This window comes from Nitrospira sp. (assembly GCA_015709715.1).
Taxonomy (GTDB): domain Bacteria; phylum Nitrospirota; class Nitrospiria; order Nitrospirales; family Nitrospiraceae; genus Nitrospira_A.
On the sequence record CP054184.1, the window covers coordinates 3,025,530 to 3,486,902 of the forward strand.

380 protein-coding genes, 5 tRNA genes, 5 pseudogenes and 1 CRISPR repeat array (2 of these 391 running past the window's edge) are annotated in these 461,373 nt (G+C 59.2%); of the genes and pseudogenes, 272 read left to right on the plus strand and 118 right to left on the minus strand.

Going from position 1 to position 461,373, the window contains the following annotated elements:
- The 9 genes from HRU82_14735 to folE all read left to right on the plus strand — a co-directional run.
- Window positions 1-2,509 carry the 3' portion of a VWA domain-containing protein gene (locus HRU82_14735; GenBank protein QOJ36120.1) on the plus strand. The gene continues 527 nt to the left of window position 1, outside the view, so 2,509 of the gene's 3,036 nt are visible here — the last part of the coding sequence; its start codon lies off the left edge, out of view; it ends in the stop codon at window positions 2,507-2,509.
- 43 nt (window positions 2,510-2,552) lie between these two features.
- Entirely contained in the window at window positions 2,553-2,963 is a 411-nt protein-coding gene (locus HRU82_14740) for a hypothetical protein (GenBank protein ID QOJ36121.1), read from the plus strand.
- Between the two features lie 47 nt (window positions 2,964-3,010).
- Window positions 3,011-3,952 (plus strand): malate dehydrogenase, encoded by a 942-nt coding sequence (gene mdh, locus HRU82_14745; GenBank protein QOJ36122.1) that lies wholly within the window; start codon window positions 3,011-3,013, stop codon window positions 3,950-3,952.
- Window positions 3,953-4,133: 181 nt separating this feature from the next.
- Window positions 4,134-4,640, plus strand: a complete 507-nt coding sequence (locus tag HRU82_14750) for a urate hydroxylase PuuD (protein QOJ37229.1) — start codon at window positions 4,134-4,136, stop codon at window positions 4,638-4,640.
- Between the two features lie 247 nt (window positions 4,641-4,887).
- On the plus strand, window positions 4,888-6,189 hold the full coding sequence (gene nuoF / locus HRU82_14755) for an NADH-quinone oxidoreductase subunit NuoF (protein QOJ36123.1): 1,302 nt from the start codon (window positions 4,888-4,890) through the stop codon (window positions 6,187-6,189).
- 11 nt (window positions 6,190-6,200) lie between these two features.
- Complete coding sequence (locus HRU82_14760) at window positions 6,201-6,542, plus strand: (2Fe-2S)-binding protein (protein QOJ36124.1); 342 nt, start codon at window positions 6,201-6,203, stop codon at window positions 6,540-6,542.
- A 76-nt stretch (window positions 6,543-6,618) separates the two neighbouring features.
- Window positions 6,619-6,939, plus strand: a complete 321-nt coding sequence (gene erpA / locus HRU82_14765; GenBank protein QOJ36125.1) for an iron-sulfur cluster insertion protein ErpA — start codon at window positions 6,619-6,621, stop codon at window positions 6,937-6,939.
- A gap of 142 nt (window positions 6,940-7,081) precedes the next feature.
- Window positions 7,082-7,516: a 6-carboxytetrahydropterin synthase gene (locus HRU82_14770; GenBank protein QOJ37230.1), complete on the plus strand. Its 435-nt coding sequence runs from the start codon at window positions 7,082-7,084 to the stop codon at window positions 7,514-7,516.
- Window positions 7,517-7,550: 34 nt separating this feature from the next.
- Window positions 7,551-8,150 (plus strand): GTP cyclohydrolase I FolE, encoded by a 600-nt coding sequence (gene folE, locus HRU82_14775; GenBank protein ID QOJ37231.1) that lies wholly within the window; start codon window positions 7,551-7,553, stop codon window positions 8,148-8,150.
- A 21-nt stretch (window positions 8,151-8,171) separates the two neighbouring features.
- Here the strand turns inward: folE and HRU82_14780 are convergent, their stop codons facing one another.
- Window positions 8,172-8,963, minus strand: a complete 792-nt coding sequence (locus tag HRU82_14780; protein QOJ36126.1) for an alpha/beta fold hydrolase — start codon at window positions 8,961-8,963, stop codon at window positions 8,172-8,174.
- 147 nt (window positions 8,964-9,110) lie between these two features.
- Here HRU82_14780 and HRU82_14785 point away from each other — a divergent pair, with 147 nt between their 5' ends.
- Together HRU82_14785 and HRU82_14790 are read left to right on the plus strand one after the other, a co-directional pair.
- Window positions 9,111-10,400, plus strand: a complete 1,290-nt coding sequence (locus HRU82_14785) for a replication-associated recombination protein A (GenBank protein ID QOJ36127.1) — start codon at window positions 9,111-9,113, stop codon at window positions 10,398-10,400.
- Between the two features lie 63 nt (window positions 10,401-10,463).
- Complete coding sequence (locus HRU82_14790; GenBank protein ID QOJ36128.1) at window positions 10,464-10,841, plus strand: PilZ domain-containing protein; 378 nt, start codon at window positions 10,464-10,466, stop codon at window positions 10,839-10,841.
- On the opposite strand, the gene HRU82_14795 is transcribed toward HRU82_14790, so the two are convergent.
- A complete protein-coding gene (locus HRU82_14795; GenBank protein QOJ36129.1) occupies window positions 10,838-12,679 on the minus strand; it encodes an ABC-F family ATP-binding cassette domain-containing protein in 1,842 nt (613 codons plus the stop codon). The genes HRU82_14790 and HRU82_14795 overlap by 4 nt on opposite strands.
- Window positions 12,680-12,818: 139 nt before the next feature.
- Window positions 12,819-12,894, minus strand: a tRNA-Ala gene (locus tag HRU82_14800).
- Between the two features lie 202 nt (window positions 12,895-13,096).
- Between HRU82_14800 and HRU82_14805 the strand changes: the two genes are divergently transcribed.
- Both HRU82_14805 and HRU82_14810 read left to right on the plus strand, forming a co-directional pair.
- A complete protein-coding gene (locus HRU82_14805; protein QOJ36130.1) occupies window positions 13,097-14,407 on the plus strand; it encodes an adenylosuccinate synthase in 1,311 nt (436 codons plus the stop codon).
- A gap of 98 nt (window positions 14,408-14,505) precedes the next feature.
- Window positions 14,506-14,581, plus strand: a tRNA-Lys gene (locus tag HRU82_14810).
- Window positions 14,582-14,596: 15 nt separating this feature from the next.
- Here HRU82_14810 and HRU82_14815 read toward each other — a convergent pair.
- Both HRU82_14815 and HRU82_14820 read right to left on the minus strand, forming a co-directional pair.
- Entirely contained in the window at window positions 14,597-15,682 is a 1,086-nt protein-coding gene (locus HRU82_14815) for a tyrosine-type recombinase/integrase (protein ID QOJ36131.1), read from the minus strand.
- Entirely contained in the window at window positions 15,663-15,989 is a 327-nt protein-coding gene (locus tag HRU82_14820; GenBank protein ID QOJ36132.1) for a helix-turn-helix domain-containing protein, read from the minus strand. Before HRU82_14820 ends, HRU82_14815 begins: the two co-directional genes overlap by 20 nt.
- 263 nt (window positions 15,990-16,252) lie before the next feature.
- Between HRU82_14820 and HRU82_14825 the strand changes: the two genes are divergently transcribed.
- Window positions 16,253-16,756, plus strand: coding sequence for a JAB domain-containing protein (locus HRU82_14825; protein QOJ36133.1), 504 nt, complete (start codon window positions 16,253-16,255; stop codon window positions 16,754-16,756).
- A 213-nt stretch (window positions 16,757-16,969) separates the two neighbouring features.
- Here the strand turns inward: HRU82_14825 and HRU82_14830 are convergent, their stop codons facing one another.
- The 7 genes from HRU82_14830 to HRU82_14860 all read right to left on the minus strand — a co-directional run bounded on the left by HRU82_14830 (window position 16,970) and on the right by HRU82_14860 (window position 21,803).
- Window positions 16,970-17,182, minus strand: a complete 213-nt coding sequence (locus tag HRU82_14830; GenBank protein ID QOJ36134.1) for a hypothetical protein — start codon at window positions 17,180-17,182, stop codon at window positions 16,970-16,972.
- A gap of 160 nt (window positions 17,183-17,342) precedes the next feature.
- A complete protein-coding gene (locus HRU82_14835; GenBank protein QOJ36135.1) occupies window positions 17,343-18,350 on the minus strand; it encodes a hypothetical protein in 1,008 nt (335 codons plus the stop codon).
- A gap of 79 nt (window positions 18,351-18,429) precedes the next feature.
- Complete coding sequence (locus HRU82_14840; GenBank protein ID QOJ36136.1) at window positions 18,430-18,705, minus strand: hypothetical protein; 276 nt, start codon at window positions 18,703-18,705, stop codon at window positions 18,430-18,432.
- Window positions 18,702-19,970, minus strand: a complete 1,269-nt coding sequence (locus HRU82_14845; protein QOJ36137.1) for a hypothetical protein — start codon at window positions 19,968-19,970, stop codon at window positions 18,702-18,704. The genes HRU82_14840 and HRU82_14845 overlap by 4 nt, the downstream gene beginning before the upstream one ends.
- 92 nt (window positions 19,971-20,062) lie before the next feature.
- Window positions 20,063-20,326: a hypothetical protein gene (locus HRU82_14850; protein ID QOJ36138.1), complete on the minus strand. Its 264-nt coding sequence runs from the start codon at window positions 20,324-20,326 to the stop codon at window positions 20,063-20,065.
- Window positions 20,327-20,526: 200 nt separating this feature from the next.
- Window positions 20,527-21,519 (minus strand): replication initiation factor domain-containing protein, encoded by a 993-nt coding sequence (locus HRU82_14855; protein ID QOJ36139.1) that lies wholly within the window; start codon window positions 21,517-21,519, stop codon window positions 20,527-20,529.
- Window positions 21,516-21,803, minus strand: a complete 288-nt coding sequence (locus HRU82_14860; protein QOJ36140.1) for a helix-turn-helix domain-containing protein — start codon at window positions 21,801-21,803, stop codon at window positions 21,516-21,518. Before HRU82_14860 ends, HRU82_14855 begins: the two co-directional genes overlap by 4 nt.
- 978 nt (window positions 21,804-22,781) lie before the next feature.
- Here HRU82_14860 and HRU82_14865 point away from each other — a divergent pair.
- The 5 genes from HRU82_14865 (at window position 22,782) to HRU82_14885 (ending at window position 33,162) form a co-directional block, all read left to right on the plus strand.
- Complete coding sequence (locus HRU82_14865; protein ID QOJ36141.1) at window positions 22,782-26,177, plus strand: NgoFVII family restriction endonuclease; 3,396 nt, start codon at window positions 22,782-22,784, stop codon at window positions 26,175-26,177.
- Window positions 26,178-26,185: 8 nt separating this feature from the next.
- On the plus strand, window positions 26,186-29,575 hold the full coding sequence (locus HRU82_14870; GenBank protein QOJ36142.1) for an Eco57I restriction-modification methylase domain-containing protein: 3,390 nt from the start codon (window positions 26,186-26,188) through the stop codon (window positions 29,573-29,575).
- A gap of 3 nt (window positions 29,576-29,578) precedes the next feature.
- Complete coding sequence (locus HRU82_14875; protein ID QOJ36143.1) at window positions 29,579-31,321, plus strand: AIPR family protein; 1,743 nt, start codon at window positions 29,579-29,581, stop codon at window positions 31,319-31,321.
- A gap of 116 nt (window positions 31,322-31,437) precedes the next feature.
- On the plus strand, window positions 31,438-32,340 hold the full coding sequence (locus HRU82_14880; GenBank protein QOJ36144.1) for a hypothetical protein: 903 nt from the start codon (window positions 31,438-31,440) through the stop codon (window positions 32,338-32,340).
- A gap of 378 nt (window positions 32,341-32,718) precedes the next feature.
- Complete coding sequence (locus HRU82_14885) at window positions 32,719-33,162, plus strand: hypothetical protein (protein QOJ36145.1); 444 nt, start codon at window positions 32,719-32,721, stop codon at window positions 33,160-33,162.
- A 360-nt stretch (window positions 33,163-33,522) separates the two neighbouring features.
- Here HRU82_14885 and HRU82_14890 read toward each other — a convergent pair whose 3' ends face one another.
- Window positions 33,523-33,960, minus strand: coding sequence for a hypothetical protein (locus tag HRU82_14890; protein ID QOJ36146.1), 438 nt, complete (start codon window positions 33,958-33,960; stop codon window positions 33,523-33,525).
- A gap of 511 nt (window positions 33,961-34,471) precedes the next feature.
- On the opposite strand from HRU82_14890, the gene HRU82_14895 reads away from it, so the two are divergent.
- The 6 genes from HRU82_14895 to HRU82_14920 all read left to right on the plus strand — a co-directional run bounded on the left by HRU82_14895 (window position 34,472) and on the right by HRU82_14920 (window position 42,791).
- Window positions 34,472-36,097 carry a DUF2235 domain-containing protein gene (locus HRU82_14895; protein QOJ36147.1) on the plus strand — a complete coding sequence of 542 codons (1,626 nt, stop codon included), beginning with the start codon at window positions 34,472-34,474 and terminating at the stop codon, window positions 36,095-36,097.
- A gap of 253 nt (window positions 36,098-36,350) precedes the next feature.
- Window positions 36,351-37,226: an MBL fold metallo-hydrolase gene (locus tag HRU82_14900; protein QOJ36148.1), complete on the plus strand. Its 876-nt coding sequence runs from the start codon at window positions 36,351-36,353 to the stop codon at window positions 37,224-37,226.
- A gap of 9 nt (window positions 37,227-37,235) precedes the next feature.
- Complete coding sequence (locus HRU82_14905; protein ID QOJ36149.1) at window positions 37,236-38,372, plus strand: hypothetical protein; 1,137 nt, start codon at window positions 37,236-37,238, stop codon at window positions 38,370-38,372.
- Window positions 38,373-38,876: 504 nt separating this feature from the next.
- Window positions 38,877-40,286, plus strand: coding sequence for a DUF2235 domain-containing protein (locus HRU82_14910; GenBank protein ID QOJ36150.1), 1,410 nt, complete (start codon window positions 38,877-38,879; stop codon window positions 40,284-40,286).
- A gap of 277 nt (window positions 40,287-40,563) precedes the next feature.
- Window positions 40,564-42,336 carry a hypothetical protein gene (locus HRU82_14915; GenBank protein ID QOJ36151.1) on the plus strand — a complete coding sequence of 591 codons (1,773 nt, stop codon included), beginning with the start codon at window positions 40,564-40,566 and terminating at the stop codon, window positions 42,334-42,336.
- Between the two features lie 14 nt (window positions 42,337-42,350).
- Window positions 42,351-42,791 carry a hypothetical protein gene (locus HRU82_14920; protein ID QOJ36152.1) on the plus strand — a complete coding sequence of 147 codons (441 nt, stop codon included), beginning with the start codon at window positions 42,351-42,353 and terminating at the stop codon, window positions 42,789-42,791.
- A gap of 109 nt (window positions 42,792-42,900) precedes the next feature.
- Here the strand turns inward: HRU82_14920 and HRU82_14925 are convergent, their stop codons facing one another.
- Window positions 42,901-43,221 (minus strand): HigA family addiction module antidote protein, encoded by a 321-nt coding sequence (locus HRU82_14925; GenBank protein ID QOJ36153.1) that lies wholly within the window; start codon window positions 43,219-43,221, stop codon window positions 42,901-42,903.
- Window positions 43,222-43,233: 12 nt separating this feature from the next.
- Complete coding sequence (locus HRU82_14930) at window positions 43,234-43,512, minus strand: type II toxin-antitoxin system RelE/ParE family toxin (protein ID QOJ36154.1); 279 nt, start codon at window positions 43,510-43,512, stop codon at window positions 43,234-43,236.
- A 363-nt stretch (window positions 43,513-43,875) separates the two neighbouring features.
- Between HRU82_14930 and HRU82_14935 the strand changes: the two genes are divergently transcribed.
- Genes HRU82_14935 through HRU82_14945 form a run of 3 tightly spaced genes read left to right on the plus strand, consistent with a single transcriptional unit; the run spans window position 43,876 to window position 45,607 of the window.
- Complete coding sequence (locus tag HRU82_14935) at window positions 43,876-44,076, plus strand: helix-turn-helix domain-containing protein (GenBank protein QOJ36155.1); 201 nt, start codon at window positions 43,876-43,878, stop codon at window positions 44,074-44,076.
- Window positions 44,073-44,591, plus strand: coding sequence for a hypothetical protein (locus tag HRU82_14940; protein QOJ36156.1), 519 nt, complete (start codon window positions 44,073-44,075; stop codon window positions 44,589-44,591). Before HRU82_14935 ends, HRU82_14940 begins: the two co-directional genes overlap by 4 nt.
- 59 nt (window positions 44,592-44,650) lie before the next feature.
- Window positions 44,651-45,607 (plus strand): IS5 family transposase, encoded by a 957-nt coding sequence (locus tag HRU82_14945; GenBank protein ID QOJ36157.1) that lies wholly within the window; start codon window positions 44,651-44,653, stop codon window positions 45,605-45,607.
- Window positions 45,608-45,757: 150 nt separating this feature from the next.
- Here HRU82_14945 and HRU82_14950 read toward each other — a convergent pair whose 3' ends face one another.
- Entirely contained in the window at window positions 45,758-45,940 is a 183-nt protein-coding gene (locus HRU82_14950; GenBank protein ID QOJ36158.1) for a hypothetical protein, read from the minus strand.
- 27 nt (window positions 45,941-45,967) lie between these two features.
- Here HRU82_14950 and HRU82_14955 point away from each other — a divergent pair, with 27 nt between their 5' ends.
- From HRU82_14955 to HRU82_14970, 4 genes and pseudogenes are all read left to right on the plus strand, one after another.
- Window positions 45,968-46,810, plus strand: coding sequence for a hypothetical protein (locus HRU82_14955; protein QOJ36159.1), 843 nt, complete (start codon window positions 45,968-45,970; stop codon window positions 46,808-46,810).
- Window positions 46,807-47,571 (plus strand): hypothetical protein, encoded by a 765-nt coding sequence (locus tag HRU82_14960; protein QOJ36160.1) that lies wholly within the window; start codon window positions 46,807-46,809, stop codon window positions 47,569-47,571. The genes HRU82_14955 and HRU82_14960 overlap by 4 nt, the downstream gene beginning before the upstream one ends.
- A gap of 4,053 nt (window positions 47,572-51,624) precedes the next feature.
- A pseudogene (locus HRU82_14965) lies at window positions 51,625-51,693 on the plus strand (hypothetical protein).
- Window positions 51,694-51,979: 286 nt separating this feature from the next.
- Window positions 51,980-53,050, plus strand: a complete 1,071-nt coding sequence (locus HRU82_14970) for a hypothetical protein (GenBank protein QOJ36161.1) — start codon at window positions 51,980-51,982, stop codon at window positions 53,048-53,050.
- Between the two features lie 50 nt (window positions 53,051-53,100).
- On the opposite strand, the gene HRU82_14975 is transcribed toward HRU82_14970, so the two are convergent.
- From HRU82_14975 to HRU82_14990, 4 genes are all read right to left on the minus strand, one after another.
- On the minus strand, window positions 53,101-54,651 hold the full coding sequence (locus HRU82_14975; protein QOJ36162.1) for a hypothetical protein: 1,551 nt from the start codon (window positions 54,649-54,651) through the stop codon (window positions 53,101-53,103).
- 2,217 nt (window positions 54,652-56,868) lie between these two features.
- Window positions 56,869-58,110 carry an exonuclease SbcCD subunit D C-terminal domain-containing protein gene (locus tag HRU82_14980; protein QOJ36163.1) on the minus strand — a complete coding sequence of 414 codons (1,242 nt, stop codon included), beginning with the start codon at window positions 58,108-58,110 and terminating at the stop codon, window positions 56,869-56,871.
- A gap of 39 nt (window positions 58,111-58,149) precedes the next feature.
- Complete coding sequence (locus tag HRU82_14985) at window positions 58,150-58,818, minus strand: ATP-dependent endonuclease (protein QOJ36164.1); 669 nt, start codon at window positions 58,816-58,818, stop codon at window positions 58,150-58,152.
- A gap of 53 nt (window positions 58,819-58,871) precedes the next feature.
- A protein-coding gene (locus tag HRU82_14990; GenBank protein QOJ36165.1) for an IS3 family transposase occupies window positions 58,872-59,992 on the minus strand; the annotation gives its coding sequence in 2 pieces (ribosomal slippage) (window positions 58,872-59,746 and window positions 59,746-59,992; 1,122 coding nt in all).
- 333 nt (window positions 59,993-60,325) lie between these two features.
- On the opposite strand from HRU82_14990, the gene HRU82_14995 reads away from it, so the two are divergent.
- The gene (locus HRU82_14995; GenBank protein QOJ36166.1) at window positions 60,326-61,489 is read left to right on the plus strand and encodes a response regulator; all 1,164 of its coding nucleotides are present in this window, start codon (window positions 60,326-60,328) and stop codon (window positions 61,487-61,489) included.
- A 722-nt stretch (window positions 61,490-62,211) separates the two neighbouring features.
- Here HRU82_14995 and HRU82_15000 read toward each other — a convergent pair.
- Window positions 62,212-62,613: a response regulator gene (locus tag HRU82_15000; GenBank protein QOJ36167.1), complete on the minus strand. Its 402-nt coding sequence runs from the start codon at window positions 62,611-62,613 to the stop codon at window positions 62,212-62,214.
- A gap of 395 nt (window positions 62,614-63,008) precedes the next feature.
- Here HRU82_15000 and HRU82_15005 point away from each other — a divergent pair.
- A pseudogene (locus HRU82_15005) lies at window positions 63,009-63,221 on the plus strand (transposase).
- Window positions 63,222-63,511: 290 nt separating this feature from the next.
- Here the strand turns inward: HRU82_15005 and HRU82_15010 are convergent.
- Window positions 63,512-63,634 carry a hypothetical protein gene (locus tag HRU82_15010; GenBank protein QOJ36168.1) on the minus strand — a complete coding sequence of 41 codons (123 nt, stop codon included), beginning with the start codon at window positions 63,632-63,634 and terminating at the stop codon, window positions 63,512-63,514.
- Window positions 63,635-63,811: 177 nt separating this feature from the next.
- Here HRU82_15010 and HRU82_15015 point away from each other — a divergent pair, with 177 nt between their 5' ends.
- The 3 genes from HRU82_15015 (at window position 63,812) to HRU82_15025 (ending at window position 65,137) form a co-directional block, all read left to right on the plus strand.
- Window positions 63,812-64,174, plus strand: coding sequence for a type II toxin-antitoxin system RelE/ParE family toxin (locus HRU82_15015; GenBank protein ID QOJ36169.1), 363 nt, complete (start codon window positions 63,812-63,814; stop codon window positions 64,172-64,174).
- 2 nt (window positions 64,175-64,176) lie between these two features.
- On the plus strand, window positions 64,177-64,533 hold the full coding sequence (locus HRU82_15020; protein ID QOJ36170.1) for a helix-turn-helix transcriptional regulator: 357 nt from the start codon (window positions 64,177-64,179) through the stop codon (window positions 64,531-64,533).
- Window positions 64,534-64,963: 430 nt separating this feature from the next.
- On the plus strand, window positions 64,964-65,137 hold the full coding sequence (locus HRU82_15025; GenBank protein QOJ36171.1) for a hypothetical protein: 174 nt from the start codon (window positions 64,964-64,966) through the stop codon (window positions 65,135-65,137).
- On the opposite strand, the gene HRU82_15030 is transcribed toward HRU82_15025, so the two are convergent.
- Both HRU82_15030 and HRU82_15035 read right to left on the minus strand, forming a co-directional pair.
- The gene (locus HRU82_15030; GenBank protein ID QOJ36172.1) at window positions 65,121-65,885 is read right to left on the minus strand and encodes an ATP-binding protein; all 765 of its coding nucleotides are present in this window, start codon (window positions 65,883-65,885) and stop codon (window positions 65,121-65,123) included. The genes HRU82_15025 and HRU82_15030 overlap by 17 nt on opposite strands.
- Window positions 65,885-66,298 carry a hypothetical protein gene (locus HRU82_15035; protein QOJ36173.1) on the minus strand — a complete coding sequence of 138 codons (414 nt, stop codon included), beginning with the start codon at window positions 66,296-66,298 and terminating at the stop codon, window positions 65,885-65,887. The genes HRU82_15030 and HRU82_15035 overlap by 1 nt, the downstream gene beginning before the upstream one ends.
- Here HRU82_15035 and HRU82_15040 point away from each other — a divergent pair.
- The 7 genes from HRU82_15040 (at window position 66,297) to HRU82_15070 (ending at window position 76,974) form a co-directional block, all read left to right on the plus strand.
- On the plus strand, window positions 66,297-67,265 hold the full coding sequence (locus HRU82_15040) for a transposase (GenBank protein ID QOJ36174.1): 969 nt from the start codon (window positions 66,297-66,299) through the stop codon (window positions 67,263-67,265). The genes HRU82_15035 and HRU82_15040 overlap by 2 nt on opposite strands.
- A gap of 92 nt (window positions 67,266-67,357) precedes the next feature.
- The gene (locus tag HRU82_15045) at window positions 67,358-67,597 is read left to right on the plus strand and encodes a hypothetical protein (GenBank protein QOJ36175.1); all 240 of its coding nucleotides are present in this window, start codon (window positions 67,358-67,360) and stop codon (window positions 67,595-67,597) included.
- Window positions 67,598-68,426: 829 nt separating this feature from the next.
- A complete protein-coding gene (gene tkt, locus HRU82_15050) occupies window positions 68,427-70,490 on the plus strand; it encodes a transketolase (protein ID QOJ36176.1) in 2,064 nt (687 codons plus the stop codon).
- Window positions 70,491-70,574: 84 nt separating this feature from the next.
- Window positions 70,575-73,430, plus strand: coding sequence for a bifunctional transaldolase/phosoglucose isomerase (locus HRU82_15055; GenBank protein QOJ37232.1), 2,856 nt, complete (start codon window positions 70,575-70,577; stop codon window positions 73,428-73,430).
- Window positions 73,431-73,476: 46 nt separating this feature from the next.
- Entirely contained in the window at window positions 73,477-74,862 is a 1,386-nt protein-coding gene (gene zwf / locus HRU82_15060) for a glucose-6-phosphate dehydrogenase (protein ID QOJ37233.1), read from the plus strand.
- A gap of 13 nt (window positions 74,863-74,875) precedes the next feature.
- Entirely contained in the window at window positions 74,876-75,859 is a 984-nt protein-coding gene (gene gnd / locus HRU82_15065; GenBank protein QOJ36177.1) for a decarboxylating 6-phosphogluconate dehydrogenase, read from the plus strand.
- A gap of 287 nt (window positions 75,860-76,146) precedes the next feature.
- A complete protein-coding gene (locus HRU82_15070; protein ID QOJ36178.1) occupies window positions 76,147-76,974 on the plus strand; it encodes an MOSC domain-containing protein in 828 nt (275 codons plus the stop codon).
- 14 nt (window positions 76,975-76,988) lie between these two features.
- On the opposite strand, the gene HRU82_15075 is transcribed toward HRU82_15070, so the two are convergent.
- Window positions 76,989-77,135: a hypothetical protein gene (locus HRU82_15075; GenBank protein QOJ36179.1), complete on the minus strand. Its 147-nt coding sequence runs from the start codon at window positions 77,133-77,135 to the stop codon at window positions 76,989-76,991.
- 353 nt (window positions 77,136-77,488) lie between these two features.
- On the opposite strand from HRU82_15075, the gene HRU82_15080 reads away from it, so the two are divergent.
- Complete coding sequence (locus HRU82_15080; protein QOJ36180.1) at window positions 77,489-78,172, plus strand: HAD family hydrolase; 684 nt, start codon at window positions 77,489-77,491, stop codon at window positions 78,170-78,172.
- Between the two features lie 267 nt (window positions 78,173-78,439).
- On the plus strand, window positions 78,440-79,333 hold the full coding sequence (locus HRU82_15085; protein ID QOJ36181.1) for a VacJ family lipoprotein: 894 nt from the start codon (window positions 78,440-78,442) through the stop codon (window positions 79,331-79,333).
- Between the two features lie 276 nt (window positions 79,334-79,609).
- On the opposite strand, the gene HRU82_15090 is transcribed toward HRU82_15085, so the two are convergent.
- The 3 genes from HRU82_15090 to HRU82_15100 all read right to left on the minus strand — a co-directional run bounded on the left by HRU82_15090 (window position 79,610) and on the right by HRU82_15100 (window position 83,456).
- Window positions 79,610-80,704, minus strand: a complete 1,095-nt coding sequence (locus HRU82_15090) for a hypothetical protein (GenBank protein ID QOJ36182.1) — start codon at window positions 80,702-80,704, stop codon at window positions 79,610-79,612.
- A gap of 738 nt (window positions 80,705-81,442) precedes the next feature.
- Window positions 81,443-82,732, minus strand: coding sequence for a hypothetical protein (locus HRU82_15095; protein ID QOJ36183.1), 1,290 nt, complete (start codon window positions 82,730-82,732; stop codon window positions 81,443-81,445).
- Between the two features lie 16 nt (window positions 82,733-82,748).
- On the minus strand, window positions 82,749-83,456 hold the full coding sequence (locus tag HRU82_15100; GenBank protein ID QOJ36184.1) for a TVP38/TMEM64 family protein: 708 nt from the start codon (window positions 83,454-83,456) through the stop codon (window positions 82,749-82,751).
- Window positions 83,457-83,552: 96 nt separating this feature from the next.
- Between HRU82_15100 and HRU82_15105 the strand changes: the two genes are divergently transcribed.
- The 4 genes from HRU82_15105 to HRU82_15120 all read left to right on the plus strand — a co-directional run bounded on the left by HRU82_15105 (window position 83,553) and on the right by HRU82_15120 (window position 89,994).
- Window positions 83,553-86,330 (plus strand): site-specific DNA-methyltransferase, encoded by a 2,778-nt coding sequence (locus HRU82_15105; GenBank protein ID QOJ36185.1) that lies wholly within the window; start codon window positions 83,553-83,555, stop codon window positions 86,328-86,330.
- A 35-nt stretch (window positions 86,331-86,365) separates the two neighbouring features.
- Entirely contained in the window at window positions 86,366-86,626 is a 261-nt protein-coding gene (locus HRU82_15110; GenBank protein ID QOJ36186.1) for a DUF4160 domain-containing protein, read from the plus strand.
- A 4-nt stretch (window positions 86,627-86,630) separates the two neighbouring features.
- Window positions 86,631-86,879, plus strand: coding sequence for a DUF2442 domain-containing protein (locus tag HRU82_15115; GenBank protein ID QOJ36187.1), 249 nt, complete (start codon window positions 86,631-86,633; stop codon window positions 86,877-86,879).
- A 130-nt stretch (window positions 86,880-87,009) separates the two neighbouring features.
- Complete coding sequence (locus HRU82_15120) at window positions 87,010-89,994, plus strand: DEAD/DEAH box helicase family protein (protein QOJ36188.1); 2,985 nt, start codon at window positions 87,010-87,012, stop codon at window positions 89,992-89,994.
- Between the two features lie 5 nt (window positions 89,995-89,999).
- Here HRU82_15120 and HRU82_15125 read toward each other — a convergent pair whose 3' ends face one another.
- On the minus strand, window positions 90,000-90,563 hold the full coding sequence (locus HRU82_15125; GenBank protein ID QOJ36189.1) for a lipocalin family protein: 564 nt from the start codon (window positions 90,561-90,563) through the stop codon (window positions 90,000-90,002).
- Window positions 90,564-90,656: 93 nt separating this feature from the next.
- Here HRU82_15125 and HRU82_15130 point away from each other — a divergent pair, with 93 nt between their 5' ends.
- From HRU82_15130 to HRU82_15140, 3 genes are all read left to right on the plus strand, one after another.
- The gene (locus HRU82_15130; protein ID QOJ37234.1) at window positions 90,657-92,000 is read left to right on the plus strand and encodes a cytochrome ubiquinol oxidase subunit I; all 1,344 of its coding nucleotides are present in this window, start codon (window positions 90,657-90,659) and stop codon (window positions 91,998-92,000) included.
- Window positions 92,001-92,003: 3 nt separating this feature from the next.
- Entirely contained in the window at window positions 92,004-93,053 is a 1,050-nt protein-coding gene (cydB, locus tag HRU82_15135; GenBank protein ID QOJ36190.1) for a cytochrome d ubiquinol oxidase subunit II, read from the plus strand.
- 96 nt (window positions 93,054-93,149) lie between these two features.
- Window positions 93,150-94,529, plus strand: coding sequence for a sigma-54-dependent Fis family transcriptional regulator (locus HRU82_15140; GenBank protein ID QOJ36191.1), 1,380 nt, complete (start codon window positions 93,150-93,152; stop codon window positions 94,527-94,529).
- Window positions 94,530-94,564: 35 nt separating this feature from the next.
- Here HRU82_15140 and HRU82_15145 read toward each other — a convergent pair whose 3' ends face one another.
- Window positions 94,565-95,425: a hypothetical protein gene (locus tag HRU82_15145; GenBank protein QOJ36192.1), complete on the minus strand. Its 861-nt coding sequence runs from the start codon at window positions 95,423-95,425 to the stop codon at window positions 94,565-94,567.
- A 366-nt stretch (window positions 95,426-95,791) separates the two neighbouring features.
- Between HRU82_15145 and HRU82_15150 the strand changes: the two genes are divergently transcribed.
- The 6 genes and pseudogenes from HRU82_15150 to HRU82_15175 all read left to right on the plus strand — a co-directional run bounded on the left by HRU82_15150 (window position 95,792) and on the right by HRU82_15175 (window position 98,878).
- Window positions 95,792-96,397 (plus strand): vitamin K epoxide reductase family protein, encoded by a 606-nt coding sequence (locus tag HRU82_15150; protein QOJ36193.1) that lies wholly within the window; start codon window positions 95,792-95,794, stop codon window positions 96,395-96,397.
- The gene (locus tag HRU82_15155) at window positions 96,370-96,717 is read left to right on the plus strand and encodes an SPW repeat protein (GenBank protein QOJ36194.1); all 348 of its coding nucleotides are present in this window, start codon (window positions 96,370-96,372) and stop codon (window positions 96,715-96,717) included. Before HRU82_15150 ends, HRU82_15155 begins: the two co-directional genes overlap by 28 nt.
- Window positions 96,714-96,884 carry a hypothetical protein gene (locus tag HRU82_15160; GenBank protein QOJ33426.1) on the plus strand — a complete coding sequence of 57 codons (171 nt, stop codon included), beginning with the start codon at window positions 96,714-96,716 and terminating at the stop codon, window positions 96,882-96,884. Before HRU82_15155 ends, HRU82_15160 begins: the two co-directional genes overlap by 4 nt.
- Window positions 96,817-98,208, plus strand: coding sequence for an SDR family oxidoreductase (locus tag HRU82_15165; protein QOJ36195.1), 1,392 nt, complete (start codon window positions 96,817-96,819; stop codon window positions 98,206-98,208). The genes HRU82_15160 and HRU82_15165 overlap by 68 nt, the downstream gene beginning before the upstream one ends.
- Before the next feature lie 14 nt (window positions 98,209-98,222).
- Window positions 98,223-98,414 (plus strand): annotated as a pseudogene (locus tag HRU82_15170) (DNA-binding protein).
- A gap of 14 nt (window positions 98,415-98,428) precedes the next feature.
- Window positions 98,429-98,878, plus strand: coding sequence for an HAD hydrolase-like protein (locus HRU82_15175; GenBank protein ID QOJ36196.1), 450 nt, complete (start codon window positions 98,429-98,431; stop codon window positions 98,876-98,878).
- A 25-nt stretch (window positions 98,879-98,903) separates the two neighbouring features.
- Here the strand turns inward: HRU82_15175 and HRU82_15180 are convergent, their stop codons facing one another.
- Window positions 98,904-99,125: a hypothetical protein gene (locus HRU82_15180; protein QOJ36197.1), complete on the minus strand. Its 222-nt coding sequence runs from the start codon at window positions 99,123-99,125 to the stop codon at window positions 98,904-98,906.
- A 174-nt stretch (window positions 99,126-99,299) separates the two neighbouring features.
- Here HRU82_15180 and HRU82_15185 point away from each other — a divergent pair, with 174 nt between their 5' ends.
- On the plus strand, window positions 99,300-99,962 hold the full coding sequence (locus HRU82_15185) for a hypothetical protein (protein ID QOJ36198.1): 663 nt from the start codon (window positions 99,300-99,302) through the stop codon (window positions 99,960-99,962).
- A 29-nt stretch (window positions 99,963-99,991) separates the two neighbouring features.
- Here the strand turns inward: HRU82_15185 and HRU82_15190 are convergent, their stop codons facing one another.
- On the minus strand, window positions 99,992-100,330 hold the full coding sequence (locus tag HRU82_15190) for a hypothetical protein (protein QOJ36199.1): 339 nt from the start codon (window positions 100,328-100,330) through the stop codon (window positions 99,992-99,994).
- A 33-nt stretch (window positions 100,331-100,363) separates the two neighbouring features.
- Window positions 100,364-101,032: an MOSC domain-containing protein gene (locus HRU82_15195; protein ID QOJ37235.1), complete on the minus strand. Its 669-nt coding sequence runs from the start codon at window positions 101,030-101,032 to the stop codon at window positions 100,364-100,366.
- Window positions 101,033-101,187: 155 nt separating this feature from the next.
- Here HRU82_15195 and cynR point away from each other — a divergent pair, with 155 nt between their 5' ends.
- The 12 genes from cynR (at window position 101,188) to HRU82_15255 (ending at window position 124,380) form a co-directional block, all read left to right on the plus strand.
- Window positions 101,188-102,081, plus strand: coding sequence for a transcriptional regulator CynR (gene cynR / locus HRU82_15200; GenBank protein QOJ36200.1), 894 nt, complete (start codon window positions 101,188-101,190; stop codon window positions 102,079-102,081).
- 63 nt (window positions 102,082-102,144) lie between these two features.
- Window positions 102,145-103,383: an MdtA/MuxA family multidrug efflux RND transporter periplasmic adaptor subunit gene (locus HRU82_15205; protein ID QOJ36201.1), complete on the plus strand. Its 1,239-nt coding sequence runs from the start codon at window positions 102,145-102,147 to the stop codon at window positions 103,381-103,383.
- A complete protein-coding gene (locus HRU82_15210; GenBank protein QOJ36202.1) occupies window positions 103,380-106,493 on the plus strand; it encodes a multidrug efflux RND transporter permease subunit in 3,114 nt (1,037 codons plus the stop codon). The genes HRU82_15205 and HRU82_15210 overlap by 4 nt, the downstream gene beginning before the upstream one ends.
- A complete protein-coding gene (locus HRU82_15215; GenBank protein ID QOJ36203.1) occupies window positions 106,490-109,591 on the plus strand; it encodes a multidrug efflux RND transporter permease subunit in 3,102 nt (1,033 codons plus the stop codon). The genes HRU82_15210 and HRU82_15215 overlap by 4 nt, the downstream gene beginning before the upstream one ends.
- A 69-nt stretch (window positions 109,592-109,660) precedes the next feature.
- Window positions 109,661-110,185, plus strand: coding sequence for an RNA polymerase sigma factor (locus HRU82_15220; protein ID QOJ36204.1), 525 nt, complete (start codon window positions 109,661-109,663; stop codon window positions 110,183-110,185).
- An 89-nt stretch (window positions 110,186-110,274) separates the two neighbouring features.
- Complete coding sequence (locus tag HRU82_15225) at window positions 110,275-111,267, plus strand: FecR family protein (GenBank protein QOJ36205.1); 993 nt, start codon at window positions 110,275-110,277, stop codon at window positions 111,265-111,267.
- A gap of 91 nt (window positions 111,268-111,358) precedes the next feature.
- Window positions 111,359-113,872 carry a TonB-dependent receptor gene (locus tag HRU82_15230; protein QOJ36206.1) on the plus strand — a complete coding sequence of 838 codons (2,514 nt, stop codon included), beginning with the start codon at window positions 111,359-111,361 and terminating at the stop codon, window positions 113,870-113,872.
- A gap of 51 nt (window positions 113,873-113,923) precedes the next feature.
- Window positions 113,924-114,733: a DUF4198 domain-containing protein gene (locus tag HRU82_15235; GenBank protein QOJ36207.1), complete on the plus strand. Its 810-nt coding sequence runs from the start codon at window positions 113,924-113,926 to the stop codon at window positions 114,731-114,733.
- A 1-nt stretch (window position 114,734) separates the two neighbouring features.
- Window positions 114,735-115,466, plus strand: a complete 732-nt coding sequence (locus HRU82_15240; GenBank protein QOJ36208.1) for a PepSY domain-containing protein — start codon at window positions 114,735-114,737, stop codon at window positions 115,464-115,466.
- Window positions 115,467-115,511: 45 nt separating this feature from the next.
- Window positions 115,512-117,545, plus strand: coding sequence for a HAMP domain-containing protein (locus HRU82_15245; GenBank protein ID QOJ36209.1), 2,034 nt, complete (start codon window positions 115,512-115,514; stop codon window positions 117,543-117,545).
- Window positions 117,521-118,951: a sigma-54-dependent Fis family transcriptional regulator gene (locus HRU82_15250; protein QOJ36210.1), complete on the plus strand. Its 1,431-nt coding sequence runs from the start codon at window positions 117,521-117,523 to the stop codon at window positions 118,949-118,951. Before HRU82_15245 ends, HRU82_15250 begins: the two co-directional genes overlap by 25 nt.
- Window positions 118,952-119,496: 545 nt before the next feature.
- The gene (locus HRU82_15255) at window positions 119,497-124,380 is read left to right on the plus strand and encodes a multicopper oxidase domain-containing protein (GenBank protein ID QOJ36211.1); all 4,884 of its coding nucleotides are present in this window, start codon (window positions 119,497-119,499) and stop codon (window positions 124,378-124,380) included.
- Window positions 124,381-124,513: 133 nt separating this feature from the next.
- On the opposite strand, the gene HRU82_15260 is transcribed toward HRU82_15255, so the two are convergent.
- Both HRU82_15260 and HRU82_15265 read right to left on the minus strand, forming a co-directional pair.
- The gene (locus tag HRU82_15260; GenBank protein QOJ36212.1) at window positions 124,514-125,254 is read right to left on the minus strand and encodes a DsbA family protein; all 741 of its coding nucleotides are present in this window, start codon (window positions 125,252-125,254) and stop codon (window positions 124,514-124,516) included.
- Window positions 125,255-125,362: 108 nt separating this feature from the next.
- Window positions 125,363-125,650 carry a hypothetical protein gene (locus tag HRU82_15265; GenBank protein QOJ36213.1) on the minus strand — a complete coding sequence of 96 codons (288 nt, stop codon included), beginning with the start codon at window positions 125,648-125,650 and terminating at the stop codon, window positions 125,363-125,365.
- A gap of 114 nt (window positions 125,651-125,764) precedes the next feature.
- On the opposite strand from HRU82_15265, the gene HRU82_15270 reads away from it, so the two are divergent.
- Genes HRU82_15270 through HRU82_15285 form a run of 4 tightly spaced genes read left to right on the plus strand, consistent with a single transcriptional unit; the run spans window position 125,765 to window position 131,157 of the window.
- Window positions 125,765-126,976, plus strand: coding sequence for an acetate/propionate family kinase (locus HRU82_15270; protein QOJ36214.1), 1,212 nt, complete (start codon window positions 125,765-125,767; stop codon window positions 126,974-126,976).
- Window positions 126,977-127,011: 35 nt separating this feature from the next.
- The gene (locus tag HRU82_15275) at window positions 127,012-129,390 is read left to right on the plus strand and encodes a phosphoketolase family protein (protein QOJ36215.1); all 2,379 of its coding nucleotides are present in this window, start codon (window positions 127,012-127,014) and stop codon (window positions 129,388-129,390) included.
- 18 nt (window positions 129,391-129,408) lie between these two features.
- The gene (locus HRU82_15280) at window positions 129,409-130,104 is read left to right on the plus strand and encodes an HAD family hydrolase (protein QOJ37236.1); all 696 of its coding nucleotides are present in this window, start codon (window positions 129,409-129,411) and stop codon (window positions 130,102-130,104) included.
- Between the two features lie 9 nt (window positions 130,105-130,113).
- A complete protein-coding gene (locus HRU82_15285) occupies window positions 130,114-131,157 on the plus strand; it encodes an aldo/keto reductase (protein ID QOJ36216.1) in 1,044 nt (347 codons plus the stop codon).
- Between the two features lie 6 nt (window positions 131,158-131,163).
- Here HRU82_15285 and HRU82_15290 read toward each other — a convergent pair whose 3' ends face one another.
- The 3 genes and pseudogenes from HRU82_15290 to HRU82_15300 form a co-directional block, all read right to left on the minus strand.
- Window positions 131,164-131,928, minus strand: coding sequence for a DUF4124 domain-containing protein (locus HRU82_15290; GenBank protein ID QOJ36217.1), 765 nt, complete (start codon window positions 131,926-131,928; stop codon window positions 131,164-131,166).
- Window positions 131,929-132,029: 101 nt separating this feature from the next.
- Window positions 132,030-132,792, minus strand: a pseudogene (locus tag HRU82_15295) (restriction endonuclease).
- On the minus strand, window positions 132,782-134,491 hold the full coding sequence (locus HRU82_15300) for an Eco57I restriction-modification methylase domain-containing protein (protein ID QOJ36218.1): 1,710 nt from the start codon (window positions 134,489-134,491) through the stop codon (window positions 132,782-132,784). Before HRU82_15300 ends, HRU82_15295 begins: the two are co-directional and overlap by 11 nt.
- A 199-nt stretch (window positions 134,492-134,690) precedes the next feature.
- On the opposite strand from HRU82_15300, the gene HRU82_15305 reads away from it, so the two are divergent.
- Together HRU82_15305 and HRU82_15310 are read left to right on the plus strand one after the other, a co-directional pair.
- Entirely contained in the window at window positions 134,691-135,716 is a 1,026-nt protein-coding gene (locus tag HRU82_15305) for a methyltransferase domain-containing protein (GenBank protein QOJ36219.1), read from the plus strand.
- Between the two features lie 83 nt (window positions 135,717-135,799).
- The gene (locus HRU82_15310; GenBank protein ID QOJ36220.1) at window positions 135,800-135,979 is read left to right on the plus strand and encodes a DUF1328 domain-containing protein; all 180 of its coding nucleotides are present in this window, start codon (window positions 135,800-135,802) and stop codon (window positions 135,977-135,979) included.
- 55 nt (window positions 135,980-136,034) lie between these two features.
- Here HRU82_15310 and HRU82_15315 read toward each other — a convergent pair whose 3' ends face one another.
- Window positions 136,035-137,786, minus strand: coding sequence for a DUF2207 domain-containing protein (locus HRU82_15315; protein ID QOJ36221.1), 1,752 nt, complete (start codon window positions 137,784-137,786; stop codon window positions 136,035-136,037).
- A 19-nt stretch (window positions 137,787-137,805) separates the two neighbouring features.
- A complete protein-coding gene (locus tag HRU82_15320) occupies window positions 137,806-138,354 on the minus strand; it encodes a LemA family protein (protein QOJ36222.1) in 549 nt (182 codons plus the stop codon).
- Between the two features lie 148 nt (window positions 138,355-138,502).
- Here HRU82_15320 and HRU82_15325 point away from each other — a divergent pair, with 148 nt between their 5' ends.
- From HRU82_15325 to HRU82_15435, 23 genes are all read left to right on the plus strand, one after another.
- Window positions 138,503-141,103 carry a sigma 54-interacting transcriptional regulator gene (locus HRU82_15325; protein ID QOJ36223.1) on the plus strand — a complete coding sequence of 867 codons (2,601 nt, stop codon included), beginning with the start codon at window positions 138,503-138,505 and terminating at the stop codon, window positions 141,101-141,103.
- Between the two features lie 216 nt (window positions 141,104-141,319).
- Entirely contained in the window at window positions 141,320-142,303 is a 984-nt protein-coding gene (locus HRU82_15330; GenBank protein QOJ36224.1) for a VTT domain-containing protein, read from the plus strand.
- A gap of 21 nt (window positions 142,304-142,324) precedes the next feature.
- Window positions 142,325-143,980: a hypothetical protein gene (locus HRU82_15335; protein ID QOJ36225.1), complete on the plus strand. Its 1,656-nt coding sequence runs from the start codon at window positions 142,325-142,327 to the stop codon at window positions 143,978-143,980.
- A 27-nt stretch (window positions 143,981-144,007) separates the two neighbouring features.
- Window positions 144,008-144,982 carry a hypothetical protein gene (locus HRU82_15340; protein ID QOJ36226.1) on the plus strand — a complete coding sequence of 325 codons (975 nt, stop codon included), beginning with the start codon at window positions 144,008-144,010 and terminating at the stop codon, window positions 144,980-144,982.
- A gap of 241 nt (window positions 144,983-145,223) precedes the next feature.
- Entirely contained in the window at window positions 145,224-146,351 is a 1,128-nt protein-coding gene (locus HRU82_15345) for an efflux RND transporter periplasmic adaptor subunit (GenBank protein ID QOJ36227.1), read from the plus strand.
- A gap of 16 nt (window positions 146,352-146,367) precedes the next feature.
- Window positions 146,368-149,451: an efflux RND transporter permease subunit gene (locus HRU82_15350; GenBank protein QOJ36228.1), complete on the plus strand. Its 3,084-nt coding sequence runs from the start codon at window positions 146,368-146,370 to the stop codon at window positions 149,449-149,451.
- A gap of 11 nt (window positions 149,452-149,462) precedes the next feature.
- Window positions 149,463-149,768, plus strand: a complete 306-nt coding sequence (locus HRU82_15355; GenBank protein QOJ36229.1) for a hypothetical protein — start codon at window positions 149,463-149,465, stop codon at window positions 149,766-149,768.
- Between the two features lie 57 nt (window positions 149,769-149,825).
- Complete coding sequence (locus HRU82_15360) at window positions 149,826-150,383, plus strand: hemerythrin domain-containing protein (GenBank protein ID QOJ36230.1); 558 nt, start codon at window positions 149,826-149,828, stop codon at window positions 150,381-150,383.
- A 13-nt stretch (window positions 150,384-150,396) separates the two neighbouring features.
- Window positions 150,397-151,497, plus strand: a complete 1,101-nt coding sequence (locus tag HRU82_15365) for a hypothetical protein (protein QOJ36231.1) — start codon at window positions 150,397-150,399, stop codon at window positions 151,495-151,497.
- A gap of 13 nt (window positions 151,498-151,510) precedes the next feature.
- Window positions 151,511-151,834, plus strand: coding sequence for a metal-sulfur cluster assembly factor (locus HRU82_15370; protein QOJ36232.1), 324 nt, complete (start codon window positions 151,511-151,513; stop codon window positions 151,832-151,834).
- A gap of 30 nt (window positions 151,835-151,864) precedes the next feature.
- Complete coding sequence (locus HRU82_15375) at window positions 151,865-153,532, plus strand: acetolactate synthase large subunit (protein QOJ36233.1); 1,668 nt, start codon at window positions 151,865-151,867, stop codon at window positions 153,530-153,532.
- A 94-nt stretch (window positions 153,533-153,626) separates the two neighbouring features.
- Window positions 153,627-154,349 (plus strand): Crp/Fnr family transcriptional regulator, encoded by a 723-nt coding sequence (locus HRU82_15380; protein QOJ36234.1) that lies wholly within the window; start codon window positions 153,627-153,629, stop codon window positions 154,347-154,349.
- Between the two features lie 199 nt (window positions 154,350-154,548).
- Window positions 154,549-155,202: a hypothetical protein gene (locus HRU82_15385; GenBank protein ID QOJ36235.1), complete on the plus strand. Its 654-nt coding sequence runs from the start codon at window positions 154,549-154,551 to the stop codon at window positions 155,200-155,202.
- A gap of 241 nt (window positions 155,203-155,443) precedes the next feature.
- A complete protein-coding gene (locus tag HRU82_15390; protein ID QOJ36236.1) occupies window positions 155,444-156,769 on the plus strand; it encodes an RNA polymerase sigma factor in 1,326 nt (441 codons plus the stop codon).
- A gap of 159 nt (window positions 156,770-156,928) precedes the next feature.
- On the plus strand, window positions 156,929-157,285 hold the full coding sequence (locus HRU82_15395) for a YciI family protein (protein ID QOJ36237.1): 357 nt from the start codon (window positions 156,929-156,931) through the stop codon (window positions 157,283-157,285).
- Window positions 157,282-157,644, plus strand: coding sequence for a YciI family protein (locus tag HRU82_15400; protein ID QOJ36238.1), 363 nt, complete (start codon window positions 157,282-157,284; stop codon window positions 157,642-157,644). Before HRU82_15395 ends, HRU82_15400 begins: the two co-directional genes overlap by 4 nt.
- 99 nt (window positions 157,645-157,743) lie before the next feature.
- Window positions 157,744-158,343, plus strand: a complete 600-nt coding sequence (locus HRU82_15405) for a DUF1579 domain-containing protein (protein ID QOJ36239.1) — start codon at window positions 157,744-157,746, stop codon at window positions 158,341-158,343.
- A 34-nt stretch (window positions 158,344-158,377) separates the two neighbouring features.
- Entirely contained in the window at window positions 158,378-159,559 is a 1,182-nt protein-coding gene (locus tag HRU82_15410) for an exo-alpha-sialidase (protein ID QOJ36240.1), read from the plus strand.
- Window positions 159,560-159,615: 56 nt separating this feature from the next.
- Complete coding sequence (locus HRU82_15415) at window positions 159,616-160,044, plus strand: YciI family protein (protein QOJ36241.1); 429 nt, start codon at window positions 159,616-159,618, stop codon at window positions 160,042-160,044.
- Window positions 160,045-160,222: 178 nt separating this feature from the next.
- Entirely contained in the window at window positions 160,223-160,519 is a 297-nt protein-coding gene (locus HRU82_15420) for a MoaD/ThiS family protein (GenBank protein QOJ36242.1), read from the plus strand.
- Window positions 160,520-160,894: 375 nt separating this feature from the next.
- Window positions 160,895-162,091, plus strand: coding sequence for an efflux RND transporter periplasmic adaptor subunit (locus HRU82_15425; protein QOJ36243.1), 1,197 nt, complete (start codon window positions 160,895-160,897; stop codon window positions 162,089-162,091).
- Entirely contained in the window at window positions 162,088-165,261 is a 3,174-nt protein-coding gene (locus tag HRU82_15430) for a multidrug efflux RND transporter permease subunit (GenBank protein ID QOJ36244.1), read from the plus strand. Before HRU82_15425 ends, HRU82_15430 begins: the two co-directional genes overlap by 4 nt.
- Window positions 165,254-166,690 (plus strand): efflux transporter outer membrane subunit, encoded by a 1,437-nt coding sequence (locus HRU82_15435; protein ID QOJ36245.1) that lies wholly within the window; start codon window positions 165,254-165,256, stop codon window positions 166,688-166,690. The genes HRU82_15430 and HRU82_15435 overlap by 8 nt, the downstream gene beginning before the upstream one ends.
- A 664-nt stretch (window positions 166,691-167,354) precedes the next feature.
- On the opposite strand, the gene HRU82_15440 is transcribed toward HRU82_15435, so the two are convergent.
- Entirely contained in the window at window positions 167,355-167,558 is a 204-nt protein-coding gene (locus HRU82_15440; GenBank protein QOJ36246.1) for a hypothetical protein, read from the minus strand.
- 434 nt (window positions 167,559-167,992) lie between these two features.
- Between HRU82_15440 and HRU82_15445 the strand changes: the two genes are divergently transcribed.
- Window positions 167,993-168,217 carry a hypothetical protein gene (locus HRU82_15445; protein QOJ36247.1) on the plus strand — a complete coding sequence of 75 codons (225 nt, stop codon included), beginning with the start codon at window positions 167,993-167,995 and terminating at the stop codon, window positions 168,215-168,217.
- Between the two features lie 146 nt (window positions 168,218-168,363).
- On the opposite strand, the gene HRU82_15450 is transcribed toward HRU82_15445, so the two are convergent.
- Together HRU82_15450 and glgB are read right to left on the minus strand one after the other, a co-directional pair.
- A complete protein-coding gene (locus tag HRU82_15450) occupies window positions 168,364-168,855 on the minus strand; it encodes a hypothetical protein (protein QOJ36248.1) in 492 nt (163 codons plus the stop codon).
- A gap of 96 nt (window positions 168,856-168,951) precedes the next feature.
- Complete coding sequence (glgB, locus tag HRU82_15455) at window positions 168,952-170,850, minus strand: 1,4-alpha-glucan branching protein GlgB (protein ID QOJ36249.1); 1,899 nt, start codon at window positions 170,848-170,850, stop codon at window positions 168,952-168,954.
- A gap of 211 nt (window positions 170,851-171,061) precedes the next feature.
- Here glgB and HRU82_15460 point away from each other — a divergent pair.
- Window positions 171,062-171,139: transfer RNA gene (locus tag HRU82_15460), tRNA-Glu, on the plus strand.
- Window positions 171,140-171,430: 291 nt separating this feature from the next.
- Window positions 171,431-171,664, plus strand: coding sequence for a hypothetical protein (locus HRU82_15465; protein ID QOJ36250.1), 234 nt, complete (start codon window positions 171,431-171,433; stop codon window positions 171,662-171,664).
- A 171-nt stretch (window positions 171,665-171,835) separates the two neighbouring features.
- Here the strand turns inward: HRU82_15465 and HRU82_15470 are convergent.
- Together HRU82_15470 and HRU82_15475 are read right to left on the minus strand one after the other, a co-directional pair.
- Window positions 171,836-172,956 (minus strand): IS3 family transposase gene (locus HRU82_15470; protein ID QOJ36251.1). Its coding sequence is split into 2 segments (ribosomal slippage): window positions 171,836-172,710 and window positions 172,710-172,956, totalling 1,122 coding nucleotides; the frame shifts between segments, so codons are not numbered across the junction.
- Between the two features lie 194 nt (window positions 172,957-173,150).
- Window positions 173,151-173,567: a PEGA domain-containing protein gene (locus tag HRU82_15475; protein QOJ36252.1), complete on the minus strand. Its 417-nt coding sequence runs from the start codon at window positions 173,565-173,567 to the stop codon at window positions 173,151-173,153.
- 650 nt (window positions 173,568-174,217) lie between these two features.
- Here HRU82_15475 and HRU82_15480 point away from each other — a divergent pair.
- The 14 genes from HRU82_15480 (at window position 174,218) to HRU82_15545 (ending at window position 196,433) form a co-directional block, all read left to right on the plus strand.
- On the plus strand, window positions 174,218-174,469 hold the full coding sequence (locus HRU82_15480; protein QOJ36253.1) for a hypothetical protein: 252 nt from the start codon (window positions 174,218-174,220) through the stop codon (window positions 174,467-174,469).
- 620 nt (window positions 174,470-175,089) lie between these two features.
- Window positions 175,090-176,514 carry an HlyD family efflux transporter periplasmic adaptor subunit gene (locus tag HRU82_15485; GenBank protein QOJ36254.1) on the plus strand — a complete coding sequence of 475 codons (1,425 nt, stop codon included), beginning with the start codon at window positions 175,090-175,092 and terminating at the stop codon, window positions 176,512-176,514.
- A gap of 12 nt (window positions 176,515-176,526) precedes the next feature.
- The gene (locus HRU82_15490; GenBank protein ID QOJ36255.1) at window positions 176,527-178,674 is read left to right on the plus strand and encodes an HlyD family efflux transporter periplasmic adaptor subunit; all 2,148 of its coding nucleotides are present in this window, start codon (window positions 176,527-176,529) and stop codon (window positions 178,672-178,674) included.
- Window positions 178,675-178,741: 67 nt separating this feature from the next.
- Window positions 178,742-180,658 carry a preprotein translocase subunit SecA gene (locus HRU82_15495; protein QOJ37237.1) on the plus strand — a complete coding sequence of 639 codons (1,917 nt, stop codon included), beginning with the start codon at window positions 178,742-178,744 and terminating at the stop codon, window positions 180,656-180,658.
- Window positions 180,659-180,745: 87 nt separating this feature from the next.
- Window positions 180,746-181,339 carry an efflux RND transporter periplasmic adaptor subunit gene (locus HRU82_15500; GenBank protein QOJ37238.1) on the plus strand — a complete coding sequence of 198 codons (594 nt, stop codon included), beginning with the start codon at window positions 180,746-180,748 and terminating at the stop codon, window positions 181,337-181,339.
- 175 nt (window positions 181,340-181,514) lie between these two features.
- Window positions 181,515-183,467: a WD40 repeat domain-containing protein gene (locus HRU82_15505; GenBank protein ID QOJ36256.1), complete on the plus strand. Its 1,953-nt coding sequence runs from the start codon at window positions 181,515-181,517 to the stop codon at window positions 183,465-183,467.
- A 64-nt stretch (window positions 183,468-183,531) separates the two neighbouring features.
- Window positions 183,532-184,377: an efflux RND transporter periplasmic adaptor subunit gene (locus tag HRU82_15510; protein QOJ36257.1), complete on the plus strand. Its 846-nt coding sequence runs from the start codon at window positions 183,532-183,534 to the stop codon at window positions 184,375-184,377.
- A gap of 153 nt (window positions 184,378-184,530) precedes the next feature.
- Window positions 184,531-185,868, plus strand: a complete 1,338-nt coding sequence (locus HRU82_15515; protein QOJ36258.1) for a TolC family protein — start codon at window positions 184,531-184,533, stop codon at window positions 185,866-185,868.
- Window positions 185,869-185,985: 117 nt separating this feature from the next.
- Window positions 185,986-186,321: a hypothetical protein gene (locus HRU82_15520; protein QOJ36259.1), complete on the plus strand. Its 336-nt coding sequence runs from the start codon at window positions 185,986-185,988 to the stop codon at window positions 186,319-186,321.
- Between the two features lie 18 nt (window positions 186,322-186,339).
- Complete coding sequence (locus HRU82_15525) at window positions 186,340-188,508, plus strand: type I secretion system permease/ATPase (protein ID QOJ36260.1); 2,169 nt, start codon at window positions 186,340-186,342, stop codon at window positions 188,506-188,508.
- A 66-nt stretch (window positions 188,509-188,574) separates the two neighbouring features.
- Window positions 188,575-189,543, plus strand: coding sequence for a transposase (locus tag HRU82_15530; GenBank protein QOJ36261.1), 969 nt, complete (start codon window positions 188,575-188,577; stop codon window positions 189,541-189,543).
- A 34-nt stretch (window positions 189,544-189,577) separates the two neighbouring features.
- Window positions 189,578-194,572 (plus strand): hypothetical protein, encoded by a 4,995-nt coding sequence (locus HRU82_15535; GenBank protein QOJ36262.1) that lies wholly within the window; start codon window positions 189,578-189,580, stop codon window positions 194,570-194,572.
- 282 nt (window positions 194,573-194,854) lie between these two features.
- Complete coding sequence (locus tag HRU82_15540) at window positions 194,855-195,346, plus strand: hypothetical protein (protein ID QOJ36263.1); 492 nt, start codon at window positions 194,855-194,857, stop codon at window positions 195,344-195,346.
- Window positions 195,347-195,572: 226 nt separating this feature from the next.
- A complete protein-coding gene (locus tag HRU82_15545; protein ID QOJ36264.1) occupies window positions 195,573-196,433 on the plus strand; it encodes an SUMF1/EgtB/PvdO family nonheme iron enzyme in 861 nt (286 codons plus the stop codon).
- A 641-nt stretch (window positions 196,434-197,074) separates the two neighbouring features.
- Here HRU82_15545 and HRU82_15550 read toward each other — a convergent pair.
- The 3 genes from HRU82_15550 to bioF all read right to left on the minus strand — a co-directional run bounded on the left by HRU82_15550 (window position 197,075) and on the right by bioF (window position 200,687).
- Window positions 197,075-198,238 carry a PilT/PilU family type 4a pilus ATPase gene (locus HRU82_15550; GenBank protein QOJ36265.1) on the minus strand — a complete coding sequence of 388 codons (1,164 nt, stop codon included), beginning with the start codon at window positions 198,236-198,238 and terminating at the stop codon, window positions 197,075-197,077.
- Window positions 198,239-198,286: 48 nt separating this feature from the next.
- A complete protein-coding gene (locus tag HRU82_15555) occupies window positions 198,287-199,342 on the minus strand; it encodes a type IV pilus twitching motility protein PilT (protein ID QOJ37239.1) in 1,056 nt (351 codons plus the stop codon).
- 184 nt (window positions 199,343-199,526) lie between these two features.
- The gene (gene bioF / locus HRU82_15560; protein ID QOJ37240.1) at window positions 199,527-200,687 is read right to left on the minus strand and encodes an 8-amino-7-oxononanoate synthase; all 1,161 of its coding nucleotides are present in this window, start codon (window positions 200,685-200,687) and stop codon (window positions 199,527-199,529) included.
- A 118-nt stretch (window positions 200,688-200,805) separates the two neighbouring features.
- Between bioF and HRU82_15565 the strand changes: the two genes are divergently transcribed.
- A complete protein-coding gene (locus HRU82_15565; protein ID QOJ36266.1) occupies window positions 200,806-201,639 on the plus strand; it encodes a tetratricopeptide repeat protein in 834 nt (277 codons plus the stop codon).
- A 42-nt stretch (window positions 201,640-201,681) separates the two neighbouring features.
- Here the strand turns inward: HRU82_15565 and HRU82_15570 are convergent, their stop codons facing one another.
- Window positions 201,682-202,920 (minus strand): transglycosylase SLT domain-containing protein, encoded by a 1,239-nt coding sequence (locus HRU82_15570; GenBank protein QOJ36267.1) that lies wholly within the window; start codon window positions 202,918-202,920, stop codon window positions 201,682-201,684.
- A gap of 508 nt (window positions 202,921-203,428) precedes the next feature.
- On the opposite strand from HRU82_15570, the gene HRU82_15575 reads away from it, so the two are divergent.
- The 27 genes from HRU82_15575 to HRU82_15705 all read left to right on the plus strand — a co-directional run bounded on the left by HRU82_15575 (window position 203,429) and on the right by HRU82_15705 (window position 238,344).
- The gene (locus HRU82_15575) at window positions 203,429-204,574 is read left to right on the plus strand and encodes an alanine--glyoxylate aminotransferase family protein (GenBank protein QOJ36268.1); all 1,146 of its coding nucleotides are present in this window, start codon (window positions 203,429-203,431) and stop codon (window positions 204,572-204,574) included.
- Between the two features lie 38 nt (window positions 204,575-204,612).
- Entirely contained in the window at window positions 204,613-206,205 is a 1,593-nt protein-coding gene (locus HRU82_15580) for a phosphoglycerate dehydrogenase (protein ID QOJ36269.1), read from the plus strand.
- A 100-nt stretch (window positions 206,206-206,305) separates the two neighbouring features.
- Window positions 206,306-207,355 carry an ATP phosphoribosyltransferase regulatory subunit gene (gene hisZ, locus HRU82_15585; protein ID QOJ36270.1) on the plus strand — a complete coding sequence of 350 codons (1,050 nt, stop codon included), beginning with the start codon at window positions 206,306-206,308 and terminating at the stop codon, window positions 207,353-207,355.
- The gene (dnaB, locus tag HRU82_15590) at window positions 207,352-208,707 is read left to right on the plus strand and encodes a replicative DNA helicase (protein ID QOJ36271.1); all 1,356 of its coding nucleotides are present in this window, start codon (window positions 207,352-207,354) and stop codon (window positions 208,705-208,707) included. The genes hisZ and dnaB overlap by 4 nt, the downstream gene beginning before the upstream one ends.
- A gap of 293 nt (window positions 208,708-209,000) precedes the next feature.
- Entirely contained in the window at window positions 209,001-210,638 is a 1,638-nt protein-coding gene (locus HRU82_15595) for a tetratricopeptide repeat protein (protein QOJ36272.1), read from the plus strand.
- 401 nt (window positions 210,639-211,039) lie between these two features.
- Window positions 211,040-211,558, plus strand: a complete 519-nt coding sequence (locus HRU82_15600) for a prepilin-type N-terminal cleavage/methylation domain-containing protein (GenBank protein QOJ36273.1) — start codon at window positions 211,040-211,042, stop codon at window positions 211,556-211,558.
- A 260-nt stretch (window positions 211,559-211,818) separates the two neighbouring features.
- Entirely contained in the window at window positions 211,819-213,717 is a 1,899-nt protein-coding gene (locus tag HRU82_15605; GenBank protein ID QOJ36274.1) for an O-antigen ligase family protein, read from the plus strand.
- Between the two features lie 14 nt (window positions 213,718-213,731).
- A complete protein-coding gene (locus HRU82_15610) occupies window positions 213,732-214,679 on the plus strand; it encodes a hypothetical protein (protein ID QOJ36275.1) in 948 nt (315 codons plus the stop codon).
- A gap of 12 nt (window positions 214,680-214,691) precedes the next feature.
- A complete protein-coding gene (locus HRU82_15615; GenBank protein QOJ36276.1) occupies window positions 214,692-215,663 on the plus strand; it encodes an ABC transporter ATP-binding protein in 972 nt (323 codons plus the stop codon).
- Complete coding sequence (locus tag HRU82_15620; protein ID QOJ36277.1) at window positions 215,647-216,429, plus strand: ABC transporter permease; 783 nt, start codon at window positions 215,647-215,649, stop codon at window positions 216,427-216,429. The genes HRU82_15615 and HRU82_15620 overlap by 17 nt, the downstream gene beginning before the upstream one ends.
- 43 nt (window positions 216,430-216,472) lie before the next feature.
- Complete coding sequence (locus tag HRU82_15625) at window positions 216,473-217,264, plus strand: ABC transporter permease (protein QOJ36278.1); 792 nt, start codon at window positions 216,473-216,475, stop codon at window positions 217,262-217,264.
- Entirely contained in the window at window positions 217,254-218,582 is a 1,329-nt protein-coding gene (locus HRU82_15630) for an ABC transporter ATP-binding protein (protein ID QOJ36279.1), read from the plus strand. The genes HRU82_15625 and HRU82_15630 overlap by 11 nt, the downstream gene beginning before the upstream one ends.
- Window positions 218,560-219,285: a methyltransferase domain-containing protein gene (locus HRU82_15635; GenBank protein QOJ36280.1), complete on the plus strand. Its 726-nt coding sequence runs from the start codon at window positions 218,560-218,562 to the stop codon at window positions 219,283-219,285. The genes HRU82_15630 and HRU82_15635 overlap by 23 nt, the downstream gene beginning before the upstream one ends.
- A complete protein-coding gene (locus HRU82_15640; protein QOJ36281.1) occupies window positions 219,282-220,223 on the plus strand; it encodes a class I SAM-dependent methyltransferase in 942 nt (313 codons plus the stop codon). Before HRU82_15635 ends, HRU82_15640 begins: the two co-directional genes overlap by 4 nt.
- Window positions 220,224-220,637: 414 nt before the next feature.
- Window positions 220,638-223,391, plus strand: coding sequence for a glycosyltransferase (locus tag HRU82_15645; GenBank protein QOJ36282.1), 2,754 nt, complete (start codon window positions 220,638-220,640; stop codon window positions 223,389-223,391).
- A complete protein-coding gene (locus HRU82_15650) occupies window positions 223,388-224,527 on the plus strand; it encodes a methyltransferase domain-containing protein (protein QOJ36283.1) in 1,140 nt (379 codons plus the stop codon). The genes HRU82_15645 and HRU82_15650 overlap by 4 nt, the downstream gene beginning before the upstream one ends.
- A gap of 61 nt (window positions 224,528-224,588) precedes the next feature.
- Entirely contained in the window at window positions 224,589-225,638 is a 1,050-nt protein-coding gene (locus HRU82_15655; GenBank protein QOJ36284.1) for a class I SAM-dependent methyltransferase, read from the plus strand.
- 17 nt (window positions 225,639-225,655) lie between these two features.
- On the plus strand, window positions 225,656-227,482 hold the full coding sequence (gene asnB, locus HRU82_15660) for an asparagine synthase (glutamine-hydrolyzing) (GenBank protein QOJ36285.1): 1,827 nt from the start codon (window positions 225,656-225,658) through the stop codon (window positions 227,480-227,482).
- 134 nt (window positions 227,483-227,616) lie between these two features.
- Complete coding sequence (locus HRU82_15665) at window positions 227,617-228,747, plus strand: glycosyltransferase family 4 protein (protein QOJ36286.1); 1,131 nt, start codon at window positions 227,617-227,619, stop codon at window positions 228,745-228,747.
- Window positions 228,744-229,802, plus strand: a complete 1,059-nt coding sequence (locus HRU82_15670; protein QOJ36287.1) for an undecaprenyl/decaprenyl-phosphate alpha-N-acetylglucosaminyl 1-phosphate transferase — start codon at window positions 228,744-228,746, stop codon at window positions 229,800-229,802. The genes HRU82_15665 and HRU82_15670 overlap by 4 nt, the downstream gene beginning before the upstream one ends.
- Window positions 229,799-231,109, plus strand: coding sequence for an FAD-dependent oxidoreductase (locus HRU82_15675; GenBank protein QOJ36288.1), 1,311 nt, complete (start codon window positions 229,799-229,801; stop codon window positions 231,107-231,109). The genes HRU82_15670 and HRU82_15675 overlap by 4 nt, the downstream gene beginning before the upstream one ends.
- A gap of 12 nt (window positions 231,110-231,121) precedes the next feature.
- The gene (locus tag HRU82_15680) at window positions 231,122-232,306 is read left to right on the plus strand and encodes a glycosyltransferase family 4 protein (protein ID QOJ36289.1); all 1,185 of its coding nucleotides are present in this window, start codon (window positions 231,122-231,124) and stop codon (window positions 232,304-232,306) included.
- Window positions 232,307-232,330: 24 nt separating this feature from the next.
- On the plus strand, window positions 232,331-233,449 hold the full coding sequence (locus tag HRU82_15685; GenBank protein QOJ36290.1) for a DegT/DnrJ/EryC1/StrS family aminotransferase: 1,119 nt from the start codon (window positions 232,331-232,333) through the stop codon (window positions 233,447-233,449).
- Window positions 233,450-233,681: 232 nt separating this feature from the next.
- Complete coding sequence (locus HRU82_15690) at window positions 233,682-235,700, plus strand: Gfo/Idh/MocA family oxidoreductase (protein QOJ36291.1); 2,019 nt, start codon at window positions 233,682-233,684, stop codon at window positions 235,698-235,700.
- Window positions 235,701-235,841: 141 nt separating this feature from the next.
- Entirely contained in the window at window positions 235,842-237,095 is a 1,254-nt protein-coding gene (locus HRU82_15695) for a tetratricopeptide repeat protein (protein ID QOJ36292.1), read from the plus strand.
- A 116-nt stretch (window positions 237,096-237,211) separates the two neighbouring features.
- The gene (locus HRU82_15700) at window positions 237,212-237,961 is read left to right on the plus strand and encodes a hypothetical protein (GenBank protein QOJ36293.1); all 750 of its coding nucleotides are present in this window, start codon (window positions 237,212-237,214) and stop codon (window positions 237,959-237,961) included.
- 167 nt (window positions 237,962-238,128) lie between these two features.
- Window positions 238,129-238,344 carry a TraR/DksA C4-type zinc finger protein gene (locus HRU82_15705; protein ID QOJ36294.1) on the plus strand — a complete coding sequence of 72 codons (216 nt, stop codon included), beginning with the start codon at window positions 238,129-238,131 and terminating at the stop codon, window positions 238,342-238,344.
- Window positions 238,345-238,406: 62 nt separating this feature from the next.
- Here the strand turns inward: HRU82_15705 and ppk1 are convergent, their stop codons facing one another.
- The 11 genes from ppk1 to HRU82_15760 form a co-directional block, all read right to left on the minus strand.
- Window positions 238,407-240,545: a polyphosphate kinase 1 gene (gene ppk1 / locus HRU82_15710; GenBank protein ID QOJ36295.1), complete on the minus strand. Its 2,139-nt coding sequence runs from the start codon at window positions 240,543-240,545 to the stop codon at window positions 238,407-238,409.
- A 62-nt stretch (window positions 240,546-240,607) separates the two neighbouring features.
- Window positions 240,608-241,552 (minus strand): hypothetical protein, encoded by a 945-nt coding sequence (locus HRU82_15715; GenBank protein QOJ36296.1) that lies wholly within the window; start codon window positions 241,550-241,552, stop codon window positions 240,608-240,610.
- A 2-nt stretch (window positions 241,553-241,554) separates the two neighbouring features.
- On the minus strand, window positions 241,555-243,228 hold the full coding sequence (ilvD, locus tag HRU82_15720; protein QOJ36297.1) for a dihydroxy-acid dehydratase: 1,674 nt from the start codon (window positions 243,226-243,228) through the stop codon (window positions 241,555-241,557).
- Between the two features lie 201 nt (window positions 243,229-243,429).
- Window positions 243,430-243,789 carry a PepSY domain-containing protein gene (locus tag HRU82_15725; protein QOJ36298.1) on the minus strand — a complete coding sequence of 120 codons (360 nt, stop codon included), beginning with the start codon at window positions 243,787-243,789 and terminating at the stop codon, window positions 243,430-243,432.
- A gap of 34 nt (window positions 243,790-243,823) precedes the next feature.
- On the minus strand, window positions 243,824-244,417 hold the full coding sequence (locus HRU82_15730) for a hypothetical protein (GenBank protein QOJ36299.1): 594 nt from the start codon (window positions 244,415-244,417) through the stop codon (window positions 243,824-243,826).
- Between the two features lie 23 nt (window positions 244,418-244,440).
- On the minus strand, window positions 244,441-245,088 hold the full coding sequence (locus HRU82_15735) for an NAAT family transporter (protein ID QOJ36300.1): 648 nt from the start codon (window positions 245,086-245,088) through the stop codon (window positions 244,441-244,443).
- Between the two features lie 24 nt (window positions 245,089-245,112).
- Complete coding sequence (locus HRU82_15740; protein QOJ36301.1) at window positions 245,113-246,138, minus strand: DnaJ domain-containing protein; 1,026 nt, start codon at window positions 246,136-246,138, stop codon at window positions 245,113-245,115.
- A 159-nt stretch (window positions 246,139-246,297) separates the two neighbouring features.
- Window positions 246,298-247,392 carry a sn-glycerol-3-phosphate ABC transporter ATP-binding protein UgpC gene (gene ugpC, locus HRU82_15745; GenBank protein QOJ36302.1) on the minus strand — a complete coding sequence of 365 codons (1,095 nt, stop codon included), beginning with the start codon at window positions 247,390-247,392 and terminating at the stop codon, window positions 246,298-246,300.
- A 2-nt stretch (window positions 247,393-247,394) separates the two neighbouring features.
- Window positions 247,395-248,210, minus strand: a complete 816-nt coding sequence (locus HRU82_15750; protein ID QOJ36303.1) for a carbohydrate ABC transporter permease — start codon at window positions 248,208-248,210, stop codon at window positions 247,395-247,397.
- Window positions 248,207-249,097 carry a sugar ABC transporter permease gene (locus HRU82_15755; protein ID QOJ37241.1) on the minus strand — a complete coding sequence of 297 codons (891 nt, stop codon included), beginning with the start codon at window positions 249,095-249,097 and terminating at the stop codon, window positions 248,207-248,209. The genes HRU82_15750 and HRU82_15755 overlap by 4 nt, the downstream gene beginning before the upstream one ends.
- 14 nt (window positions 249,098-249,111) lie before the next feature.
- Window positions 249,112-250,506 carry an ABC transporter substrate-binding protein gene (locus tag HRU82_15760; GenBank protein QOJ36304.1) on the minus strand — a complete coding sequence of 465 codons (1,395 nt, stop codon included), beginning with the start codon at window positions 250,504-250,506 and terminating at the stop codon, window positions 249,112-249,114.
- A gap of 217 nt (window positions 250,507-250,723) precedes the next feature.
- On the opposite strand from HRU82_15760, the gene HRU82_15765 reads away from it, so the two are divergent.
- Together HRU82_15765 and HRU82_15770 are read left to right on the plus strand one after the other, a co-directional pair.
- On the plus strand, window positions 250,724-251,425 hold the full coding sequence (locus tag HRU82_15765; GenBank protein QOJ36305.1) for a 2OG-Fe(II) oxygenase: 702 nt from the start codon (window positions 250,724-250,726) through the stop codon (window positions 251,423-251,425).
- Between the two features lie 186 nt (window positions 251,426-251,611).
- On the plus strand, window positions 251,612-252,250 hold the full coding sequence (locus HRU82_15770) for a fibronectin type III domain-containing protein (GenBank protein ID QOJ36306.1): 639 nt from the start codon (window positions 251,612-251,614) through the stop codon (window positions 252,248-252,250).
- On the opposite strand, the gene HRU82_15775 is transcribed toward HRU82_15770, so the two are convergent.
- The 5 genes from HRU82_15775 to HRU82_15795 all read right to left on the minus strand — a co-directional run bounded on the left by HRU82_15775 (window position 252,244) and on the right by HRU82_15795 (window position 257,011).
- Window positions 252,244-253,191, minus strand: coding sequence for an adenine nucleotide alpha hydrolase family protein (locus tag HRU82_15775; GenBank protein QOJ36307.1), 948 nt, complete (start codon window positions 253,189-253,191; stop codon window positions 252,244-252,246). The genes HRU82_15770 and HRU82_15775 overlap by 7 nt on opposite strands.
- Before the next feature lie 18 nt (window positions 253,192-253,209).
- A complete protein-coding gene (locus HRU82_15780; protein QOJ36308.1) occupies window positions 253,210-253,407 on the minus strand; it encodes a MoaD/ThiS family protein in 198 nt (65 codons plus the stop codon).
- A gap of 52 nt (window positions 253,408-253,459) precedes the next feature.
- Window positions 253,460-253,612, minus strand: a complete 153-nt coding sequence (locus HRU82_15785) for a hypothetical protein (GenBank protein ID QOJ36309.1) — start codon at window positions 253,610-253,612, stop codon at window positions 253,460-253,462.
- Between the two features lie 157 nt (window positions 253,613-253,769).
- Complete coding sequence (galT, locus tag HRU82_15790) at window positions 253,770-254,771, minus strand: galactose-1-phosphate uridylyltransferase (GenBank protein QOJ36310.1); 1,002 nt, start codon at window positions 254,769-254,771, stop codon at window positions 253,770-253,772.
- A gap of 35 nt (window positions 254,772-254,806) precedes the next feature.
- The gene (locus HRU82_15795; GenBank protein QOJ36311.1) at window positions 254,807-257,011 is read right to left on the minus strand and encodes a glycoside hydrolase; all 2,205 of its coding nucleotides are present in this window, start codon (window positions 257,009-257,011) and stop codon (window positions 254,807-254,809) included.
- A 147-nt stretch (window positions 257,012-257,158) separates the two neighbouring features.
- Between HRU82_15795 and vanZ the strand changes: the two genes are divergently transcribed.
- The gene (gene vanZ / locus HRU82_15800; GenBank protein ID QOJ37242.1) at window positions 257,159-257,554 is read left to right on the plus strand and encodes a VanZ family protein; all 396 of its coding nucleotides are present in this window, start codon (window positions 257,159-257,161) and stop codon (window positions 257,552-257,554) included.
- A gap of 61 nt (window positions 257,555-257,615) precedes the next feature.
- Here the strand turns inward: vanZ and HRU82_15805 are convergent, their stop codons facing one another.
- A complete protein-coding gene (locus HRU82_15805) occupies window positions 257,616-258,587 on the minus strand; it encodes an aldo/keto reductase (GenBank protein ID QOJ36312.1) in 972 nt (323 codons plus the stop codon).
- Window positions 258,588-258,726: 139 nt separating this feature from the next.
- Between HRU82_15805 and HRU82_15810 the strand changes: the two genes are divergently transcribed.
- Together HRU82_15810 and HRU82_15815 are read left to right on the plus strand one after the other, a co-directional pair.
- On the plus strand, window positions 258,727-259,827 hold the full coding sequence (locus HRU82_15810; GenBank protein ID QOJ36313.1) for a phosphotransferase: 1,101 nt from the start codon (window positions 258,727-258,729) through the stop codon (window positions 259,825-259,827).
- Window positions 259,828-259,855: 28 nt separating this feature from the next.
- Window positions 259,856-260,608 carry an NDP-sugar synthase gene (locus HRU82_15815; protein ID QOJ36314.1) on the plus strand — a complete coding sequence of 251 codons (753 nt, stop codon included), beginning with the start codon at window positions 259,856-259,858 and terminating at the stop codon, window positions 260,606-260,608.
- 29 nt (window positions 260,609-260,637) lie between these two features.
- On the opposite strand, the gene HRU82_15820 is transcribed toward HRU82_15815, so the two are convergent.
- The 3 genes from HRU82_15820 to HRU82_15830 form a co-directional block, all read right to left on the minus strand.
- Complete coding sequence (locus HRU82_15820) at window positions 260,638-262,017, minus strand: sigma-54-dependent Fis family transcriptional regulator (GenBank protein QOJ36315.1); 1,380 nt, start codon at window positions 262,015-262,017, stop codon at window positions 260,638-260,640.
- Window positions 262,018-262,027: 10 nt separating this feature from the next.
- The gene (locus tag HRU82_15825; GenBank protein QOJ36316.1) at window positions 262,028-263,350 is read right to left on the minus strand and encodes a DUF1015 domain-containing protein; all 1,323 of its coding nucleotides are present in this window, start codon (window positions 263,348-263,350) and stop codon (window positions 262,028-262,030) included.
- Window positions 263,351-263,469: 119 nt separating this feature from the next.
- Window positions 263,470-264,474, minus strand: a complete 1,005-nt coding sequence (locus HRU82_15830; GenBank protein ID QOJ36317.1) for a polyprenyl synthetase family protein — start codon at window positions 264,472-264,474, stop codon at window positions 263,470-263,472.
- A 236-nt stretch (window positions 264,475-264,710) separates the two neighbouring features.
- Here HRU82_15830 and gltB point away from each other — a divergent pair, with 236 nt between their 5' ends.
- The 3 genes from gltB to HRU82_15845 all read left to right on the plus strand — a co-directional run bounded on the left by gltB (window position 264,711) and on the right by HRU82_15845 (window position 271,372).
- Complete coding sequence (gltB, locus tag HRU82_15835) at window positions 264,711-269,231, plus strand: glutamate synthase large subunit (GenBank protein ID QOJ36318.1); 4,521 nt, start codon at window positions 264,711-264,713, stop codon at window positions 269,229-269,231.
- Between the two features lie 23 nt (window positions 269,232-269,254).
- Window positions 269,255-270,688, plus strand: a complete 1,434-nt coding sequence (locus HRU82_15840) for a glutamate synthase subunit beta (GenBank protein QOJ36319.1) — start codon at window positions 269,255-269,257, stop codon at window positions 270,686-270,688.
- A 246-nt stretch (window positions 270,689-270,934) separates the two neighbouring features.
- The gene (locus tag HRU82_15845) at window positions 270,935-271,372 is read left to right on the plus strand and encodes a DUF5069 domain-containing protein (protein QOJ36320.1); all 438 of its coding nucleotides are present in this window, start codon (window positions 270,935-270,937) and stop codon (window positions 271,370-271,372) included.
- 180 nt (window positions 271,373-271,552) lie between these two features.
- On the opposite strand, the gene HRU82_15850 is transcribed toward HRU82_15845, so the two are convergent.
- Window positions 271,553-272,047, minus strand: coding sequence for an FKBP-type peptidyl-prolyl cis-trans isomerase (locus tag HRU82_15850; GenBank protein ID QOJ36321.1), 495 nt, complete (start codon window positions 272,045-272,047; stop codon window positions 271,553-271,555).
- 50 nt (window positions 272,048-272,097) lie between these two features.
- Window positions 272,098-272,388 (minus strand): hypothetical protein, encoded by a 291-nt coding sequence (locus HRU82_15855; protein QOJ36322.1) that lies wholly within the window; start codon window positions 272,386-272,388, stop codon window positions 272,098-272,100.
- A gap of 300 nt (window positions 272,389-272,688) precedes the next feature.
- On the opposite strand from HRU82_15855, the gene HRU82_15860 reads away from it, so the two are divergent.
- The gene (locus tag HRU82_15860) at window positions 272,689-273,807 is read left to right on the plus strand and encodes a hypothetical protein (GenBank protein QOJ36323.1); all 1,119 of its coding nucleotides are present in this window, start codon (window positions 272,689-272,691) and stop codon (window positions 273,805-273,807) included.
- Here the strand turns inward: HRU82_15860 and HRU82_15865 are convergent.
- Together HRU82_15865 and HRU82_15870 are read right to left on the minus strand one after the other, a co-directional pair.
- Window positions 273,747-274,688, minus strand: a complete 942-nt coding sequence (locus HRU82_15865; GenBank protein QOJ36324.1) for an SUMF1/EgtB/PvdO family nonheme iron enzyme — start codon at window positions 274,686-274,688, stop codon at window positions 273,747-273,749. The genes HRU82_15860 and HRU82_15865 overlap by 61 nt on opposite strands.
- Window positions 274,685-275,440 carry a hypothetical protein gene (locus HRU82_15870; protein ID QOJ36325.1) on the minus strand — a complete coding sequence of 252 codons (756 nt, stop codon included), beginning with the start codon at window positions 275,438-275,440 and terminating at the stop codon, window positions 274,685-274,687. Before HRU82_15870 ends, HRU82_15865 begins: the two co-directional genes overlap by 4 nt.
- A gap of 44 nt (window positions 275,441-275,484) precedes the next feature.
- Between HRU82_15870 and HRU82_15875 the strand changes: the two genes are divergently transcribed.
- The 4 genes from HRU82_15875 to HRU82_15890 all read left to right on the plus strand — a co-directional run bounded on the left by HRU82_15875 (window position 275,485) and on the right by HRU82_15890 (window position 277,908).
- Window positions 275,485-276,213 (plus strand): hypothetical protein, encoded by a 729-nt coding sequence (locus HRU82_15875; GenBank protein QOJ36326.1) that lies wholly within the window; start codon window positions 275,485-275,487, stop codon window positions 276,211-276,213.
- A gap of 33 nt (window positions 276,214-276,246) precedes the next feature.
- Complete coding sequence (locus HRU82_15880) at window positions 276,247-276,876, plus strand: MBL fold metallo-hydrolase (protein QOJ36327.1); 630 nt, start codon at window positions 276,247-276,249, stop codon at window positions 276,874-276,876.
- A 30-nt stretch (window positions 276,877-276,906) separates the two neighbouring features.
- A complete protein-coding gene (locus HRU82_15885) occupies window positions 276,907-277,419 on the plus strand; it encodes a bifunctional nuclease family protein (protein ID QOJ36328.1) in 513 nt (170 codons plus the stop codon).
- 162 nt (window positions 277,420-277,581) lie between these two features.
- A complete protein-coding gene (locus HRU82_15890; protein QOJ36329.1) occupies window positions 277,582-277,908 on the plus strand; it encodes a PilZ domain-containing protein in 327 nt (108 codons plus the stop codon).
- A gap of 15 nt (window positions 277,909-277,923) precedes the next feature.
- Here the strand turns inward: HRU82_15890 and trpS are convergent, their stop codons facing one another.
- Together trpS and HRU82_15900 are read right to left on the minus strand one after the other, a co-directional pair.
- Window positions 277,924-278,913 (minus strand): tryptophan--tRNA ligase, encoded by a 990-nt coding sequence (gene trpS / locus HRU82_15895; protein QOJ36330.1) that lies wholly within the window; start codon window positions 278,911-278,913, stop codon window positions 277,924-277,926.
- A gap of 81 nt (window positions 278,914-278,994) precedes the next feature.
- Window positions 278,995-280,989, minus strand: a complete 1,995-nt coding sequence (locus HRU82_15900; protein ID QOJ36331.1) for a penicillin-binding protein activator — start codon at window positions 280,987-280,989, stop codon at window positions 278,995-278,997.
- 152 nt (window positions 280,990-281,141) lie between these two features.
- On the opposite strand from HRU82_15900, the gene xerD reads away from it, so the two are divergent.
- The 17 genes from xerD to HRU82_15985 all read left to right on the plus strand — a co-directional run bounded on the left by xerD (window position 281,142) and on the right by HRU82_15985 (window position 296,923).
- Window positions 281,142-282,095, plus strand: coding sequence for a site-specific tyrosine recombinase XerD (gene xerD, locus HRU82_15905; protein QOJ36332.1), 954 nt, complete (start codon window positions 281,142-281,144; stop codon window positions 282,093-282,095).
- Between the two features lie 91 nt (window positions 282,096-282,186).
- Window positions 282,187-282,262 (plus strand) — tRNA-Val (locus HRU82_15910).
- Between the two features lie 134 nt (window positions 282,263-282,396).
- Window positions 282,397-282,474: transfer RNA gene (locus HRU82_15915), tRNA-Asp, on the plus strand.
- Between the two features lie 73 nt (window positions 282,475-282,547).
- The gene (locus HRU82_15920; protein ID QOJ36333.1) at window positions 282,548-283,258 is read left to right on the plus strand and encodes a MotA/TolQ/ExbB proton channel family protein; all 711 of its coding nucleotides are present in this window, start codon (window positions 282,548-282,550) and stop codon (window positions 283,256-283,258) included.
- Window positions 283,255-283,707, plus strand: a complete 453-nt coding sequence (locus HRU82_15925) for a biopolymer transporter ExbD (GenBank protein ID QOJ36334.1) — start codon at window positions 283,255-283,257, stop codon at window positions 283,705-283,707. The genes HRU82_15920 and HRU82_15925 overlap by 4 nt, the downstream gene beginning before the upstream one ends.
- Window positions 283,708-283,746: 39 nt before the next feature.
- Window positions 283,747-285,009, plus strand: coding sequence for a TonB family protein (locus HRU82_15930; protein ID QOJ36335.1), 1,263 nt, complete (start codon window positions 283,747-283,749; stop codon window positions 285,007-285,009).
- Window positions 285,006-286,337 (plus strand): Tol-Pal system beta propeller repeat protein TolB, encoded by a 1,332-nt coding sequence (gene tolB, locus HRU82_15935; GenBank protein ID QOJ36336.1) that lies wholly within the window; start codon window positions 285,006-285,008, stop codon window positions 286,335-286,337. Before HRU82_15930 ends, tolB begins: the two co-directional genes overlap by 4 nt.
- 66 nt (window positions 286,338-286,403) lie before the next feature.
- Complete coding sequence (pal, locus tag HRU82_15940) at window positions 286,404-287,189, plus strand: peptidoglycan-associated lipoprotein Pal (protein ID QOJ36337.1); 786 nt, start codon at window positions 286,404-286,406, stop codon at window positions 287,187-287,189.
- Between the two features lie 65 nt (window positions 287,190-287,254).
- On the plus strand, window positions 287,255-288,907 hold the full coding sequence (gene ybgF, locus HRU82_15945) for a tol-pal system protein YbgF (protein QOJ36338.1): 1,653 nt from the start codon (window positions 287,255-287,257) through the stop codon (window positions 288,905-288,907).
- Complete coding sequence (gene ybgF, locus HRU82_15950) at window positions 288,904-289,689, plus strand: tol-pal system protein YbgF (GenBank protein QOJ36339.1); 786 nt, start codon at window positions 288,904-288,906, stop codon at window positions 289,687-289,689. Before ybgF (HRU82_15945) ends, ybgF (HRU82_15950) begins: the two co-directional genes overlap by 4 nt.
- Before the next feature lie 72 nt (window positions 289,690-289,761).
- A complete protein-coding gene (mutL, locus tag HRU82_15955) occupies window positions 289,762-291,534 on the plus strand; it encodes a DNA mismatch repair endonuclease MutL (GenBank protein ID QOJ36340.1) in 1,773 nt (590 codons plus the stop codon).
- A 14-nt stretch (window positions 291,535-291,548) separates the two neighbouring features.
- Window positions 291,549-292,544 (plus strand): tRNA (adenosine(37)-N6)-dimethylallyltransferase MiaA, encoded by a 996-nt coding sequence (gene miaA / locus HRU82_15960; GenBank protein QOJ36341.1) that lies wholly within the window; start codon window positions 291,549-291,551, stop codon window positions 292,542-292,544.
- Window positions 292,545-292,578: 34 nt separating this feature from the next.
- Window positions 292,579-293,478, plus strand: a complete 900-nt coding sequence (mtnP, locus tag HRU82_15965; GenBank protein QOJ36342.1) for an S-methyl-5'-thioadenosine phosphorylase — start codon at window positions 292,579-292,581, stop codon at window positions 293,476-293,478.
- A gap of 3 nt (window positions 293,479-293,481) precedes the next feature.
- Window positions 293,482-294,399, plus strand: coding sequence for a sugar kinase (locus HRU82_15970; GenBank protein ID QOJ36343.1), 918 nt, complete (start codon window positions 293,482-293,484; stop codon window positions 294,397-294,399).
- Between the two features lie 29 nt (window positions 294,400-294,428).
- On the plus strand, window positions 294,429-295,097 hold the full coding sequence (locus tag HRU82_15975; protein ID QOJ36344.1) for a tetratricopeptide repeat protein: 669 nt from the start codon (window positions 294,429-294,431) through the stop codon (window positions 295,095-295,097).
- A gap of 9 nt (window positions 295,098-295,106) precedes the next feature.
- Window positions 295,107-296,054 (plus strand): helix-turn-helix domain-containing protein, encoded by a 948-nt coding sequence (locus tag HRU82_15980; protein ID QOJ36345.1) that lies wholly within the window; start codon window positions 295,107-295,109, stop codon window positions 296,052-296,054.
- 548 nt (window positions 296,055-296,602) lie between these two features.
- A complete protein-coding gene (locus HRU82_15985) occupies window positions 296,603-296,923 on the plus strand; it encodes a cytochrome c (protein QOJ37243.1) in 321 nt (106 codons plus the stop codon).
- A 177-nt stretch (window positions 296,924-297,100) separates the two neighbouring features.
- Here the strand turns inward: HRU82_15985 and HRU82_15990 are convergent, their stop codons facing one another.
- The gene (locus HRU82_15990; GenBank protein ID QOJ36346.1) at window positions 297,101-298,939 is read right to left on the minus strand and encodes a hypothetical protein; all 1,839 of its coding nucleotides are present in this window, start codon (window positions 298,937-298,939) and stop codon (window positions 297,101-297,103) included.
- Between HRU82_15990 and HRU82_15995 the strand changes: the two genes are divergently transcribed.
- Both HRU82_15995 and HRU82_16000 read left to right on the plus strand, forming a co-directional pair.
- Complete coding sequence (locus HRU82_15995) at window positions 298,928-300,805, plus strand: carbamoyltransferase (protein QOJ36347.1); 1,878 nt, start codon at window positions 298,928-298,930, stop codon at window positions 300,803-300,805. The genes HRU82_15990 and HRU82_15995 overlap by 12 nt on opposite strands.
- Window positions 300,795-302,339 (plus strand): hypothetical protein, encoded by a 1,545-nt coding sequence (locus HRU82_16000; protein ID QOJ36348.1) that lies wholly within the window; start codon window positions 300,795-300,797, stop codon window positions 302,337-302,339. Before HRU82_15995 ends, HRU82_16000 begins: the two co-directional genes overlap by 11 nt.
- A gap of 18 nt (window positions 302,340-302,357) precedes the next feature.
- Here HRU82_16000 and HRU82_16005 read toward each other — a convergent pair whose 3' ends face one another.
- A complete protein-coding gene (locus HRU82_16005; protein QOJ36349.1) occupies window positions 302,358-303,278 on the minus strand; it encodes a glycosyltransferase family 2 protein in 921 nt (306 codons plus the stop codon).
- Window positions 303,279-303,362: 84 nt separating this feature from the next.
- Here HRU82_16005 and HRU82_16010 point away from each other — a divergent pair, with 84 nt between their 5' ends.
- The 10 genes from HRU82_16010 (at window position 303,363) to HRU82_16055 (ending at window position 312,352) form a co-directional block, all read left to right on the plus strand.
- Window positions 303,363-304,133, plus strand: coding sequence for a hypothetical protein (locus HRU82_16010; GenBank protein QOJ36350.1), 771 nt, complete (start codon window positions 303,363-303,365; stop codon window positions 304,131-304,133).
- A gap of 131 nt (window positions 304,134-304,264) precedes the next feature.
- Window positions 304,265-305,785, plus strand: a complete 1,521-nt coding sequence (locus HRU82_16015) for a Do family serine endopeptidase (GenBank protein ID QOJ36351.1) — start codon at window positions 304,265-304,267, stop codon at window positions 305,783-305,785.
- 22 nt (window positions 305,786-305,807) lie between these two features.
- Window positions 305,808-306,758, plus strand: a complete 951-nt coding sequence (tatC, locus tag HRU82_16020) for a twin-arginine translocase subunit TatC (protein ID QOJ36352.1) — start codon at window positions 305,808-305,810, stop codon at window positions 306,756-306,758.
- A 78-nt stretch (window positions 306,759-306,836) separates the two neighbouring features.
- Entirely contained in the window at window positions 306,837-307,793 is a 957-nt protein-coding gene (locus HRU82_16025) for an Mrp/NBP35 family ATP-binding protein (protein QOJ36353.1), read from the plus strand.
- Between the two features lie 11 nt (window positions 307,794-307,804).
- Window positions 307,805-309,103: a molybdopterin molybdotransferase MoeA gene (locus HRU82_16030; protein QOJ36354.1), complete on the plus strand. Its 1,299-nt coding sequence runs from the start codon at window positions 307,805-307,807 to the stop codon at window positions 309,101-309,103.
- Window positions 309,104-309,124: 21 nt separating this feature from the next.
- Window positions 309,125-309,634, plus strand: a complete 510-nt coding sequence (mobB, locus tag HRU82_16035; GenBank protein QOJ36355.1) for a molybdopterin-guanine dinucleotide biosynthesis protein B — start codon at window positions 309,125-309,127, stop codon at window positions 309,632-309,634.
- Entirely contained in the window at window positions 309,627-310,331 is a 705-nt protein-coding gene (locus HRU82_16040; GenBank protein ID QOJ36356.1) for a NapC/NirT family cytochrome c, read from the plus strand. Before mobB ends, HRU82_16040 begins: the two co-directional genes overlap by 8 nt.
- Before the next feature lie 20 nt (window positions 310,332-310,351).
- Complete coding sequence (locus tag HRU82_16045) at window positions 310,352-311,080, plus strand: ABC transporter ATP-binding protein (GenBank protein QOJ36357.1); 729 nt, start codon at window positions 310,352-310,354, stop codon at window positions 311,078-311,080.
- Between the two features lie 34 nt (window positions 311,081-311,114).
- Window positions 311,115-311,555 carry a hypothetical protein gene (locus HRU82_16050; GenBank protein ID QOJ36358.1) on the plus strand — a complete coding sequence of 147 codons (441 nt, stop codon included), beginning with the start codon at window positions 311,115-311,117 and terminating at the stop codon, window positions 311,553-311,555.
- A gap of 5 nt (window positions 311,556-311,560) precedes the next feature.
- Window positions 311,561-312,352, plus strand: a complete 792-nt coding sequence (locus HRU82_16055; GenBank protein QOJ36359.1) for an ABC transporter permease — start codon at window positions 311,561-311,563, stop codon at window positions 312,350-312,352.
- 9 nt (window positions 312,353-312,361) lie between these two features.
- On the opposite strand, the gene HRU82_16060 is transcribed toward HRU82_16055, so the two are convergent.
- Window positions 312,362-313,492, minus strand: coding sequence for a PAS domain-containing protein (locus HRU82_16060; GenBank protein ID QOJ36360.1), 1,131 nt, complete (start codon window positions 313,490-313,492; stop codon window positions 312,362-312,364).
- A gap of 351 nt (window positions 313,493-313,843) precedes the next feature.
- Here HRU82_16060 and HRU82_16065 point away from each other — a divergent pair, with 351 nt between their 5' ends.
- On the plus strand, window positions 313,844-314,170 hold the full coding sequence (locus tag HRU82_16065; protein ID QOJ36361.1) for an RNA-binding protein: 327 nt from the start codon (window positions 313,844-313,846) through the stop codon (window positions 314,168-314,170).
- Between the two features lie 99 nt (window positions 314,171-314,269).
- Here the strand turns inward: HRU82_16065 and HRU82_16070 are convergent, their stop codons facing one another.
- The 10 genes from HRU82_16070 to HRU82_16115 all read right to left on the minus strand — a co-directional run bounded on the left by HRU82_16070 (window position 314,270) and on the right by HRU82_16115 (window position 324,734).
- A complete protein-coding gene (locus HRU82_16070; protein ID QOJ36362.1) occupies window positions 314,270-314,980 on the minus strand; it encodes a hypothetical protein in 711 nt (236 codons plus the stop codon).
- Between the two features lie 78 nt (window positions 314,981-315,058).
- Window positions 315,059-315,940, minus strand: coding sequence for a tetratricopeptide repeat protein (locus HRU82_16075; protein ID QOJ36363.1), 882 nt, complete (start codon window positions 315,938-315,940; stop codon window positions 315,059-315,061).
- 148 nt (window positions 315,941-316,088) lie between these two features.
- Window positions 316,089-317,594: an efflux transporter outer membrane subunit gene (locus HRU82_16080; GenBank protein QOJ36364.1), complete on the minus strand. Its 1,506-nt coding sequence runs from the start codon at window positions 317,592-317,594 to the stop codon at window positions 316,089-316,091.
- Entirely contained in the window at window positions 317,591-318,553 is a 963-nt protein-coding gene (locus HRU82_16085; GenBank protein QOJ36365.1) for an efflux RND transporter periplasmic adaptor subunit, read from the minus strand. The genes HRU82_16080 and HRU82_16085 overlap by 4 nt, the downstream gene beginning before the upstream one ends.
- A complete protein-coding gene (locus tag HRU82_16090) occupies window positions 318,550-319,302 on the minus strand; it encodes an ABC transporter ATP-binding protein (protein QOJ36366.1) in 753 nt (250 codons plus the stop codon). The genes HRU82_16085 and HRU82_16090 overlap by 4 nt, the downstream gene beginning before the upstream one ends.
- Window positions 319,303-319,306: 4 nt before the next feature.
- A complete protein-coding gene (locus tag HRU82_16095; GenBank protein QOJ36367.1) occupies window positions 319,307-320,437 on the minus strand; it encodes an FtsX-like permease family protein in 1,131 nt (376 codons plus the stop codon).
- A 210-nt stretch (window positions 320,438-320,647) separates the two neighbouring features.
- Window positions 320,648-321,040, minus strand: a complete 393-nt coding sequence (locus tag HRU82_16100) for a hypothetical protein (GenBank protein ID QOJ36368.1) — start codon at window positions 321,038-321,040, stop codon at window positions 320,648-320,650.
- Between the two features lie 140 nt (window positions 321,041-321,180).
- Entirely contained in the window at window positions 321,181-322,791 is a 1,611-nt protein-coding gene (locus tag HRU82_16105) for a sigma 54-interacting transcriptional regulator (protein QOJ36369.1), read from the minus strand.
- Window positions 322,792-322,939: 148 nt separating this feature from the next.
- Window positions 322,940-323,218, minus strand: a complete 279-nt coding sequence (locus HRU82_16110; GenBank protein ID QOJ36370.1) for a hypothetical protein — start codon at window positions 323,216-323,218, stop codon at window positions 322,940-322,942.
- Between the two features lie 58 nt (window positions 323,219-323,276).
- Window positions 323,277-324,734, minus strand: a complete 1,458-nt coding sequence (locus HRU82_16115; GenBank protein QOJ36371.1) for a fibronectin/fibrinogen-binding protein — start codon at window positions 324,732-324,734, stop codon at window positions 323,277-323,279.
- 172 nt (window positions 324,735-324,906) lie between these two features.
- Between HRU82_16115 and HRU82_16120 the strand changes: the two genes are divergently transcribed.
- A complete protein-coding gene (locus HRU82_16120) occupies window positions 324,907-325,134 on the plus strand; it encodes a hypothetical protein (protein QOJ36372.1) in 228 nt (75 codons plus the stop codon).
- Window positions 325,135-325,255: 121 nt separating this feature from the next.
- On the plus strand, window positions 325,256-326,803 hold the full coding sequence (locus HRU82_16125) for a hypothetical protein (protein QOJ36373.1): 1,548 nt from the start codon (window positions 325,256-325,258) through the stop codon (window positions 326,801-326,803).
- A gap of 37 nt (window positions 326,804-326,840) precedes the next feature.
- Window positions 326,841-328,724: direct repeats of the CRISPR family, unit length 36 nt; unit sequence GTTGTGGGTTGCATGCAGGCATCGGTCAGCTACATT.
- Between the two features lie 48 nt (window positions 328,725-328,772).
- Here HRU82_16125 and cas2 read toward each other — a convergent pair.
- The 5 genes from cas2 to HRU82_16150 form a co-directional block, all read right to left on the minus strand.
- Window positions 328,773-329,102 (minus strand): CRISPR-associated endonuclease Cas2, encoded by a 330-nt coding sequence (gene cas2 / locus HRU82_16130; protein ID QOJ36374.1) that lies wholly within the window; start codon window positions 329,100-329,102, stop codon window positions 328,773-328,775.
- Complete coding sequence (cas1, locus tag HRU82_16135; protein ID QOJ36375.1) at window positions 329,099-329,980, minus strand: type II CRISPR-associated endonuclease Cas1; 882 nt, start codon at window positions 329,978-329,980, stop codon at window positions 329,099-329,101. The genes cas2 and cas1 overlap by 4 nt, the downstream gene beginning before the upstream one ends.
- Window positions 329,973-332,945: a type II CRISPR RNA-guided endonuclease Cas9 gene (gene cas9, locus HRU82_16140; protein ID QOJ36376.1), complete on the minus strand. Its 2,973-nt coding sequence runs from the start codon at window positions 332,943-332,945 to the stop codon at window positions 329,973-329,975. Before cas9 ends, cas1 begins: the two co-directional genes overlap by 8 nt.
- Window positions 332,946-333,604: 659 nt before the next feature.
- On the minus strand, window positions 333,605-334,726 hold the full coding sequence (locus tag HRU82_16145) for a hypothetical protein (GenBank protein ID QOJ36377.1): 1,122 nt from the start codon (window positions 334,724-334,726) through the stop codon (window positions 333,605-333,607).
- A gap of 2 nt (window positions 334,727-334,728) precedes the next feature.
- On the minus strand, window positions 334,729-336,543 hold the full coding sequence (locus HRU82_16150; protein ID QOJ36378.1) for an APC family permease: 1,815 nt from the start codon (window positions 336,541-336,543) through the stop codon (window positions 334,729-334,731).
- Window positions 336,544-336,904: 361 nt separating this feature from the next.
- Here HRU82_16150 and HRU82_16155 point away from each other — a divergent pair, with 361 nt between their 5' ends.
- The 28 genes from HRU82_16155 (at window position 336,905) to HRU82_16290 (ending at window position 374,542) form a co-directional block, all read left to right on the plus strand.
- Window positions 336,905-341,770 (plus strand): multicopper oxidase domain-containing protein, encoded by a 4,866-nt coding sequence (locus HRU82_16155; GenBank protein ID QOJ36379.1) that lies wholly within the window; start codon window positions 336,905-336,907, stop codon window positions 341,768-341,770.
- Window positions 341,771-341,931: 161 nt separating this feature from the next.
- Complete coding sequence (locus HRU82_16160) at window positions 341,932-342,840, plus strand: carboxypeptidase regulatory-like domain-containing protein (GenBank protein QOJ36380.1); 909 nt, start codon at window positions 341,932-341,934, stop codon at window positions 342,838-342,840.
- A gap of 51 nt (window positions 342,841-342,891) precedes the next feature.
- Window positions 342,892-343,806 (plus strand): carboxypeptidase regulatory-like domain-containing protein, encoded by a 915-nt coding sequence (locus HRU82_16165; protein ID QOJ36381.1) that lies wholly within the window; start codon window positions 342,892-342,894, stop codon window positions 343,804-343,806.
- Between the two features lie 6 nt (window positions 343,807-343,812).
- The gene (locus HRU82_16170; protein ID QOJ36382.1) at window positions 343,813-344,448 is read left to right on the plus strand and encodes a hypothetical protein; all 636 of its coding nucleotides are present in this window, start codon (window positions 343,813-343,815) and stop codon (window positions 344,446-344,448) included.
- Between the two features lie 82 nt (window positions 344,449-344,530).
- Window positions 344,531-345,832, plus strand: coding sequence for a HEAT repeat domain-containing protein (locus HRU82_16175; protein ID QOJ36383.1), 1,302 nt, complete (start codon window positions 344,531-344,533; stop codon window positions 345,830-345,832).
- 203 nt (window positions 345,833-346,035) lie between these two features.
- Window positions 346,036-346,833 carry a hypothetical protein gene (locus HRU82_16180; protein ID QOJ36384.1) on the plus strand — a complete coding sequence of 266 codons (798 nt, stop codon included), beginning with the start codon at window positions 346,036-346,038 and terminating at the stop codon, window positions 346,831-346,833.
- Window positions 346,834-347,084: 251 nt separating this feature from the next.
- The gene (locus HRU82_16185) at window positions 347,085-348,086 is read left to right on the plus strand and encodes a methyltransferase (protein QOJ36385.1); all 1,002 of its coding nucleotides are present in this window, start codon (window positions 347,085-347,087) and stop codon (window positions 348,084-348,086) included.
- On the plus strand, window positions 348,079-348,795 hold the full coding sequence (locus HRU82_16190) for a DUF420 domain-containing protein (GenBank protein ID QOJ36386.1): 717 nt from the start codon (window positions 348,079-348,081) through the stop codon (window positions 348,793-348,795). Before HRU82_16185 ends, HRU82_16190 begins: the two co-directional genes overlap by 8 nt.
- A gap of 59 nt (window positions 348,796-348,854) precedes the next feature.
- Window positions 348,855-349,319: a PCP reductase family protein gene (locus tag HRU82_16195; GenBank protein ID QOJ36387.1), complete on the plus strand. Its 465-nt coding sequence runs from the start codon at window positions 348,855-348,857 to the stop codon at window positions 349,317-349,319.
- Window positions 349,320-349,351: 32 nt separating this feature from the next.
- The gene (locus HRU82_16200) at window positions 349,352-350,437 is read left to right on the plus strand and encodes a hypothetical protein (GenBank protein QOJ36388.1); all 1,086 of its coding nucleotides are present in this window, start codon (window positions 349,352-349,354) and stop codon (window positions 350,435-350,437) included.
- Window positions 350,434-352,302: a cytochrome ubiquinol oxidase subunit I gene (locus HRU82_16205; GenBank protein ID QOJ36389.1), complete on the plus strand. Its 1,869-nt coding sequence runs from the start codon at window positions 350,434-350,436 to the stop codon at window positions 352,300-352,302. Before HRU82_16200 ends, HRU82_16205 begins: the two co-directional genes overlap by 4 nt.
- Before the next feature lie 31 nt (window positions 352,303-352,333).
- The gene (locus HRU82_16210; protein ID QOJ36390.1) at window positions 352,334-352,996 is read left to right on the plus strand and encodes a DUF3047 domain-containing protein; all 663 of its coding nucleotides are present in this window, start codon (window positions 352,334-352,336) and stop codon (window positions 352,994-352,996) included.
- Window positions 352,997-353,030: 34 nt separating this feature from the next.
- Window positions 353,031-353,426 (plus strand): hypothetical protein, encoded by a 396-nt coding sequence (locus tag HRU82_16215; protein QOJ36391.1) that lies wholly within the window; start codon window positions 353,031-353,033, stop codon window positions 353,424-353,426.
- 15 nt (window positions 353,427-353,441) lie between these two features.
- Window positions 353,442-354,356 (plus strand): formylglycine-generating enzyme family protein, encoded by a 915-nt coding sequence (locus tag HRU82_16220; GenBank protein ID QOJ36392.1) that lies wholly within the window; start codon window positions 353,442-353,444, stop codon window positions 354,354-354,356.
- An 11-nt stretch (window positions 354,357-354,367) separates the two neighbouring features.
- Window positions 354,368-355,279: an SUMF1/EgtB/PvdO family nonheme iron enzyme gene (locus HRU82_16225; protein QOJ36393.1), complete on the plus strand. Its 912-nt coding sequence runs from the start codon at window positions 354,368-354,370 to the stop codon at window positions 355,277-355,279.
- 554 nt (window positions 355,280-355,833) lie between these two features.
- Window positions 355,834-357,747: a cytochrome ubiquinol oxidase subunit I gene (locus HRU82_16230; GenBank protein ID QOJ36394.1), complete on the plus strand. Its 1,914-nt coding sequence runs from the start codon at window positions 355,834-355,836 to the stop codon at window positions 357,745-357,747.
- 95 nt (window positions 357,748-357,842) lie between these two features.
- Window positions 357,843-359,159 (plus strand): nitric oxide reductase, encoded by a 1,317-nt coding sequence (locus tag HRU82_16235; GenBank protein ID QOJ36395.1) that lies wholly within the window; start codon window positions 357,843-357,845, stop codon window positions 359,157-359,159.
- 54 nt (window positions 359,160-359,213) lie between these two features.
- A complete protein-coding gene (locus HRU82_16240; protein QOJ36396.1) occupies window positions 359,214-360,251 on the plus strand; it encodes a cytochrome c in 1,038 nt (345 codons plus the stop codon).
- 46 nt (window positions 360,252-360,297) lie between these two features.
- Entirely contained in the window at window positions 360,298-362,082 is a 1,785-nt protein-coding gene (locus tag HRU82_16245) for a c-type cytochrome (protein QOJ36397.1), read from the plus strand.
- Between the two features lie 112 nt (window positions 362,083-362,194).
- Window positions 362,195-362,851 (plus strand): molybdenum cofactor guanylyltransferase, encoded by a 657-nt coding sequence (locus tag HRU82_16250; GenBank protein QOJ36398.1) that lies wholly within the window; start codon window positions 362,195-362,197, stop codon window positions 362,849-362,851.
- Between the two features lie 277 nt (window positions 362,852-363,128).
- Window positions 363,129-363,875 (plus strand): glycosyltransferase family 9 protein, encoded by a 747-nt coding sequence (locus HRU82_16255; protein QOJ36399.1) that lies wholly within the window; start codon window positions 363,129-363,131, stop codon window positions 363,873-363,875.
- Window positions 363,876-363,957: 82 nt separating this feature from the next.
- The gene (locus tag HRU82_16260) at window positions 363,958-365,712 is read left to right on the plus strand and encodes an arginine--tRNA ligase (protein QOJ36400.1); all 1,755 of its coding nucleotides are present in this window, start codon (window positions 363,958-363,960) and stop codon (window positions 365,710-365,712) included.
- A gap of 11 nt (window positions 365,713-365,723) precedes the next feature.
- Complete coding sequence (gene tgt, locus HRU82_16265) at window positions 365,724-366,884, plus strand: tRNA guanosine(34) transglycosylase Tgt (GenBank protein ID QOJ36401.1); 1,161 nt, start codon at window positions 365,724-365,726, stop codon at window positions 366,882-366,884.
- Between the two features lie 21 nt (window positions 366,885-366,905).
- Window positions 366,906-367,226 (plus strand): preprotein translocase subunit YajC, encoded by a 321-nt coding sequence (gene yajC, locus HRU82_16270; protein QOJ36402.1) that lies wholly within the window; start codon window positions 366,906-366,908, stop codon window positions 367,224-367,226.
- Window positions 367,227-367,261: 35 nt separating this feature from the next.
- Entirely contained in the window at window positions 367,262-368,911 is a 1,650-nt protein-coding gene (gene secD, locus HRU82_16275) for a protein translocase subunit SecD (GenBank protein QOJ36403.1), read from the plus strand.
- Between the two features lie 12 nt (window positions 368,912-368,923).
- Window positions 368,924-369,841 (plus strand): protein translocase subunit SecF, encoded by a 918-nt coding sequence (secF, locus tag HRU82_16280; protein QOJ36404.1) that lies wholly within the window; start codon window positions 368,924-368,926, stop codon window positions 369,839-369,841.
- A 76-nt stretch (window positions 369,842-369,917) separates the two neighbouring features.
- On the plus strand, window positions 369,918-373,094 hold the full coding sequence (locus tag HRU82_16285; protein QOJ37244.1) for a PAS domain S-box protein: 3,177 nt from the start codon (window positions 369,918-369,920) through the stop codon (window positions 373,092-373,094).
- On the plus strand, window positions 373,091-374,542 hold the full coding sequence (locus HRU82_16290; protein QOJ36405.1) for a sigma-54-dependent Fis family transcriptional regulator: 1,452 nt from the start codon (window positions 373,091-373,093) through the stop codon (window positions 374,540-374,542). The genes HRU82_16285 and HRU82_16290 overlap by 4 nt, the downstream gene beginning before the upstream one ends.
- A 1-nt stretch (window position 374,543) precedes the next feature.
- Here the strand turns inward: HRU82_16290 and HRU82_16295 are convergent, their stop codons facing one another.
- Window positions 374,544-375,653: a WD40 repeat domain-containing protein gene (locus tag HRU82_16295; GenBank protein QOJ36406.1), complete on the minus strand. Its 1,110-nt coding sequence runs from the start codon at window positions 375,651-375,653 to the stop codon at window positions 374,544-374,546.
- 194 nt (window positions 375,654-375,847) lie between these two features.
- Here HRU82_16295 and HRU82_16300 point away from each other — a divergent pair, with 194 nt between their 5' ends.
- The 13 genes from HRU82_16300 (at window position 375,848) to HRU82_16360 (ending at window position 389,590) form a co-directional block, all read left to right on the plus strand.
- Entirely contained in the window at window positions 375,848-376,879 is a 1,032-nt protein-coding gene (locus tag HRU82_16300) for a hypothetical protein (GenBank protein ID QOJ36407.1), read from the plus strand.
- Window positions 376,880-376,896: 17 nt separating this feature from the next.
- A complete protein-coding gene (locus HRU82_16305; GenBank protein ID QOJ36408.1) occupies window positions 376,897-377,502 on the plus strand; it encodes a 4Fe-4S dicluster domain-containing protein in 606 nt (201 codons plus the stop codon).
- Between the two features lie 383 nt (window positions 377,503-377,885).
- The gene (locus HRU82_16310) at window positions 377,886-378,695 is read left to right on the plus strand and encodes a molecular chaperone TorD family protein (protein QOJ36409.1); all 810 of its coding nucleotides are present in this window, start codon (window positions 377,886-377,888) and stop codon (window positions 378,693-378,695) included.
- A gap of 110 nt (window positions 378,696-378,805) precedes the next feature.
- Complete coding sequence (locus HRU82_16315; protein QOJ36410.1) at window positions 378,806-379,750, plus strand: nitrite oxidoreductase, gamma subunit; 945 nt, start codon at window positions 378,806-378,808, stop codon at window positions 379,748-379,750.
- Between the two features lie 275 nt (window positions 379,751-380,025).
- Window positions 380,026-381,807, plus strand: coding sequence for a radical SAM protein (locus tag HRU82_16320; protein ID QOJ36411.1), 1,782 nt, complete (start codon window positions 380,026-380,028; stop codon window positions 381,805-381,807).
- A 93-nt stretch (window positions 381,808-381,900) separates the two neighbouring features.
- On the plus strand, window positions 381,901-383,022 hold the full coding sequence (locus HRU82_16325; GenBank protein QOJ36412.1) for a hypothetical protein: 1,122 nt from the start codon (window positions 381,901-381,903) through the stop codon (window positions 383,020-383,022).
- A 33-nt stretch (window positions 383,023-383,055) separates the two neighbouring features.
- The gene (locus tag HRU82_16330; protein ID QOJ36413.1) at window positions 383,056-383,868 is read left to right on the plus strand and encodes a tetratricopeptide repeat protein; all 813 of its coding nucleotides are present in this window, start codon (window positions 383,056-383,058) and stop codon (window positions 383,866-383,868) included.
- 24 nt (window positions 383,869-383,892) lie between these two features.
- Window positions 383,893-384,183 carry a twin-arginine translocase TatA/TatE family subunit gene (gene tatA, locus HRU82_16335; protein QOJ36414.1) on the plus strand — a complete coding sequence of 97 codons (291 nt, stop codon included), beginning with the start codon at window positions 383,893-383,895 and terminating at the stop codon, window positions 384,181-384,183.
- A 47-nt stretch (window positions 384,184-384,230) separates the two neighbouring features.
- On the plus strand, window positions 384,231-385,484 hold the full coding sequence (locus tag HRU82_16340) for a hypothetical protein (GenBank protein QOJ36415.1): 1,254 nt from the start codon (window positions 384,231-384,233) through the stop codon (window positions 385,482-385,484).
- A 78-nt stretch (window positions 385,485-385,562) separates the two neighbouring features.
- On the plus strand, window positions 385,563-386,405 hold the full coding sequence (locus tag HRU82_16345; GenBank protein ID QOJ36416.1) for a hypothetical protein: 843 nt from the start codon (window positions 385,563-385,565) through the stop codon (window positions 386,403-386,405).
- A 147-nt stretch (window positions 386,406-386,552) separates the two neighbouring features.
- Window positions 386,553-386,957, plus strand: a complete 405-nt coding sequence (locus HRU82_16350) for a PDZ domain-containing protein (GenBank protein QOJ36417.1) — start codon at window positions 386,553-386,555, stop codon at window positions 386,955-386,957.
- Window positions 386,958-386,979: 22 nt separating this feature from the next.
- Window positions 386,980-388,287, plus strand: coding sequence for a hypothetical protein (locus HRU82_16355; protein QOJ36418.1), 1,308 nt, complete (start codon window positions 386,980-386,982; stop codon window positions 388,285-388,287).
- Between the two features lie 64 nt (window positions 388,288-388,351).
- On the plus strand, window positions 388,352-389,590 hold the full coding sequence (locus HRU82_16360) for a hypothetical protein (GenBank protein ID QOJ36419.1): 1,239 nt from the start codon (window positions 388,352-388,354) through the stop codon (window positions 389,588-389,590).
- Window positions 389,591-389,672: 82 nt separating this feature from the next.
- Here HRU82_16360 and HRU82_16365 read toward each other — a convergent pair whose 3' ends face one another.
- A complete protein-coding gene (locus HRU82_16365) occupies window positions 389,673-389,927 on the minus strand; it encodes a hypothetical protein (GenBank protein QOJ36420.1) in 255 nt (84 codons plus the stop codon).
- A gap of 370 nt (window positions 389,928-390,297) precedes the next feature.
- On the opposite strand from HRU82_16365, the gene HRU82_16370 reads away from it, so the two are divergent.
- The 5 genes from HRU82_16370 to HRU82_16390 all read left to right on the plus strand — a co-directional run bounded on the left by HRU82_16370 (window position 390,298) and on the right by HRU82_16390 (window position 398,321).
- A complete protein-coding gene (locus HRU82_16370; GenBank protein ID QOJ36421.1) occupies window positions 390,298-392,355 on the plus strand; it encodes a sodium-translocating pyrophosphatase in 2,058 nt (685 codons plus the stop codon).
- Window positions 392,356-392,475: 120 nt separating this feature from the next.
- Window positions 392,476-392,673: a ubiquitin-like protein Pup gene (locus HRU82_16375; GenBank protein QOJ36422.1), complete on the plus strand. Its 198-nt coding sequence runs from the start codon at window positions 392,476-392,478 to the stop codon at window positions 392,671-392,673.
- A 189-nt stretch (window positions 392,674-392,862) separates the two neighbouring features.
- A complete protein-coding gene (gene recJ, locus HRU82_16380) occupies window positions 392,863-394,575 on the plus strand; it encodes a single-stranded-DNA-specific exonuclease RecJ (GenBank protein QOJ36423.1) in 1,713 nt (570 codons plus the stop codon).
- A 1-nt stretch (window position 394,576) separates the two neighbouring features.
- A complete protein-coding gene (locus tag HRU82_16385) occupies window positions 394,577-396,760 on the plus strand; it encodes a bifunctional (p)ppGpp synthetase/guanosine-3',5'-bis(diphosphate) 3'-pyrophosphohydrolase (protein ID QOJ36424.1) in 2,184 nt (727 codons plus the stop codon).
- Between the two features lie 49 nt (window positions 396,761-396,809).
- Entirely contained in the window at window positions 396,810-398,321 is a 1,512-nt protein-coding gene (locus HRU82_16390) for a mechanosensitive ion channel (GenBank protein QOJ36425.1), read from the plus strand.
- A gap of 11 nt (window positions 398,322-398,332) precedes the next feature.
- Here HRU82_16390 and HRU82_16395 read toward each other — a convergent pair whose 3' ends face one another.
- Window positions 398,333-398,818 carry a DUF192 domain-containing protein gene (locus HRU82_16395; protein ID QOJ36426.1) on the minus strand — a complete coding sequence of 162 codons (486 nt, stop codon included), beginning with the start codon at window positions 398,816-398,818 and terminating at the stop codon, window positions 398,333-398,335.
- Between the two features lie 134 nt (window positions 398,819-398,952).
- On the opposite strand from HRU82_16395, the gene HRU82_16400 reads away from it, so the two are divergent.
- On the plus strand, window positions 398,953-399,138 hold the full coding sequence (locus HRU82_16400; GenBank protein ID QOJ36427.1) for a hypothetical protein: 186 nt from the start codon (window positions 398,953-398,955) through the stop codon (window positions 399,136-399,138).
- Between the two features lie 127 nt (window positions 399,139-399,265).
- Entirely contained in the window at window positions 399,266-399,895 is a 630-nt protein-coding gene (locus HRU82_16405; GenBank protein QOJ36428.1) for an NAD(P)H-dependent oxidoreductase, read from the plus strand.
- 51 nt (window positions 399,896-399,946) lie between these two features.
- Here the strand turns inward: HRU82_16405 and HRU82_16410 are convergent, their stop codons facing one another.
- The 14 genes from HRU82_16410 to HRU82_16475 form a co-directional block, all read right to left on the minus strand.
- Window positions 399,947-400,153, minus strand: a complete 207-nt coding sequence (locus HRU82_16410) for a (2Fe-2S)-binding protein (protein QOJ36429.1) — start codon at window positions 400,151-400,153, stop codon at window positions 399,947-399,949.
- Window positions 400,154-400,411: 258 nt separating this feature from the next.
- Entirely contained in the window at window positions 400,412-401,701 is a 1,290-nt protein-coding gene (locus HRU82_16415) for a nitrate oxidoreductase subunit beta (protein ID QOJ36430.1), read from the minus strand.
- A 110-nt stretch (window positions 401,702-401,811) separates the two neighbouring features.
- Window positions 401,812-405,255 (minus strand): molybdopterin-dependent oxidoreductase, encoded by a 3,444-nt coding sequence (locus HRU82_16420; protein QOJ36431.1) that lies wholly within the window; start codon window positions 405,253-405,255, stop codon window positions 401,812-401,814.
- A 474-nt stretch (window positions 405,256-405,729) separates the two neighbouring features.
- Window positions 405,730-407,211 (minus strand): sigma-54-dependent Fis family transcriptional regulator, encoded by a 1,482-nt coding sequence (locus tag HRU82_16425; protein QOJ36432.1) that lies wholly within the window; start codon window positions 407,209-407,211, stop codon window positions 405,730-405,732.
- A gap of 48 nt (window positions 407,212-407,259) precedes the next feature.
- Window positions 407,260-407,574 carry a quaternary ammonium compound efflux SMR transporter SugE gene (sugE, locus tag HRU82_16430; GenBank protein ID QOJ36433.1) on the minus strand — a complete coding sequence of 105 codons (315 nt, stop codon included), beginning with the start codon at window positions 407,572-407,574 and terminating at the stop codon, window positions 407,260-407,262.
- A gap of 219 nt (window positions 407,575-407,793) precedes the next feature.
- Entirely contained in the window at window positions 407,794-410,919 is a 3,126-nt protein-coding gene (locus HRU82_16435) for an efflux RND transporter permease subunit (GenBank protein ID QOJ36434.1), read from the minus strand.
- A gap of 4 nt (window positions 410,920-410,923) precedes the next feature.
- Complete coding sequence (locus HRU82_16440) at window positions 410,924-412,096, minus strand: efflux RND transporter periplasmic adaptor subunit (GenBank protein ID QOJ36435.1); 1,173 nt, start codon at window positions 412,094-412,096, stop codon at window positions 410,924-410,926.
- Between the two features lie 59 nt (window positions 412,097-412,155).
- Window positions 412,156-413,478, minus strand: coding sequence for a TolC family protein (locus HRU82_16445; protein ID QOJ36436.1), 1,323 nt, complete (start codon window positions 413,476-413,478; stop codon window positions 412,156-412,158).
- Window positions 413,479-413,937: 459 nt separating this feature from the next.
- The gene (locus HRU82_16450) at window positions 413,938-414,189 is read right to left on the minus strand and encodes a hypothetical protein (GenBank protein QOJ36437.1); all 252 of its coding nucleotides are present in this window, start codon (window positions 414,187-414,189) and stop codon (window positions 413,938-413,940) included.
- On the minus strand, window positions 414,186-414,389 hold the full coding sequence (locus HRU82_16455; GenBank protein ID QOJ36438.1) for a hypothetical protein: 204 nt from the start codon (window positions 414,387-414,389) through the stop codon (window positions 414,186-414,188). Before HRU82_16455 ends, HRU82_16450 begins: the two co-directional genes overlap by 4 nt.
- A gap of 162 nt (window positions 414,390-414,551) precedes the next feature.
- Complete coding sequence (locus tag HRU82_16460) at window positions 414,552-415,193, minus strand: response regulator transcription factor (GenBank protein ID QOJ36439.1); 642 nt, start codon at window positions 415,191-415,193, stop codon at window positions 414,552-414,554.
- Window positions 415,190-416,335, minus strand: coding sequence for a sensor histidine kinase (locus tag HRU82_16465; GenBank protein QOJ36440.1), 1,146 nt, complete (start codon window positions 416,333-416,335; stop codon window positions 415,190-415,192). Before HRU82_16465 ends, HRU82_16460 begins: the two co-directional genes overlap by 4 nt.
- Before the next feature lie 80 nt (window positions 416,336-416,415).
- Window positions 416,416-417,807: a sigma-54-dependent Fis family transcriptional regulator gene (locus HRU82_16470; protein QOJ36441.1), complete on the minus strand. Its 1,392-nt coding sequence runs from the start codon at window positions 417,805-417,807 to the stop codon at window positions 416,416-416,418.
- Window positions 417,779-419,740 carry a CHASE3 domain-containing protein gene (locus HRU82_16475; GenBank protein QOJ36442.1) on the minus strand — a complete coding sequence of 654 codons (1,962 nt, stop codon included), beginning with the start codon at window positions 419,738-419,740 and terminating at the stop codon, window positions 417,779-417,781. Before HRU82_16475 ends, HRU82_16470 begins: the two co-directional genes overlap by 29 nt.
- Before the next feature lie 347 nt (window positions 419,741-420,087).
- Here HRU82_16475 and HRU82_16480 point away from each other — a divergent pair, with 347 nt between their 5' ends.
- From HRU82_16480 to HRU82_16515, 8 genes are all read left to right on the plus strand, one after another.
- Entirely contained in the window at window positions 420,088-420,969 is an 882-nt protein-coding gene (locus HRU82_16480; protein QOJ37245.1) for a formate/nitrite transporter family protein, read from the plus strand.
- 12 nt (window positions 420,970-420,981) lie between these two features.
- Window positions 420,982-422,580, plus strand: a complete 1,599-nt coding sequence (locus tag HRU82_16485; GenBank protein QOJ36443.1) for an MFS transporter — start codon at window positions 420,982-420,984, stop codon at window positions 422,578-422,580.
- A complete protein-coding gene (locus tag HRU82_16490) occupies window positions 422,577-424,076 on the plus strand; it encodes an efflux transporter outer membrane subunit (protein QOJ36444.1) in 1,500 nt (499 codons plus the stop codon). The genes HRU82_16485 and HRU82_16490 overlap by 4 nt, the downstream gene beginning before the upstream one ends.
- Window positions 424,077-424,202: 126 nt before the next feature.
- Window positions 424,203-425,627, plus strand: coding sequence for an HlyD family secretion protein (locus HRU82_16495; protein ID QOJ37246.1), 1,425 nt, complete (start codon window positions 424,203-424,205; stop codon window positions 425,625-425,627).
- 173 nt (window positions 425,628-425,800) lie between these two features.
- Window positions 425,801-427,321 (plus strand): sigma 54-interacting transcriptional regulator, encoded by a 1,521-nt coding sequence (locus tag HRU82_16500; protein ID QOJ36445.1) that lies wholly within the window; start codon window positions 425,801-425,803, stop codon window positions 427,319-427,321.
- Between the two features lie 467 nt (window positions 427,322-427,788).
- Window positions 427,789-431,226 carry a molybdopterin-dependent oxidoreductase gene (locus HRU82_16505; protein ID QOJ36446.1) on the plus strand — a complete coding sequence of 1,146 codons (3,438 nt, stop codon included), beginning with the start codon at window positions 427,789-427,791 and terminating at the stop codon, window positions 431,224-431,226.
- A gap of 20 nt (window positions 431,227-431,246) precedes the next feature.
- Entirely contained in the window at window positions 431,247-432,536 is a 1,290-nt protein-coding gene (locus tag HRU82_16510; GenBank protein ID QOJ36447.1) for a nitrate oxidoreductase subunit beta, read from the plus strand.
- 124 nt (window positions 432,537-432,660) lie between these two features.
- Window positions 432,661-433,317: a CHASE3 domain-containing protein gene (locus HRU82_16515; protein ID QOJ36448.1), complete on the plus strand. Its 657-nt coding sequence runs from the start codon at window positions 432,661-432,663 to the stop codon at window positions 433,315-433,317.
- A gap of 349 nt (window positions 433,318-433,666) precedes the next feature.
- Here the strand turns inward: HRU82_16515 and HRU82_16520 are convergent, their stop codons facing one another.
- A complete protein-coding gene (locus tag HRU82_16520; protein QOJ36449.1) occupies window positions 433,667-434,053 on the minus strand; it encodes a DUF488 family protein in 387 nt (128 codons plus the stop codon).
- Window positions 434,054-434,252: 199 nt separating this feature from the next.
- Here HRU82_16520 and HRU82_16525 point away from each other — a divergent pair, with 199 nt between their 5' ends.
- From HRU82_16525 to HRU82_16535, 3 genes are all read left to right on the plus strand, one after another.
- Window positions 434,253-434,666 carry a response regulator gene (locus HRU82_16525; GenBank protein ID QOJ36450.1) on the plus strand — a complete coding sequence of 138 codons (414 nt, stop codon included), beginning with the start codon at window positions 434,253-434,255 and terminating at the stop codon, window positions 434,664-434,666.
- A gap of 36 nt (window positions 434,667-434,702) precedes the next feature.
- Entirely contained in the window at window positions 434,703-435,155 is a 453-nt protein-coding gene (locus HRU82_16530; protein ID QOJ36451.1) for a cobalamin B12-binding domain-containing protein, read from the plus strand.
- A 104-nt stretch (window positions 435,156-435,259) separates the two neighbouring features.
- Window positions 435,260-435,505 (plus strand): DUF2934 domain-containing protein, encoded by a 246-nt coding sequence (locus HRU82_16535; GenBank protein QOJ36452.1) that lies wholly within the window; start codon window positions 435,260-435,262, stop codon window positions 435,503-435,505.
- A gap of 17 nt (window positions 435,506-435,522) precedes the next feature.
- Here the strand turns inward: HRU82_16535 and HRU82_16540 are convergent, their stop codons facing one another.
- Window positions 435,523-437,340 (minus strand): M3 family oligoendopeptidase, encoded by a 1,818-nt coding sequence (locus HRU82_16540; protein ID QOJ36453.1) that lies wholly within the window; start codon window positions 437,338-437,340, stop codon window positions 435,523-435,525.
- Window positions 437,341-437,490: 150 nt separating this feature from the next.
- Between HRU82_16540 and HRU82_16545 the strand changes: the two genes are divergently transcribed.
- The gene (locus HRU82_16545) at window positions 437,491-437,823 is read left to right on the plus strand and encodes a hypothetical protein (protein QOJ36454.1); all 333 of its coding nucleotides are present in this window, start codon (window positions 437,491-437,493) and stop codon (window positions 437,821-437,823) included.
- 7 nt (window positions 437,824-437,830) lie between these two features.
- Window positions 437,831-438,679 carry a hypothetical protein gene (locus HRU82_16550; GenBank protein QOJ36455.1) on the plus strand — a complete coding sequence of 283 codons (849 nt, stop codon included), beginning with the start codon at window positions 437,831-437,833 and terminating at the stop codon, window positions 438,677-438,679.
- A gap of 31 nt (window positions 438,680-438,710) precedes the next feature.
- Here HRU82_16550 and HRU82_16555 read toward each other — a convergent pair whose 3' ends face one another.
- Window positions 438,711-439,073, minus strand: coding sequence for a tetratricopeptide repeat protein (locus tag HRU82_16555; protein QOJ36456.1), 363 nt, complete (start codon window positions 439,071-439,073; stop codon window positions 438,711-438,713).
- Window positions 439,074-439,165: 92 nt separating this feature from the next.
- Between HRU82_16555 and HRU82_16560 the strand changes: the two genes are divergently transcribed.
- The 5 genes from HRU82_16560 to HRU82_16580 all read left to right on the plus strand — a co-directional run bounded on the left by HRU82_16560 (window position 439,166) and on the right by HRU82_16580 (window position 443,096).
- Entirely contained in the window at window positions 439,166-440,110 is a 945-nt protein-coding gene (locus tag HRU82_16560; protein QOJ36457.1) for a histone deacetylase, read from the plus strand.
- Between the two features lie 157 nt (window positions 440,111-440,267).
- A complete protein-coding gene (locus tag HRU82_16565) occupies window positions 440,268-441,161 on the plus strand; it encodes a sulfurtransferase (protein ID QOJ36458.1) in 894 nt (297 codons plus the stop codon).
- Between the two features lie 79 nt (window positions 441,162-441,240).
- Complete coding sequence (locus HRU82_16570; protein QOJ36459.1) at window positions 441,241-441,597, plus strand: metal-binding protein SmbP; 357 nt, start codon at window positions 441,241-441,243, stop codon at window positions 441,595-441,597.
- 83 nt (window positions 441,598-441,680) lie between these two features.
- On the plus strand, window positions 441,681-442,472 hold the full coding sequence (locus tag HRU82_16575; protein ID QOJ36460.1) for an acyltransferase: 792 nt from the start codon (window positions 441,681-441,683) through the stop codon (window positions 442,470-442,472).
- A 63-nt stretch (window positions 442,473-442,535) separates the two neighbouring features.
- On the plus strand, window positions 442,536-443,096 hold the full coding sequence (locus HRU82_16580) for a YqgE/AlgH family protein (protein ID QOJ36461.1): 561 nt from the start codon (window positions 442,536-442,538) through the stop codon (window positions 443,094-443,096).
- A gap of 24 nt (window positions 443,097-443,120) precedes the next feature.
- On the opposite strand, the gene uvrA is transcribed toward HRU82_16580, so the two are convergent.
- Window positions 443,121-445,895, minus strand: coding sequence for an excinuclease ABC subunit UvrA (uvrA, locus tag HRU82_16585; GenBank protein ID QOJ37247.1), 2,775 nt, complete (start codon window positions 445,893-445,895; stop codon window positions 443,121-443,123).
- A 426-nt stretch (window positions 445,896-446,321) separates the two neighbouring features.
- Here uvrA and HRU82_16590 point away from each other — a divergent pair, with 426 nt between their 5' ends.
- The 10 genes and pseudogenes from HRU82_16590 (at window position 446,322) to HRU82_16635 (ending at window position 452,777) form a co-directional block, all read left to right on the plus strand.
- Window positions 446,322-446,543 carry an antitoxin MazE family protein gene (locus tag HRU82_16590; GenBank protein QOJ36462.1) on the plus strand — a complete coding sequence of 74 codons (222 nt, stop codon included), beginning with the start codon at window positions 446,322-446,324 and terminating at the stop codon, window positions 446,541-446,543.
- Window positions 446,540-446,865, plus strand: a pseudogene (locus HRU82_16595) (type II toxin-antitoxin system PemK/MazF family toxin). The gene HRU82_16590 and the pseudogene HRU82_16595 overlap by 4 nt, the downstream one beginning before the upstream one ends.
- Window positions 446,866-447,078: 213 nt before the next feature.
- Complete coding sequence (locus HRU82_16600; protein ID QOJ36463.1) at window positions 447,079-447,312, plus strand: hypothetical protein; 234 nt, start codon at window positions 447,079-447,081, stop codon at window positions 447,310-447,312.
- A 165-nt stretch (window positions 447,313-447,477) separates the two neighbouring features.
- Window positions 447,478-448,050 carry a dihydrofolate reductase family protein gene (locus HRU82_16605; protein QOJ36464.1) on the plus strand — a complete coding sequence of 191 codons (573 nt, stop codon included), beginning with the start codon at window positions 447,478-447,480 and terminating at the stop codon, window positions 448,048-448,050.
- Window positions 448,051-448,242: 192 nt separating this feature from the next.
- The gene (locus HRU82_16610; protein ID QOJ36465.1) at window positions 448,243-449,199 is read left to right on the plus strand and encodes an IS5 family transposase; all 957 of its coding nucleotides are present in this window, start codon (window positions 448,243-448,245) and stop codon (window positions 449,197-449,199) included.
- A gap of 178 nt (window positions 449,200-449,377) precedes the next feature.
- A complete protein-coding gene (locus HRU82_16615) occupies window positions 449,378-449,863 on the plus strand; it encodes a VOC family protein (protein ID QOJ36466.1) in 486 nt (161 codons plus the stop codon).
- Window positions 449,856-450,182, plus strand: coding sequence for a toll/interleukin-1 receptor domain-containing protein (locus HRU82_16620; GenBank protein ID QOJ36467.1), 327 nt, complete (start codon window positions 449,856-449,858; stop codon window positions 450,180-450,182). The genes HRU82_16615 and HRU82_16620 overlap by 8 nt, the downstream gene beginning before the upstream one ends.
- Window positions 450,183-450,257: 75 nt before the next feature.
- Window positions 450,258-451,889, plus strand: coding sequence for a DUF4157 domain-containing protein (locus HRU82_16625; GenBank protein QOJ36468.1), 1,632 nt, complete (start codon window positions 450,258-450,260; stop codon window positions 451,887-451,889).
- 114 nt (window positions 451,890-452,003) lie between these two features.
- Window positions 452,004-452,567: an arylamine N-acetyltransferase gene (locus HRU82_16630; protein ID QOJ36469.1), complete on the plus strand. Its 564-nt coding sequence runs from the start codon at window positions 452,004-452,006 to the stop codon at window positions 452,565-452,567.
- 30 nt (window positions 452,568-452,597) lie between these two features.
- Window positions 452,598-452,777 (plus strand): arylamine N-acetyltransferase, encoded by a 180-nt coding sequence (locus tag HRU82_16635; GenBank protein ID QOJ36470.1) that lies wholly within the window; start codon window positions 452,598-452,600, stop codon window positions 452,775-452,777.
- Window positions 452,778-452,881: 104 nt separating this feature from the next.
- Here the strand turns inward: HRU82_16635 and HRU82_16640 are convergent, their stop codons facing one another.
- From HRU82_16640 to HRU82_16655, 4 genes are read right to left on the minus strand one after another with little or no spacing between them, the layout of a single operon-like run.
- Window positions 452,882-453,220, minus strand: a complete 339-nt coding sequence (locus HRU82_16640) for a DUF3147 domain-containing protein (protein QOJ36471.1) — start codon at window positions 453,218-453,220, stop codon at window positions 452,882-452,884.
- A gap of 12 nt (window positions 453,221-453,232) precedes the next feature.
- Window positions 453,233-454,252 (minus strand): ribonuclease Z, encoded by a 1,020-nt coding sequence (locus HRU82_16645; GenBank protein QOJ36472.1) that lies wholly within the window; start codon window positions 454,250-454,252, stop codon window positions 453,233-453,235.
- 17 nt (window positions 454,253-454,269) lie between these two features.
- Window positions 454,270-454,917 carry a hypothetical protein gene (locus tag HRU82_16650; GenBank protein ID QOJ36473.1) on the minus strand — a complete coding sequence of 216 codons (648 nt, stop codon included), beginning with the start codon at window positions 454,915-454,917 and terminating at the stop codon, window positions 454,270-454,272.
- 10 nt (window positions 454,918-454,927) lie between these two features.
- Window positions 454,928-456,478, minus strand: a complete 1,551-nt coding sequence (locus tag HRU82_16655; GenBank protein QOJ36474.1) for a TolC family protein — start codon at window positions 456,476-456,478, stop codon at window positions 454,928-454,930.
- A 136-nt stretch (window positions 456,479-456,614) separates the two neighbouring features.
- On the opposite strand from HRU82_16655, the gene HRU82_16660 reads away from it, so the two are divergent.
- The 5 genes from HRU82_16660 to HRU82_16680 form a co-directional block, all read left to right on the plus strand.
- A complete protein-coding gene (locus HRU82_16660) occupies window positions 456,615-456,977 on the plus strand; it encodes a hypothetical protein (GenBank protein ID QOJ36475.1) in 363 nt (120 codons plus the stop codon).
- Window positions 456,978-457,412: 435 nt separating this feature from the next.
- Window positions 457,413-458,486, plus strand: coding sequence for a glycosyltransferase family 4 protein (locus HRU82_16665; GenBank protein ID QOJ36476.1), 1,074 nt, complete (start codon window positions 457,413-457,415; stop codon window positions 458,484-458,486).
- 35 nt (window positions 458,487-458,521) lie between these two features.
- The gene (locus tag HRU82_16670; protein QOJ36477.1) at window positions 458,522-459,805 is read left to right on the plus strand and encodes an MFS transporter; all 1,284 of its coding nucleotides are present in this window, start codon (window positions 458,522-458,524) and stop codon (window positions 459,803-459,805) included.
- Window positions 459,806-460,022: 217 nt separating this feature from the next.
- A complete protein-coding gene (locus HRU82_16675) occupies window positions 460,023-461,036 on the plus strand; it encodes a BON domain-containing protein (protein QOJ36478.1) in 1,014 nt (337 codons plus the stop codon).
- A 55-nt stretch (window positions 461,037-461,091) separates the two neighbouring features.
- Window positions 461,092-461,373, plus strand: the beginning of a protein-coding gene (locus HRU82_16680) for an MFS transporter (GenBank protein ID QOJ36479.1). Its footprint extends 1,062 nt past the window's final position; only the first 282 of its 1,344 coding nucleotides appear in the window; the start codon lies at window positions 461,092-461,094; the stop codon falls past the right edge of the window.

A 461,373-nucleotide genomic window follows, 5' to 3' on the forward strand; every position in this document is an offset into this window, starting at 1 on the left:
TCCGGCGATTGTCCCGATCCTGTCGCTCCCCGGTGCCCGTCCCTGGGTGCAGTTCGGCATGCAGCTGATCGTCGAGAACAGCCTGGGTAAACCGGATTACATCGGGGCTCTGGAATTTTTTCGGACGAGTCCGGCCATCCTGGCGGATATACCCAATCCGGATCAACGCCAAGCTGTGATTCGCCTGGGTGCCCAACTTGCCGAGCAATCGGCGGCCGCCGGCATCGGCCTCCTGTCGGAGGCGCCAAGCATCTTGCGGCGTCTTCCCGACGACGAGTGGCGGAGCCAGGTGTTGCGGTATGGCCAACTCGTGGCGGAACAAGATGCCGAGACGGCGTTGGCCTACGTTCGGCGATGTCCGGAACTCGTGGCGCTGATCGGGTCGCGCGAAGAGGCGCGCGGAAAATTTCAATCGTGGTTCGCGTCCGGCATGGAAGTCCTGGCCTATAACATTGAGGCCGGACGGGCCTATTTTGCCGCGGAAACGGAGAAGGCACTGGGCGCGGTGAGTCACGCGATCAGCGGGGTGCCGTTACGGCAAGTGGCGCGTCACCTGGCGCTGTTCGCGCAGGCGCTGTGCGGTCGGGACATCCGCCTCTATGATCTGCCCGATTCCCTGGAGCCGGCTCAACAGACGATGCGGCCGACGGTCAGCGAGGATGGCCGGAGCATTGGTCTCCCCGGCTTGGTTCGCCGCTACCCGACATATGAGGAAAACCTGCGCCTGTATTTGGTGATGACGGCCCACGAGGCGGGGCACTTGGAGTTTGGAACCTTTGATCTCTCGCCCGCCCGGTTAACAGATCTGAGTGAGGATCTTGCCGGACGGTATGGCCGCCCGGTCGCACAGCCTCCCAAGTCCCTCGGCGACCTGTTCGCTCGGTACCCCCAGCCTGGGCTGATTCGCGACCTCTGGACCCTGTTGGAGGATGCGCGGGTTGAATTCCTACTGCGGTCGGAATATCCGGGCCTGAGTCGGGATCTGGCGGCGATAGCTGGCCAAGCGGTGTCTGTTCGCACCCTGTCCCATGGCCTGACCGCCCGTGAGCTGGTCGTGGATCAACTCCTGCTGTTGTCCGCGGCGGAAGTCGGGACCGTGACCGTGCCGGAATCCGTCAGCCATGAAGTGGAGGTCCTTTGGTCGCTGGCCAAAACGCTGTTTCATCCCTCGGCGACGGCTGAGGAGGCGGTGCGAATGGCCGACCGACTCTACGTGCGTATGGACGAACTCATGGCGATTCGTGCGAAAGCACAGCCGGCGCCGGACAATCCGGACATGCCGGAGCAGTCGCTGCCCTCGCCGAGATCCTCGGAGGATCAATCCGACAGCTATCGTCCGATGGAAAACTGGGACTATCGGGGCGCGATGGATCCCGATCTCGTGCATGACCGGACCGAATCCGAGACGCGGGAGCAGGCCTCGTCGGGGCAGGGAGACCAGGAGGCTGGTTCAGGACTGGCCGGCGACGGGGGCGGACCCTCCGGGGCTGGAACGGCTCGCTCGCAGCAGGCGTCGCAGGAGCTGTTGGTCCCGGGGCATCGCCAGCCGTCCCTCGTCGAGGAATTGTTGGCGGTTGAGGGCGACGCGCCTCAACGCCGCGGAGAAGGATCGGGCGCTGCCTCGGCTCGGTGGTATCGAGAATGGGATGCGGGGATTCAGGACTATCGGATGAATTGGTGCCGTGTGGTGGAACGTGAGGCTCCCGAGGGTTCTTCGGAGGTGGTGGAGGAGACCCTGGCGGCACAACGAGGCACGGTGGCATTGTTGCGGCGCTATTTTGAAAGCCTGCGGCCTCCGGGGCTTCGGCGTGTACCCGGCCAGTTGGATGGGGAGGACCTCGACCTGGATGCGCTGGTCGGCCGGTGCGCCGACCTGGCTGCGGGCATGGAGCCTTCGGAGCGGATCTACGTGCGGCGTGAAAAGCGTGAGCGTGATGTGGCGGCAGCCTTCCTGGTGGACTTGAGCGGGTCCACGAGCCGTCAGGTGGCGCAGGGGCGGCGGATCATCGATATCGAAAAGCAGGGACTCGTGCTGCTGTGCGAAGCCTTGACGGCGATCGGTGATCAGTTTGCGGTGTACGGCTATTCGGGGCAGGGCCGGCAGGCGGTGGATTTCTTGATCGTCAAGGAGTTTGACGAAGCGGTCACCGGACGAGCCGGAGCGAAGTTGGGCGGGATGGCTCCCCTGCAGCAGAACCGCGACGGAACGGCCATTCGCCATGCGACGCGCAAAATCCTGTCCCGCCGTGCCAAGACACGATTGCTGGTCCTCCTCAGCGATGGCCGCCCGCTGGACGACGGCTACAAGGACGAGTACTCCCTCGAAGATACGCGCATGGCCTTGCGGGAAGCCCGCGCCGCCGGCGTCCAAGCGGTCTGTATCACCATCGACAAGCAGGCCGACCCCTATCTTCGTCGCATGTACGGGGATGTTCGTTACGTGGTGATCGATCGGGTGGAGGGGTTGCCGGAGAAGCTGCCGAGGATTTACCATCGGCTGACCGCCTGATCGGGGCCGAGGAACATGTTGGGATGACAGGAGCAATACGAGCATGACCGAATCGCTGTCGAGGCCGCCGGTTCCGCCCTGGCTGTACAAATTGTTTACCGGCCATCAGTATCCCTATGTGCGGCGCCAGGCCAAGTTTGCCAATCGGGACTTCAAGCCGGGCGAAGAGCGACCGGAGCCGACGCGGGAAGAAATCGATGCCAAATTTTGGGAGATCTATCCGCGCTGTTCCGCCAAAATCCTGCAAGAGGTGAAGTCCGGGATGATCGTGGTGTTCCACGAGTTGGGGGAATATCCGCCGGGCGGCTACCAAGCCTTGGTGGATGCGCCCGAGGACTTTCTGGCGGCGACGTATGGGAAGAAGAAGATCAAGGTGAATTTTTACGATGGGGAAAATTTCGTCTGCACGATCAATTTCAAGGTCGGCGGATGGACCGGACATGATCACACGTGATGGCGAGCCGTGGCGCGCCGGGTCACGCCTGACGAGGAGTAGCTGAAATGGGGCGACCGAAAATTACCGTAGTGGGTGCAGGCAACGTCGGCGGGACCGTCGCGCAACGGCTGGCGGAAAAGAATACCTATGATGTCGTGTTGGTCGACATCGTGCCGGGAATCCCGCAAGGCAAAGCGCTGGATATTACGCAGGCCGGTCCGGTGTGCGGCTATAGCACGCGCGTGGTCGGGACGAACGGCTACGAGGAGACGGCGGGGTCCTCCATCGCGGTTATTACCTCGGGCATGCCCAGGAAGCCAGGAATGAGCCGAGACGAGTTGCTGGCGACCAACGCCAAGATTGTCCAGGCCGTGGTCAAGGAGTTGATCGCGCGCTCGCCGGAGGTGATCCTGATCCTCGTCACCAATCCGCTGGATGCGATGGTGCATGTCGCGCGGCGGGTGAGCGGCCTTCCGAAATCGAAGGTGCTCGGCATGGCGGGGGTGCTCGATACGGCTCGATTGCGCTCCTTCGTCGCCGAGGAATTGAACGTGCCGGGGACGGATGTGCATGCGATGGTGTTGGGCGGGCACGGGGATACGATGGTGCCGCTGGTTCGTCATACCACGGTGTCGGGCAAGCCGATCACCGACCGGCTGTCGCCCGAGCGCCTTGCCGCGCTCATCAAGCGGACGCAGGACGGGGGCGCCGAGATCGTCAGTCTGCTCAAGACCGGCAGCGCGTTTTACGCGCCTTCCGCGTCGGCGGTCGACATGGTGGAAGCGATCATGAAGGACGAGCGGCGAGTGCTGCCCTGCGCCATGCTTTGTGAAGGCGAATACGGCCTGAAGGATGTGATCGTCGGCGTGCCGGTGCGGCTCTCTCGCGTCGGCGGTGAATCGATCGTCGAGTACGAGCTGACGGCGGAGGAGCGGGCGGCGCTCGATGCATCCGCCGGGGCAGTACGGGAACTGTGTGCGGTTGTCGATCGGTTGCTGGGCGCGTGATCGACGGAGCCGCAACCACCATGAGCAGGCTGCTTGACAAGGCTCCACGGCCTGCAGTAGACAACGGAGCTTGCACTAAACCGTTTGAGTTGGGGGACCTATGAAATTTCTGGAGGATCCGTATCAGACTGCGGGCGTCGGGTTTGCGCTCGCCGTCGGTTTGATAGCTGTGTATTTGGGCATGGCCGGGGTCGGAGCCGGGGAGGCCGATTGGTTCGGCTTGGTGGTCCGGTGGATTCACTTCCTGGCCGGCATCACCTGGATCGGGCTCTTGTACTTCTTCAACCTCATTAACGCCGGTTTCCTCAAGAGCCTGGATGGGCCGACCAAGAACATCGTGATTCCGAAGCTGATGCCCTCTGCCCTGAATTGGTTCCGTCACGGCGCCACCGTGACCGTGCTGGCGGGAATCGTACTCTATGGCTATCTCTATGCCAAGGGCGGCACCGGCGCTATCGCTCTGGGGATTGGCGGGTTGCTCGGTATCATCATGATGGGCAACGTGCACGGGGTGATCTGGCCGAATCAGAAGAAGATCATTGCGGCCGTGGCGGCAGCGGCTCAAGGGACGCCTGCTCCGCCGGAAATGGCCCAGTGGGGGAAGACGGCCTTGATTGCCTCCCGCATCAACTTCTTGTTGTCTATTCCCATGCTGTTCTTCATGGGAGCGGGGAGCCACCTCAAGTAACAGGCAAGGCAGTGGGATGGGGACTGGTCGATTCGACGGAACGCCAGTCCCCTTTTTCTTGCCTCCTCTGCTGCGTCAATTTGAAACCTTTTCTGCTCCGTCTTTGGACTCGGTCAGGCCCGGTCCAACAGGCCTAACTGCTTGAGATTCAGGCCTAATCGAGGCAAGTCTGCTTGACGGCCCCTGGGAGCCGGTTTTATAGTACAGGCCTGCTCAGCAGGGGCGCTGCTCACGAAAGGGAACAACCGTGACCCTACCTCAACCAAGGGTATTGCAGAAACTCGACGGGGCGGCGTGGGAAATCGATCCCTACATCCGATCCGGTGGATATGAAGCCTGGCGGAAATGCCTCAAGGAACTCACTCCTGAGGATGTCGTCAATGAAATCAAAAAGGCCGGTCTCCGTGGCCGCGGAGGGGCCGGGTTTCCGACCGGTACGAAATGGGACAAGGTCCTGAATCATCGGGTCAAGGAGCGGTACTTCGTCTGCAATGCTGGAGAGCATGAACCGGGAACCTTCAAGGATCGGGAGTTGCTCAAGTACATCCCCCACCAACTGATCGAGGGCTGTCTGATTGCCTCCCGCACAGTCAATGCCAAGGCCTCTTATATCTATGTGAATCACGAATATGCCGACGAGGAAGCCAATCTGAGGAAGGCGATCGCCCAGGCCAGGGAACGGGGGTTTCTCGGCAAGAACATCTTGGGGACCGGTATCGATCTCGAACTGGAAGTCTTTTCCGGCCATGGCAGTTACGTGGCGGGCGAAGAGACGGCCATGTTGGAGTCGATGCAGGGGCGCCCGGCCATGCCGCGGCAGAAGCCGCCTTTTTATCCCACCGATTTCGGACTCTACGGCAAGCCGACCTTGGTAAACAACGTCGAAACTCTCTGCAACATTCCGAAGATCCTACGGAACGGCGCCGCGTGGTTTACCGAGGTCGGCACGGAAAAATGTCCGGGCACCATGCTCTTTTCCCTGAGCGGAGCGGTCAACAGGCCCGGTGTGTACGAAATGCCGATGGGTATCACGATTCGAGAATTGGTGGAAACCTGCGGCGGCGGGGTGCCCAATGGGCGCAAGGTCAAGGCCGTGTTCCCCGGCGGGCCGGCCTTCTCGATGGTGACCGCGGACCAGTTGGATCTCCAGATGGACTTCGACTCGCTCAAGAAGGCGGGCACCGGTTTGGGGTCGGCGGGTACGATCGTGATCGATGATGCTACCTGTATGGTGGCTGCTACCTTGAAGTATTCGAACTTCTTCAAGGGGGAAAGCTGCGGACAATGTCCCCCCTGCCGAATGGGCACGCTGAATCTGGCGACCCTCATGGACAAGATCGAGCGTGGAGAGGGGACCGAGAAGGATCTCGAATCCCTGCTGCAGCTTTGTGGCTTCGTCAAGGGAACGGGGTACTGTACACTCGTGACCGGAGCCGCCGTCCTTGTGCAGAGCAGCCTGCGGTTATTTCGTCACGAATTTGAAGAGCACATTCGTCTGCATCGTTGTCCGATGCAACCGGCCAAGGCGGGAGCCGGGGCCGGCGCTTAGGGAGTCGAGCCATGCCGCGTGTGAGTTTTTTGCATCCGCGAGGCAAGAGCGGAGAGGTGGCGCCGAATCTCACCTTGTTGGAGGCGGCTAAGGTCCTGGGGTTCGATCTCAATCACGATTGCGGCGGCAACGCCTCCTGTACCACATGCCGGGTGGAGGTGCAGTCCGGAGGGGATAACCTCTCCGAGATCGATTTCGACGAGCAGGATCTCCTGGACCGTGAGGCGCTGTCGGAGCCGTGGCATCGGCTTGGGTGTCAGGCGAGGGTGTTGGGAGACGTCGTCGTGCGGGTTCCAGAAACCAAATGGGCACAACCGACCTCGGTGTCGGCGAGCGAGTCAGAAAAGAAGTAGCGGGCTTCCGTATGTTTCTGTGAGATGGTAGACTAACACAACGTGCCGAACACGTAGATCGGAAGGAGGTTGGACGATGGTGACGATTACGCCGGTGGCAGAGCAGAAAATAAAGGAACTGATGACCGAAGAGAAGGATGTGGTCGGGTTGCGGATTTATGTCCGTGGCGGCGGCTGTCATGGGTATCAGTACGGCATGGCCTTCGAATCCAAGATGGCCGACGACGATACCGTCATTGAAAAGGGTGATGTAAAGGTCATCATGGATTCGCAGAGCGCGCCGCTGTTGCAGGGCGCCGAAGTCGATTATGTCGACAGCCTGCAGGGGTCCGGGTTCTCGATCAAGAATCCGCAGGCGAAGACGACGTGTGGTTGCGGCAGCTCGTTCAGTGCGTAAGCTCTGCCCGGTTGCCAGCCGACCGGACCGTGCTTGGTTGAGTTGAGGTAGAAAGCCGGGAGGACTCCTTCGGAGAAGGAGTCCTCCCGGCTTGTTTGTTCCATCATCTTATCGTTGAGCCCTGTTGATGTCCCAAGCCACAATCACCCGCCGCTACCGTTTCTGTGCGGCCCATCGTCTCAACACCCCTCACCTCTCAGATGAGGAGAACTGGGCGGTCTTCGGAAAATGCAACAATCCGAACGGTCATGGGCACAACTATGTCGTGTTCGTTTCGGTGCGGGGCGAGATCGATCCGGTAACGCATCACGCGGTAGATGTGCAGGCGCTGGATGCGGTGGTGGAGCGGACGGTGGTGCGGCGGTTCGATCACCAGGATCTGAACCTGGACCGCGAATTTGCCACGCAGACGACGACGGGAGAGAACTTAGTGTTGCTCATCTGGGACCTGCTGGTCAAGGAACTCCCGGTAGGGCAGTTGGTCAAGGTCGGGTTGATCGAAACGCGGGACAACTATTTCGAGTATTCCGGTTCCGCGGTACAGGCTCGGAAAGCAGAAGAGGTTCGGCATGGCTAAAGTAGTGTCGGGGGGCCGCTCAGGACGGTCGCGTGTGAGTCCGAAGGAGGCGGTGCCCGCCGAGGATCCGATCGAATCGTTGGTGACGCGGCTGCTCTTGCAGTTGGGCGAAACGCCCGAACGCAACGGCCTGCTGAAGACGCCGCAACGCGTCGCGAAGGCGATGCGGTTCATGACGCAAGGCTATCGTCAGGACATCGATCATTTGCTCAACGGAGCCTTGTTCCCCATCGAGTATGACGAAATGGTGATCGTCAAGGACATCGACTTCTTCAGCATGTGCGAACACCATTTGCTGCCGTTCTTCGGCAAGTGTCACGTCGGGTATCTGCCGAACAAGAGAGTCGTGGGATTGAGCAAGATTCCCAGGGTCGTCGATGCCTTCAGCCGGCGTCTTCAGGTGCAGGAGCGGCTGACCGTCCAGATCGCCGAAACGCTCAAGAAGAAGCTCAATGCGCATGGCGTGGCGGTGGTGATGGAAGCCCGACATCTCTGCATGATGATGCGCGGAGTCGAGAAACAGAACACCCTTGCCGTGAGCAGCTCGATGCTGGGCGTATTCCGTACACAACAGCAGACCCGCGAGGAGTTTTTGAAACTCATTCGTGGCAGCAGCGTCAGAGACGGGAATTAACTCTTCCCGCAACCGTCGAACTTACGGTAATCCCTCCAAGAATTCTTGCAGCTCCACGTTAAACACATCGGGGTTCTCCAAGTTGCTCAAGTGTCCCGCACCGGGGATGGTGGCCAGCCGAGACTTAGAGATGCCCGAGGCCATGACCTGCGCATCCGCGAGCGGCGTCGTCTGGTCTTCGTCTCCCACTAACACGAGGGTGCGACAGGGAATGGTCGGCAGGTGCGGCACGGAATCGGGCCGGGCCGTCATGGCCATGAGATCCACCACGATGCCGCTGATCGGTGCCTTCATGATCACCTCGCGGACATACTCCTGGAGATCGGGCCGTGACTGCAGGGACGTGGTCCCGAGTAACTTGGGGAGCATCGCTTCCGCCACCGCTTCCGTCCCCTCTCGATAGGCCTTCTGCGCAAGAAGAAACCGCCCGACCCGACCCTCCGCACTGTCTGCCTGCGCCCGCGTATCGGCCAAGATCAAACCCTTGAGTCGATCGACATATTTCCTGGTAAACATCAAGCTGACGTAGCCGCCCATCGACAATCCGACGAGCACCGCCCGATCGATCGATAAATGGTCGAGCAGCGCGGCGACATCGTCGGCGTACTGCTCCAGGGTGAAGGCCCAAAGCGGCGCATCCGATTCGCCGTGCCCACGCAGGTCGACGCTGATGGTCCGAAACCGTGCCGATAGTGCCGTGATCTGTGGTCGCCACATCGAACGGTTGAGCGGAAACGCATGCAGAAACACCACGGGGAGCCCCGTGCCTTGGTCATCGTAGGCCAGTTGCAATCCATGTGAGGTGTAAAACATAGTGTGTGCCTCGTGTGTGGATGACCGCTGGGTCGTACCATTGCGGAAGCCGGGGAATCAAGCGGATTCCCTGCCTCCCGGACGCAGTCCGTCGTACCGGTGTCCGGATGTAGAGAATGTGCCGCCCGGCATTGTAGGATGAGGGCGATGCGACCGCATGACTCGACAGGCGACCTGTTTGCTCCTGCTCCAGCGGAGGTTCGCTCACAGAAGGTGCCGCTCGCCGAACGTATGCGGCCGCGCGATTTCGACGATCTCGTCGGACAGGAGGAAATCGTCGGGCCGGAGCGGCCGTTGCGACAAGCCATTGAGCGGGACGAGTTGTCCTCCGTCATTTTTTGGGGGCCGCCCGGCTGCGGAAAAACCACCTTGGCTGGTTTGGTCGCCAAACATACCCGTTCGCAGTTCGTGCCGTTTTCAGCCGTGACCGGCGGCATCCCCGAATTCCGCGAGATCATTCGAAGCGCCGAGCAACGCAGGGCCAGGGGCCAGGCGACAACCCTGTTCGTCGACGAAATCCATCGCTTCAACAAGGCCCAGCAGGATGCCTTCCTCCCGCATGTCGAGCGGGGAACGGTGGTGCTGGTCGGCGCGACTACCGAGAACCCCTCGTTCGAAGTCATTGCTCCGCTGCTGTCTCGCTCCATGGTGGTGCCGCTCAAACCACTGAGCGAAGAGGCGCTCGGCGCGATTCTCGACCGCGCGCTCGTCGATCCGGAGCGGGGGCTGGGGCGGCTGCGGATCCGGATGAGTTCAGGCGCCCGCGCGCGCCTGGTCGCGTTCGGTAACGGCGACGCGAGGAGTTTATTGACGGTCTTGGAGTTTGTGGCCGGTCAAGCGGCCCGGCAACCGGATGGTTCTCGAACGATCGACGAGCAAAGCCTTGACGCGGCCTTGCTCAAGAAGGCGCTCCGTTACGACCGGACCGGTGAGGAGCATTACAACTTGGTGTCGGCATTCATCAAGAGCCTGCGTGACTCCGATCCGGACGGGGCCCTCTATTGGTTGGCGCGCATGTTGGAAGGAGGGGAAGATCCCCGGTTCATCGCCCGCCGGATGGTGATCTTCGCATCGGAGGATGTCGGGAATGCCGATCCGCTCGCATTGGTGGTGGCCAACGCCGTGGCCCAGGCTGTGGAGTTCGTGGGGTTGCCTGAAGCCCGCATCAACCTGGCGCAAGGCACGACCTTCTTGGCATCCAGGCCGAAGGACAATGCGTCGTACGCGGGCCTGGACGAGGCCCTCCAGGATGCGCGGACGTATGGAAACCTAGGCGTGCCGTTGCATCTTCGCAATGCCGTCACCCCGCTGATGAAGGAGATCGGCTACGGCAAGGGGTACCGTTATGTGCACGAGGATCCGTCGGCGAAGAACGAGCAATCCCACCTGCCGGGTCCGCTGCAGGGAAAGCGGTACTACCGCCCTAAAAATCCCTGAAGGCTACGTAGAAAGGGGCTGGACAAACTTGCTGAGACCGTTATACTGGTCGCCGAGGTACGTATGGCCAGTCAACCCAGTCCGGCAGAGAGCCTGAACGAACGCCGTCGTTATGTCCGCGCCACTCTGGTGGGATCGGCCTTGGTCTCTCCTCAGAGCGGGGCCAAGGGATTCACCGCCGTGCTGCACAATGTGAACAAGGTCGGTGCCGGATTGCATGCCAAGGAGACGCTGCCCGTCGGCGAGCGCATCACCGTCTCGCTGGCGTTCCTGGATCCCGATCGTGTCGAGCAACAGGAAAAACTCCACGCCACGGTCGCGTGGGTCAAACCCTGGGAGAAGGGGATGTTGATCGGAGTGATGTGGGACGATCTCGTGACGAAGGAGCAAAACCGCTGGCTATATTACTACCTTGAAGAGACGTTGAAGTCGATGGATTAACCGGTGGCGGCTAATCTGTCGCGCACCTCCTGCAGTTCTTCCGAGAGGGAGGCCCAACGCGCCGTGAGACGCTCCAGTTCCTTTTTCCAACCCTCCTGCTCCCGCTGCAAGTCGTTCCACTTTGCAAATTCCTGATACAGGGCCGGATCGGCTAGCTCCTGTTGACGTGATTTCACCTTCGTTTCCATCGTGGCGATCTCGGCTTCCGCCCGGGATATCTGCTTTTCCAGCCGAGCTTGGGTTTTCGTCAGGTCCCGACGGTCGCTGCCCGAGTTCTTCGCCTGCACCTGGGAGGTCATGGCCTTGGTCGGACCGCCGGATTTGCCAGCCTGCGCGGCCTGTAATTCCTCACTCGATTCCTTGATTGACTCGAACTCCTGCGCCTTTTTCCACAGGTAGTACTCGTAATCGCCGAAGTAGTTCTTGGCTTGGCCCTCCTCGATCTCGACCACGCCCGTGGCGACCCGGCCAAGAAAGGTCGGATCGTGCGAAATGAAGATGATCGTGCCGGGGAAGTCCGTCATGGCGTCGGTCAACATGTCGACCGACGCCGGATCGAGGTGGTTGGTCGGCTCGTCGAGCAACAGGGTGTTGGCCGGTTCCACCAGCATGCGGGCCAGCGCGACGCGGTTTCGTTCGCCGCCGCTCAACGCCTTGATCGGTTTCTTCTGGTCGTCGCCGGAAAATAAGAATGCGCCGGCGATGCCGCGCAAAAAATTCATCTCGGCCTGGGCGGAGACTTCCGACAACGATTCCAGGATCGTATCTTCCGGGTTGAGCGATTCCGCTTGGTGCTGGGCGAAGTAGTGTAGGGTGACGCCATGGCCCACGTGGCGGGAGCCCGTTTCGAACGGCAACACGCCGGCCAGCATTTTGAGCAGCGTGCTCTTGCCCGCGCCGTTTTCGCCGACCAGCGCGATACGTTGGCCCCGCTCTACGGCAAAGTCGAGCGACCGGTAAATGACCTTGTCGCCGTAACTCTTGGCGACCCCCTTCAGCTCCAACACATGGCGGCCGCTGGGGGAGGGCAGGGGAAATTTGAAGCGGACGCGTTTCGCGTCCCGTTGGCGTTCGATCAGCTTGACCTTGTCCAATTGCTTGATGCGAGACTGAACCTGCTTCGCTTTGTTGGCTTGATAGCGGAAACGGTCGATGAAGTTTTGGACGCGGGCCACCTCTTTCGCCTGCCGGTTGGCGGCGGAGTCGAGTTGTGCATCGCGGGCGGCGCGCAATTCCTGAAATTTGGTGTAGTTGCCTCGATACTCCTGGATTGTGCGGTCGCGCAGCTCCCAAATGTGAGTCGCGATCGCGTCGAGGAACTTGGTGTCGTGGCTGATGACTAGGAGGGTGAGGTTGGAATCGAGCAAGAATCGCTCGAACCAGCGCTGCGTCGGCTTGTCGAGGTGGTTCGTCGGTTCATCCAGCATGAGGACGTCGGGATTCGACAACAGCAAATGGGCCAAGGCCACGCGCATGCGGTAGCCGCCGGAGAGGTTCTCGATCGGCCGAACAAAGTCTGTCTCGGTAAAACCCAGTCCGGAGAGGATGCGTTTGGCCTCGTGTTCCGGATACAGGTCGCGATGCGCGGCATCCAGCACGGTTTTGCCGACGATGGTTTCCAATTCCTGGGGCAGATACCCGATGCGCAGCCGTGGGCGCTTCCGGATGGAGCCCTTGTCCGGCGACTCTTCGCCCAGAATCATGCGAAAGAGCGTGGTCTTGCCGGCTCCGTTCGGTCCCACTAACCCGACGCGGGCGCCTGGACGCAAATGGGCGGTCGCGCCGCTGAGCAGGACCTTGGTGGCGAATTGCTTATGAATGGATTCCAGTTGGAGCATGGCTCAGCTTAAATCGGGTTCGGCTGTGGGATCATGGGGCGGAGAGGAATTGCTGCGGTATCGGCCTGTCGGGGAATGGCTGCGTCGATCCTGTCTGTCTTGCCGGGTGTTGCGAGTTTTCTACGAAGGAGCGTTGTATTGGTGGAGCTGGCCGGGATTGAACCGGCGACCTCGTGAATGCCATTCACGCGCGCTCCCAACTGCGCCACAGCCCCACATGGCTCGACTTCGTAACTCCGCAATCTAGCACGCCAAGATTTTCTCCGTCAAGAAAGGCTGGAAGAAGCGGACGATAAACCGATGCTTGACAAATGGGGAGGCGAATCCTACCATGAGCCCCTTCCGGCTCTGATCAACATGCGGTCAGGGCTTTTTTTTCGGGCTCGGCAGGGAGAGAAGGAGCGGAGATCGCGAATCATGGCCAATCTCGTCATCATCGGAAGCCAGTGGGGCGATGAAGGGAAGGGAAAGATCGTCGACATCCTGGCGAAGGATGCCGACATGGTCGTGCGCTATCAAGGCGGCTCGAACGCCGGCCACACGGTCATCAATAGCCGAGGAACCTTCATCTTCCACCTCATTCCCTCCGGTATTCTCTATCGTGGGACGCGCTGCTTGATCGGCAACGGGGTGGTCGTGGACCCGGGAGCCTTGATCGAAGAAATGGATCACCTGCAAGGCCAAGGGGTGAAGATCGGGAAGAACTTCGGCGTCAGCGACCGAGCGCACTTGATTCTGCCCTACCACAAGGCCATCGATAAGGCCTCCGAGCAATCGAAGGGAGTCCGGCGAATCGGCACCACGGGGCGCGGCATCGGGCCCTCCTATGGCGACAAGATGGCGCGGATCGGCATTAGGATGGGCGATTTGCTCAACCCCAACCTCTTCCGCCGCAAGCTCGAAGAGAATCTGGTCGACATCAACTGGTTACTGGAACAATTGCACAAGGTCGACTGTTTCGAGCTGGAAAAGGTCTATCAGCAATACATGCAGTACGCCGATCGGTTGAAGAGTTATATCCTCGATACGACGCTCGCGGTGAACAAGGCGGTCGATAGCGGCGAAACCGTGTTGTTCGAAGGAGCGCAAGGCACCCATTTGGATGTGGACTTCGGCACCTATCCCTATGTGACGTCTTCGAGTTCATCGGCCGGCGGCGCCTGCACCGGCACCGGTGTGGGGCCGACGAAAATCGACGCCGTCATGGGCATCACCAAGGCCTACACCACCAGGGTAGGGAGCGGACCATTCCCGACAGAACTGACCGACGAAGTCGGCAGCTGGCTACAGGACCGCGGTAAGGAATTCGGGGCGACCACGGGGCGGGCACGGCGCTGCGGGTGGTTCGATAGCGTCATCGTGCGGCACGCGACGCGGGTCAACGGGTTGTCGTCGCTCGCCGTGACTAAGCTCGACGTGCTGGACGGCTGCAAGGAATTGAAGATCTGTACGGGGTATCGGGTCAACGGTAAACTAGTGCGCGACATGCCTTCAGACCTGGAGGTGCTTACGACCTGTGAGCCGGTGTATGAGCGGCTTCGCGGGTGGAGCACCCCCACGACGGGCGTGACTCAGTACAAGAATCTACCCTCAGAAGCCAAGCGGTATCTCTCACGCATCGAGGAGTTGGCGAACTGCCGGATCGACATGATCTCCACCGGCTCCCGACGTGATGAAACGATTATCCTGCGCCAACCGCTCAAGGCGCCTCGGCGCGCACGCGCGTGACGCCGAGCCGGCGCGACCTAGCGAATCGGTTTGCATCAGTGATATGATCCACACCCGTCACGGCCGGCCGTGACCGCCTCTTCATTTCTCACCTCGGCGAGTCGGTAGCTCAGTCGGTAGAGCATCGCCCTTTTAAGGCGAGGGTCCTGGGTTCGAATCCCAGCCGACTCACCACAATAAAACAAGCACTTACGAGGCTGCCGAGCCTCGAAAATCTTCAAAAACCGCCCCGTGTGCTAAATTTGTGCTAAACCGCTCTGGTTGGCACTCATCCAGCACCTTCACACCCTCTCTTAGGCTTTCCGGCGAATGATGCGCATAGCGTTGCGTCATCAAATTCGTCTTATGCCCGAGCAGCCGTTGAACCTTGTAGAGATCTACCCCGCGCTGAACCAACCGCGTGGCGAAGGTGTGTCGCATGTCGTGAAACCGGAAGTCTGGAATTCCGGCCCGATTACGCGCCTCACAAAACTCCCGCACGAGAAAACGTACTTGCAGGAGATTGCCGAGCGGAGTCTTGAAGACTGGCCCACGTGACAGGCCGGTTGCAGCCTGTTTCGCAGCCAGGAGTTCATAGACCTTGGTATTGAGAGGAATGGTTCGTCGTGTGCCGTTCTTGCTTTGCATCACGATTAAGGTTCCCCGTGAGAAATCCACGTCCTGCCATTGCAGGTTCAGGATCTCTCCTTGCCGCATGCCGGTATTCAGGGCAAAGACCATAATCTCTCGCAGCCATGGAGACGACGTGGCCATGAGCCGGTCTTCTTCCTCGGGCGTCAGCCAACGGTCCACTTCGTTCCTCACCTGTTCCATGGAAACCCGGTGCATCGGGTTTTCCCTGCACCATTCCCATTCCCGCATGGCGAGGTTGAAGGCATGCCGGACAAGCTGGAGTTCCTTGTTGATGGTCGCAGGAGCTGCTTGTTCGATTCGCCGCTGAGCCTTGTACTGAGCCATCACCTTCGGCGTGATATGGGCTAGGACTCTCTCTCCCAATACAGGGAGGAGATGTCCCAACGCGGCATGATCGCGCAAACGACTTTTGACCGCTTTCAGGGTGGCTCGTTCCGCGACGTACCGTTCCATCATCTCCTTGAACGTGTGTTCCTGTTCCTCACGCCGCTCGAAAAACTGACCTTCGGCAATCTGGACCTTCACCTTGGCATAGATGGCTTCGGCCAATTGCTTCTTGCTTGTTCCAGTGCTTCGCCGGATTTGCCGGCCCTGATACATAAAACTCATCCACCATACGTCTTTACGCTTCGTGAGCCCCATCCTGCTCCTCCTTCCCGATGAGGCCTGATTTCGGTCTGGTTTCCCCGTGGCGGGGAGTATAGACCTCGCGTTTGGCGGCTTCAATGATCGCATCGACCGTTTGGAATTGGAGGCGCCGGCCAAACCTCACTGGCTGATGGGAACGCGGTGGTCCGTCCAACCACGCCTGGATGGCAGGGGTTTCGAACCGGATTAATCCGTTCAATCGACGGTAGGGAATCCTGTTCTGAGACACCCACAGATACAGCGTGGACTGCTTAACGTTCAGCCATCCGCATACCTCTTTGACGGTCAACAACGTTTGCATGGCTGGTTCCAATCGTGAAGGCCCTCAATATCTCGGCACTCATCGGTCTGGTGATTTCATCGAACATTGATTCGGAACAGTCGTCTAATTGGGTGCGACTCGTGGCCGGGGAGCAGCGGAGCAGGCCTTCCCGGTGCCCTCCGTGCCGGTCTCCGCCCCTCCAGGCCTGCCCGCTGCGAGAGCCCCGTGCCGCATCTTTCGTTACGCCCCACCCTTGGTTGGTGAAGGGTGGGGCTAGAACATAATTGCAGAAGGAGGCGGACATGTCCGTTGACAGTTCTCTCGGTTCCTCGAACGGTGGACGGCCACTGAGCCCGGTTCGGAAATACGCGGTCCCTCGGTACCGTGTCACGCTCGTGCGTGAGGGCCGTGCCATGCCGGCGGCGGAATCGGTACATACGTCGGAAGGTGCTGTTGCGATCCTCCGGCCGTTGTTTGCGGATCTGGACCGGGAACAGTTCCTCATCTGTGGCCTGGATGCCAAGCACAAGCTCATCGGGATCAATGTCGTCTCGACTGGCTCTCTCAACTTGACGATTGTGCATCCTCGCGAAGTCTTTAAGCCGTTGATCCTCATGAATGCCGGCGCCTGGCTCTGCTCGCATAATCATCCGTCCGGCGATATCACGCCCAGCCCCGAAGATCGCGTCTTGACCAAGCGGCTCCGCGAGGCCGGTGAACTGTTCGGCATCACCCTCCTCGATCATCTGATTCTGGCTGAAGAGCGCTACTACAGCTTCGCGGACCAAGGCTGGCCCGGCGCTTAGCGGAGCAGCCGCAACACCCAGGCCGCCCCGGCGGCCACCAACGCCAGCCCGATCGCCGCCGTTCCCCAGGCAACTAGGTCGGTAGCCAATGCATTGCCGATGGTTTGAATCTGCGAAGCCGTCATGCTCCTTCTCCTTGGTCATATCCGCCGCGTTCTAGCCTTTGGATGAAAAAAGAGGCAGGCTGCTGCCAGCCTGCCTCGATGGGCTCGCTCAGCCCACAATCGCGCGCACGCGCTTAAAGGCGTAGATCGCCAGTGCCACGCCGATCAAGGCCGTGGCCCACAAGAGCAGATCGGCCCGCACCGTGGCCACATCCGCCGAGACCGGAAACAACTGCGCCTGCGACAGCGCCGGGACACCCAAGGCGAACACGAACGCCATGAGCAGTCCCCCAAGCCCTTTGACCCAACCCCATCCCTTCATACGGCACCTCCTTGTGCTGGTGGTGGTTCCGTCCACCCACGCCGCCGGATGACTCGCCGGCGGACGAGCGCCTCAGTAAGTCTGAGGCAGAATCAATTTGATGATCAGGCCGACGGCGAAGCCGCCGAGCCAAAAGATCGCGGTGAAATAGGTCATCGCTTCAATCGCCGGCAGGTCCATAGAACACTCCTTCGCCAATGAGCCGCATTGAGCCATCTTCATAGACTTCCGAGACCATCAGGCCATAGCGTCCGGTAATTTGAGCGGCCGTGAGGATCTCGCCACTGTCCAGGAGATAGCGCCAGCCTTGACGGTCCTTGCTCATTCCCGCTCCGCCGAGGATTCGAACGGGTCGCTTCGGTACAGGCGGAGAAGTTGCTGTCGGAGAAGACATGCCCAATGGATTCAGCAGAGTCGCCGAACCGGAGACTGGTGCGCCGATGGTGGTGGTTGCGGCAGGAGTTGACCCGCCGGAAGAGACTGGCTTGCTCGCACTTAACGACGACCATGGACGCCAAACCATGAGGCCGATGGCAAACAGTCCTGCGGCAATGCCGATCGCGACCCGCGCCGACTTAAAGACGGTATGACTGCGCTTCTCTTCCCGAATGGCTGCCGACGCATAACTGGAATAGTAGGCATAGATCGCCGGCGAATAGGTCCCGACAAAGGCCCGGATGACTTCGTTATCTTCCGGGTTCCCGCGCACCTTACCCTGATACTTTTTGGAGAGCCCGACAAAGCTGAGCTTCCGAAACTTCACCGTCGCTTCAATCAATCGCGTGACACCTTGCGACATCTGGCGGAAGTCTTGGCTCATGAGCAGAATATCCACGCCATAGTGCCGATGAGTTTCGAGCCAACGCAGCAGTCCTGGCTCGACCTTCTGCATGGACCGAAAGACGGTCTGGGCTTCGTCAATGATGACCGCTGAGCCCGGCTCGACATGGGGAAAGGCTTGGAGGACTTCGACGGAATCCTTCCAGATGGTGATCTGTTGCTCGAGAGTAGACAGTTCAATACCGGTGAACAGGGAAAGACGATCTAAATAGATCCCATCGACGGCGATATAGAGCCGTCGACCTTGTTTCACCCAGGGGAGAAACTTCTCGCAGATCGCGTGATACGACTTTCCCGATCCGGGCACGCCTTCATACAGTTCGATCATCGAAGACTCCTGAGATACACCCAGATCCACAGGGCTAAGACCGCCGTCCAGGCATAGGCCCACCCGATCACCAGCTGATTCATGAGCCCCACCGCACAAATGGAATGGTTTGCAGAATGAACCGGGTGCCCATGGCGCTCGCCAGGATGGCCAGCGCCTGACTCATACCCGTCGCGCCCAGCACCCACGCGTATTGATCCGGAATCACCGGCAGCGTGAGGCCTGCCGTGCCAATGGTGGCGAGCGTGCTGTCCGCCACGGAAAGCAGCGAATCCCAGATGCCGAGGCCCCAATCGCTGAGCGAGAAGAAGAACTCCTGCAGCCAGCAATAGATCAGCGTGAGAATCGCGGTCATGCCGTTTGGCCTCCACCGACGAAGATGATGCGGTACGCCGCAATGGAGGCTGTGGCAATGACCAAGGTCCGCAGCACCGTGAAGAACCAGGCCCATTGATTGAAGTCCACCTGCTGGCTGCCAAAGAAGGCTGAAGGCAAGGCAATCACCGGCAAGGTCGAAGGCCAGGTCAATGACTTCAGGAGATTTAGCGTACCCAGTAACCCGCTCGTCTCCCACGTGGTTTGATGGGCTTGCAGGACGGTTCCAAATGTCCGGCTCTCATGGGAGCCAACCGCGCAGGAGGTCGTGGCTTGTGTCTCTTCATGCTGCGTGGTCGAGCCGTCCGGATTCTGGGTTGTGGTGGTGGTTGTGGTCGTCGTCTGCTGTTGCGTGTTCTGTTGGGGCGTACTCGCCGGAGGTGGGACCGTATCCACCACGACGATATCCCCGGCCGGTACAGGCTTCGGCTTCACGGTCGTCGGCATCTCGGTCGGCGCCACCGCCTGGGAGATGGTGGTATCGGCCGGCTGTGTAGTGCCAGTGGTGCCGACCGGATTGGTGTGAGCTTCGACCGACTTCGGATCACTGGCCGGGAGGCCCCCGACAAAGTTGGCCACTTGCTGCTGCGTCGGCGGAATCAAACCCTCTTGAATCGGTGAGGTGGATCCGGGAATGCCTTTTCGATGGCAGACATACAAGGTGTATCCGCCGACCGCAGGCCCATTCACAAAGAAGTTCCCGGTGAAGAAGACGGCCGTGCTAAGGCTTTGAAACGGTCCCACCACCCAGTCATGCTGATACTCGGTGTCCACTGCACAGAGCGGCACATTCGTGGCGCTGAACTGGATGGTCGCATTGGGATAGGCCGGATTACCCGGTGTATTGGTACCGAAACCAGGGAACGTCTGGACGCCTGCGTTCGAGCTTGTGACCTGCCAGCCGCCCGGCGTGGATGCAGCGGTTTTCACGGCAGAGAGGTCAGTTTGTGAGTAATACATCTGGGCGAGGACCAATCCGGCGCTGACCCCCAGCGCTGCCCATCCGATGGGACCGGCGACCATGCGTACGGCCATAGAAGCGGTGGAAGGTGCCACGGCTGCTGTCGCAACTTGAGAAGCGAAGGCCGAGCGTTGCGCGGCCAGATAGGCCATGCGTTCGGCTTGCGCGACCACCCGCGAATATTGCGTGGCGGTTTGCGCGAGAGATTCGGCTGGCGCCAGACAGAAAGAGACCAAGAGGCCCCAGATCAGCGACAGATAACCGGTGAGTGAAAGGAGCTTCATAATCGTCCAACTCCAAGACCGGTGAGGAAGGCCAGTAAGAAGATCGCGACCAGAATAATCGTCAGATCCACCGGCCTTCCTCCCTCTAGCCGTTACTTCACGAGTTCTAAAGCCGACAAATCGAAGAACACACGACCCGTCTGCTCGAACTTCCGCACTTCGATGGAGGCCCGGGCCTGCTTGCCTTCCGCTTGTTTACAGACCTCAATTAAGGTCATCTGGTCTTCCGGAATACCCAAGCGCAGAATCCCCGGATCTTTGCCCTTCACATAGAAGTCCACCGATCTGAAGACCTTCCCTTCCCGGCTCCTCCGTTCCACATACCCCTGGACTGCACCCTCCGCTTTGACTTGCATCGTGATCGCCTCCTTCCGCTGAGTGTTGAATCGGATCAGCTAAGCGCCTGACCCACACGCCCCGGCCGAGCGGCCGAGATTTTGAGAGATACTGAAATTCTGAATCACATTCCGTACAGCTCACAAATAATGCGCCATTCACCCATTTGCAGGCCGCGCCATGCGCGCCACAGCCAGGACAGCCACGCCGCCAGGCGCCGTTATGAAAACTTAAGGACATAGGGGGTGCCTCTCTTACGTTGCTTCAGTAAAGCAAAGTGCTTCTGCGTCCATCGTTTGGTGCCCGCATAGATCATCTCGAACAGAAACTGATCGCCCCGACAGGCCACCACCACCGCGAGCATGGGACTGATGGCGTTCGCCAGCCAGGCGGCCACATCATCCAACCGCTGCTGAATGCGTTCGACCACCAGCCGGCAGCGCATGAAGCCTTCGGTGAGGGCCTTCCACCAGCTCACCAACGGCGCACGATACTTTTCATAGGATTCCGCTTCTCGCGTGGTCTCGCGAAAATCCACATAGGAGCGGAGGACGCCGACTAGGAACGCTCGCCAATCTTCGGGATCGAGCGTAAGGAGGGCTTTGGCGCAGGCTTGAGCTCGATCCTGTTTAAATTCCAGTTCCCATCGAACCCCATACAATCCCGCGTCTTCCCGTCCTCTGGCTTGGAGTTCCAGCCGTTTGTCATAGACCCGGAGCATCGTTTGACTCTCTCGACTCCCGAAGTAGAGCGTCTCGCCGGTCCGGACGCCTTCACGATGATTCGAAGCTTGGATGACTTTGAATTGCTTCGAACGACTCACCACCTGTCCGGCCTCCACGGCGAGGCGCACGGTCTCCACTGCGACAGACGCCTCCCGGTCGTCCAAGGCCACATCGATGCGGGTCACATGGCCTTTCTGGGAAAAGATCCAGGCCAACACGGTCTTCAACTTGGATTCATCCCACTGGGAGACAATCCCGGCTGATAGATCCACATGCACTTCCTTTGGATTGCGAGGAGCACCCGTCCCCAGTTTGCCGACACCCGTCTTGCCCTGTGACATGAGTTGAGCGACGGGGTAGCCCCGAAACCCGGTCTCACTCTGGAACCAATCGCCACCAATCAGCGCAATCACGTCGGCGACTTCCGCTTTGGGCAGCGTGAAGGCCAACCAATCGATGGTTTGGGTGAATCCTCCAGAACCGTTCATTTCTTCCCCCTTGGCTTCTGTGCGATAGACGCCCCCGTCTTACCAAGTCGGGGGCTGATCGGCTGCGCGCGCCGCCCGCTATCGCCGCCGGTCGCGCGCAGGCCGTCCTCGGTCGCGACGAGAGTAAATCCGTTAAGCCGCATCGCATGCCGTACTTTTTCGAGGTCAAACAAATACATTTTGCAGAGGCGTTCGTACGGAATCCGCCCCGTACGATAAGCCCGTCGAACTGTTGAGACATGCACATCGAGCTCTTGGGCTAATTCTTTGGCCGTGAGTAACATCCGTCAGACCACCCTTTCTCAATCACTCAACATGGTGAAGACACTACGCGAGCATCGCGACCTCGGGAACTATGCATAGTTATGCTTATGTGCGCTTTAGTGCGCTTTCCTATGCTTTTGTGCGCACCATTCCCACGAGACACATCGTCATTGGGCGCCGCACAGCGACTAGGATTTAATGAGCGCAGAGAGGAGAAACACCAATAGGCTGGACGAATCGAAACAATAGGCCGCACTTATGGAAATAAAATTACCGGCTTCAATAGGGACGAACGGCGAGGAATGGACGACAATCGAAACGTTTTTAGTTCGGAAGGTTATGTGATGGAGAAATGGCTCCGGACGATAAACTTGCCTATGGCAGAGCCAGTTGGCCCTAAGCCAACATTCGCTATCGGATGTTTCGGCAATTCGTGACAGAATCCGTGGCAAAATCGCCTTCTTGAACCGCTTTCACAGCTCGCTCTCGGAGGACGACATCCGCCATAAGCTCATCAGATACCGACCCGACTACCGGTTCGATGGCCCTATCGAGTAGCGATGCCGCTCTCAGTCACGATGGCCAGCCAGATCATGAACGATCAATCCCAGTGCAAATAGAATGCGAACAGGGGGGTGTCTCGAACGCTGACCTAATGGAGAGCAATAAACTACACGGAAAGGCTGTCTCCCGGAAGCGGAGCAACAATAGGTCAGAGGAGAGTCAAAAAACGACACGGTCGTGTGGGAAGCATTGGCTGGGTGGTGGTACCGCCGAAAGCAGCGGCTAGGACTGAGCGGCACGAGCAGCCGAAGCAAAAGGCTTAATAAGAGCCGCGGAAAAGCGGCCCGCCTACCATTTTCTGCTGTTCAAGTGTGTTCTGCACAAACTGCATCTCCTGCCCTCCCCTCCAAGACCAGTGATTTATTTGAGGAAAGAAGGTATTCTTCCGCAAGTTAGGCTAAATTACGGTACCAACCAACAGCATTAGGAACGTAATGCCAAGAATTTTTGACAATATTGATCAATCCCTTCTCCCTGCACTCCGCGAAACCATTCAAGTCGCTAATCGGGCTGACTTCTGTGTGGGGTACTTTAATCTGCGCGGATGGAAACAACTCGACACCTACATAGAGAAATGGTCCGGTGGGGAAGGGAATGGCTGCCGTCTATTGGTTGGAATGCAGAGGTTGCCGCAAGAAGAACTACGCGAAGCCCTGAGCCTCATAAGACATGAGGCTGAGATAGACAACAACACCGCAATCCGATTGAAAAAGAAGCTTGCCGAGGAGTTTCGCGAACAATTGAGTGTCGGCGTTCCGACCAATGAAGATGAAGCCGGTTTGCGGAACTTGGCCAAGCAAATCAGAGAGCAGAAAGTCATCGTTAAACTATTCCTCCGACACCCGCTACACGCTAAATTATATCTCCTATTTCGGTCGGACCCTGTCAACCCAACTATAGGGTACTTGGGCAGTAGCAATCTGACTTTTGCAGGTCTGTCCAAGCAGGGGGAGCTAAACGTCGATGTGCTAGATCACGATGCCTGCAGCAAGCTGGCAAAGTGGTTTGAAGACCGGTGGACTGACCGTTGGTGTTTGGACATCTCTGCTGAACTGGTACAAGTTATCGAAGGAAGCTGGGCTAGGAAAGAGGTGCTTCCGCCGTATCACATCTACGTGAAGATGGCCTACCACTTGTCGCAGGAAGCACGTGCCGGGCTCTCAGAGTTCCGCGTCCCGCCGGAATTCGGGAATCGCTTGTTCGATTATCAGGTTGCCGCAGTCAAAATAGCCGCACGTCATCTCAACAAGCGGGGCGGTGTATTAATCGGTGACGTAGTCGGATTGGGAAAGACGTTGATGGCAACTGCCCTCGCGAAGATTTTCCAGGACGATCACTTCACCGAAACGCTAATTATCTGCCCGAAGAACCTAGTGCCAATGTGGGAGGATTATGTCGCGGAATATCGACTGCTAGCCAAGGTCCTTTCTATCACCAAAGCAGCCCGTGAACTCCTGGAACTACGGCGCTACCGCGTGGCACTCATCGACGAAAGCCATAACCTTCGTAACCGAGAGGGGAAACGTTACCGCGCCATTCAGGAGTACCTTCAAAAGAACGAATGCAAGTGTATCTTGTTGTCAGCAACCCCTTACAACAAGACCTACCTAGACCTGTCGAGCCAACTCCGGTTGTTCGTTCCGGAAGATAAGGACCTAGGCATAAGGCCAGAGAATTTGTTGCGAAGGCTAGGTGAAACAGAGTTCATCCGACGCCATCAATGCCCAGTGCGTTCACTGGCTGCATTCGAGAAGAGCGAGCATGCCGATGACTGGCGCGAGCTGATGCGCCTGTACATGGTTCGGCGGACGCGGAGTTTCATTCAGGAAAATTACGCCGATACTGACTCCTCGACAGGCCGCAAATACCTGACATTTGAGGATGGAACGCGGTCCTACTTTCCCGAGCGTGTGCCTAAGACAGTCAAGTTCAGGATAGATGAGCAGGATCCATCTGATCAGTATGCACGACTATATGCAGCCGACGTGGTGGCTACCATCAATGCGCTCAATCTCCCCCGTTACGGACTAGCCAACTACATCGCTGCTTCTCCACACAAGCCTCCAACGTCGACTGAAGGCAAACAGCTGCAAGACCTTTCACGAGCCGGCAAGCGGCTAATGGGATTTTGCCGAACCAACCTATTCAAGCGTCTGGAAAGTAGCGGATCGGCGTTTCAGCAATCTATCGAACGTCACATTTTGCGGAACTATATTGTACTGCATGCCATTGAGAGGGGATTGCCCATCCCGCTTGGCACCCAGGACTCTGGCCTTCTCGATACGGGGAACTACGATGAGGATGTGGACGACGAGGCTGCAAGTGCTGAACTCTTCGAAGAGGACAACGGGGATGAACCGAAGCCCAAGGCCTCCTTGCGCCTTCGGAGTCTCCCTGAGTTCAGTAAGCGTGCGGCCGAGACTTACGAAGACTATGCAACCCAGTTCAAGCGGCGCTTCAAGTGGCTTCGTCCCGATTTGTTTGTCGCATCACTTGCGAAAGACCTGGCAGATGACGCAGCCAATCTGCTTAGTGTGCTCCAGCGCTGCGGTGACTGGAATCCGAACAAGGATGCCAAACTTGATGCTCTGCACAAGCTTTTGACTGACCGCCATCCCAATGAGAAAGTTATTGTATTCACCCAATTTGCTGACACTGTACGATATCTGCAGGCACAACTGCGTGCACGGGGTGTAAATCAGCTGGCCGGAGTAACGGGTGAAGACGAAGATCCAACGGGTTATGCGTGGCGGTTCAGCCCCGTCAGTAACAAGAAGCGCAACAAGGTTGCTGTCGACCAAGAGCTGCGCATTCTGCTCGCGACCGACGTCCTTAGCGAAGGACAGAACCTTCAGGACGGTGCCATCATTGTCAACTTTGATCTGCCCTGGGCTATTATCCGATTAATCCAGCGTGCGGGACGCGTCGATCGTATCGGCCAGATGTCGGAAAAGATCCTGTGTTATTCCTTCCTGCCCGCCGAAGGAGTGGAAAACCTGATTCGTCTTCGGGCGCGCGTTCGACAGCGACTCTACGAAAATGCGGAAGTGGTGGGGACGGATGAGGCCTTCTTCGAAGATGAGAAGGAGCGTCAGAAGCTTCTCGATCTATACCACGAGAAGGCGGGCATCCTAGATGGCGACGCCGACACGGAGGTAGACCTCGCTTCCTATGCCTACCAGATCTGGAAGAATGCGATTGATCGTTTCCCAGAACTGCAAAAGACAATTCCAGCCTTGCCTCCCGTCGTGTTTTCGACCAAGCCTCATCAGGCAACGGACAAAAAACCAAGCGGAGTTCTTCTCTATCTTCGGACAGCCGAGGGAAACGACGCACTGTCCTGGGTGGACCAGGATGGTAACAACGTCACTGAATCACAGTTCGAGATCATCAAAGCAGCTGAATGCGCGCCTGATACACCGGGCCTGCCTCGGCAGGATAACCACCATGATTTGGTGCGAAAAGGCATTGATTTTGTGGTGGTCGAGGAGAAATCAATTGGAGGACAATTGGGCCGACCGTCGGGCGCACGATTCCGCACGTACGAGCGCCTAAAACGATATGCTGAATACGTCAAGGGGACATTGTTTGACCGACCAGATCTGACAAAGGCAATAGAGGAAATCCACCGCTTCCCACTGCGTCAGTCAGCGACCGATACCCTCAACCGCCAGCTTCGTGCGGGGATTACGGACGAAAGGCTTGCGGAATTGGTGATGGCTCTGCGCGAGGATGATCGGTTTTGCATCGTTCAAGATGAAGAACAGTCCGGCGAGCCTCGCATTCTCTGTTCACTTGGACTCGCTCCCGCTGAGCACCAGAAAGACTGAGTACACTAATGCCTCTCAATGCCAAACGCGCCTCTCAGTTGCTCGTCAACGGCGACTTACGCAACCTGTTCATTGAAGAGCTGGGATGGGATCGCCACAATGCCACGTTGGAGATCGTCGTTCGAGCCGCCACATACACATTGTACGCGCTGGCTCAGAAACGGGGCATGGTGGCCTATCATTGCCCGACGCCTCCGGGGCAGCGGTTACCGGATCATGCGCAACGTCGCAAGATAGAGCAACAAGTTGCCAAATCCGCGCATGAACACCTGATCGTGTTCGCCGACGCACCAAGTGAGACACAAATTTGGCAGTGGGTGAAGCGGGAACCTGGCAAGCCAGCTGCCTGCCGAGAACATACATTTTACCGATCCCAATCCGGCGAGGCACTTCTTCAGAAAATCAGTGCCATCGCGTTCACATTGGAAGAGGAAGAACGACTCTCGCTGGTCGACGTGGCCAGCCGTGCGCGCGCCGGCTTTGATGTCGAGAAGATAACCAAACGCTTCTACGACCGATTCCAAAATGAGCACACGGCATTTCTGAAGTTCATAAAGGGCATTACCGAGAAAACTGATCACGAATGGTATGCCTCGGTCATGCTCAACCGCTTAATGTTCGTTTACTTTATTCAACGAAAAGGCTTCCTCGATGGGGATCAAAACTACCTCCGCAATCGGCTCAAGCGGATGCGTGAAGAGCAGGGCGCGAACAAATTTTATTCATTCTATCGCTACTTCCTACTGCGACTCTTTCACGAAGGACTTGGGGGTAGGAAACGCAACGCAGAGTTAGAGCAACTGATAGGGCGTATTCCCTACCTGAACGGAGGTCTCTTCGATGTCCATGAACTCGAACGGCCAGATCGTTATGGGGAAAATATCCAGATACCCGACCAGGCCTTCGAGCGCATTTTCGACTACTTTGATGGCTATCAGTGGCATCTCGACGACCGCCCACTGCGAGACGACAAAGAGATTAATCCAGATGTTCTAGGCTATATTTTCGAGAATTATATCAACCAAAAGCAGATGGGGGCCTATTACACCAAAGAAGACATTACGGAGTATATTAGCAAGTACACGGTTATTCCTTTCCTGTTCGAGGCTGCACGAGCCGACTGCGCAGTGGCGTTCGAAAACTCCCATGGGCCCACTGTTTGGGATCTCCTAAAAGACGACCCTGACCGTTACATCTACCCGGCACTGCGTCACGGCATTACTTGGGACTACCAGCTCGATAATCCCCACAACGGTGTGCCACTTGAGAAGCCTTTTGACCTCCCAGGAGAGATCAACGCCGGGCTCAAACTGCCTTCTTTACATCACATCGTCGAGGACGGTCCGGTGCCCACCTTGGAAATGCGTAAGGGATGGAACAAGTCGGCGTCCGCCACGCATGCATTGCCGACCGAGACATGGCGTCAAGTAATTGATCGACGAAAGCACTACGAGGAGGTTAAGCGTAAGCTTGCCGCAGGCGAGGTCCGCAACGTTAATGAGCTTATTGCCTACAACCTCGACATTCGCCAGTTCGCACAGGACATCATCGAAAATTGTGAAGGCCCGGAGTTGCTTCGCGCCTTTTGGCGTTCCATAGAAAAGGCCACAATCTTAGACCCAACCTGCGGCTCCGGCGCTTTCCTGTTCGCAGCGCTCAATATTCTTGAACCGTTGTATGAGGCTTGCCTTGATCGTATGGAGACGTTTGTCGAGGACCTTGACCGATCCGGCGAGAAACATAGGCCAGACAAATTCTCCGATTTTCGCAGAGTCCTACAGCACGTGGATAAGCATCCCAACCGTCGCTACTTCATCTTCAAGAGCATCATCCTCAACAATCTTTATGGCGTAGACATCATGGAAGAGGCGGTCGAGATCTGTAAGCTCCGTCTCTTCCTCAAACTCGCAGCACAAGTTTCACCTGACACGGCACGGGACAACTTAGGCATTGAACCCCTGCCGGACATCGATTTCAACATCCGTGCCGGGAACACACTTGTTGGCTACGCAACCTTTGATGAGGTGCTGAAGAGTGCTGAAGGTAATTGGCTCAGGCAGCAGGACATCGAAGCGATAAAAATTCGTGCGGCTGACCTTCAACAGGCCTTCGATGCATTCCGGGCGCGACAGGTCGAAGGCGACGGGGCAGTGCCCACCCTACATAAACAGGAGCTGCAAGGACGCCTGGCAGCACTAGGTGCGGAATTGAACCACTATCTTGCAAATGAGTATGGTATCAACCCCGCCAAGAAAGACTCATATCTCAAGTGGCTACGGTCCCATCAACCGTTCCACTGGTTCATCGAATTCTACGGGATCATGAAAGATGGAGGTTTCGAAGTAATTATCGGAAATCCACCCTATGTCGAGCTGAGCAAAGTCAGGGGCTACAAGCTGCTTAACTACGAAAGCCTAGATTGTGGGAACCTCTACCCGCTATGTGTCGAGCGCAGCTCCACACTGCTTTCAACCAATGGCACCTTCAGCATGATCGTTCCACTCAGTGGATTTTCGACTGAACGCATGCAGACATATCAAAACCATGTTTGGAATCGATATCAGCAGCTGTATATCTCCTATTACAGTGGTGATGCTCACCCCTCGGTCATGTTCAATGGGGTCAAATACCGTCTTTGCATTATTATAGGTAAACCAGGACAAAACATATCTTCGAAAGTCCAGACAAGTGAGTACTTGCGCTGGTATGCAGTCGAGCGACCGTTCTTGTTTCCCAAATTAGCTTATTCAGGATGTTCCTTCGTCACCGGGTTTCTGAGGTTTGCAAAGATCGGCAATGCGTTGGCTGCACGAGTGTTAGAGAAGGTTGTGTCTAAACAAACTCCGATAGGCTCTTATATTCGCGAAAGCGGTGCAGGTCATATCAACTACCACAGAAGTCCCGTGTTCTGGATTAGGTCAATGGACTTCGAGCCTTATTTCAAATCCGCTACAAAAGATCGGTCGACAGATCACCTAAAGGACGTATATTTCGACAGAGAGGCTGATGCCAGCCGAGTAGGGGCACTACTCAATAGCACCCTCTTCTATTTGTGGTTCACGGCTCAAGGCAATTGTAGGAATGTTGCAGGCCCCGATATATTTTCTTTCCCGATTGGAGATTTGAGGACAGGAACGCTGGCCCCGCTTAAAGCAGTATTTAGAGAGCTGATGAAAGATCTGCAAAAGAACTCCCAAAGACGTGTCTACACTTATGAAGCATCGGGAAAAGTCGAATACGATGAGTTCTATCCAGATAAGTCTAAAAACATCATTGACAAAATTGACCAGATTCTTGCGCAGCACTTCCGGTTTACGGAGGAGGAGTTGGACTTCATCATCAATTATGACATCAAGTACCGCATGGGCCGCGATGCAGAGGGTGAAGAGGAGAGTTGATTAATGAGCGATATTCTTGCGCGTATCCAAAGAGACCTTCAGCAGGATAGCTATTACAGTCAAAATTTCGCTAACGATGGTGAGAGCTTCATTGCGTGGTATTTGCGAAACGTTTTGCTTCGCACTCCAATCCAAGTGCGAGACGACATTACGGACGGCCAGGATGATAAACAGATCGATGCTGTGATTGTCGACGATGAAAAACGTCAAGTCATCATTATTCAAGGGAAATTTTTCACGACAACCAAGGTAGATCAAGCTCCGCTGCATGAAGTGCTCGCGGCATGGCTCCATATCCAGAATCTTCCGGCGCTGCAGGAGAGTTCCAATAAGCGACTGCGTGTCAAGCTAGAGGCGGTATCTGAAGCGCTGCAGGATGAGTATGAAGTGGTGTTCGAATTACTGACGACTGGCACACTCACTGAGTCGGCCAAGAACGATCTGAAGTCCTTTAGCGAAACTATTACTGAGTATGAGCATCCCGTGGCCAGTATCACTCTTGTCGATACAGCAACTCTGCAGGCTCGATGGGATGATGCTCTTTCGGTCGCACTCCCCAAGTTGAAACACAGCTTGACGCTGGAACCCGGCAGATACCTCTCACTGCAGGTGGCAAACTTCAAGACGGTACTTGCGGCGGTAAAGCTCAGTGATGTCCTACGCCTGCCTGGCGTCAACGACCAAACCCTCTTCAGGAAAAATGTTCGCCAGTCTCTTGGTCTCACGAACAAGATAAACAAGGGATTGAAGCAGACGTTAATGGGGGACAATTCTCACTTCTTTTTCCTTTATCACAATGGCATCACGGCGATATGCGACAAGCTTTCTCTTGATACTGCTTCAAACAACCTAGTGCTAGAAGGCTTGAGTGTGGTCAATGGTTGCCAGTCCATCAATACAATTTTTGCATGCTCTGAAAAAATAAAGCGATCGACGGGCTCCTATGTGCTGTTCCGGTTTTACGAGATTCCGCAGGCCGACATCGCCGACCGAATTAGCATTTATACGAATTCTCAAAGCGCTGTTAAACCACGCGACTTACGAAGCAATGACAAAAGGATAGCCGCGATCAAGACGGCCTACGAAAATGCGTATCGCGACGGCTTCCTGATTACGAAGCGCGGCCAAGAAAGGCCCGCAGACCGTGATGAAAAGAAGACGATAGATATAGGGCTGTTGGCCAAATGCATTATGTCCTGGCATTGCCAGCGACCGAATATTGCCTACAACGAAAACAAACTGTTCGATAAGTATTTTGACCAGTTATTCCGCTCTGACTATTCGCCAGCAGACATTCATACGTTAAATCAGTGGATGCAACATATCGAGCGCCGTTGGCAAGAGGGAAGTCTCGGTTTGAACGAGGCCTTAATGGCTGTCCCAAGCTATGCGAAATTTCATCTGCTCTTCGGTGTGCAGGTTTGCTTTAGCATTGCTAGCAATCACGCAGACAAAGTGCCTTCGCCATCGGCGACGCTCTCTGCTCTCAGTGATCCTGATCCTATAATCACACTCGCGGCAAATTGCTACAACTCGGCGCTCGATGCCGCAGTATCCGAGTACCAAGAAAAGAGTAGAGTGTTCAGCCCACAGAATTGGCTAAAGGCAAAAGATAGCCTGAATAAAGTGCAGGCATCACTACGAATGTATATGGGTATGATGTCCTCGATGCCAGGCGGGTCTGATCTCAAAAAAAAGTTGGTCCTGGATGCATCTAAGTACTCGTTAAGATGGTCAGCTGACTAAGTACGGACACCGCAAAATCCTTATTGCGTTGTGCACAAGTGCCTATACCTACATTTTGTCCGCCAAACTAGAATCGCCTTAATTTGCTCTATGCCAGGAATTCTTATTCTACGACTATGTCCACAGCTCAAATCGAAATAGCATATGTCGGCGATGCAGTTGAGGCGGGCATAATGGAAATAGGCGATCTTGCGCCTGCGTTGCTATCTTTTGAGGCACTTTTCAAAGAAGCCAATTTTATTCTGAATGCAGACAGAGCATATGTCACTGTCATAGTAAGATCTGACTTCAAGAAAGGCTCATTTGGAATCTATCTTGAACTTGTACAGCACGTAGTTGGTCAAATATTGTCCGTCGCCGGGGACCTAAAACAAGCAGCAGAGATTGCACAACTCTTGGGCTTGTTCGGTGGGGATGGCCTACTAAAATTTCTCAAATGGCTGAAGGGGCGTACTCCTTCAACTGTAACAAAGCTCGAAAATGGGACGGTGAAGGTGGACCTTTCAGGAAGCACCATTTCCAATAGCACGATCATCATTAAGCCCGATGTCTATGCTTTGTACAGCGCTTACGGGGTAAGGCGCCACTTTAATGGAGTGGTTAAGCCTTTGCAGCGACAAGGCATAGAGAGGCTAGAAATGAGGAAGGGTAAGGAGACCGTTGAGTCTATTTCCAAGGAAGAAAGTTCTCTTCTCGCTACCCCCACGCCTACAGAAAACATTGTCCACGAAGGCGACCACGTTGCTGTATTTCAGGTTGTCCGCGTCTCATTTAAGGAACGGTACAAATGGACGCTGTCAGACGGAGAACGGAACTTTAATGTTGCAGTGCACGACGACGATTTCGTGAAGAAAGTCGAAGAAGGTCAGCTGTCTTTCCGTAAAGGCGACAGCCTAAAGGTTCATGTACAAACAGTAAGTCGAAGAACAGATCATAAAGGAATTGTCACCGAATATAAAATATTGAAAGTTATAGAGGTTATTAAGCAGCCGCCCCAACTCAATTTGCCCGGAACATAACTGGAACATTCTTGCCGGTTAGCCGCCTCCCATCAAGGCGCGTCCTATATAGGACAGCCTATTTGTAAGCCATTGTAAAACCGTGTATCAGATTGGAATTTTTCAGCACATAAGACATTGATTTTACTTATCCCCTGGGTCTCTTTTAAGGCTAGACGATCGAACGGGGATGCAAGGGGCCATAACCATTCGAAACATGACGCAGAATTGCATCCAGGCGATCTTGACGTTAGTCCTCTTCCTTCAATGTTCTAGGCTTCTATGGCTGGGATACGAATGGTCATGCCATCTTGTTGATGCTGGCAGGGGAGCGCTTGGTTCCGACCGCTAGAGTTTCTGACGCAGTACGAGCCTGATCGACACTGTCCGGATCGCAGTGTGGTGGGGCAGATCGAACGGTTTCGTGAGACGCCAGGTGATTCTCGGGTTCCATTTGACAAACGACAGCAAGCCATCAAGTGCCTGGTGCACTTTGTCGGGGGTCTTCACCATCCGCTTCATGCCTGCCAGAATCAGGACAGAGGCGGCAATAACGTGAAGGCGGAATCACTGGGGAAGGCCGTGAATCCCTTTACCAAAAAACATGGAATCTTCATCAGGGTTGGGGATAATGGGCTACTCGACCATTACGCCGTGGATGCGACACAGGCCGTGGATCAGATTGATTACTTTCTGATGGGGCAAAACGAAACCAAGTTGGCGCAGGCCTCAATCCTCCAGTGGGCGAGGCAGTCCCACGATCAAGCCAGGGATCATGCCTACAGGTTCGCCGCAGACAAGCGCCTTGGTGAGGAGTACCTCAAACCAGCCCTTCCGATGTAATTACAACTCGCAAGGGCTGGTGCGAGGCTGGCGTATCTGCTCAATACCTCCTTGTAGAAGCCGCCTCAGCCAACCCTGTCGCCTCGACTTTGCCCAGTGAAGGAGTTTCGGAAATGCCGATGACCAGCGTACGAGACGAGGGGCCGCCTGATACGCTGATTCAATAAAAGGCCGAAAGCGTTTTTCAGGTGAGCAACAGAAATCACTCTATCAACTCCTCTGCCGGGACAAGACCTACATCCACAGCGCGCCTGCCCGCCATTATGTGGTATTTTTGTAATCGTTTTATCGCTGGCGCTGGAACTAGAGGAAATTGTAATCGGAAATCTATCTAGAGAGGGTTAAGTTAATAGGTAATGTTTATGTCTTGGTGCCAAAGTCCAGAAAGCCTTTCCATGCCCTTGTTTTGCGTTCTTGTTTTACTTTCGCAAGCTCAAGCTCCAGTTCTCTGAAGACCTCGAGTTGAAGAGTTTGGTTGGGTTCAACTAGATTTGCCTCGTAACGCGACTTAAGGCTTTCGAACTGTCCGTGCAACTTTGTGCACTCTAACTGATGTGCTTCGCACCCCAACCAATTGTGAAGGCCTGTGAGAGCTCCACCTATCAGGGCCATTATTCCGCCCACCTTGGGTCCCAAAAGCTCAGTGACCGTTGCAGCCCCACCGAAGAAGGCGAGCAAAGACCCTATCCCAACAAAGATCAAGTTTGGGAAACGAAGCTTAGTCAGCCATGCGGAATAAATATCACGCTCCCGCTCACACTCCTGGATACGCTTCTTCATGGAGGAAATAATTTCCATCGCCGTATCTCTAAGCGAAACAGCTCCTCATTTGCCAAATACCCCTAACGTGCAAGCGATTATACCCGATCGTAACAGCCCCATATCGCCGAGTCTGCGCTAACAAGGCTTTATCGCTTAAGTAGCAGAATGCGTATCGCTACGCAAATTAGTATTTTATTCGGCTAAAGCCCGCATGAGTAAAAGGAATTCTTTTAAGTTGACGTGTTCCACAGTCAGTTGACTTCACGTCTGCTCCGTTTTGTAAAGCTGCGACTGGCACGACATAATTACGGGGTGCCAATTCACCATTCGGCCCATGGCCATATGGCCCCGGTGACTCCTTGGGTTTTTCCACGCATTGTACGTAGCCGTAATAAGCGCATTGACGATTTAATTTGTAAGAGCTACTCTCCGCGGCAACTTAGTTCATCCTCCTTCTTGATTATACTTGGAGGACTGTTAGCCCCTCTCCCTGTTCTGGGTGAGGCTGTGAACTAGCACAACCTAGCTGTGAAGTGAAGGGTGAGCCGTGTCTAGAAATCTGGTGGTTTGCTGTGATGGGACAGGGAATATATGGGGGAACGATTGCGATACGAACGTCGTCAAACTCGTCCGAATTCTTCAGAAAAATGAACAGCAAATACTTTTCTACGATCCAGGTGTCGGTACAAGCGATACATATCCATCAATAGGAAAAATTAGTCGTGCAAAGGCGCGAGCGAAAGAAATAGTGGGTTTAGCGATTGGTGGTGGTATCTACGAAAACATCGGACAGGCTTATGGCTTTTTGGTCGAGCATTATCAGCCCACGGACCGTGTTTTCATTTTCGGCTTTTCCCGTGGAGCGTTCACAGCGCGATGCGTGGCAGGCATGATCAATTTGTTTGGAATTGTTCGCCGAGGGGCAGAAGCAATGATTCCTTCATTAACGCGTATCTATTTTCAACCAATCGAGGGGACGGGGCGTACCGGAAGTACCAGGCAAGATTATGGCGATGATATACGCGCGGTGTTTACACTCGAAGGTCGAGACGCTCGGGTGTACTTCCTGGGTGTTTGGGATACTGTCAGTACGGTTGGAGGTCTTCCAGGGTCGAAGAAGAATATTACAAGTTACGGAACCATTAGTGGGAAAAATTACGATCATGTTCGCCATGCTGTGGCTTCTCATGAGTATCGCTATGCATACGAACCAAGGCTATTTAAAGACAACAATTTCGACCATGGTCGGACCTCACTAAAGCAATTACGGTTTGCCGGTGCTCACAGTGATGTCGGAGGCTCATACAAAGAGTCTGGATTATCCAACTGTAGTTTAAAGTGGATGGTCGAGGAGGCAATAGAAAAAGGATTGCTGTGCGATTTGGCCAAGGTCAACTCCATTGAAATTGATCCGTTGGGGCTTGCCCACGACCAGGCGTTTAGCCAGCCACTTTGGGCTCTGTCAGGTCTGCGGACGCGTCTAAGTGTCCTCGGGGTCGAACCACATTGGTCGTTTAGCGAACGTGAAAAGGCGAAAAACATCAAGGCAGTCTGGAAGCCTTTACGGAAAAATTTGTCGGCATTGAGCTGGATCAGCGGAACGCTTGTGATGTTGTTTGTAGTCCAGCTGCTCAGTTACTGGGCTTGTTCCATGCCATGTGATTATCAATTTAATCCCTCCGACCTTTTTCGTCACGAATTCAATATGGCCCTCTTTTTTGATGTGATTCGGGGTGATGGTATTGAGAACCTTTTCGGCACCGTGAATGCCAGCCGAATGATTAAACGATATCTCGCCGATTACCTATTCATTCTTGCCTACTCCGGTGCAGTATGCTGGCTTCTAGTTTATGGCCGTCGAATCGTGGCTGAGCTAACCACCAAGCCTGTTCTTCATCGTGCCGCACACTGGAGCAGTTTAATACCCTTGTGGATTTTGATCGGAAGCGATGTGGTCGAAAATACACTTACATTGTATTTGCTGAATGAGCCGGTAGGTGCTTATCGAACTCATGACGTTATCTTATGGCTCACTGCAGGACTTACGGGGACTAAGCTCCTGGCGCTACTTATGCTCTGTTGCCATTTTATCTGTCTTGGCGCTTGGGCATTGATTGCAAGGATAATTCATAAGCCAAATGTCGTGAAGAGGGGAAGTTCAATCCCCACTTGAAACGCTGGTCGATGGATGCTTATTCATTTAATATTCCGGAGCTTAGGTTCACCGATGTATACGTAGTTATTGCACGTGTAATAATTTTCATGCTCCTATGCGCAAATTCACAATAATAAAAGCTTGTGCGACTTCGCTCAGATCCTTCGGACTAGTTAGTCTCTCCTTCGCACTCACAATTCTAACCAATGTTGGGCTTTTGGGCTGCGACAGGCTTACTCATCCCTCCGTAGAGAAAGTAATGCTGCACACAATGAAAGCTACTGTTGATGGGCTGAATAAGGAGTCGCTTCACATACGATATTTTGGCGCTACTACTATTCAAATCGATGACGGGAACACTGCCCTGATGATTGATGGTTTTTTCTCTCGTCCAGGATTAGCGCAGATGCTGTTCGGAAAAATCTCGCCGGATATAGACAGGATAAATTATGCATTCGCAAAGGGCAGCGTAGGAAACCTGGCTGCCGTACTCGTCGCGCACTCCCACTATGACCATGCTATGGATTCAGCATTTGTGGCGGTTCGCAAAAGTGCAGTACTTGTTGGCTCAAAATCGACCGCCAAAATCGGGCGAGGTCAAGGCTTGCCAGACGATCGGATAATTGAAGTGAATCATGGTGATAAGCTGCGGTATGGGGATTTTATCGTTGAGATTTTTGAATCACCGCATTCTCCAGATCCGTGGTTCTCTGAGGACATCAACCAAACTCTTCAACCTCCGGCGCGGGTTGGAGAGTATAGAGCAGGAAAAAATTTCTCCTTCCTTATACGTCACCGGTGGGGAACGGTCCTCATACATCCGAGTGCAAACTTCTCACCTAACTTATTTGAGAATATCAAAGCTGATGTGGTTTTTCTGAGCCTGGGCATGCTTGGTTCGCAGTCGGAATGTTTTGCGGAAGAGTATTGGAGGAGCGTAGTACTAGCTAGTAAAGCAAGATTTGTAGTTCCAATCCATTGGGACGATCTTCTTCGTCCGCTTGACGAACCCTTATTGCCGATGCCCTATCTCGTGGATGACTTCACTGGTGGATACAAAACGCTTTTAAGAATGGCGGAGCGGGATCGCATCTCCGTACAATTTATGCCTCTTTTTCAACCATTTGACATAAAAGCCTTTCAGTAAGGACACTACATGAACGTTCCTGCACGAAGGGATTTAATTGCCGCGCGTCTTCTCCGACAGACCTCTCAAGGGCGCCGACTATGGATGGTGCATTCAAGATATCTTGGTGCGACGTGCGCCAGCCTGATCCTTGCCCTCATCGTTGGGTGCGGACAGTTACCGGCAGAGGTCCGTGTCGAGTGTACGCAGCTACCGGCAGCTTCGCAGCAAATCGCTCTTGGGATGTTCGGCCCCGAGGATTTGGCATTAGACGTATCCGCTGAACGGCCAAGGCTAATCATATCCTCCCAGAATAGAAGAGCGACCAAAACGCGAGGAAAGATATTTCACGTTGATCTGGTCACGCATGAGATTCGTGAAATGCCTCGAAGGGGAGAGCCTGCTCAGCTGATCAACTCCTTTCATCCCCATGGCCTTGATCTCGCAATGATTGACGACAGGAAAGTTCTATATGTCGTTGTACATGGAACTGAAGAATGGATAGTGCGCTACACTGTTCTTGAAAACGAACTCGTCTACGATAAGACTCTTGGCCCTAATGAAGAACTGACTAATCCGAATGATGTAGACGCGGATGCACATGGAAATATCTATGTAACCAACTCCTCGACAGGGAAAAGCTTCCTAGTAAATTGGTTAAAGTCGAATGTGTTGGGCATGCGGACCACCCCCACTTTGCGCTTGTCAACTAAAGGATGGGAATCCGTAGCGGACCTCGCAAAAGCTCCGAACGGCGTTCTTATACACGGAAACTATCTACTCATCGGAGATTCTTTGGCAGACACTGTTACGATACATCCTCTGCCTGGCTCGACAGGGCAGAAGAAAGTTCTGGAAATGAGTATGCCTGACAATATGAGCGAAGGTCCTGATCACGATGTCCTCACGGCATCTCACAATTCAAGATTATCTTTTATGCTACACCGCTCAGAAATTATGACGGCTGGTGGCTCTATTTTTCGCATTACCGATATTGAGGGGAGCCCGACACTCAACAAGGTTTTCATAACAGATGGGACTATGCTCAGTGCACCCTCCTCAGCCGTTTACTTCAATAACACCCTTTATATTGGGCAAGTTTTTGATCCATTCATTTTAGCTGTGCCTGTCCGTGATCTAAAACAGGCTCATGTCTGTGCCAAATGACCAACATATTGGATTCTTGCTGCCTAGGGCTGAAAATCCTTCTGTGGTCGTCGACACTGTAGAGCTCAGGCAGGCTAGTGATCGGGGCAATGCTGTCTGCTTCTCACTCTCGCTGTTGTAAAATATCTGATGGCGCGAAGCGCCATCACGTTGTGCATGCGATATCGACTCTTTTGTGGCTCATTAGAATTGCCCTCTCATTGATTCCAGCCTTGGAATGGCCTTTATTTATCGGAACCCCAACAAAATCGCGACCTAAATACGACGAGCCAATATAAGTAGTCAGGGCCATTCGGCCCTATTGTAAAACGTAGTTGTATCTACTACTACTCCAGAAGGATGAAGAATTACATTCCGATAATGGCGTATCTGAGTCACGAGGCGCAGCAATTGAAATTCTAAGCTACGACAGTTCTCTTATGGTTCTAGTGGTAATGCTTATTTAAGCGCTTGAGTCGACTTATTATTGATGGCAGGGGGAGAATGAGCGTCTTCATATTGATCATGGCGACTGTGCTCATCGTTGGATGTGTCCCCAAGGGAATGCTCGCCCAAAACGAAGGTGAGCTTCCAAGACTGTGTGATTCCTTCAAGGCGATGGAGGCCGATGGGCTGAGTGATACATATTTGGCAAATCGTGAATTTTGGAAAACATTCGACAAGCGTTATGCCAGAGATCCGCAAAAACCAGAGGGCGGCAAGCCCCGCAAACTGATTGTATTCATGGACGGAACCGGTAATGACAAGACATCATCAACAAATGTGAGGAAGCTGTATCGGTTAGCCGTGCAACATGCCTGTAAAGGAAATCGTGTGATTCCTTATTATGACAAAGGAGTCGGCGCTAAGTGGATTAACCGTGTCACAGGCGGAATCGGAGGAAGGGGAACTAGCTTAAATATTCGTCAAGCCTATAGATTTTTAGTGGAGGCCTATACGCCGGGAGATGAAATTTACCTTATCGGGTTTAGCCGAGGAGCATTCACTGCAAGATCACTAAATGGACTAATTGAGTTTGCTGGCCTAGTCGACGAAGAAACTGTTCAGAAGAAGTGGCATGACTATCTTCCATTGCCTGGTGTAACAAATCTGCATTTTAGTATAGGCGCTCTCTATGACGTTTATCATCAAAATTTCGATGGGAGACCTGGATTCGAAAAAAGAGTCAAAGAAGAATTGGATGAGATAATTAGAGCACGCAACATGAAGGTATTTAAAGACTCACAGAAAGTAAAAGTAACAGCAATAGGGGTTTTTGATACAGTTCCAGCATTGGGGTTGGTTCGTGATGATGAGCCGGACGACCATCGATTGGATCTCTATGCGCAATACGGCTTCCATGCACTTGCTCTTGATGAGCAACGCGACGATTTTCGGCTTCTCCGGTTCGACCCTTTACGTGCGACAGAAGGTAGCCAGCTTGAAGAAGTGTGGTTTGCCGGGGTGCATTCCGATGTTGGTGGAAGTTATTCACTGGAATACAACTGCACATCTAAGGACGACTTCAGGGGTATCGCTACTACGCCGTTAAATTGGATGATTAAAAAACTATCGAAGTTCGAAATACTTCCTTCAGTTCAAGAGCTGGATGAAATGGCCCATCAAGATAAAACCTCTTCTCTTAGGTGTGGTTGTGACCAGGGGGGCGGTCCGTTTATCGAGTGTGACTGTGGCCTTTTGCACGATGAATATTTCGACGGTTCGTTCGGATGGTTGAGGTGGATGGGAAGCTTTCCAAGAAAACCGCACAGCGGGGATAGTATTCATCGCAGTGTGCTTCGAAGAATCGCACTAGAAAAATTGTTCCGTGGTCACCCTGAACGTGAACAGGACGGGCAGTATCTATTTTTAGGCCGGCCTAATCCAGGTAACGCCAAAGAGTATTTCGAGAAGAATTTCGTGGTCGTAGACTAGCGCATCGATTTCACGACTGTGTGATACCTGCTGTTCACACCGTAAATGGCCGAAGCACAGGCTTTTCAGCCTGAGATTTAAGCTGAGTAATAGCATACCAATAGGGTCACCGTGAACTGCAGCCTTCACTCCCGCACATTCTTGGTTTCTGTAAGCTGAACTATGGTATGGCTCAGTATGAATTCTGTTGCACTCAATAAGTTGCGTAGACCGTTAAGGAGTTTTCTCTGATCCGCCACACCAGCAATAACGCGACTTCAAGGACGAAGGTAAAGAAATGGTGATTCGATTCGCGGTGCTAATCGGGATACTTGGCACGTTAGGGTGTGGGAGCTTGGTAAAGAGCGTACCTTATGCCAACATCATTATGGTTGATGCGGACGGTCATCCTGTTGATCCGAGAGGATATGGCCCATGCGAGCTGGACACAGAAGGAAACTGTAACAAACGGCAGAGTATTCTTAGAAGTTATTCACAGTTTGGAACTATTAGCGAATATGGTCGTCACATTAAGAATGTATTGAAGGGGCTTGAGGAGCATAAGAAAGAGAGGAGACCTCACAAAATTTTAATTCATGTGCACGGCGGTCTTAATTTTCAGACCGGAACAGTCGAGCGTGCCATCGAGCTTAGTCAAGATGTCTTGAAGGACACAGACGCTTATCCAGTGTTCATTAATTGGCAGTCATCGTTTTTTCCCAGTTATTGGAATCACCTGACACATATTCGCCAAGCCGAGGATTGGTCTCAGGGATCATGGAGCCAGGGATGGGCTTATGCCACCGCGCCCTTCTATCTCAGTGCAGACATTGCACGATCAGCCATTCGCATCCCAACTGCGACGTTTTTTCAAGTCCGCAATGATATTGAGACTGTGCCTGCCCTCCGCTTTCTTCATTCATCCGACCTTGTACTTGCTCAACAAGCAACATTTGATGAACTCTGTCGTAGAAGGTTTGGTCCGTCCGCGTGGGTTGAAGGCGCTTTGTACGAGTACATGACAGCCTTGGATAAGCAAATTGCCGACTGTCCAAAAACTGAAGGAGCCAGGAAGGGCGAACTCAGTGACCCGAAAGCTAAGAATAGCGAAGATTTTAACATGTGGCTCGGTCTCGACCAACGAGCATGGTCAGACAAATTCTGGGCGTCACTCAAGTATGTTATTACGTCTCCTTTCAAGCTGGCTTCTGCTCCGATAATCGATGCATTCGGTACTAGCTCTTGGGATGTGATGCTCCGAAGCGTTGCTCAGCTATTCCATTACGATGGCTCCCCCCTTCCCAATAGGAACGAAGATGAATCTGAGGACGTCGAATATGACTTCACACGCACAGGCGCTCTGGCTGTGTTTTTTGACCAGTTACGAACGAAAATTTGCAATTACGATAAACAGACCGTGAGTACACGAAGCTCTCATAGAGAGGGTTGTCCTAATAAGGATAGTTGGGAAATAACTCTGGTAGGTCATTCGACGGGAGCCATCATCGTTAATCGTATTATAAGAGAGTTCGGAGATCTCCCGATCAGGAATGTGGTTTATATGGCAGCAGCTAGTACCATTAAGGATTACCAAGATACTATCTTTCCTTATCTTTTAGAAAGAAATGTGGGAACAGCCTCGGGAGATCTCACTAGCCTTTGTGACACAAAAAACGCATCAAATGATTCCAACGCTGATGGTAGGAATATTGTCTGCGTCTATCACCTCATGCTTCACGAAGCGGCTGAATCTGGGGAATGGTTTAACGATATTCTGGACCCTTTTCCACGCGGATCGTTACTCGTTTGGTTGGACAATTTCTTGAGTCATCCCTTGAGCAGAGAGGATCGTACTCTTGGTCGTTTTACAAATTTTATTGCAGCCGCTCATCACACCCCGGCCCTAATTCGACCTTCTATTAGTATTGTAAAGTTTGGAGTTGGAGAAGGGGTATTAAGTCCACAAAAGCATGGCGACTTTGGAGGAAGACTTAAGTTCTGGATTCCGAAATGCTGGGCTGGCCCGCCAAAGCATCCAAGGGAGTGCTATCGCGAACTTGGCCATTATTGATTGGACACACTCAGATGGGAAGGATAAAGGATCCCGGGCCTACAGGAGGCGACCATGTTATTTATCATGGAGCGAAGGGCAAGCGTGGGTATTTGATATGCTCAGCCGCCGGGACTCTGGCGGCGATTTTAGCTTTCTGTTCTCTTCACTTTGCGTATGCGGGCTGGAAGTGTCGACAAGTTGAGTTGATTTATCCGTGGCTAACGTTCTGGGTAATTGTCACTCCAGTGTGGTTCTGGTTCGAATATTTTGTGATTTTCAGAAAGTACGGTGATTCTACCGCCTTTGATAGTTTCAAGCATGGCCAACAGCTTTCATTGGCAATCTGGGCGGCGCTTGTATTTTTCTTAAATGGATTAGTCAGTGCTGAACACTTCAAAGAGGCGCCGCAGAGTCCGACTTCATGCGAAGTGAATCTCACTGATCTGCAAGTGTACTGGAGAATGGTTCGATAAAATGATCTTATTGGCCTTTCGAGATCATTGTGAGGGCATCTAAAGAGATAGCGTTTGTTCCCTTCATGTAGCTCTTCAGTATGGTGCAATTGTGACAAGAAGCGGGTACTTACATCGGAACGAGAACTCTTCGTCTCTCCTCTATATGCTTCCTGATCTTATCTGGTAATGCTTGTTCGGCTAGCTGCAGTTCATAGGTCTTTTGCAGGTTCATCCAGAACTCGGCAGTGGTATTAAAAAAGGTTGCCAGACGCAGGGCAGTATCCCCGGTAATGCCTCGCTGTCCCTTAATAATTGCCGTAATTCGGTTTGCGGGTACCTCCAGTGCTTTGGCGAGTGTGTTGGCGTTGATGCCGGGGTCGGAAGCCTTCATGAACTCTTCCACCAAAATCTCTCCTGGATGCACCGGTCGCATGCCGTTCTTCACCATGGCCGTTCTCCTTCAGTGATAGTCTGTGATCTCGACATCATGGGGGCCATCCGCCATCCAACTGAAACAGATGCGCGAGTGGTCGTTGATCCTGATGCTATACTGCCCCGTACGATCACCTTTCAGCTTTTCCAAGCGATTGCCCGGAGGAGCGAGCAAATCCTTCAAATCCGCAGCACTGTCTAGCATCGTGAGTTTCCGTTCAGCCCCATTGCGGATACCGGAGAACTCTCTGGCGGGCATCCCGGCAAACAGGCGCTCCGTCTTCTTATCCCGAAAACTTCTGATCACGGTCCTTACTTTATCATCGTTTTACGATTTACGTAAAACGGATGTGCTAAATTTGTGCTAAAAATTTTCAAAATGGGCTCGATTTAATGGAAACCATAGAATCGATGGAAGTTAGATAACCGCTTGATTCCTCGATAAAAATGGGGAAACCTTCGCAAAAATCAAGCCGCTAGTAAATTGCCACTTGCCGAACTTTTAAGGCGAGGGTCCTGGGTTCGAGTCCCAGCCGGCTCACCATTTTTCAACTACTTACAATTTTCGAATTGTCCAATGAACCTCCATTGGACAGTCATTGGACACTCGTGCCTCTCTTCGCCATAATATGCCCTCTCGTGCAGCGGCTGTCCCAGCGCAGGAGAACGCATGGCCGCAGAAGAGATGCTCACGCTGAAGGCGGTTGCCGACTACCTGAAGCTGACGGAGGGAACACTCTATCGGTTGACGCAGGAGGGGAAGCTTCGCGGTTTCAAGGTCGGTAACTCGTGGCGCTTCCGGCTCCGGAACATTGACGCACGGATCGAGGCCCAGAAGGCCGAAGTCCGGCGAAACGGGAGCCGTCCGTGACGAAGCGAACCCCTGCAAGCCAGCAACTGGACTTCGGCCTTTCTCGTGTCCAAGACGTACTTTCACAGGCCACTGATTCGACGCACCGCAAGGAGGCTCCTGCAGCGAATTCAAGCGGAGATGAATGGCCCGCCGACTTAACCCGTAGAATTCGCGTTCTTTTGCACACGTCGCCGCTGGACGGCCTCCGCCGCAGCGACGCGATCCGCGACTCAGAGTTCAGACACTACGACAGCCTGGCGCTCGCGCTGCGGGTGCTGGACGTCGTGATCGATCGGCTCGGTCTGGAGGCAGAGGCCGATCGCGAGGCGGTGACACGGGTCCTTCGACCAGTGCTCTCGGCGATGGATGCTGCGGCTGGCGTCGACCCTTCGCCAGAACGTCACGAGCGGATGCTCGACAAGCTTCTCGGAGGTCTCCGAAACGACGGCGACGCTCGCCGTCCGTTTCGCGAGGAGTACACCTCCGTCAACGGTGAGGGCGAAGCGCAGAGGCATGCGCTAGGGAAGGTCTGATTTATTCTCTTTGCATGATGTGCTAAGGGTAGCGCAGCACTGAACTGGAGGCGTGCCCCATGCAGCAACAGACGTTTGCCGAAGTCTCGTTTGAACAGTATCGCAAGCCCACCCGCCGGGAGCAGTTTCTCAACGAGATGAACCAGGTTGTTCCATGGGCGGAATTGGTAGCGGCGATCGAGCCGGTCTACCCCAAGGCCGAGGGCCCAGGGCGTCCGCCCGTGGGTGTCGAACGCATGTTGCGCCTCCATTGTCTGCAACAGTGGTTTAACCTGTCGGACCCGGCGGTGGAGGAAGCGCTGTACGACTCACACGCCATGCGGCAGTTCGTGGGGATTGATCTGGGCCGCGAGCCCGTACCGGATGAAACCACCATCTGTAAGTTTCGGCATCTGCTGGAAGCCCACCACTTGGGCGCACAGCTCTTTGCGCGGATCGGCGCGTATCTGGCTGCCCACGGGCTGAAGGTCAGCCGGGGCACGATCGTGGATGCCACGATCATCAATGCGCCCAGTTCGACGAAGAATCGCCAGAAAGAGCGAGATCCGGAGATGCATCAGACCAAGAAGGGGAACCAGTGGTATTTCGGCATGAAGGCGCATATTGGAGTGGACAGCCGGACGAAGCTGGTTCACTCAGTGGCGGCCACGGCGGCGAATGTCCATGACAGCCAGGTGTTGCCGGAGTTGCTGCATGGACAGGAGACACGAGTATGGGGCGATGCCGCCTATAGCGGGCAACGCGACATGATTCAGCACCATGCTCCCCATGCCAAGAGCTTCGTCCAGACGAAAGCCCATCGCCATCGGCCCTTGAGCGAGACGGAGCGGGCCCGCAATCGGACGAAGTCGAAGGTTCGTGCCAAAGTCGAGCATGTGTTCTTGGTGATCAAGCGGATCTTCGGGTGGGCCAAAGTGCGGTACCGGGGGCTCGCGAAGAATGCGCACTGGTTGTCTATCAGTTGCGGCTTGGCGAATCTGTATGTAGCACGCCGGCACTTGCTGGCGGCAGCCTAGCGGACGGGGGTGCGAACGGGGCGCGGGCCGCCTGACGGCGGAGGAATCCGAGAAAGGCGCTCTCGGACCAGCGGGTTCCCAGCTGATGGCCCGTCTTGATCCACCGAGAAACAGATTGCTTCGTGGAAACGCGAATTAATCAGACGTTCCCTAGAATTTCGACTCCTCTTCGATGCCTTCCATCCCTCGGGGCGCACGGTCCTCCGGCCTTCGGCCGAGGCCTGCAACCTCTACCTGCGCCTGCTCGACCTCGATGTCGAGGACGCGCAGGCAGCCGCCGAGGCCGTCGTCGAGTCGCAGCTCGCGCGGGGCCGCTTCGACGAGGCCGTACACTCAGCGCGGCAGGCGCGCATCCAGTCCGTGCGCTTCCGCGACAAGGTCCTGCAGATCCTCCGGGACACGCGTCGAGACGTCGATCGCGTGGACTGGAAGGTCGAGGTCCCCCGGATCCTGAACGAGTCACTCGCTCACCTCGAACGTCGCGTCGCCGTCGAGCGTGGTATCTTGGGAGCGGCAGACGAGCGGCTGGAGATCATGCCCGACGAGGAAGCGGGCTCTCGCCGTGCCGTCGCTCAGGTTGCAGACCTCACCCGTGACTGCTTGCTTCGACATGCCGAGCTGCACGAGCACTTGATCGGAGCGCGCAACGTCTTTCTCGACGCCCAGGCCCACCAAGCGTTCGCGCCAAGACCGTCACGTCCACTTCCGGATCTCGCTGACGACGTTCTCGAGCCCCTCTTGCGGATGCCGATCATCCGCGCCGATCAGGTCCTCGACCGCGGGTTCCCGCTCTTCGTAGGCCCACGCCTCCCGGTGCTCGCTTCACTCGAGGGTCTGGTCACGTGGATGCTTCAGCCGCGCCGACCTCAACCTCGACAGGAAATCGAGGTTGAGCCCGTCGACGCCGCTGACCTGGACGCCGAACTCCGGCGATACCCACCGGAGGTACGCGCGGCTGCGACGGAGCTCCTGGGCGCTACCGATGGCGAGGTCAAGCTCTCCGACCTCCTGTTGAAGGCCAGGGCGTCTGGCGCATCGAACGAGGTTTTGGAGGTGATCGCATTCTTCGTGCTGCAGGGATTCGCGACCGAAGACCGCGACACCGCGCACGCCGCCGCGGAGCCCATCGCTGGGGAGCGGCTCGAGGACCCGCTGCTCTACGGGGACGACTTGCTCGTGAGCGCCGCTGGGAGGTCGGGATGACGACGGCTCGCGACCCGGTGTGGCATGCGGGCCGGCTCGTTCAATGGGGCCTGCGGCCGCTCGCACGTCCGGCCCAGGAGGCGGAGTATCGGGAGCTTGTCGAGCGCTACTTCGACAATGGCGCCTTTCGGACCATTGTGCGCGAGCTCGCAGATGGCCTCGGGCTGCACGTGCTCGACGTCAGCGAGCACGGAGTCGTGCTTGCGCCTCAGGACGAATCCATCTTCGCCTTGAAGCCGGGGGACTTCCGGCCGGGTAGCTCGAAGGTGGACGATCGTCTTCTTGACGGTCTCGCACAGATCGCGATCGCCGCCACGGTGTTTCCGCGCGCCCGAGATCTCGACGAAGATCCAGACATCGTCCGGGCCCCGGTTACCGTGGACGAGGTCGAAGGGCAGCTCCGCCAGCTCTGCGAGCGCCTTTCGGAAGAGGCTCGTGGCGCCCCCGATCCGAACGCCGAGGACGAGCGCCGTGGGTTGATCGAAGCCTGGCGCGTCTACATGCAGCGACTCGACACAATGGAGACACGCGACTCACGCAAGGCGATGCGGGCGACACGTCGGATCATCGAGTACGCGCTCGATCGGCTGCGCGAGTTCGGATGCTTCACCCAGGTGCGACAGGGTGCCGACACCGCATGGCAGCCTACCCGGCGATACCAGGTCATGGTGCAGCAGCTCGCGGGTACGAGCCTCTTCCAGCTCGTTCGAGAGGCGCTCGACGCTACTTCTTCACCCCCGTCGAGTGGGGAGGAAGCCTGATGCCTCAGCTGCTGAAGCTCCGGTTCGTCTCCCTCGGGCATCCGCAGGCGCGAATGGACGATCTCCTGCTCACGTTCCAGGGACCCGACGGACGCGCCACGGACTCGACGCTCTGGCTCAGAAACGGTGGGGGCAAGTCCTCGATCCTGAATCTCTTCTTCGCCATTCTTCGCCCGCACAAGGGCGATTTCCTTGGCGGCAAGGCGGAGGCGAAGCAGCGTTCGCTGAACGATTACATCCTTCCCAGTGACCGAGCCGTGGCGGCCGCGGAGTGGCAGCTCGACCCCGCTGCCGACTCCCTGGGCCTCGAATCGGAACGCTTCATCACCGGCGTGTTCTACGAGCGTCGCGACGGATCGGGCGAGCTCCGTCGTCTCTTCTTCTCGTGCCGCGTCGCACCAGAACAGCCCGAAGCGACCCTCGAGCATCTCCCGCTGTACACCGCCAGCAACGGCGCGCGTTCCCGCCGTACGCTCGGGGCCTTCCGCGAGGCGTGGCGATCCTTGCGCGATCGCGCTCCGCACCTCAACGTCGGCGACACGGAGAATCAGCGCGAGTGGCAGGAGGTGCTGGAGGCCGCCCGCATCGACCCGGAGCTGTTTTCGTACCAGGTCAGGATGAACCAGCGGGAAGGCGGTGCCGACGAACTATTCCGCTTCGCGGAAGCAGAGGACTTCATCGACTTTCTGCTGGCACTGGCGCTCGATCCCGCGCTCGGCGATCGCGTCGGGAAGAACATCACCACGTTCCGCCGAGAGCTGCTGCAAAGGAAAGAGCAGCTCGTGCCGGAGCGGGATCTCGTCGCCGGCCTAATCGCGCGCATGGCCGCTGTGCGCGATATCCGTGATCGCCGCGACAGACTGCGCGCCCAGCTCGGCGAATCCCATTCCGATCTCGCGGCCCTCGACGTGCTCACGGCAGCCCGGCTCGACGAGCTCGGCAAGGAAGCGGAGCGCCTCGACGAGGCCCGGGCGGGCCACGCAACCTCCGCCGACGAGCAGACGCGGCAAGCGACGACGAAGCGGGGACGCGCCGCTCAGCTGAAGAAGCATGGCGCAGAGCTACGGCTTGAGCACCTCAAGGAAGAACATGATCAAGTGCAGGACGACTGGCGCAACGCCCAGCGTCTCGCCAGGATCTGGAGCGCCGCCGTCCCCCTTCGGCGGGCGATCCAGTTCGAAGAGAAGGCGAAGGACCAGCGCCGATCGCTCCAGCAACGTGAGCGTGAGCACGCGCCGCTGCGCGCAGAGATCGAGAGCGCGGCGAGGAAGTTCGCGTCTGCGTTGACGTGGCGCGCCCAAGACCACCGGAAAAAAGCCGAGAATGCGCGCGTCGACGAGAAGACTGCCCGCGACGAGGCGCGCGAGTATCGGCGTCAGGCGGTGGAGGCCGGCAAGGTCCAGAGCCAAGCAGAGACCGAGGCGAAGGGGCTCGATCAGCGCCTCGAGACCGTCGAGTCCAACCGCAAGCAGTTGGTTCGCGAGGGGCTCCTCGGCTCCGAGGAGTCGGCCGACGCGGGCGTCAGCCGCTGGACAAGCAAAGCCGCCGATCATGAGGATGCGGTCGAGCGGCTCGATGGCGAGATCGTGCGTCTCGACGAGACCCTCGAAGCATTCGACGGTGCCGTCGCGGGGGCCGGCGACGTGCTCTCGCAATGCCAGTCCGAGCATCAGAAGCTCAAGGATCGCTTTGAGCGCGCCACAGGCGAGCGCGACGCCATCGAGCGCGATGCCGTGCTCAAGGCGGCGCTCGAGCTCGAGACGCTCGATGGCGATCGCATCGGCACCGACGCGGTGGGCACGCTCGAGCAGGCGGCTCGTGCCGCACAGCGCGTCGTCGTGGACACGCGGCTGGCGGCCGCTGACGACGAGCGTGCCGCTCTTCACCTGGAGGAGCACGGCCTCCTGCCGCCGTCGCCCGATGCCCAGCGGGTCGTCGAGTTCCTCAGCGAGCGTCTCGGTGGCCAGGCCTGGTCGGGGTGGTCGTGGATTCAGGCGAACGTGCCGAAGCAGGAGGCGCGAGCCGCGGTTTGCAAAGCGCCCTCGCTTGCTCAGGGCGTCATCGTACGACCCGCCGATTTCGAGCGGGCTGCTGACCTCCTGCGCGAGGTTGGACTCGAGCCGGAAGGACCTGTGCTCATCGGTGACACCGACGCCCTGACCCAAGCTCCGGCTCTCCCTGGCGTCGTCGTGGGACCGAGAGAATCGGCTTGGTTCGACCGCGACGTGGCGCAGGCTCGCTTGGCCGAGCTTCGAGCGCGGCTCGACGAGCACCGTCGGCGGATTCAGTCGGCGGAACTGCAGCAGCGTGACCTCACCCGCGCGGCCGAATCGCTGCGCTCGTTTCGCGCGCGCTACCCGGTGGGCTGGTACGAGAGCACGTCGCGCGAGGTCCAGGGGGCGGCGCAGCGAGAGGAGGAGGCTCGCACACGGCTCCAGGATCTGCAGGAGGAGCGCAAGCAGAAGACCGCCGAGCGCAAGCGCGTCGAGACCGAACGGCGGGACCAAGAGCGTCACCTGGAAACCGCTCGGGACGCGGTCCGTCGCCTCAGCGCCTTCCTCGACGAACACGTCCGGCCTTCCGCGAAGTGGCGGACGGATCTCGAATCGGCGAAGACTCGGGCGAAGAAGGCGGCCGACGAGGTCAAGCAGTGGCAGGACCTTGCAGATGCCGCCGACGAGCGTGCGACGGGCGCGTCCGAAGCGGCGCAGAAGCAAGGCGAGGAGGCGCGCGTCGTCGAGACCGAGCGGTCTGCGCTCGAGTACGTCGAAGGCGAGGTGGTCGCCGAGCCGGGACCGCTCGACGAGCTTCGTGACCGATACCGCCTCCTGAGGAGCCAGTACGAGGAGAAGGTCGGGGCGGACGCTCTCTTGGCGCTGGCGAAACAAAACGACGACAACGCGAAGGAAGAGCGCGGCCGACTCGCGAAACTGCTGTCCGCCGATATCACGGAGGAGATCATCCGAGAACACCTCGCTGGCCTAGCGGAGCCGGACACAGTCGACCAACTGCGGCAGGAGACCGAGGCAAAGGCGAGCTCTCTGCAAGGCCGCATGGGCAATCTCAAGGGCCGCATCGACCCCGCCGCTGTGGCGCTCGAGCAGGCCGAGGAGGCCTGCAAGGCGTTCATCATGTTGGCCCCTCTTCAGCGGGCACCGAGCACGCCGGAGCTCGCCGAGGCCGAGGCCACGACTCTGGAGGGCGAGGCGAAGCTGCACCAGAACAGCGCGGAGTCCGAGCAGGCGCACGCGAACGCGGCGAAGCAGAACGCCGAGCAGGTCCGACAGCGGACCTCCGATGTCGAGCGGCATGCGGAACGGCTGAGGTCCTTGCGCGATGACTACGTGGACTTGATGGCGGAGGGCGTCAGCCCGCCCGGGCCCGGCCTGGCCGCGACGCTCGAAGAGTCGGTGTTGCCCTCGCGGCTGAAGAAGCTGACCGATGGGCTCCGCAAGGCGCGGGCGGACTGGCAGGCGATGGACGGCGAGCGAGGAACTGCCATCGCGGGCCTTCGAGCCTTTGCGGCGGGACCCGAGTTCGAGCGCCTCGACGCGCCCTGGGTACGGCGCCTCCAAGAACACGACGAGCCCGCGCTCGAGAGTGCAAGCGTAGAGCTCGGGGCCCAGCTCGAGCTACGTCGCAACGTGCTCGAGGAACAGATCTCGAGCGTCGATCGTCATCGAACGGTTCTGGTCGATGAGCTGCACGCCGTCGCCGAAGAGGGGATGAAGCTGCTACACCAGGCATCGAGCCTCTCCAAGCTTCCGGACCACGTGCCCGGCATTGGCGGCGCTCACTTCCTGAGGATCCAGACGCAGGAGCCCGACGACCCGAGCGAGAAGCGCGCTCGTCTGGCCGAGCTCATCGACGAGATCCTCGATGGCAAGCACGATCTCGGCGGAGTGGCGTTGGTCCAGGCCGCGGTGCGACGGCTTGCGCGGCCGGTCCAGGTTCGCGTACTGCACCCGGACCCCGCGCTCGACCGGCGAACCGTGAGCATCCCCGAGATGGCCCGCTCGAGCGGCGGCGAGCAGCTCACGGGGGCCATCCTCCTGTACTGCACGCTCGCCCGCGTGCGAAGTCGCTCACGCGGCCTGTCCAGGCGCGCCTCGAGCGTCCTGATTCTCGACAACCCGATCGGCCGCGCGTCGCGGGTTCGCTTCCTCGAGCTTCAGCGTGATGTCGCGCGGGCGATGGGCGTGCAGCTCATCTACACGACCGGGGTCAACGATCACGAGGCCCTCCGCGCGCTTCCGAACGTGATCCGCCTCCGGAACGAGCGCGTCGACCGCAACAGCGGTCGTCGCCTGGTCGAGCACGCTCCGGACGAGGCTCGCGTCATCGAGGCTGTTCGCATCGGACGCAGGGAGAACGCCCCGGCCGCCGCTCCGGATGACGTGGAGCAGTGATGATGGGTCCCGAGATCGATGAGCACCGGCTCGATCAGTTCGAACGCGGCCTCCTCGCCGGCACATCCGTTCGCGTCGGCGCCCAGGATCTCTGGCGCACCTTGGCGAAGGTCTTTCCTCACAGAACGCCCGGGCCCGCAGAGCGTCGGCTGTTGCTCGACGCGCTCAGGTCCATCGAGGTGCGTGGAGGCATTCGGCTCCCACCAGAACGTGGTAACCGATGGGATCGGTCGATGGATCCGGCTGTTCCGACCAGCGTGGACATCGTTCGCGATCAAACCGCACCGGCAGCGTTTCCGTGGCGGACGTTTCCCTGGCACCAAAAGCTTCACTGGGTCGTCCAATGCCGGAGCTTGTCGAATCAACAGATAGAATTTCTCCGCCGCGTTCACGAGGGCTTCGTGAAGGGGATGTTCCGTGAGGCCGCCCCGCTGAAGTACCGGTCGCTGCAGTTGACCGGCGATGAGAAGGCGCTCGCATCGCTCACGACCACGTCCCTGTTTGGGCCCGGACGCTTGACGCTCGCTATGCTGGCCTGCCTGCCCGACGCGCTTCCACTTGCATGGGAGGCAGTCGGCGACGGTGGCCGTATGGTGATCTTTGAGAACGCCGGCCCCTTTAACGTTGCGCGGCGAGTCCTAGCTGAGATAGCAGCTAGGCCGTATGACATAATCGCGTACGGCGGCGGACGGAGCGTCCTCGCGGCGCTCGGACATATCAAGACGATAGAGCGCGGTGTTGAGTCCATTCACTACGTGGGCGACCTTGACCACGCCGGACTCGACATCGCGTGGGCGACCCGAAATTGCGCGCGAGATCTCGGGCTGCCCGCAGTCCTACCGGCCACCGAACTTCATCGACAAATGCTTGCTGGAGCGGAAGCCTTTGGGCTTCCCCAGGGGTGGCCATCAATAGAACGCTTCTCGGAGGGCGATCGGCAGAGAATCCTCGAGGTCATCGCCCCGTCGTTGCGAAGCCAGGTCACGGCCGTACTACGGGCTGGGTGCCGTATCCCTGAGGAGATCCTTGGCCCGGACGAATGCCGTCGGGCATGGGTGGTCCTCTCTTGAGCAACTGTCCGATCATGCCACATAGGTCCATAATGGAGAGGATGCAAGGATCAGGCGGTTACAACCTGGACAGTGCTGCAGCCGCTGCCGACCGGGGTAACCTCCACCTTTACTGCGATTCGTTCTTTCATCTCCTCGACATGGCTAATCACACCGACTTGCCGACCAGTGGCTTGTAGTTGTTCCAGGACAGAGACGGCCATCGCAAGGCTATTGCTATCCAGTGCACCGAAGCCTTCGTCGATAAACAAGCTGTCAACCTTAATCCCTCGATTTGACGACATGCTGGCGAGTCCGAGTGCTAGGGAAAGGCTAACTAGAAATCTTTCGCCGCCGGAAAGATTGTGAACCCCGCGGATCTCATCAGCCATGTTGCGATCGATGACCTGTAATACGAGATCGCTGCCCGGTGCTCGTTGTAGCTCATACCGGGGGTGAAGATTGACTAGGTGCCGGTTTGCCAAACGAATGAGATGATTTAGTGTCAGTGATTGAGCGAATCGACGAAATTTGGTGCCGTCAGCTGAACCGATAAGATCGTCAAGCTGTCCCCATACACGTGCCTGCTGTTGTCGCTCATGAAGAGCTGCTTGGATTTCTGCCGTTCGTGAACGCGCTTGGTCATCACTCAGGACAACCGAGCTGGCTTCGATATATGCCTCTGATGCTGTGATGCGCTGCGTCTCTATCTCCTTAAGGGCCGTGGCGATTTCTTCACGAGTTTGTGAAGGGCGATCAGTGGCTTCGTGCTCTTTTGCAGACTGTTGTCTCTCAGCGAGGGTTGCCCGTGCGGTCGCCACGGCCTCCCGAAGGCGGTCGAGGCGCATTTGCTCAGCATCAACCCATGCCTCGCCTTTGGTGATTGCGGATTCAGCTTGCGGCCGACTGATTTCACAAGACTGGAGCCTTTCTGTGAGCAATGCCTCTGCGAATTCATGGTCGGTTTGTGCCGCGTCAAAGGCATTGCGAGCGGCTAGAGCATTCGACGAGTTTCCAGCGGCAACTTGCTCAGCCATGGACTTCTTATGCTCAGCTTCGCTCCAGGCTTTGTCGGCGGTTTCCGATCGCTTTCTGTATTCAGTTCGAACTTCGCCGACTGGCCGTCCGTTAATAATCTGGATGCGCTCGCCATTGTGTTTGCTGAGCTCGTCCTTCTTATCTGCGTGTCGTTTCTTGGTTTCCTCGATGGCGGTCTCCAAAGCTTTGAGTGTTACCCGCTTTCCCTCCAGATCAACTTCAAGACGGGAAATATCGGCAGCGGTTGTCTCAAGCCTGCTACGACATTCGCGCCAGTCGTTGACCAGACTGCTACAGATTTCTAGGAAAGCCTCGCTGCTGGCGGTAACTTGGTGTTGCCAGTTGGGGAACACCGGGGCGAGCGCTGTATCGAGTCGGGAATCGAGAGAAGCTAGAGTCTGCTCCTTTCCCTGAAGAGTTACTTGTAGCATCCCCACTGTACTGGCTTTACCATGTTCTTCATTCGTGAGCTTTACAATGTCCGCATTCGCATCCAAAAGGCGAGCGCGAACGTTCTCTATCATCGGAGATCGTTCGGATTTGAGTTTCAGCGTCGGATGCACGCTGAATAGTCTCCTTGGCATCGCTTAGCATCTTTCCCACTGTCATTCGAAAGGAGCTGACAATCTCTACACTTTCTGCACCAATGGCTTCCTTGGGGAAAGTGGGGGCGGATACTCCTATCTCCCCACAATGGATCGATACAGAAGCAACTGATGTCTCCCATTTGGCGAAGGCAATCTGCAATTCAGATTCTTGGCTCCCTCTGCGCTGCAGGACTCCTTCCAGTGCATCCTTTGCCGCAGCAATCTGTGTCTGTGCGCGGGCACGGTTAGTCTGAGAGAAGGAGACTTTTTCTTCCAGCTCGGCGACGCGTGTATGGTCGGCCAGTACTCGAGCCTTAAGTAATCGATCAACGTCGGAGATAGGGTGTTCCGTTGCTCCGCAGACCGGACATGGTTGTCCTTCTTCCAGCTTGAGCCGAAGATGCTCCGCTGCCTCCGTTCCCGCTGCCTTGGAAAGATCCAGGCTATGCCGGGCTTCTTCTAACCGTGCCATGTCCGTGGGTAACTCGGCGTCTACCTTGACTATGACGCCGGAAGCCCTTTGGATGAGGGTTTCCTGTTTGCTTGCTTCATCGTTTGCCGCAATGATGGCTCCATAGGCCTTCTGAGCATCTTCTGTAGCTTCCACAGCATCATCCAGCGCAGCCTGAACTTGCATGAGCGCATCGCGTCTGGCACCAGCCGCAACGGCATTTATCGTGTCAGCAATTTGCCGCAGGGTGGCAATTTGCTCGTCTAGTTTACGGTCTTGTTCCTGGAGGGCCGCGACGACACTTTCCTTATCCTGCCGACACGTTCTGGCAACATCCACTTCGCGAACCAGTTGCTCAATCCTTGCTCTGGTTGATGCAACATCAGTTGTCAGGTTCAGTCGATCGGATAGATCCTTCTCAACATCTCTCATTCGTACCGAAAGTGTCTCAACTGATTTGTGTTCTTCGAGCCAACGGCCGTCACTCTCACGCTGATCTCGTGTCGCCTTGAGTGTACGCTCGACATTTGTAACGGCATCGCGCGCCGTATCTCTATCCTTAGCGCCCCTTTCGAGGAGATCTGTTAGATTGGTCAAGTCACCTTTGGCTGATTCAATCAGGGCGTCGAGCCGTTGCGCTTTGTCCAGTTCAGGGCCTATCGCATCATAGGCTGCTCGGTCTTTGTCGCGTGTCTCCTTAGCAAGGTTGCTTGTCGAAACTGCTTTATCACGCTCCTCTAGAGCCTTACGTTCACCTTCCTGCGCGTCGGCGAATGCTTTCTCTGCCTCTGTCAGTCGCCTTCTGGTGGCCGCTGCTGTCTCGATCTCGGCACGCAGGGAAAGTGCTGTTTTTGTGATAGCGAGGGTGCCGCGGTCACTTTCGGCATCGTGATCTAGCGCCAAGGCCTGCGTCAGCGCCGCATTCCCTTCCGCAATACGTGCATCGATGCGAGATTTATTCTCGTGCCAACCCTCCCATTTGGTGAGAGTCACTCGTGCTGTCTCGATTCGGTCTTGTTCAGCCTTAGCTTCCTGGAGGCGTTCCTCAGCTGCAGTTCTGGCCTCATCTCCAAGCGGCTGATGTTCGCCGAGTTGAGTTTCGAGGTCTCGTAGCGCCTCCCGCTCCTGTTTGGCTCGGACAAATGCCGCTCGTGAGATATCAGAATAAATCTGGGTCCCCGTGATCCTTTCGAGGAGCTCAGCCCGGTCTTTTGAGCCGGCCTTTATGAAAGTGTCAAAGTCGCCCTGGGCTAGAAGGACTGATCGCCGAAATTGATCGAAGCTGAGCCCGATGCGCTTTTGGATCTGCAGAAGGGTATCAGTCTTCTTGTCACCGATAATTGCCCTGGACTTGATGTCTGTAAGCGTGATCTTCTGATTTTGAAGTTTCCCATCGGCTTTGCCGCGCGCACGATTCACCTCCCAGCGAGAGCGATACCGCTGCCCATCCTGTGCGACAAAGTCCACCTCTGCATAGCCGGCGCTGGCGCCATGACGAAGAATACCGCGTACGTCATCGTATTTGATCTGTTGCGAACTATCGCCCTCGATCCGTCCGATTAATGCGCCACTTTCAGCGGTATCCATGCGAGGGAGACGATCAAAGAGGGCAAGGCAGAGCGCATCCAGCAAAGTCGTCTTTCCGGCCCCGGTAGGCCCAGTAATCACGAAGATACCAGAGCTGCGAATCGGCTCTGTCTCGAAGTCGACTTCAAATGGATCGGAGAGGCTGGCGAGGTTTGCGCCTCGGATCGCAAGGATTCTCATGTTGCGCCTGTCTGATCGTCCTCTGGTGATAAGATGGCAGTCAGCACTTCCTCAAAGGCACTCGTAAGCTCCGCTGCCGGCTCAACTCCGTATTCCTCGACATGTCGACGAGCAAACACATGGGCCGGCTCTAGCGCGTCTAGCTCTGTATCTCCTTCCACGGCGTCAGCCAATGTGCCTCCTTGTCCCTCAGTCTGTCGAACGATACGCGTGAGTCGGACTGGCTTCCCCTCCAATGCGGCTTCAATTCGTGGACGGAGCTCTGGCTCAGCTCCATCAAGCCGAACCGCGACCTCGAGAAATGGCCGGCGATCCAGGCCGGGATCGTCGACCTCGATGTGGCGCAATTCATCCTCGACTTGGTCTAGGGGCGCTGCGCCGACTTGTGGAACGCGAAGGAAGGCGACGGGTCTCGGCGTCCGCACCAAATCTATTGTGATGCCAGCGGTCGCATCAAGGTCGATCACTACAACACTGTGCTGATAATCTTTCTCGGCGACTGACATGGGGAAAGGCGATCCGGCATAGCGGATGACAGTTTGGCCTGAGACAAGCTGTGGTTTGTGGAGATGGCCTAAAGCTACATAGGAGACACTTGATGGGAAAAGATCAGAGGAAACCGCCTCCTCGCCTCCTATGACGATTCGTCGTTCACTCAGTTCCGATACTGCTCCGCCGCTCATATGTAAGTGGCCCGTAACGATCAATGGGAGGCCTACACACATAGCGTGCCCAGCCTCAATAACTTGCTGGTAGAGAGCGTGAAGGGGGTGTTCACCACTGGCTACTGCGGGAAGATCTCCAGGGCGTAGGTAAGGGACCGCAGCACACACCGCGCGAGGAGTTCCGGTCACATCCCGAAGTGCAATCAGTGTCTGGGCTGCAATCGGTTGACCATTATGCCGCGGCATTCCCCCGATGAAATGGACTCGGCTCGTATCGAGAAGATGTTTCGGCAGCTCAAGTCGTGCGGCCGAGTCATGATTACCGCCGATGAGCACTATTTGGAGATGCGGACTTTCCGTTATGGCTCTCCTTAAGAACTGATAGAGGCGTTGCTGAGCGGGGATAGGTGGATTAACCGTGTCGTAAATGTCGCCCGTGAGGATGAGTGCGTCAGCGTTTTGTTCGACCAGTTGGTTGGCTAGCCAGTCGAGAAATGAGTCATGTTCGACCCCACGAGCGAATCCATGGAGTTCCTGGCCAAGATGCCAATCAGAAGTATGAATGACCCGCATATTGGTTCTTCTCGATGGCCATGCTCCCGGAAGCACTTTTTACTGAACAGTGACGGCTGGATTCAAAATCTCATTACACAGGCGTTCGAGGCTTGGCGAGCTTTTGCCTGATTCCCACGCTTGGGCAAGACAAAACCCGATATGCAGTGTATTTTTCCGAAGTCCACCAGCATGGCCGTACTGCTTGTCAGCTTTTGCTTGAAAGGCACTCCAGTCAGCTGCACCAATTTCTGCTCTAATAAGAGCGCCGATATTTGATCGCCACATGACAAACCCAGGGCCCCACAAGCTGGTTGTGGGTAATGGGTTTTCGTTTGCCTTGCCTAGAAGCGCAAGCAGGGCTTTGTTATCTTTCTCATGTTTCGCCCTTTTACCTGGGTCCTGCTCATCGGCATCTGAATCAAAGACAACGAAAGTTGGAATGCCGATATGCTTGGCAATCACCAAGGGGCGTAACATCTCGCTCTTGCCATTCACGGGGACAATATGACAACCGCTGCGGCGGTACTGGTCCCATTTATTGAGGAGATGAAGATAGGAACTCAGATAAGCAACATCTTCAAGACCTTCGACCAATACGAGACGGGAGGTAAAAAACATCTCATTGAGTGAAGGCTGTAATGCTTGGTGAATTTTTGCCAGAACACCCTGAGGTTTGCTGGGCGCTTCTCCCGTGGCGAGGCGTAAGCTCCCCGTAAATGCAGACACTCAGTAAGGAGAACTTTCTGGCTTCTGACGTTGACCCCATTCCGAGACAGCTCTTAAGGAGAGCAGACGACTTTTTCGGTGTCCTGTTCTTCCTGACGTTGCCTGACGAACTCGCTTGGCGTCAGGTGCCCAAGTGAGCTGTGGGGACGGCGGGTATTATAGTCCACGCGCCAGGCTTCGATGATCGCCTGGGCCTCAGCCAGCGAGGCGAACTGATGTACATTCAAACACTCATCCCGCAGCCGTCCGTTGAATGATTCAATGAAGGCATTTTCGACGGGTTTCCCCGGTCGAATGAAGTCGAGCTGCACGCCCCGTCGATACGCCCACTCCTCGAGCGCACGGGACTGGAATTCCGTCCCATGATCGACCGTGATGGAGCGAGGCCGCTGGCCCTCTCCCAGGACGCGATCCAGTACCTGACTCACCAGCGCTCCAGACATCCGAAATCCGGCCTCTAGGACAGGACTAGAGCGACTCCAGTTATCAACGACGGTCAGAATCCGATAGGGCCGACCTTCACTCAAGGTATCATGCACGAAATCCATACTCCACCGTTCCGACGGGCCGACCGGCACGGGAGCTGGCCCACGATGCAGGGCGATATGCTTTCGTCGGCGCACCCGCATGCGCAACTGGAGCCCCTCTAAGCGATACCAGCGCCGGACCCGCTTCCGGTTGACCGCCCAACCTTCCCGCCGCAGTAAGACCCAGATGCGCAGATAGCCAAACCGAGGCCGCGCATGCGCCAGATCGCGAATGCGCAGCCGCAGGGCGGTCTGATCCTTGGCCTGACTCTTCCGATACCACGACGCGCGACCAAACTGCGCCAACCGACAGGCCCGCGCACAGCTCACCTGAAACGTCCCGTGAAACCACTGGGCGAGCTCCCGACGGCGCGCGGGCCTTAGACTTTTTTTCGCAACGCCTCCGACAGCATGTGCTTATCCAGCGAGAGATCGGCCACCAGTCGTTTGAGCCGGGCATTCTCCTCTTCCACCTGCCGCAGTCGGCGCAGTTCACTCACGCCGAGATGCGCATACTTCTTTTTCCAGGCGTAGAAGGTTTGCTCGGCGATGCCGAGCTGTCGACAGACATCCCCGATGGGGGTGCCACTCTCGGCTTGCCGGATGGCATAGACGATTTGCTCTTCCGAGAATCGTGACCGCTTCATCGATCCACTCCTTTCGTCGAGGACCGCCGAAGCCGCCATTCTACTCTCGTTTTAGATTGCCGTCGTTTTTGGGGGAGACGTCAGTCGATCCAATTGTGGAGGCGGTGGCGTTCCATCACTGCCCGGGAGAGTGCATAGGAGAGACGTTTAGCCCGTTGACCGCAGTGCATGTGGCGAACGCACTGCTGCGAGAACAATCCGCGCAGGGAGGGGCGAATATGCCGTCTGAGATCGATCTCGCCTACCTAGACAAACTTCATATGACTGATCGGCTAGAGTACTGGCGAGAAGTGGCCAGCACGGTTCAGAGGGAGGGGAAGAAGGAGAGCAAACATGGCTGACCGGATTCTCTGTGTGGACGACGATCTCAACATTTTGGAGGGTTTCAAGCGCCAGCTTCGCAAAGAGTTTACGTTGGAGACGGCTGTCGGACCTGAGCAGGGTCTTCGAATGGTTACGGAACAGGGGCCCTTCGCCGTGGTGGTATCTGATCTCAGGATGCCGGGGATGAGTGGGATTGAGTTCCTTGCAAGAGTACGCAACCACGATGCCGACACCGTCCGTGTTCTACTGACGGGAAATGCCGAACTCAGAACGGCGATCGAAGCGATTAATGAAGGGCAGATCTTCCGATTCCTGACAAAGCCCTGTACGCCAGACGTTCTCGGCAAGACGCTCAGGGCCGCGCTGGTACAGCACCGTCTGATCATGGCAGAACGCGAGTTGCTGGAACAGACGCTGAGCGGGAGTATTCGAGTGCTATGCGAAATCTTAGCGTTGGTCAATCCTGAAGCCTTTGGGCGATCGTCGCGCATTACCCACTATGCGGAGTCAATGGCAAAGCATCTCCACGTGTCCGAGATCTGGACGATCAAGACGGCTGCCATGTTGTCTCAAATCGGTTGCGTTATCTTGCCTGAATCGGTCCTAAAAAAGGTGTATCGAGGAGAGATACTGACGCGCGAGGAATCGGAGCTGTTTAATCAGCATCCGTTCGTGGCGTCGGATCTAATCGCAAAGATTCCCAGGATGAAACGTGTGGCGGAGATCATTAGATACCAGGACAAATGCTATGACGGATCTGGAGTAGCAGGGGATACTCGAGAAGGGGTTAAAATCCCTATGGAGGCGAGAATTTTGAAAGTCGCCCTGGATTTCGATGCGCTCGAATCGGCCGGAAAGACAAAAACCCAGGCATTCGATGAGATCAAGAAACGTAAAGGCTGGTATGACGAGGAAATTGTTAAGGCGCTAAAGACAGCGTTTGCCCAAGAAATACAATATGAAGTGCGGACAGTGGTCATTGCAGATCTCCGCCCAGGTATGGTTTTGAATGAAGATCTGAAATCATCGGACCACGTCCTTCTGTGCGCGAGGGGGCAGGAAATAAATGCGTCTACCATTATGCGATTGACCAACTATTCAAAAACGATCGGCGTTCGGCAACCTTTCGATGTACTCGTGACCATTGGCCAGGACTCGGCCGACGTGGATTGATCAAAGCGCTTCCCCTGTTCCAGGGGCATAGCTCGCGTGAAGCAACCCAATGATCTGGAACCTATGTCATTCGTTCATTGAGGGGGACAGCAGGTCCGCAGAGTTATTCGCCGCGAGCCTAACACCGTCGAGTCCAGACCGCAAATTTACAATTGATGCTGTGATATAGGCGCATAATCGTGGCTAATCTGGCCTCCGCTCCCGAGGCGGAATCGGATTTGTTTTTTTCGTGACTCAGACGTTATTCCACACAGCAGGCTTATCCTGTATCTTCCGAATCTCGGATCCTCGGAGGGAGCAGTGAGTCGAAATAGTTCGGAGCGAAGGTGCGCCCGCATTCGTTGCAGTGCCATTCCGGTCTTGGTGGAACACTGCGTCGACCCAGAGCGTCTGGCGTGATCAATAGGCGTTCTGGCACGAGGAGAGTTCGACAGACGGGGCAGTAATGGAAGGGCGCTTCACGCCTCATCGTCCGCACTGTCCGCACTTGTAGATGGTCCGAGGACATAGCTCTCCACGCCGATATGTGCTTGGATGAGGCCTGCTGAGCCAGCTGCTTCTCGCGTTCACATTGCTCCTTCATCTTCGGGTATCGATGTCGGCCATTCGGAGGGGTATAGCGCTCCAAAGGTCTGATGAATTCCAGAAGGGTTCGTCATGCAGGTATCTGACCTCTTTGTAGGATTAATTGGCCCCTCCTGAGCTCAGTCCCGCAAGCATTATTAAGGCAGGGCTCTTTGGGATGTGTGAGCAAAAATACGATCGAGGATCCGGACCACTGTCGAGACGGAGAAGGGTTTGGACAAGATTTCCGTGGCGCCGCGTGTTAACGCCACCTTCAAATAGTCCATGGTGCCGGATGCCCCCGAAATAGCCAGTATGGGGACCTGGGGATTAGTCCGACGTAAAGCTTCAATAACCTCCAGGCCATCGCGCTCAGGCATATAGAGATCAGTGATGACTAGATCCGTTGGCGCCTTTCTGAAGGCGTTCACGCCTAGGCGGCCATTGGCAGCTTCCTGTACAACATACCCAGCTTCACGCAGTCCCTCACCAAGGACGGCTCTTAGAGCTCTGTCATTGTCAATAATTAGAATGGACGTCATGTCGGCAATATCCGTCATGAGGGAGGCACAGTTTGGCTCATCGTCGATTGTTGAGTTATCGTACAATTCCTCTCACGTGCGAGCAACTAGGCTCGTGACTAGGGCCACACCTTCGATAGAGAGACGAGTGCCTTCCATCGAATGGAGTGGTTGCGAAATCATGCGAGCGCTAGTGTCTAAAAATAGGTCATAACTGCACGCATGCTCATCTCTTGTCCCCGAACAATACGCAAACTTTCTCTGAGATCGATATCCACTATGCTTGCATCCTGTGCCAGGAGTATATCCCATCCCAGAGTTCGTTCAAGAGAATGTATGGATAGTTATATATGTCTGTGGCCCTGGCGACCTCCCCCCTTGATTGAGTAGCACAATGATTTAGAGTTCAATCCCTTCAGGAAAGGAGATTGGCAATGAAGAAGCGGTTTTCCGAGGTCCAGATCATTGGGTTTTTGCGGGAGGCGGAGGCCGGGGTCGCGGTCAAAGATCTGTGTCGACAACATGGAGTCTCCGAAGCCAGCTACCGCCTCTGGCGGAGCAAGTTCGGCGGCATGACCGTGCCAGACGCCAAGCGGCTGAAGGCCCTGGAGAAGGAGAATACCCGGCTGAAGAAGTTACTGGCGGAGGCGCTGCTGGGGCAGGTGTCAAGGGTCACCCAACAAAATCGGCATCGCTGTGGCGGTTGAGGTACTCCGACTCGCCCGTGAGCGGAGGCACGTGACGCCTCGTGCGCTGCTTCACTATGCCCGCCTTGCCGAGTTGAATGTGTGATGCGTCCCTATCTGGAGGCGCTGGCATGACGGCCCGTCACCCATCCAATCTGCCCGCTTCTATTCACCAGCGGCTGCTCAACCTCCAGCAAAATGTCTCCTGGATGCACCGGCCGTATGCCATTCTTCACCATGACATTACTCCTTTAGTGAGAATCCGTGATCTCGACATTGTGGGCCCCATTAGTTATCCATCTGAAACAAATGCCCCATTGGTCGTTGATGCTGATGCTGGGCTGCCCCGTACGATCACCTTTCAGTTTCTCCAATCGATTTCCTGGAGGCGCCCGTTTTGTCGGCGAACTTCAGAGACCAGACATGAGGCTGGCGTGCCAAAAGTACGGCGGGCCGTAGCGGGCAAAGCGGGATGTCGGAGTGAAACGGTCACGTTCGGACAAGCTTGATATGGCATTGACAGCATATGGCTTGCATGACATAGTATCGGGGTGAGTTGGATTGTTGAGATGAGTGATGAGTTTGAGCCAGAGTTCGACGCTCTCCTCGAAGACGTGCAAACGGAGCTATTGGCGTTGACCCGTCTCCTGCAGCAATTCGGCCCGCATTTGGGGCGACCACGCGTGGACACGCTGAACGCCTCACGCCACGCGAATATGAAGGAACTCCGGTTCAGCGCGGTTGGGGGCGAGTGGAGAGTCGCGTTCGCCTTTGACCCGAAGCGAAAGGGGATACTGCTGGTTGCAGGAGATAAATCAGGGGGCAGCGAAAAGCGGTTTTATCGCGAGCTGATCCGGAAGGCCGATGACCGTTTTGACGCGCATCTGGCGCGACTGAAGAAGGGAAGGGGGTAAGCATGGCCACGAACGTCGAGGACAAAATCAAGAAGTTGCGCCCTCTCCAGCGTAAGAAGGTTGAGACTCGCGCCGCTGAGCTGATTGCCGAGGAAATGACCTTGCGGGAACTGCGGCACGCGCGCAAGCTCACGCAGGTTCGAATGGCCAAGAAGCTTGGGATCACGCAGGATAGTGTGTCGCGCCTCGAACAGCGAAGCGATCTCCTCCTGTCCACGCTTAGAAAGACCATCGAAGCCATGGGCGGGAACCTGTCTCTTGTGGCCCAATTCCCCGACCGTGAGCCGGTGAGGCTGTCCGGTATCGCCGAAGATAATTCAGAGTCGAAGCCCACAAGCCGACGGCACGCGCTGGCGTAAATCGTCGGCTGCTGAGTGCTCGTGCCTGTGAAGCTCCCCCGCCTATCTGCTGTAATACTACATTGGTGTGGCACAGTTCCGCAGAGTTCTCATCTCACCGATTCATTCTACTGTCACAGAAGAGACGGAGCATAGTGCCGATTCTCATTACCGACGTATTCCGAATTTTGTGCGAGTATATTTCGTCACCAAGAAACTCGACGAATTCGTAGACGACCACATTCGCAAGGGTAAACTCACCGTCCACTCAACACGACTCTTGCGCTGGATTCCGCCAATGCTGAGCCAGAATTTGCGCGGTCAAATGGACGGATGCGCGAGATAGAACGGTTGGCTCCCAGAGGGGGCTCCGGAAATTCGGACAGTGTGATCAGTGGTAGCCTGGCTTCAGCAAAGCCACCGCGAGGTGGCGACACAAAGGAGCGAGGTAATGAAGAGGACGAGACGGAACCACGGAGCGACCTTTAAGGCCCAGGTGGCCTTGGCCGCAGTCAAAGGTGACAAGACGGTGGCTGCATATTCCGCTGAATCCGGCCGCCGATTCCGAGCGAATCCGGCCACCCCTCGGAGCCCCGCGACGCAGGGCCTCAGTGCTCGGTCTTGAGTGGCCGACTTCCGTCCGATTTTGCCAGCCGTTTGCGCATCGATTCTCCCTTGAGCGTGATCTTATAGGCATTGTGCACGAGCCGGTCAAGAATGGCATCGGCGAGCGTCGGCTCCCCGATCGCCGCATGCCAGTGATCGATTGGGAGTTGACTGGCTATGATAGTGGCCCGCCGTCCATGCCGATCGTCGAGGAGTTCCAACAGATCGCGGCGATGCTCGTCGGTTAAGGGAGCCAAGCCCCAATCATCCAGGACCACGAGGTCGGTCTTGGCGAGACTCCGGAGCACGCGCCCATAGCGGCCATCGCCTTTGGCGATCGCGAGTTCCCGGAAGAACCGCGGGAGTCGCAGATACAAGGCGGAGCAGCCCAGCCGACAGGCCATCTGGGCCAGCGCACTGGCCAGGTACGTCTTGCCCGCACCCGTGGGGCCCACGATCAACACATTGTCGTGACTGCGAATCCACTGGCCGGTCGCCAGTGCGGTGATCACCGTTTTGTCGAGGCCACGCGGGTGGCGATAATCGAGATCTTCCAACGTGGCGCTGCCGGGGAGCCGGGCCTGAGCGAGGCGGCGGGTCAGACGGCGATTCTCTTGCATCGTCCGCTCCCGATCGACTAACAACCCCAGCCGTTCCTCGAAGCTCAGCCGCTGCACGTCGGGCATCTCCAGTTGTTCCGTCAGGGCGGTGGCCATGCCGGTGAGCTTCAGGGCCTCCAGTGTCGCGAGTGTGAGATGGCGTAACATCAGACTCCTCCTTCGTGGTGTTGGTAATAGGTGGTGCCGCGGAGATGGTCGTGTGCAATTGGGAGGGGGACCGTCGGAACCGGCTCGGGGAGCGGCTGCTGATCGAGTCCGGTCTTGAGGATCGACTGGACACTCTTGTAGGCGATGGCGTCAATCGCCTGGGCGCGGCGACACGCGGCCTCCACCCGCGCTGGGCCGTAGAGGCGTTCCAGCCGCAAGACCCCGAGGCACGAGCGATAGCCTTGTTCGGGATGCCGGCGGCGGGTCAAGAGCGTATTCACCACCGCCGCCGTGGCGGGCCCAATGGTCTCCGCCCACTGAATCAGCCGTGACGGCGACCACTGAAATATCTTGTTGAGAGTGGGCCCCCTGCATGGACTACAGTCACAAGCCATCACCAGGAGGGATCCCATGCGATTGATCACGACGAAGGAACTGAGAACGCTGAGCATCGCCACACGACATCATCACCTCATCAACAGTCGGCTGGCGATCTTGCGCTATGCCGACGAATATGGGTTCAAAGGTGCCGCCCGGCGGTTCGGCTTGGATCGCAAGACGGTGAGAACGTGGCACCGTCGTTGGGTGGCCAGCGGGCCCGCGGGGTTAGTCCCGCGTCATCCGCGCACACGGCGCCGACGGATCTCCGAGGAGGCGGTGCGGCTGATCGAGCACGCCCGCCGCGAGCTGCATTTTGGCGCGATGCGGACCCGGTTCTGGCTGGACCGGGTGCATCACATCCGTGTCGCGGCCGCGACAATCCGCCGAGTCTGCCGGGACCTCGGCTATCCGCCCATCCGGCGTACCGGCCCGCGACGCCCTCGCCAGCCGCTGCTCTTCAGTAAAGACCACCCGGGTGACTGTGTGCAGGTTGATGTCAAGGAAGTGAAAGTTGCGGGGAAGAAATGTTTTCAGTATACGGCCCTGGATGACTGTACACGCTATCGCGTCTTACGCCTCTATCCCCGCAAGTATCACGGCACCAGTCTCGAGTTTCTGGCCACCATCCGGCAGATGCTCCCGTTTCCCATTCGTAAGGTACAAGTTGATAACGGCACAGAATTCCCGCTTGCCTTTGCCCTGGCCGTGCAAGAAGCCGGTATCCGCCTGCGACATATCAAGCCTCGCCGGCCCGAACAAAATGGGAAAGTCGAACGCAGCCATCGCATCGACGAGGAGGAGTTTTGGAGTCGCGCGACATTTGACGAGTTCACATCAGCGACGCAGGCCCTGCGTGCCTGGGAGCATCAGTATAACCACGACCGATTCTCCATGGCCCTCCAGGGCCTCACACCGGCCGAAAAATTGGCGACATGTCTCTCGCCACTGAACCCATCATCACCACCCACGCCATGCACACACACGGGGGCCGCTGCTTGACAAGTCATTACAGCGCTCTCCGCAGTGACCTGCCCTGTCACCGCGCTCCTCTATGATGGACCGCATCCCCACCATCACAAGAGGTGCTCCCCATGACCGACCGACCAGCAGACCCGCAGCCCGCGCAGCCAGCCCCGCTCTACATCACCCTTATCCTCGATGAAAGCGGCTCCATGCAATCGTGCAGAGGCGCCGCCCTCGCGGGCTTCAACCAGTACCAAGCCACGGCGTCCTTCCGGCAGGGCGACGACACCGCCGCCGGCGAAGCCTTCAGCTCCGAGCCGCAGCCACCAGAGCCACCACTCGCCGATGGGCAGGAGCCGCGGGATTAGTCAGGCAAAGGCTCAGTATGACTGGGATCGCGATTTCCCGCGAATCCTCACGACAGATCACCGTGGTAGCAGACTGATCTCTTCTCCATTCGAACGGCGTGTGGCTCGAAGTAGTTGGAATGGAACGGTTTCTTCTCTGAGGCACGCCTCGCTCCTGAGTGGCATTTGGCTTGCTTGCCCTGCTTGGCATACGGGGGGACAGACAGGAGCATGCGGTTAATAGGACGGCATTGCGGACTCGGAATGGTTGGGAGGGTGCGATCTTCCAGTTGATTCGAGCGGATGGTGGAATTGTTCACCCTGGTGTTCGCGGCACTGAGAGAAGGCGTCGCGGACCCCGCATCGGTGTCGCCCGGATCCATCATGCTGACATGTCCTCACTCCTGGAAAGGATACGTATGACTCACAGAAACCTGATCGTATGCGTGCTCATGTCGTTGGTCGCCAGTCCTGTCGTTGCGCAGAGCCAGTCCCTGGGATCGGAGCACACTCGCCCTGCCGGTCCTTCCACGTCGTCGGACCTGACGCAGATGCCGCGGAGTTCCTGGGAAGGGTGGCTCAAGCATGGAGAACGTGACCGGACGTCGACGTCGTCCATCCCGTCACGGAGCCCTGATCTCGGAACACCGACAACCCCCCTTTCTCCCTCTCTCGGGCCGGAAGCGAGCCGCAGTCCGTCCCGACTCCAGCCGAATAGCGACAGGGAGCTGGTCGAGAGAGGAATCGGCAGCGAGAGGCGGTAGTTCGATAGTCGCCGGTAGGGGACCGGCGGAGGCCGAGACAATAAGGTCGGCCATTCTTCACTCACATGGAAAGACTCGGAGTCGCGATGACAACCCCACGAATCGATGAGCAATGCATCAACACCATCAGGACCCTCTCAATGGATGCGGTCCAACGGGCGAATTCCGGACATCCAGGCACGGCGATGGCTCTAGCGCCGGTGGTGTACGGTTTGTGGCAGCATTTTTTGCGGTTCGATCCCCAAGATCCGATCTGGCCTAATCGCGACCGGTTCGTGCTCTCGATCGGCCACGCCTCCATGTTGCTCTATTCGCTGTTGCATCTCTGCGGCGTGAAGGCGGTCAACCCGCAGTACGAAACGGTGGGAGAGCCGTCGGTCACGCTGGATGACATCAAGAAGTTCCGGCAACTTGACAGCAAATGCCCGGGCCATCCGGAGTATCGCTGGACTTCCGGTGTGGAAACGACCACCGGCCCCCTCGGCCAGGGCGTCGCGACGAGTGTGGGGATGGCCATGGCAGCGCGGTGGATGGGCGCCCACTTCAACCGCCCCGATTTTCAGATGATTGATTACGACGTCTATGCCCTGTGCGGCGACGGCTGCATGATGGAGGGTGTGACGGGAGAAGCCGCGTCGTTGGCGGGGCATCTCAAACTGTCCAATCTCTGTTGGATCTACGACAACAACCACATCACGATCGAAGGGCGCACGGACTTGGCGTTCAGTGAAGATGTGGCGGCCCGCTTCTTTGCGTATGGGTGGAAGGTGACGAGGGTGGCCGACGCCAACGACCTGCTGCTGCTCGATCGGGCCTTGGCGACGTTTCGGGAGAACAAAGACCGGCCGACCCTGATCATCGTCGACAGCCATATCGCCTATGGAGCTCCTCATAAGCAGGACAGCAGCGCCGCGCACGGAGAACCGTTGGGCGAAGCGGAAATCATGGCAGCGAAACGGTACTACGGATGGCCGGAGGAGGCGCAATTTCTCGTGCCGCCCGGTGTGCCGGAGCACTTTCAGCATCTCATGGGCACACGCGGACGAACGGCGCGGGAGCAGTGGATGATGCGGTTTGCCAGTTACAGGCAGGCCTATCCGGAATTGGCGGATGCCCTCTATCGAATGCAACGCCGTCAATTGCCGGATGGATGGGACCGGGATCTGCCGACCTTTCCCCCGGATTCGAAGGGGCTGGCGGGAAGGGATGCGTCCGCGACGGTGCTCAATGCCGTGGCAGATCGAGTGCCTTGGCTCATCGGGGGCTCGGCCGACCTCGCGCCGTCCACCAAGACGCGACTCACCGACAAGGGGGCCGGCGACTTCGGTCCTACGGAGTACGGCGGCCGCAACCTGCACTTCGGGGTTCGAGAACATGCCATGGGGTCGATCCTGAACGGTCTGGCCCTCTCGAAGGTGCGGGCCTTCGGGTCGGGGTTTTTGATCTTCAGCGACTATGCGAAACCGGCGATCAGGCTGAGCGCGATTATGGAAATCCCAGTCATCCACGTGTTTACGCACGACTCCATCGGCGTGGGGGAAGACGGGCCGACCCATCAGCCAATTGAGCAGTTGGCCGCACTGCGGGCCATTCCGGGACTGCTTGTCATCCGGCCGGCCGACGCCAACGAAGTCGTGGAGGCCTGGCGTGTGATCATGCAGCTGCATCACGAGCCCGTTGCGTTGATCCTCAGCCGGCAGGCGCTCCCGACGCTGGATCGAACGAGATATGCCCCTGCCGCCGGTTTGGAACGGGGTGCCTATGTCCTGGCCGAGGCGCCGGGGGGAAACCCGGAGGTCCTGCTGTTGGCGACGGGAAGTGAAGTGGCGCTCTGTCTTGCCGCCTATGAACGGCTTATCGCCGAAGGTGTCCAAGCCCGCGTGGTGAGTATGCCCTCCTGGGAACTGTTTGAGCGGCAAAGCCGGACCTATCGAGAGCAGGTGATCCCTCCGCACGTCACGATTCGCATTTCCGTCGAGCAAGCCGCGACGACCGGTTGGGACCGATATGTCGGGGCGGCCGGGACGAGCCTCGGCATGAAGACCTTCGGGGCGTCGGCGCCGCTGAAAGAATTGCAGAAGAAGTTCGGGTTTACTCCCGATCACCTCGTAACCGTGGTCACGGAACGCCTAGCGACCGGCCGGGACTGAAGGAAGCTAAGGCTGCTGCCCCGTGACAAGTGAACGAACAACGAGCAAGGAGATGCCATGATGCACGTCACGCAGGTCAAAATCATGAATCCCGTTCGTGCCCTTCGGCTATTCGGCCAATCGGTCTGGTTGGACTATATCCGGCGGAGTTTCATCACGAGCGGGGAACTGCAACGTCTGATCGCCGAAGAGGGAGTCGGAGGCGTGACGTCCAACCCCGCCATCTTCGAGAAGGCCATCACGGGGAGTTCGGACTATGCCGAAGTTCTGAGCGCCCTCCGGCGCGAGCCAGGCCTGGATGCGAAGGCGCGTTACGAACGGGTGGCCATCGAGGATATTCAATCCGCGGCGGACTTCCTGCAGCCGGTGTATGCCCGCACGAAGCGGCGCGACGGTTACGTAAGCCTGGAGGTGTCGCCTCATCTGGCCCATGACACGCGTGGCACGCTCGATGAGGCGACGCGGCTGTGGGAGGCCGTCGGGCGTGACAACCTGATGATCAAGGTTCCGGCCACTCCGGCGGGGATCCCGGCGATCGTGCAACTGCTCGGGAGGGGGATCAACGTCAACGTGACCCTGCTCTTCGCGCAGGAGACCTATGAGTCGGTCGCCGAGGCCTATCTCACGGGGCTGGAACAGTTGGCGACGCGGGGCGGCGACGTCGGGAGCGTGGCGAGCGTCGCCAGTTTTTTCGTCAGCCGTCTCGATACGGCGGCGGACGCCGAAATTGTCGTCCGGCTCAAGACTGCGACGGACGAGAACGTACGGACGGCGCTCAGGAGCCTCCAGGGGAAGATCGCCGTCGCGAACGCCAAGCTGGCCTATCAACGGTATCGGGCCCTGTTCTCCGGCCCTCGCTGGGAGGCCCTCGCGAGACAGGGAGCCATGACCCAACGGCTGCTCTGGGCCAGTACCGGTACAAAAAACCCTCAGTATCGCGACGTGCGGTACGTCGAGGAACTGATCGGTCCGGAGACGATCAACACGGTGCCGCCCGCGACGCTCGCGGCCTTTCGCGACCACGGCCGTCCCGAGAGTCGGCTGACGGCTGATCTCGATGAGGCCAAGGCCGTGCTGCTTGCGTCGGAGCAGGCCGGACTGTCGCTGAACGCGATCACCGACCGGCTGTTGGAAGAGGGGCTGCAGTCGTTCAGAGAGGCCTTCGACCAACTCCTTGTCGCCGTCGAGTCTCACTCCAGGGGGGACGATGCTGTCCGACTCAATGGCTGTTCGTACCGACTTCCTGTAGCGGTGGCTGCCGAGGTCCAGTCCTCCCTCAAGGAATGGAACGATGCCGACAGGGTTCGACGCCTGTGGAGTCGTGATCCCTCCCTCTGGACCGACAGCGATGAACATCGGTGGCTCGGTTGGTTGGATATCACGGAGCAACAGTTAGACTACCTTCCCGTGCTCACCAACTTGGCCGGAGAAACCTGGCGCAGGGGGTTCACCCATGTCCTGTTGTTGGGAATGGGCGGTTCGAGCCTTTGCGCCGAAGTCCTGGCGGTAACGTTCGGACAGCAAGCGGGGTATCCGGAACTCCACGTGCTCGACTCGACCGATCCGGCTCAGATCAGGGCCGTTGAGAAACGGATCCAGCTTGCCACCACGCTCTTCATCGTGTCCAGCAAGTCCGGGAGCACCCTTGAGCCGATGATTCTGAAACAATATTTTTTTGAACGGGTTCAGCGCCTCGTCGGAGCCAAGGCAGCCGTCCGGCAATTCATCGCGATCACGGATCCCGGTTCGGCCTTGCACCAGGTCGCCGAGGCCACTGAGTTTCGGTACCTCTACTTCGGAGTCCCCACGATCGGGGGACGCTACTCGGCGTTGTCGAACTTCGGCATGGTGCCGGCGGCCGTCATGGGGCTCGACATCGCCCGGTTGCTCGTACGCGCGGACGAAATGGCGGAGGCCTGTTTTCCCTCTGTCCCGGTCGAGGAAAATCCTGGTGTGATACTCGGCACAATCCTTGGGGTGTGCGCCACTCATGGCCGCGACAAGGTCACGATCGTGGCCTCGCCCGCCCTGGCTTCGTTCGGCGCCTGGCTCGAACAACTCTTGGCCGAGTCGACTGGCAAGGCGGGCAAGGGCATCATTCCGGTCGATCGTGAAGCGGTGGGAGAGCCTTCGGTCTATGGAGGGGATCGTCTGTTCCTCTATCTCCGATTGCAGGCTGCGCCGGAGAAGAGTCAAGACGAGGCCATTGAGCGGCTCGAGCGGGCGGGCCATCCGCTCGTCCGTATTGCGGTGGCCGAGCTCGATGACTTGGGGCAGGAATTTTTCCGCTGGGAGTTCGCCACGGCGGTGGCGGGGGCGATCATGGGCCTCAATCCGTTTGACCAGCCGGATGTCGAGGCAAGCAAATCGGCAACCAAGCGGCTGACGCTGGAATATGAACGGACCGGGGCGCTTCCGCCGGAATCTCCGATCCTCGAAGAGGGAGAGATCAAACTCTATGCCGATCCGCTCTATGCCCTGGCGCTGCAGACAGCGACAGGGCCGTCCCCGTCCCTACAGGCGTATCTCGCAGCCCATCTGAATCGGCTCAGGGCCAGCGACTACTTCGCGTTGTTGGCTTATCTCGAAATGCACCCCGCGCATGAGGCGGATCTCCAAGCCATGCGCCGGATGGTACGGGACGTCAAACGCGTCGCCACCTGCATGGGGTTCGGCCCGCGGTTCCTCCATTCCACGGGACAGGCCTATAAAGGAGGGCCGAACACCGGCCTCTTCCTCCAACTGACTTGCGAGGATGCCGCAGACGTGCCGGTGCCCGGCCAGCGGTATACGTTTGGCGTCGTCAAGGCGGCGCAGGCGCGCGGCGATTTTCAGGTCTTGACGGAGCGGGGACGGCGGCTGCTGCGGGTGCATCTGGGAACCGATGTCCGGGCGGGACTAGCGAGGCTGAGGTCGGCGATGGAGCAGGCGTTGGCATGAAGAAGACGTCGTGGATGAAGCTGTCTGATTCAAGTTGGAGGCAATGATGTCCGATTCGCGATCAGACGCCTTGGTGCTCTTCGGCGCCACAGGGGATTTGGCGTTTAAGAAAATCTTCCCGGCTCTCCAGGCGATGATCAAGCGGGGCCAGCTGGCGGTCCCGGTGATCGGAGTGGCGAAAGGGAATCGCACCCTCGAACAGATTCGGGATCGAGTCCGCGAGAGCCTTACCCAGTCCAAATCTGGAGTAGACGAGGCGGCTTTTGCCAAGCTTGTGTGCCTGTTGCGATATGTCGACGGTGATTATCAGGAAGGCGCGACCTTCACTCGCCTGCGTCGGGCGCTCGGCAACGTCCGGCATCCCCTGCATTATCTCGCGATCCCTCCGACGTTCTTTCCCATGGTGGTCGAAGGGCTCGGCCGGTCCGGTTGTGCGGAGGGGGCACGGGTGGTGGTCGAGAAGCCGTTTGGGCGGGATCTCGCATCGGCGCAAGCGTTGAACCAGACGCTCCATCGTGCATTCGCCGAAGCGGCGATCTTTCGTATCGACCACTATCTCGGCAAGGAGTCGATCCAAAACCTGTTGTATTTTCGCTTTGCCAATTCGTTCCTTGAGCCAATTTGGAATCGCGGCTATGTCGACAGCGTGCAGATCACGATGGCGGAACGGTTCGGCCTGTCCGGCCGGGGATGTTTTTACGAAGAAACCGGGGCCATCCGCGATGTGGTGCAGAACCATCTTCTGCAGGTCGTGGCGAACCTGGCGATGGAGCCGCCCATCAGTGGAACGGGCGAGGCATTGCGCGATGAACGGATCAAAATCTTCAAACGCATGAAGCCCCTCACGGCGCAGACTCTGGTCCGGGGTCAGTTCCGCGGGTACCACGAGGAAGCCGGCGTGGCACCGGATTCCAAGGTGGAGACGTTCGCGTCGCTCAAAATCGAGCTCGATTCGTGGCGCTGGGCGGGGGTGCCGTTTTTTATTCGAGCCGGGAAGTGTTTGCCGGTGACGGCCACGGAGGTCTTCGTGACTTTGAAGCGTCCGCCTCAGAACGTGTTCGGTGAAGAGTGTAAGGGGCAGCGCAATTATGTCCGGTTCCGGCTTGGCCCCGATCGGCTCTCGGTCGCCATCGGGGCGCGCGCCAAGGTGCCGGGGGAACAGATGATCGGCAACGAGGTCGAACTCTTTGTGTGCCACCAGCGGGGCGACGAGATGGAAGCCTACGAACGACTGATCGGTGATGCGATGGTCGGCGATGCGTCGCTTTTCGCCCGGCAGGATGGCGTCGAGGCGTCGTGGCGGGTGGTGGATCCGATTCTGACGGGGTCCACGCCGGTGTATGAGTATGAGCCAAGTACGTGGGGGCCTGGTGAGTCCCAGACGCTGATCGCTCCATTCGGCGGCTGGCAGAGCCCGAAGGAGCAGGAATGAAGGAGGGACGCCTATGCAATTGGGGATGATCGGGCTCGGTCGAATGGGAGCCAATATGGTGCGGCGGTTAATGCGAGGAGGCCATCACTGTGTGGTGTTCGACGTGAGGCCCGAACAGGTGCAGAGGTTGGCCGTCGAAGGAGCCGTCGGAGTCGGTTCCCTGGACGCTCTGATCGACGGATTGAGCAAGCCTCGAGTCCTGTGGGTGATGGTGCCGGCGGGAGAGGCGACCGAGACGGTCGTGGAATTCCTTGCCAAGCGACTCAGTCCTGAGGACATCGTCATCGACGGGGGGAATTCCTATTTTAAAGACGACGTCCGACGCGCGAAGGTGCTCGCGACGAAAGGCCTTCATTATGTGGATGTCGGCACGAGCGGGGGAACCTGGGGATTGGATCGCGGGTACTGCCTCATGATCGGCGGCCCGGCGCCAGTGGTGAAGCATCTCGATCCGATCTGGAGGACTTTGGCTCCGGGGCGTGGGGACATCGCACGGACGAAGGGGCGGGATCGCCTGAACGGAACGGCAGAGGAGGGATACTTGCATTGCGGACCAACCGGGGCGGGGCATTTCGTCAAGATGGTGCACAACGGAATCGAGTACGGCCTGATGCAGGCATATGCGGAGGGGTTCGACATCTTTCGCCATGCCGGCGGGAAACATCTTCCCGAGGATATGCGGTATGAGTTGAATTTGCCCGACATCGCCGAAGTTTGGCGACGTGGGAGCGTGGTTGGGTCGTGGTTGCTCGATTTGACCGCTGCGGCCTTGGTGGAACAGCCGCACTTGGACAATTTTTCCGGGTCCGTTGCGGACTCCGGAGAAGGCCGTTGGACGGTGATGGCGGCGGTTGAAGAGGGGGTGCAAGCGGAGGTCCTGTCCGCCGCGCTGTATACCAGATTCCGTTCGCGCCAGGACCATACCTTTGCCGAGAAGATACTCTCAGCGATGCGCTACCAATTCGGTGGCCATGTCGAACGGCCGACCGGCGGGTAGCTCATATCAGGATGTGAGTATGTCGCCATACCCCATCCAGCGACTCGATTTGATCAGTGTGGGGTGCCAAACAGGGTGAGCAGCGGCTGGAGTCGCGCATGAGTGATCGGGCAGTGTCCCTTCCTCGTGGTTGGCTGCGCCGCGGATCGCCAGGCTGCGCAACAGATGGGTGCCGCCAGCGTCTTTATAATTGCCGGTGATCAATTTGGTTCGCCGAAACGATTGGACACCACGATGCCACACCTCGTACGGTGCACGCAGGATTGGCACGTTTCTGGAGGACCACCATGGACACAGCACAGCCCGATGCAATGGGCACGGTCGTTGCCATTTGGCGGTATCCCGTCAAATCGATGATGGGCGAAGAATTGAATGCCGTCGACGTGACACTACGCGGGGTGGCTGGCGATCGAGCCTATGCGGTGATCGATTCAGCCACCGGCAAAGTTGCAAGCGCGAAGAATCCGACCAAATGGGGACGCTTGTTTGAGTGCCGCGCGTCCTATCATCCGGATGCGTTCCGTGACGCGGGCTACCTCTCCGTGCACGTGACGCTGCCCGATGGGTGTGTGCTCCGAGCAGGCGACGACCAACTCAACGAACGGCTCTCCGCCCTCTTCGAGCGAACGAGTCTCTGCACGGATGTGGTGCCGGACACAGGACAACTCGAAGAGTACTGGCCGAAGGTGGCGGGACGAGCGTACCAGAACACCGTCACCGACCAGCCGATCGCCTCCCGGACATTCTTCGACGGGGCGCTGGTCCATCTCATGACGACCGCCACCCTGGATGCGTTACGAGCGGCGTTCCCTGCGGGGCGCTTTGAAAATCGACGGTTTCGTCCCAATCTGGTGGTTGCCTCGCTGCACGGTGAGCAAGGGTTTATCGAGAATCGGTGGATTGATCGCACGATCACCATAGGCAGCGACCTCGTGCTGAGGGTCATAGCGCCCTGTATACGATGCGTGATGACGACCTTGCCTCAATGCGATCTTCCCGAAGATCGGAATATTCTTCGTACGGCGGTGCAGCAGAATCAGGCAGCCGTTGGCGTCTACGCGACCGTGACCAGGCCTGGTAGGGTCTGCCGAGGAGATATGGTGCGCCTCACGTAACCCCGCGAAGGCTCTCACCGTGGGGTGCGAGGGATCGGGCCCCTGCCGTTGTCGGCTAACCCATTCTGATCGGTACCAAACAAGACGGTGTTGGTGGCATCAATCTGACCGACGGTGCGAAATCCCCCAACCGGCACTTCAGATCCTGACAGCGTGGACATACAGCTCTCCTTGATGATGTAGCGCGAGTACGCAGCCACCCCGTAACTCCATCTCCAACGTTCCCTCTCCATCCCGCATCAATGGAACGGGACGGCGCCTCGCCGGGACCGATCCGGCGGTTTCGCGAAAAACCGCGATGTCGTGAAACACATCGTGAATAGCCACGATGGGCATGGCCGCGCCGTGCGAGCTGATAAGGCACTCCACCACATCGGGGCGCCGTGCGGCCTTGTCAATCGTGTGTCTTCGTCCCGCATCCCGTGCATTGGGTAGCGTGGGCCCGTGGAATGCAACTTGCGTTGAATTCCGTGGGAGACGATGTGGCGGACAACCTGATGCGTGGGAGGATGCCATGACGAATCGGGAGGTCGTGTTTCTCCTGGATGTCGATAACACTGTGCTTGACGCGGATCGAGTGACGGTCGACTTAGGGCGGTATCTGGAGCAAGTCGTCGGGCCGGATCGGCAGCAACGGTACTGGCATCTCTTCAAGCAATTGCGGGACGAAGTGGGGTATGCCGATTATTTGGGCGCTCTCCAGCGGTACCGAACTGAATATCCGCATGATCCGCAGGTGCGGCTGGTCTCCCGCTTTCTGCTCAACTATCCGTTTGCGAAGGCCCTCTTTCCCCACGCACTGACGGTCGTGAACCATCTGCAACAACGCGGACTGGTCGTCTTGGTGTCGGATGGCGATGCGGTCTTTCAGCCACACAAGATCGATCGCGCCGGGCTCTGTGATGCCGTGGGCGGCCAGGTGTTGATCTACGTGCACAAGGAACAGGAATTAGACGACATCGAGGCGCGGTACCCAGCTGAGCACTACGTGATGATCGACGACAAGCTGCGCATCCTGTCCGCAGTCAAGCAAGTCTGGGGGGCTCGGGTGACCACCGTGTTCTCGCAGCAAGGTCACTATGCGCGGGCCGTACATGCCCGGCAGCCGTATCCTGCAGCGGATCTCGCGCTCGAACGAATCAGTGATGTGTTGCAGGAGGACTTAGACCGTCTGTGGGTGATGCCCACGCTTGCCTGAGTCTCTGGTGGATTGGGCCTTCCGCGCCGACCGTCCTCAGTTCCCGTCTTCAGGGCGAGGAACAGGTCCTGAACCGTGCTGCCAAGAGCCTGTCCTCGCGGCCTTCCTCCAGCCGTACACCACGCGTCAGATGCGTGATGGTAGGGAATCTGCTTGAGACCACACAGGGCCGGCGCGGTGGTCGGTCCGCACGTAATCAAGGGAAAACGGCGGCGCCAGCGCATGCCGGGGGCGGTCTGATCGAACGAGAGAGGGGCGAAGGAGAGGATGCGTCCAATCTGGAGAGGGGTGCTGTTGGGCGTGATGGTCGTGATCGCGGGAGGATGCGGCATGGTTCCCGACCATCCGTCGGCGGTCTCCGTCTTCTCAACCCATGCACCTGGCTTGATAGTAGATGGAAGCCCTCTGCCGGCGGAAAGGGCGAGCTTGCCTGAGCAGGAGTGGGATCGCGACGAGTTCGAGGATCCGTTCGCGCGACTTGACGGGACGACGGGAGGGGAGGTGCCTGATCCCTGGGAGCCATTTAATACCGCCATGTTTGAATTCAATCGCCAGGTCGATCGCTATGTGCTCAAGCCTGTCGCGCTCGCGTACAATGCGGTGTTGCCCGATGCGGTGCAGATCGGCATCGATAACTTCTTTCGGCATGTCCACTTTGTGCCGCGGGTAATAAATAATCTCTTGCAGGGGAAGGTCCGGGGAGCTGGGATTGAAGTGGAGCGCTTCCTCATCAACAGCACCCTGGGCATCGGCGGGTTCTTTGACCCGGCGAAGCACTGGTGGCAGTTGATGACTCCTGAGGAGGACACGGGTCAGACGCTGGCGGTCTATGGGGTCCAACCCGGTCCGTACCTGGTGTTACCCTTTCTGCCCCCCCTGACCCTGCGTGATGGCATCGGATATGTGGCGGATCTCGCGCTCGATCCGATCAACTGGCTGGTCTTCCCCATCATTGAAGTGCACCACATTCCTTCACTCGTGGCACATAAGAATCGAGCCACATCCACGATCGCGCAATTCGGCATCCGTGCCGGGATGATCACGAACGACCGATCGCTCAACCTGGAAAAGTTCCAGGGGGTGGAGGACGCGACGCTCGACTTGTATGCGGCGGTGCGAAATGCCTACCTTCAGAAGCGAGCGAAGGCGATCCAAGAATAGCTCCTGAGGTGCCGGCCTCCGTGTCGCGAGAAGATGCGCCACTCGAAGTCCCATTGGAATCGCTGACGCCAATGGGTGCAGGCGTGACGCACGAGGCGGTCTCTGTGCTGCACGCGTTCGAGAGACGGTCTCACAGAACCCCGAAAGGCGACCTTCAGCTTGCTAACAGCCGCTACGCAGGTGTGTTGAAGTGGAGGAGGAGGCAATACTGTGAGCGCCTTTCGCAAAGCTAGTTGGCGCCTTCGACCTGTATGCGGTGGTGCGAAATGCCTTGCGCTAGTGTGCGCTTGCAAGCAAGTGTTCGCCCTGGATCGTTCGCGCAATCAGGTCGGCCATGAGACGGTGTCCGGCCCCGTCAAGATGCATCGTGTCGAGGAACATGGATGGAAGAAATTCCGGACGATCTCCCAAGTTCAAGACCTTCACGCCCTCACGAGCCAACGCGGACTCGGCCTTGGCGCGGAACCGTTGATAATCCCTCCCGCGATCCACATCGGGCTGCATGACCGCAAGAAATTGATAATGAAACGCGCCTCCGAGTTGATGCATCTTGGTGAGATTGTCGGCATAGCGTGTGGCGGCCAGATCGAGAGTCGGTGGCTGCAACTCCTCCCGCGTGAACCAGCCTGCCCAGAGACCGATTCGCGAGTGTTGTATGCGATAACTGAGTCTTGGGAAGAACATCCGTGGGAGGCTTTGGAGGCGAGTGAGCAGTGAGGAGTCACCCAGTCTTGCCGCCGCGACCAACTGATCCTCGATCTGATCGAACCCGTTCATCCCAAGCAGGCGTGGATCACTGATCTCCAAGCGCTTGTAATAGTCATTCCAGCCGTCCAAGGCGATGACCACATCAGGGTGCAAATCCACCAACTCGGTCAATAAATACGTCAGTTCTTGTCCGGACCCGTGGCCGATGACGGCGGCATTGATGACCTCCGCGTTCAGGCGTTGTGCAAGCTGCGACGCGACCGTCTCACGATCACTCTCGAGGCCCGTCCCGAAGGCCGTGGAGCCCCCCACCAAAACTACTCGCGGTTGTGTGTCGAGTGGTCGATCACGACCACTGCCTCGGAAGCCGTGCTCGTCGATTGAAAAATGATCGGAGTGCTGATTCGGCAAATTGGAGTAAATCGCAAACGGGTGCAACGCGAGTTTTAATGGTCCCTTGTGCTCGTATCCGATATCCCGCCCATCATGAGTCAGAAATTGCCACCAGTAGTGCGGCTTGAACTGCTTCGATTGTTCCGCCCACTGCCTGGTATGCTCCCGTTCGAGCATGATCTCCAAGAGCCCAAGAAGACAGAGGCAGAGTCCAGAAAAGGCGGCCAAGAACAGGACGGTGGCACAAGGGAGCACTGCGTAGGAGGGCATTAAGTGCTGCGAAGGAACGGTGTCTCTTCCGGCTGCCAAGCAATCCGTGTGCCGACCTCCGATCTGCGGATCTGTTCAGTATTGAGACGCTGTCAACGGGATATCGAGCGCACTCGCACGAGTCGCACTGCGCACAAGTAAAATTATGAGTAGACCGCGCGGACCACTACACCCTGGATTTCTGTTTTCTGGGGACATTGGGCCAGAGGCGTACTACCGTAGGTCGGAGACGCGACCAAGGAGGTGCCGATGTCCGGTCCGGAAGAACTGTGTGTGCCCCGGGCGTGGCACGTTCATCGAGTCCGGCTGTTACGTACTTCAACCAGCCTTTGGGTCGGAGGAGGGGCAAGGAAGGTGCCCCATGAGTTTGCCTTCCAAAGGCCAGCAAAATCGAATCCTAAGAAAATTGGTTTCGATACTGGGCCGCGAGTGGGTATCGTCTATGGGGCTGGATCATTACTCAAATAGGACTCTTATCAGAACAGGAAAAAAAGATTTTCGGAGGCAACGAAGAGCCACCTACTTGTTAATGTTGCTCCTGCCTCTAACTCTTTCAATGGCTGTAGCAGCGACTGGGCGGAGAAGCCGCAGGGGGCTGAGGAATTGATGTTTATGCGAGGTCGGTCATTATGGTCTTGGCGGCGCAGATGAAGGGCCCTCCGACCGAGCCTGTCCAAGACGTACATGGTCCGAGCTTGACCTCCAGAACGTACCAGGAGTTCCATGCAATGCCGCGACTTACCCCGCCTGGGGCGGGGGGAGGCTGGTGCCCGGCGGCGGGACGGCGCAGCCCAACCGACCGTCTGGTCCGTCGTCGAAGGCTTCGGCGAGGTTGACGGTGAGCGGAACTTCGCGTTCGTACACTGTGAAGAAATAGGGATCCGGGGCAGTGAGGCCGTACTTCTTGATCAGCATCTGATGCTGCTTTTCCGTTTGGATGTGGTACCGCACACGCGTCTTGAGCTTCATTCCTTCCAGGTTTTGGGGCAGCTGATAACTGAACGTATAGTCGCGGCTCGCGAGCGGGAGTAACCGGTTGTCGTACAGTTCCACGATCGCCGGTTGCCACATGATCCACCGCCCCATCGAATCCGTCTGCTCCTTAAGCAGCGCTCCGTTGCGGTCCAGCACTTCGAACTCCACGGTGAAATACCGGTCTGGGTCGCCGGTCGGGATCTTGTGCCCGGCACCCGCGTTGATGAGCGTGAGCGTCACATCGACCTTCTGCCCGGCCTGCGGCACGGCGGGAGTCGAGGCCACTTGGACGGCCACGGCCCGCTTCACCATGTCGGGATCGTGCCCGCCGCGCCAGAGGTGTTGCCGTCCCCGCCGGATCGGGCTTCCCTCGGCGACCGGCCGGTCGATCTCCGGCATGTGGCAGCTTTGGCAGATGAACCCCCGTTCCTTCATGAAGTACTTGCCTTCGTATTCCGCATAAGTCCCGCAGGGGCCCACGTTGTAAAACTGCGCGGGGCCCGACACCACGTTGTGGCAGCGCGAGCAAATCTGGGCCGTGCGGAACACCGGGTCGAATTTCGTCGGATGGGGTGCGGCCGAATCGTCGTAGGGGCCCAGGATCACTCCATCGCGCACGTGGCAGGCGGCGCAGGTCACCCCCTCCTTCTGGTACTCGGGGTCGAAGTGCGGGTTCGGCTGTTGCGGCGCCTTCTCCACACGACCGCGGGGAATCTCCTTGATCAACGTGGCCTGCTGATTTTCGAGTGGCGTGTGACAGTTGAGGCAGACCCAGATGTGTTTGTCTTTGTTCCAATAGGCCTGGAAAAACGGATCGGTGTAGGCCTGGGAATGGATGCTGGTCTTCCACTCGTCGTAAATCTCACGGTGGCATTGGCCGCAGGACTCGGCCTTCAGGCTCGTCAGCCCGTCGGGAATTTTCTGCAAAGGAATGGCGTGGGCATACTCGTCGCGCAGGCCGAAGATCACCACAGGTTTCACCTCGGTGTAATACAGGTACACTAGGCCCCCGAGCAGGCCCAGCCCCAACAGGATCTTGATGGCCAATCGCATGTGCCTAGCTCGCTCCTTATGCGCGGTCGGTCAGCCGGCGATAGAGCACCGAACTGAACGACAACAGCCCCAAAAACGTCAGGGCCAGCGCGATCCGCGGCGAAGCGATCTCCGCCAGCGAGTTGATGCTCCCCAGCTGGCTCCCCGCATAGGTGTAGACGAAGCTGCCAGGAATAATGCCCAGCGAGGTGGCGGCCATGTAGGTCCGCGTCTTCACCCGCGTGAGCCCCGAAAGCAGATTCACCACGAAAAAGGGAAAGAGCGGAATCAACCGCAAGGTCAGCAGATAGGAGAACGCGTTCTTGGCAAACCCCTCCTGCAGCGCCGCCAGCCGATCGCCGAACCGCCGTTGCACCCACGCCTGCAGCAGATACCGCGCGGCGAGAAAGGCCAACGTCGCGCCGAGGGTGGCCCCCACGTTCACGAACAACATGCCCAGGACGCTTCCGAAGAGAAAGCCGCCCAACAGGGTCATGACCGTGGCACCCGGCAGGGAGCAAGCAGTTTGGAGAATGTAGGTTGCGATGAAGGCGCCGGCGGCCAACGGGTAATGGGCCTCGGTCAGTTCAAGGAGCCGGTCACGATGGGTTTTGATGGTCTCCAGCGACAGGTACTTCGTGAAGTCGAAGTAGATCAGCGCCAAGATCGTCAGCAAGATAACGCCGCCCAGCATGAGGCGGCCGGCCAATGACGGGGCAGCCTGAGTAGTGGCAACGGTGGTCATGCCATGAATCTCCTCTGTGCCTCCACTTATAACAGCCGATCCGACGGCGCGACAAGGTGAGGGGCGGCCCCATTGTCCTGTGGCCTTGAAGGCGTTATGCTGGCCCCGCTTTCGCTGGCATGGGGGGGGAGCGTGGCCAAGAATTCAAAACGCAGGGCTTCAGGAAAACCCAATCAAACGGTTCCCTACAAACACCCCGGGGCCAAAAGCCTCATGCGGCCGGAGGTCGGCACGCAGGCGCAGTTCAAGAAGAAGAAACCGGCCAAGACCTACCGCTACGATTCGTCGCTCTCGCCCGCGCTCGATTGGGACGCCACGAATCCAGCCCGTGAGGAGGGCGAGGCGCTCATCAAGAAAGTCCTCGACGCCAAGACGCTCGAAGAAGCCAAAGCCGCCGCGTCTAAACTCAAGAGCCTCAGTAAGCCCTTCTTGAATTGGGCGGGCAAAGCCGAACGGTTGTCCTTCGACGTGCCGACCTTGCCGCTGTTCATCCACGAGCGGCTCTCCACCAAAGCTATCATCGAAACGTTGGCCGGGCACAAGACCGACAAGCAAGAGGATATGTTTGCCCTCTTCGGCGATCCGCAGCACTCCATCACCGATCAAGTCTTGAAATCGTACGAGTATCAGGATGACTGGACGAACCGCATGGTCCTGGGTGATTCGCTGGTGGTGATGAATTCGCTCCTGCACTACGAAGGGCTCGGTGGTCAGGTGCAGATGATCTACATGGACCCCCCCTATGGCGTGAAGTTCGGTAGCAATTTCCAGCCCTTCGTTCGCAAGCGCGATGTGTCCCACAACGACGACGAGGACATGACGCGTGAGCCCGAGATGGTCCAGGCCTATCGAGATACGTGGGAGTTGGGGCTCCATTCATACCTGACCTATCTGCGCGACCGGCTGTTGCTTGCCAGGGATTTGCTCACGCCAAGCGGCAGTATCTTCGTTCAGATCAGCGATGAGAACCTACATCACGTGCGGGAAGTGATGGATGAGGTGTTTGGGGCGGAGAATTTCGTTGGCCTGATTTCTGTTCGGAAAACTGGTGGGGCGACTAGCGAAACAGTGCCAACAGTCGTTGACTATCTACTCTGGTATGCGAGAGACCGCGCGGCGTTAAAGTATCGTCCTCTTTTCGTTCAGAAAGTGCTCGGTGAAGAAGGTGCCACGGAATACACCAACATAGAACTCAGCGACGGGACAATCCGTGGCGCGAGCGAGGATGAGATTCTGGGTCGTCAGCCACTCCCAGAACATGCACGGATTTTTGCAACTGACTCTGTGGTATCCGAGGGCTTTCGAATAAATACGTCTGTCCCGTTTACTTGGAAGGGAATAACGTTTGATCCGGGCAGGACTAAGAATTGGAAGACAAGTATTGAAGGGATGCTGCGCCTTTGCGACTTAGGACGAATTCTCCCGAAACCTGGATTTCGTATCTATAAACGATACTTCACTGATTTCCCATTTAGAGCGTTGAGCAATGTATGGATGGATGTCAGGGGTGCATTAGATCGTCTCTATGTTGTCCAAACTGACAAAAATGTCATCGAACGCTGCCTCCTCATGACCACCGACCCTGGCGATCTCGTGCTCGATCCCACCTGCGGCAGCGGCACGACGGCCTACGTCGCGGAGCAATGGGGGCGGCGCTGGATCACCTGCGACACGAGCCGGGTGCCACTGGCCCTCGCTCGGCAACGACTGCTCACCGCGACCTTTCCCTGGTACGAGCTTAAGGACCAGCAGCGTGGCCCTGCCGGCGGCTTCGTCTACACACGCAAGCAGAACAAGAAGGGCGAAGAGGTCGGCGGCATTGTCCCGCACATCACGCTCAAGTCCATCGCCAACAACGAGCCGCCGACCGAAGAAGTGCTAGTGGACCGACCGGAGACGAAAAGCGGCATCACGCGCGTGACCGGGCCCTTCTGCGTGGAAGCGACCATCCCGACCCCGGTGGATTGGGAAGGCGACGGCATTGAAGATTCCGGGGTGGTTTCTACCGAAGCCTACGGGTCCTTCGTGGACCGGATGTTGGAGGTGTTGCGCAAAAGTCCAGTGCTTCGTCTCGAAGGCAACAAGACTGTCACGCTGAAGAACATTCGCCCTCCTGCCAAGTCACTCTCCCTGACGGCTGAGGCGTTAGTGGATGTAACCGCTCCAGGGCAAAAACCATCGCTGTCCGCTGTGATTGATGAGGCGGAAGAGCAAAGTGGCCGTCGGTTGCCTCTCACTGGCAATCCTGTCGCGATGGTCTTTGGTCCAGAGAATGGCGCGGTGAGTGAGAAGCTGGTCTATGAAGCGGCGCGCGAGGCCCACGCGAAGAACTACACCCATCTCTATGTGATCGGGTTTGCCATTCAGCCGAATGCGAGGACGCTCGTCGAAAAAAGCTCCGACGTGATGGGGGTACCTGCCACCTATGTGCAGGCGACGCCGGATCTCATGATGGGCGATCTGCTCAAGAACATGCGATCGAGCCAAATCTTTAGCGTGTGCGGGCAGCCGGAGATCAAGGTCACCAAGGACAAGGAGAAGCAGTATCAGGTCGAGCTGCTCGGGTTAGATGTGTTTGATCCGATCACCATGGACGTGGCGCATCGCAGCGGCAACGATGTGCCGGCCTGGTTTCTGGATACGGATCACAACGATCTGTGTTTCCACGTGTCGCAAGCCTTTTTCCCCCGCACCAGTGCCTGGGACAATCTGAAGAAAGCGCTCAAAGGTGAATACGAGGAAAGCGTCTGGAACCATCTGTCAGGAACCATCAGCGCACCATTTGAAGCGGGCGAGCACAAACAGATCGCCGTCAAGGTGATCGATGACCGTGGGAATGAATTGCTGGTGGTGAAGAAGCTGAGGGCGGTGTAAGGCATCGCGGCTCAGTCGGGGGCGATGGATGTGTCATGCCTACTATCAGTGAGTTCTTCGGCATCGTGATTCGCATGTACTACCAGGACCATGCCCCGGCTCATTTCCACGCCTATTATGGGGAGCACAACGCCGTCGTCGAGATCGAGACGCTGCAGGTGCGGGAGGGACGTTTGCCGCGGCGGGCGTTGAGCCTGGTGGTCGAATGGGCGATTGAACACCGTGAAGAACTGTTGGAGGATTGGCGGTTGGCCCAGGCGCACCAACCGCTGCGTCCTGTGGCGCCATTGGAGTAGAACCATGAGCAAAGTATCGAGCGTGACGGCGCTGGACGATTATCGATTGGACGTGGTGTTCGACGACGGCGTGCGGGGCGTAGTGAGCCTCAGGGACAAGCTCTACGGCCCGGTGTTTGAACCATTGAAGGATGTCCGTTACTTCAACCAGGTTGGTATCGATGAGTTCGGCGCCATTTGCTGGCCGAACGGCGCCGACTTGGCTCCGGATGCGTTGCATGCCGAATTGCTGACGCAAAATCGGGTCGCCTGAGTCCTTGTCTCCGATGAGCGCCTACGAAGTTCCTCAACCGATTCTGAACTCACCATTTAGGGAACCCCAAGAGCATTGGCATATCGTCGAGGGGGAGGACCCGGAAAAGCGTCCTGGGCGCCGCCCTGCGATGTACTTTTATCGTGATCCAAAAGTTAAGCCGGAGAAGGAGTATGGCACGGTAGCCGGGACTGCCATTGAGCTCAAATTAGTGAATCGTATTCGAACTCAGGTGAAGAAATGGCGCTTGGATGGTTACCCCGGGGTGACGAGGACGACATCAGAGTTACTGCAATGGTGGCAACGGGAGGGACGGGATAAACGGCTCTTTTTTGCTCAGTTGGATGCGGTCGAAACGGTCATTTTCCTTGCCGAGGCCAGGGCCGATTTTCGCCAGGGGATCGACGTTCCGCAGGAAGAGCTGAGCAAGGACAAGCAGGCACAAGGCTTCGCAGCATTTCGGCGGTATGCCTGCAAGATGGCCACGGGGTCGGGCAAGACGACCGTGATGGGGATGGTGGCAGCGTGGAGCATTCTCAATAAGGTAAACGACCGAAGCGATGCGCGATTTTCGGATGTGGTACTCGTGGTCTGCCCCAACGTCACGATCAAAAATCGACTTCGTGAACTGGACCCGGAAGAAGGCGAAGCGAGTCTGTACCGCACACGAGACCTGGTCCCTTCTCATCTCATGCCGCTCCTGACGCAAGGCCGTGTGTTAGTCACCAACTGGCATGTCTTTGAACTCCAAAGTACGCAGACCGGCGGGATTAGTGCGCGTGTGACGAAAGCCGGTGTCGAGGTTCGCACCAAGGAGACGATTACGATTGGGCCGAAGTCCACGACAGCTCGGGGGACGCGGTATCTCACGCTCGACGATCTTTATCGCCAAACTGCGGCTGGCTTGCTCACGATACTCGGCGAGGAACGAGAACAGGACGGGGCGTTGAAGAAAGTGACCGTGGAATCACGGCGCTACGTGGAAAGCGACGCGGCCTTCGTCAACCGCATTCTTGGTCGTGAAGTCGGCGGCAAACAGAACATTTTGGTGATGAACGATGAGGCGCATCATGCCTATCGTATCGCGCGCGACGAGCGAGACGAAGATGAAGAGGATCTGTTTGGGGAAGTCGAGGAAGCCGACGACTTCTTTAAAGAAGCCACCGTTTGGGTTGAAGGACTCGATCGTATACACAAGCACCGAGGAATCAATTTCTGTCTAGACGTGTCGGCCACGCCGTACTTCCTCGGGCGAGTGGGCCAGGATACCAACCGCCCGTTTCCTTGGGTTGTGAGCGATTTTGGTCTCATCGACGCCATTGAATCAGGGTTAGTGAAGATCCCGCAGCTTGCGGTGCGGGACACGACGGGCAAGGAAATCCCAGGGTACTTCAATATTTGGCATTGGATGTTGCCACAACTGTCGCCGGCGGAGCGCGGCGGGAAAAAGGCCAATCCCAAACCCGAGGCCATTTTGAAATATGCCCATCATCCGATCGCCATGCTGGGCGGCCTTTGGGAGAAGGAGCGCGAAGATTGGAGTGTGAATCGAGAAGATCCCCGCCCACCGGTCTTTATTTTGGTGTGCAAGAACACGCAGATTGCCAAGGTGCTCTATGAGTGGCTGGCGGAAGATAAGGCGCCCACTGGAATTCCGCCAGTGAAGATTGAGGGATTTCGAAACAAGGGCGGCCAATACACCATCCGGGTGGATTCGAAGGTCGTACGGGAGTCTGATTCCGGTGAGACGAAAAATGACGAGGTGCGGTGGATGCGTTTCACACTCGATACGGTCGGCAGACAAAGCTGGCCGAGTGATCGAGTCGGCCGCCCGATCTATCCCGAAGGGTTCAAGGAACTCGCCGAGAAACTCCGTCGCCCTGATTCTCCTCCTGGGCGCGATGTCCGGTGCATCGTCAGCGTAGGCATGTTGACAGAAGGGTGGGACTGCAACACCGTCACCCATATCATCGGACTTCGCCCATTCATGTCGCAGCTCCTTTGTGAACAGGTTGTGGGGCGGGGGCTTCGTCGCGCCAGCTATGAGCTGGGCCCTGACGAGAGGCTGACCGAGGAGGTAGCCAAGGTCTTTGGGGTACCGTTTGAAGTGATTCCGTTCAAGGCCTCCCCGCAGGGGCAGCCGAAACCAACAGTGAAGCGATTTCATGTTCACGCACTCCCAAGCAAAGCCTACTATGAGATTAAATTTCCACGGGTGGAAGGCTACACGCAGGCGATCAGGGATAAGATCACCGTGGATTGGGATCGGGTTCCTTCGCTTGTTTTAGATCCGGGACGAATACCGCCGGAAGTCGAGGTTAAGGGGCTCCACAGCACATTGCAGGGAAAGCTGACTCTGGGCGGGCCAGGCCGGAGAGATACCGTGTCGTTGGAGGAGTTGCGGGCGAAGTGTCGATTGCAAGAGGTGGTGTTTGATCTTGCTACTGCCCTCACGAGGTCCTATGCTGCGCAGCCGACCTGCAGGGTTCCCATTCATCGACTGTTCCCTCAGTTGGTTAGGATCGTTGGTCGATTCATCGACCAAAAAGTCGAGGCTCCTCCACCTACATCCACGAAAGATGTGCTCTTATCTCCCTACTACGGCTGGGCCATCGAACGGCTGCTCCCGCACGTCCACGGTGATACCACTGTAGGTGAGGTGCCTGAAGTGCCGCGATATGAGGCAACTCGTGGACCTGGCTCAACGGCCGACGTGGATTTCTGGACTGGGCGGGAGGTACGGGAGGTGACGAAAAGCCACTTGAACTATGTGGTCGCTGATACCCTCCAGTGGGAACAATCAGCGGCCTATGTGTTGGACACGCATCCGAACGTGGACGCGTTCGTTAAAAACTCCGGACTTGGCTTTGCCATTCCGTATCTCGACAATGGCCTGATACATGACTATGTGCCGGATTTCATCGTCCGATTGAAACATACGCAGAGCCATCATCTCTTACTGGAGATCAAGGGGTTCGATCCGAGGGAGGACGTCAAACGAGCGGCGGCAGAAAGATGGGTGGCGGCGGTGAACGCGGATGGAGCCCATGGAACGTGGGGATACGTCCTGGTGAAAAAAATTTCGGATCTTTCGAGGGTGCTGACCGACGCTTGAAACCCTCACCCCCTCTTCGCCCTGATCAACTTCTCCATCGGATACCCCAGCTGTCTGGCCTTGTTGACGAGGCGGCGGTAGGTCTCCTCCTCCAGCTTCGGGGCGCGCGAGAGGATCCAGAGAAAGCGCCGGTCCGGCGTGCCGACCAAGGCCGTTCGATAATCCTGGTCGAGGTCCAGAATCCAATAGTTCCCTTCCCGCGACGGGCCGAATAGGCGGGCGAAGAAGTTGTCGAATACCACCCGCAGCCGGGCGTTCGTCTTCTCGTCCACCACGGTCGCGATGCCCTCCGCTTGGTTCAGGCTGCCCTTATCGGTCACACATTCGTTGTGCACGCCGATCGCCCCGTCGGGCCGGCTCGTGTAGACTGCCTTGGAGTCCACGCAATGGCGTTGGAACCACATCGGCAGCCGTGCGATTTCATACCAGGTGCCGGTATAGCGTTCGAGGTCTACGTAAGACACGGTGGGCAACGTCGCTGTGCGCTCGACGCCCGCGCAGGCGGCGAACGTCAGGCAGAACGTGGTGAGGAACAAGCCTGCGAAATGAGTCCGTGACGGTTGCGGCATGGTGGCCTCCCTTTGCCGGTCATTGTACTGCATCTCGGGAAGTCACTAGCTCCCTTGCTCCGGCCGATGCGGCAGAATCTTCAGGACCGCATGATGGATACCGCCCTGCAATACGATCGGTTGCAATTCGCCGTCACCGCCACGTTCCACTACCTCTTTCCCCAGCTCACGATGGGGCTGGCGCTGCTGTTGGTCTATCTGCGCACCCGTGACCTGTTCGAGGAAGGCGATCACTTCCATCACGCGGCGCGGTTCTGGACCGGCCTTTTCGCGCTGAGCTTCGCGTTCGGCGTCGTCACCGGCATTCCGCTCGAATTCCAGTTCGGCACCAACTGGTCCCGGTTTTCCGAATATGCCGGCGGCATCGTCGGCCAGACCCTCGCGATGGAAGGGGTGTTCGCGTTTTTCTTGGAATCGTCGTTTCTGGGCCTGTTGTTGTTCGGCTGGTCGCGCGTCAGCCGGCGGACCTTGTGGCTGGTGACGGTGCTGCTGTTTCTCGGCTCATGGTTGTCGGGGTACTTCATCTTGGCGACGAACGCCTGGATGCAGCATCCCGTGGCCTATCAGGTCGCCGCCGACGGCAGCCTGACCGTAGATAGCTTGGCGGGGCTGCTCACAAACCCCTGGCTCATCTGGCAGTTCGCCCACAACATGACGGCGGCGGTTGCCACCGGAGCCTTCGTGATGGCGGCGGTGGGCGCCCTGTACCAGTTGGCGGGGCTCCACCTCGGGCAGGCACAGACCTATCTGCGGACGGGCGTCGTGGCCGGGGCGTTGGCGTCGTTGTTGCTGATTACGCCGACGGGGCACGAGAACGCGAGGCAGGTGTTTGAGTTTCAACCGGTCAAGGGCGCGGCTTTCGAGGGCCTCTTTCGCACCGAGCGCGGTGCTGATCTGGTGTTGATCGGCCAGCCGAACATGGAAACCATGACGATCGACAATCCGCTCGTCGTGCCGTCGGCATTGAGCCTCTTGGTCTACGACGATCTGTACGCCAAGGTGAAGGGGCTCGATGCCTTTCCGCCCCAGGACTGGCCGGACCACATCGCGCTGTTGTATTACGCCTACCACATCATGGTCGGGCTGGGCACGATCCTCTTGGCCGTGACGGGGCTGGCGCTCGTCTGGTTGTGGCGCGGGACGCTCTTCAGGGCCCGGTGGCTGCTCTGGCTCCTGTTGCTGAGCGCGCCGTTGCCGTACCTCGCCACGACGGCCGGCTGGATGACGGCCGAACTAGGCCGTCAACCCTGGCTGGTCTACGGTCTCTATCGCACGGCGGAAGGTATCTCGCCGTTGGTCCATTCGGGCAATGCGCTCTTTACGCTGCTCGGGTTTCTGGGGATCTACCTTGTGCTGGGGTTGCTGTTCGTCCTGTTGTTCGTCGAAACGCTGCGCCATGGGCCGACGGAGCCGGCCGCTGCGCCGACGGGAGGGTGAAGGGTGGAAACGCTCTGGTATGCGCTGGTCGTGTTCGTGTTCACCGCCTACGTGGTGCTGGACGGGTACGACTTTGGCGTGGGAATCCTCTCGCCCCTGCTGGCGAAAAACGAACGAGACCGACGTCTGCTGCGGGAGACCATCGGCCCTTTTTGGACCGGCAATGAAGTCTGGGTGATCGCGGGGAGCGCGCTGCTGTTTCTCGCCTTTCCCAAGGCCTTTGCGGCGGGGTTCAGCGGGTTCTACCTGGCACTGATGATTCTGTTGTGGCTGCTGATGGGCCGAGGGTTGGCCTTCGAGTTGCGGGAGCATGTCAATCACGAACTCTGGCGCCGGTTTTGGGATGCGATCTTTTTCCTGGCCAATCTGCTGCTGGCCTTCGTGGTGGGCTTGGTGGTCGGCAACCTGCTGCGCGGCGTGCCGCTGAACGCGAATGGCGATTTCTTCCTGGCGCTCTGGACGGACCTTACCCCCGGTCCGTTGCCCGGCCTACTCGATTGGTTCACGTTGCTGACCGGCTTGGCCATGGCGGCCCTTCTGATGCTGCAGGGGGCGAGTTTTCTAGTGATGAAGACGCGGGGAGAGCTGCAGGCGAGGGCCGAGAAGATCGCAAGGGCCGTCACGGGGCTGCTTGCCTTGCTGCTTCCTGCCCTGGTTGTGGCCCTGCCGTCCGTGCAGCCCTCGTTCGGCGCGCATTATGAGGCCGCTCCCATCGGGTACGTCTGGCCCTTGGCGGTCGTGGTTGCGCTGGTCGTGCGACACCTCAGTCCTGTGCGTCGACGGCCGGTCGTCGGCTTTGCCGCGTCAAGCCTGGTGGTGGCCGCCTTGCTCATCGCGGCGGCCTGGGGCACCTTTCCCAATCTGCTCCTCGCCACGACCGACCGGGCCAACAGCCTCACGATCTTGAATGCGGCAACCGAGCGGAGCGGGCTGGAAGCAGGCCTCTGGTGGGTACCCCCTGGCTTAGCCCTGGTGATGTTGTATCAACTTGCGATCCATCGCTTCTTCGGCGGACCAGTGACGGAACCGGCCCCATCGTCGACGCACCACTAGTCCGCCACCAGGGTTTCATCCAGTTCCAATCTTGGCCTCCCACGGTACCCTACAGGGTGAAGTGGAAGGACGCTCTCTTTTGACGTGGAGTTCAGCATGCCCAACGGACCGCCTCGCATCCTCATCGTCGACGACAACGCCGATACGATCGCCGAGTTGCAAGACCTGTTGAGGGGGGAGGGGTACGAAGTCTCGTCCGCCGGCACTCCCCGTGCGGCGCTGAACCGTGCCGAGACCTGTGAGCCCGACCTGATCCTCACGGATCTGCATCTGCCCGAGATGGACGGCCTGGCGCTGCTCGCGGAGTTGCGGGCGCGAGCGCAGGATCGACCGGTCGTGCTCATGACGGCCTATGGGTCGCTGAAGACCGCCGTGCAGGGACTGCAAGCCGGCGCGTTCGATTATTTGAGCAAACCCTTTACGCGCGAAGAAGTGCGGTTGGTGGCGCGCCGGGCCTTGCAACAGCGGGCGCAGGCGCAGCGGGAGGACGAGCCTTCGGGAGAGATCGCGACGGCTTCATTGCTCGACCATGTCATCGGACGCAGTCCCGCGATGGTCCAGCTCTATCGCTCCATTGCCCGCGTGGCCCAGACCGATAGCACGGTGTTGCTGCAGGGAGAAAGCGGGACGGGCAAGGAACTGATCGCCCGGGCCGTTCACGACCACAGCCCGCGCTGTCGAGGCCCCTTCGTCACGGTCGACGGCGGGGCGCTGGCCGAGTCGCTGCTCGAATCGGAACTCTTCGGCCATGAACGGGGCGCCTTCACCGGCGCGCTGGCGTCGCGCAAGGGCCTGTTGGAAAAGGCGCATGGAGGCACCTGTTTCTTGGACGAGGTGGCGGACCTGTCGCTGCCTCTGCAAGGCAAACTGTTGCGCGTCTTGCAGGAGAAGGAGATTCGCAAGGTCGGCAGCACCGTGCCCACGCAACTCGACGTGCGCATCGTCGCCGCATCCAGAAAGCCGCTCGACTCGCTGGTGTCGGCGGGCAAGTTCCGCGAAGACCTGTTCTATCGCATAAATGTCGTCACGATCGAGATTCCGCCCTTGCGCGAGCGGACGGAAGACATTCCGTTGCTGGCGCAGAAATTCGTCCGCCTGTACGGCACGTCCAGGACGCCGCCCGTGACGGACATTTCGCCCGAGGCGATGACGCGGCTCACGGACTATCGTTGGCCGGGCAACGTGCGCGAATTGGAGCATGCCATCGAGCGCGCGGTGGCCTTAAGCCCTGAGGGAGTGATTCGCCCTGAGGACCTGCCTGCGACCGTCACGACCGGCTCCCCGCCGTTGCCTGTGCCGGAGGAATCCAAGGGATGGGTCACACTCGACGATCTGGAGCATGACCACATCCTTCGCGTGCTCGACGCCCATGCTCACGATCTGAATGTCTCCGCCTCGATTCTCGGGATCCACCGCAAAACCCTCCTTCGCAAGCTGCGCCGCTACGGCTTGGCCGCCGAATACGGAGCCGAGTAAACGACCCCGCATCGGCTGCCTGCCGGCATCCCTGGTTACTGCTTGGACGGCGGAACTGCCACATCGATCACCTTGTTGTCATGATCCACCAGGAGGATGACTGCATCGCCCTTTTGCAGGCCGGCGATTTTCGCGTGGACCAACTCACGGACTTCGTAGGGCCGCTCGGAGCCGCTGCCGGTGCGGATCGTGATGCGATTCCCCTGTAATGGGGCGACGACCTTTCCGTCCACCCGTTCATGGGCGCCCTTGATGGGGGACTTGCGCCCCGGCTCCTGATCGGCCTGCTTCGCCGCCTGCAGGTTGGTAAAGGTTGCATCGGCGATCTGGTTCGTTTCATCGATCAGGAACACGGCGGCTACGCCGACGGGAATGGCTGCGACCTTGCTCCGCGCTTGGGAACGGATGGGATAGGCCTGTTCCTTCTCTTGGGATTTGATCACGACGGAGTCCTGTCCGATGGGCAGGTTCTGTGCGATCTCTCCCCGAATGATGGTATGGCTGCTGGAGGTACCGTCCAACGGATGAAAGTCCACGAGAAGGTTCTCGGCGTTGAGTACGATGATCAGGTCCTCGCCTTCCTTGATGTCCTGGAATCCCTTCTCCTGCGCTTGTTTCAACGGCAGGAAGCGTGGTTGGACTTCTCCGATGTTGACCTTGATCTGTTCGGACGTGACGGCCTCAACCTTCCCGAGGACTGAGCGGTTGCCCTCCAGCAATTGCTTCGCCTCCTTCTTCAACTGCGCGGCCTCTTCCTTCTGCCCATGGGCAAGAGTCTCCGCCGCTAGAGCCGGTTGTGCGAGTGTCAGCCCCATCCATGAGGCGGCAGCCACCGTCGCTGCGCACAGCATTCGTTCAGCCCTCTTTGTCTTCGTCATCTTCATCTGGTTCCGCATGGCTCCTCCTTCTCTGGGTTGAGTCGTTGTTCTACGTGGTGAGAGAAGAGAGCAAGAGCCGGGCCTTGCGCGTGAGACTCCGCATCGCGTGACGGAACAGCGCGACTGTCGTGGGCTTTCCATCTGGAGGGAGGACAGGTCGGGCTATGGCCTGTCCGGTTGCCGCAGGGACAACCTGTCCTGCATCGGACAAGTCTTCCGTCGAATCGCGCGATGATACGGAGCGTGATGGCGAGCGCCTCGCGAACCTACGACTTGTCTGGATGCGTCCAGCGAGGCTTGGCGAAGCATCATGAGGTTGCGCCGCCTTCTCGGCACCGCTCTTGCTGAGTGTGTTCGCAGGTAATGATGGAATTGAATGGGGTCATGCCACAGCCTGCGCGTCCGATCGATCCTGCTGCGCCTCCCGGCTGGACCTACAATCCGTCCGGTTGGAGCGAGCGCCTCTGGTTGATTGCCGTCGCCATCGTCGGCTTCGGGCTCTCGTTCTATCTGGCCCTCTATCAGCTCGGCCAGATCGATGGGGTATGGGAGCCGTTCTTCGATCGAGGCAGTGAACAGGTCTTGCATTCCGACCTGTCGCGGCTGCTGCCGGTTCCGGATGCCGCGCTCGGCGCGCTGGCTTATCTGGTGGATGCCGTCGCGGGCGCGGTCGGCGGCACGAGACGCTGGAGAACGATGCCCTGGATCGTGGTGCTGTTCGGCGTGGCCGTCGGTCCGTTGGGGCTCGTGAGCGTGTTGCTGGTGATCGCGCAGGCGGTGTGGCTCCAGGCCTGGTGCACGCTCTGTCTGCTGTCGGCGCTCATCTCGGTGGTGATGGTCGGTCCGGCCATGGATGAAGTGTTGGCGAGCCTGCAGTTTTTGAAACGGACGTGCGACCGGCGGATGTCGCTGTGGCAGGCCTTCTGGCAGGGAGATCGGGCGCGGAGCGAGGAGGCGGCACCATGTGGCCCCATGTGGCGACGAGTGTGATCGGCGTCTGGTTAGTGGCTTCGCCGGATCTGCTGCAATACGCGGGCGCCGCGCGGATGAACAACCAGGTCGTCGGGGCCTGGATGGCGACCTTCGGCCTGATTGCGGCTTCGGAATCCGTGCGACCCATCCGCTGGATCAACGTCGTCTTGGGAACCTGGCTGCTCGTCGCCCCGTTCCTCTTGGCGTATCCCGACGAGCGGGCCTGCGGGAGTCTGGCGGCGGGTATTGCCGCGATTGCGCTGTCGTTGATCCGCGGCGCTCCGTCCGAACGGTTCGGCGGGGGGTGGACTGCGCTCTGGAAGGAGGTTTCGCAATGATGACCATGACGGGCAAGAGCCCGATTCGTGAACCGGAACCCACGGCGCCACCGCAAGGCGATCCGCCGGTCGATCGGCCGCAGCGCAGGGAGCCGCCCTATGACGAGCCGCCACGAAAGGCGCCGCCGTCCAAGGACGGCCCGAAAGAACGGAGGGTCACAGCATGATCACCTTACTCGTGGCAGTCGTGTTGATGGGGATGATTCTGACCGGGTTGTATGCCTTCGGGCTGTTCAACACGCCCTACACGGGCGCGTTCCGATTCGGATTTTACATGCTCGTGTTGATGGGGTTGGTAGTGGTGCTGCTGGCATTGGGAGGTCATCCCATGGAGGGCTACGACCCGACGCCGCTGTTGCCCCCTCCACCTGGCCCATAGGCGGGTTTTTGAGGTCATCAAAAAAAGAGGAGGAGGGAAGCGTGAACCAGTCAGCTGATCGTCGTCCGCCGATCGTGGTGATTACCGGAGCCTCGGCCGGCGTGGGCCGGGCGGCCGTGCGGGAGTTCGCCCGACGAGGCGCCTGGATCGGGCTCCTCGCCAGGGGCCGCGACGGCTTGGAAGGTGCGAAGAAGGAAGTCGAGGCCGCAGGGGGACGCGCGCTGGTCTTGCCGACCGATGTGGCCGATGCCGAGCAGGTGGAGGCGGCGGCCGCAGCGGTGGAGGGACGGTTCGGGCCGATCGATGTCTGGGTGAACAATGCGATGGTGTCGGTTCTGTCGCCCGCCCTCGAGATGACGGCGAAGGAATTTCAGCGCGTCACGAACGTGACCTATCTGGGGTATGTCTATGGCACGTTGGCCGCCCTTCGCCGGATGGTGCCCCGCGATGAGGGCGTGATCGTTGAGGTAGGGTCGGCCTTGGCCTACCGATCTATCCCATTGCAGTCAGCCTATTGCGGGGCGAAACATGCCGTGCAGGGGTTCGTCGAATCGCTCCGCTCCGAACTCATTCACGACGGGAGTCGCGTCCACATTACGACCGTCCAGTTGCCGGCGGTGAACACCCCGCAGTTCAGCTGGATCAAGTCGCGCATGCCCTATCATCCGCAACCGGTTCCGCCCATCTATCAACCGGAGGTGATTGCGCGGGCGATCCTTTGGGCTGCGTGCCATCGCCGGCGTGAAGTCTGCGTGGGACTGCCGACGGTCAAGGCCATCGTGGGCGACAAGTTTATTCCCGGTCTCTTGGACCATTACCTAGCCTGGAATGGATACGATGCCCAGCAGACGGCGGAGCCGATCAAGTCTGATCGGCCGAACAATCTGTTCGAGCCCTTGCCGGGAGATTATGGGGCGCATGGTCGATTCGACCGTGGTGCCTACGAGTTCAGTTTGCAGTTCTGGCTCAATCAGAGACGAGGGTTGGTGGCGGCCGCGGCGCTGGGCGCGGCCGCCTATGTGGCGGGCCGTCTCGCGGCACGAAGCAACGGGCGGTCCGGCCTCGGAGGGGCCGAGGGGCGGGCACCGGCCAGCAAGGAAATGTATGGATGACCAAGGAGGGTGACATGCCGGAGAACAAGACCATTCGAAAGGCACGGAAAGCGAAACGTGAGGGGAAGGCTCCCAGCACACAAGCCGGCGCCTTCGTCGAGGAAGAAATGAGACACCTGAAGCGGGGGAAACATCGGGTGAAGTCCCGCAAACAGGCGATCGCGATCGGTCTTTCCAAGGCGCGGAAGGCCGGGGTGAAGATCAAGAAAGCGAGGGGGGCATGACGGAGCGGGCGGTGTTCTTTGCGACGACGGGCCTGGTCGAGAGCGCCGCCTCGGTCTCGGCCAGTGCCGCCACCCTGACGTCCGATGACTGGAAGGCTTTGCGGCTGTTGGCTTTGTCCGGCTACACCATCGTGTTATTCACGGACGACCAGGTGGGGGCGCGGTTCGCTGGAGCGAAGGCCTTGCGCCATGCGGCGGAGAAACTCCAGATCGACCTGGCACAATCCTGGTTGGTGGGGGATCTGTTGAACAGTATCGAGGTCGGTCGCGGGGTGGGGTGCAAGACCGTCCTGTTGACCGATGGCCGGGAGCAGGCCTGGGACATGACGGCGCAACGGTGGCCCGACCTGATCGGCCGCGACGTGTTGGAGATTGCCTGCCTAATCGTGCGCTGCGACACCTCGCTGGTGCCGGAAGGAGCCCCCGAGGGTGGGCCTGACCACTAACCGAATGTGGCCAGGCCTGCCGGGCCTACCGCGGGAACCCCAAGGCGGCCACGCGATGGCGGGCGCCTCCTTTGCGCCACTCCTCCCTGTTGTTCTCCGTGCGGTTTCGGTTCATGGCGATGAGATGGTCGACGATATCGCCGCAGGCGAAACAACGCCAGGCGACGGGAGATTCATGCATGGGGCCGCCTCCCCAGTCGCGCAGGTCGATCGGAAACATCAGGCTTTGGCAGCGATGGCAGTGCATAGGCGTCCCCTTTCCGCTAGAGTCGATATTGTCTCTATCCTAGGAAGTACGAAGGCTGTTCGGCACTAGGAGCACCCCTAGCTCTCTCCGTTCCCGCCGGTTTGATTTTCAGCCTGCAGCTTCTTAGAATCTGCCCACCACACGTCCGCGATTTCTTACAGGAGGATCGGTCTCATGTCTGACCATGCAACAAGCCCGCTTCGCTTCAGGCTCCGCCGCGACGTAGCGATAGGGTGCCTGCTCGCCCTGCTCCTCTCGGCGTTTCCGCTCACGGTCGATGCGGCGTCTGGCGGCAAGACCGAGGTGTTGCCTGTACAAAAGGCCGCCCCTTCGGCGGTGTTCATCGAGACGACCGGGCCCGAGGCCGACTTGCGGCGGCAGCTGCGGGCCAAGAATGCGGTGGCCGAGCTGGGCGCCTCCGCCTCACAGGTGATGTTCTCGCAGGCCCCCACCGGCTCCTACGGCTTCATTGAACCCAAGTTTCTGGGCATGGCGTTGGTGACGCAGAGTCCGGACCTCGTCCTCCAGCGGGCGGCCCCGACGGCGAACGCCTATGAAATCCACAAGCTGGCCGACGGCAGTGGAATGGTGGTGGGATTTGTGGAGAAGGAGTTGATGGTGCAGGTCGCTCCGGCGCAGCGGCCCAAGACCGTGCGCTTGGAACTCTATTCGAATCCGTCGGCCAAGGCGGCGCATATCGTCGCTGTGCCCCTCACGAAGCTCTCTTCCGACCGCATGCCGACGAAAATCGACCCCAAGAACCCGAACAGCCCGGTCGTACTCAATATGGATCTGCGCAGCAGCGCCAGCCACGCCTCGACGCAGGGGGTCCAATAACGAGCCGGCGCTGCCCGATCCGTTCGTCGCTACTCCGTCACTGTGATCGTGACGCTGTCGGACGCGGTGCCGGCGTCCTTGTGATCATGGTCGGCGATCTTCACCGTAATCGTATGGGACCCCTTGGGAACGCGGCTGAAGGTCCCCTTGAAGCCCTTCTGATAGGCACCGTCAAGGTAGACGTGTGCGTGCCCGCCGTGCGGACCGTTGACGATTTCGTACTTGATGTCGAAGGTGGGGCTCACGGTCGTTCCGTTCTGCGGAGCGACAATGGTGATGGTGGCCGCTTCCTCGGCGAGGGCCCATGCGGACATGGAGAGGGTGGAGCCGAGGGCGAGCGCGCAGACAGCGGACAATATACGAGTCATGATAGCCTCCTGAACAGTGGGTGATGACGGTGATTACGGTTGTCCGTCCTGGAACCGCCGCGCTTGCGGATCGGGCGCCACTCGATCACGACACCGGCGTTGCAGCGTCTGTTGCCAGCTGGTCGAGAGGTAGGGACAGCGGCCCAGGCGTTCGGCCTCCGCCAGGTTATCGCGATCGTGGTGCATGACGCGGTTGGCGGCGGCGATGGTCCATTCCGGGCAGGGACGTTCGACGAGGCGAAGGATTTGGCCCGCCTCGACCCTCCCTTCCTCCAGCACACGAAAGTACCAGCCGGTGAACCCCGTCTGTTCGACCTGCAGGGCGAGGTCCAGGATCTGCCAGCGTCGGGCCAGCTTCCAACAGGGTTGCCTGGGTTGCGAGACCTGGATCAGCGTGCTCCCGACGGCGACCATATCCCCGATGCAGAGATCGGCCTCGGTGAGCCCCTCCAGGGTAAAATTTTCTCCGAAGCCGCCTCCCGTCAGGGTTTCCGTCGAGAGCACCCGACGCCAATAGGGCCAATGGTCTGCGGAATAGGCGCAGACCGCCTTGTCGGGCCCGCCATGGTGCACGAGGTCGGCCTGCCCGTCGCCCCGCAGGTTGATTCGTCCGAGCGGAATGGGGCCTGCGACGGAGGCCTTATAGATCCCCGTAGTCCAAGGCCTGGGCTCTTCCTCGTCGGTCCGACCGGCCCGTGGCATCCCGACTTGGATGGAACGGAGCCTTCCGATGACCTGTTCCACGCGCGGTTCCTTCCGTGTGACTGGCTGTTCGTCACCCTAGTGCCTCGCCGTCGGCGCCGTCCAAGCATTTCTTCTGATTAGATCGATCACCGCTAGTTATGATATGAAGACACATGGAATTTCGCCACCTTCGCTACTTTTTGGCCGTCGCCGACCAGCTGCATTTCACCAAGGCGGCGGAGGGGTTGCACGTGTCCCAGCCGGCCCTATCTGCACAGGTGAAACAATTGGAGGAGGAGGTGGGGGTGCCTCTGTTCGATCGCGTGGGACGGTCCGTCCACTTGACGCGCGCCGGAGCCATTTTTCGTGACCATGCCAGACGAGCCTTGCGGGAGATGGACCTGGCCCGAACGGCGATCGCCGAAGAGGAAGGCCTGCAGCGTGGAGCCCTCACGGTGGGGGTGGTGCAGACCGTCAATGCCTATCTCATTCCCGCCATCGTGGCGCGCTTTTCGAGCCGCTATCCCTTGGTGTCGCTGAAACTCGACGAGTTGTCCGGCCCCGACATCGAACGGGGCGTAGAAGAGGGGACCCTGGATGTCGGCATCGGCTTCGTGCCGGTGGCGTCGGAACGGGTGGTGAGCCAGCCGCTCTTCGAAGAAGACTTCGTCCTGATTACCGCGCCCCGCCATCCCTTGGCGAAATGCCGGCAGCTCACGCTCTCGGCCTTGAACCACGAGTCGTTGATCCTCTTGCCCGCCCTGTTTTGTACCCGCCGCCTGTTGGACGCCGGTTTCGAGCAGGCGGGGATCCAGCCCAAAGTGATCGTGGAGATGAACTCCATCGAGGGCATCCTGGCGACGGTGCGTACCAGCAGATTGGCCACCCTGTTGCCCCGCTTGTCCCTGGGCATCGGGCGGAACCAGGCGCTCCGCGGCATTCCCCTCAAGCATCCGACCCCGCGTCGCGGGGTCGGCCTGTTATGGAAGAAGGGGGGCTATCGCAGCAGAGCCGTCATGGCCTTGGCTGAGGAAGTGCAAGCGGTGGTGAAGCAGCATTGGCGGTAACCCCCTTGCATCGATCGCGACATCCCACTGCTGGTTTGACCGTGAATAGGGTATGATGCCGATATGTCTGAATCGGTACGGTTTGCCACGCTCTTGAAACGCTGGTTGATCGGCTTGGCGGCCGCCTGTCTGCTTGCCGTGGGGGTCTATGCCATGATGTCGCGGCCCGGCGAGGCGCAACCGCGCGGCGGGGACAAGCGTCCGGCTGCGGCGGCGCGGAGCCAGCCGGTGGTGGCGGCCACGGCGAGGACCGGCGACATCAACATCTACCTGAACGGCCTGGGCTCCGTCATTCCCTTGAATACCGTCACGGTGCGGAGCCGGGTGGACGGCCAACTGATGCGGGTGCTCTTCAAGGAAGGGCAACAGGTTCGGAGCGGCGAGCTGCTCGCGCAAATCGATCCGCGCCCCTTCGAAGTTCAGCTGATCCAGGCCGAGGGGCAGATGGCGCGCGACCAGGCCCAATTGAAAAATGCCCAGCTGGATCTGGAGCGGTACCGGGACCTTCACAAGCAAAACTTCATCCCCAAGCAACAACTCGACACGCAGGAAGCGTTGGTGCGGCAATATGAGGGGATCGTCAGGGCCGACCAGGGGCAGATCGACAATGCCAAGCTCCAGCTGACCTATTCCAGCATCACCGCCCCGATCAACGGACGGATCGGCCTTCGCCTCGTGGACGCGGGCAACATCGTGCGGGCCAACGATCCCAACGGCCTGCTGGTGATCACGCAGTTACAGCCGATCACCGTGGTGTTCACGCTGGCGGAGGACCATCTGCCTGCCGTGATGGAACGGTTGAAGGCCGATCGGCAGTTGACTGTGGAAGCGTTCGACCGCGAGCAGAAACGCAAGCTGGCGACCGGCACGCTCCTGACCGTCGACAACCAGATCGATCCGACCACCGGGACCGTCCGTTTGAAGGCGGTCTTCCCCAACGACGACGGGGAACTGTTCCCCAACCAGTTCGTGAACGCGCGCCTTCTGCTGGACGTCAAACGAGGCGCTACGGTGGTGCCTTCCGCCGCCGTGCAACGCGGGCCGAAGGGGACCTTCGTGTATGTCGTGAGCAACGAGGACCAGACCGTGAGCGTGCGGCCCGTGACCGTGGGGGTGGTGCAGGGTGAAGACAGCGCCATCGAGCAGGGATTGGCGGCGGGGGAATCGGTGGTGGTCGACGGCACCGAGAAACTCCGCGAAGGCAGCAAGATCGAATTGCGGCCCGCGGCCGGCGCCCTGCCGACCGGACAGGATCAGCCGGCTCCAGGGGCCGAGCGGGCGAGGCCAGGGAAGCGGACGTGAACCCGTCGCGGCTCTTCATCGTACGGCCGGTCGCCACGGTCCTGACGATGATCGCGATCCTCCTCGCCGGTGCCGTCGCCTATCGGCAGCTGCCGGTGTCGGCCCTTCCGCAAGTCGACTATCCAACCATTCAGGTGACGACGTTTTACCCCGGTGCGGGGCCGGACGTCATGACCTCCTCCATCACGGCTCCGCTGGAGCGTCAGTTCGGGCAAATGCCCGGGCTGAAGCAGATGACCTCCACCAGTTCGGGCGGCAGTTCGGTCATCACACTGCAGTTCAGCCTGGACATCAACCTCGATGTCGCCGAACAGGAAGTGCAGGCGGCGATGAATGCCGCGGCCACCTTCCTGCCGCGCGACCTTCCGGCGCCGCCGGTCTACAACAAGGTCAATCCTGCCGACGCCCCCATCCTCACCTTGGCCCTGACCTCGGCGACCCTTCCCTTGCCCCAGGTGCGGGACCTGGCGGAAACGCGGTTCGCGCAAAAGATCTCGCAGTTGTCGGGCGTCGGGCTCGTGAGCATCAGCGGCGGGCAACGGCCCGCCGTGCGGGTGCAGGCTAATCCTCGAGCCTTGGCCGCCTACGGACTCACGCTGGAAGACCTGCGCATCGCCATCGCCGCGGCTAACGTCAACCAGGCCAAGGGCGGATTCGACGGCCCGCGCCGCGCCTCGATCATCAACGCCACGGATCAGCTCTTCACCAGCAAGGAGTACAAGGCCCTCATCGTGGCCTATCGCAACGGCGCACCGGTGCACCTCTCCGAAGTGGCCGAGGTGCTCGACGACGTGGAGAACGCCAAGCAGGCCGCCTGGATGAACGAGCAGCCTGCCGTCATCGTGAACATCCAACGGCAACCCGGTACCAACGTGATCGAGGTGGTCGACCGGGTGAAACGGCTGCTGCCACAGTTGCAGGGGACCTTGCCCGCGGCGGTGCAGGCAGTGGTGTTGACCGACCGCACGACTTCCATCCGGTCCACCGTGCGGGACGTGCAGGCCGAACTGGTGCTGGCCGTGGGGCTGGTCATTTTCGTGATCTTCCTCTTCTTGCGCTCCCTCTCCGCCACCGTGATCCCCGCCGCCGCGGTGCCGCTGTCGCTGATCGGCACCTTCGGCCTCATGTACCTGATGGGCTTCAGCCTGAACAATCTGACCTTGATGGCCTTGACGGTCTCGACTGGTTTCGTCGTGGATGACGCGATCGTGATGATCGAGAACATCGCGCGCTACATCGAGCGGGGCGACAGTCCGTTCCAGGCGGCGCTCAAGGGCTCGCAGCAGATCGCCTTTACGATTCTGTCGCTGACCGTCTCCTTGATCGCGGTTTTGATTCCGCTGTTGTTCATGGGCGACGTCGTGGGACGGTTGTTTCGCGAATTTGCTGTGACGCTGAGCATCACGATCCTCATCTCGGCGCTGGTCTCGCTCACGCTCACGCCGATGATGTGCGCGCGGCTCTTGCGCGAGCGGCGGGACAGGACACCAGGCAGGCTGTCGCAGGCTGCGCAGGCCTGGCTGGACCGGATCATCGCCTGGTATGGAGCGAGCCTGCGTTGGGTCCTTCGACGTCAACGGGCCACGCTGTTCGTGACCGGCGCGACATTGGCCGCCACCCTGCTGCTCTTCCTCTTCATTCCGAAAGGCTTCTTCCCGCTGCAGGACACGGGGGTGCTGCTGGGCATGACGGAAGCCTCGCAAAGTATTTCATTCCCCGTGATGGCGGAACGGCAGCAGGCCTTGGCGCGCGCGCTCTTGGAGGAACCGGCCGTGGAGAGCCTCTCCTCGTTCATCGGGGTGGACGGCGTCAATAGCACCCTCAACCGCGGCCGGATCTATCTCAATCTGAAACCGCTGGACCAACGGCCGCCCCTGGACGAGGTGCTCCATTGGTTGGAGGCGCGGGCCGGCGAGGTGGACGGCATCAGCCTGCACCTGCAGCCGGTCCAGGACCTCACGGTCGAGGATCGCGTGAGCCGCACCCAGTTCCAATACACGTTGGAGGATGCCGACCCGGAGGAGTTGAACCGCTGGGCCCCCAAGGTATTGGAGGCGCTGCAGCTTCGACCGGAGCTGCGCGATGTCGGCAGCGACCAACAGGACCGAGGGCTCGCGTCCGTGGTGGCGATCGACCGGAATACAGCGTCGCGTCTGGGCATCACGCCGCAGCTCATCACGGACACGCTCTACGATGCCTTCGGGCAACGGCAGGTTTCTACGATGTTCACCCAGCTGAATCAGTACCGCGTGATCCTGGAAGTACTGCCGGAATTTCAAAAGGGGCCGGAGGCGCTGCAGGCCTTAGAGGTGCGGGGCGCGGGCGGGCCGGTGCCCATGAACGTGTTCACCAGGGTCGCCGAGGGGACCGCGCCGCTGGTCATCAGCCGTCAAGGCCAATTTCCGGCCGTCACGATTTCCTTCAACCTCGCGCCGGGGGGGTCGCTCGGTGAGGCGGTGGAAGCGATCCGGCAGGTGACGAAGGAACTCGGGTTGCCGGCGAGCATCCGCGGCAGTTTCCAGGGAGCGGCGCAGGCCTTTCAGGGTTCGCTCGAACATGAACCGATGTTGATTTTGGCCGCGCTGGTGACGGTCTACATCGTGTTGGGCATCCTGTACGAAAGTTATCTGCATCCCTTGACCATTCTCTCCACGCTGCCGTCGGCCGGCGTCGGCGCGTTGCTGGCGTTGATCCTGTTTCGGATGGAGTTCAGCGTCATCGCCTTGATCGGCATCATCCTGCTGATCGGGATCGTGAAAAAGAACGCGATCATGATGATCGATTTCGCCCTGGACGCCGAACGGACCGACGGGAAGCGGCCGGAAGAGGCGATTTATGAGGCGGGGCTCCTGCGATTCCGTCCCATCATGATGACCACGATGGCCGCCTTGCTGGGCGCTCTGCCGCTGGCGATGGGATCTGGGGTGGGGTCGGAATTGCGGCGGCCCCTCGGCATCAGCATCATCGGAGGCTTGATCCTGAGCCAGCTCTTGACCCTCTATACGACCCCGGTTGTGTACTTGGCGCTCGGCCGGCTGGCCGCGCGGTTCCGGCGGCGTGCCCCTGAGGCGCCGACCGCCGAGGCGTTGGCTTCCGCAGGTCGCCCATGAACCTCTCCGCCCCGTTCGTCCGGCGCCCCGTCGGCACCATGCTGATGACCATCGCTGTCCTGCTGGTGGGGCTCGTCTCTTTCCGGTACCTGCCGGTGGCTGCCTTGCCGCAGGTGGAGTTCCCGACCATCAACGTGTCCGCCTCATTGCCCGGCGCGAGTCCGGAGACGATGGCCTCGTCCGTGGCGGCGCCGCTGGAGCGCCAGTTCACCCGTATTGCGGGCGTGACGGAAATGACCTCGTCCAGCACCATCGGCGGCACCAACATCACGCTGCAGTTCGAGTTGCATCGCGATATCGACGGTGCCGCGCGCGACGTCCAGGCGGCGATCAATGCCGCCAGGGCCGATCTGCCGTCGAATCTGCCGACGAGCCCCAGTTATCGCAAGGTGAATCCGTCCGACGGTCCCATCCTGATCCTGGCCTTGACCTCCGAACTTGTCACCCGCGGCCAAATGTATGATGCCGCGTCGAGCATCCTGCAGCAGAAGTTGTCGCAGGTGGAGGGCGTGGGGCAGGTGGCGGTGGGCGGCGGTTCGCTTCCGGCCATCCGCGTGGACCTCAACCCGACCGCCTTGAACAAGTACGGCATCGGCCTGGGGGAGGTGCGCCAGGCGCTCGCCGCGACGAACGTGAATCGGCCGAAGGGGCAGCTCACGCGCGACGACCGGACGTGGGAGATCCGCACCAACGATCAACTCCACAAGGTCGAGGACTACCTGCCGCTGATCGTGGCCTATCGCGACGGACGGGCCGTCCAGCTGTCCGACGTAGCGACGGTCGAGCATTCCGTCGAAGACCTGCGGACCATGGGAGTCGCCAACGGCACGCCCGCGGTGCTGGTCATCATCTACCGGCAGGCGGGCGCCAACATCATCGAAACCGTCGATCGGTTGCGGGCGAGATTGCCGCAGTTGGAAGCGTCGCTGCCCGGCAGCATCTCCCTTTCGGTCGTCATGGACCGGACGCCGGTGATCCGCGCGTCCCTCCACGATGTGGAACGGACGCTGCTCATTTCCGTCGGCCTGGTGATTCTGGTGGTGTTTCTGTTCCTGCGGAACGTTCGCGCCACCCTGATCCCGAGCGTGGCGGTGCCCGTGTCGCTCATCGGGACGTTCGGCGTGATGTACCTCTGCGGCTACAGCCTCGATAACCTGTCGCTGATGGCGCTCACGATCGCGACCGGGTTCGTGGTGGACGATGCGATCGTGGTGCTGGAGAACATCACGCGATATCGCGAACAGGCGGTGCCGCCGATGGAGGCGGCCTTGCGCGGCGCCAGGGACATCGCCTTCACGGTGGTGTCGATGACCCTCTCGCTGGTGGCGGTGTTCATTCCGATTTTTCTCATGGGCGGCATGCTCGGGCGGCTGTTCCGGGAATTCGCCGTGACCCTGTCGGTGGCGATCCTGGTATCGCTGGTGGTGTCGCTGACGACGATTCCCATGCTCTGTGCGCGGGTGTTGCCGGCGGAAGGCACCGGTCACCAGGGCTGGTGGGCTCGTGCCGGCGAGCGGCTGTTCGAGGCGATGCGGCGGGGGTATGCCGCGAGCCTGCGCTGGGTGTTGCGGCATCCGCGCACCATGTTGGCCGTGACGCTGGCCACCATGGCGCTCACCGTGTACCTGTACATCCTGGTGCCCAAGGGATTCTTCCCGCAGCAGGACACCGGCCGGCTCTTCGGGAACATCCAGGCCGCGCAGGATATTTCCTTTCAGGCCATGCGGGACAAGCTGGCCGAGGTGGTCGACATCATCAAGAGCGATCCCGCCGTAGCCACCGTGACCGGGTTTACCGGCGGCGGCGGCCATGCCGGGACCACCAACACCGGCCGGATGTTCATCGCCCTGAAACCGCTGGAAGAACGCGGGATGAGTTCCGACCAGGTCATCGCGCGGCTGCGACCGAAACTCGCCAAGGTGCCGGGCGCACCGACGTACCTGCAGCCCATTCAGGACCTTCGCATCGGCGGGCGCGCCAGCAGCGCGCAATATCAATACACGTTGCAGAGCGTGGATCTGGCTGAACTCAACACCTGGTCGCCGATCGTGGAGGCCAAGTTGCGGACCCTGCCCGAACTGGTCGATGTGAACAGCGACCAGCAGGACCGTGGCCAACAATCCCTGGTGGTGTTCGATCGCGCCACGGCGTCGCGGCTTGGGCTGAGTCCGCAGCTCATCGACGACACCCTCTACGATGCGTTCGGGCAGCGCCAGGTCTCGATCATGTATACGCCGCTGAACCAGTACCACGTGGTGATGGAGGTGGCGCCGCAATACTGGCAGAATCCGGCGGCGTTGCACGACATCTACGTGCGCGCGCCGAACGGGGGGCAGGTGCCCTTGAGCGCCGTCACGCGCTATGAACCGACGAACACGATCCTTTCGGTCAACCACCAGGGACAGTTTCCAGCGGTAACCCTGTCCTTCAACATGGCGCCGGGGGTGTCGCTGGGGGTGGCGGTGCAGGCCATCGACCGGGCCATGCACGAGATCAATCTTCCCGCCGCCGTGCGCGGAACCTTCCAAGGCACCGCCAAGGCGTTTCAGTCGTCGGTCGACAATCAGCCGTGGCTGATCTTGGCCGCATTGGTCACGGTCTACATCGTGCTGGGCATTTTGTACGAGAGTTACGTCCATCCGATCACCATTCTCTCGACCCTGCCGTCCGCCGGCGTCGGCGCCTTGTTGGCCCTGCTCCTCTTCAAGACGGAGCTGAGCATGATCGCCTTGATCGGCATCATGCTCCTGATCGGCATCGTGAAGAAGAACGCGATCATGATGATCGATTTCGCGCTGCAGAGTGAACGTGCCGGCGAGGGGAAGAGCCCGGAAGCGGCCATCTACGAAGCCTGCCTGTTGCGCTTCCGGCCCATCATGATGACCACCCTGGCGGCCCTGCTGGGCGCCTTGCCGCTGGCGCTGGGGACGGGGGTGGGGTCGGAGTTGCGGCGTCCGCTCGGCATTGCGATCGTGGGCGGCCTGCTGGTGAGCCAAGTGCTCACCCTCTATACGACGCCCGTCGTCTACCTGTTCCTCGATCGCCTCCGGTTGCGCTGGGCGCGGATCCGGGCCGCCTCTCTCCATCCTGCCGCCTGACGGGCGGCCTGCCGCTTCTGGAATCCGATCATTCTCTTTTCGGGCTCCCTTCTCTACGCTGCCCCCCGCATGGATACCTTGCCTTCCCTCGATTTGGAGCGGTTGTTTCTCGAACACCAGCGTGATCTTCTGGCTATGTTGCGGCGGATGGTGAGGTGCCGAGAAACGGCGGCCGATCTCGCGCAGGAGGCTTACATCCGTCTTGCTGATGTCCCCACCTCCCAGGTCATTTCGTCTCCTCGGGCCTTTCTGTTCCGGACCGCCACCAACCTGGCGCTGGATCATTTCCGCAAACAAAAATTTCGCGGTCGACGGCAGGCACCGCTGGAAGATGCCGAACAGGTGCCCACCGACATGCGAGCGGTGGATGCCCAGGCGCACGACAAGCAGGTGGTGGCGATGTTGGAGAGGGCATTGTCCACGCTCTCCGAACGGACGCGGGCCGTCTTCGCCATGCGGCGGGTGCAGGGGTATTCCTATCAGGAGATTGCGGCGCGATTGGGGATTTCAGAGCGCGCCGTCGAAAAACATCTCGTCCGGGCGATGGCCTGCTGCCAAGATGCGTTGCCTTCCAAGGACGTGCCTGTTTTATAGGAACGGCGCGGGCTGACACGTCGGGCGAAAGAGGATATAGTGAGGCGACCGCTCGGACAGATTCGGCGTGCATCTCCACCGTAGGCCCCATGCGATCTGAAGACCACCGTTCGGAGCCATCCTTCGGCGAGCCATCGCCGGATCGTCGATTGAGGGAAGAGGCGACCGCCTGGTTCGTGCGGCAGGCGGCCGGAAATTTTTCCGAAGCCGAGCGGCGACGTTTGGAGGGGTGGTGCGCGCAAAGTCCGGCGCACGCCCGTGCCTTCCGCCAAGTCCGGGCCTTGTGGGATGCGCCGGAGCTGGGGTACGCCGCCGCGCAGAGCCTGGCCGCCGTCGATCGGCAGCACCGGCCAGCCCGTTGGTGGTGGCCTGCGTGGGGGACGGCGGCTGTGGCCGCCTGTCTGCTCCTCGTGATGGCGCTCGGCGGGCAGGAATTGATGGCCAGGCTGGGAGCCGACTACCGCACGGGCGTCGGGGAGCAACGGGCGGTGACGTTGTCGGATCAGTCGATCGTCACGCTGAATACCGACAGTGCCATTGCCGTTCGCTACCATTCGGATCGGCGGATCGTGCAATTGTTGCGAGGGGAAGCCTCCTTCGCCGTCCGGCCTGATCCCGATCGGCCCTTTACCGTGGGGAGCCGCGGCGTCGAAACCACGGCCCTGGGGACGCAATTTGTGGTCCGAGCCGACGGCGACGATGTGCGGGTGACCGTGCTGAACGGATCGGTGCAGGTCACGGATCGCGCGCGGCCCCAGGACGAGGTTCTTCGTCTGTCCGCAGGCGATCAGGTATCAATGAAGCCGGACGGCGCAGGGTCGGTGGTCCGCGTCGATGCCGCCGCCGACGCAGCCTGGTTGCAGCATCGTCTGGTATTCGTACGAACGCCTTTGGCCGAGGTGGTGCGGGAACTCGCCCGCTACCATCATGGGGCTATCTTCGTCTGGAATTCGGCTCTACGGTCCTTGCCGGTCACCGGCATCTACAACCTCTCCGATCCCTCGCAGATCGTCGCGACGTTGGCCGATACCCTCCCGATTCATCTGGTCCGACTGACGGACCGGGTGATCATCATTCGCTGACCCTCACCGTCGTTTCTGTTCTTGCGCATACCCGACCTCGGTCGAGGGGGGAATTTTCCCTCCTCATACGTTCATGCACAGAGAGGACTTCATGGATGCGGACATCCGCGTCTTGATGGCCTGTGAACATGACACCCTGGAGGCTGGCATGGAGAGAGGGGCGCGTGGAGGTGGAGCGGCGGAGCGACGAGGGGGCGAGTGGTGGAGGCGCTGGGGCGTCGCGATCGTGATGCTCAGTCTTTTGGCGACGACCGCCTTCGCCCAGACCGATGGAACGACAGAGTCTCAAGCCACAAGGCACTATCGGATTCCGGCTCAATCCCTCAACACGGCGTTGCGCGATTTTGCGTTGGCATCGGGGCTCCAAGTGAGTTTTCCCGACGACGTGGCGGCCGGCAGGACCTCGCGCGAACTGGTCGGGACCTATACGCCGGAAGAGGCGTTGTCGGAGCTGCTGGCGGGAACCGGCCTGTCGTTCCGCTTCACGGCGGCCGATACGGTGACCTTGGAACGGGCCAGACGCACGGCGGTTCCTGTTGTGCTGACGGCGAACGGCACTGCGTCGGCGGCACCGACGACTGGGCCCGACCAGCCTGCTTCGACTGGAGCCAGGCCCGTGAAGGTGCCGGAAATCATCGTGTTGGATGTGCAGGAGCGGAATCTGCCGGATCAGGAAGCGGTCAAGGAGGTTGCGGGCACGGTCAATGTCGTCACCCGCGAGGAAATTCAGCGCGCGCGCCCCAAGAATGCGGATGAAATGTTGCGCCGGATTCCCGGCGTCAACGTGCTCGATGAGTATGGCCAAGGGTTGCGGCCGAACATCGGCATCCGCGGCATGGATCCGCGGCGCAGCAAGAACATCCTCCTGTTGCTGGACGATGTGCCGATTCAGCCGGCCCTGTTCGGGGATGCTTCCACGTATTACATGGTGCCGATCGAGCGCATCGACCATATTGAAGTGATCAAGGGCGGCGCCTCCGTGCTCTACTCGCCCAACACTCAAGGCGGGTTGATCAATTTCATTCGGAAACGCATCCCCGCGACGCCGACGTTTTCTACGACGAACACCTTCGGCAGCTTCAACTTCTTTCAGTCCGACACGCAGTACGGCGGGTACTTCGGCAACTTCGGCGCGCAACTGGGCTACCTCCGTCGCCAGTCGGACGGCTTCCGGCAGCGGAGCGCGTCCCAGCTGGATGATTTCACGATGCGGTTCGAGGCGAATCCGGACGATCGCACAAGGATCACCGCCAACATCTCTTGGTACGAGGAAACGACGCAGACGCCGGGCAGCCTCACCCCCACGCAGTATCGCAACGACCGTACCCTGGCGGGAAAACCGCTGGATGAATTCAAGGGGCAGCGGGGAGCGATCGATCTCACGGCGACGCGGGAGATCAATGCCCACAACCAGGCCAAGGTTCTCGTCTACGGCAATGTCTTCGAGCGGAATTGGTACATCCAGGATCAAGCCGCCAATGGAACGCTGCTCGAGACGAGCACCAATTTTTTGCGGAAATTTAACGTGTTCGGCGTGGTGCCGCAGCACCAGTTCACCTTTTCCCTTTTCGGCTTGGATCAAAGGATCACCACCGGATTCCGCTACCATGCCGAACGCTTGACCGACATCAGGGGCGTCGGCACGGCCGGCTCAAAAATCAGCAGTACGACGAACAATGCCGACCTCGAATCGGTGGCCTATGCGGCCTACACGGAGACCGCCATCAGGCTGACCGAAGCGCTGACCATTTCTCCGGGTATCCGCTGGGAGCAGGTGAACCAGAGTCGGGAGACCATGAATGCGGTCCCTCCGGCGGGAGGCAATTTCAAGGGCTATAAGACCACGCAAGGACTAATCTATGGCACGGGGGTCAAGTATCAACTCACACCGGACAGTCTGTTGTTTGGGCACGTGCACACCACGTTTCGTCCGCCGACCTTCGCCAATGCCGTCGATCCGACCAGCGGCACGGCGCAAGACTTGTCGGCTGAGCGGGCCTTGAGCTCCGACATCGGAGTTCGTTTTACCATCCTACCGGGCGTGAGCGGAGAACTCGCGCTGTTCCGGGCCGAGTTCAGCAACCAAATCGTGCAGCAGGGCAGTCAGTTCGTCAACGCGGGTAAGACCTTGCAGGAAGGTATCGAAAGCACGCTCCACCTCGACTGGGGGGAGATCGTGCGCCCGCTGCAAGGGTTCGTCACGAGGGGCAGCATCACGCTGCTCCGGCCGAAATCGCTCTCCGGCGCCACGGACGGCAAGGACCTGCCCTATGCGCCGCGCATGACCTTTTATGGATTGGTGGGTTACTACCATCCGACCGGCGCCTCGATCGAGGCGGATGCGCTGTTCATCGCGCAGCAGTTCACCGACGGGGCGAACACTCAGGTGGAGAATGCCCTCGGCACCAACGGGGCGATTCCGTCCTACACCATCTGGAACCTGCGATTGAACTACGCACCGCCGAAGGCGCGTTGGGCCCTGTTTGCCGGTGTGCGCAACCTGACCGACGAGTCGTTCATCGCACAACGCACGACCGGAAGTTTCATCGGCATCCAGCCGGGCGAAATCCGAAACTTTTACGGCGGCTTCTCCTGGAGGTTTTAACCGGTCGGATCAACGGGGCCGCACGGCCCCTTTTCTCAAGGAGTCTGGATCATGATGGGGACGAGATTGATGTTTGGATTGTGGAGCATCGTGGCGATGGGGAGTGGGGTGATTGCGTCTCCCGCCGGGGCGCACTTCGTCTGGGTCGAGACGGAGGCGACTGCATCGGCGGATGCGGGGTTGCCGCTGAAGATCTATTTCGGTGAGTACGCCGAGCTCCTGCGCGAGGAGCGAGGCGGGCGATTGGATCAGATCGATGGCGTGACCTTGCGGGTGCAGCACGCCAAGCAGGGCAGAACCGACGTGTCCCTGACCAAGCAGATCAATCACTTTGCCGGCTCCCTGTCCGCCTGTACACCGGGCCCCAACGCCGTGCTGGCCGAACAGGCCCAGGTGCCGGTGCAGGACTTGCGTAAGTATGACATCGGTGTGGTGAAGCCGATGTTTTACGCGCGAACGTCCTTCCTGTGTGTGGAAGAGGGGCGCATCAACGAGCATGAGCGTGGACCGGTCGCCCCGATGGACCTCGATCTGATCCCGCTGACCAAGGGGCTGAGCCTGGCCACGGGGCGCATGACCCATGCTCCTGGTGGAGAGATCGTCGTCAAGGCGGTCTTCAAGGGCAAGCCGCTTCCGAACACGCAGGTGTTGGTACACGCGCCCAACGGCTGGGACAAGGAACTCAAGAGCGACGCCGAAGGTATCCTGGCCTTTACCCCGCTGTGGCCGGGGCGGTATGTCCTCGAAGTCGTACAGGTCGAACCGACGCCGGGGGAATTTCAAGGGAAGCCGTACGAAGCCGTTCGGCATCGCAGCACCCTGTCCCTGCAGGTGAAGGCTGAGCGTTCGAGGGCGGAGTAACGTGAGCCGTGCAGGGGCCGAACGTCTCGTCCGGCAGGCCCATCGTTGGGTCAGCATAGGCGCGGTGGGGTTTTTCCTCCTGTCGCTCGTGACCGGGCTGCTCTGGGCGGATGCCAAGTTTCTCTATTGGGACGAACGGTACAAGGAGAAGCGGCATCCGCTCGCAGGACCGCCGGTGGATTCCGCGCAGGTGCCGCTCGATCGCGCGCTGGCGTTGGCGGCGTCGTCTGTCGAGGGACGGGCGGTCGTCGAGCAGGCGGTCCTCCGCGCTGATTTCGGGCGGCTCTTCTATGAAGTGAAGGTGCGGGCCGAGGGCGGGCCGGTGATTCTGCTGGTGGATGCCATGACCGGTGAACGGTTGTCGCCGATCGCGCCGGAGTTGGCGCCGGTGATCGCCGCGCAATATGTGCCGACGCCGGCACCGGTGCTGGGCGTGGAGGTGGAGCGGTACAAGCCGCGAAAGAAGAAACGTGTCTACGATGCCGTGCGCGTCCGGTTCGATGATGCCGAGGCCACGGAGATCGTGCTGGACCGGCAGACCGGGGAAATCCTGGAAGACGAAGGGCGGTGGCGTAGGGTCCACTTTGCCGTCATGCAGTTGCACCAGTTGAACTTTTTCGGCTTTGAAAAAACCCTGCTCAACATTCCCGGAGTCCCGATGCTCTTCATGAGCCTCTCCGGCCTATTGCTCTGGGGGTTCCATCGTGCCAGGGCGCGCCGGGCCAGGCTGTAGCGTTTTCTTTTATCTCTTGTTTAGAATGTCACGCGGGAGGCCGGCGTGACGATTCGCACCATCAAGGGCCGTATTGTGCTCGCCATCGTGCTGGTGGGCTGCATCCCGCTGGTGATCGGCCTGGTGCTGGCGTCGATGTCCGGCATGCGGTCCCTGCGCGACGTGATCGGCGGCAATTTCCAAGCGATCGCCGAACAGGCCGCTGATCGGCTGACCATGCTCGTCCAGAGCCAGGTGCAGGGGGTACGCCTCCTTGCCTCCGCGCCCTTGCGGGTGCGCCAGCCGGTGGAAGCCGCGAATCTCTCCTATCCGGGCGAATGGACCGAGACACAGCGCCTCATCCAGGCGCGGGCGCAGGAATGGGAAAAGGGTCGTGAGAGTGCCGCCCGCCTGCTGAATTCCGAACTCTCCCGTTTTCTCCTCGAAACCAAGGTGCGGGACGGCGATAAGATGGTCGGGCTGCTGATCACCGACCGCTACGGTGCCTTGGTCGCCGCCAGCTCGGAGCCGGACCATTATTTCCTCAGCCAGGAACCTTGGTGGGAAGCGTTACAGAGCGGTGGACTGGACCGAGTCTATGTCAGTGGCGTGATTCCCGGGCAGGAAGGCTCCTTCCGGACGCCTGAGGAGACCATCGATATCGCCGTTCCCATCCTGGACGACCACCAGCATGCGATCATCGGCGCCATCAAGGCATCCTACCGATTTGACTCGCTGTTTGCGATGATCAAAGAAATCCGCATCGGGCAGACCGGCCACGCCATGCTGTTCGATGCGGCCGGCGAGCCCCTCGTGTGTCCTATCCTGCCGCGACGGGCGCATCGGATTCCCAGCCAGTTGATGGCCAAGATCGTCTCCTCGGATCCGGGGTGGGAAATCGCGGAGGACGACGGCCACGGGGCGACCGATACGGTGGTGGGGTATGCGCCGGTCACGGGCCTGAACCTGCCGGATACCTCCTGGCACGTCTTCGTGCGGCAGCAACCGGAAGAAACCTACGCGCCGATTCGCGATCAGCTGAGGAACCTGGCCCTCATCGGCGTCGTGATGTTGGGGTTGCTCTGGGCGATGGGACGGTATGTCGCGGCGCGTATCGCGCGGCCTATCCAGGTGTTGAAGACGGGGGTCGAAGCGATCAGTCAGGGTACCTACGATGGCCCGCTCGATATCAGGACGGGGGATGAGTTTGAGGAACTGGCCGTGGCCGTGCATCGCATGGCGGACCGACTCCAGGCCTCCCGTGGAGAACTGGAAACCTTGAACGCGGAACTGACGCACCGTGTCGAAGAGAAGACGGCGGAAATTACCCGCCAGATGCGGAAGTTGGAGCTGTCCGAACGACTGGCGACGCTCGGCAAGGTGGCGAGCGGCATCGCCCATGAGATCAACAATCCGCTCGGCATCATTTTAAACCGGATCGAATGTATGGAGGCGGAAGCGGCGCAGACGCAGGTGCCCGACGACGTGAGCCGGGACCTGGTGGCGATCCGCACCCAGGCGGAGCGCATCTCGCGGGTGACCCGCAGCATTCTCACCTTCTCGCGCGGCACGGTCTCGACCTTGAAGCCGCTCGATGTGAACTGCGTGGCGCGGACCTGTGTGGCGATGGCGGGCGAACGGGTGGCGACGCTGTCGGTCCGCATCGAGTCGCACCTGTCGCCCGAACTCGCGCCGGCCATGGGAGATCGAGACCGGTTGGAGACGGTGCTGCTCAACCTGATCAACAATGCCATCGACGCAGTGGTCGGCTTCACGAACCAGGGCCTGGTGACCCTGCGGACGGAACGGCTGACGGTGGAAGGAGAGGACTGGGTGCGTATCAGCGTCTCGGACAACGGTCCCGGTGTGCCGTCGACCATCCTCGATCGAATCTTCGACCCCTTCTTTACGACCAAGCCGGCCGGCCAGGGCACGGGGCTTGGGTTATTTCTGAGTTACGGCATCGTGTCGGATCACCGTGGCCGTATCGAGGTGCGGAACGAGTCCTCCGGCGCGGCGTTCGACGTGTACTTACCTGCGGTGGGCTGCGGAGCCCCCGCTCATGAAGGAGTACCATGGGGATTGCAGGAAAAGTTTTGATCGTCGACGACGAGCAAGATGCGCTGGAAAACTGTCGCCGCATTCTGAGCCGCGTGCCCTATCACTGTCTGACCGAAAACGATCCGGTTCGCGCGCTCGACGTGATTCAGCGGGAACGCCCTGGGTTGATCCTCACGGATCTGCGGATGCCGATTTTGGACGGCATCGAAGTGCTGACGGCCGCGAAGCGATTCGATCCTGCCGTGCAGGTCGTGCTGTTGACGGCTCATGCCACCGTGCAGACTGCGGTGACCTCGATGCGGTACGGGGCGTTCGACTACATCACCAAGCCGTTTACGAGCGCGGATCTCGTACAGGTGGCGCGCCGCGCGTTCGGCGAGGACGGCCAGGCCGTGAAGGCGGAGCGGGCGGCGAACGAGGCGGAAACGCGGGAGGAAGGACTGGCCGGTCAATCGAGGCAGTCCCGCCATGCGGGATTGGCGCGGGTGATCGGCGAGAGCGCCGCCATGCAGTCGGTCTTCGATTTGATCGAAAAAGTGGCCCCGACGCCGTCCAACGTCTTGGTCTACGGCGAGAGCGGCACGGGGAAAGAATTGGTCGCCCATGCCATTCACGACGCCAGCCTGCGGGCCGATCGTCCCTTCATTCCGGTGGACTGCGTGTCGTTGCCGGATACGCTGCTCGAATCCGAATTGTTCGGGCATGAGAAAGGGGCCTTCACCGGGGCCCACGTCTCGAAACCTGGCCTGTTCGAGATCGCAGCCGGCGGGACCGTGTTCCTCGACGAGGTGAGCGGGATGAGCCAGACCCTGCAGTCGCGTCTCCTGCGCGTGTTACAGGAACGGCAAGTTCGGCGGGTGGGCGGCATTCGCTTCATGGACGTCGACGTGCGGGTGATCGCGGCGTCGAACCAGGATCTCGAGGCGGCTTGCCGTCGCGGCGAGTTTCGAGAAGACCTCTACTATCGCCTAAATGTCATTCCCATCGCCCTGCCCCCGCTTCGTCAGCGCGAGGGGGATGTCGTCTTGCTGGCGCGTGAGTTCCTCCGGCGGTTCATCCGGCAGCAAGGTGCGATGGCGACCTCGGTCCCGGAATTGGATCGGGATGCGAGCGACCTGCTCTCGGCCTACGGCTGGCCTGGAAACGTGCGTGAACTGCAAAACGTGATCGAACGGGCGGCGGTCTTGGCCGACGGGCCGATGATTACCCGCGCCCATTTGCCTGAGCGGCTCAGGGCGAATGGGGCCGAAGACACGGCGCCCGCCGAACCGGGCTCCTTCAAACATGCGAAGCAAGTTGCGGTCACGACCTTCGAGCGCGGGTTCCTGATTGACCTCCTCAAGCGGCATGACGGACACATGGGGCGGGCCGCGAGGGAGGCCGGCGTCGATCGAAAGACCATCGAGCGGATGGTCAAGAAGCACGGACTGCGCGAGCTCTTCTAGCTCACGCGTCGTATGTTCGCGCACCGTTTCCTGCCACGCCTCACCGTGTGCGTTCACGATGCCGCTTACGCCGCTGCCGCTTCCTCTGTCGATGGGGCGTCGCTGTCCCATCGGGATAATTTCTAGGACACCTCGCACCTGCCAGCAAATTCAATCTGTTTCGCGATCATGCGGAATTTTAATGGGGCGTCTGCGCCCCATTTTTTCATGTCACCGTTTCAATTCACTCCAAAAATCCCACATTCATTGCCATTCTTGATGGTGGCGAAAAGGAACGAAAATTGCTCAGTCCCCGTCCGTCTTTGTACGTGCAGCGGCAGGTGCGTGGTCGGATCGTCGCTTCCTGGTTTCTTCGCGTTCCTAGGCGCGGGCCATGGCGGGCCTGTGCCTGTGGAGGCCACGCGGCTGCCGCGAACATCATAAGTGGGCCTGAAGGACCGGCCTCCTGAGCGTTCCACCTTATGACGGTGCAGGCTCCCTTCGAGCCTGCACCACGCACGTCGTTCTGCAGGGAAGCGATTATGGTTTCAAGAGGAGGTAGGTCAATGAGATCGGGACGAAGTGGACCTCGGAAGATGAAGCAACGGAAGGCGCGCGCAGCCCTACGGTACATGTTGGGCGTGATGCTGCCTTCGGTCTGTCTCGGCGTGTTTTCAATCGCGTCGGCGGCGCCGGCGGATTTGCACGCGACGGCCCACAGCCAACCAGCTTGGGCTGAGCAACTCAAGGGGCAGACCATCATCGAGGATGCCCAGGAGGGGCATGTCGAGCGGACGGCCATGATGGAGCGCCAGCACCAGCGCATCATGGAGAAGATCAATGAGCAGTTGGTGCACGACGCCGAAGTGCAGCGGACAGGTGGGCAGTACAACAACGTCAACATGCTGCACCAATACGGCGCGGGCAATCAGGACATTCTCCTGATGTCGAACAGCGGGGCCGAGCCGGTCTCCACCGGCGGCGGCCGGTGTCCGGCGACGGCGCCGGTGCGGGCCTATGACGTCTCCGCGATCAACGTCGAGATCTCCCTCAACATGTGGCTCGACTACTATCCCGGCTACATGTACGTGCTGACGGAGAACATCGACAAGGTCCGGGCGGAAGAGACACGCAACCGGGACGCCCGTGAGAAAGAGGGATATGATCCGGGCGCCGTGAAGAACGGCCTGCAGAGCCAGTGGATTCAGCCGCTGGTCATCCGCGGCAACCAGGGCGACTGTGTGAAGCTCACGCTTCGCAACCAATTGGAAGGTGAGGAAGAAGTCAGCCTGAACATCCACGGCTCCAGCATGGTCATGTCGGCGACGGGTCAACCGGCTACGACAACCAATCCGGACAGCATCGCCGCCAAGGGCAAGGCCGTAGAGATGGAATGGTACATCCCGCCCACGCAGCAGGAGGGCAGCCGGCAGTTCCATTCCTACAGCAACGACCGTGAATTGACCGTGATGGGACTCTTCGGCACCTTCGTGGTCGAGCCGAAGGGATCCGAGTACCTGGAGCCGTTGGGCAGCGGCGAGCCGCAGCTTGCGAAGAGCGGCTGGCAAGTCATGATCAAGAACGGCTCGGGCCCGGATTTCCGTGAGTTCGTGCTGTTCTATCACGAGGTCGGCGATGAGGCCTTCCGCCCCTTGAACAAGAAGGGCGACTTCATCCCGCAGCGCGACCCGCTCACCGACGTCTATCGCCCGGTGGCCCGTGCGTTGAACTACCGCAGCGAACCGTTCGGCGTCGACAACATGCAAACGCAGCACGAATACTTCGGCTTCGAGGACGAGTCGATGGCCTACAGCGCCTATACCTTCGGCGATCCGGCTACGACGATTCCTCGCAGCTACCTCGGTGACCCGGCCAAATTCCGGCTGGTGCACGGCGGCTCCGAAGTGTTCCACTCGCACCATCCGCACGGCGGCTCCATCCGTTGGCCGCGCAGCCCGCGGGCCATCGATGAAATGCCCCTGTGGCATGCGGCCAAGAACGGCCCGGTGAAATACCCGGTGATCCGGACCAAGTCGGACCGTGTCGACGTGGAAGTCATCGGTCCGTCCGAGACCATGGACCTGGAGACCGAGTGCGGCTCCGGTCTCTGCCAGCAGCTGGCGGGCGACTTCCTGTTCCACTGCCACGTGGCCCATCACTACATCGCGGGCATGTGGGGCTATTGGCGGGTCTACAACACCATTCAGCAGGGCGCGCATCATAACGACGTGATGCCGGACCTGTTGGAATTGCCGGACCGCAAGGGCCGGATCAAGGTGGGCGTGACCTCGGACGAGCTGATCGGCAAGACCGTCGATTGGTTCGGCAAGCAGTTCAAGATCATCGAGAAGGGCAAGAGCGATTGGAAGGCGGAACCGGCCATCGTGACCATCAAGGATTGGGTCGAGATGCAGTTCCCGCCGCAGGGCAAACCCGGACACAAGGACGACGAACGTGGGCAGACCCTGGCCTACGATGCGAGCGTGGTGGATTGGGTCTGGCAGGGCAACCGCGCCATGACCGAACGTGAAAACACGGTGCCGAATCCGCGTTATCAATCGGCCCATCCGGGAGAGCGCCTGCCGATCATCTTCGAGCCGGCGACCGGCAAGGTGTCCTGGCCGCACTTGAAGCCGCACTTCGGCCGGCGTGTGGCGTTCTCGAACAATCACAATCCGTCGCCGTGGCTGGACATGATCCACCTCGACGAGGACGGCTTGCCGAGTTCCTATCCGGCCAAGCCGGGCGAGAACGGGCGCTGGAGCATGTGCCCGGAGAATGCCGGGTCTAAGAAGTTCAACGTGCACTTCATCCACACGCCGATGATGTTGGCCGACAAGCAGGGCGACACGCCGGCCATCATGGATGAAGGCGGGTTGATCTATGTCTTGCACGAAGAAGAAGCGGAAGTCCGGAAGAACAACGACCGGAAGTATCCGCTGGTCGTGCGGTCGAACATCTATGACTGCATCGACTGGATGCTGACCAGCGAATGGGAAGACGACGACCACTCGAATTTCCATTCTTCCAAGGTCAACACGCACTGGCACTTCCTGCAGTTCGACAACCAGTCGTCGGACGGTGTGATCACCGGCTTCTCGTACGAGCAGTCGGTGCGTCCGTTCACGATGCTGGAAAAGAAAGTGGATAAGGGCTTGCCGATGCCCTTGAACACCGTGTTCACCAAGGCCGCCAAGAAGGGCGACCGGGTCATCACCGTCAAGAATGCCGCGCAGTATCACCCGAATGTGGAGATCCTGATCGGGGCGGACAACGTCGGTGGCAATGAGATCGGCCGCGTCAAGTCCATCAAGGGCAACGAGATCACCCTCTATCGTCCGCTGAAGAACGACCACCCAGTGAAGGACATCGTGACGGTCGAATTCGTGCGGCAGCGGTTCTGGGTGGATTCGGATGTCGGCACCGTGTTCTGGCACGACCATGCGTTGGGCCGGGTGACGTGGGGCCACGGCGGATTCGGCACGATGATCATCGAGCCGGTGGGGTCGACCTATCACAATCCCAAGACCGGTGCGCCGATCCGGAGCGGTCCCTTGGCGGACATCCGGACCGTGGAGCCGGTGGGCTATGGCGTGAACGGCAGCTTCCGTGAACTCATGGTCCAGTTGAACGACAGCGTGCCGCACACGATCAACATCGTGACGGCAGGCAACCCCCCGGGTCAGCCGGTGGAAGTGGCCTTGGAAGCGGGGAAGACCATTTCGTTCCCGATTCCGGACCATATCAAGATGACGCCGATGCCGTTCTTGAACGGCGGCACGCATACGACGGGCGGCAGTCTGAACTTCCGGGCGGAGCCGATCTCCGGCCGAATGATTGCCAACCCGGATCCGTCGAAGCTGTTCAGCAGCACCGTGCACGGCGATCCCTATACGCCGATGTTACGGGCTTATTTGGGCGATACCATCGTGTTCCGGCTGTTGCAGACCATGACCAACGAGTCCATGGTCTGGACGCTGTCCGGCCATACCTATCTGACCGAGCGGTATGCCGGCGATGCGAACCGGAAGAACTCCATCCATGTCGGGATCGCCGAGCGGTACGACCTGGTAGTGCCGCAAGCGGGCGGACCGAGATTGCAGGCGGGCGACTACATCCACTTCAACGGTCGTTCGTCGAAGTTCTCGGAAGGCGCCTGGGGCATCGTGCGCGTGCTGGATAAGGAAACGCCCGATCTACAGAAGTTGCCGGCCGGCTACAGCGGCCGCAACGAGATTCCGAAGGCCTTGGCGGTCTGCCCCGCCGATGCGCCGGTGAAGAACTTCAACGTCGTGGCACTGGATTTCCCGTCCATGAAGTTGAATCCGAACGCGCCGGATGCCATCGAGGTGGACTTCGAACGCACCATCCAGATGGTCAACCCCGACGCCAAGATCTATGCGTTGGAGGAAGACGTGGCGGCGGTGGCGTCCGGCCTGCAGCCGATGCCGCTGACGTTGCGGGCGAACGTCGGAGACTGCTTGAAGGTCAAGTTGACCAACAAGATGAAGCAGGGCCGGGCGTCCTTCTCGGCGCTGGGCCTGGCCTTCGATCCGAAGGATTCTCAGGGGGCAAACGTCGGCAACAATCCGGGCGAACAAACCGTCGCCCCGGGTGAGAGCCGCGTGTACACGTACTACGCCGATCCCTTCCTTGGGGAAACGGCCTCCCTGGTGTGGGATTGGGGGAACGTGATGACCAATCCGCGCAACGGGTTGTTCGGCGGTATCGTGATCGGCCCGAAGGGGGCCACCTATCGCGATCCGAAGACTGGTGCGGACATCTCCACGAAGAACAGCTGGGTCGCCGATGTCATCGTCGATCGCACGATCCAGGGCTACGAGCATCGCCAGAATTATCGCGATGTGGCCCTGTTCTTCCAGGATGAAGACAACATCATCGGCACCAGCTTCATGCCCTACGTGCAGAACACGGCGGGTTTGACGGCCGTCAACTATCGCTCGGAACCCTATAAGTTCCGCGAAGCCAACGGCTGCACGCTGGGCAAGGTGTTCCAGCCTTGCTCCGTGGACAAGCCGGACAGCATTGCCACGCCGCTCATCGAGGCGCATGCGGGAGATCCCGTGCGCATCCATGTGTTCGGTGCGAGCAACGAGCAGAACGGCATGTTCAGCGTGGAGAAGCATGAATGGCCCATCGAGCCGTTCATGCGCGGCGCCGATCAGATCAGCGTCGTGGAGTTCTCCGCGTCCGAGGCGTTGGATGCCTTCATCCCGGCCGCCGGTGGCAGCTTCCGTCTGCCGGGCGACTACGTGTGGAGCAACCAGCGGCTGCCCTATGCCCAGTCCGGGCAGTGGGGCTTGCTGAAGGTGTTGCCGGTTGACGATCAGCGGATCCTCCCGCTGAGCCAGCAGGCCCCTTCGGTCAAGCGGGCGGAGTCCGGCTCGGGTGATACCATGGTCACCCGAACGTCGAACGCCGTTCGGTAAGTGGTGAGGGCGGCGCCTCGCACGAGGCGCCGCCACATGGATGCAGTGCCGGTCCTAATCACCAGACTGCGGGAGGGCCTCACGGTTCTCCCGCAGTTGTGTTTTCAGCCGCAAGCCCGTCACTCCTGCCCGCTCATCGCGCTCGGCGGCGCGCGACCAAGTCTTGCAAGATCTTCAGGTCCAGGGCGCCGGGGATGAGATCGTCTCCCACGATGAAGGCGGGCGTGCCGTTGATGCCGAGGTCCTTGGCCAACCGTCGGTTCCGGTCGATGGTCTGTTGCCACTCCTCCTTCGCCATGTCTCGTTCCAACCGTTCCGCATCAAGGCCGGCGTCACGGGCGATCTGCAGCAGCGTCTCCCTGGTCAAGTCCTGCTTCGTGCCCAGCAGGGCTTCGTGGAAGGCGCGGTGCTTCCCTTGCACCACCGACGCGAGCGCAGCTTTGGCGGCCAACTCCGACGCTTCCCCGAGGATCGGGAAGTCCTTATAGACGACGCGCACATGGGCATCTTGCTGCTGCAATTGCGTCAATGCGCCGGCCGCTTTTTTGCAGTAGCCGCAACGGTAGTCGAAGAATTCCACCACCGTCACGTCGCCGGATTGGTCCCCGCTCACCGGCGAGGCCGGATCATGCAGTAACTCCTGTTGGTGCCGGGCGAGGGCGGCCTGTTGTCGTTGTTGCTCTTCCGCCGCACGTTTATTTTCCAGCGCTTGCAGCGACTGTTCGATCACGTCCGGGTGAGCGCGGATGTATTGCTCGATCAAGTGATCCAGCGCGCGTCTGGTGACGGCGTCGTCAGGAAGGTCAGCCGGGTTCGAAGGAGAAGGAAAGGCGAGCCCCGTCGTGATGAGCGAGGCGGCGAGGAAAAGACGCATGCGACCGCTGCCTAATATCATTCGGCCTCCGTATGGTGCCAGGTGAACGCGTTTCAGTGAACGAGGGAGGGAGTATACAGAAATCTCTGTCGTCGAGGCGGATACCGGTCAGTTGGCCGGGTCGACGGGCAGTTTGAGGATCTTCACGATGTGCTGCTCGTCGTTCAGCTCGAACGCGATGTGATCGCCGACGCTGAGCTGCTGGAGCAGCCGGCGCTCGGTGACCGGAAGGGCGCGCGATTCCCCCGACGGCATCCGGATGGTCAGCAGCAGCGTGTCCTGGTCGATTGCGACGATGGTGCCGCCGAGAAGCGCGCTCTCGGAGACTGTCGGCGCTGCGATCAAAGCGGTCGGGCTTGCCAGTGACAGGATGACGCTCAGGAGTTCGGACAGCATGCGGTATTGTAGCGCGCTACAACGGCGATCGAAACCGGCAAATCAGGACCGGGATTTTCCGGTTGCGCTGACTGGGCGCCCGCACTATCTTGAGAAAATGAACAGGGACCTCGCATGAGCCCCAATGGGGACGGCATGCCGGTGGTGCTCACGATCAATGCCGGATCTTCGAGCCTGAAGTGGGCGCTGTTTCGCCTTGAGGCCTCGCCGGTCCGAATCGCGACGGGCCGGATCGAACGGATCGGCCTGCCGGATGCCCTCGTGAACAGCATCGATGTGGAGACCGGCCGGAGCGAGCAACGAACCGCTCAGGTGGCGGATCATGCCGCGGCCCTGGCGCTGCTCACGGATCAACTGGCGCGGAGCGGCCGCGCTCTCACCGTGCAGGCCATCGGTCATCGGGTCGTCCATGGCGGCGACCGCTATGGGGAGCCTGCGCTGGTGTCGCCGGAGATGTTGGTTGAACTGCAGCGTCTCAGTCCCTACGATCCCGAACATATGCCGGCGGAACTCGGTTTGATCGAATCCCTGACAGAGCGATATCCGCAGGTGCCGCAGGTGGTCTGTTTCGATACGGGATTTCACCGGCACCTTCCGGCCGTGGCGCGGCTGCTGGCCATTCCACGCCGATATGAACGGATGGGCGTGCGGCGGTATGGGTTTCACGGCCTGTCCTACGCCTACCTCATGGAGGAATTGGAACGGGTGGCGGGGCGCGAGGCAGCCCACGGTAGGGTGATCTTGGCCCATCTGGGAAACGGAGTCAGCATGGCCGCCGTGCGCGATGGGATCGGGATCGATACCACGATGGGCTTCACGCCCACCGCCGGCCTGCCGATGAGCAGCCGGTCCGGCGATTTGGACCCGGGCCTCTTTGCGTACCTCGCCAAGACCGAAGGCATGACCGCGGAGGAGTTCCACGATATGGTGAACGCGCGTTCCGGCCTCCTGGGTGTTTCCGAGACCAGCTCCGATCTGCGCGATCTGCTGGCCCGAGAGGCGGAGGATGAGCGGGCCGCGGAAGCCGTCGCGCTCTTCTGTTATCAGGGGAAGAAATGCATCGGCGCCTATGCTGCGGCGCTGGGTGGCTTGGACCAGCTCGTGTTCAGCGCCGGGATCGGTGAACATTCGCCGGTCGTGCGGGAGCGTATGTGCAAAGGCCTGGACCATTTGGGCATCCGCCTGGATCCAGCGCAGAACGAAGCCGGAGCGGCGGTGATTTCCGCGGCGGACAGCCCCGTCGTCGTGCGGGTCATTCGCACCGACGAGGAGAGCCAGATCGCGCGCGCGGTCTGCCGGTGGCTGAAGTTGGAGACAGGTTGTTGACCACGAGAACCATGTGAACCACGAAGAGGGACGGCATGACACAGACGAAGACAACGACGACCAATCCCTTGAGTCCTGAGCTGCTTCACCGCATCGACGCCTATTGGCGCGCCACGAATTATCTGTCGGTCGGACAGATTTATCTCTTCGACAATCCCCTCCTGAAGCAGCCGCTGAAACGGGAACATATCAAGCCGCGCCTGCTCGGCCATTGGGGCACGACGCCGGGCTTGAATTTCATCTACGTACACCTGAACCGCATCATCAAGGAGCGCGATCTCTCGGTGCTCTACATCACGGGGCCCGGCCACGGCGGGCCTGGACTGGTGGCCAACGTGTATTTGGAAGGCACTTACAGCGAGGTCTATCCGAACATCGGACAGGATGCAGCGGGCATGCAACGCCTGTTCAAACAATTTTCCTTTCCCGGCGGCATTCCCAGCCATGTAGCGCCGGAGACGCCGGGCTCCATCCACGAAGGCGGTGAGTTGGGGTATGCCCTGGCCCACGCCTATGGGGCGGCATTCGACCGTCCTGAGTTGCTGGTGGCCTGCGTGATCGGCGACGGAGAGGCGGAGACCGGTCCGCTCGCGGCGAGTTGGCATGGGAACAAGTTCTTGAATCCGGCGAGGGACGGCGCGGTGCTCCCGATCCTGCACCTCAACGGCTACAAGATCGCCGGCCCCACCGTGTTGGCGCGAATGCCGCCGGATGAACTCGAATCGCTCCTGATCGGGTACGGCTATAAGCCCTACTTCGTCGAAGGCGCCAAGCCCGAGGTGATGCACCAGCTCATGGCCTCCACGTTCGACGAGGTCGTGGCCTCCATCAAGGCCATTCAGCAGGACGCGAGGACGAAGGGTTTCTCCCGCCGCCCATGCTGGCCCATGATCGTGTTGCGGACGCCGAAGGGCTGGACCGGGCCCAAGGAGGTGGACGGCAAGCAGGTGGAAGGCAGCTTCCGTTCCCATCAGGTCCCGATGGGCGACATGGATCAGCCGCAGCATGTGCAATTGCTGGAAGACTGGCTCAAGAGTTACAGGCCGGAAGAACTGTTCGACGACATGGGGAGGCTGATGCCGGAGTTGGCGCAGTTGGCTCCGACCGGAGAGCGGCGAATGGGGGCCATCGCCTGCTCGAACGGGGGCAGCGTCTTGCGCGACCTGCACCTGCCGGACTTTCGCCAGTATGCCGTGCCGGTCTTGAAGCCGGGCGCAGACGAAGCCGAAGCAACGAGGGTGCAGGGGCTCTTTCTCCGCGATGTGTTGAAGTTGAATGCCACGAACTTCCGTCTGTTCGGGCCGGACGAAACCTCCTCCAACCGCTGGACGGCGGCCTTCGAGGTGACCGACCGTTGTTCCACCGAGCAGGTGTTGCCCAGCGACGAACATGTGGCGCCGGACGGACGCGTCATGGAGGTCTTGAGCGAACATTTGTGCCAGGGCTGGCTGGAGGGGTATCTCCTGACGGGGCGCCATGGCTTCTTCAATTGTTACGAAGCCTTCATCCACATCATCGACTCCATGTTCAACCAACATGCGAAATGGCTCAAGACGACGAGGGCCATCCCCTGGCGGCGGCCGATCGCGTCGCTGAACTATCTGCTGACCTCCCACGTGTGGCGGCAGGACCATAACGGCTTCAGCCATCAAGATCCCGGCTTCATCGACCATGTGGTGAACAAGAAGGCCGAGGTGATCCGCGTCTATCTGCCGCCCGATGCGAACACGTTGCTCTATGTGACGGACCATTGCCTGCGCAGCCGACATTGCGTGAATGTGGTGGTGGCGGGGAAACAGCCTGCGCCCCAATGGCTCAACATGGAGGCGGCGATCACACATTGCACGGCCGGCATCGGCATCTGGGAATGGGCCAGCAACGACCGTGGCAGCGATCCAGACGTGGTGATGGCCTGTTGCGGCGACGTGCCGACCATGGAGACCCTGGCGGCGGTGGAGATTCTGCGCGACGCCTTGCCGAATCTCAAGGTGCGCGTCGTGAACATCGTCGACCTGATGAAGCTCCAGCCGACCAGCGAACATCCGCACGGCCTCTCCGACAAGGATTTCGACGCGCTGTTCACGACGGACAAACCCATCATTTTCGCCTTCCACGGCTATCCCTGGCTGATCCATCGCCTGACCTATCGGCGCACCAACCACCATAACCTGCATGTGCGGGGCTACAAGGAAGAGGGGACGACCACGACGCCGTTCGACATGGTGGTGTTGAACGATTTGGACCGGTTCCACCTCGTGGCCGATGTCGTGGATCGGGTGCCGCAGCTCGGCGCGCGCGCTGCCTACGTCAAGCAGGACATGCGTGACAAGCGGACGCAGCACAAGCAATACATCGCGGAGCACGGCACGGACATGCCGGAGATCAAGAACTGGAAGTGGAGCGGGAGGCGGTAGGCCGTGGCTGCGCATGCGATGGTGGTGCTCTTCGACGTGGACAACACCCTCGTCGACAACGACCGTGTCACCGCCGACTTGAAAGCCCATCTCGACCAGGAAGTCGGTCCTGCGCGAGGAGAGCAATACTGGCGGATCTTCGAACGATTACGCGGGGAGCTGGGCTATGCCGATTATCTCGGCGCGCTGCAACATTACCGGGTGGAGTATCCGCGCGATCCGCATCTGTTGGCCGTCTCGCGGTTCCTCGTGAACTATCCCTTTGCCGACCGGCTTTTTCCGAGGGCCCTCGACGTGGTGCGGCATGCCAAGGGGTGGGGGCGTCCGGTAATCCTTTCCGACGGCGACGCCGTGTTTCAGCCGCGCAAGATCGACCAGTCGGGCCTGGCGGACGCCGTTCAGGACGACGTGCTGGTCTACATCCATAAGGAGCGGGAACTCGACGATGTGGAGCGGCGTTATCCGGCCCACCACTACGTGTTGATCGACGACAAGCTGCGGATCCTCACAGCGGTGAAGAGGTATTGGCAAGGGCGGGTCACGACCATCTTCCCGCGGCAAGGCCACTATGCGACGGAGGCGGAGGCGCTGCACGAATTTCCCGCCGCCGACCTCACGGTCGATCACGTGAGGGACCTGCTGAACTACAATCGCGAGCAGGTGCTGGGGTTCGCCGCAAGCTCGCCGATTGACAACCTCAGGGCAGAGTCGTAGCCTAACGCCATGTCGGATGACCGATCCCATACCCTCGGGCGCCGCCAACTCCTGAAGACCCTCGGAGTGGCGGGTTCGCTGTTGGCTTTGGGCGGCGTGGGGCGTTGGGCGGAATCCCTGGCCGGGGAGGCGTTCGCGTCGAGTCCCGCCTCAGGCGACATTCCGAAGCGACCGCTCGGCAAGACAGGGGTCCAGGTGTCGGCGCTCTGTTTCGGCGGCGCCCATTGGGGGCGGCTCAAGGACGAATCCGAGGCCTTCCGCCTCATCCACGAGGCCATCGACGCGGGCGTAAACTTCATGGACAACGCCTGGGAGTACCATGGCGGCCGTTCCGAAGAACTCATGGGTAAGGCCTTGCAGGGGCGGCGTCATCAGGTGGTACTGATGACCAAGGTCTGCTCGCACGGCCGCGACAAGCACGTGGCCATGCAGCAGTTGGAGGACTCGCTCCGTCGCCTGAAGACCGACTACCTGGACCTCTGGCAGATTCACGAAGTCGTCTACGAAGACGATCCGGACCGGCACTTCGCGCCGAACGGGGCGACTGAAGCCCTGCTCGAAGCCAAGCAGCAGGGCAAGGTGCGGTTCATCGGGTTCACCGGCCACAAACATCCGCAGATCCATTTGAAGATGTTGGCGCATGATTTCCCGTTCGACACCTGCCAGATGCCGCTGAACGTGTTCGACGGCACCTATCGCAGTTTCGAACACGAGGTGCTACCCTTGCTGAACCAGCGCGGCATCGCCGCACTCGGCATGAAGAGCCTGACCGGCAACGCGGAGCCCATCAAACAAGGCATCGTCACCCCGCAGGAAGCCATCCGCTACGTGTTGAGTCTCCCGATCGCCTCCCTCGTGAGCGGCATCGATTCCCCGGATGTCCTCAAGCAAAACCTCGACATCGCCCGCCGCTTTACACCGATGACGGTGGCGGAGATGGAGGGGTTGCGTCAGAAGGTCGCGCGGTACGCGCACGACGGCCGGTACGAGCTCTTCAAATCCACCAACCGCTACGACGGCGGCATTGGCCGCGCCCAGCACGGCATCTCCTAATTTTGGTTATCGACCCTTCGCGGCGCGGTTTCCTCCGCCAAGCGATCGTTGGTCGCCGTATCGTTGCGGGCTCACGGAGTGGTTCGGGGACGGGATCGACGGCGCGCTTTGAATGTTCGGTGGGCTGGGACGCCAGAAGTGGTTGGGGTGCAGTTGGGGTTGCGGCAGCTTCGGCATCACGACCACGTCACCGACTTTCGCCGGTTGGCCTTGGGTGTTGAGCAGCGGCGGGGGACTGGTCGGCCCTGGGATGGTCTGTCGAGCGGGCGGGAGGTGGCGGTGCGGAGAAAGGCGTTGCGGCTGGAGCAGCAGGCCGTTGATCCCCGGAACGCCGAACCACGGATAGGAGTAGAAGCCCAGGGTGGGATAGGTCCAACTCGTCCAGGCCTGTGACCCGAGCGCGGCAGCTTGCTGATCCCCGGACATGGCCTGTTCGCGGGCTGGTTCCATTTCGTCTTCAGGTGTCGGCCGCGCGGCAGCGGCACGCTTGTCGGGATCGCCCCTGTGGTCCTTGCCGTCGGCAGTCGGGGCGACGATGTTTGCTGGGTGAACGGGCTCTTGGGTGGCCTCGAGCGGTTCATCGAACTCATGCATGGTGAGCTGGTTCCGATAACGCGCGGGAATCGAATGCAGTTGGTTCGTGAAGACTTGGACACCGGATTCGTCGATGTAGGTGTAAATGGTCGCGGAGGCGGAGGGCGGCGTGAGGGGGGCGGCGGAGAGCCAGAAGAGGAGTGCTGCCGGTGTGACGGACCTGCGGGAGAGCAGCATGGGAACCCCCGGCTTGTAATGATTTCAGGATAACACAGGGAGGGATGGGGATTCTGCAAGGTGGGAGCTGGATAAGTTGGCCCCTTTTTCTCTCGCTCGTGTCACTTGCTACGACTTCCCAGGAACGTGACGACATGACCTCGTAAGGCTGCTGCGAAGCGGTGAAAGGTTAGGTCTTCGGCTGGCTGTGTGAGTTTGGTTTTTCTTGAGTTGGTCGCCATCAAAAGCAGGAGGCAGAATAGAGCCGCTCTAATATTAAGCGGCGGCAGAGCAGTTCGTAACGTTTGCTATATGACACTCCTCGATACCGGCGAATTGCCGTTGGTACCTTGGTATACGTCTCGCCTCGGAATTCAGGATCCACCTGAAAGTACGGTTCCTTGTTGACGACGGGTGTTTTCACATTGTCGCGATCTTCCAACAAAAATAGATAACCTAGAAAGGAGGAGGGGCTTGCCCAAAGCGACCTTCTCGGAATGCCGTCCAGATGTCTTTTGCGCTGCCAACGGCTTCCTCTGCCCGATTGTTTACATTGTTGCCGATCGATTTCCCGGCTTGGGATTTGAACTCCATGGCCAAAACTAATGCGCCGTTTGAAACGACAATGAGATCCCATTTCTTTGTGGCTCTGAAATACCCCGGCAGCTCGAGCGCAGTTCTTGTGCGGACATCGACTTTTTTCAGCCCGGCATCGCATAAGATGTCTGAAACTAAAACCTCCAAGGCACCCATCTGGGTACCACCTGTGACTTCCCCCCGTGTACCGGCGTCGATTTTTCCCGATTTAACCTGTTTTTCTTTATTGTGCCTCCGAGCATCCCAGTAGCTTTGGACAGCGGCTTGTAATTTCTTATCAATGTCCAAGCGCGGCCTCCATCTTGAGCGGGCTGATCCCATAGATCTCGCAAGCCATCAGGGTCGCTCGCTCTCTATCTCGATGACAAAAGGCCTCTCTTAATTCATCGACCTGGGCCTTTGACAAGGTCTTTGGATCAGGGACTCGAATTCGGCGCAGATACTGCGCCTGGAAGCGCAAGTAGCCGCCTCGCATGCGGACTCCGTATGATTCGACAAAAAACTGGACGACCTTTGATAACAGTAGGCCTCCAAGGACCTCCAAGTCCCACTCCTCCGACTCGATGAAGTACAAATTGTGGTGAGGGTATGTTTCCCCTTGATCCAAGACAGGTTCTAGCCGGTTCTTGATATCCGGAATAAAGAGTTTGTGCTTTTGAGTCAGAGAGGGATGGACACGGTCGATCGTCTTATACCAGCCGGTGGGATTCTTCTCCGCCGTGTGACGGCGTTTCAACTCTGTCGCGTGTCGCTCGTAGTAGGCGCGAAGCTTGGGATAGTCGATCAGATCGACAAGGCCATTCTCGCCCCAAGGGTTCACGAGATAGTGTCCAGACCAGCGTAGACGGCCTCCGGCCAAATCTTTCGCAACTGCGAGTTTCAGCAACCGGGAGGACTCTACAAGCGAATCATTGGTCGTAATGTAGACATGGTCGTTTCCGGTGGCAACCCCGATCCCAACTTTGGTACTCATTTCGAGAGCAGGAAATCGCTCTTCCATTTGTCGTAACAGTGCCAATTGCTCTGGGGAATGGCAGGGCCAAGGGACCGAGCCCTTGAACCATGTGTGTACCACGGCTCTGTGAATGCTACTGGGGAGCGGGAAGCTACCTTCTCCCTGCAGTGCGGTCGCCAACTGACAGGGCTGTATGGTTTCAGCCTCCTGCCCAGCGCTGGCAACAATGGTCGAGCGTTGAGTCGTGCGCCGAATCACCGTAATGGCAGGATAGGCATCCACCTCGTCATCAAAGGCGTTGGCATTGTGCATGCTCACAAGCAGGTCGATGCTGTATGCCGAGCTGATCAGTTTCCTCAGTTCAGCACCATATTGGTTGCGCATCCATCGATCGGCGCAGATAAATGCGCATGTGCCATTCGGCTTCAATTGTCGAAGAGCCGCTTCGAAAAATGCGACATAGAGATCGGCACGCCCGCGCATCGTCGGATAGGCATTGCGGTAAACGGAGGCTATTTCTTCAGGAATGTCTTCGAGGCGTACGTATGGAGGGTTCCCAATAATGAAATCAGCCTGTTGGTGCGAGGTTTCCAGAAGGTAATCACGAGTGAAGACCCATGTATCGGCTAGGTAGCTGGCCAATGACAGTTGGGCCCCATGGCGCACGAGAATATTGCGGATCAGGGCGCGAGAGCGAGCCGCGCTTGTCTCATTCAGCTCGTAAGCGGCCAACGATGTCCGACATTCCGACAGCGGCCGCCCAAGATTCCGGCAGGACTGTAGCAAGCGTTCGACCATGGGGCCGAGAAATGCCCCATCACCGCAAGCCGGTTCGATTGCCAGCGTATCTACCAGGTTCTGATCCGAGCAATAGCCGCTCAAATTGAGGAGTAGTTCGACGACCCAACGTTTCGTATAGACCACGCCTTTGGACCCGATGACGGCAGCAGAAGCAGGCTGGTGGAGAGGCGCAATGAGCTGGAGTTGAATGCCCTGCGTTGTGGCTGCTGGCCTGAGTTGGTTATGTGCCACTTGGGCCTCGTGGTTTTTTTGAGGTCTTGGGGAAGGAAGCCAGCGATATTAGCTTGTCTGCATTGATCGATCAATACTGGCTGGTTTTAGGCGCCCTTCTCGAATCCCTTTCCCTCGCATCAATGGGCTCGATGGACTACAATCCGTCCCATGCCGATCTGTCGCATGGCCGTCACCATCGAACCGAGGAGCGTTGCCGATGTCGAAGCCGGAACCGGCCGGAGGGCCGACCCCAGAACTGTTCTTCCAAACCGCCAATGCCTATCAACGGTCCCAGGCGCTGAAAGCAGCCGTTGAGCTAGACCTCTTCACCGCAGTCGGGCTCGGCCATGACGATCCGGACGCGTTGGCTGAACGCTGCAAGGCGGCGCCGCGCGGGATGCGGATTCTCGCGGACTACCTGACTATCCAGGGTTTCCTCACCAAGGAAGGCACGCGCTACAAGCTGACGCCCGATTCGGCGGTCTTCCTGGATCGGCGGTCACCCGCCTATATGGGAACAGTGCTGGGCTTTCTGCATGCGCCGAAATTCACCCAAGCCTTTGAGAATCTGACGGGGGCCGTGCGCAAGGGCGGCACGGTGGCGGGGGAGGCGGGGACGGTCAGTCCCGAACATCCGCTGTGGGTGGATTTCGCGCGCAGCATGATGCCGATGATGGCCAAACCGGCGGAAGAGATCGGCATCTTCGTTCGGCAGACGCAGCCCGGCGTGAAGAAGGTGCTGGACATCGCGGCGGGGCACGGCCTGTTCGGCGTGGAGATCGGCGCGCGTTGTCCCGAGGCGGAGATCGTCGCGCTGGATTGGCCGAACGTGCTGACCGTGGCCCAGGAGCTGGCGGACAAGACCGGTCTTCAGTCCCGCTACCGACTCCTGCCGGGGGACGCGTTTCAGGTGGAGTTCGGCACCGGATACGATCTCGTGCTGCTCACGAATTTCTTGCACCACTTTTCACCCGCGGCCTGCGGCACGCTGCTCAAGAAGATTCACGGCGCACTCGCGCCGGGCGGCCGGGTCATGACGTTGGAGTTCGTGCCCAACGAAGATCGGGTCACCCCGCCGCCGGTGGCCGAGTTCAGCCTCATCATGCTGGCCACCACCCCCGAGGGTGATGCCTACACCTTTCGAGAATATGAGCGGATGTTCGCCGAGGCCGGATTCGCGCGCACCGAACGGCATCCCGTCGCCGGGTCCATTGAACAGGTGCTGGTCTCGTACCGGAACTAGGGGTTTCCGCAGGTCTCCTGCCTTGGCGTTTCGTTGTCTAATCAAGCCCACAGGCAACGGAACCATTCGGAAAGGAGGCCGTCATGTTTCTGAAGTGGGCTGCCATTTTCTTCGTCATCGCCATGGCTGCCGGGGCGATGGGATTCGGCGGCGTCGCGCAAGGCGCCGCGGAGATTGCGCAGATCCTGTTCTACATCTTCTTGGCGATCTGCGGAGCGTTTTTGGTGGCGGGCATCCTCATCGCGGAGAAGCTGACCTCGTGAGCAACGGACGACGGGGGGGCAGGGCGCAGTCGCAGCGGCTGGGGCAGAACGCTGTTCAAAAGCCACGGCCGCCGCCACCGCCGAACCCTCCGCCGGACGAGCCGCCGCGGCCGAACCCTGAGCCGCCGGAGCTGCGGGGTGCGGAGGTCATCGTCGAGCCTGCGCGGGAGGCCATGTCGCCCATCCGGCTGGTGAAGCGGCCGGCGCGGAACTGCGCCAAGTCGCTGCTGTGGTACCAAGCTGGGGCCGTGGTAACGATCGATTCGAAGGCGCGGGCCCAGGTCTTCTCCACGCCGAGCGCCATCGCGTAGGGCAAAAATTTCTCGAACAGCTCCGGGCTTTTCACCACCCGCTCGAAGCGGTCCGCTTCCACGCGGGTGAGAAATTCTTCAAATCCTAAAACGCCTTCCAATGTCCTGGTGCCTTGCAACGTCCGCGCGGGCATGAGGCGCCCGAACCCCACGACGATGAGTCCGGACAGGATCCCGGCTCCGAAGAAGGACAGCGGCGCCATGCCGTACCGGTCCGCTACCGCAGCGAGCGCAAACGTCAACACCATCCCCAACACGATGCCGCCGATCATATAGCCTCCTTTCACGCGATCCGGCCGTTGGTGGTAGTACTTCCTGGCCTGCAGCGCGTCGAAAATCGCATCCTGAATGCCGGGGAGAGCGCGGTAGAACTTATTCTCCAACGAACTTAGCGCGACTTCATCGCCTGCGCCGTGGCTGAAGAGGGCCTCCAGCAGGAGCCGCTCGTGTTTGGCGAGTGCGTTCCAACTCTCCGGCGGTGTGCTGCGGCGGAAGACGTAGTCGGTGTTGGACCAGAGGCCGAACAGTTGTTCGGTTTGCTGTTCCCTGATCTGCAAATGACCTTTCACCGCCAAGTCGACGAGCGTCGCAGTGATATCGCGGATGTCGGGTGAGTCGTCGGTGAGGGTGCCGACTTCGGCCGGCGTGAGCCGGTCCGGTGGTTCGTAGACGACGGTGATTGCCCGTAGCTGCGGGTCGCGGCCCCTCGTCCACCAGAGGCGATACATCACTCCGAAGACCAGCACCGGGAGGCCCAATGGCCAGTTGGCTCGGAGAAAAAGTTTGGTCTGATCCAGCGCCGTCGGCGCTGCCACGGTGCCCTTGTCCCATCCAACCACCGCGGTGAGGCCCTCGCGAAAGCCGAGCGGTCGCGTCATGGTGATCTTAACCTGGCTGCCGACCGTCGAGACTGTGGCTGCCGTTTCCCGCGCTCCGTAGGCTCCCGTAAAGGCCTGGGCGCGCAAGCCCGTCGCGTTCGCCGGGAGAGTGATCCGAGCGGAGGCCTGCTCGATGGGTACGTCCCATTCGTCGCCGGTCACGTTCCAGTAGAGTTCGTCGTGGGCCTCGAAAAATTTCAGCCCGTTGCGGACTCGATATTTCAGCACAAAGGTGCGCGTGGCATCCTGCGCGCCGGGAATCCAGATACGGAAGTTCCGGTAGTGCCGCTCCCGGCTGCTCTCAAACTGGAGCGGGATGCCCTGGTCGTCGGTGACGGTTACCTCGTCGAGCAGCAATGTATAGTTGAAGCCCTGCGGGGTCCGGTACTCGACCGGAATGAGTCGCTCGATGCCGTTCCAGGAGCCTTCGAACCGGGGGCTGACCGTTTCGGTGACGTGCAGCTCGCCGCTCGGGAGCACGTGCAGGTCAACGTCGAACCGGCTGAGCACGAACGAGCGGGCATCGGCGGGCAAGGCGTGGCTGAGCAGCAGCACAGTCAGCGTGGCCAGGAGGAGCCACGAACGGAGGGGTGTGGACAGGTGTCGTGCGGCCACCATGAATCGGCGGTCCCGGAAGTTAAAACTGGACCTTCGGCGGTTCGCGCTGCAGGGTATCGGTCAGCTCAAAGAACTGCCGGCCCGTGAAGCCGAACCATTGCGCGATGAAGTTGGTCGGGATCTCCAGTCGCTTGGCATTGTAGTCGCGCACCACCGCATTGTAATAGCGGCGGGCGTTCTGCACGGCGTCTTCGATGTGATTCAGGCTGCCCTGCAGCTGGGTAAAGGATTCGACGGCCCGTAGCTGCGGGTAGGCTTCGGCCAGCGCGAAGAGCGATTTCAGCGACTGGGTCAGTTGGTTTTCGGCGACCGCCTTGGCTTCCGGGCCTTGCGCGGCCATGGCCTTGGCCCGCGCGTTGATCACCGCCTCCAGCGCGCCCTTCTCATGGGCCGCATAACCCTTGACGGTCTCGACCAGATTGGGGATCAGGTCGTAGCGCCGCTTGAGTTGCACGTCGATGTCGGCCCAGGCGCTTTCGGTCGCGGCGCGCAGTCGCACCAGGCCGTTGTACAGCCCGATGACGATCATCACGAGCACGATTAGGGTCACGAGGACGATCCAACCCATCGCAGTCTCCTTGCGGTTTGGGTGAAGGTACGTAGGACCTCAGGGATGATAGCCCGGTCGTCCGGTTCTGTAAAGCCGGAGCCGGTTTGTCTTGCCGTGCCAGGACCGGGCCTTGCGTCCCGACTTCCGGGTCTCCATACTAGTGCCCATGCGAGACGCCCTTTCACCCGGCCTGGAAACAGGCGTGACCGACCACCGCGCGGCGCTCCTCCAAGTGGCCGAGGCCATTTCACTTCACCGTGACCTGCCGTCGCTGTTTCGAGATCTCGCCCAACGGTTGCCCGCCGTCGCGTCGTTCGACTTCATTGGGCTCGTCCTCCACGACCAGTCCAAGCCGGTCATGCGGGTGCATGTCCTTGAAACGGCGGCCACCCAACGCCTGACCGCCCGGCTCGACGGCTTCGAAATTCCCATGGAAGACTCGGCCAGCGGCTGGGTCTGGGAGCATCAGCAACCGATGCTCATTCCCTCTCTTGCCGAGGAGACGCGGTATAAGATCGGCATGGAGGCGCTGCGGGGCATCGGTGTCCAGTCCGTGTGTTTCTTTCCGCTGACTACGGCCATGCGCCGGTTGGGGGCCATCGGATTCGGCAGCACGAGGCCCTTTGCGTTCAGCGAGACCGACGTGGAATTTCTCAACCAGGTGGCCAAGCTTGTGGCGGTGGCCGTGGACAATGTTCTGCATGATGAGGACCTGACTCGCGACCGGGACCGCCTGCGCCTCCTGCTCGAAGTGACCGAGTCGATCGCCTCGCACCATGATCAGCGCTTGCTGCTGGCCGACTTGGCCAAACGTCTCCCGCAGGTCGTGCCGTTCGACTTCATGAACGTCGTGCTGCACGATTCCGCGCGCGAGGTGATGCGCCTCTGGTTGCTGGTGACGTCGGAACGCTCCACGATCGAACCGGGGCTGGAGACTCCGGTCGATGAGTCGCCCGGCGGCCTGGTGTGGAAGACGCAGCAGCCCTTGACCGTCGATGACGTCGAGCGGGAACAGCGGTTCCCCGCCTTGATGGCGCTCTTTCGCGAAAACGGCGTGCGGTCCTTCTGCGTGTTGCCGCTCACCACGGCGCAACGGCGTCTGGGAGCGATGGGGTTCGGGAGCCTGCAACCGCGGATCTACCTGAACAGTGAAATCACCTTCATGAAGCAGGTGGCGCAGCAGGTGGCCGTGGCGTTGGACAATGCGCTCAACTCCGAGACGAGCCGGGCCTACCAAGCCCAGCTGACGACGGAGCGGGATCGTCAGCGGCTGCTGCTGGAAGTGAACAATGCCGTGGTGGCGCATCTGGATCTGGAGCAGCTGTTCCCTGCGGTGAGCGCCTGCTTGCGACGGGTAATCCAGCACGATGGGTCCAGCTTGCTGCTCTGTGACGCCGAGACCGGGCGATGGCGAATCCACGTGCTGGACTTCACCCGCAACGAAAGTTTCATCGAGGAAGGGGAGATCGAAGAGAGCGCGCAATCGCCGTCCTGCCTGGCGATTACGACGGGTAAGGCGGCGTTGTTCGGGGAGCGGGACCTGCTGGCGATGGCGAGGACCTCGCCCTGTGCGCAGGATCTGCTGGATCGCGGCGTCAAGTCGTTCTGCTCCGTCCCGCTGCTCTCCCATAACCGGACGCTGGGTGCGCTGAACGTCGGTCGGCGGAACGACGATGGCTTCAGCCCTGAAGATGTCCAGCTCTTGGGACAGGTTGCGCAACAGGTCTCCATCGCGGTCGAGAACGCGCTGGCTTACCGGGAAATTGCCGCGCTCAAGGACAAGCTGGCCAAAGAAAAAGTCTATCTCGAAGAGGAAATTCAAACCTCCTACAACTTCGAGGAGATCGTCGGGGAGAGTCGCGCCTTGAAGCAGGTGCTGAAGCAGGTCCAGACGGTGGCCGCCACGGATTCGACCGTGTTGATCCTCGGGGAAACGGGCAGCGGCAAGGAGTTGATCGCGCGGGCCCTGCACAACTTGAGCACCCGCCGCGAACGCACCTTCGTCAAGCTCAACTGCGCGGCCATCCCGACCGGCCTGCTGGAAAGTGAACTCTTCGGCCATGAACGGGGGGCCTTCACCGGGGCCATCGCCACGAAGATCGGGCGGTTTGAACTGGCGGATCGCGGCACCATCTTCCTGGACGAGGTGGGCGAAATCCCTTTGGAACTGCAGGTGAAGCTGCTGCGGATGCTACAAGAGCAAGAGTTCGAGCGGCTGGGGAGCACGAGGACCATGCGGGTGAATGTCCGTGTGATCGCGGCCACCAATCGCGACCTGGCCCAGATGGTTGAGGAGCAGAGGTTCCGGAGCGACCTCTATTACCGGCTCAAGGTGTTTCCGATCACCGTGCCGCCGTTGCGCGAGCGCGCCGACGACATTCCCCTGCTCGTGCGGCATTTCGTCCAGAAGTTCGCCTCGCGCATGAAGAAACGCATCGAGACCGTGCCAACCGAAGCCATGCGGGCCTTGCAGGCCTATGCCTGGCCCGGCAATGTCCGGGAATTGGAAAACTTCGTGGAGCGGGCTGTGATCCTGTCTTCCGGGTCGGAACTGTTCGTCTCGACGGCGGAATTGAAGCGCCCCGCACTGCAGACCAATGGGGCCGCCACGACGCTGGAGGAGGCCGAGCGCGATCATATCCTCAAGGCCCTGCGGGAGACACATTGGGTGATCGGCGGGGCGACCGGCGCGGCTGCCCGCCTGGGGATGAAACGGACCACCCTTCAATCCAAGATGCAGAAGCTCGGCATCGCCCGTCCGCGATAACCTTCCCGCTCCGTTGCTGCTCGTGCCGACTATTAGACAGATGCCGGGATTTCGGCGCGACGTGACCGGCACCGGCGGTTCTGCGTAGCTGGAGTTCGACGGCCGTTTAGCAAGGGCTGCCGCGTCCGACGGCTGTTTCCGCCGATGACACCGTTTCCCCTTCCGCCTGGAACGAACCCTGCTTCTCTCCCCTCCCGGGTGTTCTGATGAACGAACATGTCGAGGGTGGGCGGCGAGGGGGGAGCGATGGAGACGGCAGGCGAGTTGTTGATCCAATATGGTGCCTGGGTGTTGTTCGGCGGGGTCTTGGCTGAGCAACTGGGCTTGCCCTTCCCGGGGTTGGCCCTGCTGGTGGCGGCGGGGGTGTTGGTGGGCACTGGGCATCTTTCCTGGTCCAGTGCGATCGTGGCGGCCTTAGCGGCCACGTTACTGGCGGATCTGCTCTGGTTCGTGGCTGGTCAACGGCGCGGTCGTCCCGTGCTGAGGCTCCTCTGTCGGATCGCCTTGGAGCCGGACGCTTGCGTGCGACGGACGGAAACCTTCTTCCGTCGGCATGGCGCGCCCTCGCTCGTCGCGGCGAAGTTCATTCCAGGATTGAGCACGATCGCGCCGCCGCTGGCCGGCATCGTGGGTCTGAGCTTACCGCTTTTTTTGTTCTATGACACGGTGGGTGCGGTCGCCTGGGTCGGCTCTGGCTTGGGGTTCGGATATCTGTTCAGCGAGCAGGTCGATGAGGCCTTGGCCTACTCGGAGCAACTGACGCCTGCGCTCCTGCTTGGTGCGGCGCTGCTCCTCCCGATCTATATCGCGTGGAAGGCGTGGGTTCGCCGGCGGCAGTTGCAGACCATTCCACGGATGACGGTCGCGGATTTGCTGCGGAGACTTGAGGGGGATCGGGCCCCGTTGCTGATCGACGTGCGCGCGCGCGAGGCTGTGGAGGCGGAACCAGGCCTGCCCGGCGCGCTGCATCTACCGTTGGACGAATGGGATCGGCAGCCAGTGACCCTTCCCCGCGATTGGGATATGGTGCTCTACTGTGCCTGCCCGGGGGATAGCGGGAGTGCCTTGGCGGCCTATCGGCTACAGCGGATGGGGTTCGAGCGTGTATGGGTCCTACGTGGCGGCTTGGAGGTTTGGCAGGCGATGGTGCATGAGGCCGCTCTCCGCAAACCTTTGCCTATGGTGTCTCTGGCAACCTAACGAGCGAAAGGAGGTTGGTCGATGGATCGGCGGATGGTTCTGGCTACGAAGCTGACGTTCCTATTTGCTGCCTTGTGGTCCGGCGCCGCCTTCGCCTCGCCGCCGCATGAGGTGTCCAACGACTCGGATGTGCCGCTCTATGAGAATTTGGGATCCTTGCACCATCCGATTACGACGGGCCATCCAAAGGCGCAACAATATTTCGATCAGGGATTACGTCTCGTGTACGCGTTCAACCACGAAGAGGCGATCAATTCCTTCGAGCAGGCGCTCCTGTTCGACGATCAGGCGGCGATGGCCTGGTGGGGTATTGCCTTGGCCCTCGGCCCGAACATCAATGCCCTGATGGGGGCAGCCGAGGAACGTCGTGCCTTCGAGGCCGTGGCACGCGCGAAGCGCCTGTCGGACGGCAGCAGCCCGTCGGAACGGGCCTATATCGAGGCGCTGGCGGTACGGTATGCGTCTCAGCCGGAGACGGGGCGCGAAGAACGGGATCGGGCCTATGCCTTGGCGATGGAGAAGGTGTGGAGACAATGGCCGGATGATGTCGATGCCGGGACGCTCTTCGCAGAAGCCCTGATGGTGCTCCAGCCGTGGGACTTCTGGGCGCCGGACGGACAACCCAAGGGACGCGCCACGGAGATCGTCGCGGTCTTGGAACGGGTGCTCACCCTTGAGCCAAACCATCCGGGGGCCTGCCATTACTATATTCATACGGTGGAAGCCTCGCCCTATCCCGAGCGAGCGTTGCCCTGTGCGGATCGGTTGCCGAATCTGGTGCCGGGCGCGGGGCATCTGGTTCATATGCCGGGGCACATCTACCTCCGGTTGGGCCGGTACCGGGAGGCGGCGGAGTGCAACGTCCATGCGGCTGCCGTGGATCATGACCTCCTGGAACACCGCCGGCTGCACGGCATCTACCCGGTGGGGTATTACCCTCACAACCTGCATTTTCTGTGGTCCGCGTTGACGATGGAGGGGCGTAGCCAGGAGGCGATCGACGCGGCGCGCCGACTGATGACCCTCGCCCCGTGGGACAAGGCCCGGCAGGAACCCGCGATGGAGGAGTTCACGCCGACGTTGCTGTTCGCCTTGACGCGATTCGGTCGGTGGCAGGATGCGCTGGATCTCCCCGAGCCGCCGTCGGAACTGCTCTACACCAGAGCTACCTGGCATTACTCCCGCGGGCTGTCGCTGGTCCGGCTGGACCGGTTGGAGCAGGCGGCGCTGGAACTGGAGAAATTGGCGGAATCAGTGAAGACCATGCCGGAGGATCGGACGATCGGAGTCGAGTCGGTGGCCGCCTTGGCGAAAATCGCGCAGGATGTGCTGGCAGGAGAACTCGCGGCGCGGCGGGGCCAGGCGAGAGAGGCGGTCTCGTTGTTGCGCCGGGCTGTCGCTCGTGAAGACGGCTTGCGGTATTACGAGCCGCCGCTCTGGCATTACCCCGTGCGCCATTCGTTGGGCGCGGTGCTGCTGGCCGCTCACCGGTCTGAGGAGGCCGAACAGGTCTATCGCGAGGACCTTGTCCGGCATCCGGAAAACGGGTGGGCGCTGTACGGGCTGGCGGAAAGTTTGCGTGCACAGGGCCAGCGCGATGCGGCGGCGGCGGTCGAGCAACGATTCCAGAAAGCCTGGTCGCGCGCGGACGTCCGGTTGACTGCCTCGCGCTTCTGATCTTGCGAGGCAGACAAGGAGGTCCCGGTGGAACTGAAAATCCCAACGGCCGAGCAAGCCTGGTGGGGGTTGCGGGCCATGAAGAGCGTCGCCTTGGCGGATGGGGTGCTCGATGAGTCCGAGCGGCAGGTCATGGAGGCGGTGCAGCGCGTCTTCGGCACGACCCATGACCTGGAAGGGCTGACTCCCATCACCCCGGAAGATTTGGCAAAAGGGCTACCCGACCAGCAGATCAGACGTCAATTGGTGAATGGGCTCATCGTCATGTCGCTGATCGACCGGGAGGTCACGCCTCAGGAAGCCGCGCTGGTCGAACGATTTGCCACTGCGCTGCAAGTCGGTATTCCCGAGGTAACCAACCTGCGCCATGTCGTGAAGCAGGAACTCCTGCACCTCCGCCTCGATCTGGCCAGACGATTTTGGCTGCGTGAAAAGGTGGTTGAGATTTGGGACCATGAAGGGCTTCGAGGACTGATCACCTTCGTGGGTGGTCTGCTCGGTACCTATGAAAATGCCGAGATGGCGGCCCGGTATCGGGCCTTTGAGCGGTACCCGGAGGGATCGTTGGGGCGGAGGTATTGGGAGTATTGCCGGACGAACGGGTTCCCCTTTCCAGGAGAGAAGGGCGGTGCGCCCGAGGCCATTGTGTTTCATGATTGTGCCCACATCTTGTCTGGCTACGGAACGGATCCTCAGGGCGAGGTGCAGGTGGCTTGCTTCAGTGCAGGGTTTCAGCGGCGTGATCCCTTCCTGTTCGTCTTCTTTGTCTTGCTCCAATTCCATCTCGGCATCCGCATGACGCCGATCACCCAGGCTCGAGCCGGCTTCTTCGATCCCGAAAAGGCGCTTATTGCTATCCGGCGCGGGGCGGCGATGAATGTGGACCTCAACCATGGCTGGGACTACCACCCCGTCATGGGTGAACCGGTCGAGGAACTGCGGACGCGCTACAACATCCTGCCGATCGAAGCCTTTCATCCAGGGCTTGGCGACAGTCGTTGAGCAGGATCAATCAAGCCGGATCAAGCGTCGTGAGGCTGCCGTTATTTCGGCAGGTGCCGAGGGAATGGCAGTTGAGCTTCGGCGGCGGATCGTGGCAGGTGTGCGGCTCAGGTAGGTCTGTGAGATTTTTGCTTGTTCTCACGTGGGTTAGGCGAACGGCTGCGAGCGGCTGCGAGAGGAACGGTGATTGCTTTTGACGATACCGTTGGCGCCGTCGGTTCTTGGTGAGGAGGAGATCGGGATGAGTCGTCGTGGGTGGATCGGACCGTCGTTGCTGCTGCTGACGGTGGTCGCAGTCGGTGTGGGGTTGGCCGCATGGAAGTATGGCGCGATTCAAGACAATGCCGCCGCCTCGGCCAATCAACCGGAGCCGATGGAGGTAGTGACGCTGGCCGTAGCTCGCGCCGTGGACCATCAACAGACCGCCACCTCGATTGGGACGGTCTTGGCGCTCCGCTCCATCACGTTACAGAACGAGCTGGCCGGGACCGTGAGCCAGGTGCGGTTGACCCCTGGCCAGATTGTGGAGGCTGGAACGGTGTTGGTGGCGCTCGATGTCTCCGTGGAGGAGGCAGACCTGCGGGCGCAGCAAGCCCAAGCCGTGCTGGCGCGGACGATCCTGGATCGCCGCCGAGCCCTGACGCAGGACCTGGCCGCAGCGCAGGAGGAGGTCGATCGCGCCCGGGCGGATCTCGACGTGGCACAGGCCCAAATCGCACGCACCAAGGCGCTGATCGCCCGTAAGACCATTCGCGCCCCGTTCCGCGCCCGTGTCGGCTTGGCCGATATCCACCCGGGACAATATCTGAACGAAGGCACCCAGCTGACGACGCTCCAGGGGGTCGACGAGGCGGTGCATGTGGACTTCGCCGTGCCGCAGCATGTGGCCGCCGGGTTGCAGCTCGGCTCGCTCGTCGATGTGTACCCTGCCGGAGAGTCGGCGCCCCTGTCGGCCAAGATCATCGCGCTGGATTCCCGCATCGATCCCACGACCCGCAACGCCATGGTGCGCGCCAAGATCGAGCACTCTCCATCGATGCCGGCTCCCGGGTCGGCGGTCCGAATCAAGGTTCGTGTCGGTCTGCCGCGCAAGGCCGTGGCCATTCCGGTGAATGCGCTGCGGAAGGGGCCAGGCGGAGATCAGGTGTTCGTCGTCGAACCGGACGGCAGCGGCAAGACGCGCGCGCATGTGCGCCAGGTGGAAAGCGGTGCGATGCTGGGAGATGAGATTATCGTCCATGTGGGACTGACCGCCGGGGAACAGGTGGCGGCCTCGGGTGCCTTCAAGCTGCGCGACGGGGTTCTGGTGGCGGCCGCCGGTGGGGCGGAACCGGCGGTTGAATCGGCTCAGCCGCCGAACGGACTGTGACGGTAGGGATCGAACCATGCGTTCATTTACCGATGTTTTCATCAAGCACCCGGTACTAGCCGTCGTCGTCAACCTGGTGATTCTGCTTCTTGGGTGGCGAGCCTTGACCACCCTCCCGGTGCAGCAATACCCGAAGATCGAAAGTTCGTCGATCATCATCACGACCGTCTACTACGGCGCAGCAGCCGAGACGGTGCGAGGGTTTCTGACCACGCCGATCGAACGGGTGGTGTCGGCCATCAGCGGCGTCGACTATCTCGAATCCACCAGCCGGGCCGGCGTCAGCACCGTGACGGTCCATCTCAAGTTGAACCACAGCAGCACCGCGGCGCTGGCCGAGGTGACGGCGAGGCTGCAACAGGTGCGCTCGGAATTGCCGGCGGAGGCGGAACCGCCCGCGGTGGAGGTGCAACGGGCCGATCGCCCCTACGCGTCGTTTTATCTGAGTTTCACCTCGCCTGAGCGAACGGTGCCGGCCTTGACCGACTGGTTGCTGCGGTCGCTCCAGCCCCAATTCGCCACCTTGACCGGCGTCCAGCGTGTGACCATCGAAGGGGGACGGCAGATCGCGATGCGGGTATGGATCGACCCGGACCGTCTCGCGGCCTACAACCTCTCGCCGGGCGACGTGCAGGCGGCGTTGCGGCGCAACAACTATCTGGCCGCCGTCGGACGGACGAAGGGCAACCTGGTGCAGGTCAATCTGCTGGCCAACACCGATCTGCGCAGCACGGAAGAGTTTCAAGACCTCATCGTGACCGATCGCGGCGGAGCCATCGTGCGGCTGCGGGATGTGGCGCGGGTGGAGAACGGCGCCGAAGAGGCCGAAATGGTCGCCAAATACAACCGCATGGAAGGTGTGTATCTCGGCGTCTGGCCGCTGGTGGGGTCGAACGAAATCGAAGTGGCGCAGCGGTTGCGGGAGGAGATGGATCGGGTCAGGCCGACCCTGCCGAAGGACATCGACATGCAGCTGGTCTGGGACGGCACGATGTTCATGCGGAGCGCGTTGGAGGAGATCACGAAGACGCTCGGGGAAACGATCCTGATCGTCGCGGCGGTGGTCTTTCTGTTCATGGGCTCGGTGCGGACGGCCTTGGTGCCGCTGGTGGCCATGCCGGTGTCGTTGGTCGGCGCGGCGATCTTCATGTATGCGTCCGGCTTCAGCCTGAATTTGTTGACGATTCTCGCCATTGTGTTGTCGGTGGGATTGGTGGTGGACGATGCGATCGTCGTTGTCGAGAATGTCGAGCGGCACGTACGCGAAGGGAAATCCAGAATGCAGGCCGCGTTGCTGGGCTCGCGCGAGCTGGTCGGCCCCATCATCGCCATGACCATCACGCTGGCCGCCGTGTACGCCCCGATCGGGTTTCAAGGCGGTTTGACCGGGTCGTTGTTTTTGGAGTTTGCGATGACGCTGGCCGCCGCCGTGGTCCTGTCCGGCGTCGTGGCGATCACCCTGTCGCCGGTGATGAGTTCCTATTTCGTCCATCCTGAAGGCAAGGAAGGGCGGTTGACCAGACTGGTAAATCGGGCCTTCGACGTCACACGCGCAGGTTATGGCCGTCTGCTCGACGGCGCCTTGGAGATGCGTTGGGCAATCGTCGTCGCAGCCCTGTTGGTGATGGTGGCGGCCTGGCCGCTGTACCAGTTCTCGCGGCAGGAGTTGGCGCCGGTGGAAGATCAAAGCCACATCAGCCTGTTTCTCGAAGCAGCGCCGGATTCGACGGTGGCGGCGACGAACCGGGACTCCATGAAGGTGATCGAGGCGATCCGATCGTTTCCCGAGACACGCTTCACGTGGTCGCTGACCTCGTCATGGGGAGGGTTCGGCGGTTTGGTGGCCAAGGATTGGCGCGAACGGACGCGCTCCACCGAGCTGATGTATGGCGAGGTATACGGCGCCGTCTCGCAAATTCCCGGGCTGCGGGTGTTCCCGCGGCTGGATCCGCCGCTGCCCACGCCCGGGCAGTATGACGTCGAGCTGATCTTGGAAAGCGAGTTGCCTGCCGAGCAGTTGCTGGAAATCACGGGGGCGGTGCTCGGAGCCGGCTGGCAAAGCGGAAAGTTCCTCTATGTCGACACGGACCTCAAGATCGATTTGCCTGAGGCGCGGGTCGTGATCGATCGGGAACGTTTGGCCGATCTGGGGTTCGACTTGGCGCGCGTCGGCCAGGAGCTGGGCACGTTGCTCGGCGGCGCCTACGTGAATCGATTCAATTTCTATGACCGGAGCTACAAGGTCATTCCGCAGATCGGTGACAAGGATCGGGCGACGCTCGATCCGCTGCTCGATCTGAAGATCAAGACGCCCGGCGGGCAGTTGGTGCCGGTGTCGACCTTCACCCGCATCGAGACCAGCACTGCCCCGCGGACTCTGAATCGTTTCCAGCAGCGTAATGCGGTGCGCATTTTCGGGGGCGTCAAACCAGGCGTCACCAAGGATGAAGGGCTTCGAGTTCTCGAGACGGCCGCCGCTGCCGCCGCCGGGCCCCGCGCATCGCTCGATTACGCCGGGGAATCGCGCCAGATCAGGCACGAGGGGTCGGCCCTGACGGTGACCTTGGGGTTTGCGATCGTACTCATTTATCTGGTGCTGGCGGCGCAATTTCAGAGTTTTCGCGACCCGCTCATCGTCTTGCTGGGGTCGGTGCCGCTGGCCATATCCGGAGCGCTGGTCTTTAGTTTCCTGGACCTCACGACCATCAATATCTATTCGCAGGTGGGGCTGATTACGTTGGTCGGTTTGATCGCCAAGAACGGCATCCTGATCGTGGAGTTTGCCAATACCTTGCAGGCGCGCGGGATCTCGAAGGCGGCGGCGTTGCGCGAAGCGGCCATGACCAGGCTGCGGCCCGTCTTGATGACCTCGGCGGCGACGGTGTTCGGCCATTTGCCGCTGGTGTTGGTGTCGGGGCCCGGTGCGGCGGCGCGCAACAGCATTGGAATCGTGCTGGTGACAGGCATGACGGTCGGTACCCTCTTTACGCTGTTCGTGGTGCCGGTGTTTTATTCCCTGATCGCGGCGCGGCATCAGCCGGCGGCTGAGCTGGAAACGGCTGACCCGCAGGAGCTGCAGCTGGTCGGGGCAAAGGGTTGAGTGGAGGGACGATGCTGAAGATTACCTCGGTAACCACACAACAGGCCCCGCGGCTGATCCTGGAGGGGAGCGTCAGCGGGCCATGGGTGGCGGAACTCGAACGGGTGTGGCGAACGGTCCTGCAGTCCGGCGCGACCAGCCCGGTGGTGGATTTGAGCGGAATCACCTTCATCGCAGGGGAAGGCAAAGCCTTGCTGAGCAGGATGTGGCGCGACGGCGCGACCTTGATTGCCAACGGCTGCTGCACCAGGCACATCGTGGAAGAAATTACCGGCGGTGCGTCGGCTTCTCCTTCGGCCGGCTCAGCCGCCAGGTGACTGTTACGAGCGAACTCTCCGCGTTCTCTCCTTGAATGGTCACCGGACCGAAATTCCATGCCGCCTCAACCGCCGACATCCGCAGGCTCCATTACCGCGTACCTCGCGGCGGACCATCGGCGCCTGGACGACCTGTTGAGTGCGGCGGCCGGTCTGCCCGACCGTATCGATCGCGACAGGTATGATCAATTTCGCGCGGGGTTGCTTCGGCACATCGGCATGGAAGAAAAAATTCTCCTCCCGGTTATCCAGCGAATTCGCGGAGGCGAGCCGCTGCCCGTTGCCGCCAAACTCCGCCTTGATCACGGCGCCCTCGCGACGCTGCTCATGCCCACGCCGACACCCCAAATCCTGGCGACGATTCGCCGTATCCTGTCGGACCACAATCACGTGGAGGAACAGGCCGGCGGGCTGTATGAGATCGGTGATCGATTGCCGCCTGCGGAGATCGAACCCCTCCTGGCCGCCCTGCGCGCCGCCCCGACCGTGGCCGTCATGCGACATTCCGACAGCCCGGCGGTGATGAAGACGCTGCAGGGCGCCTTGCAACGGGCTGGGTACCAGTTGGAGAATGCCTCGGCCCAAGCGCCGTTCCGTTCGGACGGAGCAAGGTAACAGGAGCCTCTCCATGCTGGTTCGTCATCCGCAACGCTTGCCCCTGTTGGGTTTGGGGATGGTGGCGTTGTTGGCGGGGCTGCTGGCCGGGCTGTTACGGTTGGGATGGGATCTGCCTGTGCCATGGGCGGGATTTTCAACGCTGCATGGGCCGCTCATGGTCTCCGGCTTTCTCGGTACCTTGATCAGCCTTGAACGGGCGGTGGCCTTGGGGCGGCTGTGGGGCTATGCGGCGCCGCTGCTGAGCGGGTTGGGCGGCCTGGCGTTGATCGTCGGCCTGCCCGTCGTCGTGGCGCAGGGGCTCCTTGCGTCAGGAAGTATCGGGCTGGGGGCGATTTTTCTCGCCATTCTGCAACGGCATCGGGCGCTTTACACGGTGACGATGGCCGTGGGATCCGGCCTCTGGATTCTAGGCAATCTCCTCTGGGCGGCCGGCTGGCCGCTCTTTCAGGTCGTGTTTTGGTGGGCCGCGTTTCTGTTGGTGACGATCGCGGGTGAGCGGCTCGAACTCGCCCGGTTGCAACAGCTCACGGGAGGCGCGCAGCCGTCGTTCTTGGTCTTGCTCGGTCTGCTGTTCACGGGCCTGCTCCTGATGGAGTGGTCCTTCGCCTGGGGGGCGCGCCTGTTCGGGGTGGGATTGTTGGGACTGTCCTGGTGGCTGAGTCGGCATGATATTGCTCGGCGGACGGTGAAACAGTCGGGGGTGACGCGGTTCATCGCGGTCTGCCTCCTAACCGGATATGGCTGGTTGGGCGTGAGTGGGTTGTTGGCCCTGTGGGTCGGCGGGGTCCCTGTCGGGCCGCAGTATGATGCCATCCTGCACTCGTTTTTTCTGGGGTTTGTGTTCGCGATGATCTTCGCCCATGCGCCGATTATTTTCCCGGCGGTGTTGGGGGCGGGGATGGGGTATCGACCGCTGTTTTATGCGCATGTCGCACTATTGCAGGTGACGTTGGTGATGCGTGTGGTCGGCGACGTGGCGGGGTGGGTCGCTGGGCGGCAGGTCGGCGGATTGCTTAATGTGCTGACGCTGGTCTTGTTTCTGGCGAATACGGTGTCGGCGCTGAAGCGTCCGATGGAACGAACGGGGGCCGCACAGGCGCGGCCGTCGTGAAAGGAAGATTCGCATGTCGGTGGAGCAGAACCCGGCCGGTGCCGACCCGCGGGTGACGGAGGCTTTGCGGCAGGTCGTCGACCCTGAACTGGGGATCAACATCGTCGACCTGGGGTTGGTGTACGGCAGCGAGGTGCGCGATGGGCTGGTGCACGTGACCATGACGATGACGACGCCCGCCTGTCCGATGGAGGAGTTGCTTATGGAAATGGTGCATTCGGCCATCCTCCGCGAGGTGGCGGATGCCCGTTCCGTGGAGGTCGATCTCGTCTGGGATCCGCCCTGGAAACCGGACATGATGAGTGCCGAGGCCAAGGCGCAACTCGGGCGCGCGTGAGGCCAGTTCCATGGAAGACAGGAGCACGACATGGGTACGATGACGGCGGCACAACTCATCGTTCGGTGCCTGGAACAGGAACAGGTCAACTGCATTTTCGGCCTTCCCGGCGAAGAAACCCTTGCCTTGACCGATGCGCTGCTCGATTCCCGGATCAGGTTCATTGAAACGCGACACGAGCAGGGCGCGGCCTTCATGGCGGATGTGTACGGGCGTCTGAGCGGAAAGGCCGGCGTCTGCCTCTCGACGCTGGGGCCCGGCGCAACCAACCTGTTGACCGGCGTGGCGGACGCGTATCTGGATCGGGCTCCGCTCGTGGCCATTACGGGACAAGCTTCCTCTACTCGGCGGCACAAGGAGTCTCATCAGTACATCGACGTGGTGTCGATGTTGAAGCCGATCACCAAGTGGAATACCTCGATTCCGAAAGCCGAGGTGATTCCCGAGGCGGTGCGGAAGGCCTTCAAGATCGCACAAACGGAGAAGCCCGGCTCGACGCATCTGGAACTTCCTGAAGACATTGCGGAGGAGGCGGTGGTCTCGGAGCGTGTGCCGCTCTTCGTTCAGTCGCCGATACTGCCCGAACCGGCGCCCACACAAGTCGGGCGCGCGGTCCGCGCGCTCGCGGCTGCCGAACGTCCGCTCATTCTGGCGGGAAACGGCGTCATTCGCGGCGGCGCGGCCGACGCGGTCCGGCACTTTGCGCGGGCGTTTCGCATTCCGGTGCTCCACACGTTCATGGCCAAGGGGGTGTTGCCGGACAGCGATCCCCTGTCGCTCTACACGATTGGCCTGCAGGCTCGTGACTATGCAGCCTTGGTCATGGAACGGGCCGACGTGGTCATGACGGTGGGGTATGATTTCGTGGAGTATGCGCCCTGCTTCTGGAACGCCGACCGGGACAAACGCATCGTGCATGTCGACGTGTCGCCGGCCGAGGTGGATGAACACTATATCGTCGAGGTCGGCGTGCTCGGTGATCTCCGTCTGTCGTTAGGGCTGATGGGGGCCGGGCTGGAGCCGTTCGATGGAAAGTGGGCGACGGAGGCCAGGGCGACGATTCTGAACGGCTTCGAAGCCGAGTCGGACGGACCCCTGCCCGGACCGGTGCGGCCTCAACGGCTGATGCGGGAATTGCGCGCGGCCCTGGCGCCGGACGACGTGGTGATCTGCGACGTCGGCGCCCACAAGCTGTGGATGGCGCGGATGTTTCCCTGCGAACAGCCGAATTCCTGCATTATCTCGAACGGGTTTGCCACGATGGGGCTTGCGGTTCCCGGCGCGCTGGCGGCTAAATTGTGGACCCCCGGTCGGCGTGTGGTTGCGGTCACCGGCGATGGCGGGTTTCTCATGAATTCGCAAGAACTGGAAACCGCCGTGCGCCTCCGGCTTCCGTTCGTGACCCTGGTCTGGCGGGATAACGGATACGGGGTGATCCGGTGGAAGCAACAGGTTCGATACGGGCGGACGTCGGCTGTCGAGTTCGGAAATCCCGATCTCGTGCGGTATGCGGAGAGTTTCGGCGCGAGCGGGTATCGGATTGCCGATCCCTCGGAATTGGGACCGGTCCTGGCCAAGGCGCTGGCCGAACCCGTACCGGCCGTCATCGACTGTCCCGTCGACTATGCCGAGAATCTTCGTCTCACGGAACGGTTGAAGGCCCTGCCGCATTCACTGATGCGGCGGGTACGGCCCTAGAAACCGTGAGATGCGGTCCATGTCTGGATCGCCCGCAAGTCCGTCGGGGGGTGGTGATTCGGGCTGCTGCCCCGGTACAATGGCCTCCCACGAGGTGGGTATGATCTACACGGCGATGAATTTCGGCGACCATCGGCATTGCGAGGCCCTGTCGGGCTGCTTTCGAGGAAAACTCTGCGATCAACTCACGAACCGTCTCGGCTATCGTGTCGCCAAGGGCGATCTCGTGTATGGACTCGGCGACCCGGCCCAGAGTGTGTTCTTTCTCCGCCGCGGCTTGGTGAAGTTGACCTCGTTGACCGAAGACGGCCGCGAGTTGATCTTGCGCCTCCATCAATCCGGCGATGTGTTCGGCGAACTGTGCCACTGCACCGGCGAGCGGCGTGAGCAGGCCGTGGCCATGGAAGAGTGTGACGTGGTGGAACTGGGCTTCGAGGAATTCATCGCACATCTCCAAACCAACCGCCCGGCCTTCATGTTGTTCCTCGCCAATGTGGCGCAGCAGCTTTCCGCCGCCTACGACCAAATCCAGACGCTGTCATTCGGCACGACCATGGAGCGCCTGGCGCGGACCCTGGAGCGCTTGGCCGAGGACTTCGGCGAGGCCGAGGGTGAGTGGATTCGGCTGACCCACTACTTCCGTCAGGACGAGCTGGCGCAGATGATCGGCGCACGGCGAGAGGTGGTCTCGACCCTGCTGAATCAGCTGCGGGATCAGGGCCTGGTGTCGTACGATCGGAAAAACACGCTGCTCGTCAGGCGGGCCGGATTGGAACGGTTTACTGTGGCACCCGAAAGGACCCCTGCGGGCCTCTAGCGCAGGCCGGAATTGTTTCCCCCCTGTTATCCCGCTAACAGACAATCTCGCACCCATTCTCTATCCTTGCCGACCAGTGCAACAGTCGGCCACGCGCCGACACGTTGGGCCTGCTGCGACTGACGGCCTTTTCATATGAGGTCCGCTGCGCGCCCATCGGTTTATTGGCTGTATCGTTCAACCAAAGGGGGGTGTGTTGATGTGCACTCAAATGCGTCTCTGGGCTCTGTCTTTGCTCGTGCTCTCCAGTGCGGCCTGTTCGACGACCGGCGGGACGCCGGCGACGTCCGGAGCGGCAGCTGCTCCGACCAAATCGGCCAAGGTGACCGAAACCAAGGCAGATCTGCGCGACCTGTGGCTCGGCCACATCGTCTCGATCCGCAACGTAGCGGTGGCGACGGTGGACAAGAATGCCCCGGCGCGCGAGGCAGCCGAACAGACGGTCGTGGCCAACGCGCAGCAGATCGCCGGGTCCATCGAGCCTTTTTACGGCAAGCCGGCGTCGGAGAAGCTCTTCACGTTGCTGGCCGCCCACTACGGCGCGATCCGCGAGTATTTGGATGCCACGGTCGCAGGCGACGCCGCACGGCAGGACGTCGCGGTGAAGCACCTGACCGCGAATGCGGGAGAGATTTCCGCGTTCTTGAGCGGTGCCAATCCCAATTGGCCGAAGGATACGGTCATGGGCCTGCTGACGGCCCATGCGGCCCATCACCTCACGCAGTTCCAGCAACTGAAGGAGGCGGATTATACGCGTGAGGCGGAGACCTGGCATGGCATGAAGTCCCACATCTACGTGGTGGCGGATGCGCTGACCGACGGCTTGGCCGCGCAGTTCCCGACTAAGTTCTAGGCAAGCGGTGGGGCTGACGGCATCGGTGGTGCCGTCATGGCCCCGAGTGCCACGACGTCGATCGGAGGCCGGCATCCGGCAGCCGGGCGTGGCTCAGCCACGCCCGGCTGTTCGGTTCCGCAGGTCGATTGCCGCCCGCAACGGTACTCACGCGTAGTTCGTGCGACCATCCGGAATCTTACCCGCCCGTACTGACTTTCCCTCCGCGCCATGCTATCCATGGAGCGTGCTCGTCGAATAGATGGCGCAGAGACGACCAGGCCATCGTTTCCTTCCCTCTTGTCGTGAGAGGCGGCACACCATCGTGAACCAGGATCCCGCAGGCCAGGTGCGTGATCGCGTGGAGGCGATTTATCGGGAGGAGTCCCGCCACGTCCTCGCCACGCTGATTCGTGTGCTCGGCGACTTCGACGCGGCGGAAGAGGCGTTGCATGAGGCGTTCGCCGTTGCGGTGGAGCAGTGGGAACGGGAAGGCGTCCCGGCCAATCCGCGGGCCTGGCTCGTGTCCACCGGCCGGTTCAAAACCATCGACGCCATGCGGCGGCGCGTGCGCTTCGATGCGTCGGCGACGGAGTTGGGCCGACATCTGGAGTCGCTTGCGAATGAGCCTGCCGAGGAACCAGACGCCGCCGTCGAAGACGACCGGCTCCGGTTGATCTTCACCTGTTGTCATCCCGCGCTGTCGTCGGAGGCGCAAGTGGCCATGACCCTGCGCGAAGTCTGCGGCCTCACGACGGATGCAATCGCCCGTGCCTTCCTGACCAAACCCACCACCATCGCGCAACGCATCGTCCGCGCCAAAGGGAAAATCCGCGCCGCCCGCATTCCCTATGAGGTGCCCGCGGAGACGGAATTACCGGACCGGTTGGAGGCGGTGTTGCGCGTCGTGTATCTCGTCTTCAATGAGGGGTACAGCGCCTCCTCGGGAGAGTCCCTGCTCCGCCATGACCTCTGTGCTGAAGCCGTTCGGCTCGGACGGTTGCTGGTCCGGTTGTTGCCGGAACCTGACGCACTGGGGTTGCTCGCGCTGATGCTTCTTCAGGATTCCAGGCGCCCGGCGAGAACGACGCCGGCGGGCGACGTGGTCACCCTGGAAGAGCAGGATCGCTCGTTGTGGAACCGCGAACAGATTGCGGAGGGGGTCGCCTTGGTCCAACGAGCGCTCACGTCACGGGAGGTGGGCCCCTATACCATTCAAGCTGCGATTGCCGCCGTCCACGCCGAGGCAGTCGATGTCGCTACGACCGATTGGGCACAGATCGTCGGCCTCTACGATCTGTTGAGGCAGGCGACTCCATCGCCCGTGATCGAACTGAACCGGGCGGTGGCCGTGGCGATGCGGGACGGCGCGGCGGAAGGGTTAGCGCTCATCGATGCGATTCTTGCGAAGGGCGAGTTGGCCAACTACCACCTGGCCCATGCGGCGCGCGCCGACCTCTGTCGACGGTTGGGGCGCGTCGCCGATGCGCGAGCCTCCTACCAGAAGGCGCTGCACCTCGCACAACTGGGGCCGGAACGACGATTTCTTGAGCGGCGGTTGCGGGAGTTGTCCGACGGCGCTTCCTAGTTGTGGCGACGAATGGAGCGTATCCCATTGAACGATCGAGGGATACGGTCGACGACCGGACGCAGCTCACGGCATGTCGAATTTGAGCGCCTCCGACGACTAACTCCTGACAGGGGTGAGGAGGAGGTGCTGATCGTCGAGCGAAGAGAGGGGGGCGTTATGAAGTATCTCTGCTTGGTGTATCTCGAAGAAAAAATCCTGCATGCCATGCCGCAGGCTGACCGTGCGTCATTGTCGGACGAGTCCATGGCCTATTGCGAGGCGTTGCAGAAGCAGGGCGAACTGCTGTCGGCGTCGCCGCTACATCCGGTCGAGACAGCCACCACCGTGCGAGTCCGTGGCGGCAAGGTGGCGACGACAGACGGACCCTTTGCCGAAACCAAGGAGCAGCTGGGCGGGTATCTGTTGATCGATGTCAGGGACCTGAACGATGCCATCCGGGTGGCATCGAAATTTCCCGCTGCGCGATATGGGAGTGTCGAAGTGCGACCCATCAAGGAGGGCGGTTGCGCATGAAGTTTATCTTATTGGTGCATCACGATGAGACGGTCTTCGAGACCTTCAGTGATGAGAGAAAAGGCGAACTGCTGAAGGAATCGATCCAACTGTGCCGCGACTTGAATGAAACGGGACGATATCTCCATGCCTCGCCTGTGCAGCCGGCCGCTACGGCGGCGGTGGTGCGTGTGCGCGAAGGCAAACCGCTCGTGACCGACGGACCCTTCATCGAAACGCGGGAGCAAATGGCGGGGTACTTTCTCATCGAAGCGAGAGATCGTGAGGAGGCTGTCGCTATTGCGGCGCAGGTGCCCGGCGCCCGGATCGGCACGGTGGAGGTCAGGCCCGTCAGAGAGGTGTCCGGTTTGCCCGAGTAGGGCCTGTCGATTCGCGCGGGCCCGTTCGACGAGTGGAGGAACCAGCGCGTGGCGCCCTATTGAGAGGAGCCATCGCGCCGTTAACCAAAGGAGGCTCTTATGCGTCGCTCGTATAGTGTGATCTTCGGATTGTGCCTGATCCTGGTTGCGGTGCCCGCTTTGGCGAAAGAGAAGAAGGCTCAGAAAGAGATGGATCCCGAGGCCATGATGGAGGTCTGGAAGAAGTTGGCCGTGCCCGGCGAGCCGCATAAAACATTCGCCGGACTGGCCGGCAGCTGGACGGCCCAGACCAAGGAATGGATGGAGCCGGGCAAGCCGCCGATGGAATCCAACGGGACGGCGGAGATCAAGATGTTGTTGGATGGCCGTTTTCTCTACCAGGAGTACCACGGACAGATGATGGGGCAGCCCTATCACGGCATCGGGATCGATGCCTACGACAACCTGACCAAGAAGTATGTCACGGTATGGATGGATTCGATGGGGACGGGCCTGTTCATGATGCAAGGGTCCGCCGGCCCAGACGGGAAGACCATCACGCTGAAGGGGCAGCATGCGGAGCCGGGCGGTGGTCAGATGAAGCATCGCGCGGTCTGGAAGATTCTGGATCACGACCACCAGACGTTTGAAATGTACGGCGAGCACCATGGCCAGAAGGAAATGAAATTTCTTGAAATCGTCTATACACGGAAGCCGTGAAACGGCCGCTTAGGACAAAGGAAAGGATGGCGCGATGAGCCACGTACGGGTACTGATCGGCACCCGCAAGGGAGCCTTTATTGCCACAGCAGATGGGGCGCGGAAACAGTGGACCCTTCAGGGGCCGTTGTTCGGCGGTTGGGAACTCTATCACCTCAAGGGGTCGCCGGTCGATCCGAACCGGCTCTATGCCTCGCAGAGCAGCAGTTGGTTTGGACAGGTCATTCAACGATCGGATGACGGCGGCAAGACGTGGCATGCCCCCGGCACCAAGCCGGAAGATCTCATGGGGCCGGATGGCATGCCGAAGGGCGCGAGCAACATGTTCGCCTATGACAGTTCGGCGGAGACCGGCAGGCCGCTTACGACACATCAGCATTACGACGGCACCCAGCGGCCGTGGGAATTCAAGCGGGTGTGGCACCTCGAACCCTCGCTCACCGATCCTGACACCGTCTACGCTGGCGTGGAGGATGCGGCCTTGTTTTGCTCGTCGAATGGCGGTCGGACCTGGCGGGAATTGGCCGGATTGCGGGATGTCAAAGGTCCGCTGTGGCAGCCCGGTGCCGGTGGCATGTGTCTGCATACGATCATGCTGAACCCTGGCCAGCCGGAACGGATGTATGTGGCCATCTCGGCCGCGGGCGCGTTCCGAAGCGATGACGGCGGCAAAAGCTGGCGGGCGATCAACCGCGGACTGAAATCTCAGTATGAGCTGCCTGACCCGGACGCCGACGTCGGGCATTGCGTGCATCGGATTGCCATGCACCCGGCCCGCCCGAACGTGCTGTTCATGCAGAAACACTGGGATGTCCTGCGCAGCGACGACGGCGGCGACTCATGGCATGAAATCAGCGGCGACCTGCCGAGCGATTTCGGGTTTCCCATCGCCGTGCATGCCCACGAACCGAACACGGTCTACGTGGTCCCGATCACGAGCGATTCGGAACATTACCCGCCGGACGGGAAGTTGCGCGTCTACAGAAGCCGCACGGGAGGCCACGAGTGGGGGGCCCTGACCAAAGGCTTGCCGCAGCGCGACTGCTACGTAAATGTCTTGCGTGATGCGATGGCAGTGGATTCCCTTGATCCCTGCGGCCTGTACTTCGGAACGACCGGAGGGCAGGTCTATGCTTCCGCGGACGGCGGGGACAGCTGGGAGCCGATTGTGCGGGATCTGCCGGCGGTGTTGTCGGTGGAAGTTCAGATGCTGTGACGGCTGCTGAACATGGCCGCCGGCTCATGAGATGTGAATGGATGAAGGAGTCAGCCATGAGATTCATGATTTTGGTCAAAGCGACTAAGGGTTCCGAAGCTGGCGTGATGCCGAGCCAGGAACTGTTGACCGCCATGATGCAATACAACCAAGCGTTGGTCGATGCCAGTGTCATGCTGGCGGGCGAAGGCCTGCATCCGAGCAGTAACGGCGCTCGTGTGCGGTTCTCTGGCTCGAAGCGACTGGTGACTGCCGGCCCGTTCACTGAAACGAACGAGGTCGTGGCCGGGTATTGGCTGTGGCGGTGCAAGTCGATGGAGGATGCGATCGAGTGGGTGAAACGTTGTCCCAACCCGATGCCCGGCGAGGAATCCGAGATCGAGATTCGTCCGCTGTTCGAGACGGAGGATTTTGGGGTTGAGTTCACGCTGGAACTCAGGGCGCAGGAAGAGCGGATGCGGGCGAAGGTTTCAGGGAAGCCATAGCTGGAGCGGGCTTTGCCGCGCGCAACCAAACCGAGTTTGTCTTGAGGCCGGCGAGCGACAGATGAAGCGTCGAGCCGTCTGGAAACTGATGGAGCAGACCACCAGACCTTCGAGCGGTCCTCTCCGTCGAAGTGCACATTTGGTAGAGAAGCCGGGCGGTTCAGCAAAGGGGGAACCGATGATTCGTCTCGTCCTTCCAGCGCATTTGCGAACCTTGGCGCGTCTTGATGGGGAAGTGCGGTTGGATGTGTCCGGCCCGGTGACGGTGGGCAGGGTGCTGGACAGCCTGGAAGCGCGGTATCCCATGTTGCGCGGGACGATCAGGGACCACTTCACCCATCGGCGTCGGCCATTCATTCGGTTTTTTGCCTGTGAGCGGGATCTGTCCCATGAGTCGCCGGACGATCCCTTGCCCGAAGCCGTGGCCAAGGGCGAAGAACCGTTCTTGATCGTCGGGGCGATGGCGGGCGGCTAACAATGAATGCGGAGGTATCAGCATGAGCAGAAACAGTCTGTGTCTATGAGGGAAGATGAGCCAGGGCCCCATGGTGCCGATGCCTCGGCAACTGCCGAATAGTCGGCACCTCTTCTGTCGTCACCATTCCGCCGTCCCACCCGCTGCCTTTTCGTGAACAGTGCCGACGAGCAAGCTCTACCGCGAATTCACGCTGCACCTGGCGTCGTCCGCTTGCGTGGAATAGTCATTGCTGTATCTCCGACGCAACGGTGTGAGAGCCAAGGCCGACAGGCATCTCGTAGGTGGGATGCGTTGCGCAGCAGGGAGACAGCCAGTAAGATAGCGCCACGTCGACGTCTCATTTTTTAGATTGGATTTTATCAGGGAGCGCGCATGGCCAGGCGAGTGCGATCAGAAATAGCAGCGGCAGTCCTCGGTGGGCTTCTCACCCTGGGCCTGCTGCCGGCCTGCAAACAAGAGGTGGCCTCCTCCCCGGCTCCTCCGATTCCCCAAGTCGGCATCATCGTGGCGACCGCGAAAGATGTACCGGATGAACCGGAGTTTATCGGGCAGGCTGAGTCGTCGCGCCCGGTGGAGATCCGATCGCAGGTCACCGGCATTATCAAGGAATGGTTTTTCAAGGAAGGGCGGGATGTAAAGAAGGGCGAGCGGCTGTATCAGATCGATCGTGTCCCGTTTGAGGCCGCTATGTTGAGCGCCAAGGCGAAGGTGTCTCAGTCGGAAGCGCGATTGGTCCAAGCCAAGCAGAATCTGGCTCGGGTCAAGCCTCTCTTGGCGGAGCAAGCGGTCAGCACCAAGGATGTGGACGACGCGATTGCGGAAGAGTTGGCCGCCAAGGCGGCGTTGGAAGGCGCCAAGGCCGAATTGGTCAAGGCGAAGTTTGATCTGGACAACACGCTCATCGTGGCGCCGATCAACGGCATGATCGAACGGACTCGGGTGTACGAGGGCCGGTTGGTGTCGGCGCAGACCGATCTGCTGACCGTGATCCATCAGGTCGACCCCATGTACGTGATCGTGAGCGCGCCCGAGAGTTTCCTGTTGAAGCGGCGGCGCGACAGCGATGCAAACCGCATCAAGCATCCAGGTGTGTATCACCTGAGAGGGGTGCTGACCTTCGTCGATGGGACGACGTACGACCACGAAGGGGTGCTGGATTTGCTCGATGTGGGGCTGAAGACCGAAACCGGCTCACGGCAAGCCCGCGTGGTGTTTCCCAATCCAGACCGGGCGTTGTTGCCGGGTCAGTTCGTACGGGTGCGCTTCAAAGGCACGCTTAAAACCGGAGCGATCGTGGTCCCGCAACGCGCCGTCCAGCAGGGACCAAAGGGGTCGATCGTGTTTGTGGTCGGGGTGGAGGACAAGGTGGAGATTCGTGAGATTCAAGCCACCAGTTGGCAGGGAACCGAGTGGATTGTGGAGGAAGGACTACACGCCGGCGATCGTGTCATTGTCGACGGCCTGCACAAGATTGCGCCGGGGGCGCCGGTGAAGGTCGTCCCTATCAAGGAGCCCGCAGCAGCCTCAGCTCCCGCCTCGGCGGCCACTCAGTCGGAGCAGGCCCAGTGATCTCACATTTCTTTATCGACCGCCCGATTTTCGCCTCGGTATTGTCGATCATCATCATCGTAATCGGTTTGGTTTCGTTGCAGGCCTTGCCCGTGGCCCAATTCCCTGAGATTACGCCCCCCGTCGTCCAGATCGAGGCCGATTATCCCGGTGCGAATGCAGAGACCGTCGCCGACTCGGTGGCTCGCCCTATTGAGGTCCAGCTCCCCGGCATCGACAACCTGCTGTACTACGATTCCACCAGCACCAACGACGGGCATATGTCGATCAAGTTGACGTTTGAGATCGGCACGAACGTGGACATTGCCCAGGTGCAGACGCAGAACCGCGTGAAGCTGGCGGAGCCACAATTGCCGCCGGAAGTCGTGCGGCAGGGGATCAGTATCAACAAGGTGTCGCCGGATCTTTTGGCGGTGGTGGCGCTGAGTTCCAGCGACCCTACACACGATACGGTGTATTTGTCGAACTATGCGATCCTGCGGGTCCTCGACAATCTGAAGCGGTTGCGGGGAGTCGGCAATGCGGTCGTGTTCGGCTCACAGAACTACTCGATGCGACTGATCCTGGATCCTATCCGGATGGCGCAGCTGAGCTTAACGCCGACGGACATTGCCAACGTGGTGCGGGAGCAGAATCGCGACTTTCCCGCCGGGACGATCGGCCGTGAACCGGCTTTGAAGGGGGCGGAACTGACGATCCCGGTCATTACGCAGGGGCGGCTGACCGAGGTGAAGGATTTCGAGAACCTGATCGTACGGGCCATGCCTAACGGATCCATGGTCCGGTTGAAGGATGTGGCGCGGGTGGAATTGGGCGCCCAATCCTATACCTTGGAAGGACGTTGGAACGGCAAGCCGAACGTCTTCCTCCTCACGTTCCTATCGCCGGGCGCCAATGCGCTCGATACGGTCAAGCGTGTGCGGGCTGAACTGGTGCAGGTCTCCAAGAGTTTCCCGACCGGGGTGTCCTACGACATCCCCTATGACACCACGCGATTCATCGAGGTGTCGATCAAGGAAGTAGTCAAGACCTTGGCCGAGGCCATGGTGCTCGTAATCATCGTCGTCTACCTCTTCTTGCAGAGTTGGCGAGCGACGTTGATTCCAGGGGTGGCCGTCCCCGTCTCGCTCATCGGAACCTTTGCCGGTATGCAGGCGTTGGGCTTCTCAATCAATACCTTGACGCTGTTCGGTATGGTGCTGGCGATCGGGATCGTGGTGGATGACGCCATCGTGGTGGTGGAAAACTGCGAACGCCACATGACGCAGGGAAAGCTGTCGGCCAAGCAGGCGGCGAAGCGCGCGATGGAAGAGGTGACCGGCCCGGTTATCGCCATCGTGCTGGTGCTGTGCGCGGTGTTCGTACCGGTCGGCTTTTTGGGCGGCATCACGGGTGAATTGTATAAACAATTTGCGATAACCATCTCCATCGCGGTCATTATTTCCGGTTTTGTGGCCTTGACGCTCAGTCCAGCTCTCTGCGCTCTGGTGCTCAAACCTGGCGAGGAGCAGCATCAGGGAGTTTTTGGTCTCTTTAATCGAACGTTTGCATGGATGCAGACGCGGTACACGTCGACGGTCGGGATCGCGATGAAGCGGTGTGTGCTGTCGATGGCGGTGTTTGCGGTGCTGTTGGTGGGCGTGGCGATCCTGTTCCGGATGACGCCGGGGAGTTTCTTGCCGGAGGAGGATCAAGGGTATTTCATCACGATCGTGCAACTCCCGGACGGGGCGTCGAAGCAGCGGACGGATGCGGTGTTGAGCAAGATCGAGAATTATTTTCTTTCGAATCCCGCCATCCATTCGACGGACTCCCTCTCCGGGCAGAATTTCGTCTTCAACACGCGGGGGCCTAATGCCGCGACCATGTTTGTTCCGCTCAAACATTGGGATGAACGGACGGAGCCCCAACAGCATGTGAAGTCGCTGATCGGCGCAGCTTACGGGGAGTTCGCCAAGATACCCGAGGCGCTGATCCTGGCGTTCAACGCCCCCTCTATTCGGGGACTGGGAGCCACCGGCGGGTTCTCCGTGCAACTGCAGGATCCGAGTAGTGGCGACTTCAATAAGTTTTCCGCGGTGGCCCAGGAGTTCGTGGCCAAGGCGCGACAAAACCCCGCCATCGGCGCCATTGGCACTAGTTTTCGCGTGAGCGCTCCAAGGATCTTCGCCAAGGTGAATCGCGAACGCGCGAAGGCTCTCGGCGTGCCGATCTCGGAGGTGTTCGATACGCTCCAAGCCTACTTCGGCAATTTGTATGTGAATGATTTCGTGAAGTTTGGCCGGGTGTTTCGGGTACAGACCGAGGCTGAGGCGCAATACCGGTCGACTCCCGAGGACATCTCCAAGATTTATGTCCGGGCGGTGGGGCCGCAGGGTACCACGATGATCCCCCTGGATACGGTCGTGAGCACGGAATTTACAAGCGGCCCAGACCCGGTCACGCACTTCAATGGCTATAACACGGCCCTGGTATTGGGTGCGGCGGCCCCAGGCTATAGTTCCGGGCAGGTGCTGCAGGCCCTCGATCAATTAGCCAAGGAGGTGCTTGTGCCGCAGGGGTACGACATCGACTGGAGCGGTATCTCTTATCAAGAACGCATGGTGGGCAATCAATCGATGTATGCGTTCGGTTTTGGTCTCTTAATGGTGTTTCTGGTGCTGGCCGCGCAGTATGAGAGTTGGGTGGTTCCGTTTGCCGTGATCCTGGCGGTGCCGATCGGGTTATTTGGAGCCTTGAGTGCGGTCTGGTTGAAGGGAATGACGAACGATATCTACTTCCAGATCGGCTTGGTCACGTTGATCGGGCTTTCAGCAAAGAACGCCATCTTGATTGTCGAATTTGCCAATAAACGGTATGAGGATGGCCATCCCTTACTCGAGTCGGCTGTAGAAGCGGCGCGTCTTCGGTTCCGGCCGATCGTGATGACGTCGATGGCTTTCATCCTCGGCGTGGTTCCGCTCGTGATCGCTACGGGAGCCGGGGCTGCGAGCCGAAACTCCATCGGGACCGGTGTATTCGGTGGCATGTTGGCGGCGACGTTTCTAGCGATCTTTTTCGTCCCACTTTTCTTTGTGCTCATTCGCTCGTTGGGCCGGCGTGGCCCTGCTCCAGCGCCGCCGGGCGAAGCGACCAACTCTTCCAAGGAGCAAGGTTATCAACATGCGTAGGGTGGCACTGATTCTGTCGACGATGCTGCTGACGGCCTGCGCCGTAGGGCCGGATTTCTCCAAACCAGACGCCACGACGCCGGATCGTTTTCGAATGGCCGAGCTTGGTGTCGAAGCGACATCGATTGCGAATACCCCTTGGTGGGAATTGTTGCAGGACCGGGAACTTCAGAAGCTGATCCGCACGGCATTGGAGGAAAATCGGGATCTCAGGCGGGCGGCAGCATCGGTGGAAGAATTTCAGGCTCGTCTGTTCATAGCGCGAACTGATTTCGCGCCACAGATGAATCTGACCTCCAATGCCCCGGTGTTCGGCCGGAAGAGCAATTTCTTATTCCCAGGGTTTCCCAACCCGTTCAACTATTATTTGCAAGGCAATTTGTCTTGGGAGATCGACATTTGGGGACGAATTCGCCGCTCCAATGAGGCAGCCCGCGGCGATCTTCTGGCACGAGAAGAGAACCGTCGTGCCATTGTGCTGCAACTTGTCAGTGGTGTGGCGGAAGCCTATTTCGATTTGCTGCAGTTCGATATGCAATTGGACATTGCTCATCGGACACTGAAGTCTTGGGAGGAATCAGTCAGAATCGCCCAGGCCCGATTGAGGCAGGGGATGATCTCGAAGCTTGATGCCGACCAGTTTGAAGCCGAACGAGCCAATGCCGCGGCCAAGGCCGCGGAATTTGAGCGCCAGAAGGTGCAGAAGGAGAACCAGCTGAGCGTGTTGCTGGGACGGAATCCGGGTAAGATCACACGCGGGCGTTCTCTCACGGAACAAGTGATGCCGCCTGATGTCCCCGCAGGACTTCCCTCAGAATTGTTGCGGCGCCGACCGGATATTCTCCAGGCCGAGCAGGATCTAGCGGCGGCTACGGCTCGCATCGGTATGGCGAAGGCAGATCGGTTCCCCAAACTGAGTATCACCGGGATCTTGGGTGTGGCTAGCCCGCATCTCTCCCGCCTGGTCGCGAACGAAACAGCATTTGGAGTGGCTGGGCCTGGGTTGGCGGGCCCGCTCTTGAATGCACAGATTTTAGGTTTTCAACAACGGGCAGCAGAGGCGCAGGCTCGTCAGGCCTTGGCGCAGTATGAGCAATCTGTCCTGGTCGCATTCAAGGAAGTTGAGGATGCGTTGGTGGCGGTTCGTACAGTCCGCGAACAAAGAACTGCGCAATTGCAGCAGGTGGAAGCCCTGAGATCGGCGTTGAGCCTGGCTAATCTGCGATATAAGGGCGGATTAGCCAACTATTTGGATGTCTTGATTGCGCAACGCAATCTATTTGAGGCCGAACTCGCATTGATGGGGACGCATCGTTTGCATCTTGTCTCAATAGTGCAATTGTACAAAGCATTAGGCGGCGGGTGGAATCCTGAAGGGCCTCAAGCGCTTGAGGCTGGATCAACAACCGAGGCTGATGTAAAACGGTAGTGGCTTAATGGCTTCCACGGCTCGCACTATGCTTGAGGCTTGCCGGATAAGTGAGCAGAGTCGTAATACCCCTCCCGAGGCTTGCCATGAGAAGTATGGTGAGTCCGCTGTTCAACCATGCCGCAATGGTTTGCAGGCGCAGGGTCACGTTCGCCAGGCCAAGAAACCACATCCCACTTGCCACCAACGCAAAATAGCGCGGACCGTATTCACCGCGCCGAGAGCTTATGAGAGCGAAGCCCAGTGCCCCAGATAAGAGGTTGCCCGAGTAGGTTGTGAATGGGTGGCTCTCGAGCGTAACGCCTAGACAAAGAGTGATGAATCCGCACAGGAATGTCACTCCGTAGATGAACAGGGCATCTAAGAAGACCCGTAGGAGCCCTGATATCACTTCAGGCACCCTCTCTTCAGGTGAGCCCGGAGGTTAGAGGTCAAGTCTACTCTTCGTCCCCCGACGGGTTGCTGGCGTGGAGGCGGGCGGTGATCGTTTCCGGCGTAGCCATTTGGCTATGCGCCGATGAACAGCATCGACTACATTGTCGATGGCGAGGACGACAGCTCCGACGAGGAATAGTCCCAGCACTAGAGTTAATTCCACATCGATGGACATACAGTTCGCTTTCTCGCCTTCGTGGCTCGGTTCCGCCGCCCCGGTATGAATGGTCTAGGCCGCCAATCGTGTCAGGGCTTCCGCGCCGAGAGGAACCGTCGTTTCAGCGGAGTGGAAAGGAGGTGCTTGTATTCCATGAGCCCGTCGATTTTGTTCAAAAACACTGTCGACGACATGCCCGCAGTTCATGCAGCGCCATGCCCGTTGCCACATAGGGCCAAAAGATTCTTCCATATCAATCAAGTAATCTTCGATCATGCAGCCTTTGCAGCGTGAACAACTCATAGTATGGTTCCTCCTTCTAAGTTCAGTTGCTAAATGAAAGGGTAGAGCGTCTCGCGTTCCTTCGATAGACCAGAAAGTGGTACCGCCTTGGAGGTACATAGATATGCAGCGTTAGCCGGTGAATCCCAAGACCGGTCGGTGAATTTGGCAAGGAATTGAGACTGGGGTTCGAATATCGTGTGGGCTGGACCGAAGGAAGGGGAACGGCTGCTCTAAGGTGCGTTCAGTAGCAACTCACGGTCTCGCTCGATCTGTGACGCCAGTTGGTGAAGGGCTTGAGCTGTGGCTTGCTCGATCGGCTGTTGGTCGGATGTAGTGAGCCAGCGTACAGATGATCCTGTAGCTTCACCGTCGGACGCATAGGTTTTGAGGGGAGAATGCCCAGACCTTGAAACAGTAGACTCCAAATGAACCCGATAGAGGTACCGATCGGGAGCACGAAGTACAAGCCATGCTTTTACGACGAGTCGCATTTCTGCGGCTTCCGTGCCGATTGCCCGAAAGGTCCCACGTTGGGAAAAGTAATTCAGGATTGCTTGCTGCAGGTCTTTCACGGGCCATTCAAGCAGGGGAATACCCGGCATGTGGTCCGCTCCTTCGATAGCCAGGAACGGAACATCAAGCTGCACTGAGGCCGGGAGCGTCGCCGACGCCGACTCCTGTGGCGTTGGCGCCACATGGATTTTATGGACGCAACCGCTCACCAGCAGACATGCTCCAATCACGAAAGACGGGAGTAGCGCCCTTGCATGCCCATCGGCAATTCCCACGAGGAACTTCATGGTCGTGGCGGCGCGGGAGAGGGAGTCAGGATGTCCAGGTCGCGGATGGCTCGTACGGCCTGGTCACGATAAGTCCGTTCGGTGGGGCCGGAGTACGTATCGATGACTCGTTGGTAGGTCGCTTTGGCCTGTGCATATTGTTTCTTGATGGAGAGGTACTGCCCTAAAGCAAGCCAGTTTTGGGCAGCCGTCTCATTAGACGTGCGAAGATCCATCCATTCCCGGTCGATCCGATTGCTGCCTAGTTGGTTGACCCGCTTTGAAATGACCTCCCCTAACTCAGCCGAGAGGTGCTCGATGGCCTCGTTCTCACGGACGGCGGCGGCCACCCAGTCATGCGTCAAGTGGTCATAAAATGCTTCGACGTGGTCTTTGATTGCGTCGGCTCGCTTCTGATGGATATCGTGAGCGCAATGTGTCAGCGCGAAGCTGCAGCAGAAGAGGAGCAGTCCTTGCCACATCGAGGCGTTTCTTGCATGGATCGCCATCGTAAACTCTCCACGAACTGTTCGATTGCTTCTGCTTTTCGTTACTCTTCCTGATCCTACCGCAGCCCGGCTTAGAAACTCGAGCCACAACGCCGGTCAGTCGAGCGGTTTGAAAAAGAGGATTGACAGAGGAGGAAGGGTCAAGGAGAGCGAATGGGTTCGACCGTGGGTAGAAATCGCATCGGCCTCTTTGCCACCCCAATTGCCTAGGTCACTGCCTCCATATAATGCGGCATCACTGTTGAGAAGCTCTTTCCAGAATCCCTTCTGTGGCACACCGACTCGATACTGAAATCTGGGTACGGGGGTGAAGTTACAGATCACCGCGATGCTGTGATGGGGAGAGCGGCCGTTGCGCAATAGACTGATCACCCCCGTGTCTGCATCCTGACAGTCGATCCACTCGAACCCGCGTGGATCAAAGTCGAATTCGTGCATGGCCGTTTCAGTGCGGTAGAGGTGATTGAGGTCAGCAACCCACCGTTGGAGCCCTTGATGCGGTTGGTATTGCAGAAGATTCCAGTCGATGCTGTCGTCGTGGGCCCACTCCCGCCATTGTCCGATTTCCCCGCCCATGAAGATCAGTTTCTTGGCGGATTGGGCAAACATGTATCCAAACAGGACTCGCAGATTGGCGAATTTTTGCCAGTCCTCCCCGGGCATCTTCCCCAGTAACGAGCCTTTCCCATGGACCACCTCATCATGGGAAAGGGGCAGGAGAAAATTCTCCTGAAATGCGTACAGCATCCGGAACGTCAAGTTGCGATGGTGATGTTTGCGATACACCGGGTCGAGGGCCATGTATTCGAGCGTGTCGTGCATCCAGCCCATGTCCCACTTTAGGCCGAACCCAAGCCCTCCGGCAGAGGTTGGGCGGGACACGGCAGGCCACGAAGTCGATTCTTCTGCAAACGTTTGCACATCGGGGTGTCGCCGATAAATCTCTTCGTTCAGTCGGCGCAGAAACGCAATGGCATCCAGATTCTCCCGCCCCCCGTGCCGGTTCGGAATCCATTCGCCTTCCTTGCGGGAATAGTCTAGGTACAGCATCGAGGCGACGGCGTCTACTCGAAGGCCGTCGGCGTGGTACTGCTCCAGCCAGAACAACGCGCTGCTGATGAGGAAGCTGCGGACCTCATTCCGGCTGTAATTGAAGACGGCGGTATTCCAGTCGGGATGAAACCCTTGGCGCGGGTCGGCATGTTCATAGAGATGGCTCCCGTCAAAGCGGCTGAGGCCATGCGCGTCAGTCGGGAAATGTGACGGCACCCAATCCAAGATCACACCGATGCCGTGCTGGTGCAGCTGGTCGATGAGATGCATCAAGTCCTGCGGCGTACCATAGTTTGCCGACGGTGCGAAGTAGCCTGTGGTTTGATAGCCCCATGAGCCGAAGAACGGATGATCCATGACGGGCAGGAACTCGACATGGGTGAAACCGAGCTGGCGTACATACTCGATCAGCTTCGGGGCCATTTCGCGATAAGAGAGGGACCGGTTGCCTTCACCGGCGACGCGCATCCATGACCCCAGATGAACTTCATATATGCTGATCGGAGCATCAAGTGCATTGTGTCGCGCCCTGGCTTGCATCCAAGCTTGGTCGCTCCATGTGTAGTTCAGGTCCCACACGATGGAAGCGGTTTTCGGTGGTATTTCGTTGAGGTGTGCAAAGGGGTCTGTCTTGATCAACTCGGATCCGCCGTGCCGTGATCGGATATGAAATTTGTAAAGGGTTCCGACTCCGGCACTTGGGATGAACCCTTCCCAGATTCCTGACGATTGCCTTGGGTGGAGTGGGTGGCGGGTGGGGTCCCAATGGTTGAAGCTGCCGAAGACAGACACCTGTTCAGCCTCCGGGGCCCAGACGGCAAAATACGTCCCTTCCACACCCTGAAATCTCGTGGGGTGAGCCCCCAGTTTGTGATAAAGATGAAAATGTGTGCCCTCGTTAAAGAGGTGAAGGTCGTCCGCCGTCAACAAGCTGTGGTGCATGCGTGGGGATGCCGTCGATTCAGTATGTGGATTCGAAAGAGGATTCACAGGTGCAGAGTACTGTGCCACAGGGCAAGGCGTCAATGCACCGCTCCCATCATGAATGCCGGATTCCAGTGTCGGAGCAGATGAATCCGGTGAGGCGGGGCAGCCTAGTGACACTTCTCGATCAAGTATGGTATGAATCATCCCGCTCGGAATAGTCCTCAGCGTCCCCATCGTCTAGCCTGGCCTAGGACATTGCCCTTTCAAGGCAGTAACACGGGTTCAAATCCCGTTGGGGACACCACACCTTTTGCTTGATCCTTCCGCGAGTTAAGGGCTGGTTGCCCGTTCCCATCAACGGCTTCGGTCTTTTTATAGGACAAATCATAGGACAAGATGGCTGGGCTGCATGGAGGGACTGTCGCCCAGAAGGTGCACGAGGGCCTGTCAGGCCAACCAGACAGGCCCTCGCACTCTGCCCGAGTGCAACGGTGGCGTATCGCCAACCCGCTGTTCAACGGTGTATGCGCAATACGGTATTTCAGTGACTCGCACACCTGAGAATTGTCCGGGGAGAACCAAAGAGGGCGCTACTATGCTCAATGAATTTTGGGCAAAACGGGATCTCGCTGCGAAGAAAGGAATCAAGATCTTGAGCGGCTATGTGGCGGTGACAGAACAGACGTACTACATTACCGTCCAGGCGAAAGATTATCGATCCTTACTGGAATTTTTTGAGCCATTGGCCTCAACCCAAACCGGCGGCATTCATCCAGTTACAACAATGGATGGCTGGACGAAGCATATTGATCCGAAAAGAAAAGGATAAACAGGAAGGCTGGAGAAGGGGGAGTGAGGTGGGGGCATGCCGATTAGATAAGAGGCACATCAGGTTCGGATCCGGGCATATCGAAGGCCACCTCGTAAGCTCCCCCGTCAAGGAGACAGTGGCAAAGGAGAACTTTTGGCTTCTGACGTTGACCCCATTCCGAGACAGCTCTTAAGGAGAGCAGACGACTTTTTCGGTGTCCTGTTCTTCCTGACGTTGCCTGACGAACTCGCTTGGCGTCAGGTGCCCAAGTGAGCTGTGGGGACGGCGGGTATTATAGTCCACGCGCCAGGCTTCGATGATCGCCTGGGCCTCAGCCAGCGAGGCGAACTGATGTACATTCAAACACTCATCCCGCAGCCGTCCGTTGAATGATTCAATGAAGGCATTTTCGACGGGTTTCCCCGGTCGAATGAAGTCGAGCTGCACGCCCCGTCGATACGCCCACTCCTCGAGCGCACGGGACTGGAATTCCGTCCCATGATCGACCGTGATGGAGCGAGGCCGCTGGCCCTCTCCCAGGACGCGATCCAGTACCTGACTCACCAGCGCTCCAGACATCCGAAATCCGGCCTCTAGGACAGGACTAGAGCGACTCCAGTTATCAACGACGGTCAGAATCCGATAGGGCCGACCTTCACTCAAGGTATCATGCACGAAATCCATACTCCACCGTTCCGACGGGCCGACCGGCACGGGAGCTGGCCCACGATGCAGGGCGATATGCTTTCGTCGGCGCACCCGCATGCGCAACTGGAGCCCCTCTAAGCGATACCAGCGCCGGACCCGCTTCCGGTTGACCGCCCAACCTTCCCGCCGCAGTAAGACCCAGATGCGCAGATAGCCAAACCGAGGCCGCGCATGCGCCAGATCGCGAATGCGCAGCCGCAGGGCGGTCTGATCCTTGGCCTGACTCTTCCGATACCACGACGCGCGACCAAACTGCGCCAACCGACAGGCCCGCGCACAGCTCACCTGAAACGTCCCGTGAAACCACTGGGCGAGCTCCCGACGGCGCGCGGGCCTTAGACTTTTTTTCGCAACGCCTCCGACAGCATGTGCTTATCCAGCGAGAGATCGGCCACCAGTCGTTTGAGCCGGGCATTCTCCTCTTCCACCTGCCGCAGTCGGCGCAGTTCACTCACGCCGAGATGCGCATACTTCTTTTTCCAGGCGTAGAAGGTTTGCTCGGCGATGCCGAGCTGTCGACAGACATCCCCGATGGGGGTGCCACTCTCGGCTTGCCGGATGGCATAGACGATTTGCTCTTCCGAGAATCGTGACCGCTTCATCGATCCACTCCTTTCGTCGAGGACCGCCGAAGCCGCCATTCTACTCTCGTTTTAGATTGCCGTCGTTTTTGGGGGAGACGTCAACCTGACTCTCCTTAAAGCCATGTGGCTCGGTAAATGGGTTGGGGGAAACCTAAGAAACCACGCCCCAGCAACGTTCCCAGAGCGTGGCCTCTCGAGACAGCATGCTCGAATTATTTCACTGACGTTCTATGGGAGGTATTCACGGTTCTGTCAGATTGAGCAGGAAACACGGCGTTCACCCTATCGTATGAAAGCTCGTACATGCCTCCAGTCCACGCATCTACTGCAAGCCCAGGAAGCCAAGCAAAAATAACGTTACCCCATTCCCAAATGCTGGTCTGTGGGACAACGCTCGCTTCGATAGGCTGATACCCGTCATGTTCAACCTTTACCACATGGCCATGCTTCCGGGTTACAGGAATCACAACGGGAGTGGTCCCACTAGAGATTCCATCAACTGAGACCTGTGCCCCGCCAGGGTTACTCGTGATGGCCAGATCTTGGTAAATTCCATTCACGACCGTTCCGCAACCAGTGACGCTCAGAACCATGAAACTAAGAACCGCCGTTTGCACCGCATGCCTCATGCGATCCTCCTCTAGTAAAAAGAAACAGGGGGGCCTGCTGCCCAATCTTCACGCGTACCATTTGTACGGCCAGAGCAAATTATCAATCCATTCCCCGGACGAGATGCGGCACGACGACCGCAGTAGCGAGAAAAAGTCATGGTGACCCAATTGCCACCGTACGTATGAATACCTGACATGGAAGATGAGGCAAAAGTCGGAGCGCCAGCGCTAAGCCGCAGGGGGTGAGGATGGTGATGCTGACGGGGAGTGAAGTCTGTATTTTGGCTGGTCCTATATAGGACCAGCTGTTGTAAGTTGTTGTAATTCTTTTGGGCGAGTCCGTATGTGCCACCGGACGTACGGAGTCTCGACGGCACGCCTTCACATGCTCTGTCCGTGTCTCGACCGATGTGCGTCAGATGCGCGTCACTGGTAGGTAGTTAGGTGGAAGCTTTGCCCAGGCGTCCCACGACCGTCCGTTGCCCTAACGTCGTTTGATAGGATAAGGTTGTAAGAACTTTGGAAGCAATTCTCGGTCAGCGCATTTCTTGCTGCGACCACACGAGCGAACCCGTTCAGTTTTGCAGAAGGGGTACCGAAAAGAGAGATAGTCGTCAAGAGGCAGGTGGACTTACTAAAAGACGCGTCTAACCGAATGGGAGGTGCGCATGGGATCGGATGGCAGAGACAGAAATTCCGCTCGCAGGACGAACGAACTTTCCCGCACGTCCGATCAGGGCTTGCGCGTCTTGAGTTACGATGAAACCAAGGCAGCGGAGGCTGCCTTCCAGGGCTGGCCCTTCAATCCGGAGTGGTCAGATGCGGCACGGAAAGTGTATGACGGGATTGTGCTCGCGATGGGGGAACGGCAACTCGCCGGACTGGGAACGAAGCTCCTTGATCGGGAGTGTGTGTCTTAGATCTCCGTTCGCATCGCCTGCGAGTCCCATTGGAGGCGAAGGGCTGTCTCAGAGATGCGGTTGAGGTTGTCTGCTCCGAGTGCGCTCCAGCTCCACCCCCCTGTGTGTTCTTCCTGGCCCAGCGGACTCCCCGTGTCTGTCTTATCCGCATCCGGACGTCGTATTCCCGATCTCATCTGGCACTAAATCGCTACCTACCACCTGATCCGTCCGTCGCGAATCGCTCGCAGCCGTAAGGTGTGACCTGTCTGGCCCTAATCGATCCGGACGCGCGCGGCCCGAAAAGATGTCGATCGCCGGAAAAGGTTGCCCATCAACCAATCAAGCGATTCTGCTGTCTGCACGCGGGCGGTCTGTCAAAAAGAAAACATACGTAGACAAGAATGTGACAAGGTGTCATACCTAAGTACGCCCTAGCTCCTAGGCCATTTTTACATCTTGCAACGGTTTGTCAAGATGGCTATCCTGCACCCGGCGATTGCGCTTCGGCAGCTCATCTCGCCAGTCAGTGAAATGCCCTCGCGGCACTTACCAACACATTCTTAAGAGGGAGCTCTTACGGCCCACGCGTATTCGTAATGACTGATTTCAATAAGCATACGATCGGGGAGGATTCCCCTATGCTGCATTCTTCTTCTACCGAGGGCAGCGCCTCCGCCGATCCTCACTCCTTACCTCTCGAATCATTCAAGGCCGTGCTGGACATGACGGCATTGGCCTTGGAACCGGAACGATTCACCGACGCTGGCTCCGCAGTGGTGACTGCTCTGGCAAGCCGGCTGGCGTGTGATCGCGTCAGCCTTGGAATGGCGAGCCGGAATCGGGTGCGGGTGCGCGCCCTCTCCCACAATGCTGAATTCAATCACAAGACCGACCTTTTGAGTGCGATTACTGCATCCATGGAGGAAGCGTGGGATCAACAGCACACGGTTTTGTTGCCTGCGCCGGCAGGTTGGCCGTCGCAATGTACCCGCGCGCATGAGGAACTCCGACGTCGGTATGGGGCACTGACGATTTGCTCCCTTCCACTGTGGTCCCATGGCCGAATGGTCGGGGTATTGACGTGTGAACGCGGTGGGGATCGACCGTTCGATCGCCCGACGGTGGAGTTATGCGAGGCCATAGCTGGATTGGTTGGCCCCGCTCTTGATCTCAAGCGTCAGCAGGATCGTGCGTTGCCTTTCAAAGTGTGGGAAAGTGCCTGTCGGCAGATCGGAAAAGTGATCGGGGGGGGGCACATCGGTGTGAAATTGTCTCTGCTGCTGTTCATTGCCACTGCTGTCGCCGTCGCGACCGTCGCAGGAGAATTTCGTATCAGCTCAAAAGCCGTGTTGGAAGGGGAGGTACAGCGGGTGGCTGCCGCTCCCTTCCAAGGATATGTGAAGACGGCGCCGGCACGCGCTGGCGATATCGTGAAGGCCGGTCAAGTCTTAGCTACCCTCCAGGATCGTGACCTGCAATTGGAACGCCTCAAGCATCTCAACGAGCGCGAACAACTGGCCAAGGAACAGCGCCAGGCCCTCGCTGAACGGAATGCTCCGAAGGCGGAAATTCTCAATGCTCAGCTGCGACAAGTCCAAGCCCAGCTCGACCTTGCCTCCGAGAAATTGTCCCGAACCCAGATCACGGCACCGTTCCCCGGTATCGTGGTATCCGGTGATTTGAGTCAGCAGCTGGGTGCGCCGGTGGAAGAAGGGAAAGTGTTGTTTGAGGTGGCCCCGCTCGATACGTACCGGATTGTCCTCGAAGTCGACGAACACGATATTGGGCACGTCGCCGTTGGACAGTCCGGTAATCTCCTGTTGTCGGCGTTGCCGGCGGACCTGCTCCCGTTTGAAGTCGCCAAGATCACGCCGGTATCGACTGCGAAAGATGGGAGGAATTTTTTCCGAGTCGAGGGTCGGTTGTTGACGAAACCGTCGCAACTCAGGCCTGCCATGGAAGGCGTGGGGAAGATCGTCGTCGGGAGGCGACTCCTGGCATGGATCTGGACGCACGATGTCCTGGAGTGGGTGCGGCTGAAGCTGTGGGCCTGGCTTCCCTGAGAAGAGGATCTGGTGAGTGAATCGTTCTTCAGCGCCTCGTGGTATCGCGTCGAGGGACTGAGACCCCGGCTACGCAGTCACCTGCGCGTCCACCGGCATCAGTATCGCGGACACACGTGGTATGTCCTGCAAGACCTTGCGACCGATCGGTTTCACCGATTTTCACCGGAGGCCTATGCACTCATTGGGCTCATGGATGGCCGGCGCACCGTCCATGAGATCTGGGAACAGGCCAGCGAGCGATTGGGCGACGAGGCGCCGACTCAACACGATGTGATCGGCCTCATCAGTCAGCTCCACGCCGGTGATGCACTCTTGTTCGATCAAGCTCCGGACATGGCCGAGTTATCCAACAGATCCGCAACCCAGGTGCGGCGAAAACGGTACAACCAGTTGGCCAATCTCTTTTCATGGCGGTCTCCCCTGTGTGATCCGGACCGATTCTTGACGCGATGGTTACCTCTCGTGCGACCGTTTATCTCGAAGATGGGGTTGGTCCTTTGGACCGCACTTGTGATGGGTGGCGTCGTGTTAGGCGGAATTCACTGGCCCGATCTCTCCCACAATTTTTTTGACCAGGCGCTGGCGCCGCAGAACCTGGTTTGGTTGTGGCTGCTGTTTCCCTTGCTGAAGTTGTGTCATGAGCTGGGGCATGGCTTTATGGCGAAAGCGTTTGGGGCAGAGGTCCATGAGCTGGGAGTGATGATGCTGGTCTGTACGCCGGTGCCCTATGTCGAGACGACAGCAGCCTGGGGATTTCGAAACAAGTGGCACCGCATTTTGGTGAGCGGCGCGGGGATGATGGTCGAGTTGGCACTGGCCTCGCTGGCCCTCCTGGTGTGGATCAATGCAGAACCCGGCGTCGTGCGGATGCTCGCGTACAACACCATCCTAATCGCCGGGGTTTCTACGGTGATTTTTAACGCGAATCCGTTGCTGCGCTTCGACGGCTATTTCATGCTGATGGACTTTCTCGAAATTCCAAACATGAAGCATCGGGCCGGACGATATTTCGCTTACTTGACCGAGCGTTATCTTCTCGGGCAGCACGAGGCGGAATTGCCGGAGGCGACCGTCGGCGAACGCCTATGGTTCGTCTTGTATGGGGCGGCCTCATCTCTCTATCGCATCGTGGTTGTCGTCGGCATCCTCTTATTCTTGGGCGACCAGATGCCCCTGCTGGCAGTGCTGTTTGCACTGTTCACCGGGGGGATGCTCGTCGTGGTGCCGATCGGCAAGGGGCTCAGCTTCTTGCTCACGAGTCCGAGACTTCACCTGATTCGAGCGCGGGCCTTGGCTACGGTGGTTTGTTTAGTCGCGGCGTTGGCGGGTGTGGTCGGGTTTATACCCGTGCCGTTTCGTACGGTGACGGAGGGCGTGGTGTGGCTGTCGGATGAGGCCATGGTGCGGGCCGGAACCGATGGATTTGTGGATCGAGTCGTGGCGAGGCCGGGTTCTCACGTGGAAGCGGGGGAGGTCTTGTTGCTTTGCACGAATGTGGAGTTGCGCGCGCAGTTGAGCGTGTTGGAGGCTCGCCTTCAAGAACTACGGGCGCGTCACACGGAACAGGAGCCCACCGATCGCACGAAAGCACAGATTCTGGAAGAAGAAATGAAGTACGTGACTCAGGAGCGGGACCGCATCCGTGAGCGAGTCGACTACCTGGTCGTTCGAAGCAAGCAGGCCGGAACGTTCGTGGTACCGCGGGAGCAAGATCTTCCCGGTAAGTACGTCCATCAGGGTGACCTGATAGGGCAGGTGCTGGACCTGCGGACGGTGACGGTGCGCACCCTCGTGCCCCAACAGGAAATCGATTTAGTGCGCCACCAATTGGAGGGGGTGGAAGTCCGTTTGGCCGAGCAGGTGGCGAAGGCGCAGCCGGCTTCCCTCGTGCGTCTCGTGCCGGCGGCTACCAACCAACTGCCCAGTCCTGCTCTCGGGAGTCAGGGCGGCGGACAGGCCCCCCTAGCTCCCGCCGATGACAAGGGACTGACGGCACTGGATCGATTTTTCCAGGCCGATCTCACCCTGCCCAATTCTATGGCGTTGTTGGATGCCGGCGGGCGAGCCTATGTACGCTTCGATCATGGGGCGATGCCCCTCATGTCGCAGTGGATTCGGCAACTCCGGCAACTCTTTTTGGCGCGATTCAATGTCTAGGTCGATAGCATCATCGGTGATGCAGGGGCTCGCGTATCCCGAACGCCAGATGCCCGTCACTGGAAAGCTGGACCGATGGGCGCATACGGCGCTCACGCCGGTCATGCGCCGTCTGCGTGCCGCTACCATTCGTCGAGGGACTTGGATCAGGCAAGTGACTCTGGCCGGAGCGGACTGTGCCTCGTTACGTCCGGAGGGTATCAGGGGTCGCGCTCGAGACCTTCGGGCGTCCTTGACGAGGGCCGGTTTCCAGCCGGAGTTGGCAGCCCAGGCATTTGCTCTGGTGCGTGAAGCGGCCTCTCGCACTGTCGGGATGCGGCACTTCGATGTGCAACTTCTCGGTGGATGGATTTTGCTCACCGGGCGAGTGGCCGAAATGGAGACCGGAGAAGGCAAGACCCTCACGGCGACGCTTCCCGCCTGCACGGCGGCTTTAGCCGGCCTGTCGGTCCATATCGTCACCGTCAATGACTACCTGGCGGCCCGGGATGCGGACTTGATGCGCCCCATCTATGAAGCCCTAGGCCTGTCGGTCGGAACGGTGCTGCAGGGCATGTCCCCGGCGGATCGCCGGGCTGCTTATGCCTGCGACATTACCTATTGCACAGGCAAAGAGTTGGCATTCGATTATTTGAAAGATCGGCTTCTCGTCGGGGCCGCATCTAATCGTACCCAGGTTCAACTCGGACGCTTGCATCGTCGCCAAGCCTCCGCGGCGGATTTCCTGCTGCGAGGCCTTCACTATGCGATTGTCGACGAAGCCGACAGCATCTTGATCGACGAAGCCAAGACGCCTCTGGTCATTGCCCGTTGCACGGACAATGCGGCGGAGCAAACCACCTATGCGGAGGCGTTACACATTGCCCGGCAGTTAGTGATGGGGCGCGATTTCGTAGTGGATCAGGCTGAGCGCACCGTACGAGTGCGACCGTCAGGAGATGCACGTGCGGCGGAGTTGGCCGCCGGTCTCGGCGGAGTATGGCGCGGCCGTCGGCGCCGCGATGCCCTCGTCCATCAAGCCCTTGTTGCGTTGCATCTGTTTCATCGGGACCAACAATATCTGGTGCAGGAATCCAAAGTGCAGATCATCGACGAATACACCGGCCGTGTGATGCCTGACCGTTCCTGGGAACACGGACTCCATCAAATGATCCAGACGAAGGAACGCTGCCCGCTGGATCATCATCGAAGCACAATGGCGAGAATCAGTTATCAGCGATTTTTCCGCCGCTACTTGCGTCTAGCCGGCATGACCGGCACCGCTCAGGAGGTGGCATCGGAATTATGGGGGGTCTACAGGCTTGGTGTGGTGCGGGTGCCGCCGAACCGTCCCGTCCGGCGAAAACGACTGTCTGATCAGATCTACGCAACGGCGGATGAAAAATGGCAGGCGGTTGTGGTTTCCGTCTCGGCGATGGCGCAACGCGGCCGGCCTGTGCTTGTCGGGACGAGAACGGTGGCGGCGTCCGAGCATCTCAGCCGCCTCCTTCAAGCCGCAGGCCTGCCGCACCAGGTGTTGAATGCCAGACAGGATCGGGATGAGGCCGCTGTAATCAGTCGGGCCGCCGAGCCGGGCCGCATCACCGTGGCGACGAACATGGCCGGTCGTGGCACGGACATCCGCCTGGATCCGTCCGTGGTTGAGCGTGGTGGCCTGCACGTGATTGCGACGGAACGTCACGAAGCCGGACGCATTGACCGCCAATTGTTCGGACGGTGCGGCCGGCAGGGCGATCCGGGCAGCTATCAAACCATCCTCGCCCTCGACGATGAGGTACTCGTCGATCATGGCGGGTGGGTGTCGCGGGCGATTGCCGGAGCCTTCGGTGTAACCGGAATGTGTCTGCCGCGGTGGGTGGGGGGCAGCTTGTTTCGCCTCGCGCAGCGGCGGGCCGAACGGGTGCATGCCCGCATGCGTCGGGGCATACTCAAGATGGATGAGCAGTTGGATTCCACACTGGCGTTCAGCGGCCGTTCGGAATAGGAAAAGATCATGGGTAAAGAACGACTGATGCTTCAGGGAGTGATTGCCGCTTGGATCGGGGTGCATCTTCTGCTTGCGCAGCCGGCGATGGGACATGCTGCCGAATTGAGCTGTCTGATTCAGCCCTATGTGGTGATTACCATTACCAGCCCCGTCGGCGGCCTGTTGGAAAACGTGGCGGTGGATCGCGGAGACCTGATCAAGGAGGGCCAGACTCTGGCCGTCCTCGATACCAGCGTCGAGCGAGCGACCGGTGCCGTGGCCCATGCGCAGGCCGAATTGACGAATCGTCGCTTGGCGGATTTGGAATTGCAACGAACGTCTGCTGAAGTGGCCTTGCGCACCATCCGTAGCCCGATCAACGGGGTGGTGGTGGAGCGCTACATGTCACCAGGAGAGTTTCCCAAGCAGGAGCGCATCATGAAATTGGCGCAAATCAATCCGTTGCGGGTGGAAGCGTATGCACCGGTCTCGCTGCTTGGAAAAATCACCGTCGGGATGGAATTGCAGGTGAAGCCCGAGGCGCCGGTGAGCGGCACGTACAAAGCTACGGTGACCGTGGTGGATCGTGTGGTGGATGCGGCCAGCGGCACCTTCGGTGTCCGTCTGGAATTGCCCAATCCGGATTTGAAGTTGGCCGCTGGGCTGAAGTGTTCGATGGTTGTGCCTGGTAGTAAGTAGTGCTGCGAGGTTCTTGTCCATGCAGTCGTATCACCTGTTCATATCAGAGGGGAGGTCAGTGATGAGAGAAAGCGGATATTTCTCGAGGTTGCGGGAGCTGCTAACGAATCAGAGAAGCGGACGCAAGGGGGCTCTCGCAAGACGGCGGCGCGCGAAGCGCGCCTCTCCCTTCAGGATGGAACAGCTTGAGGCACGGGTGTTACTGGCCGGAGACCTGGCCGGCGCCACGCTGCAGGCTGCGGTGGTGCAAGAGCAATACACGGAAGGGGCGATCAACATTCAAAACGGCGTACAGGATTCGGGCTATCGCTATCGAGTGCGCCAGGATTTTGGAACCCAGTCCGATTCCAGTGCTGCGCCAACCGTCTCCGTGCTACGAATTTACGAGAACGGTGTGGAACTAGGACCGGCCCATTCGCGCCATGACGACATTGCGACGAAGGGCCAGGGGCGGTTCAGTCATTGGGTGGACAATCTCTATTTCTCTGCGTCGGACAACTCGAATCCGCTGACCAATGGACGGTCCTATACGTACCGGATCTATACGGACGGAAGCACATCGACGACCTCGTCTTCTACGAACACCACGACGTCCGGAACGACGACGACGTCAACCTATGTGCAGGGATCTATAAATATGTCCCAGGCAATCCGGGACTCCGGGTATCGGTATGAGGTACGCCAGGACTTCGGGACGGCATCGGACTCGAACGCGGAGCCGACGATATCCAAGCTGAGGATCTATGAGAACGGTGTGGAACTGGGACCGGCCCATTCACGCCATGACGACATTGCGACGAAGGGCCAGGGGCGGTTCAGTCATTGGGGGGATAATCTTTATTTTTCGTCTTCTGACAACTCGAATCCGCTGACCAACGGGCGATCTTACACGTACCGGGTCTATACGGATGGAAGTACGTCGACCACGACGACGTCTCCCTCGACCACGACCACCTCTCCGACGACCACGACGACGACCACGAGTAGTGGCTCCGTCAAAACGGATTTCGGAGTCTACAAGGAGCCGGCGTTACCGTCCCTTCCTTCTGCTGGCTCCAAGATTGTCGATCCGACCTTTGGCACGACCATCATGCGCCTGACCGATAGCAAGGACGGCAGTACGGACGCGTTCGTGGGGTATAGCAATTTGCCGTCCTTCAACAGGGATAACACATACGTGATGGCGGTGGAGCAACTGGGGCAGAAGCGGGCCAAGTTCTATGCGTTTGACCCTGTCAACTTCAAGGCCAGCGGCGGATTTGTCTTGAGCAAACCACCGGCAGGGCTGCAAGAGTATGGGTTGATTTGGAGTGGCGTCAATCGACAAGTGACGTTCGGAGTCGGTCAAAACAAAATCTGGCAGGTTGATGTGTCGACTCAACAGGCGACGCTGGTGAAAGACCTGACGTCCTATGGGGCCGGAGGCTATATCACACAGATGTCGAAGAGCCTCAACGATGATGTGTTTTCTGCTTCTATCGTGAACAGCAGCGGGTCGACGGTTGGGTATGTCGTGTACAAGCGAAGTACCGACCAAGTATTGGTGCGGAAACTCGTCAGCGGTCTCGACGAGACCCAAGTGGACAAGTCGGGTCGGTATTTCATCGCCGTCTACAAGGATGGTCACGATGAAATCTGGGATCTGCAGGCCGGGCCAAAACTGACCGCCACACTTTCTGGTAGTTCTGGATTCAAGCATCGGGACACCGGTTTCGGCACGGCGTTCACTTCCTATTCTGGTAATTCACTCGGATTCCGGCAGCTGTCGTCGCCGACTACGGTGAAGGCCTTGGTCCCAGGGTATTGGGGCTACAGTGCGAACAATCAGCAGGACCACTTCTCTCTGTTGGCCGACAATGAAGGGTGGGGGCTCGCCAGCCGATATTCCACAACCGGCAGCGGAGTTGCCAAGACATTCGATAACGAAATCGTCTTGGTCGCCACCAACGGCAGCAATCAGGTGAGGCGGCTCGCACATCATCGGAGCGTGGTGAACGACTACTATGATCAGCCCAAAGCCAATATCAGCCGCGATGGGCAGTTCATCGCCTTTACCAGCAATTGGGGGAATGCCAGCGGTCGACGGGACGTGTATATCGTGAAGGTTCCGCCGGCTCCGGTCATTTAATCGTATAGGGAGAGGCGACAGGTCGGCAAGGTGGCTGGCCTGCCGCCTACCCAAAAAGTAAGTCATGAAACAGGCAGAGAATCGGCGTGGGCGGCATCAGAGCCGCCTTCGCTATGTGAGCCCACTGTTCATCGCGGGGGTCATCTGTTGGGCAGGATGGGCGGAGGCCAAATCCGAGTTGCCCTGCCTCGTGGTGCCACAGGTTACACTGACGGTCGGGACCCCGGTCGTCGGTGTGCTCAATAGCGTGGTGGTTAACCAAGGCGATATGGTGAAGGAAGGCGATGTGTTGGCCACGCTGGAGTCCAGTCTTGAGCAGGCCGAGGTCGCGTTGGCCAAGGCCAAAGCCGAAATGGATGCTGCTGAGAAAAGTACGCAGATGAAAGCTGAATTCAGCCTCAGGAAATCCGCTCGTGCGAAGGACTTGGGGAAGACCTCCGCGATGGCGCACCACGAAGTCGATGAAGCGGAAACCGAGGAGCGCTTGGCTCAAGTCGCCCATATGGAAGCATTGGAGAATAAACGGGTGGCGCAACTGGAGTTGGCGCGGGCCACGGCGGCACTGGAGCTGCGGACCGTCCGTAGCCCGATCACCGGCATCGTCGTTGAGCGATTTTTGTCTCCTGGAGAGTTGGTGAAGCAAGCGCCGATCATGAAATTAGCTCGACTAGACCCTCTGCTGGTGGAAGTGTTGGCCCCCCTCTCCTGGCTGGGGAAACTATCGGCCGGCATGAGGGGCGAGGTGCGGCTGGAATGGCCGTCGGCCGGTCCTCACCAGGCCCGTGTGACGGTCGTTAATCCCGTCGTCAACAGCGCCAGTGGCACCTTCGAAGTGCTGCTCGAACTCCCGAATCCCGGCTACAAGATTCCGGCCGGCCTCTCCTGCGTCGTGCATTTTCCCTCGCAGTAGGTGTCGTACCCCCGCCTGTTCGTTCACGGTACTTTTCTAAGACTGTTTCCGGTTTGCCCGCGCGCTAGCAGTGGACTGGGAAGAGGCGTGTCGTGTAACTCTATCCGCCGGTGGCGCTGGATGGTCATTCAATTCGAGCGAAAGGGGCATGGTATGAAACCGTCTTTCATCCTGAGCGGCTTGTTTTGCCTGTTCTTCTGCGTGTTCTGTCTTAGCGATCCATCGGCCGGGGCGCCGCCCGATCCTGGCTCGGCTCCGGAGCGGCCGGAGCTTCGTCTGACCCTTCGGGAAGCGATGGAGGCGGCCGTGGATAACAACCCCAATGTGCGCCTGTTTAAGGAACGGATCGAGACGGCGCGGGCTGCGAGCAAGACGCAGCTCGGCGCCCTATTGCCCAACCTTTCCTCGAACGTCCGCCAGACGAGGCAAAACGTCTTTCTGGGAACGATCGGATTGGCGCCGGTTCGCACGGACCCGTTCAGCATCTTTGATGCTCGGGCGAATGTGTCTCAGTCGCTGTTCAGCCTGAGCTTGATCCAGCGGTGGCGTGCCTCACGAGAGGCCCTGAAGGTGGCGGAGTTGGAGTCGGAGTCGACAAAGTTCGACACGATGTCGGCCGTCGGTTTGCTGTATGTCGAGGCGCTCAAAGCCGAGGCAACGGTCAATACCAGGAGTGCCAATATGCAGTTGTTCGAGGAACTCCTCGAACTGGCCAGGAACCGACGTGGGGGCGGGATGGGGACGGGGCTAGATACCGCCCGCTTGGAGGCGCAATTGGAGAATGAGCGTCAGCAACTTGCCATAGCCCGCTCGGAAGTGGAACGGCTCAAGATCAATATTTTGCACGGACTGGGTTTTGCCTTCGATGTTCGACTGGTCCTCACTGATTCCCTCAAATTGGAAGTGCCGGAGCCTCCCAACGAGGAGGCGGCGGTGGTGACAGCGATGAATCAGCGTATGGAAGTCAAGGCCCAGCAGCAGCGGATAAGGACGGCATCGCTCACGTTGAATTCCACTGAAACTGAACGGGTGCCGTCGCTGGCGGCACAGGGAGACTACGGCCTGATCGGAAACCGAATGCACAACACGCTCGACACCTACAACATCGGGCTCTTCTTGACGGTGCCCCTCTTCGATGGAGCGCGGGAAGGGCGCATCAGCGAATCGCGGAGTCAGGTGAATCAGGAGACCATTCGTATGCGGGTGGTGAGTAACCAGGTCGTCTTGGACGTTCGGGAGGCGCTGGTTACGCTGGCTTCCGCGAAAGAGCAATTGGCCATTTCTCAGGTCGGTCTTCAAGCCGCGCTCAAAGAGCTGGCACTTGCAAAAGAGCGATTCACGGTGTTGACGGCAGGCAGTAACTTCGAGGTGACGAACGCGTTGTACAGCCTCTCACGTGCACGGGACAATACGGTTGACGCCATGTTTCGTCTCAATGGAGCCCGTGTCAATCTCGCCAGGGCATTAGGCGAACTCGAAAAACTCAACTGAACCGCCTCCATCCCACCTGACTTTTGGGGACCGCCCACCCTCCGGGGAATGGTCAGAATACCTGCTGCGCCATAGGATCGTGCCTGTCACCATACATCAAGAAGCAGGAGGTGCAGCATGGCCGAGGGAAATCACTCTAAGCCGCAGGGGGGAAAGGCGAAATCAGTGGGAGTGCTGCTGAAGCCGGCAGGGCAAGGTGAACAGCCTAAGCTTGTAAACTACTCATACGTCAGCTTGGCTCAGGGTGTGGCGTATATCGATTTCGGTTTTCTAGAGCCCGCCAGCCTCAATGCGGTCATGCAACGTATGCAACGAGACGAAGGGTTGCCAAAGCACCTTGAGGGAACCAGAGCCGCCCGAGTTGCGCTCCCTCTGGATGCCATGGTTCGGCTGTACCAACAAATTCAACAACTCCTCGTCGGTCTCCAGCCCAGCAAGTCGAAACCCTCCTGATTGCCGCTTCAGCGCACCATGGCTGCCTCCACGTTCAGCGCAACAGGTCGGGCCGGTCAGGATGAATCCACAGACACGGGATTGTTCTGTCTCCGACTGCTTGGCCGGTACCACGATCTGGCGCTCGACGTTGGGCAACTCCGCCACCAATTCGGGCAGTCGGATCGTACCCTCACAATCCACGAGTTGGTACGGGCAGCCAAACATGTCGGGCTGAAAGCCGGTGTGATCGCAACAACATGGGAAGATCTGGCCGCCCTGCCGCTGCCGGCAATCGCCGGGCGGCAGGATGGCCGGTATGTGGTGCTTGCCAAAGTGTCCGAGGACACGGTCCTTATCCAGGACCCGCTGGAACCCAAAGCCAGGGTAGAGCGCAAGCAAGAGTATCTTGCGAGCTGGAATGGCACCCTGTTGCTGTGTCGGAAACGCGCAGATGCGGAGAGCATGGGGCGCGCGTTCGACCTCACGTGGTTTGTGCCGGTTCTGGTCAAGTACCGGTGGCTTTTCGGCGAAGTCTTGGCGGCTTCATTCGTGTTGCAGTTGTTTGCGCTGCTCACTCCACTGTTTACCCAAATCGTCATCGATAAGGTGTTGGTGCACAAAGGCTTCACCACGCTCCATGTTTTGGCTGTCGGCATGCTGGCGCTGGCTCTTTTCGACGCTTTGCTGGGCGGCCTACGAACGTATCTCTTTGCCCACACCACCAACCGTATCGATGTGGGACTGGGGACGCAGCTGTTTCGACACCTGCTGGCGTTGCCGCTGGCGTACTTTGAAGCTCGCCGGGTCGGTGATACGGTCGCCAGAGTCCGTGAACTGGAACAGATTCGTCAGTTTCTCACCAGCAGTTCGGTGACGGTCGTCCTCGACCTGTTCTTCATCGTGGTCTTTCTCGGCGTCATGTGGCTCTACAGCCCCACGTTGACCATGATCGTGATCGCGTCCTTACCGCTGTATGTGCTGTTGGCGGTCTTCATTACGCCGGCGATCCGCGCCCGCTTAAACGACAAATTCTCCCGCGCCGCGGAAAATCAGGCGTTTTTGGTTGAAACCGTCAGCAGGATCCATACGGTAAAAGCTCTTGCCGGTGAGCCGCCGCTTCAGCGTCGGTGGGAAGAACAATTGGCCGGATATGTGAACGCCAGTTTCCGCGCCACGACTCTCGCAACGGTCGCTGGGCAAGTGGCCTCCTTCATTCAAAAGGGCACCACGGTCGCTTTGGTCTGGATAGGCGCTTACCAGGTGATCGACGGTGTCCTGAGCATCGGTGAGTTGATTGCATTCAATATGCTGGCGGGGCAGGTCAGCGGACCTCTGCTTCGAGTCGTCAATCTGTGGCAGGAGTTTCAGCAAGTCGGGGTGTCAGTTCAACGTCTGGGCGACGTCCTGAATGTCCGTCCCGAGCCTACCTACAACCCCACGCGTACGACCCTCCCGGTAGTGGCAGGACGAATTGATTTCGAAGAGGTGACGTTTCGGTATCGCCCGGATGGGCCGCCTGCCCTTCGGCAAGTTTCGATGTCCCTGCCTCCTGGGGGAGTGATCGGGATCGTTGGGCGATCCGGGTCCGGAAAGAGCACGGTTGCCAGACTCCTTCAGCGCTTGCATGTCCCGGAGCGTGGGAGAGTCTTGGTTGATGGCGTGGATGTAGCACAGATGGATCCTGCGTGGTTGCGCAGGCAAATCGGCGTGGTGCTGCAAGACAGTCTTCTCTTCAACCAGTCGGTGCGAAGCAACATCGCTCTGACGGATCCTGGCCTGTCTATGGACCGCGTCATCCGTGCGGCAAAACTCGCCGGTGCACACGAATTCATTCTCGGCCTGCCGGAGGGGTACGACACCATCGTGGGGGAACATGGTTGTGCGTTGTCTGGAGGACAGCGTCAACGGATTGCTATTGCTCGCGCATTGGTCGCGAATCCGAGAATTCTGATCTTTGATGAGGCGACCAGCGCATTGGACTATGAATCGGAAGCCATCATTCGACAGAACATGGCGCTCATCTCTAAGGGACGTACCGTCATTCTCATCGCCCACCGCTTGAGCACCGTCCGATGCGCTCAGAGAATTTACGCGTTTGAGAAGGGACAGATTGTCGAGCAAGGGACGCACGACGAGTTGCTCCAATCCAACGGGCTTTACGCGAGATTCCATCGGCACCAAGAGGGCCGCTCCGCCGCGGCATGAAATATCTTGTTGAGAGTGGGCCCCCTGCATGGACTACAGTCACAAGCCATCACCAGGAGGGATCCCATGCGATTGATCACGACGAAGGAACTGAGAACGCTGAGCATCGCCACACGACATCATCACCTCATCAACAGTCGGCTGGCGATCTTGCGCTATGCCGACGAATATGGGTTCAAAGGTGCCGCCCGGCGGTTCGGCTTGGATCGCAAGACGGTGAGAACGTGGCACCGTCGTTGGGTGGCCAGCGGGCCCGCGGGGTTAGTCCCGCGTCATCCGCGCACACGGCGCCGACGGATCTCCGAGGAGGCGGTGCGGCTGATCGAGCACGCCCGCCGCGAGCTGCATTTTGGCGCGATGCGGACCCGGTTCTGGCTGGACCGGGTGCATCACATCCGTGTCGCGGCCGCGACAATCCGCCGAGTCTGCCGGGACCTCGGCTATCCGCCCATCCGGCGTACCGGCCCGCGACGCCCTCGCCAGCCGCTGCTCTTCAGTAAAGACCACCCGGGTGACTGTGTGCAGGTTGATGTCAAGGAAGTGAAAGTTGCGGGGAAGAAATGTTTTCAGTATACGGCCCTGGATGACTGTACACGCTATCGCGTCTTACGCCTCTATCCCCGCAAGTATCACGGCACCAGTCTCGAGTTTCTGGCCACCATCCGGCAGATGCTCCCGTTTCCCATTCGTAAGGTACAAGTTGATAACGGCACAGAATTCCCGCTTGCCTTTGCCCTGGCCGTGCAAGAAGCCGGTATCCGCCTGCGACATATCAAGCCTCGCCGGCCCGAACAAAATGGGAAAGTCGAACGCAGCCATCGCATCGACGAGGAGGAGTTTTGGAGTCGCGCGACATTTGACGAGTTCACATCAGCGACGCAGGCCCTGCGTGCCTGGGAGCATCAGTATAACCACGACCGATTCTCCATGGCCCTCCAGGGCCTCACACCGGCCGAAAAATTGGCGACATGTCTCTCGCCACTGAACCCATCATCACCACCCACGCCATGCACACACACGGGGGCCGCTGCTTGACAAGTCATTACACATCGACGATCCCGGTGATGTGGTGGTTGAGCAGGCGAACGGCGGGCACGATGCGGTGGTGAGCGCAATCACTGTGACGCTGAGCGACCATATTGAGACTCTCTCGCTGACTGGGTCAGCGGCGCTGGATGGAGTCGGAAATGCGTTGGACAACTTATTGGTTGGTAACGAGGGTGTGAACGTTCTCGCGGGCGGATCAGGCCACGATACGTATGTGGTGGAAGCCTGGGACTCGGTTATCGAGCAAGCCGATGGAGGCATCGATACCGTACAGACCTCCCACTCTTTTGCGCTAGGAACGCAGGTCGAAAATTTGACGCTCACAGGGGCGGGAAGTGTAGTGGGTATAGGCAATGACCTTGCCAATCGCCTGGTCGGTAACGGCAGTGCCAGTGGGCTTCTCGGCGGGAAGGGCGACGATACCTATGTGGTGAAGGGCTTGGAGGCCGTTCGCGAATTACCCGGCGAGGGTATCGACTTGGTGCTCACCAATCGAAGTTACCGGTTGGGCCCGAACCTCGAAAATTTAACACTGATGGAGTCCGACTTCGCCAACCTTTGGAGCCCCTATCACACCTCGATCGTAACAGCTGCGGGCAATGCTCTGGACAATATCTTGATGGGCACGGACGGCGTCAACGTATTAGATGGTGGAGATGGTGCAGACACCCTGGATGGCCGAGGCGGAAACGATACGCTCATCGGAGGGCAAGGCGTCGACACATATCTGTTTGGGTATGGTTCCGGCGCGGATCTTGTCGAGGATACCTATCTCACTGAGAGTGATGTTATTCAGATGCATTCCGACATCCGGCCTTCGGATGTGACCGTCCACAATATGTCGGACTCCGATCTGGTGCTGCGGCTTCAGGGGAGCCTTGATTCGCTGACGGTGTCGAGGTTTTTTCAGGGCCTGGAGTATCGGAGAAAAGAGGTTCGCTTTGCAGATGGCACGGTATGGGACGCTGCCACCCTTGAGAGCCTTGCTCAGCCTCCTCAACCCATCGGGCTGGTTCTTGTGGGAGGGCATGGTGGAGAAACGTTGACTGGTGGAGAAGGGAATGACCGCTTATCGGGGTACGGTGGTGACGACATCCTGGTCGGCGGCTCGGGTCATGACCAGCTCTACGGCTTTGCTGACTGGGGACCGGCGATCGGCGTGTTGGTGCCGACCGACCGTGATTACTTGCAGGGAGGAGCTGGGAGCGACGTCCTGTGGGGTGGGATCGGCGATGATGGGCTTGAGGGTGGGACCGGCAATGACACCCTCATCGGAGGCGCTGGGCGAGATACGTTCCTGTTCGATCGAGGATGGGGACAGGATACCATTGCCTACTATGATTTCTCTCGCTCGAACGATGATGACCTGGATCAGCTGGACATCATTCGCTTAGGCAATGAAATTCAGCCCGAGGATCTCGTTGTCACCAGGCAAGGGCTTGCACTTGCTCTGCAGACTCTCGACGGCCTCGATCGCGTGACGATCAGACCGTCTCCGTTGAGCGGGATGTTCATGATCGAAGGGGTGCATTTCGCCGACGGGACGGTGTGGAATCTGGGCACCATGATGGAGAGGGCCGCTTGGTCGCCCATACTAGGCACAGCGTTATCCGACACTCTCTCGGATGATACGAATGTTGTGGCCGACGAAGTGCTGGATGGGTTGAGCGGCGACGACATCCTTGTCAGTTGGAGTGGGAATGACACGCTGATGGGGCAACAAGGTGACGATACGTACGTCATCGAAGGGACCGATCGATTGGTCACCATCCACGAAGCTCCCGATGCAGGGCGAGACAGCGTAAGGACTTCCGATGACTACAGGCTTCCGCTGAACGTTGAAGATTTGTCTCTCATGGGCTCCGCCTATCGGGGAAGTGGGAATGACCAGAATAATCGCGTGACCGGTACCGAGGGGGACAATCTGCTCTTCGGCGGGGCGGGAGACGATACACTCGTCGGGGGATATGTGCGGGAGGTCGAGGGCGGGAGGGTATTGGACGCCATCGGAAGCGATATCCTGATCGGAGGGGCTGGAAATGACCTGTTGATCCCGATCGGGGGGATTCGTGATGAGTTTGGGGCAGTTTCCCCGGTCGGTGATCGATATACGGGGTTACCCCAGAATGTGCTGATCGGAGGACTCGGGGATGATCTGTATGTTCTGCACGTCGCCGGAGAGATCGTTATTGAGGAAGTTGGGGAGGGGACTGATACCGTCTGGAGCTCCGTAGACTATGTCCTGACCGACAATCTTGAAATCCTCCATCTCATTACGGCTGGAGTTGAGGTGGAGACTACTGGCACGGGGAATAGGTTGGACAACCTCTTAATCGGCAGCATGAGTGCTAATGTACTCGTCGGACTGGATGGGAATGACACCCTTATGGGAGGCTGGGAGGCTTCGACGACTGAACCTTTTTCGGACGCGTCGGCGGATGATCGTGTTGTCGATACCCTGGTTGGAGGTGCAGGAGACGATACTTATGTGATTCTCGGGTCGTCTTCTCGCGAAGGACAGCCGGACAGAATCGTGGAGGCTGCGCATGAGGGCACTGACACCGTACTCAGTTTCGTGAGTTATACGCTAGGCGGCTACGTCGAGAACTTGGAACTACAAGGGGGGCAGGCACTCGACGGAATCGGAAATGCTTTGGACAACACCTTGGCCGGGAATGCTGAGCGCAACAGACTCAGTGGGGGTGCAGGAAATGATGCTCTCGCTGGGGGGAGGGGAAGCGACACGTATCGGTTTGATAGAGGGGATGGGATCGATACGATTTGGGACGAGGCCTACTCTGGGGAGGAAGACCGAATTCTATTCGGTGACGGGATCATTCCGAGCGATCTCACGATTTTCCGCACTCAGGACAGAGTCACGATTCAGGTCGGCAGTGCAGGAGATGTGATTCACTTGATGACGTTCGATCGGTTTCCTGAGCGGACGGATTCGGGCGTCAAAACCCTGGAATTTTCCGACGGGACCCAAGTCGACCTGGCCTCTCTGCTCGCTCCGACCGGATCAGAGGGGGACGATCAGTTATCATTTGGTGATGGGGACGATGTGATCGCCACATTCGGTGGGAATGATGTTGTCGTGGCCTGGGGCGGGGATGATCTCATTACCGGCGGAGCTGGCGATGATGTACTGAGCGGTGGGCCGGGCCATGATACCTATGTATTTAATTTGGGCGATGGGGTCGATACGATTACCGATCAGGCCTTGCCGGGAGAGGGGAATACGCTCTCGTTTGGTCCTGGCATCAGACCATCCGATCTTTCGCTGGGCCTGGGGTCCTTGCTCATTCGGGTCGGCACCGCAGGTGACGCCGTTCATCTGACTACCTTCGACCCCAATAATGCTCATGGCTCACACGATGTGGAAACATTCACCTTCGCAGACGGAACCGTCATGTCCTACGCACAATTGCTGGATCGAGGGTTCGACTTGCCGGGAACGAGCGAGACCGATCGTCTCGCTGGTACGGATGTGATCGATCGACTCTATGGATTGGATGGGCACGATGTTCTCAGTGCCGGTGCCGGTGATGATTTGATGGATGGCGGTGCCGGAGACGACTGGATGGTGGGTGGTATGGGGGCGGATCTTTTGATCGGAGGACAGGGGAGCGACGTGCTCGTTGGACAAGATGGGGATGATACCTTCCAGTTCTCAGAGGATGGAACCTGGGGAGCTGGATTCGTGGCGAGAAATGAAGGCAGTCCTGGATACAGCGGAAGCAGGCAGACGGTGAGCCTCGCTGGTAAGTCACGGTCGTTCGATGTGTTTCAGGGTGATGCAGACACAGATCGATTGATTGGGACTGGCGAAAGTGACGTTGTGGCCTTGGATGATTACTATAGCCCATTCTTAGCAGCCCCCAATGCTCGCCTCATGGACGTTGAAGTGATAGACGGCAGGGATGGAGATGATGTCATAGACCTTACTAGCCAGCGCTATCGCTACGGAAATACCATACTGCTCGGCGGTCTGGGAAACGATGTCTTGTGGGCTAATGGCGGCGACGATCGCCTCGATGGGGGGGACGGCCATGACAATCTTTACGGCGGTGTGGGGAACGATGGTCTGGTCGGTGGCGACGGAAATGATGTTTTGGATGGAGCGCTGGGCACGGATCGAATGGTTGGAGGGAAGGGAAACGATTTGTTCCTGGTTGATAGCCTCGAAGATCAGGTGATTGAACTGTCCGGTGAGGGGATTGATACGGTTCGCAGCAGCGTGGACATTGCAGTGAGTGACAATGTCGAGCATCTCACGCTCTTGGGCACCGCTCCGATTCGTGGGGCAGGCAACGAACAGGACAACACCTTGACCGGTAATGTGGCTCCCAATGTGCTTGCAGGTAGGGGAGGCAACGATACGTACATCGTGGGAATCGGCGATACAGTCGTGGAACGTATCGAGGAGGGCCACGATACCGTTCAAAGTGCGGTCACATGGGTGTTGTCCGAGCATGTGGAAAATCTGACCCTGACGGGGCCAGGTTCGGTTAGCGGTACTGGTAACGAATTGGGCAATGTATTGATTGGTAATGCCGGGAGTAACGTACTGATCGGTTTAGCCGGACAGGATACCTTGGAAGGAAAGCGCGGGAACGACGTCCTCAATGGAGGATTGGACAACGATCTGTATCTGTTCGGCAGAGGGGATGGGAAAGATACGATTCGTGAGGGGGGTGGGGATGAAGACGCCTTGCGTTTTGACGAAGACGTCAATCCGCTCGATCTCATCCTGAGCAGACAGGCGAATGACTTGCGAATCATGATCTTGGGTTCGACGGATCGCGTCACTGTCAAAGAGTGGTACTCGAATCCCGCGGTGGCTCAGGTAGAGGTCATTCAGGCGGGGAATGGCCAAGTGTTGGTTCATACCCAAGTGGAGCAACTGATCCAAGCGATGGCAGGATTCGCTCAGCAGACTGGTCTGAGTTGGGAGCAGGCCATCGCTCAGCGACCTGATGAGGTGCACCAGATGCTGGCTGCAAGTTGGCAATAGGAAATGACGATCCCCTGCCTCACGGTGATGTCTATAGCCATCACATGGCGCCTGGGAACCATGCAGCATGAAATGATCTCCCGTCCGCCTCAGCGGTCGGATGCGTCACCCTTTGTTCCTTCGATCCCTCGGCCAGCCTACGAGCAAGTCGACCGCTACCGAAGAGGTACAGCCTCCGTGGAATGGTCGCTTCTTCTTTAAATGCTACATTCGGAAGCATCGAATACAAATGGTTAGGAGTCGTTCAGTAAGTGAAACCCACTTCACGGTAGGAGGCAGCTAATGGGGAAGTATACGGTGTTCTATCTAGGCCTGCTGGTACTTGGGGTGAACAGTATGGGGGGATGTACAACCATTCCTTCTCACCCTTCAACTGCCCTGCCAAGCAGCGCTTTTTTCATTGTCGATGGGGCAGAATTGAAACCCCTTCAAGCCATCGCTCATGCGCAGGAGGCGCGCATGAAGAACTGCCACAAGGGTTTAGCATGTGAAGACGCGTATTATGTTCGGGGATTGGTGGCACTGTTCGAGAACCGCGCGGATGCGATTACAATCTTTCAAGAGTTGCGCACTGTGATGCCTAATAGTCGGTATGATGCCTCAGCGATCGGCTGGCTTAACTTGCTCCAAGATAAGGCTCCCGTTTCTTCTTACAATAAGGCGTTGCTGGGACAGTTGAGGCAAGAAATCATCCAGAATTTGCTCGAACGATCAGAACCAATGTTGGGGGCGACCAAGGAACAAGGGCGTCACGTCGCGGAACTCACGCGGTAGTTCGTGTCATCTCCCGCCGCCGAACATGGACGGCGGGACGGTTCCTTGTGCCTCTTTTCTCTCACCTGCAAACGCACAGTATCCTCTTCCAATTAAGCCTTGTCGCGAGGTGCGCATATGACGCACCGTCTCTTGCGTTCGGTTGAGTTTGACGAACTGTGCCGTTACACTTCAGCCGGGGACCGCTTCTTGGCGGAAAATGCCTGGGGAACGCGAGGAGGAAGCCATGCGCGCACTTATTCTAGGTCTTCTTGTACCCACATTCATCATCATGGGAAGTCAGTTGGTAAATAGCGGTGAATCTAAGAGTGGATCCGATCCTGGGACGAACGTTTCGCAAGAATCTGCAGCAAAGGATGGCGCACCAATGGTCCTGATCCAAGCTGGCCCCTTCATAATGGGGAGCAATGATGGATTACCCACAGAGCGACCGGAACATTCGGTCATCCTGGATTCGTATTTCATTGACCGGTACGAGGTCACTCTTCGGCTGTATTCGGTTTTCCTACAAGAGACGTCACGCGAGGCTCCATCGACGTGGAATGACGAGGCTGTTGAGGCGGTGAGCGATCGGCCTGCTGTTGGGATGGCTTGGGGAGATGCGTCCGCATATTGCGTATGGGCCGGCAAGAGGCTGCCGACCGAGGCTGAATGGGAAAAAGCAGCCCGAGGGACTGATGGGCGGCGGTACCCATGGGGTCATATGCAACCGTTTGTGGATATCGCCAATTATAACCGAGGAGTGTGGGTAAGTGAGGCCATAACGCTCGTTCCTGTGACAGGGGGGGTAGAAGGAATGAGTGTTCGCCATGGACTCAAGGACGGCGGCCGAAGCCCCTACGGGCTACATCATATGGCTGGGAACGCTGCTGAGTGGGTGGCAGATTGGTATGATCGTGAGTATTATTCCAAGAGTCCAGAACGGAATCCTGTTGGGCCTTCTGCCGGTGAAAAAAAGGTGTTGCGAGGCGGCTCGTGGGCAGACCTTCCTGTGGCTTTGAGGGTTTCTGCACGATTCTCTGCCGAACCTGAATTTCAGGATCGGACGGTTGGTTTCCGTTGCGCGATGGATGCTTCCAAACCGTAGATTGCTAAGAGCCAACTGCAAGTCGGAGTCCCTGGGAGTTCGGAAATTGATCGGTATGTGGTTACTCGCAAGATCTTCTAGCCAAAAAGAACGAGTCCTGACCGCATTTGTCGCAGGGGTGGTGTTGTTGGTTGCCGTGATGGCTATCTGGGATTTGAAGCCGCACGCGGGAACTTCAATTAAGAATGGTGAGACGATAGACCCTAACATGATACCGCTTGTGACCGGAGATGAGCCCCTTCCTGAGCTCTTCGTACGAGCGGGTTGCACGGTCTGTCATAGAATTCCCGGTATTGTCGGGGCGAATGGCCAAGTGGGTCCACCACTTAAGCTGGCTCAAACAGGGCCATTGCGTCTTGCCGATCCTCACTATCGAGGTCAGGCGAAGACGGTGAGGGACTATATTGTGGAATCGATCGTAGCACCGGGAATCTACGTGGTCCCTGGCTTTCCCTCGGATACCATGCCTGTCTGGTATGGGCGCAAACTCAGCGCAGCTGCTCTAGACAAAATTGCTTCATATCTTGAGCAGATCTCGGATGAAACGCCGTCAGGAGATGAAGGTTCAAGGTAGAGATGTGTGCCCTTGGCATAGAAGGTAGAATCAGCGCGATCGGGTGAATCAGAATCCCAGCTTGTGCTCAGCGTTTTTTGGTGCCCGCCGCTCCCAGCTGCCCTTGAATCTGGAACCCCTTTTCATCCTTGGCAGCTTTATCCAGCAGTGCGGCCATAGCCTCGTCGCCTTTCAGGCCGGCGAGCTTGATCTTGAGCCGAAGGTTATTGGCACTGTCGGCGTTAATCAATGCCTGTTCGATGCTGATTTTCCCCGCCTTATAGAGCTGCAAGAGGACATGGTCGAAGGTTTGACAACCTTCTTCGATGCCTTGCTCCATTGCTTCCTTGAGGGTGTCTACTTCAGACCGCTTGATCAAATCCTTGATGCGCGGGGTGTCCAGCATGATTTCAAGCGCCGGTACTCGTCGGCCATCCAGAGAAGGAATCAAACGCTGAGAAATAATGGCGCGTAGATTCAGCGACAATTGCAGGTAAATCTGGCTATGTCGTTCCACAGGGAAAAAATTCATAATACGCTCGATGGCCTGATTGGCATTGTTCGAGTGCAGGGTGCCGAGGCAAAGATGCCCGGTTTCAGCAAAAGTGATGGCAGCTTCCATTGTCTCTGTGTCCCGGATTTCGCCAATGAGGATAACGTCCGGTGCTTGACGAAGGGTGTTTCGCAGGGCATGGCCGAAGGAATGAGTGTCGAAGCCGACTTCTCGCTGGGTGATAATGGACTTTTTGTGATGGTGGACAAACTCGATCGGATCCTCCACGCTGATGATATGGCCTGCATGGGTGGTGTTGCGATGATCAATCATGGCCGCCAGTGATGTAGATTTCCCTGAGCCGGTTGCCCCAACGACGAGCACAAGCCCGCGCTTCGTCATAGCGATGTCTTTTACGATCGGCGGAAGGTCTAATTGCTCCACCGTCATGATCTCCGCCTTGATATGACGAAAGACCAACCCGACATTGCCCTTCTGCCGAAAAATATTGACGCGAAATCGGCCGAGGTCCTTGTAGTAGAGCGCGAGGTTCATCTCCATCTTTTCTTCAAACTCGCCTCGTTGTTGCCCACGCATGAGCGCTAGGGCCAAGGTCTCCAGCTGCTCATTCGTAAACGGTGAGGCATCGGTTCGATGCGTCGAACCGTGAATGCGGTAGATGGGAGGGGCGTCGACAGTAAGGTAGAGGTCCGAGGCTTCCTGCTTGACCATCACTTCGAGAAGTGTGCGAACATCCATAACTAGCTTCGCTCCAATGTCGGCTCAACGTTGTGTTTAAAATAGAATTTAAGCTGCGCCTACTGCAGCGCCGAACAAATTGGGGTTCATACTTCTGGACTGTGCCTCGGCCTTGGTGACCAGCCCTCGGGTCGCCAAATCGATGAGAGCCATATCCATGGTTTGCATGCCGTCCTTCTGACTGGCCTGCATAACACCAGGGATTTGGTGAAGCTTCCCTTCTCGAATAAGATTTCGAACTGCTGTCGTTCCAACCATGATTTCCACTGCAGCGATACGTCCGCCGGTCTTTTTCTTGAGCAGGGTCTGTGTCAGCACGGCTTCCAGGGTTTCCGACAATTGGGCGCGGACTTGCGCCTGCTGATTCGGTGGAAATGCATCGATGATGCGGTCGACGGTCTTGGGGGCGCTGGATGTGTGCAGTGTGGCGAATACCAGATGGCCCGTTTCAGCTGCGGTCAATGCCAACTGAATGGTCTCCAAGTCGCGCATCTCACCGACCAGAATAATGTCAGGATCTTCGCGTAGAGCTGCCCGTAGTGCGTTCGAAAACGACAGTGTGTGCACGCCCAGTTCTCGCTGATTGACCAGGCACTTCTTCGATTTATGGACGAATTCGACGGGATCTTCGATGGTGAGAATGTGTCCTTCGTAGGTATTGTTGAGGTAGTCGATCATACCTGCCAATGAGGTGGACTTGCCTGATCCCGTCGGGCCCGTGACGAGGATCAGACCCTTTTCGCGGTCGCACAGTTGCCGAATGATCGGAGGCATTCCCAGTTTTTCCAGGGGAAGGATTTCCGTTGGAATGGTTCGGAAAACTGCACCCAATCCACGTCCTTGGACGAAGACATTAACGCGGAAGCGGGCAATGTCTCCGAGGTCAAAGGAAAAGTCGCGTTCTCGATGCTCTTCGAAGTTCTTTCGTTGCGCATCACTCATCATGTCGTAAATGAGGGCATGGGTCTCGTCTTGCGTCAGAGGTGGGTGATCCAACTTCTTCAGGTCTCCGTGCAGGCGAATCATGGGCGGCTCGCCGGCACTAATGTGACAGTCTGACGCCCCTTGCTGGACGCCGAATGTGAGGAGTTTTGATATATCAATCATGGGAGCACTCCATAAAAAAACGTGGTGGTATGCGCGGATAAATAAATGGTGAATGACTGAGTCCGGGGGAGCGGTTGACCTCCTTGGAGCATGCCATAGGTAAGGGGGAAAGCAAGCAAATCCCTCGAAGATGGTCTGTCGAAGAGCCGTACAGAGAGGAAGATTTACTTGGGAGAGCCCGCTAGATAAGCCTGAGTGCCTGACCAGCTCGCTCCAACGCCGAGACCACTTCATCAAGTTGTTCGGCGGTATGGTCAGCCGTGACCGTCAGACGGATTCGGCTGGTGGCCGGTGGAACAGTGGGTGGACGAATGGCTGGAGCGTATACGCCGAATGTCAACAGCGTTTGGGCCAACCGGATGGCGCGTTCTGGGGCTCCGACGATGATCGGTAAAATGGGACTCGCCGACGGGCCGAGTTGGAATCCAAGACTTGTCAGTGCTTGTACAAGACGATTACGGTTTTCCCAGAGCCGGATCCGACGTGCGGGCTCCTCCTGGATAATCCGAAGGGCAGCGGTCGCTGCAGCGGCGGAAGCAGGGGGAGAGGCAGTAGTATAGATAAAGGCCCGACACGTGTTGATGAGATAGTCGATGAATGAACGTGAACCTGCCAAATACCCCCCGACGCTTCCAATCGCTTTACTGAGGGTTCCCATGTGGTAGGGGAGAGAAGATTCCACTCCGCAGTGCTCAAGCGTCCCGCGTCCGGTCGACCCCAGGATCCCTGTGCCGTGAGCGTCATCGACGTATACGTTCGCCCCATAACGTTTGGCTAGACGAGTCAGGTCTGCCAGCGGGGCAATGTCTCCGTCCATGCTGAAGAGCCCATCGGTCACAATCAGGGTGGGTTTGGCTGGAGACCGTTTCGCCAGCAACTGCTCTAGGTGATTCATGTCGCAGTGGCGGTATATGCGAAGGGTCGCGCCACTCAATCGGCATCCTTCGATTAAGCTCGCATGACATAGGCGGTCGGCGAATATCAGGTCAGTCTTTCCGATCAGGGTAGGGATTACGCCGATGTTTGCCAGGTATCCCGATCCAAAACTTAGGGCAGCCTCGGTCCCCTTGAATTCGGCCAATGCCGTCTCCAGGGCTTGGTGGGAAGGAAGCGTGCCACACACAAGACGCGAGGCCCCGGCCCCAGCTCCATACCGCTTCGTCGTTTCAACAGCTGCCTCGATCACAGAAGGATGTGTGGCGAGACCAAGGTAATTGTTGGAACTCAATAGGATGACGGATCGGCCATGGAGTGTGATTGTCGGGCCGGTAGCGGATGCGAGGGGATGAAGTTCCCGAAACAGATGATGGTCGCGGAGTTCTTGAAGGTGGCCCTCAAACATGGTCACGAGTGCACACGCGCTGTTGAATATTTGACAAGGCTGACTGGTCCCTAGTATAAGGCGCGATGGTGCGAGAAACGACAGGTTCTTTGCACAGGTTGTTATAGCGGCCCTTTCAATGAGTTATAAAATCAGAGTTCCTGCCAAAGACGATCCACTCGACGAAACCCAGCTATTGACTGGTCTTGAGCGGTTCTTGTTGAGCCTCCAGGAGCATCGGCGAGCGTTGTTGGTGGGAGTGGGAGTACTGCTGGTGGCCGCCGCAGTTGTGGCTGGGGTGGTGTGGTACGACTATCAGACGACACTGAAGGCTCGGGAGCTTGATCAGGAAGCGACACGTCACTACCTCAACAGGCCGGCCGACGATCCGAAAAAAGCACGGGAGCAGTTGATGCAGGCCATCACCCTTTACAAACAGGTGGTGGAGCAGTACCCGCGCACCCCCGTTGCCCCGCTTGCGCTGTTCCACTTAGGCAATGCACAGGTTCTGGCAAATGAAGTCGATGCCGGAATTGAAACCTATAAGCGATTTCTGCTGCTATATGCTGACAACTCTTCATTTGTAAGCCTCGTGCAGCAACGGTTAGCCTATGCTTTTCTCCTGAAGGGAGAACAAGACCAAGCGGCCAAGACCTTTGCTGCGATACTCGAAGCGCCCTTGGCTCTCAATAAAGACCAGGTGCTGTTCGAATTGGCAAAATTAGAGGAATCGCATTCTCGCCCAGAGGGTGCACTTGGGCACTATCAAGATTTGATGAAGAACTACCCCAGCTCGCCGTTTGCCAGCGAAGCAGCTGTTCGGGTCAAGGTTCTCGAGGTCAAGAAATCGCCCGATAGTCCTCCGACCATTGCTCCAGTCAAGTCGGAAAACACCGCCCCACCTACTCAGTCGGAGCCAGCAGGAAAGTCAATTAGTAAGCCTGCCGCGTCATCCGCGAAGGAAAAGTCTTAAGCGCCGCTCCAACTTCGAGAGCGGACAATCCCTCAGGCGCGCTTACTGCGCAATAACCAGTCGAGATCCTGCCTTGATGGTGGCGCTCGTCAGGTTGTTAGTGCTTTTCAGCGTCTTGACCGAGATATTAAAACGCTTCGCGATTTTCTCGAGGGAGTCCCCCACGCGGACGCGGTACCATCGTCCAGAGTCGGGCTCAGATTTTTGCTGCCGAACCTTAATGGACAAGGGGGGAAACTTGTAGGTAGGAGCCCTATCCAGGAGTTGTTCGACCTTCTCTCGAGTTCCCACCGGAATTTTTAGCCGATACTCTGGATCGTCCGGTGGCGTGGCGTCCCGGCGCAGTTCAGGATTTAGGATCTTCAGTTCCTGGTAAGGAATTCCCGTAACGTTGGCGATGGCCTTGAAATGAATGGGGCGGCGAACAATTACCTCTTCAAACTGGTGCGGACTGACGTCGTTTTGGGGAAAGCCATATCGGTCGGGATTCTTGGCGATGATGGTGGCAGCCATGAACCGCGGGACATATTCCCGTGTTTCTCTGCGGATCAATCGTGTCTTGGCAATGTCCGAAAAGCTTTCCGCTTGTGCGGTATGGAGGGCCCGCATGACCTTTCCTTCGCCCGCATTGTAGGCTGCCATGGCCAGGGGCCACGTTCCAAATAAATCATAGAGGTCGCGCAGATAGCGGGCCGCAGCGACTGTTGACTTGATGGGGTCTCGCCGTTCGTCCACATAGCTATCGACTCGTAGACCGTATAACTTTGCGGTTCCCTTCATGAATTGCCAGGGACCGGTTGCACGGGCTCGTGAATACGCGTGGGGGTTGAATCCGCTTTCGACGAGCGACAGGTAGATCAGATCGCTGGGAAGGTTGAATTCGGAGAAAATGCTGTCGACCAGGGGGCGATAGTGGCTGAGCCGAATGAGCCACTGTTCGAAGCGGTTACGAATGGCTACGTTGAAGAAGCGAATATGGCCTTGTACCGACGGATCGAGGATGATCGGAACATTATAAGCGGCGTTTTCCTCATCAGCTGAGTCCGAGGGCAAAGCCGATTCCTGAGCCACTTCTGCAGGGGGTTGAAGAAGATCCGTAAATCTGGCTGCCGCACCGCTGAGGGGTTTGAGTTGGAGGAGTTGCTCAGCGGGAGGAATTTGGGTGGAGGGTTCACTTGCAAGTGAACCGCTTACCTCTGCTGATTCACTGTCGGTTGCTGCCGCACGGTCTTCTTCATCCAGGATGGCTTCCGGTTCAGGGGTGGGGAGGGCGGTTTCCACGGCTGGATCCGAACTCGCTAGCTGGCCCTGGTCGGTCTCCGTGGGTGCCGCCTCTGTGTCCGTTTGCGCAAGGGTCAGGCACGGCCACATTGCCCAAGTGAGGGCGCAGCAACCAACAAGTAACAGGTCTCGAAAACCTCCAGCGCGAGTACGAACTTGCATGAAGCCACCTATTCGGTCTACTGAGTGATTCTCTTTGGTGCGGACAGATGAGTAGGTCTAAATGGCTCTGTCAGACTAAGGTCTCGAAGCGTACAGTATCCAGGAGCCTATAGCTTGTCAAGAAATCGGCGGAAGCGACTCAATCGATTGAAGATCCAAGAGACGTCAGTTAACCAGCGAACGGCGCCTTTTCGGCGTCTTGTCGGTGTATAAATCAGATTGAAACTTGCTGAAAAGATAGGCAAGTTTCCGATTCGTTTCCTTGACACCTCCTGAGGGCTGTGATAGCGTACGCGCCTTCCAAATTCCTGACCCGTTCGTTCCGTACAGTGAGGAGGTTCGTCGTATGCTGAAACGGTACTTGCTGGCTCCAGGGCCTACTCCGGTTCCACCGGAGGTATTGCTGGCTATGGCCCGTCCGATGATTCACCATCGGGCTCCTGAATTCGACAAGCTCTTCGCCGAGGTCCGTGAAGACTTGAAGTGGCTCTTTCAAACCAGAAATGATGTGCTGATTCTTGCGGCTTCGGGTACGGGGGGAATGGAGGGCTCCGTCTCCAACTTCCTCTCCCCAGGAGATAAGGCCCTCACTATCAATGGCGGCAAGTTTGGTGAGCGGTGGACGAAATTATGTAAGACATTCGGCGCTCAAGTGACCGAAATCAAGGTCGAGTGGGGGCGTGCCGTTGACCCGCAGGCCGTGGCCGACGCATTGAAGAAAGACCCATCGATCAAGGCGGTTTATGTACAAGCGAGTGAAACCTCGACGGCCGTCGCGCATGATGTGAAAGCCTTGGCTGATATTGTGAAGGGTTACGAGGAGACGATCTTGGTGGTCGATGCGATCACGGCGTTGGGTGTCCTCGATCTCAAGACCGATGCCTGGGGACTCGACGTGGTCGTGACAGGCTCTCAAAAGGCGTTGATGCTGCCGCCGGGACTAGCCTTCGCTAGTGTGAGTGAAAAGGCATGGCGCCTGGCCGATAAGGCGAAGAACGCGGCTTTCTATTTTAATTTTAAGAGGGAGCGCGACAATCAGCAGAAGAATACCACCGCCTATACCCCGGCGGTGTCGCTGATTTTGGGTTTGAAAGAGGTTTTGAACATTCTCAAAGCAGAAGGCCTGGAATCGATTTTTTCCAGGCACGCCACGTTGGCCACAGCCATGCGCGAAGGAGTGAAAGCGGCAGGTCTGAGCCTGTTTCCCCAGGAGCGCCCCAGCGATGCTTTGACGGCGATCCTGGCTCCTCAAGGGGTTGACGGCCAAGCCGTCTATAAGAACCTGCGAACCCAATATGGCATGACGGCCGCGGGTGGTCAGGATCACCTGAAAGGGAAGATCTTCCGTATTTCACACATGGGTTACATCGATAGTTTCGACGTTATCACCGCGCTTGCCGCCGTGGAAATGGTGGTCAAGGGGTTGGGCTATCCGGTGAAACTTGGCAGTGGAGTTGCGAAGGCTCAGGAAATTTTTATGGGGAAGGCGTAGAGCCAAATAGATCCATCCTCAGGTAAGGCGCCACGACAATGAAAATCTTGGTTAGCGATAGCTTGTCGAAACAGGGGGTCGAGCTGCTTGAGAAGGCGGGCTTTTCGGTGGTTGTGAAGACCAAGCTCCCCAAGGAGGAACTTCTCAAGGAAGTCAAGGACGCCGATGGTCTGATCGTGAGGTCCGGGACGAAGGTGACGGCGGAAGTCATCGCCGCCGCCGAACATCTGAAGGTGGTCGGACGTGCCGGATCCGGATTGGATAACGTCGACACGCCGGCTGCGACACGCCGAGGCATCGTCGTCATGAACACGCCGGGGGGAAATACCGTTACCACCGCGGAACACACGATGGCCATGATTTTCTCCATGTCGCGCCGCATTCCCCAGGCTACAGCTTCGACCAAGGCCGGGAAGTGGGAAAAAGAAAAGTTCATGGGGGTGGAGCTGCAGGGCAAGACCCTGGGCATTGTGGGGGTTGGGCAGATTGGTGGATACCTTACGAAGTTAGCACAGGGTATCGGGATGCACGTCGTCGCCTACGATCCCTATCTGGCGCCGGAGCGTGCAGAGAAAATGGGCGTCGCGATCGTGGCGTTGGACGAATTATTCCGTCGTTCCGATGTCATCTCCGTGCACACGCCGCTGACCCCTGAAACTAAAGGGCTCATCAACGCTCAGGCGATTGCGAAAATGAAGCCGGGCGTCATGATCGCCAACTGTGCTCGCGGCGGGATTGTGCACGAAGGCGATCTGTGCGAGGCACTAAAATCGAAACGTGTGGCGGCTGCCGCGTTTGACGTTTTCGAAGAAGAACCAGTCAAGCCGGATAATCCGCTGCTGGCATTGGAGAATTTCATTTGCTCGCCGCATATCGGGGCTTCAACAACAGAGGCCCAGGAAAATGTGGCCGTTGGCATCGCTGAGCAAATTGTCGAATATTTTACCAAGGGCATTGCCCGCGGCGCTGTGAACATTCCATCCGTGGCGCCAGAATTATTGCCCCAGCTGCAACCGTACCTATCGCTCGGGGAGCGCGTGGGGCTTCTCCAAGCGCAACTGTTGGAGGGCGGACTGGAGCGGCTGACCGTGGAGTACAGCGGTGAGGTGGCCGGATTGAACGTGGCGCCATTGACCATTGCTGTGCTCAAAGGGCTTTTGACGCCCATTCTCGAAGATCCGGTCAATTATGTGAACGCACCGGTTGTGGCAAAAGAGCGTGGCATCGAAGTGAAAGAGGTCAAAAGCAACGATGCCGGTAATTTTTCGAGCGTCATCCGTGTGCGAGTGGAGGCGGGGAAAAAGGTCCACCAGGTGGCCGGCACGCTCTACAATCGCAAAGATCCGCGGATCATTGAAATCGATCAATTCAAGGTCGAGGTGGTGCCTGACAATCACCTCCTGTTGATTTTAAATGAGGATCGTCCGGGTGTCATCGGAACGGTTGGGCATGTCTTGGGGGACCACAACATCAACATCGCGCGCATGCAGTGCTCCCGGGAAGAACGCGGCGGGAATGCACTCCTGATCTTCGGGTTGGATGCGCCACTTTCGGGATCGGTGCTCGACCAAATCACAAAGAGCAAGCACATCCTGTCCGTGAAGGTGGCTGATCTGTCAAAAGGCTTATAGCCCCACCGGCGACCCCACCATGGGCTCCCAGTCCTTGAAGGCCTCTTCTGTATCCGCTCCACATTCGGGAGGGCACGAACGGTCGCTCATTCCAGTTGGAATGAGCACCATCCTTCCTCAGGCTGCTCATCGTATTCGTCATCTCGAACACGCACTGCTTGCCGTTCTCTCCAAGGGGGGATATGAGGAAATCATTCTCCCCATGTTCGAGTATCACGACGTACTCGCACCGGGTTTGGAGGCTGATCTCCTCGAGAAATGCTATCGCATCGTCGATCGAACGACAGGACGACTGCTGTTGCTCCGACCCGATGCAACTGCACAGATCGCGCGGACGGTCGCCATGGGCATGATGGGAAACCGGTTGCCGATTCGCCTGTGTTACCGGACCTCGGTCTTTCGCCATGAACGCGAACATAGCGGGCGCGATCGAGAAATTTTTCAGGTCGGGGCAGAACTCATCGGCGTCGCAGGTGTGGCAGGCGATGCGGAGATCTTGACGTACCTCATTGAGTGCCTGCAACGGGTCGGTTTGGCATCGTTCAAAGTCGCGGTCGGGCACGTGGGATTTTTCACTGCTCTGCTGGTTCGTTCCGGCTTGTCCACGGAGGGGCAAAAGCGCGTGGAGCAAGCGGCTGCCCGGAAGGATCTGCCACTCCTAGAGGAATTATTGGCTCGAGAGGGAGTGTCTCGTGCCACGACCGGCGTCATTCTCAATGCCCTTGAGTTGTGTGGCGGACCCGAGGTGCTGGCTCGAGGTCGAAAGCTTGTCGGGCGTGATCGCGCGCTTCTTGGTACCCTCGATCACTTGTCCCAGGTCTATGACCGATTGAGTTCTGCCGCGCAACGACAGGTTGTCCTCCTTGATCTAGGTGAGTTTCGTGGGTTCGAATATTATGACGGAATGGTGTTTGATGTGTTTGCGTCGGGAATCGGTGCGGAATTGGGGGGGGGAGGGCGGTATGACCATCTTTTGGGGCGATTTGGGCATCCGGCGGCCTCCACTGGGTTCGCGCTCGACGTAGATCGGTTGTTCCGTGCCATCGACTCGAGTGAGGACGGCGCACCTTCCGCGTCAAAAAGTCCCACCTGCGGAGCCAAACCAGATTCATCATCGCTTCGAACGAAACGTCGAGGGACGCGCGCATGAAATCGCTGTCGGCTGTTGATCTGGCTTCCCCCAAATTGCCGCCGCAGAATGTGGAAGCCGAACAGTCGGTGCTGGGGGCCATTTTGCTGGACAACACCGCGATGGCTAAAGCCATGGAAATCCTCACCGACGAGGAGTTCTATCGCACCGCTCACCGCAAGATTTATCAGGCCATGTTGGAGTTGTCTGATCGCGGCGAAGTTATTGACCAGATCACGTTGACGGAATGTCTGAAGGGTCGGTCCGAGCTTGAGAGCGTCGGGGGGGCGGCTTATCTGGCAGAGCTGGTGCAAGTTGTTCCAACCGCAGCAAACGTTCGCTACCACAGCAAAATCGTCCGCGATAAGGCGTTGTTACGTGGGCTCATTCAGACCTCGACGGAGGTGATCACCCGAGGGTACGACGGAACCGTGGCGGTCGATGAATTATTGGATTTTGCCGAGCGCTCCGTCTTCGGTCTGGCCCAGGGCAAGCTTGACCGCTCGTTCACGCCGGTAAACCAGATCATCAAGGAAAGCCTTGATGTCGTGGATCGCCTGTCGAAGCGAAAGGAGCGCGTGACGGGTGTGCCGACCGGATATCTCGATCTGGATGACCTCACCTCCGGACTGCAGCCGTCCGATCTCATTGTCATTGCGGGCCGTCCCAGCATGGGAAAGACCAGTCTTGCGTTGGGCATGGCGCAACACGCTGCACTGCGAGCCGGCACCGTGGTCGGTATCTTCAGTTTGGAAATGTCGAAACCGCAGCTGGTTCTTCGCATGCTGAGCTCCGAGGCACGCGTCGATTCGCATGCCCTTCGGACCGGGCGGCTGCAGAAAGAAGACTGGTGGCGGTTGGCTGAAGCGGCGGGGAAACTCGAACAGGCTCCGATTTACATCGATGATTCGGGTGCCGTCACCGTGCAACAGATGCGGGGAAAGGCGCGGCGCCTGAAGGCTGAGCGGGGGCTGGATTTGATCATTGTGGACTATCTTCAGCTTATGCAGGGACGGAGCGATGCCGAGTCGCGGCAACAGGAGATTTCCGATATCTCTCGCTCTCTGAAGAGTTTGGCGAAGGAACTTAGCGTGCCGGTGATCGCGCTGTCGCAATTGAGTCGAGCCGTAGAAGCCAGAAAACCTCCCATTCCCATGCTCGCTGATCTGCGGGAGAGCGGTGCTATTGAGCAAGATGCCGATGTGGTCATGTTCATCTACCGCGAGGAGGTGTATGAGGCTGGCACCGAGCGGAAGGGCATCGCGGATATTCTTGTCAGCAAACATCGCAACGGCCCGATTGGAAAAAAAGAACTGTTTTTTCATGACCGGTTCGCCAAGTTTGAAAACCTGGAGACGCGCGAGTCGGTTTGACGCTTTCTTCCACGGCTCAGTATAATCTCCACACATTCAGTTGAATCTCAGGAGCTTCATTGCAAAGTGGGTGGATGATTGTGCGAGGATGGTGTCTGGCTGAACGGCACAGGAAGGGAGTCGGTGAGAGCCACTTGGTACGACTTGCATCCGTCCTAATGACGGTGGGAGGGCTGATTACAGCCTGTCAGAGTGCTCCTCCTGTGCTTCCCGTTGCACCGCCTCCACCTGCAGTTCCAACTGCCTCTCGTCCGATTCCATCTTCAACGGATTCGCGAGCCTCCTATCATTTCATGCTTGGATACCAAGCTGAGTTGGAGCAGAACACCGAACAGGCCATCAAGGAGTATCAACTCGCGCTCCAGACCGACCCGACGTCACATTACATCAAGGCCCGACTCGCCGTCCTATCATTTGCTGCTGGTGATGTGCCTGCCGCGGTTCGATTTGCAGATGAGGTGGCGAATGTGCCGGGACTGGATGCCCAGATGCTCGGTCAGATCGGCGGAATGTATGCGGCTGCCGGAAAACCCGACAAGGCTTTAAGGCTTTTCAATCAGGCGATTGAGCAGGAGCCGCAGCGGAGCGAGCACTTTTTTGCCAAGGGGCTCTTGCAAGCCAATCAAAAGCAGTATGCCGAAGCGGAGGAGACGATTCGATCCGGCATCAAGGTGAGCCCCGATTCGGCGGTCGGCTATTACTATTTAGGACGGATCGGGGTGGAGGCCAGAGATTTCGATAAGGCCATGCTTGAGTTTGAGCAGGCCGTGACGTTGAACCCCGCTTTTGAACCCGCTTACGTTGCGCTCGGTTCCGTCTACGAAGCAAAGCAAGAGCGAGAGAAGGCCATCGGGGTCTATCGCAGGTATTTGCAAAACGTCAATCCGAAGAATCGGGAGATTCGGCACCACGTGATTCGACTCCAGGTGTCGGCCAAGCAGTATGATGATGCGCTCCGGGAATTGGAGGACATGCTCGCGGAGGATCCGGCGGATCTCGATGCCCAACTTCGGATGGGGCTCGTCTACGGTGAAAAAAAGAACTATCCCAAGGCGATCCAACATCTAAATCAAATCTTGACCGCACGGCCGAATGAACTCAAGGTACGGGATTACTTAGGGTATCTGTATGAAGAAACGAAAGATTATGTCAAAGCGGTTGAGGCCTATCGCCAGAATCTCGTGATTGAACCTTCGTATTTCGAAGGGCACTTACATTTAGGGGTATTGCAGTATCGCTTGAAGCAGTATGCCGATGCGATTTTGCATTTGAAGGAGGCCAGCCGGCTGAATCCGAAGCAGCCGGAGGCGCACATTGTACTGGGCTTGTCCCATTTCCAGGCAGAGCAATATGAACCATCGCTGCAAGCCTTCCTCGAAGGGATTCGTCATAATCCCGACAATGCAGACCTGCATTTCAATGCCGGTACTGTGTATGACAAGCTGAATCGCTTCGACGACGTCGTGAAGTCCATGGAGACCACCCTGTCCCTGGATCCCCACCATGCCGATGCCTTGAATTATCTGGGATATAGTTACGCGGAACGCGGGGTGAAGATCGAAGAAGCGATCACATTGACTAAACAGGCCGTGGCCCTCCGTCCGACCAACGGCTACTATGTGGATAGCCTTGCGTGGGCCTTCTTCAAGAAGGGACTCTTGGCGGAGGCGCTAGCCGAAATGAAGCGGGCTGTCGTGTTGGTAGGGGACGATCCGGTTATTTATGAACATCTTGGTGAAATTTACCTCAAGCAGCAGCTAGTCACGGAGGGGCGAGAAGCCCTTCTACATTCCCTTGAGCTCGATCCATCCAATGACAAGCTTATGCAGCGATTTCGTGACCTTGGGTTGGGTGACCCGACCCAGGAAGAACGGATTCGCCAGGCACTGAGACGAGTTTCGGATCGAAAGACCGCCGACCAGATCCAATAGTTTCTCCAGCCTTCATCGAATCAGACCGTTCCAATTAGCTGTCTTCTCCTAACGCCGCCGACCAAGCCCCCTCTGGGGCTCCGCCTCCTGAGCGTTCTCTTTCTCTCACTGCCCGCCACCCATGGGATAACTTCGGTTTGTTTTTGCGTAGAGCCAAAACTTGTCCCCAGGTGACGGAAAACGGGACTGGAGACTGGTTTGGCATAGGGAGCGGAAGCGAAAGAAAAACATAAATCATTGAGAATGAAGCCATACTTCGTTCCTGATTGGTGTCGAATTGTCAGGCACGGAAGCTGCTCCCATTGGGCTCCGCAGTGAGTGAGAGCCAAGATTCTGGGGCAAGCTGGTTGTGATTTGATGGGTCCGGTAATGAGTCAACAATAGGAAAGGGAGGAGTCTGTATGTTGAAGCAACTCAAGGGACAAAAGGGTTTTACATTGATCGAGTTGATGATCGTGGTGGCGATCATCGGTATCTTGGCGGCCATCGCTATTCCCAACTTCTTGCGGTATCAGGCGAAGTCCCGGCAGTCGGAGGCCAAGACCAACCTGGGCGCCATTTTCGTGGCTGAGACCGCGTATCTCAGTGAAAATTCGCGCTATGGGAGCTTCTCGGAGATCGGGTACGCCCTCGCCGGTTCTACGAACCGGTATACCTATCGGAGCCCGGCGATCGGGGGTAACGCAGCCTCCACGGGCGCGGCCACAGACCAGATTCCGTGCGGTGCTCCCGTGGGCTGTACGGTGTCCAGCGATGCAGCCCCGGCTGTTCCGTCAGCTGCGAGCACGGCAGCCGGTGCGGTGGGCTTCACAGCCTCGGCAGTCGCGAGCATCGACAATGACCCGACCATCGACGGCTGGTCTGTGAACGACATCAAGGGTGGTCTCACGCAAGCTGTTCCGGACGACGTGATCAGCTAACCAGCACTCACCGGACATTTCGGTGCGGGGGAGGGACGTTGTTCCTCCCCCGTTTTATTTGTTCCTGACCATTCATCATCGGTTGCAGTATCGCATTTTGCTTTGTGATCTCGTTTGTCTCTGATAGAGGGTAAGTACTGCAGTGCCTCTCCCACATGTTGGCAGTCATGAATGTTCGGTCGAGTATCGCCCTGTTTGTGACCAGCGCTCTCCTATGCTTCTCCCCTCTTCTTGACGGGGGAACAACCCACCTCGCGCAGATGATCATTCGGTTGTTGATCCTCACCTGGCTGGGACTTGTTGCTGCCGAGGGGATTCGAACCGGTGTGTTTATAGTTCCGAAAATCTCAAGTGAATATCCGGTGCTTTCGTTTGTGGGGCTCGCGATCGTGTCTACGTTGCTGGCTCCGTATTCTCATCCTGCGCGGAACTGGCTACTGACGATCGCTCTGTACGTCGCGTTGTTCTATTTGCTTGTCTCTTTTGTTGACCGATGGGAGCATGTTTTCACGCTGACTTGTGTGATCGTGCTGATGGGGACAGGAGAGGCTGTGTTCGCCATAGTTCAGAGCGTACGGTGGGGAGCCGCGAGGCCGTCGGGGACGTTTTTTAATCCCAATTTCTTGGCCGGTTATCTTTCGGTCACCTGGTCGCTCCTGCTCAGTTACGGCGTGTACGGGTATAGGCAAGCAGCTATCAGGGTTGGAATGTGGCGTCACCCTTTTCTCTGGTGGGGTGTGTTCGGGCTTATGTTCAGCTCCGTGCTGTATGCCGTCATCCTGACTCAATCCCGTGGAGGGTTACTCGTCCTATTTGCTGCCACCCTATTCGTGCTGATCTGCCGGTATGGATGGGCTCGGGCAGGAGCCTGTGGGGCGCTGCTTGTCTTGGTTGGGATTCTCCTGCCTTCGCCCGCACGTGAGCGAGCCCTTGCCGAGCATCTCCACAATCCTGCCGCCTATGCGCGTTGGCAGATGTGGCAGGGTGCATTCAAACAGATGGTAGATCATCCCCTGGGGATCGGTCTTGGACTGTATCAGTATACCTACCCAGGATACGCCTTTCCGATCGAGGGAGAGATCGCGCGATATGGCAAAGTTGCCCAGACGCCACATAACGATTACTTGCAAATCGGTGTTGAGATGGGGGGGGCGGCGATTCTCGTTGTGTTCGGTGGTATCTACACCGTGACACGGGACCTGTGGCGTGTGGTGGGAAGGCGACTCCGACGTGGACAGCGGAGCCTCATGGTGGGGCTGGGAGGGGCTGCTACTGCACTGCTGCTGCACGCGGCGTTTGATTCAAGTCTACGAGAGCCAGCTCTCGCGATCTTGTTGGTGCTTTGCTGTGCGCTGATTACAGCTGCTGGGCGTATGTCTAGGAAAGGGACGGCTGCCGCATATGTCATTGGCACACACCCACGTGCCATCTGGGCCATCGGAATTGCATGTGCTGTCGTGGTCGTGAGTGTGGAGCTGGTCCGGTTTGGGATGGCCTGGTCTACGTTTGAGTCTGCATCGCGTCATGCAGTGAACGGTAAGCTGCACGAGGCGGCCGAAGGACTCAAGCGAGCAATCGCATGGGATCCTGATAAATCCCTTTATCATCATGGTCTTGGTTCTGTCTACACCAAGCAGTTCGAAGTGACGGCGCATGAACAGGACTTTCTCCAAGCGAAGCGAGAATTTGAGCGAGCGATCGAATTGAACCCCCTTGATAGTCGTGTATTCGCCCTCCTCGCTCAACTCTATCTCACGGCCGCGCAGAGTTCGCACATGTCTTCCGACGAACAACGTCGGGCGTTGTTAGCCGGTTCGGCGCGGCTTTATGAAGAGACGATCCGACTTGCGCCGTTCTCCGCGGTATATCGATATGAGCAGGCGCGAGTGTATTGGCTGATGGGAAACTGGAAGAAAGCCGAGCGTCGAGCGCAGGAAGCCCAGGAGTTAGAACCGAACTTTCTGCCGGCCCGCGCCTTTCTTGCTCGTATGTGGGCGAAGGAAGGCCGTATGGAGGAGGCGGGGCAGCAACTACGCGAGATCCACGGGCGCCAAGTACGGTACCAATCCGTGCGCAAGGATAGCCTGGATCAGGCATTCCTGAGTGTGGACGTGAACCTGCTCCGCCCGGCGGTTAACCCTGCGGGGGCGCTAAGGTGAGGGGACCTGAGGTGATGGCATCCGTTACGCGCGGCGTACTGCATGTGTTGTGCATACTGATACTCCTCGTCGGCGCATCCGGGCTGCTTCATGTGTTGAGTCAGGAGCGGAGTGCCACAGTGAGGGTCGAGCAGTTGGCCTACCTTCCTAAGGGAAAATATTTGAAGCTGGCGGTCTTGGGCTATCGCCAACTCGTGGCGGACTTCATCTGGTTGCAGGCTGTCCAGCATATCGGTTCTACCAGGAACACCGACCAAGGATATCAGTGGACGTATCATGCGGTGGATGTGCTGACGGATTTGGACCCGACCTTCGTCCCCCCTTATCAGGCGACTGGTGTTTTTCTGGGAGTTCTCGTGGATCACCATGAGGAGGGCCTTGCTCTTTTGAAGAAGGGGATTCACGAGAATCCGTCGGTTTGGCAACTGCCATTTTTAGCTGGATACATTTCTTATTATGAACTGTGTGACCCCGTGGCAGGAGGTCGATTCCTACAGGAGGCGGCGCAAGTGCACGGTTCTCCGAGCTATCTGGCTCGTTTGGCGGCTCGCATGACGGTTGAAAGCGGTGATCTTTCGGCGGCGTTGGAGTTTCTCGACCGCTTCTCGCGCACGGTGAACGACGAGCGCGTTCGAGAAACGCTGTCGCTCCGGATGAAGGAAATTGTTCAGGAGAAGGACCTCCTCTTTTTGGAGGAAGCAGTTCGGCGGTATCGCTCGCGGTATGGTCGGAGCCCTGCCAAGGTTGAAGATTTGATGTTGCATGGGGTGATCGGGCGATTGCCCGAAGATCCGTTGGGCGGAGAGTACCGAGTCGATTTCCTGACAGGGGCGGTGAGTGCTTCTTCACGAAAAAATCGTTTGCGTATTCATGAGAAGGTGGCCTGTCGGGGAACCGAGGGAGCGGTGCCTGGTCAGCCCTGGGCAAAACCGACGTCTGTCACTTTGCCGACTGTACCGTAGGAGGAGTGTTCAGTGAACGACATCGTTATTGAAGATCTTACCAAGTCGTATGCATCTGGGTGGCCCGGGCGACCACCGCTGGTGGCGCTGAACGGGCTTTCGCTGTCAGTCGCACGGGGAGAAATCTTCGGCTTCTTGGGCCCGAACGGGGCGGGAAAAACGACTACGTTGAAGATTCTCATGGGCCTGGTCCGTGCAACCGGGGGGAGGGCCTTTCTATTAGGGCAGCCGGCTGGAGATGTCGAAACACGGGGCCGCATCGGGTTCCTGCCCGAGTCACCGTATTTTTATGACTATCTGACGGCAGAGGAGTTTTTGGGTTTCTACGGCCAGTTGGCGGGGTTGGGGCGAGCGACGATCGCACGGCGGGTGACTGACCTCCTGGGGGTCGTTGGGTTGACGGATGCACGGAGCCGTCAACTGAGAAAGTTTTCCAAAGGTATGCTGCAACGCATCGGTCTTGCTCAGGCGCTGATTCACGACCCCGAGCTGGTGATTCTGGATGAGCCGATGACGGGATTAGACCCTGTGGGAAGGAAGCAGGTGCGCGATTTGATTCTCAGCCTGCGAGACAGAGGCAAAACGATTTTCTTTAGTACGCATATTCTCCATGACGTGGAGATGATCTGCGATCGTGTCGGCATCGTCATGAGAGGCCGGCTCCTAGCCAGCGGGCGTGTCGAAGAGTTGGTCAGGCAGGATCAGACGCAGTCGGTCGAGATTGTGTGTCAGCAAGTGAAGTCGGAAGGGAATGCGTTGTTCCAGTCGCTCGCCACACGGGTACTGCACCAAGGACAGCAATGCCTCATTGTGTTGCCGAACTCCGATGCGGTTGATGCGGTGGTGAGCGAGATCCGCCGGCAAGGTGGCCGTCTTGTTTCGGTGACGCCTCATAAGGCGTCGCTGGAGGATCTATTTTTTCAAGAGGCAGCGACGACGCCGTCTCGACCGCACATGGCTCGTTTCGGTGGGAGGGCCTCTTGACATGGGTGCGATGGCCGTTATCGCGTTGAATGCATTTCGCGAAAGCTTGAGAGACAAGATTCTCTATAACCTGATTGTGTTCGCCGGGTTGCTGATCGGGCTTTCCGTCTTGCTGGCGGATTTGAGCATTACGGAACATCACAAAATAATTGCCGATATGGGATTGGCCGCCATCAATCTGATCGGCGTGATCATTGCCATTTTTATCGGTATCAGCCTGGTAAACAAAGAAATCGAGCGGCGAACGGTGTATACCATCATGGCCAGGCCGATCAGCCGCACATCCTTCATTCTTGGGAAGTATTTCGGGTTGGCGCTGACCTTGTTTGTGAACATGGCGATCATGCTGGTCGTCTTTCTTGGCACGTTGTGGTTGTACCGCGTCCCGATCGGATCCTCATTTTTTCAGGCGACACAGTTGATCTTCGTCGAGATATTGGTGGTGACCGCCATTGCCCTGTTCTTCTCAACCTTCAGTTCATCGACATTGAGCGCTATCCTCACGTTAGGGTTGTATGTGATCGGCCATTTAACCGCGGATTTGAAACAAGTGGCTGTCAATAGTCAAAATGAGACGGCTCAAACGCTGGTGAATGCTCTGTATTACCTGACTCCAAACCTGGAGATGCTCAATATCAAGGGGCAAGCGGCTGTAGGAATTGCCGTGACGCAGGAGTACCTCTTCTTGGCTTCGCTATACGGATTGCTTTATGTCGGCATCCTGCTCAGCGGCGCGTGTCTGGTATTTCGTCATCGTGATTTCTAATCCGTTACCTCGGCTCGTGACAGCAAATGAGTGTTCCCCTCTGATGGTCGTGGGGAGTCTCTGCCGTCATTGGACGCTTTTCACTCAATTCACCCGGCGCGAAATCGTCGCTCGGTATCGAGGCTCTTTCCTGGGGATGTTGTGGGTGCTCCTTCATCCGGCGGTCATGCTGAGCGTCTACACGATCGTCTTCCAGGGAGTACTGGGGAGCAAGTGGAGCAGCGGCGGTGAGAGTTCCCTCGATTTCGGGCTCCTTCTGTTTTCCGGGCTTATCGTGCACACGATGTTCGCGGAGAGTGTCCATCGTGCGCCGCATCTCGTCGTTACTCATAGTACGTATGTAAAAAAGGTGGTGTTCCCGTTGGAGATCTTGGCGTGGAGTTCTCTCGGCGCCGCGTTGTTTCATGCTGGGGTTAGTGTGGCAGTGTTGATCATGTTTTATGGCGCTCTCCATCTCTCGCTCCACTGGACCATGTTCCTTCTACCGGTCGTGCTGCTCCCCTTGTCCCTGATTATCTTGGGGATATCGTGGGTCCTTGCTTCGGCCGGGGTATTCGTACGTGATATCGCCCAGGCCAGCGGCCCGATCACGGCCGTTATGTTGTTCTTGTCTCCCGTCTTTTATCCGGTCTCCGCATTCCCGGAAACGTACCGTATGTTGCTCTATGCGAATCCACTCACCTTCTTGATTACGCAGGTGCAGGACCTTCTGATTCACGGAAAGGCGCCGTACTGGGGCGGCATTGTGGCGTATTGGGTGGGCAGTTATCTCGTGGCGTGGGGCGGACTCGTGTGGTTTCAGAAAACGCGGAAGGCCTTTGCCGATGTCCTCTGATTGGGTTATCCGCACCCAGACGTTGTCAAAAACCTATCGATTGTACGATCGCACCATAGATCGGGGTAAACAGTGGATTCTCCCGCCACTGCAGCGCAGCCTCGGGCTCGCTCCGAAACAGTTTTACCGTGCGGTACCCGCTGTCCAGGATCTCTCGTTTGAAGTCAAACGGGGGGAGACGCTGGGGATCGTTGGTCGCAATGGATCCGGGAAGTCAACGTTATTGCAGATGATCGTCGGTACGGTCAGCCCTTCAAGCGGAAGCGTCGAAGTGGCAGGGCGGGTGGCGGCACTTTTAGAACTGGGGGCGGGATTTCACCCGGAATTTACAGGAAGAGAGAATGTGTTTCTCAACGGCACATTGCTGGGGTTGTCTCGCGAGGAAATCGAGCGAGAATGGGAGGCTATTCTAGGGTTTGCAGACATCGGTGGCTTCATCGACCAGCCGGTGAAGACGTATTCGAGCGGCATGGTCGTTCGGTTGGCTTTCGCGGTAATGGCCCATGTGAAGGCAGATATTTTGATCATTGATGAAGCGCTTGCCGTTGGAGACACGTTCTTCGTTCAGAAGTGCATGCAGTTTCTCCGCTCGTTCATGGAACGGGGAACCGTGCTCTTTGTGAGTCATGATACATCGGTCGTCCTGAGTCTCTGCCGCAAGGCGTTGTGGTTGGAGCAAGGGCGAATGGCTGGATTCGGCGAGGCCAAGCGGGTCTGTGACCGCTATCTGGCCGGAGCTGCGTCAGTTGGAATAGGCAAGGAAGACAAGACCTATGGGGCTGCTTCCTCAGTGCAAAACAGCGCTGAGCGGCACGATCAAGTGTCCGGTTTCGGTGGGCACAGCGCACGTATAGAGTGCACCTTTCTTCAGGATTCGTCGGGACAACGAGTGAATCTGGTGATGGGACGAACGGATGTTTGCCTTCGCGTTGAGTGTCGAACGATGATCGGGCTCGGCAGTCCAATCGTCGGGTTCATCGTGCGTGATCGGCTGGGTCAGCCTCTCTTCGGCGGAAACACGGTAGGGGGGGAGAAGAATCGTGTGCGGCCGATCCCAGCCGATACAGGTTTTGCCGTGGAGCTAGGTTTTGTGTTGCCCATGCTGCAGCCCGGTGAATATTCGCTCAGTGTGGCGCTCGCGGATGGGACGCAAGAGCAGCACGTGCAACATCACTGGATTCACGATGCATGGTCGTTTACCTCAGCCCCCTCCGAATCGTGCTTCGGACTGTTGGGGGTCGACTCTCTGAAGGTGAATTGGCAGTGGAATCTTCCGCTGCAGCCGAGAGAGGGCCATGATGGCGCCATTGCCCTGTAAAGTCTGCGGAGGCCGCACATTCGCGCATCATGATGTGCTGTGGAAAGCATTAATCGCGCAATGGGAACTGTCTGCGTCGGAGGCACAGTACATCAACGTTCAGCAGGGAACCTGTTGTGAAACGTGCGGCGCGAATGTCCGTTCGATTGCACTTGCTACGGCCATCCTTCACGTGCGCCGAGGGGCACAGTGGTTGCGGGAATGGGTCAAGAGCCCCGATGCAGATGAATGCGATCTGCTGGAAATAAATGAAGCAGGGACGCTCACCGACACCTTGTCCGCCGTGCGGCGACATCGGTTGGTGCGCTATCCACAGTACGACATGATGGCGCTTCCGTTTGAGAATGAATCATTTGACCTGATCGTCCATTCCGATACGCTGGAGCATGTGTCCGATCCCTTGCAGGGGTTGCGCGAATGCCGGCGGCTTTTGCGACCCGGCGGGGCCTGTATCTTTACGGTTCCTATCGTCGTGGGACGGATGACGCGAAGCCGAAAAGGGTTGCCGACGAGCCTGCATGGGAGTGAGGGGTGTGCGGATCCTGCGCTGGTTGTGCAGACTGAGTTCGGCGCCGATGTCTGGTGCCGGGTTCTGGAGAGCGGCTTCGAGGAATGTCGACTGGTGGCGTATCGATATCCCGCCGGGATCGCCATCATCGGGACTCGGTCCCGACTCAAAGCGGTGGTGAGGGAGGATCTGTGACGACGGTTTCGAGTTCAGCGCAGGGTCTCGAGGCGAGCGGTGAGCGCTTTCTCCCGGAAATGCAGGGCGTGATCGCGCTCGAGCATCTCCATCGGTATGCCCTCGCCAGCGAGTTGGCCGTCGGCAAGCGAGTCCTTGATATTGCTTGCGGTGAAGGCTACGGCTCCGCCCTGTTGGCTCAGACGGCTCGATCAGTCTGTGGTGTCGACATCTCACCGCACGCCATTGCACATGCCAAGCGCAAATATGCGCATCCGAAAGTCGAATTCGTGGTCGGGAGTTGCGCCGACATTCCTTTCGGCGAGGGGATGATCGACCTGGTCGTGAGTTTCGAGACCATTGAGCATCATGATGCGCACGAGGCCATGTTCACCGAGATCAAGCGTGTTCTGCGTCCCGGTGGAATATTGGTCATGTCCAGTCCGGACAAGTTGGAATATACCGAGCGTGCCAATCACCGGAATGCATTTCATGTGAAAGAACTGTACGCGCAGGAGTTCGCCCAGCTGGTTGAACGGCATTTCGCGCATGTGGCCATGTTTGGACAGCGGGTGCTGTATGCGTCTGCCATCCTTCTTGCGAGACAACCCGGTCAGACAGTGGAATATTTTCGCGAGCAAGACTCGCCGATTCAGTCGGTTGAGGGGATTGTGCGTCCCTGTTATCAGGTCGCGGTGGCATCGGACGGATCCTTACCGCGGTTGACCTCCAGCCTCTTTGAACAGATTGGCGAGTCGGACCCTGAGATCAAACGATTGAGTCAGCTCTTGGACCATGCTCAACGTCGCATCGCCGGACTGGAAGCTGAGGTCTACGGATTGAAGTCCGGTATCGAGACCATGCTCAACTCCCATTCATGGAAGGCGACGAGACCGCTGCGAGCTGCCGCCAACTTGGTGCGCTCCCTGACAGGGAGACCCTATGACCAGAATCTCTAATCGGTTGCATTTGAAAGGTCTCACAGCTCAGTGCCTCAGCACTGCGGGGCAACCTAAGCCCATGGGTGGACCGAAGAACGGGATGGTACCTCCTGGATGCGTATGGGTTCATTGAGGCAGGGGCTCATACAACCCTTAAGATTCATGCGCTTCTCCTTGGCGGAGGGCCTTCTCTGGTATCGACGGCATGGTCGATTCCCGAGGCGTTCGGAGTGGTCTGACCTCCTGCGGAAAGCAGCCTGTCGCTTCAGCATTGCGGCCCACCGAGCGATCCAGGCTCCGAAGACTATCGGACCGGTCGTTCCACCTTACGAAGCTTGGCTTGAGGTCAATGCGTGGAATAGCCGGAGGCGTCAGGACTTACTTGAACGTCTTGCTGCACAGGCCGGTCGTCTACCCACGTTGTCGATCCTCATGCCCGTTCACGATCCTCCTCCTGAATGGTTGGAGCGGGCCGTTTCGTCGGTGGCGGGGCAGGTCTATGGTGAGTGGGAGTTGTGCATTGTCGATGACGGAAGCCGAAATCCTGCCGTGCGAGACCTTTTGGAGCGTTGGCATCAAGCCGATCCTCGAATCAAGGTCACGTCTCTCACGCAGAACCTCAACATTAGTGCGGCCACCAACGAGGCCGCGGCATTGGCCGGCGGGGAGTTCCTGCTGTTTCTCGATCATGACGATGAGTTGACGCCGGACGCGACGGGGGAGGTGGCGCTTTATCTTGCGGAACGGTCCGAGATGGACGTGCTGTACTCGGATGACGATAAGATCGACACAGCCGGCCGCCGGTATGATCCTCAATTCAAGCCCGATTGGTCGCCGGAACTGCTCCTGTCCTATATGTATCTCAGCCACCTCTTGGTGGTACGGCGGAGTCTATTCGTTTCCTGCGGCGGGATGCGGCTGGGATTTGAGGGCGCGCAGGATTATGACCTGGCTCTTCGTCTGGCGGAGCGTACATCGGCTGTCGGGCACCTTCCCAAGATTCTGTACCATTGGCGTGCATTGCCGGGTTCGACGGCTTCCAGCGGAGCTGCCAAGCCTGGCAGCATCGAGGCGGGGCGCCGCGCTGTCGCCGAAGCATTGGGACGGCGAGGTCTGACAGCCCGTGTGACACAGCCGGACTTTGCCGCGAGGGGACATCTGGGGATCTACTCGCATGAATTCCCCGATGACGGACCGTCGGTCACGATCCTGATTCCCACTAAAAATCAAGTCGGGATGCTTCGGCGGTGCGTGGAATCGATCCGTGCGACGACGTATCGGAATTATGAAGTGGTCATCATAGACAACGAGAGTGACGACCCGGAGACTCTGACCTATCTTGGCGCGATCCCGCACCGAGTCCTACGCATTCCCAACTCAGGAAGGCGATTCAACTTTGCCGCCATCAATAATCGTGCGGTTGAGCAGGTGGCGAGCGACTTCGTGCTGTTCCTCAACAATGACACGGAGGTCAAGGCTCCGCGTTGGCTCAGTCAGATGGTGGGGTACGCCCGGATCTCCGGGGTTGGCGCTGTCGGCGCAAAGCTAGTCTTCGCCGACGGTCGCATTCAACATGCCGGGGTGGTGCAGGGACTCTATCATGGGCTCGCCGGTCCAGCTTTCAAACTGATGTCCACTGCGGAACATGGGTATCTCGCCTATGCCTCGGTGACGCGTAATTATTCCGCGGTCACTGCCGCTTGTCTCCTCACTCCACGCCGCCGCTTTCTCGAACTCGGTGGGTTTGATGAGCAGCAATTCGGTGTGGCCTACAACGATGTCGACTATTGCTATCGGTTGGTCGATCACGGGGATCGATGCGTGTACTGTCCCGATGCGCAGCTGACGCATTATGAAGGTTATTCACGCGGTTTTCGGGATGATCCCAGTGAGGTGGCTGCATTCAAGCACAAGTACAAAAAACGAGTGGATCCGTGGTATAGCCCGCATCTGTCCCTGACCGATGAGCGTTTCAGCATCACGCCGCGAACGATCGCAGCGTCTAGGCCCAAGCCCGTTCCTATGGTCATGGTGGCGTTGAACCTGAATTGCGAGGGGGCACCGTGGAGTCAGTATGAACTGACGTGCGCGCTGACCAAACGAGGACTGATTCAGCCGATCGTCTATTCACCTACCGACGGTCCATTGCGTGCCCTGTATGAGGCGCAAGGCATTTCAGTGAGGGTGGGACGGCATCCTCTTTGGGCCGTGACGAATGTGAAGGAATTTGAGGAGGCCGTCACTCGGTTTGCGTCCGACTGCCGATCTTGGAGAGCCGAGGTGGTGTATGCCAATACGCTCCAAAACTTTTACGCCGTCGCGGCTGCTCATCGAGCCGGCTTGCCTTCTGTGTGGAACCCACGTGAGAGCGAGCCATGGCAGACCTATTTTGACTATTTGCCTGACGGTGTCATTCAAAAGGCATACGATTGTTTTGCGTTGCCCTATCGGGTCGTGTTTGTCGCCGATGCGACCAGGGACGCCTATGTTCCCTTGAACACCAGACATAACTTTATCGTTATTCGAAATGGGCTGGATACGACCCGCATCGAACAGGCGTACCGGCAGTGGCCGCGCGACCGTGCCCGAGACTCCATCGGTGCGGGCAACGACGAGGTGGTAATCCTGTCGTTGGGCACAGTCTGTGAGCGCAAGGGGCAGCAGGAACTGGTGGCTGCTCTTCATCGGATGGGCGAATCGCTGCAGCAGACGATTCGATGTGTCATTGTCGGAGATCGTCCGAGTGCATACAGTTCTGCATTACATCGCCTCGTCAAAACCCTGCCGCCTGCCTTGCGCGAACGGATTCACATCGTGCCGGAAACGAGAGAGACAGCGCCCTATTACCGTGCTGCCGATGTGTTTGTCTGTACCTCCAGGCTGGAGAGTTATCCGCGAGTCGTATTGGAGGCGATGGCCTACGGACTCCCAATTGTCACGACACCGGTTTTCGGCATCCGGGAACAGGTGCGAGAGGGTGTCAACGCCCTTTTTTATGACCCAGGCAATGTGGATCAGCTGCGTCAGTGTTTGGAGCGCGTGCTCGGAGATGGACAGTTTCGGACAAGCCTGGGGCAGCAGAGCCGCTCGGTTCTATCCCTCGGGACAGACTTTGACGAGATGGTCACCGCCTACGGGGCAATTTTTACAGAGGCCTGGATGACCGGGAAGGGATTGGAATCATGACGGTGGCTTTTAATCTGGAAACGCCCACCGGAACGATTTTAGACCCCGTCAGCCGATTTTCCGGTTGGTATATCCCACAGTCGGGATGCCGGCCACAACTCTGTTTGCTCTGCAACGGTCACCGCGAAGCCGCTCTGGCGTGGGGAAGTGTTCGTTCAGATGTAGCCGCTGTTCATCAGACTCAGGCGCTGGCAATCACCAGCGGCTTTCAAGGCGATCTCTTCGGCGGCGAACATCTGCAGGGTGGGGTGGTCGAAATCGCCGTCATTGATGAAGCCGCGCGAGGAATAGAACTTATCCGGCAGACCTATCTCGTCCGCCCATTCCGGCCGCTTCCTGTGAGAGAGCGCAGTTTTCAGATCGATCGGCTGCTGGTATGTCCAGAATGCCAGTCATCACTTGTCTACAAGGGGGCGAGGTGGGTTTGTCCGCGGTGTCCTCTACATGCTGCGGTGCGGGGCGGCGTCCCCCATTTTCTCGAAGGGCGGGGGCTTCCCTGCCTGCACGTCAGCGAGCAGAACGTCACCCATCCCTATTCCAGCGACGTGCGTGAGATTCTCGATCGTCATAAGGATGGACTGATACTGGATTTTGGCGCCGGCCACACTCCGAAAAACCTCCTGCGCCCGCACGTTGTCTATCTCGACGCTGTCCAGTATCAATGGACCGACCTGGTGTGCACGCGGAGCCGGTTGCCGTTTCGCGACCACACCTTTGATGCCGTGGTGAGCCAGTCCGTCTTCGAGCATCTGCCCGACCCGCATTTCACCGCTCGGGAGTTGTGTCGCATCCTTCGCCCCGGAGGAATCATCCATCTGGATACAGCCTTCATGCAGCCGCTTCATGGGGATCCCTGGCATTTTTTCAATATGACACACCATGGCCTGCGACGAGTGATGGCGCCGTTCGAAGAAATTCGGTCTGGCGTGAAGCCCTATCAACAACCGTCGGCGAGCTTGCAGATGCAGTTTGAAGCGATCGCGCCGCTGCTGACCTCTCGGTCGTGGCGTCGGACCATCGAAAAATGGCGGAAAGAGCTGCAGCGAGGAGCAGCGGAGTTTGACCGGGCGCTGGGTGAGGTGGGGCGTACGACATTGGCGGCGGGGTTTTATTTCGAAGGACGTCGTCCTCGGTAATCCCGAATGTAACCGTTACAGCGAAGGGCCGTTCGTTGCTCGATGTTTGGTAGGGGGATTCATGGTCGGTAGTTGGCAGGTGGCGCGTCAGGCGAAGGGTGTCGTGTGGCCCGTCGTAAGGCGCGTACTTCGTCTATTGGATCGGGTCCACCTGAGTCTCGCCCGGTTGGTTGGGGATCCCCATCGCACGCGGGGGGCCGACGCGCATGAACGTGTGTCCGAATACTGGAGCAGTCAGTTCGAGGCAATGCGGGTGGATCAATCGTACTGGATGAACAATCGGCTGGTCGAAGAGTGGACCTATCGTCTGATGACGGGGACGCCTCAGCACTGGCTCAATTGGCTGCTGAACGAGTATTTTGTCCAGCGCACGTTCGAGCGCTCGCTCAGTGTCTGCTGCGGCGACGGAGCCCATGAAATACAGCTGTATCGATCGGGCAAGGTGCGTAGGGTCATCGGTGTGGATCTTTCTTCCGGTGCAATCGCCCAAGCCAAGGCGCGGTTTGAGGCGGCAGCGGCCCCGCCCGATCGTTATCGATTCACGGTGCAGGATGTCAACGTGTTGGACGTCGACGGCATGTTTGATTTGATCTTATCCACCGGGGCATTGCACCATGCCACCAATCTGGAAACCCTGTTGGCGAGGCTGGAGCAAGCTCTCACGCCGGACGGGTATTTTGTCGTGGTCGAATTCATCGGACCCAATCGATTTCAATGGACGGATCGGCAGATCGAGATTGCCAACAAGGTCCTCGGTGCTTTGGATCCTGCCTATCTGCGAGACGGCACCTGCACGAGGTTTGAGCGTCCGACGATTGCCAGCATGCTCGCCTGCGATCCGTCGGAAGCGGTGCGCTCCGCCGATGTGTTTCCCTTGGTGAGACAGCATTTTGAAGTCTGTTATGAGCGATGTTACAACGGTACGCTGCTCCATCAATTGCATCCTCTCCTGAAGACCGAGCTGGCCAATCAAGGGCGGCGAGATTTTGACTCCATCGTGAGGCTGATTCTTCTGCTGGAAGATATGCTGGTCAAGCACGGCGTGTTGGCTTCCGATTTTGTCTTCCTGATCTGCCGCAAGCGTCAGGGCGTCGCTCAACGGCTTTCTTAGTCGCGGGGAATCTCTACATGTGCGGTATTGCCGGGGTTGTCGATCAGGTGGCTCCCTCCCAGGGACGGCGGCTGCTGGGACGGTTGCTCGCAACTATGGTCGCGCGTGGTCCGGATGGAATGGGCGAATTCCATGAGCAGCATGTCGCGATGGGCATGCGGCGGCTGGCCGTCATTGACGTAGCGGGAGGAACGCAGCCGCTGTTTAGTCAGGAGGGTCAGGTGGTGGCGTTTCAAAATGGAGAAATCTACAACCATGCGGCGCTTCGCCGTGAATTGACGGGTGCCGGTGCCACGTTCAAGACCGCCAGTGATACGGAGGTGTTGGCTCACGGATACGCGCACTGGGGAATCGACAGGCTCCTTGCCAAGCTGGACGGCATGTACGCGCTGGCGATTCTCGATCGTCGAACCGGGAACTTGCACTTGGCGCGCGATCGCTTCGGAGAAAAGCCGCTCTTTTATACGCACAAGAAGGGCCGCTTCGCCTACGGTTCTACTCTCACGGCACTGGCCCAATTGCCGTGGGTTGATGCTCTTGTCGATCGCGAGAGCCTAGACCGATATCTCGCCCTTCATTTTGTGCCGGGCCGGCGAACACTGTTCAGCGGAATCTATCGCGTGTTACCAGGCGAGCGATTGACGGTGTCCGTGCGGTCGTTGACCATTGATCACCAACGCTACCATGCTCCGGCATTGAATCCGATTACGCCCGTGGAGACCACGGATCTCACTCGCCTGCTTGAATCTGCGGTGACGAGCCGATTGATTGCGGATGTTCCCGTCGGCGTTTTCCTCTCTGGGGGACTCGACAGCTCGGTCGTCGCAGCCCTGGCAGCGAAGCATCATCCCGCTATCGATACCTTCTCAATGGGCTTCAAGGACGCCCGATATGACGAGTCGGGGCATGCCCACCTCGTGGCGCGCGCGATCGGCGCTACGCATCACCATTTCACCTTTGATGAAGCGGCTTTTCATGACTTGCTGCCGACCGTCGCGGAGAGTTTGGACGAACCGATCGGCGACCAGGCGCTCTTGCCCACCTATTGGTTGTGTCGTGAAGCGAAACGGCATGTGACGGTCGTGCTTTCCGGGGAAGGAGCTGACGAACTCTTTGCCGGGTACGATTATTACGGAAGTTTCTTGTCTCAGCGTTCGTGGCGCGCGGTTCTCAAGTGTTGGGTGCAGGGTCGACAGGGAGCGGACTCGACGCGAGAGCTATGCGACAATGTGCGATCCGCCACGCCCTCAGGCTTCCCCTTGGTGATGAGTGCCGAGGATCGCCGTTGTATATTGGGGACAGTGGCACAGAAGTCGGATTCCTGGGACGCCTACCTGTGGACCTCTCTTGATCGTGCAAGCCATCCGCTGCAACGGGCGACCCTGACGGATCTTTTCACGTGGCTACCCGACGATTTGCTGGTCAAGCTCGATCGGATGGCCATGGCCAACAGTCTTGAGGCGCGCGCACCTTTCCTCTACCCCGCCTTGGCGGAAACAGCGCTTTGCTTGCCGGACGCCAAGCGCATGGGGGCCGGGCAGAGCAAGGTGGCTCTGCGTGAGGTGGCCGCTACGCTCTTACCGGCTGAAGTTGTCGGTCGGAAGAAGCAGGGATTTGTGCTTCCAATGGGCCGATGGCTGCGGGAGTGGTTGCGTCGCGTGGGTCCGCTGAGCGACTACTTTGATCTGAGGCATATCCCGACCTTCGATGCCGGTGCGGCTGCAGCAATCGTTACCCGCGAGCTGGCGGCGGCTCGTCCCAATGAACGCCTTTTGTTTTCCTTGGTCATCTTGACCGAATGGCATCGTGCCTTCTTCGGGCGCCAGAAAACTCTTGCAGCGTAGAAGCTGCGCAAATCTCGAGACCACCCTCGTCCAAAACATTGAAAAGCCTACCCTTTGTGTCGAACTCCGGTACTATTTGTCTGTCTAGGACGAGATCAAGCCGACGTCGCCCCAACCATCTGAACACGTGCTCCATGACGGTGACCTACTTCTCCAAAACCTCGAGTATTGGCCCAAGCAGCCGTTACCGTATCTTCCAGTATCTCCCACAATTGCGTGGCGAAGGCATTCAGTGCGTCGTCCATCCTCTGTTCGGTGAGGCCTATTTCGCTATCTTGAAGGTGCCATCCAGGCTGTCTCGTATTTTGCTGAAGATTTCCTACGTGCCGCGTCGTTTTGCGAGACGTTGCCGGCAGTTGGTGAGCTTGAGGCGAAACGATCTGATTGTAATCGAGGGGCAACTCTTCCCCTATCTCCCGCCGGTGGCTGAGCGGATTTTGAAATGGTGTCGTTATCGCCTTGCAGTGGAGATGGATGATGCCATCTACCTCACAGTCGGTCACCATCGGAAGATGCCGGCCTTGCTCGCCCTCGCCGATGCTGTGATCGTCGGGAATGAACGGTTGGCTGCCTATGCGCGGCGGTATTCCCCAGAAGTCCATGTCGTGCCGACGGTGGTCGACACGGAGCGATTTATTCCGCGAGTGGATGAACCGGATGGGGAATCAGGGGACTCGTCGAAGGCGATTACCGTCGTCTGGATCGGATTGGCGTACAACCTATGGTACCTGGATGTGCTTGCACCGGCCTTGCGTGCGTTGCAGGCGCATTATCCCATCAGGCTGCGAGTCGTCTGTTCCCAACCGCCGCAGTTGCCTGGAATCGATGTTGAATTCCGACCATGGGATCTGCAACGAGAGGTGGTGGACCTTCAGGATGCTTCGATCGGCGTCATGCCGCTTCGCGATACGGAATGGGCCAGGGGGAAGTGCGGTCTGAAGCTGCTGCAGTATATGGCGGTGGGAATTCCCGCTGTTGCGTCGCCCGTCGGTGTGAACCGAGAGATCATCACGAATGGGAAGAATGGATTCCTAGCTTCGACAGAGCGCGAATGGCACAACTGCCTTGAGATGCTGTGTCGGTCGCCTCAGCTTCGTCGGCAGATGGGCCAAGCAGGAAGACGGACGGTCGTGGATCAATACTCTCTATCTCTGTGGGGGCCACGACTGGCAGCGCTGTACCGAACCGTTTCCGCGAATGGGCGAGGGGGCGGCTGGGCAGGCAGGAAGATGACGTCACCGGGTTCTATGACAAGGTTTCCATGATTCTGCTGATTCTTACCTTTCTCTTGGCGGCGATTCTGGCAATCTATGGCGTGCCCATCGCGCGTCGAGCAGCCTTGAAGTTCGGGATCGTCGACAGTCCTGACGGTCGTCTGAAGCATCAGCGCGAGCCGGTGCCTTACCTGGGTGGATTGGCCATCTACTTATCATTTCTTGTGAGTTTAGCCTTCACATTCGAGTTTCGGCATGACGTGCTGGGAATCGTGCTGGCCGGTACCTTGGTCGTCATGCTGGGACTCATCGACGATTTTGGCGTGCTGTCACCGGGCGCGAAGCTCGCGGGGCAGTGCCTCGCGGTGTTCGTGCTGATCAAAAGCGGAATACGCATCGAGATTGCATCACTGCCCGATTGGGTCGATATCGCGCTGACGGTGCTCTGGATGATTGGCATCATCAACGCATTCAATCTCCTCGACATCATGGATGGCCTCTCGGCCGGTGTCGGAGTCATCAGTGCGGCATTTCTCTGTGTCGTGGCGATCCTGAACGGCGATCAAACGACCGCCTTCATGTTGGCTGCGCTGATGGGCAGTCTCCTGGGATTTCTTCGCTACAATTGGAAACCGGCGTCGATCTACATGGGAGACTCAGGGGCGTTATTCATCGGGCTGATGCTCGGCGCATTGTCGATGATCGGGAAATACACGGAAGGGCATGTCGTCTCGCTGCTGACGCCGGTATTGATTTTGGGCATGCCCATCTTCGACACGCTTTTCGTCATGTACATCCGGTTTTTGCGAGGCCTCCCGATCTTTCTCGGCAGTCCTGACCATCTTGCGATTCGCCTGCGCCACTGGGGTCTGTCCGTCAAGCAGGTCGTGGTGATCAGTTACCTCGGCGCAGCCTTGTTGGGAACCATCGGCTTGCTGGTCATGGCGGTGCCCCAGGAAGTGGCCGTTCTTCTCAGCGGCGCGACGTTAGTCGGTCTGGCTGTAGCGGCCGTGTCACTGACCAAGCTGAAGGTAGCCGGGAGAGGCGTCATGCTCAATCCGGAAACGATGACGTCGAATCCGGCAGAAAGGACTGGCTTGTCATGATCGTGATTGTCGGGGCCGGGTTGGCAGGGTTGAGCGCGGCCTATCATCTTCGCGGTGTGTCGTACGAGATTCTGGAGCGCGAACAGGAAGTCGGGGGGCTCTGTCGATCCTATACGAAGGACGGGTTCACTTTCGACTACACGGGGCACTTGTTGCACTTCCGACAGACCGCAATCAAGGCCCTCGTCGAAAGTCTTTTGCCAGATCAACTGCGACGACATGCACGCAAGTCTTACATCTATTCACACGAGACGTACACAGAGTATCCGTTTCAGGTCAATACTCATGGCCTTCCGCCCGCGGTTGTCCGTGACTGTCTCCTGGGGTTCATTGCGACGTTGTCTCCCTCTGCCTCCAAACCGCCGGCGGACCAGCGGTCTTTCAAACAGTGGATACTCGAGAGTCTGGGAGAGGGCATCGCAAAGCATTTCATGGTGCCGTTCAATGAAAAACTCTGGCAAGTGTCGCTGGATGAATTGACGTCGGAGTGGGTCTCGTGGCTCGTGCCGAAGCCCGATGTGAAAGATGTCGTCAACGGAGCGCTGGGTATTCAGGACAAGGCCTTCGGATACAACCCGTCATTCCTCTATCCGGCGAGCGGTGGAATCAAGATGCTCCCGGAGGCCTTTCGTATGTCTCTCGATCGTCTCACCTTCGGAGCAGAACTGCTGCAGGTCGAGACTGAACGGCGACGGGCGGTGTTTCGGGGGAGGGAAGGTGAACGAACGCTGGACTATGAGCGGATGATTTCGACCATCCCTCTGCCGGAGTTGGTTCGGCGTTGTGTGGACCTGCCTCCCGCGATACGGGATCGGGCGCAAGTTCTGCGATGGGTGTCTGTCTCCAACGTCAATCTGGCCGTTGCCCGAGAGCAGATTTCCGACAAACATTGGATCTATTTCCCGGAACATCGATATCCCTTCTACCGCGCTGGATTTCCCATGAACTTCTCCCCCGCCATGGGGCAATCAGGCTGTACCTCTCTCTACGTCGAAATGTCGCATCAGCCCGGCGAGCAGGAGCCGAATGTGGTCCTGATTGAGCGGGCTCGGAAAGGTCTGGAGGATGCGGGCCTGTTCAGGCGGGATGATGAACTCGTCATGGCGGATGTGAAGGACTTGTACTATGCCTACGTATTGTACGATCGACAACGTGGACGTGCGGTGCAAGAGTTGCTTGCCGAGTTGGAACGAAGGGGCATCTCGTCCATCGGACGATATGGCTTATGGGAGCATACGTCGATGGAAGATGCGATCGCCCAGGGGCGCGATGTGGCCATGCGTCTGCGCCTGAAGGCTGCCGCCTGAGGACCCGTCACTATGGACGTCGTCTGTCACGTCATTACCAAGCTGGAGTTGGGCGGGGCGCAAGAAGTAGCTATGCGGGTCGTCTCAGGCTTGGATCGACGACGCTTTCGCCCGGTATTGGTCGCTGGGCCCGGCGGCCTCTTGACGGACGAGGCGCGTGCACTTCCGGGGGTGGAGGTTCAGATCGTCCCATCGCTCATTCGCGAGATCCATCCGGTGCAGGATCTGAAGACAGTATGGAGCTTGGTGTCCCTGTTTCGTCGACTACATCCGAAGATTGTCCACACCCATAGTTCAAAAGCTGGTATCCTAGGGCGGGTTGCGGCTTGGCTGGCAGGTGTTCCTTGTATCCTCCACACAGTGCATGGATATGGCGTGACGCCGGAGCAGCCCTTTTGGATGAGAAGGGTCGTGATTGCGGTAGAACGCATGGTTGGCCGTCTCACCACACGGTGGATCACCGTGTCTCATGCCGATCGTCGTCAGGGGGTTGGATGGGGGCTGTTCACTCCGTCCCAGGTGTCGATTGTGCGACCGGGCATCAACCCGGAACCGTTCGCGACCAAGGCAGAAGCGGCCGAGCGGCAACGCTTTCGCGCGACCCTTGGGGTCGGTCCGACGGATCTGCTGGTGGGGATGGTGGCGTGCCTCAAGCCTCAAAAGGCGCCTGGAGATTTCGTCCATGTGGCATCGATAGTCTGTCGCCGTATCCCACGAGCGCGCTTCATCTTGATCGGGGACGGAATCCTGCGCCCTGAGGTCGAGGCCCTAATGCTGGAATATGGGGTCCAGGACCGAGTCTCCCTGATGGGGTGGCGTCGGGATGTGGCATCGCTTTATCAAGCGATGGATGTGTTCCTCTTGACGTCCCGGTGGGAGGGATTGTCCTGTGCGGTTTTGGAGGCCAGAGCGAGTCGAATCCCGATCGTGGCGACACGGGTAGGAGGCGTGGAAGAGGCCATTGTTGAGCCGGTGCATGGCCGGTTGTGCCGTGCGGGAGATGTCCAGGATTTGGCCGGCCGCGTGTGCGACATCCTGGAGGACGAGCCCTATCGTAGGACCCTTGCGTCAGGGAACGAGATCTTTCCGGAGGAATTTACGATCAATGAGACGGTCAAACAGTATCAGTCTCTTTATGGGTATCTGCTACATGTCGTCCACTCACGTGATCATGTGATGCGATGGCAGACGAATTGACGTGGAGGTTGAACGAAGACACCGATGAATATTCCGCTGCTTGATCTGAAAGCTCAATACCAGTCGATGAGGAGTGAGATCCTGGCTGCGATTGAGGCCACCTGTGATGAGCAGGGGTTCATCCTCGGGCCTCGGGTGACGGCGTTGGAGCAGGCGGTAGCGTCCTACATCGGGAGTGCCCATGCCGTCGGCGTGGCCTCGGGCAGTGACGCGCTCTTGCTGGCGCTCATGGCCATGGGGGTGAAGGCCGGCGACGAGGTGGTCACGGTTCCGTTTACCTTCTTCGCCACGGCCGGCGCGATTTCTCGCCTGGGTGCGAAACCGGTTTTCGTCGACATCGAACCTGATACCTTCAATCTGGATCCGGCGCTTCTCGAACGAGCGATCACTCCGCGAACCAAGGCGATCATTCCGGTGCACCTCTTCGGTCAGTGTGCCGACATGGAGGCAATCACGGAGGTTGCGCACCGACACAAGGTCGGGGTGATCGAGGATGCTTGCCAGGCCATCGGCGCGGCGCGAAAGGGGCGTCGAGCCGGCGTGTTGGGAGATGCGGCCTGCTTCAGCTTTTTCCCATCCAAAAATCTGGGCGGTTTTGGCGATGCCGGCATGGTCACGACCAACGATCAGGCCCTGGCCGAATCCATCGCCATGTTGCGTGTGCATGGAAGCCGTGTCCGGTATGTTCATGAGGCTATCGGGATCAATAGCCGGTTGGATGCCTTGCAAGCAGCAGTGCTCTTGGTCAAGTTGAAGCGGCTGGATCAGTGGGCGGAGGGACGACGACGGAATGCCGCACGATATGCCGAACTGTTCAGCGACGAGACAGTATCGGAGTTTCTCACCCTCCCGATCGTGGCTGCGCACAATTTTCACGTCTTTAATCAGTACACGCTTCGGGTGCAGCGGCGCGACGAACTGCGGAATTATCTGAAGGAGCAAGGGGTGGGGACGGAAGTCTATTACCCCCTGCCGTTGCACCTCCAGAACTGCTATCGCGATCTGGGATATCAGAAAGGGGCATTCCCCCATTCCGAACGTGCCGCGGAAGAGGTCCTCTCGCTTCCCATTTATGCCGAGCTGACGGACGAACAGTTGCAGTATGTCGTGCGAACCATTGCCGCCTTCTACCGCAAACACTAGCATCGTGTGAGATCGCGTCGATCACGGCTACGGTGTTCCCACGCGGGATTGAACCGACCGTGCTGGCAGGTACCCTACGTCCGCTCTTCTCTCTCGCTCTGCCTCAGGTGTGTCGGTGATCTGCGTGTGTAAAAGGTGGTGCAGGATTCGTCGCGCTGAGTCTGCGAAAATGTGTGAGAAGCCTTCACCAAATCGGAAGAATAGACTATAGTGAGCCGCGAGTAGACGTTCCGTGACACAACCACACCCAACCAATTCCGATTCACGTCCGCTCCGGATCGCGTTGATCGGTGCCGGTCGCCACGCGCAGCACCATGCTCGCGCGATCGCCCGTTGCCCCGGCGCCCAGTTGGTGGCGGTGGCCGACCCATCCGATTCGGCGTTGGCTGCGATGCGTGATATCGTCCCGGGCATCGGGTGCTTCAAGACGCCAGAAGAACTGTTGGCTTCTGAACGGGTGCAGGTTGTGCACATCATCACACCGCCTGCCACGCATGCCCCGCTCGCTCGCATGTCGTTGAGGGCCGGATGCCATATCTACGTCGAGAAGCCGTTTGCGGAGTCTGTCGCGGATGTGCAACAGATTCTCGCGGACGCAAAGGCCAAGGGCCTGCTCGTCTGCGCAGGGCACCAGCTGCTGTATGAACCGCCCACCCGAGTGCTGGCACAATACCTCCCGACGATCGGCAGGGTGGTGCATGTTGAAAGTTACTTTTCCTTCCGAACCGTCCGTCACGCGCCAGGTGGGCGCAAGGTCCTTCGGGCCGACCACCAGCTGCTGGACATCTTGCCCCATCCCGTCTATCTGCTGCTCCAGGTCCTTGAGCAAGCCGGGGAGGGACAGACAGAACTGCTGTCATTGGAAGTCAGCCACGAGGGGACGGTGCATGCCCTCGTACGACGCGGAGGCCTGACCGGGACCTTGATCGTGACGCTGGAAGGGCGTCCGGTGGAAAGTTATTTGCGCGTGGTCGGACGGAACGGATCGCTGTTTGCCGATTACGTTCGCAGTACGACTCAACGCGCCATCGGCCCAGGCTCATCGGGAATCGACAAATTGTTCTCGCCCTATCGACAGGCCTGGCAATTGTTGAGTGGCACCACCGTGGCCATGGCGAATCGATTTCTGAAGAGCCGGCGAAGTTATCCTGGGTTGGCCGAACTCTTTACCGCCTTCTACGATGCCGCACGAAGCGGACGTCCATCCCCGTTGTCTCCGGAGGGCATTCTGGAAACGGTGCGGATCTGCGAGCGGGTGGCCCAAGCGTTGAAGGTTGCCGAAGCCAAGGCGTTGGCTGTAGCCGTGCCCAGGCCAGTCACGAGTCGAGGTGTGCTGGTCACGGGTGGCACTGGTTTTCTGGGGAAGGAGATCGTCCGAGCGCTGCTCTCGCGCGATCGTCCCGTTCGCGTAGTGGCGCGCCGCGAGCCTTCTCCTTGGGAGCGCATTGCAGGGGCCGAATACGTGGTCACCGACGTGGCGGCTGGAGTTTCGTCCGAGCTATTCAAGGGGATCGACACCGTCATCCATGCGGCGGCGGAAACGGCCGGAGGGTGGCCGGAGCACCAGCGCAATTCACTGGATGCGACCGAACATATGGTTCGAGGGGCTGCGGCGGCAGGCATTACCCATTTCGTGCACGTCAGCAGTCTGGCCGTCTTGGCGCAGGCTGATGGGCGTGTCATTGGCGATGACCATCCGTTGGAGCCCGATAGCAAGGGGTCCGGTCCCTATGTGTGGGGAAAGCTGGAGTCCGAGCGGTTAGCTGTGCAATTAGGCAAGGAGTTAGGACTTTCAGTGAAGGTGGTGCGACCCGGCGCCTTGGTCGACTATCGAGATTTTGATCCCCCAGGGAGACTGGGGAAGCGATTGGGAAATCTTTTCGTAGCCGTTGGATCGGCACATGATCGTCTCGGCGTAGTCGATGTGGGATTTTCCGGTCGCTTCTTGGCCTGGATGACCGATGCGTGGGATGCCGTCCCGAGCCCGCTGAATCTGCTCGATCCGGTTTCTCCGACCAAGCACGAGCTATTGGACCGGCTCCGCAAGGTGAATCCGGACCTGACGGTGCTGTGGTTGCCGAGGGTGGTTCTCATACCCCTCTCCTGGCTGGCCACATTGGCGCAAAAGGCGTTACGGCCCGGCAAGCCAGCCATCGATGTGGCCAAGGTCTTCAGTGTCCTGCCCTATGACACGTCCCGTATTGCGAAGCTGGCTTCCCAGGTGGATGTGCCGACTCAGTTGAAGTCGTGAGCGGTAAAGGACCTCGCTTCCCAAACATCCTGCTGGGGTTGATTTGTACGGCCATGGCAGCGTAAGTCTGTTAGCATTCCGCATCATGCGAATGGTAAGCTTCCGAACGGCCCCTATCTGTTTCACAACGAGTTGAAGGCCATGCACATGGGAACGCGCGCGCGTAAGGTGGTTGTCGGTCTCGCCCTGTTTGGTCTTCTGGCCGGCTGTGCTCAGGATCAACGCTGGCGTTCGGCGATGCGTGAGGGCAATGACGCGTTACGCTCCGGAGATTACACCCATGCGGAGGAATTGTTCGTTACGGCCCGCAAAGAGGCGGAAACGATCGAACCGCACGGCAAACGGATGGCGGAAACCTTGAGCCAGTTGGGACAGGTCAATCGTGAATTGGCTCGTTATGCGAGAGCCGAAGCGCTCTTCCAAGAGGCGCTGGCGATTCGCGAGCGTGTGATGGGGCCGGACCATGCCGAGACTGCTTCGAGTTTGACCGATCTCGGAGAGCTTTATCGGCTCCAGGGGCTCTATTCTCAGGCCGAGGCGCTCCATCAACGCGCCCGGGAAATTCGGGAAAAGGTGTTCGGCTCCGAGGACAGCAAGACGGCGGAGAGTCTGAACAACATCGCCGTCGTGTATCAAGACCAGCGGCGCTTTGCGGATGCGGAGCCAATGCTTCAACAGGCGTTGGCGGTTCTCGAGAAACGGCTTGGACCGGAACATAGCCTGACGGCGATTACCCGTGACAACCTCGCCAAGATGTATCAGGCGCAGGGCCAGCACGCGCGTGCCATGCCGTTGTATCAGCGGGCTTTAACGATCCACGAAAAGGCCTTCGGTCCGAACCATCCGATCGTCGCTCGGAATCTGGAAAACTTGGGGGATACGTATAGGGCTCAGAACCAGTACTCCCAGGCGGAAGTGTTGTATCAGCGAGCGGTGGGGATTTTTCGAAAATCCCTCGGGAGTGACCATGTCGACACCGCAGAAGCCATGAGCCGGCTAGGGCAGCTGTACGAATTGCAGGGGCTGTACTCTCAGGCCGAGCCGCTGTTCCAGCAAGCGATCAACATTCGTGAAAAACAGCAGGGAGGAGACAACCCCCACGTCGCCGGTGAATTGAAGAACCTGGCGGAGCTGTATCAGGCGCAAAGCCGGCTGGATCAATCGGAAGATCTGTACAAACAGGCGCTCGGGATCTATGAACGGTCGGTGGGGTATGACCGAGAAGCCTATGCCAAGACCCTGAAGAGTTATGCCTCGTTGTTGAGGCGCAAACAACGAGCCGGCGAGGCCGAGCGCCTGGAAGAACGCGCGAATGCCGTCCTGAAGCGCCTTTCGCAGGAAAGTCTGAGCATGGGAAAAACCGCTGCCGAAGTGCCTGTCACCCCGGCTCCCTGACCATCGCGTCCACCCGAGTTGCACCTTCCCTCGATAGTACGTATTGAGGCGGAGCGAGGAATTCCTCTACACTGCCGCCTGTCGCCTCTGCGCCGGTCACACATGGGAGGATGAGTATGAATCGATTGCTGTCTCTGCTGATGGTAGCGGCCTTGTTGTTGGTTACAGCTTGTGCCGCCAAACCCAAGAAGCAGTTTCAACGGCTGGCTGCAGAATTTGTCTCCCCAGTCCGGATTACCAAGCCGGTGGATCAGCAGAGCGCCGTCGTCGGCATGACACTGAAGACCGCCGCCTGGGCTCCCGGGACGGAGGATCGAGTCTATCTGGTGAAGGTCGACGATGAACGTGATCTCTATCAAGGAAAGAATCTCATCCCCACAAGCGTGGTAACCCCCCTTCCCGACGCCGGTGGGGTCGGCACAGTGTATGTGCAGAACCTCCCTCCCGGGCGGTATGCGGCCGTGGCGTTCAGCGCGTCGGAAAAGGGGTTTGGCAAAGTGCGCGAAGTGACGCTCTTTCTGCTTCCCAAGGAGACAGTCACGCGGAGCCTGACCACCGTGACGGCCGGCGGCCTCCACTTTATGGGAGAGTATGAGATCGGCCCAACCCAAATGGTGTTGCAGGAGAACGCCGTCGACGAGGTCCAGGCGCATTACTTCGAGGTCTTCTGGGGAAAACCGTTGGAGCGGGTAGTTGCGGAACTGCAACTCATCGGGACACCGGCCTACTTTGCGGTCCATGCCGCCACTGTTGCGAAGGGGCAGCGGGATCCGGCGGCGGAGCAACGGTTCCTGGCATCCGCCGCGCAGGATCTCGAACCGACGTGGAAGCCGCTGATCGAACGGTCTCGTGCAGCAACCAAGTAACCGACTGCTGAGCATCCGCGGCCGGGACATGCTCACTGCCGCACTCACGCCCTCCGCTGACCAAGCCCGTCACAGTTAACCTACCGTTGACCCTCTCTTGATGTCTCTGTGACCTGAGCCCGGTAGACTTGGCTCAGGTTCGCTACTACTAGCTGAGGAGGATCGCCATGCATGCCGTTCGCCAACATTCCGCCGTCCCTCGGTTACATCTGCACGCTTCAAAACTGTCCGTGCTGAGTCGTAGGGACCAAGCATCGTATGGATTTTGTCGGCAATGTCAGGATGAGATCCCAGTCTCTCGGCTCAGGGTCCAACCGCAAGCCGTGCTCTGTGCCGACTGTATCGAAGAGCGCCTTGAGCGCCTCTACGCCGATTCCCTGTAGCCGATGAGTTCCTCAAACGAGCAGACGGCGGCGTTGCAGCAAGGAGACAAATGGGGGGATGATCAGGTGGCAAATTGATTCAGCAGCCACTGTTGGGCGGAGCGCGGCTTTCTCCGGCCGGGAGTTTCCCGACGATAGGTGCCGCCGGCGTGCAACACCCAGGTGTGAGTGTTGTCTTCAAGATAAGGCTGCAGTCCTTCCTCGATGACCCGTCGTTTCAGCACGGGATCCAAGATCGGAAAGGCGACCTCAATCCGACGGAAAAAATTACGATCCATCCAGTCGGCGCTGGAGAGCCAAACCTTCTCTTCGCCGTCGTTCAAAAAATAGAAAATCCGGCTATGCTCGAGAAAGCGGCCGACGACCGAGCGGACGCGGATATGCTCCGAGAGACCGGGGATGTCGGGTCGCAAGGCGCAGGGGCCGCGCACGATGAGATCGATGGTCACTCCCGCCTGGGAAGCCTTGTAGAGGGCGCGGATGATCTGCGGCTCCAGCAGCGCGTTCATCTTCGCCATGATCCTGGCGGGTTTGCCCTTCTTGGCGCGATCGGTCTCGCGGGCGATCCACTTCAGCAAGGTGGAGTGAAGGGTGAAAGGGGCCTGGAGCAGGTGTTTCAGCCGCCCCGGCCGGCCGGGCGACGTGAGCTGCTGGAACATCGTACGGACGTCTCGGCCGATGGCCGGGTCGCAGGTGAGGAGGCCCAGATCGGTGTAGAGACGGGCATTGCGTGCGTGATAGTTGCCCGTACCCAGGTGGGCGTAGTGGCGAAGGTGTCGATCTTCCCGACGCACGACGAGGCTCAGTTTGGCATGAGTTTTGTGCCCGACCACGCCGTACACCACGTGCGCCCCGGCTTCTTCCAAGTCATGAGCCAACTCGATATTCGCTTCCTCATCGAACCGGGCGCGCAATTCGATGACCACGGTCACTTCTTTTCCTCCGCGCGCAGCATCGACGAGTGATTGCACGATGGCGGAATCGGCGCCCGTGCGATAGAGCGTCTGTTTGATGGCGAGCACATGCGGATCGCCCGCGGCCTGGCGAAGAAATTCCGTGACCGGGGTGAATGATTGGAATGGGTGATGCAACAGGATATCGCCCTGTCGCATGGCCTCGAACCAGTCCGCCGTGTCGGTGAGCGAGCCTGGGATGCTCGGGGTGAAGGACTCGAACTTCAAGTCCGGGCGGTCGATCAAGTCCGGCACCGCCATCAGGCGATGCAGATTGACCGGCCCGCGACATTGATACACGTCCTGCGGTCCGAGATGAAATTGTTCCCGCAGGAAATACACGAGGTCGAGTGGGCAATTGTCCGCGACTTCCAGGCGAACCTCGTCGCCGAAGCGACGATCCGGTAACTGTCCTTCCAATGCCAGCCGCAAGTCCTCCACGGCCTCTTCGTCGACGAAGAGGTTGCTGTTGCGCGTCACGCGAAATTGATAGCAGCCCGTGACCCGAAGACCCGGGAACAACTGATGAACGAAGGCGTGGATCACCGACGAAAGAAAGGCGAAATCGTGCGGCCAGGCGCTGTTGCGGGAGGGGAGGCGAATCACACGCGGGAGCGAACGAGGGACTTGCACGATGGCCGTGCCGTTCTGGCGGCCGAAGGCGTCCGTCCCCTCCAGCGTCACGAGGAAATTGAGGCTCTTATTGAGCAGCTTGGGAAAGGGGTGGGCAGGGTCCAATCCCACCGGGCTCAGCAGGGGCAGCAGCTCGCGCGAAAAGAAGCGGCGCATCCATCGAATGTGCGAAGCGGTCCATTCGGCACGTTTCAGAAATCGGATGCGCTGGTCGGCCAATTGCGGAATCAAGGAGTTGTTCAAGACGGTATATTGCTCTTCGACCAGCTGGTGCGCACTCGTGGCGATACGGCTTAGCAGCTCCGAGGGCGTGAGGCCGTCGACCCCCCGTTGCTCGGCTCCGTGCGTCACTTGTTCTCGCAAGCCTGCCACGCGGATTTCGAAGAACTCATCGAGATTGGAACTGACGATGCAAAGAAACTTCAGCCGCTCCAGCAAGGGCACCGTCTGATCCTTGGCCAACTCAAGGACGCGGCGGTTGAACTCCAGGAGGCTGAGTTCCCGATTAAGGTACCACTCGGGACGAAACAGGTCGGACGTGGGCGGGCGCTCCGCCGGCTTCAATCGGGCGTGAGAAGGAGAGAGCTGGTTCGAATCTGTGTGACGAGCCGACATAACTCGGTGGAGGCAGTGTACTGCAAGCGGTTCAGGTGCGCGGTTAAGAAATAGTTAATTCTTCATTCGCCTCGATGGGGCTCCTGGCTTGCTGGTGGGGGTGAAAGGGCACAACCGATACGGGCTGTCGATACGACGAAGTTGTCCCAATAGCGCTGCTGCACCTGGCTGAAGGGGACCGAGGTCCAGTACTGTTCCAGATAAACCGCATTGATGCCGTAGTCGTCGTAGGCGCCGATCCAATTCAGCCCGGTCCGTTGTGCCTCCAGCCGATCGTCCACCCAGAATTCCAGGACGCCGTCGTCCGCGTCGCGACTGTTCAGCTTCATGTGGACCTCGATGCACAACCACCGGCCGAGATGGCTCGCGTCGAAGAGGGCTGTTCGGCTGCCGTCAGCCCCCAGCCAACGAAGGCGGGGAAAGTCGTTATACGTCGTGGTTTTCAGCCGGCCGAATTCGTCCGTTCCGGACGCAGGGTCGAGGTACAACCGGTCAGGGTCCGAATCAGGGCGGGCACCGCTCCACAGATGGCCGATGGCCGCCTGTGCGAAGCGGTCGGTGGATAGAATCGTGGCCCTCGTGAGCTTGTCGGCTCCGCCTCCGACCCATCCCGGTTGCAGGCGTAGATCGAATCTCCAATAGATCTCGCGGTAGCGAGCGGTTCCGGCATCGACCGGTCTGATGTAAGGACTAGGCGTCTTCCCGAAGGCGAGATGGAGAAACCCGCCGTGCGGGTCGCCGGGCAAGTATTCGGCGCGCATCCCCATCGAGTGGGCTACGCCGATTCCCGCCTCGCGAACGAACCGGCCATGCCGCTGGTCGTATTCGAAATACTGCGAGAGACGGTCCCGTTCGAAATCGTCGCACCACAACCACTCGGGATGGCGGCGTTGCCAGTCTACGCAGGGTTCCTGCTCGACCGCGGAGGCCCACTGGCGATCGTCCAGGCCTGATGCCGTCAGGACGAGCATCGCGACAACGAGACTCCAGCGCAACCGGACTCGCATGCTCAGGTGGTCACGGCGCCTTCCGAGGCGCTGGACACGTGGCGGGCGTACTTGCCCATCACCCCGGACTGATATCGGGGTGCGGGATGCTTCACCTTCTTCAGCCTCGATGCCAGGTCCTTTTGGGACAGCTCCACATCCAACCGGCGCTTCGCAATGTCGAAGGTGATGATGTCTCCCGTCTTCACTGCGCCGATGGGACCGCCCTTGACGGCTTCAGGCGAGACGTGCCCCGCCATCAATCCGTGGGTGGCGCCTGAGAAGCGCCCGTCGGTGAGGAGCGCGACCGAATCTCCCAACCCCGCGCCGACGATGGCGGCAGTGACCCCCAACATCTCGCGCATGCCGGGCCCGCCGGATGGGCCTTCATACCGGATGACGACCACATCACCGGCCTTGATCTTCCCCGACTGCACGGCGGCGAACGCGTCTTCCTCACGGTTGTACACTTTGGCCGGTCCGCGGAAGTGCATGATGGAGTGCCCTGCCACCTTCACGACACAACCTTCCGGTGCCAGGTTGCCCTTGAGAATCACCAACCCGCCCGTCGGCTTGATCGGGTTGCCCAGAGGACGCAGCACCTGCTGCCCCGGTTGTTCCTTGGCCGCCGCGGCTTCTTCGCCGATGGTCCGTCCCGACACCGTGGGCTGGTCCGGATGGAGGAGCTTGGCGTCGAGCAGACGCTTCGCCACCAGTGTCGTGCCGCCGGCGGTAAAGAGGTCCGCGGCCGTAAAGCGCCCGCCCGGTTTCAGATCGGCCAGCAGCGGCACCTTGCGGTTGATCTTGTCGAAATCGTCGATGGTCAAGCGGACGCCCATCTCCCGCGCCACAGCCAAGAGATGCAGGACGGCGTTCGTCGATCCACCGGTCGTGGCCACAGCCGCGATGGCGTTTTCGATCGAACGACGAGTGATGATCTGTTTGGGCCGCAAGTCCTTCTTCAGCAGGTCCATGACGAGCTTGCCGCACTCGAAGGCCACGTCGTCTTTTTGCTGGTCCATGGCAGGGACCCCGTTACGTCCCATGGGGGAGATGCCCAAAAACTCGAAGGCGATCGCCATTGTGTTGGCAGTGAACTGGCCGCCGCAGGCTCCGGGGCCCGGACAGGCATGGTCTTCCAGATCCTTCAACTCGGCGTTCGTCATCTTGCCGGAGGCATGTTTGCCGACCGCCTCGAACACGTCTTGAATCGTCACATCGTGGCCCTGGAACTGGCCCGGCATGATGGACCCGCCGTAGAGCATCAACGAGGGCAAGTTGAGACGGCAGAGGCCCATGACGGTGCCGGGGATGGTCTTGTCGCACCCGGAGAGGGCGACGACGCCGTCGAATAGGTGCCCACGTGCGACCAACTCGACCGAGTCAGCGATGACCTCACGGCTGATCAAAGAGGCCTTCATGCCTTCCGTGCCCATGGAAATGCCGTCGGAGACGGCGATGGTGTTGTACTCGATGGGCGTCCCGCCTGCGGCGCGGATCCCCGCCTTGACACGCTCGGACAGCCGACGCAGGTGGTAATTGCAGGGCATCACCTCGATCCAGGTGTTGGCGACGCCGATCAAGGGACGCTCGAGGTCCGCGTCGGTGAATCCGACGGCCTTGAGCATGGCACGGGCCGGGGCCCGTCCGGGGCCGTCGAGAAGGGTATGGCTTTTCTGGCGTGGGTCGATGGTCATGGACGCTCCTTCATTTTCTGGGACTGCGGCCTCCGTTCAGCAAGTCGCAAACTTTCGCATAGATGGGCGCGGGGGGTCAATCGGGCGGCGCAAGTCCATGTTGGCTGGCGGGCGGAAATGGGACCGGTTGTTCGGATGAGATAAAGGAGGAAGGGGAGGGAACGGCCGGGCTGGTCTTGAAGGCCGGCCCGGCCGCCGGAACTAGTGCTTCTCTTTCTTGTCTTTCTTCTCGTGTTTTTCGTGTTTGGCTTCCACGTCGATGACCTCGCCGGTGCCGGCGTCGATATGCACCTCCATCATCTTGCCGTCCGCTCCGAGGACTTCCACTTCCCACACCGTTTTATCGTGTTTCTTTTCGAGCTCGGCTTCGACAGCCGTGCCGGGCGCCTTGTCCAGCGCAGTCTTGATCGCCTGGTCGATGGTGATCTTTGCGTCCTTGACCAAATCTGCGACATCGCACTTTTCGTCCTTGCCTTTATGCCCCTTGTCGCTCCAGGCCGGAGTGGTGACGAGGCAGAGAGCGCCGACGAGCAGTGCGCCGATTGCGAACGACTTCATCATGTTATCCCTCCGTTCAAGGTCCAGTGTGCGCATATTATTGGGCCGTTCCCTGACCATGGGGATTCGCTCCATGGGGGTTGCTGCCATGCGGGTTCTTGCCGTGGGGAGCGCCCATGCCCTTGTGTTGCTGCATCATCTTGTCGTGTTCAGCCTGCTCCTTGGCGCGTTGCTCGGCAGTCAGAATGGACAGCGCATCCCGCCGGGTCTTGATCGACAGGGTCCTGAGCCCCACCTGCACCTCGGCACTTTGCTTGAGCTTGCTCTCGATCGCGCCGATGTCGGACTTTTCGTCTTCCGCCAGCGCCTTGATCTCCCGCTCCGCCACTTGGATGTCGGCTTCCATCTTGATGCGGCTCTTATCCAGATTGAGTTGGAGATTCTTGAGTTTCGCCACCTGATCGGCGCTCAACCCGATGTCCTTTTCATGTTTCAGGAGGTGGCGAATGAGGTGGCCGGCGCCGCCGTGCATCATCATTTCCATCATCGCCGCACCCATGCCGTGCCGATCTTTTTCGTAGCTCCCGCCGTGTCCGCCGTAGCCCCCACCCGAATTCGCCCAGGCAGGCGTGATCGTCAAGGCGCAGGCGATGGCTGAGGCTGTGGCAAAGGTAAAGAGTTTCGTCGTCATTCCTTCCTCCTTCGTTAAGTCGATTACGGCCCGATCAATCCGCGTAACAGTCCTTGCTCACCGGTCAGACCGTTCATCATGAACTGAACGGCCAGCGCCGCAAGCAACAAACCCATGAGTCGAGAGATGATTTTATCTGCGATGGGGTTGAGCCACTTCGCTCCGCGAGCACCGATCGCTAATATACTGTAACTCGCGATTCCGACGAGTACAAGGCATCCCAGCAATACCGCGCGCAACGCCAGTGTCCGAGCTTGCGTCTCCAAGAGAATGACCGTGGAGATGGCCGCCGGACCCGCCAACATCGGCACGGCGAGCGGCGCGATCGCGATGTCGTCCTTGCCGGTGCCTGCTTCCGTTTCCGCGGGAGTCGCCTGCACCGTGGACCGTTGCGCGCGCAACATATCCAACGCCACGAGCAACAGGATGAGTCCGCCGGCGATCTGCACCGCCGGCAGCGTGATGCCCAGAAGTTTGAAGATGGTCTGGCCGAACAGGGCGAAGACGGTCAGGATTCCGGCGGCGACGAAACAGGCCATGCGGGCGGTGCGCAGCCGTTGTGCCACGGAATCCCTCGGCGTCATTGCCAAAAATGCGGGCACGACGGCGATGGGATCGACGATGACGAAGAGCGAACTGAACGCGAAGAGCGCGTATTCCAAGAGATTCATAGGAGGGAGATCTCCGACGGGCGCTTAGGAGGCACCGCGCCGCGAGGCCGCGAGGAGTTCGGCCCGTGGGTCGCCATGGGGGCCACGGCCCAGTTGTTCAAAGAGCGCGCGCTCCTGCTCGGACAGGGTGGCGGGCATGACGATCTTCAATTTGAGAAAGAGGTCGCCATGGGCGCCGCTGCCGGTGGGCAACCCCTTCCCCTTGAGGCGCAGTTTGCTGTCTGCTTTGCTGCCGGGCGGGATCTTCACCTTGACCGGCTCCGTGAGGGTCGGCGCCATCACTTCGGCGCCGAGTGCGGCTTCCCACGGCCAGACGGGCAGAGTCACCTGCACGTCGGAGCCTTTCTGGCGGAAGACCCCGTTCGATTCGATATGGACGCGCAGATACAGATCGCCGGGCTTGCCGCCGTTGATACCGGGATTGCCCTTGCCGGCCAGCCGGACACGGGTTTCGTTCTCTACCCCCGCGGGAATGCGCACCTCGATGGTGCGGACCTCGGTTTGGATGCCGGAGCCGCCGCATACGACGCAGGGACGCCCGCGAACGATGGCGCTGCCGCCACAGGCTTTGCAGGCGATGCGTTCAGTGAGATCGATGCGCCTGGTGACCCCGTGGAGCACATCGCGCATGCTCAGGGTCACATCGGTTTCCAGGTCTTCGCCGTCGACGGCAAAGCCGGTCGCACTCCCGCTTCGGCCCCGCCCTCCGAAAAACGTCTCGAAGATGTCGCCGAAATCGCCGCTGAATCCTCCGGCACCTCCGCGACCCGGCTGAGGGCCGGCTTGCTGACGAGCCTTTTCATAGGCTTCGGCCTGTTCCCAATTGGGGCCGTACTGGTCGTATTTCTTGCGCTTCTCGGGGTCCGAGAGGACTTCGTGCGCTTCGTTCAGTTCCTTGAACTTTTTCTCCATCTCGGTCTTCTTGGTGCCGGTGTGAAGGTCGGGATGGAGTTCTCGCGCACGCCGCCGGAAGGCCTTCTTGATGTCGTCGGCCGAGGCGCTCCGTGGGACGCCGAGAATATCGTAATACCCGCGTTGAGTGGTGGCCATGCGTCAAGGGCCGGGATGGTCGACTCCCGGTGGGTCGTTCAAGAGTGCAATCCTTTCGGGAGCTTACGGGGTCTCCGGGTGCATTGCAAGCCGGCGCACCGTTTTTCTCGCGAGACCGCCGAGCCTCCTCACTTTTAGATAAGATAGCCACCCTTCCAGTCAAGAGGGCAACGCGGTGGACGCATCGAGTCGCCGGTCGTCCACGAAGAGGTGCAGCTTGTCCTGCGGGAGATAGATGGTGAGAGAGTGGTTCTGCTGCACGGGACCGCCACGCACCGATCGCACGACGAATCGCGAGTCGCCGACGCGACAGTGGATCAAGAGTTCGGCTCCGAGATTTTCGATCAACTCGACGGCGACCTCAACGGGCAGGGCACCGGGTTGGGGCGTGAGGAGAATGTCTTCGGGGCGGATACCGAGCGTGATCGAGTTCAGCGAGGGCTGTTGCTCCATGAGGAACGGAATCGGCAGCGTCAGGTCTCCGTTCTGAAACTGCAGTCGGTCGCCTCGCGTCGTGACTTGGCCAGACCAAAGGTTCATCCCCGGCGTGCCGATGAAGGCTGCCACAAAAGGATCCGCCGGAGCGCGATACAAGTCGTCGGGTGCAGCCTCCTGGCGAATGCGGCCGCCTTCCAACAGCACGATACGATCTCCCAACGTCATGGCCTCCACCTGGTCGTGCGTCACGTAGATCATGGTAGCCCGCAAGCGTTGTTGCAGGCTCTTGAGTTCGATCCGCATGGTGGTGCGGAGCTGAGCATCCAGGTTGGACAGCGGTTCGTCGAAGAGGAATAGTTTCGGCTTCCGAACGATGGCGCGACCCATGGCCACCCGTTGGCGTTGACCGCCGGACAGGTCCTTCGGCTTGCGATTCAGGAGCGACTGAATATCGAGCAGCTGCGCCGCTTCGGCGATGCGTGCTTCGATGTCGGGACGCGGCAACCGTCGGATGGTCAGGGCGAAGGCCAGGTTCTCGCGTACTGTGAGGTGCGGGTAGAGGGCGTATTGCTGGAAGACCATGGCGATATCGCGCGCGGCAGGTTCGAGGTGGTCGACCGCCACTCCTCCGATCAACACCTGTCCCGAGGTCTGCGGTTCGAGGCCGGCGATGATGCGCAGGAGCGTCGATTTCCCGCAACCCGACGGGCCTAGGAGAATGGTGAAGCTGCCGTCCGGCACGCACAGCGAGATGTCGCGTAGGATTGTCTGCTTCCGAAACGTTTTGGACAGATTGCGCAGTTCCAGATCGGCCATGGTCATCCCTTCACGGCGCCGGCCGAGAGGCCGCTCACGATCCATCGCTGACACATCAAGACCACTGCGATGAGCGGAAGGGTGGCGATGACGGAGGCCGCGGCCAGTTCTCCCCACGGCATCGTGAACTCTCCTTGGAATAATGCGATGCCGACCGGAAGCGTCTGTTGCTCCGGCTGCGTCAAGATCAGCAGGGCGAAGAAGAATTCATTCCACGCATAGATCAGAATGAGAATGGCGGCGGTGAAGATGCCCGGTGCGGCCAAGGGCAGGGTCACGCGAAGCAAGGTCGTCCACCGTCCGCACCCGTCGATGCGCGCCGCATCTTCCAATTCCGCAGGCAATTCCGCGAAGAAGCTCGCCAGGATCCAGACAGCCAGGGGCAACGTCAAGGCCACATAGGGCAGCACCACGCCCCAGCGATGGTTCAGCCCGCCAAGGGCATCCAGCAGGCGCCAGACCGGACCTGCGATCGCCATCTGTGGAAACATGGAGACGCAGAGCAACAGGGCCAGAATGCCCTGCTTACCGGGGATCGTGAGCCTGGCCAGAGCATAGGCCGCCGGGATTGCCAGCAGGAGAGCCACGGCAGTCGTCGAGCCGGCCACCACCACGCTGTTGCCGACATAGTCCAACAGGTGATGGCTGAACAGAGCCGAGCGGTAAAATTCCAGGCTGCCGCTCGGACACCACCCTGGCGGCACGGCCTCGATCTCTCGTTGCGATTTGAATGAGCTGAGCATGAACCACAAAAAGGGCAGCAGACTCAGCCCCACGGTTCCCATGATGCCGAGCGGCAGCAACAGACGTCGGGTCATGACGGCCGTCGCTCCAGGAGCCGTGACCCGATGGCACGAAGGTAGATCAACGACAACAGCAAGATCAGGAGAAAGACTGCCACGGAGACGGCTGAACCGTAACCGAGCCGACCTTCGGCAAAGAGCGTTTGATACCCATAGAACTGCAGGACTTGTGTCGCGTCGCCCGGGCCGCCTTGCGTCATGACGAAGACGAGATCGAACACGCGGAATGCATCCATGGTACGAAAGAGCAGGGCCAGCAACAACGCTGGTTTCAGCAACGGCAGCGTGATGTGCCGGAACCGTTGCCACATTCCGGCCCCGTCCACCCGCGCTGCATCGTAGAGATCGTCCGGAATCACTTGAAGGCCGGCCAGAATCAGTAGGGCGGCGAAGGACGAGGTTTTCCAGACGTCTGCGAGCACCACGATGCCAAAGGCGACGACCGGCGAGGCCAGCCAGGGGATGTAGTCCGCAATACGGTCGCCGTAGAGCAGCAAATTGGCGAGGCCGTACTGGTCGTTGAATACATAGCGCCACAGCTGCGACGCCACGACGGTGGGGATCGCCCAGGGGATGAGAATCGCCGCTCTGACGACGCCCCGCCCTCGGAATCGTTCGTGGATCACGAGCGCAATGATCAGCCCGCCACTCAATTCCAGCAGCGTCGAACAGCCCACGAACGCCAGGGTGACGAGAGCGGCCCGGCGCGCGACGGGATCCCGGACAAGGGCTACGTAGTTATCGAGCCCGATGAACACGGTGCCCAGTTCCGGCACCCCGACCAGGCTGCGGTGGAGACTGAGCCAGAGCGAATCCACGACCGGATAGAGCGCGAAGAGCAGGATGACGAGACAGGCCGGCGCCACCATGGTCCAGCCCGCTACGGCATCCGTTCGAGCCATGCGGGATTCCGGCGTCACGGGTCCTTCCTCGTGAGGGCTAGAAAATGATCGATGTGGGTGTCGGCCATGGCCGCTTCCCTTGCCAGGTCGATCGTCTCGATGGCGAGCGCCCGGCTGAAATAGCGTTGCAGCACATGGGACACGGCGGGGTAGAGGGGCGTACGTGGGCGCGCGGTGGCTGACTGCAAGGCCTCGAAGTGGTTCCGAAGTTGTGGGGCCTGGGCCAGGAGTTCAGGATCGGAGAACAGCGCGGCTCGCGAGGGGGCGATGCCGGCCTGATGTGCGAACAGCTTCTGGATCTCGTGACTGGAAAGGAATTGGATGAACGCCCAAGCCTCTTCGAAATGGTGTGAATAGGCGCTCACGCCATAGAGCCATCCGCCGAGCGCGGCTGCCCGTCGTCCACCGGACATGACCGGAAGCGGCGCAACACCGACCTGGCCGGCGATGCTGGAGCGGGCTCGGTCGTTGGCCAGGTCCCATGCATAGGGCCAGTTGCGATGGAAAATCGCCTGGCCTTGGAGAAACCGCGCGAGGGATTCCGGTTCCTGGTACGTGAGGACAGCACGCGAAGCGAGGCGGCCCACGACCTGCTCCCGGACGAATCGCACGGCTGCCAAAGTTTCCGGGGCAGACAGTCGTGAGCGCCTGCCGTCCTCCGCCAGCAAGTGGCCACCGTTTCCCTCGATGAATTCGAGCATGTTGCAGACGAGGCCTTCATATTGCTTGAACTGGGCGGAGTAGGCGTGCAGGGCCGGCTGTGCCGGCCGTTCGCCGGCCAGGATCTGGTTCGCCTGCTCAGCCAATTCTGCCCACGTCGTCGGCGGGGAGAATCCATATTTCGCGAGCAGGTCTTGTCGGTAGTACAGGAGTCCCGCGTCGATCCGGCTCGGAACCCCGTAGATCCGGTCCCCGTACCGGCCGAGTTCGACCGTGGAGGAAAGAAAGTCGGCGCGGAGCCGCGATGAGAAGACCTCGTCGAGGGGGCGCACCCATCCGGCCGCTGCAAACTCCGGGACCCACACCACGTCCATGAAAAACACGTCCACCGACCGGTCGTGGTTCTTCAATTTCTGCGTCAACAGATCGTGATAGGCGGTCGAAGAGTGGGGCGCCAACTCACGCACGACAGAAATGCGTGGATAGATGGCGGTGAATCGGGCGATGGCTTCGTCCCACACCCGGGGATGGTCCGGCTTCCAGGAGACAAAGCGCAAGGTGACGGAGGCGGCTTGTTCGGTTGAGGGGGCGGCGTGATGAGCGGCTCTTGATGGAGAGGGGAATAAGGCGAAGAGCATCAACCAGGCACAGAGCGGTACGGCGCAACGAGGCCATGCTGCGTGCCCCAGTCGGCGCGTAAGAGAAGGGGCGTGCAACGGTGTCAACCGGGCGTACGCGATGCAACCCATGACGATAGCTTATACACAGTCGATCTGGTCCATGCAAAGGCGCACGCTTCCTGTTGATGCTCAATGCGAGCAGATTCGCACGGTCGGCGCAGTGCGGATCTGATCGATTGGAAAGCGCAGGATGGCGGTTCGCAATGTTTGGAGAGGTTCGCAGACGGTCCGGCCCTTGCAAACCCCCTACGCTTTTCTTCCGACCCAACAGAGGCTTGGAGGTGTCATGCGAGTGTCGTTCGCCGACTTTGATCCTGCTGCCTTTTCGTTTCATGGCGATCCCGTCTTGGTGCTGGACAATTTCTGGAGCGGAGACGAACGTCGATTATTTCGGGAGGCCATGGGGCGTTCGTCCTGGCGCGCGTTGGAAGATATGCCGCAGGTGCACGCGGCCTTTCCCGATTGCGGCAATTGGCGAAAGGCGGCGATTGCCATGCCTGAAGTGCAGCGACTGTTGGCGCGACTCGCGTTTCCCTGTATCGAGCGTTACATGGAATCGTTCGACGGGATTACCGGCAGGAGCCTGAGCTTCAGTTATTACTCCTACGGCGCCGGCGATTGCCTGCTCACGCATGACGACTTGGCAGATGGGCCAAGGGGTGGGGCGGGGGCCTTGACGACGGTCGAACGACGGCTGGCTTTAGTGAGTTATTTCCATGAAGAATGGGAAACGGATTGGGGAGGCGAATTGATGATTTATTCGAGTCACTGGCCGGGTGGATCGGACCGGATCAAGCTCACCCTGTCTCATTGCGTCGCGCCTGAGCCTGGATCATTGGTGTTGTTCACCGTGCCGCAATATCACCGGGTCTGCCGGGTGGATCCCCTCGTCGGGGAACACAAGCGGCTGTCGATTGCCGGTTGGTTTCTCACGGAGCATGCTGGGACAGGTCGCTATGAGGCGGCGCAGGCGACTGCACGTCGATGACGCCGACGCGTGAACATTCCATGCCTCTCCTGAAGCCTGATCCCTACACCGCCTCTGGGCCCCAAGTCCGCTCGATCCCACATCCCCGCTAGATCACGACGCTTTTCTCCTGCACTTTGTCTGGCACGCCCGCTGCTTTGTGGTCACCCAAGACGCGAAGCCTTTCTAGCCGATGCGGGAGGATTTATGAAACGGAGTCTCTTGCCTCGAATCTTCATGACGCTTGCTGGGATGCTGATCGGCAGCCTGCTGCTGCTTCCGGCGGCCTGGGCGTTAGACGCCAGTCCGACCAGCTTGACCTTCCAGGCCGTGCAGGGCGGCGCAAATCCAACCAGCAAGACGGTCAAAATCTACAAGAGCAGTAGTAGAAAAATCAGCTGGACCGGAAAGGACAGTGCCGGGTGGTTGAGTCTCTCACCGACCTCCGGCACGATGGGAAGTTCCACGCAGATCGTGGTCTCCGTCAATATCAACGGGCTGGCGGCCGGCACCTACACCGGCAAGGTGACGATCACGACCAGTAGGGGTAGCACGGTCGCGATTCCTGTAACACTCAAACTGGCGGCGGCCACCTCTTCGACCAGCAGCGGCGCGACCGCGAATCTGGCCTGGAATGCCAATTCGGAAACCGATCTGGCAGGGTACAAGGTCTATTGGGGCACGTCCTCGGGACGGTACGGGTCACCCGTCGATGTGGGGAAGGCGACCTCGTATCTTTTTTCCAACCTCAAGGTCGGCAGCACCTACTACTTTTCCGTGACGGCCTATGATCAGAGTGGAAATGAGAGCTTCTTTGCCAACGAGGTGAGCAAGAGCATCTATTGACGCGGAGCGGCGGCCTTGGCCTTTGCCATCATCTTGCAATAGGTGCAGGTGTCGGCGGTGGTGGGTTGTCCGCAAGACCGACAGGGATGTAGGGTGCGCTGGTCCTTCTCGGTCATGGATTCAGCGGCAGCGGTCGGCCTGGTCTGTTTGTCGAGGAAGCCCCAATAGAAGCGTTGTTTCGTGCCGGGTGATTCGGTTTCCAACCGATTGAGAACTTCCTTGTAGAGCAACATCTTCGAGCCCTTCGCCATCGGGCACTCTTCCACGATATAGTCGATGCCATTGACCACCGCATAGGCGGCGATCTCCCGCTCCGACAGCCGGCAGAGGGGCTTCACTTTCTTGGCGAACCCCTCGACGGAGGCGGGGAGGGACGGTCCTTGCTTGTCCAGGTACTCCTCCTGCCAGTGCAGCACGTTTCCTAACAGGCGCGCGGCTTCGTCGTCGAGATTGTGGCCTGTGGCCATGACGTCATAGTTGTGCTCGATCGCCGCGCGATTGAATTGATAACGTTTGATGGTGCCGCACGTCGAACAGGTCGGACGGTGCAGGACGGTTGCCAATTCGCGAATCCCGGCGCCGGCTTCCTGTCCGACCGTATGGACCAGCAGTGTGGCACCATGCGCAGCGGCGACGGCCTGGGCGTAGGTTTGGACCTTTCGATGCGACAGTTCGGAATACCCGCCGATCCCGAGGTTGACGTAGAGGGCGTCGGCGCGATAGCCGAGCGTCAGCAGGATGTGCCAGAGCGCCAAACTGTCCTTGCCGCCGGACACCGCCACGAGAATGCGGTCTTGGGGCGTGAACATGCGATGCGATTTGATGGCCCGTGCGACCTGCTCCTGCACAAATGTTGTAAAGCAAGGCTTGCAAAAGGCCGCGTTGTGGCGAGGCAGGTCGATGATGGCCCTGGTGCTGGTGGGACACTTTGTGCAGTTCATCGGACGTCGGGATGCCTGTCAGGCTCCGCCGGAGATGACGGGCCGGATTTCAACCTGATCGGTATCGCTGAGCAGCTCGTCTTCGGTGACCAATTCGTCTCCCCGAATGACCAGATGCGCTTCCGTGACCAGGTTCAATTCGCGCAGCACATCTTTGGTCCGCTTCGGGCCCTTGATTTCGACCTGACGCTGAGGATGGCTGAGATGCACGATCATGCCGCCGATGATACGGCTGAGAGTGCGAGGATTGCAAACCGTCCGGAACAGCTCACTTCATGCCTTGGACGACCTGCATGATCAGCAGGGCAGCGACGGCAAGGAACAAGAGCGCCGCGATGATGGCGAGACGCCTGAACTTGCGGTTCTGAAGTTCCAACTCGCTGAAATGGTCTTGTTTCCATTGAACCGGTTGATGCTCCATCGCCTTCCTCCGGGCATGGTGGCCGGTCGCGTCCGCGGTGGGCTAGGCTACCTGACGGATGTAGGATAAACCCTACGTCGAGAGGAGCCCTCTATAGCCTATCTGCCAGCCACAATGCAAGGACTTTGAAGGGCGGTGGGTACGGACTCTGTATCCGCTAGATCTCGATGTCGCGGAGGGCCTGAGCCGATTCCTCCGGTGAGACAGGGTTGATGTAAAACCCGGTGCCCCACTCGAAACCGGCAACCTGCGTGAGTTTGGGGATGATTTCCAAATGCCAGTGATAAAACTCGCCCGTCCGCTCATGGAGCGGTGAACTGTGGAGCATGAAATTGTAAGCCGGGCGCGCGAGGACCTTGTCCATTCGACGCAACGATTCTGACAAAATCGAGGCGAGGAATTCGAACTGCCCGCGCTGGCTTTCCTCGAAAAAGCCTGCGTGGCGTTTGGGGAGGATCCACATTTCGAACGGAAACCGCGGGGCATAGGGGGTCAGGCACACGAATTCCGGATTCTCGAGTACAACGCGCGTCCCTTCCGATGATTCTTGCCGCAGAATGTCACAGTAGATACAGCGTTCCTTTTGCTGGAAGTGTTGGCGGCAGCCGTCGATTTCTTCCAGGACGCTGGTGGGAATGACGGGGAGGGCGATGAGCTGGGAATGGCTGTGTTCCAGCGTGGCCCCCGCCGCCGCGCCGTGATTCTTGAAGATCAAAATATAGCGGAACCGAAGGTCCTTCTTGAGGTCCAGAATGCGGTCGCGATAGGCCCACAGGATATCTTCGACCCGTTTGGGCGGTAAATCGGCGAGGCTGTCCCGGTGGGTGGCGGTCTCGATGATGACTTCATGGGCGCCGATACCGTTCATGCGGTCATACAGGCCATGGCCCTCTCGTCCCATGTCGCCCTCGACGTGCAGGGCGGGAAACTTGTTGGGAATGACCCGTAGGGTCCAATCGGGGCTGTTCGGTCCGGACGACGGGGGGCGATAGGCGAGCAGCTCGCGGGGCGTCAGGTGTTCCTGCCCAGGACAGAAAGGGCAGAGGGCTGCCGACGGAGCGGGCGGACAAGGCATGGACACGTCCTGTGGGCGTCCGCTTCGGTCCGTTGAAACGATCACCCAACGGCCGACGATCGGGTCTCTACGTAACTCTGGCATGTTGTCTCCTTGACGACGCCATCATCAGGGCGGCGCTAGACTCTCCACATCGCAGCTTCAAAGTCGTCGCCCGGCCTGGTGAAGACCACCGGATTGTGATGGGGATACCGCGCAACTTCCATTCCCTGCTCCGAAAGCGTCAGGGACAACCGTACCTCTTGCCCCACCTCGATTTCCAGATCCTTGAAGGGGAAGCCCAACTCGAGAATCTTCTTCATGGCGATGCTGTCGTAGGATCGGAGGGGCCGATAGGTGCCGGCCTCATTCGCCTCGGCCAGCAACACCGACGCCGATTCGCTGGGGGAGAGTGTGCAGGACAGTCTGAATTGTCGGCCGCCGGTTCCGACGTGTAGATCGAGGGTACAACTCTCTGGGCGGGCTTGGGAGCGGTCGTCCGGATCAAGCCGGAGGTAGAACTGTTCGCGGTCGAATCCGAAGAAAATGGCGCTGAAAAACCCTTCGGATTTCCACATCGCTCCCAGCGGCGGATTGGGATTGATGCTGCCGGCCCCCCGCCACTCGAAAAAGTTGGAGATGGTGCCGTCGAGGATAGGGTGAATAAAGGCCAGCGGTTGCCGCACTTGGTCCAGACCTTGCGGCAGGCGTGTTTCCAGCAGCGACTGGTTCAGGATGTCCGGCGGTGTCAGTCCGGCATAGGTCCATACATTTCGCAGGTGGGTGCGGAACAGGCGATCGAACTCCTGTTTGTAGTCGGTGTCGAAGTCGTCGCCGTACCACCAGAACCAGTCGCTGCCCTCGGCGGCATAGAGTTCGTCCCAGGCGGCACGTGCCCGGTCGGGCGGCAACGACGGCGTCACCTCTGTCAGGCGTGCCCTGGTATGTTGCAGGAGATCCCATCCACGATTGTCTTCCTGGTGGCCGATCCAGATCTTGAAATCTTGGTTGATCCAGGAGCCGGAGTGGAGATGATCGAGATGTTGTGTGGGAGGGGTGCTCCCCAGCGCTCGACTCATGGTTTCCATCTGGACTTGGATGCCTTGTCCCAGACGAAGTCCGTCAGGCTGAAACGCGCGATAGAGGAGGGAGAGGAAGTGTTCTCCCCCATCATGATAGTGCTCCCAGGGATTTTCCCCATCCAAGATGATCGCAATGACGCCGCGCTCCATCGGAATGTCATAAGCAAGGCTGCGGATTCGTCGGAGGACATCGTCGGCCGCGGATTCCGGGGTGGTCTTATGGTACACAAACCCGAACGCGTCGGAGATGTCGCGGTCGCGGAATACCATGGTGACCGGCCGATCCGGTGCACCTGCGACATAGGGTTGGTAGAGGTGGTAATGACGGTTCCATGCGTGGTTGGTCGCCTGAAGGCTTCGGTAGAGGATGCCTTCGTCCGTGGCCAGCCATCGGATTCCCGCTTTGTGAAGGATCGGCAGCAATTCCGGACAGACCGAGCCTTCCGACGGCCAGAGGCCGACAGGCGCATGCCCGAAGGTGTGTGTGTGGTAGGCGATGGCCCGCTGCACCTGGGCCTCTGCGTCGGCGGGCGCATGAAACCGAGCCGGCAGCGGCAGATCCGGTCTGGCGCGACGCGTAAACTCCGTGTCGATCACCAACGGCAGGATCGGATGAAAAAACGGGGTGGTCGTCAGCTCGATCTGGCCCCGCGCCCGCAAGGTCCTGTACATCGGCACGATGCGGGCGATCGCCGTCTGTTGAAGGGCCAAGACCTCCTGTTTGTCTTCTTCCGTGAACCCGCGGTTCTTGGAACGTAACTCCTGCAAGCGAGGAAAGTCTTGAAGCGTACCGTAGCCGAACCAGGCGAGGTTGTGCCATACCTGCAGATCCAGTAATTCCTGGGCGGAAAATTGTTTGGCCAAACGGTCCAGGTCCTCTCCGCGAACGTCGATGCCGCGCTTCACCAGGAGTTCCTGGTAACGGGCGAACGGGCGGACCATGGTCGCCCAGTTCGCCGAGAAAAAATGGCGAATCAGGAAGGCCTTTTCCGTCGGCGTCAGGTCTGCGGCTGGGCGTTGGGCATACTCCAGAAAGAGGTCCCGGACGCGGCCGGTGGAGAATTCCTCGAGCTGAAGCAGCAGCGACGGCGTGAAATTGAACGTGGAGCGGACATGGGGGAAACGCTCGAGTAGAAAGGCCATGTCATAGTAAGCCTTGGTGGCATGCAGCCGCACCCAGGGCATACTGGCGGACCCGCTCACGGGGTCCGTGTAGTACGGCTGGTGCATGTGCCAGAGGAAGCAGAGCTGAATGGTCTTCATCGGAAAGTTTCTTGCGGACTGGGGGGCAGTATGTCATAGGGGTATGGGGGTTGCAACGAAGCACCGGATTTGGGAGATGGGGGGACGATGGCGTCGGAACAGGTTGCGAGCGATGTGGACCGGGAGCCGGGCGGCACTCCCCTGGCGATGGCTGGCTATTGGGGCCCGGTCACGTTATATGCGGTGCTTATTTTCTGGGGATCGTCCATCTCGAATCCGCCGGAAGACATTTCGTCGATGCTCAAGGTGTTCTCCGACAAGTGGCTGCACTTCTGCGAGTATGGCGTGTTGGGGGCGTTAAGTTACCGCGCCTGCCGCCATGCGGCCGGGCCATGGGTCGCGCGGCGGGCGCTGGTTGTGGCGGTGGCTGGTGCGACTCTTTATGGTCTCAGCGACGAAATCCATCAGCTCTTCGTTCCCTTCCGAGACGGCAACGGTTGGGACTTGCTGGCCGATGCGCTTGGTGCCTGGCTGGGAGCGTGGGGGTGGCGCTGGTTCGAGCGACGCCAACCGTCCGCTTCCGCGTCGTCGCTCACTGCCTGATGTGGCGCCCCTCTTCGCTTCCCTCGTGCTGAATTCTCCACAGCGCTGGCGATCCTAGTCATCACCAGGCATAGGCTTCCGGAGCCGCGCCTCCCGGGCCAGGGAACAGTTCGTCCAAGGCCTTGAGTGTTTCCGCCGATAACGCAATGTCCAGACATCCTAACGCATCGGTGAGTTGCGCTTCCGTCCGGGGGCCGATGATGGGGGCCGTCACTGCCGGTTGGTGGAACAGCCAGGACAGGGCGACTCGGGACGGCGAGTGTTGGATGTCTTGGCACAGGCGCTCATAGGCTTCGAGTTGTGTGCGATGGGCTTCGATATCTTTCCGAACATCCTCGGTCGCCCGTCGTCCGGTCGAGTCGGTTTGCAGGGCGCCGCCGAGCAGACCACGCGCTAAGGGGCTCCAGGGGATGAGCCCGATCCCATAGGCCTGACAGGCGGGGATGACTTCGAGTTCGATCGTCCGTTCGAGCAGATTGTAGAGGCTTTGTTCTGAAACGAGCCCGAGGAAGTGGCGCGATTTCGCCAGCTCCTGAGCTTGGGCGAGGTGCCAGCCCGCGAAGTTGCTGCTCCCCACGTAGAGCACCTTGCCCTCGCGGCAAAGCTGCTCCATGGCCTGCCAGATTTCCTCCCAGGGGCATTCGCGATCGACATGGTGCATTTGATAGAGGTCGATATAGTCCGTCTGCAGCCGTCGTAGACTAGCTTCGCACGCCTGTTTGATGTGCAAGGCCGAAAGGCGCGACTGATTGGGCCAGTCGCCCATGCGGCCGTAGACCTTCGTGGCCAGCACCACCCTCTCACGGCGTCGGCTGCCTTGCGCCAGCCAGCGGCCGACGATCTGTTCAGTCACTCCTTCGCCGACTTTCCATCCATAGACATTGGCGCTGTCGAAAAAATTGATCCCGGCGTCCAGCGCCTGGTCCATGATGCGAGCACTGTCGGCTTCGCCGGTCTGCGGCCCGAAATTCATCGTGCCGAGGCAGAGACGGCTGACACGAAGTCCCGATCGACCGAGATGAACGTATTGCATGCGTACCTCCTTTCGTCGACAACAGAGCATACCGATCGATCATGGGGCTGACAATCGATGGCGTTGAGCGGGGAAGAGAAAGATAAATAGATGACTTTCTGCTGGCGGTTGAAGAAGGTTTCGTTATAATGCCCAACGTATGACGACGACAAACCCAGCGGTCCCTGCCACGCCCCTCGCATCACCCGATCCCGAGCGGCTCGCCCGTACCTTGGCGACCCGCTTGCCGTTCCACGCCGAGTTGATCGCGCTGACCCAGCTTGCCGGCGATGCGTCCAATCGTCGCTATTTCCGGCTTATGGTGAAGGGGGAGCCCCCCTCGTTGATTCTCATGCAACTGGCCGATCCCGAGGGCTTCAAGAAATCGGAAGAGGCTGTGAGCGGGGCCGCAGTCTCCATTGCGGAATTACCCTTCACGAATGTGCTGACGCATCTCCGCAGAACCGGGGTCACGGTGCCGCAGCTTCATTATTATGATCGTCACGCCGGCCTGCTGTATCTCGAAGATTTCGGCGATCTCACGTTGGCCGAAGCCTGCCGTGAGGCGACTCCCGCCGTGCGGGAGGCGCTGTACCGCAGCGCGATCGATCAACTGGTGCAATTCCAGGTCAAGGGCACCACTCCGCCGGCACCGGGCTGCCTCGCCTTCCATCGGCGATTCGATGTCCCCTTGCTGATGTGGGAGTTCGACCATTTTCTGGAATACGGCATCACCGCGCGTCTTGGGCAATCCATGACCCTATCCGACGAGCAGGCGATCCGCGCGGAGTTTCACCGGATTGCCGAGCTGCTGGCGAATCAGCTCCAGGTGTTCGTGCATCGGGATTACCACTCACGCAACCTGATGGTCGACGGGGAGCGTATCGGCATCATCGATTTTCAGGATGCGTTGATGGGGCCTGCGACGTACGACCTCGCATCCCTCTTGAAAGATGCCTATATCGAGCTGGAGGAGCCGCTGGTGGATCGCCTCGTCGATTACTTCCTGGATGGCTTGTCGGCGCAAGGACAGCCCTGGGCCGATCGTGCAACCTTCCGCCGTCTGTTCGACTTCACCAGCATCCAACGGAACTTGAAGGCAGCCGGACGGTTTGTCTATATCGACCGAGTGAAGCACAATCCCAAGTTCTTGGCGGACATTCCCCGCGTGCTCGGGTATGTGAAGCGCAACCTTGCCAAGTATCCGGAACTCGCGACGCTGCGGCGGCTCCTGACGCCCTACGTGGCGGAACTGCAGTAGGGCAATCGTTCGGCATCCGCATTCCCCTATGAAAGCCATGATCCTCGCAGCGGGTTTCGGCACGAGGCTGAAACCGCTGACCGACGTGACGCCCAAGCCGCTCTTGCCGGTGGCGGGTACGCCCATGATCGTGTGGAACCTGCGGCTGCTGAAACGTCATGGGTTTCGGGAAGTAGTGATCAACCTGCACCACTTAGGTGCGTTGATCGAGCGGGCGCTGGGGGATGGGGGGCAATACGGCCTGCAGATCACCTATTCGCGCGAGCCCGTTATCCTCGGGACCGGAGGGGGAATCAAGCAAGCGGAGGCGTTCTTTGCGGGAGAACCGGTCCTCGTCCTCAACGGCGACACGCTCTTCGAACTGGACCTGAGTGCGCTGATGAAGTTCCATCGCGCTCAGCAGGCTGCAGCCACCCTCGTATTGCGAAAGGATCCGGAAGCGGCCCGTTGGGGGTTGGTGGAAGTGAGCAAACGAGGTGACGTCCTCAGAATCACCGGGCGAGGCCGAGAGGTATTGGAAACGGCCGTGCCGCGCATGTTCGCCGGCATCCATATCCTGCACCCACGCCTCCTGCAATCGGTGCCGGTTGGATGCGAGAGTTCCATCATTGATGCCTATGTGCGGGGGATTCAGGAGGGCGAGCGGATCATGGGGTATGATTTCGACGGCTATTGGAGCGATGTGGGCACGCCGGAACGGTACGCGCAGGTTGAGCGGGATGCGGCGACCGGGCTGCTTAGCCTTTCGGCACGAAGCGTCGGCCGTTCGGAGCTATGCTAAGCCTGAACGAGTGGGGCAGGGAGTCGCTGCTATTGCTCGTTCGGGGTGGGTTTCCGCTGCTTGATCAAGCGGGCGAGATAGGTGCGTTGGAGGTCGAGAAACTCCGCCGCCTTGGTCTGGTTGCCCGCCGCCCGCTCGAGCGCCCGCTCGATGATGTATGCGCTGTGCGCTTCCATCGATTCGTGGTAGGTCAGGTTCAAGTAGGGGAGCGCATGGTCCATGCTGCCTTTTCCTGCTCCTTCGTCCTGCGACAAGGCCAACGTCTCCGGTTCAATCACATCGCCGGCGCTCAACACTACGGCTCGAGAGATCACATTATCCAGTTCACGTATGTTGCCGGGCCAGGCATAGTGGGTGAGGGCGGAGCGGGCTCCCACGCTCAAGGTCATGCCGGGCCGTTTCGCCTCGACGGCATGCCGCTTAAGAAAGAACTCGGCCAGCATCGGGATGTCTTCGCTGCGTTCCCGCAAGGGGGGAAGGGTGAAACTCACCACGTTGAGCCGGAAAAAGAGGTCTTCGCGGAACTGCCCCGCCTTCACGGCCTGCCGCAGATCCTTGTTGGTAGCGGCGACGAACCGGATATTGACCGACACGGGCCTGGTGCCGCCGACTCGCTGGAACTCCTTGTCCTGCAGTACGCGTAGGAGCTTGGCCTGTAAGGGCATGGACATGTCGCCGATCTCGTCGAGAAAGACGGTTCCGCCGTCCGCCATTTCAAGCTTGCCCTTCTGTTGGCGGTCCGCTCCCGTGAAGGCGCCGCGTTCGTGGCCGAAGAGTTCGTTTTCCAGGAGCGTTTCCGTGAGCGCCACGCAGTTGATGACCACCATGGGCATGCTCTGCCGCGGGCTCCATTGATGGATGGACCTGGCGAAGAGCTCCTTGCCGGTTCCGCTCTCCCCCAGCAGAAGGATGCTGGCATCCGATTTTGCGGCCCGTTGCGCCGAGTCGATGATGGCCTTGATTTTGGGGCTTTCCCCGACGATGGTGGCATAGCGATTCTGAAGGTCCGACCGCAGGGCCGCCACCTGCCGCTTCAAAGTGTCGCGTTCCAGTGCCTTCTGAATGACGATCAGAAGATGGTCCTTATCGAGCGGCTTGGTGAGGAAATCATACGCGCCTTGCCGCATGGCCTCGACGGCGTCCGGGATGGTGCCCGCGGCCGTCATGACGATGACGGGAATGTCCTCGATCTGACGGTGCTGCGCCATGCGCTTGAGCACGTCCATGCCCTTGAGGCGCGGGAGATAGAGATCCAGCAAGACCAGGTTGGGGGATTCCTGCTCGATGAGCTCCAGACCCCGTTGTCCATCGCCGGCCGTGAGGGTCTTGTACCCGCTGGCATCCAGTCGATCCTGCAGCATCGTGACGATGTCTTGATCGTCATCGACGATCAGCACCTTGGCCTTCATCGGGTGTCGCTCAGCCTTCCATGACGTTCATGACCAGGCCGGTCAATGGCTTCGGGAAGAAATACGTCGACTTGTGCGGCATACGCTCGCCGGCCGATGCGACGGCCTGCACTTCGGCCACCTTGGTCGGGTTCAGGAGCAGCGCGGCGGTGCCGGTGCCCTTGAGAACCCAGTCCAGCGCTTCGTGGTCGTCTTTTGTGTACAGGATGGCTTCCTGTTCCTGCTGAGTGGGACAGAGTGCTGTCACGACGTGCTGCTGCAACAGCGACACATCAAGCCGGTCGCGCGGGGACGTGGCCTTCGAAGGGCGCAGTTCCGAGCGGAGCGTCAACAGGTGATAAGCCTGGTCCTTCTGCACCGCCAACCCGAACACGGGCGCCGATTGGCCGCGGCTGCGCAATGCCTCAAGAAAATCCCGTCGGACGCCGGTCTCGTTGCCGGAGTTCCACGCGTACGACTGAATCTCACACGTTTTTTCGAGCAGATTCTTCGCCTCGGCGACGGCCGGCACGCGGGTGGTCAGCACGCGATGGGTCGGTAGGACGGTGAGGCCCTTGTCTTCCAAGCTCGCAAACAGCATGAATACGTTGTCGTAGGGCTGCGGGCCGGTCGCGCTGCCGGCCTCTTGCCGCCTGGCGCGGCGATAGTTCAGGGCTGTTTCGTACCGATGGTGCCCATCGGCGATGAACAGCGGCTTGGTGTGCATCAGCGCCACGACCTTTGCAAGGACGGCGGGATCGGTCACGCTCCACAGGCGTTGGCGGAACCCCACATCGTCCTGGAAATCGATGCGCGGCTTGCTCGATCCGATGGATTGTTCCAAGAGCGTCAGCACGTCGTTCTGCGGGTCCGAATAGAGCGAAATGATGGGGCTGAAATTGGCCCGGCAGGCCTCGAGCAGGTTCAAGCGGTCGGTCTTTGCGGCGGCCCTGGTATTTTCATGCGGGAGAATCTTCCCGGAGCTGAACTCCTCCAATTGCATCGTGGCCAGAAAGCCCTTGAAGAGACGGGTCGGAGTGCCGGGCGCCGAGTAGGGGGGCTGATATTCGATGGTGTGATAATACAGGGCCGGGTCCGCATCCCGCTGGAGTGCTCCTGCGGCCATCCAGTCCTTGAGAGCCGCCGCGGCGCGGGTGTATTTGTTGCTCGACGGGCCGTCGCCGGCCTGTTCATATCCCAACTCCAAACGGATGACGTTGTGTGGGTTGCGGTCGTGCAACGTCTTCTGCAGCGTGCTGTCGATAATATCGTAGGGTGGCGCGACGACCTGCCGGACATCGCCGACGGTTGCAGGGTTATAGAGAGTGCCGCGGAAGGGAATGATGTGTGCCATGCGGATCTATCCTTTTTCATCAGTGGGGCGGGCAACAGCCCGCCCGGCGGTGAGCCGGGGTTGTCGTGGAACAGGTACGTCAGCGGAGCGTGGGCATTGACGAAACCGGCGGCGGCGATTCAGCGGTCGCGGGTGACCATGTAATCGGCGGCGATGGACAGGGCTCGCTTGGCGGTACTGTCGTGGAACAGGTCCAGGTCGCGCTTGGCGGCCGCCACAAAGGCGCGTGCTCGCTCCATGGCGTAGGCGATGGAGCCGTACTCCTGCATCAAGGCCACGATGCGACGGAGTTCCTCATCCGTGAGGGCCCGCGTCTCCATCCGATCCTTGATCAACTGCCGATCCTGTTCTGCGCAATGCTGCAATAGGTGCAGCAGCGGAAGCGTGGCCTTGCCTTGTCGCAGGTCTTGGCCGATCGTTTTGCCCAGATGTTCGCCGTTGGCGGCATAGTCCAGGGTGTCATCCGCCAGTTGAAATGCAATGCCCAGGCGCTGCCCGAACCGGAACAGCACCTCCTGTAACTCTTCCGTTGCCCCACCCACGATCGCGCCGATCTTGCAGGCTGCCGCGATGAGCCCTGCCGTCTTGTGCTCGATGATGCGGAGATATTCTGGCTCCGGCATCAAGGGGTTGCCGTTGTAATACAACTGCAAGACTTCGCCTTCGGCCATTTTGCGGCAGGCTTCGGAAAGGGCTTCGTTGATACCTTGATTGCGGAAGTCGACGATCTGGCAGATGGCCCGTGAATAGAGGTAGTCGCCAACCAGAATGCTGATTTGGTTCCCCCACACTTTGCCTGCGGTCCGGCGACCTCGGCGCAAGTCGGCATCGTCGACGACATCGTCGTGCAGCAAGGTGGCGGTATGGATGAATTCTACGAGACTGCCGAGCACCTGGTGGTCTCGACCGGCGTATCCGCAGAGATGGGCGCTGAGCAGGACGAAGAGGGGGCGAATCCGCTTGCCGCCGCTGTTGAGGATGTGAGCGGCCACCGTGTTCACGAGGGCGACGCTGGAATCGAGGTTCTTCCGGATCTGCTCCTCAACCCCGTCCAATTCGCCTCGATACACGTCCCACACGTCAGCCATGCTGTGCAGTGTGAGCGTGGTCGGTCCGTTCGGCATGGGGCGGATAGTAGGGCAGTGAACTCCACTAAGTCAAGCGCCAGTCGCTCGATTTGTCGCGCGGATGGCACGGCCGTTCTCTTGACAGTTTCCCGTTGCATCCAGTAAGGTGGCTGCTCATTTCATTTCCCCAAAAGGATGGTAGCAGTCACCGTGGTCGTTCGACAGCTTCAACGTCCCCGTATGGGCGTTCTGTTCTCCAGGTAATTGCCTGCCAGCGTAACGAGACACGTGCCATGAACGTACCAGGACTCCCTCTCAAGCAAGGGCTCTATGATCCGCAGCACGAGAAAGATTCGTGCGGCGTCGGGTTCGTCGTCGATATCAAGGGGCAGCGGTCGCATCAGATCGTCCAGCAAGGGCTGCAGGTCCTCGAACGTCTGACTCACCGTGGGGCGCAAGGCTGCGACCCCTGCACCGGTGACGGCGCCGGCATTTTGCTGCAGGTGCCCCACGAGTTCTTCAAGCGCGTCGTGAAGGACAGCGGGATCAAGCTTCCCGGCGCGGGCGAATATGGCGTGGGCATGGTGTTCTTGCCGCCCGATGCCGATGCGCGCGCTCAATGCGAGACCGTGTTTGCTCGTGTCATCAAGGACGAAGGGGCGAAACTGCTCGGTTGGCGCGATGTGCCGGTGAAGAGCGACGCCATCGGGCCGGTGGCGCGCTCCACCGAACCCTTCATGCGGCAGGTGTTCATCGCCCGCGGGATTTTTACGGAGGACGAGTTCGAACGGCGCCTCTACGTCATTCGCAAGTCGGTGGAACGGGCGGTGCGCGAATCCGCCATCGAAGGCCGGGAGTACTTCTACATTCCCAGCCTGTCCAGCAGCACGATTGTCTATAAGGGCCTGCTCCTCCCGCATCAGATTCCACAGTACTATCAGGACCTGACCGACAGCAGTCTGACCAGCGCCTTGGCGCTCGTTCACTCGCGGTTCAGCACGAATACGTTCCCGACCTGGCCGCTGGCCCATCCCTATCGCTACATTTGCCATAACGGTGAGATCAACACGCTCAAGGGCAATGTCAATTGGATGCGCGCTCGGCAAGGCCGGCTGAACTCCGAGCTGTTCGGCGAAGACATGACAAAGCTGTTCCCGATCGTCTACGAGAGCCAGAGCGATTCGGCCAGTTTGGATAACGCGCTGGAATTTTTGGTGCTCGGCGGCCGTTCCTTGCCGCACGCCATGATGATGTTGATTCCCGAGCCGTGGGTGGCCAACCCGCAGATGGACTTGGACCGCCGCGGTTTCTACGAATACCACGCTGCGATGCAGGAACCCTGGGACGGACCGGCGGCCGTCTGTTTCACCGACGGCAAGTTGATCGGCGCCACCCTGGATCGGAACGGGTTGCGACCCTGCCGGTACCAGGTCACCACCGACGGTTTGGTCGTGCTGGCCTCCGAAGCCGGCGTCTTGCCGATGGATCCGCAGAAGATCCGCCAGAAGGGCCGGTTGATGCCGGGCCGGATGTTTCTCGTGGACACCGTGCAGGGCCGCATCATCGACGACGAGGAAGTGAAAGCCGACATCGTGCGGCGTAAGCCCTACCGGTCGTGGGTCACCGAACACCGCATCTCGTTGGACGAATTGCCGGAACCGATCAACGTGCCGCAGCCGGACCATCCCACGATCCGGCAACGTCAACAGGCGTTCGGTTATACGGTCGAAGAACTCAAGATGGTCATCACGCCGATGGTGGTCGACGGGCAGGAAGCTATCTCCTCGATGGGAACGGATACGCCGCTGGCCGTGTTGTCCGATCGGCCGCAGCTGCTCTTCAAGTATTTCAAACAACTGTTCGCGCAGGTGACGAATCCGCCCATCGATCCGATCCGGGAAGAGCTGGTGATGTCGCTGACCACCAGCATCGGGCCGAAGCCCAATCTGATGGATGAGAACCCCGAGTCCTGCCGCCGCATCCGGGTCAAGCAGCCAATCTTGACGAATGCCGACCTGCAAAAGATCCGCGAGCTGGCCGACCCGCATTTCAAGAGCAAGACGTTGAAGATGTTGTTCCGGGTGGCCGAGGGGCCGGAAGGGCTGGGCGCCGCGGTGGACGACCTGTGCAAGCAGGCCTCGCAGGCGATCCGCGAAGGGTACAAGTTCCTCATTCTCAGCGACCGTGGGGTAAATGAAGACTATGCGCCCATTCCGAGCCTGCTCGGCGTGGCGGCGGTGCATCATCATCTGGTCCGGGAATGCACCAGAACCGAAGTCGGCCTCACGGTCGAAACCGGCGAACCGCGCGATGTGCATCACTTCGCCTGCCTCATCGGGTACGGCGCCGGCACGGTCAATCCCTACCTCGTGTTCGAATCGCTCGTCGACCTGGAGCGCGATGGGTACCTACCCGAAGGCCTCGACGCTCAGACGGCGGAGGGTAAATACATCAAGGCCATCAACAAGGGCCTGCTCAAAATCTTCTCGAAGATGGGCATTTCCACCGTGCAGTCCTATTGTGGCGCGCAGATTTTCGAGGCGATCGGCTTGAATCGTGAACTGATCGATCGGTATTTCACCGGCACGCCGTCCCGCGTGGAAGGCATCAGCATCCGCGAGATCGGCGAGGAGTCGTTGCGCCGTCACCGTGTGGCCTATGAGCCGGTGCCGATCCGGCAATTGGATTTCGGCGGAGAGATCCATTACCGCATCCAAGGCGAGCATCACAATTGGAACCCCGACACCATCTATAAACTGCAGCACGCGACGAGAAATAATGATCCTAAGACCTTTGCCGAGTTCTCTCAACTCGTGAACGATGAGAGCAAGCGGCGGTCGAATTTGCGCGGCCTGCTGGATTTCAAGTACCTGCCGGAGCCGATTCCATTGGAGGAGGTTGAGCCGGCTAGAGAGATCGTCAAGCGGTTCACCACCGGGGCCATGTCTTTCGGCTCGATCAGCAGGGAAGCGCACGAGACGCTGGCCGTCGCCATGAACCGGCTGGGCGCGAAGAGCAATACCGGTGAGGGCGGGGAGGACCCCGAGCGATTCACCCCGCTTCCGAACGGCGATTCCCGCAACAGCTACATCAAACAGGTCGCGTCCGCGCGATTCGGCGTCACGAGCCATTACCTCGTCAATGCCAAGGAACTGCAGATCAAGATGGCGCAGGGTGCCAAACCGGGCGAGGGCGGCCAGCTGCCGGGCCATAAGGTCGACGAAAACATCGCGCGGCTGCGGTATTCGACGCCTGGAGTGCAGCTGATTTCGCCGCCTCCGCACCACGACATCTATTCGATCGAAGACCTGGCACAGCTGATCTTCGATCTGAAGAACGCCAATGCCGATGCGGCCGTCTCCGTCAAGCTGGTCTCCGAAGTCGGCGTCGGGACCGTGGCGGCGGGTGTCGCCAAGGCCCATGCGGACAAGGTGCTCATCAGCGGGGATTCCGGCGGCACCGGCGCATCGCCTCTGTCGTCCATCAAGTATGCGGGTATTCCGTGGGAGTTGGGGTTGGCGGAAACGCACCAGACCCTCGTGCTCAATGACCTGCGCGGTCGCATCCGTGTCGAGACCGACGGCCAGATGAAAACCGGGCGTGATGTGGCCATCGCGGCCTTGCTCGGCGCGGAAGAGTACGGGTTTGCGACAGCGCCGCTCATCGTCGAAGGCTGCATCATGATGCGGAAGTGCCACCTGAACACCTGTCCGGTCGGCATCGCGACGCAGGATCCGGTGCTGCGCAAGAAGTTCACGGGGCAGCCCGATCATGTGGTGAACTTCTTCTTCTTCGTAGCCGAAGAGCTTCGCCAGATCATGGCCAAGCTCGGATTCCGCACGGTCAACGAGATGGTGGGCCGCGTGGATAAGCTCAAGGTGCAGAAGGCCGTCGACCATTGGAAGGCGAAGGGACTTGATCTTGCGCCGCTGCTCGCGATGCCCGATGTAGGGCCGGACGTGGCGCGCTATTGTGTGCAAAAGCAGGATCACGGCATCGCCGACATTCTGGACCGGACGTTGATCGAACGATGTGCGCCGGCTATCGAGCGGGGGGAGAAGGTGTCGCTCGAGCTGCCGATTCGCAATCTGAACCGCACCGCCGGGACCATGCTCTCCAGCCGGATTGCTAAGAAGTACGGTCTGGAAGGGCTGCCTGCCGACACCATCACGATCAAGTTCAACGGCTCGGCCGGACAGTCCTTCGGAGCCTTCCTCTCGCGCGGCATCACGCTCATTTTGGAAGGCGAGTCGAACGACTACATCGGTAAGGGACTGTCCGGTGGAAAGATCATCGTATTCCCGCCGAAACAGTCTCTCTTTACGCCGGAAGAAACCATTCTGGTCGGTAACACGTCGCTCTACGGCGGGACGCAAGGCGAAGCCTACTTCTACGGCATGGCCGGTGAGCGGTTCGCCGTGCGGAACAGCGGGGTGCGAGCCGTCGTCGAAGGCACCGGTGACCACGGCTGCGAATACATGACCGGCGGCGTGGTGGTGGTGTTGGGGCGAACCGGGCGAAACTTCGCGGCCGGCATGTCGGGCGGCGTGGCCTTCGTGCTCAATGAACTGGACAAGTTCCAGTCACGCTGCAACCTCGGTATGGTCGAGCTGGAGCAGGTTGCGAGCGAAGATGATAAGAAGCTACTGCACGACATGATCACCTCGCACTTCCTCTACACCGGCAGCCGGAATGCCAAGCGGATTCTGGATGCCTGGGAAGTCATGTTGCCGAAGTTCGTGAAAGTTATGCCGATCGATTACAAGCGTGTCTTGGCCGAGCGAAAGGCCGCCGCGGCCAAGAGTGCCAAATAACCGGGCAGAGGGACCGTTACCAGATGGGTGATCCAAAGGGCTTTTTGAAATATGCCCGCGAGGGGCCGAAGCGGAAACCGGTCGAGCTGCGCATACTCGATTGGAAGGAAATGTACGAGCCCATCAGCGAGGATAAGCTCAAGATCCAGGGCGCGCGCTGCATGGATTGCGGCGTACCCTTTTGTCAGGGTAATACCGGCTGCCCTGTGGTGAACCTGATTCCCGAATGGAACGACCTCGTGTATCGGGGGCGCTGGAAAGACGCGCTCAAGGCCCTCCATACCACGAATAATTTTCCTGAATTCACCGGCCGCCTCTGCCCCGCTCCTTGCGAAGGAGCCTGTGTGTTGGGCATCAACAGTGATCCGGTCTCGATTCGCATCATTGAATGGAACATCATCGACCGCGGGTTCAATGAGGGGCTGGTCGAACCGGCCTTGCCCGTCAGGAAAACGGGAAAGACGGTGGCGATCGTGGGTTCTGGACCGGCGGGGTTGGCCGCTGCCCAACAGCTGGCGCGAGCCGGGCACAGCGTGACGGTCTTCGAAAAGGCAGATCGAATCGGTGGGCTGCTGCGTTACGGGATCCCGGACTTCAAGATGGAGAAGTGGGTCATCGACCGGCGTCTGGAACAGATGAAGACGGAAGGGGTCGAGTTCAGAACCGGCGTAGCCGTCGGCACGGATATCACCGGCGAACAGTTGCGCCGGCAATTCGACGCTGTCGGGCTGACCATGGGAGCCGAACTCGCCCGCGACCTGCCCGTGCCTGGGCGAGAGCTCAAGGGCATCCACTTCGCCATGGAGTACCTCACCCAGCAGAACAAGCGGACTGCAGGCATCCCCGTCACGGAAGAACCGATTACCGCCAAGGGCAAGCGGGTCGTCATCATCGGGGGCGGCGACACGGGGTCTGATTGCTTAGGGACAGCGCATCGACAGGGATGCAGCGAAGCGCACCAATTCGAACTGTTGCCCGAGCCTCCGCCGTCGCGCGCGACCTCCACGCCTTGGCCGCTGTGGCCCATGATGCTGCGCACGTCGCATGCTCATGAAGAAGGCTGCGACCGCCAGTGGAGCGTCTCCACCACCAAGTTCACCGGCCACAACGGTCATGTGACCAAGCTCCATGCCAACCGCGTGCAGTTCGAAAACGGCAAGTTCGTGCCGGTGCCCAACAGCGATTTCGAGTTGGATGCCGACCTCGTCCTCCTCGCCATGGGCTTCACCGGTCCCGTGCGCAACGGCCTCCTCGATAGCCTCGGAGTCGCCTATGATGCGCGCGGCTGCGTGACCGTCGATACCGACTTCATGACCAACCTCGACGGCGTCTTCGCCGGCGGCGACACCAAACGCGGCGCTTCGCTGATCGTGTGGGCCATCGCCGAAGGCCGCAAGATGGCGGCGGGGATCAATCAGTACCTCGAAGCGGGCAAGTCGGCGAAGAAAAGCCGCTGAACATCCTGCCAGCGTCGTTCTCGCCTCCTCACGCCGATCATCGGCAACATATCGATGAGCCAGATTGGCCCGAGAACGTATCAGGAGTACCTCCCCTAAAGTCAGCGGGCCTTGCTAGCAAGAAAGCTGTGATGGAGGAGGGGCTTCGTTTGCTGGTGAAAGTGCATCGGCATAAACGCAGTCGTCGATTTCGAGGGAAGATCGTGTTTGATGGTGACGCTCCCAATAAAAAGGAATGCAGTGACTATGACGCAACAAACCTATCCCCGCAGCCCCAAAGTCTTTCTTGGCGGCATCGCTCACCTGGCGCGGTTGATCGACAAGATTCGCCTGCGCCATGCGGGCAAGATTCAAGATTACAACTACATCACGGTCGGGTTCGATAAATATCTGATCGACTTTTTGCAGATCGATCCGAAGGCCTTCGAGCAGCGGGTGTTGGCGGGTGGAAGCGACGATGAGTTGTTGGCCTGGGTGAAGGCCAACGGCCGAACGCATTCCGATAACGAGATTGCGCAATGGTCGAAGGGGCTCCTAACCGGTGGGCCGAAGGACGACGCGGCACGGCAGCGGTATCAGGGGCGCCTGCAAGAAATCGCCACGAAGCGCGGCGTACCGGTGACCGCTCTGCCTCCGGCGACAACCTGGGTCGATGCGATCGAGTTGGATGAAGGGCGGATGTAGTTACCGCACCTCGGCCCATCCGTTGGATTGCGACTTGAAAATGACGGCACGGGATGCGGCAAGGATCAGAAACGGCGCCATGAGCCTTGGTCACTCGAACCATCGTCGATCTCTGGACGGGTACTCCTCACCCTCCCACACTGCCCGGTGGCTGCGAAGGTGTGTGGATTTGAAGAGCGCTCACGCCTTCGGCTTGACTTGGATGACGCGGACATCGAGGACGATCGCTTTTCCAGCCAACGGATGGTTGAAGTCAATGACCGCCGACTCGGGCGTCAGGGTGACGACGGTGAACGGCTGACCTTCCGAGGTGGTCATGATGTCGCTCGTTGATGCGGTCGAAGGGAGCTGAGCCCTCGCCACGGTCATTTTCTTCTGTGCGTCGTACTGTCCAAGCGCCTGATCCGCAGCGAGTTCAACTCGCTTTCCCTCTCCGGCATGCATGCCGGCAAGCGCCTGTTCTAGGCTCGGAATCAGTTCGTTGGCGCCGTGGGTATATTCGCTGCGATGTGATGGGATCATCAGGTGTTCAGTCGGTATGCGGATGGTTAGTTCCAACGTGACCTTGGCGCCATTTTCAATCGATGGTTGATCGGTTTGGGCGAACAACTGGCTACTGCTCATCGAAAGGCACAACACCACCAACGAGATGAGTCGGGTTCCGTGGTCAATCATTGTGGATCTCCTTCGGCAAAGGGCTGTGCCGGTTGGCGCTATCGACCGGGCTATGGCGCCGGGGGCGAAAGCTTGATGACCTTGATCACGCGATCTTCCGGGTCGAGTTCCAGGCTGCAGGTGTCGCCTTTCTGTACATCTCGGATGACATCGACCGAGATGGCCTGCACGGTCCAGACCTGTCCATCTATCGTGCGGAACGTGATTCGTGGAACGGTGAGATCGATGGCCTCGATGCTGACTCGAGTATAGGCCATCGCTGCATGGGCAACCTCGGGGGAGGTTGTGATCTCGAGAATCGGACTAAGAAGACAGAGCGTGAGCAAGAGATGTTTCAGCATGGTCTTTCCTCCATTCCGGTGCAGGATGGGGCGTGGAGCGGGAAACGGGGGATTCAAGTGCCGAGCCTGAGGAGCACCACCCCGTCACCTTGCTAACTTTCGCCTTGTTCTTGCGGGGTTAACTTTACGCGGGCTTTCTCAACCGACCACAATCCGGCCGCATTGATACGCGCATTCTGTCTCGTCGGGACAACCTGTCCAGAATGTCTGCACCTGAACGACGTGGGCTGAGCATTGCTGTTGCGGAATGAGACACAGCATGGTCGCGGGCTCCTTCGCCGACTGACAGTCCTGGTCGCGGTGCCGGTGCTTATTCTGTTGCCGCCTCTGTCCGGGATTTGGCTGGCCGGTCGCTCGCTCGACCCCTACCTCGAATTTCCACCTAGGACCCGGTCGGTCGTTCATGCGCCCTTCGCTTGGCTGCCGTTTCTGCTATTGGGAGCGGCGATCGTGGCGAGCCTGGCGCCGTTTGTGACGTGTCTGTTTCGCGCACGCTGCAAGCGGATGCTGCGACCGGTCGCGGCCTTTCCTTGGTGGGGAACCCTGGCCCTTGGTTGGACAGTCGTCGCGTGGTTTCTGGCCTGGACTCGGCTGGAGTGGATGCACCCGCTTCAGCCGCTCACGTTCACACCGCTATGGTTGGGGTACATCGTGCTGGTCAATGCACTGACGTTCCGGCGTCTCGGCCGATGTCTGTTGCTGGACCGTCCGCGGTATGTGCTGGCGCTGTTCCCGCTGAGCGCCGTCTTTTGGTGGAGTTTCGAATACCTCAATCGGTTCACCCAAAACTGGCATTACGTGGGCGGGGGAAATCTAAGCGGTTGGGAGTATCTCTGGCAGGCCACGCTGCCGTTTTCCACCGTGTTGCCCGCCGTATTGGGAACCACCGAATTGGTCGGAACCTATCCTCAGCTGATCGGCGGCTTGGATCGATTTGCCGTGCTGTCGTTCGGGCATCGAGGGCGCACTGGCTGGGCGCTGGTCGGGGCGGCGGCGGGCGGCCTGGTTGCCATCGGGATTTGGCCCAATGTGTTCTTCCCCTTGTTGTGGATGGCGCCGCTTATGCTGATCACGGGGCTGGAATTGCTGCAGGGCCTGCCCACGATTTTTCGGGAGGCGGAGCGAGGAGATTGGCGGAGACTATGGTCGGTGGCGCTGGCGGCATTGATCTGCGGCTTCTTCTGGGAGTTGTGGAACGTGCGCAGCCTGGCTCATTGGGAGTATGCGATTCCCTCTGTCCATGCGTTCAAGCTCTTCGAAATGCCGGCGCTTGGTTATGCCGGGTACTTTCCGTTCGGTCTGGAATGTTGGGCGGTGGCACACCTCGTTCTGGGGCCGATCGGCAGAGGCGGGGAGGGTTACCGTGGCTCGACGGAGACCGATTTGGCGCAACGGAATCCCACCGTTGCCGAGCGATGATCGATGGGGGACCCGCTTCTGGTCGCGGTGCGGAGCATCTGGGGTTTGCTCTTCCAGGAGCCGCCGCGGAGCCCCTTGTATCGGCCGCTGGTCGGTCCGGGCGGATTCCGCTCCGGCATATAGGCGTAATAGTCGAAGCCGAACCAGTCGTTCACCCATTCGGCGACGTTTCCCGCTAGATGGTGCACTCCATAGTAACTCTTACCCTCGTCACCGCTGCTCACCGGCGCGAGGATTGGAATCTCGTGGACGTGGTGCTGTCCGAACATGGCGAGGCCGGCGCTAGGTGGTGCGTCTCCCCACGGGAAGAGATTGCCGTTGGGGCCGCGGGCGGCCTTTTCCCACTCCGCCTCCGTCGGCAGGCGTTTGCCATAGGAACGGCAGAGGCCGTCAGCCTCCCTCCATGTGACATACAAGGCCGGCCATTGCGAAAGGGTCTCATCCGTGACGGAGTGCACGGTGATGACGTGCCAGATCAAATGCTGCAGATCCTTCGAGGGATGGATCTTGCGGGCTTGCAGGTACGTCAGGTACTCGCCAAGGCTGACCTCATATCGGTCGATGTCGTAGGCGTCGAGCCAGACCTTGTGTTGAGGCAATTCCGTATCGTCAAACTGCGTCCAGAGACCATAGGGATCGTCGTCGACGCGAATGGTGCCCAAGAGAAAAGGGCCTTCGGGAATATGCACCATCGGCGAGGGAGCTGCGCGTTTGATGATCGAGGTCAGGTGTTTGGCCAGTTCCGGTGTCGGGGGTGGATTTGTCGCACGCACCGCGTCGGCCTGGTCAGGCAATAACCAGGCCCAGAGTGTCAGTAGGGCCGCGAGGACGGCATGGTACAAGACTGTTATCGGTGGGAGTGAGGGGCGGCGCGTCGTCACAACTTGCTCGGGGAGGAGACGGCTTTGCCGATTTCGGCGATCAAGCGGCGTTCGATTTCAGCGGTCTCTTCGGCGCTGACCGGGAGGACGCGGCCGCCTTGGACGAGTTTTTCGAAGTCGGCCTTTACGCTGAGCCTGGTGACATTGGTGGGTAGGGCTTGGAGCGACACCACATACTGGTTGCGAAATCCCGCCATCTCCAAGGAGGTCGGCGTGGAAACCTTGCGCTCGGTGACGAAGACGGCTTTTTGGTCTGTCTTGACGCTCACCTTCACATGGTAGCCGTTTCGGGCCAAGGCTTCTTCGGCGGCCTTGCCCACGATAGGCAGGGCGCGCGGCAGGTCTTCGACTTGCGAGCCTTTCTCCTCGATCTTGATGCTGTCCAGGGCTTGCGCGGCTTTGGCGGCGGTCCGTTGCACTTCACCCGTCAGTTTCTTCGACTCCGCGAGCTGGGCTGCGAGTTTGGTTTCGAGGGCCTTGGTTTCGGCCATCAGCGCCTTCGCGTCGGTCTGCGCCTGTTCCGTTTGTTTTTTCGCGTCTCGCAGCTCCTGATTGAGCAAGTCGATCTGCTGCTGCATGACCTTGTTGCCGTCCTGCAGCGAGGTCATGAGCGATTCCTGTTTTGCAAGTTGCTTGCGCAGGTTGTCGTTTTCCTGGCGGAAGGGGGATTCATCCGGCGCGCATCCGACGCACAGCGAGAGTACCGTCAGGCCAAGGAAGGGAGCGAGGGATCGCTGGGGGGCCGTGGTCATAGTTAGGATGAAACAGTCAGACCATTACCAGAGTTCAACCCCCCTTGTCTATCATCATTCAAGTTCTGAGCGGTTTGACCGGCGGCAAACCGAGCGGCTATCCTGTCCGCATGTGGTGCTGGCATACGGTGCTCGTGGGGCTGAGTCTGTGGTGTGTATGTCCGATGCCGACCGTCGTGCAGGTCGCTGCATCGGAAGAGGCTCCGCAGGCGGTCCCGTCCGACGAGTATCTCTTTTACGACTTGGCGGTGACGGAAAAGTTTTTGAGTGTGCGGACCAGGGTAGTGATCATCGAGCGGCTCACGTCGGCCTATCTGGATCCCGATCAGCCGGCGAATCCGACTCTGGCTTGGTTGCAGGCACAAGGATTCTTCGGTGGCCGCTTGCCGTCGGATCTCATCCGGGACTTCGTGGCGAAGAATCAGCGGCCGGCGAGGTTGGGTGCCCATTTTTCGTTCGGGGTGCGGTACCGGTTCGTAACAGGAGACGGCACTGCGGACGCGGAAGCCGGGCTCTGGGCCATTCCCACCGCCTGGCCTGCGCAGGAGGTTCCGAATGTCGATCCTGAAGCGGTCGATCGCTTGGTATTTTCCCGCGTCGGCTTGACGTTACGTGGCGACCAAGCCCTGCTGTTCGTCGCCAACCATCGTCCGGACAACAGCGGGGCCGGGTTTCTGTTCTGGTTCGTTCGGCGGCAGCGGGACTGGACGTTGTACGACACCGAAGTCATGTGGGTCGCTACGCTCGATCGAGGGCCGGCCGGTCCACCGTGAGCCCGACCTGTCGTCCTAACCGTGAGGAGTTGCATGATTCGGAAAACATTCGCTGTTCCTCCTCTGGGGTGCAACTGTTCGATCATCGGTGATCCTGTCACGAAGCAGGCGATCGTGGTGGATCCCGGAGGGGCCACCGATCGTATCCTGCACGAAGTGCGGGCGTTGGGGCTCACGGTCGTCAGCATCCTGCATACGCATGCCCATTTCGACCACTTTCTGGCGTCCGGCGCCATGAAAGCGGCGACCGGGGCGACCCTCTGCCTCCATCCTGATGACCGACCGCTCTGGGAGTTGCTGGAAACGCAATGCCGAATGTTCGGTGTGCCCTATGTGCCGGCGCCGTTGCCCGATTACTGGTTGAAGGATGAGGAACCGGTACCCGTCGGTGACGTGCAAGGAGTGGCGCTCCATACCCCCGGACACACGCCCGGCTCGATGTGTTTTCACTTTCCGACTGCCGGTCTGGTGCTTGCCGGGGATACGTTGTTTCGCGGCGGAATCGGGCGAACTGATCTGTGGGGCGGCGATTTCGATGCGATCGAACAGTCCATCCGCGAGCGGCTGTACACCCTCGACGAAAATACCATCGTCGTGACCGGGCATGGGGCAGAGACGGAGATTGGCCGGGAACGGGCGACGAATTCGTTTGTACGGGCTTGACGGGTTCACAGGCAGCCACAGGAGGCGATCATGGAGGTGCGAGCGTGGTGGTCCATGCTTCCGTTATTCTCGTTGGTGGTGGTGATCTCGGCCTCGGTTCCCCGGACCTGGGCGGACGAGGGGGGCGCTGTCCCGCAAGTGGCCATCGGCGACGTGCAGGTCCGGTTGTCGGACCATGGCCCAGTGGTCCTGTTGTCCGCGGAAGGCAAGACGATTCCGATCTTCGTGGACCATACGGTGGCGGCCTCGATCCAAGGGGCCCTGACCGGTGAAAAATTACCCCGTCCGCTCTCCCATGATTTGATGCACACGATCCTCGACGCCTTCGGCGGCCGAGTGGTCAAAACGGTCATCACCCTGAGGGCCGGCACGTATTACGGGGCCTTGACGGTGGTGGTGCAAGGCCAGGAGAAAGTCTTCGATAGCCGCTCGTCCGACTCGATCGCGCTGGCTATCCACTTCAACGCTCCCATTCTGGTGAACCGGGATTTATTGGACGCCGTCGGGAAGCCCTTTCCTGAATCGAAACCGCAGACGCTGTAGCCGGCGCTGCAGGCGGTTACCCTCTCACCCGGTGCCATTTGAGGGAAGGCGCGGGTGATTCCCGGTGAAGAAACAGCGATCCCTGGTGTTTTCCCTACTTCTACCCTATCGTACATTTGGGCTGGAACCGTAAGTCGATCGACCACTCAGGAGCTCGGCGCGATGATGCAGAATAAACGAAAGCACGAACGGGTGCGGGTGCAGTTCCGCAGCCATTTTTCGATGAAGGGAAAAATGCTCGCTGGGGATGGAGACCTGACCGATCTGTCGCCAGGCGGCTGCCGGATTCTCAGTTCGGTCCAGGTATCGGCGGGCTCGGAACTGGAACTCTGCATCTTCCCGGGGGACGATGCGAATCCTATCTTGATCGACGTGGCCACTGTGCGGTGGTGTCAGCCCAAAGAGTTCGGCCTGGCCTTTACGGGCATCCGAGCCCCGGCGCAACGCCGCCTGACCGACGTATGGCGCAAGCTCGCCAAACCGGCTTGAGGCAAGGCGACCGCGTCACATCTTCATGGCGTCGCGTACTTCTTCCATGGTGCGTGATGCGACCGCGGAAGCCCGGCGTCGGCCGTCTTCCACCACCTCGTTCAGGTGCGCTGGATTCTGTGTGAGCGCCGCTCGAGCCTCCCACATGGGCGCCAACCTCTCCACAATCCGGTCCGCCACCAGCTTCTTACAGTCGATACAGCCGATCGCCGCCTTTCGGCAGTCCTGATTCACCTGCTCGATGACCGGCAGCGGAGAAAAGATCTTGTGAAAGTCGTAGACCGGACAGACATCGGGGTTGCCCGGGTCCGTCCGGCGTACGCGCGCCGGATCCGTGATCATGGTTTTGAGCTTCTGCCGCACGACCGATTCGGTGTCCGACAGGTTGATGGTGTTGCCATAGCTCTTGCTCATCTTCCGCCCGTCGGTGCCGGCGACCTTGGGGAACTTGGTCAGGTGTTCCTGCGGTTCGGGGAATACAGGACGGTAGAGCGCGTTGAAGCGGCGAGCGAGTTCCCGCGTAAGCTCCAGGTGGGGCAGTTGGTCCTTGCCGACGGGCACGAAGTCCGGTTTGTAGATCAGGATGTCTGCCGCCTGCAGCACGGGATAGCCTAGAAATCCATAGGTGCTGAGGTCTCGTTCCTTGATCTCCTCTTGCTTTTCCTTGTAGGTCGGGTTGCGTTCGAGCCAGGAGACCGGAATGATCATCGAAAAAAGCAGGTGCAGAATCGCGTGGTCCGGCACCTGCGACTGGACGAATACGGTGGCTCGTTTGGGGTCGATGCCCGCCGCCAGCCAATCGATCAACAGCTCGCGCACGAACTCGCGGATGCGCGAGGTGTCGGCATAGTTCGACGACAGCGCGTGCCAGTCGGCGACGAAGAAAAAACACTCGTATTGCTCCTGGAGCGCTTTCCAGTTATCGAGCGCCCCCAACCAGTTGCCGAGATGGAGCAGCCCGCTCGGCTGCATTCCGCTGAGTACCCGTTTGCGGCCCGTGATCATGTGAGTCACTCCTGTCGCTGAAGCATGGTGGGAACGTCGAGCTGAGGACCGGATTGTTCGAGGAGAGCATGGGCATGGCGATCACTCCATCGGAACGAATCGGCCCTGTTTGACCTGAATGAGAAAGACGTGGCGGTTCAGGGTTCCGTCCGGGCTGAACCCGCTGGGGCCGCTCAAGGTCGGAAGGTCATGCTGCATCAGTAGAAAGTCCTGCACGGCCTCTCCCGTGGTGGCGCCGCGACGGATCGCCTCGACGACGAGTCGTGCGGCATCGTACCCCTGGGCTGCGAACAGTGACGGGGTTGCCTGATATCGTTTGCGATACCGTTCGACGAATTCTTGCACGGCAGGATTGGGACTGTCGGCAAAAAATCCATCGACAAACACGCCGCCTTCAATACTCCGATCCGCCACGCGCGCGAAGTCGGCGGTGTTCCAACCATTGGTACCGAGGAGGGGGACGGCGATGTCGTGAAAGGCCAGTTGGGTTGCCAGCAAGCTCACATCCAATGACCGACCGGGAATAAAGACGGCATCGAATCCGGGAGAATAGAGAATCCGTTTTGTTTTTTTGCCGTTCGATTTGACCTGGGGTTTCGTGGGGTCCTGCTCGATCGGCACTTCGACGCCGTATTTCTTGAGATCCTCCGCCTTCAGTTTGGCGATCACGGCACGAAAATCGGCGTCGCCTTCTTTGTACAGTTCGCTGGCGATGAGTTCCGCATCCTGCTGACGGATTTCCTGCGCGAAGAGCCGGGCCAATTCGCGGCCATACACTGTGTCGGGGTAGAGAATGGCCACCCGCTTATACTGTTGCTCGCGAAAGGCGTACTCGGCGACGCGTTTGGCTTGATGGCCGTAGGTCAGGGCGGTGCTGAAGACGTAGTTGCCGAGCCGTCGCAGGTTCGTCACGGTCGCGCTCGGTGTAATCAGAGGGATGTGCGTGCGTTCTGCCAGCTCGGCCATCGCGGGAAGGTTCCTGGACAGCAACGGGCCGATCACGGCCAAAGGCCGATCGTCTGCCAGGACGCCGGACAATTCATCGAGAAAGGCGGCACGGTCGGCCTCGGTATCCTTAACGATCAGTCCGATCGACGGAGCGTCGGAGCCATCTTTGGTTCGTTCCAAGGCGAGTTGGATGCCGTTCAGCACTTCGGTCCCGAATGGCGCGAGCTTGCCCGACATGGGAAAAATGGCAGCGATCGAATAGGGATGGGATTTGAACTTCGCCCGCACGGCGGCCTGTAACTCGGCAGCTTTGGTGGTGTAAGAATGGTTGGGGAATCGACTCAAGAATAGTTTCAAATCGCGTTCGACCAAGTGGTCTTCACCCGCCGCAGAATGAAGCTCGATGAGCTTGATCGAGGCCAGATCGCCGGGAAAACTCCTGGGATAGGCATCACGCACTCGGATGAGAGCCGGCACATCGAGCTTCTCTTGGACGAATTCTCGAATCAATCCTTCGGTCTCGCGGGCCTGATCTCCGGTATCGAGTGGGAGTTCGTCCAGCCAGGCTTGAATCGTGCGCAGCACATCCTTCTTCTGCGCCTGGAATTCACCGGTCAGGCGTAGGGCCTCCCGTTTAGTGTCCGGGTTCGTGGAGAGGCTGCGAACCTCCGCAAGCAGCGGCAACGCCAGGTCGAGATTCCCGGCTCGGGCATGCGTGCGCGCGAGCAGCAGTTTGGCTCGGTCCGCTAAATCCGACGCCGGGAATTCACCCAATAACTGGTTGATGTATCGAACCGTCTCGGTCTGATCCTTCAGCCCGAACATGGCAGCGGCCGTAAGGAGGTAGGCGTCATCGAGAAGGTCTGGGGCAGGACTGCTCTCGATAAAGCGCCGCAGGAGGGCGGCGGCAGGTTCGTATTGTTCCGAATCGAGGAGTTTCTTGGCCTGGTCTAAGGTGGCTTGGCCGGTATTGCCCTGCGGTTTGGGTTGGCTGGTTTTGGGAGGAGGCGATGCTTTCGAGGCGGGAGCTGCGTCAGCAAACGCAACACAGCCTACGAGAAAGGTCACCGCGAGGGCGAGGCTGTACACGCGGCGATGCGAGGCGCGGGATCCTGATCGAGAAACCATTGACTCCTATGCATTGCGAACGCTCTCGCCGCAATCTTGGCCACTATAAGAAACAGGTGCGGGGGTGTCAAGGTAAGTTGCGCGCATTGCGTTGTGTGATGGTCACTGCTTGGTTATAGTCGTTCAGAAGGGGAACGCCACGGACAAGGGGAATGACGTTGCAGCCGAAGATTGGTGAAACCGAGGCGCGACCGGAGCGACTGCCGCTCGAGGAATACCTGGAACGATACCGGACTTATCTCCGGGTGACGCGCGGGTTGTCTCGCAACACACTCCTTGCCTATGGGCGGGACGTGGCCGTGTTCCAGGCCTTTCTACGGGATCACGGCGTCTGGGATGCACGAGCGGTATCCCCACAGACCATGACGCACTACATGGACGGGCTCCATCGAATGGGATTGGCGGCCGTGTCGCGCGCGCGGGCGCTTGCCGCCGTGCGAAGCCTGTTTCGCTTCTTGAAGCAAGAAGGGATTGTGACGGTCGGTCCGACCCTCAGCTTACGCAGCGCCGTGCGCGCAAGGCGCTTACCGAAGACGTTGAGTTGTGAGGATGTGACGAAACTGCTGGAGATGCCGCGGCTGCTTTCGCCGGAGGATCACCGTGACCACGTGATGGTCGAGGTGTTGTATGCCGCCGGTCTACGCGTCTCGGAGTTGATTGCCTTGAGGCTGGATCAGTGCAATCTGGTCGTGGGATATGTCGGTATTACAGGGAAGGGCGATAAGCAACGCATCGTCCCACTAGGGCGGCCTGCGGTCGATAAGCTGGAAGCCTATCTGCGGACGGCGCGAGCGGAGTTGCTGAAGCAGCGGTCCTCGCGATACCTGTTCATCACGAGGAGGGGCACGCCGTTGACGCGGCAAGGGTTTTGGAAACTGCTGCGGCTGCGGGCGAAGCGGGCCGGTATCTCAGGCTTACCCTCTCCCCACATGCTGCGCCATTCGTTCGCGACCCATTTGCTTCAGCGTGGGGCGGACTTGCGTTCCGTTCAAGCGATGCTGGGGCACGCAGACATTGCGACGACGCAGATCTACACGCATGTGGATGCCTCGCAGTTGAAAAAAATCCACAATGCGTGTTTCCCGCGCAACAGGTCTCGCCGGTGAGTAAATCTCTGCAAACTATGCACCATTCTTTATTGACACCGATAGTCGGAGTTGATAGCATCCCGAAAATCTGCCAAGTGAAAACACGCTCGGGCGGATAGCTCAATTGGGAGAGCGCTGCCCTTACAAGGCAGAGGTCACAGGTTCGATCCCTGTTCCGCCTACCACGTTGAGAATTGCCGGGTTTGATCGATCAGGCATTGCCTTATCGATATATAGTGATGTACAAAAGAGCTTGCTACAGCATTTAGCCAGTAAAGTCGTAGAAGCCGGAATCTTCTTCCGCCATCTTGGGTTGCGTGGGGCCGTCGTTCAGCTCGGTTAGGACGCCAGATTGTCAATCTGGAGGTCGCGGGTTCAAATCCCGTCGGCCCCGCCATTCCCCCAGCATTTGGTACATTCCATGCTATCGTTTTCCGTTTGACGCCATGTGAAGGGAAAGGTCTAGGCTCATGTTCCAATCTGGAGTGATGGGGGTGGTCGGTTCGTTGGGAGCGGTCTCAAAGATCGTGCTCCTCCTGCTGTTGTTCGCCTCCATCATTTCATGGGGCGTGATCTTCTATAAGTGGCGCAGTTTTAAGACGGCGGATCGCGAGGACCAGCGATTTTTTAACGCCTTCACGAAGATTCGAGACCTCGATGAGTTGTATCGCCAATCGAAACGCGTGGACGGCAGTCCGAGTGCGCGAGTGTTTCAAGGGTTGATGGATCGTGTCGCGCCCTCGACCAGTGATATGTTGTTGAGCACCAGCGCGTCAAAAGAACCGACGCCCGCCTTTGATCACCACTATGTGGACAAGACCGTTGCCTACCTGGTGCAAAATCAGGTGTCCCAGTTGGAATCCTATCTGCCCATTCTGGCCACCACCGGCAATATTACGCCCTTTATCGGATTGCTGGGCACGGTGTTGGGCATTATCGATTCGTTCCGTGAAATCGGTCTGCAAGGCACTGCCAGCATCGCGGCCGTTGCTCCGGGGGTATCCGAGGCCTTGGTGGCCACGGCGGCTGGGCTTTTTACGGCCATTCCCGCCGTTATTTTCTACAATTATTTCCTCACCCGCATTCGGAAGACCGTGTTTCGGATCGAGTCGTTTACGGTGGAAGCCGTGCGCTCCTTGCAGACCAGATTGAAGCAGACGGCCGTCGGGGTGCAGGGATGATGACGGAGACGCGCCATCGCCGTTTCATGGCGGAGATCAACGTGATTCCGCTCGTGGATGTGGTGTTGGTGCTGCTGGTGATTTTCATGGTCACCGCTCCCATGCTGTATCGAGGGATGGATATCAATCTGCCGAAATCGGCCAGCAATACGATTAAGCCGGAAGCGAGGGCGGTTTTGTCCATTGAGCGAGACCAACGATTGTACTTGGATAAGGATCAGGTCAGCCTCATGCAGCTTGACCAGAAACTGCGCGTGTTGAAGGATCAAAGTCCGGATGTGTCGTTGTTTCTGCGAGCCGATCGGGATGTGCCCTACGGAATTGTGGTGCAGGTGATGGACAGTGTGAAAAAGGCCGGGATCGAAAAACTCGGGATGGTAACGGAGCCCACTGGTGCCGAGCGGGTGAGTGACTCGATGCCGACTCCGGCGCAGCCACGCAAGAAATAGCGGCTCACAGGTCGAGTCCGCGCGGTCGTATCGCAATTCATGACCTTCCAAACCCTGCCAAGACAGACTTCGCTGTTCCTCACCGGTGACGGAGGCGATGCCGGGGAGAGCCGTCTTCGCAAGACGGTGATGGTGTCCCTGCTTCTGCATCTGTGCGTGTTGACCCTCATCATGGGGGTCAAGTTGTTCAAGAAAACGGAACGCCCGCTGTCTGCGGTGGAGGTATCGCTGGTTACCTTGCCTGCCGTAGAGCCAAAGCCGGAGCCGAAGATGGAGAAGGTGGAAAAAATGGAACGGGTTGAGAAGGTCGTTCCTCGTCCGGTCCCCAGGCCGGTCCAGCCTGCTCCGATTCCTGTCCCGCCGAAACCGGTCCAGACTCCTGCTCCGACTCCGCCGCCTGTTCAGACTGCTCCAGTGGCGAAACCGGCTCCCCCGGCTCCGGTTCCTCCGGCTCCGACTCCCGCTCCGCGGTTGCCGGTTCCAACTCTCTCGGCTCCACAGCCGATTTCGCAGGCAACCCATGCACCGGCCACGGCTCCCGTGACGAATCGGACAGATGTGCTGAAGGATGTGATGAAGGATATCGAATTGCCGCCGAATGCGCCGCAGTATGGAGATCTGGCGCCCATGAAACCGGCGGAGGCCAAACGTGCCGCACAGGCCAAGCTGGAGCGATCGCCTGATCGATCGGAATTGGATGCGATGCTGAAGAGGTTGAAGGTGCCGGATCTGGCTCCCGCGGCATCGGCGGATCTTCCGCATGAGCCGGCGAAACCCACCGTTCCTCCTCCGAAGCGCGCTTCGCTGTCGGAAGAGTTGCACAGCGAACTTGACCGCGAATTGCAGGACTTGAAGAAACTTCCGCCTCCGCCTCCGGTGAAAGTCACTGAGCCGGTGCGTGAAGTCAAGCCCATGTTCCGCGAGCCGCAACCGGTGGCCAGCGCTCCGCCGGTGACCGCAAGCGTGACCCGAACCAAGCCGGATACAAAATTGCGAGTAGCAGGTATCTCTGGGTCGAATCAATACCTGGCTCGTGTGCAGGCGAGAATCAGCGGGTTTTGGACGGCCCCTCCGGTCGACCTGTCGGGAAAGGCCCTCACGGTCGTCGTGAAGTTCCGATTGGAGCGCGATGGTCGAGTGGGGACGGTGGTCATCGAACAATCGTCAGGCAACGAATATTATGACCTGTCCGCCCAGCGGGCCATTCAGAGTGCGATTCCGCTGCCGCCTTTTCCGCCTGATTTGACAGAGTCGTATTTCGATGCCCACTTCACTTTTGCTGTAGGCGAGGCTGCAGGATGAATCGGACGATCATCGGTCTCATGATGGCCCTCTGTGTGGTGGTGGGCGCCGGACTCTTTGGTATTCTGGACTCCCGCGCCACAGATGTGTTTCTTGAGGCGACCAGACCGGACTTCCAAAAAATTCCCATCGGGGTGTTCGGATTCCAGAACGGCGGCGCGCCCGAATGGCTGGGGGGGCGTATTGAAGAGGTCCTGAAGGCCGATCTGCAGCGGTCGCTGGTGTTTTCGTTGGTGGATCTACCGGGCATCGGGGTCAAGACGCGCGAGGTCACCGTCGCTGATAAGGCCGTTTTTAAACAAGCGGCCGAGAACGGTGTCTCGGTGTTGGTCTGGGGAAAATCCGGGCAGAAGAATGGCGCCAAAGACAGCGAATTGCTCATGGACGGATTCGTCTACGACAGCGGCAGCGATGAGGTTGTGGGCGGTAAGCGATATGTCGGATCCACCTCCGTGGTGCGCTTGATGGCGCATCGGTTTGCGGACGAACTGGTCTTTCGCTATACCGGCGAGCCGGGCATCGCGCGAACGAAAATCGTGTATGTTGCCGAACATGGCAATGCACGTGAACTGTTCGTGATGGACTATGACGGCTATGAGCCGAAGCAGATTACGGCCGACGGATTTCTCAATCTCATGCCGAGATGGTCCCCGGATCGGCGGTTCATCGTCTTCACGGCCTATCGCAGTCGCAACGCGCAGGACATCGACATCTTGGAGTTGGCCACCGGCAAGCGCTGGACATTGGTCTCCATGGGGGGGTTGAATATCACGCCTGCGTTATCGCCCGACGGCAATTTCCTGGCCTTTGCCAGCAGTCAGGACGGCAACTCGGAGATCTACAAACTCGACACCAGGACGAAGACGTCTCAGCGGCTGACCGTGAATCAAGGCGGGGACTTGTCTCCGACCTGGTCCCCGACGGGCCGCGAGATGGCATTCACGTCCGACCGCGGCGGATCTCCGCAAATCTTCATCATGAGCGCCGATGGAGCCAATGTGCGTCGCTTGACCTATGAAGGAGACTATAACGCCGCACCTGCCTGGTCGCCGCGCGGCAATTGGATCGCCTACGTCTGTCGTACGGCGCAACGTCTGTACAAGATCTGCATCATCTCTCCGGATGGGCAGAAACGCGTACAGGTGACGACCGGCAACGGCATTGACGATTCACCGTCGTGGTCTCCGGACGGTCGGCATTTGACCTTCAGTTCGACCATCGACGGCAAGAGCCATATCTATATGGTGAATACGGACGGCAAAGATTTGGAGCGCATCACATTCGGCGGGACCCACAACAGCTCGCCTTCGTGGTCTCCTGCGCTGTGAGCACGACCAGCCCCATGCGATCGATCATTCAACGTAACAACCTTCACCAGCACGAGGAGTAATGACATGGCGATACGGGTAGCGACAATGGGCCTGACGGTAGCAGTCGGGATGCTATTGGTCCTTCAAGGGGGCTGTTCCAAAAAATCCATTCAGTCCGGCGGTGATGCCCAGTCGTCGGAACGCGGAATGGCGAAGTCGGGCGGGCCGCCGCCGAGTGCCATGGGCTCAATGGGATCGACCGGAGGGGCCACCGGCCCGAGCAGCTCATTCGATTCAGCAGGGTCCAGCGGGTCTACGTTCCCGGATTTGTCGTTGTCGAGCAAGCCTCAGGATGAGCCGGAGGTGGGCGGGCTGCGCGGCTTCGATTCCGTCTCCGGTGGGAAGGCTCCGTCGGAGGAGCGGCTGGGTGGCAGCGGCACCATGTTGGCCAAAGTGGAACCGTCGGAAAGCACCGCGCGCCAAATCGAGGACATTCGCCGCGAGCAGGCCAAGGAACAGGCCGCGTCTGCGGAAGCGGGACTGCGGGATGTATTTTTCGGATATGACAGTTGGACGATTACCGAAGAAGGGCGGCAGTCCCTCATGGAGGACGCGCAGTGGATCAAGAACAACCCCACCGCCTTGGTGAAGATCGAAGGTCACTGCGACGAGCGCGGTACGCTGGCGTATAACTTGGTGTTGGGTGAGAAGCGTGCGAAGGCCGTGCGGAACTATCTGGTTGAACTCGGCGTCGGAGCGAACCGCTTGGCGGTGGTGTCGTACGGCAAGGAACGTCCCTTCTGCAATGAGCGGACGGAGAGCTGCTATCAGCAGAATCGTCGCGGACACGTCGTGGTCCGGTCGAAATAACTGTTCGGAATGTGGGTGATGTGACATGATTCCCGGCAACAGCTGGCGGTAAAGGGAGGCTTGTCATGGACGGCGAAGTACCTCAGCGAAACACGATGAGCATCGGACCAAGGAACGGCGGACGTCGCCTGTTCTCCGACACGATCAGGGTACAGCAGGGCGTCGTCGTGGTCCTCGCGGCCGGCATGGCATTCTTGTCCGGTTGTGTGGCCCAACAGGCGGATCTGAAGCAGACCGAACGCGAGCTACAACGTCGCATCAAGCAGTCGACCGAAGAGCTGGCCCAAACACGGGCTCGTCAAAACCAGGAAATCGTGTCGCTACGCGAGCAGGATATTCCCTCTTTGCGCGGCGATGTGGATAAAGCGATCCATCGGGCCCAAACGCTTGAAGCGCGGCAGGACGATCTGCTCGCCAAGCTGGCCTCTCAGGACGTGAAATTTACTCAGCAGCTCCGCGAGGGAGAGAAGCGTTCCATTGAAGAAAGCAAACGACTCGGCTGGGTAGAAAAACAACTCGTCGACCAGGATGCTTTGCTCAAGGGGGAACGGGACCGCAGCAGGGCGGAACTCACGGCTCTCACGACGCGTCTCGATCAGGTGGCCTCCCATATCGAGGCTGTTCAGAAGAATATGCTCGATGCGGTGTCGAAGACCAACACGGCGCTGGCGCAGAAAGTGGATTCGCGGCTGGACGAGCAGCAGCGTCTGCTGACCACACTCGAAAGCCGTTCCCACAATGTGGCCCAGCTTGATGCTCAGAACAAAACCATGGCGGATCAGGTGGTTAAATTTAACCAGGCTCTGGTCGAATTCCGCTCGGCCCTGACCAACCTGGGCGAGCGTGTGATGCAGCAGGATCAAACGGTCAAGCATCTTGCGAGCTCTCTGGAACAGGAAACCACGGCCTTAGGCCGCAGGACAGAAGCGTTGGCTGGAAAAATCGATGCCGACAACAAGGTCACGACCGAGCACTTGAACGAAGTCAACCGGAGCGTAGCGTCGGTCGCCAAGGCCTTGGAGAATGCCGGGGGAAAATTCGTCTCCCGTGGCGATGACCAGGAACGTCGAATCGAAGAGACTTCGCGGCAGGTCGCTCATATCCAGTCTCAGATCGTGACGCTCGACAAAAATCTGGAAAATCAGCATGCGTTCCTGAAGCAGGTGGAACAGCACCTGGCCTCCTTGCGCACCGCTGCCGTTCCGCGCAGCGAGCCTGCCCCCGTGGTTGCCGAGGCCGCTCCGGTCCCGCAGGCTCTGCCCCCTGCAGAGCCACCCCCATCGGCCAACGGCGCGACGAGCCGATCGGAGAATCGCAGCGCCGCGCTCCTGGCCGATCGTGAGTTCTACGAACGGATTTTAACCCGATTCAAGGATGGAGACTTGGATGGAGCCAGGCAGGGGTTCGCCGAATTTCTGGCGCAACATCCCCATTCAGACCTTGCGCCCAACGCTCGGTTCTGGTTGGGGGAGTCCTACTACGGCAAGAAGGATTACTCGCGCGCCATCGATGCCTATGACCAGGTGCAGCTGAATCATCCTGCCAGCGAGAAGGTGCCTGCCGCGCTACTGAAAAAGGGGTATGCCTATCTGGCGCTCAAAGATCGGAAACGGGCGGCGTCGGCGCTCAAGCAGGTCATCGATCTGTATCCCCGGTCGCCGGAAGCCAATAAAGCCGTCGATAAGCTGAACCAACTAAAGGAGCTGCCTGAGCGATGAGCCGTCGACTCATTGTGTCGTTGCAAGTGGGTTTGTGCTGTGCCGCCGGCGTGATCTTCACCGGTTGCGCGAAGCACGCCGATTTCCTGGAAGTGCGGGACCAGGTGTCGATCATCGCAAAGACTCAGGACCAGGAGCAAAAGCGGTTCGAGGCGATGCAGCGCCGGTTGGAAGCGTTGGAACGGGTGCGGGAGCCGGAAGGGGGTAAACTCAGGCTCGATGATGCGTTGGCGCGGCTGCAGAAGTTGGAAGGGCGTTTAGCCAAGATCGAGGAGGCGCAGATGGCCCAAGCGGCTGCGGCGCGGTCGGACTTCGCGTTGGCCGAGGCGACTCGTCAGGCGCGGGTGACCAAGCCTGCGGCGCCGATTGATCTGCCTTCGGCGGTGCCCGGCGTGCAGCCGATTACCATCACTCCGACCTCGGCCTTCAACCTGGCTTACAACGACTATCTCAACGGAAAATTTGACCTGGCCGTCAGCGGCTTTCAGCGGTTCATCAAGGATTTCCCCTCGACGTCCTTGACACCGAACGCGCATTATTGGCTCGGTGAATCCTATTATGGCCAAAAGGATTATGTGCGGGCCATGCAATCGTTTGAACATGTGGTGAACGAATACGTCGGAAACGAGCGGGTTCCGGCCGCGCTCTTCAAGCTCGGTTTGTCTGCGGCGGAAACTGGCGACACGACCAAGTCCAGAAAATATCTCAAGCGAGTGATCGAGGAGTACTCCACCTCCGACGAAGCGAAACTCGCCAAGGCCAAGATGGCTGAGCTGCGATGACCTTGAGGTTCGCCGCACAGCCTCCCCTCTGCCGCCATAGTCCCCACACCAACGCCGGGGGCCTTTCCTCTCATGGACCGAGTCGGTAATCTCCGAAAAATCCACCTCCTCCCGAGCGACGTGATCGGTCGGATTGCGGCCGGCGAGGTCGTAGAGCGGCCAGCCGCCGTGGTGAAGGAGTTAATCGAAAACAGTCTCGATGCGGGGAGTAGTACCATTACCGTCGAGGTCAAGGACGGGGGGCTCAGCCTTATTCGCGTTATCGATGACGGTGAGGGGATGTCACGTCCCGACGCCTGTGTGGCGTTCGAACGGCATGCCACCAGTAAATTGCAGTCCGATCACCAACTGGCCGCGATTCGAACCATGGGCTTTCGCGGTGAGGCGCTTCCCAGCATTGCGGCGGTCTCAAAGGTGCGGCTCACGACCATGCCTCGGCCGGAGCCGCTAGGGACGCAATTGTGGCTGGAAGGTGGGACCCTTGATCGGGTCGAAGACGTTGCCGCAGCGCCCGGTACGACGGTCGAGGTTGCCGAGCTGTTCTACAATACGCCGGCTCGTAAGAAGTTTCTCAAGTCGACGACCACGGAATTTTCCCATCTCAGCCACACCGTCCAGCAGGCCGCGCTGGCTTGGCCGCAGGTCCATGTGCGACTGATCCATAACGGATATGATGTCTTCGATTTTCCGGCTGTCTCTTCGCACCGTGATCGGGTCTTGCAGGTCCACCGTGCTGCATTCGGGGACCGAGCGTTACCGGTTGAGGCGGAGCGTGGTGGTCTCTCGGTCAAGGGCTTCATCATCGATCCCGTGCGAGCCCGTGCCGGACGGACGCCGCAGGAACTGTTCGTCAATCGCCGGCCGATCAAGAACGCTACGGTCCAACATGCCGTGATCGATGGGTATAGCTCCTTCCTTGCCAAAGGACATGTTCCACTCTTCGTGCTGTTCCTTGAGGTGGAGCCGCAACGCGTGGATGTGAACGTGCACCCGACGAAACGCGAAGTGCGGTTTGCCGACTCCGAGAGCGTCCATCAGCTGGTACGCTCGGCAGTGCGGCATGCCTTGGGACGGATTCAAGTGGTGGCGTCCACTGCCGCCGCCGCGCATCTCCATCCCCATGTCCGGACCGCACCGTTCCCTCCCATCGGGGTGGAGGTAGGAGGGGGGACAGATGGAGAGCGGACGGCCGGAGCCTCGGCGGGGCCTGCTCCCGAGCAGACCTCGTTTGTGGGAGAGGGCGCAGTGGCCTACGATCTGGCCGAAGCGGTGGAGGTTGTGGCCTTGGGCCAGATGAGCCGTACGTTCTTGATCGCTCAGGTTGGAACGGAGCTTCAGGTGGTCGATCAACATACGGCGCACGAGCGGGTCCTGTTCGAACGGTTATGGCGTGCATGGCAGGGACGCAGCATAGCCTCGCAGCCGCTGCTGTTGCCGGAACCGCTGGAATTGCCGGTGCAGCAGGCCCTCATCCTCCAACGGCACCTGCCAGAATTGGAGCGCCTCGGCCTCCTGATCGAGCCGTTTGGCCCGGCGTCGTTCTTGATTCGCAGCCTACCCATTCTCTTGGGTCATACCGACCTGGCTGCGCTCGTGCAAGATCTTGTGGAAGACCTCGAACAGTGGGATTCGATCTCGTCGCTGGAATACAAAGTGAAGCCAGTCCTTGCATCGCTGGCCTGTCATGGGGCCGTCCGGGCAGGTCGTGCCATGGCGCTTCCCGAGATCAAGCAACTGGTACAGGACTGGGTGGCGGAAGGTCTCATCATGACCTGTCCGCATGGGCGTCGCACCGCGTTCCGGCTCTCGGCCGAGGAACTGGCCCGTCTATTCGATCGTGCGTAGTGGCGAGGCGTTGGATGGTCCGGCTGTCACCACAGGCCCTGGCATCACGGCCCTTGATCGTATTGGTCGGTCCGACGGCCGTAGGGAAGTCCGAAATTGCGGTCTCGCTGGCTCGAGCCCTGGATACAGAGGTGCTGACGGCCGACTCTCGCCAGGTCTACCGCAGCATGGACATTGCCACCGACAAGCCTTTACCGCGCCAGCAACAGGGCATCCCCCACCGGCTCATCGATTTGGTAAATCCCGATGAACCATTTAACGCCGGAGACTACCGCCGGTGGGCGTTGCGGGAGATCGAGCGACTCTACCGAGACGGTCGCATTCCCCTGATCGTGGGCGGGACCGGTCTCTATATTCGGGCGCTTGTGCGCGGGCTCTGCGAGGCTCCACCGTCGGATCAGGCCTATCGGGCTTCGCTGGTGCTGGAAGCGAAGACGAGAGGGCACCGATTTCTCTACGACGAGTTGATGGCGGTGGATCCTGATCTGGCGTCCCGTCTCCACCCTCATGATGAGGCCAAGATCGTGCGCGCCCTGGAAGTGCATCATCTGTCGGGACGGCGTTTATCGGAAGTTCAGCAAGGCCATCAGTTTTCGGGAGAGGCCTTTACGACCCTGATGATCGGGTTGATCCGCGATCGTGCCTTACTCTATCGCCGTATCGATGAACGGGTCGACACGATGTTCGCGCGGGGGCTGGTGGAGGAAACATCCCGACTTCTGGCGAAGGGGTATGGACGTGAGTTGGGTGCGATGAAGGGGTTGGGGTACCGTCAAGTCGCAGGGTACTTGGCAGGCGAGTACGGCCGCGAGGAGGCGGTCCGTCTGTTGAAGCGAGACACGCGCCACTTTGCAAAGCGCCAGATGACCTGGTTCCGAAAAGAGCCTGGTCTGCGTTGGTGGCCGCTCGAACCGGAGGAGCCGGTCGAGGCCGTGGCAGGGCGTCTCCTTGAGACCATTGAAGCCTTTCTGGGCGAGTTGGAGCGACCGCAACCGGCTGCCGCCTCCTGAAGCTCGTCAGGGAGAGAGAAAAGGAATCGTCTGTATGGCAGGAAAACAGCAAGCCGATCGGGCGACGATCGGCATCATCGGCGGCAGCGGATTGTATGACATCGAGGGGCTGCAGAAAGTCCGTGAGGTCCGCGTGCGCACTCCGTTCGGGCCTCCATCGGATGCGATCGTGACCGGCTTGCTCGGGTCGGTTCCCGTCGCGTTCTTGGCCAGGCATGGCCGTGGGCATCGGTTCAGCCCCAGTACGATCAATTACCGCGCCAATGTCTATGCGCTCAAATCGCTTGGGGTGACCCACGTGATTTCGGTCAGCGCGGTGGGCAGCATGAAGGAAACGATCCATCCCGGGGCGGTGGTGTTGCCGGATCAGTTTCTCGATCTGACCAAGCGGCGCCCGTCGACGTTCTTCGATGACGGAATCGTCGCCCATGTCGGTTTCGGCGATCCGGTCTGCGCGGCCTTGGCCGATGAATTGGACCGGGCAGGACGAGCGTTGGGGGCGACGCTCCACCGGAATGGAACCTACGTCTGCATGGAAGGGCCCCAGTTTTCCACCAAGGCGGAGTCTCGATTGTACCGTCAGTGGGGCGTGGATGTGATCGGGATGACCAACATGCCGGAAGCCAAGCTCGCCCGGGAAGCCGAGATGTGTTACGCAACGGTGGCGTTGGTGACCGACTACGATTGCTGGCACGAGACGGAAGAGGCGGTCACGGTCGAAGCGATTCTGGAGACGCTCCATAAGAACGTGGAATTGGCAAAACAGTTGTTGAAAGCCGTCGTGCCCGCGTTGAATCCCGATCGCTCTTGTGGCTGCCGCCAGGCGTTACGCAATGCCATTGTGACCGCGCCGAATCGCATCTCGGCGGCCACGAAGCGGCGAGTAAACCTCTTGATTGCGCCCTATATTCGGACGCGGAAAGGAACACGGTGACGCATGGGTAAGTTGCTGGTAGTCGGATCGGTGGCATTGGACACGGTCAAAACACCCTTCGGCGAGGTGGCCGAAGTGCTCGGCGGATCCGCCACCTATTTTTCCACCGCCGCGAGTTACTTCACTGCGGTCAATCTCATTGCCGTCGTTGGAGAAGACTTCCCCGAGCAGCATGTCGCGTTCCTCAAGAGCCGTAACATCGACCTCGCGGGCCTGGAGCGGCGGCCCGGCAAGACCTTTCGCTGGAAGGGTGCCTATTCCCATCAGTTGAACGAAGCGCAGACGCTGGACACTCGCCTGAATGTGTTCGAAACGTTTCGGCCCCAAATTCCCCCGCAATACGCCTCGCCCGAGGTGCTCTTTCTCGGCAACATCGATCCGGAGTTGCAGCTTGACGTGCTGCAGCAGGTCAAGCGTCCTCCCTTGGTGGCCTGCGATACGATGAATTTCTGGATCAACGGAAAACGGGATGCCCTGTGGAAAGTGCTGGAGCACATCGATATTTTGATCATCAACGATGGGGAGGCCCGGGCCTTGGGAGAAGATGCCAATTTGGTGAAGGTGGCGAAGAAAATTCTCGCGCGCGGCCCCAAACATCTCATCATCAAGCGGGGAGAATATGGTGTCCTGATGTTCAATGACAGGCAGGTCTTCGGTGCACCGGCCTTTCCTCTGGATGAAGTCCGCGATCCCACCGGCGCGGGCGACACCTTCGCAGGCGGGTTTCTCGGCTATCTGGCGGCGACGGGAAACCGTTCGGCGGAAGCGATGCGACAGGCCATCATCTTCGGCAGCGTTATGGCCTCCTTTACCGTAGAAGCCTTTAGCCTTGACCGATTGCGGATCCTGGATTACAAAGAGATTGAAGCCCGCTTCAAAGAATTCAAACGACTCACCCATTTCGAGGACCTCAACGCGTGATCGGATCTAGAGGCAGGAAAACTCGTGCCATGCGGCTCCGTGGACATCAAGGGGGGGGAGGCTGGTTGCTTCTGGCGGTCGGCCTGTTGTCGTTCTCCGCTTGCGCCAACGAAGAGAATCTCCGCAAGTCCAAAGGGTTCTACCAAGAGGGTGTGGCGCGGTTGAGTTCCGATCAGCAACAGGCGTATGTGTCCTTTCAAAAGGCCGTCAAGCTGAATCCGGACAACAAGGAAGCGCACTACGGACTCGGGCATATTTATGCCATGCAGGGGCGGTTCAAGCTGGCGGAAGAATCGTTTCGTGACGCCATCCGGGTCGACGGCGACTATGCCGAAGCGTATACATATCTCGGGCAAGTACTGGCGAATCAAGGACGATGGAAAGACGCGATCGCAGCCTACCGACAGGCGTTGAGCAATCCCTTGTATCCGACACCCGACTTGGCGCGGTTCCAGCTGGGAAAAGCCTTGAGGCACGAGGGGGATCTGCAAGGGGCGATGGAAACTCTGGAGGATGCTACGACCGTGACCCCACCGAATGTGCCCCCGGCACTGCTGCAGCTGGAGCTCGGGCGTGTGTACCACGACCTCGGTTTTGACGACAAAGCACGAGAAGCCCTGTCCAAAGTGTCGGCGTTGGACAAGGGCGGAGAACAAGCGGCTGCGGCACAAGAGCTGCTCGGTAAGCTCAAACCATAGGCGGATACCATGGAATCAGTGGGCGAATTTTTTCGGCAGGTGCGCGAAACCAAAGGGTTAACGGTCGACGAAGTCGCTTCGAAGACCCGCATCCGGGCGGACTTCGTCAAGGCACTTGAGGAGGGCAACTTCGCCAAATTGCCGGATCAAGTCTTCGCCCGCGGGTTCGTGCGGTCCTATGCGCGGTCGCTTGGGCTGGATGAAGAAGATGCCATTCACCGATTCGCACAATCCGCGGGGGCCTTTTACGAAAAACAAGGTGAACGGGAACGGTTGCGCCAACGCCAAGTCGAAGAGGAGCGCCGTCGTAAAGCGAATCGGAAGGCCGTCGGGATTGCGATTGCTGTTGCGATCGTGACGTTGGTTTTCCTGCTGAGTCGCGAGCAGACTTCGACGTTCGTGCGTCGTGCAGCCACTGATGCGCCGCCGCTCGGAAAGAAGAGCGCGCCATTTGCCCGGGAGCCGCAAGAGCCTGCCGCGCGTCCCGAGTCGGATATCCCCCTGCCTCCGCCATTGGGGGGGAAATCGGTTGAGTCGACCCATGCGAGTCAGGCAAAGCCGATGCAACCGGTTCAGGAAAAGGTGGCGGCTCCCGCTCCGACTGTTGCCGCAAAGCCTCCGATGCAGGCGGAGATCACTCCGGCTCCGGCCGCTTCATCGGCGGGATCCGATGGCCCCCTCGCAGGGTTGTCTGTCGACGGTCCGGTCGGCTCAGACGGACCACTGGTCCTCGATCTGGATGCGACGGAGCTGAGCTGGGTCGTGGTGCAAGTCGATGCCGGAAACCCTCAAGAGGCGTTGCTGCGTCCGGGGGAGCGTGCGCAGTGGAAAGCGCAGGATCAATTTACGGTCACCCTGGGCAATGCCGGGGGTGTTCGTGCCGAATTGAACGGCAAGCCGCAGAAACCATTCGGCCCGAGTGGGAAAGTCGTGCGAGATGTCGTGCTGAAACGCTGACGGTTGGCCTGTCAGCGGCCCCTCTCATTCGATACCGTTTTCCTCCCTCTCTCGATGACCCGGTGGTCCGCTCCCTATGGTGTCTCGCTTCGTTACGGTGAGGCGGCGTGGGGCGGCTGTGGCGCAAAGGCGTCACGACCCGTGTTCGCGCGCCTGTGCGGTGTGTGAGCGACATTGAAATCATTGGAAATCTCGCCATCCTCCGCGCAGGCGTCCTGGCACGCCATTTGAGTTTTGCTTCGAATCGTAGGCGACCGAGCGACATGAATGATGGCGGGCCGTTCCCTTGACAAGATGGAAAACGCGTTGCTATATTTCGCGTGCTTTATCCGACCACAGTGTCGTTCATTGTTGTAGCGGTCTCTATACGAGTCGAGTTGTTCGCGCAGTGGGTTCAACACAAAGGAGGAGTTGTGATGGGGTATCTTTCTAAGTTTGTGGGTGTGTGTGCAGCCGTCACCCTGTTGTCTGTGACGGTCGTGGGCGCCGAAGAGAAGGATCCGACCAAGGCACGCGTTCCGGCGGATCAGATCGCGGATGCCAAGGCCATGAAGAACCCGGTTGCGTCAACCCCTGAGAGCGTTGCCAAGGGCAAGGCTCTGTACGAGGGGAAGGGCACCTGCTTCAACTGCCATGGCAAGGAAGGAAAGGGCGACGGTCCTGCCGGCGCCATCCTGAATCCGAGCCCACGCAACTTCACCAACTGCAAGTTCCACAAGAAGCGGAAAGACGGCGAGCTCTTCTGGGTCATCAAGAACGGCAGCCCCGGCACGGGCATGGTGTCGCTGGTTCCTGCCGCCATCACTGAAGAAGAAGCTTGGACGATCATCAACTACGAGCGGAGCTTCTGCAAGGGCGGAGAAGAGTAGTCGAACCTATTCAGCCCGAGCGGCTGGATCACGAAGGGGCGGTGGGGGCAACCCACCGCCCCTTCGTTTTTTCTCATCTGCAGTGACGAGTCCGAAGCCAGCACCTCGTGGCTGATCGTGGCAGAGGCCGACCGCTTGATCGGGGAGCTGGGACGCGGGGAATGAGAGGGGGAGAGGTTACCGCCGCTGAGGAGCGGTGAGAACGATATCGAGGTTCTTACCGAGAGCTTGGTGGGCCGGTAGTGCCTGCGGCTGTTGGTCCTGCTTGAATTGGCTTCGCGCCGTAGGGGACACCTTCTCTAATAGGTAGGTCGTGGCTTCGCCCAAGGTTACCTCGCCGTTGCGATTGCTGTCGGCGTCGCCGCGAAGCCCACGCAGCAGGGTGTAGGTCAACAATCCGTGCCGCCAATCATCCGATTCCAAACTCTTTCCGAACCCCGTCGTGCCGATGATGCGGAACACCGAGTTGCCCGCTCCGCCCCATTTAGGCATGGGGGGCTTGGCGCGCTCGGCCCCGCTCTTGATGACCGTTCCATCGAAGATGAAGAGGATCTGCTTGGCTTTCAGTTGTCCTAAGGCGGCGTCCAGTTCTTTAAGAGGATATAGGCGCGTCGTGCTACCCAAGGATCCATCATAGGGAATCAAGAACGTTTCTCCGGTCGGGGAGACGATGGCCTGTCCGGCGAAGTAGATCGTCACCACGGAGTCCTTGGTGACCTTCGAGGGCAACCAATCGTGGATCGCTTCTTCGATGTCCGGGCGCAGGGCCCCCCAGTCTCGCAGTAACCTGACATTGTTGGGTGGAAGCCCCCCCAGGGTCTGAAAATAGGCGGCGACCGTTTCGGCGTCAAGCCCCGCATATTTTCGCGCTGGGATATGCGGCTCGCGATAACTGCCGAGACCAATTGCGAGCAGGTAGCCGTCGCGTCGCTGGAAACCGGTTGAGACCGGCGGAATCCGGTCTACATCGTCACCGTTGAGGGGGGCTGCTTGAAGGGCAGCACGCAAGGCTTGGGCAGGAGGAGGGGCTTGGCCGTCGGCGGGTATGAGAGAAACCTGGAATTCCGCCTGCTGCTGCGAGAGTGCTTGGGGCAGTGTCGCTACGAACTCCAGGGATTTTGAGCCACCCGGTTCGATCGGCCCCACGGAGAGTTTCGTTGCTGGGAATTGTCCGATCAGGGCCGGAGGTCCGGCGAGCTGGACGGCAGTTGCGGGCACGGCAGAGGAACCGGCATTGACGACGTCGATACGGATGCGGATGCGCTCACCGCCCTCGAGCACTTGGTTGCCGTTTTCATCCAGGAGGGTGGCCTTGAAGGTTAAGGATGATGCGGCTGGTCCGGCCGGCGGAGCGGTCGAGCCGGTCGCTTGGGCGGTCGATGCGACAGTCTGAGCTGCCGACGCGGTGCCCGCCTTGGCGGCAGGATCGAATAACACGCGCGCCTCCTGCATGAACTGTGCGGCCAGCACTGCGGATGTATCCTGCACCAATGGATCAATCACATAGTCGCAGCGTTGTTGGGTCAATTCCAGCTGCAGCCGTTCTTTTCGAGCGGCCTGCAGCGGCCGTTCGGCCAAGGGCGTGCCCGCTTGATCGAAAAACTCGGCAAAGGCGTCCAGGCCGAGTTCAGCCGGTGCCCGATCATAGAGGCCGTCCGTTTGAATCTTGAGCCGGGGTTCCAAGAGGCGGAGGCGGACAATCACATCCGGTTTCGCGTCCGTGGCGTGGCCGTCTTGCATCACCACCGTTCGAAATGTCTGATGGGCGGCCTGTATGAGCAGGTCTTCGGCCGTCGAGCCGATCGCCAGCGGACGAAACCGACCACACCCGTCGAGATATTGAGTCTTGGCTTCGGAGAGCGACGGATCGACCTCGATTCGGGCTGTCAGGGGAAGCGGAGGTCCGAGGTCCGGAAGTGTTTGTCGCGCGAAGCGGGCCTTGATAGTGTCGCAGCCGCCGAACGTTGACAGCTGGACGAGTAGGATGCCGCAGACGCACAGGCGATGGAGTCTCAAAGCGACAGGTTCCTCCCCGGAGCCGATGTTGCTCCGGCGCAAGTCGAAGGGGAACGGTACAGGAAAGAATGGGGCATTGCAACCGCGTCCGCGGATCGGTTGCCACCCTGCGAGGGCTCGTTTATCCTACGCGCCATCATGCTGGTGTTGGGCCTTGCCAATATGCGGGATGCGGCGGCTGCCTTGCTGTCCGACGGGCAGATTGCCGCGGCAGCCGAGGAAGAGCGGTTCGTTCGGGAAAAACACGTGACGGCGTTGCCCGTCCAGGCCATCCGGTATTGTCTGCGAGAGGCGGGCTGCTCCTTGCGCGACGTGGACGCGATCGTCGTGCCTTGGAAGTATTGGGTCGTGGGCCGCCGGCTGCGCCTCGCGTTGACTGCCATGGCGCGTTCGCCGGCCTTGTTTCGCGTCAAGGGCCGGCGGACGTACGAACGGTTCCGTGGGGAATGGGTCGAATTGTTCCGGCTTCGGCAGGAGTTGCGTCGACGCGTGGAATCAGGCGGGCCTCGACCCTTGTTCCTGGACCATCACCTCTGCCATGCAGCCAGTTCATTCCTGGTGTCGCCGCACGACCGTGCGGCCATTCTCGTGGTTGACGGAGCCTCGGAAGCAGATACGGCCTTGCTGGCGATCGGAGAGGGCACGCGGATCAGCGTCCTGGATCGCGTCCCGCTGCCCCATTCGCTCGGTCAATTTTATGCCGCGATGACTGCCTTCTTGGGATTTCGGCCGGACTACGATGAGTACATCGTGATGGGCCTCGCGGCGTCCGGCGATCCGATCTTCGCGGAGGCCTTGCGCCGTGAGGTGCTTCGTCTGTTGCCTCACGGGCGCTTCGAGCTGAACACGCGCGTACTCGATTTCCATCTGGCTCGAGCCGGGTTGTTCACGGAGGCGTTCACCCGTCTCTTCGGTCCACCGCGGCGTCCGATGGATCCGTTGACGCAACGCCATCGAGACGTGGCGGCCAGTGCGCAGGTCGTGTTGGAAGAGGCGCTGCTCCATTTGGGGCGCCATCTACGGACCATCACCCGGGCGGAGTCGCTGTGCCTGGCAGGCGGAGTCGCCTACAATTGTGCCGTCAACGGTCGGCTGCGCGCGGAGCTTGGATTTAGGGAGGTCTACGTGCCTCCGGCGGCTGGTGATGCGGGTGCGGCGCTGGGAGCTGCCGTCTGGTGGACCGCCAGGCGTAAGGGAACAAGAACGAGCATGCCGTCGGCGTTCTGGGGGCCGCACTTCAATGCGGCCGATTGTCAGGCGGCGTTGGTGCGGGCCGGGTTGATCGCTGAGCCGCTCTCTGAACCGGATCTCTCCCATCGCGTGGCCACGGAACTTGCGCGAGGCCGCTTGGTCTTTTGGTTCCAAGGACGCATGGAATGGGGCCCGCGTGCGCTAGGCAATCGGAGTCTACTCGCGGATCCGCGCCGCGAGGACATGCGCGAACTCATCAATAGTAAGGTGAAGCAGCGGGAAGCCTTTCGTCCCTTCGCCCCCTCCGTGTTGGCCGAGCGAGCGACGGAGTTGTTCGAGCTGCCCGGACCGTCGGAGTTCATGCAGTTCACGGTGCGAGTGAAGGCTTCGGCGAAGGGGCTGATTCCAGCGGTGACGCATGTCGACGGTACCGCACGGGTCCAGACGGTCACGCGTGAGGCCAATCCCCGCTTCCACGCACTTTTGACGGCTTTTGATCACCTCACCGGCGTGCCGGTGTTGCTCAATACTTCGTTTAATGTGCAGGAACCGATCGTGTGTACGCCTGAAGACGCCGTACGGTGTTTCTTGCGGACACGGGTCGAGTGGCTGGTGCTCGGTACCCTGCTGGTGGGGCGCCCCTCAAGACCGTCTACCGTGACCCATGCCTGTTGAGCCTCCCCGCTCGGCAGCGTTTCCGTTGCAGTCGGCGCTTCGGATTCTTCTGGATTTGCTCCTTCTCTGCTTCGCGCTGAACTTGGTGCTCCAACCGTTGGTGGAGCCGGACTTTGGCTGGCATCTGCGTGCCGGGCTGGATTGGCTCTCGCACGGGTTGCGGCTGCCGGATACCGATCCCTACTCCCATACGATGCCCGACTGGCGATGGGTGGAACATGCTTGGCTGACCGATGGCATCGTGGCCCTGCTGTATCGGACCTTCGGCGCGTTCGGTGGATTGGTGGTGATCCTGTGGTTTGGTCTGGTGACCCTCCTGGCCTGGTGGGCGGCTGCTGCCGCGGCTGCTGTCTCGCGGACCTACCGATTGATCGCCATGGTCGCCGGTCTTTGGGTGGCCTTGCCCTTTCTTGGTGCCAGGACACAATTGGTCAGCGTACTCGGCTTCGCGGTGCTGTTGTGGTGGTGGCCTCAGATCCGCCAAGGCCGGCGACAATGGCTGTGGGGCTTGCCGCCGTTTTTTGTACTTTGGGCCAACCTCCATGGAGGCTTCACCGCCGGGCTCTTTCTGTTGGGGCTATTGTTGCTCTCGTCGCTGTTGTTGCGCGTGACAGTCGATCGGTGGCCTGCGGTGGCTGCGTGGCTCGACGAGCCGATCTTGTCATGGGAAAGATGGCTGCATCTCTCGCTGATCGTACTGGTGGCGGCGCTGGTGACGCTGCTCAATCCCTACGGGTGGCGGCTGCATGCCGAGATCTACGACTCGCTGACGGATCGATTTATGGTCGACACGTTGCGGGAGTGGCAGCCGGTCTCTTTGCAAGGATGGGCCGGCCGGGCCTACGGCTGGTATTTGGCGGGACTGGCCGTCCTCGTCATCGGGTGGTATCGACGTATCGAACCCGTACGATGGATGCTGGTGCTGGTGATGCTTGCACTGTCGCTACGGCATTGGAGGAACGTCACCCTGTTTTTGATCGTGAGTCTGCCGCTTGCCGCGGAGCTGCTCCCGCTGGTGACAGCCTCGCTCCGCCGGTGGGCGCCGATCCTGACGCGTCAACCGAACATCGCGCTGGGGCTGGTGACGTTGACGGTGGGGGGGACGCTCTCAAGTTTGGGGACCGACCATCTGATCCATGTCTGGCGATCCGGTACGGCCACGGAAGCCTCGTTTGAAGAGACCGAGTACCCGATCGAAGCCGTTCGCTGGATTCGGCACCATCGCAGCGAACTCGGCAGCAGAGTCTATAACGACTATGGCCACGGTGGCTTTCTGCTGTGGCAATTGCCGGGCGAGCGCATCTTCATCGACGGCAGGATGCCGGCGTGGCACCTCGGAGACCGTTGGATTTTTCGGGACTATGTGGAACTGAACCGGGAGGAGGCGCCGACGCTTGTACTATTGGATCGATACGAGGTGGACTGGGCCATCACGCAACGCGGCGGTCCGGTCGCTCGTGCGTTGGAATCTCAGCGAGGATGGCGCACCCTCTACACCGATGAAAAGGTGGTCATTCTGCGCCGTCCGGCCTGATTCGCTGCCGTTGCTCTGTTACGGATGGGAGGGTTCGATGGACGCCAAGGCCGGTTCGATCGGCTGTAAGAGCTCACGGCTTCGAGGATGGTAGAACCCCTCTGCCTCACGCCTCCGAATCTCCAGCAGTTCCTGCAGCATCGTGAAACCGTCCCGCCAGACGCGGACTTTGGAGCCCGGCTGGTCGGCCCAATTGACCGGCACTTCCGCGATGCGGTAGCCGCGTCGCTGGGCGACGTAGAGCACTTCGAGGTCGAATGCATACCCATTCACGCAGGTCACCGCAAACAGGTCCTGGGCTACGGAGCGGCGGAACAACTTGAATCCGCATTGGGTGTCGGCGAGGGGAAGCCCAAGACGCTGCACCATGCCATTGAAGGTCGTTCCCAATGCGCTGCGCAGCCAGCGCGCCTGAACGGTGTAGCCCGGTTGCCGTGAGGCCAAGGCGCGTGATCCGATGGCCAGGTCTGCCCCCGCCTCAAGCGCCTGCTCCAAGTGGGAGAATTCTTCGATAGGGGTGGCCCCGTCGGCATCCGTAAACAGTTGCAGCAGTCCCCGCGCTGTCTGCATGCCATGGCGGACGGCGGCCCCCTTTCCCATGTTGTTGGGCAGGCGAATCAGCCGAATCTGCGGAATCCGTAGGGCCGCAGACTCCACCTCTCGCGCGGTTCCGTCCAAGCTGCCGTCGTCGACGACGAGGATTTCATAGGCCAACCTGCGTTGGGTCAAATGGGTTGCGATATGCTGGAGAGTCGGGGGGAGGCGATGGGCTTCATTGTAGGCCGGGACGATGACCGAGAGATACGGCGCTTGAGTCGAGGTGAGTGTCACGCGGAGACAGCCTCCAGCCGGAGTGTGTTGCTGCCGATGGTCCTTGACGCGTCGCTGTTGGGCCGACACGGTAGCCGAGCCGGAGGGGAATTGCAAGCGCAGCGTCACGGTTCTTGACAGGCTCCCCCTCCGGAGGCGATCGTGATTGGGCGCGAGGCCGTGCGCACGGAATGAAGCGGAAGGAGGCCTGTCATGTCCCGCTATCGTACCCGGCTTCTGGTCCTGATCGGCGTCATGCTGTCGGTGGGCTGTGCAGGGCCCACTCCCGCTAGTCGGCTCGCCCAGTACGTACCGATTTCCAGGCCGGGTGACTCCGCACTCACCCGGTTACCGGATCAGCGGCCTGTTCGAGCGACGTTGGTCCTTATCGCCGATCGTTCAGAGTCGGAAGCGCCGCCGTTGTTACCGGAGGTGGTGCAAGAGCGGTTGGCCGAGAAGCTGCGCGAGGACATCAATCGGGGCTTTCCCATTGTCATCGAGCGGGTCGTACAGTTGGGGGAGATTCCGGCCGGAGGGGCCAAACTCGATTGGCGAACCGTGGCCGGGCAGCAGGGGGCGGAGTACCTCGTGGTGGCGGTGTTATCCGGTGTGGAACAGGAGTATCCCGTCTCCTTGTTCCTAGGCTGGACGACTCATCGTCAGCCGGGCGTGCGGCGGGATCACTGGGCGCTCGTTGAGGCCGCGTTGATCGAGGGCCGGAGCGGGCGAGTGGTGCTGCAGGCGGAAGGGCGGGCCTGGGCGACGTTGGATCGTCCCACGGCGCCGGGGATCTCGCAATGGTACCCTGTCATCTATTTGCGGCCGCAGGATCCGGAGCGGCGCATCTGGCCCTCCAACTACGAGGTCGCCCCGGTGACGCTCCAAGTCGTCGCCACGGAACGGGCCGCCAAGCGGTTGGCGGACAATCTCCAGCGGGCGTGGGTGGAACGGCGGGATGTCGAACTGGCTTCCATGTCTCGGTGATGCAACGGCTGCGGCGCCGCTCTGTCGAGGTTTTTCCTCTTTGAAGGCGATTCTTGGAATAGTGTAGAATGACACGTTCAACGTCGAGAGGCAGTCAGTCTCCCTCATCTTCAGGCTTCCGGAGGAGTCACATGGTGTATCGACATCGGCGCAGTAAGGTACTGTCCGTGCTCGCGGGTCTCACAATGGTTGCCGCTACATTTCCGGTCGGAGGATCGCTGACCGGGTATCAGGCTGAGGCGGCCGGTGTGCCCCCGGCGTTTGCCCAGGGATTCTCTGAAATCGTCAAGGCGGTGACCCCGGCAGTGGTGAATATTGCCGTGACCGGCGGCGGAGAGGGGCGTCGCGAAGGTCGTCGCCAACTCCCGCCTGGTGGACCCTTCGGCGGACCGCCTCCCGGTGAAGAACCTCCCGGCATGGAACCGCCGGGCCCTCCGGGTGGACCTCCGGAACGCGGACCGCATCGGCCGGATCAGAGCGCCGGCTCCGGCGTTATTCTGGATCCGAACGGCTATATCGTGACGAACAATCACGTCGTGGAAGGTGCAACCCAAATTACCGTGACGCTGTCCGATCGGCGTGAGTTTCCAGCCAAGATCGTTGGTACCGATCCCAAGACCGACCTGGCCATCATCAAGATTGAGGCCAAGGACCTGAGTTCCTTGAAGTGGGGGGATTATGAAGAGCTGCAGGTCGGCGATCTCGTGTTGGCCGTGGGCAGTCCCTTCGGCCTCAGTTCCACGGTGACGCTCGGCATCATCAGCGCATTGGGCCGAGGCAACGTGGGCATCGCCGACTATGAAGATTTCATTCAAACCGATGCGGCCATCAATCCGGGAAACTCCGGCGGCGCACTGGTCGACATGCGAGGGAAGCTGATCGGGATCAATACGGCGATCTTCTCGCGAACCGGCGGGTCGGAAGGCATTGGCTTCGCCATCCCTAGCAGCATTGCGACGGACATCGTGGACAGCCTGACCAAGACCGGGAAGGTGGTTCGGGGCTGGATGGGGGTCGCCATTCAGGAAATCACGCCGGCCCTCGCCAAGTCGTTCAAATTGCCCGAGCAGCGCAAGGGCGTCTTGATCAGCGACGTAAACGAGAACGGGCCGTCCCATACGGCCGGCATGCGCCGGGGCGATGTGGTCATCGCCTTCAACGGCAAGGAAGTGCAGAGCGTCAGCCAGTTGCGGAACCTCGTGGCCCGCACCGGGGTCGGGAAGGAAGCCGACATCAAGATTTTGCGCGACGGCAAGGAGCAAACCTTGAAGATCAAGGTCGCGGAGCGACCGTCGGATGAGGTGTTGGCCAAGCGGGAGCCGGGTCCGTCCAACGCGCCCACTGAGACCGTGAAGCCGCCGGACAATGTCTTGGCGTCCTTGCGTGTGCAGATGCTCGATGCGGCGATGCAGAGCCAGCTGAATTTGCCGGCCAAGACCAACGGGGTGGTCATCAGCTCCGTCGAGGCGGGCAGCGCCGCCGAAGCGGCAGGGCTGCAGCGCGGTGATGTGATCCAGGAAGTGAACCACGAGGTGGTGAAGAGCCTGGAGGACTATCAGAAGGCCTCCGCCAAGGTGAAGAAAGACGAGATGGTCGTCCTCTTGCTGAGCCGGCAGGGGAATAACCTGTTCGTAGCCGTCAACCCGAAGTAAGGGATCGGTTTTGTGAAGGCTCATGGCTGACGGGTTCAAGTTTCAAGAGTGGCTGCAAGACACGGTCTTTAAGCCGCTTGAAGACAAAAAAATGCCGGTCATGGAGCATTTGGTCGAGCTCCAGGTCCGGCTGACGCGGGCCGTCATCGTGACGGCGATCATCTTTGTCGGCACGTTCTTTTACGCTGACACGCTCGTGAAGTGGATCCGGGTACCGCTACAGAACATGTTCGTGCCCGGGTCCCTCTCGTGGGTTCCGACGGATCTCCCTACCGTTCCCTTCGTCTTTCTCGCGCCGGCGGAAGCCCTCTGGCAGAACGTCAAGGTGGCCGGCCTCTTTGCTTTGGTGCTTGGAACCCCCTACATCCTGATTGAGTTCTGGCACTTCGTGGTGCCCGGTCTGCATGTCCAGGAGCGGCGGTTCGTGGGCCCCTTCGTGATTCTCAGCACGTTGGCGTTTTATCTGGGGCTGTTGTTCTCCTTCTTCTTCGTCTTGCCCTTCGCCCTCAACTTTTTGATTTCCTACGGGGTCAATGCCGGGTTCATTCCGCAATTGTCGATTGCGCAATATGTCGGCTTCGCGCTCTGGTTCTTGCTGGTCTTCGGATTCATTTTCGAGGTGCCTCTGGCCATTACGCTGCTGGCGAAGTTGGGCTGGGTCGATGCCCCCCTGTTGAAACGGTACCGAAAGTGGGCGTTCCTGACGGCGTTCATCTTCGCGGCCATCCTGACCCCGACGCCGGACCCCTTCAACCAATGTTTGATGGCGCTGCCGATGTACATCTTCTATGAAGTGGGCATCGTGAGCGCCGGCATTTTCAATAAGAAGTCTGCCGCAACTTCAGAAGAGAGCCTGGTGCCGGCTGTTGCGCCGGTAGGACAGGCGGCCGCCAAGCCGGTTCCCCCTGTGTCGTCCGGTGGCGGTGAGGGGGATTATGTCGGTGTGCCCATGGGGGGCAGTCGCCGAGGGTAGGGCGACCAAGGATGCAAGGGACGAGGCCTGCCTCGTTCGACTCACGAACAGGGTGATGATTCACGAGGAGCGATTAGGATGCCACGCGAGTTAAATATTATCTCTCAGCCGGGTTCCAGCAGCGGGGGTGACGCCTGTACCTACATGTGGGCCTGCGCCATCTGCGACGAAAATGAAACATGCCAGAAGGATAAGGAAGGCCATAGCCGGTGGCTCGTCGCCAAGCGCATGGAACGGATCGAATACAAAGTGCTGGTGATGAGCAACAAGGGCGGGGTCGGCAAGAGCACCTGCACCACGAACTTGGCGGTGAGTTTGGCGCTCAAGGGATGGCACGTCGGGATTTGCGATATGGATATCCACGGACCCAACATTCCGAAAATGGTGGGGGCGGAAGGCCAGAAGCTCAAGATCAGCACGTCGGGCGGCATCATTCCCTTCCAAGCCTACAATCTCAAGATCGCCTCGATGTCGTTTCTGCTGCAGAATCCAGACGATCCGATCATTTGGCGCGACGCGTACAAGTATGAGTTCATCAACCAACTGTTGGGCGGCGTGGAGTGGCAGGATCTGAACTTCCTGCTGATCGATTTGCCTCCGGGAACCGGCAACGAATCGGTGACGACCATCGATCTCCTGGGCAATGTCAGCGGCGCGGTCATCATCACGACGCCGCAGGAAGTCGCCTTGCTCGATTCCCGCAAGTCGGTGACCTTCTGCAAGGACAGCGAGGTGCCGATCATCGGTATCGTCGAGAATATGAGCGGGTTGGAATGTCCCCATTGCCATCAACATGTAGAGGTGTTCCGCAAGGGCGGCGGGGAGGCGTCGGCAGCGGATATGGGCGTGCCGTTCCTGGGCCGGATTCCGCTGGATCCGGACGTGGTGATGCAGAGCGACGCTGGGGAACCCTTCGCGCTGTTCAATTCCGATACGGCGACGGCCCAGGCGTACCATGACATTGCCAACCAGGTTGAAGCCTTCTGTAAGAAGAGCGGCAGCCTGGTGAAGCTGGCTCCCCGCCACCATCACTGAGGAGTGCACGTGTGAAAGCCCCAGATGCCACCAGCGGTTTGACCCCGCTCCACGAGGCGCAACGGATTGTCCTCGAAGCGACTTCCCCATTGGGGCTGGAAAAGATCTCCATTCTGGATACGCTCGGGCGGGTGTTGGGTGAAGACATCATCGCGGAGCGGCACAATCCGCCATGGGACAATTCAGCCATGGATGGGTTTGCCGTCCGGTCTGAAGACCTCAAGCAGGAGCATTCGATCGCCAAGCCGGTCACCCTCACCGTGATCGAGGACGTGCCTGCCGGGAAAATGCCCACCAAGTCCGTCGGCCCTGGACAGGCTATCCGAATCATGACCGGCGCGCCCATCCCCAAGGGAGCCGACGCCGTCGTGAAGGTTGAGGATACCGAACATACGCCGGATTCCGTGCGGATCTTCAAGCCCGAGGCGCGGGGCTCGAATATCAGGCCGCAGGGCGAGGACGTTAAAGAGGGAGACTGCATCATCCCCAAAGGCACCACGATCCGTTCCGGCGAGGCCGGAATGCTGGCGATTTTGGCCAAGTCCTTCGTGCTGGTGTATCAGCGTCCGCGGGTGGCGATTCTCTCGACCGGCGACGAATTGGCCGATTTGGATGAACGGTTCAGCGAAGAAAAAATCATCAACTCGAACAGCTATGGTATCGCCGCCGCCGTGCAGGAAGCCGGTGGGATTCCCCTCTTGTTGGGGATCGCGCGGGACAATCCCGCTGCATTGAAAGAGAAAATTTCACACGGCCTGAACGCCGACATCCTGGTGTTGTCGGGCGGCGTCTCGATGGGGGACTACGACTTCACGAAGGCGGTGTTCCGCGACCTGGGCGCCGAGATGAATTTCTGGAAATTGGCGATCCGGCCCGGTCAGCCGCTGGCCTTCGGGAAGATTCAGGGCAAACTGGCCTTCGGCTTGCCGGGCAATCCGGTCTCGTCGATGGTGACATTCGAACAGTTGGTGCGACCGGCCATGTTGAAACTGTCCGGTGCGCGTCACTACGGGCGTCCATTGGTCGAGGCGGTGTTTCAGGAAAAGTTCTCCAAACGAACCGACCGTCGCCATTTTCTCCGCGGCGTGTTGTGGCGAGAAGGGGGGCTGTTCAAGGTGCGAACGACCGGCGATCAGGGGTCCGGTATCTTGACCTCGATGGTAAAGGCCAATTGTCTGATCGACATTCCCGTTGAAACGGAACGGGTGAATCCCGGCGATGTCGTGACGGTGCAATTGTTGAGCGGATCGGTCTGGATGGAGGAGGCGGCCCCGGCTTCCTCGATCGGCCATCGTCCCTCCTGCTGCTGAGCCGCGAAAGGAATTTGTCCCATGGCCGTCCCCATTCTGGCTTTCGTCGGACGATCGAATAGCGGAAAGACGACGCTCATCGAGCGCGTCATTCCTGAACTGGTACGAGCCGGCTACAAGGTGGCCGCAGTCAAACATGCCGGCCACGGCTTCGATCTTGATACCGAGGGCAAGGACAGTTGGCGCCATAAACAGGCCGGAGCCAGCAGCGTCGTCATCATTTCCAAGAGCAGTCTGGCGATGTTCGCCGACGTGTCCGACCATATGAACGTGGAGGACGTGCGGGAGCGCTATCTGGATGGGTCCTACGATTTGATTCTCGCCGAAGGGTGGCGGAGCGAGGGGTATCCGAAGATTGTCGTCGTGCGCGACCAAATCGGCGAAGTGCCGGTCTCTCAGGACGGCCTGCTGGCCGTCGTGTCCAACAAGCCGATCGAGATGTCCGTTCCTCTCCTGGATCCCGACGATATCGTGGGGGTGGCCGCCCTGATCATGCGGCATTTCCCCAGGCCTCTGCGGGACGATGCGTAAGGTTCCTGCCATTGTGATCGGAGCGGTCGTGGCCGGCGCAGTGGCTGTCGGGGGCGTGGCTGTTCCGCTGACCAACCATCCCAAGTTCTGCGCCAACTGCCATACCATCGCTCCGGCCTATGAAAGTTGGCGACAGTCATCCCATAAGGAGGTCGAGTGCGTGGCCTGCCATGTGCGGCCCGGTGTGGTGAACTGGCTGCATGACAAGGCGTGGCACGGCACGAGGGATGTCGCCATCTATCTGTTCGGCAAACCCACGGAGCCCCATAACCTGCAAGCGCACGTCGATTCGGACGTCTGCTTGGGTTGCCACCGAAACATTCTGCGGCTGTCGGAGGTGGCGCCGCGCGATCTGCCGCTTCCGGTGAAGGATGTCGGGCTCATCATGAGTCATCGCAAACATATGGAGGCCTTCAATACGCGCGGGCAGGGCGAGGGTTGTACGACCTGTCATGCGGCGGTCGTCCATGAGCGACCGATCAAGGGATACCCCATCGTGATTCCGCGCGGGCATGTCGCCGCCGACAGCAAGCCATGGAAGCCTGAACATCCCGAAGGCTCCGTGTTACATAAGCGCGCCATGGCGGATTGCTTTCGTTGCCACGACAACCGAACCGAATATGACGGCAAGGTGTTGAGCCGAAAATGCGAAACTTGCCACCTGCCCGAGAAGCTCACTGAGTTCTTGTCGTTTTGATCCAGGGGAACCGGCAGTCCATGACGTCGTCGGTGGTCGAGGTGCGCAATCTGACCAAGCGGTTCGGCGGGTTTACCGCGGTGGACGGGATTTCCTTCGACATCCGGCGTGGAGAAATCCTCGGCCTGCTGGGGCCGAACGGCGCCGGAAAAACGACGACGTTTCAGATGATGCTCGGTCTGGTCACGCCTACGTCCGGGTCCATTCACATGTTCGGGATGGATCTCCGAACGCACCGGGAGGCGATTCTGCAGCAGGTCAATTTTTCATCGACCTATATTTCGCTGCCCTATTCGCTGACGGTGGAGGAGAATCTCGCCGTCGTCGGACGGCTCTACGGGCTGTCCGACATTCCTGGACGCATCGACGCCATGGTGAAGAAACTGGAGATGCAGGAGTGGCGGCATGTGTTGACGCGCAAGTTGTCGTCCGGTCAAATGACCCGGCTCACCTTGGCCAAGGCATTCCTCACGGAGCCCAAGGTTCTGTTTTTGGATGAGCCGACCGCCAGTCTGGATCCGGACATTGCGCACAAGATTCGCGCGCTCCTCTTGGAGGAGCGGCAGGCCAGTGGGCTCAGCATCCTCTATACGTCGCACAATATGCGCGAGATGGAGGCGATGTCGGACCGCATCATCTTCTTGCAGCGAGGGAAAATCGTCGCAGAGGGAACGGCCCAGGGGATCGCGGCTCGGTTCGGGCAGGCGGACCTTGAGGAGGTGTTCCTCAAGTTGGCGCGCGAGCAATGATCTTCGATGGACGGGGTTGTCTGGAAAGGATGTCGTGACGCACATGGTTGACGGCGGGATATCGTTTGGCGCCGGGCTGCTCATCGGTGGATTCGGACTCATGCTGGCTTGGGGGCTTCTGTGGCTGGTGGTCGGCAGTATCGGGTTGGCGCGACAGACCTGTGGGTGGCCGATCGTGCTCAGCAGCATCAGCAGCAGCGCCATCGCGTTGGGCTCGATGTCGGGGCTTGTCTGGTGGATGGAGCCGGCGCGGACTGGGTCGCTGGCCTTCCAGGCAGGTCTTGGGGCAATCCCGGTGCTGTTGGTAGGAGCGGCGTTCGGCCGTCTCGCCGACGGGCGGCGGATCGGCCCGGCCTTTGTCGAGGGCAGCCGTATGATGCTGCACCAGTTACTCGGACTTCACCAGGGCGGCTGCGGCAACTGTCATCAGCAGCAGCCTTCCTGCCAGGATATGCCCTGCCAGCCCAAGCCGTAGCTCCCATGGCCTATCATCGCATCGCCGCTCTGGTCGTTCGTCATCTGTACCTCTATCGCCGCAGTCTACCGCGCATGATGGAGATCGTGTATTGGCCCTTTCTGGATCTGGTGATCTGGGGGTTCATCACGATGTACCTGGCGAGGTTCCAAGGACAGATGCCGGCGGTGGTGACGTTCCTCCTCGGGGCGCTCATTCTCTGGGACGTGCTGTTTCGCTCTCAGCAGGGCATTACGATTTCCTTTTTGGAGGAAATCTGGGCCCGCAACCTCATGAATCTGTTTGCCAGCCCCCTCACGCCGAGCGAATTTCTCGCCGCCACGATGGTGATGAGCCTGTTCAAGGTGACGGCGGTCTCGATCGTCATGTCGGGGTGCGCCTGGCTTTTCTACGGATACAACGTCTTCATCGTCGGCCTCTGGCTGATCCCCTTCGTGATGAACCTGGTCTTGACCGGTTGGATCATCGGCGTGTTCACCACCTCATTGATCATGCGCTTCGGGCAGGAAGCGGAAGTCCTCGCCTGGAGCATGGTGTTTCTCTTCCAGCCGATCTCCTGCGTCTTTTATCCCATGGAGGTGTTGCCGGCGTGGTTGCGGCTGGTGGCCCAGGTCAATCCGGCCGCCCATGTGTTCGAGGGCATGCGAGCGCTGCTGGCGACGCAGGCGGCCCCGCTGGCCAGCCTCGGCTGGGCGTCGGGCCTGAATCTCTGTTATCTCGGCGCGGTGATCTTCTGGTTTCACTACACTTTCCAGGTGTGCAAGGAGCGTGGCGCGTTGGTGCGCGTCGGAGAATAGGGCGGGGCGCTAGGCGACGTGCGGCGGATAATTGATCTCAAGGATGGTCGGAACGGAGCTTTGTTCGTCGTAGCGAAGTTCCCAGCGGCTCCAGACGGCCATGCGTGACCCGTCACGGCGGATGTGGATGAGTTCCCCTTCCCAACGACCGGTGTTCTTCAGTTCCTGTTCGATGGCGGGCAGCGGTTTAGGGAAGAGGGTTTTCAGGAGACTGTGGGAGCGTTTGCCGATCGTATCGGTGGCCTCCCACCCATAGAGGCGCTCGGCCCCTTTATTCCAAAACCGAATCGTCCCGTCGGGCGTCCGCAACATGACGGCATCAAACTCCACGCTGGGCGAGGTTTTTCGTGGCGGTTCCATGCCGCGATACTTGACGATGCGCGCCGGGTTGCCCACCGCGATTGCGTTGGGCGGTACCGGTTTGGTGACGACCGAACCGGCGCCTACGATGGCGCCCTTTCCGACATGTACTCCGCTCAGCAGGATGGCGCCCGATCCCAGCCAGACGTCGTCCTCGACGACGATATTGCCTTTGGAACTGAGAGGTTGTTGCTGGATCAGGTGGTCGGATGCTGTTCCGTGGTTATGGGGGAACATTCGGCAACAGGACCCCATCATGACGTGGGCGCCGATACGGATATGCCCGACGTAGGCCGAGAGTTCGCAGTTGATGCCGATCGAGGTCGAGGCCCCCACGGTGATGCTACCCCCGAGCCCGGTCTCCAGAATAGTATGCCCATCCACATACACGCCTTCTCCCAGCGCAATCTTCCCGCCTCTGGGCGCCTGGTGGATCCGAACATGGTCTGCGATGACGATGCGTGGCGCCAATTCCAGATCGGAGTGGTTGATGGTTGCGGTCGGGGCGATATAGCCCGTCGGGTTCATGGCGGCCAATTCCTGCAGGTGGTCGGAGGTGGTTCGATTCCCGCTCGGCAACAATGCCAGGTGGGTCGCGAGTCGCCCGAATGGAGACCGACCGCCAAACCGCAGCCAAAAACGAGCCCACGCGCGGGCGACGTGCCTCCACAACCGATCACGCACGAGGGTTCGAATGCCGGTCACGCCGTTGTCCTGCCAGGCCTCCCGTAGCCTCGCGAGTCGTCGCGCACACCGTTGGATGGTGGATTCATCACTCATTGCAACCTTCTCGCATGGTCGAGCACTTCAGAAAATAAAGACGTGGGCCGATCCTGTCAACTCTCGGCTGACGAACTAGGGGCTTCCCTAGGGCGTGCGGATAGGAAATCGACTCCATGAGAGGATTTCGCTGGTTGTACCGCAGGTGGCCTCATGGTAGTATCCTACATCCTTCATTGGGGCCTGGTGAGGGATTCGTTGAAATAGTTCAGGCCTGATCTCGATGTTGCCTTGCCCGGGAATTTAATCGAAAGCCAGACCAAGCCGCTCGAATACGTCGCGTCTTCGGCCCGTCCTTTCCCTTGCGTTCCTTCGCACAGACAATGTCACTACCCACAGAGGAGGACCCAGATGGGTTCCAAAATTTATGTCGGCGGGTTGCCCTATGCGGCGACTGAACAGCAACTGAGCGATCTGTTCGCGGCGCATGGAACGGTTGAATCGGCCCGCGTGATCACGGACAAGTTCACCGGCCAGTCGAGAGGCTTCGGGTTTGTCGAAATGGCATCGTCCGAAGAAGCCCAAAAGGCGATCACCGCTCTCAATGGTTCGGACATGGGTGGCCGGACATTGACGGTCAATGAAGCGCGCCCGCAGGAACCGCGGACCGGCGGGGGACGAAGCGGCGGAGGCATGGGCTTCAACGGTCGCGGCGGATCCAAGCGCGATCGCTGGTAACCCTCTCCGCGGTTGAACGAGCAAGGGGCAGTCATCCTCAGGGTGACTGCCCCGGTTTTTTTGTGACGACCTCAGACGTGTACCGCAACCGTGGCCGCACTATTCGATACGTTTCAAGGTCAAGTCGTCGAAATAGGTCACCGCATCGGCTTTGGTCCAGAGCCCGATCCGTCCGGTTGCGAAGGTGTTGTCACAGACGCGAAACAGCAACGTCTCATCGTAGAGGGCCTTGATCTCGCAGCCTCGTTGTACGATCCGCAGCCGGTGCCATCCGTTGGTGGCAAGGGGACGGTCTACCTGTTTGACGACCTGCTGCACGCCTTTTACGACTCGATAGAGGCGTACCTTCTGTTCCACGATGCTGGCCCGCAAAAGGTAGTAATTGCGGTCATCGACTGCCCGCCAGATGAGGCCTCCCCCCAAGTCCGCCTTGCCCGACACCGCGAGATAGGAGACGTCGGCGTCAAGGTCGGCGCTGTTGGTTCCCTCGATCAGCAGGAGTTTGTGCGCTTGATCGGTCCCTTTGGGGAGGAGCTGCGCCAGGACTTGGGAGCCGCTGTTGGCCCGATCGGTAATCAGGATTTTCCATTCGCCGGCTGGGCGCCCGTCGAACAGGGTGCCGACGACGAATGAACCGGGGAGGGAGCCAGGGGCGATATGGTCAAAGTTCCACTCCCGGGTCGAGTGCGATTCCGAATCGGCTGCCGGCGCGGGAGCACTCCAGAGGCTGAACAGGCATCCGAGGACAAAGAAGGACCAACCCCACCGGATCGATGAACCGGACACTGTGGCCTGGTCTCGCGTGGTCATGCGCGGTCCCGTCCTGCGATTACGCCCTGTGGTCTGGAAGGCCGTGAACAGAAACCTGTGGGTGCGACAGAGCCATGGTCACGGCATTTCCAGTTCGCGAAGCTTCGACTCGGCCTGTTCCAGCCACGGGCGGTTGGCAGGGGTGTCCCGTTCGAGGCGCAGGTAATGCCGCAGCTCCTGGGCCGCGTCCGTGCGGCGGCCGAGTGCGGCCAGGGTGTAGCCGAGGTTGAAGCGGATTTTAGCGTCATTGGGACGTACCCGGAGTGCCGTGCGAAACTCACCGACCGCCCCTTCCAGATCCTGTTTGTCGATCAGGGCCAAGGCCAGGTTGAAGTGGGCATTCACGTCGTCCGGTTGCAGTTCGAGGGCGGTCCGATATTCGGCGATGGCGCCTTCAGTATCGCCTTTGGCCTTGAGGGTCACGCCGAGATTGTTGTGAGCATTCACATCGTCGGGCCGATGGCGAAGCACCGTCCGGAATTCGGCGATGGCGCCCTCCAGGTCTCCTCGCTCCTTGAGCGCCACGCCATAGTCATTGTGGGCCTTCAGGTCATCCGGTTTCAGGCGCAGGGCGGCTTTGAATTCGGTAAGGGCGTCATCGTACCGGCCGATGTCCAGAAGTGTGTTGGCCAGGTTGAGGTGCGCGGCAAAATAGTTGGCTTGGAGCCGCAATGCATGGGTGAATTCGTCGATCGCCTGGGCCAAGTCTCCCTTAAAGACGAAGGCCACGCCGAGGTCATTGTGGCGCATCGCTTCCGCGTCGTTGTCGATCGGCTTGGTGATCTTGTCCGTGATCGACAGCACTTCTTCTTCCACCGTTACGGGCTGGTCGGGCGGTGGAGCTGGAGGCGCCGGCTTGGCGGGTGCCGCCGCCGACGGGCCAATCGCGGACAGGGACAAGCAGAGAAATAGAGCGGGGCCGAGAGAAATCAGGAAACGGAGACGGACAACGTCCGACATGGAGGTCCTTCTATCAGATGGAATGGAATCGGTGCGGGTGGCGTGCCCGACAACCATTCGCCGCTCGGGCGAAACGCCGGACGACGTGGTGCCACATAGCCCGATCCCTACGAAAATTTCAAGTTGAAAGTCCGGCACTTGCAAGCCGCTACTGCATTGCCGTTCCCGGCGCGGTTGCGAGGGCGGCCGGGAACTCCGGGCGCCAGCCGCCGCCCAGGGCTTTGTAGAGGCCGACCATGTCTGTCAGCCTGGCCCGCTCGGTTTGGGTGAGCTGCGTCTCCGCCGCCAGTTGTGTCCGTTGGGCATCGAGCACGTCCAGATAATTGACCAGCCCCTTGCGATACCGTACCTCCGCGAGCGAGACGGCCGACGAGGCGGCGGCCACCTGCTCGCGCTGCCGCGCGACCTGTTCGGTGCGTGCCTGGATCGAGACCAACAGGTCCGCCACTTCCCGAAAGGCGAGCAGAATGGTTTGTTGGTAACCCTCCAACATCTGCTGATACCGCGAGTGGGCGGCATCCAGCCGTGCCATGTTGGTGCCGCCTTGAAAGATCAGCAAGGTCACCGAGGGGCCGATGCTGTAATAGGCGCTGTTGCCCGTGAACCAGTTGGCGAACTCCACGCTTTGCAGGCCGCCTTGGCCGGTGATCGATAGGCTCGGGAAAAAATAGGCGCGAGCCTGCCCGATGCGCGCATTCGCGGCGATGAGCGTCGCTTCGGCTTGAAGGATGTCGGGCCGGCGTTCGAGCAATTGTGACGGGAGGCCCACGGGAATGGTCGGCTGCACGACGACGCGGCGGAGCGGTTTCGGCGGCAAGGTTAGGCTGCCCGGTGGCGATCCCGTGAGCACCTCCAGCCGATGCAGTTCCACGGCGCGGAGGCGAGCCAGATCCGGAATCAGCCCCGCGCTTTCCGCAACCAACACTTCCGTGCGTGTGATGTCCAAGTCGGACGCCAAGCCGACGGAGGCGCGTTTGCCGATGATCTCCAGCGACTCTCGACGTAGCGCGAGCGCCCGTTGGGCGATTTCGATTTGTTCGTCCAGTTCACGAATGCGGAAGTACGCCTGCCCGACATCGCCGATCAAGGTCAAGGCGACGGCGCGGGCATCCTGCTCGACGGCCTGGGCCTCCGCCGAAGCTGCTTCCATCCCTCGGCGAATGCGCCCCCAGACATCCAGTTCCCAGCGCAGGTCCGCCGCGCCGTTCCACAGGTCGAAACTGGTGCCGGGCGCCGCGAAGACCTGCGGACCTGGCTGCTGATTATTCGCCAACCCCAAGCCGGCGAGAGTGTTCTTTGAAATGGTGAGGTTGGTGTAGGCGCCTTGGACGTTGACTTGCGGATAGAGGCCGGCCTTCGCGGTCATGACGGAGGCTCGACCCTCCAACACCCGCGAGATCGTGCGGCGCACATCGTGGTTCCGCGTGAGGGCCTGGCCGATGAATCGGGTCAGCTCCTCATTCTGAAAGGCTCTCCACCATTCGGCTTCGGGCATGCCGTCGACATGGGCGCCCAAGGAACCGGGCGCCATCCTGCTCCAGTCCACCGGAGGCCGGTGGTAGTCCGCGCCCTGCAGGCATCCGGTTGCCGACAGGGACAGGATGGTCGCTAGAGTCCAGTGTACGGTTCTGCTGCGGGCCAAGCTTGCGTTCATCGCGGTGACTCCGTCGGCGAAACAGGCTCCTCACGGTCGATGAACATATCGACCTGCTGCCCCGTATAGATGGGAAAGGGCGGGGGGGCGAATCGGTAGATGACCTGCAGGACGCGCGTGTCCACCCGCTCGCTGTTGTCTCCCGTCAGGGCCCGTTTCGGAACGATGTAGGGCTCGATGCGGACGAACGTCAATGGAATCGGGTGCGTGGTATCGCCCTTCAGATACGCCACGCCGGGGCGGTTCGGCTGGACCAACGGGGCGTTTACCTCATCGACATCGGCGCGGACCTGCAGCCGCTGCGTGTCGCCCACCAACATGAGCGGCTCGGTGGCCCCCATCGTGAGCGCATATTCACCGGCCCGGATGTTCACCTGCAAGACGGTGCCGGTACGGGGGGCGCGTACGGTGAGCCGATCCAGCAACATCCGGGTTTCGTCGCGCTGGGCGGTGACCTGTTTGAGCGTCGCCTCGAATCGGCCCAAGGCCCGCTTGGCCATCTCCAACGCATACCAGGTCCGTTTGACGTCGTCGTCGCTTACCGCCCGGCTGTCTTGCACGGCGCGCAGGCGTTTGAGCTGTGTCTCGAGGTCTCCGATCCGATAGTTCTGTTCCTCCATCTGCGCCTGCGCGGGAGGGATAGCGGCTTCACGGGCTACTAACTGGGCGCGCAGATCTCGATCGTCCAATTGGAGGAGCGGATCGCCTTCGCGCACTTGGCTGCCGACGGTGACGAACACCTTGGTGACCAATCCGGCCGTGGGCGGGCCGATGCGCACGTTTTCATTGACGGCCTCGATGATGCCGGTGGCCGCGACCGTGGCGGCATAGGGCGAACGAGGCGGCTCAACGAGGGGCGTTGGCATGGGGGACTCCTTTCCCGCCATGGAGAGCGTCCAGACGGCCAAGCCCACTCCGGCCAGCGCTACCCAGATACTGAATCGATTGAGAATGGTCATGCGCTGGCCCCTTTCTGAATGGGGTGCACGTTCACGATGCGGCCGTCGGTGAGTTCCGCCATGCGGTCTCCGAAATGGAAGATGCGGCTGTCGTGGGTCACCACGATCACGCAGCGGTCCGGCGCCCGGCCGACGTCGCGAATGAGTTCCATGATTTTTTGCCCGTTCGGCCCGTCGAGCGCGGCGGTCGGTTCATCGCACACCAACAGCTGGGGTTCATTGACGAGCGCCCGCGCGACGGCCACCCGTTGCTGTTGACCGCCGGACAGGTTCCGGGGCAGAAACTCGGTGCGGTCGGCCAGCCCCACCCGTTCCAACATGAGCCGAGCCCGCGTGAGGGCGTCTTGGCGGCGGACCTGCTGGATGAGCAGGGGGACGGCAACGTTTTCCGCCGCGGTCAAGGCAGGGAGTAGGTTGAATTGTTGATAGATGAACCCCATCGTCTTGCCGCGAAATTCGGTTCGCTTGCCGGGTGTCATGATGGGCAAGGAGACACCCAACACATCGAGCTCGCCCGTATCGACATCCAGAATCCCGGCGATGGCCGACAAGAGCGTCGTCTTGCCGCCGCCGGATTCGCCGACCAAGAGCATCAGCTCGCCGAAATAGACATCCAAGTCGATTCCCTTCAGGACCGTCACGATGGTCTCGCCCGATCCGAACGACTTCACCAGGCCGCGCACTTGCACGGCGATGGCCGAGGGCTGATCTTGGCTTGCCACTTCTGAGGCTGCTGCCGATGGACCCATCCTGTCACCGAAAGACGATGGCCGGTTCCAGCCGAGCCAATTTGACGATGCTGATGAGCGCTGAAAAGGCGCAAATGACCAGGAGTCCCGCCAACACCAGCACCAACAGGGGCCAGGATTCGGCAAAGGGCAACTGCCCTTCGCGAGCGGCCAGGAGACCGAAGGCGCTGGCCAGACCGATCCCGATCCCATAACCGGTGAGGCCGACGGTAAAGGCTTGCAGCAGGATCATGCGGGCTAGGGTGCCGGTGGAGGCCCCCATGGCCTTGAGGGCTCCGAATTGACGCAGATTTTCCACCGTGAAGAGATAAAAGGTTTGCCCCGAGATGGCCATCCCGACGATGAATCCCAACAGAATCGTGGTGCCGAAATTGATCCCGATGCCGGTGTTCTTGAGGACCCACTCGATGGTTCTCAACCCGAACCCTTCGCTCGTGAAGGCCCCCAGCCCGGTCTGCTCGCGAATGCGCGTGATGACCTCTTCGACGGGCGTCCCCTCCTTGGCCTTGGCCAGCACGTAGGAGAGGGTGCGCCGCTCCCGCGGCACGTAGCTCAGGGCCCGCTCGTAGGTCGTGTAGACCACCGGAATGTTCGTGAAGGTCTTCTGGGTCTTGGCAATGGCCACCACCCGGGCCAGCCGGTCGTTCAGCTCGAAGGTGGTGCCGACGGTGACGACCTGCGGGCCGCCCATGCGCTCCACTGCCCACTGGTCGAGGGCAACCGCGTCCGGCTGACGAAGGTCCTCGAATCGTCCCTCTAAAATCTCCGCCGGACGCCCGATGAGGGTCGCCGAATCCAAGCCCGTCAAGGTGATCTGATGGTATTCTCCGCTCGCCAGCCTGGCCCGCAAGAGCCCCTTGTAGAGTGGGACCGCCCACTCGACGCCCTGTACGCTACGGACCCGGTCGACCGTCGTGTCGGCGATCGGCTTCACCTCGTCGACCTGCGCAATGCCGGGATCGGTCACCCAGATCGGGACGTGTACGTTGGTGATGCTCGATTGCGACCACAGCATGAGGCCCCAGAAAATGGAGCCCTGCTGCACAATCAGCATGACGGAGAACGTCAGGCCGCAGAGGAGCATGAGGTACTTGGCGCGATCGCCGAAGAGCATGCGGAGTGCGACGTAATTCATCCCTCCTCCTCGCGGTGGAGTCGGTCCGGAATCAGCAGGGATGGTGCCGCGAACGACGCCTTGAAGGGTGAGGACTCTAACTGGCTGGATGTGAAAGGAAAGTGGCCGCGGGAAGAAGCGAAGGCAAGGAGACGGCCACTGCGGATGCCCGCATATCGGCAGCTGGAGAGGCCGAATGCCAACATACGGGCAGGTCTGTAGCGGGCTGACTCAGGGGACGATGCAGGGCACCACGTCCGCAATCCTCGGATCGTTCCAGCTGATGCTTCGCAGCATCGCCTTTGCCAGGCATTTCCACTTATCGTTCTTGTCCTTCCGGCCCTCCAGGCGAATGCGATATTTCTCGCCCTGTTTCAAGTTCGGAATCAGGTAGAAGGCGTTCTCGAAGTGGCGGATTTTTTCGTTTTCATCACAGGCGTTTTCGAACAAGGTGCCCTGCAGTTTCCAGCAAATTTTCCATTTGTCGTACCGATCGGGCTGGACGCTCCAATAGACCATGATGTCGCAGGTCCCGTCATCTCGGCAGAAATGCTCTCCGCCCTCGGTATAGGGCGGGCCGATTAGGCAACGGTCGTACCGGCGGCAGTCGTCGAGGCACGACAAACGGCTCCTCCTCGCAGATCGGCTGTTTTGTCGGATCGTGGGTAAAGACGATTCACCCGTCGATGGAGGTGCTGTATCCATTCGGGCTCGGCCCATTATCCAAAACGATACAGGGTTCGTGGTCTCTGTGAGGTGGGACGCTACGCCGATCGGCGCGGGGGACGGTGGATGCCCAGTTTCTTCATGCGGTGCTGCAAGGTGGATCGTTTCATGCCGAGTTGCGCAGCGGCGCCCTCTTTCCCGGCCACGACCCAGTTGGCTTGGGCAAGCATGGCCAAGATGTGGGCCCGCTCGGCTTCGGCCATCGTGCGGGGGGCGCCCCTGTCTTCTTCTCTGCCGAGTCCGTCGAGGTCGTCCGTTGTCAGCACCGGGCCCTGACTCAGGATCACGGCCCGTTCGATCACGTGTTCCAACTCCCGCACGTTGCCGGGCCAGCCGTACCCACAGAGCATCCTCATCGTCGTGGCGCTGATCCGCAGGATCGATTTGCGATGGCGCCGGCTGTATTTCTTGGCGAAGTGCCGGGCGAGCAGGGGGATGTCTTCGCGCCGTTCCCGCAAGGGCGGAAGCCGGAGGGGGAACACGTTGAGGCGGTAGAAGAGGTCGGCTCGAAAGGCGCCCTGTTTCACGACCTGGTCCAGTTGGGCGTTGGTTGCGGCCACGACGCGCACCTCTACTCGGATGGTCTTGCCGCCCACCCGGTCGAATTCCTGCGTCTCCAGAACACGCAATAGCTTGCCCTGCAGCTTCAGGGGCAGTTCCCCGATTTCGTCCAGGAAGATCGTCCCGCCATGCGCCAGTTCGAAGCGGCCCAGTTTTCGGGCGGTGGCCCCGGTGAAGGCTCCTCGCTCGTGGCCGAACAGCTCCGACTCGATCAGGGTGGGAGGGAGGGCGGCGCAATTCACGGTGATGATCGGCTGGTCGCGCCGCGTCGACAGCCGGTGAATCGCCTGTGCGACCAACTCCTTCCCTGTCCCGGTCTCGCCGGTAATCAGGACGGTGGAATCCGTCGAGGCCACCTTCTCGATGGCCTTCAGCGACTTCTGAAACGCCGGGCTGTCGCCGATCAGCGTCGTCAGGTCCAACGAGGCCTCCCGCTCTTCCCGCAAATAGATGTTTTCCTGCTCCAACTGCTCCTTGAGCCGATGGATTTCCTCATAGGCCAAGAGATTGGCGAGGGCTTGCGACAGATGCAGGCTGATTTGTGCCGCCACGGCGAGGTCGCGCTCAGAAAAGGCGTTGCGCCGTTTGCTGCCGATGGCGAGGAAGCCATAAGGCTTGCCCCGAACCAAGAGGGGACAGAGCATGGCGGACAACACGCCGATGGATTCGAAGGAGCGGTGTTCGGCGAATCGCGCTTGGTTGTGGCCGGTGAGGAGCAGCGGTTTGCCCGTGGCCAGGAGTTCGGCCGGGGCCATGTAGTCGAAGGGAAACTGCCGCAACGCCTCCAAGTCCACCGTCACCCCGTCGCAGGACAGCAGTTCGAACCAGAGATCCTCCTGGGGGCCGGTGTGAAGCGCACGAGGCCGCTCATGTCGTGGTGAATGACCTCGCGCAAGATCGGTTGGATCGTGGGGAGCAGCTGGTCTGCGGTGATCGTGCCCAAGACGACCCGGCTGTTGATCGCCATCAGCGCGTCCCGTTCCTCTGCAGTCAAGCACGGCTTCGAGCACCGGGGCGATTTGCACACCGAGTTGGTCGAAACGGTCACGGTCTTCTTCGTCGAAGAATCCTGGTTTCCCGATGGCCACCGCGGCATCACTCCCAAGATGCGGGTGTGCGGCGCTCGTTCGCTCGACCGAGCCGTTCGCACCGGGGCCACCATCACGCAGGTACCGTGTGCGATGGCCGGATCAAGGGCAGCCGCTTCTCTCCAGGGCGAGGCGCTGATATCTCGAATCAGCAGGGCGGATTCGGCGCGGACTGCCGCCTCCTTGACCGTCCCTTCGGCAGGGAGCTGGCCATGGCAAAGGCAGGGGAGTCGGGAGAACGAAGGGCTTCGGAGACAGGGGTAAAGATGCCGGTCGTAGGGCTATAGAGATAGAAGGCGATGAGGTCACATCCGAGCCGTGCGACCAAGTCCCGTTGCAGGACACGGTCGAACTCCCACAGGGTTTTGGCCTGCACGAGGGCGCTCAACAAGTCTGATTCGTGGTGGGCCTCTATAAGGGTGCCCATATGCGGGCACTCTACCATGTCCGAGCGGAGCGAAGAAAGGTGCGGGAGCGGAGAGCGGTTACTCCTGGCGAGCGGCGGATCGCTCTTTCAGGGCCTCCAACCGCTTTTTATCGAGCGTGACGTAGATCGCCTTGTCTTGCGTGACCATCACGGCGCCTGCCGCCTGTCCCGTGGCCTTCCGTACCCACTTGCGCCTGGTGTAGATCACTTCCCCCTTGCCGCTTTTCTTGAGGTCACTATAGAGCAGGGCCAAGGTGGCGGCGTCGAGGAGGGTGGTCGGTGTGGGCTCGTGGCCCTTCTCCATCCGCACCACGACATGCGAGCCTGGTACTCCGCGGGCGTGCAGCCACAGGTCATCGCTGTTGGCCAGGCCGAATGTGAGGGCGTCATTCTCACGGGCGTTCCGGCCGACGAAGATGGCCTGGCCGTCGGCGGATGCAAATCTACGAAACGGTCCGCGTGGTGACTGGGAGGACGGTTTGTTGCCCTTTCCGCGGAGGCCGGTCGTAGTCGCGGGCGACTGTGCTTGGGGAGGCGGCTGCCACTGACCGCTCTTGATCAGGTCCAATTCGGTCTGGATACGGCGTAGGTCTGTTTCGATGGCCGCCAAGCGTGGGGTAATTTCCCGTTGGGCCGTGAGGTACTTCCGATACTTCGCGAAATACCCATCCATGTTGGCCTGCGGCGACTTGAGGGGATCGAGGGGGATGGTCAGTTCGGGCAGCCGTTCGTCGTAATAGTCGATCACGGAGACGGTGCTGAGCCCCTTCTTGAGGGACCCCAAGTTCGCCTTCAATAACTCGCCGTACCGGGCGTAGGACTCGTACCGCCCAGCCTGTTCCAGGTCGCGGCGAAGGGCTTCCATCCGTCGCACGCCTTTCTTGAGCGCTTTGCGGAGCGCGGATTCCCGTGCATGCACCTGCGTTAGGCGAGCCTCTTCGGTTTCACGCTCACCATACTGGCGTTCCAACTTCGCCGACAGGGGAAAGGGATCGTCTTCCGAGGGAGTGGGCAGGGAGTCGGCCGGCAGCTCCTGGGGCGCCGGGACTGCCGGTGCCGCAGTTGGACGGCCGTAGGGCCGGCCGATGCGCGTTCTGTTATTGCGTAAGGTGGCGAGGACGTGATCGGTACTGTCCAAAAAGAGGAGATCGCCGTTGCGGCTGAACAGTTCGGCGACCAGCGCCACCGACCCATCCTGTGCGGTCAAATCCAGGCGGACGATTCTGTCGCCGGTGAGGCGCTCCATCCGATCGATCCGCGCGCCTCGAATCCTTGCCCGTAGCAGTTGGCAAAAGGAGGGTGGCGTGGGAGGGTTGGCGAGCGGTTGTCGAACGAGATGCAGGCGGGCCGTTCGCTCATGGATCGAGCAGAGCAGCCGGTGTGTGTGGCCGGGCACACGAATTTCAAGCAGCACCACGTCCGGCAAGGGCTGAAACACTTTCTGAACCCAGCCCTTGGTCAGGGGAGGGGCCAGTTCCTGGACGACGGCATCAAGTTCTCTCTCGCTGATCGGCATCGGTCCTTCCTGGATGCGAATGTGAGCGCAATTGTACCCATTCTGGTCCCATGAGACCAATTCGCACAGAGGGGGCCCGATCGTGACTTCATTCGGCCGTCACGAGCCGTGGCACTCACATTGCACATCGTTGAAGCAGGCAGATCCCTCACGGTTTAGGAAGGAGGATGGCATGACCTGCACACGATGCGAGGGGCTCATGGTTTCGGAGCACTTGGTGGATCTCCACGAGAGTTTCCACCCGATGTGGCTGCGCGGGTATCGTTGTGTCAGCTGCGGCAACATTGTGGATTCCTTGATCCAACGCCACCGGATGGTTCAACGGTCGCATCTGCGGCCGGTGGCCCCTCCGCCGCCGGTGAAGGCTGCGCTGTTCGACCTCATCAAACTGACTGCCTGAACGCCTCCCCACGAAATCACGAGGTCTCCCACGGGGTGTCGTGGGAGACTCGTCCCGCCTTGTCAGGCGCCGATCAGTCGCGTAGAGTGTGCCCGCACCCTGGCATGAAGAGGATCTGGCGATGACGTTGCTGACAGCCACCCATCTCGAACATCTCATGGCGGAATTCGGCCGGTCGATGCGCCGCCTGTTGCGCGCACTCTGTCGAGACCTGGAACGAAATTATGCCGAACCGGTCGAGCAGCTAGCCTTGCCGATCGACTGGTTCCGTCTGATCGAACGGGAATTGGAGCCCGCAGCCTATCACCACTGGCGCGTGGTCGGCTGGATCGAAGCCTTGAACGATCTGCTCTATTTCGTGGATCTCTTCGTCCAGGTGAGAAAAGAGCGGCAGCGTGGCGACCTCGCCCGGCAATTGCTGGCCGAGTTCAAAGAGGTGTTCTATGAGCATGGGTATGCCGACGAGGTCTTTCCAACGGGACAGCCGGAGCCGCAACGGCTTCTGTCGCGCATCGAGGCGCTGTGCCGTCGGTTGGCGCGAGAGGTCACGCAAGAGTCTTTGGGGTTTGCTCCACGAAAGGCCTGCGCATGGGTGGCCAAGCAGCGAACCGGCGTCTGGCTCATTCCCTGTGATCTCAGCGCGGATTTCGAACGGGTCCAAGAGGCCGGGTCTTTTGCCGTCGGTCTCACGGGAGAGTGGTATGAGGCTCCCGGCTCGGTGCGCGCGGCGTTGGCGCGAGCCGGCCGGCAGGGCAGCTATAGGGTGACGGGTGATGGGATCGATCTGGTGCTTGATGAGACGAGGGTTCCACTCGTGGAGTACAAGCCCGCGGAACGGTGGCACTGGCAGCGGCAGGAACCGGTGATTTTGCGCGAGACGGCTTCGGGCCCCCTCCTGTTAGGCTCGACCTTGCTATATGGAAAGGATAAGACGCCGATCGCGGTCCGGCCCACGGCGCCGGATGTGGCGATCCGCATGAAGCGAGCCCTGTCCGTCATCGCAGCCGCCTGGCCGGAGGGCGACCGGTTGCTGGCTCTGTTCACCTCGCGTATCTCGCCGCTCAAGGCGAAGGGCGTCGTGAGTTTCAGTTATCGTCACCGGCCTGGCCTCTCCGCCATCAACTGTTTCGACCGCGACCTGCTCGATTTGATCGACGACCTCATCCACGAGAACAGTCACCACCATCTCAATCTGCTGCTGCGCAAGGAGCTGTTGTATCGGCACGACCGTAACCAGGAGGTGTTCTATTCGCCCTGGCGACGCAGCCTGAGGCCGGTGCGGGGCATCCTCCATGCGACCTTTACCTTCACGATGGGGGCTCTCCTGTTCGAGCGGCTGGTGAGATGGGGGAGCGGCCGAGCGGGAGCCGGACGGTGGCGGAAGGCCGGGCTCACTGCACGGGATCTGCAGCGCGCTCGCTATCGATGTCTCGAAGAGATTGACTCAGTGCAGTATTCATTACAGGACCTCGACCTTGCAGGCAGTCGGCTGAAATGGCTGACGCGCGCGGGACAGCGATTGGTGAAGCAATTGGCGGATGCGCTGGCCGGCATCGAAGGACCGATGACGGCGCAAGAACCGCTGGTCAGCCGGTCAGCCTTTGGGCCGGCCTTGCGCCGCCACCGCGCCGAATTAACCCGTGCGGGAGAGACCTATCGGCTGGGTTAAGACACGTTCCCGTTCATCCTCGCCCGTCCCGAAGGAAGTTGTGGGTTGCATGCAGGCATCGGTCAGCTACATTGGACCCAGGTATTGGCCGACTCGCAGGCGTGTTGTGGGTTGCATGCAGGCATCGGTCAGCTACATTCGCGGCCTACCGTCAACGCCACTGCGTTACGTTGTGGGTTGCATGCAGGCATCGGTCAGCTACATTTGCCTGAAGGATCTGCGCGCCCGGTTCATGTTGTGGGTTGCATGCAGGCATCGGTCAGCTACATTTGCGTGAACCCGGAGCATCTTGAGCCGGTAAGTTGTGGGTTGCATGCAGGCATCGGTCAGCTACATTTTCCTCGCGCGTAACTCGATGCTCCGCACAGTTGTGGGTTGCATGCAGGCATCGGTCAGCTACATTAAAGCCCTGGAAGCGCAACGGCTGGAAATTGTTGTGGGTTGCATGCAGGCATCGGTCAGCTACATTACCACAAGGCCCCACGCGGCCCCGGTATTGTTGTGGGTTGCATGCAGGCATCGGTCAGCTACATTAGGGCGGCACGGGAATTGGATATGTGGTCTGTTGTGGGTTGCATGCAGGCATCGGTCAGCTACATTCGGAGACGACAGCACATGCTAACCATTTTAGTTGTGGGTTGCATGCAGGCATCGGTCAGCTACATTTCCGACAACATGCGCGACGCTTCGAGTAAGGTTGTGGGTTGCATGCAGGCATCGGTCAGCTACATTCCAGCCGATCAGCATTCCGACGCCGACGTAGTTGTGGGTTGCATGCAGGCATCGGTCAGCTACATTGGGTGAACCTGCAAGCGCTCCGCTTATCATGTTGTGGGTTGCATGCAGGCATCGGTCAGCTACATTTTGCCAAATCGCTCACTGCCGCCTCACCTGGTTGTGGGTTGCATGCAGGCATCGGTCAGCTACATTTTGGTTGTCGAACGAAGCTTCTACCGCAACTGTTGTGGGTTGCATGCAGGCATCGGTCAGCTACATTTACACAGCCTCGGGCCGCTGTATCAGTGGTGTTGTGGGTTGCATGCAGGCATCGGTCAGCTACATTCTCAGCCGAAATCACAGACGCGGCGGCCATGTTGTGGGTTGCATGCAGGCATCGGTCAGCTACATTGTCCGCCGAACTGCGGGCAAAACTGTTAGTGTTGTGGGTTGCATGCAGGCATCGGTCAGCTACATTCTTATATACACTATCCCATGCGATCACACCGTTGTGGGTTGCATGCAGGCATCGGTCAGCTACATTCGCACAAGCGTGTACCGAAGCCCATGCCAGGTTGTGGGTTGCATGCAGGCATCGGTCAGCTACATTTCACGAAGAGCGGCACACTCTCGGTCGTCGGTTGTGGGTTGCATGCAGGCATCGGTCAGCTACATTAGCGATCCACCGAGCCCCCAGGTTTGGAGCGTTGTGGGTTGCATGCAGGCATCGGTCAGCTACATTTATCCGGACTGTGGAACCACGTCTTGCACCGTTGTGGGTTGCATGCAGGCATCGGTCAGCTACATTGCGACGACTGGGTTCGGTGGGGGTATTAGTGTTGTGGGTTGCATGCAGGCATCGGTCAGCTACATTTGAATATGTCGCGTGATGCGGATGTGTTCGGTTGTGGGTTGCATGCAGGCATCGGTCAGCTACATTGTACGATCATCGCGGATTTGCGTAATATGCGTTGTGGGTTGCATGCAGGCATCGGTCAGCTACATTACGACGACACGCGGATACAGGATGGTGCCAGTTGTGGGTTGCATGCAGGCATCGGTCAGCTACATTTAATCGCTTTGGTGAGATTCAGGGCGGATTGTTGTGGGTTGCATGCAGGCATCGGTCAGCTACATTGGATGTATCAGGCTGGATTGACCTTGCACCGTTGTGGGTTGCATGCAGGCATCGGTCAGCTACATTGATCCGTGCATAATGCACTGATTGGTCAGAAGAAAGCGCCGGGTTTGGTCAGAAAAAACTGACCTGATCCGGCGCTTTCTCGGTCGGGCCACGCAACTTTCCATTAAAGACCTTCATACGCTCGTACTGTTTATCCGTGATGGTGATCAACCGGACTTCCCCGTCGGGTGGAAGGCAACATTTCACTCTCGCTTCATGCACCAGAGCATTCTCGATGCTTGGGCAGTGCCGGGCATAGACGGAGAATTGCAGCATGGTGAAGCCATCGTCGAGCAGCGCATCACGAAAACTGCTGTACGCTTTGCGCGCAGCCTTTGTGTCTGTGGGCAAATCGAACATCGTTAGCACCCACACACTGCGGTAGCCTCCGAAGCTCATAATTCAGGGATCGCAAGGTGCCGGTCTTCTCCGCACATCACCTGTCGCAAGCTGGCGGCGTAATGATGCAGCGATTCCATGAGTGGCAATCGAAGACTGCCGATAGAACATGTCCTTGCCAGCAGTTCCAGAAGGGACTGCTTGTGTTCCTTGGTCAATCCCTCCTTCACCCCATTCCGTCCGAGGCGATAGACCGTCATGTCAACCTGTGGGCGAAGTGGCTCGACGAGATCGTCTGCCAAACAAAAGCTGTTGTATTGGTTGTGATGGTGCAGTCCAAACGACGGGTGCAAGCCGGCACCGACTAATGCCCGAGCACAGGCTGTTCGTACGATGGCGTATCCATAGTTGAGCAACCCATTAAGATGCTCCTCATCGTTCCCCCGGCGAAAATCCTCTCCAAACAACTGTTGCCAATAAAACCGTGCCGCTTGGGCTTCCACATTCGAGGGATCACCACTCCGAACCTTCGCTGCCATCGCGAGCAACGGCCCTGCCGAGCCTTTGGTGGATTGCAGCGTCCTTGCCTGTCCGGTGATTTTGGCACGAACAATGGCCTGCCAGAGTCGCTTGCGGACGGGTTCTGAAATCTTGATTTGTTGCGCCATCGTTCTGCTTTGTAGGCTATGACCATCGAGCGGCAACAACACCGCACCAGGCAGATGCTTGTCGTCACACAGCAGCACATGCACGTTATGCTTCCAGCAGGCGGACATGACAGCCTGCGTATAGGCAATTCCCTGGTGATCTAAGATCAGCAGGCCCAGGTCTTCCACCGGAACGGTCGCGGTTCCTTGCCCTTGCCGTTCAATCACCAACTGCTGATTGGACAGCGATAAGCGAGCAGGATTGCCTATCTCCACAATTCGCTTAATCATGAGCGGGTGAGACGTCTCCAAGCGCATTCACCTGAATCTTGCTGCATCTCAATGAAAGAACCGACTTCTGGTACTCGGAATCCCGTTCCGTCCTGGCATCTGCATGGTCCCTGAAATACACTCTCCCGTTAGACCCATCGAGTTTTTGGACCCGCATGAGCTTAACGCCTCCAGGATTTTCAATCTTTGCCAGATCATTGATGTAGAGAGACATTACAAAGGACCAACCCTCCCCGTAAGTCTTGCCTCCGTCCGCCCAGGGAGGCTGCCGTTGAACGATCGGCAGTTTTGCAATTCTCGCCCGTCGAGCCGCCTCCATCGTCGTGACGAAGATTCCCTGCCTCTTGCCTGTTGCCTGGTGCTCGATAATTTCTACATGATGGTTATTGCCATATTTAAAGAACTTGTATTCTGCTCCGTTACGATCTCGAACCGGAGCTACCGTCTCTCGACTCACCCTTGCTTTGATTCGGACCGAACGAATTGGAGTGACACCATCGACATGCCGGAGTGGATTGGTCGGATCGCCGAACGCACGCTTGATATCCCCTCCAGTCTCGTCCAGTCTCGCCGTTACCAGCTCCCTCACTGCTGCATCCCTGATCTGCGGAATGGCGGTTTCCTTGAAGCCACTGTCCAGCGGCACTCGGTAGACAAAACTCCTTGTCGCCGCGTTGTAGCCATAGGCCGTATCCTCGTGGAATGCATCGCGGATTTTATGCACCGGGGCGTGCGAGACAACAATGCTTTGAATCTTGTCGTTGACTGTGGGATAAAAATCCGGCCAGGGTTCACCGATGGGGAGACGGCGAAGAGACGCCGGACCATGCTGCTGAGCCGATAGCTTCGAAAGATGTTGAAACAGACGCCGACTCGTTAGGGCAATCACGACGGCATCGACTGCATGGTGTCGATGGTCGTTTCGATTCTTCTCTATTGCTCCGTCTCCCGCCAATATGCGATTGAGCCCCCAAGTATGTCTGAGCCAGGCTGTCGCTTCGCCTTTGGACACCTCGACGGTCACGCCGAGAGTGGCCAGATAATCTTTGACTTCCCGGCAGATGTAGCGCGTGTCATTGAGCTGTCGAGTGATGAAGCCCTCTGTGTCGATTTCCTTCTGTTCAAATCGCCTCCGCTTCGACCAGGGAAAACAGGGCAAAGCACGAATTCGCTGGAGGATATCCGCGTACTTTTCAGGGCTGGAAGAATATGCCTCATATGGCGACCTATTATGTTTGATCGTCCGGTTTTCGCGAGCCAGACAGAGCGTTTTGTTCATATAGGAATCGTCGAGCGTCCGACTGTAGGGCAGGATGTGCTCAATATCCACATCCTGAGAGAACAACATCGCTTCGCCAATCGGCTGCCCTGTATAGAGACAAACACCGCCAGCTTCTTTCCATAGCCGGTATTTCACCTTGTCGTCACGTGATGGCTGCTGAATGCCTCTGGCACGCAGCGCTTCCTCTGCCTGCTTGTTCAGACTTTCGTTTTGCTTAGCCTGTTTTGCGAGGGCTATCTTCTGGGCCTTGCTCAGTTTCATGTCTCGAGCCATCTCAACCCGTATGACCGACGGTTTCCCATATTGCCTGATGACGGTATTGACCACTTTCCTCGCCTCATACAGGGCCTTTTGTACAACGGGATTTCGGAGTTGCGGTGGATTGCCAAGCTTGGCAGCTCCGGTGCCACCCCCGCTGCCAGTATGGACGTAGCCTGCCGCAGCACAGGCCTTGTCGTAGGTCAGTCCTTGCTCCAAATGCGGAAGAACCTTTCTGATGGCTTTTAGGGAGAGTCGAAAGTAGCCGTCCTCCAATTCTATTTGGGCCAGGTTCTCGGCCAACTCTTTCTCGAGACCCCACCAAGTGTGCAGCCGATTCAACAAGCCGGCCTCATTTTCAATGGTCAGCAAATCGCACACCAATAGATCGCGCTGCTCTTTAGAGAGTTCATTCCATTTCTCGCCAAGAACCTTCCTCAACGCATAGGATGTTTGGTCTCCGAGCAGCTCTTCCTTTTTCCCTTCTTCCAGATTGAACAGCTCGCCCTCATGAAGCCCGAGTGTTCTTCTCGCTTTCTTCCAACTCACGGTTTTTTGCTGTTCCAAGAGACGCAGTAACTTGTCTCGTTCTCCTGAAGACAGGTGTCGATACTCGCGAGTTGTTGGCGATTTGATCTGAAGGTGATTCAGATCCTGCAAGAGTCGGAACCTCTGAGCGTCAGGCCAGGCACGGGACGCTCGAAATCGCCGCGGCTCGAACGTGCACCGGCCTACCGATCCACTTTTTACTTTCAACGGGCGCTGATGAAAAATGATGTTGTGGACGACGACCTTGAAATCCCTCGTCAAGATCGTTGGATGAAATCGGCTTTGCGACTCCCAGAGCAGTTCGAATTCTTGCCGGTACATTTCTCTTCCGGTATGCCGCTCGCGTTTCTTCTGCTGACCTGCGAGGAATTCGCCCAGTGTGCGACATCCCGCATTCTGAATTGCTTGCTGAAGCTGGGAGATGGCCTGTTTGATCTCTCCCTCTTCTTTTGGTTTGGATTTGCGGTTGCTCTCAAATCCTCTTCGATGGCAGAGATGAATGAGGACCCGGCCAAATTCATAAGGAATCAGAGGCTGGTCTAGCCCTTTCCGCCTGAGTTCGTAGGGGTTGCCTAATGCGTTGTAGTGTGATTCCGCACTCGTTCTGTCGAGCCAATCTGGCGGGAGGAGGCCGTTGCTGAGCAGCAGTCTGAGTAGCTTTTCCCGGCGGCGACGACGGCGGGAGACCAATCGGCGGGCCATGCGCGCCGCACGTCTGGCTTGGTTCTTGGGTTTTCCTCTTACAGCATCCACAGCCTCCTGAAAGATGCGGACTCCGCAGGCTTCTACTCGAACTGGCCGGTCTTCTGCATCATGGTCGATAAGCGCCCACCCGATGGAATTTGTTCCCAGGTCTAGGCCAAGTGTCTGCGCCATCGCTTCCTCCCTCTTGCAACGTCATAACAACTTTGATAGGGTCAGCGCCGTTGTAGCTGACCGATGCCTGCATTGCTTCTCATAACAAGGAGTCTTCCTTGAGTGGAAGCTTCGCAGGATAGCCTCTTCGGAGGTAAACCTTCACGCCTCTCCCACAAGGAGGGGCGTTTTTATTTTGGGTGAGTGACGTATACGCAACCCCTGTTTGAAAAATATGATCTGGTTCTGACTCGTATCTTGATCCATGAGTGACCGTAAAACAGGCCGCCCTTCGTTCTCCAAATCAGGGTTTTGGGGCTACAACCTTGCCGTTTTTCCACACATACAGCGGAGTGCGGTGCACCCGGGCTATTTGACGAGCCACCTTTGCCGCACATCGCAACGCTCGGCCTACATCTCGCATAAAGGTCTCGCGTCGTAGTCGTTCATCGGCTGTCGGCATGGCATCCTCCTTCCTAGGCCTGGTTGCCGGGTTTGCTGCCGGCAAGTCCTCATGGGTTGCGAGAGGCTACCATGGCCGCGTGACATCCGAGGTCACTGTCCGCCATATTTTTTGCTTGGTGTCGGACGCTAATCCAGTGAATAGTTGCGAGGGGTAAACGAGGCGGCTCACGCAAGGGGAGCGTCGATTACGGCGGGAGTGTTTGAGGAGGAGGCCCTTACGGCTCGACGGTCACGTCCACATAGGCCGGGACGCTGTCCGCGCCTTTCTTGTCCGTGACGCGCAGTTTGAAGCGGAAGGTCCGTTTCTCCGACACATAGGGGGCGGTGAAGGAGGGTTCGGGCATGTTGACGTCGAGCATCGCCACTTTGCTGCCTCGCACCTGGCTCCAGGCGTAGAATAGGGCCTCGCCTTCCGGATCGCGGCTCTGCAACCCGTTCAATCGGACTTTCGTTCCGGCCTTCACGGTCTTGGCCGTACCGGCGTCCGCAATCGGAATCTCATTGGGCTCGGGGTTCACCTCCACGCGAATGTCGAGCGTCGCCTGTTTCCCGCGATTGGTCACGGTCAAGGTGGTTTTGCCGTTGCCGGTGATCTGGAGCAGGCCCTCGGGCAGTACCTTCAGCACCTGCTCGTCGCCGGATTGATAGATGGTGCCGGTACTGGGGGAGGAGAGGGGCCGTGCGATGCCGTCGGCGAATTCCCCGACTACCGGCAGTTCGAAGACCTTGCCTAGCGAGTCGACGTGGCCATAGGCTGAGGATTGCCCGGCGCGTCCGAGTTGTAAGGGTTTCTCGGTTTCGAAATCGATCGACAACAACTCCGCCTTGGGTTGGACTGTGACGAAGACTTCGTCGAACATGGTCTTGCGGCCCAACCGCCCTTGTGAGATGTCGGCGACGGCCAGAAGCCGCATCCGTCCAATCGATTCTGCCGGGATCGGTAATGTGCCGCCATAGGGCGGCTGGTGATCCACCGTTGAGGTCAGTGCGGGTAATGCCACGACCGGCGCCCCTGTGATGCTGTCCTTCTGCCAATACTTCTCGGTCGCCATCCCGCCCTGCGACGATTTGGTTGTGCGTTCCTCTCTCTGCTCCACGAGCGCGTCCATCTGGTCCTGGTACCAGTAATACCGGACCTCGACCAGCCCGGCTTCCTGACCAGCCTCGATTTCCGCCGACACCGACTGCCCGGAGGCCAATGTCGATCCGTCGGCGGGCGAGACGATGCGAAACGCGTGGGCTTCTCCGGCCGTCAGGCCGACGAGCAACCCGCCCATCCACAAGGAGAGCGCCGCGCCGATCCAAATTCGGGAGGGGGTGGGTGTGGAGGTCTGCATGGTTACCTCGTCAAATGGAAGGGGACGTCGGTGAGAATGACGCGGTCCTTGAACAGGAGGGCGCCCTTCAGCATCAGCGCCCGTTGATTGTGAAGGATGTTCTGCCACCAGCGGGCCGGGAGGATTTCGGGAATCACGACGGTGACCCAACATTCCTGATCCTTCTGCAACAGTTCTTCGATGTGTTCCAGCAGCGAGCTGAGGACGGAGCGGTAGGGCGAAGGCAGGACGGTAATGGGGACGCCGCAGCCCCATTGGGCCCACTGGATTTCGGTTCGCGCCGTTTCTTCCGGGTCGACGTCGACGAGCACGGCCCGGATGTCGCCGGAACGGCTGCGCGCATAATCCACCGCCCGGATCACCGCGCGATTCACCCCGCTGATGGGCAGCACGACGATGTTGCGCCGCGGCAGGGGGGGACGGTGCCCCCGCGCGAGCGCCACCTGTTCGGCCACGGCTTTGTAATGGGAACGGATCGCGCGAAACATCATGATGAGCAACGGAATCAGAACGATGACGATCCATGCGCCATGCGTGAACTTGGTGCTGGCGATGATTACGGTGGCGATGGCGGTCGTGACGGCGCCGATCCCGTTGACCAGAAGCTTTTTCTCCCAATGGGGGCCCTTCTTGACGAGCCAGCGTTTCACCATCCCGGCTTGCGAGATGGTGAAGGAGAGAAACACGCCGACCGCATAGAGGGGGATCAGCGCGTGGGTGTCCCCCTTGAAGAGAATGATCAGCAGGCAAGAGAAGACGCCCAGAATGATCACGCCGTTCGAGAAGACGAGGCGGTCTCCCATCATCGACATTTGGTGCGGCATGTAGCGGTCGCGCGCCAAGATCGAGGCCAGGCGGGGAAAGCCGTTGAAGCTGCTGTTGGCGGCCAAGATCAAAATGAGCATCGTGGAGGCCTGCACCAGGTAGTACACCGCCCCGGTGCCGAACGTGGCCCTGGCGATTTGCGAGACGACGGTCTCGTCCGGTTTCGGCACGATCCCGTAATAGTAGGCCAGGCTGCTGATACCGATGAAGAGGGTGCCGAGGATCGCCGCCATGCCGATCATGGTGAGCGCGGCGTTTTTGGGTTCGGGTTTCTTGAAGGCGGAGACGCCGTTGGAAATGACCTCGACTCCCGTGAGGGCCGTACAACCGGACGAGAAGGCGCGCAACAGGAGGAAGAGGGTGAGGGGTTCCGCGGCGGCCAGGCTCGGCGGTGGTTCGGTGCGCGTGGCGTATCCGAGCAGAATCTGGAGGATGCCGACACCCAGCATGGCGGTGATGGCGGCGATGAAGACATAGGTCGGCACGGCGAAGAATTGCCCGGATTCTCGGACTCCGCGCAGGTTGACGATCAGCACGAGCAGGATGGCGGCCAGGCAGAGTGCTTCCCGATGGGGGAGAAGCGACGGCACGGCAGACGTAATCGCCGCCATCCCTGCCGCCACGCTGACCGCGACGGTTAAGACATAGTCGATCATGAGCGCGGCGGCGGCTACCAAGCCGGGCCATTCGCCCAGGTTCGATTTTCCGACAATGTAGGCTCCGCCGCCCTCCGGATACTCAAAGATAATCTGGCGGTACGACATGGTGAGAATGGCCAACAGTCCGATGATCGACAGGCTGAGCGGAATCGAGTAGCCCACCATGGCCGTCCCGGCGAGGATCAACACCAGGAGGATTTCCTCCGTCGCGTAAGCCACGGAAGAAAGGGCGTCCGAAGAAAAGACGGCGAGGGCAAGGCGCTTGGACAGGCGTTCATGCGCGGCTTGCTTCGTCTTGAGAGGCAGGCCAACGAGCCAGCGTTTCAAGATCATGGGTCGATTATGCCCTAAGTGGCAGAACAGAGACAATGGAGCGGCGGCCGTCGCGCACTCGGCTGGGGCTGAACCGCTGCGAATCGGACGTCTCGCGTGGCCGATGGATTATTCTGAGACGCTGATCATGAACGATGCATGAAGATCCGATGAAAGGGTGTCCAAAGGGGTTGACAGAGACCCTGGACTTCAGTACTCTTCCGCCCGAGTTTTTTCAAGGCCGTAGCCTACGTACGCCATGACGTAGGAGCATCGTCCGAACATGTTCCACCTGTGCTGAGGTTTTCTATGTCCTGCCTGTAACAGGCTCACAACAGTTTTCATCCGTTCCTTTCTCAACTCTATCCAAGGAGGCCGGTCCATGGATTGTCATTGGTTGACACGTGTCACATCACGCGCGCTCAGCGTCATTGCTGGCGGTGCGTTGGTGTGCCTGCCGCTGGCCGCATCGGCTGAATCTCAGCCGCATGCGGCCCATGCAGCGCCGCAACAGACGGCGATGTCCCATCAACTCCCGTCGTGGGCGGAACAGCTGAAGGGGCAGACGATCATCGAGGATGCGATGGGCGGCAAGCCCGAGCGGTCCGCGATGGTCGAACAGCAGCATCAGCGCATCATGGAGCACCTGAGCCATGACCCGCAGGTGCAACAAGTCAACACGGGTATGTTCAATACCCAGACCATGATGCACCAGTATGGCGCGGGCGGTCAGGACATGCTCCTGATGTCCGATCCGCGCATCGAGCCCGTGTCGCTGAACGGGGTGGGGAAGTGCCCCGCCACGGCGCCGGTGAAGCAGTACAACGTGTCGGCGATCAACGTCGAGATCACCCTGAATCAGTGGCTCGACTTCTATCCCGGCTACATGTACACGCTGGACGAGAATCTCGACCAGGTGCGCGCGGAAGAGACCAAGAACCGGGACGCCCGTGAGAAGGAAGGCTTTGACCCGGGCGCGGTGATTCCCGGCGTGCAGGCCCAGTGGATCCAGCCGCTGACGATCCGCGGCAACCAGGGCGACTGCGTCAAGATCAAGCTGACCAACAAGTTAGAAGGCGGCGAGGACGTCAGCCTCCACATCCACGGTTCCAGCATGGTGGTGAGTGCGACCGGCGCGTCGGCCACCACGACCAATCCCGACAGCATTGTGGCCAAGGACAAGAGCGGCGAATTCGAGTGGTACATCCACCCGAGCACGCAGGAAGGGGTGCGGCAGTTCCATACCTTCGCCAACGACCGCGAACTCACGGTGATGGGGCTCTTCGGGTCCTTCGTGGTCGAACCGCGCGGCTCTGAATATCTGGAGCCGTTGGGAACGGGCGATGCGACCCCGGCCACGAGCGGCTGGCAGGTGATCATCAAGAACGGCACCGGTCCGGACTTCCGCGAATTCGTGCTGTACTATCACGAAGTCGGCGACGAAGCCTTCCGCCCGGTGAACAAGAAGGGCGACTTCCTGCCGCAGCGCGATCCATTGACGGACGCCTATCGTCCGGGTGGCCGTGCGATCAACTATCGCAGCGAGCCGTTCGGCATCAACAACATGCACGTGCAGCACGAATACTTCGGCTTCGAGGACGAGTCGATGGGGTACAGCTCGTACACCTTCGGTGACCCGTCCCCGACGATTCCGCGCTCCTACATGGGCGACCCGGCGAAGTTCCGCCTGGTCCATGGCGGATCCGAAGTGTTTCACAGCCACCATCCGCATGGCGGCACCATCCGCTGGCCGCGCAGCCCACGTGCCATCGACGACATGAATCTGTGGACGACCAGCGCCAACGGGCCGGTGAAGTACCCGGTCATTCGCGCCAAGACGGACCGTGTGGACGTGGAAGTGATCGGGCCGTCGGAAGCGTTGGACCTCGAGACGGAGTGCGGTTCCGGTCTCTGTCAGCAGCTGGCCGGTGACTTCCTCTTCCATTGCCACGTGGCGCACCATTACGTGGCGGGCATGTGGGGCTACTGGCGCGTGTACAACACCCTGCAGCAGGGTGATCTGCGGAACGATGTGATGCCGGATCTGCGCGAGTTGCCGGACCGGAAGGGGCGCATCAAGGCTCCGATCACGTCGGACAAGTTGGTCGGCCAGACCGTCGATTGGTTCGGCAAGTCCTTCAAGATCGTCGAGAAGGGCAAGAGCGATTGGAAGTCCAATCCTGCCACCATCACCATCAAGGATTGGGTGGAGATGCAGTTGCCCACCATGGGCAAGCCGGGCCACAAGAACGACGAAAAGGGTCAGATCATTTCGTACGATGCCACCGTGTTGGATTGGGCTTGGGAAGGCACCCGCGCCATGAGCGAGCCCGAGAGCACGATCGACAACCCGAAGTACAAGTCCACCCACCCGGGCAAGCGGCATCCGATCACGTTCGAGCCGTTGACCGGAAAGGTGGCGTGGCCGCACTTGACGCCGCACTTCGGCAAGCGCGTGATGTTTGCGCCGAACCATGTCGGCGCGCCCTGGTTGGAAATGATCCGCCGGGATGCGAACGGCGAGGAGAGCGTGGATCAGGCGTTGCCCGGTGAAAACGGCAACTGGAGTCTCTGTCCGGCCAATGCCGGACGGAAAAACTACAATGTCCACTTCATCAAGCTCCCGATCACGATCGCCAAGAAGACGGGCAAGGAGCCGCCGGTGGTCGATCCGAACGGATTGATCTTCGTGCTCCATGAAGAGGAAGCGGAGATTCGCAAGAACGATGACTTGAAGTACCCGCTGGTCGTCCGCGGCAACATCTACGATTGCGTGGATTGGACGTTGACGAGCGAGTGGGATGACGACGACTACACCAACTTCCAGTCGTCGAAGATCAACACGCACTGGCACTTCCTGCAGTTCGACAACCAGGCGTCGGACGGCGTGATCACCGGCTTCTCCTATGAACAGTCGGTGCGTCCGTTCACGATGCTGGAGAAGAAGAATCCGAAGGGGTTGCCGGTTCCGATGAACACCGTGTTCACCGCCGCCGCCAAGAAGGGCGCGACGACGATTACGGTGAAGAATGCCAAGCAGTTCCATGTCGGCACGCTGCTCCTCGTGGGCGCCGACAACGTGAAGGGCAATGAAATTTCCCGCATCAAGGCCATCAACGGGAACACGATCACGTTGGCCAAGGGCCTGAAGCACGATCACCCGGTCAACGACATCGTGACCGTCGAGTTCGTGCGGCAGCGGTTCTGGGTCGATGCGGACGTGGGCACCGTGTTCTGGCATGACCATGCGTTCGGTGCGACCACCTGGCCGCACGGTGGATTCGGGACCTTCATCGCCGAGCCGGTCGGGTCGACCTATCATGACCCGAAGACCGGGAAGTTGGTGTGGAGCGGACCGATCGCGGACATTCATACCAGTGAGCCGGTGGGCCATGGCGTGAACAACAGCTTCCGTGAGTTGATGGTGCAGGTGCATGACACCGTGCCCCATACCGTCAACATCGTGACGGCGGGCAATCCTCCCGGGCAGCCGATCGAAGTGGCGCTCGAGGCAGGTAAGACCGTGTCCTTTGCCATGCCGGAGAAGATCTACATGACGCCGATGCCGTTCCTGAACGGTGGTACCCACACCACGGGCAGCGGCTTGAACTTCAGGGCGGCGCCGATCGCTCAACGGTTGGCGACCAATCCTGACGTGTCACAGGTCTTCAACAGCCAGATCCATGGCGACCCGTATACGCCGACGCTGCGTGCCTATGTCGGCGACACGATGGTGTTCCGTCTCTTGCACACGCTCATGAACGAGTCGATGGTCTGGACGCTGTCCGGCCACACGTTCTGGACCGAGCGGTATGCCCCGGATGCCAATCGGAAGAACTCGATCCATATCGGCATTGCGGAGCGTTATGACCTTGTGGTGCCCGAAGCGGGTGGCAGCCGGCACCTGGCCGGTGACTACATCCACTTCAACGGCCGGTCCTCGAAGTTTTCCGAGGGCGGCTGGGGCATCATCCGCGTGTACGACAAGGAGCAAGCAGATCTGAAGAAGCTGCCCGCGGGCTTCTCCAACAAGGGTGAAATGCCGAAGGCCTTGCCGGTGTGTCCTGGTGATGCTCCGGTGAAGCACTTCAACGTCGTCGCCATGGACTTCCCTGGTATGAAGTTCAACGCGAAGGCGCCGGATGAAATCGAAGTGGACTTTGAGCGCAAGATTCTCACGAACAATCCCGAGGCCAAGATCTATGCCTTGGAGGAGGACACAGCGAAGGTGGCGAGCGGCGCACAGCCGATGCCGTTGACGTTGCGTGTGAATGCCGGTGACTGCGTCAAGGTGCACTTGAAGAACAAGATGAAGGACAGCAAGGCGTCCTTCTCCGCGATCGGCCTGGCCTTCGATCCGAAGGATTCCATGGGCGCGAACGTGGGGAACAATCCCGGCGACCAGACCGTGGCGCCGGGCGGTGAGCGCGACTACACCTACTACGCGGATCCCTTCAACGGCGAAACCACGTCGCTGGTGTGGGATTGGGGCAATGTCATGACCAATCCGCGGAACGGGTTGTTCGGCGCCATCGTGGTCGGTCCGAAGGGATCGAAGTACCGCGATCCGAAGACCGGAGCCGACCTGTCCACGAAGAATGCATGGGCGGCGGACGTGATCATCGACCGGTCCATTCCGGGCAATGAAACGCGCGCCAACTACCGTGACGTGGCGTTGTTCTTCCAAGACGAAGACAACATCATCGGCACGAGCTTCATGCCGTACGTGCAGAACGTGGCGGGTCTGACCGGCGTCAACTATCGGTCGGAGCCGTACAAGTACCGTGAAGAGCAGGGTTGCTCGCTCGGCAAGGTGTTCCAGCCTTGCAAGGCGGACAAGCCTGAGGATCCTGCAACCCCGATTATCGAGGCGCATGCAGGCGATCCGGTGCGCATTCACGTACTGGGTGTGAGCAACGAGCAGAACGGCATGTTCAGCGTCGAGAAGCACGAGTGGCCGATCGAGCCGTTCATGCGCGGCGCGGACCAGATCAGCGTGGTGGAGTACTCTGGTTCCGAGGTGTTGGATGCGTTCATCCCGTCCGCGGGTGGCATCTACCGTCTCCCGGGTGACTATGTGTACAGCAACCAGCGGTTGCCGTACTCGCAGTCCGGTCAGTGGGGCTATGTCCGTGTGTTGCCGTCCGGTGATACGCGGTTGCTGCCCTTGGCCGGTACCGGTGCCGGAACCAAGAGTGCTGCGGTCGAGCAGCCGACGGTGCAAGCGATTCCTGTCGCTGCGCAGTAAGCCGACGACCACTCTCGATCGGTGAGAGTGAAGGGGGGAGCCTTTTCAGGCTCCCCCCTTTTGTTATGCGCAGGGGATTGTGTATGATCAAAACAATGCATTTCGGGCGCAGTTGCCCATCAGGTCGTAATTGATCACCTGCACATTATCGGAGGAATGACATGCGATTGGCCGGCCTTGTCATGTTCTGCACACTTACCGTCTGGGGGACTGCATCGTGGGCTTATGAGGAAATCACGGTTTCAGACGGCGGAACGATCACCGGAATCGTCACGATGACGGGAGGGAAGCCCACCCCGAAAGGATATAACCTGATTACCTACCCCGACCCGGTGTATTGCGGTCGCATTTCGACGGGGACGGGTTGGCGGATTCTCGACGAATTTTCGCTCAATTCCCGCAGCGGGCTGAAGGATGCCGTTGTGGTCCTGACCGACGCCAAGAAGGGAAAACCGTTCAAGTTCGAACCTCTGACCATCGAAGCCCGTGATTGCCGGTTTCTGCCCTTCGTGACCGTGGTGAAGGACGGGTCCGAGGTGGTGGTCATGAACATGGACCCCGTCATGCACGACATCCAGGCCTACGAGACGTCGCAGTTGGGGCCCCGCGTCCTGTTCAACACTCCGTTGCCCATGAATCCGCACCATAAGCGCCTGGTCAATGCGGAGAGTCATGAGCACCTGGCGGGAGAACCGGTCAAGGAATTGATTCGCATGACCAAGGGACGGCGGATGTTCGTGATGCAATGCGGTTTCCACGCCTATATGGAAAGTTGGGGCTTTGCTGTCGACAACCCGTACTACGCCCTGACCGGAGAAGATGGCAGCTTTACCCTGACCGATGTGCCGCCTGGTGAATACACCCTCATGGCCTGGCATCCGGGGGTCGGGACCATGTTGCAGAAGAAAATCACGGTCACTGAAAAGGGCACGACTGCTGTGGACTTCGGCTTCACCGCCCCGCTTGGTCGCCGCAGCGTCCACGAGATTGCAGAGAATCCCCACTATGGGCCGGAGTCGCTGGGAAAGGTGGTGGACATCCGCCCGACATTACAACTGCAGGTGCCCTGAGCCCTGCTCGAACGGAAAGAGAGGAGCATGATGACGTCCATACGATCTGGCATGACTCGTTCGATCGCGTTCGCGGCACTCTTGGTGTGGTTCTGTCAGATCGTTCCGTCTGCGTTCGCCTATGAAGTGATCGACGTGCAACATGGCGGAACGCTCGATGGCAAGGTGACGTTGTCCGGGCCCATCCCCGAACCGAAGGGGTTTAATCTAATTACGTTTCCGGACCCGACCTATTGTGGGCGGATCTCTAACGGGAAGGGGTGGCGGTTGCTGCGTGACTTTATCGTGAGCACCGATGGCGGGCTCAAGAACGTCATCGTGACGCTCGAAGGGGTTGAATCCGGGAAGCCGTTCGATATGTCCGTGCCGTTGATCGAGGCGCGCGATTGTCTGTTCGAGCCGTGGATCACCATCGTGCGGAACGGCCATGCCGTGGAAGTGGTGAATATGGACCCGGTCATGCATGACATTCAGGGATATGAGACGTCCCTTGAAGCCGGCGCGCGGGTGTTGTTCAATACGCCCCTCATTTTGAACCATCAACACCAGCGTGGGAACATGCGGGCGGTGCACAACCATGCGCCGGGGAAGTCTCTCGTTGGGCCGATCTATCTGAACAAGGGACGCCGGACGTTCTATATGCAGTGCGGGTTTCACGCCTACATGGAAAGTTGGGCCATGGCCGTGAACAATCCCTATTATGCGGTGACCGACGACAAGGGTGCCTTCCGGATCGAAAACGTTCCGCCCGGCACCTATCAGATGGTTGTGTGGCATCCCCAGGCGGGACCCGGTGTGACGCGCACCGTCACCATCGGTCCTGACGGAACTACGACCGAACAGGTCGCGCTCCCGGCTCCGAAGGGGAACAGAACGGCTTACAAGGTGATGGACAATCCACGTTTCGGGCTCGAGTCCCTGGGACATCCCGTTGAAATCGATCCCCTCGTCGAGCATCAACAGTAAGCCGCCATGGGGCGCCTCTTCCGATGGGCACTCAGAGGCCTCCTTGCAATCTGGCTTTTTGTGGTGGCGAGCCCTGTTGTCGCGGAGGATGGTTCGAGCCGGTCGCCGACGGCGGGGCAGGCCGAATTTTCCGGCACCGTGACGAAGCAGGTTGAGGGTCGCCGTTTCGAGGCGCAGGTTTTTGCCAAGGGCGATCGCATGCGATTGGAGTACAAGTATGCGATCAAGACGGAGCTTGGCTATTCCACCATCGAAATCATACGCTTGGATCAACGAGAGACCTGGTACCTTCTCGCGCGACGCAAACAGATCCTGGCCGTCCCCGTCAAACCGGAAGAGATCCTGCCACTTCAACCGCACCTTCCAGGCGAGCAGAGCAGAACCCTGATCGGGGATGCCACAACGATCGGGCGCCCCTCGAGACTGTTCGAGGTACGTGTGGACTACAATGGTCGCAATGAACGGCTCTACGAATGGGTGGATGCCGAGACGGGGGTCGTGCTCAAGTTAGTCAGTCAGGACCGCGATTGGTCGGTCGAATATCAACGCATCCGGTATTCTCCTCAACCTGATTATTATTTTGAGCAGCCGACCGGGTATCAGCGCTGGGTTCCACCGTCAACCAGCGGAGAAAGAGGGTAAGGGGCCTGTGAGACAACGATTGCGACCGCTATTGTGTGTGCCCGTCATTCTTTTCAGTATCGGGTTCTGGGGGGGGGCTGGGATGGCGTCCGCGGCCTCTCTGAAAGAGGTCCAGGCTGCATTCGATAGAAAGCAGTATCAGGAGGCTGTGGATCTTGCCGATCGCACTGCTAACGAAAAAGCCGCCTCGCCTGATGTCCGGCGGATCAAGACTCGCTCCCTGATTTTCCTGGGCAAGCCGAAGGATGCCTTGATCGAATACGAAAAGTTGGAGCAGGACCTCAAGCGGGAGGATCGGACTCTCTTGCGGGACGTGGCACTGGGGTTCGTGTACGTGCTGGTGAAGGACATGCGGGAACAGATGCGTGGCGCCGCCTATACGGCGCTGAAAGATGTGGATTCTCCGGAGACCATTCCTGCCTTGGAAGATGGATTGAGCGACGGGTCTGGACTGGTACGTGCGTTGGCGGCTGAGGCGTTGGGCAAGCTCGAAGCGGGCCGGCGGTCGCCACGGCTGCGCAACGCCTTGGAGGACCAGGCGGGGATGGTCAAGGCGGCGGTCCTGAAGGTATTGGGAAAGAGCGGTGATCGTTCCGTCATTCCCTTGCTGGAGCAAGCGCTCAAGGATGAGCAGGCACTGGTTCGCCTGGCAGCGGCGGGCGCGCTGTACCATACGGGGCGAACTGCCATGTGGGAAACTGTGCGGCAGGCTGCGGCTGCACAAAATCCGGAGGAGCGCGCCACGGCCCTCCGGTTGGTCGGGGACCTCAAGGATGCCCGCGGGTTGCCGATTCTTCAGGAGGCCATCACCAGCACCCAACCGTCGGTACGTGGAGCGGCTGCCGCCGCGCTGGGGGAGTTGGGAAAGGTGCAAGGGATTCCGGCCCTGGAGCAGGCGCTGGAGGACAAGATTCCTGCTGTGAAGACGTCGGCAGCGATCAGTCTCGGCGAGTTGGGAGTCAAGGATTCGCTGGGGGCACTGCGGAAGGCGCTGACCGATCCGAATCCGGTGGTCAAGGCGGCGGTCGTGTCCGCATTGCTTCGAGTGGGGGAGCCATTCGATACCGTTGCGAATGACCTCTATGACCTGGCTCAAAATAATGATCCCGGAACCAGGTCGGCCGTCGCCAAGGCGGTGGGTCGTGCCCGTGGGAGCAACCGACAAGCGGCGGTGGAGTTTCTTTCGGGAATGCTGAAGGATCCGATTCCTCGCCCGCGCATCGCCGCCGCGAGGGCCTTGGGGCAGATCGGGGGGACGGATCTCCTGCCGATTTTGAAGGCGGCGCTGCATGATGAGGATGATGCCGTCCGAGCGACTGTGGGCGGGGCGATCGCCCGTATTCTCGGGCACCAGAAGGCAGCGGCTAATCCCGCGAAATCTTGAGGTCCGAATGGCTGGATTTCAAGTTGACAGGGTGAGTAAGATTCCAGTATAGACAATCGTTCAGAGGCCGGGTCGTAGGTCAGCGCAGAGCTACGTCAAGTGAACAAGATTGTTGAGGCGAGGGCATGGTCACCCGCCCTTATCTTTTTGAGTGGGTGTCGGAGTAGTTGTTCGGTTAATGTTCATCACAAGGAGGCAGTGACATGAAGAAGGGTGCGATGAAAGTTGTGTTCGGCGTTGCGGCCGCAGCGTTCTTGGCTGCGCCCCTCACCTCGTTTGCCGGAGGCACGATCTCCGGGAAAGTCACCTATCCCGGGAAGTCCGAACAGAAGGAATTCTCCTTCTCCAAGTTCCCGAACCCGAAGTTTTGTCCGAAGCACCCGAACAAGAGCCTGATGGATGGCGACAAGCGCTTCCTCAAGACCATCGAAGTCGGTAAGGATGGTGGCTTGAAGGGTGCGGTCGTTTCCGTCGTCGACGTTGAGGATCAGGCATTCCAGGATGGCTTCAAGGGCACGGACGTCGTGGCTGAGTTCTGCGAGTTCCTGCCGTTCAGCGGGGTGGTCGTGAACAACAAGCCGTTCCGCGCCGTCAACAACGATGCCGATCCTGATGATCCCAAGTCCACCCAGGGCGTGTTGCATAACCCGCACAGCTTCACGGTGAAGGGCTCCACCTCGGCCACCGGTTTCAACATCGGTTTGGCCAAGAAGGGTGACAAGTTGGAAAAGCCGGTCACTTTCCGTGGCGGCGCAGAGAAGTTGGGCTATTACCGGTTGCAGTGCGACCAGCATGAGTTCATGCAGTCCTTCTTCCTCCCGGTGTGGAATCCGTATCATGCGGTGGTGAAGGATGATGGTTCCTTTGAGATCCAGGGTGTGCCCGCCGGCAAGCACAAGGTGGTTGTCTGGCATCCGTTCGTCGGGAAGGGCAAGCTGAACGAGTTCGAGGTTGAGGTGGCGGAAGGCGGAACGGCCACCCTCAAGGCTGAGATCAAGTAAGCGCGTTTCTATCAAGCGGCGCAGTCCGCCGCGGAAGGGCAGTGGTCGGTCAGGCCACTGCCCTTTCTGCTTTTTGACCGTTGCGTATCTGCGCTATGCAGGGTGTCCGTTACGTAGCGAGGCCTCTCGGATGAAATCCGGCGGAGGCTCCTGACCACGAGCATTGGTGCGGGGTTGGTTGCCTTGCGTTTCTCTTTCTGAACTGGGTAAGATGCCGAATTTCAACACCGAATTCTCACAGTAGGTGATGTGTGCCACGTGAATTGTCTCTCGCTGAAGTCTTCCAGCTTGGTTACTACTGGGAGACCAAAATCCTTCTCACTGCGGTGAAATTAGACGTGTTTTCGGCTCTCGATGGCCGGGGTCGGACCGTCGACGAGGCAGCCGAAAAGTTAAACGCCAACCCTCGCGCCCTGGAACTGCTTCTCAACGCCCTGGTTGCGATCAGGCTCTTGCTCAAAACCGGTGAGGTCTATCAGAACACAGAGGTGGCTGCGGCGTATCTGGTGAAGCATGGGCCCCAATATATCGGGCATCTTCTGCTCCTTCACGATGCGGAATGGGGTAATTGGGGCAAGCTGGAGGAGGCGGTGAAGACCGGCCGCTCACCGGTGTCGCAGCACGTCTTCGAGACCGATCCGGCCTTGGGGGCAAACGTGCTGTCGGTCTTGCATCGCATCGGGCAACAAAGTGGGCCTGATTTCGCTAAACGGCTGGCACTTGATCAAGCCGGGACCATGCTGGACCTTGGAGGTGGGGCCGGGACCAACGCGATCGCCTTTTGCCGTGTGTATCCCACTCTGACGGCGACGGTGTTTGACCTGGCCACCACCTTGCCAGTGACCGAGCGAACCGTGAAGGAGGCCGGGCTGGAGGGCAGAATCACACTGAAGGCCGGAGATTTCAATCGAGACCCTCTGGGCGGACCCTATGATGTCGTGTTGATGTCGGACATCCTCCACTATCAGGACCTGGCGACCAATGCCGCCTTGGTGAAAAAAATCTACAGGCACCTCGCCCCTGGTGGACGGTTGATCATAAAAGACCGATTTTTGGATGCTTCGGGCACCAGCCCGGCCTGGACCGCCGCGTTTGCCGTTCATATTTTGGTGAATACGGAGCGCGGCAGCTGTTATCGCACGGGGGAAGCCATGCAGTGGATGCATGACGCCGGATATGTCTCGGTGGAGGAACTGGAGCGGACGGCCGTGGTGCAGGGCATCAGGCCGAGCGGCGAGGCCCATCATGTTTGAATTCCTGCGGCAGCCCGGTTTCTTCGGGACGCACGCCACGATAGGAGCGGACCTCAGCCAGCTGATGGCCACGCTCTTTACCGGCCTGTTCATCGTCGGATGGATTCAAGCTAAACAACATCGCGGGCATGGTCATCACTGGCTGATGCTGGGCGGCATGATCGCGATGGTGGGGTTTTTCACCGCGTATTACTTGTTTCGGCAACTCGGTGTCTTGGCCGTTGAAGGGAAGGAAGGATTCGGCGGATCCCAGGCCCTGTATGACTATGTGTTCATCCCCGTGCTGACGGTCCATATCATCCTCGTCATCATCGGGTTGGTGATGGCGGCGTATATGATCGTCTTGGGATTTCGGTCGCAACGCTTTCTGAACGGCGCGCGGGTACTCAATGAAGCTTTGTTGCAGACCTCCTGGGGCAAGGTGGGCGCCATTTTCGGCGCCCTGACCGTGATCGTGCTGCTTCTGTTCGGCTCGCGCGTGATGTCGGCCGGGTTTTCCATGCGCAAGTTGGAAGTCTACCTGGGATTCCTGATTTTGGTTGCGCTGGTCCTTGCGGTGGAGATGGCGATCCAGCGCATTTGGCCTGACGGCGCGAAGCGCCATCGCGCCTTGGGGCGATTCACCATGGTCATCTACTGCATCCTCTTCCTGACCGGCACCTTTACTTACGCGATGTTGTACATCCTCTATCCTGGAAAAATCGGATAACGGGCGGCCGAGAGGGGGAGGGTGGGCAGAAGATGCTGGTGTGCGGGTGCGGCAAGTGGATGCATACAGAAGGTGTCGAGGAGCGGGTCGGTGCGGGCCCTCCGACGTGGTTCGTACGGTGGGAGTGCCGCTCTTGTCGATGGATGGTCGGCCTCGACGTCCCAGCCGGACAAACCAACGGCCTCGTGGATCGCCTTCTGTGGAGTGATGATGCCCGGCATCGCTTGGACCGGCTCCCACCCTATGCGGCTCCGTTATTGCGTGAGTTGGTGGAGGGATTCGTCAGGGCGCGTGGACAGCGTGTCATCACGTACGACGCCATCGAGCAGGCTAAGACAGGGGACGTGGTGTCGTGGGATCCGGAAGCCGAGCGTCGTTTGGACAAGGTGCCGGCCCCGGTTCGCGCGATGGCACGCGTAGAGTTGGAGCGCACGGCCGTGGATCGGGGTTTGACGTGCGTGACCGTGGCCTTGATGGAAGAAGTGAAGGCCCGGTATTTCGGCATGGCGGCGCAACGATCGTAAACGATGGCAGACTCTGTACGGCGAAAGAACGCATGTTACATCGGTTAGCTTTACGAGTCCTCCCGAGTTTGACCCTAGCCGTGACGGAGGATTCTGTTCGCACGAGAAAGCGTGTGGTGATGTTCGTACCGGGACTGGTGGCCTTTGCCGTCTACCGGGCCGCGAAGCACGTCACGTCACTGTCTGAGCCGTTGACCCTCCTCTTGCTGAGCGGACTCGTCTCGCTGGCGACCGCCATCTGCGCCTATCGCGTGGGGCGTACGGTGCCGTTCTCTCGGTTAATCGATGAAGACGGGGTTCCGCGGATCGTCTGGGTCTTGGCGTGGATCGGCTTCGTCTACGGGGTTCAGCTGTCACTCCTGGTGCTGGCCCTGCTCTGGCTGGTGGGATACGACTATGCCAAGCATCCTGACGGTCCCGCGATGATGGCGATCATTATTCCTTGTACGGCGGTTGCGCGCGACGCCTTCGAAATCGGCCATATCCGTTGGCTGGAACGAAGCGGACGTCCCTTCGCGACGTTCCCGGATGGTGTGGCCCTACGGGCGCTGCTGCGGCGGATTCCGCCGGCGATGATGCAATGGCTGGGGCTGGGCGTCGTCAGTTGCGTGGGGTTGTCCCTCGCTGTGATGCCTCTGGTGAACGGGGATTGGGCCGTGTTGGTGGAGGGAGCCCTTGTGACGTTGGTAGCGGGGACCGTCGCGCTGCCGGCGTTTCTTTCCGGTCAGGCCGGCGGAAGGGATTGGGTTCCTCAATTCACCAATATGGGCTGGGGCGAGTTGTTGAAGTTTTGGTGGTGGCCTGGGTTGGCCTTCGCCTCGACTTATTACCTGGTGTTGGTCGGCAGCTGCCTGTATGTATTGAAACAACCGGTGGCTTCTCCGTGGTTCTTCACGACGGCGGCGGCGGTCGTCGGCGCTGTGATGGCCTTGTATTGTTACTACTTGGGGGATCGGCGTGACGTGGAAAACCGCGAGCGCGGCAGCGTGTCCGGCGCCCTCTTGCGATGTCCTTTCGTGATGGGAATTCTCGGAAAGTCCCGGGAGGCTCTTGTCGGTCCTCCGCTGAGTGAGCCCGCGGCCGCCTTTGAGAAACACAACCAGAGAGTGTCGTCATGATCAAGCGCCTTTGTTTACAGTCCGGGTTCGTGACGTTGGTGTGTTGTGCGCTGCTCGCGATCGCCGGCTCGTTGTGGGGCTCTCATCTGCTGGAAAACGCCGAACGGTCCACGGACGTGTACTTTCATACGACGGGGATTGCCAGTGGGCCGTCCGCACCGACCGGCAACGAGAGCCACTATCCTCAATACGGCGCGCTCGATAGCCGCTTGTTGATGTGGCTCATCATTCAGCAGCACACCTATTTCGGAGGATTCGTCCTCGCGTTGCCGATCTTTTGCGTCTTGTTGGAATTTCTTGGATTGGTGGCGCGGAATCCTGCGATGGCCATGCGGTACGATGGTTTGGCGCAGGACCTCCTGAAAGTGGCGCTGCTCGCGATCTCCGTGACGGCCGTCGTCGGCAGCGTCATGCTGACCATGTTCATCGTGCTGTATCCCAGCTTCATGCAATACATGGGCGGCACGTTCAAGATCATGATGCCGATTTATGCCCTCGTTTTCGTCGGCACCACGTTTCTCACCATTGCCTACTATTACAGCTGGGACCGGTTGGCTGGGCCTGATTCCAAGTGGGTCCACCTGTCCATGGGCCTGCTGGCCATCGTCTTCGGCACCTCCTTGCTGCTTCTGGCGAACGCCTGGTCGGCGTTCATGATGGCTCCGTCAGGGGTTGACGGTCAGGGGCGCTACTTGGGGAATCCATGGCATCTGCTGCGGTCAGCCTTGTGGAATCCGCTGAACCTGCACCGGTTCCTTGCCGACATCATGTCGGGGGGCGCTGTGGTGTTGGCCTATGCCTGTTATCGGTTCTTCACCGGAAAGAGTCAGGAGGAGCGGGCGTATTACGATTGGGTCGGTTATGTCTTCCTCTTCGTCACGGTGTGTGCCCTGTTGCCGATGCCGTTTGCCGGCTACTGGTTGATGCGCTCGGTGTATGCCTATAGCCAAAGCATGGGCGTGACCATGATGGGCGGGTTGTTGACATGGCTCTTTGTCGTGCAAGCGCTCTTGATCGGCGCTCTCTTTCTGGGCGTCAACTATTATCTCTGGCAGAGTATGGGACGGATTCGCGGTGGGGAGCGATACCAAGCCTATTACCAGTATCTGTTGCTCGCCCTGTGCGGCTGTCTGTTCATCTGGCTGACGCCGCACACCATTCTGATGACCGGAACCGAAGTGAAGGCCATGGGCGGAGCGCAGCACCCTGTGATTGGAAACTATGGAGTGATGTCGTCGAAGAATGGCGCGGTGAATGTCATGATTTGTATCACCGCCTTGAGTTACATCTTCTACCGTCGTGCAAACCGCACCATGACAATCTCTTGGGCCAGGAGGGGGAATTTGGCGCTCGGGGTGCTGTTCGGTCTTGGGATGGCCCATATCATCGGGTTGTCGATCTATGGGTTTTACCTCCCGGCCAGTGTTCGAGTGGCGTTGTCGGGGCCTCAAGCGGTCACGACACTGGTGGTGGTGGCAGTGGGCTTGCTCCTGAATCGACGGATGCTGCAGGGCGCGACCGTTCATGGACCGGTGCAGTGGGGGCATATTTCGGTTCGTGGGATGGTGGGGTTGTTCGGATTGGCTGCGGCCTTTACGTGGGTGATGGGGCTGATGGGCTACATCCGGTCTTCCGGTCGCCTGGCGTGGCATGTAAACGAATTGATGCCCGATACGTCGCCCTGGGCGTTCACGCCTTCACTGGGGTTCGCTGCGAAGATGGTCACGATCAACATGGTGATGTTTTGGGGAGCCGTATTCTTCCTGTTTTGGGTCTGCGAACGGGGGCAGCAACCGGTTTTGCATGAAGATCTCAGCGCAGAGCGGGAGGCGGGGTTTCTCCCTTCTCCCTCGCACGAAGCCTAGACGGGAGTCCATCGAAAGGTATGGTGCGGAAATGAGTAGGAAGGTGTTGTATGGTGCTCTGTGGATGCTGGGACTCTTGGGGTTGGGAGAGGTAAGCGGAACTCCGCCCGTTGCGTACGCAGGGGATCGAACTGTCCTGGTGTTGGAAGATTTTCAGTCCGCCGATCAAGATGGATTTCCCCTCGAGTGGCAGCATGAAAATCAGCGTAGTCAGGCCAAGGGGCGCGAAGCATACAGAATCCAGGCCGAGAACGGACAGAAGTTTCTGTCCGCGAAGGATGCTGGGCAGCGGGTCAAGAAGCGGAAGATCGAGTGGGATCCCAAGGCATATCCCATTTTGACGTGGCGCTGGCGTCTCCACAAGGCTCCTGATGGGTCTGAGCCGATTGCGGCCGTATACGCTTCGCTTGATACGGATCTCCTATTTATCCCCGTGTTCACGAAATACATCTGGAGCGGGGGAAAGCCGGAAGGCACGATCGTCGAAGGCGGCATGTTCAGTGGTTCCGAGATCGTCGTGCAAAGCGGCTTGCGTCCCGTAGGGGAGTGGGTCGAGGAGCGTATCAATGTCTACGAGGACTTCAAGCGCATTCACAAACATGAGCCGGCGGAAAAGGCCTGGGGGATCTCATTGTTTGCTGGGCCGGGGGTGGAGATTGATTTCGGTTCGATTACGGTGAGTGCGGCGAAGTGAGTTGTTCGGAGGATATGTCGAGGGATGGAGCTGTATGACAGCTATCAACAGACCGTCGCGCCGCGCCATCTTCGATGTGGTCTTCGGTGTGCTCGTCATGGGCACCGTCGGAGCGTTAATTGGAACGATTCTGGGGGGCTCGTCTATCCCATTGGCTTCTGGATTGGGCCTGGCGCTTGGCGCCGTGGTCGGGTTTCTCGGCGGACGTCGATTTCTGGTGAGTATTTTGGTGGGCGCCGTGCTTGGTGGCCTATTGGCGTGGGTGATCGCGGGTATGGAAAAAGTATCGTTCGGAGCCGGGGCGGGCGCGGCCATGGGGGGATTTCTCGGCGTCCAGATTTCAATGCTTTTGGATATGCGGGCTGCTCGAAAGGCTATGGAGGCGGAGGAGAGGGCCGCCTCCCCCCAGCCGGCAGAGACCAAATCGTGAGGGGCGAGTAGGGTCATGGAAAATAGAGGTGTATTGATCGGGTCGATCATCTTCGTGTTTGCCTCGTTCATCCTGATGATCGCGGGCTTGGTGTACGAGTCCTACAAGGCCAAACAGATGCGAGAGCTGGCATTGTCGATCAAGACCGAGACCAAGGCCGTCGAGGTGGCGGCGGCCCAGGATTTTTCCATGTACAAGACGCTCGTTGGAGATGATGGGCGCGAGATGGTTCAGATCTCAGAGGGACCGTTCGTGATGGGCAGCCGTGACAACGACAGCGACCCTGACGAAAAGCCGGAACACCAGGTGTATCTAAAGGCCTTCTTCATCGATAAGAAGGAAGTGACGCAAGATGAGTACGATCGTTTCGCCAAGATGACGAAGCGGTTTAAACGAAAAATCGAGGTATTCGAGGACGATCCGGCCAAGCTCCTGAAACCTGAAAATCCGATGATCGCTGTTACGTGGGACGATGCGGAGGCCTACTGCAAATGGGCCGGGAAGCGTTTGCCCACCGAGGCGGAATGGGAGAAGGCAGCGCGCGGAGAGGGGAAGCGTCGATATCCGTGGGGAGAGGAGTTTGCTGTCGGATCGGCGAATATTGACGGCAACGAAGATGGATTTCGTTATCTGGGGCCTCCTGGTTCATTCGAGTCTGGTCGTAGTCCGTACGGTGTCTATGACATGACTGGCAACGTTGCCGAATGGGTTGCCGATTTTTACGATGAAAATTATTATCGCAAGGCTCCCTACCGTGACCCGAAGGGGCCGGATCAGGGTGAGCAACGTGTCATTCGCGGCGGCTCATGGCGGGAAACGAAGCGGAATGTACGGACCTCCAAGCGCTTCCAAGCGAAACCGTGGCGACATGACATCACAGTCGGATTTCGCTGCGCGAAAGACATCGAGGTAGATAGGGCATCCAGATAAGACCCGGCGCCATGCTTGAAACACGCTTCAAGGTCGTTTTTCTTTTGGTGGTGCTGCTCGCCGCCAGCATGCCGCTGGTGGGGATTCTCCAAGGGACTATTTCTACGCCATTTGAAGCACAGCCGAAGCATTCCCTTGATGATGTCGGCGACTCGTCCCCCGAACCGGCATCTTTGGAGGCGCCGTTGGCGGAAGAACTTGTGGCTATTCCGGCCGGTCCGTTCGTGCTTGGGACGAATCAGGGGGGATTTGATGAACGACCGGAACGGACGATCTATCTAGACGAGTTTCTCATCGATCGTTATGAAGTGACCAATTCGCAATATGCAGCTTTTGTTGCGGCCACAGGTCATCGAAAAGCAGGCCCCCCTTCGCGCTATGCAAAAAATACGGGTCGAATGCGGGGGGTGAACCAGCCTGCCGTGTACGTATCCTGGGATGACGCCAAGGCCTACTGTGCCTGGAGTGGAAGGCGTTTACCTACTGAGGCCGAATGGGAAAAGGCCATGCGGGGCGAGGATGGCCGACTTTGGCCATGGGGAAATATTGAGATCCCTGACGGCGCAAATTGGGCTCGCGTAGATGATGGGTTTGGCGTGGCTGCCCCTGTGGGACGAGTAAAAAGTGACGCCAGTCCCTATGGTGTCATGGATGGTGCAGGTAATGTGATGGAGTGGGTTGAGGATTGGTATTTGGAGACTGCTTACAAGGAGGCTCCGGATCGAAACCCCCCCGTCCCTGAATTCGGCATATATAAGGTGTTGCGGGGTGCCGCATATACGAGTTCGGGGTTGGATCTGCGCATCACAGCCCGCAGTAAAATGATGCCGGATTTTCGAGATGAAACCATCGGCTTTCGCTGTGCCCAATCGGTGAGTGGAAAAGGTAGGATTGAGTCCGAAGTTCTGCGCGGAAAATCATAGAAAATCAAAGTAGTAGAGGATCAGAAACACGGCCAAAATGATATTGACAACCATTCCGGCCAAAACTATAATGTCGAACACTTTTGAGTTTTTTGCCATAAAAATCCCCTTAAAAAACAATTAAGTGAGGGATTTTGATTAGCACAGAGTAGGTGGTGTGTCAATTTAAAATACGCACTTAAAACGCTGGGAGAATTACGATGGAAGCTGCTCAGGACGACGTCAAGATTAAGATTGGGAAAATGATTTTCTACATTACCTGTGCAGTGAGCACGTGGTTCTTCTATTGGTTCGGAGGGATTCAGTGCCCTTGTTGAGCCCGCGTCCTCTGACTGTAAAACGCTTATCATCTTGAAGGGGGTTTGAGATGGGGCAGACGATCGTATATTTCGTGGTATCGATACTGATTTGTGTTTCATTTTTTGCGGCCGTTGATCACTTCTTGATGGACGCCCAGGGACTGGATTTCTGGTATCTCCTGCGGAAGTAATCGTCTGGATGTCAGGGGGTCTGAGTCTGTTTTTCACATACGAGATGTATCAAGGAGGTAACCCATGGGCTCTGTAACCCGCACGAAGTTGATGTCGATCATGGCGCTGGTCGCGATGATCGGCCTCCTCCTCATGCCTGTTTTGGTTGCGATCCCTGCCCTTGCTGCTGATGCACCAGCTGCTGATGCGAAAAAAGAGGGCGGCGATGCAAAGGTTGAGAAGGGGAGGGATGTTTACTACAAGACGGAGGGTATTGTATCTGGGCCACCCGCTCCCAAGACCACGGATGGAGAGAAGGATTATCCAAGGTATAACTTTGAGAGTCGGGTTCTCCTTTGGTTCGCCAACCAGCAGCACCTGTATTACGGTAGCTTCGTTTTGGCGGTTCCGATTTTTTGTATGATTATTGAGTTCATGGGGGTTGTGACTAAGGATAAGGCTCTGGCCAAGCGGTATGACCAGCTTGCCTACGACTTTATCAAGATCAGTCTGACTGCTTATTCATTGACCGCTATTCTGGGCGGTATTCTGATCTTTACCTTCCTGACTCTCTATCCCGCGTTCTTCCAGTATCTTTCGGGTATTTTCCGTCCTGTCATGCACATTTATGCCTTGATGTTCGTGGCGGAGAGCGGAACTCTCTATATCTATTACTACGGCTGGGACAAGATGAAGGAGGGATTCCTGAAGTGGATCCACCTCAGTATGTCCGTCATTTTGAACGTCATTGGGACGATTCTGATGTTCCTTGCGAACTCCTGGATCGGTTTCATGATGTCTCCTGCCGGTGTGGATGAGCAGGGGCGGTATCTGGGAAACATTTGGCATGTGATCCACACTGCTTTATGGAATCCCCTCAATCTGCATCGTATTCTCGGTAATATGGCTTTCGGCGGTGGTGTTGTGGCTGCCTACGCAGCCTATCGATTCCTTTCTGCTAAAACGGATGAGGAGCGAGCTCACTATGACTGGATGGGCTATATTGCGATGGCCCTGGGAGTGTCATTCTTGATTCCTCTGCCGTTTGCTGGGTACTGGTTGATGCGCGAGGTCTACGCCTATCGGCAGCAGATGGGTATTACTCTGATGGGTGGCTTGTTGGCATGGTTGTTCATTATCCAGGCCACGATGATCGGGATCTTGTTCCTTAGTACTAATTATTACCTTTGGCAGGCGCTTGGCCGTATGCGCGGTGCTGAAAAGTACCAGCGTTACATCAAGTATCTGGTATTTCTGCTGACTTGTGGATTCCTCGTGTTTATCACTCCTCATACCATGGTTATGACCCCGGCGGAATTGAAGGCTATGGGTGGTCAGCAACATCCTGTGCTCGGAAATTATGGCGTCATGTCCGCCAAGAACGGGGGCATTAACGTTATCATTACGACCACGGTTTTGAGCTTTGTCTGGTACATGCGCGGCAATAAGGTTTCGACAGTTTCTTGGTCTAAGTTCGGAAACATCTTCATGGGGTGTTTCTTCTTCTTCGCCTATTTCAACATTATTATGCTGGCAGTGTATGGCTATTACATTCCTGCCAACGTGCGCGTGGGCCTCTCAGTTCCTCAGGTGGCCACGACGCTGTCGTGTCTCTTCTTCATGTTTGCTCTCAACAGCGTCATGATGAAGGGGGCGAAGCAAATGGGTCCGATTGAATGGGGAAAGATATCGGCTCGATCGCAATATGCTCTTATCATGTTGGCGACAGCCTTTACCTGGATGATGGGTCTGATGGGATACATTAGGTCATCGGTGCGGCTGTTCTGGCACGTGAATGAGATTATGAGGGATAACTCGCCGTGGGCCTATACTCACACGGTAGGTTTCGCAGCGAACATGATTTCTGCGAATGTTCTCTTCTTCTGGATCAGCATTATGTTTGTCTTCTGGTTGGGTGCGCTTGCGGCGAAGAAGGCCCCGGTCGAAGCTAAGGCGCCAATTCCTGGACGTGCTCCAGAGCCGGCCGTAGGTCACTAATTTTAAGGCGATTGAAACGAATCAAATGGGGGAAGTCGCCTGGGATGTTGCTTAGGGCGACCTTGGGGCTTCCCCCCATGCAGGAGGTTTGAGCTGTGATTGAACTCATAAAAGAGGCCTTAGCGATCGGCTGGCCTGCGCTCGGGATTCTCATCGCCTTATTGTTTTATTTCAAGGCGTCGATTAGTGACCCCGTGGCAAACAAGCGTGCGGTATTCAAGACATTCATTGGTATTCTGGGCGCTATTCTGTTGTTTATGGCGATTGCTAATTACAAGATGAATTTCTTCGCCGAATCGAGGCTCTTGCCGGTGTCGCTGGTCTTGATCACCTCCATGACGTTCATGATGGCCCTTTATTTTACGAATATCAGCGCGTTGCTGAAAATCGGGGGCTTCATGTTCTTCATCGCGGCGGCGCTATCTGGTTACGGAAATTGGTTGCCTCAAGTTGAAGGTGGATTCCCGCCCATTGAGGAAAAGAAAGACTTTAGCAACATGCCACAGACTGAGCTTGCCGACGAAGGTGAGAAGATCATCTTCGGAGGAGTGGGGCAGAACAAGGTTCAGGGGGCAATTGGAAAGGGGCAGTGTCCGCTTTGCCATGCCTTTCACAAGGGAATGTTGGGAGAGCGTGCCCCGAACCTCGATGGGATTCCAGAGCGGGCCGAAACTCAGATTAATGATCCCCGTTATCACAAGGGGAACCCTGCTGCTCGAGATTCCAACCAGAAAGAGGCATTCCCTGGTTCTGGCACAGCCGAAAATGGAATCGAATATATTGCGGAGTCGCATGCCTGCCCTAGTTGCTTCGTCGTGGCAGGTTTTGGCGTGAAGGGTACGAACGATAAAGAAAGTCCGATGCCCTCAATCCATAAGCCGCCAATTTCATTGAGTCTTCCAGAGTTGGCCGCGGTCGATACGTGGCTCTACGTTCGTGAAGGGCGGGAGGCTCCATCTTTCGATGAGATCGTTAAGGCCTATGAAAAGTTTATCCCAGAATCCGAGCGCCCGAAGCCGCCCACAGAGGGTGAGGCCAAAGGTGGTGGCGGTAGTGCACTAATGGCTGACGGAACAGAGCCCGTGGATCAGATTTTTGCCAAGGGTCAGTGCGTTGCTTGCCACACGATCCCTGGCATCCCTGGGGCGACCGGCACCATCGGTCCGAAGCTTGTTGAGGGAACAAACGCGCCGCTACGGATCAAAGACAAGGATTACAAGGGCAAGGCGAAGAACGTTCCGGACTATATTATGGAGTCCATCATTGAACCGAGCGCTTATGTCGTAAAGGGCTTTCCGGACAACACTATGCCGAAAGTGTTTGGTCAGAAGCTTAGTGCCGGAGCCTTGAAGAAGCTTGTAGACTACCTCTCGCAGGTGCAAGAGGGGAAGGAGCCGCCAAAGGCCTCGTAAGTTTAGCGGTGCAGTCCGGCTCTATTCTACTAAGGAACAAAGGGAGATGATGTAATGAAAGCACTAATGTCAGTCGGAGCACTGATTGGTGTCGTCGGACTGCTCATGTTGATCGGAATGATCTTCGGGGTGGTTCCCTCGAATACTGTCAGGTTAGTTGAGGGCTATATGCCCATGCAGATCCTGAGTGAGCTGGCGGTTTTTGTGGCTGGTTTCGCCGGACTGAGTTACTTGCTGAATTCGATGGGGTTTGCAATTCCACGGTTTTGGCAGGGAGTGCTCTTTTGGGTATTCATTCAGAGCTATTTGAAGTTCCGTGTATATCCGCCGATTCCTTTCAGTGTTCGGGCCATGTACGGTACGGTTTCGATGGTGGCGGTCTTCATGTGGGTTTCTGCCAACGAAGAAGACTGGAAAAAGTTTCGGCAGCCGATCATCAACGTGCTCGATGCCAATACGGGCTTTCACAAGGCCCTGCGGACTATGTATCTGATTCTGCTGCCCCTCTTGATCGGCGGATTTTCCTTCCTCAGTATGAAGCCGAGTGTGGACGAGCCCATTGAGCTTCGGACCGTTCACCCAGCGCCTCCAGCCAGTACTAAGGTGCACGGAAAGACCTACACGCTTCAGACGTCGCAGAACCCGTTCCGGGTTAATCTCGAAGGTAAGTACGACCAGGAGTACAGCAACAAATTAATTGTTGAACAGGGTATGGGCCGCCTAATGGCTCCCAACGCGAATCCCTGGGATGAAAAGGCTGAAGGCTATCTAAAGTATGTGCGCGAGGGCGGAGAAATTTTCTTCCAGAATTGTCACTTCTGCCACGGGGATAATTTAAACGGTCGTGGCCTCCATGCTTTTGCCTTTAATCCCATTCCTGCCAATTTCACAGACCCAGGCACCATTGCCCAGTTACAGGAGACGTTCATCTTCTGGCGCGTGGCTAAGGGTGGTATCGGTCTTCCAAATGAAGGCTTCCCTTGGGCATCGGTCATGCCGCCGTGGGAACAACATCTGACTACGGATGAAATCTGGAAGGTGATTCTGTTTGAGTACTGGCACACAGGTTATTATCCGCGAACCTGGGATTAATGCATATATTTCAAACAACCTGGGAGAACAGGTGGTGAGGTTAATAATGAGCAAACTGCGTTCGAAAGCAAAGCCCAAGTTGATGGCTGGGGCCTCGCTAAGTGCCATTCTCTTTATGGGCGGTTTTGTGTCGGTTGGGCATGCCGGAGATATGCCGGAAGGCTTCCAGAAGGGTGAGTTGGCCCCAGCACCTCCAGCCGACATGATTGAAGCTGGTAAGCGGGTCTATTTCACCAAGTGCGTGTGGTGTCATGGGGTCGATGGTGCAGGCGATGGCCCAGGTGCCGATCGTCTATGGCCACGCCCTCGGAATTTCAACCAAGGTACGTTTAAAATTCGGCATACGGCGAGCGGAGAACTTCCGCTTTTCAATTACAACGAAAAAATGCCGGATTCGAATAAGAACGACTTGTTGGACACAGTCACTCACGGTTTGCCTGGCTCAGCAATGCCACCGTGGGAAGGCATCCTGACGGAGGAGCAGCGTATCCAGGTTCTCGCTTTCGTGACCACTCAGCTTGTCAAGGATCGAAAATTTACCGACAAGGCTTCGGAAACCCAAACGATTCTTCAAATGGCTACTCTCAAGCCTGCGGAGCCGACTGAGGAAAGTCTCAAGAAGGGTGCTGAGCTAATTGTTGAAAAGAAGTGTATCGAGTGTCATGGTGTCGAAGGGCGAGGAGACGGTAACGCGTTTAACCTCAAGGATGACTGGGGTTTTTCCATCCAACCGGCCGACTGGCACAAATGTTGGAACTTCCGGGGGAGCCGTCAGGATCCTTACAATGTGCGTAATATTTTCCGCACGTTCTCAACAGGAGTGAACGGAACTCCCATGCCGTCTTTTGCGGATAGCACTTCCATTGAAGAGCGGTGGAACATTGCTAACTTCGTGAATTCATTGTGTGAACGTGATGACGAAGGGAAGCCATTGGGCATCGATCCTCTGACAGATAAGCCCAAAATCAACTTTGTGATTCCTTCTTCCCCGGTTGAAGGGGAAATTTCGGACGATCCTGAGAATGAGATGTGGAAGAAGCAGGGGCGCCGTTATGTGGCAATGGGTGGTCAAATCACCCATAAGCCTCGTAACTTCGTCAACCGCATTGACGATCTTTGGGTGAAGTCTCTGTACAACGACAAAAACGTCGTGTACCTGATTCAGTGGGACGATCGTACGAAGAGCGTGGCGGAAGGGAAGCTTCCATGGGCTCCCACCCAGGTCAATGTTGAAAACTTTGGAGTAAAGGAGCAAGCTCCGAAGACGGGTGAGGAAGGTTCGATCGCCGCGGCACAGAACAACTACACCGTCTACAATGACGCTCTCGCATTTCAATTCCCGATCAAATGGCAGGAGATTCCAGCACCATTCAAGCCTCGCTACTTGTTCGGCGATGCAAAGTTTAATGCCGATATCTTGAAGTGGGAAGCGGATGGCTCGCTGCGTTCCTTTAAGGGGACTGGGTGGGATCAGGACTTTGAAGAGCGTGATGACTTCGAAGAAAAAGTCAAGTTGATGAAAGCAGAGTGGAAGAATGGCCGTTGGAGCGTAATGATCTCCCGCCCGCTGAAGGGTGATAAGGATGATTATGATGAATACACTCGCTTCGACGTCGGCAAGTACATTCCGATGGTCTTCTTCGCGTGGGATGGCCATAACGGAGACGCCGGACGGAAGATGGCGGTATCTGCGTTCTATTATACGATTCTTGAGCCACCGATCCCGCAGGAAGTCTACATCTACCCGGCAATTATCGCTGTGGGTGTAGTGATTCTTGAAGGTTGGATGCTCACTCGGCGTGCAAACAAGAAGAAGGGTAAGACTCTGTAATTGCTAGCCCACAGACTCAGTGGTCTGACGAGGGGGTGAGGAAACTCACCCCCTCGTGTTTTTTGCTCAGGAATAAGCTCAATGATCTCGATCAAATTTTGATCGTGTTCCGGTGAAAATTCGCGGGGGCGGGTTGGGCGTGACCAAGAAGGAAGTCATCGAGAATGTATCGGGCGTTCTGGTTGCCGGCGGGAAAAGTCGTCGGATGGGGAGCGACAAACGCTTCCTTGAGCTGGCAGGCAAGAGAGTGTTTGACCGCACACTAGCTCTCTTGGAGGTTCTCTTTAGCGAAAACTTCATTGTCCTGGCGGAGCCAGTTCCTGGTTTACAGTGTGGGACCGCGAGAATTGTCTACGACCGTGTGCCGAATGCCGGTAGCTTAGGCGGCCTGTATACCGGCTTGCTGACTGCAACACATGAACGGAGTTTTGCAGTTGCCTGTGATATGCCTTTTCTCGACCCAGAGGTTATCCGGTTTATGGCCTCGTTTGACCCATCGGCTGATGTCGTGGTGGCAGAAGTGAAGGGACAACTACAACCCCTGCACGCAATGTACTCACGCCGGTGCACCCCGTTTCTTCGTGGTATGGCCGACCAACAAGATCTCAAGATTCAGCATCTGTTTCGTGACCCAAGCCTACGGGTGTCTGTGGTCCGCTCCGAAGATCTGGAGGGAGTAGGAAGTGGCGTCGCTTCTTTCCAAAACATCAATACACCAGAAGATTTGGCGCGGATTACGAGGGTATCCCGTCTGCATCATGGTGGATGAGAACGATGCAGTTTCTTGCGCCAAGGCTGTATTGATCATTCACCCAGGCGCTCTGGGCGATGTACTTTTGAGCCGTTCCGCCATTCGAACGATCCACCTCAAGTTTCCGCAACATGAACTTATTTTCTTGGCCGACAGGTCGGTCGGGTCGCTCCTGTTGGAGTGCGGAGAAATCAACCGATTCGTTCCCATTGATTCATCGTGCCTCACGGAGCTGTGTGCAGGAGAGGAGCACATCCATCCTCTATTCCGGTCTTGGTTGAGTCGTTGTGAATACGTGGTTGGGTGGCTGCGCGATCCCGACGGCGCTGTGGCTGCAACGGTTCAAAGTCTCGGCATCCATAACGTGATGGTCATGTCGCCGTTCTCGCCGGGCCTTCGAGCGCGCCACCAGGCGGAGCGTTATTTAGAGACCATTGACGGTTTGGGCTGCGCTGCGTCCTCCTTTCAGCCGCTCATGCTTCCTCAGAGACTGAGTGCGGAAGGACCTCGCTACCTTGAGCACGTTGCTCGAAATGATTCGAGACCACTCGCGATCATTCATCCCGGGAGCGGCAGCGCACACAAATGTATGGAACCATGGCGGTTGGCAAAGCTTGTCGAATGGATGCGCGGCCAGGGCTTGTTGCCCATGCTATTAGAAGGTCCGTCAGACCTAGGCTCTGTGACGCAACTTCGATCGCTGTTGCAAAGGCCGGTGGCAGTCATGCGGAATCTGGATCTGTGTACCGTCGCTGCGGTGTTGTCGCATGCCACGTTGTTCGTTGGGCATGATTCTGGGATCACGCATCTCGCTGCCGCCCTTTCTGTTCCCACCCTTGCCTGTTTCGGTCCGACTGATTCTCGGCGATGGGCACCGCTCGGTCCCAACGTGACCACTCTGACCGGAGAGCCGTGCACTTGTCCGACTTGGGATGCCGTTCAATGCTGTCGTGAACGGAAGTGCCTTCACATCGCACCCGATCGAATGATCGACGGCTGCCGTATGGCTCTGGCGACTCGATCGAGCGCGCCAATTCTGTGACCACGATCTTGTCTCTCATCGCTTGGTATGTTAGATTGCCGGTTTGTTTTTCTCTTTTTCCACGCAGACTTAGGAGTTCCTGGTGACGCAAGGGGTCGTGCAAGACAAAGTCGGTGCGGCATTGATCGGTGCGCTGCAGCTCGCGCGACAGCGGGGGCTGCTCAAGCTTGAGCAGCCCCCGACCGTGACCCTTGAAGCGCCGAAGCGGCCGGAATGGGGCGATGTGTCGTCCAACCTTGCCATGTCTCTGTCTTCATCCGAGCGGCGCCCACCGTTTGAAATCGCCCAGATCATTCTCGATCATCTGGAGCAGCGCGAGGAACTGTTCGAGCGCATCGAGATTGTGCGCCCTGGGTTTCTCAACTTCACGGTCAAACGGACACAGTGGTTGGAGGTGCTTAGGGAGATCGAATCGGCAGGTGAAAAGTTCGGTCATAGTCAACTCGGGCGTGGGCGTCGTGTCCTCGTCGAGTATGTGAGCGCAAATCCCACCGGTCCATTGCATGTTGGGCATGGGCGTGGTGCGGCGGTCGGGCAGGCGTTGGTGCGCCTGCTTCGCGCCACCGGTCACGAAGCGGTCAGCGAGTACTATATCAACGATGCCGGTCGGCAAATGAAGTTGCTGGGTGTATCCGTCCTCGCCCGTTATCTCGAGTCCTTTGGGCGAGTCGTGACTTTTCCGGAGGATGGGTACCAAGGCGAATACGTTCGCGCCGTGGCTACCCGGATCAAGGCGGCTCAGGGCGATGCCTTGTTGTCGCTGCCGACCGAAGAGGCCGAGCAGCAGAGTCGAGAATTTGCTTATCGCGAACTGCTCGACCGCATTCGCCAAGACCTGGATACATTCGGTGTTTCCTTCGAGTCATGGTTCAGCGAAGCCTCGCTGTTGTCAGCCGGCACCGTGGAACAGGTGCTAGCGGAACTGCGTGCGAAAGACTTGCTGTTTGAGCAAGAGGGAGCGGAGTGGTTTCGGTCCTCCGCCTTCGGGGATGAAAAGGATCGGGTCGTCAGAAAACGCGAGGGCGACTACACGTATCTCGCATCGGACATTGCCTATCACCGCGATAAGTTGCGCCGGGGGTACGATCTGCTGGTGGACGTGTGGGGGGCCGATCACCATGGGTATATTCCCCGCATGCAAGGCGTGGTGCAGGCATACGGCTATCCCAAGGAACGGCTGAAGGTCGTACTGGTGCAGATGGTGAATCTGTTGCGCGGTGGAAAGAAAGTGGAGATGTCCAAGCGGGCGGGAGAATTCATTACTCTGCGAGAGGTTATGGACGAGGTGGGGGCGGATGCCGCAAAGTTTTTCTTTCTCATGCGTGATTCCGGCACGCATCTGGATTTCGATTTGGAGCTGGCCAAACAGCAATCGCAAGAGAACCCGGTGTATTATGTCCAGTACGCCCACGCTCGCATCGCCAGTTTGCGACGCGTTGCGGCGGCACGCGGGATCGAGTGTCCGCTCCCGAATCAAGCCGACCTCACGCTGCTTGAGGATCCGGATGAGTTTGCGCTGATCCGGAAATTGTCCCTATTTCCGGTGATAATCCAGGCGAGTGCCGCCGAGCTTGAACCCCATCGGGTTGCCTATTATCTCCGAGAGTTGGCGGGGATGCTGCATCCCTTCTACAACAAACATCGCATCCTCCCGCCGATGCCCGACCACGAGGGACCCGGCTCTTCGTCGTCCGACCATCCGGCGTCTACGGCACGTCGATCGGAAAGCGGGAATCCGGGATTGACGGGAGCGAGATTGGCCTTGATGTGGAGCGTTCAACAAGTCGTGCGGAACGGATTGCACGTGCTCGGGGTGTCAGCTCCGGATCAGATGTAGGACCCGAATCCATGCTGTCCTTCCGAGTCACCCATGAAGAATCAACCGGCTGCGCTCGAGTCGGCGTGCTGAGCACAGGACGTGGAGAGATCCCCACCCCAGCCTTTATGCCGGTCGGCTCGTTGGGCAATGTCCGCACAGTCGATGGCGACGAGCTCCTCAAGATGGGTTACGGCTTGATCTTGAACAACGCCTATCACCTGTACCTGCGACCGGGCCATAAGATCGTACAAGAGCTTGGCGGAGTCCACGGATTTACGGCTTGGCCCGGAGCTATCCTCACGGACAGTGGCGGCTTCCAGGTGTTCAGCTTGGCCAAGTTTTGCAAGGTGACGGATGAAGGGGTAACGTTTCAATCGCACATCGATGGGTCGGCTCGGTTTATCAGCCCGGAGACGGCGATTGAAATCCAAGAGGCCCTGGGGGCCGATATCATCATGGCTTTCGATCACGTCGTGGCCTTGCCCTCCTCGCCTGAGCAGGTGCGAGATGCGGCGGTACGGTCCTCGTTGTGGGCGAAGCGTTGTGCGGATGCCAAGCGGCGGACGGACCAGTCGCTCTTCGGCATCGTGCAGGGAGGGCTGGATCCGGGATTGAGAGGACGGTCGGCCCGTGATCTCGTATCGATCGGATTTGACGGGTATGCCGTCGGTGGATTGTCGGTGGGTGAGGCCAAGGTCGACATGTACGCCATGTTGGACGTAACGGTTCCTGAACTTCCTTCGAACAAGCCGCGTTATCTGATGGGGGTCGGGATGCCGGAGGACCTCGTCGAGGGCGTAGCGCGCGGCATTGATCTGTTCGATTGCGTCGTGCCGTCCCGGCATGGTCGAACCGGCTGGCTGTTTACGTCCTTTGGGCGGGTCGTCATCAAACAGGCGCGGTATGCCCGCGATGAGCAGCCGATCGATCCAGCCTGCCGTTGTCCGGTGTGTATGCGCTACACAAGGGCCTATCTGCACCATTTGTTCGATGTGAAGGAGATGCTGGGAGCCCGACTCAATACCATTCACAATTTATGGTTTTTCGCGCAACTGATGCAGGACATCCGCAATGCCCTGCGCAACGGGACCTTTCAGGCGTTTCGGCAGGAGTTTCACCGTACCTATGTGGTGGACCGGCCCGGCGAAGATGCCAGGCCAGAGACGTCGGGCGCGGACCGTTTATTCTAACGAGCGAGATTGGGGGCTACGATGTGGGAGTCGGTGGCATGGGCTCAGGGAGCCTCGGGGAACGGAGCGCCGGGCAGCAGTCTCTTGTCGCTGGTGCCGTTTGTCCTGATCTTCGCCATCTTTTATTTCATGTTGATTCTGCCGCAGCAGAAGCGCCAGAAGCAGCTGAAAGCGATGGTCGAGGCCCTGAAAAAGGGCGATAAGGTGATCACCGCATCCGGGATCTGGGGCACGGTCACCAATGTCGGGAAGGCCACAGTGACGCTGCAGATCGCGGACACGACCAAAATCAAAATTCAGAAAGAGCATATCGCGCGACTGCGCGGTGACGAAGAAGACTAACGCGAGCGGTGGAGACGGGAAGGACTGGCGGACGTATGAAAAAAGTCGGTGGACGGTTGTTGGCGTTGGTGGCCATGGTGGTGGTCTCGGGTATCTTTTTCCTGCCCTCGTATCAACCTCTCTATAAGGAGCTGCCGCGGTGGGTCAGGGAGGTCCTTCCCGACAAGGGCATTACCTTGGGGCTGGACCTGCAAGGCGGCATCCATTTGGTTTTGGAAGTGGAGGAAGAGCGGGCTGTGGAGATTGCGGTGGAGCGGACCGCTACGAGCCTGCAAGATCTGCTGGTCGAGAAGAAAATCCCCGCCGAGTCGGTCAAGCGTAGCGGCCCGACGCAGATCACCATTGGGTTCCAGAACGCGGAGTTGAAAGCCCAGGTGCAGAAGTTGCTGGATGAGTTTCCCACCTATCTGGAAGTGGAATCCCAGGGTTCGGCTCACTCGGTGGTGTGGGAGTTGCGGGAGGCGGAGATCAAACGCATCAAGGATTCCGCCATCAACCAGGCGTTGGAAACCATTCGGAACCGGATCGACCAGTTCGGCGTGGCGGAGCCCTTGATCCAGCGGCAAGGTTTGAAGCAGGTGGTGGTGCAGCTTCCCGGCATCAAAGATGCCAAGCTGGCCAAAGATTTGATCAAGCAGACGGCCCTGCTCGAATTCAAGCTTTTGGATGAGGAAAACCAACTCAAACTGGATCTGCCGGCTCGGGTGCAGAAGGGCAAGGAACGTGAAGAGGCCTTCCTGAAGCAGGTGGAAGGCAAGGTGCCGGACGGCGACCAGATTCTGTTTGAACGCATCGTCGAGCGGGAGAGCGGCCAGGAATGGCTCACGCCCTATCTGGTCAAGAAGCGAGTCATGCTGGCGGGCGACGTGCTGAGCGATGCGCGGGTGTCCATCGGGCAATTCAACGAGCCCTATGTGTCGGTGACCTTCGATGCCAAGGGTGCGAGGGAATTCGATCGCATCACAGGGGAGAACGTCAAAAAGCGCATGGCGATCGTCCTCGACAACAACATCTATTCCGCTCCGGTCATTCAGGAACGGATCAGCGGCGGCCGTGCACAGATCACCGGTACGTTCTCGATGGAGGAGGCCAACAATCTGGCGATCGTCCTCAGGGCCGGCGCCTTGCCGGCGCCGCTCAAGATCATTCAGGACCTGACGGTCGGCCCCTCACTCGGCCGTGACTCGATCGAGAAAGGGGTGAAGGCGACGCTCTTCGCGGGACTACTCGTCATCATCTTCATGGCGACCTACTATCGGCTGTCCGGCGTGATCGCGAATTTCGCGCTCATGCTCAATCTCATTTGTCTCATCGGGTCGCTTGCGGCGTTGAATGCCACGCTGACGTTGCCCGGTATCGCCGGCATCATCCTCACCATCGGCATGGGCGTAGACTCGAACGTCCTGATCTTCGAGCGCATTCGCGAGGAACTGCGCCAGGGCAAGCCGGTGCGGTTGGCGATCGATGCCGGCTACGATAAGGCGCTCCTCACCATCGTAGACTCACACGTGACGACGTTGATTACCGGATTCGCGCTGTTCCTCTTCGGCACCGGACCGATCAAGGGCTTTGCCGTCACCCTCTGTCTCGGCATCGCTATCAATCTCTTTACAGCCTTAGTCGGCACCAAGGTCGTGTTCGATGTGCTGAATCAGCGCAAGAAAGTTGAGCAGCTCAGCATTTAGGAAGGAGTGGGCATGTTCGAAATTTTAGGGAAGACCAACATCGATTTCATGGGGAAGCGCTACATCAGCTTCGCCATCTCCGGCCTGTTGGCGCTGCTCGGGCTGCTCGCGGTGCTCCAGATTGCGCGCGGAGCTGCGAATTTGGGCATCGACTTTGCCGGCGGTACGGCCGTGCAGTTGAAATTCGACCAGCCGATCCGGATCGACGAAGCTCGCCGGGCACTGGAAACCAACGGGCTGCAATCGGCCGAGTTGCAGGAGTTCACCCAGGACAACAAACTCTTGGTGCGCGTCAAGGCCTCGACGACGATCGAGGAAAAAATCGCGGAACGGGTCGTCGCCGTCTTCAGTAAGGAGTTTCCCGGCAACAAGTTCGTGGTCGATTCCAGCACGGAAATCGGTCCGACGATCGGAAAAAAACTTCAAGAAGACGCCATGATCGCGGTGCTGATTTCCTTCGTGGGCATTGTGGCCTATATCGCCGTGCGGTTTGAGCTGCGTTTCGGCGTGGCGGCGGCGCTGGCGACGTTCCATGACGTGCTGGCCGTGCTGGGGGTCTTCTATATCCTTGACAAGGAAATTACCCTGTTGGTCGTGACCGCCCTCTTGACGCTGGCGGGGTATTCCCTCACCGATACCGTCGTGGTCTTCGATCGGATCCGCGAAAATCTGCGTTCCCGTCGGCGAGAAGATGAGGAAACCATCATCAATGGGGCGATCAATCAAGTGCTGAGCCGGACCATCGTCACCAGTCTGACGGTCGTGATCGTGTTGATCCCATTGGTGCTGGCCGGCGCCGAGGTCTTGCATGATTTCTCGCTGGCGTTGCTGGGGGGCGTCATGTTCGGCACCTACTCCTCGGTCTTCGTGGCAAGTCCCCTGTTGCTGCTATGGCCCGGCAGCTCCGGGAACCTCATGAAGCGTCGTTAGGCATCGACTCCTCCGAGCCGGCGCCGGGGCCTGCATGAGGACGGACAAGGGCCGTTTGTCGGGGCAAGCCGCATCCATGCTGTTCTGGAGTCGGTCTCACAGCCTCCAACGAAAGATCATCACGGCAATCGTGATGGTCGGGCTCCTCCCACTGGGGCTGTCGCTCGTGTTGACCTACCTGGAAGAGCGGCGGGCGCTTCGGGAAACGATCGGCGCCAACTTCAAAGAAACCGCAGTGGAAGCCGCGCGGCGGATCGAAATGCAGGTCACCCGCGGCATCAACGAGGCTCAGCAGCTGGCCGCCACGCCGTTCCTCCGCACCTCCGTCACCGAATCCAACCGCACCTACGTGGACAAGGACGAGAAGACCGTCCAGTCCATGATCAAAGCCTGGCAACAACGCTGGCGGCAGCGGGACAAGCAGAGCGAATTTCCCCTGTTCATCAATCGTATCGTCACCAACTACCTGATTCGGTGGCATGACATTCGAAAGGCCGACTACGTCGGCATTTTCGTCACCGACAATCGCGGGGCGCTAGTCGTGAGTTCGATCCCGCAGGTCGAATACTATTACGGCAAGACGTCGTGGTGGCAGTCGGTCGTGAAGCATGGGACGGGCAAGGTGTTTGTCAGCGATATCTTCTTCGACCCTGCATTTGGCACGCACGTCGTCAACGTGTCCGCCCCCCTCATCGACGACGAGCAGCACATGGCGATCGGTGCGGTGACTATCCTGTTGCGACGGGATACGTTGTTCCATTCCGTGTCTGAAGTCACCATCGGGCGGACTGGTCATGCCATGCTGTTGAGTTCCGACGGCGCCCCGTTGATCTGCCCGATCCTGGCGCCTGAAGAGCATACGGTGAGGCCGGAATTGGTAGCCGCCATCGGGGCGAACCAAGCTGGCTGGACCACTGCGACCAATGATTCGCACGGCGGGCAGAATTCGCTCGTCGGCTTCGCCCCGGTCCGCCTCGGCGAGCATCTCACGTCGGATAGCCTTGGCGGCAAGCGCTGGGTCACCTTCGTTCGCCAAGACCCCGAGGAGTCGTTCGCCCCGCTCTCGCGGTTGGTGCTCCAGGTGACGGTCTATGGGCTCGGCGTCTTCGGAGTCCTATGGTTAACCGGGCTGGCCGTGGCGCGACGCATCGCCCGGCCGATCAGCCTGCTGCATGAAGGAGTGCAGCGGATCGGGAGCGGCCGCCTGGACCAGCAGCTCGACCTGAAGACCGGCGATGAGATCGAGCAATTGGCCGACGCCTTCAACAAAATGGCGTCCAATTTGCGCGTTTCCTTCGAACAGATCGAACAACGAATGGACGAGGTCCGTCGGCTGGAGGCGCGCTACCGCGATCTCATTGAGCACTCCCCCGAGATGATCTATCAGCTCAACAAGGCCGGGCAGTTCGTGCACGTGAACCAGACCGGGTTGGAAAAACTTGGGTATTCGCTGGAGGAAATGTTGCACATGCGTCTCTGGGATCTGGTGCCCAAGGGGCGGGAGACGGAGGTGCTGGCCTATTTGGAGCGGCTGGTGTCGCAGGGGCGCAGTACGATGGAAACGGTCTTCGTGGCGGCGGACGGTCATCCTATCGATGTCGAGATCCATGCCACGGCGTTGTTCGAGAGCGGCGGCGGGTTGGTGCATTCCCGCGCCTTCGTACGCGACGTCACGGAACGGCGGCTGCTCGAAGAGCAGATCCATCGCTACACCACCCAACTCGAACAGGCGGTGAATGAACGCACCAGACAGTTGGTCGCGTCCCAGGAGCGATACAAGGCGTTGTTCGATCTCGTGGCGGACTCCGTTTTCATGGTGGGGGAGGACGGGATCATCGTGGCGGTCAACAAGCGAGAGGAACAGGCTCTCGGCTATTCGGAACGGCAGGTGGTCGGAAGCAGTATCTTGAACGTGGTGGAGCCGCAGTACCATGACGAGATGGAGTCGCTCTTGGCCAAGATACGCGCCGGTGAGCGGCAGGTGCCGACCCAGGAGATGATGGTGCGCGATGCCGGCGGCAGGGAAACACCGGTCGAAATGGACCTGATTCTGGTCCGCGGCAGCGATCACTCGTGGGTGATGGTCCAGTTGCGCGACATTACCGATCGCAAGCGGCTCGAGCGGCAAATGCAGACCTATCAGCAGGAATTGGAAGCGCAAGTCACCGAACGGACCCGCGAGATCGAGGAGACGAAACAGTATCTGCAAAACCTGTTGGAGAATGCCAACGATGTGATTTACACCCTGGACAGTGAACAGTGTTTTACCTATGTCAACAGCAAGATTCTGTCGTGGGGATATGCTAAGGAAGATCTCCTGGGGCGTCCGTACCTCATCCTGTTATCCAAGCGGCATCGGGGCCGTCGGCTGAAATCGACTCTGGATATCGGAGTCAAACAGGTGTATGAGGTCGAGGTGTTGACCAAGTCGGGCGAGACGCGCTCCGTCATGGTCAGTGTCTCGCCGTTGCATGGGGTGGGCGGAGAGATTCTCGGCGTGCTCGGCATCGCCCGGGACATGACGGAGACGAAGCGGCTCGAACAACAAATCAGGAACTCGGAAAAACTGGCGTCCGTCGGGAAACTTGCCGCCGGCGTGGCTCACGAGATCAACAACCCGTTGGGCGGCATTCTCAACTGCCTGTACAACTTGCGTAAGGGGACGCTTTCGCCGGCGCGGCGTGACGAATATGTCGCCTCGATGGAAGACGGATTGCGGCGGGTTCAGAAGATCGTGCGGCAGTTGTTGGATTTTTCCCAGCAGCACAATCCCGAATTGGCGCTCGCCGATATGAACCAGGTCGTCAACCGGGTCTTGCTGTTGACCGATCATCTGTTCGTTCCTCAAGGTGTGCGGTTAGAGACGGCGTTGGCCGGCGATTTGCCGGACATTATGATCGACCGCCACATGATGGAGCAGGTCTTGATGAACCTCGTGCTCAATGCCGTCCAAGCCATGCGAACGGGCGGTGTCTTATCCATTCAGACTGCGGTCGAGGGTGGGGATTGCGTGGTACGCATTCGTGATTCGGGCTGCGGGATTTCCCCATCGGTCTTACCGCGCATTTTCGACCCATTCTTTACGACCAAGAACGAGGGGGAGGGGACCGGGCTTGGGTTGTCGGTCAGTCTGGGTATCGTGGAGCGGCATGGTGGAAAAATCAGCGTTGACAGCGAAGTGGGAAAAGGCACGACGTTCACCGTCTCGATCCCGCTGACGGCCGAACGGTACGCCATCGGGAGGTTCTCGTGAAGGGGCTCAGTGTACTGATCGTCGATGACGAACCGCTCATGCGGCTTTCGATGGTGGATGCGTTGGAAGAGGTGGGTTGTGAGGTGACGGCGGCGGCGACCGGGACGGAAGGGATGACCCTGCTCGGGACCAGGCAGTTCGATGTGGTGATTACCGATCTCCGCCTCCCCGGCGCAGACGGTCTGGCGATCTTGAAGACCTGCAAGGAGCGCAGCCCCGGCACGGAGGTCATTCTGATCACCGCCCATGCGTCGGTCGATACAGCTGTGGGCGCCATCAAGTTGGGCGCGTACGATTACATCACCAAACCCTTCCACATGGACGAATTGCTGGTCATCGTCGAGCGCGTCGGCAAAGTCGTGGGCTTGAGACGAGAGAATCTCCAGTTGAAGGAGGAACTGGCGGATCGGTTCAGCTTCGGCGGAATCCTGGGGGCTCATCCTCACATGCGGGCGTTGCTCGAAAAGATCAAGGTAGTCGCCTCGACCGAATCCCCGGTTCTGCTGATCGGGGAGCCGGGCACGGGAAAAGAACTGGTTGCCCATGCCATTCATTTGCACAGTCCTCGGCGAGATCAACCCTTGCTCAAGGTGAGCTGTGGCGATTTGCCGGAGCCGTTGCTGGAGGCCGAACTGTTCGGGCATGAAAAGGGCGCATCACCCTCGACGCCGAGACGCCGACGTGGACGGTTGGAATTGGCCCATCGCGGGACGCTCCTTCTAAAACATATCGAGGCCTTGCCGCTCCGATTGCAGGCGAAGCTGGTGCGGGTTCTGCAGGAAAAACGCTTCGAGCGTGTCGGCGGACGAGAGCCCGTCGAGGTGGATGTCCGGATCCTCGGCGCTGTGCCGCAGGAGCTGACCGAGGCCGTGGCCGACGGGCGGTTCCGTGCGGATTTGCATGCGGTCCTGGGAGCGGTGCAGTTCGTCATGCCGCCTTTGCGCGAGCGCCGGGAGGACGTGCTGATCATCGCCGAACAGGTAATGCAGGCGCAGTCGGCGAAGCTCGGCAAGGCCTTGGGCGGGATCGCCCCGTCCAGTCGGGACCTGCTGCTGCGATATTCCTTTCCCGGTAATGTCGGAGAATTGCAACGGATGATTGAACGCGCGGTCGGGCTGAGTCGCGAAGAGGAAGCTTTGCAGCCGTGGGATCTGTGCGGGTTTCAATCCTGTCCGTACCTTGGCGGTGCGCCGCAAGCGGATTGCGGTTTTTGCGCGGAGGGCTTGGCGGTCGAGATGAGAAAGACCGTCGCTCAGGCGCCCGCGACGCTCGCCTCGGCCCGCGATGAATTCGAGCGAGACTATATTCTTGGCGTCTTAAAGCAGGTGGGCGGCAGCCGTACCAGCGCTGCCGCCGTCCTCGGACTGTCTCGGAAGGCCTTATGGGATAAGTGTAAGCGCTACGGGATCCCTTCCGCCAAGGGGGAAGCGGAGGAACCCGAGGACTAGGTCATGCGTCTTGCTCGGGACCGCCTTCCCACAACTTGACGGTACGGTCCCACGAGGCGCTGGCTAGGCGAAGCCCATCCGGCGAAAAGGCGATTCCGCGCACCGCCCCGCCATGGGTCTTGTCGGTTCGGAAATTCCTTCCGGTCGCAATGTCCCAGAAGCGGATCGAATTATCGTCCCCCGCGCTGACCAATACTTTTCCATCCGGAGACACGGCCAAGGCTCGAACCCATCCACCGTGCCCACGCAAAATGCGCAGCTCGTTCATCGTCGGCATTTCGTAGAAGCGGATGGTCGTATCTCGGCTACCGGTGATGAGGATTTTCCCGTCCGGCGTAAAGGTCATGGCGCCGATCCAGTATTCCATCGGCTTTTGGAACCCGCCGTCATCCTCGATGAAGTAACCTCGGGTTTCGGTGGAGTCCTCCATCGACTCCTCCCAGTGCCCGTTGTGAAGGATTTTTTCCTCGCCGCTGGGCAGCACTTCCCAGATCCGGATCTTGCCGATATCGGAGCCGCTGGCCAGATGGATCCCGTCGGGAGAAAACGCGACGCAGACCGACCAATGGTGATCGTATTGATCCTTGCCGAGAAGCGTCATGAGGTCGGTGCCTGTCGTCACCTCCCAGATCTTAATGTCTTTATTGTGGCTACCACGAGCCAGCATTAAGCCATCGGGCGAGAGGGAAAGACTGCAGACATTGTGATCGTAACGGGTAAAGAGCAATTTGGTCGGTTCGCCGGTTTTAGGGTTCCACAGTCGAATCGTGCGGTCTTCGCTTCCGGAGGCAAGCGTTCGGCCATCCGGTGTGAAGACCAGGGCGCGGATGTCGGCGGTGTGGCCGCGCAGCGATCGCAAGAGTCGTCCCGTTTCGATGTCCCACACGCGGATGTAGCGATCGACCCCTCCACTGACGATGGTTTGTCCGTCCGGCGCGTAGGCAACGGCCCAGACGCCGTGGGAATGGCCGCGGAAGGTCTTCAGCTCGCGCAGGCCCGCCCTCCAATATTCCAGATAATCCACCGTCGGCGGTGTGGAGGTCGAATTACCCTGCGTCGGCGCCGCGGGGGCGACAGGGGGTGTGGAAGGGATAGTGCCGTGATTGCTCATAGCGTTTGTGCCTCGTGGAAATGGTCCGCTGGAGCTGCAGGCTCCCGCGGACCCTCGGCTGTTTGCAAAAAACGCCGAGGGGTTTGTATAATCGGCGGTCGTTTCGGGGAATCGTAAGAGAACGGCGAGGGGCAAGTCAAGCGCAGTAGTGGCGCGGGTTTGAGCTATCCATACATCGGGATATGTGAGGTCTTATGGCAACCGGAGTCGACGCATCCAAGATATCGATGGAAATCCGTTTTCAGCCAGCCTTACTGCAGGAAGTCATCGATTCGTTCATTGAAAAGACCGAGCGTGAAGGGGATCCGACGTACTACAAGGAGTTCCATGAACTGGCGGATCCGATCTATGAAAAGTTTACCCTGGACGATCGTGAGGCGGAGTTCAAGAAGCTGTACCAGTATCTGTTTGGCATCTGGGGCTTTTCGGACATCATTCGCGATGCCTTCAACGAATTCCCCGATCTGAAACAGCGGGTCGGCATCGTGCTGGTCAAGGGGGTACTGAAAGAGGATCAAGAAGGGGTCGACGTGTTGCGCAAGTGGGGATCTGTCGAGCACGATCTGGCCAAGCAATTCGAGGAAAAGGGGCTGAAGGGAGTCGGGATCAAGCTGATTCCCCGACGGTTCTATGATCCTGCCCTGACTCGATATTGTCGGCACGAACTCATGCATATCCACGACATGCTGGATCCCGCCTTCGGTTACGATCCCGACACACGCGTCGGACAAAATCCCGGCGAAGAAACCCTCATTTTGCATCGCTATCGTATTCTCTGGAACATCAGCGTCGACAGCCGGTTGGTGGCGGCGGGCAAGGAACCGATGCTGCCGAAGGAGGATCGCTTCAAGGAGTTTCGGTCGTGGTACCGGAAAATTCCGCCCGCCCAGTTGAAGTCGGTGTTCGAGGGTCTTTGGCAGACGAGTTATTTCACCCATTCGGAATTGGTCGAGATGGCGACCGACACCCTGCGGATCATGGATCGCGCGGTGGATGTCGAGGGGGGTGAGGTTCCGGAGACGGCCAACAAGGTCATGCTCATGCCGGGGTTTCCTTGCCCGTTGTGCCGATTCCCGACCTACTCCTGGGTGGAAGATTTGGGCACCAAGGTGGAGGGCTACGTACTCGACTTTATCCGCGAAAACCATCCCGGCTGGGATGTCGAATATGGCGCCTGTGACCGTTGCGTCGAAGTGTATAAACTTCGAGCCGATGGTGTGATGTAGCGGCAGGCGATTAAGGCATGGCTGGCGATCCCAAATACGGACGTCGGGACTTCTTGAAGGATTCCGTAGTATCGGTCGTCAAGGCCGCCCGTGAGTTCTCTATCCACAGAGACGCGCCTCGCGAAGCGCCAGCCGCTCCGGTACGAACGGATTGGCTGCGCCCGCCCGGCGCGGCGGAGGAGGCCCTGTTTTTAGAACGGTGCACCCGATGCGGCGATTGCATCAAGGCCTGTCCGCCGGGAGCTCTCGTCGCGGAAGTCCAGGGCGGCACCCCCGTGATTTTCTCCAACCAGGTGGCTTGCGAATTGTGTGAGGATTTCCCCTGCATCGGAGCGTGCGCCACCGATGCCCTGCTGCCCGTCGCAGACCGTGGCGAGGTGCGAATGGGGGTGGCGGTGGTTTCGCATCGAGCCTGCACGGCCGGGCAGGGGTGCCACGCGTGCGTGTCCAAATGTCCGCTTGAGGCATTGGAAATGGACTTTGATGCGTTGCGGTTGGTCGTGATGTCGGAGCGTTGTGTCGGATGCGGCCTGTGCGAGCAAGTCTGCAAGACGGTTAATGATCGCCTGGCCATCAAGGTGACGCCGGCGCGACAGCTAGCCGCCGGGTCGATGGGGTGGTGAACCGCATGGGCCTGTGGCAGACTGGTGCATCCTGTAAGTCGAGCGAATCAATTCATTCGAATGGCGGCACGTGGTGTGACGGTGGTGAGGCAAGACTTCATGCTTGACATCCCTTCCTCCTTTACCTATCATATGCCTCCTGTGCCGCAGGACTCAGGTGTTGCGTGGTGTGTGAAAACCATGCGCAACATGTTGAGGTGAGGAGCAAAATTCGTATGACATCGAAACAAGTCGTGCAGCCCACCTCCCCGTCCTCCACCGCAGTTGCTCCCCCCCAAGCGGTTCCCATCAAAGATTCGCCTGCCGTTGAGCGGGCCTTGAACCGCAGCAAAATATATCTCTTGTTCTCGTGGAGTTTGCTGTACCCCGAGGACGAGGAGTTTTTGGATTATCTGCAATGTGGTGAATTCGTCGAAGATGGACGCGCAGCCCTTGAGGGGTTACGTGTGGCGCTGGACGGGATCGGTGGAGATCGTGCAGTCCAAAAGATTGCCTTGATGAAAAAGCAGTTCGACCAAATAGAAAAGTTGGTTGCGGCTGAATGCGTCAATTGGCAAATCGGCGACCTTCAGGCGGAACACCGCCGTGTCTTCACCAATGTCATCACCCTGGATTGTCCGCCCTACGAAACCCTCTTTGGAAACGATCACGTGTTTGCCCAGTCGCACGTCATGGGGGACATTGCAGGATTCTATAAGGCATTCGGAGTGGAGTTGTCGAAGGATGTGCATGAGCGGCTCGACCATCTCAGCGTTGAGCTGGAATTTATGCACTTCCTCACCTACAAAGAGTCGTACTCGCGCTGCCACGATGGTATGGAAAAGACCGATATCGTCGTCGATGCGCAAAAAAAGTTCGTCAAAAACCATATTGGCCGCTGGGTCCCGTTGTTTTGCCGGATGTTGGCCAAAAAGTCAGACACCGGGCTGTTCAAATTGATTGCCGACTGCATGTCGGAGTGGATGGATTTTGAGGTCGCCTACCTCGGAGTAACCGTGCAGCCCTACTCCGAGGCGGATTACCGACCAGCTACCTTCAATGCTCCGGAAGGTCAAACCTACGAGTGTGGGGCGCAGGACAAAGGTAATGAGCTCAGCATGTTGCTGAGTGAAGTCGGGGCCCAATCCTTCATGGACCAAAAGACGAAAGAAAAGGACGATGAAGGGGGGCAGGGTCCCGTTGGAACTGCGTAGGGGTTCTTGGGTTGTGGGCCGTGTGGGGATTGGTTTTCGGTAGATGTCATAAGTTCTCAGTTCTTTTTTTCTTATTAATCTTTCAGAGGAGGGCATACGCAATGAGACTGATGCAGACACGCAACAAGCGTTTGGTGTTTGGCATTCTGTTCTCTGCGCTGATCGTCGGCATTATGTTGACGATCGGGCAGGTGCCCCTCGCGGTCAGCCAACCGGTGACCATTCCCGTGAAGGCGATCAAGGGGGCAATCCCGATGGACGGTGCAAACCCCATTTGGGAAGGAGTGCCGGGCGTCATCATCCCATTGAGCGGCCAGACCATCACGACTCCGATGCACCCGAACATCTCGGTGAAGTCGGTGTTTGTGAAGGCGGTCACCAACGGGAAGGAATTGGGGATGCGCCTTGATTGGGCGGATCAGACCAAGAACGACACCGCGATCGGTCCTCAAGATTTCCGTGACCAAGCGGCTGTCATGTTCCCGGTCAACACGGCTGGCGCTCCGCCGTTCCAGTGTATGGGACAGTCCGGCGGTACGGTCAACATTTGGCGATGGAATGCTGAGTGGCAAAAGGATATCGGGAAGGACAGCGCCGGTATCTGGGACGTGGACGATCAATATCCCGGCATCTTCTGGGACTACTATTTCGAAGAGCCGGCCGGTGGGGTGACCTATCCGGATCGTATCGGTCGCAGCCTTGGGCCATTCAATTCCGGCATTTGGTCCGGAAACATCATGTCTGACCCGACCCTGCGCGTCAGCTCCGTTGAGGACTTGAACGCCAATGGGTTCAGCACCTTGACCACCCAGGCCCATCAGGACGTGATCGGCAACGGTGTGTGGGAGCCTTCAGGCTCTGTCAAGGGTGGTTGCTGTGTCGGCCCGACCTGGCGCATCGTGTTGAAGCGGACGCTCGAGACTGGTGATGCGAATGACACTCAGTTCAAAGCGGGTGCGTCTGTGCCAATCGCTTTCGCGGTGTGGGATGGTTCGAACATTGAACGAAACGGTATGAAGGCTCTCTCCACGTGGTTCACGCTGAAGATGCCGTGATCCGAGTGGCCTGATCAGGCCTCTTCTGCTCGAAGGTTTGAGTGGAATCCGTTTCGTAGGTAGTACAGGAAGGCCCCGAGTCCATGCCCTAGGCATGTTGATTCGGGGCCTTCTTGCATTCATCACCCAGTGATCTCGCGATATGGCTTGTAGAGGGAAAGGGTGGTGCCAGAGGCCGGGCAGGGTTGCATTTGAGCTGATGTGGAGTGTATAAAGCCTGGTGGGATATTTTGTCTTAATTCTGTGATTTTACGCGGCAAATCTGGGATTTTTGCATGAAAGTTTCACTGCTTTTCCCCCCGACCTGGCATCCTTCCCAACCCTATCTTAGCCTCCCCTCCCTCACTGGATTTCTTGCTCAAGCCGGCGTGACGAATGTCTCGCAACGCGATCTGGGCATCGAGTTGCTAGATAGGGTGCTCACGCAGCAGTTTGCGCATGGCCTCTATCAGCAATTGGTGAATAAGCAGCGGAGTTTGGAGCGTGAACGAACCGGTGAGACGGGGCCCGGCAGTGCCGAGCAATTGGCGCGAGTCATTGAATCACTCGATCGCTTTCCCTACCTGTTCGATCGAATCGAGCTGTCGAAAGAAACACTCCGTGGCGAAGGTTTCTACGATATCGAAGCCTATCGAAACAGTCTCTTTCTGATCGATAAGTGGCTGGAGGTGATCTCCTCGCTCTATTTTCCAACCCGGCTTACCGTCGTCGACAACCAATTCGGCGACTATTCCCTCTATTCGTCGAAGGATCTCATCAAGGTCATTCGCGATGAGGCGCAGAATCCCTACATCAGTCTGTTTCGGGAACACTTCCTCCCCTCGATTCTCACGGATCAACCGGACTTGGTCGGCGTCTCAATTACGGCTACCTCCCAAATTATCCCCGGCCTCACGCTGTGTCGGCTGCTCAAGGAGCGCGCGCCCGATCTGCACATTACCATTGGGGGAAGCATTTTTACTCGCCTGGTCGACAATCTCCGACGTTGTCCATGGCTCTTCGACATCACGGACGATTTTGTGGTGTTCGAAGGCGAGACTGCGCTCTTGGAATTGGTCAATCAGATGGATGGGAAGCGGGACTTCAGCAAAGTGCCGAATCTCATCTATCGCCAGAATGGAAAAATTACGGTCAACCAGCCGTTTTACTCCGAGAATATCAATCAACTTACCGCGCCTAACTACGACGGATTTCCGCTCGATCTCTACCTCTCGCCTGAGCCGGTGCTTCCGGTGCAATTCTCCCGGGGGTGCTACTACAAGGACTGCGCATTTTGCGCCTTGACGTTGGATCACCAGAATTTTCGCCAACGGGATCCGGGAAAGACGGTTGATGATCTGGAATGGCTCAAGTCGCGGTATGGGGCGCAATTCTTCTTCTTTACGGACGAATGTTTTGCCCTCTCCCCGACCAAACGGTTATGCCAGCAGATGATCGATCGTCAGCTCAACGTCAAATGGACGTGTGAATTACGCTTCGAGAAAAACTTGAGTCGTGAACTGCTGACTCAAATGCGTGATGCCGGCTGCTTGAAGATCGTGTTCGGCTTGGAGTCCTTCAATCAGCGGGTCATGGACTTCATGAAGAAGGGCATCAAGCAGGAATCCGTCCGGCGCATTGTCGACGACTGTGTGGATCTAGGGATCGCCGTGCATTGTTACGTCATCGTGGGGTTCCCAACAGAGACACAGGATGAGGCGTTGGAAACAATGAATTTTGTCGTGGACAACAAACGACTCCATGATTCCTATGGCTTCTCTTGCCAGCCGTGCCTTTTCGACCTGGAAAAAGAGGCGCCAATTATGAATGATCCGGGCAGTTACGGCATCAGGCGGATCATGCGTCCCGCGACCGAAGATCTGAGCCTCGGCTTTTTCTATGAAGTGCAGGGCGGGATGAGCCCGGCTCAGGCTGAGCAGCTCTATCAGCACGTTTACGAGAAGATCAGCGAGGTCGTCTGTGAATTGCCGTTCAATTACTCGATGGCCGATGGTTTGTTGTATATCGCCCGCGCCAAGTCACAGGCCCTGGAGGTTCCGCAGCCGGCCGGGTCTTAGGCTCCAAAGTCTGAGGCGAGGGAGGGGCGCTTGCGGCGTTGACCCCATTTTCTAGAGAGGGCTATAATCACCGTTCTTCAGAGGGGCAGGGAAATGTCCGCAATAGCCGCCACAGTCGAGCGTTCCACCGGACGGGTGGACGAGCAGGGGTTGCTGTTCGAATACACCATCAAATTGGTGCTGTTCGTCGGCCTCTTTGAATTGATCCTGTATCGACTGGTTTCCCGCCTCGGCATGCACATCAGCAAAGTTGCCGCTCAACATGAATGGATCGGCACGACCTTTCAGCTGCTCACCTCGGTCGGCTTTGCACTCCTGAATGTGGTCGCCATTTTTGTGTTCCTCGCTCTGGTAGTTTTGCTGTTGAATCGTATGCGGACCAGGGGATTGACGGGTCTCAACTGGGTGACCATTCCGTCTGTCGGGCTGCTCTTGATCCTCACGTTGGCTTTTTTGGTCGTGCCGCCGGCCATGTTGGGTTCCATCGCGTACAACGTGATTACCCTCGTGGCTATCACGGCACTGATCGTCGAATACCTGCGGCAGCCTCATGATTGGGCACAGCGGGTCATGGCGACGATCTATTATTTCGGCATCTCCGGGTGGCTCTACTACCAGATTTTTTCAACCACCTATGGGTGGATGGGCGTGCTGGCGGCGCCGCCGCTGGTGTATGAGGCGAATCGCGTCGGTGAAGCGCTCATGGTGCTAGCCAGCATCCTGGTGTTCTGGGCTTATGGACGGGGAGTGTCCTTTCGGACGAGGAATCGGCAACAGCGACGGCGCGCCTTGTGGTTCTGGTCCGTGGCCGGAGTGGTGTTCTTGGGCCTGCTGTTCATGGATTACTTTCTGGGCCGCTACAATCCGGCGCTAGCCAACTCCATCCGGAAAGCTGGCGAAGGAATCAGTTGGGTCTTTCAGATGGGCATGGGGTATACCTTCTATCTTCCCTTTGCCTTCTATGTGGCGGGTTTATTGTGCTGGTCCTATACGGTAATCCGATTGGTCTCGATGGGGCGTGTGGCTGGGTATGGCCTCGCCTTGATGTTCATCGCCGGGTATGCTCTGTTGCTGTCGAGTTTGACATTGATGGTGATTTTGGGCGTGATGTTGTTGACGCTCGATCGTCCCAAGAGTGCGGCGAGTGAGCAAGCCGCTATTACGAGGCCGCCGTTGATGGGTACACAAGAGTCCCTGGCCGGCGGACAAGTCTAATTTTGTTGTCACTCAGAAATAGGATAATTGGCTATGGATGAACACACGCAGGCAGCGGGAGCAGAGCAGGGGAGTGCGGCGATCGATCCGGGCGACCAGGTGCTGAATCCCGACGAGGAAATTGCGGAGATCGAAAAACTTCTGAACACTGAGCCGGACGACTTTCAGGCGCGCTGTCGCTTGGGAGAATTGTACTTCAGCAAGGGGCGGCTCGATGACGCACTGACGGAGGTCAAGAAGTCGATCGAGATGGCCGAGGGGCTGCGGACCGAGATGAATCGGTCATTGGCCATGTATTACTCGAACCTCGGCACCATCTACGCCACCAAGGGGATGATGGAGGAGGCGGAAGCCGAATTCAAGCGAGCGCTCGATGTCCATGCCTATGACGTCCTGGCCCTCTTCAATCTCGGTCGGGTCCAGGCGGACAAGCGAAAATACATGGAGTCGAAGAATTATTACGAGCGTCTTGTGGAGATCACGCCCGATGATCCGATCGCATGGTACAATCTCGCGGGCGTCTACGTGGAACTCGATAACCCGCAGGTGTCCGACTACAACACCATGGATATGGCGATCCAATGTTACTTGCGAGTCCTGGAGTTAGATCCGAAACACCTGGAGGCGAGCTTCAAATTGATGGAGATCGCGCTCAATCACAAGAAAACCGATTTGGCCATCAAAGTCATGGAGAGTGCCGTTGAGCACAACCCTGACGAACCGCTGGCCTATTACAATCTGATCAGCGTGTACGACAAGTGCAAGATGTTCGAGCAGGCTGAGCAGGCCCGCCAACGCCTGAAAGAGCGATTCGCGAAGAAGGCCAAAGAGGGAGCCGCATCTTGAACGTGTGAGCAAAGGAGATACACCATGTTTGGCAGTCTAGGCTTTACAGAATTGATCCTGATCCTGTTTATCGTACTGATCATTTTCGGAGCAGGGAAGTTGCCGCAGCTTGGTGAAGGGATCGGCAAGGCGATTAAGGGCTTCAAGAAGTCCGTGCATGAAGCGGACGCCATTGAGGCGGAGGCTCAGGCGCAAGCGCAACAGGCCGAACCGGTACAGGCTCAGGCCCTCCCGGCTCAACCGACTGTGTCGGCAGCCGCGCCGGCAGTGGAACAACCGGTGACTGCGGCTGCGCCGCCTCCTGCGCGCGCTTGAGACGACCACCTCTCTAACCGACGAGCGAGGAACGGACTTACGACGTTATGGAAACAGATGTTCAGTTAGCTGTGGGATATATCGAAACGTTTGCGGGCAACGGTAAGGCGCGCAGTACCGGTGATGGAAAGCGTGCTGCCAAGGCGGGTATCCCGCTGCCTCACCACGTAGCCTTGGACCGGGAGGAGCGCTGGCTCTACTTCGCCGAGTCAGGATCGGATCGCGTACGGCGTGTCAATCTCGGGGAGGGAACCGTTCATAACTTCGCCGGAATCGGCGAGACTTGTTATAGCGGCGACGAAGGCCCCTGCGGCGAAGCCGGTTTGTATTTGCCGCTGGATGTGGCGTGCGATTCCAGAAATGATCTGTACATTTGTGATTCCGGCAGCAATCGGATCCGCAAGGTAGATCACGAAACCGGCATCATCACGACCGTCGTTGGCACCGGCGAGCACGGATACAACGGGGACGGCCCGGCCCTGCAGACTAATCTCACCTGGCCTGCTGCGATTGCCTTCGACGCTGATGACGTGATGTACATTGCCGATACGCAGGCGCATCGTATTCGCCGGTTCGATCCTCGCACGGGGCTTGTAGAAACGGTCGCAGGGGCGTGGACAGCGGAGGATGAGGCGAGAGAGCAGCCGTTGGTGGCGCGAAATCTGGTGGTACTGTCCGGTGATGCGATTGGGATCGATTTTAGTGACGACAACGGTTGGCTGATGCCGGTTTGTTCGGACGGTCTCGACCTATCGATGTACCTTGATGATGGGAAACCGGCGCGCGAGGCACGGCTTTATGACATCGTCGGGATCGCCGTCGATCAAGCCGGGGATGTCTATGTGGTCGACAAGGGCAGCAATCGGGTTCGGCGAATCGATCGGCGCACAGGCTTGATTTCGACCGTAGCCGGGATTTGTCGGTATGGGTACGATGGGGACGGGAAGCAGGCCGCCAAATCGATGCTGCAGGCGCCCGAGGCGGTCGTGTTCGATCAACATAACCACGCCTATATCTCCGATACCGGGAACCATCGGGTCCGCCGGGTTGATGCCGACACGGGCGTAATCACGACGGTCGTAGGAAACGGCGACAGCGGTTACGAAGACAAAAACATGGGCGGTTGCGGCGCCGCCCGGTTTGTCGCGAAGGATGCCGCCGGCGCGTTGAAGCATGGGGACGGCCTCCTCGCGGTGGAGGCGGTGGTGAATGCGCCGGTCGGCCTGGCCCTCGATAAACAGGGGTCGCTGTATATTTGTGAGCGGGGTGAAAACAAGATTCGGCGCGCCAAATTGTGGTAACGCGGGGCGACCGGATCACGCGTCTCCCACGGTGAGACGCCTGCGCAGTTTCTCGATATAGGACATTCGGACCGGGGCATGAGGCGAATGACGGCGGTTCAGACTTCCCGTATCAGGCTTGTGTCCTTTCTGTCCGGTCTCTTCGTCCTCGCCCTGGTGCTGGGTGGCGTTGGTATTCCTATCGTAAGTTCCGAGGGCATGATTATTCGTGCCCAGGCCGTTCCCGGCGAGATTCCCACCGCCCCCGATGATCCTCTCTGGCAGAAAATTCCCCCGATGACCCTGCCGCTAAGCGGCCAGATCATCACGAGGCCGGTATGGCCGGAGCCCACCGCGCGAGCCCTTGCCGTACGCGCGGTGCATAACGGGACCGACATCGCGTTTTTGCTTGAGTGGCAGGACAATACGAAAAACGACCGGTTGACCCCCGGGACTTTCCGGGACGGAGTGGCGCTGGGGCTTCCACTCGGTGACGCACCGGCATTTTTCTGCATGGGACAATTGGATCACTATATCAATATCTGGCACTGGAAAGCCGATTGGCAGAGCGATATCGATCGGCGTGCCGCCAGGACAACCGAGAAAGACAAGGGAGGGAGCGGCGAACCTCGGCGGTTCGAGGTGATTCCACGTCGCGCCTCTTCGGTAGAGGATCTGATCGGCGGCGGTTTCAGCACGCTGACCACCAAGGAGAAACAGGGACGCGTGCAGGGCAAGGCTACATGGAAAGACGGGACGTGGCATGTCGTGATGCGGCGCCCCTTGTCCAGCGAGGAGCAGGATAACGAGGCCAAGCTGATTCCCGGACGGATTCAGGCCGTCTCTTTTGCCGTCTGGAATGGTGAGAACAAAGAACGGAACGGTCAGAAAGCGGTGGCGCCGTGGTTCCAACTGGCCTTGGACCCAGCCACAAAAATGTAATCGCTCTTGATAGGATGAAATCAGTGTCGGATGCGTAGCGATGCATCTGATGCGAATGAGGCGAGCCCATTGGAGGAGAGATCTCGACAGCATCCACGGTTCTTCACAACAGCCCTTTCGTTCGGAAGGGCTGTTTTTGTGTGCAGCATGATCAGCATGGCCATGGGAGCGGTGGGACAGGTGGAAGCTGCAAGCCATACGAATGGTGAGATGACGGCCGAGGAAGCCATGCAATTGGGGGAAGAGTTCGGAATTGCCGTGGGAGAAGTGGACGAAGAGATTCAGAAGGAGTTGAAGCTCCAGCGTCCCGAGGGGGTGGCCGTATTTGAGGTCATCGGCAATTCCCGGGCGGACTACGCCGGGATCAAGGTCCGGTCTGTGATCAAAGAGATCGATAAGAAGGAAGTCCGCAACCTGCTCGATTTCGGCAAGGCGATCAAGTCGGCCATGAAGGAATGCAACTTTACCGTGGGCACCTATGAGCCGGCCGATCCAGGTGATCCGGTCGGGTGGGGCGTCAATTTTCATTTCGTGGGCTGCAAACGCGACTGACCAGAGTGGGGTACGACAGGGCGTGACTCATCAGGGGCGATTCGTACACAAATTGGCGATGGGGGTGCTGTTGTTCGTGATCGTGATGGTGAACATCACGTTTCATGAACGTGCGATCGCTCAGAAATCAGATGGCCAGGCGCCGGCCGATTGGGTGACCGAGATCGAGAAGGTGTTCATTCGGTCGGAGGACTGCAAACAATGTCACGATCGGCATTATGAAGAATGGAAGGGCATGCGGGAGCAAACACCGGACTTGAAGACGTTCGGCCGCGTGGATGCCGCGCTGCTTCACGGCACCTCGTTCGAGTCGCCGGTGTTCCGCACCGTGTTGGGCCTCTGGATGCAGACCAATCCTTCTCTGGAGGAGCGGCAACGTTGCCTGGCCTGCCATGCGCCGGCCGTGACGGTGTTTCCGCAACATGCCGAAAAAATTGCGGCCCAGGTGTTGTCGGGCAAACCGCAAATCGAAGGAATCGGATGCGCCTCCTGTCATTTGGTGAATGCGGTTGAAACGACGCCCCTTCCACCGCCCACCTACAAACTCCAGCCCGGTGAAGTGCTCTACGGGCCCTATGCCGACCCGGAAGAAAATCTGGTGCATTCAGCCACCCAGTCCTCGCTGTTCCGCGGAGCGAATTTCTGTGCGTCCTGCCATTTCGATAAGGTGAAGGATGTCACGCAGAAGGACCTGCCGGGTGAAATTCTGCAAGGGACCATCTGTCAGGATTGCCATATGGAGCCTTCGACCGGGAGTTCCACCTCGAGACGTGGCGCCATGACGCGGGCGATTGGCCGGCATTGGTTTCGCGGGGTCGTCATTCCAGGGACCTTGTTGAAGAACCGCAATCTGCAGGCTGAGTGGATGCCGCGTATCGACCTGGACGCGACCAAGTCCGGGACGAGTGTCGAGGGAACAGTGCTGGTCAAGGTGGGCAGCCTCCCGCACAGTTTCCCTGACGGGGATCCTGTTTTGAAACAATTCTTCCTGTCGATCGCGGTCAAAGACGCACAGGGACAACAGCTGGCAGAAGAGACGAAGCGGTTCGGCCTGGACTATGACAAGATTTTGCGGGGCCCGATTCCAGATCCCTTCATCAAAGGTGGTCATACGCGGCGGGTGCCCTTCTCGCTGCCGCTGAAGACTCCCGGAGAGGCGGCGACGATCGAGGTCGTCTTGAATTACGCCCTCATCCCGGAACCGGATGCCGCGTTGAAAGAACGTTACCTAGCGACGCTCGCCACGGATCAGGAACGTGCCGCTGCCAAGCAGGTCATCGACGAATATATTCAGCCTCGTCTGCTGACCTATCGGGTCAAGCCGCTGTGAGGAGCCGTTCCGGTGCCGGGTTGCGGCGGCGAGGAGCGTACCATGTCTGGAGGAACGACCGACGGTGAAGAATCGAAGAGACGTACTGCGGGGTACCGTCATCGCGGTAGTGCTATCGGCGATGGCTCTGCTCAGTTACGGCGTACAGCAGGGATTGGCCCAGGATGCCAAGACCCAGGCGACGATCGAAAAGGCGTTCCCCAATTCGAGCAAATGCAAACGTTGCCATGAGCGTGTCTTTGAGGAATGGGAAACTTCGCCTCTTTCACGGTCCATTCACACGCCCACATTCCGCGCCGCTCTCGATGCCTATCTGAATTCGCCGGCTGGAAAAGACAAGGGACTCTGTTTCCGATGTCATGCGCCGCACATCCGTGAATTTGCCGAGCAAGCCCAATTGTTCGTGACCCAGGCCCAGTCTGGGGAACCTTCCTTGGACGGCGTGGCTTGTGCTCAGTGCCATCTCATCAAGCAAGTCGATCGCGAAAAACAGCCGCCGGAGCCGAAGTACGACCTCGGCAGCAAGACGATGTACGGGCCCTACAAGGATGCGGCACAGAACCTTGCTCATCACTCCAATGAGTTGGGGCTGTTCCGAAAATCGGACCTCTGCTTGAATTGTCACCAGGTGGTTCCTGCCGCGGCCGAGCTCGGCAAAAGTAATGACTTGCTGGGCAACTGGGATCAGAGCAAGGCGGTCAAATCAGGCAAGGAATGCCAAACCTGTCATATGCCTGAGCAGGTGGGGGAATCGGCGAACGGGGAACGGAAGCGCAAGGTTGCCAACCACACCTTTCCGGGACGTATTGGACAACTGCGTCAGGAAGCCGCCAAGCTGGAAGTGGCGACCAAGGTGGAGGGGGAGAAGACCACGGTGACGGTGACGGTGCAGAGCCTGGTGCCGCATAATCTGCCTACCACCCATCCTGGATGGGCCAGCGTCCTGCTGGAACTCGACATCAAAGGCAAGAACCTCAAGACCGTCTTCACCGACAAACGCGTGTACGGCCGTACCTATGCCGATGCCAAGGGACAGAAGACGGTCTTTGATTTCGACGCCGTGAAAGTGCTGGAAGAGACCGTGCTCAAACCGGAAGAGCAGCGCGTCGAAACCTTCACCTTCCCCACACCGAAGGATACCAAGACGTTCGACGTCGAGGTCGCCCTCAGTTACGCCCCCGTGACGGGGCCTGCTTCCTTTCTCCAGCGCATCGAAGCCGAATCCTCCAAGGGTGCGCAGGACCCCGTGTTCCAGCCTATCCCCATCGTGAAGACCAGCGAAAATGTTCCGGTGGCCAAGTGACGAGCGGCCACGACGGCACGGCGTAAAGAAGCCTCACGGAACGGCCGCTTCGGTCTCGAATTGGGAGGGAAGCGTCTCGTTGTCAATCGGAGATGATGCGGGAACCCGGCGACTTCGTCTTGAAAATTTGAATCGCGCTGTAGATGCCTTTGGCGGGGTGATTGAGGATCAGGCGCGAGTTCGTGATGTGGGTGTCGATCAGTTCGTACTGTCCGCCGCTATAATAGATGTCGCAGTCGTCGATCTCGCAGTTCTTGTACGCGTGGTTGTCCAATGACAGCTTCGCCTTACTGAACTTCTGTTGATCCACCAGAATATACTCAGGCGCGAATCCCACCGCAGTGCTCCTCAATGCCGCGCACTATAACAAGTCCGTTACCCAAGCGCAAACCTTCCTGTGCTTTCTCGGTATGGGCTGCGGACGATCCTCTGGGCGTGGCCCCTTGCCAGGATTTCGTCTTGATCCACCCTGGGGAGCCCGATAGAATGGCCCCGGCTTATTCAGATCACCACCTTCGCGTCTATTGTCGAGCGAGACTGCGGTCTTTCCCGCTGCTTCATCTGCTCACGATGGGATGAGGCCACGGATATTCTGTGAGGGCGCTCACCCGTCGTGAGGCTTGCACCTTCCTCACGGTTCGGATCTGTTCCATCATCGGTCAGCTGGATTCTCAGTTTCACCATTCTGCCAACAGGAGGAGAACACTGTGAGTGACTCAGCGATCATCACATTCGCGTTGGTAGCCGCCGCCGCCGGGATTGCCTATGGACTGTATCTGGCCACGTGGGTCTTTAAGCTGGATGCCGGAAATGCGGCTATGCAGGCCATCGCGAAAGCGATTCAAGAGGGAGCCGGTGCATACATGAATCGGCAGTACAGGACCGTCGGTGTCGTGGCGGCGGTGTTGTTCGTGGTGCTCTGGGGCGCCGGGGCCCTGTCCGACAAATTCGGTCTCTTGACTGCAGTCGGTTTTCTGGTCGGAGCCGGTGCCTCCGCGATCGCCGGGTATGTCGGGATGATTATCGCTGTGCGCGCAAATGTGCGGACTGCCCAGGCCGCGCATGAAGGCATGAACGCGGCCCTAACGGTGGCCTTCCGGGGCGGAGCCGTGACGGGCCTGCTGCTTATCGGGCTCGGGCTCCTTGCCATCACCGCGTTCTATACGTTGGCGGCGCAGATTGCGGGGCAGGAAAAGGCCATACATGCCTTGCTGAGTCTGGGATTCGGCGGCAGTTTGATCTCCGTCTTCGCCAGGGTCGGCGGCGGCATTTATACCAAGGCTGCGGACGTCGGGGCCGACCTGGTCGGAAAAGTGGAGGCCGGGATTCCGGAAGATGATCCTCGCAACCCGGCCGTCATCGCGGATAACGTGGGGGACAATGTCGGTGATTGTGCGGGCATGGCGGCGGACCTCTTCGAAACCTACGCGGTTACCACCGTTGCCGCCATGGTGCTGGCCTTTACCCTCTTCAAGGGAGTCAGTGCGCCGATTCTCTATCCGCTCGCCTTAGGAGCTGTGACCATCTTTGCGACGATTGTTGGCATCACGTTCGTCAAGGTGAGTCCCGGTGGGGATATTATGCCGGCGCTGTACAAGGGCTTGTTCGTTGCCGGTGGAATCGCGGCCGTGGCGTTCTTCCCAATCACAACCACCATCATGGATGGTGTGGGCGGCGTCAGCGGGGTGAGTTATTACATCGCGGCCTTGTTGGGCCTCGCCGTCACCCTGGCCTTGGTGTTCATTACCGATTACTACACGTCGAAGAGTTATGCGCCGGTGCAGGAAATCGCCAAGGCAAGCGAAACCGGCCACGCGACCAACATCATCGCCGGATTGGCGGTGGGGATGCAATCGACCGCGGCACCGGTGGTTGTGATCGCCGCGGCCATCCTGGTGAGTTTCTGGGTCTGTGGCGGGGCGGCATCCGGCGGCCTGTACGGCGTGGCGGTGGCGGCAGTGTCTATGCTGTCGATGGCCGGGATCGTGGTGGCGATCGATGCCTTCGGTCCCATCACCGACAATGCCGGGGGCATTGCGGAGATGTCGCATTTGGGGAAGGCGGTCCGGGATATCACCGATCCGCTCGATGCCGTCGGCAACACGACCAAGGCCGTCACCAAGGGGTATGCGATCGGGTCGGCGGGGTTGGCGGCGGTAGTGCTGTTCGCGGAGTATGCGCGGGAAGTGGCGGCTCACAATCCGGCGTCGGCTGCGTTCGATCTGTCGGATCCCAAGGTGTTGGTGGGTCTCTTCCTGGGCGGCATGTTGCCGTTTCTATTCGGCGCACTCTGCATGAAGGCGGTCGGGCAGGCCGGCGGGTTAGTCGTGGAAGAAGTGCGACGGCAGTTTCGAACGATCAAGGGCATCATGGAAGGGACGGGAAAACCCGAGTATGGCACCTGCGTCGATATCGTGACGCAGGCGGCGATTCAGAAGATGATGGTTCCAGGGTTGATTCCGGTCGCTTCGCCCATCATTGTAGGAGTCGTGCTCGGGCCCCAAGCTTTGGGCGGCATGTTGGTGGGCAGCATCGTGACCGGCCTGTTCGTGGCGATCTCGATGACGAGCGGTGGTGGAGCATGGGACAATGCCAAGAAATACATCGAGGAACAGGGCAAGAAGGGCAGCGACACCCACAAGGCGGCGGTCACGGGAGATACGGTCGGCGATCCGTACAAAGACACGGCGGGTCCAGCCGTGAATCCTATGATCAAGGTGATCAACATCGTCGCGTTGTTGATTGTTTCCTTAATCGCCCGTTGAAGTGTGCGTCGGTCTGTTCTTTGCGCAGGGGGCCTTCGGCTTGACGGCTTCGACGACCCTGGAGTAAGGTGGCTAGAGGTTATGGGTTGGAACAATTCCTGAGAGGCTGGAGGTGCTCCGATGGAGAAACAAGAGAGGAGACCGGAAACCAGGAAAGAGTCCCATTCCAAGGATGAGGTTAAACCGAATCCGAAGGTCGTCGAATCCGGCAAGAAGTTGAAAGAAGATATCGATAAACTTGTCGATGAAATCGATGATGTACTCGAGAAAAATGCTGAAGAGTTCGTGAAGAACTACGTACAAAAGGGAGGGGAATAACGCCCCTCCCCTGTCGCCTGTGCCTCTGTGTCGTTCATGCCGGACGGTCCTCTTCTCCGCTCAGAGCCGGTCTGCCTCTTCGTCCAGGCTGACGTGAGACGCAGTCCTCCCCTGTTTGACAAAGCTGGGACGAGCCGATAACATTCCCCTTACTTCTCAGCCACTTCCGCCTATTTCGATACGAGACGCATGGCGAAGCAGGAAAAACTGTGGGTCTTCCAGCAGCCCGATCCGGCCTTGCAGGATAGGTTGTCGAGAGGCCTATCGATCTCGCCGGTGACCGCGTCCGTGTTGTTGGCACGCGGAATTAAGTCGACTGCAGAGGCTAATCAGTGGCTCTCGATCGATCACGGCGGGCTGCACGACCCATTCCTTCTTCCCGACATGGAGCATGCCGTGGAGCGGCTGCACCTGGCCCTCTCTCGGCAGGAGCGCGTCTGTTTTTACGGTGACTACGACGTCGATGGCGTCTCGGCCACGAGTCTGTATCTCTCGTTCTATAAGGGTTTAGGGGGTACTGCTTGTGCCTACATTCCCCATCGTCTACGCGAAGGGTACGGCCTGAATGAGGGGGCCGTCAGGCGCTTGGCTCAGGAGGGGGTGACACTCTTGGTGACGTCGGATTGCGGCACCACCTCCCACCGTGAAATTGATGTGGCTCGGCAACTCGGGATGGATGTCGTAGTGACCGATCACCACCAGACCGATGACAGGATGCCGGCCGCCCTGGCTGTTCTCAACCCCCATCGACAGGACGCTTCCTATCCCTTCAAGGGGCTGTGCTCGGCCGGGTTGGCGTATAAAGTCGTGTTGGCATATGAGCGACGCTACGGATCGGGGGATGTCGATGCCGCTTCCTGTCTCGACCTTGTGGCGCTGGCGACGGTGGCCGATATCGTCCCGCTGCAGGATGAGAATCGTGTGCTGGTGCGGGAAGGATTGACGCAGATTTCACGCGGTGCCCGGTGCGGTCTCCGTGCGCTGAAGCAGGTGGCGGGAATTGCGAAAGATTGCACGAGCGATACCATCGCCTTTCGCCTCGGGCCTCGCTTGAATGCCGCCGGCAGGTTGGACCACGCGATGGCTTGTGTACGCCTCCTGACGACGGAATCGGACTTGGAGGCGAGGTCCATCGCCGAACAGTTAGAGCAGTTCAACCGGCGTCGTCAGGAGATCGAGGAGGCGATCAGTAGTGAAGCTGCAGCACGATTGGCGCAGGCCGAGCCGGATGCGGCGATTGTCGTGGGCTCGCGAGACTGGCACTTAGGTGTGGTCGGAATCGTCGCCGCCAGGTTGGTCGAGCGCTTTCATCGGCCGACTGTGGTGATAGCGGTGGATGCAGAAGGGCTTGGGAAAGGATCGGCACGGACGGTCGACGGCTTCGACCTATATCAAGGCCTCACCAACTGTCGAGATTTTCTAGAGGCTTACGGCGGGCATCCGAGTGCGGCGGGGCTCACGATTCGGGAATCTCAGTTGGAGGCATTTCGTCGACGATTCTGTGAGGTGGCCGAAACCTGGGCGAATGGAACTCGCGTTCAACCGACTCTGCATGTGGATGCGGAAGTCAACCTGGCGGATGTGAATTTCACGTTGATCCAGGAATTAGAGTCGTTGCACCCCTTTGGGGCGGGAAATCCAGAACCGACCCTTGCCGTGCGCGGGCTGGATGTGGTGGAGGCGAGGGTCGTCGGTGAAAAGCACCTCAAGCTCCGCGTTCGACAGGGGCGATCCTTCATTTTCGACAGCATCGGGTTTCGTATGGGGTCCTTCGAAGGGCTTGGACTCAGGGCCGGCCGACCGATCGACTTGGCGTTTAGCCCGGAGCGCAACCATTGGAATGGATATGATCGGGTTCAGTTGCGGATCAAGGCTCTGCGGATGAGCGGAGAGGTGGCATAACATGCCGCACGAAACGGTTACAGAGCTTGGTCAACTCATCGAGCGGGTGAAGAGCTACAACATCGAAGCGGATCTCGATCTCGTTCGGCGCGCGTATGATTTCTCTGCCAAGGCCCATGAAGGGCAGACGCGCCGATCCGGCGAGCCCTACCTGCGTCACCCGCTTGCCGTGGCCGGGTTGCTGACCCATCTCAAGACCGACGTGACCGCCATCGTGGCGGGATTACTGCACGATACCCTCGAAGATACCTTGGCGACCCCCCATGAATTGGAGCAACGGTTCGGGAAGGACGTCGTGCACCTGGTCGACGGGGTGACGAAGATCGGCAAGATCACCTTCCGCAATTATGAGGAAAAACAGGCCGAGAATTTCCGCAAGATGGTGTTGTCGATGGCGGACGACATCCGTGTCGTGCTCATCAAACTCGCCGATCGGCTGCACAATATGCGCACGCTGGAGTACCTCAGCGAACGTAAACGGCAAGAGATTGCACAAGAGACGCTGGAGATCTATGCGCCGTTAGCGAATCGTCTTGGCATCGGCTGGATCAAGAACGAACTCGAAGATCTCTGTCTCAAGCATCTCAAGCCGGATGTATACGAATCCTTGCGGGTCTGTGTGGCGAAGCGGGATGAGGACCGACAACAATACATTCTTGAAGTCATTGATCTCGTCAAGAACGCCATTGCGGAGGCGGGATTGCAGGGAGAGGTCTCAGGACGACCGAAGCATCTCTATGGTATCTACCAAAAGATGGAGAAACAGTCGATTTCCTTTGAAGAGGTCTACGACCTGGCGGCCCTGCGCATTATCACCGATACCAAAATGAACTGCTATGCCCTGCTGGGGGTGATCCATTCCTTGTGGCGGCCGCTGCCCGGCCGCTTCAAGGATTACATCGCCATTCCGAAATCCAACATGTACCAGTCGCTGCATACGACGGTGGTCGGCCCCAAGGGTGAGCACGTGGAATTTCAGATTCGCACGGAAGAGATGCACCGCGTGTCGGAGCAGGGGATTGCCGCGCATTGGAAATACAAGGAGCAGGGCCGCATCGATGAGAAAGACGGCAAGGTTTTCAGTTGGCTCCGACAATTCGTCGAATGGCATCAAGACTTGCCCGACAACCGGCAGTTCATGGATTCCGTCAAACTGGATCTGTTCCACGATGTGGTGTATGTCTTCACCCCGCAGGGGATGGTCAAGGAACTCCCCAAGGGCTCCACACCCGTCGACTTTGCCTATTCGATTCATACGGAAATTGGGGATCACTGTGTCGGCGCCAAGGTCAACGGCAAGATTGTGCCGCTCAAGCACACGTTGGAGAGCGGCGACATGGTGGAGATTCTGACTGCTGCCAACCAGACGCCGCATCGCGATTGGTTGAAGTTCGTGCGCACCTCCCGGGCCAAAACGAAAATCAAACACTGGATCAAGGCGGAGGAACAATCTCGGAGCATCGAGATTGGCAAGCGCCTGTTGGAGGCCGAATTCCGACGGCACGGGTTGGCGCCGGCCCAGACGCTGCGCTCGGAACAGCTGTTGGCTGTGGCGAAACAGGTCGGCTACGAAACGGCAGATGAGTTGGCTGCGGCCGTGGGTTTCGGCCACATCTCAACGTCTCAGATCCTCAGCAAGCTCGCACCTCCTCCTATCGACGAGGGCCAGGTCGCGATTCCCGAGGTGCCTGCTGCTCCCAAAGTCTCCACTGGACGCGTGGACGAAAAGGCTGTGCTCGTCAAAGGGGCTCGGGACCTGCTGATGCAATTGTCTCGTTGCTGCAACCCGGTGCCGGGTGACCGTATTCTGGGCTATATCACGCGGGGGCGCGGCTTGACGATCCACACTGTGGACTGTCCCAATCTCGAAGCCCTGGATTACGACAAGAATCGGTTGGTCGAAGTGGAGTGGGATCAATCTACGCCCAGCACCCATGCCGTGAAGATCTCGGTGATCGCCGTCGATAAAACCGGGGTGCTGGCCCATGTCTCTACGGCGATTTCGGAGTGTCAGGCCAACATCAGCCGCGCGGAAATTACGACGCGCGAGGATCGCAAGGCCATGTTGGATTTCGTCGTGGAGGTAGCGGATACCACCCACCTGGCCCGGGTCTTAAAAACGATCGAGCGGGTGGACGGCGTGATCACGGCTCGGCGGGTGAGGTCGTGGCAGGAGCGATCCTGATTAAAAGGTTGAATGCATTCGGCATGCAACCGCGGCAGGTGACAACGACATGAGTGTCTGGATGGCGGTCGCAGGGCTTGTCGCGGTGGCCATCATCTTGGCCGGCCTGTCGGCGCTGATACTTCGCCGCGGTCGCCCCCTTCCTTCCCTTCCCTTTTATGCCGGCGGCATCGCGGCGCTGCTCCTGCTCATGGTCGCAACGGTGACGCAGAGCGAAGCGGTTGAATCATTCCCTCCTCTCTTCCGATCCGCCCTGGAGGTGCTTGCCTGGTTGGGAGCCTCTTTCTTCATTTTTACGGTTCTCGATGCCGTCATCATCGGCGAGTGGCTCATTGAGCGGGGGAAGCGGTACATCCCGGATGTTGTTCGACATTTGTTGATCGGCGCCGAAGTAGTCGCCGCAGGGGTGTTGATCCTCTGGTTAGTCATGGGGGTCAATCTAGTGGCCTTGGTGGCCCTCCCCACTGTGGCGGCGGCTATGGTTGGAGTGGCGCTCAAGGATACGTTGACGCGATTTTTCTCCGGTATCGAATTGGGGAAGATCGTGAAGGTGGGGGATTGGATCGCGGTCGCCGATCGAGAAGGAATCGTCACGCATATCGGCATGGAGCACGTGACGTTGCTCACCCGTACGCAGGACGTTGTCTGCTTACCCAACGATTTGGTGATTCAGAACGGTGTCACTAATTTCTCCAGGCCTTCTCAGTTGCATCTCCGCTCTGTCTATGTCGAGGCCGCGTATCGAGCAACTCCTGAACTGGTCTGTGCCGTACTGGAAGAGGCAGCTTCGTCTGTGCCGGGAGTGGCGACCGAGCCCAGGCCCATTGCCATGGTCACGGCCTTTAACGAATCAGGGATTCAGTATCGCATCAAGTTTCCCATCCTTGATTACGGCCAATACCCGGTCATCGAGAGTCGGGTGCGGACGTACATCTGGCATGTGTTTTCGCGAAGAGGAATCGAGATTCCGTTCCCACAGCGCGTCGTGCATCAGATGGTTGCGCCGGAATCGGAGCCCCCCGAGGAGTCTCTCGAGCGTATCGTGCAACAACTGACCGGAGTCGACTTCCTTGCCATGCTGGACCCGAAGCAGTTATCCCTCCTGGCCCAGGGATCTCGGAAGGAAACGTACCTTCCCGGAGAGCGAGTCGTCCGCCAGGGTGAGGCGGGCGATGTGCTTTATGTCGTGGTGGCAGGACAAGCGGATGTACGTGTAGAGACGGAACGGTTGAGCAAAACGGTTGCGACCATCGGTGCTGGACAGTTTTTCGGCGAAATGTCTTTGCTCACCGGGGAACCGAGGTCCGCGACGGTGGCGGCGACCACTGGACTCGAGGTAATTGCGGTGGGAAAGGCGGCGTTGATGCGAGTGGTTGAAGCAGACCACCGTTTGCTCGACCGCATCGGAGAAATCGTCGCTCGCCGCCAAGCCGTGACGATGTCCGCGAAGGCTCAGCTTTCGCAGGAGGCGGCCTCATTGTCGGCCGCTACGCACACACGTTCGTTGATTGAACGGATTCAAACGTTCTTCTGGGGAAAGAAGCGGGCGCCGCTACCGTAGGGCCCGTCTTGTTACGGCTGCTTGAAGCTGAGTCGCATGCCGCGCTCAAGCTGAAGGGCCTTCGCACGTCCCCCGCCGAGTTCCAGGACATATAACGCCCCCTCGTCGGAATGGTATTGCGGGCAGCCGTCGTCCTGCCGCGTGCAGATGGGGACGTTCCGCTCGATGTGAATGATGGTTTTCTTGGCATCCATCCAGATGATATCGAGGGGAATTTTGGTGTTCTTCATCCAGAATGTCCAAGGTTGGGCGTCCCCAAAGATAAAGAGCATGCCTCGGTCATCTGCAAGCTGCTCACGGAACATGAGCCCCTGGGCTCGTTTCAGCGCCGTATCGGCGAGTTCGGCCTGAATGACTGCGCCGTTCGGGGTCTTGACCGCAATAAGGGTTTCAGGAGAATGGTCGGCACCGATGAGGGGAGCGCTCATGGCCAATAAACCGACGAAGCCAGTGACCAGTGCGCGGATGGTCAGGGAGGACCAGGATGGTTGGAACATGGGGCGCATCCTATCGGGCTGGACATGCACCGTCAAGCGGCGTGGAGACAAGCATTGGCCATGCAGATGTTCTTGAAATTTCTGCGGCCCCTATGCCATCCTCACGAGGCATCGGTACTGGAGGGAGGAAACTCATGAAAGAAAAGCGTCGAGTCCTGTATATGAAGGGCGTCTTTGTCTGCCCCAAATGCCGTCAATCCTATGTGCAGGAAAAATGGATCGAGGAGTTCCGGATTCGTTGTCATAAGTGCGACTATCGAGGAACCCTAACCCAAGTGTCGGTCGAAGAGCACTTGGATGAGGAAACGATTCGTCGGTAACAGTTTTCTAGATCGCCGGGGTTCCGACGGTTCCCTCCGCGGTGCCTACATACGTTGATCCATACGGTCTTGCCTGGGGTGCGATCCTCCCCTCCCATATCTCCCTTCTCCTGTTGTCACGGAGGCTATGATGATCAGGTTATGGCTGATGCTTGTATTGTTGGTGGGAGGCCTCTTACTTCCTGCTACTTCGGGGCAGGCGAGAGACGACCAACAGGTGATTCAGGTTTTGGTGGCCTATCACTCACTCACTGGGCATACCGAGCGTATGGCGAAAGCGGTGGCTGAAGGAGTGGTCATGGTGCCCAATACTCGGGCGACCGTGAAACATGTGCGACAGGTGACCGCGGAAGAATTGTTTTCCGCGGACGCGATTGTGTTGGGATCGCCGGTTTACTGGTCAAATATGGCCGGTGAGGTCAAGGCCTTTATCGATGACTGGCAATTTAAGTTTGGTGTGTTTCCAGAGTTCAAACTCAAGAACAAAGTGGGCGCTGCTTTTGTCACTGGTGGCCAAATCTCGAGCGGAAAAGAGTTGACCCTGCTGTCGATGCTGGCAGCGATGCTGGGGAATTATATGATCGTGGTGAGCGGGGGAGGGGCTTTCGGTGCATCTGCCACGACCGAAGGGGAAAGCCCTGGTCTTGATGAAAATGAACTCGCCGGAGGGCGCAGTTTGGGGCAGCGAGTCGCCGAAGTGACACTGGCCGTCGCCCATGGATTCGGGCAAGGTCAGACGCGATCCGTTGTTCGCTAACGGAGGGGAGGCTGTGGTCCGAGGTGATGTGGTCGATGAGAAAGGAGTGAGCTAAGAGGAAATCGGATCTGGACAGACACTATCGAGTTGGCTCTTAGCCAAAGTCACCAGTTCATGAATATTTCGCGCACAACGTCCGCAGCACCCATTCTCGCGTAGGCCGAACTCCGCAATTAACTGCCGCCTCGTCAGGAACCCCTGACGCCCAGCCGCTCGCACATCCGATTCCGTCAAGCCTTTACACAAGCAGACATACATGTTTGGTATCTCCTGCTGACTTAGCTGGACTAGCCGGGACCAACCGATTTTTGTCGATACTGATAAGCGTTCTCAACTCGAATCTAGAATACCTTGCTCCTTCGATTCTGTCAAGGCTTCGCAGGGGACGTATTTGCAGGGGACTGTTTCAAGATAGTGGAGAAAAGACAGAGGCAGGAGGTTCTTTCGAGCCTCCTGCCTCTTTGTGCTGTCATCCTACTGAGGAGAGAGGGGATTCCTCTCTCCTCAGCGTGCGTCTTACAGCCAGTTGACGCGCTCGGCCGGCCGAATGTAGATCGGCTCTTCGACCTGGATGCGGGCCACTTCCTTGCCCGACTTGTTGAAGCCCAGCACGGTATCGTTGTACATATCGAACCGCTTCCCGTGGATCTGGGTTTCGAACACCTTCGGGCCCGGAATGACATCGTACCGGAACACGATCTGCTGGCTGGCGCGCCACAGCTGGAGCACCGCCAACAGTTCCCGGCTCGGCACCAGGTACTTCTCGATCGCGTTGTCCACCCCCGGCCCGAACATCTGCCGGTTGTAGCCCCGCGGCGCATGCCGCGGCGGAATGTAGTACCCGTTGGGCTCCGTGCCCCACTGCGGGTACAAGGGCAACGCCACCTGCTCCACGCGGATCGCGTAGTACAGCGGGTGCCATCGGTCTTCCGCCCACAGCCCGTCTTCGCCGATCCGCACCAGGCTCTGCATGCGGATCTTCCCCACGCAGGCCGCCATACAGCGCGTTTCCATCGGCTCCCCGCCCGTCAAGGGATCTTTCCCCTCGATCCGCGGATAACAGGCAATACACTTCTCCGACACCCGGGTCGTGCCCCGGTACATCGGCTTCTTAAACGGGCACTGCTCCACGCACTTCTTGTACCCGCGGCACCGGTTCTGGTCGATCAACACGATGCCGTCTTCCGGCCGCTTGTAGATCGCCTTCCGCGGACAGGCCGCCAAGCACCCCGGATACGTGCAGTGGTTGCAGATCCGTTGCAAGTAGAAGAAGTACGTCTCATGCTCCGGCAAGGAACTGCCCGTCATCCGCCACGGTTCGTCGCGGCTGAAGCCGGACTTGTCGACGTTCTCGACCAACGCCCGCATCGAGGTCGCCGTGTCCTCGTAGATGTTCACGAACCGCCATTCCTGGTCCGTCGGGATGTAGCCGATCGCCGCCTGGCCCACCTTGGCCCCCGCGTCGAAAATCGTCATCCCTTCGAACACCCCGTACGGCGCATGGTGCTTGCGGCCCACCCGCACGTTCCACACCTGCCCCCCCGGGTTCACCTGCTCGATCAGCTGCGTGATCTTCACGTCGTAGAACTGCGGATAGCCGCCGTACGGCTTCGTCTCCACGTTGTTCCACCACATGTACTCCTGCCCCTTCGAGAAGAGCCAGGTCGACTTGTCCGCCATCGAACAGGTCTGACACGCCAAACACCGATTGATGTTGAACACAAAGGCAAACTGCCACTTCGGATGCCGCTCCTCATACGGATACAGCATCTTCCGTCCCAGCTGCCAGTTATAGACTTCCGGCATTGTGAATCCTCCTTCTGTACATGATCAAATGGTTAAGTCGTTGCCTTCGAGTCAAGTCCCGAGAACGTGCGTGCCGAGAGGCGACCCCTCGTCGGCAAGTCGCGTCCGTTCTAGACCTTGATCTTGATGTGCTCACCCTTGAGCCACTTGATCATGAACTCGTTTTCCTGCCCTGGGGTGAAGCCGGTGCGCACCGGTTCCCATGGTCCACGGGCGCCGATACCGCCGTCTTCCGCCTTGGTGATGCGGATCAAGCATTCCTTCGGCACCGTGTTAATACCGTGGTGATCGATGGCATAGCCCCACTTGAACTTCCAGGCAATCGTGTGTTTGCCCGGAAGTGAGTCGGTTTGGTGCATCGGCATCAACCAGTTCCGGGTAAAGGACTGTTGGGCCCCGTACCGGAAGTTGGACTGATAGCCGGTGTCCACCGCGATGGCGCGCCCGTCCGGCCGCGTCTCGTGGCCCTTCACCGATTTCGCCGTCGAGACGTACGGTGCGTGCTTAGCCATCGTGACATGGTAAGGATAGGCAGGGTTGTACTTCGCCCGGATCATCAAGCGGGCGACCTTGTAGAACGGATCCGACGGTTTCCAGCCGCGATAGGGCCGGTCCACCGGGTTGCCGTCGACAAAGACGTAGTCGCCGTCGTTGATGCCGCGGTCTTTCGCCGCCTGCGGGTTGATGTGCAACTGATGCTCGCCGACACCCGGCGTCCGCTTGTCCATGCGGTAGGGATCGCCGAAGTTCGACTCGTAAATCTGCACCCAGTCGTTCACCGACCATTGGCTGTGCACCCGGTGCCGGGTCTTGGGCGTGACGCAGTAGAACTGGTAGCCCTTCTCCCACAACGGGTTCGGATGCCGCTTGATCTCCGCCCACGGCAACTTGATGTTGCGCACATGCTTGTCATCATGGTGCTGTGCCGTGATAGGAATACCGTAGTCATCCGGCCGAATGAACGGGTTGTTCGAGAAAATTGCGTTCGGCAGGTACGGCGTACACTCCGGGCCTTCCCGGTGCACGATGAAGTTTTCCCCGTACTCGATCGCTTCCGGCTCGGTCCGGTAGGTCTCGATTCGGCCTGTCCGCGTCCACTGGGGTTTGGACTCGTTAGTCTCTTCCCAGAGCGGATGCCGCGGATAGGTACGACCCATGACCATCCAGCCCTTTTCCGACTTCAACATGACGTCTGCGCTGTAGCCATAGCAGGTCGCGCTGGCGTCCAGCATGCGCTGCGGATACACGTCGACACGGTTCATGTATACGAAGTGGAAGACGCCGCGGAAGCGCGCATCGCCGGTCATCTCGGCCAACTTGGCCGCGACGCCTGCGAAGGTGTCCGCATCGTTCCGGGTGTCGTACAGCGGACGGATGCCGCCCTTCCAGATCTGCAACCACGGATTCGACACCGTGGCGGTCATTTCCGGATAGGTGAATTCCATCCACGAGTTACATGCAAACGCCACGTCGGCATGGTTGACGTCGGACGTCATCTCGATGTCTTGCGTGACGATCATCTCGATGTTCGGGTCGACGTTCTTCACCATGTCATAGTGGTGTTTGGCATTGTTGAGGATGTTCACGTTGGTGACCCAACGCACCTTGCTGGGGCTTGGCATGTGAGTCTTGCCGGTGAACACCTTGCGCCCATACTTCGGCGTGTTGACGATCAAGGCCGTATCACCATGGTTCCAGTATCCGACTTCTTCACCATAGTAGTACGACTTGGTCTTGATCTCTTTGCCGTGGGCATTCGGATCCAAGGTCAGATTGAAGGGATCTTCGCCGGTGTGCACCGCGAGACCCGCGCCTGACCAGGGTACAGCGTTCCAGACACCGGCCTTGTAGTTACCCGACCAGGTGTGGCACCCGGTGCCGAACTTGCCGATGTTGCCGGTGATGGTCATGATAAACGCGGCCGCACGACCCATTTCCGTCATGTGGAAGTAGTGACAGACGCCTTCCCCGTTGTGCATCGAGGCCGGCTTGATCGTGCCCGAATCCCGTGCCCAACGGACGATGAGGTCCTTCGGCGCGCGGGTGATCTGATGCACCGTGTCCAGGTCGTAATCCTGGAGGTGCACCTGATACATCTGATAGATCGGCATGACGTCGATCTCGCGGCCATTGCTCAGCTTCACGCGGTAGGTTCCGGTCAAAGCGGGATCAATGCCGCTCTCCTTGAAGTGGTAGCCGACCTGTTCGCGGTGCAAAGGCACGGCCTTGCCCTTGGCTAGGTCCCACACCATCATGCCGCCGAGCCGTTCAACCTGCTCGGGCTTCAAGGATTGAATGCGTCCCGAATAGCTCTTCGAGAAATCCGGGAACTTGTAGTCTGCAACCACGTCGCGCGGATCGAGGAACTGAAGCGTATCGGTCCGAATGAGCAACGGCAGGTCGGTGAACTCCTTGATGTAATCGATATCCTGCAAATTTTCATCGAAGATGATCTTTGCAGCGCCAAGGAAGTTCGCGCCGTCAGTTTCCGGCCGGAGAGGAATCCAGTAATCGGCGCGGTAGGCCGTTGGATTGTATTCCGGCGTAATGACCACGATGCGGGCGCCGCGCTCGATCGACTCGAGCTTCCAGTGCGCTTCCGGCATCTTGTTCTCGACGAAGTTCTTGCCCCAGCTGGTGTTCAGCTTGGAGAAGCGCATGTCGGAGAGGTCGACGTCGCAGTTCTGCGTGCCGTTCCAGAACGGATGGGACGGGTCCTGGTCGCCGTGCCAGGTGTAGTTGGAGTAGTACTTTCCACCCTGGGCCTTGTCTGGATCGACCTTGCGAATCCAGGTGTCCAGCAATGGCAAACATCCACCGTTGAAGCGGGTGTTCATCATCTTGCCGACGATGCCGAGCACCGGCATGCCCGCGCGGTGCTTGAAGCAGCGCACGCCCGCGCCCTTCATCATTTCGATCATTTCCGGCGCATACCCCTGCTCGCGCAGGCGGCGGGCTCCGGCTTCACCGCTGTAGCGGGTCGCGATCACGATGGCTGCTTTCGCAACGTAGGTGAACGCGGTATCCCACGAGACGCGGTTGAGGTCGTCCAGGAAACGGCTGTCAAATTTATACTTCCGCTTCACATCGGGGGTCAGCTCCGGAGAGCCATCGTCCATCCACTGCTTCCAACCCTTCCGCATCAACGGGCCCTTCAAACGATAGGGACCATAGACGCGGCGGTGGAACGTGAAGCCCTTCAAGCACATGCGCGGGTTGTGTGCGAACGTCCCGCGGTTGCCGTAGAGGTCTTCATAGGTCTGGTGGTCATAGTTCTGCTCCACGCGCATCACGACGCCGTTCCGGACGAAGGCCCGGACCCGGCAACCGTGGGTGTCGTTCGGAGAACAGCACCACGTAAAGGACGAGTCATACCGATACTGATCGTGATAGACGCGCTCCCACGACCGGTCGGGGTACTCGCCCAGCGGGTTTCCCACCTCGATGACCGGTTGCAACGCGGTCAACGCGAGGACTTTATCCGCCACGGCCACGGCCGCAACGGTTCCCGCCGAGATTTTGAGAAACTGTCTCCGTGAAACGGAAACCTGCATAGTAGCTACCTCCTTGTGAGATACATGATCCTCTCATGTATCTGTTCGTACAAACTCACTGCCCAGGCTCAGAATGCAATGTGTCTCGTTCCACCCCCCTTCCAGCGTGTCGAATTGGAAACGTCAGTCGATTCGCAATTCGGTTTTAGCGAGCGGACATTCGCTCGCAAGGGAGAGGTATTACAATTCGTGTGCCGAGAGGCTAGAGAGAGCTGTTCTGGTTGAGCGGTATAAATATAATTAAATCAATAGCTTGTATGATTTGTTTGAGGTGGGATGGAGAGGGAAATGAACCGATATGTTTCGTGAGTCAGGAAATGCTGACTGCAAGGTGATTCGTTTGTGTAAGTGATTGAAAAGTAAGTATAAAGTTGTGTCTGTAAAAGCTGACCATGAAGCAGTTTTGAGCAAATGCTTCCAAATACAATGCTTTATGTAATCAATGGTCCTCTGACTGTCAGTCATGACTGACAGTCAGAGCTTTTCGTCTTTGACGTAGCGGCGCATGATTTCGTGGAAATAAGAGCGGGGAAGGCCGGCATCCTGGGCGGCATGGGTGACATTGCCGCGATGGATGGTGAGTTTGTTGGAAATGTATCGACGGTTGAAGGCCTCTAGGATCTGCTCCTTTGCCTTGGCATAGGGGAGGTGGAGATAATCTTCATCGCCGGATTCTTGCTGACGGTCTGACACGGACAGCATGCCTGCCACATCGTTTAGGCCGATGCGCGTACCCTTTGCCAACATGACGGCTCGTTCCATCACGTTGCGGAGTTCCCGTACATTGCCCGGCCAAGGATAGGCCACCAGCTCTGTAACAGCTGATGGATGTAAGTCTTCGACATGCTTGGTGAATTCCTTGGCGTACCGCGTGATGAAGTGCCGTGCCAGGACCGGGATATCTTCCGTCCGTTCACGAAGCGGGGGGACCCGGATGACCATGACATTAAGGCGGAAAAACAGATCCTTCCGAAACTCGTTGCGTTTGACCTTTTCCGCAAGGTCTTGGTTGGTTGCGGCGATAAATCGCACGTTCACTTTTCGTTGCTGTGTGCTGCCGACAGCACGGACCTCCCCCTCCTCTAGAACCCGCAAGAGCTTCGCCTGTAAGTTCGCCGGGAGGTCGCCGATTTCATCGAGGAAGACCGTGCCATGTCGTCCGGACTCAATGAGGCCGGTCTTGTCGGCCACGGCGCCGGTGAAGGCTCCCCGGACATGTCCGAACAATTCACTCTCCACCGTGCCCTCGGAAAAGGTCGTGCAGTCGACGACTTGGAACGGGCCGTCACACTCAAGACTTCGCTCGTGAATTGCTTTCGCAATGAGTTCTTTTCCAGTGCCCGTTTCCCCGATGATCAAGGTAGTGGAAGGGACCTTTGCGACGGCATCGATCATGGCCATTACGTTGCGGATCGGCGCGCTCACCCCGACAAGGTTTTTGAAGGGAAGGTGGGAGGGCGGCGCGTCCTCCGCGGAAGTCTGTGAAAGGATTTCCGACATCCGCATCGCCCGGTGGATGCGGGTCGCGAGGTCCATCGTCTCAAAGGGTTTGACGATGTAGTCGAAGGCCCCGTGCCGCATAGCATCGATGACCGTTTCGATGGCATGGACCCAACTCACCATGAGGACGGGAATGCGCCGCTGCATGTCTTGGACGCGTTGCAGGAGTTCGATCCCGCTCATTCCCGGCAGGCGAACGTCGGCAATGATGAGGTCGATAGACTGTATTCGGAGCCGCTCCAACGCGCCTTCTGCAGTCGCATTGATCACCAACTCTACCTGCTCGTCCTCGTGGCGGGGGAGTTCGTGTTCGACGGCGCGTAGGAACATGTCCACGTCCTCGGCATTATCCTCGACCAGCAGGATCGTGAAGTTTTTCTGTTTGCTGCCGGACATGGGCGGAATGATGAGTAGTTCGGAATCGATGCGGTCGTCGTACGGACCGTCCGTTCGCATTGTGGCATGAAGAGCGGGTCGATGCCAACCGAAGGCAGGGGAAGGGGGTTATGAGCTGCCTTTCAGACCAATAATACCGAGCACGATACAGACCAGTGAGATGATCTTCACGGTGGAGGTGGATTCTGCGAAGAGGACTATGCCCAGCAAGGCGGTCCCCGAGGCACCGATGCCCGTCCAGACAGCATAGCCGGTCCCTACCGGGATGCTCTTGAGGGCTTGTGCGAGACATATGAAACTCGCCGCCATCGCCACGAGCGTGCCAACCGAGGGCCACAGTCGCGTGAAGCCATCGGTGTATTTCAAACCGATAGCCCAACAAATTTCGAGTAGTCCTGCGATGATCAGATAGGTCCAAGCCATAGTCAAGTTCTCCGACACTCCCTGGCGTGGAATTCGAAGGGAGAAGGGCCATCGCGCGCGATGCGCTCAGCTATGCGAAGGAGCCGCCCCGGATGCATCCTATCAGGAGTGTATGTCGATTGAATCCCCGGTATTTCACTAGGTACGAAACCGCTGGACCGACACTCACGGGCAGGGGAGCGTGGAAAAACCGTTTCGTCGTTGGCCATGAGAGATTCCTTAGGAATGGGGAGCTTGAGGAGCGATTGATTGGTCCTGGTTGAACCACCTATACAGTACCGGCAGGACGACCAACGTCAGAAGCGTGGAACTGACCAAACCTCCGATGACGACCACAGCAAGGGGACGCTGTACCTCCGATCCAATCCCATGGGCAAATGCCAGCGGGATCAGGCCGAGTAGGGCGACTAAGGCAGTCATAAGGACCGGTCGGAGACGGAGCGTGCAACCTTTGATCACGGCCTCGTCGCACTGAAGGCCGTCTTCGCGCAATTTGTTGAAGTAAGAGACCAGCACGATGCCGTTGAGCACCGCGACACCGAACAGGTTGATAAAGCCTACCGAGGCGGGTACGCTCAAATACTCTCCCGTTAACCATAAAGCGATGATGCCGCCGATCATGGCGAATGGCAGATTCATGATGATCAGTGCTGCGTGGCGGACGGAGTTGAACGAAGCGAACAATAGGATGAAGATCAGGCCGATCGTAATCGGCAGGATGATTTTCAGTCGTGCCATCGCGCGCTGCATGTTTTCAAAGGAGCCACCCCAGACAAAGTGATAACCGGACGGAAGATGGATCTGCTTTGCAATTTTGGCTTGGGCTTCCGCGACGACGCTTTCGATGTCTCGTCCGAGAGTGTTGAAGCCGACATAGATCCGGCGCTGCAACCCCTCGCGGCTGATCAATGACGGGCCTTCCCGCAGTTCCACTGTCGCAAGGTCGCCGAGAGGAATCAGTGCGCCGTTGGCTGTGGTCAGAAGGATGTTCCGAATGGTTTCGACGCTGTTGCGATATTTCTCCGGATATCGGAACGTCAGATCGAATCGCTTGTTGCCTTCATAGACGGTGGTTGCCGCTTCTTGGCCGATCGCCGTCGTAATGATCTCTTGAATATGTGCCACGTTGATGCCATATCGGGAAATCTTGCCACGGTCGATGTCGATGGTCAGGTACGTCTGACCGAAGAGCTGCTCCACCCGCACATCACCTACCCCCTTGACGGAAGTCATGATGGCTTGAACCTTTTCCGCCGTGGCTCGTAACACCTCCAAATCGTCTCCCAAAATTTTGATGGTCGCCTCGGAACGGACCCCGGACAGCAGTTCATCCACGCGCTGTTGGATCGGCTGGCTCAGCAGGAAGTTGGCGCCCGGCACCTTTTCGATACGTTTACGGACGGCATCGTCGAGTCCGGCTTTGGTTTTGGCGGTGGTCCATTGGTCCATCGGATGCAGACTCACGACCGGGTCGCTGGCATTCGGCTCCTGAGGATCGTTTCCCATCTCCGAGCGGCCGATTTTTGACACCACCATGCGTACTTCGGGAAACTCCAGCACGGCCCGCTGCATTTCCTTTTCAATTTCGATCGATTTGTCTAATGCAATGCTGGGATAACGAATGGTTTGGGGCGAAATGGCCGCTTCATTGAGAATAGGGATGAATTCACCTCCAAGAAAGGGGAACAGCGCCAGGCTGGATCCCAGGAGACCCAGCGCGAGCGCCAGCACTGTGATGCGATGTCCCATGGCCCACTGCAATGTCGGGAGGTAGACCCGTTTGGCCCAGCGGAGCAGAAAGGTATCCTCTTCGGTTCCGCGTTTCAGGGCGAGCGCACAAAGGACGGGCGAGAGGGTGAGGGACAGAACTAGGGACACCACCAGCGCGATGATGATCGTGTTGGCCAGCGGTTGAAACATTTTCCCTTCCATGCCCTGTAGCGTCAGAATGGGCAGAAAGACGAGGATGATGATCAGGATGCCGAAGATCACGGGTTGGCCGACTTCCGCGACGGCATGGAGGATGACCTCGGTCTTGTTGTAATGATCATCGCGTTGCTCGGCTAAGTGCCGATAGACGTTTTCCACCACGACGACCGAGCCGTCGACCATCATGCCGATCGCGATAACCAGCCCGCCGAGCGACATCAGATTGGCCGTCAACCCGACTTGATCCATGACGATGAAGGTGACCAGCGGCGTCACGATTAAGGTGGCGGTCACGATGAGCGCGCTTCGCACGTTTCCGAGGAACAGGAAGAGGATCACGACGACCAGCACGATACCTTCGAGCAGGGCCTTATAGACGGTGGCGAGCGCCGCAGTAATCAGCTCGATCCGGTCGTAAAAGGGCACGATGCGTAACCCGTCGGGCAGCATGCGCTTTTCATGGATCTCGTCGATCTTGTCCTTGATGGATTGGACGACGTCCCGGGCATTGCCGCCGCGCAACATGAGGACAATGCCGGTGACCACTTCGTGCTTGCCGTTGATCACGGCGGCGCCGTGTCGGACGGCGTGCCCGATCCGCACCTCCGCCACATCCCGGACGTACACCGGCGTGCCGCCCACTTCCTTGACGACGATGTGTTCGATGTCCTCCAGCTTTTTGATCAAGCCGACGCCGCGAATCACATATTTTTCGTCGTCTTTCTCCAGGATGTTCCCGCCGGCATTGGCGTTGTTCTTCGCCACGGCATCAAAGACATCGTGCAACGCCAGACCATATTTTCGAAGCAAGCCTGGCTCGACCATCACCTGATACTGCTTGACGAATCCTCCCAGCGAGTTGACGTCCACCACATCGGGCAGCCCTTTCAACAGCGGCCTGATCACCCAGTCCTCCAGCGTCCGCCGTTCCATCAAGTCCGTCTCGGTCATGACGAAGCCGGGGTCGTTGTCGTGCGGCCCTTCCAGGTAGAATTGATAGACCTCGCCCAGCCCGGTCGTATTCGGCACCAATTGTGACGTGGTGCCCGGCGGCAGGGAGCTTTGGACTTCGAGTATCCGTTCGAGCACCACCTGTCGAGCCAAATAGATGTCGATGTCGTCCTTGAAGACGACGGTTATCATCGACAGGCCGACTTTCGAGAATGAGCGGATGTCGGTGAGGCCGGGGGCGCCCATCAACTGCAGTTCCATGGGGAAGGTCACGAACCGTTCCACCTCGGCCGGAGACAGCCCGGGTACCTTGGTCACTACTTGGACGAGCACCGTGGTGACATCGGGGAAGGCGTCGATGGCGATCGTGCGGAAGGCGTAGATGCCGCCGGCGGTGAGGATGCACGCCAGCACCACGACCAGGACACGTTGGCGGAGAGCAAAGGCCAGGAAGGAGGATAACATCAGGCTAGATTTGTTCCCCGAGCAATTCGGACTTCAGGACGAATGCACCGTTCGTGACAATCGTCTCGCCTTCCAGCAGACCGTCCTGGACCTTGACGTCCTGGCCGTTCGAACTGCCCAGCTTCACGTCGCGGGCTTCGAAGACGGTCGGTTCACGCTGGACGAAGACAAACTGTCGATCTCGGTCTCGTTGAACGGCGGCCTCGGGGATGAGCAAGACATTCGGTTCCGGCTCGGAATAGACGCGCACCGTGGCATACATGGCGGGTTTGAGTTTGCGCTCGGGATTCGGAAGTTCTAATCTCAAACGCATGGTCCTGGTTGCAGGATCGAGCACGTCGCCCACATACGTAATGCGCCCCTTGAACACCTGTCCGGGATAGGCGGCCACCAGAACCTCTACGGATTGTTCGCTCCCTGTTTGGTCGGGGCGAATGTAGGGAATGTCCTTCTCGGGAATAACGGCGGTGACCCAGACATCGGACAGATCCGCGACCACGAACAGCTTTTCCGCCGTCTCGACGACTTCTCCCTTGGTCAAGTTACGGGCGATCACCCGGCCATCGAACGGTGCCACCACCGGCACATGCGAACGAATCGTATGGTTGCGATCCAAATTACGTAAATCGTCGTCGGTGAGCCCAAGGAGCAGGAGACGGTCCCGGGCTTCTCGCAGCTCGGCCCTCAGGCTGAGCATTTCCCCCTCACGTCGCTGCAATTCGGCTAAGCCGATCACTTTCTCCTTCAGGAGCAATTCCGCTCGGCGGAATGCGCGGTCGGCCACATTGAGTTTCGCCGTGGCTTTTAAGTAGGCGGATTGAGCCATACCCAGTTCGCTGCTGTAGAGCAGGGCCAGCAAGTTGCCCCCTTTCACTTCCCTGCCAAGGTCGGCGTAGACGTCAATCACTCGACCGCGAACCAATGTCGTGATTTCCGCCAAGGCATGTTCGTTGGGCTCGATGGTGCCTGGAAAATCACGGGTGGTGCGGAACTCAGCCCGCCTGACCGGCTGTACGAGAATGCCGGAGGTCTGGATTTCATCGGCGGTCAGGCGCACCACGCTTTTGTCGACGACGGGCGTGGGGGCGTTGGCGCCGGTTGCGTTTGAGGGCGGACCGTCGCATCCCGCGGAGAGACAAGCGAAGGTGGCGCCTAGGAGTGCCGTGAGAGCAGACATCCGAAGGCGACTCAGTCGGGCCGGTTGAAATCGCGGAATGATCGGGCAGGGCTGCAGCATTAGAGTGGGCCTCCAACGGCACGTTCCAGGAGCGCCAATGCGACCGAGAGATCAAATTGGGCCTGTGCATAGTCTAACAGAATCTGGCGTTGCACACGTTGCGCGTCCAGCACTTCGATCAGGCTGGAGGCGCCTTGTTGAAAACTGAACTTCGCGATCCGTAGCGCTTCATCCGCCTGTTTGAGCATGCCCTTTTCATAGACCTCGATCATGTCGGCCGTGGTCTTGGCATCTTGAAAGTGCTGATTGACGTTGCGGATCAATTCATTCCGTGCGCGTAGAAATTCGGCTTCCCCTTTGCGTTTGCTTCCGAAGGCCGAGATGATTTCGCCCTGCCGTCGATCCCACACAGGGGTGGGAAAGGAGACGCCGCCGGTAAAGGCTTCTCGGCCGACTTCCCGCCAGTAGCTGCCGCCGATGGTGATATTCGGCACCCGCGCCTGGCGTTCGAATTCTAGGCTATGATCGGCCTGCTCCACGAATTTTGCCAGGCGTGTGATAGTCGGATGCTCCGTCACGGCCCGCTGAGTCAGAATGTCGATGCCGAAGCTTGGGCCCAGGCGATGCAGTTGTCCCTCGATAGCGTAGGCAGAGCCCAGGGAACCGGCCGTCAGGGTGTCGAGCATGACCCGGTTGACGCGCACACGGTTCGCGGCTCTGGTCACCAGCTGGTTAGCTTTGAGCACCTCGACTCCAGAACGGATGGCCTCGAATTGCGGACTTTCTCCCAGCCGTACCCTGGTTCGCACTGCCTTGTCCACGTCTTCCACGGTCGCCAGGTTTTGTTGCGCGAGAATCAGTGTGCGCTGAGCGAGCAGGAGGTCATAAAAGGCCACCTTGACGTCGGCGATTAGATTCAAGCGGGTCTCCGCCAAGCCGGCCGAGGCGCTGGCCACTCCGGCCTCGGTCGCACGTTGTCGGGCCGCCCGCTTCGACGGCCATTCGATTGGTTGACCGACGGAGAGATTGAATTCCGTCACGGTTTCTCGGACAGCCGGGTCAAACAACCCGAGGTCTCGCATCCGGCCCCTGCCGCTGTTCGCGCTGATGGATGGATTGGGATAGGTATAGGCTGCTACCTCATGCCCTCGGCTCTGCTCAATCGTGCTCTCCGCGCTGGCTACGGTCGGATTCTTGGCGAGGGCCAGACTGAGTACGGACTCCAGCGAATACAGGGGCTCAGACGGCCCCGATGGGGTTGCAGCGGCCGGTGGCATAGCCGTCGGGGGCGCAGCCAATGCCGGCAGCGGGTGCAACGACAAGCCCGCGTGGAGTACGATCGAGAGGAGTCCTGCGGCGGGGAGAGCCCGGATCGGGGACACTCTGATCCTCCCAGAGCCGCACACTCCAGTCGACTGGTTCGATATCAGGACGGACTCTGATTGGTTTGTCTGGGTCATGGTTGCCTTTCCTCCCTGCAGCCGAGGCGGAGTGATCCCGGGGAACGGTGTGTCACTCGCATCTCAGCGCTATTCCAGCAACCTATCATCTTCACCGATCCAAGTCGATCGCTCGACATTTCTAGTGGTGGCCACGGCAACATCTCTACAGGCGCCAGATGAGAATATTCGGCGAACGAACAGGCTGGGTGGTGTGAGGAGGGATTCCCCTGACCCGCGGCCTTGCGGGTCCAGCCCTGCACGACTCGGTGGTACTGACCTGGCGATGGGATCATCTCGAGGCGCCCGAGCGGTGCGGTGATCCGCGCCAGGGATACCGTCGGTGACGAGGGTGCTGCCGAGACCGTATGATTCCGCGTCTCAGACGGGTGGAGATTGAGCCTAACCCAGCCGAAGCAACGGTTTCCTGGCCCGAGTGTGATGCATGCGGGGTTGGGGACGCAGGACTTGATGTCGCGCGATCACGGTGTCCACGATGGCGCCGCAGACGATACATCGCCAACCGGAAAAACTGACCGGATTCGTATCGGCCTGGAAATCGACGAACGTCTCCTGGACCATGAGGCTGTGGCACCGTGGGCATCCGGTTTCGACCCACGATTTTAGGGGAGAGGCAATCGAGTGCTTGCTCACGATCGCAGATCCTGCGTGAGTTGGCCATAAAACCGTTGGCACTGCGGGCAGTACCCTTCGGAAAACGTACGTGCATGTGGCGTCTCATGGTATTTCTGCAAGAACGCCGGAAGATCGGCCCACACGGCGGGCGAGCACCCATCTACTCCGTTGTCCTGCACGCGCCAGCAGAACTGGCATTGCATGGCTTCGGGATCCATCGCCCAGGCCTCCTTCGACGAGATGGGGACAGAATCACGGGCACACATGATATTGAGTGCGACGACTGTCGCGTACAGTAGCGAAGGCGGGGCGCGCCTGACAACTAGGCGACCTCCTAGGTCACCGGGGAAAAATTGCCGGGGGCCGGTAAGGCGAATGGGCTAGGTCGATGTCAGGCCGTGCGACAGCGCATATTTCGTCAACTCGGCCGTGGTGTGCAGGTTGAGGTGAAACATGATTTGGGCTTTATGGAACTCGACGGTCTTGGGCGAGATATTCAGGAGCGCGGCGATCTCTTTGATGGTACGGCCTTCCGCCACGAGCTGCAGCACCTCACGCTGGCGCGGCGTCAGGTCCTGGCGCTGGGAAAACAAATTCTCATGGCCCTCGGAGAGAGAGGCCACGAGATCCTTGGTCAGCAGGGAGGTCACGAAATACTGCCCTTTCAGAACGGAATCGATGGCATGGTCCAATTCGCGGGCGGCTGAACGTTTGAGGAGATAGGCCGCCGCTCCGGCCTTGAAGGCTTCGCTCACATAGGCAGGATCGGCGTGCATGGTGACAAAAACGAGTTTGACGTCGGGCAAGACCTTCTTCACCTGGCGCGCGGCGTCGATGCCGTTCAGCAGCGGCATGGAGATGTCCAGCAGGATCAAATCCGGCTGCAACCGCACGGCCGCCTCTAGCAGCGAGCGCCCATCTTCCACTGTGCCCACGACCTGGCAGCGCTGCTCCACGATGCGCCGGAATCCTTCCAGGACGAGTGTATGGTCGTCCGCAAGCAACACCCGAGGCGTGGTCATGCCGGAACCTCCGCGTGGGGAACCCGAATGCGCAGGCATGTGCCCTCTCGGGGGGCCGAGTCGATGGTGACCGTACCCTGAACCAGGCGGACCCGTTCCGCCATACTGACGAGGCCGAGGCCGCGGTGGCTGTCGGTGACACCGTGGAGGTCGAAACCGATTCCGTTGTCCTGCACCGTCAAGGTCACGGCATCGGTCTCATGGGACAATGTGACCACTACTTCCGTCGCGCGCGCATGTTTCATGACATTGGCTAAACACTCCTGGGCGATGCGATAGAGGCAGGTTGACACCTCCTGCGGTAGGGGCCGCACAGCCTGTTGCCCTTCAAACCGACCGTGAAGATTCGAGCGGGCCGCGCAGTCATCGACCAGGCGTTGCAAGGCCACGGTGAGGCCCAAGTCGTCGAGAATGGACGGATGAAATTGGTAGGCCAGGTGCCGGACGTCGTCCGACAGTTCGGTCAACCGGTCCTGGATCGAACGCAGCTCCTTGCCGCACCGCTCCGCGCCGGGGGGAAGATTGGCGTCCAATGATTCGACTTGGACCACCAGCATGGCCAAGCGTTGGTTGATGTCGTCGTGAAGGTCCCGAGAGATGCGCCGGCGTTCCTCCTCCTGAGCCGTAAGCAGGCGGGCGGCCAAATCCTGGAGTTCCTGCCGGCTGCCGGCGAGTGCCTGTTCGCTCGCGCGGAGCGATTCCTCGGTCGCCACATGCTCCGAAATTTCGTTGAGCAGCGACCGGTTCGCATCGGCCAATTCCTTGGTGCGGGCGGCGACGCGTTCCTCCAGCTCGTCCTTGGCCTGGCGCAAACGAATTTCCGCCTCGTGCCGTTGTCGCAGTAACACGGCGGACATCCAGACGATCACCAGGCTGAGACTGCGGTTGACCACGCCGACCCAGAGCGGAATGCTGTCGAGGTACGGACCGAATCCTGCTCCGACAATCAGGAGCAGAGTGGAGAGGAAGGCCGTCAGCATCGGCAGGCGAGGGTTCGATGACGCTGACGCCAACAACACCAGCCCGGCGTAGAGGACGCCGTTGGCGACGCCCAGCGGCATGAAAAGATCGAGGGCAAACAGACCGACGCTCAGCAGCACGAGTGTCGGCAGGATCCACCGATTGTGATGGTCGGTCATCATGGCACAGCCCTATCGTACCATTATCCGTGCTCCCTGGGCGCTGTTCAACCCATGAATCGCTCGGCAGGTCAACGGCTCGGTTATTCGTGCTCCATCTGCTTTTTCAGACGCCGGTCCAAGGCGAAGCGGGTCAGGCCCAGGTGTTTGGCGGCCAAGGTCTTGTTGTGATCCGAGAGCCGCACAACCTCATCGATGAGGGCCGATTCGATATCCGCCAGAGTCTGTTGGCCGAGCACCATTTCGATGCGTAGCGAGGGCTGTGAGCCGGCCGACTTGGCCACCGCGATGTGCGGCGCCTGGTCGTGGAGTTCGCGCGGGAGGCAGCCGGCGGTGAGCGTCTTATCATGGCAGAGGATCATCGCCCGTTCGATGATGTTCTGCAGCTCGCGAATGTTGCCCGGGTAGTTATAACGCTGGAGCAGTTCCTGGGCGTCGGGCTCGATGTCGAGCACCTCCTTGCCGAACTCCTTGCCGAACCGCAGGACCGCCTGCATGCAGAGCGGCAGGATGTCTTCCGTGCGCACGCGGAGCGGCGGCAACTCGAAGGTCACCACGTTCAGGCGGAAGTAGAGGTCTTCGCGAAAGGTGCCCCGCGCGGCTTCCTTCTTGAGGTCGCGGTTGGTGGCGGTCATCAATCGGAAGTCGACCGACAAGTCTTCCGTGCCTCCCAAGCGGCGGAACGTGCGCTCCTGCAGGACGCGCAGCAGTTTGGCTTGCATGGCTTGGTCCAGATCACCGATTTCGTCGAGGAACAGGGTCCCGCCTTCGGCCTTTTCCAGCAGCCCGCGTTTTCGCTGGTGGGCGCCGGTGAAGGCGCCGCGTTCGTAACCGAACAGCTCGCTTTCAAACAGTTCCTTGGGAATGGCGGTGCAGTTCACCGCGACGAAGGGGCCTGTGGCGCGGGGGCCGTTACAGTGGATGACGCGGGCCAGGAATTCCTTACCGGAGCCCGTTTCCCCTTGGAGCAGCACGGTCGATTTGGCGTTTTGCGCCACGTCGCGCACCTGGCCGAGCAGGAGTTGCATGGCCGGGCTGCGCGCATCGATGTTGGAGAGGGCGTAGGGGCTGTTCTGGTCCTCCATGGAAAATTCCACCCGATGGCGCAAGGCGAGGAATTCGAGGGCGCGATCGATGACCGGGTCCAGGCCTGAAAGGTCGACCGACTTGATGAGAAAATCATAGGCGCCGAGTCGCATCGCCTCGACCGCGTCTTCCACAGTGCCGTAGGCGGTCAACATCACGACCAAAGTCTGTGGAGCGATAGGGCGAATTTGCCGGAGTGTTTCCAGTCCGCCCATGCCGGGCATTTTCAAATCCAGGAGGATGAGATCGGGCAAATGTTGGGTGACCGCCCTCACCAAGTCTTCACCCGATTCGAATCCCGCCACCGCGTGTTGGCGCCGCGAGAGGCGCTTGACGATGGCGGTGCGTATGGCTGGTTCGTCATCCGTGACGTAGATCGTGGCCCGCATGGTACTCCTCTCCCTGCATCCGTTGCAGTTGCAGTTGTTGTCGTAGGGGACACCAGACGCGCACGGTAGTCCCGACCCCGAGGTCACTCTCCAGTGCCAAGTCGCCCCCGTGGGCATCGAGGATATTGCGGCAGATGGCGAGCCCCAACCCCGTTCCTCGAGGTTTGCCGCTCGTGAAGAAGGGTTCGAACACATGCGGCAGGTGGGCGGGGCTGATCCCCTGGCCGCGATCCGTCACCGTGACTTCTACCCCCGCCTCCGTTCTTCGAGTCTGTAAGCCTAGGGCCAAGCTGATGGTGCCTCCCGGCGGCGTGGCCTCGATGGCGTTTTGAATCACGTTGAGCAGTACCTGCTTGAGCTGATCCCGATCGGCTTGAATGGGGTACGGCGCGGACGGCGCAGCAACCTTGGCCGTGACCTTCCGGCTGCTTAGGGGTTCATCCAGCACCTTGATGACCTCTTGCACCAACTGGGCCATGTCGAACGGCAACGCGACGATTTCGCGCGGACGCGCATAGTCGATGATCTGGTTGACGATGCGATCCAACCGCTTGGTTTCCTGCAAAATGACTTCCAGGTCGGGACGACGGGGGTCCTGCGGTTCGGTATCGTCGAGGAGGAGCATAGTGGTGGAGCCGATCCCGACGAGCGGGTTTCGGATCTCATGGGCGATGCCGGCCGCCACCTGACCGAGCGTCGCCAACCGTTCCGCCCGGCTCAGCCTGGTCTGCATGAGGTCGAGCGCGGTGATGTCCACATTGAAGCCTTGGTACATCACCACCTGGCCTGTCGCGTCGCGGATCGGAATGCGCCGGCTCAAGACCTTTCGAACCGTACCGTCCGCATGGAGGAACCGAAAGACCGTTTCGTACGACCGGCCCTCGTTGACCGCTTGCGCGAATTCCGCGATGACACGGTCCCGGTCGTCGGGGTGAATCGCACGCCGCACGGCATCGGGATCCTTTTCTTCGCTCGGGTCGAGGCCAGCCAAGACGCTGTTGTACCGGTTGCTGAACACGAGCGTCATGCCGCGGGTGGTGAAGATGCCGAACGGGGCATGGTCTACGATGCTGCGGTACTTGGCTTCGGAGGCGACCAAGTCCTGGTTGAGCTGGCGCAAGTCGGCTTCCGACTGCTCCACCGTCGCCACGTGCGATTGAATGGCTGTGCTCATGGCATGGATCACGCGGGAGAGGTTGCCGATTTCATCGGTCCTGGTCATGAGGGGTACCTGGGGAACGAGGTTCGCTTCCGACGGCACCACGGCCTTGGCCAGCCGCTTGAGCGGGGTGGTGATCGAGCGGGCGATCAGGTGCAGGCTTCCGACCATGCAGATCAGCGCGAACAGGCCGCCGCCGAGAATGGTCATGAGCATGTCGTCGCGGTCCTGGGCCAATTTCGCCAGACGTTGATTCAAGGCCGCTTGCGCCAGGTGTTCCAGCCGACCCATGTCCTGCCTGATCTTCAGCATCAGCGAGCGGCCCTTACCCTCTTCGATATACAACCGCGCCTCTTCCGTATGCTCCGCCTTCACAGCCTCGATCAAGAGTTCCTTTTCTTCGATGAATTGCTTCACCAGCTGTTGAATGGATGCGATCAAGTCCCGCTGGTCTTCATAGGGGGACACCTGCGCTTCCAGGGTACGCCCCAGGTTCAGCACGTGGTCCTGGGCCGTGCGATAGGGAAACAGATAGTGCTCCTGGCTCGTCAGGACGAACCCGCGAAAGCCCGTTTCCAGATCGACGATGAGCCGCAGATATTCCGATGCCAGGCGTTGCGAATAGTAGATGTCGTTGAGCTGGCCTTCATCGTCGGAGAAGGTCGTGACGCTGCGATAGGTCAAGACGCTCAAGATCAGGATCGTCAGCGCAGGAATGACCAACGCAAGAAACAGCTTGCGGGCGATAGGCAGATTGCTTAGCAGGTCGCTCACGTGACCTCGACGATTCATCGGTATCGTAGTCTTCAGCCCTATCCTTGTGCAACTTCGAGACCCGGCGCCATGGAGAAGAACGCCAAAGTCGCGCGAGGAAATGAGCGCTTTCGCACAATGCGCTCGTGCGATCTCGCCCGTGGAGTCGAGGCTCGATTCCCGATCGATCCGGCTGGCGGACGGTCCGAGCGAGGGCAAAGAAGGGGGCTGCCTGTAGGATTCGACGATGTCGCGACGCAGGAGTCGGACGTCGGCATGGGGCTTGCTCAATCAGGCTGTCGTCAGAGGATGTGATGACACGGATGGCGGGGAACCTGGAGGAGTGGACGGCGAACAAGGAGGACGCGATGGACTACGTGAAACCCTATGGCGTGGTGGACAGCATGTTAGCCGGCGGCGCGTTGAAGCTCAGTTTGCCTCCGCGCCAACTCATGTTGCGCGGCATGCTCGCCGGAGCCTACTTGGGCATCGGCACGAGTATGGCCGTGACGGCTGCGGTTGAGACGGGCTATTGGATCGTCGGGAGCCTCCTGTTTCCCTTCGGGTTGGCCCTCGCCATCCTCCTCGGCGCGGAGATCATCACCGGCAGTTTTGCCCTTCTCCCGGTCGCGGCTGCCGACGGCCAACAGAATGCCGGCCTGCGCCAGGTGTTCGCGAATTGGAGCTGGGTGTTTCTCGGCAACCTGTTGGGGAGCACGGCCTATGCGGGCCTGTTTGCGATCGCCCTCACTACGGCGGGCGACGCGCAGATCAACGCAGTGGGGATCAAGCTCATGGCGATCGCGGAGGCCAAAACGAACTATTACGCTTCGCATGGTGCGTCCGGTCTCTTGGCCGCTTTCACCAAGGGCATGCTCTGCAACTGGATGGTGAGCCTGGCAGTGGTGGCGGCCTATATGTCCACGTCGTTTTCAGGGAAGATCCTGGCCATCTGGGGGCCGACCCTGCTGTTCTTCTCGCAAGGGTTTGAGCATGCGGTGGTGAATATGTTCTTGATTCCCATCGGCATGCTGCTGGGCGCGCCCATTACGGTGTCCACCTGGTGGCTTTGGAACCAGATTCCGGTGACGTTGGGGAATTTGGTGGGCGGCATGTTGTTCACGGGCTTGGCGATGTATGCGGCGCATCGCGTCGTTGCCCCAGTTTCGGCACCGCAGCCCCAGGCGACGATGGCGTCTGACGGGGCGGCCGCACGGGCGGATCGCCCGGGGTATTCTCCTTCGTTCTGAGTGAGGCCTTTGATGGCGGCGGTGTACTTGAGGCGGTTACGTGGATGGCGGTTCGTGCTGTTCAACGCCGTCCTCGGCCTGTCTCACATCGTGGTGCTGTTCAACGCGGGGTCGTACATCGCCCTCCTGCCGCACGTGTCGGGAGACTTGGGGGGAGTCTTACCCAGTTTTGTCACATGGGCGCAGACCGACTTCATGGTGGGGCTGGCACTCGGCTTTCCGCTGGCTCGCTACCTGTCAGGGCGGATCGGCGACTATCGGCTGTTGATCGGCGCCTTCATGGTGTACAGCGTGGCTTCCTACCTGTGCGGAGACAGCCAGACCCTCACCCAATTCGTCCCGGCTCGCATCGTCCAAGGCATCGCCGGCGGCATCACCTTGCCGATCGCGCAGACGATGTTGCTGAACGAATATCCCAAACGGCTGAAGGCGGTGGCGCTCACCGTTTGGGGCCTCTTCAGCATCACGCCCTTCACGATCGGCATGCCGGTCGGCGGCTACATCGCGTACATGCTCGGTTGGCGATTCCTGTTCTACCTGGATTTCGTGCTCACGTTGATCATCGTCGGTACCCTGAGCGCGCTCCTCTACGGGCGGGGATTCCGGCGGAGCTACGGTCGGTTCGACGCGATGGGGTTTCTGCTACTGGCGATGTTGTTGTTGGGGTTGCAGACCCTGCTCAACATGGGGAACGATTTCGATTGGCTGGATTCGCCGTTCCTCCAGGCCATCCTGGTGGTGCTAGTCATCGTCTTTCCCTGTTTCATCATTTGGGAGTTGGGCGAGCGGCACCCGATCCTCGACCTTCGCCTGTTTCTGCATCGCAATTTCCTGATCGGCGTCATCAGCCTCACGCTTGGCTTCTTTGCCGTTCAGGGATTGTTGTCGTTGTTGATCGTGCAGATCCAGTTGCTGCTGGGCTATTCGTCCAAATTGGCGGGCTTGGCGTTGCTGCCGTTGGTGTTGTTGGGGGCGCCGGTCATTGCGGTCATGCATTATCTCTGTAAATACATCGATGCACGCTGGTTGATTTGTTTGAACAGTCTCGGATTTGCCTGGGTTTTTTATTGGATCGGCCTGTACGACGATCCCCATTCATACGAGGAGTTGTTTTGGCCGATGGTCATGGAGGGGATTTTCCTGGGATCGTTTTTTACACCTGTGACGGTGCTGCTCCTGCATGGACTGTCAGGCCCCCTGGTCACCCGTGCAGCCGAGGTTGCGAATTTATTGCGTGTTGCTGCCGGCGCATTCGGCATCACGTTCCAGGGCATCGTTCTGTTCCGGAGGAAATATTTTCACCAACTGCATTTGGCCGATCATTTCGGTGGACGGCAGTGGACCTCATTCGACCCGCTGGAGCGTCTGGCAGACAAATTCAGCGCTGCCGGGCTCAGTCCGTCGGAGATCCAGGGTAAATTTGGTGCCCTGATCAAACAACAGGCGGCGATTCTCGGCATGAACGACGCCTTTCTGGTCGCCAGTTTTTTGTTCATTGGTTTAGGCCTGTTAGTCTGGTTTGCGCATCCGACTCACTTGCCGTTGTCTCCGACCTCTGCCGATGAGTTGCGGGAGATGCGCGCGGAAGAGTTGATCGAGGAGGTGCCATGACCGCCGTGCGACGAAGCGTGTGGTCCGGTTTCGCGCTTGCGGGAGCTCTCTGGTGTGCGAGCTGCGCCTGGATTCCCAAAGGTGATCCCCCCGCGGAGTACATCGAACCGCCGGAGATGAAGGAGACCCTGGCCGAGGTCACCCATCGCCTGCAGCAGTGGCCCGACGATCGTTGGTGGGAACAGTTCGGGAACCCGGAATTGAATGACCTGATCGAAACCGCCCTCAAGGACAACCCCGGGCTGAAAGTGGCTTCCGCACGGCTCCGCGAGGCGACGGCGATGGTGAAGGTGGAAGGCGCGCGGCTGTTGCCGTTCCTGGAAGCCGACGCATCTCTCACCTATGAGCGACTCTCGCAACACGGTGTCTTTGCCGCGTTGAATCCGGAAGTCGCCGGGGTGCAGTTCATGCTGGGCATCATCAATCCCCTGAGTTTCCGGTATGAATTCGACTTCTGGGGAAAGAATCGGGCCATGCTCGAATCGGCGCTGGGCCATGCCGCAGCCGAAGAGGCGGAGATGGCGGAAGTGCGCCTGCGGCTGACCACCGGTATTGCGCGGGCCTACTTCCGAGGCCAGGCGCTCCGGCAACAGTTCGACATCGTCAAGACCATCGTCGGCATCCGCCGGGATCTGCTCAAGCTGGCGGAAACGCGGTTTCGTCTCGGGCTGGATAACGACCAGCCGGTGAAGGTGGCCGTGGCGGACTACGAGGCGGCGTTCAAGCGGGAGGCGGCGGTCCGTGACCAGTTGGACGTGCAACGGCACTTGATCGCCCGGTTGGCCGGCAAGGGGCCCGACGAGGCGATCCATCTGTTTGCCAAACCGGCGGCGGTGATTCCTTCGCAGATTTCGGCGCCCGATCACCTATCCATCGGCCTGTTGGTGCATCGGCCCGACCTGGCCGCCGCGCTCTACCGTGCCTATGCCGCGTCGAAATTGGTGAAGGTGGCCAAGACCCGGTTCTATCCCACCATCGACCTGACCGGCTTCGTGGGATTTAACGCGCTGACGCTCACGAAAGGGGCGGATAAACTGGCCAACTTCCTGTTCAGCGGACAGAGTTTCTCTTACGGCCTTGCACCGGGGCTGCGCATTCCCTGGTTCGAGGGCGGCCGGCTTCGAGGGGAATTGGCGGCACAACGCGCGGAATACGATGCGGCGGTGGAACTCTACAACGACACGCTGTTGGACGCCATGCGCGAGGTGGCGGACAGCCTGAGCGCCTGGCAAACGACCGGGGAGATGATGGCCTCGCATAAGCGCTTGCTGGCCTCCTTGAGCGACGACTGGCGGTTGGCCAAAGTTCGGCTGGTGAGCGGCCTCGATGACGACCGCGAAGTGCTACGGCATCGGCAGCCGGTGCTAGAGCAGGAATATGCCTTGCGGGCGTTGGAGAGCGACCAGTTGGTCGCCGCGGTCGATCTCATCGAGTCCCTGGGCGGCGGCTATCACAACCCGGACATCACGAAACGGCCGGCACATAACCCGAGTTGAACTATGACGACCAATCAAACCGACACCAGTACCAGTGCTCCTGAACCATCCGGCGGGTCTCCGACGGCGGGGCCCGCTCGGCTCCGCCCCAAGGCCATTCGCGCCCGCCGCAATCGGCGCCTCTTGATGGTAGCCTTGCTGGTTCTGCTCACCACCATCGGTTATCTCGTCTTTTGGTGGACGCACGACCGTCATTGGGTCAAGACCGATAACGCGTATGTCACCGGGAACCTCGTGCCGGTCGCGGCGCAAGCCACCGGCATCGTCACCCACGTACTGGCGGAAGAAACGCAGTTCGTCAATCGCGGCGACCTGATGATTCGCCTGGACGAACACCTGGCTTACGCAGCGTTAGGCCGGGCGCGCGGACGGCTGGGCGAAGAAGTCCGGCGCATCGCCGCGCTGTTCATGACCAGAAAACAGCTGGCGGAAAAACTGGTGTCCCGGACTGCGCGGCTGGAGTTGGCTCGCCACGATATGGATCGCTATCAAAAGGCCGTGCCGAGCGGCGCGGTGTCGAAGCAAATCGTGCAGAATACGGCGGATAAGATCTTGGCGTTGGAAGCCGAGGTGCGGGAGACGCAGGCCGAACTCGACACCCTCGATGCCCAAATCGGCGGCACGACGGTGACGGAACATCCCGCGGTAGAGTTCGCCAAACATCAGCTCATCGAGGCGTATCTCGAGTATACGCGGCAGCAGATCCGCGCCCCGGTGTCCGGGTATGTGGCCAAACGGAAGGCGCAGGTCGGCGACCGTGTGAGTCCCGGCGCGCCGCTCATGACGATCGTGCCGTTGGACCACCTGTGGGTGGAGGCGAACCTGCGCGAAACCGAATTGCAGCACGTGCGGCCGGGACAGCCGGCGCTCGTGAACGTGAGCATGTACGGGAGCCGGCAGACCTTCCATGGCACGGTCGAGGGGTTGGTGCCTGGAAGTGGCAGCCCCTTTGCGCTGCTGCCGCCCGATAATTCCACGGGCAACTTCATTCACATCGTTGAGCGGGTGCCGGTGCGGATCGCGTTGCCGGCGGAAGAAATTCGCGAACACCCGATCAGGCCGGGCCTGTCGACCGTGACGAGCATCAATGTGTCCGAGTCCGGGCAGTCCGTGTGGACATCCCTCGCGACTCCCTCCACGGCGGAATATGAAACGGATGTGTATGCCGACGAGTTGCCCACGGCGGAATCCATCGCGAACGAAGTGATGGAGACTAATCTGGTGATCGCCGCCTCGGACGCCGCCGGCGGTCTCGCGACGGTCAGATCTGTCGTTCAAGCAGAGCCGCAGAAGCCGACGGCCGGGGGACTGCGATCCGCTCACGGTGAATTCGGACAAACCGGTTCGGCGCGCAGGCCAGATCAGTTCGATCGGGAACGTGAGACGCTGATTCCACCACGGAGTCCGGACCTCGGCCGGTCGACTCACCCGCTGGCGCCCTCCATTGGTCCGGGATCCGGCCTTCTGGGGCCTGAAGGGGGGCGGAGTCCGTCCCGCTTGCGCTCCGACTTCGAGCGGAGCCAACGCTCGCGCCCCCTCGAATTGCACTGAAGGGCGGGGCGCCCACGCGCGGATTAAATTTCTCTTAATGAGGCGGCAACGCTGGATTAAGGATTCCCACCGAACCTATCATGAGACCATGCGGTTCGACGGCGGCGAGGTCGAGCCGATGACGCGTCGCCCATCGTCGCGATCCTTCTGCGTCCCGCCTTCGAGGTGTAATCGTGCGCAACGTCGATCTCAGCTACCGAACGCTGCTGTCGGTCACCAACGTGTTGAACTCCCAACGCGATCGGCAAAGTCTCTTTCGCGCCGTCGTGGATCAGCTTGCCCACGTCGTTCGGTGGGAACGGGCGGGGATCACGGTCTATGACCTGGAGTCGGATGCGTTTCGGTTCTATGCCGTTGAAACGAACCTTCCCAAGGTGGTGTTGCGCAGCGACGCCATGATTCCCCGTGCCGACAGTGCCGTAGGATGGGTCTACGATCACCAGCGTGTTCATGTGCGCCCGCATCTTCAGCGCGAGCGCCTATTCATCGAGGACGAGAGTTACCTCGCCGAGGGATTGGGGCGGATGATCAACTTGCCGATGGTGGTGCAGGACGATTGCCTGGGCACCTTGAACATCGGCAGCGTCGAGGAGGGCCCGCCCGATCCGGAGGATGTCGAGTTCCTGCAGCAGGTCGCGACGCAGATCGGGTACGCCATTGCGCAGGTGAATGCGTATGAGGAGATCAATCGGCTGCGCGAGCAGTTGGCGCAAGAAAATGTATATCTGACGGAAGAACTACGATCCAGCCAGGACTATGGCATCGTCGAAGGACGGAGCCGGGCATTCGAGCAGGTACTGACGCTGGCGCACCGGGCCGCGCCGACCACCGCCACCGTGATGCTGACCGGCGAAACGGGGACGGGGAAGGAGGTCATGGCGCGCGCGATTCATGAATGGAGCGCCCGTCGGACCCGAGCATTTGTTCGGCTGAACTGCGCGGCGCTCCCTGCCGGCCTCATCGAGAGCGAATTGTTCGGCCACGAACGTGGTGCCTTTACCGGAGCGGACCGGCAGCGCGTGGGCCGTTTCGAACTGGCCGATGGCGGTACCCTCTTCCTGGACGAAATCGGCGAAATGCCGTTGGAGGCCCAGGCCAAGCTTTTGCGAGTGCTGCAGGACGGGTTGGTGGACCGCGTCGGCGGTACGAAGCCGGTTCCGGTAGATGTGCGGGTCATTGCCGCGACCAATGCCGATCTGCGGGCGGCGATTGCGCAGGGGCGTTTCCGCAGCGATCTGTACTATCGTCTGAATGTGTTTCCGATCCACTTGCCGCCGTTGCGCGAGCGTCCCGAAGACATCCCCTCCCTCGCGCGACATTTTCTCCGCCACCATGCCCAGCGGCTCAAACGAGTGTGTCACGATGTCGAGGCCGCGTCGATGGAGCGTTTGGTGCAGTACGCCTGGCCCGGCAATGTGCGCGAGTTGGAGAACCTCGTCGAGCGGGCGTTGATCCTGTGCCACGAGCAGATCCTGCGGATCGACCCGGCGATGGTGACGCTCCCCCTCGCCGCCGAGCCCGCGGCCGGACGGACGCTCCAGGACGAAGAGCGGCGTCACATCCTGAAAGTCTTGACCCTCGCCGATTGGCAAATCGAAGGTCCCGGCGCCGCCGCCGAACAACTGGGGTTGGCGCCGAGCACCCTCCGAAGCCGCATGCAGAAATTGGGGATCCGTCGCCCCGCTCGCCTGTAAGTCATGCTCGTGATCCGCTGACCTCACGGTTGCCGCTTCCGCCCCATTCTCCCTTCATCATTCATGTTCCACGAATATTCGTGGTGGCGCCGTGTCCAGCCACCACGCGTTGTCGTGGCTTCGCGCTCGTGGCCACGACGCGATCCCGCACCGACCGATCACAGGCCGATATTTCAATGATCTAGGCGACAGGTCCAGGATCCTCCTTCGTGGCACACGGTCTGCACAGCGGGGGCTCGTGATTTTTTATTCATCGCTGTTCATTTCGAGGGCGTGTGGCTCCGGGCGCAGGGACTGCGCCGCGCCGCGTTGCGTCGTGACCGGCTGCCGAGGCGGCGGAGAACCATGCGTCTGGAAAGGGGTGGGTCGACGGGCTGTGTCTGCCGGTCATTCGCATTCCAGCAAGCGGCGTCCCTTGTGTGTGACGTCGCATATTCGTTCCGTACTTTTATGAGGAGGTGTTCAACATGCAGTTATCCCGCAGGCAGTTTCTGAAGGTCTCGGCGGGGACGGTCGCGGCGGCGGCCATTGCCGACAAGGCATTGGCATTGACCGCGCTCCAGCCCGTCGTCGAGGTCGACAATCCTCTGGGCGAGTATCCGGACCGGTCGTGGGAGCGCGTCTATCACGATCAGTATCGGTACGATTCGTCCTTCACCTGGGTCTGTTCACCGAACGACACGCATGCCTGTCGTATTCGGGCCTTCGTTCGGAACGGCGTGGTCATGCGCGTGGAGCAGAACTACGACCACCAGACCTATGAAGATCTCTACGGTAACCGCGGGACGTTCGCGCACAACCCGCGCATGTGTCTGAAGGGCTTCACGTTCCACCGCCGCGTGTATGGTCCCTATCGTTTGAAGGGGCCGTTGATGCGCAAGTCGTGGAAGCAGTGGATGGACGACGGCTCGCCGGAGCTCACTCCCGATGTGAAGCGGAAATATAAGTTTGATGCCCGGTTCCTGGATGACATGATCCGGGTCTCTTGGGATACGGCCTTTACCTACGTGGCCAAGGCCATGATCGTGATTTCCACCCGGTACAGCGGTGAAGCCGGAGCCCGCCGCCTGCGCGAGCAGGGGTATGCGCCGGAGATGATCGAAATGATGAAGGGCGCGGGCGTGCGCTGCTTCAAGCACCGCGCGGGCATGCCGATCCTGGGTATGATGGGCAAACATGCCAATACGCGATTCAACAATTGCGTGTTGCCGCTGCTGGACAGCTGGGTGCGGAAGATCAACCCCGATCAGGCCCAGGGCGGACGTTATTGGAACAACTATACGTGGCACGGCGATCAAGACCCCTCGCAACCGTGGTGGAACGGCACGCAGAACTGCGACGTCGATCTGTCGGACATGCGGTTCACCAAGCTGAATACCAGCTGGGGCAAGAATTTCGTCGAGAACAAGATGCCGGAAGCACACTGGAAGCTGGAGAGCATGGAGCGGGGCGCACGCCTCGTTATCATTACGCCGGAATACAATCCGACGGCCAGCCGCGCCGATTACTGGATCCCGGTGCGTCCGGAGACGGACGGCGCCTTGTTCCTCGGCAGTTGCAAAATCATTTTGGACGAGAATCTGCACGACATCGATTTCATCAAGGGGTTCACCGACATGCCGCTGCTGGTGCGGACGGATACCTTGCAGTATCTGGATCCGCACGAAGTGGTGAAGGACTATCAGTTGCCGGACTTCTCCAAGTCTTACTCCGGCCGCGTGCAGGGCTTGACCAAGGAGCAGATTCAGCGCCTCGGCGGCATGATGGTGTGGGATCAGGCCAAGGGCAAGGCCGTGCCTCTGCATCGTGAGCAGGTCGGCCACCATCTGCAGGAGAGCGGCATCGATCCGGCCTTGACCGGCACCTATCGGGTCAAGTTGCTGAACGGGCGGGAAGTGGACGTGATGCCGATTTTTCAGCTGTACCAGGTGCACCTCCAAGACTACGACCTGGACACGGTGCATCAGGTGAATCGGTCGCCGAAAGACCTGATCGTCCGCTGGGCGCGGGATTGCGGCACGATCAAGCCGGCGGCCATCCACAACGGCGAAGGCGTCTGCCACTACTTCCACATGACCTCCATGGGACGGGCGGCGGCCTTGGTCATGATGCTGACCGGCAACATCGGTAAGTTCGGCACCGGATGCCATACCTGGTCGGGCAACTACAAGGTCGGCATTTGGCAGGCAGCGCCGTGGTCCGGCGCGGGCGCCAGCGTGTATCTGGGTGAGGATCCCTGGAATCTGAACCTCACGACCGATGCGCACGGCAAGGAGATCAAATATCGGAAGTACTATTACGGCGAAGAGCCAGGGTATTGGAACCACGGCGACAACGCGTTGATCGTCAACACGCCGAAATACGGGCGCAAGGTGTTCACCGGCAAGACCCACATGCCGAGCCCCAGCAAAGTCCGCTGGGTCGTGAACGTGAACATTTTGAACAATTCGAAGCACCACTACGACATGGTGAAGAACGTCGATCCGAACATCGAGATGCTGGTGACGCAAGACATCGAGATGACGTCCGACGTCAACCATGCCGACGTGGCCTTTGCGGTCAACTCCTGGATGGAGTTCACCTATCCGGAGATGACCGCGACGGTGTCGAATCCGTGGATTCAGATTTGGAAGGGCGGCATCCGTCCGCTGTACGACACCCGGAACGATGCCGACACCTTCGCGGGTGTCTCGGCGAAACTGAAGGAGCTGACCGGGGAAGCCCGCATGGCCGACACCTATCGGTTCGTCTATCAGAACCGCATGGACATCTACGTACAGCGCATCCTCGATGCGTCGACGACGTTCTACGGCTACAGCGCGGACGTCATGTTGAAGTCGGAAAAGGGCTGGATGGTCATGTGCCGCACCTATCCGCGGCATCCGCTCTGGGAAGAGACTAACGAGTCCAAACCCCATTGGACACGATCGGGACGTCTGGAGTCCTATCGGATCGAGCCAGAAGCGATCGAGTACGGGGAAAACTTCATCGTGCACCGGGAAGGCCCGGAGTGTACGCCGTACCTGCCGAACGCTATCATGTCGACCAATCCGTACATCCGCCCGGATGACTACGGCATTCCCATCACGGCGCAGCACCATGACGACAAAACGGTGCGCAACATCAAGCTGCCGTGGCAGGAGATCAAGCGGCATCCGAACCCGTTGTGGGAGAAGGGCTACCAGTTCTACTGCGTCACGCCCAAGACCCGGCACCGGGTGCACAGCCAATGGTCGGTGAACGACTGGGTGCAGATTTACGAGTCGAACTTCGGCGATCCCTACCGCATGGACAAGCGGACGCCGGGTGTCGGCGAGCATCAGTTGCACATCAACCCGCAGGCGGCGAAAGACCGCGGCATCAACGACGGCGACTATTGTTTCGTCGACGGCAACCCGGTGGACCGGCCCTATCGCGGCTGGAAACCGTCGGATCCGTTCTACAAGGTCGCCCGCTTGATGATCCGGGCGAAGTACAACCCTGCCTATCCTTACCATGTCACGATGGCTAAGCACGCACCGTACGTCTCGACGGCGAAATCGGTGAAGGGCCACGAGACGCGGCCGGACGGGCGCGCCATCGCGGTGGACACCGGCTATCAGTCCAACTTCCGGTACGGGGCCCAACAGTCCTTTACCCGGAACTGGTTGATGCCGATGCACCAGACCGACTCGTTGCCCGGCAAGCAAGCCAACGCGCTGAAGTTCAAGTGGGGATTCGAGATCGATCACCACGCCGTGAACACGGTGCCGAAGGAATGCTTGATCCGCATCACCAAGGCGGAAGACGGCGGTATCGGCGCCCGTGGACCATGGGAACCGGTGCGCACCGGCTTCACCCCAGGGCAGGAAAACGAGTTCATGATCAAGTGGCTCAAAGGCGAGCACATCAAAATCAAAGTCTAGCGCCTGAAAGGAGAGAACGAATGCCGGAAGTCTATAACTGGCAGCTGGGACGGAAGATGCTGTATCCGTATGAGGAGCGGCATCCGAAGTGGCAGTTTGCCTTTGTGTTCAACATCAATCGGTGTTTGGCGTGTCAGACCTGTTCGATGGCGGACAAGTCGACCTGGCTCTTCTCGAAGGGGCAGGAGTACATGTGGTGGAACAACGTGGAGACGAAGCCGTACGGCGGCTATCCGCAGTTCTACGACGTGAAGATCACGCAGCTGATCGAGCAGGTGAACCCGGGGGGGCAGGTGTGGAACGTGCGGGTGGGCCGCAAGCACCATGCGCCGTACGGGGTGTTCGAAGGGATGACGATTTTCGACGCGGGGGCCAAGGTGGGCCAGGCGGCGATCGGCTACATCCCGACGGACCAGGAATGGCGGTTCGTGAACATCTACGAGGACACGGCGACCTCGATGCGGGCGTTGGTCGAGAACGTCGACAAGTCCGGCTTCAGCCGCGACGAACCGTGGCGGATGACGGGCAGTTCCTTGCCGGAGCATGAGACGTACTTCTTCTACTTGCAACGGATCTGCAACCACTGCACGTATCCGGGGTGCTTGGCGGCCTGTCCGCGGAAGGCGATCTACAAGCGGCCGGAAGACGGCATCGTGTTGATCGACCAGAACCGGTGCCGCGGGTACAAGAAGTGCGTGGAGCAGTGCCCGTTTAAGAAGCCGATGTACCGGGGCACGACCCGGGTGTCGGAGAAGTGTATTGCCTGTTATCCGCGGATCGAGGGGAAAGATCCCTTGACGGGCGGGGAGCCGATGGAAACGCGCTGTATGGCGGCCTGCGTGGGGAAGATCCGCATGCAGAGCCTGGTGCGGATCGGCGAAGACGGGCTGTGGGCGGAAGACCGATGGCACCCGCTGTACTACGCGATCCGCGTGGAGCAGGTGGCGTTGCCCTTGTACCCGCAGTGGGGCACGGAGCCCAACGGGTACTACATTCCGCCGCGGCATGCGCCGCGGGGCTACAACCGGCAGATGTTCGGGCCGGGGGTGGACAACGCGATCGAGAAGTACCTGGTGCCGAGCCGGGAACTGTTGGCGGTGCTCCAGCTGTGGCGCGCCAGCCAGCAGATCGTGTTCCGGTACGATGTCATTCCGGGCCCGAAGGTGTTCGAAACCCAGATCCACGGGAAGCGGTTCGATATGTACAACGATACCGTGCTGGGCTTCAACAAGTCGGGCAAGGAAGTGGCCCGCATCCAGGTCGAAGAGCCGATCTACATTCGGCCGGCCGAGCGCGTCAACTGGCTGTAAGGCCAGGGCGTGGACGTCGAGGGGGCTGTGGCTCCCTCGACGTTCGTGCCTCGGACCGTGGGCCGGAGAGCGGCTCCGATCCCGTGCTTGTGCCCGTCGCCACCGGAGAGTGTCTCACGCATTCATGAAGGTTTCCGTTCGACCCATCGGGTTGCTTCTCGCCGTTGCGGCTGCGCTCGCGCTGTCCTATCTTGGCCATACCGTATTGTTCGAGCAGTGGCGCATGCAGCAGGAGCGTCAACTCCAGCGCGCCAAGCTCCTCGAGGAGGTCTTGCGCCTGCAGCGCGTGGTTATGGACGTGGAAACCAACTTTCGCGGGTATCTCCTCGCCGAGCAACCCTCCTACCTCGAACCGATCAATCAGGCCGAAGCCAGGCTGGAATCGGGGATCGACCGGTTGACCCTCCTCACCGTCGAATCCCCCGGTTTGCAACCGGGAATCCGCGTCCTCGCGGCACGGTTGCGCGAATTCGTCGACAGCAAGAGGAAGCTGGCGGCTTTGGTCGGAACCGACCAGCAGGAACAGGTTCGCCTGTATGTGCGCGGCGGGAGCGGTCGGGCGTTGTTTCTCACGATCGAAAAGGCGATCGGTGATTTCGAAATGCGCATCGAGCGCGAGCTGCCGGCCGAACCGTTGACGTACGACGCCTGGATCGGTCGAGCCCGCTGGCAACTGTTGCTGCTGGAACTGCTGGCCGTGGGCGTCGCGGTGTCCTGCACCAGGGCGTTGGGCCTCGTGAGGAGGCCGTTGGTCGAGCGGAGCGCCCGCGTTCAGGTCTGATCCCCCCCTCAGCGAAGAAGCCGCAAAAGATTCGCACAGTGCGCATAGTGCGGATTCGCACGATTTGCCAGGCCAACCAGTCGTAAATTCAAAAAATAGGGCCTGGTCGTAGTGGTACATGATTTGCTCATTACTCCGTCCGTCACGGGTTGAGAAAGCCCACAACGGAAAGGAGAGGCCCATGGTACGGATGGTCAAGAAAATCGGTGATCGGGAAATCGCGTGGCTCATATTGGCAGTGGCCGCAATCGTCATTTGGAGCACCTTGGGCATCATCTCCTAACCTGCCGGTTTCGGGCGATCGCCTCTTTGTGACCTGACCGGCCATTGCTCCGACTGCCGGTGGTTCCTAATTCCTCGGTCGGTTCTTCCTTCCTAAGCGCTTCTGCGCTTCTTCCAGTACGTCCTTCAAGACTACGGCATGGTTGTGGTCGGGGTCTGCTGCACCGAAGACCAGTGTGATAGTGGTGGTTCGAGCAAGTTGGGCCAACGCCGCGATGGCGTCGCGTTGCTCGGAACGGTCGAGTTCCAGCTGATAGCGTCGACGAAACTCGTCCCATTTGGCAGGGTCATGTCCGAACCATGTTCTGAGTGCAGCAGATGGAGCGAGATCCTTTCGCCACCCATCCAAGCGCAGGGCTTCCTTGCGGCATCCTCTCGGCCACAGTCGATCCACGAGGAGGCGGAGTCCATCTTGGGGGCTCGGTGTGCTGTAGGCGCGTTTGAGCCGGATCATGGCGTCAGCGATAACCAGACGGTGCTCATGTAAGTACTGTGAACAGGTCGCTCTTCGCAAGGAGCATGCAAGCGCAATTCCTACCACTCCGCGCAGGACGGGACTACATATTGCAGGACATATTCGCTCTGTTGGCTGACGCCGCAAGACGTGCGCAGGGCGGTCGTTCGCAATGGTCGATACCGGAAGAGGAGGTCCCATGGAGGGATACGGAAAACGCGTCTTGGTGGCCGAGAATGAGGAGAGCGTGTGTCGTCTGATCACCACTGTGCTTGAACAGGCGGGGTACTGCGTGCACGCGGTGGCCGATGGGGTTCAGGCGCTTTCCGAACTGCGTAAGCGACGGTTCGATGTCGTCGTGGCCGATTGGCACATGCCTCGGCTCGACGGAGAGCAGTTCCTGCTCCTGTGCCGCATGCTCTGGCCCCAGACCCCTACTGTCCTGCTGTCTGCTGGCCTGACCGACTTGCCTATCCTGTTGCGCATGCAAGGGGCCTGTGCCCTCTTGCCGAAACCCTTCAACCCCCCAAGCCTCCTTCAAGTGATGCAGGTTGCGCTGGGCTCGGCCTGTACGTGTCAGCCTGCCGACTCGATGGCGTTGGAGTCGCAATGATGATGGGAGCGTGAGGCGTCTCGCAGGAAGGGCAACATGAAGGTTCTGGTGGTTCGTCCCGATCTCTTGATGTATCCCAAGGTTCATCTCGGCGCGGGATCGGTTGAGGGGGCGGCGCTTGTGGAGGCGGTCCGACAGCATGGTCATGAGGCACGTCTCACGGATCTTCACGTTGATACCAGCCAGGACTATATCAAGCTGCTCGAAGCCATGGCGCCGGATGTGGTGGGATTCTGTTGTCACTGTTCGGTTCACGCTTCGGAGATCCAATCGCTGGCCTCATTCACCAAAGCTCGCGTGCCGCATGTGGCCGTTTTTGTGAACGGGTGGGGGGCGTTGTGTGTTGCTGGGGAGTTGCTGCGGCATGGCAAGGAAGGGATCGATTATGTGGTGAGCGAGGCGGTGGCGGTCGGGCCCCTCTTGAGGGCACTTGAGCAGCATCGGCAGGTGGCGTCGGCACCGCCCTCCGACTTTCGGCGTTTTGCGTGAATGCCGGGATCTTTTTCAATATGTTATTGTGCCATGAGGAGATGCGCCCCGACGGTCTCAGGAGGGTGTGGTTTGCGGGGGCTACAAATGAGAAGGGAACTTGTATGAAGAAAAAACCGCTGACGACCAAGAGCAGGTCACGTCCATCGAAGAAATCCGCACCCCCACCCACAGGCGTCAACGGTCCGGGACCGGTGCAGGACCTTGAAATCCGCATCGCGGCACGGGCGTATGAACTGTACCAGCAACGTGGATGCTTGGACGGGTACCACTTACACGATTGGTTGCAAGCGGAGCGAGAGATCCTTGGCGAGAACAGCCAATTAGACAAGTCTTCGGCTCGCATTTGACCGGAGCCGCCCACCGCTTACGGCATCGTCCGTTCCAGCTGATCCACCATGCCCGCAATCGCGTCGAAGCCGGATTGCCAGAAGGCCGCGTCGTTCATATCGACGCCCACCTCCGCGAGAATGGCCTGCGGCGCCTTTGAGCCGCCTGCGGCCAGCAGGTTTACATACTTTGGCACGAAGGCCTGTCCTTGTTCCTGGTACATCCGATAGAGGGCCAATACCAACAGGTTGCCGAAGCTGTAGGCGTAGCAATAAAAGGGACTCGCGTAGAGGTGGGGAATGGTCAGCCACTCCCACTGGAATTCAGGTGAAACGGGGACCGCTTTCCCGAATTGCTGCCGTAGCATCGCGAGATAGGTCTTGGCGAGATCCAGCGTCGTCGCGCCCTGGGCGACCATGTCGTGGGCGGTCCGCTCGAACGCAACGAAGTACGCCTGCCGCATGACCGTCGCGTAGATGTCGTCCAGTTGGTTGACGAGCAGACTTTGTTTCACGGCCTTGTTCGTTTCCGAGGCCATCAGGGCGTCCGAGAGGATGCGTTCGCCGAAGACCGAGGCGGTTTCCGCCAGCGGCAGGGTCGAGTGGAAGGTAAAGACGTTGTGCTGCTCGGCCATCATGCCGTGAATGGCATGGCCCAGCTCATGGGCCATGGTGGCGATGTCGCGGGCTTCGCCGGTGAAATTCAACATGACGTAGGGCGTCAGCGCGGGGACGACGCTGTAACAGTAGGCGCCGCCCATTTTGCCGGGTTTCGTGCGGGCGTCGATGTGGCGGTCGGCGAAGACACGTTGGGCCAACTCGGCCAGACGCGGTGAAAAGGCCTGGTAGGCATCAAGCACCATGCGGACCGCGTCGGGATACCGGTAGGTTTTCTGTTCGGCTCGGTGGGGGGCGTAGATGTGGTAACGATTCATCCGCTTGATACCGCACAAGCGGGCCTTCAGCTTGAAGTACCGCTGGAATAACGGCGCATTGTGCATGCACACGGAGAGGAGGGCCCCCACAGCCTGATCGGGTATGTCATTGCTCAGATTTCGGCTGGCCAAAGGCGTCGCAAAGTGCCGTAGCTGGAGGTTCTCGGCCTTCCAGTCGCTCACCAAGGTCTTGTAGATTTCTCCCAGCAGATCCTGCTGGTCCTCATAGACGCGATAGAGTTCGTGGTAGGCCGCTTCGCGCATCGCCGGTTTGGGGTTGCGGACGAAGGCGGAGAGGGCCTCGCGGTTCATGGTTTTCTTTTTGCCCCCGACACGAAGCGTGAACGTGAAGCCGTTGGTGACGACGTCGTAGAGCTGCTGAACGGCGCTTCGGCCGGTGATGTTCTTGACGTTGATGACCTGCTCTTCCGGTTCGGACAGCGTATGGGGTTTGAACCGGCGGATGGTTTCCAGGTGGTACCGAAAGTCCCCGCTATTGGCCATCAGCCGCTCGGCATTCCCTTGGTCCACCCCCTGCCACCACAGGTCAAAGAACAACAAGCGATTCTGGAGAGCCGTCAGCTGCTCCTCGACCTTGGCCTTGAACGAACGGGCCGGGAGCTGTTTCGTGTCTTCCGAAAACCAGAGGTAGGCATAGGCGCTGAGCCGGGAAGATTCGGCGGCGATGGTTTCCGACAGGGTCAGGAGATCCAGAAAGGCATGTTCCGGCATGGTGGCGGTCAGGTCCTTGCGGGCCGACTCGAAGCGGACGACGTTGGCGGTCAGGTCTTTCAGGTATTGGTCGAACCGGGCCACCGGGTCGGCGACCAGATCAGACAATTCCCACCGGTCGGCATATTCACGGGACGCAGAACTGCGGCGTGTTCGGGCAGCGGAAGCGGACGTGCGCACAACGGCCATAGTCGGGGCTCCGATGATAAAAGGTGAAGAGTCGTTCGGATCATACCATCCTCCATCGGCGCGACGCTCCAAGATTTTGTCTGGGCCTCGCGCCGAGCGACACCGTTGACAGGTCCGTGTTCGATGTTACAATCCGCGGCAGGTGAGGCCATGACCGAACAGGAAATCAATCGCGCCATTCAATATGTGACGGCGGCCACCTCCTATGGCCGCGAGACGGTCGGCGAGATCCTGCGCACCGGGCTGTCGGAACTGGCGCTGCTCTCATCGCAATCCAGCTGTCGATTCGAGCGGGAAGACCTCATGGGGTACCTCTGTCTATGGACGATGAAATGCACCGGCCATCCCGAGCCGCTGGTGCGGGAGGTCTTGGATGGAGCGGGCCGGTGGTTGGACGAAGTGGCCGTGAGTCTGGCTCGGAAGGAAGAGGGGCCGATGAAGGCCGGAGACGACGAGGAGAGCGGCGCCGCGCCGGCGTCATGAGGACCCAATGCCTCGGTTTAAGCGGTATCGACCAGTGTCCTCGTATCGCACCGCCCGCGCACTCGGCCTGCACCGCGCCTCGCAAGTGGCCAGGGCTCGGCGTCTGTCCGAAGAACTTGAACGCCGGTGGGGCCAGCTTCGGCTCCATTGCGACGATGAGGGCAGCCGAGCGCGGTTGGAGCGGTTGTTGGCACGCCTGGAGACGGTCGATCGCGGCGGGCAGGAGTCGGCGATTGCCGAACTTGAATTAGCGACCCTGCTGGTCCGTGCAGGAAGCCGGGTCGGGTTCCTGCCGGAGTCTCGAGCCCGATCGGCGGATCTGGAATGTCATCTGCGGGGCGAACGGTTTTTCGTCGAGGTGACCGCCATGGTGGGCACCGTCGAGCGATCGCTTCGGCTCGGCGAGGAAGCCGCAGACTACGACGCTGAGTCCGAGGACAAGCCGCCTACATCCGAACAGATTTTCATGGATGCGCTACTGGCGCGAATTGCCCAGAAGGCCAAGCAGCTGGTGGATTACTGCGCGCCGGTCGTTTTGGCGATTTCGGTGCCGCGACTGGACGACGACGTTCCTTCCGGTCGCTGGGCCCCCCGTCTCACCCTGGATGTGAAGTATCTCGCCGGTGCGATCAGCCTATTGCTGCCGAAGGCGCGGCATCTCAGCAGCGTGTTGATCGCGCTGTGGGAAGTCGAGCCGATGCTGTCCACCTCGGCCGTCCGGCTGAAAAACGTGGCGATCGTCGAACGGTCTCGCCAACAGGTGGGGTACCCTCGGCTGCGTCTGCTGGTTCAGAATCCCGCTGCCGCATGGCCGCTGACAGAGGGGCAACGGGAGGTGTTTCGAGGGATTTTATAGCCTGAGCGGAAAGCGGACGGTGTGAGAGCCCTTAGGCCGGCAGGGACCCCTTGAGCAGCTCCAAATTTTTGGTGACCATCGCGTCGCCGTTCGCCCGAGACACGTCAATCCCCTGATCGGCAACTTGTCGGCATTCGTCCATCCTACCCAGCTTGAGCAGCGACTGCGCCAGCGCGTAATAGGCCGCTGAGTAGGTCGGCTTCACGGTGATGCAGCTCCGCAATGCGTCTGCCGCCTCCTGCCAAGCGGCATCGTCCATGTAGGCTTTCCCCAGCCCGAACCAGGCTACGTCGTCGTTCGGATCAATCGCCAGGACTTTTTTCAGCGGTTCGATGCGAGGATTCGGCATGGGGCTCTCCTGTCTCGTGAGCGCGGCGAGCGTGGACCGTACCATGCGTTTCCGCTCATTGTCTATGGTCTTTCCTGCATGGTAGGCTGGCCGAGTTTGTGTGGCTGCGCAACGCGCGACCGTAAAGGAACCTGGTGATGGGGAAGACCGGACTCGTTTACGATCCTCGATACCTCGACCATGATATGGGACCCGGCCATCCGGAGTCGCCGCAGCGTCTCCGTGCCATCATGCAGCGTTTGGAAGAAAGCGGGGTCTCGGCGCAGCTCGCCAGAATCGAGCCGCGTAAGGCTGAGGACGAATGGATCACGCTGGTGCATCGGCCTGCCTATCTGGAGGCGCTCGCTCAACATGCGCCGGCCAGCGGGCGAGTCCCTCTGGATGCCGATACGGCCATGTCGCCGGGCTCCCTCACGGCGGCCTATCTGGCGGCAGGGGCAGCCCTGGCGGGAGCGGATGCGATCATGGCCGGACGGATGGAACATGTCTTTTGTGCCGTGCGACCCCCCGGCCACCATGCCGAAGCCGGCCGAGCCATGGGATTCTGCCTCTTCAACAATGTGGCGATTGCTGCCCGCTACGTCCAGCGTCGGTATGGGCTCAAGAAGATCTTGATCGTCGATTGGGACGTCCACCACGGCAACGGGACGCAGCATAGTTTCGAAGGCGACCCTTCGATTCTCTTTTTCAGCACCCACCAATATCCGCATTATCCCGGCACCGGCCGCGAGTCGGAACGGGGTACGGGAGCGGGGGAGGGCTATACGATCAATGTGCCGATGGAGGCGGGCGAGGGCGATGACGAGTACCGGGCGGTGTTCCAGAAGGTGCTGGTGCCGGCAGTCGATCGCTTCCAGCCGGAGTTCGTGATCATCTCCGCCGGTTTCGATGCGCATCGCGACGATCCGTTGGCCAGCATGGGGCTGACCGAAGAGGGGTATGCGGACTTGACGGCGATCGTGGCGTCTCTCGCCCGACGTCACTGCCAAGGTCGTCTGTTGTCATCATTGGAAGGCGGGTATAACCTGACGGCCCTGGCCGCGTCGGTGGAACGGCATGTTCAGGCTTTGATAGAGGCGTAATGCAGGGTACACCCGGTTGCGAAGGGGTTGACGTTAGAGGCCGGCGTCCGGTACCACAGTCTGACAGGGAGCCGTGGGTGGCGGCTGCTCCGGCACCGGCCAGGTTGAGGGATTGTATCCAGAGGCGAAGTATTCACCGACCGAGATCGAGGAACCGATGCAACATCCATTATTGATCGACAGCGAGACGCTGCAGGGACGTCTGGGACAACCGGGGTTGGTCATCCTCGACGTGCGAGGACGGGCCGCCTACGAATTCGGCGGCCATATCCCCGGTGCGGTCCACTCCACGTGGCATGAATACAGTGATCCGAATGCCGTCGCCAAGGGGCTGCTGGATCCCGATCTCAAGCGGATTGAGCAGAGGATTCAAGCCCTCGGCATCAATCGGGACAGCGAAGTCGTGATCTATTCGAACCCCTTCGACAACTGGGGCGACGAAGGACGTATGTTCTGGATGCTGGAGTATCTGGGGCATACGCGGTTGAAGGTGCTGGATGGCGGATGGGTGAAATGGATCAACGAGCGGCGGCCCTTCGAGCACGGCGCGGTACGGACGCCCCTCGGCAACTTCACCGTGGCGCCGATGGAGTCGGCGATCGTCATGAAGGACGAACTGAAAGCGATCGTGAAGCGACCGCACCCGGACGTCACGATCGTGGATGCCCGCAGTCTCGAAGAGTACCTTGGAAAGGAAGTGTCGGGGATTCCGAGACCTGGGCACATTCCCGGCGCCGTGCATGTGGCCTGGAGCGGGTTTCTCAATGCCGATGCCACGGTCAAGGATCTGTCGGCGATCAAGGAGCAACTGGGCCACAAGGGGTTGAATCCGAAGCAGGAAACCGTGTGCTACTGCACGGGCGGGGTTCGTTCGGCCTGGTTGTATTTCGTGCTGCGCTTGGCGGGTTATGAGCGCCTGCGTAATTATCCCGGTTCCTGGTGGGAGTGGAGTCGGGATTTCGCCTGCCCCGTGGAGAAGGATTTGACCGCCCTGCAAAAGCTGTTGGGGTTGACCGACGCCCCGCCGCCTCCGGGCATGCGGCCGTCTTGACAGGGTGGCGAGCCCACTTTATGCTGAGAGACTCTTGCAAGTGATCATGCCGTACACATACTTACAGAGGAGGCAATCCATGCACACCACTATCGGACGGGGAATCGTCGCGGCCGGGATCATGATGGCGCTCGTCGGAGCGCCGTTGGTCGGGGGCGTGGCCCTCGCCGCCGGCAATAAACATCAGGCGGAAGCCGTGGAACATGCCAAGGAAGCCGTCGCTCACGGCAAACAAGGCCATGCCGACGCATTGGTGAAACATGCCGAGGCGGCCCTCAAACATGCCGAGGGGGCCATGGCCGAGACGAAGAATCCCCATGTCGGCGAGGCGATCAAGGGCTTGAAGGACGGCATCGAGCACGGCAAGGCCGGTCATGCCGATGTGGCGACCAAGGCGGTCGAAAACGCCCTGCCGCATTTGTCCGAAGGGATGTAAGGTTCGCGCGGGTGTGACTCCCGTGTACGTCGAAACGGGCAGGGCCGTCCCTGCCCGTTTTTATTTGGGGAAAGGGCGAACGGATGCGTGTCGGATATCTGCAGTTTGAGCCGGCTTTCGGCGAAGTGGAGCGGAACCTCGATCATGTCGCGGCCTGTCTGGGGTCTGTGGAGGCCGATCTCATCGTGCTCCCGGAGCTCTTCGCGACCGGGTATCAGTTCCAATCCAAGGACGAAGTGCGGCGTCTGGCGGAATCGGTTCCGGACGGGGCCACCACGCGGCGCCTGACGGAGCTTGCAGCCCGTCGCGACTGCACGATTGTAGCGGGGGTGGCGGAGCGGGAGGGGGACGATTGCTTCAATTCGGCCGTGGTGATCGGACCGCGGGGCTTCATCGGTTGTTATCGCAAAACTCATCTGTTCTTTGAAGAGACGTTGTTTTTCACCCCGGGCAACAGCGGTTTTCACGTCTGGGACATCGGTCTTGCAAAGGTCGGGGTCATGATTTGCTTCGACTGGTATTACCCGGAGGCTGCCCGTACGTTAGCCTTGCAGGGCGCGGAGATCATTGCCCATCCCTCCAACCTTGTCTTGCCCAATTGTCCGGATTCGATGGTCACCCGCTGCCTGGAGAACCGTGTGTTCAGCGTCACCGCCAACCGTATCGGTCGTGAAGCACGAGGCGGGAAGGACCCCTTGACCTTCATCGGCTTGAGTGAAGTCGTGGATCCGCGAGGCCGCATTCTCCATCGCGCCCCCCGCGACTCGGAGGATTTGTGCGTCGTCGAGATCGACCCGGCATCGGCCAGAAACAAGGCCCTCAATCCTTACAACGACCTCCTCCGGGATCGACGGCCTGCTTTGTATGAAGGGTGAACGGGCGCCAGCCGTTTCCTGCCTCTTCTTGCGTCATCCGTAGGCACGGCGTTAGGATGAAGCATGTCGCTTCCACTTGGAAAAGGAATCTTTTTGGTGGCCGCGCCGGCGTTGCGCGACCCGAATTTCAGGCAGGCGGTCGTACTCCTCTGCGAACATGGGCCGGAGGGGGCGCTCGGCGTGATCGTCAACCGCCCCACCGCGATGTCCATTTCTGAAGCGCTGCCGCAGGTCCCCATCCTCGAAGGTCAGCCGCACGTCCTGTATTCGGGCGGGCCCGTCCAAACGAATCAGGTGATGTTGCTGTATCGCGTGAATCAGGCGCCGGAAAACTCGCACCAGGTGTTCGACGGGGTCTGTCTCGGGGGAGATTTGGACATCATGGAGCGGATCCTGACGACCCGCGAGCAGAAAGAATCGTTCCGCGCCTACCTGGGGTACTCCGGATGGGGACCGGGCCAGTTGGAGTCGGAAATGCAAACCGGTTCGTGGATTACCCTCCCGGCCGATCCGGCAATCGTATTCGAGAAGGATTCGTCCCGTATCTGGTCGGATGTCTTTCTGACGCTCGACGAGGCTTCGCGGCATTATGCCGACATGCCGATCGATCCTTCCTTGAATTGACGGGCCGACCTCATCGGAAGGCCGTCAGCGGGTCAGCAACGTTGCCAAAAACCGCCCGGTGTGCGACTGCGCCACCTGCGTCACCTGTTCAGGGCGCCCTTCCGCCACAATGTGTCCTCCCGCTTCGCCGCCTTCCGGCCCCAGATCGATGATCCAGTCTGCTGTCTTGATCACGTCCAGATTGTGTTCCACCACGACCAGCGTGTTGCCGGCATCCACCAACTTGTGCAGCACGGCCAAGAGTTTCTTGATGTCCTCAAGATGGAGCCCGGTGGTCGGCTCGTCCAGGATGTAGAGGAGTCCCTGCGCCGACGGATCTTTGAGTTCCGCGGCGATCTTGAGCCGCTGGGCTTCGCCGCCGGAGAGGGTTGTGGCGGCTTGGCCGAGACGGAGATAGCCCAGGCCGATGGTGGACAGCAGGTGGAGCTTCTCGGTCAGTTTGGGAACTCCCGAAAAAAACGCCTGCGCATCGGCCACGGTCAGGTTGAGGACGTCGTGGATGGTCTTGCCTCGGTATCGGATGCCCAAGACATTCGGTTTGAAGCGCCGGCCTTCGCATTGTTCGCAGGTCGCATAGATGTCTTCAAAAAAGTACATCTCCAGTTTTTCATAGCCGTTCCCCTCACAACGCTCGCAGCGCCCTTCGGCGGAGTTGAAGGAAAAGTGACCGGGCGTCAAGCCCTGGCGAAGCGCGTCCCGCTCCGCGGCGAAGAGTGCGCGGATGTCGTCGAAGGCCTTCAGGTAGGTGATGGGATTCGAGCGCGGCGTGCGGCCGATCGGCTGTTGATCGATGAGGCGCACGCCTTTCAGGTGTTCGAGCCCCTTGATGGCCTGGAATGTTCCCATCGGCAGGGATTCCACGCGGAAGGCCCGAGCCGCCGCCCGATAGAGGGTGTCTTCCACCAGGGTGCTCTTGCCGGACCCCGACACGCCGGTTACGCAGACCAGCATGTTGAGGGGGATGCGAACCAGCAGGTTCTTGAGGTTGTGTTCGGCCGCGCCGGCGATGCTGAGGACTTTGCCGTTGCCGGGCCGACGGGACTTGGGTAGCGGAATGCTGGCTTCTCCCCGCAGGTATCGGGCGGTGATGGCCTGCCGGTCGGCAATGAACCGGTCGCGCGGGGCCGCGCAGACGATGGAACCGCCCTGTTCACCGGAGGCGGGACCCAATTCCACGAGGTAATCGGCGGCTTGCATCACCAGGGGATCATGCTCGACCACGACGACGGTGTTGCCGTGGTCGGCAAGGTCGCGCAGGATGTCGGCCAATGTGGCCGTATCGCGGGCGTGGAGACCGATGGTCGGCTCGTCCAGCACGTAGAGAGTGCCCACGAGGCGTGAGCCGAGTTGGTTGGCGAGGGTGATCCGTTGTGCTTCCCCGCCGGACAGGGTCTTCGTTTGGCGCGATAGGCTGAGGTATCCCAAGCCCACACGGAGCAGAAAACTCAGCTTGTCGTGCAGCTGGCGCAGAATGTCCTTGGCGATCTCCGCTTCAAAAGAGGGCAGGGCCAGCTGCTGCACCCAGGCGGCGGCTGCCTCGATGGTCAGATCGTTCAGTTCTACGAAGTCGCGCCCAGCCAATTTGACGAACCGGGCTTCCGGCTTCAGGCGGCTGCCCAGGCAGGTGGGGCATGGAGCGGGACTGCGATAGCGGCTTAGCAAGACCCGTACGTGCAGTTTGTAGCGTTTGGTTTCCAGGTACTCGAAATATTGCCGAACTCCCTCCACATCCTTGCCGCCCTCCCAAATGAGGTGCTGCACCTCCGGGGGAAGCGCCTGAAACGGAGTCGTGAGGTCCACGCCCCGCTTACGCATGGCGAGTAAGAGCTGTTGCTGCCACCAATCGGAGCCGGGTTTGCTCCAGGGTTCCACCGCGCCGCCTGCAAGGGATCGGCTGCGATCCGGGATGACCAGGTCGCGATCATAGTGCAGGATGTTGCCGAACCCCTTGCATTCGGGGCAGGCTCCGAGGGGATGGTTGAACGAAAACAGGAGCGGTCGGAGCGGTTCGAACGTGCGGCCGCAGCCTTGGCAACGAAAGTCCGTGCTATAGGTGCGGACCCCCTGGCCGATGATGTCGATCTGACAAAGGCCGTCGGCTTCTCGAAAGGCGGTTTCGATTGCGTCGATGAGGCGGTGGCGGTTATCGGGGCGGAGCACCACCCGGTCCAAGACCACCTGCAGCCCGCTCGGCCGGGATGCCGGGAGTGCGGCCTCGTCGTGAAGGTTGAACAGCTCCTCACCGCATCGCAGCCGAGTGAAGCCGCGTTTCAACAAGGAATCGATCAATGATCGGTCATGGCCGGGCCCGAGATCCTTTAGCGGGAAGAGCACCATCGCTCGCGCGTCAGGACAGTGAGCGAGCAACTCTTCAGTCAGTGAGCCGGGATAGTAGCCGCGCGCTTCTTGTTTGCAGGAGGGGCAGACGGGTTTCCCGATCTTGGCGAAGAGCAGCCGAAGCAGATCGGCCAGCTCGGTCGCGGTGCCCACGGTCGAGCGTGCCGTCCGGACCGGATTTTTCTGTTCGATCGCGATTGCGGGACGGACGTTGGTCAGCCGGTCGACGTCGGGACGGTTCACCTTATCGAGAAACATGCGCGCATAGGTCGAGAGCGATTCCACATAGCGCCACTGCCCCTCCGCGAACAACGTATCGAAGGCCAGCGATGATTTGCCGGATCCCGAAAGCCCCGTGATCGCCGTCACCCGGTCGTGTGGAATCCGCAGCGAGATGTTCTTGAGATTGTTTTGGCGCGCGCCTTCGATGATGAGGTCGTGAGACGGTTTCTTGGCGGGCATACGTTGAACCACCCGGAGAACTCCTTCAAGGGAAAGACCGGACATCGTAACAAGCTCGGGAATGGTCTGCAATTCGGGGCGAGAGGAAGGAAGGGCGAGGCGCTGTGACCGGTGGAGGTGAATTCGTAGAATGTCGCGTTGCCTTTTTCTGATCAAACATCACTTCAACTCACCAGACGTCAGGTCTACCTGATGCGGCCAGACATTGTTCGATGCTCGCCGCTTGGTTTCAAAGGCACATCATCGACTACAGGTCAGCCCGCGCTCTTTGACGTCTCTGAGCAGCTCCCGCCGTTCGTCGTTCAGCTAAGCACAAGCTGAGTAGGCGTACATTTCCAATCATCGTGCGCAGCCGAAGAACCTGGTAACATGTTACACGCGCATGTGGTAGCGTGAGACTAGAAGACAGTGGAAAGAGAAAATCCTATGTCCTCCGAGACACACCTGACTCCGAAAGAAAAACAGAGCCGTTATCGAAGCCGGTTGCGCCAAAAGGGTTTGCGGCCGGTGCAGATCTGGGTTCCGGACACCCGGGCTGCCGGATTTGCGGCTGAATGCCGCCGGCAGGCGCGCCTTGCGGCACGGTCTGCACAGGAAAAACCCGTTCTTGACTTCGTCTCACAGATCGCTGACTGGGATAACGGATGAAACGCGGCGATCTTGTCGCGGTCGCTGCCAAGGGCCACTATAGCGGAAAACCGAGGCCCGCCCTTGTCCTGCAATCCGATCTCTTCTCTGCGCTTGGGAACGTGACGATTTGCTCCTGACGACCGAGTTTCTTGATGCGCCCCTGTTTCGCCTTTCCGTTGAGCCCTCGCCTAAGAATGGCCTCAAGTAGCCTTCGCAGATTATGATCGATAAGATTGTGACCGTTCCTCATGACGCCATTGGTGCCCGCATCGGCTCGCTCGATCACGAGGTGATGGCCCGCGTCGACCGCTCCCTGGCCGTATTTCTCGGAATCGTCTGACGCAGTGGCGGCCAAGCGCTTCAGGGGGGCTTGCTCCAGAACGGCACGACTCGGCTCGATTTCCGTCCATTCCGCTGCCAACGCCGTAAGGACAGTCCGGGCCTGCTCTTCTTCCTTGGTGGTGGCCCTCGATTAACAACGTGTAATTCTGCACAGGAGACGCTTCCCGAGCGGCGAGTTTTCGCTCCCTTCGATGGCCTCGTTGAGGGGACAATGGGACACGGATCGAGCCAGATCACCACGGCAGAAGCCGGCCAGCTCAAAATCGTGATCCTCTATCATGACGGCAAGGGCGCGAAAGACCGGATCACGATGCTGCCGGAATCGCTCAAGGCCCCACTTCGTGACCACCTCACGCGGGTCAGGGTCGTTCACCAACGAGATCTCGCCGACGGGTGTCCGCAGTCCGCTGGACGGGATGTGAACCCATTCACGGAACGAGTGTGATGCCGATCGGCATAAGAACCTAGGAAGCACGGGCATACGGTTGCAACTCGTGGAACCAACGACACAAATCGCGTATAGTCCGTGAACGTTCGTCGCGTATTATGCGGATTGAAATTGCCGGTGCCGTGAGGCGGCGAGTCAGCCGCCGGCGGCACTTCCACAGCCATGAAGACGCAGTACTATATCGCAACAAGCCTTGACGGCTTCATCGCAACAGAAGACGACTCGCTGGACTGGCTGTTCCCGCTTGGAGACGTCAACGACACCAGCTATCCTGCCTTCATTGCCGATGTGGGTGCCCTGGCTATGGGCTCTGCGACGTATCTGTGGATGGTGCGCCACGCTGCGAAGGTTGCGGAGCAGACTGGTTCGCCATGGCCCTACACACAGCCCACTTGGGTGTTCTCTCACCGCACGTTGCCTTCCATCAAGGGTGCGGACGTCCGTTTCGTTCAAGGGGATGTTCGTCCCGTCCACAAGGAGATGGCTCGCGCTGCGGCATCCAAGAATGTCTGGGTCGTCGGCGGCGGAGATCTCGCCGCTCAGTTCTTCGACGCAGGGCTTCTCGATGAAGCCATCATCCAGGTGGCTTCGGTCACCCTGGGGAAAGGCAAGCAGCTCTTCCCGCGTCGCGTCACGAGTCCGCCCTGGAAGCTCATGTCTGTTCGCCAGGTTGGGGCAGGCTTTGCGGAGCTACGCTATGAACTCCCAGGTCGGCAGGTCACAGGCAACGCTTAACCCTCTCTCAACACGCGACCTCTGCAGCGGGCAAGTCGGCCCACCCTCCGGGCGCGTGAGCTCGAACGTTAGACCCCCAATGGGGGATCGATGACTTCATCCGGGAACGGCCCAGATTCTAGGGAAGGTCTGATTTATTCTCTTTGCATGATGTGCTAAGGGTAGCGCAGCACTGAACTGGAGGCGTGCCCCATGCAGCAACAGACGTTTGCCGAAGTCTCGTTTGAACAGTATCGCAAGCCCACCCGCCGGGAGCAGTTTCTCAACGAGATGAACCAGGTTGTTCCATGGGCGGAATTGGTAGCGGCGATCGAGCCGGTCTACCCCAAGGCCGAGGGCCCAGGGCGTCCGCCCGTGGGTGTCGAACGCATGTTGCGCCTCCATTGTCTGCAACAGTGGTTTAACCTGTCGGACCCGGCGGTGGAGGAAGCGCTGTACGACTCACACGCCATGCGGCAGTTCGTGGGGATTGATCTGGGCCGCGAGCCCGTACCGGATGAAACCACCATCTGTAAGTTTCGGCATCTGCTGGAAGCCCACCACTTGGGCGCACAGCTCTTTGCGCGGATCGGCGCGTATCTGGCTGCCCACGGGCTGAAGGTCAGCCGGGGCACGATCGTGGATGCCACGATCATCAATGCGCCCAGTTCGACGAAGAATCGCCAGAAAGAGCGAGATCCGGAGATGCATCAGACCAAGAAGGGGAACCAGTGGTATTTCGGCATGAAGGCGCATATTGGAGTGGACAGCCGGACGAAGCTGGTTCACTCAGTGGCGGCCACGGCGGCGAATGTCCATGACAGCCAGGTGTTGCCGGAGTTGCTGCATGGACAGGAGACACGAGTATGGGGCGATGCCGCCTATAGCGGGCAACGCGACATGATTCAGCACCATGCTCCCCATGCCAAGAGCTTCGTCCAGACGAAAGCCCATCGCCATCGGCCCTTGAGCGAGACGGAGCGGGCCCGCAATCGGACGAAGTCGAAGGTTCGTGCCAAAGTCGAGCATGTGTTCTTGGTGATCAAGCGGATCTTCGGGTGGGCCAAAGTGCGGTACCGGGGGCTCGCGAAGAATGCGCACTGGTTGTCTATCAGTTGCGGCTTGGCGAATCTGTATGTAGCACGCCGGCACTTGCTGGCGGCAGCCTAGCGGACGGGGGTGCGAACGGGGCGCGGGCCGCCTGACGGCGGAGGAATCCGAGAAAGGCGCTCTCGGACCAGCGGGTTCCCAGCTGATGGCCCGTCTTGATCCACCGAGAAACAGATTGCTTCGTGGAAACGCGAATTAATCAGACGTTCCCTATTTCTAATCACGATGGAGGACCATCATGACGAAGATCGCAAAGAACACGATTTGCCTTTGGTACGAACGCGATGCCGAGGAGGCTGCGCGATTCTACGCCAAGACCTTTCCCGATTCGTCCGTCGGCGCGGTGCATCGTGCACCGGGCAACTTTCCGTCGGGCAAGCAAGGGGACGTATTGACCGTCGAGTTCACCGTGATGGGCATTCCCTGCCTGGGGTTGAACGGTGGGCCCGCGTTCAAACACAAGGAAGCGTTCTCGTTCCAAGTTGCCACGGAAGATCAGGTCGAGACTGATCGATATTGGAACGCGATCGTCGACAACGGCGGCCAAGAGAGCGAGTGCGGTTGGTGCAAAGACAAATGGGGCATCTCCTGGCAAATTACGCCAATCGCCTTGACCAAGGCGTATACCAGCCCCGATCTCTCCGCCGCCAAGCGGGCGTTCGATGCAATGATGACGATGAAAAAGATAAACATCGCCGTGATCGAGGCGGCGGTTCGTGGCTAGAAGCCACTTCGCCGAATTGGCGGGGATCAAGCTCGCTGAGGCTGGTGTCAATCAATGGCGCGACCAAGGCCAGCTTCGGGCTAGCAGTGACTGGCGTGGAGAGATCGAACGCGGAATCAGCAAGTCGATTGCGGTCCTTGTGGCGTTGAGCGAGAGTTCGGCCGAATCCTCATACGGGACGTTCGAGTGGGCATACGGACTCGGAAAAGGCAAGACGATCGTTCCCCTCAAACTCGAAAGCTGCAAGGTTCATCCTCGCTTGGAGCCCATTCAATATTTCGATTTCGATGAGCGCCGCGGCGCGAACATTCCGACTTGAACCAAGAGCGCGCCGCTCGCGGCTGAGCGGCAGGGCGTGAGGTAGCGCCGCTGCAGCAAAAGTAGGAGACAGAACATGCGAACCTTCGCACAAAATCAACCTCAACAGCCAGTATCCTCCAGCTTTGCTCGGCCTAACACGACAACACCTGGGTGTGTTCATCACGAACATCCTGTCCTCTATGTGCCGCGCGCAATGGGTAATCAAGCCGTGCAACGAATGTTGCAGACTCATGTTGAAGAACCCACATCCGGATTGACCGGTACGGCATCACCTTGCTTTGGGCACGATTTTAGTCGGATCTCCATACATCCTCATGCAGTGGGAGCGATACAGACAAAGTTGCAGATCAGCAAGCCAGGAGACGAATACGAGCAGGAAGCAGACCGCACCTCAGAACAGGTGATGAGGATGCCTGAGCCACAGCTCCAGCGCGCTTGCGACTGCGGTGGAACGTGCCCCCAGTGTCAGGCGGAGGGACATAAACTCTTGCAGACCAAGCACGTCGAGACAGGCGATTTGGGACAGACCGCAGCACCGCCTATCCTCCACGACGTATTGCGCTCACCTGGTCAATCTCTCGACCCCGCGACGCGTAACTTCATGGAATCACGCTTTCGCTATGATTTCAGTTCAGTCCGGGTGCACAGCGATGAAATGGCGGCTGAGTCGGCGCGTGCACTTCACGCACTCGGCTACACAGTCGGTCGGGACATCGTGTTCGGTCCAGGACAGTATGCTCCCGAGACGCCAACGGGACGGCAACTGCTGGCGCACGAACTCACGCATGTGGTGCAGCAGGAGGCATTGCCGTCGCTCGCCGCCACCGTGCAGCGACAGACCGACCCGATGCAGCAGCACATGGACGACATGGACATGGAGATGGAGCGCAAGTATGCGAATAGCGGCGCGCCCAAAGCCCAGAGCTGCGGCCGCCCCTCATGGTGTCCGGCTGGATTCTGCTCACCTTACACAAGCGAGAAATTGGCTGAATACTATCGAAGCAAGAGAGCGTGGTGGCTGTTGGCGGGCATTTCCGCAGTCGTCGACAGCCGTGTGGTTCCATTCTGGAAGGAGTACCTGTGGGGCGGATCGGCTGCGAAAAACCTGACCGCCGACTTCGGCAAGGACTTCTCGAACTCGCCCACCACAAAGAAGACCACGACTTTCCTCACCAATGAATTGAAGAAGAGCCTTGCTGCCAAACCACTGACTGTGAGCACCACGGCATCCCTCGACATCGCTACCCTCATCCCGACAGCAATTGCGACGCTCAACGATCCGGCGAGTCCAGACCGCATGAACTTCAGCGCCCCCAGAGACATTCCGGGGAACCTCGCCGGCGACATTGGCTCGAACCAGACCACGTGCCCGGCGGGTGCTCAGCCTTCGCGATTCAATGACGAGCGCCGTGTGAGCGGTACGGTGGAGGTGGCGCGAAAGTCAGGTTCGGAGATTGTGGTGACGCCCTTGATCTCCTATACCGTCAAGGACACCGTAGATTTGTGCCCAGGCGATTGTGGGTCACCAGCTGAGCAGATAGCCACGGTGCCGCTGTCGCAGTTCGAGGCAACCGGCATCTCGGGTGATGTGCCGTTTACGGTGGACTTCCCGGCGCCGTCGCTCGGATCATTCACCATCTCTGCTCCACCGCCGACATCACCGGCACCTATACCGGCGCCGGCTTCCAAGAAGCCATCAAAATAAAGGGGGCCTCACATTAGGCCCAAGTTGTGTTGTAAGCGACCGCCAATAGACACCGCCGACACACTTCGGGCCCGACGTGCAAGCAGAAAGTAGGGGCATCGACGAAAGGACTGTATGGTCGAGCGATCTGTCTATCTTGCACGTATCGGGTATGAGGGGCCTGTGGCTCCGTCGATTGAGACATTGCGTGCGTTGCATCTGTCCCATGTCTTGACTGTGCCGTTCGAAAACCTGGACATCCACCTGGGGTGTCCCATCTCACTGGAACCCTCTCATCTCTTTCGGAAGATCGTGCTTGGTCGTCGGGGTGGGTACTGTTTCGAGTTGAACGGGCTGTTTGCACTGCTGTTGGAGGAGTTTGGATTTGCCGTCACGCGACTGGCTGCTCGAGTGCTGTACGGAGCGGAGGGCGTGCGGCCGCGAAGTCATCAAATACTGCTGGTTCATCTGGGCGAGGCGCGCTGGCTGGTCGATGTCGGATTCGGCGGGCAGGAGCCGCGTGAACCTGTGCCGCTGACAGTCGGCGAGGAGCAGCCTCAGGGCCCTGACCGGTTCCGACTGGTGACGGGAGAGCGGGACGAGTATCTGTTGCAATGTGCCATCGATGGAGCTTGGACCAACCTCTATTCCTTCACCCTGGACCCTTGGCTGCCGATCGACTTTGCCTTCGCCAACTAGTATCACTCGCACGCACCGGATTCTCTCTTCGTGCAGCGACGGATCTGCACGATTCCCACCGAGGAGGGACGGAAGACACTTCTCGACAGGGTATTGAAGGTGCGAGGACGAGACGGTGCGCAAGAACTTCATGTAACCGGTGAGGAGGAATGCAAACAGCTGCTCCAGCAGCGCTTTGGATTGACCATTAATGATCGCTTGAATTTTTAGGGCTGGACGGTGAGTCGCCGTGCAACGACGCTCCATTACTCACCCGATACTTGAAGTTTTCGATGGGAGCTAGCAGCGCCAAAGCAACTGCTTTTCGGGCCGCCCTACCGCGCCAGCCATTTCACGATTCCTACGCAGGCCATATAGAGGACCATGGCGCCGGCCATGGAGAGCCAAAAGCCGACCCGCTCAACGCCGTAGATCATGCAGCCGACATAGAGCAGCCAGGGCGGGACGAACCAGAGCAGATTCTTGGCGTAGGTGACGAGGTGGTCGCTGCCGCCGTTGAGGTAGATGAGGATGAAGGTGGCTCCGGTCATGGCGGGAAAGGTGCTGGCGAAAGCGGCGAGAAATGATCGGCCTTGCGATCCGAGATAGGTTGAGACGCTGACGATGGTACCGCCCAAGAGAAAATACAGCCCGAACTTCAGCCACTCGCCCATGCCGATCCTCCCTCAGCAGCCTTCGAACGCCGCCTGCGCTTCGGTTGTGATGCGGGCGCCCTGTCCCGTGTAGCGCGGCGAAAAATGAAACACCACCAACTCCCGGGCACCGGCCTTGCGGGCCATGAGCCCGGCTTGCCTGGCCGTAAGATGGTACCGTTCGCCGGCCTTGGCCGCATCCTGCTCCGCATAGGGGGCCTCACAATAGAAAATGTCGGCGCCGCGCGCAAGGTCGACGATCTTCGCTTCGTTCTCCCCGTCGTAACGGGCATCCACGACATAGGCCAACTTCTGCCCTCGGCTGATGGTGAGGAACCGTTCGCGAACTTCGCCCAGCACGAATGTCCGCTCCTCCCGCCGGTGCTCATGGTACAGCGTGGCGGTGAAGCGAAAATCATCCGGCTTGCCTTGCCATAAATACTGTTTCACTTCCTTCAGCCAGTAGCCGACCGGAAGGCCGGCCTCGTGGAGCCGCTCTTTGTTGACGTTCACATGGAATTGTTCTTGGAGGGCATAGGCCAGGGAGGGAATGCGGTGGTTCAACGTCACGGCCTGTACCGTGAACATCGGGTCTTCCAACACGCAGTATCGGCCTGCTCCGTTCATGGAGGGGGCAGGCAGGTCCGGTGCATCCAGCCGGCGAAAGCCTTCTGTGGCCAGAAAGGTAGCCGCCCGAACCGCATGTGAGTGAAATTCCCGAACGGTGATCGAGAGTGGATACCCATCGAGGAGATTCCAGGTGTAGCCGTGAAGTTTCCCTTGAACATTGTCGATGAGGCCAGGCGGGCCGCAGAGACGCAGTTGCTTGCCTCGGCCGAGCGCGACACGGAGGAGGGTGTCGAACCCGATGAAGTGGTCCATGTGGGTGTGGGAAATGAAAATGTCGTTGGCACGAAGGAGGCGGGTCGGGCCGAGCGCGTCATTGTGGCCAAGGTCGAAGAGCAATGCGCGCTTCGACCAGCGGATTTCGACGAACAGCCCCGGATCTCCGAACTCGCCATTGACGAGGTGGCTGGAGAACGATGGATTCATGGCGGAGGTGCTACCAATTACATGAGTACCGAACGCATCACGCCGTACAACACCAGTACTTCCACCGTATGGGCGACGATGGGCACCAACAGATTCTTGAGCGTCACGTAAAGGGTCCCCCAGACCAGACCATCCCACACCGCGATCCAGTGGAGATGCTGAAAGGTTGCCACCATGAAGGGGTCGAAGGCAAACAGCAGTGCACTGATCGGTACGGCGATTCCGTGCGGCAGCCCCAGGGCGACCAAGCGACCGAGCAGGAAGCCGCGAAAGTTCAGCTCGACCAAAGTCGCGATGAGGAGGATAACCCAGGGGGCCATCAACCAGAGCGGCACCTTCGCGTGGGGTGTCTCGGCGAGGAAGCGATAGTCACTGCCCAAAAGCGGCACGATTTTGAGAATGAACAGGACGTTGAGCGGGCCGAGCAACACACCGGTGCCGATCCCCCAACTAAGGCCCTTCGTGACACGCCAGGGGAGGAGTCCAATGCGTTGCAGGGGAGCCTCGTTCAGGTAACTCCAGACGCCGAAAGCCAGGTAGGCGGACAGTTGGGGCATGAACTGGTAGAGGGTAGTCGCCTGGAGTGTCGAGGGGGAGCCGTAGTAGAGGCCGGTCGCGAGGAGGGGCAACAGCGCGAGGGCTCGAGCCCGTTCTCTTGCCGACACGGCTTCTGGGTCAGTCGAGCCGGAGGTTGTAACGTTCAAGGGTGGTGGCCTTGTTGCGGGCCAAGTTCGAGAGCGATTTGTTGTAGTCGACGATGGCTCGCAGCTCGTTGCCCTGCGAGGTGGCCAAGTCGCGTTGGAAATCGAGCACGAACCGCGTCGTGCTCAGGCCGACCTTCAAGCGCTCCTGCTCTGCTTGGAGCTGCTTCTCAGACATGATGCGGGCCGAGCGGGTGGTTTCGATGCGCTTGAAGTCGGTTTGAACTCGCCGGACCGCTTCGCGAACACCGACGATCACCTGCTGCCGCACGCTCTGCAGCGAAGATTGCGCGTTGCGCGATTCCAGCTGCCGCTTGTTGTAGGTGCTGTAGGCCGACCGGTTCCCGAGCGGATAACTGAGGACCAGGCCTGCGCCATAATTGTAAAAATCGCCGCCGAAGTTGCGTCTTGTGGAATCATCGTAATCGGCACCCAAACCGGATAACCCCATCGTGCCCTGCACCGACAGCGTCGGCAGCAACTGATTTTTGGCAAACTTCACATTCAGGTCGCTGGTCTCGACGTTCTTGGCCGCCTGGAGGATCTCGGGGCGGCGTTCCATGGCGATATCGATGGTTTCCTGCAGGCTGAGGGGTTCGAGCGTGGTAATCGGCGGGTCGGTCGGCGTCAGCCGCAGGTCCTGACGGAGATCCTCTTCAGCGGGATTGAGCAGGCGGCGGAGCTGGTCTTCCTGATCGCGAATGGCCTTTTCCGCCACCAGAATTTGTTCGACTCGCGACGCGACCGCCGCTTCGGCCTGCAACACGTCGACGATGGACATGACGCCGGCTTTCGCCTTCGCGCGATTGCTGGCCAAGAGTTCTTCCGCGGCTTTCAGCGCGGCTTGGGCGACTTTCAGGTTTTCATTGGCGAAGACGACTTCCCAGAACGTTTGTTCCACGCTGGCAACGACGGTCAAAACACGATCGAGGAACACATGTTGTTCGACCGTGGCATTATTCTGGGCGATGGAAATGAACGTGCGGTTGAGTTCCATCCCGAAATTTTTGAGCAAGGGCTGCGTCACGGTCAGCGCCAAGCCGCCGGTCCAAGCTGGATTGAATAAGAATGTGTTGGGGCCGCTGACATAGTTGCGCTGGGGACTATAGTTCAAATCGTAGTTTGCGCCGGTCGGAAGATTCTGCGTGATGTCGGCGGTGACGGTGGAGGTATTCTGGTCGAACTTGGTGATCTCTTGGAGATTGGCTCCCGTGAATCCAAGGATGGGGCGATTGAGCGGCGCCACTTGCCGGTTGTATTGCCCGTTGAGACTGATCGTGGGATCGAATTTCGCCTGTTCGATGACGATGTCGGCCAGGCGGCTTTCTTTGGTGTGCCGGCTGATGCTGATGTCGAGATTGTTTTGAAGCGCCCGGACGACGGCGTCGGCGAGTGAAATGGCTTCACGCCGTTCGGCGGGAAGAGGTTTGGTGACGTCCAGTCCGAACGCGACCGGTGTCATCCCAAGCAAGATTGCTGTCAGGCTGCCGATGGTAAGGACACGCCGTAACGTCCCGCTCGTCATAACCGCTCCTTGATCCCAGCGTTCGAAAGGACCATACTAAGAACCGTCGTTGGCCCTGGCGTGGTACCATAATCTGCGTTCGGTGTCCATGTTGCGTCTCATGAGGTGCGTGATGCGGTGGGGATGGGGAGCAGGAATGCTTGCTGTGCTGCTGAGCATTACACCAGCATATGCGCAATCTGTTTCCGGCATCCGTGGCCTTGGCGGCGGCGTGGCACCGTTGTTTGGCCTTGTGGGGCCTGGGAATCTGTATGTAGATAATCAGGGTACGCAGGGCTACATCTACAACTTCGGGAATAATTTTCAGTCCTATAGTTTTCGGAATCCGACCACGGGGCAGGCCTGGAGCGGCGCTGTGATGACCCTCGGCCCGCAACTGTCCATCGGATTGATCCAAGGGGCTAATCAGGTCGGTGCCCCCGTCGTGTTCCCGTCCCCTCCGCGAGAAACGGTGCCCGTGCTTCCCATCCAGTCGGGCATATTGGATGACATCCCTTAAGAGCTGCGCGATTTTCTGTGGCGCTTTTGTGCGGTTCTGCAAGCCTGTCACAGCCGTTCGTCACGATTTCTAAATTATCAACAGAATCCACAGGCTATTTCTTCGACTATGGGAAAGTGCTGGGGGCGATCTTCGTTCGGAAATAACCATGCAAGCGATTGATTTGTTAATCATTTCTGGCCGTTTGTCGGTGATGTCCTCTGGAATGCTGCCGAGCGGTATGCTGCTTGCTCTGATCGTTGGCCGTCCCACTCCTTGCTCCTGATCCGAAAGAGACGACAAAAACTGCGCTGACACTGCAAAGATGTCAATTGAATCGATTGCCCGGAACAGAAAGAATGCCGAACAAGAGAGGCCGGTTCACGACATGTATGACGAAGACACGGTGTGGTATCGAGTGGCCTGTGCTGATCGAGATCAAAGGAGATTGACCGAATGAGGATTGCCCAGGTTTCCCCGCTGTGGGAGAGCGTGCCCCCGAAGTTGTACGGAGGAACGGAGCGGATTGTCTCGTACTTGACTGAGGAATTGGTGCGGCAAGGTCATGACGTGACCCTGTTTGCCAGCGGCGATTCGGTTACGCAAGCCAAACTGGAATCTCCCTGTCAGCAGGCGCTGCGGTTGAACACGGGCATCTTTAATCGTGAAGCGCCGCTCATCCAAATGATGGAGCAGGTGTTCAGCGTCGCGGATCAGTTCGATGTCATCCACTCGCATCTGGACTTCCTGGCATTCTCGCTCTCGCGCCGTTGCCGGGTTCCGGTCGTCACGACCCTGCATGGACGGCTGGATTTGCCGGAATTGGTCCCGGTCTTCCGCGACTTTGCTGAATTGCCGCTCGTCTCGATCTCCAACTCCCAGCGCAAGCCGCTTCCCTGGTGCAACTGGCAGGGCACCGTGTACCATGGGTTGCCGCAAGATCTCTATACCTTCCATCCGGAGCCTGGCAAATACCTGGCATTCCTCGGGCGGGTGTCTCCGGAAAAGTGCCCCGATCAAGCCATCGAACTGGCGAAACGGGTGGGAATCCCGTTGAAGATGGCCGCAAAGGTGGACCCTGCGGATCGGGCCTATTTCGAGCGGGCTGTCGAACCATTGCTCGACCATCCGTTGATCGACTTCGTGGGCGAGATTACCGACGCGCAGAAGAGCGATTTCGTCGGGAATGCGATCGGGTTGGTGTGCCCCTACGATTGGCCGGAGCCGTTTGGTCTCGTGTTGATCGAGAGCCTCGCCTGTGGTACACCGGTCCTCGCTTACCGACGAGGCTCCATCCCGGAAATTATCGATCACGGCGTGACGGGCTTGATCAGTGACAATCTCGATGAGATGGTCAGCCAGGTGGAGAAGCTTGGCGCGATTGATCGTCGCCGCTGCCGGCAGGTCTTCGATGAGCGGTTTACCGCGCAGCGCATGACGAGCGACTACCTCAAAATCTACCAACAGCTGGTTGCCGACGCGGCCGCATTCCCGGGGCAGACGGGCCAGCAACACGCGTCGAACCTCTAACCTACGGCGATACAGACCTCGCGGAAGGATACAGCATGGCAGAAACGTCTCAGCCCACCTCAGAGTCCACTGTCTCCGGCTGGCGATTGCTGGGTACCAAAGACTTCGGCTGCCTGTGGGCAGGCCAAGTCATTTCCCAGATCGGCGACGGATTGAACAAGGTTGCGCTCCTCTGGTTCGTCTACGAGCTGACCGGGTCGGCGCTTAAGATGACCGCCATCGGGTTGCTGCAAACCATCCCACCGTTGGTGTTCGGCCCCCTGATCGGGGTGTACCTGGATTGTCTCCCGAAGAAAACGGTGATGATCGTGGTGGACATCTTACGCGCCTTGATGGTCCTGCTCATACCGTTGTTTTACACGCTGGACATGCTGACTCTTGAACGGTTGTATGTGCTGGTGTTTCTCATTTCGATCGTCTCGACGGTGTTCGGGCCGGCGCTGGCGTCCGCCGTTCCTTCCATTGTCCAACGCTCTCAGCTTACGACGGCCAATGCGTTTCTCCAGAGCACCACGAACATCGGGGTGTTGCTGGGGCCTGCCATCAGCGGCTTGGGTATTGCGTTGATCGGCGCGCAAAACGTGCTCTATGTGGATGCGGCGACTTTCTTTGTGTCCGCGCTATGCTTGCTGCCCATCCATGTGCGGGATACCCGGAAGGTCAAGGGCATGGAAGCTCTCTCCACGCCGGTTATTCAGGACATGATGGTGGGGTTCCGCTTCGTGTTCCTGCAGCATCGGGTGGTGTTTGCCTTGATGATCACTGCCGTGTTGTACAACCTAGCGATCAGCGCATTCGTATTCTTGCTGCCGGTTGTGGCCAAGGAATTGTTGCAGGTTGGTCCCATGGAGCTGGGGTGGTTATGGTCGGCTTTGGGCGTTGGGATGCTGGCCGCATCCCTCTGGCTGGCCAGGACTCCGCAGGGTACCTTCCAGGATCGCGTCGGAAAGATCGGCCGCTCGCTGGCGATCGGCGGGATGGCGGTCTGCGCGTTGGGATTGATTCAAACTCCGGTGCTGTTCAGCACGTTTCTCCTGATCATCGTCATCGGAGGAACGACATCGCTCTTCTATCCAGTGGTGTGGGCCATGCTTCAGGAGGTGACTCCGGAACACCTGCTGGGGCGCGTGTTCACCACCTTCAGCACCGGGGGCATGGCATCGGCCATGGTGGGTATGGCCGGATTCGGCTGGGCGGCTGATGCCATTGGTCCTGCCGCAAGCTTGATCGGAATCGGCCTGCTTCTCTTACTCACGGCGATGGTCACGGTTCACGTCAGCCGGCGTGATCTGGTCACGAGCCCGGTCGTCGCTGCCTAGACCTCCTCTCTTGTGCGGGTGGGAGGCACTTCCCCCCGCACGAATCTTTTCTCATCACCCCTCGGTCCGCTTCGGCAGGAGTTGCTTTCTGTTCCTGTGTCGCGTATTCATTTTGTTCGGCAGCAGCGGACTTCGTTGATCGGAGCGGAGACCGAGGCCTGCTGGTGGGCTCCGGCTGCCGCCGACCATTCACAGCACTGGTGAGGACGTAAAAATCATGCGCATGACGCACATCGGATGTCTGACGGGTGTTCTCGCACTCGTTGGAGTGTGGGGAGTCTGGGTGGAACCTGCGGTGGTCCTGGCCGAATCGGGTGGGGAAAGCAAGGCTGATGCTCCGCCGCGACCCAAAGATCCTGACGTGAAGGCGAAGGAGTCGGAGCCCAAACTTAAAGAACAGGAGTCCAGGCCAAAGGAATCAGACACGAAGCCCGTTGAGCAGAAGCAGAAGGAACCGGAGGTGAAGGCGAAGGAGTCCGAACCGAAGGCGAAGGACGGTGAGGGGAAAGCCAAAGAGCCGGATGCCAAGCCCAAGGAGGCGGACGCAAAACCGAAGGAAGGACCTAAGCCGAAAGAGTCCGAGCATAAGGGGAAGGAATCGGAACAGAAACCGAAGGAGACGGAACTGAAGGCCAACAAGGAGGTGGAGCCGATTCCAGAGCGGCCCTGCCCGTCTCCCCAGCACGCGACGGAGGCCAAACTTTCTACGGAAGGGCCAGCACCGGCAGGGGAGGGGACGGGCGACCGTGCCAAATCGCCTGAACCGGAAGCGAAAAAACCAATGCGGTCCTCGATGGTCACAGCCAAGCTCGCGCTCATGGCCGACCCGCGGCTCTTTCCCTACGACATCGAGGTGGACATGAAGGACAAGGATCTCGTCCTCCTCGGCAAGGTGGCGCAAGAGTCGGACAAACGGGTTGCCACCGACATCGTGCGCTGTCTCGAAGGAGTTCATGCAGTAGAGAACCGGCTGAAAGTCGAAACCGACGCGACCCATGGGCTCATGGCAGAACGGGATAAGGTGCTGACCCAGTTGGTGAAGGAACGGTTTGAGAAGAGCAAAACCTTGCAATCAGTGAAATTCGATGTAAAAACCGAGGACGGTGTCGTGACCTTGAGTGGAACCACCCGATTTCAGATTATCGTGCTTGAGGCGGCGCAGGCCGCTCGCCAAGTGCCGGGAGTCCGCGCAGTGAATACCGAAGGGGTTCGCCTCGTGGCCGGAGAATAAAATCGACGCATGATCCCTCCATTTCTGAGAACCCGGTCGGCGGCCTGTTGACGTGATGGAGCCACGGCACGTGAGCGGAGAGACGGTCGTACGCCCCAACGTGAAGTGGTCGCCGCACCTGTTGACGCGCGACTTTACGCTCGTCTGGTGGGGCCAGATGGTCTCGCAGATCGGCGACGGCGTCTCCAAGCTGGCGCTGTTGTGGTTCGTGTACGCCATCACCGGCTCCCCCCTCAAGACCACCATGATCGGGCTGCTGCAGACGTTGCCGCCTATTCTCTTCGGGCCCTTTATCGGCGTCATCGTCGATCGTGTGCCGAAGAAACTTCTCCTGATC

What these genes read in the sequence shown, in the direction of transcription:
- HRU82_15415 (QOJ36241.1), top strand. Translation starts at nt 159,616, where the DNA reads ATGAGATTCATGATTTTGGTCAAAGCGACTAAGGGTTCCGAAGCTGGC.
- HRU82_15855 (QOJ36322.1), bottom strand. Translation starts at nt 272,388, where the DNA reads ATGCTGAAACATCTCTTGCTCACGCTCTGTCTTCTTAGTCCGATTCTC.
- HRU82_15075 (QOJ36179.1), bottom strand. Translation starts at nt 77,135, where the DNA reads ATGTCCACGCTGTCAGGATCTGAAGTGCCGGTTGGGGGATTTCGCACC.
- HRU82_16545 (QOJ36454.1), top strand. Translation starts at nt 437,491, where the DNA reads ATGACCGAACAGGAAATCAATCGCGCCATTCAATATGTGACGGCGGCC.
- HRU82_16580 (QOJ36461.1), top strand. Translation starts at nt 442,536, where the DNA reads ATGTCGCTTCCACTTGGAAAAGGAATCTTTTTGGTGGCCGCGCCGGCG.
- HRU82_15465 (QOJ36250.1), top strand. Translation starts at nt 171,431, where the DNA reads ATGCTCAATGAATTTTGGGCAAAACGGGATCTCGCTGCGAAGAAAGGA.
- HRU82_14860 (QOJ36140.1), bottom strand. Translation starts at nt 21,803, where the DNA reads ATGTTACTCACGGCCAAAGAATTAGCCCAAGAGCTCGATGTGCATGTC.
- HRU82_14845 (QOJ36137.1), bottom strand. Translation starts at nt 19,970, where the DNA reads ATGAAGCTCCTTTCACTCACCGGTTATCTGTCGCTGATCTGGGGCCTC.
- HRU82_15110 (QOJ36186.1), top strand. Translation starts at nt 86,366, where the DNA reads ATGCCTACTATCAGTGAGTTCTTCGGCATCGTGATTCGCATGTACTAC.
- HRU82_16665 (QOJ36476.1), top strand. Translation starts at nt 457,413, where the DNA reads ATGAGGATTGCCCAGGTTTCCCCGCTGTGGGAGAGCGTGCCCCCGAAG.
- HRU82_16560 (QOJ36457.1), top strand. Translation starts at nt 439,166, where the DNA reads ATGGGGAAGACCGGACTCGTTTACGATCCTCGATACCTCGACCATGAT.
- HRU82_15850 (QOJ36321.1), bottom strand. Translation starts at nt 272,047, where the DNA reads ATGATTGACCACGGAACCCGACTCATCTCGTTGGTGGTGTTGTGCCTT.
- HRU82_16015 (QOJ36351.1), top strand. Translation starts at nt 304,265, where the DNA reads ATGGTGTATCGACATCGGCGCAGTAAGGTACTGTCCGTGCTCGCGGGT.
- HRU82_15330 (QOJ36224.1), top strand. Translation starts at nt 141,320, where the DNA reads ATGTCGAGGGTGGGCGGCGAGGGGGGAGCGATGGAGACGGCAGGCGAG.
- HRU82_15630 (QOJ36279.1), top strand. Translation starts at nt 217,254, where the DNA reads ATGTCCTCTGATTGGGTTATCCGCACCCAGACGTTGTCAAAAACCTAT.
- HRU82_15695 (QOJ36292.1), top strand. Translation starts at nt 235,842, where the DNA reads ATGCACATGGGAACGCGCGCGCGTAAGGTGGTTGTCGGTCTCGCCCTG.
- HRU82_15230 (QOJ36206.1), top strand. Translation starts at nt 111,359, where the DNA reads ATGGATGCGGACATCCGCGTCTTGATGGCCTGTGAACATGACACCCTG.
- HRU82_16645 (QOJ36472.1), bottom strand. Translation starts at nt 454,252, where the DNA reads ATGAATCCATCGTTCTCCAGCCACCTCGTCAATGGCGAGTTCGGAGAT.
- HRU82_15900 (QOJ36331.1), bottom strand. Translation starts at nt 280,989, where the DNA reads ATGGTTTCTCGATCAGGATCCCGCGCCTCGCATCGCCGCGTGTACAGC.
- HRU82_16455 (QOJ36438.1), bottom strand. Translation starts at nt 414,389, where the DNA reads ATGGATCCCGAAGCCATGCAATGCCAGTTCTGCTGGCGCGTGCAGGAC.
- HRU82_14945 (QOJ36157.1), top strand. Translation starts at nt 44,651, where the DNA reads ATGCAGCAACAGACGTTTGCCGAAGTCTCGTTTGAACAGTATCGCAAG.
- HRU82_14970 (QOJ36161.1), top strand. Translation starts at nt 51,980, where the DNA reads ATGATGGGTCCCGAGATCGATGAGCACCGGCTCGATCAGTTCGAACGC.
- HRU82_15315 (QOJ36221.1), bottom strand. Translation starts at nt 137,786, where the DNA reads ATGGTGGCCGCACGACACCTGTCCACACCCCTCCGTTCGTGGCTCCTC.
- HRU82_14875 (QOJ36143.1), top strand. Translation starts at nt 29,579, where the DNA reads ATGAGCGATATTCTTGCGCGTATCCAAAGAGACCTTCAGCAGGATAGC.
- HRU82_15610 (QOJ36275.1), top strand. Translation starts at nt 213,732, where the DNA reads ATGGCATCCGTTACGCGCGGCGTACTGCATGTGTTGTGCATACTGATA.
- cas9 (QOJ36376.1), bottom strand. Translation starts at nt 332,945, where the DNA reads ATGGCGCAGACACTTGGCCTAGACCTGGGAACAAATTCCATCGGGTGG.
- HRU82_16145 (QOJ36377.1), bottom strand. Translation starts at nt 334,726, where the DNA reads ATGCAGACCTCCACACCCACCCCCTCCCGAATTTGGATCGGCGCGGCG.
- HRU82_15360 (QOJ36230.1), top strand. Translation starts at nt 149,826, where the DNA reads ATGCCGCCTCAACCGCCGACATCCGCAGGCTCCATTACCGCGTACCTC.
- HRU82_15765 (QOJ36305.1), top strand. Translation starts at nt 250,724, where the DNA reads ATGCGAGTGTCGTTCGCCGACTTTGATCCTGCTGCCTTTTCGTTTCAT.
- HRU82_16330 (QOJ36413.1), top strand. Translation starts at nt 383,056, where the DNA reads ATGGATGAACACACGCAGGCAGCGGGAGCAGAGCAGGGGAGTGCGGCG.
- HRU82_14855 (QOJ36139.1), bottom strand. Translation starts at nt 21,519, where the DNA reads ATGAACGGTTCTGGAGGATTCACCCAAACCATCGATTGGTTGGCCTTC.
- HRU82_16615 (QOJ36466.1), top strand. Translation starts at nt 449,378, where the DNA reads ATGACGAAGATCGCAAAGAACACGATTTGCCTTTGGTACGAACGCGAT.
- HRU82_15020 (QOJ36170.1), top strand. Translation starts at nt 64,177, where the DNA reads ATGGCCACGAACGTCGAGGACAAAATCAAGAAGTTGCGCCCTCTCCAG.
- HRU82_15180 (QOJ36197.1), bottom strand. Translation starts at nt 99,125, where the DNA reads ATGCACTGCCATCGCTGCCAAAGCCTGATGTTTCCGATCGACCTGCGC.
- mutL (QOJ36340.1), top strand. Translation starts at nt 289,762, where the DNA reads ATGGACCGAGTCGGTAATCTCCGAAAAATCCACCTCCTCCCGAGCGAC.
- erpA (QOJ36125.1), top strand. Translation starts at nt 6,619, where the DNA reads ATGGTGACGATTACGCCGGTGGCAGAGCAGAAAATAAAGGAACTGATG.
- HRU82_14830 (QOJ36134.1), bottom strand. Translation starts at nt 17,182, where the DNA reads ATGAAGGGATGGGGTTGGGTCAAAGGGCTTGGGGGACTGCTCATGGCG.
- HRU82_16640 (QOJ36471.1), bottom strand. Translation starts at nt 453,220, where the DNA reads ATGGGCGAGTGGCTGAAGTTCGGGCTGTATTTTCTCTTGGGCGGTACC.
- HRU82_16190 (QOJ36386.1), top strand. Translation starts at nt 348,079, where the DNA reads ATGTTTGAATTCCTGCGGCAGCCCGGTTTCTTCGGGACGCACGCCACG.
- HRU82_16550 (QOJ36455.1), top strand. Translation starts at nt 437,831, where the DNA reads ATGCCTCGGTTTAAGCGGTATCGACCAGTGTCCTCGTATCGCACCGCC.
- HRU82_16340 (QOJ36415.1), top strand. Translation starts at nt 384,231, where the DNA reads ATGGAAACAGATGTTCAGTTAGCTGTGGGATATATCGAAACGTTTGCG.
- HRU82_16470 (QOJ36441.1), bottom strand. Translation starts at nt 417,807, where the DNA reads ATGCGGGCCACGATCTACGTCACGGATGACGAACCAGCCATACGCACC.
- HRU82_14915 (QOJ36151.1), top strand. Translation starts at nt 40,564, where the DNA reads ATGGTGATTCGATTCGCGGTGCTAATCGGGATACTTGGCACGTTAGGG.
- HRU82_15675 (QOJ36288.1), top strand. Translation starts at nt 229,799, where the DNA reads ATGATCGTGATTGTCGGGGCCGGGTTGGCAGGGTTGAGCGCGGCCTAT.
- HRU82_16325 (QOJ36412.1), top strand. Translation starts at nt 381,901, where the DNA reads ATGTCCGCAATAGCCGCCACAGTCGAGCGTTCCACCGGACGGGTGGAC.
- HRU82_16655 (QOJ36474.1), bottom strand. Translation starts at nt 456,478, where the DNA reads ATGACGAGCGGGACGTTACGGCGTGTCCTTACCATCGGCAGCCTGACA.
- HRU82_15565 (QOJ36266.1), top strand. Translation starts at nt 200,806, where the DNA reads ATGAGTTATAAAATCAGAGTTCCTGCCAAAGACGATCCACTCGACGAA.
- HRU82_16480 (QOJ37245.1), top strand. Translation starts at nt 420,088, where the DNA reads ATGGACTACGTGAAACCCTATGGCGTGGTGGACAGCATGTTAGCCGGC.
- HRU82_15580 (QOJ36269.1), top strand. Translation starts at nt 204,613, where the DNA reads ATGAAAATCTTGGTTAGCGATAGCTTGTCGAAACAGGGGGTCGAGCTG.
- HRU82_15425 (QOJ36243.1), top strand. Translation starts at nt 160,895, where the DNA reads ATGGCCAGGCGAGTGCGATCAGAAATAGCAGCGGCAGTCCTCGGTGGG.
- HRU82_15760 (QOJ36304.1), bottom strand. Translation starts at nt 250,506, where the DNA reads ATGGGTTGCATCGCGTACGCCCGGTTGACACCGTTGCACGCCCCTTCT.
- recJ (QOJ36423.1), top strand. Translation starts at nt 392,863, where the DNA reads ATGGCGAAGCAGGAAAAACTGTGGGTCTTCCAGCAGCCCGATCCGGCC.
- HRU82_16065 (QOJ36361.1), top strand. Translation starts at nt 313,844, where the DNA reads ATGGGTTCCAAAATTTATGTCGGCGGGTTGCCCTATGCGGCGACTGAA.
- HRU82_16000 (QOJ36348.1), top strand. Translation starts at nt 300,795, where the DNA reads ATGCCTGTTGAGCCTCCCCGCTCGGCAGCGTTTCCGTTGCAGTCGGCG.
- HRU82_16485 (QOJ36443.1), top strand. Translation starts at nt 420,982, where the DNA reads ATGGCGGCGGTGTACTTGAGGCGGTTACGTGGATGGCGGTTCGTGCTG.
- HRU82_16670 (QOJ36477.1), top strand. Translation starts at nt 458,522, where the DNA reads ATGGCAGAAACGTCTCAGCCCACCTCAGAGTCCACTGTCTCCGGCTGG.
- HRU82_15195 (QOJ37235.1), bottom strand. Translation starts at nt 101,032, where the DNA reads ATGCCACGGGCCGGTCGGACCGACGAGGAAGAGCCCAGGCCTTGGACT.
- HRU82_15090 (QOJ36182.1), bottom strand. Translation starts at nt 80,704, where the DNA reads ATGCCCTCCTACGCAGTGCTCCCTTGTGCCACCGTCCTGTTCTTGGCC.
- HRU82_15150 (QOJ36193.1), top strand. Translation starts at nt 95,792, where the DNA reads ATGCCACAGCCTGCGCGTCCGATCGATCCTGCTGCGCCTCCCGGCTGG.
- HRU82_15805 (QOJ36312.1), bottom strand. Translation starts at nt 258,587, where the DNA reads ATGCAATACGTTCATCTCGGTCGATCGGGACTTCGTGTCAGCCGTCTC.
- HRU82_15775 (QOJ36307.1), bottom strand. Translation starts at nt 253,191, where the DNA reads ATGAACTGCACAAAGTGTCCCACCAGCACCAGGGCCATCATCGACCTG.
- HRU82_15125 (QOJ36189.1), bottom strand. Translation starts at nt 90,563, where the DNA reads ATGCCGCAACCGTCACGGACTCATTTCGCAGGCTTGTTCCTCACCACG.
- HRU82_15880 (QOJ36327.1), top strand. Translation starts at nt 276,247, where the DNA reads ATGATTCGGAAAACATTCGCTGTTCCTCCTCTGGGGTGCAACTGTTCG.
- HRU82_16345 (QOJ36416.1), top strand. Translation starts at nt 385,563, where the DNA reads ATGAGGCGAATGACGGCGGTTCAGACTTCCCGTATCAGGCTTGTGTCC.
- HRU82_16315 (QOJ36410.1), top strand. Translation starts at nt 378,806, where the DNA reads ATGCAGACACGCAACAAGCGTTTGGTGTTTGGCATTCTGTTCTCTGCG.
- HRU82_14890 (QOJ36146.1), bottom strand. Translation starts at nt 33,960, where the DNA reads ATGGAAATTATTTCCTCCATGAAGAAGCGTATCCAGGAGTGTGAGCGG.
- HRU82_14790 (QOJ36128.1), top strand. Translation starts at nt 10,464, where the DNA reads ATGGCCAGTCAACCCAGTCCGGCAGAGAGCCTGAACGAACGCCGTCGT.
- HRU82_16220 (QOJ36392.1), top strand. Translation starts at nt 353,442, where the DNA reads ATGGAAAATAGAGGTGTATTGATCGGGTCGATCATCTTCGTGTTTGCC.
- HRU82_15595 (QOJ36272.1), top strand. Translation starts at nt 209,001, where the DNA reads ATGCTTGGATACCAAGCTGAGTTGGAGCAGAACACCGAACAGGCCATC.
- HRU82_15480 (QOJ36253.1), top strand. Translation starts at nt 174,218, where the DNA reads ATGGGATCGGATGGCAGAGACAGAAATTCCGCTCGCAGGACGAACGAA.
- HRU82_16205 (QOJ36389.1), top strand. Translation starts at nt 350,434, where the DNA reads ATGATCAAGCGCCTTTGTTTACAGTCCGGGTTCGTGACGTTGGTGTGT.
- HRU82_15815 (QOJ36314.1), top strand. Translation starts at nt 259,856, where the DNA reads ATGAAAGCCATGATCCTCGCAGCGGGTTTCGGCACGAGGCTGAAACCG.
- HRU82_15375 (QOJ36233.1), top strand. Translation starts at nt 151,865, where the DNA reads ATGGGTACGATGACGGCGGCACAACTCATCGTTCGGTGCCTGGAACAG.
- HRU82_14805 (QOJ36130.1), top strand. Translation starts at nt 13,097, where the DNA reads ATGGCCAATCTCGTCATCATCGGAAGCCAGTGGGGCGATGAAGGGAAG.
- HRU82_15645 (QOJ36282.1), top strand. Translation starts at nt 220,638, where the DNA reads ATGCCCGTTCACGATCCTCCTCCTGAATGGTTGGAGCGGGCCGTTTCG.
- HRU82_16625 (QOJ36468.1), top strand. Translation starts at nt 450,258, where the DNA reads ATGCGAACCTTCGCACAAAATCAACCTCAACAGCCAGTATCCTCCAGC.
- HRU82_16510 (QOJ36447.1), top strand. Translation starts at nt 431,247, where the DNA reads ATGCCGGAAGTCTATAACTGGCAGCTGGGACGGAAGATGCTGTATCCG.
- HRU82_15235 (QOJ36207.1), top strand. Translation starts at nt 113,924, where the DNA reads ATGATGGGGACGAGATTGATGTTTGGATTGTGGAGCATCGTGGCGATG.
- HRU82_15540 (QOJ36263.1), top strand. Translation starts at nt 194,855, where the DNA reads ATGGGGAAGTATACGGTGTTCTATCTAGGCCTGCTGGTACTTGGGGTG.
- HRU82_15700 (QOJ36293.1), top strand. Translation starts at nt 237,212, where the DNA reads ATGAATCGATTGCTGTCTCTGCTGATGGTAGCGGCCTTGTTGTTGGTT.
- HRU82_15220 (QOJ36204.1), top strand. Translation starts at nt 109,661, where the DNA reads ATGGATACCTTGCCTTCCCTCGATTTGGAGCGGTTGTTTCTCGAACAC.
- HRU82_15335 (QOJ36225.1), top strand. Translation starts at nt 142,325, where the DNA reads ATGGATCGGCGGATGGTTCTGGCTACGAAGCTGACGTTCCTATTTGCT.
- HRU82_15165 (QOJ36195.1), top strand. Translation starts at nt 96,817, where the DNA reads ATGACGAGCCGCCACGAAAGGCGCCGCCGTCCAAGGACGGCCCGAAAG.
- HRU82_14815 (QOJ36131.1), bottom strand. Translation starts at nt 15,682, where the DNA reads ATGGGGCTCACGAAGCGTAAAGACGTATGGTGGATGAGTTTTATGTAT.
- HRU82_16610 (QOJ36465.1), top strand. Translation starts at nt 448,243, where the DNA reads ATGCAGCAACAGACGTTTGCCGAAGTCTCGTTTGAACAGTATCGCAAG.
- HRU82_15250 (QOJ36210.1), top strand. Translation starts at nt 117,521, where the DNA reads ATGGGGATTGCAGGAAAAGTTTTGATCGTCGACGACGAGCAAGATGCG.
- HRU82_15625 (QOJ36278.1), top strand. Translation starts at nt 216,473, where the DNA reads ATGGTCGTGGGGAGTCTCTGCCGTCATTGGACGCTTTTCACTCAATTC.
- HRU82_14995 (QOJ36166.1), top strand. Translation starts at nt 60,326, where the DNA reads ATGGCTGACCGGATTCTCTGTGTGGACGACGATCTCAACATTTTGGAG.
- HRU82_15160 (QOJ33426.1), top strand. Translation starts at nt 96,714, where the DNA reads ATGATGACCATGACGGGCAAGAGCCCGATTCGTGAACCGGAACCCACG.
- HRU82_16285 (QOJ37244.1), top strand. Translation starts at nt 369,918, where the DNA reads ATGCTGTTCTGGAGTCGGTCTCACAGCCTCCAACGAAAGATCATCACG.
- tolB (QOJ36336.1), top strand. Translation starts at nt 285,006, where the DNA reads ATGAATCGGACGATCATCGGTCTCATGATGGCCCTCTGTGTGGTGGTG.
- HRU82_16165 (QOJ36381.1), top strand. Translation starts at nt 342,892, where the DNA reads ATGACTCGTTCGATCGCGTTCGCGGCACTCTTGGTGTGGTTCTGTCAG.
- mtnP (QOJ36342.1), top strand. Translation starts at nt 292,579, where the DNA reads ATGGCAGGAAAACAGCAAGCCGATCGGGCGACGATCGGCATCATCGGC.
- HRU82_15545 (QOJ36264.1), top strand. Translation starts at nt 195,573, where the DNA reads ATGCGCGCACTTATTCTAGGTCTTCTTGTACCCACATTCATCATCATG.
- HRU82_15145 (QOJ36192.1), bottom strand. Translation starts at nt 95,425, where the DNA reads ATGCGGAACCAGATGAAGATGACGAAGACAAAGAGGGCTGAACGAATG.
- HRU82_16440 (QOJ36435.1), bottom strand. Translation starts at nt 412,096, where the DNA reads ATGTCTGCTCTCACGGCACTCCTAGGCGCCACCTTCGCTTGTCTCTCC.
- HRU82_15730 (QOJ36299.1), bottom strand. Translation starts at nt 244,417, where the DNA reads ATGACGACGAAACTCTTTACCTTTGCCACAGCCTCAGCCATCGCCTGC.
- HRU82_15820 (QOJ36315.1), bottom strand. Translation starts at nt 262,017, where the DNA reads ATGAAGGCCAAGGTGCTGATCGTCGATGACGATCAAGACATCGTCACG.
- HRU82_16415 (QOJ36430.1), bottom strand. Translation starts at nt 401,701, where the DNA reads ATGCCGGAAGTCTATAACTGGCAGCTGGGACGGAAGATGCTGTATCCG.
- HRU82_16070 (QOJ36362.1), bottom strand. Translation starts at nt 314,980, where the DNA reads ATGACCACGCGAGACCAGGCCACAGTGTCCGGTTCATCGATCCGGTGG.
- HRU82_16660 (QOJ36475.1), top strand. Translation starts at nt 456,615, where the DNA reads ATGCTTGCTGTGCTGCTGAGCATTACACCAGCATATGCGCAATCTGTT.
- HRU82_16405 (QOJ36428.1), top strand. Translation starts at nt 399,266, where the DNA reads ATGATGATCAGGTTATGGCTGATGCTTGTATTGTTGGTGGGAGGCCTC.
- HRU82_16385 (QOJ36424.1), top strand. Translation starts at nt 394,577, where the DNA reads ATGCCGCACGAAACGGTTACAGAGCTTGGTCAACTCATCGAGCGGGTG.
- HRU82_15450 (QOJ36248.1), bottom strand. Translation starts at nt 168,855, where the DNA reads ATGGCGATCCATGCAAGAAACGCCTCGATGTGGCAAGGACTGCTCCTC.
- HRU82_16395 (QOJ36426.1), bottom strand. Translation starts at nt 398,818, where the DNA reads ATGTTCCAACCATCCTGGTCCTCCCTGACCATCCGCGCACTGGTCACT.
- HRU82_16010 (QOJ36350.1), top strand. Translation starts at nt 303,363, where the DNA reads ATGTCCCGCTATCGTACCCGGCTTCTGGTCCTGATCGGCGTCATGCTG.
- HRU82_15650 (QOJ36283.1), top strand. Translation starts at nt 223,388, where the DNA reads ATGACGGTGGCTTTTAATCTGGAAACGCCCACCGGAACGATTTTAGAC.
- HRU82_15890 (QOJ36329.1), top strand. Translation starts at nt 277,582, where the DNA reads ATGATGCAGAATAAACGAAAGCACGAACGGGTGCGGGTGCAGTTCCGC.
- HRU82_15040 (QOJ36174.1), top strand. Translation starts at nt 66,297, where the DNA reads ATGCGATTGATCACGACGAAGGAACTGAGAACGCTGAGCATCGCCACA.
- HRU82_15980 (QOJ36345.1), top strand. Translation starts at nt 295,107, where the DNA reads ATGGAATCAGTGGGCGAATTTTTTCGGCAGGTGCGCGAAACCAAAGGG.
- ilvD (QOJ36297.1), bottom strand. Translation starts at nt 243,228, where the DNA reads ATGACCATCGACCCACGCCAGAAAAGCCATACCCTTCTCGACGGCCCC.
- cas2 (QOJ36374.1), bottom strand. Translation starts at nt 329,102, where the DNA reads ATGAGCTTCGGAGGCTACCGCAGTGTGTGGGTGCTAACGATGTTCGAT.
- HRU82_14820 (QOJ36132.1), bottom strand. Translation starts at nt 15,989, where the DNA reads ATGCAAACGTTGTTGACCGTCAAAGAGGTATGCGGATGGCTGAACGTT.
- HRU82_14840 (QOJ36136.1), bottom strand. Translation starts at nt 18,705, where the DNA reads ATGACCGCGATTCTCACGCTGATCTATTGCTGGCTGCAGGAGTTCTTC.
- HRU82_15385 (QOJ36235.1), top strand. Translation starts at nt 154,549, where the DNA reads ATGTGCACTCAAATGCGTCTCTGGGCTCTGTCTTTGCTCGTGCTCTCC.
- HRU82_15215 (QOJ36203.1), top strand. Translation starts at nt 106,490, where the DNA reads ATGAACCTCTCCGCCCCGTTCGTCCGGCGCCCCGTCGGCACCATGCTG.
- HRU82_16350 (QOJ36417.1), top strand. Translation starts at nt 386,553, where the DNA reads ATGATCAGCATGGCCATGGGAGCGGTGGGACAGGTGGAAGCTGCAAGC.
- HRU82_16115 (QOJ36371.1), bottom strand. Translation starts at nt 324,734, where the DNA reads ATGCCGATCAGCGAGAGAGAACTTGATGCCGTCGTCCAGGAACTGGCC.
- HRU82_16120 (QOJ36372.1), top strand. Translation starts at nt 324,907, where the DNA reads ATGACCTGCACACGATGCGAGGGGCTCATGGTTTCGGAGCACTTGGTG.
- HRU82_15725 (QOJ36298.1), bottom strand. Translation starts at nt 243,789, where the DNA reads ATGATGAAGTCGTTCGCAATCGGCGCACTGCTCGTCGGCGCTCTCTGC.
- asnB (QOJ36285.1), top strand. Translation starts at nt 225,656, where the DNA reads ATGTGCGGTATTGCCGGGGTTGTCGATCAGGTGGCTCCCTCCCAGGGA.
- ugpC (QOJ36302.1), bottom strand. Translation starts at nt 247,392, where the DNA reads ATGGCCGATCTGGAACTGCGCAATCTGTCCAAAACGTTTCGGAAGCAG.
- HRU82_15420 (QOJ36242.1), top strand. Translation starts at nt 160,223, where the DNA reads ATGATTCGTCTCGTCCTTCCAGCGCATTTGCGAACCTTGGCGCGTCTT.
- HRU82_14960 (QOJ36160.1), top strand. Translation starts at nt 46,807, where the DNA reads ATGACGACGGCTCGCGACCCGGTGTGGCATGCGGGCCGGCTCGTTCAA.
- HRU82_16305 (QOJ36408.1), top strand. Translation starts at nt 376,897, where the DNA reads ATGGCTGGCGATCCCAAATACGGACGTCGGGACTTCTTGAAGGATTCC.
- HRU82_15550 (QOJ36265.1), bottom strand. Translation starts at nt 198,238, where the DNA reads ATGGATGTTCGCACACTTCTCGAAGTGATGGTCAAGCAGGAAGCCTCG.
- HRU82_15095 (QOJ36183.1), bottom strand. Translation starts at nt 82,732, where the DNA reads ATGCGATTGGCCATCAAGATCCTGTTGGGGCTGGGCCTGCTCGGGGGC.
- HRU82_15485 (QOJ36254.1), top strand. Translation starts at nt 175,090, where the DNA reads ATGCTGCATTCTTCTTCTACCGAGGGCAGCGCCTCCGCCGATCCTCAC.
- ybgF (QOJ36339.1), top strand. Translation starts at nt 288,904, where the DNA reads ATGAGCCGTCGACTCATTGTGTCGTTGCAAGTGGGTTTGTGCTGTGCC.
- HRU82_14865 (QOJ36141.1), top strand. Translation starts at nt 22,782, where the DNA reads ATGCCAAGAATTTTTGACAATATTGATCAATCCCTTCTCCCTGCACTC.
- HRU82_15000 (QOJ36167.1), bottom strand. Translation starts at nt 62,613, where the DNA reads ATGACGGATATTGCCGACATGACGTCCATTCTAATTATTGACAATGAC.
- HRU82_15995 (QOJ36347.1), top strand. Translation starts at nt 298,928, where the DNA reads ATGGAGTCTCAAAGCGACAGGTTCCTCCCCGGAGCCGATGTTGCTCCG.
- HRU82_15845 (QOJ36320.1), top strand. Translation starts at nt 270,935, where the DNA reads ATGACGCAACAAACCTATCCCCGCAGCCCCAAAGTCTTTCTTGGCGGC.
- secF (QOJ36404.1), top strand. Translation starts at nt 368,924, where the DNA reads ATGTTCGAAATTTTAGGGAAGACCAACATCGATTTCATGGGGAAGCGC.
- HRU82_16075 (QOJ36363.1), bottom strand. Translation starts at nt 315,940, where the DNA reads ATGTCGGACGTTGTCCGTCTCCGTTTCCTGATTTCTCTCGGCCCCGCT.
- HRU82_16555 (QOJ36456.1), bottom strand. Translation starts at nt 439,073, where the DNA reads ATGGTACGGTCCACGCTCGCCGCGCTCACGAGACAGGAGAGCCCCATG.
- HRU82_15130 (QOJ37234.1), top strand. Translation starts at nt 90,657, where the DNA reads ATGGATACCGCCCTGCAATACGATCGGTTGCAATTCGCCGTCACCGCC.
- HRU82_14740 (QOJ36121.1), top strand. Translation starts at nt 2,553, where the DNA reads ATGACCGAATCGCTGTCGAGGCCGCCGGTTCCGCCCTGGCTGTACAAA.
- HRU82_15155 (QOJ36194.1), top strand. Translation starts at nt 96,370, where the DNA reads ATGTGGCCCCATGTGGCGACGAGTGTGATCGGCGTCTGGTTAGTGGCT.
- HRU82_15435 (QOJ36245.1), top strand. Translation starts at nt 165,254, where the DNA reads ATGCGTAGGGTGGCACTGATTCTGTCGACGATGCTGCTGACGGCCTGC.
- cynR (QOJ36200.1), top strand. Translation starts at nt 101,188, where the DNA reads ATGGAATTTCGCCACCTTCGCTACTTTTTGGCCGTCGCCGACCAGCTG.
- HRU82_15520 (QOJ36259.1), top strand. Translation starts at nt 185,986, where the DNA reads ATGGCCGAGGGAAATCACTCTAAGCCGCAGGGGGGAAAGGCGAAATCA.
- HRU82_14910 (QOJ36150.1), top strand. Translation starts at nt 38,877, where the DNA reads ATGGCGACTGTGCTCATCGTTGGATGTGTCCCCAAGGGAATGCTCGCC.
- HRU82_14835 (QOJ36135.1), bottom strand. Translation starts at nt 18,350, where the DNA reads ATGATCGAACTGTATGAAGGCGTGCCCGGATCGGGAAAGTCGTATCAC.
- gnd (QOJ36177.1), top strand. Translation starts at nt 74,876, where the DNA reads ATGCAATTGGGGATGATCGGGCTCGGTCGAATGGGAGCCAATATGGTG.
- HRU82_16040 (QOJ36356.1), top strand. Translation starts at nt 309,627, where the DNA reads ATGCGTAAGGTTCCTGCCATTGTGATCGGAGCGGTCGTGGCCGGCGCA.
- HRU82_14980 (QOJ36163.1), bottom strand. Translation starts at nt 58,110, where the DNA reads ATGCGGGTCATTCATACTTCTGATTGGCATCTTGGCCAGGAACTCCAT.
- HRU82_15985 (QOJ37243.1), top strand. Translation starts at nt 296,603, where the DNA reads ATGAAGAACCCGGTTGCGTCAACCCCTGAGAGCGTTGCCAAGGGCAAG.
- HRU82_15115 (QOJ36187.1), top strand. Translation starts at nt 86,631, where the DNA reads ATGAGCAAAGTATCGAGCGTGACGGCGCTGGACGATTATCGATTGGAC.
- HRU82_15390 (QOJ36236.1), top strand. Translation starts at nt 155,444, where the DNA reads ATGGCGCAGAGACGACCAGGCCATCGTTTCCTTCCCTCTTGTCGTGAG.
- HRU82_16525 (QOJ36450.1), top strand. Translation starts at nt 434,253, where the DNA reads ATGGAGGGATACGGAAAACGCGTCTTGGTGGCCGAGAATGAGGAGAGC.
- HRU82_16465 (QOJ36440.1), bottom strand. Translation starts at nt 416,335, where the DNA reads ATGATGACCGACCATCACAATCGGTGGATCCTGCCGACACTCGTGCTG.
- HRU82_15785 (QOJ36309.1), bottom strand. Translation starts at nt 253,612, where the DNA reads ATGGAGCATCAACCGGTTCAATGGAAACAAGACCATTTCAGCGAGTTG.
- HRU82_14920 (QOJ36152.1), top strand. Translation starts at nt 42,351, where the DNA reads ATGGGAAGGATAAAGGATCCCGGGCCTACAGGAGGCGACCATGTTATT.
- secD (QOJ36403.1), top strand. Translation starts at nt 367,262, where the DNA reads ATGAAAAAAGTCGGTGGACGGTTGTTGGCGTTGGTGGCCATGGTGGTG.
- HRU82_15440 (QOJ36246.1), bottom strand. Translation starts at nt 167,558, where the DNA reads ATGATCGAAGATTACTTGATTGATATGGAAGAATCTTTTGGCCCTATG.
- HRU82_15285 (QOJ36216.1), top strand. Translation starts at nt 130,114, where the DNA reads ATGTCGGATGACCGATCCCATACCCTCGGGCGCCGCCAACTCCTGAAG.
- HRU82_15750 (QOJ36303.1), bottom strand. Translation starts at nt 248,210, where the DNA reads ATGACCCGACGTCTGTTGCTGCCGCTCGGCATCATGGGAACCGTGGGG.
- HRU82_14780 (QOJ36126.1), bottom strand. Translation starts at nt 8,963, where the DNA reads ATGTTTTACACCTCACATGGATTGCAACTGGCCTACGATGACCAAGGC.
- HRU82_16520 (QOJ36449.1), bottom strand. Translation starts at nt 434,053, where the DNA reads ATGATCCGGCTCAAACGCGCCTACAGCACACCGAGCCCCCAAGATGGA.
- ybgF (QOJ36338.1), top strand. Translation starts at nt 287,255, where the DNA reads ATGGACGGCGAAGTACCTCAGCGAAACACGATGAGCATCGGACCAAGG.
- tatC (QOJ36352.1), top strand. Translation starts at nt 305,808, where the DNA reads ATGGCTGACGGGTTCAAGTTTCAAGAGTGGCTGCAAGACACGGTCTTT.
- HRU82_16605 (QOJ36464.1), top strand. Translation starts at nt 447,478, where the DNA reads ATGAAGACGCAGTACTATATCGCAACAAGCCTTGACGGCTTCATCGCA.
- HRU82_15030 (QOJ36172.1), bottom strand. Translation starts at nt 65,885, where the DNA reads ATGTTACGCCATCTCACACTCGCGACACTGGAGGCCCTGAAGCTCACC.
- HRU82_16110 (QOJ36370.1), bottom strand. Translation starts at nt 323,218, where the DNA reads ATGGGCACCCTTATAGAGGCCCACCACGAATCAGACTTGTTGAGCGCC.
- HRU82_15185 (QOJ36198.1), top strand. Translation starts at nt 99,300, where the DNA reads ATGTCTGACCATGCAACAAGCCCGCTTCGCTTCAGGCTCCGCCGCGAC.
- HRU82_15925 (QOJ36334.1), top strand. Translation starts at nt 283,255, where the DNA reads ATGATGACGGAGACGCGCCATCGCCGTTTCATGGCGGAGATCAACGTG.
- vanZ (QOJ37242.1), top strand. Translation starts at nt 257,159, where the DNA reads ATGGCTGGCTATTGGGGCCCGGTCACGTTATATGCGGTGCTTATTTTC.
- HRU82_16175 (QOJ36383.1), top strand. Translation starts at nt 344,531, where the DNA reads ATGGCGTCCGCGGCCTCTCTGAAAGAGGTCCAGGCTGCATTCGATAGA.
- HRU82_15405 (QOJ36239.1), top strand. Translation starts at nt 157,744, where the DNA reads ATGCGTCGCTCGTATAGTGTGATCTTCGGATTGTGCCTGATCCTGGTT.
- HRU82_15265 (QOJ36213.1), bottom strand. Translation starts at nt 125,650, where the DNA reads ATGCTGTCCGAACTCCTGAGCGTCATCCTGTCACTGGCAAGCCCGACC.
- HRU82_16375 (QOJ36422.1), top strand. Translation starts at nt 392,476, where the DNA reads ATGGAGAAACAAGAGAGGAGACCGGAAACCAGGAAAGAGTCCCATTCC.
- HRU82_15680 (QOJ36289.1), top strand. Translation starts at nt 231,122, where the DNA reads ATGGACGTCGTCTGTCACGTCATTACCAAGCTGGAGTTGGGCGGGGCG.
- HRU82_16060 (QOJ36360.1), bottom strand. Translation starts at nt 313,492, where the DNA reads ATGAGTGATGAATCCACCATCCAACGGTGTGCGCGACGACTCGCGAGG.
- HRU82_16300 (QOJ36407.1), top strand. Translation starts at nt 375,848, where the DNA reads ATGGCAACCGGAGTCGACGCATCCAAGATATCGATGGAAATCCGTTTT.
- HRU82_14760 (QOJ36124.1), top strand. Translation starts at nt 6,201, where the DNA reads ATGCCGCGTGTGAGTTTTTTGCATCCGCGAGGCAAGAGCGGAGAGGTG.
- HRU82_15970 (QOJ36343.1), top strand. Translation starts at nt 293,482, where the DNA reads ATGGGTAAGTTGCTGGTAGTCGGATCGGTGGCATTGGACACGGTCAAA.
- HRU82_15325 (QOJ36223.1), top strand. Translation starts at nt 138,503, where the DNA reads ATGCGAGACGCCCTTTCACCCGGCCTGGAAACAGGCGTGACCGACCAC.
- HRU82_16150 (QOJ36378.1), bottom strand. Translation starts at nt 336,543, where the DNA reads ATGATCTTGAAACGCTGGCTCGTTGGCCTGCCTCTCAAGACGAAGCAA.
- HRU82_15290 (QOJ36217.1), bottom strand. Translation starts at nt 131,928, where the DNA reads ATGCTGCTCTCCCGCAGGTCCGTCACACCGGCAGCACTCCTCTTCTGG.
- HRU82_15275 (QOJ36215.1), top strand. Translation starts at nt 127,012, where the DNA reads ATGACACAGACGAAGACAACGACGACCAATCCCTTGAGTCCTGAGCTG.
- HRU82_15255 (QOJ36211.1), top strand. Translation starts at nt 119,497, where the DNA reads ATGAGATCGGGACGAAGTGGACCTCGGAAGATGAAGCAACGGAAGGCG.
- HRU82_16490 (QOJ36444.1), top strand. Translation starts at nt 422,577, where the DNA reads ATGACCGCCGTGCGACGAAGCGTGTGGTCCGGTTTCGCGCTTGCGGGA.
- HRU82_16125 (QOJ36373.1), top strand. Translation starts at nt 325,256, where the DNA reads ATGACGTTGCTGACAGCCACCCATCTCGAACATCTCATGGCGGAATTC.
- HRU82_16420 (QOJ36431.1), bottom strand. Translation starts at nt 405,255, where the DNA reads ATGCAGGTTTCCGTTTCACGGAGACAGTTTCTCAAAATCTCGGCGGGA.
- HRU82_16055 (QOJ36359.1), top strand. Translation starts at nt 311,561, where the DNA reads ATGGCCTATCATCGCATCGCCGCTCTGGTCGTTCGTCATCTGTACCTC.
- HRU82_15885 (QOJ36328.1), top strand. Translation starts at nt 276,907, where the DNA reads ATGGAGGTGCGAGCGTGGTGGTCCATGCTTCCGTTATTCTCGTTGGTG.
- HRU82_15225 (QOJ36205.1), top strand. Translation starts at nt 110,275, where the DNA reads ATGCGATCTGAAGACCACCGTTCGGAGCCATCCTTCGGCGAGCCATCG.
- HRU82_14750 (QOJ37229.1), top strand. Translation starts at nt 4,134, where the DNA reads ATGGCCGGGGTCGGAGCCGGGGAGGCCGATTGGTTCGGCTTGGTGGTC.
- HRU82_15105 (QOJ36185.1), top strand. Translation starts at nt 83,553, where the DNA reads ATGCTGGCCCCGCTTTCGCTGGCATGGGGGGGGAGCGTGGCCAAGAAT.
- HRU82_14850 (QOJ36138.1), bottom strand. Translation starts at nt 20,326, where the DNA reads ATGCAAGTCAAAGCGGAGGGTGCAGTCCAGGGGTATGTGGAACGGAGG.
- HRU82_15870 (QOJ36325.1), bottom strand. Translation starts at nt 275,440, where the DNA reads ATGACCACGGCCCCCCAGCGATCCCTCGCTCCCTTCCTTGGCCTGACG.
- HRU82_15100 (QOJ36184.1), bottom strand. Translation starts at nt 83,456, where the DNA reads ATGACCACCGTTGCCACTACTCAGGCTGCCCCGTCATTGGCCGGCCGC.
- HRU82_15830 (QOJ36317.1), bottom strand. Translation starts at nt 264,474, where the DNA reads ATGCCGAACGGACCGACCACGCTCACACTGCACAGCATGGCTGACGTG.
- HRU82_15515 (QOJ36258.1), top strand. Translation starts at nt 184,531, where the DNA reads ATGAAACCGTCTTTCATCCTGAGCGGCTTGTTTTGCCTGTTCTTCTGC.
- HRU82_16025 (QOJ36353.1), top strand. Translation starts at nt 306,837, where the DNA reads ATGCCACGCGAGTTAAATATTATCTCTCAGCCGGGTTCCAGCAGCGGG.
- HRU82_16095 (QOJ36367.1), bottom strand. Translation starts at nt 320,437, where the DNA reads ATGAATTACGTCGCACTCCGCATGCTCTTCGGCGATCGCGCCAAGTAC.
- HRU82_16410 (QOJ36429.1), bottom strand. Translation starts at nt 400,153, where the DNA reads ATGTATGTCTGCTTGTGTAAAGGCTTGACGGAATCGGATGTGCGAGCG.
- HRU82_14880 (QOJ36144.1), top strand. Translation starts at nt 31,438, where the DNA reads ATGTCCACAGCTCAAATCGAAATAGCATATGTCGGCGATGCAGTTGAG.
- HRU82_16565 (QOJ36458.1), top strand. Translation starts at nt 440,268, where the DNA reads ATGCAACATCCATTATTGATCGACAGCGAGACGCTGCAGGGACGTCTG.
- HRU82_16085 (QOJ36365.1), bottom strand. Translation starts at nt 318,553, where the DNA reads ATGACCATTCTCAATCGATTCAGTATCTGGGTAGCGCTGGCCGGAGTG.
- HRU82_15310 (QOJ36220.1), top strand. Translation starts at nt 135,800, where the DNA reads ATGTTTCTGAAGTGGGCTGCCATTTTCTTCGTCATCGCCATGGCTGCC.
- HRU82_15475 (QOJ36252.1), bottom strand. Translation starts at nt 173,567, where the DNA reads ATGAGGCATGCGGTGCAAACGGCGGTTCTTAGTTTCATGGTTCTGAGC.
- HRU82_16460 (QOJ36439.1), bottom strand. Translation starts at nt 415,193, where the DNA reads ATGACCACGCCTCGGGTGTTGCTTGCGGACGACCATACACTCGTCCTG.
- HRU82_15085 (QOJ36181.1), top strand. Translation starts at nt 78,440, where the DNA reads ATGCGTCCAATCTGGAGAGGGGTGCTGTTGGGCGTGATGGTCGTGATC.
- HRU82_16535 (QOJ36452.1), top strand. Translation starts at nt 435,260, where the DNA reads ATGAAGAAAAAACCGCTGACGACCAAGAGCAGGTCACGTCCATCGAAG.
- HRU82_16390 (QOJ36425.1), top strand. Translation starts at nt 396,810, where the DNA reads ATGAGTGTCTGGATGGCGGTCGCAGGGCTTGTCGCGGTGGCCATCATC.
- HRU82_15080 (QOJ36180.1), top strand. Translation starts at nt 77,489, where the DNA reads ATGACGAATCGGGAGGTCGTGTTTCTCCTGGATGTCGATAACACTGTG.
- HRU82_16160 (QOJ36380.1), top strand. Translation starts at nt 341,932, where the DNA reads ATGCGATTGGCCGGCCTTGTCATGTTCTGCACACTTACCGTCTGGGGG.
- HRU82_15780 (QOJ36308.1), bottom strand. Translation starts at nt 253,407, where the DNA reads ATGATCGTGCATCTCAGCCATCCTCAGCGTCAGGTCGAAATCAAGGGC.
- sugE (QOJ36433.1), bottom strand. Translation starts at nt 407,574, where the DNA reads ATGGCTTGGACCTATCTGATCATCGCAGGACTACTCGAAATTTGTTGG.
- dnaB (QOJ36271.1), top strand. Translation starts at nt 207,352, where the DNA reads ATGAAATCGCTGTCGGCTGTTGATCTGGCTTCCCCCAAATTGCCGCCG.
- HRU82_15600 (QOJ36273.1), top strand. Translation starts at nt 211,040, where the DNA reads ATGTTGAAGCAACTCAAGGGACAAAAGGGTTTTACATTGATCGAGTTG.
- HRU82_15505 (QOJ36256.1), top strand. Translation starts at nt 181,515, where the DNA reads ATGGAACAGCTTGAGGCACGGGTGTTACTGGCCGGAGACCTGGCCGGC.
- HRU82_14795 (QOJ36129.1), bottom strand. Translation starts at nt 12,679, where the DNA reads ATGCTCCAACTGGAATCCATTCATAAGCAATTCGCCACCAAGGTCCTG.
- HRU82_16540 (QOJ36453.1), bottom strand. Translation starts at nt 437,340, where the DNA reads ATGGCCGTTGTGCGCACGTCCGCTTCCGCTGCCCGAACACGCCGCAGT.
- HRU82_15795 (QOJ36311.1), bottom strand. Translation starts at nt 257,011, where the DNA reads ATGAAGACCATTCAGCTCTGCTTCCTCTGGCACATGCACCAGCCGTAC.
- HRU82_15410 (QOJ36240.1), top strand. Translation starts at nt 158,378, where the DNA reads ATGAGCCACGTACGGGTACTGATCGGCACCCGCAAGGGAGCCTTTATT.
- HRU82_16575 (QOJ36460.1), top strand. Translation starts at nt 441,681, where the DNA reads ATGCGTGTCGGATATCTGCAGTTTGAGCCGGCTTTCGGCGAAGTGGAG.
- HRU82_15175 (QOJ36196.1), top strand. Translation starts at nt 98,429, where the DNA reads ATGACGGAGCGGGCGGTGTTCTTTGCGACGACGGGCCTGGTCGAGAGC.
- HRU82_16090 (QOJ36366.1), bottom strand. Translation starts at nt 319,302, where the DNA reads ATGGGTCCATCGGCAGCAGCCTCAGAAGTGGCAAGCCAAGATCAGCCC.
- HRU82_15070 (QOJ36178.1), top strand. Translation starts at nt 76,147, where the DNA reads ATGGACACAGCACAGCCCGATGCAATGGGCACGGTCGTTGCCATTTGG.
- HRU82_15400 (QOJ36238.1), top strand. Translation starts at nt 157,282, where the DNA reads ATGAAGTTTATCTTATTGGTGCATCACGATGAGACGGTCTTCGAGACC.
- HRU82_16495 (QOJ37246.1), top strand. Translation starts at nt 424,203, where the DNA reads ATGGTAGCCTTGCTGGTTCTGCTCACCACCATCGGTTATCTCGTCTTT.
- mobB (QOJ36355.1), top strand. Translation starts at nt 309,125, where the DNA reads ATGGCCGTCCCCATTCTGGCTTTCGTCGGACGATCGAATAGCGGAAAG.
- HRU82_16200 (QOJ36388.1), top strand. Translation starts at nt 349,352, where the DNA reads ATGTTACATCGGTTAGCTTTACGAGTCCTCCCGAGTTTGACCCTAGCC.
- HRU82_15715 (QOJ36296.1), bottom strand. Translation starts at nt 241,552, where the DNA reads ATGCGAGTCCGGTTGCGCTGGAGTCTCGTTGTCGCGATGCTCGTCCTG.
- galT (QOJ36310.1), bottom strand. Translation starts at nt 254,771, where the DNA reads ATGCCAGAGTTACGTAGAGACCCGATCGTCGGCCGTTGGGTGATCGTT.
- HRU82_15655 (QOJ36284.1), top strand. Translation starts at nt 224,589, where the DNA reads ATGGTCGGTAGTTGGCAGGTGGCGCGTCAGGCGAAGGGTGTCGTGTGG.
- HRU82_15365 (QOJ36231.1), top strand. Translation starts at nt 150,397, where the DNA reads ATGCTGGTTCGTCATCCGCAACGCTTGCCCCTGTTGGGTTTGGGGATG.
- HRU82_15975 (QOJ36344.1), top strand. Translation starts at nt 294,429, where the DNA reads ATGCGGCTCCGTGGACATCAAGGGGGGGGAGGCTGGTTGCTTCTGGCG.
- mdh (QOJ36122.1), top strand. Translation starts at nt 3,011, where the DNA reads ATGGGGCGACCGAAAATTACCGTAGTGGGTGCAGGCAACGTCGGCGGG.
- HRU82_16675 (QOJ36478.1), top strand. Translation starts at nt 460,023, where the DNA reads ATGCGCATGACGCACATCGGATGTCTGACGGGTGTTCTCGCACTCGTT.
- hisZ (QOJ36270.1), top strand. Translation starts at nt 206,306, where the DNA reads ATGAGCACCATCCTTCCTCAGGCTGCTCATCGTATTCGTCATCTCGAA.
- HRU82_15755 (QOJ37241.1), bottom strand. Translation starts at nt 249,097, where the DNA reads ATGGCTCGAACGGATGCCGTAGCGGGCTGGACCATGGTGGCGCCGGCC.
- HRU82_15705 (QOJ36294.1), top strand. Translation starts at nt 238,129, where the DNA reads ATGCATGCCGTTCGCCAACATTCCGCCGTCCCTCGGTTACATCTGCAC.
- HRU82_15735 (QOJ36300.1), bottom strand. Translation starts at nt 245,088, where the DNA reads ATGAATCTCTTGGAATACGCGCTCTTCGCGTTCAGTTCGCTCTTCGTC.
- HRU82_14905 (QOJ36149.1), top strand. Translation starts at nt 37,236, where the DNA reads ATGAACGTTCCTGCACGAAGGGATTTAATTGCCGCGCGTCTTCTCCGA.
- HRU82_16630 (QOJ36469.1), top strand. Translation starts at nt 452,004, where the DNA reads ATGGTCGAGCGATCTGTCTATCTTGCACGTATCGGGTATGAGGGGCCT.
- HRU82_15045 (QOJ36175.1), top strand. Translation starts at nt 67,358, where the DNA reads ATGACCGACCGACCAGCAGACCCGCAGCCCGCGCAGCCAGCCCCGCTC.
- HRU82_16295 (QOJ36406.1), bottom strand. Translation starts at nt 375,653, where the DNA reads ATGAGCAATCACGGCACTATCCCTTCCACACCCCCTGTCGCCCCCGCG.
- HRU82_15190 (QOJ36199.1), bottom strand. Translation starts at nt 100,330, where the DNA reads ATGACTCGTATATTGTCCGCTGTCTGCGCGCTCGCCCTCGGCTCCACC.
- HRU82_15345 (QOJ36227.1), top strand. Translation starts at nt 145,224, where the DNA reads ATGAGTCGTCGTGGGTGGATCGGACCGTCGTTGCTGCTGCTGACGGTG.
- HRU82_16515 (QOJ36448.1), top strand. Translation starts at nt 432,661, where the DNA reads ATGAAGGTTTCCGTTCGACCCATCGGGTTGCTTCTCGCCGTTGCGGCT.
- HRU82_14870 (QOJ36142.1), top strand. Translation starts at nt 26,186, where the DNA reads ATGCCTCTCAATGCCAAACGCGCCTCTCAGTTGCTCGTCAACGGCGAC.
- HRU82_16080 (QOJ36364.1), bottom strand. Translation starts at nt 317,594, where the DNA reads ATGAACGCAAGCTTGGCCCGCAGCAGAACCGTACACTGGACTCTAGCG.
- tkt (QOJ36176.1), top strand. Translation starts at nt 68,427, where the DNA reads ATGACAACCCCACGAATCGATGAGCAATGCATCAACACCATCAGGACC.
- bioF (QOJ37240.1), bottom strand. Translation starts at nt 200,687, where the DNA reads ATGTTTGAGGGCCACCTTCAAGAACTCCGCGACCATCATCTGTTTCGG.
- HRU82_15770 (QOJ36306.1), top strand. Translation starts at nt 251,612, where the DNA reads ATGAAACGGAGTCTCTTGCCTCGAATCTTCATGACGCTTGCTGGGATG.
- HRU82_15685 (QOJ36290.1), top strand. Translation starts at nt 232,331, where the DNA reads ATGAATATTCCGCTGCTTGATCTGAAAGCTCAATACCAGTCGATGAGG.
- trpS (QOJ36330.1), bottom strand. Translation starts at nt 278,913, where the DNA reads ATGATCACGGGCCGCAAACGGGTACTCAGCGGAATGCAGCCGAGCGGG.
- HRU82_16245 (QOJ36397.1), top strand. Translation starts at nt 360,298, where the DNA reads ATGAGCAAACTGCGTTCGAAAGCAAAGCCCAAGTTGATGGCTGGGGCC.
- miaA (QOJ36341.1), top strand. Translation starts at nt 291,549, where the DNA reads ATGGTCCGGCTGTCACCACAGGCCCTGGCATCACGGCCCTTGATCGTA.
- HRU82_15140 (QOJ36191.1), top strand. Translation starts at nt 93,150, where the DNA reads ATGCCCAACGGACCGCCTCGCATCCTCATCGTCGACGACAACGCCGAT.
- HRU82_14785 (QOJ36127.1), top strand. Translation starts at nt 9,111, where the DNA reads ATGCGACCGCATGACTCGACAGGCGACCTGTTTGCTCCTGCTCCAGCG.
- HRU82_16195 (QOJ36387.1), top strand. Translation starts at nt 348,855, where the DNA reads ATGCATACAGAAGGTGTCGAGGAGCGGGTCGGTGCGGGCCCTCCGACG.
- HRU82_15205 (QOJ36201.1), top strand. Translation starts at nt 102,145, where the DNA reads ATGTCTGAATCGGTACGGTTTGCCACGCTCTTGAAACGCTGGTTGATC.
- HRU82_15445 (QOJ36247.1), top strand. Translation starts at nt 167,993, where the DNA reads ATGAACCCGATAGAGGTACCGATCGGGAGCACGAAGTACAAGCCATGC.
- HRU82_14825 (QOJ36133.1), top strand. Translation starts at nt 16,253, where the DNA reads ATGTCCGTTGACAGTTCTCTCGGTTCCTCGAACGGTGGACGGCCACTG.
- HRU82_15280 (QOJ37236.1), top strand. Translation starts at nt 129,409, where the DNA reads ATGGTGGTGCTCTTCGACGTGGACAACACCCTCGTCGACAACGACCGT.
- HRU82_15825 (QOJ36316.1), bottom strand. Translation starts at nt 263,350, where the DNA reads ATGGCACACATCATTCCCTTCCGCGGCACTCTCTATAACCCTGCAACC.
- uvrA (QOJ37247.1), bottom strand. Translation starts at nt 445,895, where the DNA reads ATGCCCGCCAAGAAACCGTCTCACGACCTCATCATCGAAGGCGCGCGC.
- HRU82_14935 (QOJ36155.1), top strand. Translation starts at nt 43,876, where the DNA reads ATGGCCGCAGAAGAGATGCTCACGCTGAAGGCGGTTGCCGACTACCTG.
- HRU82_15840 (QOJ36319.1), top strand. Translation starts at nt 269,255, where the DNA reads ATGGGTGATCCAAAGGGCTTTTTGAAATATGCCCGCGAGGGGCCGAAG.
- zwf (QOJ37233.1), top strand. Translation starts at nt 73,477, where the DNA reads ATGTCCGATTCGCGATCAGACGCCTTGGTGCTCTTCGGCGCCACAGGG.
- HRU82_16435 (QOJ36434.1), bottom strand. Translation starts at nt 410,919, where the DNA reads ATGTTATCCTCCTTCCTGGCCTTTGCTCTCCGCCAACGTGTCCTGGTC.
- HRU82_14975 (QOJ36162.1), bottom strand. Translation starts at nt 54,651, where the DNA reads ATGCCAAGGAGACTATTCAGCGTGCATCCGACGCTGAAACTCAAATCC.
- HRU82_15120 (QOJ36188.1), top strand. Translation starts at nt 87,010, where the DNA reads ATGTACTTTTATCGTGATCCAAAAGTTAAGCCGGAGAAGGAGTATGGC.
- HRU82_16570 (QOJ36459.1), top strand. Translation starts at nt 441,241, where the DNA reads ATGCACACCACTATCGGACGGGGAATCGTCGCGGCCGGGATCATGATG.
- HRU82_15930 (QOJ36335.1), top strand. Translation starts at nt 283,747, where the DNA reads ATGACCTTCCAAACCCTGCCAAGACAGACTTCGCTGTTCCTCACCGGT.
- HRU82_16400 (QOJ36427.1), top strand. Translation starts at nt 398,953, where the DNA reads ATGAAAGAAAAGCGTCGAGTCCTGTATATGAAGGGCGTCTTTGTCTGC.
- pal (QOJ36337.1), top strand. Translation starts at nt 286,404, where the DNA reads ATGGCGATACGGGTAGCGACAATGGGCCTGACGGTAGCAGTCGGGATG.
- HRU82_15270 (QOJ36214.1), top strand. Translation starts at nt 125,765, where the DNA reads ATGAGCCCCAATGGGGACGGCATGCCGGTGGTGCTCACGATCAATGCC.
- HRU82_16170 (QOJ36382.1), top strand. Translation starts at nt 343,813, where the DNA reads ATGGGGCGCCTCTTCCGATGGGCACTCAGAGGCCTCCTTGCAATCTGG.
- HRU82_16320 (QOJ36411.1), top strand. Translation starts at nt 380,026, where the DNA reads ATGAAAGTTTCACTGCTTTTCCCCCCGACCTGGCATCCTTCCCAACCC.
- HRU82_15035 (QOJ36173.1), bottom strand. Translation starts at nt 66,298, where the DNA reads ATGGGATCCCTCCTGGTGATGGCTTGTGACTGTAGTCCATGCAGGGGG.
- HRU82_16045 (QOJ36357.1), top strand. Translation starts at nt 310,352, where the DNA reads ATGACGTCGTCGGTGGTCGAGGTGCGCAATCTGACCAAGCGGTTCGGC.
- gltB (QOJ36318.1), top strand. Translation starts at nt 264,711, where the DNA reads ATGAACGTACCAGGACTCCCTCTCAAGCAAGGGCTCTATGATCCGCAG.
- HRU82_15320 (QOJ36222.1), bottom strand. Translation starts at nt 138,354, where the DNA reads ATGGGTTGGATCGTCCTCGTGACCCTAATCGTGCTCGTGATGATCGTC.
- HRU82_16590 (QOJ36462.1), top strand. Translation starts at nt 446,322, where the DNA reads ATGTCCTCCGAGACACACCTGACTCCGAAAGAAAAACAGAGCCGTTAT.
- HRU82_15740 (QOJ36301.1), bottom strand. Translation starts at nt 246,138, where the DNA reads ATGGCCACCACTCAACGCGGGTATTACGATATTCTCGGCGTCCCACGG.
- HRU82_15635 (QOJ36280.1), top strand. Translation starts at nt 218,560, where the DNA reads ATGATGGCGCCATTGCCCTGTAAAGTCTGCGGAGGCCGCACATTCGCG.
- HRU82_15530 (QOJ36261.1), top strand. Translation starts at nt 188,575, where the DNA reads ATGCGATTGATCACGACGAAGGAACTGAGAACGCTGAGCATCGCCACA.
- cas1 (QOJ36375.1), bottom strand. Translation starts at nt 329,980, where the DNA reads ATGATTAAGCGAATTGTGGAGATAGGCAATCCTGCTCGCTTATCGCTG.
- HRU82_15350 (QOJ36228.1), top strand. Translation starts at nt 146,368, where the DNA reads ATGCGTTCATTTACCGATGTTTTCATCAAGCACCCGGTACTAGCCGTC.
- ppk1 (QOJ36295.1), bottom strand. Translation starts at nt 240,545, where the DNA reads ATGTCGGCTCGTCACACAGATTCGAACCAGCTCTCTCCTTCTCACGCC.
- HRU82_15810 (QOJ36313.1), top strand. Translation starts at nt 258,727, where the DNA reads ATGACGACGACAAACCCAGCGGTCCCTGCCACGCCCCTCGCATCACCC.
- HRU82_15665 (QOJ36286.1), top strand. Translation starts at nt 227,617, where the DNA reads ATGACGGTGACCTACTTCTCCAAAACCTCGAGTATTGGCCCAAGCAGC.
- HRU82_16600 (QOJ36463.1), top strand. Translation starts at nt 447,079, where the DNA reads ATGGGACACGGATCGAGCCAGATCACCACGGCAGAAGCCGGCCAGCTC.
- HRU82_15670 (QOJ36287.1), top strand. Translation starts at nt 228,744, where the DNA reads ATGATTCTGCTGATTCTTACCTTTCTCTTGGCGGCGATTCTGGCAATC.
- HRU82_15575 (QOJ36268.1), top strand. Translation starts at nt 203,429, where the DNA reads ATGCTGAAACGGTACTTGCTGGCTCCAGGGCCTACTCCGGTTCCACCG.
- HRU82_14925 (QOJ36153.1), bottom strand. Translation starts at nt 43,221, where the DNA reads ATGGTGAAGAACGGCATGCGACCGGTGCATCCAGGAGAGATTTTGGTG.
- HRU82_16225 (QOJ36393.1), top strand. Translation starts at nt 354,368, where the DNA reads ATGCTTGAAACACGCTTCAAGGTCGTTTTTCTTTTGGTGGTGCTGCTC.
- HRU82_16215 (QOJ36391.1), top strand. Translation starts at nt 353,031, where the DNA reads ATGACAGCTATCAACAGACCGTCGCGCCGCGCCATCTTCGATGTGGTC.
- HRU82_15260 (QOJ36212.1), bottom strand. Translation starts at nt 125,254, where the DNA reads ATGCGTCTTTTCCTCGCCGCCTCGCTCATCACGACGGGGCTCGCCTTT.
- HRU82_15510 (QOJ36257.1), top strand. Translation starts at nt 183,532, where the DNA reads ATGAAACAGGCAGAGAATCGGCGTGGGCGGCATCAGAGCCGCCTTCGC.
- HRU82_14900 (QOJ36148.1), top strand. Translation starts at nt 36,351, where the DNA reads ATGAAAGCTACTGTTGATGGGCTGAATAAGGAGTCGCTTCACATACGA.
- HRU82_15370 (QOJ36232.1), top strand. Translation starts at nt 151,511, where the DNA reads ATGTCGGTGGAGCAGAACCCGGCCGGTGCCGACCCGCGGGTGACGGAG.
- HRU82_16230 (QOJ36394.1), top strand. Translation starts at nt 355,834, where the DNA reads ATGGGCTCTGTAACCCGCACGAAGTTGATGTCGATCATGGCGCTGGTC.
- HRU82_15055 (QOJ37232.1), top strand. Translation starts at nt 70,575, where the DNA reads ATGAATCCCGTTCGTGCCCTTCGGCTATTCGGCCAATCGGTCTGGTTG.
- HRU82_15355 (QOJ36229.1), top strand. Translation starts at nt 149,463, where the DNA reads ATGCTGAAGATTACCTCGGTAACCACACAACAGGCCCCGCGGCTGATC.
- tatA (QOJ36414.1), top strand. Translation starts at nt 383,893, where the DNA reads ATGTTTGGCAGTCTAGGCTTTACAGAATTGATCCTGATCCTGTTTATC.
- HRU82_16425 (QOJ36432.1), bottom strand. Translation starts at nt 407,211, where the DNA reads ATGCGAACGGACGGTCCGTACGACGACCGCATCGATTCCGAACTACTC.
- HRU82_15525 (QOJ36260.1), top strand. Translation starts at nt 186,340, where the DNA reads ATGGCTGCCTCCACGTTCAGCGCAACAGGTCGGGCCGGTCAGGATGAA.
- HRU82_15025 (QOJ36171.1), top strand. Translation starts at nt 64,964, where the DNA reads ATGAAGAGGACGAGACGGAACCACGGAGCGACCTTTAAGGCCCAGGTG.
- HRU82_16210 (QOJ36390.1), top strand. Translation starts at nt 352,334, where the DNA reads ATGAGTAGGAAGGTGTTGTATGGTGCTCTGTGGATGCTGGGACTCTTG.
- glgB (QOJ36249.1), bottom strand. Translation starts at nt 170,850, where the DNA reads ATGCACCACAGCTTGTTGACGGCGGACGACCTTCACCTCTTTAACGAG.
- HRU82_16240 (QOJ36396.1), top strand. Translation starts at nt 359,214, where the DNA reads ATGAAAGCACTAATGTCAGTCGGAGCACTGATTGGTGTCGTCGGACTG.
- HRU82_16180 (QOJ36384.1), top strand. Translation starts at nt 346,036, where the DNA reads ATGAAGAAGGGTGCGATGAAAGTTGTGTTCGGCGTTGCGGCCGCAGCG.
- HRU82_16155 (QOJ36379.1), top strand. Translation starts at nt 336,905, where the DNA reads ATGGATTGTCATTGGTTGACACGTGTCACATCACGCGCGCTCAGCGTC.
- xerD (QOJ36332.1), top strand. Translation starts at nt 281,142, where the DNA reads ATGACGTTGCAGCCGAAGATTGGTGAAACCGAGGCGCGACCGGAGCGA.
- HRU82_15920 (QOJ36333.1), top strand. Translation starts at nt 282,548, where the DNA reads ATGTTCCAATCTGGAGTGATGGGGGTGGTCGGTTCGTTGGGAGCGGTC.
- HRU82_15395 (QOJ36237.1), top strand. Translation starts at nt 156,929, where the DNA reads ATGAAGTATCTCTGCTTGGTGTATCTCGAAGAAAAAATCCTGCATGCC.
- HRU82_16505 (QOJ36446.1), top strand. Translation starts at nt 427,789, where the DNA reads ATGCAGTTATCCCGCAGGCAGTTTCTGAAGGTCTCGGCGGGGACGGTC.
- yajC (QOJ36402.1), top strand. Translation starts at nt 366,906, where the DNA reads ATGTGGGAGTCGGTGGCATGGGCTCAGGGAGCCTCGGGGAACGGAGCG.
- HRU82_15605 (QOJ36274.1), top strand. Translation starts at nt 211,819, where the DNA reads ATGATCATTCGGTTGTTGATCCTCACCTGGCTGGGACTTGTTGCTGCC.
- HRU82_15305 (QOJ36219.1), top strand. Translation starts at nt 134,691, where the DNA reads ATGTCGAAGCCGGAACCGGCCGGAGGGCCGACCCCAGAACTGTTCTTC.
- HRU82_15500 (QOJ37238.1), top strand. Translation starts at nt 180,746, where the DNA reads ATGGGACATGCTGCCGAATTGAGCTGTCTGATTCAGCCCTATGTGGTG.
- tgt (QOJ36401.1), top strand. Translation starts at nt 365,724, where the DNA reads ATGCTGTCCTTCCGAGTCACCCATGAAGAATCAACCGGCTGCGCTCGA.
- HRU82_16530 (QOJ36451.1), top strand. Translation starts at nt 434,703, where the DNA reads ATGAAGGTTCTGGTGGTTCGTCCCGATCTCTTGATGTATCCCAAGGTT.